Annotated in this window: 315 protein-coding genes, 10 tRNA genes and 4 pseudogenes (1 of these 329 running past the window's edge); 205 read left to right on the top strand and 124 right to left on the bottom strand. The window is 59.4% G+C overall.

Features of this window, described 5'->3' with window-relative positions; translation table 11 throughout:
- Window positions 1-371 precede the first annotated feature (371 nt).
- The 4 genes from PSUM_RS24360 to PSUM_RS24345 all read left to right on the top strand — a co-directional run bounded on the left by PSUM_RS24360 (window position 372) and on the right by PSUM_RS24345 (window position 5,541).
- Window positions 372-1,976, top strand: a complete 1,605-nt coding sequence (locus PSUM_RS24360; RefSeq protein WP_083349667.1) for a tetratricopeptide repeat-containing response regulator — start codon at window positions 372-374, stop codon at window positions 1,974-1,976.
- Entirely contained in the window at window positions 1,973-2,665 is a 693-nt protein-coding gene (locus PSUM_RS24355; RefSeq protein ID WP_020801348.1) for a sensor histidine kinase, read from the top strand. Before PSUM_RS24360 ends, PSUM_RS24355 begins: the two co-directional genes overlap by 4 nt.
- Window positions 2,666-2,874: 209 nt before the next feature.
- A complete protein-coding gene (locus tag PSUM_RS24350; protein ID WP_168759224.1) occupies window positions 2,875-4,116 on the top strand; it encodes a glutamine synthetase family protein in 1,242 nt (413 codons plus the stop codon).
- A 60-nt stretch (window positions 4,117-4,176) separates the two neighbouring features.
- Complete coding sequence (locus PSUM_RS24345) at window positions 4,177-5,541, top strand: MFS transporter (RefSeq protein ID WP_020801350.1); 1,365 nt, start codon at window positions 4,177-4,179, stop codon at window positions 5,539-5,541.
- A 63-nt stretch (window positions 5,542-5,604) separates the two neighbouring features.
- Here PSUM_RS24345 and PSUM_RS24340 read toward each other — a convergent pair whose 3' ends face one another.
- The 4 genes from PSUM_RS24340 to flgA all read right to left on the bottom strand — a co-directional run bounded on the left by PSUM_RS24340 (window position 5,605) and on the right by flgA (window position 8,213).
- Entirely contained in the window at window positions 5,605-6,351 is a 747-nt protein-coding gene (locus PSUM_RS24340; RefSeq protein ID WP_033040709.1) for a flagellar brake protein, read from the bottom strand.
- A 91-nt stretch (window positions 6,352-6,442) separates the two neighbouring features.
- Window positions 6,443-6,910, bottom strand: a complete 468-nt coding sequence (locus tag PSUM_RS24335; RefSeq protein ID WP_020801352.1) for a flagella synthesis protein FlgN — start codon at window positions 6,908-6,910, stop codon at window positions 6,443-6,445.
- 48 nt (window positions 6,911-6,958) lie between these two features.
- The gene (flgM, locus tag PSUM_RS24330; protein WP_020801353.1) at window positions 6,959-7,285 is read right to left on the bottom strand and encodes a flagellar biosynthesis anti-sigma factor FlgM; all 327 of its coding nucleotides are present in this window, start codon (window positions 7,283-7,285) and stop codon (window positions 6,959-6,961) included.
- Between the two features lie 166 nt (window positions 7,286-7,451).
- A complete protein-coding gene (gene flgA / locus PSUM_RS24325; protein WP_020801354.1) occupies window positions 7,452-8,213 on the bottom strand; it encodes a flagellar basal body P-ring formation chaperone FlgA in 762 nt (253 codons plus the stop codon).
- An 81-nt stretch (window positions 8,214-8,294) separates the two neighbouring features.
- On the opposite strand from flgA, the gene PSUM_RS24320 reads away from it, so the two are divergent.
- From PSUM_RS24320 to flgE, 6 genes are all read left to right on the top strand, one after another.
- Window positions 8,295-9,227 (top strand): chemotaxis protein CheV, encoded by a 933-nt coding sequence (locus tag PSUM_RS24320; RefSeq protein WP_020801355.1) that lies wholly within the window; start codon window positions 8,295-8,297, stop codon window positions 9,225-9,227.
- Between the two features lie 46 nt (window positions 9,228-9,273).
- Window positions 9,274-10,101 carry a protein-glutamate O-methyltransferase CheR gene (gene cheR, locus PSUM_RS24315; protein ID WP_033040711.1) on the top strand — a complete coding sequence of 276 codons (828 nt, stop codon included), beginning with the start codon at window positions 9,274-9,276 and terminating at the stop codon, window positions 10,099-10,101.
- Between the two features lie 351 nt (window positions 10,102-10,452).
- Window positions 10,453-10,860, top strand: coding sequence for a flagellar basal body rod protein FlgB (flgB, locus tag PSUM_RS24310; RefSeq protein WP_020800602.1), 408 nt, complete (start codon window positions 10,453-10,455; stop codon window positions 10,858-10,860).
- Window positions 10,861-10,863: 3 nt separating this feature from the next.
- Window positions 10,864-11,307, top strand: a complete 444-nt coding sequence (flgC, locus tag PSUM_RS24305) for a flagellar basal body rod protein FlgC (RefSeq protein WP_020800603.1) — start codon at window positions 10,864-10,866, stop codon at window positions 11,305-11,307.
- A gap of 15 nt (window positions 11,308-11,322) precedes the next feature.
- The gene (gene flgD / locus PSUM_RS24300) at window positions 11,323-12,045 is read left to right on the top strand and encodes a flagellar hook assembly protein FlgD (RefSeq protein WP_020800604.1); all 723 of its coding nucleotides are present in this window, start codon (window positions 11,323-11,325) and stop codon (window positions 12,043-12,045) included.
- Window positions 12,046-12,077: 32 nt separating this feature from the next.
- Window positions 12,078-13,427 (top strand): flagellar hook protein FlgE, encoded by a 1,350-nt coding sequence (flgE, locus tag PSUM_RS24295; RefSeq protein ID WP_083349666.1) that lies wholly within the window; start codon window positions 12,078-12,080, stop codon window positions 13,425-13,427.
- A gap of 219 nt (window positions 13,428-13,646) precedes the next feature.
- Here the strand turns inward: flgE and PSUM_RS24290 are convergent, their stop codons facing one another.
- Window positions 13,647-16,541, bottom strand: coding sequence for a ribonucleoside-diphosphate reductase subunit alpha (locus tag PSUM_RS24290; RefSeq protein WP_083349665.1), 2,895 nt, complete (start codon window positions 16,539-16,541; stop codon window positions 13,647-13,649).
- A 748-nt stretch (window positions 16,542-17,289) separates the two neighbouring features.
- Between PSUM_RS24290 and PSUM_RS24285 the strand changes: the two genes are divergently transcribed.
- Complete coding sequence (locus tag PSUM_RS24285; RefSeq protein ID WP_020800609.1) at window positions 17,290-18,012, top strand: winged helix-turn-helix domain-containing protein; 723 nt, start codon at window positions 17,290-17,292, stop codon at window positions 18,010-18,012.
- Complete coding sequence (locus PSUM_RS24280; protein ID WP_020800610.1) at window positions 18,009-19,619, top strand: ATP-binding protein; 1,611 nt, start codon at window positions 18,009-18,011, stop codon at window positions 19,617-19,619. The genes PSUM_RS24285 and PSUM_RS24280 overlap by 4 nt, the downstream gene beginning before the upstream one ends.
- 92 nt (window positions 19,620-19,711) lie before the next feature.
- Here PSUM_RS24280 and PSUM_RS24275 read toward each other — a convergent pair whose 3' ends face one another.
- On the bottom strand, window positions 19,712-20,437 hold the full coding sequence (locus tag PSUM_RS24275) for a 4'-phosphopantetheinyl transferase family protein (protein WP_197677864.1): 726 nt from the start codon (window positions 20,435-20,437) through the stop codon (window positions 19,712-19,714).
- Window positions 20,438-20,505: 68 nt separating this feature from the next.
- The gene (locus tag PSUM_RS24270; protein WP_083349663.1) at window positions 20,506-21,300 is read right to left on the bottom strand and encodes a dienelactone hydrolase family protein; all 795 of its coding nucleotides are present in this window, start codon (window positions 21,298-21,300) and stop codon (window positions 20,506-20,508) included.
- Window positions 21,301-21,446: 146 nt separating this feature from the next.
- On the opposite strand from PSUM_RS24270, the gene PSUM_RS24265 reads away from it, so the two are divergent.
- The 3 genes from PSUM_RS24265 to PSUM_RS24255 all read left to right on the top strand — a co-directional run bounded on the left by PSUM_RS24265 (window position 21,447) and on the right by PSUM_RS24255 (window position 24,184).
- Entirely contained in the window at window positions 21,447-22,049 is a 603-nt protein-coding gene (locus tag PSUM_RS24265; RefSeq protein ID WP_020800613.1) for a hypothetical protein, read from the top strand.
- A gap of 117 nt (window positions 22,050-22,166) precedes the next feature.
- A complete protein-coding gene (locus PSUM_RS24260) occupies window positions 22,167-22,844 on the top strand; it encodes a response regulator transcription factor (RefSeq protein ID WP_020800614.1) in 678 nt (225 codons plus the stop codon).
- Window positions 22,841-24,184, top strand: a complete 1,344-nt coding sequence (locus PSUM_RS24255) for an ATP-binding protein (RefSeq protein WP_083349662.1) — start codon at window positions 22,841-22,843, stop codon at window positions 24,182-24,184. Before PSUM_RS24260 ends, PSUM_RS24255 begins: the two co-directional genes overlap by 4 nt.
- A 64-nt stretch (window positions 24,185-24,248) precedes the next feature.
- On the opposite strand, the gene PSUM_RS24250 is transcribed toward PSUM_RS24255, so the two are convergent.
- On the bottom strand, window positions 24,249-25,247 hold the full coding sequence (locus PSUM_RS24250; protein ID WP_033039061.1) for an AraC family transcriptional regulator: 999 nt from the start codon (window positions 25,245-25,247) through the stop codon (window positions 24,249-24,251).
- A 340-nt stretch (window positions 25,248-25,587) separates the two neighbouring features.
- On the opposite strand from PSUM_RS24250, the gene PSUM_RS24245 reads away from it, so the two are divergent.
- Both PSUM_RS24245 and PSUM_RS24240 read left to right on the top strand, forming a co-directional pair.
- Window positions 25,588-26,922, top strand: a complete 1,335-nt coding sequence (locus tag PSUM_RS24245) for a dicarboxylate/amino acid:cation symporter (RefSeq protein WP_020800617.1) — start codon at window positions 25,588-25,590, stop codon at window positions 26,920-26,922.
- 143 nt (window positions 26,923-27,065) lie between these two features.
- A complete protein-coding gene (locus PSUM_RS24240) occupies window positions 27,066-28,247 on the top strand; it encodes a CaiB/BaiF CoA transferase family protein (RefSeq protein ID WP_033040849.1) in 1,182 nt (393 codons plus the stop codon).
- 120 nt (window positions 28,248-28,367) lie between these two features.
- Here the strand turns inward: PSUM_RS24240 and PSUM_RS24235 are convergent, their stop codons facing one another.
- Both PSUM_RS24235 and PSUM_RS24230 read right to left on the bottom strand, forming a co-directional pair.
- Window positions 28,368-28,862, bottom strand: coding sequence for a SprT family zinc-dependent metalloprotease (locus tag PSUM_RS24235; protein WP_033040846.1), 495 nt, complete (start codon window positions 28,860-28,862; stop codon window positions 28,368-28,370).
- Window positions 28,863-29,019: 157 nt separating this feature from the next.
- Entirely contained in the window at window positions 29,020-29,622 is a 603-nt protein-coding gene (locus tag PSUM_RS24230; RefSeq protein ID WP_020800620.1) for a Yip1 family protein, read from the bottom strand.
- A 280-nt stretch (window positions 29,623-29,902) separates the two neighbouring features.
- Between PSUM_RS24230 and ttcA the strand changes: the two genes are divergently transcribed.
- Both ttcA and PSUM_RS24220 read left to right on the top strand, forming a co-directional pair.
- Window positions 29,903-30,727: a tRNA 2-thiocytidine(32) synthetase TtcA gene (gene ttcA / locus PSUM_RS24225; RefSeq protein ID WP_020800621.1), complete on the top strand. Its 825-nt coding sequence runs from the start codon at window positions 29,903-29,905 to the stop codon at window positions 30,725-30,727.
- A gap of 87 nt (window positions 30,728-30,814) precedes the next feature.
- On the top strand, window positions 30,815-31,489 hold the full coding sequence (locus PSUM_RS24220) for a DNA-3-methyladenine glycosylase I (protein ID WP_020800622.1): 675 nt from the start codon (window positions 30,815-30,817) through the stop codon (window positions 31,487-31,489).
- Between the two features lie 85 nt (window positions 31,490-31,574).
- Here the strand turns inward: PSUM_RS24220 and PSUM_RS24215 are convergent, their stop codons facing one another.
- Genes PSUM_RS24215 through arsC form a run of 3 tightly spaced genes read right to left on the bottom strand, consistent with a single transcriptional unit; the run spans window position 31,575 to window position 32,949 of the window.
- On the bottom strand, window positions 31,575-32,000 hold the full coding sequence (locus PSUM_RS24215; RefSeq protein WP_083349661.1) for a DUF2069 domain-containing protein: 426 nt from the start codon (window positions 31,998-32,000) through the stop codon (window positions 31,575-31,577).
- 2 nt (window positions 32,001-32,002) lie between these two features.
- Window positions 32,003-32,599, bottom strand: a complete 597-nt coding sequence (gene wrbA, locus PSUM_RS24210) for an NAD(P)H:quinone oxidoreductase (protein WP_020800624.1) — start codon at window positions 32,597-32,599, stop codon at window positions 32,003-32,005.
- Window positions 32,596-32,949, bottom strand: coding sequence for an arsenate reductase (glutaredoxin) (arsC, locus tag PSUM_RS24205; protein WP_083349660.1), 354 nt, complete (start codon window positions 32,947-32,949; stop codon window positions 32,596-32,598). Before arsC ends, wrbA begins: the two co-directional genes overlap by 4 nt.
- A 114-nt stretch (window positions 32,950-33,063) precedes the next feature.
- Here arsC and PSUM_RS24200 point away from each other — a divergent pair, with 114 nt between their 5' ends.
- Window positions 33,064-33,531, top strand: a complete 468-nt coding sequence (locus PSUM_RS24200) for a TlpA disulfide reductase family protein (protein WP_020800625.1) — start codon at window positions 33,064-33,066, stop codon at window positions 33,529-33,531.
- A gap of 56 nt (window positions 33,532-33,587) precedes the next feature.
- Here the strand turns inward: PSUM_RS24200 and PSUM_RS24195 are convergent, their stop codons facing one another.
- The 4 genes from PSUM_RS24195 to PSUM_RS24180 all read right to left on the bottom strand — a co-directional run bounded on the left by PSUM_RS24195 (window position 33,588) and on the right by PSUM_RS24180 (window position 38,271).
- Window positions 33,588-33,992 (bottom strand): META domain-containing protein, encoded by a 405-nt coding sequence (locus PSUM_RS24195; protein ID WP_020799715.1) that lies wholly within the window; start codon window positions 33,990-33,992, stop codon window positions 33,588-33,590.
- Window positions 33,992-34,426: a hypothetical protein gene (locus PSUM_RS24190; RefSeq protein WP_020799714.1), complete on the bottom strand. Its 435-nt coding sequence runs from the start codon at window positions 34,424-34,426 to the stop codon at window positions 33,992-33,994. The genes PSUM_RS24195 and PSUM_RS24190 overlap by 1 nt, the downstream gene beginning before the upstream one ends.
- Before the next feature lie 77 nt (window positions 34,427-34,503).
- Window positions 34,504-35,496: a 2-hydroxyacid dehydrogenase gene (locus PSUM_RS24185; protein ID WP_083349659.1), complete on the bottom strand. Its 993-nt coding sequence runs from the start codon at window positions 35,494-35,496 to the stop codon at window positions 34,504-34,506.
- A gap of 21 nt (window positions 35,497-35,517) precedes the next feature.
- Complete coding sequence (locus PSUM_RS24180; RefSeq protein ID WP_083349658.1) at window positions 35,518-38,271, bottom strand: response regulator; 2,754 nt, start codon at window positions 38,269-38,271, stop codon at window positions 35,518-35,520.
- Between the two features lie 213 nt (window positions 38,272-38,484).
- On the opposite strand from PSUM_RS24180, the gene PSUM_RS24175 reads away from it, so the two are divergent.
- The 8 genes from PSUM_RS24175 (at window position 38,485) to PSUM_RS24140 (ending at window position 47,982) form a co-directional block, all read left to right on the top strand.
- Window positions 38,485-39,204, top strand: a complete 720-nt coding sequence (locus PSUM_RS24175; protein ID WP_083349657.1) for a response regulator transcription factor — start codon at window positions 38,485-38,487, stop codon at window positions 39,202-39,204.
- A complete protein-coding gene (locus PSUM_RS24170) occupies window positions 39,194-40,597 on the top strand; it encodes a sensor histidine kinase (protein WP_083349656.1) in 1,404 nt (467 codons plus the stop codon). The genes PSUM_RS24175 and PSUM_RS24170 overlap by 11 nt, the downstream gene beginning before the upstream one ends.
- A 117-nt stretch (window positions 40,598-40,714) precedes the next feature.
- Window positions 40,715-41,737 carry a PDDEXK nuclease domain-containing protein gene (locus PSUM_RS24165; RefSeq protein WP_020799709.1) on the top strand — a complete coding sequence of 341 codons (1,023 nt, stop codon included), beginning with the start codon at window positions 40,715-40,717 and terminating at the stop codon, window positions 41,735-41,737.
- Window positions 41,738-41,845: 108 nt separating this feature from the next.
- Complete coding sequence (cysM, locus tag PSUM_RS24160; protein WP_020799708.1) at window positions 41,846-42,748, top strand: cysteine synthase CysM; 903 nt, start codon at window positions 41,846-41,848, stop codon at window positions 42,746-42,748.
- The gene (rlmD, locus tag PSUM_RS24155; protein WP_020799707.1) at window positions 42,748-44,100 is read left to right on the top strand and encodes a 23S rRNA (uracil(1939)-C(5))-methyltransferase RlmD; all 1,353 of its coding nucleotides are present in this window, start codon (window positions 42,748-42,750) and stop codon (window positions 44,098-44,100) included. Before cysM ends, rlmD begins: the two co-directional genes overlap by 1 nt.
- 121 nt (window positions 44,101-44,221) lie before the next feature.
- Window positions 44,222-46,465, top strand: a complete 2,244-nt coding sequence (relA, locus tag PSUM_RS24150; RefSeq protein ID WP_020799706.1) for a GTP diphosphokinase — start codon at window positions 44,222-44,224, stop codon at window positions 46,463-46,465.
- 112 nt (window positions 46,466-46,577) lie between these two features.
- Window positions 46,578-47,411: a nucleoside triphosphate pyrophosphohydrolase gene (mazG, locus tag PSUM_RS24145; protein ID WP_008062856.1), complete on the top strand. Its 834-nt coding sequence runs from the start codon at window positions 46,578-46,580 to the stop codon at window positions 47,409-47,411.
- A 28-nt stretch (window positions 47,412-47,439) separates the two neighbouring features.
- Entirely contained in the window at window positions 47,440-47,982 is a 543-nt protein-coding gene (locus tag PSUM_RS24140; protein WP_020799705.1) for a DUF2058 domain-containing protein, read from the top strand.
- 70 nt (window positions 47,983-48,052) lie between these two features.
- On the opposite strand, the gene PSUM_RS24135 is transcribed toward PSUM_RS24140, so the two are convergent.
- The 6 genes from PSUM_RS24135 to PSUM_RS24110 all read right to left on the bottom strand — a co-directional run bounded on the left by PSUM_RS24135 (window position 48,053) and on the right by PSUM_RS24110 (window position 55,581).
- Window positions 48,053-48,241 carry a hypothetical protein gene (locus PSUM_RS24135; protein ID WP_020799704.1) on the bottom strand — a complete coding sequence of 63 codons (189 nt, stop codon included), beginning with the start codon at window positions 48,239-48,241 and terminating at the stop codon, window positions 48,053-48,055.
- A gap of 389 nt (window positions 48,242-48,630) precedes the next feature.
- On the bottom strand, window positions 48,631-49,851 hold the full coding sequence (gene fabB, locus PSUM_RS24130; RefSeq protein WP_008016529.1) for a beta-ketoacyl-ACP synthase I: 1,221 nt from the start codon (window positions 49,849-49,851) through the stop codon (window positions 48,631-48,633).
- An 11-nt stretch (window positions 49,852-49,862) separates the two neighbouring features.
- Window positions 49,863-50,378, bottom strand: a complete 516-nt coding sequence (gene fabA / locus PSUM_RS24125) for a 3-hydroxyacyl-[acyl-carrier-protein] dehydratase FabA (protein WP_003179264.1) — start codon at window positions 50,376-50,378, stop codon at window positions 49,863-49,865.
- Between the two features lie 247 nt (window positions 50,379-50,625).
- Window positions 50,626-52,527, bottom strand: a complete 1,902-nt coding sequence (locus PSUM_RS24120; RefSeq protein ID WP_083349655.1) for an ATP-binding protein — start codon at window positions 52,525-52,527, stop codon at window positions 50,626-50,628.
- A complete protein-coding gene (locus PSUM_RS24115; RefSeq protein ID WP_020799702.1) occupies window positions 52,524-53,456 on the bottom strand; it encodes an ABC transporter substrate-binding protein in 933 nt (310 codons plus the stop codon). Before PSUM_RS24115 ends, PSUM_RS24120 begins: the two co-directional genes overlap by 4 nt.
- 1 nt (window position 53,457) lies before the next feature.
- Window positions 53,458-55,581: a TonB-dependent receptor plug domain-containing protein gene (locus PSUM_RS24110; RefSeq protein WP_083349654.1), complete on the bottom strand. Its 2,124-nt coding sequence runs from the start codon at window positions 55,579-55,581 to the stop codon at window positions 53,458-53,460.
- Between the two features lie 195 nt (window positions 55,582-55,776).
- On the opposite strand from PSUM_RS24110, the gene PSUM_RS24105 reads away from it, so the two are divergent.
- From PSUM_RS24105 to PSUM_RS24065, 9 genes are all read left to right on the top strand, one after another.
- Window positions 55,777-56,802 (top strand): NAD(P)H-dependent glycerol-3-phosphate dehydrogenase, encoded by a 1,026-nt coding sequence (locus tag PSUM_RS24105; RefSeq protein WP_020799700.1) that lies wholly within the window; start codon window positions 55,777-55,779, stop codon window positions 56,800-56,802.
- Window positions 56,803-56,831: 29 nt separating this feature from the next.
- Window positions 56,832-57,179: a DUF4389 domain-containing protein gene (locus tag PSUM_RS24100; protein ID WP_020799699.1), complete on the top strand. Its 348-nt coding sequence runs from the start codon at window positions 56,832-56,834 to the stop codon at window positions 57,177-57,179.
- Window positions 57,176-57,631, top strand: a complete 456-nt coding sequence (gene sixA, locus PSUM_RS24095) for a phosphohistidine phosphatase SixA (RefSeq protein ID WP_083349653.1) — start codon at window positions 57,176-57,178, stop codon at window positions 57,629-57,631. The genes PSUM_RS24100 and sixA overlap by 4 nt, the downstream gene beginning before the upstream one ends.
- 162 nt (window positions 57,632-57,793) lie before the next feature.
- Window positions 57,794-59,449 carry an AMP-binding protein gene (locus tag PSUM_RS24090; RefSeq protein ID WP_083349652.1) on the top strand — a complete coding sequence of 552 codons (1,656 nt, stop codon included), beginning with the start codon at window positions 57,794-57,796 and terminating at the stop codon, window positions 59,447-59,449.
- Between the two features lie 31 nt (window positions 59,450-59,480).
- Window positions 59,481-59,924 (top strand): hotdog fold thioesterase, encoded by a 444-nt coding sequence (locus PSUM_RS24085; RefSeq protein WP_020799696.1) that lies wholly within the window; start codon window positions 59,481-59,483, stop codon window positions 59,922-59,924.
- 118 nt (window positions 59,925-60,042) lie between these two features.
- On the top strand, window positions 60,043-60,849 hold the full coding sequence (locus PSUM_RS24080; protein WP_020799695.1) for an alpha/beta fold hydrolase: 807 nt from the start codon (window positions 60,043-60,045) through the stop codon (window positions 60,847-60,849).
- Window positions 60,846-61,700 (top strand): alpha/beta hydrolase, encoded by an 855-nt coding sequence (locus PSUM_RS24075; RefSeq protein ID WP_020799694.1) that lies wholly within the window; start codon window positions 60,846-60,848, stop codon window positions 61,698-61,700. The genes PSUM_RS24080 and PSUM_RS24075 overlap by 4 nt, the downstream gene beginning before the upstream one ends.
- A gap of 118 nt (window positions 61,701-61,818) precedes the next feature.
- Window positions 61,819-62,625, top strand: a complete 807-nt coding sequence (locus PSUM_RS24070; protein ID WP_033044860.1) for a DUF4892 domain-containing protein — start codon at window positions 61,819-61,821, stop codon at window positions 62,623-62,625.
- Between the two features lie 69 nt (window positions 62,626-62,694).
- Window positions 62,695-63,747, top strand: coding sequence for an AI-2E family transporter (locus PSUM_RS24065; protein ID WP_033044862.1), 1,053 nt, complete (start codon window positions 62,695-62,697; stop codon window positions 63,745-63,747).
- Between the two features lie 20 nt (window positions 63,748-63,767).
- Here the strand turns inward: PSUM_RS24065 and PSUM_RS24060 are convergent, their stop codons facing one another.
- Complete coding sequence (locus PSUM_RS24060; RefSeq protein ID WP_020799691.1) at window positions 63,768-64,817, bottom strand: sensor histidine kinase; 1,050 nt, start codon at window positions 64,815-64,817, stop codon at window positions 63,768-63,770.
- Window positions 64,817-65,575 carry a response regulator gene (locus tag PSUM_RS24055; RefSeq protein ID WP_020799690.1) on the bottom strand — a complete coding sequence of 253 codons (759 nt, stop codon included), beginning with the start codon at window positions 65,573-65,575 and terminating at the stop codon, window positions 64,817-64,819. Before PSUM_RS24055 ends, PSUM_RS24060 begins: the two co-directional genes overlap by 1 nt.
- A 296-nt stretch (window positions 65,576-65,871) precedes the next feature.
- Here PSUM_RS24055 and pyrF point away from each other — a divergent pair, with 296 nt between their 5' ends.
- Window positions 65,872-66,570 (top strand): orotidine-5'-phosphate decarboxylase, encoded by a 699-nt coding sequence (gene pyrF, locus PSUM_RS24050; RefSeq protein ID WP_162247449.1) that lies wholly within the window; start codon window positions 65,872-65,874, stop codon window positions 66,568-66,570.
- Window positions 66,571-66,675: 105 nt separating this feature from the next.
- On the opposite strand, the gene PSUM_RS24045 is transcribed toward pyrF, so the two are convergent.
- Window positions 66,676-67,680 carry an NADP-dependent oxidoreductase gene (locus PSUM_RS24045; RefSeq protein ID WP_020799688.1) on the bottom strand — a complete coding sequence of 335 codons (1,005 nt, stop codon included), beginning with the start codon at window positions 67,678-67,680 and terminating at the stop codon, window positions 66,676-66,678.
- Between the two features lie 235 nt (window positions 67,681-67,915).
- Between PSUM_RS24045 and PSUM_RS24040 the strand changes: the two genes are divergently transcribed.
- The 3 genes and pseudogenes from PSUM_RS24040 to PSUM_RS32695 all read left to right on the top strand — a co-directional run bounded on the left by PSUM_RS24040 (window position 67,916) and on the right by PSUM_RS32695 (window position 70,776).
- A complete protein-coding gene (locus tag PSUM_RS24040; RefSeq protein WP_020799687.1) occupies window positions 67,916-68,677 on the top strand; it encodes an SDR family oxidoreductase in 762 nt (253 codons plus the stop codon).
- 134 nt (window positions 68,678-68,811) lie between these two features.
- Window positions 68,812-69,918 (top strand): annotated as a pseudogene (locus PSUM_RS32700) (HAMP domain-containing protein); the annotation flags it as partial.
- On the top strand, window positions 69,895-70,776 hold the full coding sequence (locus tag PSUM_RS32695) for a methyl-accepting chemotaxis protein (protein ID WP_414896150.1): 882 nt from the start codon (window positions 69,895-69,897) through the stop codon (window positions 70,774-70,776). The pseudogene PSUM_RS32700 and the gene PSUM_RS32695, both read left to right, overlap by 24 nt.
- Before the next feature lie 134 nt (window positions 70,777-70,910).
- Here the strand turns inward: PSUM_RS32695 and PSUM_RS24030 are convergent, their stop codons facing one another.
- Entirely contained in the window at window positions 70,911-71,669 is a 759-nt protein-coding gene (locus PSUM_RS24030) for a hypothetical protein (protein ID WP_020799685.1), read from the bottom strand.
- Window positions 71,670-72,034: 365 nt separating this feature from the next.
- Here PSUM_RS24030 and PSUM_RS24025 point away from each other — a divergent pair.
- The 5 genes from PSUM_RS24025 to PSUM_RS24005 all read left to right on the top strand — a co-directional run bounded on the left by PSUM_RS24025 (window position 72,035) and on the right by PSUM_RS24005 (window position 72,600).
- Window positions 72,035-72,110 (top strand) — tRNA-Glu (locus tag PSUM_RS24025).
- Window positions 72,111-72,112: 2 nt separating this feature from the next.
- A tRNA-Gly gene (locus PSUM_RS24020) sits at window positions 72,113-72,188 on the top strand.
- Window positions 72,189-72,292: 104 nt separating this feature from the next.
- A tRNA-Glu gene (locus PSUM_RS24015) sits at window positions 72,293-72,368 on the top strand.
- A gap of 3 nt (window positions 72,369-72,371) precedes the next feature.
- A tRNA-Gly gene (locus tag PSUM_RS24010) sits at window positions 72,372-72,447 on the top strand.
- A gap of 77 nt (window positions 72,448-72,524) precedes the next feature.
- Window positions 72,525-72,600, top strand: a tRNA-Gly gene (locus tag PSUM_RS24005).
- A 68-nt stretch (window positions 72,601-72,668) separates the two neighbouring features.
- On the opposite strand, the gene PSUM_RS24000 is transcribed toward PSUM_RS24005, so the two are convergent.
- Both PSUM_RS24000 and PSUM_RS23995 read right to left on the bottom strand, forming a co-directional pair.
- A complete protein-coding gene (locus PSUM_RS24000; RefSeq protein ID WP_083349650.1) occupies window positions 72,669-73,307 on the bottom strand; it encodes a LysE family translocator in 639 nt (212 codons plus the stop codon).
- A 26-nt stretch (window positions 73,308-73,333) separates the two neighbouring features.
- A complete protein-coding gene (locus PSUM_RS23995; protein WP_033045665.1) occupies window positions 73,334-73,960 on the bottom strand; it encodes a serine-tRNA(Ala) deacylase AlaX in 627 nt (208 codons plus the stop codon).
- 91 nt (window positions 73,961-74,051) lie between these two features.
- On the opposite strand from PSUM_RS23995, the gene PSUM_RS23990 reads away from it, so the two are divergent.
- Window positions 74,052-75,050: a LysR family transcriptional regulator gene (locus tag PSUM_RS23990; protein ID WP_033045668.1), complete on the top strand. Its 999-nt coding sequence runs from the start codon at window positions 74,052-74,054 to the stop codon at window positions 75,048-75,050.
- Window positions 75,051-75,183: 133 nt separating this feature from the next.
- On the opposite strand, the gene PSUM_RS23985 is transcribed toward PSUM_RS23990, so the two are convergent.
- Window positions 75,184-75,591, bottom strand: a complete 408-nt coding sequence (locus tag PSUM_RS23985) for a PA2817 family protein (protein WP_008062898.1) — start codon at window positions 75,589-75,591, stop codon at window positions 75,184-75,186.
- 81 nt (window positions 75,592-75,672) lie between these two features.
- On the bottom strand, window positions 75,673-78,120 hold the full coding sequence (locus PSUM_RS23980) for an acyl-CoA dehydrogenase (protein WP_033044779.1): 2,448 nt from the start codon (window positions 78,118-78,120) through the stop codon (window positions 75,673-75,675).
- Between the two features lie 248 nt (window positions 78,121-78,368).
- On the opposite strand from PSUM_RS23980, the gene PSUM_RS23975 reads away from it, so the two are divergent.
- The 4 genes from PSUM_RS23975 (at window position 78,369) to PSUM_RS23960 (ending at window position 81,536) form a co-directional block, all read left to right on the top strand.
- Window positions 78,369-79,028 carry a transglutaminase-like domain-containing protein gene (locus PSUM_RS23975; protein WP_033044781.1) on the top strand — a complete coding sequence of 220 codons (660 nt, stop codon included), beginning with the start codon at window positions 78,369-78,371 and terminating at the stop codon, window positions 79,026-79,028.
- A gap of 43 nt (window positions 79,029-79,071) precedes the next feature.
- A complete protein-coding gene (locus tag PSUM_RS23970) occupies window positions 79,072-79,695 on the top strand; it encodes a glutathione S-transferase family protein (protein ID WP_020799679.1) in 624 nt (207 codons plus the stop codon).
- Window positions 79,696-79,827: 132 nt separating this feature from the next.
- Window positions 79,828-80,760, top strand: coding sequence for an ABC transporter ATP-binding protein (locus PSUM_RS23965; protein ID WP_020799678.1), 933 nt, complete (start codon window positions 79,828-79,830; stop codon window positions 80,758-80,760).
- Window positions 80,757-81,536 (top strand): ABC transporter permease, encoded by a 780-nt coding sequence (locus PSUM_RS23960; protein ID WP_020799677.1) that lies wholly within the window; start codon window positions 80,757-80,759, stop codon window positions 81,534-81,536. The genes PSUM_RS23965 and PSUM_RS23960 overlap by 4 nt, the downstream gene beginning before the upstream one ends.
- 815 nt (window positions 81,537-82,351) lie before the next feature.
- On the opposite strand, the gene PSUM_RS23955 is transcribed toward PSUM_RS23960, so the two are convergent.
- Window positions 82,352-82,867, bottom strand: a complete 516-nt coding sequence (locus tag PSUM_RS23955; RefSeq protein ID WP_033044086.1) for a DUF2062 domain-containing protein — start codon at window positions 82,865-82,867, stop codon at window positions 82,352-82,354.
- Between the two features lie 136 nt (window positions 82,868-83,003).
- Here PSUM_RS23955 and PSUM_RS23950 point away from each other — a divergent pair, with 136 nt between their 5' ends.
- The 12 genes from PSUM_RS23950 (at window position 83,004) to PSUM_RS23895 (ending at window position 94,466) form a co-directional block, all read left to right on the top strand.
- On the top strand, window positions 83,004-85,238 hold the full coding sequence (locus tag PSUM_RS23950; protein WP_020799917.1) for a DNA internalization-related competence protein ComEC/Rec2: 2,235 nt from the start codon (window positions 83,004-83,006) through the stop codon (window positions 85,236-85,238).
- A gap of 98 nt (window positions 85,239-85,336) precedes the next feature.
- Complete coding sequence (locus PSUM_RS23945; protein ID WP_020799918.1) at window positions 85,337-85,972, top strand: MotA/TolQ/ExbB proton channel family protein; 636 nt, start codon at window positions 85,337-85,339, stop codon at window positions 85,970-85,972.
- Complete coding sequence (locus PSUM_RS23940) at window positions 85,969-86,397, top strand: ExbD/TolR family protein (protein ID WP_083349649.1); 429 nt, start codon at window positions 85,969-85,971, stop codon at window positions 86,395-86,397. The genes PSUM_RS23945 and PSUM_RS23940 overlap by 4 nt, the downstream gene beginning before the upstream one ends.
- Before the next feature lie 5 nt (window positions 86,398-86,402).
- Window positions 86,403-87,407 carry a tetraacyldisaccharide 4'-kinase gene (lpxK, locus tag PSUM_RS23935; RefSeq protein ID WP_083349648.1) on the top strand — a complete coding sequence of 335 codons (1,005 nt, stop codon included), beginning with the start codon at window positions 86,403-86,405 and terminating at the stop codon, window positions 87,405-87,407.
- A 25-nt stretch (window positions 87,408-87,432) separates the two neighbouring features.
- A complete protein-coding gene (locus PSUM_RS23930; RefSeq protein WP_003179363.1) occupies window positions 87,433-87,618 on the top strand; it encodes a Trm112 family protein in 186 nt (61 codons plus the stop codon).
- Window positions 87,615-88,379, top strand: coding sequence for a 3-deoxy-manno-octulosonate cytidylyltransferase (gene kdsB, locus PSUM_RS23925; RefSeq protein ID WP_020799921.1), 765 nt, complete (start codon window positions 87,615-87,617; stop codon window positions 88,377-88,379). The genes PSUM_RS23930 and kdsB overlap by 4 nt, the downstream gene beginning before the upstream one ends.
- Window positions 88,379-88,843 carry a low molecular weight protein-tyrosine-phosphatase gene (locus PSUM_RS23920; RefSeq protein ID WP_020799922.1) on the top strand — a complete coding sequence of 155 codons (465 nt, stop codon included), beginning with the start codon at window positions 88,379-88,381 and terminating at the stop codon, window positions 88,841-88,843. The genes kdsB and PSUM_RS23920 overlap by 1 nt, the downstream gene beginning before the upstream one ends.
- Window positions 88,840-89,859, top strand: a complete 1,020-nt coding sequence (murB, locus tag PSUM_RS23915; protein ID WP_033044088.1) for a UDP-N-acetylmuramate dehydrogenase — start codon at window positions 88,840-88,842, stop codon at window positions 89,857-89,859. The genes PSUM_RS23920 and murB overlap by 4 nt, the downstream gene beginning before the upstream one ends.
- A 248-nt stretch (window positions 89,860-90,107) precedes the next feature.
- Window positions 90,108-90,578, top strand: coding sequence for a (2Fe-2S)-binding protein (locus PSUM_RS23910; RefSeq protein WP_020799924.1), 471 nt, complete (start codon window positions 90,108-90,110; stop codon window positions 90,576-90,578).
- Window positions 90,575-92,896, top strand: a complete 2,322-nt coding sequence (locus tag PSUM_RS23905; RefSeq protein WP_083349647.1) for a xanthine dehydrogenase family protein molybdopterin-binding subunit — start codon at window positions 90,575-90,577, stop codon at window positions 92,894-92,896. The genes PSUM_RS23910 and PSUM_RS23905 overlap by 4 nt, the downstream gene beginning before the upstream one ends.
- Complete coding sequence (locus tag PSUM_RS23900; protein WP_083349646.1) at window positions 92,896-93,879, top strand: XdhC family protein; 984 nt, start codon at window positions 92,896-92,898, stop codon at window positions 93,877-93,879. The genes PSUM_RS23905 and PSUM_RS23900 overlap by 1 nt, the downstream gene beginning before the upstream one ends.
- Window positions 93,876-94,466 carry a nucleotidyltransferase family protein gene (locus PSUM_RS23895; protein WP_020799927.1) on the top strand — a complete coding sequence of 197 codons (591 nt, stop codon included), beginning with the start codon at window positions 93,876-93,878 and terminating at the stop codon, window positions 94,464-94,466. Before PSUM_RS23900 ends, PSUM_RS23895 begins: the two co-directional genes overlap by 4 nt.
- A 224-nt stretch (window positions 94,467-94,690) precedes the next feature.
- Here PSUM_RS23895 and rne read toward each other — a convergent pair whose 3' ends face one another.
- Window positions 94,691-97,936, bottom strand: a complete 3,246-nt coding sequence (gene rne / locus PSUM_RS23890) for a ribonuclease E (protein ID WP_083349645.1) — start codon at window positions 97,934-97,936, stop codon at window positions 94,691-94,693.
- Window positions 97,937-98,638: 702 nt separating this feature from the next.
- On the opposite strand from rne, the gene rluC reads away from it, so the two are divergent.
- From rluC to PSUM_RS23870, 3 genes are read left to right on the top strand one after another with little or no spacing between them, the layout of a single operon-like run.
- The gene (rluC, locus tag PSUM_RS23880) at window positions 98,639-99,601 is read left to right on the top strand and encodes a 23S rRNA pseudouridine(955/2504/2580) synthase RluC (protein WP_033041019.1); all 963 of its coding nucleotides are present in this window, start codon (window positions 98,639-98,641) and stop codon (window positions 99,599-99,601) included.
- Window positions 99,588-100,250 (top strand): HAD-IA family hydrolase, encoded by a 663-nt coding sequence (locus tag PSUM_RS23875; protein WP_020799931.1) that lies wholly within the window; start codon window positions 99,588-99,590, stop codon window positions 100,248-100,250. The genes rluC and PSUM_RS23875 overlap by 14 nt, the downstream gene beginning before the upstream one ends.
- 24 nt (window positions 100,251-100,274) lie before the next feature.
- A complete protein-coding gene (locus tag PSUM_RS23870) occupies window positions 100,275-101,264 on the top strand; it encodes a S49 family peptidase (RefSeq protein ID WP_020799932.1) in 990 nt (329 codons plus the stop codon).
- An 86-nt stretch (window positions 101,265-101,350) separates the two neighbouring features.
- On the opposite strand, the gene PSUM_RS23865 is transcribed toward PSUM_RS23870, so the two are convergent.
- Window positions 101,351-101,929 carry a Maf family protein gene (locus PSUM_RS23865; RefSeq protein ID WP_033043589.1) on the bottom strand — a complete coding sequence of 193 codons (579 nt, stop codon included), beginning with the start codon at window positions 101,927-101,929 and terminating at the stop codon, window positions 101,351-101,353.
- Window positions 101,930-102,034: 105 nt separating this feature from the next.
- Here PSUM_RS23865 and PSUM_RS23860 point away from each other — a divergent pair, with 105 nt between their 5' ends.
- The 27 genes and pseudogenes from PSUM_RS23860 to PSUM_RS23735 all read left to right on the top strand — a co-directional run bounded on the left by PSUM_RS23860 (window position 102,035) and on the right by PSUM_RS23735 (window position 126,548).
- The gene (locus tag PSUM_RS23860; protein WP_008066540.1) at window positions 102,035-102,562 is read left to right on the top strand and encodes a YceD family protein; all 528 of its coding nucleotides are present in this window, start codon (window positions 102,035-102,037) and stop codon (window positions 102,560-102,562) included.
- 13 nt (window positions 102,563-102,575) lie between these two features.
- Window positions 102,576-102,758: a 50S ribosomal protein L32 gene (gene rpmF / locus PSUM_RS23855; protein ID WP_003179396.1), complete on the top strand. Its 183-nt coding sequence runs from the start codon at window positions 102,576-102,578 to the stop codon at window positions 102,756-102,758.
- A 4-nt stretch (window positions 102,759-102,762) separates the two neighbouring features.
- A complete protein-coding gene (gene plsX, locus PSUM_RS23850) occupies window positions 102,763-103,773 on the top strand; it encodes a phosphate acyltransferase PlsX (RefSeq protein ID WP_080725361.1) in 1,011 nt (336 codons plus the stop codon).
- 126 nt (window positions 103,774-103,899) lie between these two features.
- Window positions 103,900-104,838, top strand: a complete 939-nt coding sequence (gene fabD / locus PSUM_RS23845; RefSeq protein WP_033043587.1) for an ACP S-malonyltransferase — start codon at window positions 103,900-103,902, stop codon at window positions 104,836-104,838.
- A gap of 16 nt (window positions 104,839-104,854) precedes the next feature.
- Window positions 104,855-105,598: a 3-oxoacyl-ACP reductase FabG gene (gene fabG, locus PSUM_RS23840; protein ID WP_020799936.1), complete on the top strand. Its 744-nt coding sequence runs from the start codon at window positions 104,855-104,857 to the stop codon at window positions 105,596-105,598.
- Window positions 105,599-105,789: 191 nt separating this feature from the next.
- On the top strand, window positions 105,790-106,026 hold the full coding sequence (acpP, locus tag PSUM_RS23835; RefSeq protein WP_003175607.1) for an acyl carrier protein: 237 nt from the start codon (window positions 105,790-105,792) through the stop codon (window positions 106,024-106,026).
- A gap of 109 nt (window positions 106,027-106,135) precedes the next feature.
- Window positions 106,136-107,380 carry a beta-ketoacyl-ACP synthase II gene (gene fabF / locus PSUM_RS23830; protein WP_033043585.1) on the top strand — a complete coding sequence of 415 codons (1,245 nt, stop codon included), beginning with the start codon at window positions 106,136-106,138 and terminating at the stop codon, window positions 107,378-107,380.
- Window positions 107,380-108,195, top strand: coding sequence for an aminodeoxychorismate lyase (pabC, locus tag PSUM_RS23825; RefSeq protein ID WP_020799938.1), 816 nt, complete (start codon window positions 107,380-107,382; stop codon window positions 108,193-108,195). Before fabF ends, pabC begins: the two co-directional genes overlap by 1 nt.
- 3 nt (window positions 108,196-108,198) lie before the next feature.
- Window positions 108,199-109,500 (top strand): endolytic transglycosylase MltG, encoded by a 1,302-nt coding sequence (mltG, locus tag PSUM_RS23820; RefSeq protein ID WP_033043584.1) that lies wholly within the window; start codon window positions 108,199-108,201, stop codon window positions 109,498-109,500.
- Between the two features lie 19 nt (window positions 109,501-109,519).
- Complete coding sequence (tmk, locus tag PSUM_RS23815; RefSeq protein WP_020799940.1) at window positions 109,520-110,152, top strand: dTMP kinase; 633 nt, start codon at window positions 109,520-109,522, stop codon at window positions 110,150-110,152.
- Complete coding sequence (locus tag PSUM_RS23810; protein WP_033043583.1) at window positions 110,145-111,131, top strand: DNA polymerase III subunit delta'; 987 nt, start codon at window positions 110,145-110,147, stop codon at window positions 111,129-111,131. Before tmk ends, PSUM_RS23810 begins: the two co-directional genes overlap by 8 nt.
- Before the next feature lie 36 nt (window positions 111,132-111,167).
- Window positions 111,168-111,251, top strand: a pseudogene (locus PSUM_RS31505) (PilZ domain-containing protein); the annotation flags it as partial.
- Window positions 111,252-111,264: 13 nt separating this feature from the next.
- On the top strand, window positions 111,265-112,050 hold the full coding sequence (locus PSUM_RS23805) for a TatD family hydrolase (RefSeq protein ID WP_020799942.1): 786 nt from the start codon (window positions 111,265-111,267) through the stop codon (window positions 112,048-112,050).
- 342 nt (window positions 112,051-112,392) lie between these two features.
- Entirely contained in the window at window positions 112,393-113,031 is a 639-nt protein-coding gene (locus PSUM_RS23800) for a TetR/AcrR family transcriptional regulator (RefSeq protein ID WP_007945721.1), read from the top strand.
- Window positions 113,032-113,169: 138 nt separating this feature from the next.
- Window positions 113,170-114,138, top strand: a complete 969-nt coding sequence (locus tag PSUM_RS23795) for a GTP 3',8-cyclase MoaA (RefSeq protein WP_033043580.1) — start codon at window positions 113,170-113,172, stop codon at window positions 114,136-114,138.
- A 169-nt stretch (window positions 114,139-114,307) separates the two neighbouring features.
- The gene (locus PSUM_RS23790) at window positions 114,308-114,916 is read left to right on the top strand and encodes a DUF4823 domain-containing protein (protein WP_020799944.1); all 609 of its coding nucleotides are present in this window, start codon (window positions 114,308-114,310) and stop codon (window positions 114,914-114,916) included.
- Between the two features lie 16 nt (window positions 114,917-114,932).
- Window positions 114,933-115,493, top strand: coding sequence for a DUF1285 domain-containing protein (locus tag PSUM_RS23785; RefSeq protein WP_033043579.1), 561 nt, complete (start codon window positions 114,933-114,935; stop codon window positions 115,491-115,493).
- A gap of 110 nt (window positions 115,494-115,603) precedes the next feature.
- Window positions 115,604-116,320, top strand: coding sequence for a FadR/GntR family transcriptional regulator (locus PSUM_RS23780; RefSeq protein WP_083349644.1), 717 nt, complete (start codon window positions 115,604-115,606; stop codon window positions 116,318-116,320).
- Between the two features lie 100 nt (window positions 116,321-116,420).
- Entirely contained in the window at window positions 116,421-117,296 is an 876-nt protein-coding gene (locus tag PSUM_RS23775) for an SMP-30/gluconolactonase/LRE family protein (RefSeq protein ID WP_033043577.1), read from the top strand.
- Between the two features lie 268 nt (window positions 117,297-117,564).
- Window positions 117,565-118,383: an SDR family oxidoreductase gene (locus tag PSUM_RS23770; protein ID WP_033043753.1), complete on the top strand. Its 819-nt coding sequence runs from the start codon at window positions 117,565-117,567 to the stop codon at window positions 118,381-118,383.
- Window positions 118,384-118,482: 99 nt separating this feature from the next.
- Entirely contained in the window at window positions 118,483-119,487 is a 1,005-nt protein-coding gene (locus PSUM_RS23765) for a substrate-binding domain-containing protein (RefSeq protein ID WP_083349643.1), read from the top strand.
- A 64-nt stretch (window positions 119,488-119,551) separates the two neighbouring features.
- The gene (gene araG, locus PSUM_RS23760; protein ID WP_033043754.1) at window positions 119,552-121,108 is read left to right on the top strand and encodes an L-arabinose ABC transporter ATP-binding protein AraG; all 1,557 of its coding nucleotides are present in this window, start codon (window positions 119,552-119,554) and stop codon (window positions 121,106-121,108) included.
- 12 nt (window positions 121,109-121,120) lie between these two features.
- Window positions 121,121-122,089 (top strand): L-arabinose ABC transporter permease AraH, encoded by a 969-nt coding sequence (gene araH / locus PSUM_RS23755; protein WP_032832152.1) that lies wholly within the window; start codon window positions 121,121-121,123, stop codon window positions 122,087-122,089.
- A gap of 198 nt (window positions 122,090-122,287) precedes the next feature.
- On the top strand, window positions 122,288-123,001 hold the full coding sequence (locus PSUM_RS23750; protein WP_020799951.1) for a GntR family transcriptional regulator: 714 nt from the start codon (window positions 122,288-122,290) through the stop codon (window positions 122,999-123,001).
- A complete protein-coding gene (locus PSUM_RS23745; protein ID WP_083349642.1) occupies window positions 122,998-123,996 on the top strand; it encodes an ADP-ribosylglycohydrolase family protein in 999 nt (332 codons plus the stop codon). The genes PSUM_RS23750 and PSUM_RS23745 overlap by 4 nt, the downstream gene beginning before the upstream one ends.
- Window positions 123,997-124,171: 175 nt before the next feature.
- The gene (locus PSUM_RS23740; RefSeq protein ID WP_083349641.1) at window positions 124,172-125,626 is read left to right on the top strand and encodes a purine-cytosine permease family protein; all 1,455 of its coding nucleotides are present in this window, start codon (window positions 124,172-124,174) and stop codon (window positions 125,624-125,626) included.
- Window positions 125,619-126,548, top strand: coding sequence for a PfkB family carbohydrate kinase (locus PSUM_RS23735; RefSeq protein WP_020799954.1), 930 nt, complete (start codon window positions 125,619-125,621; stop codon window positions 126,546-126,548). The genes PSUM_RS23740 and PSUM_RS23735 overlap by 8 nt, the downstream gene beginning before the upstream one ends.
- Before the next feature lie 130 nt (window positions 126,549-126,678).
- On the opposite strand, the gene PSUM_RS23730 is transcribed toward PSUM_RS23735, so the two are convergent.
- From PSUM_RS23730 to PSUM_RS23715, 4 genes are all read right to left on the bottom strand, one after another.
- Complete coding sequence (locus PSUM_RS23730) at window positions 126,679-127,059, bottom strand: Rho termination factor N-terminal domain-containing protein (protein WP_083349640.1); 381 nt, start codon at window positions 127,057-127,059, stop codon at window positions 126,679-126,681.
- Between the two features lie 26 nt (window positions 127,060-127,085).
- Window positions 127,086-127,340 (bottom strand): hypothetical protein, encoded by a 255-nt coding sequence (locus PSUM_RS23725; protein WP_020799956.1) that lies wholly within the window; start codon window positions 127,338-127,340, stop codon window positions 127,086-127,088.
- Window positions 127,341-127,379: 39 nt separating this feature from the next.
- Window positions 127,380-127,715, bottom strand: coding sequence for a hypothetical protein (locus tag PSUM_RS23720; RefSeq protein ID WP_033044175.1), 336 nt, complete (start codon window positions 127,713-127,715; stop codon window positions 127,380-127,382).
- Window positions 127,716-127,801: 86 nt separating this feature from the next.
- Entirely contained in the window at window positions 127,802-129,007 is a 1,206-nt protein-coding gene (locus PSUM_RS23715; protein WP_083349639.1) for an MFS transporter, read from the bottom strand.
- A gap of 196 nt (window positions 129,008-129,203) precedes the next feature.
- Between PSUM_RS23715 and PSUM_RS23710 the strand changes: the two genes are divergently transcribed.
- The 6 genes from PSUM_RS23710 to PSUM_RS23680 all read left to right on the top strand — a co-directional run bounded on the left by PSUM_RS23710 (window position 129,204) and on the right by PSUM_RS23680 (window position 135,035).
- Window positions 129,204-129,686 (top strand): GNAT family N-acetyltransferase, encoded by a 483-nt coding sequence (locus PSUM_RS23710; protein WP_008065853.1) that lies wholly within the window; start codon window positions 129,204-129,206, stop codon window positions 129,684-129,686.
- Between the two features lie 191 nt (window positions 129,687-129,877).
- The gene (locus tag PSUM_RS23705; protein WP_083349638.1) at window positions 129,878-130,870 is read left to right on the top strand and encodes a 2-dehydro-3-deoxygalactonokinase; all 993 of its coding nucleotides are present in this window, start codon (window positions 129,878-129,880) and stop codon (window positions 130,868-130,870) included.
- Between the two features lie 19 nt (window positions 130,871-130,889).
- Window positions 130,890-131,510 (top strand): 2-dehydro-3-deoxy-6-phosphogalactonate aldolase, encoded by a 621-nt coding sequence (locus PSUM_RS23700; protein ID WP_083349637.1) that lies wholly within the window; start codon window positions 130,890-130,892, stop codon window positions 131,508-131,510.
- Between the two features lie 48 nt (window positions 131,511-131,558).
- Entirely contained in the window at window positions 131,559-132,707 is a 1,149-nt protein-coding gene (gene dgoD / locus PSUM_RS23695; RefSeq protein ID WP_020799961.1) for a galactonate dehydratase, read from the top strand.
- 153 nt (window positions 132,708-132,860) lie between these two features.
- The gene (locus PSUM_RS23685) at window positions 132,861-134,171 is read left to right on the top strand and encodes an MFS transporter (RefSeq protein WP_020799962.1); all 1,311 of its coding nucleotides are present in this window, start codon (window positions 132,861-132,863) and stop codon (window positions 134,169-134,171) included.
- Between the two features lie 60 nt (window positions 134,172-134,231).
- Window positions 134,232-135,035: an IclR family transcriptional regulator gene (locus PSUM_RS23680; protein ID WP_083349636.1), complete on the top strand. Its 804-nt coding sequence runs from the start codon at window positions 134,232-134,234 to the stop codon at window positions 135,033-135,035.
- A gap of 184 nt (window positions 135,036-135,219) precedes the next feature.
- Here PSUM_RS23680 and PSUM_RS23675 read toward each other — a convergent pair whose 3' ends face one another.
- Window positions 135,220-136,884 (bottom strand): electron transfer flavoprotein-ubiquinone oxidoreductase, encoded by a 1,665-nt coding sequence (locus PSUM_RS23675; RefSeq protein WP_020799964.1) that lies wholly within the window; start codon window positions 136,882-136,884, stop codon window positions 135,220-135,222.
- A 547-nt stretch (window positions 136,885-137,431) separates the two neighbouring features.
- Between PSUM_RS23675 and PSUM_RS23670 the strand changes: the two genes are divergently transcribed.
- From PSUM_RS23670 to PSUM_RS23615, 12 genes are all read left to right on the top strand, one after another.
- A complete protein-coding gene (locus PSUM_RS23670) occupies window positions 137,432-138,181 on the top strand; it encodes an electron transfer flavoprotein subunit beta/FixA family protein (RefSeq protein WP_008017740.1) in 750 nt (249 codons plus the stop codon).
- Window positions 138,182-139,111 (top strand): electron transfer flavoprotein subunit alpha/FixB family protein, encoded by a 930-nt coding sequence (locus PSUM_RS23665; RefSeq protein WP_020799967.1) that lies wholly within the window; start codon window positions 138,182-138,184, stop codon window positions 139,109-139,111.
- Window positions 139,112-139,231: 120 nt separating this feature from the next.
- Complete coding sequence (locus PSUM_RS23660; RefSeq protein WP_020799968.1) at window positions 139,232-140,047, top strand: substrate-binding periplasmic protein; 816 nt, start codon at window positions 139,232-139,234, stop codon at window positions 140,045-140,047.
- A gap of 9 nt (window positions 140,048-140,056) precedes the next feature.
- Window positions 140,057-140,413, top strand: a complete 357-nt coding sequence (locus PSUM_RS23655; RefSeq protein ID WP_008060823.1) for a DUF4398 domain-containing protein — start codon at window positions 140,057-140,059, stop codon at window positions 140,411-140,413.
- The gene (locus PSUM_RS23650; RefSeq protein ID WP_020799970.1) at window positions 140,410-141,222 is read left to right on the top strand and encodes an OmpA family protein; all 813 of its coding nucleotides are present in this window, start codon (window positions 140,410-140,412) and stop codon (window positions 141,220-141,222) included. Before PSUM_RS23655 ends, PSUM_RS23650 begins: the two co-directional genes overlap by 4 nt.
- Window positions 141,223-141,509: 287 nt before the next feature.
- A complete protein-coding gene (locus PSUM_RS23645) occupies window positions 141,510-142,949 on the top strand; it encodes an aminotransferase-like domain-containing protein (RefSeq protein WP_020799971.1) in 1,440 nt (479 codons plus the stop codon).
- A 90-nt stretch (window positions 142,950-143,039) separates the two neighbouring features.
- Window positions 143,040-143,495, top strand: a complete 456-nt coding sequence (locus tag PSUM_RS23640; RefSeq protein WP_033045320.1) for a hypothetical protein — start codon at window positions 143,040-143,042, stop codon at window positions 143,493-143,495.
- A 163-nt stretch (window positions 143,496-143,658) separates the two neighbouring features.
- Entirely contained in the window at window positions 143,659-143,913 is a 255-nt protein-coding gene (locus tag PSUM_RS23635; protein ID WP_033045318.1) for a YkgJ family cysteine cluster protein, read from the top strand.
- Window positions 143,914-143,954: 41 nt separating this feature from the next.
- Complete coding sequence (locus tag PSUM_RS23630) at window positions 143,955-144,560, top strand: START domain-containing protein (protein WP_083349635.1); 606 nt, start codon at window positions 143,955-143,957, stop codon at window positions 144,558-144,560.
- A gap of 348 nt (window positions 144,561-144,908) precedes the next feature.
- Window positions 144,909-147,008 (top strand): LTA synthase family protein, encoded by a 2,100-nt coding sequence (locus tag PSUM_RS23625; RefSeq protein ID WP_020799975.1) that lies wholly within the window; start codon window positions 144,909-144,911, stop codon window positions 147,006-147,008.
- A gap of 439 nt (window positions 147,009-147,447) precedes the next feature.
- Window positions 147,448-151,569, top strand: coding sequence for a DUF1592 domain-containing protein (locus PSUM_RS23620; RefSeq protein WP_231989888.1), 4,122 nt, complete (start codon window positions 147,448-147,450; stop codon window positions 151,567-151,569).
- A 2-nt stretch (window positions 151,570-151,571) separates the two neighbouring features.
- Window positions 151,572-152,936: a DUF1552 domain-containing protein gene (locus tag PSUM_RS23615; protein ID WP_083349633.1), complete on the top strand. Its 1,365-nt coding sequence runs from the start codon at window positions 151,572-151,574 to the stop codon at window positions 152,934-152,936.
- 84 nt (window positions 152,937-153,020) lie between these two features.
- On the opposite strand, the gene PSUM_RS23610 is transcribed toward PSUM_RS23615, so the two are convergent.
- The gene (locus PSUM_RS23610; protein ID WP_008060837.1) at window positions 153,021-153,173 is read right to left on the bottom strand and encodes a DUF3309 family protein; all 153 of its coding nucleotides are present in this window, start codon (window positions 153,171-153,173) and stop codon (window positions 153,021-153,023) included.
- Between the two features lie 285 nt (window positions 153,174-153,458).
- Here PSUM_RS23610 and PSUM_RS23605 point away from each other — a divergent pair, with 285 nt between their 5' ends.
- From PSUM_RS23605 to csrA, 3 genes are all read left to right on the top strand, one after another.
- A complete protein-coding gene (locus tag PSUM_RS23605; RefSeq protein WP_020799978.1) occupies window positions 153,459-154,274 on the top strand; it encodes an SDR family oxidoreductase in 816 nt (271 codons plus the stop codon).
- Between the two features lie 64 nt (window positions 154,275-154,338).
- Complete coding sequence (locus PSUM_RS23600) at window positions 154,339-154,671, top strand: YnfA family protein (RefSeq protein WP_020799980.1); 333 nt, start codon at window positions 154,339-154,341, stop codon at window positions 154,669-154,671.
- A 153-nt stretch (window positions 154,672-154,824) separates the two neighbouring features.
- Window positions 154,825-155,016 carry a carbon storage regulator CsrA gene (gene csrA, locus PSUM_RS23595; protein WP_020799981.1) on the top strand — a complete coding sequence of 64 codons (192 nt, stop codon included), beginning with the start codon at window positions 154,825-154,827 and terminating at the stop codon, window positions 155,014-155,016.
- On the opposite strand, the gene PSUM_RS23590 is transcribed toward csrA, so the two are convergent.
- The 4 genes from PSUM_RS23590 to PSUM_RS23575 all read right to left on the bottom strand — a co-directional run bounded on the left by PSUM_RS23590 (window position 155,005) and on the right by PSUM_RS23575 (window position 160,230).
- Entirely contained in the window at window positions 155,005-155,232 is a 228-nt protein-coding gene (locus PSUM_RS23590; protein WP_008060849.1) for a YheU family protein, read from the bottom strand. The two genes, csrA and PSUM_RS23590, sit on opposite strands and share 12 nt — an antisense overlap.
- Window positions 155,233-155,380: 148 nt before the next feature.
- Window positions 155,381-156,571: an osmoprotectant NAGGN system M42 family peptidase gene (locus PSUM_RS23585; RefSeq protein ID WP_033043117.1), complete on the bottom strand. Its 1,191-nt coding sequence runs from the start codon at window positions 156,569-156,571 to the stop codon at window positions 155,381-155,383.
- 137 nt (window positions 156,572-156,708) lie between these two features.
- Complete coding sequence (gene ngg, locus PSUM_RS23580) at window positions 156,709-158,454, bottom strand: N-acetylglutaminylglutamine synthetase (protein ID WP_020799983.1); 1,746 nt, start codon at window positions 158,452-158,454, stop codon at window positions 156,709-156,711.
- Between the two features lie 3 nt (window positions 158,455-158,457).
- Window positions 158,458-160,230 carry an N-acetylglutaminylglutamine amidotransferase gene (locus tag PSUM_RS23575; RefSeq protein ID WP_020799984.1) on the bottom strand — a complete coding sequence of 591 codons (1,773 nt, stop codon included), beginning with the start codon at window positions 160,228-160,230 and terminating at the stop codon, window positions 158,458-158,460.
- 296 nt (window positions 160,231-160,526) lie between these two features.
- On the opposite strand from PSUM_RS23575, the gene PSUM_RS23570 reads away from it, so the two are divergent.
- The gene (locus tag PSUM_RS23570) at window positions 160,527-165,344 is read left to right on the top strand and encodes an NEL-type E3 ubiquitin ligase domain-containing protein (protein WP_083349632.1); all 4,818 of its coding nucleotides are present in this window, start codon (window positions 160,527-160,529) and stop codon (window positions 165,342-165,344) included.
- A gap of 5 nt (window positions 165,345-165,349) precedes the next feature.
- Here PSUM_RS23570 and mnmC read toward each other — a convergent pair whose 3' ends face one another.
- Window positions 165,350-167,332 carry a bifunctional tRNA (5-methylaminomethyl-2-thiouridine)(34)-methyltransferase MnmC2/FAD-dependent 5-carboxymethylaminomethyl-2-thiouridine(34) oxidoreductase MnmC1 gene (mnmC, locus tag PSUM_RS23565; protein WP_083349631.1) on the bottom strand — a complete coding sequence of 661 codons (1,983 nt, stop codon included), beginning with the start codon at window positions 167,330-167,332 and terminating at the stop codon, window positions 165,350-165,352.
- Between the two features lie 159 nt (window positions 167,333-167,491).
- On the opposite strand from mnmC, the gene pap reads away from it, so the two are divergent.
- The 3 genes from pap (at window position 167,492) to PSUM_RS23550 (ending at window position 171,378) form a co-directional block, all read left to right on the top strand.
- Window positions 167,492-168,997, top strand: a complete 1,506-nt coding sequence (gene pap / locus PSUM_RS23560) for a polyphosphate:AMP phosphotransferase (protein ID WP_020799987.1) — start codon at window positions 167,492-167,494, stop codon at window positions 168,995-168,997.
- Between the two features lie 105 nt (window positions 168,998-169,102).
- A complete protein-coding gene (locus PSUM_RS23555; RefSeq protein ID WP_083349630.1) occupies window positions 169,103-170,287 on the top strand; it encodes a thiolase family protein in 1,185 nt (394 codons plus the stop codon).
- 131 nt (window positions 170,288-170,418) lie between these two features.
- The gene (locus PSUM_RS23550; protein WP_020799989.1) at window positions 170,419-171,378 is read left to right on the top strand and encodes a DMT family transporter; all 960 of its coding nucleotides are present in this window, start codon (window positions 170,419-170,421) and stop codon (window positions 171,376-171,378) included.
- A gap of 130 nt (window positions 171,379-171,508) precedes the next feature.
- Here the strand turns inward: PSUM_RS23550 and PSUM_RS23545 are convergent, their stop codons facing one another.
- On the bottom strand, window positions 171,509-172,903 hold the full coding sequence (locus PSUM_RS23545; protein ID WP_033043106.1) for a class II fumarate hydratase: 1,395 nt from the start codon (window positions 172,901-172,903) through the stop codon (window positions 171,509-171,511).
- 192 nt (window positions 172,904-173,095) lie between these two features.
- Between PSUM_RS23545 and PSUM_RS23540 the strand changes: the two genes are divergently transcribed.
- From PSUM_RS23540 to PSUM_RS23510, 7 genes are all read left to right on the top strand, one after another.
- A complete protein-coding gene (locus tag PSUM_RS23540) occupies window positions 173,096-173,617 on the top strand; it encodes a DUF2059 domain-containing protein (protein WP_020799991.1) in 522 nt (173 codons plus the stop codon).
- A gap of 13 nt (window positions 173,618-173,630) precedes the next feature.
- Complete coding sequence (locus tag PSUM_RS23535) at window positions 173,631-173,930, top strand: BolA family protein (RefSeq protein ID WP_020799992.1); 300 nt, start codon at window positions 173,631-173,633, stop codon at window positions 173,928-173,930.
- Window positions 173,931-174,101: 171 nt separating this feature from the next.
- Window positions 174,102-175,043, top strand: coding sequence for an oxygen-dependent tRNA uridine(34) hydroxylase TrhO (gene trhO / locus PSUM_RS23530; protein WP_020799993.1), 942 nt, complete (start codon window positions 174,102-174,104; stop codon window positions 175,041-175,043).
- 36 nt (window positions 175,044-175,079) lie between these two features.
- Entirely contained in the window at window positions 175,080-175,682 is a 603-nt protein-coding gene (locus tag PSUM_RS23525) for a DsbA family protein (RefSeq protein ID WP_173667180.1), read from the top strand.
- A complete protein-coding gene (locus PSUM_RS23520; protein ID WP_020799995.1) occupies window positions 175,675-177,492 on the top strand; it encodes an ABC transporter ATP-binding protein in 1,818 nt (605 codons plus the stop codon). Before PSUM_RS23525 ends, PSUM_RS23520 begins: the two co-directional genes overlap by 8 nt.
- Window positions 177,493-177,628: 136 nt before the next feature.
- On the top strand, window positions 177,629-180,088 hold the full coding sequence (locus PSUM_RS23515; RefSeq protein ID WP_083349629.1) for an EAL domain-containing protein: 2,460 nt from the start codon (window positions 177,629-177,631) through the stop codon (window positions 180,086-180,088).
- 45 nt (window positions 180,089-180,133) lie between these two features.
- Complete coding sequence (locus tag PSUM_RS23510; RefSeq protein WP_033043101.1) at window positions 180,134-180,928, top strand: iron-containing redox enzyme family protein; 795 nt, start codon at window positions 180,134-180,136, stop codon at window positions 180,926-180,928.
- A gap of 69 nt (window positions 180,929-180,997) precedes the next feature.
- Here the strand turns inward: PSUM_RS23510 and sugE are convergent, their stop codons facing one another.
- The 3 genes from sugE to rdgC all read right to left on the bottom strand — a co-directional run bounded on the left by sugE (window position 180,998) and on the right by rdgC (window position 183,474).
- Window positions 180,998-181,312, bottom strand: coding sequence for a quaternary ammonium compound efflux SMR transporter SugE (gene sugE / locus PSUM_RS23505; protein ID WP_008060873.1), 315 nt, complete (start codon window positions 181,310-181,312; stop codon window positions 180,998-181,000).
- A 119-nt stretch (window positions 181,313-181,431) separates the two neighbouring features.
- Window positions 181,432-182,397 carry a bile acid:sodium symporter family protein gene (locus PSUM_RS23500; RefSeq protein WP_020799999.1) on the bottom strand — a complete coding sequence of 322 codons (966 nt, stop codon included), beginning with the start codon at window positions 182,395-182,397 and terminating at the stop codon, window positions 181,432-181,434.
- A 156-nt stretch (window positions 182,398-182,553) separates the two neighbouring features.
- Window positions 182,554-183,474 (bottom strand): recombination-associated protein RdgC, encoded by a 921-nt coding sequence (gene rdgC / locus PSUM_RS23495; protein ID WP_008060875.1) that lies wholly within the window; start codon window positions 183,472-183,474, stop codon window positions 182,554-182,556.
- 160 nt (window positions 183,475-183,634) lie between these two features.
- Here rdgC and PSUM_RS23490 point away from each other — a divergent pair.
- From PSUM_RS23490 to PSUM_RS23475, 4 genes are all read left to right on the top strand, one after another.
- Window positions 183,635-183,710: transfer RNA gene (locus PSUM_RS23490), tRNA-Val, on the top strand.
- A gap of 19 nt (window positions 183,711-183,729) precedes the next feature.
- A tRNA-Asp gene (locus PSUM_RS23485) sits at window positions 183,730-183,806 on the top strand.
- 198 nt (window positions 183,807-184,004) lie between these two features.
- Window positions 184,005-184,080 (top strand) — tRNA-Val (locus tag PSUM_RS23480).
- Between the two features lie 19 nt (window positions 184,081-184,099).
- Window positions 184,100-184,176, top strand: a tRNA-Asp gene (locus PSUM_RS23475).
- A gap of 194 nt (window positions 184,177-184,370) precedes the next feature.
- Here PSUM_RS23475 and PSUM_RS23470 read toward each other — a convergent pair.
- A complete protein-coding gene (locus PSUM_RS23470) occupies window positions 184,371-185,504 on the bottom strand; it encodes a catalase family protein (RefSeq protein ID WP_033043082.1) in 1,134 nt (377 codons plus the stop codon).
- Window positions 185,501-187,309, bottom strand: coding sequence for a di-heme-cytochrome C peroxidase (locus PSUM_RS23465; protein WP_020796774.1), 1,809 nt, complete (start codon window positions 187,307-187,309; stop codon window positions 185,501-185,503). Before PSUM_RS23465 ends, PSUM_RS23470 begins: the two co-directional genes overlap by 4 nt.
- Window positions 187,310-187,564: 255 nt before the next feature.
- On the opposite strand from PSUM_RS23465, the gene bamJ reads away from it, so the two are divergent.
- The 5 genes from bamJ (at window position 187,565) to PSUM_RS23440 (ending at window position 190,274) form a co-directional block, all read left to right on the top strand.
- Window positions 187,565-188,278 (top strand): BamJ family beta-barrel-assembly machinery protein, encoded by a 714-nt coding sequence (gene bamJ, locus PSUM_RS23460; RefSeq protein ID WP_020796775.1) that lies wholly within the window; start codon window positions 187,565-187,567, stop codon window positions 188,276-188,278.
- Between the two features lie 308 nt (window positions 188,279-188,586).
- The gene (locus tag PSUM_RS23455; RefSeq protein ID WP_020796776.1) at window positions 188,587-189,042 is read left to right on the top strand and encodes a YkvA family protein; all 456 of its coding nucleotides are present in this window, start codon (window positions 188,587-188,589) and stop codon (window positions 189,040-189,042) included.
- Between the two features lie 114 nt (window positions 189,043-189,156).
- Window positions 189,157-189,498 (top strand): helix-turn-helix domain-containing protein, encoded by a 342-nt coding sequence (locus tag PSUM_RS23450; RefSeq protein WP_033043089.1) that lies wholly within the window; start codon window positions 189,157-189,159, stop codon window positions 189,496-189,498.
- Window positions 189,495-189,866 (top strand): hypothetical protein, encoded by a 372-nt coding sequence (locus PSUM_RS23445; RefSeq protein ID WP_020796778.1) that lies wholly within the window; start codon window positions 189,495-189,497, stop codon window positions 189,864-189,866. Before PSUM_RS23450 ends, PSUM_RS23445 begins: the two co-directional genes overlap by 4 nt.
- A complete protein-coding gene (locus tag PSUM_RS23440; RefSeq protein ID WP_083349628.1) occupies window positions 189,867-190,274 on the top strand; it encodes an SEL1-like repeat protein in 408 nt (135 codons plus the stop codon). It begins immediately after the preceding gene.
- Between the two features lie 140 nt (window positions 190,275-190,414).
- Here the strand turns inward: PSUM_RS23440 and PSUM_RS23435 are convergent, their stop codons facing one another.
- Window positions 190,415-191,095 (bottom strand): polysaccharide lyase family 7 protein, encoded by a 681-nt coding sequence (locus PSUM_RS23435; protein ID WP_083349627.1) that lies wholly within the window; start codon window positions 191,093-191,095, stop codon window positions 190,415-190,417.
- A 352-nt stretch (window positions 191,096-191,447) separates the two neighbouring features.
- Here PSUM_RS23435 and PSUM_RS23430 point away from each other — a divergent pair, with 352 nt between their 5' ends.
- Window positions 191,448-192,539 (top strand): DUF3616 domain-containing protein, encoded by a 1,092-nt coding sequence (locus PSUM_RS23430; protein ID WP_083349626.1) that lies wholly within the window; start codon window positions 191,448-191,450, stop codon window positions 192,537-192,539.
- Here PSUM_RS23430 and PSUM_RS23425 read toward each other — a convergent pair.
- The 3 genes from PSUM_RS23425 to PSUM_RS23415 all read right to left on the bottom strand — a co-directional run bounded on the left by PSUM_RS23425 (window position 192,536) and on the right by PSUM_RS23415 (window position 194,966).
- Complete coding sequence (locus PSUM_RS23425; protein ID WP_083349625.1) at window positions 192,536-193,363, bottom strand: alpha/beta fold hydrolase; 828 nt, start codon at window positions 193,361-193,363, stop codon at window positions 192,536-192,538. The two genes, PSUM_RS23430 and PSUM_RS23425, sit on opposite strands and share 4 nt — an antisense overlap.
- A gap of 174 nt (window positions 193,364-193,537) precedes the next feature.
- On the bottom strand, window positions 193,538-194,275 hold the full coding sequence (locus PSUM_RS23420; protein WP_083349624.1) for an SDR family oxidoreductase: 738 nt from the start codon (window positions 194,273-194,275) through the stop codon (window positions 193,538-193,540).
- A 130-nt stretch (window positions 194,276-194,405) separates the two neighbouring features.
- On the bottom strand, window positions 194,406-194,966 hold the full coding sequence (locus tag PSUM_RS23415; protein WP_083349623.1) for an NADPH-dependent FMN reductase: 561 nt from the start codon (window positions 194,964-194,966) through the stop codon (window positions 194,406-194,408).
- A gap of 144 nt (window positions 194,967-195,110) precedes the next feature.
- On the opposite strand from PSUM_RS23415, the gene PSUM_RS23410 reads away from it, so the two are divergent.
- Window positions 195,111-196,019 (top strand): LysR family transcriptional regulator, encoded by a 909-nt coding sequence (locus PSUM_RS23410; protein WP_083349622.1) that lies wholly within the window; start codon window positions 195,111-195,113, stop codon window positions 196,017-196,019.
- Window positions 196,020-196,039: 20 nt separating this feature from the next.
- On the opposite strand, the gene PSUM_RS23405 is transcribed toward PSUM_RS23410, so the two are convergent.
- Entirely contained in the window at window positions 196,040-196,909 is an 870-nt protein-coding gene (locus PSUM_RS23405; RefSeq protein WP_225441954.1) for a helix-turn-helix domain-containing protein, read from the bottom strand.
- A 245-nt stretch (window positions 196,910-197,154) separates the two neighbouring features.
- Between PSUM_RS23405 and PSUM_RS23400 the strand changes: the two genes are divergently transcribed.
- On the top strand, window positions 197,155-197,919 hold the full coding sequence (locus tag PSUM_RS23400; RefSeq protein ID WP_083349620.1) for an SDR family NAD(P)-dependent oxidoreductase: 765 nt from the start codon (window positions 197,155-197,157) through the stop codon (window positions 197,917-197,919).
- Between the two features lie 115 nt (window positions 197,920-198,034).
- Here the strand turns inward: PSUM_RS23400 and PSUM_RS23395 are convergent.
- A pseudogene (locus PSUM_RS23395) lies at window positions 198,035-198,505 on the bottom strand (diguanylate cyclase domain-containing protein); the annotation flags it as partial.
- A gap of 311 nt (window positions 198,506-198,816) precedes the next feature.
- Between PSUM_RS23395 and PSUM_RS23390 the strand changes: the two are divergent.
- Window positions 198,817-200,559 carry a P-loop NTPase fold protein gene (locus PSUM_RS23390; RefSeq protein WP_083349619.1) on the top strand — a complete coding sequence of 581 codons (1,743 nt, stop codon included), beginning with the start codon at window positions 198,817-198,819 and terminating at the stop codon, window positions 200,557-200,559.
- Window positions 200,560-200,600: 41 nt separating this feature from the next.
- Here PSUM_RS23390 and PSUM_RS23385 read toward each other — a convergent pair whose 3' ends face one another.
- From PSUM_RS23385 to PSUM_RS23365, 5 genes and pseudogenes are all read right to left on the bottom strand, one after another.
- Complete coding sequence (locus PSUM_RS23385) at window positions 200,601-201,734, bottom strand: beta family protein (protein ID WP_083349618.1); 1,134 nt, start codon at window positions 201,732-201,734, stop codon at window positions 200,601-200,603.
- Between the two features lie 11 nt (window positions 201,735-201,745).
- Window positions 201,746-202,957: an ImmA/IrrE family metallo-endopeptidase gene (locus PSUM_RS23380; RefSeq protein WP_083349617.1), complete on the bottom strand. Its 1,212-nt coding sequence runs from the start codon at window positions 202,955-202,957 to the stop codon at window positions 201,746-201,748.
- Window positions 202,954-203,277: a type II toxin-antitoxin system HigB family toxin gene (locus tag PSUM_RS23375; protein WP_169840448.1), complete on the bottom strand. Its 324-nt coding sequence runs from the start codon at window positions 203,275-203,277 to the stop codon at window positions 202,954-202,956. The genes PSUM_RS23380 and PSUM_RS23375 overlap by 4 nt, the downstream gene beginning before the upstream one ends.
- Before the next feature lie 242 nt (window positions 203,278-203,519).
- Window positions 203,520-204,863: pseudogene (locus PSUM_RS23370) on the bottom strand (EAL domain-containing protein); the annotation flags it as partial.
- Between the two features lie 133 nt (window positions 204,864-204,996).
- Window positions 204,997-207,078, bottom strand: coding sequence for a carboxy terminal-processing peptidase (locus tag PSUM_RS23365; protein ID WP_162276367.1), 2,082 nt, complete (start codon window positions 207,076-207,078; stop codon window positions 204,997-204,999).
- Between the two features lie 139 nt (window positions 207,079-207,217).
- Here PSUM_RS23365 and PSUM_RS23360 point away from each other — a divergent pair, with 139 nt between their 5' ends.
- Window positions 207,218-208,180, top strand: a complete 963-nt coding sequence (locus PSUM_RS23360) for a zinc-binding dehydrogenase (RefSeq protein WP_020796790.1) — start codon at window positions 207,218-207,220, stop codon at window positions 208,178-208,180.
- Between the two features lie 100 nt (window positions 208,181-208,280).
- Here the strand turns inward: PSUM_RS23360 and PSUM_RS23355 are convergent, their stop codons facing one another.
- The 6 genes from PSUM_RS23355 to PSUM_RS23330 all read right to left on the bottom strand — a co-directional run bounded on the left by PSUM_RS23355 (window position 208,281) and on the right by PSUM_RS23330 (window position 213,582).
- Window positions 208,281-208,934 carry an HAD family hydrolase gene (locus tag PSUM_RS23355; protein WP_020796791.1) on the bottom strand — a complete coding sequence of 218 codons (654 nt, stop codon included), beginning with the start codon at window positions 208,932-208,934 and terminating at the stop codon, window positions 208,281-208,283.
- Between the two features lie 34 nt (window positions 208,935-208,968).
- Window positions 208,969-209,958 carry an ABC transporter ATP-binding protein gene (locus PSUM_RS23350; protein WP_020796792.1) on the bottom strand — a complete coding sequence of 330 codons (990 nt, stop codon included), beginning with the start codon at window positions 209,956-209,958 and terminating at the stop codon, window positions 208,969-208,971.
- Window positions 209,955-210,755 carry an ABC transporter permease gene (locus PSUM_RS23345; RefSeq protein ID WP_020796793.1) on the bottom strand — a complete coding sequence of 267 codons (801 nt, stop codon included), beginning with the start codon at window positions 210,753-210,755 and terminating at the stop codon, window positions 209,955-209,957. Before PSUM_RS23345 ends, PSUM_RS23350 begins: the two co-directional genes overlap by 4 nt.
- The gene (locus tag PSUM_RS23340; RefSeq protein ID WP_162276379.1) at window positions 210,742-211,578 is read right to left on the bottom strand and encodes an ABC transporter permease; all 837 of its coding nucleotides are present in this window, start codon (window positions 211,576-211,578) and stop codon (window positions 210,742-210,744) included. The genes PSUM_RS23345 and PSUM_RS23340 overlap by 14 nt, the downstream gene beginning before the upstream one ends.
- A gap of 5 nt (window positions 211,579-211,583) precedes the next feature.
- Window positions 211,584-212,390 carry an alkaline phosphatase family protein gene (locus tag PSUM_RS23335; RefSeq protein WP_020796795.1) on the bottom strand — a complete coding sequence of 269 codons (807 nt, stop codon included), beginning with the start codon at window positions 212,388-212,390 and terminating at the stop codon, window positions 211,584-211,586.
- Between the two features lie 127 nt (window positions 212,391-212,517).
- Window positions 212,518-213,582 (bottom strand): ABC transporter substrate-binding protein, encoded by a 1,065-nt coding sequence (locus tag PSUM_RS23330; RefSeq protein ID WP_020796796.1) that lies wholly within the window; start codon window positions 213,580-213,582, stop codon window positions 212,518-212,520.
- Window positions 213,583-213,932: 350 nt separating this feature from the next.
- Here PSUM_RS23330 and phnR point away from each other — a divergent pair, with 350 nt between their 5' ends.
- Window positions 213,933-214,646, top strand: a complete 714-nt coding sequence (gene phnR, locus PSUM_RS23325; RefSeq protein ID WP_020796797.1) for a phosphonate utilization transcriptional regulator PhnR — start codon at window positions 213,933-213,935, stop codon at window positions 214,644-214,646.
- Between the two features lie 25 nt (window positions 214,647-214,671).
- Here the strand turns inward: phnR and PSUM_RS23320 are convergent, their stop codons facing one another.
- Window positions 214,672-215,439, bottom strand: coding sequence for a DODA-type extradiol aromatic ring-opening family dioxygenase (locus PSUM_RS23320; protein WP_083349616.1), 768 nt, complete (start codon window positions 215,437-215,439; stop codon window positions 214,672-214,674).
- A 102-nt stretch (window positions 215,440-215,541) separates the two neighbouring features.
- Here PSUM_RS23320 and PSUM_RS23315 point away from each other — a divergent pair, with 102 nt between their 5' ends.
- Window positions 215,542-216,198, top strand: coding sequence for a thiopurine S-methyltransferase (locus PSUM_RS23315; RefSeq protein ID WP_020796799.1), 657 nt, complete (start codon window positions 215,542-215,544; stop codon window positions 216,196-216,198).
- Between the two features lie 188 nt (window positions 216,199-216,386).
- Here the strand turns inward: PSUM_RS23315 and htpX are convergent, their stop codons facing one another.
- Entirely contained in the window at window positions 216,387-217,277 is an 891-nt protein-coding gene (htpX, locus tag PSUM_RS23310; protein ID WP_020796800.1) for a protease HtpX, read from the bottom strand.
- 316 nt (window positions 217,278-217,593) lie between these two features.
- Window positions 217,594-218,805: a pyridoxal phosphate-dependent aminotransferase gene (locus tag PSUM_RS23305; protein ID WP_020796801.1), complete on the bottom strand. Its 1,212-nt coding sequence runs from the start codon at window positions 218,803-218,805 to the stop codon at window positions 217,594-217,596.
- Window positions 218,806-219,031: 226 nt separating this feature from the next.
- Here PSUM_RS23305 and msrB point away from each other — a divergent pair, with 226 nt between their 5' ends.
- The 3 genes from msrB (at window position 219,032) to PSUM_RS23290 (ending at window position 220,581) form a co-directional block, all read left to right on the top strand.
- Entirely contained in the window at window positions 219,032-219,427 is a 396-nt protein-coding gene (gene msrB / locus PSUM_RS23300; protein ID WP_020796802.1) for a peptide-methionine (R)-S-oxide reductase MsrB, read from the top strand.
- Between the two features lie 210 nt (window positions 219,428-219,637).
- The gene (locus PSUM_RS23295; RefSeq protein WP_020796803.1) at window positions 219,638-220,123 is read left to right on the top strand and encodes a glutathione peroxidase; all 486 of its coding nucleotides are present in this window, start codon (window positions 219,638-219,640) and stop codon (window positions 220,121-220,123) included.
- Window positions 220,120-220,581, top strand: a complete 462-nt coding sequence (locus PSUM_RS23290; RefSeq protein WP_020796804.1) for a MarR family winged helix-turn-helix transcriptional regulator — start codon at window positions 220,120-220,122, stop codon at window positions 220,579-220,581. The genes PSUM_RS23295 and PSUM_RS23290 overlap by 4 nt, the downstream gene beginning before the upstream one ends.
- On the opposite strand, the gene PSUM_RS23285 is transcribed toward PSUM_RS23290, so the two are convergent.
- Window positions 220,565-222,928 (bottom strand): hybrid sensor histidine kinase/response regulator, encoded by a 2,364-nt coding sequence (locus tag PSUM_RS23285; RefSeq protein WP_083349615.1) that lies wholly within the window; start codon window positions 222,926-222,928, stop codon window positions 220,565-220,567. The genes PSUM_RS23290 and PSUM_RS23285 overlap by 17 nt on opposite strands.
- A 117-nt stretch (window positions 222,929-223,045) precedes the next feature.
- Between PSUM_RS23285 and PSUM_RS23280 the strand changes: the two genes are divergently transcribed.
- Both PSUM_RS23280 and PSUM_RS23275 read left to right on the top strand, forming a co-directional pair.
- Complete coding sequence (locus tag PSUM_RS23280; protein ID WP_033044809.1) at window positions 223,046-223,936, top strand: ATP-binding protein; 891 nt, start codon at window positions 223,046-223,048, stop codon at window positions 223,934-223,936.
- Window positions 223,933-224,415, top strand: a complete 483-nt coding sequence (locus tag PSUM_RS23275; RefSeq protein WP_020796807.1) for a GAF domain-containing protein — start codon at window positions 223,933-223,935, stop codon at window positions 224,413-224,415. The genes PSUM_RS23280 and PSUM_RS23275 overlap by 4 nt, the downstream gene beginning before the upstream one ends.
- Here the strand turns inward: PSUM_RS23275 and PSUM_RS23270 are convergent, their stop codons facing one another.
- From PSUM_RS23270 to PSUM_RS23230, 9 genes are all read right to left on the bottom strand, one after another.
- On the bottom strand, window positions 224,416-227,361 hold the full coding sequence (locus PSUM_RS23270) for an HD domain-containing phosphohydrolase (RefSeq protein ID WP_083349614.1): 2,946 nt from the start codon (window positions 227,359-227,361) through the stop codon (window positions 224,416-224,418).
- Between the two features lie 48 nt (window positions 227,362-227,409).
- Window positions 227,410-231,051 carry a transporter substrate-binding domain-containing protein gene (locus PSUM_RS23265; protein WP_083349613.1) on the bottom strand — a complete coding sequence of 1,214 codons (3,642 nt, stop codon included), beginning with the start codon at window positions 231,049-231,051 and terminating at the stop codon, window positions 227,410-227,412.
- Between the two features lie 8 nt (window positions 231,052-231,059).
- Window positions 231,060-231,686, bottom strand: a complete 627-nt coding sequence (locus PSUM_RS23260; protein WP_020796810.1) for a response regulator transcription factor — start codon at window positions 231,684-231,686, stop codon at window positions 231,060-231,062.
- Window positions 231,687-231,923: 237 nt separating this feature from the next.
- Window positions 231,924-232,313: a response regulator gene (locus PSUM_RS23255; protein WP_020796812.1), complete on the bottom strand. Its 390-nt coding sequence runs from the start codon at window positions 232,311-232,313 to the stop codon at window positions 231,924-231,926.
- Between the two features lie 178 nt (window positions 232,314-232,491).
- Window positions 232,492-233,820 (bottom strand): deoxyguanosinetriphosphate triphosphohydrolase, encoded by a 1,329-nt coding sequence (locus PSUM_RS23250; protein ID WP_020796813.1) that lies wholly within the window; start codon window positions 233,818-233,820, stop codon window positions 232,492-232,494.
- A gap of 68 nt (window positions 233,821-233,888) precedes the next feature.
- Window positions 233,889-235,052 carry an EAL domain-containing protein gene (locus tag PSUM_RS23245; RefSeq protein ID WP_020796814.1) on the bottom strand — a complete coding sequence of 388 codons (1,164 nt, stop codon included), beginning with the start codon at window positions 235,050-235,052 and terminating at the stop codon, window positions 233,889-233,891.
- A 129-nt stretch (window positions 235,053-235,181) separates the two neighbouring features.
- Window positions 235,182-235,526 (bottom strand): hypothetical protein, encoded by a 345-nt coding sequence (locus tag PSUM_RS23240; RefSeq protein ID WP_020796815.1) that lies wholly within the window; start codon window positions 235,524-235,526, stop codon window positions 235,182-235,184.
- Window positions 235,523-235,912, bottom strand: a complete 390-nt coding sequence (locus PSUM_RS23235) for a phage holin family protein (RefSeq protein ID WP_020796816.1) — start codon at window positions 235,910-235,912, stop codon at window positions 235,523-235,525. The genes PSUM_RS23240 and PSUM_RS23235 overlap by 4 nt, the downstream gene beginning before the upstream one ends.
- Before the next feature lies 1 nt (window position 235,913).
- Window positions 235,914-236,228, bottom strand: coding sequence for an ElaB/YgaM/YqjD family protein (locus PSUM_RS23230; RefSeq protein WP_008055105.1), 315 nt, complete (start codon window positions 236,226-236,228; stop codon window positions 235,914-235,916).
- Between the two features lie 318 nt (window positions 236,229-236,546).
- Here PSUM_RS23230 and PSUM_RS23225 point away from each other — a divergent pair, with 318 nt between their 5' ends.
- From PSUM_RS23225 to PSUM_RS23205, 5 genes are all read left to right on the top strand, one after another.
- Complete coding sequence (locus tag PSUM_RS23225) at window positions 236,547-237,755, top strand: ammonium transporter (protein ID WP_083349612.1); 1,209 nt, start codon at window positions 236,547-236,549, stop codon at window positions 237,753-237,755.
- A 73-nt stretch (window positions 237,756-237,828) separates the two neighbouring features.
- A complete protein-coding gene (locus PSUM_RS23220) occupies window positions 237,829-238,065 on the top strand; it encodes a glutaredoxin family protein (RefSeq protein WP_083349611.1) in 237 nt (78 codons plus the stop codon).
- Between the two features lie 156 nt (window positions 238,066-238,221).
- Window positions 238,222-238,539 carry a hypothetical protein gene (locus PSUM_RS23215; RefSeq protein ID WP_020796820.1) on the top strand — a complete coding sequence of 106 codons (318 nt, stop codon included), beginning with the start codon at window positions 238,222-238,224 and terminating at the stop codon, window positions 238,537-238,539.
- Between the two features lie 71 nt (window positions 238,540-238,610).
- Window positions 238,611-239,501 carry a pseudouridine synthase gene (locus PSUM_RS23210; RefSeq protein WP_033044817.1) on the top strand — a complete coding sequence of 297 codons (891 nt, stop codon included), beginning with the start codon at window positions 238,611-238,613 and terminating at the stop codon, window positions 239,499-239,501.
- Between the two features lie 138 nt (window positions 239,502-239,639).
- A complete protein-coding gene (locus tag PSUM_RS23205) occupies window positions 239,640-239,918 on the top strand; it encodes a hypothetical protein (protein ID WP_020796822.1) in 279 nt (92 codons plus the stop codon).
- 77 nt (window positions 239,919-239,995) lie between these two features.
- On the opposite strand, the gene PSUM_RS23200 is transcribed toward PSUM_RS23205, so the two are convergent.
- Window positions 239,996-240,217: a YgdI/YgdR family lipoprotein gene (locus PSUM_RS23200; protein WP_020796823.1), complete on the bottom strand. Its 222-nt coding sequence runs from the start codon at window positions 240,215-240,217 to the stop codon at window positions 239,996-239,998.
- 75 nt (window positions 240,218-240,292) lie between these two features.
- On the bottom strand, window positions 240,293-240,895 hold the full coding sequence (gene mobA / locus PSUM_RS23195; RefSeq protein WP_020796824.1) for a molybdenum cofactor guanylyltransferase MobA: 603 nt from the start codon (window positions 240,893-240,895) through the stop codon (window positions 240,293-240,295).
- 81 nt (window positions 240,896-240,976) lie between these two features.
- Here mobA and moaB point away from each other — a divergent pair, with 81 nt between their 5' ends.
- Window positions 240,977-241,516, top strand: coding sequence for a molybdenum cofactor biosynthesis protein B (moaB, locus tag PSUM_RS23190; protein ID WP_020796825.1), 540 nt, complete (start codon window positions 240,977-240,979; stop codon window positions 241,514-241,516).
- Window positions 241,500-242,726, top strand: a complete 1,227-nt coding sequence (locus tag PSUM_RS23185) for a molybdopterin molybdotransferase MoeA (RefSeq protein ID WP_083349610.1) — start codon at window positions 241,500-241,502, stop codon at window positions 242,724-242,726. Before moaB ends, PSUM_RS23185 begins: the two co-directional genes overlap by 17 nt.
- A gap of 62 nt (window positions 242,727-242,788) precedes the next feature.
- Here PSUM_RS23185 and PSUM_RS23180 read toward each other — a convergent pair whose 3' ends face one another.
- Entirely contained in the window at window positions 242,789-243,097 is a 309-nt protein-coding gene (locus PSUM_RS23180; RefSeq protein ID WP_020796827.1) for a hypothetical protein, read from the bottom strand.
- Between the two features lie 214 nt (window positions 243,098-243,311).
- On the opposite strand from PSUM_RS23180, the gene yegS reads away from it, so the two are divergent.
- Window positions 243,312-244,229: a lipid kinase YegS gene (gene yegS / locus PSUM_RS23175; protein WP_083349609.1), complete on the top strand. Its 918-nt coding sequence runs from the start codon at window positions 243,312-243,314 to the stop codon at window positions 244,227-244,229.
- On the opposite strand, the gene PSUM_RS23170 is transcribed toward yegS, so the two are convergent.
- From PSUM_RS23170 to PSUM_RS23160, 3 genes are all read right to left on the bottom strand, one after another.
- The gene (locus PSUM_RS23170; protein ID WP_083349608.1) at window positions 244,213-244,872 is read right to left on the bottom strand and encodes a response regulator; all 660 of its coding nucleotides are present in this window, start codon (window positions 244,870-244,872) and stop codon (window positions 244,213-244,215) included. The two genes, yegS and PSUM_RS23170, sit on opposite strands and share 17 nt — an antisense overlap.
- Complete coding sequence (locus PSUM_RS23165; protein WP_083349607.1) at window positions 244,869-245,762, bottom strand: sensor histidine kinase; 894 nt, start codon at window positions 245,760-245,762, stop codon at window positions 244,869-244,871. The genes PSUM_RS23170 and PSUM_RS23165 overlap by 4 nt, the downstream gene beginning before the upstream one ends.
- Window positions 245,763-246,218: 456 nt before the next feature.
- A complete protein-coding gene (locus tag PSUM_RS23160) occupies window positions 246,219-246,689 on the bottom strand; it encodes a hypothetical protein (protein ID WP_020796831.1) in 471 nt (156 codons plus the stop codon).
- A gap of 422 nt (window positions 246,690-247,111) precedes the next feature.
- On the opposite strand from PSUM_RS23160, the gene PSUM_RS23155 reads away from it, so the two are divergent.
- Complete coding sequence (locus PSUM_RS23155; protein ID WP_020796832.1) at window positions 247,112-248,047, top strand: chemotaxis protein CheV; 936 nt, start codon at window positions 247,112-247,114, stop codon at window positions 248,045-248,047.
- Between the two features lie 573 nt (window positions 248,048-248,620).
- Window positions 248,621-249,427, top strand: a complete 807-nt coding sequence (locus PSUM_RS23145; RefSeq protein ID WP_083349606.1) for an MOSC domain-containing protein — start codon at window positions 248,621-248,623, stop codon at window positions 249,425-249,427.
- Window positions 249,428-249,495: 68 nt separating this feature from the next.
- Here the strand turns inward: PSUM_RS23145 and ppnP are convergent, their stop codons facing one another.
- The 8 genes from ppnP to PSUM_RS23105 form a co-directional block, all read right to left on the bottom strand.
- Window positions 249,496-249,780 (bottom strand): pyrimidine/purine nucleoside phosphorylase, encoded by a 285-nt coding sequence (ppnP, locus tag PSUM_RS23140; RefSeq protein ID WP_007973461.1) that lies wholly within the window; start codon window positions 249,778-249,780, stop codon window positions 249,496-249,498.
- A gap of 69 nt (window positions 249,781-249,849) precedes the next feature.
- Entirely contained in the window at window positions 249,850-250,392 is a 543-nt protein-coding gene (locus PSUM_RS23135; RefSeq protein WP_033042085.1) for a 3'-5' exonuclease, read from the bottom strand.
- A gap of 71 nt (window positions 250,393-250,463) precedes the next feature.
- Window positions 250,464-252,425: an acetyl/propionyl/methylcrotonyl-CoA carboxylase subunit alpha gene (locus tag PSUM_RS23130; protein ID WP_083349605.1), complete on the bottom strand. Its 1,962-nt coding sequence runs from the start codon at window positions 252,423-252,425 to the stop codon at window positions 250,464-250,466.
- A gap of 108 nt (window positions 252,426-252,533) precedes the next feature.
- Window positions 252,534-253,331, bottom strand: coding sequence for an enoyl-CoA hydratase/isomerase family protein (locus PSUM_RS23125; protein WP_020796142.1), 798 nt, complete (start codon window positions 253,329-253,331; stop codon window positions 252,534-252,536).
- Window positions 253,328-254,485: a citronellyl-CoA dehydrogenase gene (gene atuD, locus PSUM_RS23120; RefSeq protein WP_083349604.1), complete on the bottom strand. Its 1,158-nt coding sequence runs from the start codon at window positions 254,483-254,485 to the stop codon at window positions 253,328-253,330. Before atuD ends, PSUM_RS23125 begins: the two co-directional genes overlap by 4 nt.
- A gap of 42 nt (window positions 254,486-254,527) precedes the next feature.
- Window positions 254,528-256,144 (bottom strand): geranyl-CoA carboxylase subunit beta, encoded by a 1,617-nt coding sequence (gene atuC, locus PSUM_RS23115; protein WP_083349603.1) that lies wholly within the window; start codon window positions 256,142-256,144, stop codon window positions 254,528-254,530.
- Between the two features lie 3 nt (window positions 256,145-256,147).
- On the bottom strand, window positions 256,148-257,017 hold the full coding sequence (locus tag PSUM_RS23110) for an SDR family oxidoreductase (RefSeq protein ID WP_020796139.1): 870 nt from the start codon (window positions 257,015-257,017) through the stop codon (window positions 256,148-256,150).
- A gap of 12 nt (window positions 257,018-257,029) precedes the next feature.
- Window positions 257,030-258,832 carry an acyclic terpene utilization AtuA family protein gene (locus tag PSUM_RS23105; protein ID WP_083349602.1) on the bottom strand — a complete coding sequence of 601 codons (1,803 nt, stop codon included), beginning with the start codon at window positions 258,830-258,832 and terminating at the stop codon, window positions 257,030-257,032.
- A gap of 177 nt (window positions 258,833-259,009) precedes the next feature.
- Here PSUM_RS23105 and PSUM_RS23100 point away from each other — a divergent pair, with 177 nt between their 5' ends.
- From PSUM_RS23100 to PSUM_RS23085, 4 genes are all read left to right on the top strand, one after another.
- Complete coding sequence (locus tag PSUM_RS23100) at window positions 259,010-259,633, top strand: TetR/AcrR family transcriptional regulator (protein ID WP_020796137.1); 624 nt, start codon at window positions 259,010-259,012, stop codon at window positions 259,631-259,633.
- A 92-nt stretch (window positions 259,634-259,725) separates the two neighbouring features.
- Window positions 259,726-260,520, top strand: coding sequence for a substrate-binding periplasmic protein (locus PSUM_RS23095; protein WP_173667172.1), 795 nt, complete (start codon window positions 259,726-259,728; stop codon window positions 260,518-260,520).
- 133 nt (window positions 260,521-260,653) lie between these two features.
- A complete protein-coding gene (locus tag PSUM_RS23090) occupies window positions 260,654-263,287 on the top strand; it encodes a hypothetical protein (protein WP_083349600.1) in 2,634 nt (877 codons plus the stop codon).
- Between the two features lie 159 nt (window positions 263,288-263,446).
- Complete coding sequence (locus PSUM_RS23085; protein ID WP_083349599.1) at window positions 263,447-264,460, top strand: GNAT family N-acetyltransferase; 1,014 nt, start codon at window positions 263,447-263,449, stop codon at window positions 264,458-264,460.
- 50 nt (window positions 264,461-264,510) lie between these two features.
- Here the strand turns inward: PSUM_RS23085 and PSUM_RS23080 are convergent, their stop codons facing one another.
- Window positions 264,511-264,678, bottom strand: coding sequence for a DUF2897 family protein (locus PSUM_RS23080; protein WP_020796133.1), 168 nt, complete (start codon window positions 264,676-264,678; stop codon window positions 264,511-264,513).
- Between the two features lie 372 nt (window positions 264,679-265,050).
- Between PSUM_RS23080 and kdpF the strand changes: the two genes are divergently transcribed.
- The 6 genes from kdpF to PSUM_RS23050 all read left to right on the top strand — a co-directional run bounded on the left by kdpF (window position 265,051) and on the right by PSUM_RS23050 (window position 273,125).
- Window positions 265,051-265,140 carry a K(+)-transporting ATPase subunit F gene (gene kdpF / locus PSUM_RS23075; RefSeq protein ID WP_007899818.1) on the top strand — a complete coding sequence of 30 codons (90 nt, stop codon included), beginning with the start codon at window positions 265,051-265,053 and terminating at the stop codon, window positions 265,138-265,140.
- Window positions 265,141-265,148: 8 nt separating this feature from the next.
- Entirely contained in the window at window positions 265,149-266,843 is a 1,695-nt protein-coding gene (gene kdpA, locus PSUM_RS23070) for a potassium-transporting ATPase subunit KdpA (RefSeq protein ID WP_083349598.1), read from the top strand.
- A gap of 10 nt (window positions 266,844-266,853) precedes the next feature.
- Window positions 266,854-268,911 (top strand): potassium-transporting ATPase subunit KdpB, encoded by a 2,058-nt coding sequence (gene kdpB, locus PSUM_RS23065; protein ID WP_020796131.1) that lies wholly within the window; start codon window positions 266,854-266,856, stop codon window positions 268,909-268,911.
- A 148-nt stretch (window positions 268,912-269,059) separates the two neighbouring features.
- Window positions 269,060-269,605, top strand: a complete 546-nt coding sequence (kdpC, locus tag PSUM_RS23060) for a potassium-transporting ATPase subunit KdpC (RefSeq protein ID WP_083350185.1) — start codon at window positions 269,060-269,062, stop codon at window positions 269,603-269,605.
- 130 nt (window positions 269,606-269,735) lie between these two features.
- Window positions 269,736-272,387 (top strand): sensor histidine kinase, encoded by a 2,652-nt coding sequence (locus tag PSUM_RS23055; RefSeq protein ID WP_033042095.1) that lies wholly within the window; start codon window positions 269,736-269,738, stop codon window positions 272,385-272,387.
- A 48-nt stretch (window positions 272,388-272,435) separates the two neighbouring features.
- Complete coding sequence (locus PSUM_RS23050; RefSeq protein WP_083349597.1) at window positions 272,436-273,125, top strand: response regulator; 690 nt, start codon at window positions 272,436-272,438, stop codon at window positions 273,123-273,125.
- A 117-nt stretch (window positions 273,126-273,242) separates the two neighbouring features.
- On the opposite strand, the gene PSUM_RS23045 is transcribed toward PSUM_RS23050, so the two are convergent.
- A complete protein-coding gene (locus PSUM_RS23045) occupies window positions 273,243-274,283 on the bottom strand; it encodes a patatin-like phospholipase family protein (protein WP_033042534.1) in 1,041 nt (346 codons plus the stop codon).
- 218 nt (window positions 274,284-274,501) lie between these two features.
- Here PSUM_RS23045 and PSUM_RS23040 point away from each other — a divergent pair, with 218 nt between their 5' ends.
- The 3 genes from PSUM_RS23040 (at window position 274,502) to PSUM_RS23030 (ending at window position 276,624) form a co-directional block, all read left to right on the top strand.
- A complete protein-coding gene (locus PSUM_RS23040; RefSeq protein WP_020796126.1) occupies window positions 274,502-274,780 on the top strand; it encodes a hypothetical protein in 279 nt (92 codons plus the stop codon).
- Window positions 274,781-274,867: 87 nt separating this feature from the next.
- Window positions 274,868-275,626, top strand: coding sequence for a CHAD domain-containing protein (locus tag PSUM_RS23035; RefSeq protein ID WP_020796125.1), 759 nt, complete (start codon window positions 274,868-274,870; stop codon window positions 275,624-275,626).
- Between the two features lie 200 nt (window positions 275,627-275,826).
- Complete coding sequence (locus tag PSUM_RS23030) at window positions 275,827-276,624, top strand: acyl-CoA thioesterase (protein ID WP_020796124.1); 798 nt, start codon at window positions 275,827-275,829, stop codon at window positions 276,622-276,624.
- On the opposite strand, the gene PSUM_RS23025 is transcribed toward PSUM_RS23030, so the two are convergent.
- Both PSUM_RS23025 and PSUM_RS23020 read right to left on the bottom strand, forming a co-directional pair.
- Window positions 276,625-276,990, bottom strand: a complete 366-nt coding sequence (locus PSUM_RS23025) for a DUF962 domain-containing protein (RefSeq protein WP_083349596.1) — start codon at window positions 276,988-276,990, stop codon at window positions 276,625-276,627.
- A 113-nt stretch (window positions 276,991-277,103) separates the two neighbouring features.
- On the bottom strand, window positions 277,104-278,585 hold the full coding sequence (locus PSUM_RS23020; RefSeq protein WP_020796122.1) for a methyl-accepting chemotaxis protein: 1,482 nt from the start codon (window positions 278,583-278,585) through the stop codon (window positions 277,104-277,106).
- 178 nt (window positions 278,586-278,763) lie between these two features.
- Between PSUM_RS23020 and PSUM_RS23015 the strand changes: the two genes are divergently transcribed.
- From PSUM_RS23015 to PSUM_RS22985, 7 genes are all read left to right on the top strand, one after another.
- On the top strand, window positions 278,764-279,294 hold the full coding sequence (locus tag PSUM_RS23015) for a hypothetical protein (protein ID WP_020796121.1): 531 nt from the start codon (window positions 278,764-278,766) through the stop codon (window positions 279,292-279,294).
- Window positions 279,295-279,376: 82 nt separating this feature from the next.
- Window positions 279,377-279,568 carry a PLDc N-terminal domain-containing protein gene (locus PSUM_RS23010; protein ID WP_020796120.1) on the top strand — a complete coding sequence of 64 codons (192 nt, stop codon included), beginning with the start codon at window positions 279,377-279,379 and terminating at the stop codon, window positions 279,566-279,568.
- Window positions 279,569-279,653: 85 nt separating this feature from the next.
- Window positions 279,654-279,887: a hypothetical protein gene (locus PSUM_RS23005; protein WP_033043848.1), complete on the top strand. Its 234-nt coding sequence runs from the start codon at window positions 279,654-279,656 to the stop codon at window positions 279,885-279,887.
- A 198-nt stretch (window positions 279,888-280,085) separates the two neighbouring features.
- A complete protein-coding gene (locus PSUM_RS23000; RefSeq protein WP_020796118.1) occupies window positions 280,086-280,430 on the top strand; it encodes a ribonuclease E inhibitor RraB in 345 nt (114 codons plus the stop codon).
- Between the two features lie 301 nt (window positions 280,431-280,731).
- On the top strand, window positions 280,732-282,141 hold the full coding sequence (locus tag PSUM_RS22995) for a circularly permuted type 2 ATP-grasp protein (protein ID WP_020796117.1): 1,410 nt from the start codon (window positions 280,732-280,734) through the stop codon (window positions 282,139-282,141).
- Window positions 282,142-282,153: 12 nt separating this feature from the next.
- The gene (locus PSUM_RS22990) at window positions 282,154-283,104 is read left to right on the top strand and encodes an alpha-E domain-containing protein (protein WP_020796116.1); all 951 of its coding nucleotides are present in this window, start codon (window positions 282,154-282,156) and stop codon (window positions 283,102-283,104) included.
- Window positions 283,101-283,910, top strand: a complete 810-nt coding sequence (locus tag PSUM_RS22985; protein WP_020796115.1) for a transglutaminase family protein — start codon at window positions 283,101-283,103, stop codon at window positions 283,908-283,910. Before PSUM_RS22990 ends, PSUM_RS22985 begins: the two co-directional genes overlap by 4 nt.
- 128 nt (window positions 283,911-284,038) lie before the next feature.
- On the opposite strand, the gene PSUM_RS22980 is transcribed toward PSUM_RS22985, so the two are convergent.
- The gene (locus PSUM_RS22980) at window positions 284,039-284,860 is read right to left on the bottom strand and encodes a c-type cytochrome (protein WP_020796114.1); all 822 of its coding nucleotides are present in this window, start codon (window positions 284,858-284,860) and stop codon (window positions 284,039-284,041) included.
- A gap of 75 nt (window positions 284,861-284,935) precedes the next feature.
- Window positions 284,936-285,181 carry a hypothetical protein gene (locus PSUM_RS31880; protein WP_162276359.1) on the bottom strand — a complete coding sequence of 82 codons (246 nt, stop codon included), beginning with the start codon at window positions 285,179-285,181 and terminating at the stop codon, window positions 284,936-284,938.
- A 285-nt stretch (window positions 285,182-285,466) separates the two neighbouring features.
- On the opposite strand from PSUM_RS31880, the gene PSUM_RS22975 reads away from it, so the two are divergent.
- From PSUM_RS22975 to PSUM_RS22965, 3 genes are all read left to right on the top strand, one after another.
- Window positions 285,467-286,672 (top strand): acetyl-CoA C-acetyltransferase, encoded by a 1,206-nt coding sequence (locus PSUM_RS22975; RefSeq protein WP_020796112.1) that lies wholly within the window; start codon window positions 285,467-285,469, stop codon window positions 286,670-286,672.
- A gap of 24 nt (window positions 286,673-286,696) precedes the next feature.
- Window positions 286,697-288,841 carry a 3-hydroxyacyl-CoA dehydrogenase NAD-binding domain-containing protein gene (locus PSUM_RS22970; RefSeq protein WP_083349595.1) on the top strand — a complete coding sequence of 715 codons (2,145 nt, stop codon included), beginning with the start codon at window positions 286,697-286,699 and terminating at the stop codon, window positions 288,839-288,841.
- 94 nt (window positions 288,842-288,935) lie between these two features.
- Window positions 288,936-289,658 (top strand): amidotransferase, encoded by a 723-nt coding sequence (locus PSUM_RS22965; RefSeq protein ID WP_020796110.1) that lies wholly within the window; start codon window positions 288,936-288,938, stop codon window positions 289,656-289,658.
- A 118-nt stretch (window positions 289,659-289,776) separates the two neighbouring features.
- Here PSUM_RS22965 and PSUM_RS22960 read toward each other — a convergent pair whose 3' ends face one another.
- The 3 genes from PSUM_RS22960 to PSUM_RS22950 form a co-directional block, all read right to left on the bottom strand.
- A complete protein-coding gene (locus PSUM_RS22960) occupies window positions 289,777-290,748 on the bottom strand; it encodes a magnesium and cobalt transport protein CorA (protein WP_083349594.1) in 972 nt (323 codons plus the stop codon).
- A gap of 169 nt (window positions 290,749-290,917) precedes the next feature.
- Window positions 290,918-291,640, bottom strand: a complete 723-nt coding sequence (locus PSUM_RS22955) for a lysophospholipid acyltransferase family protein (protein WP_020796108.1) — start codon at window positions 291,638-291,640, stop codon at window positions 290,918-290,920.
- A gap of 213 nt (window positions 291,641-291,853) precedes the next feature.
- A complete protein-coding gene (locus tag PSUM_RS22950) occupies window positions 291,854-292,543 on the bottom strand; it encodes a crotonase/enoyl-CoA hydratase family protein (RefSeq protein WP_033045540.1) in 690 nt (229 codons plus the stop codon).
- 64 nt (window positions 292,544-292,607) lie between these two features.
- On the opposite strand from PSUM_RS22950, the gene PSUM_RS32390 reads away from it, so the two are divergent.
- Window positions 292,608-292,730 (top strand): hypothetical protein, encoded by a 123-nt coding sequence (locus tag PSUM_RS32390; RefSeq protein ID WP_269458348.1) that lies wholly within the window; start codon window positions 292,608-292,610, stop codon window positions 292,728-292,730.
- Between the two features lie 121 nt (window positions 292,731-292,851).
- Window positions 292,852-292,941: transfer RNA gene (locus tag PSUM_RS22945), tRNA-Ser, on the top strand.
- 80 nt (window positions 292,942-293,021) lie between these two features.
- Here PSUM_RS22945 and PSUM_RS22940 read toward each other — a convergent pair.
- The 4 genes from PSUM_RS22940 to phbB form a co-directional block, all read right to left on the bottom strand.
- Window positions 293,022-293,288, bottom strand: coding sequence for a hypothetical protein (locus PSUM_RS22940; RefSeq protein ID WP_033040196.1), 267 nt, complete (start codon window positions 293,286-293,288; stop codon window positions 293,022-293,024).
- A 149-nt stretch (window positions 293,289-293,437) separates the two neighbouring features.
- Window positions 293,438-295,141 (bottom strand): class I poly(R)-hydroxyalkanoic acid synthase, encoded by a 1,704-nt coding sequence (phaC, locus tag PSUM_RS22935; RefSeq protein ID WP_033040193.1) that lies wholly within the window; start codon window positions 295,139-295,141, stop codon window positions 293,438-293,440.
- Between the two features lie 154 nt (window positions 295,142-295,295).
- A complete protein-coding gene (locus tag PSUM_RS22930) occupies window positions 295,296-296,474 on the bottom strand; it encodes an acetyl-CoA C-acetyltransferase (RefSeq protein ID WP_083349593.1) in 1,179 nt (392 codons plus the stop codon).
- Between the two features lie 64 nt (window positions 296,475-296,538).
- Window positions 296,539-297,285 carry an acetoacetyl-CoA reductase gene (gene phbB, locus PSUM_RS22925; RefSeq protein WP_080725291.1) on the bottom strand — a complete coding sequence of 249 codons (747 nt, stop codon included), beginning with the start codon at window positions 297,283-297,285 and terminating at the stop codon, window positions 296,539-296,541.
- A 272-nt stretch (window positions 297,286-297,557) separates the two neighbouring features.
- Between phbB and PSUM_RS22920 the strand changes: the two genes are divergently transcribed.
- Complete coding sequence (locus PSUM_RS22920) at window positions 297,558-298,685, top strand: AraC family transcriptional regulator (protein WP_020796101.1); 1,128 nt, start codon at window positions 297,558-297,560, stop codon at window positions 298,683-298,685.
- 61 nt (window positions 298,686-298,746) lie between these two features.
- Here PSUM_RS22920 and PSUM_RS22915 read toward each other — a convergent pair whose 3' ends face one another.
- Entirely contained in the window at window positions 298,747-300,618 is a 1,872-nt protein-coding gene (locus tag PSUM_RS22915) for a DUF3141 domain-containing protein (protein WP_033040191.1), read from the bottom strand.
- A gap of 193 nt (window positions 300,619-300,811) precedes the next feature.
- Here PSUM_RS22915 and phaP point away from each other — a divergent pair, with 193 nt between their 5' ends.
- Window positions 300,812-301,369 (top strand): TIGR01841 family phasin, encoded by a 558-nt coding sequence (phaP, locus tag PSUM_RS22910; RefSeq protein WP_020796099.1) that lies wholly within the window; start codon window positions 300,812-300,814, stop codon window positions 301,367-301,369.
- A 35-nt stretch (window positions 301,370-301,404) separates the two neighbouring features.
- Here phaP and phaR read toward each other — a convergent pair whose 3' ends face one another.
- Complete coding sequence (phaR, locus tag PSUM_RS22905; RefSeq protein ID WP_020796098.1) at window positions 301,405-301,938, bottom strand: polyhydroxyalkanoate synthesis repressor PhaR; 534 nt, start codon at window positions 301,936-301,938, stop codon at window positions 301,405-301,407.
- A gap of 257 nt (window positions 301,939-302,195) precedes the next feature.
- Here phaR and PSUM_RS22900 point away from each other — a divergent pair, with 257 nt between their 5' ends.
- The 6 genes from PSUM_RS22900 (at window position 302,196) to PSUM_RS22865 (ending at window position 307,110) form a co-directional block, all read left to right on the top strand.
- Window positions 302,196-302,384 carry a hypothetical protein gene (locus tag PSUM_RS22900; protein WP_020796097.1) on the top strand — a complete coding sequence of 63 codons (189 nt, stop codon included), beginning with the start codon at window positions 302,196-302,198 and terminating at the stop codon, window positions 302,382-302,384.
- Window positions 302,385-302,878: 494 nt separating this feature from the next.
- On the top strand, window positions 302,879-304,171 hold the full coding sequence (gene ltrA, locus PSUM_RS22890; protein WP_083348477.1) for a group II intron reverse transcriptase/maturase: 1,293 nt from the start codon (window positions 302,879-302,881) through the stop codon (window positions 304,169-304,171).
- 355 nt (window positions 304,172-304,526) lie between these two features.
- A complete protein-coding gene (locus tag PSUM_RS22885; RefSeq protein ID WP_008061778.1) occupies window positions 304,527-304,895 on the top strand; it encodes a hypothetical protein in 369 nt (122 codons plus the stop codon).
- Between the two features lie 113 nt (window positions 304,896-305,008).
- A complete protein-coding gene (locus PSUM_RS22880; protein ID WP_020800469.1) occupies window positions 305,009-305,476 on the top strand; it encodes a glycine zipper domain-containing protein in 468 nt (155 codons plus the stop codon).
- Window positions 305,477-305,582: 106 nt separating this feature from the next.
- A complete protein-coding gene (locus PSUM_RS22875) occupies window positions 305,583-305,801 on the top strand; it encodes a hypothetical protein (RefSeq protein ID WP_033041340.1) in 219 nt (72 codons plus the stop codon).
- Window positions 305,802-306,414: 613 nt separating this feature from the next.
- Window positions 306,415-307,110, top strand: coding sequence for an HAD-IA family hydrolase (locus tag PSUM_RS22865; RefSeq protein WP_083349591.1), 696 nt, complete (start codon window positions 306,415-306,417; stop codon window positions 307,108-307,110).
- A gap of 114 nt (window positions 307,111-307,224) precedes the next feature.
- Here PSUM_RS22865 and PSUM_RS22860 read toward each other — a convergent pair whose 3' ends face one another.
- Complete coding sequence (locus tag PSUM_RS22860) at window positions 307,225-307,971, bottom strand: 3-oxoacyl-ACP reductase family protein (RefSeq protein WP_020800465.1); 747 nt, start codon at window positions 307,969-307,971, stop codon at window positions 307,225-307,227.
- 125 nt (window positions 307,972-308,096) lie between these two features.
- Here PSUM_RS22860 and PSUM_RS22855 point away from each other — a divergent pair, with 125 nt between their 5' ends.
- Window positions 308,097-309,020, top strand: coding sequence for a LysR family transcriptional regulator (locus tag PSUM_RS22855; protein WP_033044112.1), 924 nt, complete (start codon window positions 308,097-308,099; stop codon window positions 309,018-309,020).
- A 117-nt stretch (window positions 309,021-309,137) separates the two neighbouring features.
- Here the strand turns inward: PSUM_RS22855 and PSUM_RS22850 are convergent, their stop codons facing one another.
- From PSUM_RS22850 to PSUM_RS22840, 3 genes are all read right to left on the bottom strand, one after another.
- Window positions 309,138-309,866, bottom strand: a complete 729-nt coding sequence (locus PSUM_RS22850; protein WP_020800463.1) for an aspartate/glutamate racemase family protein — start codon at window positions 309,864-309,866, stop codon at window positions 309,138-309,140.
- 56 nt (window positions 309,867-309,922) lie between these two features.
- Window positions 309,923-311,464, bottom strand: coding sequence for an NCS1 family nucleobase:cation symporter-1 (locus PSUM_RS22845; protein ID WP_083349590.1), 1,542 nt, complete (start codon window positions 311,462-311,464; stop codon window positions 309,923-309,925).
- 575 nt (window positions 311,465-312,039) lie between these two features.
- The gene (locus tag PSUM_RS22840; protein ID WP_033044110.1) at window positions 312,040-312,774 is read right to left on the bottom strand and encodes a phosphoadenylyl-sulfate reductase; all 735 of its coding nucleotides are present in this window, start codon (window positions 312,772-312,774) and stop codon (window positions 312,040-312,042) included.
- Window positions 312,775-312,937: 163 nt separating this feature from the next.
- Between PSUM_RS22840 and thrH the strand changes: the two genes are divergently transcribed.
- Window positions 312,938-313,555, top strand: coding sequence for a bifunctional phosphoserine phosphatase/homoserine phosphotransferase ThrH (gene thrH / locus PSUM_RS22835; protein ID WP_020800459.1), 618 nt, complete (start codon window positions 312,938-312,940; stop codon window positions 313,553-313,555).
- A 112-nt stretch (window positions 313,556-313,667) separates the two neighbouring features.
- Here thrH and pabB read toward each other — a convergent pair whose 3' ends face one another.
- The 4 genes from pabB to rloA form a co-directional block, all read right to left on the bottom strand.
- The gene (gene pabB / locus PSUM_RS22830) at window positions 313,668-315,011 is read right to left on the bottom strand and encodes an aminodeoxychorismate synthase component I (protein ID WP_020800458.1); all 1,344 of its coding nucleotides are present in this window, start codon (window positions 315,009-315,011) and stop codon (window positions 313,668-313,670) included.
- 205 nt (window positions 315,012-315,216) lie between these two features.
- Window positions 315,217-316,203 (bottom strand): alpha-L-glutamate ligase-like protein, encoded by a 987-nt coding sequence (locus tag PSUM_RS22825; protein WP_083349589.1) that lies wholly within the window; start codon window positions 316,201-316,203, stop codon window positions 315,217-315,219.
- The gene (gene rloB / locus PSUM_RS22820; RefSeq protein WP_033044105.1) at window positions 316,203-317,738 is read right to left on the bottom strand and encodes an osmotic stress tolerance membrane protein RloB; all 1,536 of its coding nucleotides are present in this window, start codon (window positions 317,736-317,738) and stop codon (window positions 316,203-316,205) included. Before rloB ends, PSUM_RS22825 begins: the two co-directional genes overlap by 1 nt.
- A 5-nt stretch (window positions 317,739-317,743) precedes the next feature.
- Window positions 317,744-318,280: a retropepsin-like aspartic peptidase RloA gene (gene rloA, locus PSUM_RS22815; RefSeq protein WP_020800455.1), complete on the bottom strand. Its 537-nt coding sequence runs from the start codon at window positions 318,278-318,280 to the stop codon at window positions 317,744-317,746.
- A gap of 302 nt (window positions 318,281-318,582) precedes the next feature.
- Here rloA and PSUM_RS22810 point away from each other — a divergent pair, with 302 nt between their 5' ends.
- The 6 genes from PSUM_RS22810 (at window position 318,583) to prpD (ending at window position 327,169) form a co-directional block, all read left to right on the top strand.
- Window positions 318,583-319,299 carry a GntR family transcriptional regulator gene (locus PSUM_RS22810; protein WP_173667179.1) on the top strand — a complete coding sequence of 239 codons (717 nt, stop codon included), beginning with the start codon at window positions 318,583-318,585 and terminating at the stop codon, window positions 319,297-319,299.
- Window positions 319,296-320,186, top strand: a complete 891-nt coding sequence (gene prpB / locus PSUM_RS22805; protein WP_020800453.1) for a methylisocitrate lyase — start codon at window positions 319,296-319,298, stop codon at window positions 320,184-320,186. The genes PSUM_RS22810 and prpB overlap by 4 nt, the downstream gene beginning before the upstream one ends.
- A 160-nt stretch (window positions 320,187-320,346) precedes the next feature.
- Window positions 320,347-321,474: a bifunctional 2-methylcitrate synthase/citrate synthase gene (gene prpC, locus PSUM_RS22800; RefSeq protein ID WP_020800452.1), complete on the top strand. Its 1,128-nt coding sequence runs from the start codon at window positions 320,347-320,349 to the stop codon at window positions 321,472-321,474.
- A 189-nt stretch (window positions 321,475-321,663) separates the two neighbouring features.
- A complete protein-coding gene (gene acnD / locus PSUM_RS22795; RefSeq protein WP_083349588.1) occupies window positions 321,664-324,258 on the top strand; it encodes a Fe/S-dependent 2-methylisocitrate dehydratase AcnD in 2,595 nt (864 codons plus the stop codon).
- A gap of 56 nt (window positions 324,259-324,314) precedes the next feature.
- On the top strand, window positions 324,315-325,505 hold the full coding sequence (gene prpF / locus PSUM_RS22790) for a 2-methylaconitate cis-trans isomerase PrpF (protein ID WP_020800449.1): 1,191 nt from the start codon (window positions 324,315-324,317) through the stop codon (window positions 325,503-325,505).
- Window positions 325,506-325,684: 179 nt separating this feature from the next.
- Window positions 325,685-327,169 (top strand): 2-methylcitrate dehydratase, encoded by a 1,485-nt coding sequence (gene prpD, locus PSUM_RS22785; protein WP_083349587.1) that lies wholly within the window; start codon window positions 325,685-325,687, stop codon window positions 327,167-327,169.
- Window positions 327,170-327,295: 126 nt separating this feature from the next.
- Here the strand turns inward: prpD and ppsR are convergent, their stop codons facing one another.
- Window positions 327,296-328,114, bottom strand: coding sequence for a posphoenolpyruvate synthetase regulatory kinase/phosphorylase PpsR (ppsR, locus tag PSUM_RS22780; RefSeq protein WP_020801102.1), 819 nt, complete (start codon window positions 328,112-328,114; stop codon window positions 327,296-327,298).
- Window positions 328,115-328,288: 174 nt separating this feature from the next.
- Here ppsR and ppsA point away from each other — a divergent pair, with 174 nt between their 5' ends.
- The 8 genes from ppsA to PSUM_RS22740 all read left to right on the top strand — a co-directional run bounded on the left by ppsA (window position 328,289) and on the right by PSUM_RS22740 (window position 336,476).
- A complete protein-coding gene (gene ppsA / locus PSUM_RS22775; RefSeq protein WP_033039437.1) occupies window positions 328,289-330,664 on the top strand; it encodes a phosphoenolpyruvate synthase in 2,376 nt (791 codons plus the stop codon).
- A gap of 204 nt (window positions 330,665-330,868) precedes the next feature.
- Complete coding sequence (locus PSUM_RS22770) at window positions 330,869-331,858, top strand: alpha/beta fold hydrolase (RefSeq protein ID WP_033043617.1); 990 nt, start codon at window positions 330,869-330,871, stop codon at window positions 331,856-331,858.
- A 137-nt stretch (window positions 331,859-331,995) separates the two neighbouring features.
- Window positions 331,996-332,487, top strand: a complete 492-nt coding sequence (rraA, locus tag PSUM_RS22765; RefSeq protein WP_020801098.1) for a ribonuclease E activity regulator RraA — start codon at window positions 331,996-331,998, stop codon at window positions 332,485-332,487.
- A 34-nt stretch (window positions 332,488-332,521) separates the two neighbouring features.
- A complete protein-coding gene (locus PSUM_RS22760) occupies window positions 332,522-333,517 on the top strand; it encodes a zinc transporter ZntB (RefSeq protein ID WP_020801097.1) in 996 nt (331 codons plus the stop codon).
- A 63-nt stretch (window positions 333,518-333,580) separates the two neighbouring features.
- The gene (locus PSUM_RS22755) at window positions 333,581-333,829 is read left to right on the top strand and encodes a hypothetical protein (RefSeq protein WP_020801096.1); all 249 of its coding nucleotides are present in this window, start codon (window positions 333,581-333,583) and stop codon (window positions 333,827-333,829) included.
- 2 nt (window positions 333,830-333,831) lie between these two features.
- Complete coding sequence (locus PSUM_RS22750) at window positions 333,832-334,656, top strand: mechanosensitive ion channel family protein (protein WP_008048604.1); 825 nt, start codon at window positions 333,832-333,834, stop codon at window positions 334,654-334,656.
- A 90-nt stretch (window positions 334,657-334,746) separates the two neighbouring features.
- Window positions 334,747-335,337: an RNA polymerase sigma factor SigX gene (gene sigX, locus PSUM_RS22745; protein ID WP_083349586.1), complete on the top strand. Its 591-nt coding sequence runs from the start codon at window positions 334,747-334,749 to the stop codon at window positions 335,335-335,337.
- Window positions 335,338-335,444: 107 nt separating this feature from the next.
- A complete protein-coding gene (locus PSUM_RS22740) occupies window positions 335,445-336,476 on the top strand; it encodes an OmpA family protein (RefSeq protein WP_020801095.1) in 1,032 nt (343 codons plus the stop codon).
- A gap of 104 nt (window positions 336,477-336,580) precedes the next feature.
- On the opposite strand, the gene cobA is transcribed toward PSUM_RS22740, so the two are convergent.
- The 5 genes from cobA to PSUM_RS22715 all read right to left on the bottom strand — a co-directional run.
- Window positions 336,581-337,348 carry a uroporphyrinogen-III C-methyltransferase gene (gene cobA, locus PSUM_RS22735; protein WP_020801094.1) on the bottom strand — a complete coding sequence of 256 codons (768 nt, stop codon included), beginning with the start codon at window positions 337,346-337,348 and terminating at the stop codon, window positions 336,581-336,583.
- A gap of 51 nt (window positions 337,349-337,399) precedes the next feature.
- Window positions 337,400-339,070: a bifunctional protein-serine/threonine kinase/phosphatase gene (locus PSUM_RS22730; protein WP_020801093.1), complete on the bottom strand. Its 1,671-nt coding sequence runs from the start codon at window positions 339,068-339,070 to the stop codon at window positions 337,400-337,402.
- Between the two features lie 7 nt (window positions 339,071-339,077).
- Entirely contained in the window at window positions 339,078-340,289 is a 1,212-nt protein-coding gene (locus tag PSUM_RS22725; RefSeq protein WP_020801092.1) for a nitrate/nitrite transporter, read from the bottom strand.
- A gap of 256 nt (window positions 340,290-340,545) precedes the next feature.
- Window positions 340,546-341,493 (bottom strand): IS110 family RNA-guided transposase, encoded by a 948-nt coding sequence (locus PSUM_RS22720; RefSeq protein WP_168757435.1) that lies wholly within the window; start codon window positions 341,491-341,493, stop codon window positions 340,546-340,548.
- A 248-nt stretch (window positions 341,494-341,741) separates the two neighbouring features.
- Window positions 341,742-341,770, bottom strand: the 3' end of a protein-coding gene (locus PSUM_RS22715) for an ANTAR domain-containing response regulator (protein ID WP_008056396.1). Its footprint extends 547 nt past the window's final position; 29 of the gene's 576 nt are visible here — the last part of the coding sequence; the start codon falls outside the window, past its right edge; it ends in the stop codon at window positions 341,742-341,744.

The raw sequence follows: 341,770 nt of genomic DNA, 5'->3' as shown, positions 1-341,770 counted from the left end.
CTTTGTGCCCGATTTTCCCCCTGTAGGAGCGAGCATGCTCGCGAAGAACCGGAGAGCGCCACGGAATATCAGGCCCCAGCCTTATCGTTAACGCCCACCGTCGAAACGCCGCCCGGAGCATGCTCGCTCCTACAATGAAACCGCTCAATTCCACTCCCCTCGCTTCAAGAGAATGCTACTGCCGGCCGATAACCTTTAGGTCGCAGCGAGCTTTACATCTCACAGCTTCAACAGTCATCAGGTTTCGAGAAAAACCCCTTGATGACTAATGGCTAACCGCTATCATCTGCGCGCCGTAAAGGGCAGTGAAGCTGATCTTGTTCGTGCATTCGCCTCTCGGTTCTTCTTCTTAAATTGCCTGGAAATCTTCGATGCTGTCGTATCACCAAAAGAGTTTTCTGATCGTCGACGATTTTTCGGATTTCCGCAGTTCGGTAAGGTCGATGCTGCGGGAGTTGGGTGTCAAGGATGTGGACACGGCCGACACTGGCGAACAGGCGCTGAAGATGTGTTCGCAGAAATCCTACGATTTCATCCTCCAGGATTTCCACTTGGGCGATGGCAAGAAGAACGGTCAGCAGGTGCTCGAAGACCTGATGATCGACAAGCTGATCAGTCATGAAAGTGTATTCGTGATGGTCACCGCTGAAACCAGCCAGGCCATGGTGCTCAGCGCCCTGGAGCACGAGCCTGATGCTTACCTGACCAAACCCTTCAACCGATCCGGTCTGGCTCAACGCCTGGAGCGACTGGTACAGCGCAAGACGTTGCTCAAGCCGATATTGCAGGCCCTCGACCGTGGAAAGCCGGTGGAAGTGCTCAATGCCTGCATAGCCTTGTGCAAACAGGACATCCGCTATTCGCCGTTGTGCTTGCGCTACCGCGCTGATGCTCTGCGTGACCTCAATCAGAACGAGGTACTGGAGCGTCTCTACGACGGCATCATCGCCGATCGACCCTTGCCATGGGCATTTGCCGGACTAGGCAAGTTGTTGTTCAAGCGGGGCCAGGTCACCCAGGCAAAAGCTGTCTACGAAAAAGCGCTGAAAGTGTTTCCGATGATGCCGGCGCTCTACGATGGCATGGCAGAGGTGCTGATTGCCGAAGGCGATACCAAGGCCGCTCAACGCGTTCTTGAAGAGGCGATTCGCTTGTCGCCACTGGCGGTGCGCAGACAAGCGCAATTGGGAAAATTGGCAATGACCAATGAAGATTTTGACACGGCGTCCAAAGCTTACCGCCAGGCTGTTGCCCAAGGTGCCCAGTCACGCTTCAAGGATGCGGAAAGCAACCTCGGACTGGCTCATGCCTTGATCAGCAAGGGCAGTGAAAAAGGCCTTGATACCCGCACTCGTCTGGAAATCAACACGACCCTGAGTGCGGTGGCAAGGGAGAACCCGTCCGATCCCGGTCTGCAAATCAGGGCGCGGTTGATGAAGGCGACCAGTCTGCTGCTAAACGACGCTGAAACGGCGGAAAAGCTGACTGAGCAAGCCATCATGCGGCTCGATGGCATGGAGCAGTTCATGAGTGCCGAAGCGGCGCTGTTGGTAGCCAAGCAATTACAGATGCTGGGTCAGGTCAATGCGGGCGCTTCGATGTTGAAAAACTGCGCAGAGATTTACGGCGACGATCCTGCGGTCATGAAGGGCATCGCCAAGTTGACTGATGATCCGAGCATCCTCAACTCCGGCAACGTTGCAGCCGATCTCAATCGGCAGGGCGTGCGCGTGTACAAGACTGGTGACTTGGTGCAGGCCCGAGGAATTTTCCGCAAAGCCCTGGCGCTGCAGCCCAAGAACATCAGCATCGCGTTGAACCTCGCACAGGCGTTGCTGCATGGCACCGATACCAATGTCCCCTCAGAGGAACTGGAGGAATGCCGGGCCTGCCTGAAAATGGTCGGCTTGATGCCGGACACCGACTCGCGTTTTGCGCGTTATACGAAGCTCAAGAACAAGGCATTTGGCGAATGAACGAACACCAACAGGCACTGGATTTCTCGACGGTGATTGCGTCCACCGTACACGACATGAAGAACTCGCTGGCCACGCTGATGCAGGCCCACAGCCAATGCCTGGCGAGCTTGCCGGCGTCTGCCCGCCACACTCCTTCGCTGGGTGTGATCGAGTTCGAGTTCGCGCACCTCAATGGCATGCTGGTGCAGTTGCTGGGCCTGTACAAACTGGGCGTCAACCAGATGCCCCTGCAACCGGCCTACCACGAACTGGACGACTTCATCGAAGCGCAATTGGCGTGTCATCAAGACGTGTTCGCCAGCCGCGGTATTGCCGCCACGTTTGAAGTCGATCCCTTGAGTCCGTTGGGTTTCTTTGATCGAGAGCTGATCGCTTCGGTACTGGCCAATAGCATCAACAACGCGATCCGTTATGCCCGTCACGCAGTGTTGATCAGTGCCAGCGACGAAGCCGGGCAGTTGGTCTTGACCATCAACGACGATGGTGAAGGTTATCCTGCGCAAATGATCGAGCATCAGGCCGAGTATGTGCAGGGCATCAACCACAGCACCGGCAGCACCGGCCTGGGACTGTACTTCGCCGGTCGGATTGCGGCACTGCATCAACGTAACGGCGTAGGCGGGCGCACGGAAATCAGCAATGGCGGTCCTTTGGGTGGGGGCGTCTTCAGGCTCTATCTTCCTTGAACCCTCGGGGCCTACATATTTGAGAATCCTGCTTGATATTCTGAACACGCGGAGCCTATTTTGTACGAGTTGCCGCTCGCGGCTCGTATAAAAACAAGGATTGCGTCATGACAACCGATGGCCTGGGTTCACTCGCGCAGCGATTGACGGGCATTGATGAGATCGAATGCGTTACACCGGATTTGAATGGCGTGCCCCGAGGCAAGGTGATGACTGCCGAGGGCTTCCTCGAAGGACGTCGTTTGCAGATGGCACGGGGAGTGATGCTGCAATGCATCATGGGCGGATATCCGCCGGCACGCTTTTACGGTTGCGATGACGGCGACCTCGCGCTCGTCCCTGATCCGGCGCAGATCCACCGCTTGCCCTGGAGCCAGCAACCTCGGGCATTGGCCATCTGTGATGCGGATGAATTGTCGGGCGAAAGCTCCAGTCTGTCGACCCGCGGCCAGCTCAAGGCGGTCATCGCGCGTTACGCGGCGGTGGGCCTTGCACCGGTGGTGGCGACTGAACTTGAGTTTTTTGTCTTCGCTCCCAATACCGATTCGACCCAGCCCTTCCTGCCGCCGACTGGCTTGGACGGTCGACGCGAGGAAGGTCACTCGGCGTTCAGTGTCAGCTCCAACAACGGCCTGCGGCCGTTCTTCCGCGAGGTCTATGAGTGCATGGCTGCGCTGGGCTTGCCGCGCGATACCTTCATGCACGAGATGGGCATCAGTCAGTTCGAAATCAACTTGCTGCACGGCGATCCTTTGCTGCTGGCAGACCAGACATTCCTGTTCAAGCATTTACTCAAGGAAGTCGCGCTCAAGCACGGCCTGATCGTGGTTTGCATGGCCAAGCCATTGGCGCACACGCCAGGCAGTTCGATGCACATTCACCAGAGCATCATAGAGATCGGTACGGGGCGCAATGTCTTCAGTGACGAAGCCGGTCAACCGACTGCTGCCTTTCGCCATTTCATAGGGGGGCAGCAAGCCGGCATGGCGGATTTTACCGCGCTGTTTGCACCCAACGTGAATTCGTATCAGCGCTTGTGCCATCCCTTTGCATCACCGAATAATGCCTGCTGGTCCCATGACAATCGGTCGGCTGGATTGCGCATCCCCGCCAGCTCGCCGGTCGCTCGTCGGGTCGAGAACCGATTGCCGGGAGCTGACGCTAACCCATACCTGGCGATCGCAGCGAGCCTGGCCTGCGGGTTGTATGGCATTGAGCATCGACTGGAGCCCGACGAACCGGTTCAGGGTGAGTTCCAGGTACCGGATAAACTTTCATTGCCCTGTACCTTGCATGCAGCGCTTGAGCGTCTGAAACGTAGCCATTTGGCAATTGAACTGTTCGGCAAGGAATTCATCGAAGGCTACGTCGCTTCGAAGACCATGGAATTGACCAGTTTCCTTGATGAAATTACTCCCTGGGAACGGCGTGTCCTGGCCGCCCAGGCCTGATGAAATGTCGACACCGGGCTATCGTTTAATAGCCCGTCACCCACTGCAAGGAGTCGCTCGTTGCGCCTAATCTGGAAGTCCTTTCGAGCGCTTTATTTCGCGTCGCTGATGATGTTGATCGGCTCGGGCCTGCTGAGTACTTACCTGGCTTTGCGCCTGGCTGCCGATCATGTCGATAGCCTGTGGGTCGGTGCGTTGATGGCTGCCAACTATTTCGGCCTGGTGCTGGGCGGCAAGATCGGCCATCGGTTGATAGCCCGGGTCGGGCATATTCGAGCCTATTCGGCCTGCGCCGGGATAGTCGGCGCGGCGGTGCTGGGCCATGGCCTGGTGGACTGGTTGCCTGCCTGGTTGTTCCTGCGGGTGATCGTCGGTCTCGGCATGATGTGCCAGTACATGGTCATCGAGAGCTGGCTCAATGAGCAGGCCGATGCCAAGCAGCGCGGCCTGGTGTTCAGCGGATACATGATCGCCTCCTACCTGGGGTTGGTGCTGGGTCAGTTGATTCTGGTCATGCACCCGGGGCTGGGGTTGGAACTGCTGATGCTGGTAGCCCTATGTTTCACGCTTTGCCTGGTGCCGGTGGCCCTGACCCGACGGATTCACCCGGCGCCTTTGCATCCCGCACCGATGGAGCCGCGGTTCTTTATCAAGCGGGTGCCACAGTCATTGAGTACCGTCCTGGGCGCAGGCCTGATTGTCGGCTCGTTCTACGGTCTGGCACCGCTGTACGCCTCCCAGCAAGGGCTGTCCACGGAGCAGGTCGGCCTGTTCATGGGTAGCTGCATTTTTGCCGGGTTGCTGGTGCAGTGGCCGTTGGGATGGTTGTCCGATCGCTATGATCGGGCGCTGTTGATTCGCTGTTTTGCGTTTAGCCTGGCGTTGGCTGCCTTGCCGTTGGCGATCATGGAGCGGGTGCCGCTGGAGGTCCTGTTCGTTGCCGGTTTCCTCTGCTCGTTGGTCCAGTTTTGCCTGTATCCGTTGGCAGTGGCCTTCTCCAATGACCATGTCGAGGGCGATCGACGGGTTTCGTTGACGGCGATGTTGTTGGTGACCTATGGCGTTGGCGCCAGCATCGGTCCATTGGTGGCGGGCGTGCTGATGAAGTTGTTCGGCAGCCAGATGCTCTATGCGTTCTTCAGTTTCTTCGCGTTGGTGCTGGTGTGGCGAATTCGTCCGAAAGCGGTGACCAATTTGCATCAGGTGGACGACGCACCGCTGCATCACGTCGCCATGCCAGACAGTATGTCGAGTTCACCACTTGTGGCGGCGCTGGATCCAAGGGTGGACGAGCAGGTGGTGCAGGATCAGATGCAGAATCCACTTCCCTCCGATCCGAGTCCGGAACCGGAACCGGAAACCGATCCTCCCCCGCAAGAACCGGATTCTGGCAGGGAGCAGAGTTTTACCGAGGCCAGGCCCTGACATTCAGGCAAAAAAACGGGCAGTCACCGCAAGGGGCTGCCCGTTTTTGCTTGAAGCGTTGCCTCAGAAGTCGTCTTTGTCGAAGCGCCGCGCTTCGCGTTGCAGCTGGTAGACGAACCGCTCGACCTGACGTTGCACCAGTCCGCTCATGTTGTGGAAACGAACGCCAGCGAAAGTGGTGGAGATCTTTTCTTCAAAGTGCAGGTAGCGCAGTTCAACCGGTGCCGTCATTTTGCCGAAAGGCAGATCGGCGTTGAAACGGTCGTAAACCTGACCCAGTTGCAGGCTGCCGGTGATATCGCCTTCAAAGCGCAACTTGCAGCCAGTGGCGGAGATGTCCAGCAGCTTGCCGCTGATCGATGCCTTGAGTTTTTCACCGTCCAGATTGACGTTGACCAGTTGGGCCAATTTCAAGGCAGCGCGGAATGCATTGCGGCGCTGGTGGTAGACGACTTCATCGGGCAGGGTGCCACGGTAGCAACGGCTGCCGTTGGATTCGTCGATGGTCAGCGGGCCATTGCTTTCCCACGCGATGCGCACGCCTTCATGAAAACCTTCGACTTTGAAGGGTTCGCCGGCCAGCAGGAAACGTTCGCCATCGCGGGGAATCATTTCGTCCAGGGCAATCATGTTGCGCTCACGATCGAGGTCCACCAGATAGCTCTGGAAGCGCTGGCTGCGCTCGTGGAACGTGATGATCAGCGGGTCATGGCTGTCTAGCAGCTGGCGCAAATTGCCGGAGATCTCCAGGGGCGTTCTGAGCACCTTGGGAGGCTGCGGAGCATCTTCCGCGTTTAAGGCATTGGACACGGTTAATCAATCTCCAGACAAATGTTGACTACGGCAAGCGGCATTTTGCCATCATGTTTCGCGTCTTGATAGAGCGTGCTTATAGACAGGCTCAAGCCTGACTGAGCGGGCGCGGTTTCACTAACCGGGAGAATGATCCGCTGGCGTCATAGAGCGCGGGCTGGTCACCGCCGTTAAGGATTCTCAGCTGGGTGGCCGTGGCAGCCTGCTGTACAAGGATCGACTGTCCATTGTCGGCGTTGGCGGCGTGGCATTGAGCCAACAGGTCGGTCAGCGCATCACTTTGCACCAGCAGTTCTTGACCAATGCTCGATTGACTGGCCAGTTGCTCCAGACCGCTGCGGTTGGCTGGCAAGTTGAGGCTGGCGAGAATCTCACTGCGTCTGCGGCCATGCTGATCGAGTTCGATGACCAATGCCTGCTTGTGCGCCAGAATTTCTTCCAGCAACCGCATGTCGCGGCCGTGCAGGGCGAGGGATTCGGTTTGCAGTAATTCCAGCAAGCGTTGCGCTGGAGCAAGGTCGTCGGTGATCAGTTGCAGTAAATTAGTGTCGTGCATGGCTGGCCTTGGGGTTTAAGCGTCCAAAAGCCTGGCGCGGGCCTAGGCCTAGCGCTGGGCTTCGAAGTTGAGCAGTTTGCTGGCTACACGGTTGCTGTCGACTTTATAGCTGCCATCGGCGATAGCTGCTTTCAACTCAGCCACGCGGGATTTGTCGACGACAGGCTGATCACGCAGCGTATCGGAGATCTTTTGCAACTGTTGCGCCTCATTGCTCAGATGTACCGACTCCCCGCTTTTGACGGTACTGGCCTGTTCGGCCGCGGAGGTAGGCTCGGCAGGTTTGCCGGATTCGGCGGTTTCCCTGGCGGCGCTGGTACGTGTACTGCCCGTGACTGACGGGGAGCTGTTCAATCGGCTGAAATCGATAACCATGTTAAAAACCTCTGGGAATTTGGACGCTTGCCATGTTTTCGGCCATTCCCTGAAAAACTTTAGGCTCATTGATCAAATGAGCTTGCGCGCGCCAGCGCTTGCCGTGCCTGGCACACAGTTTAGGGAACCGCCGAGGCCGGCGCCACATCTTCACCCACAGTAAATCCTACATGGACACTTCCACCTGGCCTGGTGCGATCACCTGTGCCTTGATGACCCGTTTGGAATTGAGATTCTTGACTCGAATCTGTTCGCTCAGGCCGCCACTGGCCAATGCCTCGCCGGGCATTCGCACGCTGAGCGTACCACTGCGGGCGGTAATCACTACCTGGTCGCCCTTGCGTATCACTTCCGCTTGTTCGATGTGCACCAGGCTGATGACCTGATCGTTGACCATTGGTCGGGTAAGTCGCTGCCCGACAGCCTGGTCCACGGCAGTCAGGTACCCCTGGTTAAGCAGGCTGATATCGCGCTCACGCAGCATGACGTCCTGCGGCTCGATAATACCGGCGCGGCGCAGTGGCCGGGTGGTCGTGACGACCTCGCGAAACAGGCGTACTTGAGCGGGCACGAAGACTGTCCAGGGGGATGTTCCCTCACAGCGAACCTTGACCGTTACGCGGCCCAAGGGCTTGGCCGGACTCTCCAGCGTGGCTGTCAATTCCTTGTCGCACATCGGCATGCGCAGACGCGGATCGAGCGGGTTTACCTGGATTTCATAGCGACCCTGGGTTTGACTGGTCGCCAGATAGTCCTCTACGGTGAATTCAAGAAAGCCCTGGGTGACGCCGATAAGCATGTCAGGCAAGGTAACCGCGTCAGCAAGGGCAGGGCTGCCAGCGTTGAACAGGCAAACAGCCGACAACACCCCCAGCCATTGGCGGCAGCGGGTGGTCAGGCGTCGGAATAATGTCGGTTCTGAGTTCATGACATGTAAAAAGCAAGCGCCGTGCCGTTTAGTGAAGAAGGCGCGTCGCAACAACACTTAGCGTTGGCGTAGGAGTCAGGCATGGCTGGTGTAATGGATTCGGTGAACCAGCGCACGCAACTGGTGGGGCAAAATCGCCTTGAGTTGCTGTTGTTCCGTCTCGACGGCCAGCAGCTGTATGGGATCAACGTGTTCAAGGTGCGGGAGGTGCTGCAATGCCCCAAACTGACGCTGATGCCCAAGTCCAGTCCTGTCGTGTGTGGCGTGGCAAATATTCGGGGGGCGACCATTCCGATCCTTGATCTGGCGATGGCGACCGGTTCCGGTGGCTTGAAGGACAAGAACAACCCCTTCGTGATCATCACGGAGTACAACACCAAGACCCAGGGATTCCTGGTTCGCTCGGTGGAACGCATCGTCAACATGAACTGGGAGGAGATTCATCCACCACCCAAGGGCACCGGACGTGATCACTACCTGACGGCGGTGACCCGGGTCGACAACCAGTTGGTGGAAATCATCGACGTCGAAAAGGTACTGGCGGAAGTGGCGCCGACCCCGGAAGCGATCTCCGCTGGCGTGGTGGATGTCGAGACCCAGCACAAGGCGCTCTCCTTGCGCGTGCTGACGGTCGATGATTCGTCAGTGGCGCGCAAACAGGTCACCCGGTGCCTGCAAACGGTCGGTGTTGAAGTGGTGGCGTTGAACGACGGTCGCCAAGCGCTGGATTACCTGCGCAAACTGGTCGACGAGGGCAAGAGGCCAGAGGAGGAGTTCCTGATGATGATTTCCGACATCGAGATGCCGGAAATGGACGGATACACCCTCACGGCGGAGATCCGCAACGACCCTCGCATGCAAAAGCTTCATATCATCCTGCATACTTCGTTGTCGGGTGTATTCAATCAGGCGATGGTCAGGAAGGTCGGTGCCGATGACTTCCTGGCCAAGTTCCGTCCTGATGACCTGGCATCCCGGGTAGTCGACCGGATCAAGGCAGCAGACATCAGCTAGGGGCGTTCGGCCCCCGGCAGTCAACACGATTTTAGAGGCGGCAGCATTGTCTACGGGTAATTTGGATTTCGAACAGTTCCGGGTGTTCCTGGAAAAAGCCTGTGGCATTTTGCTCGGTGAAAACAAGCAATATCTAGTCTCCAGCCGTCTCAACAAACTGATGGAGCAGCAAGGCATCAAGTCCCTGGGTGAGCTGGTCCAGCGCATTCAGACCCAGCCGCGCAGCGGGTTGCGCGAGATGGTGGTGGATGCAATGACGACCAACGAAACCCTGTGGTTTCGTGATACCTATCCGTTTGAAGTCTTGAAAAACAAGGTGCTGCCCGAAGCGATCAAGGCCAGCCCCGGCCAGCGTCTGCGGATCTGGTCGGCGGCCTGCTCGTCGGGTCAGGAACCGTATTCGCTGTCGATGTCCATCGATGAGTTCGAGCGGTTCAATGCCGGGCAGTTGAGAATGGGCGTACAGATCGTTGCCACCGACCTGTCGGGCACCATGCTGAACAACTGCAAGACCGGCGAGTACGACAGCCTGGCCATCGGTCGCGGCTTGTCTCCCGAGCGGCTGCAGCGTTATTTCGACCCCAAGGGGCCGGGGCGCTGGGCCATCAAGGCGCCGATCAAGAGCAGGGTCGAGTTTCGCTCGTTCAACCTGCTGGACAGCTACGCCGGCCTTGGCAAGTTCGACATCGTGTTCTGTCGCAATGTGCTGATCTACTTCTCCGCCGAAGTGAAGAAGGACATCCTTTTGCGCATTCACAGCACGTTGAAGCCGGGAGGTTATCTGTTCCTCGGTGCTTCCGAAGCGCTGAACGGATTGCCGGACCATTACCAGATGGTCCAATGCAGCCCGGGGATTATTTACCAGGCGAAGTGATGCAAGCGCGACAGGCATAAAAAATGGGAGCCCACAGGGCTCCTTTTTTATGCCTGTCGCGCTTGCATCACGTAGGAGCTGCCGAAGGCTCGGGCCGCGTTCGGACGATCTTTTGGACTTGATCTTAAAAAACAAAATCAAAAAATCGCAGCCTGCGGCAGCTCCTACAGGGTATGTGTTGTCCACGGGAAGCGGCAGAAAAGCGGCATCCAGCGGAAACCGGTTGCCGCTTTTCTGTCGTTGCCGCATGGGTCGTTGCCCGCAAAGCCCCGGTTTATGGGGTTTTCTAAATTGGCATGACGCTTGCTTTGACCATCTCACGAAAAACAGGTCAGCCGAAGGTTTCCCGCCATGAGCATCAGCTTCGATAAAGCGCTCGGTATTCACGAAAAGGCATTGGGCTTCCGCGCTCAGCGTGCCGAAGTCCTGGCCAACAACATTGCCAACGCCGACACCCCCAACTACAAGGCTCGGGACCTGGAGTTCTCGAAAGTGCTCGAGGCGCAGAACGACAAGGCCAAGAATGGCACCTTCGCCTTGAACATGACCAACAGCCGTCACATCGAGGCCCAGGGCCTGGGCAATGGCGACGAGTCGCTGATGTACCGCACGCCGATGCAACCGTCGATCGACCAGAACACCGTGGACGCCCAGCTGGAACAGTCGAACTACGCAGAAAACTCGGTCAACTTCCAGGCCAGCTTCACCCTGCTCAACAGCAAATTCAAAGGGCTGGTGTCAGCCCTGCGCGGAGAATAAGTCATGTCTCTCTCCAGTGTTTTCAACATTGCCGGTAGCGGCATGAGTGCCCAGACCACGCGCTTGAACACCGTGGCTTCGAACATCGCCAACGCCGAGACCGTCTCGTCGAGCATCGACCAGACCTACCGTGCGCGTCACCCGGTGTTCGCCACCATGTTCCAGGGCGCTCAAGGTGCTGGCAGCGATTCTCTGTTCCAGAACCAGGACGCAGCCGGGCAAGGCGTGCAGGTACTGGGCGTGGTCGAGGACCAGAGCAACCTTGAGGCACGCTACGAGCCGAACCATCCGGCCGCCGATGCCAAGGGCTATGTCTACTACCCGAACGTCAACGTGGTGGAAGAAATGGCTGACATGATTTCCGCGAGCCGTTCGTTCCAGACCAACGCCGAAATGATGAACACCGCCAAAACCATGATGCAGAAGGTCCTGACCCTCGGTCAGTGATAAGGGGCGACTCAGATGAGTGTTACCGATACCACCAGTGGTCTGAGCCTCAACGACATCCTGGCCAACTCGTCGATCAAGACCAATACCAATTCCGACAGCCTCACATCGGCGGCCAGCAGTGCCACGGGCAAGAAGGCCCTGGGCAAGGATGCGTTCCTGCAATTACTGGTGACCCAGCTGAAAAACCAGAACCCGCTGGAGCCTCAGGGCAACGGCGAGTTCGTGGCACAGCTGGCGCAGTTCAGCAGCCTGGAAGGCATCACCACGCTCAACGATACCGTGTCCGGCATCGCTGGCAACTACAACTCGTCCCAGGCATTGCAGGCTTCGGCACTGGTCGGGCGTTCCGTCATCGCACCGGGCGACAAGGCCGTGGTCGACACCACGAAGGGCATGACCGGTTCCGTCGTCATTCCACAGTCGGTGGCTGAAGTGTCGGTGAAAATCACCGACAAGGATGGCAAGACCATCCGTACCATCACCCTGGATGATCAGAAAGCCGGCACTGGCAGCTTCACCTGGGATGGTAAGGACGATGCCGGCAAGGTCGTTGATTCGGGTACTTATACCTTTGTGGCGAACACCACCATCGATGACAAGGCCGTGGCACTGGTCACCAATCTGCCGGCAACGGTCAACAGCGTGACCATCAGCCAGACCGGCGGTGAGTTGATGCTCAACCTGGCCGGGCTCGGCAGTGTCGCCCTGTCCAAAGTGCAAACCATTGGTATATAGAGCCGACTTACGCGGCACAAAAGGAGTGGAATATGTCTTTCAACGTCGGCCTTAGCGGTCTATATGCCGCCAGTAAGCAATTGGACGTCACCGGTAACAACATCGCCAACGTTGCAACCACCGGCTTCAAGTCGTCGCGCGCAGAATTCGAAGACGTGTACTCGGCGACCAAACTGGGTACGGGCAGCAAGGTCGTCGGCAGCGGCGTGCGTCTGGCCAACGTTTCCCAGCAATTCACCCAGGGCGATATCAGCGCCACCGGTAATGTGCTGGACATGGGCATCAATGGCTCAGGCTTCTTCGTACTGAACAACAGCGGCTCGTTGTCCTATACCCGCGCGGGCACGTTCAAGGTCGACAAGGAAGGCTACGTCACCAACAGCGATGGCACCTCGCGCCTGCAGGGCTATGGTGTTGATAACAATGGCAAGATTGTCAACGGCGTATTGACCGACCTGCGCATCGACACCTCCAACCTGGCGCCAAAATCCACCACCACGGTGTCGTCGACGATCAACCTGAACTCGACGTCTCCCGTGATCGATCAGGCAGTGGCAACCAACAAGTTCGATCCTAGCAAATCGGAAACCTTTACCAAGCAGTTCAGTACGCCGGTTTTCGATACTCAGGGCAACCAGCACACCATGGATCAATACATGGTCAAGACCGGGCCGAACACCTGGGACACCTACACCCTGATCGATGATCGCAATCCGGACGGCAGCGACCCGACTGATGCTGCGACACCGCCAATCGCTTCGACCATGACCTTCGACACTTCGGGCAAGCTGGTGTCGGTCAGTACGCCGGTTCCACCCACCGTGCCTCCAACCGTTCCAGCGCCTGCGCCGGTGATCAGTAATGAGCTGAAAATCACCAATTGGACCCCGGGCAAAGTCAAGGATGGTGTCTGGACGGCCAATGGTGCAGCCGCCGATCCGGCTGGCCTGACGATTGCCATGGGTAGCACGACTCAGTTCAACGCCGATACCGCGCGCTCTATTCCCGTGCAGAACGGTTATGCCACGGGTCAGATCACCAACCTGACCATCGACGGCAGCGGCGTGCTGTTGGCCAACTTCAGTAACTATCAGACCAAGCCGATTGGCCAACTGGCGCTGGCCAGCTTCACCAACGAACAAGGCCTGCAGGCAGTCGGCGGTACCAGCTGGAAAGAAACCTACGCGTCGGGTATCCCGGGCTACGACGCGCCGGAAACCGGCTCGCTGGGTACGATCCGCTCCAACTCCCTGGAAGAGTCCAACGTCAACGTGACCAATGAGCTGGTCGATTTGATCAAGGCGCAGAGCAATTACCAGGCGAACGCCAAGACCATCTCTACCCAGAGCACCATCATGCAGACCATCATTCAAATGGCCTGATGTGGAATAGCTCAAAGCGCTGCACAAGGAGCCCCTCGCAAGAGGGGCTTTTTTGTAGATCAAAAGATCGCAGCCTCGCTTCGCTCGTCAGCTCCTACAGGGATCGCATTTTCAATGTAGGAGCTGACGAGCGAAGCGAGGCTGCGATCTTTTACGTGGGCAAAAGAAAACCCCCGACAAACCAGGGGCCTGTCGGGGGTTTGGTGTTACCGGCTCAGCTTATTGGCAAGCTTCGCAATCCGGCTCGTCAATCGCGCAAGCCTTTGGCACTGGAGCAGGTCCGGCAGGTGCTGCCAGGACCGAGTCGTCACCGTGGTTGCCACCGCTGGAAACAGCGTTGAGCTTGCCGGTGTTGATGGTCGACTTCTCGGTGCTGGTCGCGGCCAGGGCACGGAGGTAGTAGGTGGTTTTCAGACCACGGTACCAGGCCATGCGGTAGGTCACGTCCAGCTTCTTGCCCGAAGCGCCAGCGATGTACAGGTTCAGCGATTGAGCCTGGTCGATCCACTTCTGACGACGGCTGGCCGCATCGACGATCCACTTGGTGTCCACTTCGAACGCGGTTGCATAGAGCTCCTTGAGTTCTTGCGGGATGCGCTCGATCTGCTGCACCGAACCGTCGTAGTACTTCAGGTCGTTGATCATGACCGAGTCCCACAAGCCGCGAGCCTTCAGGTCGCGAACCAGGTACGGGTTGATCACGGTGAACTCGCCCGACAGGTTCGACTTCACATACAGGTTCTGGTAGGTCGGTTCGATCGACTGCGAAACGCCAGTGATGTTGGCGATGGTCGCGGTCGGTGCGATGGCCATGATGTTCGAGTTACGGATGCCTTTCTGAACACGGGCGCGAACCGGTGCCCAATCCAGGGTTTCGTTCAGGTCGACATCGATGTACTTCTGGCCGCGCTGCTCGATCAGAATCTGTTGCGAATCCAGTGGCAGGATGCCCTTGGACCACAGCGAACCCTGGAACGTCTCGTAGGCGCCACGCTCGTCAGCCAGGTCGCAGGAAGCCTGGATCGCGTAGTAGCTGACCGCTTCCATCGACTTGTCGGCGAACTCGACGGCAGCGTCGGAACCGTAAGGGATGTGCTGCAGGTACAGCGCGTCCTGGAAGCCCATGATGCCCAGGCCGACCGGACGGTGCTTGAAGTTGGAGTTCTTCGCTTGCGGCACCGAGTAGTAGTTGATGTCGATCACGTTGTCGAGCATGCGAACGGCGGTGTTCACGGTGCGTTGCAGCTTGGCGGTGTCCAGCTTGCCGCCCACGATGTGGTTCGGCAGGTTGATCGAGCCCAGGTTGCAAACGGCGATCTCGTCCTTGTTGGTGTTCAAGGTGATCTCGGTGCACAGGTTCGAGCTGTGGACCACGCCGACGTGCTGCTGCGGGCTGCGCAGGTTGCACGGGTCCTTGAAGGTCAGCCATGGGTGGCCGGTTTCAAACAGCATGGACAGCATCTTGCGCCACAGGTCTTTGGCCTGGATGGTCTTGAACAGCTTGACCTTGCCTGGGTACTCGGTCAGGGCTTCGTAGTACTCGTAGCGCTCTTCGAAGGCCTTGCCGGTCAGGTCGTGCAGGTCCGGCACTTCGGACGGCGAGAACAGGGTCCACTTGCCGTCATCAAAGACGCGCTTCATGAACAGGTCAGGGATCCAGTTGGCGGTGTTCATGTCGTGGGTACGACGACGATCATCACCGGTGTTCTTGCGCAGCTCGATGAACTCTTCAATGTCCATGTGCCAGGTTTCCAGGTAGGCACAGACAGCGCCTTTGCGCTTGCCACCCTGGTTCACGGCGACGGCGGTGTCGTTCACTACTTTCAAGAACGGCACCACGCCCTGGGACTTGCCGTTGGTGCCCTTGATGTACGAACCCAGCGCACGAACCGGGGTCCAGTCGTTGCCCAGGCCGCCAGCGAATTTCGACAGCATGGCGTTGTCGTGGATCGCGTGGTAGATGCCCGAAAGGTCATCCGGCACGGTAGTCAGGTAGCAGCTGGACAGCTGTGGACGCAGGGTACCGGCGTTGAACAGGGTCGGAGTCGACGACATGTAGTCGAAGGACGACAACAGGTTGTAGAACTCGATCGCACGGTCTTCTTTCTGTTTCTCTTCGATCGCCAGGCCCATGGCCACGCGCATGAAGAAGATCTGCGGCAGTTCGAAACGCACGCCATCCTTGTGGATGAAGTAACGGTCGTACAGGGTTTGCAGGCCCAGGTAGGTGAACTGCTGGTCGCGTTCGTGGTTGATCGCCTTGCCGAGTTTTTCCAGGTCGAAGTCGGCCAGGACCGGGTTCAGCAATTCGAATTCGATACCTTTGGCAATGTAGGCAGGCAGGGCCTTGGCATAAAGGTCGACCATCTCGTGGTGGGTCGCGCTTTCGGCAACACCGAGGAAGCCCAGGCCTTCGGCACGCAGGGTGTCCATCAGCAGGCGCGCGGTCACGAACGAGTAGTTCGGCTCACGCTCGACCAGGGTACGGGCGGTCATCACCAGGGCGGTGTTGACGTCGGTCAGGGCCACGCCGTCGTACAGGTTTTTCAGGGTTTCACGCTGGATCAGGTCGCCGTCGACTTCTTCCAGGCCTTCGCACGCTTCGGTAACGATGGTGTTCAGGCGGCCCATGTCCAGCGGCGCCAGGCTACCGTCTGCGCGGGTGATGCGGATCGACGGGTGAGCGTTGACCGCTTCTTCGGCAGGAGCGTGGGCGGCGCGTTCCTTGGAACGCGCGTCACGGTAGATCACGTAGTCGCGAGCGACTTTTTGCTCGCCGGCACGCATCAGGGCCAGTTCGACCTGGTCCTGGATTTCTTCGATGTGGATGGTGCCGCCCGATGGCATGCGACGCTTGAAGGTGGCAGTGACCTGTTCGGTCAGGCGCGCCACGGTATCGTGGATGCGCGACGAAGCGGCAGCGGTGCCACCCTCAACTGCGAGAAACGCTTTGGTGATGGCGACGGTGATCTTGTCATCGGTATAAGGAACGACAGTGCCGTTACGCTTGATCACACGCAGCTGGCCCGGCGCGGTGGCGGACAGATCCGAATTCGAATCAGCGGCCTGCGGCAAGGTGCCCTGCGGTTTCTCGCGAGTTGTGTCGGTTTGCATCGGGGGGTGTCTCCACATTCTCTATGTTTGATTGGGCACCATCTCGGTGCCCACCGTTCCGTCCTGAAGCACTACAACCGGCCAAGGCCGGGCATAACAACTTCGGGACAGTAGGAAGAGGGCTATTGGGCGCCGCTTCCATGCCGAAGTCTTTGGTCTCACGCCTTGGGCCTGAGACCTTGGTCCTTTGAGATGACAGTTGGGAGGTGGCAGTTGCACTGCAACACCCGTACCGTTTTTCACCCCATGGGCCGAAATACAGTAGCCATCCGCGCGCGCGGTTTTGGGCTTTGGAAATTACGTTTGGTTCAACCGGAAAGAGGCAATAAAAGCGCTTGAATTTGGTATCCGGTTTGTGTTTGGTATTTTACGAAAAACCCTACATCTAGGGTTTTTTTTACGCTGGGCTACAAGATAATGCGTTTTGGGGGGTGATTGCAACGTACTACCTGTGGATAAACCTGTGCGTAAATTGTGTGTTGTGAAAGGAATCGGCGTGCAGGCCGCGACGCTGCTGGACCCGGCTTTTTTTCATCGATTTTCAAGCCGCGAAAACGCCCGAGCGGATTTTTAAGGGCGCGAACCCTATCACAAAAAACTCTGTTGTCCGAACGTATATGCCGGCTTGTGTTCTGGGTGGGCGACGTTTATACAATCGGTCGGCGTGTACCCAATTTATCCACCCCTATCATTACAAAAAGACGGGCGGATCCTTCCTTATGAGCGTTCTGGCAAGTAGAGGTCACCGGTGGAACAAGAAGCCTGGCAGGTATTGATTGTGGAGGACGATCAACGTCTGGCCGAACTGACACGCGATTACCTGCAAGCCAATGGCCTGCGTGTATCGATCGAAGGCAATGGTGCGCTGGCCGCGAACCGCATCATCAAGGAACAACCGGACCTGGTCATTCTCGACCTGATGCTGCCAGGCGAAGATGGCCTGAGCATTTGCCGCAAGGTTCGTGACCGTTATGACGGTCCGATCCTGATGCTCACCGCTCGCACCGACGACACCGACCAGATCCTCGGCCTCGACCTGGGCGCCGACGACTATGTGTGCAAGCCGGTGCGCCCGCGCTTGCTGTTGGCGCGCATCCAGGCATTGCTGCGACGCAGCGAGGCGCCGGAGGTGACCCCGGAAAAACAACGACGCCTGCAATTCGGCCCGCTGGTGGTGGACAATGCATTGCGCGAAGCCTGGCTGCACGACAGCGGCATCGAACTGACCAGCGCCGAATTCGACTTGCTCTGGCTGCTGGTTGCCAACGCCGGACGCATCCTGTCCCGGGAAGAAATCTTCACCGCGTTGCGCGGCATTGGCTATGACGGCCAGGACCGTTCCATCGACGTGCGCATCTCGCGCATCCGCCCCAAGATTGGCGATGACCCGGACCATCCGCGACTGATCAAGACCGTGCGCAGCAAAGGTTATCTGTTTGTCCCCGAGGCTTGCGTAGACCCAACCCCGTGAACTCGATCTTCCTGCGTATCTACGGCGGCATGTGTGCCGCGCTGATATTGGTGGCGGTACTTGGCGTGCTGGCCTTGCACATGCTCAACCAGGTGCGCGGCGAGCAGTACCGGGAACGACTGGCCCACGGCACCTTTTCGCTGATGGCCGATAACCTGCAGCCGATGAACCAGACCGAGCGCCAGCGGGCGTTGCTGGTGTGGGAGCGACTGCTGGGGATTCCGCTGGCGCTGAAAACCTTTGCCCAAACCGATCTCGACCTCACCCAGCGCACCCGCGTCTTGCGTGGCCAGGCCCTGGTGGAGAAGACCGGCCCGCATGCGGCCCGAGTCTATCGACTGGTCAGTGACCAGGAACAGCTTGTGCTTACGGGGGATGTCCAGCAGATCAGCGAACAACTCGCCCGGGCGACGATTTACCTCCTGGCGGACGAGCTGGTGCGCTACCCCGTGGGCGAGCAGCCGGTGCGCCTGGCGCAATTGAAAAAGGACAAGGGGTTTGGCTTCGATTTGCGTCTGGTCACGGTCCAGGAAGCCGACATGGACGAAGACCAGAGCCGTCGGGTGTCCGAGGGCGACACCGTGATGGCGCTGGGCAAGGAGGGCGATTCGATCCGGGTGTTCGCCGGTATGGTTGGCACGCCGTGGGTGCTGGAAATCGGCCCGTTGTACCAGATGAATCCGTATCCACCCGAGTGGCTGGTGCTGATTGCCGCACTGGGGCTGAGCCTGATCGGCCTGATCGTCTACCTGCTGGTGCGGCAACTGGAGCGCCGTCTGCGCGGGCTGGAAGCGGCGGCCACGCGGATCGCCAAGGGCAGTCTGGAAACCCGTGTGCCGACGCGGGGCGCGGACTCGGTGGGGCGACTGGCGTCGGCGTTCAACGGCATGGCCGAGCATCTGCAACAACTGCTGGCCATACAGCGCGAGCTGGTACGTGCCGTGTCCCACGAGTTGCGTACGCCGGTGGCGCGCCTGCGCTTTGGCCTGGAAATGATCGGATCGGCCAAGACACCGCAAGCCCTGGAAAAATACTGCGAAGGCATGGACCACGATATCGAGGACCTCGACCGCCTGGTCGACGAGATGCTGACTTACGCGCGGTTGGAGCAGGGCTCGCCGGCACTGAATTTCCAGCGTATCGACCTGGACGCCTTGGTCAATCAGGTGATCGAGGAGCTGGCGCCCTTGCGCGCCGACGTCACGGTGCAACGAGGATTGTGCCTGTCGGCCGCCGACTGTGACGACGCGTGGGTCGAGGCGGAGCCGCGCTACCTGCACCGGGCGCTGCAGAATCTGGTGAGCAATGCCATGCGCCATGCCCATTCGCGGGTCACCATCAGTTATCAGGTGGGGCAACAGCGCTGTCGGGTGGATGTCGAAGATGACGGGCCGGGCGTTCCGGAAATGGCCTGGGAGAAAATTTTCACACCATTCCTGCGACTCGACGACAGCCGGACCCGGGCCTCGGGCGGCCATGGGTTGGGATTGTCGATCGTGCGGCGGATCATCCATTGGCACGACGGCCGGGCGTTGATTGGCAAGAGCAAAAGCCTGGGCGGCGCGTGTTTCAGCTTGAGCTGGCCGAGGAATCAGGAGAGGCGGTGAGCGGTTTTTTGTCGAACCTCATGTTGTGATCGACGTAGAGCCGTAGGAGCGAGGCTTGCCCGCGAAGAGCCCCATACAAGCTGCAGAAGTCTTCAGGCCTTGATGCTGACCAGACTCAACAACTGCCCATCCTTGACCCCGAACTGTGCCTCGAACTCGGTACCGTTGCGCCACTCGCCGGACAGGTCGGTCAACAACCGCAACCGCACTTCACCTGATTCGCTCCACTCCAGCACCTCGGCGTGTTCGAAGTAGAAGCGTTGTTGGACGATCGGGTAAAGCGCCTTGAACAGGCTCTCTTTCACTGAAAAAGTCAGGGTGACCAGCAACGCCAGTTGATCACGACGCCCAGCGGCCATGCGCTGCATTTCCGGCGGAGTGAGGATTTCCCCGGCCAGGCGTTCGGCACGTTCGGCATTGAGCAGGTTTTCCAGGTCCATCCCCAACCCTCGCCAATGGGTTTTCCTGGCGACAATCGCCGCGGCCCGACCGGTGCTGTGGGTGATCGAACCGGTGATGTGCGCAGGCCACACAGGTGCCCGGTCATCACCGATGGCCGGGCTGAAGTTCAGGCCTTCCAATTGATGCAGGGCTGCGCGGGCGCAGATTCGCCCGGCGAGAAATTCTGCCTGGCGTTTGGCGACCGAGCGCTGAATGCTCGCGGGCGCCTCGATAGCGCTGAGCTGGAAGTCATCGCTGTGCAGTTGCGAAGTATCGAAGTGGGTACTCAGCAGCACTACGTCGGGCAGCACCAACGGCAGCGGCCAATGGGCATCGAGGGGCGTGCAGCAAACGGGCAGGGCAGGGACGGAATTCATGTCGGGCATTTTGCCGGGTTGCCTTGATGCTGGGTAGTGCTTGCCACAAAAGCCCCTCAATACGGGATCTACATGCTAAAGATCTTCTTGAAAAATGCCTGCATATCCGCCCACGATTTTTCATCCGCCACTTTGTTGTAGCCAATATCCGGCCCGCCATGATCGCCATGGCTCAAGCGATCAGCATCGGGGTTGCTGAAACCGTGCTTGGCGCCGTCGAGGCTGACAAACTGGTAGTCAGCGCCGGCCTGGTCCATCTCGGCCTTGAAGGCCGCGACGTTTTGCGGTGTGACCAGGCTGTCCTGGGCGCCGTGTTCGACGAGGACTTTCGCCTTGACGCTGCCTGGTGTCGCAGGGGTATTGGTCGCCAGCGCGCCATGGAAACTCACGACACCCGCCAGAGGAACACCCTGGCGAGCGGCATTGAGCACCACGCCGCCACCGAAGCAGTAGCCAATGGCGGCAAGCTTTTTCGGATCGGTTTGCGCCTGTCGCTTGAGCAATTCGAGTCCCGCCTGAAACCGCGCACTGGCAATTGCGTTGTCCCTTTGCACGGCCTGCATGAAGGCCATTGCGTCCTTGGGATGCTCGGTATTCTTGCCGTCGCCATACATATCGATGGCCAGGGCGCTGTAGCCCAGACCGGCGAGGTCGCGGGCGCGACGCTTGGCGTAGTCGTTCAACCCCCAGAATTCATGTACCACCACGACACCGGGACGCGGACCTTCTATTGCGTCATCAAAGGCGTAGTAGCCAATCATCCGTGTGCCGTCGGGACTTTGGTACGGGATTTCCTGAGTCTTGATGGCGGCCTGGGCCAGCCCGCTGGCGGCGAGTAAGAAGAGGGCGAAGAGCATGCGCATGGTCGGTCTCCTGCAAGAAAAACCTCGAAACATCTGGGTGGATATGGTTCAGCTCAGGTTAAGCGGGTGTTCAGGGTGGGTTCAGGGCCGCGTGGTTAATCTTGCCTCGTAGCCAAAACAACGCTAACTCTTGAGGAGCTTCACCCATGACTGGATTCAAAAAACTGCTGCTGGCATTCACCGTCTTCGGCGCTAGCACCGCAGCGATCGCTTCCAACGACAGTTTCGCCAGCCTCACTTATGGGCAGACCAGCGACAAGATCAAAAAATCCCACGCCTTGAACGATAACCTGAATAGGCCGAACGCCGACGGCGTGATTGGCAAGGACAACACTTGGGGCTTGCGTGTAGGCCAGCAAAACAGCCAAGGCCGCTACTACGCCACTTACGATAACGTGTCGGGCTCGCACAATGGCATTAAACTGCGTCAGGAAAACCTGCTGGGCAGCTTCGACCTGTTCCATCCGCTGGGTACTGATACCAGGCTGTTCGGCGGAGCCTCGGCCGGATTGACCAAAATGACCCAGGAATCACCAGGCTTCAGTCGCGACAGCAACATCGGTTACGCCATCGGTGCACAGGCAGGCATTCTGCAACAGGTTTCGCAAAACACTTCTGTTGAGCTGGGGTACCGTTACCTGCGCAGTAACGCCAGCACCGAAATGAGTGAGCGAGGTGGTAGCAAACAAGGTTCGCTGAGCTTGACCAGCAGCGCACAGACCTACCTTTCAGCCAACTACGCTTTCTGAAAAGCGAGTGTGACCGCCGCGCCGGGTCAATCCAGGAGATTGATCCGGCGCGGCCCGTCAACCATGGAGGTCCGTCAATCGTGCCTCTGGAGTATTTGATTTGCCTGGGAGAGCGAGATGAAACTGCTGGTCGTCGAGGATGAAGCGCTGTTGCGTCATCACCTGCAAACCCGCCTGACGGATAGCGGCCATGTGGTCGAGTCCGTGGCCAACGCCGTTGATGCGCTGTACCAGACAGGGCAGTTCAATCATGACCTGGCGGTGATTGATCTCGGGTTGCCGGGCATGGGCGGGCTGGATCTGATCCGTCAGTTGCGCTCGCAGGGCAAGACCTTTCCGATCCTGATCCTCACAGCACGTGGTAACTGGGAGGACAAGGTGGAAGGTCTTGCTGCCGGTGCCGACGACTATGTGGTCAAGCCCTTCCAGTTTGAAGAACTGGAAGCTCGGCTAAATGCATTGTTGCGTCGCTCCAGCGGGTTTACCCAGTCAACGATCGTTGCCGGGCCGCTGCTGCTGGACCTCAATCGCAAGCAGGCGACCCTTGATGAGCAACCCCTGGCGTTGACCGCGTATGAATACCGGATACTCGAGTACTTGATGCGCCACCACCAGCAGGTGGTGCCCAAGGATCGTTTGATGGAGCAGCTTTATCCCGATGATGACGACCGCGATCCGAACGTGATTGAAGTGCTGGTTGGCCGGCTGCGTCGCAAACTCGAAGGTACCTCCGGTTTCAAGCCAATTGATACGGTGCGTGGGCTGGGCTATCTGTTCACCGAGCGTTGCACTTGATCGGTTCTCTTCGCGTTCGCCTGATGCTCGCCGCCACGATCCTGGCGGTATTGTTCATGCTGGCATTGTTGCCGGCGATGCAGGGAGCATTCAGCCTGGCACTGCAGGATGCCATCGAGCAGCGATTGGCGTCGGACGTCACCACGTTGATCTCCGCCGCACGGGTTGAGAACAACCGCTTGCTGATGCCGGAACAGTTGCCCGATGAGCGCTTCAACCTGGCTGATGGCAATTTGCTCGGTTACATCTACAGCCGCGAGGGCCAATTGGTGTGGCGTTCGAAGGACACCCTTGACGCGAATATCAATTACAAGCCGCGTTACGACGGGCGCGGTAATGAATTTGCCAGGATTCGCCAGGACAATGGCCAGGAATTTTTCGTCTATGACGTCGAGGTCAAACTCCTCGGTGGCAAAAGTGCGGCGTTCAGCTTTGTCGCGTTGCAACCGGCGCGTGAATACGACGCCACGCTCGGCGGCCTGCGAGACAACCTGTACTTGGGTTTCGGCGCGGCGTTACTGGTGCTTCTGGCGTTGCTTTGGGTCGGCTTGACCTGGGGGTTGCAGGCATTGCGCCGGCTGAGCCAGGAACTGGATGAGATCGAAAGCGGAACCCGTGAAAGCCTGAGTGAACAGCACCCGCGTGAACTGCTGCGCCTGACTGGCTCTCTCAACCGTCTGCTGTTCAGCGAGCGCGAACAGCGTAGCCGTTATCGCGATTCACTCGACGACTTGGCCCATAGCTTGAAAACCCCACTGGCGGTATTGCAGGGTGTCAGCGAAGGCATGGCGCAACGCCCTGAGGACCGGGAGCAGGCCTGGGTGCTGCAGGCCCAGATTGAGCGCATGAGCCAGCAGATCAGTTATCAACTGCAACGAGCCAGCCTGCGCAAAAGCGGTCTGGTGCGTCATCAGGTGCGCCTGCAACCGGTGTTGCAGAGCCTTTGCGACACACTGGACAAGGTCTATCGCGACAAACAGGTTCAAGTAACTTTCGATTTGCCGGAGCCGTGTCTGGTCCCTATCGAGCAGGGCGCCTTGCTGGAAATGTTGGGCAATCTGCTGGAGAACGCTTATCGACTGTGCCTGAGCGAGGTGCGCGTCAGCGTGCGCGTCCTTAACGGAATCGAGATATGTGTAGAAGACGATGGTCCAGGCGTCCCGCTCGATCAGCGCACACGGATCCTGCAGCGCGGTGAGCGCCTGGACCGACAGCATCCGGGGCAGGGTATTGGCCTGGCGGTGGTCAAGGACATCATCGAAAGCTATAGCGCAAGACTTACCCTGGGTGACTCGCCCCTGGGCGGTGCGGCTTTCCGTATTCAGTTTCCGCCGGCGTGATGCTGTAGGCGCCGGCTTGCTGGCGATGGCGATCGTACAGACGCTATCGCCAGCAAGCCGGCTACTACAAATCCCGGGCTCGATAAGCACCTGGCGTCAGACCAGTCCACTTCTTGAATGCCCTATGAAACGCTGACGGTTCGGAAAATCCCAATTGCTCAGCGATCTGTTGCAATGGCAAGTCGTTGCGGCCCAGGTGATATATGGCGATGTCGCGGCGTAGTTGGTCCTTCAGTTCCTGAAAACTGGTGTTTTCTTCACGCAGATGCCGGCGTAGCGTTTGCGGGCTGATATGCAGGTGCGCAGCCACGGCCTCCAGATCCGGCCAGGGTGACCGGTCGCGACTGAGCAAGCGTCGCAACTGGCTACTCAGGCTGTGGCCGTCATCGGGGCGTGATAACAGATCGGCAGGCGAGCGTTCAAGGAACTGCTTGAGCGTGCGTTCGTCTTGCAGCAGTGGCATGTCCAAGTAGCGGCTGTGAAACAGCAGGCTGCTCTGTTGTGCCGAAAACTCGAGCGGGCACGAGAACAACAACTCGTATTCGGCACCATGTTCCGGTCGCGGATAGCTGAACGTGGCGTGCTCCAGCCGAATACGCTGGCCGATCAACCAGCTGGCGAAGCGATGCCAGATCACCAATAGACTCTCGGTGAGGAAATGTTCCGGGTCCCAGAGGTGTGAGTCATCCAGGCTCAGTCGAATCATTTCGTCTTCGCGCGCCAGCGTCAGGCGCGGGGCGTCCGGGAATAGGCTGTAAAACATTAATCCGCGATGCAGTGCCTTATCCAGATTGCGGCAATGGATAACGGCATGACACATCATCGCGAAGCTGCCTGGCTTGCTGACACCTTGCCCGAAACCCAGGTACTCATCGTCCAATGCCAGCCAAAGTCCCTGGATCAGGCGGGTGAATTGTTCCGGAGGAATGCGCGCTCGAGGCTCGTCGAGCAATTCGGGGCTGATCCCCAATTGCTGCAGCAGTCCTGAATAATCGTAGCCACGCCGTTGCGCCCCACCGAGAACGGCGCGGGCGAAATGACTGGCGATGGTGCGTTCGCGCATAGCAGGCAAGTCCGTCCATTGAACGACGGATGGTAGCCGCGCTTCATACCCATGAACAAGGCGGATATCCGCCAGATTGCCGGGGTGTGATTCGACGAGCGGGCGGAAATCCGCCATCGCGCAAACGTCGTGCGTGACCCCGGAAAAACCTGCAGCCCTTGTTGTCACAAGGCTTACAGACTTTTCGTACAAGGTGGCACGGGCCTTGCGATGGAACCAGCAGATGCCTGCCGTCGCGCAGCTCGAAAAAACAAATCCCTCCAGTGCAGGAGGGTTCGCCATTGAGGTGGGGTGGGCAACAGATGGATGTTGACGCCGCGCACTCTTGAGGAACTTTGCAATGACGACTCGTCAGCCACTGTACAAATCCCTGTATTTCCAGGTGATCGTTGCAATTGTCATCGGTATTTTGCTCGGTCACTACTATCCACAGCTCGGTGTGGCCGTAAAACCGCTGGGTGACGGGTTCATCAAGCTGATCAAGATGATCATCGCGCCGATCATTTTCTGCACCGTGGTCAGCGGTATCGCTGGCATGCAGGACATGAAGTCGGTCGGCAAGACCGGCGGTTACGCACTGCTGTACTTCGAAATCGTTTCGACCATCGCCTTGCTGGTCGGACTGGTAGTGGTCAACATAGTCCAGCCGGGCGCCGGCATGCACATCGACGTGTCCACGCTGGATGCCTCCAAAGTGGCTGCCTATGTCTCGGCCGGTGCGGATCAAAGCGTCGTCGGCTTCCTGCTCAACGTGATCCCATCCACCATCGTCGGTGCGTTCGCCACCGGTGACATTCTGCAAGTGCTGATGTTCTCGGTGATCTTCGGTTTCGCCCTGCATCGCCTGGGTGCCTACGGCAAGCCGCTGCTGGACTTCATCGATCGCTTCGCCCACGTGATGTTCAACATCATCAACATGATCATGAAGCTCGCGCCAATCGGTGCCTTCGGTGCCATGGCTTTCACCATCGGTGCCTACGGTGTCGGCTCGCTGGTGCAACTGGGTCAGTTGATGGCCTGCTTCTACATCACCTGCCTGCTGTTCATCCTGATCGTGCTGGGCGGTATCGCCCGCGCTCACGGTTTCAGCGTGTTGAAACTGATCCGCTACATCCGTGAAGAGCTGCTGATCGTGCTGGGTACGTCCTCTTCGGAGTCGGTGCTGCCGCGCATGCTGATCAAGATGGAGCGTCTGGGGGCGCAGAAATCCGTGGTTGGCCTGGTGATCCCGACCGGCTACTCGTTCAACCTCGACGGTACTGCGATCTACCTGACCATGGCAGCCGTGTTCATTGCCCAGGCCACCGACACCCACATGGACATCACGCACCAGATCACCTTGCTGGTGGTGTTGCTGCTGTCTTCCAAAGGCGCTGCAGGCGTGACCGGTTCGGGCTTCATCGTACTGGCGGCCACCCTGTCCGCCGTAGGCCACCTGCCGGTTGCCGGTCTGGCGCTGATCCTGGGTATCGACCGTTTCATGTCCGAAGCCCGTGCATTGACCAACCTGGTCGGTAACGCCGTTGCCACCATCGTTGTGGCCAAATGGGTCAAGGAACTGGACACCGACGTGCTGCAGGCAGAGCTGGCCTCGGGCGGCCGCGGGATTGCCGACGAGCCTAAAGACGATGTTCTGGGCCACGTCGAAGGGGCTACCCCGACTAACGCCCGGTAAGCCTTGTTGTCATGAAAAACCCGCTTCGGCGGGTTTTTTCTTGCCCGGGATTTGAGCACAACGGTCATTGCGTTTGGCGCATAAGGTGATTGCTGCAAAGCGCTTGGCTGCCTAGGCTGGGGAATCATCCAGGGAGAACGCTCATGCTCGGTCCACTGGCATCACTCAAGGTTCTGGATTTCTCGACACTGCTGCCGGGGCCGTTCGCTTCGCTATTGCTGGCGGACATGGGCGCCGAGGTGCTGCGCATCGAATCGCCGGCCCGCATGGACCTGCTGCGCGAGCTGCCGCCGCACGATCAAGGTGTATCGGCCAGCCATGCCTACCTCAATCGCAACAAACGCAGCCTGGCTCTGGATCTCAAGCAGCCCGAAGCGATGGAAGTGATCAGGCAATTGTTGCAGGACTACGACATCGTGCTTGAGCAGTTCCGCCCCGGCGTCATGGAACGCTTGGGTCTGGGTTATGAGGCTCTGAAGGCGATCAAACCAGGACTGATCTATGTATCGATCACTGGTTACGGCCAAACCGGCCCCTATAAGGACCGTGCCGGCCATGACATCAATTACCTGGCGCTGGCCGGGCTTTCGAGCTACAGCGGTCGCGCTGACAGTGGGCCGCTGCCGTTGGGCATGCAGGTGGCAGACATTGCCGGTGGTTCGCTGCACGGGGTCATCGGCCTGCTGGCCGCCGTGATCGCTCGACAGCAAACCGGACAGGGTCAGCACCTGGACGTGAGCATGACCGACTGCGTGTTCAGCTTGAATGCCATGGCGGGCGCCGGGTACCTGGCTTGTGGTGTCGAGCCTGATCGGGAAGACCAGATGCTCAATGGCGGCAGCTTCTATGACTATTATCGTTCCCGGGATGGGCGTTGGCTGTCTGTGGGCAGCCTGGAACCGGGGTTCATGAAACAGTTGTGTGCGGCGCTGGGGCTGGAGGAGTGGGCCAGCCTGGGGCTATCTGCGCAACCTGCACAGCAACGCAAACTCAAGGATGCGCTGAAGACTGAGTTCGAAAAGCATGATTTTGCCGAGCTGTGTGCGCTGTTCGCCGAACTGGACGCTTGTGTCGAGCCGGTACTGAGCCTGGGTGAGGCGGTGCGGCATCCGCAGTTGCAGGCGCGGGAGCTGGTGACACAAGTACCACGGGGTGATGGGGCGAGTCAGGCGCAGATGGCGTGCCCGTTGAAGTTTTCAGGCGGGTTGCCAGAGCCCAGGCATATTGGCGCGGCGCTGGGGCAGCATACGGATCAGGTGTTGGGAGAGCTGGGGTTCACTGCTGAACGGATTGCCGAGTTGCGACGTGCCAAGGTAATTCTTTAGCGCCTGCCAGTCCGCCTTCGCGAGCAAGCCCGCTCCCACATCGGATTTGAGCTGGAGCGAAAATTCCCTGTGGGAGCGGGCTTGCCCGCGAAGAGGCCGGCGCAGACACTGAAAATCCTGTTACTCAACCCGCATTTCGCCACTGAATACCAAGGTGTTGCGACACCGCCGACACAAATAGCGCCGCCCTTGGCGCACCAGGCCGTGACGTTGCGCCGAGAACGGGAAATCGCTGTCGGCGCACGGGCACTTGTAGATGTAGCGGGTCACGCTGCGGCGCTTGACGTCGTAGGTGTGGCAGCGGTTGGGCGGCAATTCGTAAACGCCGCGCATGATCAGTTGCCACTCTTCGCCATGGGGCTGGATGCGGTCGCCGAACAATTGATGGGCGATCAGGTGCGCGACCTCGTGAGCGACTGTCTGCTTGAGAAAGTCTTCGGTATTTTCACGGTACAACTGCGGATTGAAGCGCAGCAGGTTCTCGTGCAAGTGCGCGACACCGGCTTTTTGCCCACGCAGCTTAAAACTCACCACGGGGCGCTTGAAAGGTCGTTTGAAAAAGGATTCGGCTTGTTGGAAACAGTCTTCGACGCGGTTATTGAGTTGCTCGGGCATGCTTGATGGATCTCCAGAGCGGTCGAGTATGCCGCAAGCCAGGGGCCTTGCGAATCTGCGAGGTGCCGAATGGTCTTCGGACTCTTTGTGCCTGGGCATTAAAAGGCCGCCTTGCGGCGGCCTGTGTCGGCAGATCTGATTTTTTTGTGGTGAGCTGTTAATTGGTATAGACCGGCCCCACGCCGAGTCCCCAGACAATCACGGTAAACGCCATGATGGCGACCAGCACCACCAGGCCTACGGCGAGCACCGAACTTGAAAACAGAAAGCCCTCGTCAGATGGAATGTTCATGAATGTTGGCAATCCCACATACAGCAGGTACACCGTGTAGCAGATGGCCGCCGTGCCGACGATCATCCCCAGCCACAAGTGGGGGTACAAGGCCGCGAGGCCGCCGATGAACAGCGGAGTAGCGGTATAGGTTGCGAACGCAATGCAGCGTGCGAGGCTCGGATTGGCGTCATAGGTGCGGGCCATCCAGTGGATGAACGCGCCCATCACCGCCACTCCGCCGAGCATCGCCAGGTACGACATGACTGTCATCCATAGTGCGCTTTCCACGGTCAGCATTACCGGGGGGCGATTGCCGATGACCCAGCCCACCTGTGTGGTCCCGATGAATGCCGATACCGCAGGTATCGCCGCCAGGATCAGCGTATGGGTCAGGTACATGTGGCTGATACTTTCTTCCTGATCGCCACGAATCTCTTTCCATTCTTGGTCAGGGTGGGTAAATAGCCCCACTACGTGATGGATCATGCCAGTCACTCCTCTTGTTTTTACCGTCGCCCCCCAGTGGAGCGCCCTACGGGCCAATGAGGCCAAGTAAGTACTAGGTCTGTATGTGATTGCGACCTTATGTCGCAGTATAGGAAGGACTTAACCCTACAGGGGGTGTGGCTTAGAGCAAATTGCGCTGTAAAGCGCCGGGGTAATCGCTGTTGCATCTGTAGGGCGGGCGATCCGTCGGGGCACTTCGCCCCTGGAGGGTTTTTGCGTAAAATGCCGGCCTTTCGTCACACCTCACGGATTTCGCGTCATGGGCACTCTTACGGTCAACCAGAACAAACTGCAAAAGCGCCTTCGCCGACAGGCCGGTGAGGCGGTCGCCGATTTCAACATGATTGAAGACGGGGACAAGGTCATGGTCTGCCTGTCCGGCGGCAAGGACAGCTACACCATGCTTGATGTGCTGATGCACTTGCAGAAGGTCGCGCCGATCAAGTTCGAGATCGTGGCCGTGAACATGGATCAGAAACAGCCGGGTTTTCCCGAGCATGTGCTGCCGGCCTACCTCAAGGAATTGGGTGTCGAGTATCACATCGTCGAGAAAGACACTTACTCGGTGGTCAAGGAGCTGATTCCGGAAGGCAAGACCACCTGCTCCCTGTGCTCACGCCTGCGTCGCGGCACGCTCTACACCTTCGCCGACGAAATCGGCGCGACCAAGATGGCTTTGGGGCATCACCGCGACGACATCGTCGAAACGTTCTTCCTGAACATGTTCTTCAACGGCTCGCTGAAGGCCATGCCGCCGAAGTTGCGTGCCGATGACGGGCGTAACGTGGTAATCCGCCCCCTGGCCTACTGCAACGAAAAAGACATCCAGGCCTACTCGGACCTCAAGCAATTCCCGATCATCCCTTGCAACCTCTGCGGCTCCCAGGAAAACCTGCAGCGCCAAGTGGTCAAGGAAATGCTGCAGGACTGGGAGCGCAAGACCCCGGGCCGTACCGAAAGCATTTTCCGCAGCCTGCAGAACGTGATCCCGTCGCAATTGGCGGACCGCAACCTGTTCGATTTCACCAGCCTGAAGATCGACGAATCCGCCGCTTCGCGCTTCGTCAACGTGGTCAACCTCTAAACACGATGATTATGGGAGCCAGCCTGCTGGCGCCCACAGGTGTTGTTTCAAGGGGGGCCGTTTATTTTTCAATCCTCAGGAGAGGGCATGCGCGACTACAAGTGGCTGAACGAATACTGCTTGAACCGCTTCGGTTCGGCGGCTGAACTGGAAGCCCATCTGCCCGTTCCCAAGACTGCAGCACAACTGCGTGACATCACCGACGATCGTTACTTGTCGACCATGGCACTGCGCGTATTCCGCGCCGGGCTCAAGCACAGCCTGGTGGACGCCAAGTGGCCGGCTTTCGAAGAAGTGTTCTTCAAATTCGACCCGGAAAAAGTCGTGCTGATGAGCGCCGAACACCTGGAGCGGCTGATGCAGGACACGCGGATCATCCGCCATCTGGGCAAGCTCAAGAGCGTACCGCGCAATGCGCAGTTCGTGCTGGACGTGGCCCATGAGCAGGGCAGCTTCGGGGCGATGATCGCCGATTGGCCGGTGACCGACATCGTCGGACTGTGGACTTTGCTGAAAAAACGCGGTCATCAATTGGGCGGCTTGTCGGCGCCACGATTCTTGCGCATGGTCGGCAAGGATACGTTTGTGCCGAGCTATGACGTGGTGGCGGCATTGAATGCGCAGCAGATTGTCGACAAGGTGCCGAGCAGTCTGCGCGACCTGGCATTGGTGCAGGACGTGTTCAACCAGTGGCATGAAGAAAGTGGCGGGCGGCCGATGAGCCAGATTTCGATGATGCTGGCCTACACCGTCAACCATTAGGACCGAGTTGCCCCGTTCGCTGGCAAGCCAGCTCCTACAAAAACACCAGACCTGTAGGAGCTGGCTTGCCAGCGAAGGCGTCGGATCAGGCGACGGAAATATCCCCCTCGCCAGCCAATTTGCGGTTCAATTGATATCGCCACCGCACATACAACAGTGCCGAACAGAACACCGCCAAACTCGCGGCCATCTCCAGCACGCCGAAGATCTGGCGATTCGGGTCATAAGCAGCCAATGCGCCCTTGATGAAATACAGGTTCACCACAAAGCACATCCACGAATGCCCGCGGGCATTGCCGACTATCATCCCCGGCGCGAGCAGCAACAACGGCACCAGCTCAACCAGCAAAATCACCCACGGCCGTGCTCCGTGCAGGTCAGCGACCATCAGGTAGTAAACGCACAGCAACCCCACCAGGCCGAAAAAACACAACAGGCTGATAACGCGCATGGCCCGAACCCGTGGTTCAAGCCATTCGATAGCGGGCAGGACCTTCGGTTTCTTGGCCACCCTTAACCCTCCAGTTTCTGAGCTGTCTTGGCCAAGCGCATGCCCAAGGCCCGGCACAGTGCAACTTCATGGGCATCCAGCCCGCTTTTGCCATCGGCCCCGGCGTGATGGCTGGCGCCGTACGGCGTGCCGCCGCCCTGGGTTTCCAGCAATGCCGACTCGCTGTAGGGCAGGCCGGTGATCAACATGCCGTGGTGCAACAGCGGCAGCATCATCGACAGCAGGGTGGTTTCCTGCCCGCCATGCAGGCTCGCGGTGGAGGTGAACACACCGGCGGGTTTGCCCACCAGGGCGCCGGTCAGCCACAAGTTGCTGGTGCCGTCGAGAAAGTACTTGAGTGGCGCCGCCATGTTGCCGAAGCGGGTCGGACTGCCCAGCGCCAGGCCGGCGCAGTTCTTCAGGTCATCGAGGCTGGCATAGAGCGCGCCTTCATCCGGGATATCCGGCGCGACGGCTTCGCACTCGGTGGAAATGGCCGGTACCGTGCGCAATCGGGCTTCAAGGCCGGCCTGTTCGACACCGCGGGCAATTTGCCGGGCCATTTCGTTGGTCGAACCGCTGCGGCTGTAATACAGCACCAGAATGTACGGCGCAGTCACGGCAACAACTCCAGGATCTGCTCTGGCGGACGGCCGATGATGGCCTTGTCGCCGACTTCGAGGATCGGTCGCTCCATCAGTTTCGGATGGGCGGCGATGGCGGCGATCAATTGCGCCTCGCTCAGGCTGCTGTCGGCCAGGGCGAGGGTCTTGTATTCGTCTTCGCCGGTGCGCAACAGTTGCCGTGCACTGATCCCGAGTTTGCCCAGCAGGCTCTGGATTTGCGCGGCGTCCAGCGGCGTTTCCAGGTAGCGGACCACCGTCGGGGCCAGGCCGCGGGCTTCCAGCAGTTCGAGCGCACCGCGGGATTTCGAGCAGCGCGGGTTGTGATAAAGCGTCAGATCGGTCATGAGCGGGTCGCATCTTGCGTAAGGTGGCGGCTATTCTAACTGGGCAGCGCGTAATCCTGAACCTTGCCGGGCGATGGGTCGCAGGCGCTTTCAATTTTTGACAAGGAACACGACATGACTAGGCGACTGGCAGCGGCATTGACGATTATCGGGGCGTTGATGCTGGGGGGCTGCGGTAACGACTACGGGATCGATCAAAACGGACAGAAGGTCGCCGCCGAGCGCCTGGATGGAAAATGGCTGGTGATCAACTATTGGGCAGAATGGTGCAGCCCGTGCCGTACCGAGATTCCGGAATTGAACGCGTTGGCCGACCAGCTCAAGGACAAGAAGATCGGCGTGTTCGGGGTCAACTTTGACAACGTGCAGGGCGAAGAGCTGAAAAGTGCCAGCGAGAAACTCGGAATCAAGTTCACCGTGCTGGCGCAGGACCCTTCCGAGTTATTCGAATTGCCGCGCAGTGAAGCACTGCCGGTGACCTACATCATCGATAACAAGGGCAAGGTGCGCGAACAGTTGATGGGCGAGCAGACGGCGGCGGGGGTGGTGGCGAAGCTGGAGGCGTTGCAGGCTAAAAACTGATCGCGGGGCTGCTGATCGTTCCCACGCTCTGCGTGGGAACGATCAGGTAGAGGAGATCAACCCTCTTCCAGCCACCAGCGCAACGGCTTGCCTTCAGCTGGCCAGAAGCGCATCTGGTCGATCGACGAGACGTCCCAGCGCTGCACGCTTTCCAGCGCCTGGAGGAAGCGTTTTTCCTGCTCCATCAGTGCCGGCGCACAGAGCTTGCGAGTGCTGCCGATCTTGCCGAAGCTCAGCTTGTCGCCTTCCAGTGTGTACGGCGCAAACCAGTGGTTGCAACCGCCGCTACCGTAGGCGCGACCGTCTTCACCCAGGGTGATGGTCAGGTGGCTGTAGTCCATCAACGGCCGTTCGCCGATCCACTCCAGGATATAGCTGCGATTTTGCTGCAGTTGCACCGGCTCGGCGGCGCAGCCCAGCAGGCTTGCACCGGCCATCGCAGTCAGGGCGAGGCGTTTCATCACGCAGGCTCCTGGCATTTGGGGCACAGGTGTTTCTCGCCAACGGTGGTCCAGCCCAACTCGGCAATCCGCGCGGTGGCAGCAGGCTTTTCGGCCTTGTTGCCGAGCTTGGCGTCAACGGCGAATTCGAAACTCAGCTCCTTGGCGCAGCTGTCGCAGTTCACCTGCCAGGTATGGATCGCCAGTTCGCCGAACACTGGACCACTGGCCACCGCGACCCATTGCCCTGGCGGGTTGATCAGGTGGCGAACCGTTTCGACGGTCAGGCGCATGGACAGGTCCTTGGCGCCCTTGAGGGTCACGACCAGCACGTCGTTATTACGAATCGAGCCGCCGTTGCCGGTGACTTGATAACGTCCCGGCACCAGGGCGCGGCATTCAGTGAGGGTGTGTTGCGGGTTCATCAGGGTGTAGCGGAAATCGTGTTCGACCATGGGTCCTCCAAATATGCGCGATATGCTAGCACGGGCATAAGCGCAGCATGGCGCGGGCATATGACCTTCGATCAGGTTCAATCACCCTCGACCTGATTCTCCGGGTTTCCTGCCGCCCAGGCCGCGATGTTCTGCAAGGTGGTCGCGGCAATAGCGCCCAAGGCTTCGCGGGTGAGGAAGGCCTGGTGTGCCGTGACGATCACGTTGGGGAAGGTCAGCAACCGCGCGAGTACATCGTCCTGCAACGGCAGATCGGAACGGTCTTCGAAAAACAGTTGCGCTTCCTCTTCATACACATCCAGTCCCAAATAACCCAGTTGGCCAAGCTTCAAGGCATCGATCAGTGCCGGGGTGTCCACCAGGCCGCCGCGGCCAGTGTTGATCAACATGGCGCCAGGCTGCATGTGCGCCAGGGATTGGTGGTTGATCAAGTGCTTGCTCTGCTCGTTGAGCGGGCAGTGCAGGCTGATGATCTGCGACTCGGCCAGCAGCTGCGGCAAGCTCAGGTAGCGGGCGCCCAGCGCTTCGACCTGCGGATTGGGGAAGGGGTCGTAGGCCAGCAACTGGCAACCGAAGCCATGCATGATTTTCGCAAAAGTCGCGCCGATCTGCCCGGTGCCGACCACGCCGACGGTCTTGCCCACCAGGTCGAACCCCGTCAACCCGTGCAGGCTGAAATCGCCTTCGCGCGTGCGGTTGTAGGCGCGGTGCAGGCGTCGGTTGAGGGCCAGGATCAGGGCTACCGCATGCTCGGCCACGGCGTGGGGCGAATAGGCCGGGACGCGCACGACCGCCAGCCCCAGTCGCTTGGCCGCCGCCAGGTCGACATGGTTGAAACCGGCCGAACGCAAGGCGATCAGACGGGTACCCGCCGCAGCCAGGCGTTCGAGCACCGGGGCGCTTAGATCATCGTTGATAAAGGCACAGACCACCTCGTGGTGCTCCGCCAGCGCGACGGTATCGAGGCTCAATCGTGCCGATTGGAAGTGCAACTCGATACCCGGTGGCAGGCTGGCGGCGAGAAAGCTGTCGCGGTCGTAGGTCTGGCTGCTGAAAAGAATCGTGCGCATGCTGTCCTCCTGGAAAGTGCATCAGGCGTTGATGCGCGCCTGGGCGGCCAGGCGATTGATCGCCCGGTCGAGATCTTCAAGTGCGCCGAAGGCCTTCGGGTCTTGCTGCTTGAGCAAGGTTTCGCTGCGTTGGCAAGCGGCGCGCAATTGCGGAACTCCGCAATAGCGGGTTGCGCCATGCAGGCGATGAACCCGTTCGATCAGGGCGTTATGATCGTTACTTTGTCGAGCCTGGCGGATGGCTTCGCGGTCGGCTTCCAGAGATGCCAGCAGCATTGCCAGCATGTCAGCCGCCAGATCGGCCTTGCCGGCGGCCAGGCGCAAGCCTTCTTCGTGATCGAGCACCTGCAACTCGTAGGTGCTGGCGTGGCCATCGCCTGCACGCTCGGGCGTATGGTTGCGCAGTGCCAACCCGCTCCATTTGAGTACCACTTGCGCCAGTTGCCGCTCGCTGATCGGCTTGGTCAGGTAATCGTCCATGCCGCTTTGCAGTAATGCGCGTTTTTCGTTGGCCATGGCATGCGCCGTGAGGGCCACGATCGGCAGCGGCGTGCAATGCAGCTCGCTTTCCCACTGGCGGATCGCTTCGGTACTTTGGCGCCCATCCATGCCGGGCATCTGCACGTCCATCAATACCAGGTCGAATGTCTCGTTCTGCACCGCCTTGATCGCTGCGTAGCCGCTTTCCACGGCGAGCACCTTGGCGCCCATGTCTTCGAGCAGGGTTTGCACCAGCAGCAAATTGGCCGGGTTGTCGTCGACGCACAGCACCTTCGGCGCGCGGCTCGACAGCGGCTCGCTGGACTCGGTGCGCGACTGCCGTGGGTTGACCAGGTCGGACAGCGCGCGCCGCAGCTTGCGGGTACAGGCAGGCTTGGCCTGGAGCTGGCTGTGGGGGTTGGGCACCGACAGGTGGAATAGCGTCTGCTCCGTGGTGGGGCACAGCACCAGCACCTTGCAACCCAGGTGCTCGAGGTCCCAGATGTGTTGGTTCAGGCGTTCCGGTGGCATGTCGTTGCTGGTGATGCCCAGCACCGCGAGTTCGATCGCCTGATCGGTCTGATGCACGCCGGTGACGCCGTTCGTCAGGTTTTCCAGGGTATTGAACGTGGTGACGTCCAGGCCACAGTCTTCCAATTGATGCTGCAACGCCTGGCGTGCCAGCTCATGATTTTCCAGCACGGCAACCCGCCGTCCGAGCAGCGGCGCACTCGGCAGGTCCTCGGCATCGTCGCGGGTCTTGGGCAGGTTCAGGCTGATCCAGAATTCCGAACCCTCGCCCGGGGTGCTGTCGACGCCAATCTCGCCCCCCATCTGTTCGATCAGGCGCTTGGAGATCACCAGGCCCAGGCCCGTGCCACCGGGTTGCCGCGACAGCGAGTTATCGGCCTGGCTGAAGGCCTGGAACAGCGCGCGCACGTCCTGGTTCGACAGACCGATGCCGGTGTCCTGGATGCTGATGCGCAATTGCACGCTGTCTTCGTGCTCTTCTTCGAGCATGGCCCGGGCGACGATGGTGCCCTCGCGGGTGAACTTGATCGCATTGCTGACCAGGTTGGTCAGGATCTGCTTGAGCCGCAACGGATCGCCCACCAGCGACAGGGGCGTATCGCGATACACCAGGCTGATCAGCTCCAGCTGTTTGGCGTGGGCGGCCGGGGCGAGGATGGTCAGTGTGTCTTGCAGCAGGTCTCGCAAATTGAACGGAATATGGTCGAGCACCAGCTTGCCCGCCTCGATCTTCGAAAAGTCGAGGATCTCGTTGATGATTCCCAGCAGGCTGTCGGCAGACTTTTCGATGGTGCCCAGGTAATCGAGCTGGCGCGGGGTCAGTTCACTTTTTTGCAGCAGGTGGGTGAAGCCGAGGATGCCGTTGAGCGGCGTGCGTATTTCATGGCTCATGTTGGCCAGGAACTCGGACTTGATCCGACTCGCCTCCAGCGCCTCCATGCGCGCCAGGTCCAGTTCGATGTTCTGGATCTCGATGGTCTCGAGGTTCTGGCGCACGTCCTCGGTGGCCTGGTCGATGCTGTGTTGCAGTTCTTCCTGGGCATTCTGCAGCGTGCCGGCCATGCGATTGATGCCGGAGGCCAGTTCATCCAGCTCCTGGCTGCCCAGGGGGGGCAGGCGGGTTTCCAGATGACCGTCCTTGAGTTGCGCCACGGCTTGTTTGATCTGGGTCAGCGGCCGATTGATCGTTCGGCCCATGCGCAATGCCAGCAGCGCCGCGCCGCCGAGACCAGCGCCGATCATCAACAGGCTGGCGAACAGGCTGCGGTAGCCACGCAGCAGCATGCCGTTGTGGGACAGTTCGAGTTCGACCCAGCCCAGCAGGCGATCGGCTTCATCGGGGATCACGTCGCCGGCCAGGTTGCGGTGTTTGCCGAACACCGGCAGCAGGTAACGCGTTGCTTCGTTGCCACTGCGACGCTGCATCTGCGAGCCTTCGCCCATTGGCGCCTGGGTCAGCATGATCGGCCCGGCGTGGGCCCGCGGCGTGCGGTCTGGCGCAAGAAAGGTCACGGCCCGCACGTCCGGTTGTTCCAGGGACTGGGTGGCGATACGTTCCAGCATTTCGTTGTTGTTGTGCCCCATGGCTGGCGCCACCAGCGGCGCCAGTTGCTCGGCGATCATTTCGCCGCGCTGCAGGAGTTGGGTTTGCAGGTCCGATTGCTGCATCCAGGTGAAATAGCCGCCCAGGACCAATGCCATGAGGCTGGTCGGCAGCAACGTCAGCAACAGCACACGGCCCTTGATTCCCAGTTTCGTCAGCACGCCACTCTCCTGCAACCGGCTGTTTATCGAGCTGCGCGTGCGTCTGGCACGCGCCACTTGCGCAGTGTAGCGATTTGCAGGCGGGCGATCCTCGATAATTGATGCCGTCACTCGTCGGTTGGTCGTGCGCTTTTGCACCCTGCGCAACCCTTGGGTTGCCCCGGGAGAAGCAATCTTGAATAATTACCAACTGAGAATTATTTGCAGATACTAATGACGACCATCAACGCTGGCCATCCCCGTATCCTCTCCATCGAAGACGACCTCGTACTCGGTGCCTATGTGCATGAACATCTGGGCCGTAGCGGCTTTCAGGTGACGTGGTGCCAGAACGGCCGCGAGGGCCTGGCCATTGCCCGCGAGCAAGCCTTCGATGTGGTGTTGATGGACATTTTGTTGCCGGGTATGGACGGGCTGGCGGTACTGACGCAACTACGCCGCAGCCATTCCACCCCGGTATTGCTGATGTCGGCACTCGGTGCCGAAGCCGATCGCATCAGCGGCTTTCGGCTGGGGGCCGATGATTATCTGCCCAAACCCTTCAGCATGATCGAGTTGCGCGTGCGCATCGAAGCCATTCTGCGCCGCGTAGCGCTCGATCGCCGGCCGACGCCTGTGGCGATGGTGGCCGAGGTAGACAGTCTGCGTTTTGACGACGATCACTTCGACGTTTTTCATGGACAACAACCTGCCGGCCTGACTCGAACTGAGTATCGCCTGCTGGAAACCCTGAGCCGCAGCGTCGATGAAGTGCTGAGCAAAGCCTTCCTTTATCAACAGGTACTGCAACGCGGGTATGCCGCCCACGATCGTAGCCTCGACATGCACATCAGCCAGATTCGCCGCAAACTCAAGGCCATCGGCTATACCGAGCGGGAGGTACGCACGGTCTGGGGCAAGGGCTATATCCTGAGTGCCATCGATGAGATGTAACGTGCCGGGCCGGCACTCGCTGTTCTGGAAACTGGCATGCCTGTTGGTGGCGTTCTGTCTGCTGATGATCTGGTTGAGCTGGTCCTGGGGCCGCTACATGGAGCAGCGCAACCAGTTCCTCTCCGATGAGGCCCGCGGCACCCTGGCGCGCTATGCCGCCGAAGCCGAACAAGCCTGGCAGCAGGGCCAGAGTGTCGGCGTCGATGACTGGCTGCAGGGCATGCATCAGCGGGAAAAAGGCTGGGTCGGTGTCATCGGCGGTGATTTGCAGTCCTTGAGCAACCAATCGCTGACCGACAAGGAAGTCGAACGGCTGACTTTTTTGCGTGGCCTCGATTGGCCGATCCACAAAAAAGGCCGGCCGTGGATGCGCATACCGTTTCCCAGTGACCCGTCCGTCGGCAGCCTGGTGATCGAACTGCCGCAACGCTTCGTGCCCGGGCGCTACCGGGTGTTCTGGCGGGTGATCACCAACGGCGTGATTCCGGGCTTGTTCACCTTGCTGTTGTGCGTCGGCCTGTATCGCTTGTTGGTGGTGCCACTCAATCACTTGCGCGAACAGGCCAATGCCTGGCGTGCCGATCAACTGAACGTACGGCTGTCGAGCCGCACCACCAATCGTTCCGATGAGTTGGGCGAATTGGCCAGGGCGTTCGATCACATGTCCGAGCGCCTGCAAAGTACCGTGGCATTGCAGCAACAACTGTTGCGCGACCTGTCCCATGAATTGCGCACGCCGTTGAGCCGCCTGCGGGTGGCCAGTGAAAGCGAGCAGGGGCTTGAACAGTTGCGCGAGCGCATTGGCCGCGAAGTCGATGGCATGCAACGGCTGGTGGAGGACACGCTGCAACTGGCCTGGCTCGATACCGAACGTACGCGATTACCCGACGAATCGATCCAGGTCCAGGCCCTGTGGGAAATGCTCACGGAAAACGCCTGTTATGAAAGTTGCTGGCCGGATACGCAGTTGCAATGCTCGGTGGACGCCTCCTGCTGGGTGCGCGGCCATCTCAATACCCTGGCCCAGGCCCTCGAGAACATGCTGCGCAACGCCATTCGACATTCGCCCGAGGGTGGCATTGTTCATTTGGGCGGGCGGCGTGACGGCGACTTCTGGCACCTGTGGCTGGAGGATCAAGGTGGTGGCGTGGCGGAGGCGGATCTTGAGCGGATCTTCCTGCCCTTTACCCGCCTCGACGGCTCGCGGCCGGGGGATGGCGGATTTGGCCTGGGCTTGAGCATCGCCAGGAATGCGGTGCGGCGTCAGGGTGGAAGGCTTTGGGCGCAGAACACAGGGAGCGGGTTGCGGATGAATATGCGGTTGGTGGCGGATGATGGAACTGTCAGTGACGATGCCATCGCGAGCAGGTTCTCCCATCCTGCAACGCACTGATTTTGCCGGAGCGTTCCTGAGTTTCTGTACGACATTTCCCAAAGGGTATCACCGGTCATTTCAAGCATCCTTGACGGCTTAAGCTCAGGCTCTTACTCGTGTCCAAGGAGTCATTGCATGACCGTACCCCAGGTGCCCGGCAGTACCACCGATGATCGCTTCAATGAAGTGCTTGCCCTGATTCACAGTGCCAGGCGACAGGCCGTGCAGGCGGTGAATACTCAACTGATCGAGCTCTATTGGCAGGTTGGTGCTTATATAAGCCGCAAGATGGAGAAGGCGGAGTGGGGTGATTCCGTTGTTGGTCAATTGGCGGAGCATCTCAGTCAGACCCAGCCGGGGCTGCGTGGCTTTACTCGGTCGAACCTGTTCCGCATGCGTCAGTTTTACGAAACCTACCGTAGCGAATTAAAAGTCGCACCACTGGCGCGACAATTGTCCTGGTCCCATAACTTGATCATCTTCGGCCAAAGCAGGCACCCGCAAGAGCGTGAGTTTTACCTGCGAATGGCCGTTCAGGAAAAATGGTCAAAGCGCGAGCTGGAGCGTCAGTTCAAGGCGGCGCTGTTCGAGCGCAGCGTAACCCAGCCGGCCAAAGTCTCCTCAGTACTGAAACAGACTCATCCCTCTGCGCTTGAAATATTCCGCGACGCCTACATGGTCGAGTTTCTCGACCTGCCCGGCGCCCACGGCGAAACCGATTTGCATCGGGGCTTGCTGGCGCGTCTCAAGGAATTTTTGATCGAGCTAGGTCGGGATTTCTGTTTTGTAGGCTCCGAATATCCGCTACAAGTCGGCGGGCGTGATTTTGCCCTGGACTTGCTGTTCTTTCACCGTGGTCTTAACTGCCTGGTGGCCATCGAACTCAAGGTCGGGCGTTTTGAGCCGGAGTATTTGGGCAAGCTGGGCTTCTATCTGGAAGCCCTGGATCGCGAAGAGCGCAAGCCTCATGAAAACCCGGCAATCGGTGTCCTGCTCTGTGCCAGCAAGGATGACGAAGTCGTCGAATACGCCCTTAACCGCAGCCTGTCACCCGCGCTGATCGCGGAGTATCAGGTCCAACTGCCGGACAAACAGTTGTTGCAGGCCAAGCTGCATGAGTTCTACGCCCTGAATGTCGCTCAATCGGAAGAAGGCTGAATCAGACGCTTATTCCCATAAACCATAAGCACCACACTTTGCGTGATATGGCCTTGCGAGGTTTGCCGGTATGATAGGCGCCCCCGCAGTCTGGATTGCGAATACGCCATGACCTTGCAGTACCCAACCATCGCCGATTGCGTCGGCAACACTCCGCTGGTCCGTTTGCAGCGCCTGCCCGGCGAAACCAGCAACACTCTTTTGCTCAAGCTTGAAGGGAACAACCCGGCGGGTTCGGTCAAGGACCGTCCGGCGCTGTCGATGATCACCCGCGCCGAGTTGCGCGGGCAGATCCATGCCGGCGATACGTTGATCGAAGCGACCTCCGGTAACACCGGCATCGCGCTGGCCATGGCCGCGGCGATCAAGGGTTACAAGATGATCCTGATCATGCCGGACAACTCCAGCGCCGAACGCAAGGCTGCCATGACCGCTTATGGTGCCGAACTGATTCTGGTCAGCCAAGAACAAGGCATGGAAGGCGCCCGCGACCTCGCCCAGCGCATGGAAGCAGAGGGTCGCGGCAAGGTGCTGGACCAGTTCGCCAACGGTGACAACCCGGAGGCGCACTACACCACCACCGGTCCGGAAATCTGGCGCCAGACCCAGGGCACCATCACCCATTTCGTCAGTTCCATGGGCACCACCGGCACCATCATGGGCGTCTCGCGCTACTTGAAAGAACAGAACGAGAACGTGCAGATCATCGGTCTGCAACCGATGGAAGGTTCGGCGATCCCGGGTATCCGTCGCTGGCCCCAGGAGTATCTGCCGAAGATCTACCAGGCCGATCGCGTGGACCGTATCGTCGATATGGCCCAGAGCGAAGCCGAAGACGTGACCCGTCGGCTGGCTCGCGAAGAAGGCATCTTCTGTGGCGTGTCATCCGGCGGTGCCGTGGCAGCGATGCTGCGCCTGTCCAAAGAAGTTGAAAACGCGGTGATCGTCGCGATCATCTGCGACCGTGGCGACCGATACCTGTCGACCGGCATTTTCGACGCGCCCAACTGATGGCCAAGCATGAGAGAGGCCTGCGCTTCCAGCCCACGGGCGGCAGCAAGGCCCCGCAAGTCCCGACCGGCAAAAAGCAGCGCCTGAACATCGAGCGCCTGGCCAACGACGGTCGCGGTATCGCGTTTTTCGAAGGTCGCACCTGGTTCGTCATCGGCGCACTGGCCGGTGAAGAAGTCGAGGCACGCGTGCTCGGTGCCCACGGCAAAGTGGTCGAGGCGCGTACCGAGCGGGTGTTCAAGTCCAGTGAACTGCGTCGCCCGGCACCGTGCGCCCATGCTGGTCGTTGTGGCGGCTGCAGCGTGCAGCATCTGCCCCACAACGAACAACTCGCCCTGAAACAGCGCATGCTCGCCGAGCAATTGTCGAAGGTCGCCGGTGTCGAGCCCGAAGAATGGGCCGCGCCTTTGAGCGGCTTGGAATTCGCTTATCGCCGTCGCGCGCGGGTAGCGGTGCGCTGGGACATGAAAGCGAAAAAACTCGAAGTCGGTTTCCGCGCCGCCGGCAGCCAGGACATCGTCGGCATCGATGATTGCCCGGTGCTGGTACAGCCCTTGCAGCCGATCATGGCCCACTTGCCGCAGATGCTGCGACGATTGAGCAAACCTCAGGCCCTGGGGCACGTGGAATTGTTCAGCGGCTCATCGCTGGCGGTATTGCTGCGCCACATGGCGCCGTTGTCCGAAAGCGACTTGACCATCCTCAAGGAATTCTGCGCGCTCCATGAAGCCCAGTTGTGGTTGCACGGGGACGGCGAGCCGCATCCGGTCGAGGCCGATCAGTCCTTGGGCTATCGTCTTGAACAGTGGGATTTGAATCTGGCGTATCGGCCCGGGGATTTCATCCAGGTCAATGCGGGGGTCAACGAAGCGATGGTTGCTCAGGCGCTGGATTGGCTGAAACCGCAAGCCGATGAGCGAGTTCTCGATCTATTCTGTGGGTTGGGTAACTTTGCCTTGCCATTGGCTAAAGCTGTTCGCGAAGTCGTTGCGGTGGAGGGTGTGCAGGTGATGGTCGATCGCGCAGCCGCGAATGCTGTCAGCAACAATCTGCATAATGCGCAGTTTTTTCAGGCCGATTTATCCCAGCCGTTGACCGATGCTGAATGGGCGCGTGAAGGCTTTTGTGCGGTACTCTTGGACCCACCGCGTGACGGCGCTTTCGAGGTCGTGCGCAAGCTCAAGTCCCTGGGGGCCGAGCGGTTGGTCTATGTGTCGTGCAACCCGGCAACCCTGGCGCGCGACACGGTCGAATTGATCAAGCAGGGCTACCGGTTAAAACGTGCCGGGATTCTCGATATGTTTCCTCAGACGGCACATGTCGAAGCCATGGCGTTATTTGAAGCGAGCTAGGATGCTCGTCTGGTCCGACTGGCCCGCCCGTGCAGCCGCGTACCAGCCCGACGTGGGCTCATGGGCAACGAAGGTCAGCGATTTGACGCATTGAATCTGCGTCGTAGGGAAGGTAAGCAAGATGGTACAGGTGAGAGCACACCAGCCGATCAACACCGACGGCAGTATCAATCTCGAGGCTTGGCTCGATCACGCGGTCAGTGTCGATCTGGCACTGGATCGCGAAGCCTTGAAAGAAGCCTGCGAGTACGCTCGCGAGGCCGAACAACAAGCCAATGCGGCGAAGAATTTGTGGTCCGAAGGGACCTCGAGTTTCCGCACCGGCCTTGAGATCGCCGAGATCCTCGCCGACCTCAAGCTCGATCAGGATTCGCTGGTTGCCGCGGTTCTCTACCGCGGTGTGCGTGAAGGCCAGATTCCGTTGCCGGCGGTCAGCCAGCGCTTTGGTCCCGTAGTCGCCAAACTCATCGACGGCGTGCAACGCATGGCCGCGATCAGCGACAGCCTGAGCCCGCGCAAGTCCATGGTGATGGGTACTCAGGGCCAGGTGGAAAACCTGCGCAAGATGCTGGTGGCCATGGTCGACGACGTTCGCGTCGCCCTGATCAAACTGGCCGAGCGAACCTGTGCGATCCGTGCGGTGAAAACCGCCGATGACGAAAAGCGCAACCGCGTTGCCCGCGAGGTGTTCGACATCTACGCGCCGCTCGCTCATCGCCTGGGTATCGGCCACATCAAGTGGGAACTGGAGGACTTGTCCTTCCGTTACCTGGAGCCGGACCAGTACAAGCAGATCGCCAAGTTGCTCCACGAGCGGCGACTGGATCGCGAGCGCTTCATCAGCGACGTGATGAGCCAGCTGAAAAACGAATTGCAGGCCACCGGGGTCGATGCCGATATCAGCGGCCGGGCCAAACATATCTATTCGATCTGGCGCAAAATGCAGCGCAAGGGCCTGGAGTTCAGCCAGATCTACGACGTGCGCGCCGTGCGTGTGCTGGTGCCGGAAATGCGCGACTGCTACACCGCGCTGGGCATTGTCCACACCCTGTGGCGGCACATTCCCAAAGAATTCGACGACTACATCGCCAACCCCAAGGAAAACGGCTATCGCTCGTTGCACACGGCGGTGATCGGTCCTGAGGGCAAGGTGCTGGAAGTACAGATCCGTACCCACGCCATGCATGAGGAGGCCGAACTCGGTGTATGCGCCCACTGGCGCTACAAGGGCACCGACGTCAAGTCTGGCTCCAATCACTACGAAGAAAAAATCTCCTGGCTGCGTCAGGTGCTCGAGTGGCACGAAGAGCTGGGTGACATTGGCGGGTTGGCCGAACAGCTGCGGGTCGATATCGAACCCGACCGGGTCTACATCTTTACCCCGGACGGTCACGCCATCGACTTGCCCAAGGGCGCGACGCCACTGGACTTCGCCTACCGTGTGCACACCGAGATCGGTCACAACTGCCGTGGCGCCAAGATCAACGGGCGCATCGTGCCGCTCAACTACAGCCTGCAGACCGGTGAGCAGGTCGAGATCATCACCAGCAAGCACGGCACGCCAAGCCGCGACTGGCTGAACCCGAACCTGGGTTACGTCACGACGTCACGGGCACGGGCGAAGATCGTTCACTGGTTCAAGTTGCAGGCCCGCGACCAGAATGTCGCCGCCGGTAAAACCCTGCTGGAACGGGAACTCAATCGCCTCGGCTTGCCAGCGGTGGATTTCGACAAGCTGGCCGACAAGGCCAACATGAAAACCGCCGAGGACATGTTTGCCGCGCTCGGTGCCGGCGACCTGCGCCTGGCGCAACTGGTCAACCTGGCGCAGCAACTGGTCGAGCCGGAACGTGGCAACGAACAGCTGGAACTGATTCCACGCAAGGCCACCGGCTACAAGCCAGGCAAGCGTGGTGATATCCAGATCCAGGGTGTGGGCAACCTGATGACCCAGATGGCAGGTTGCTGCCAGCCGTTGCCGGGGGATGCGATCGTCGGCTACATCACCCAGGGGCGTGGCGTCAGTATCCACCGCCAGGACTGTGCCTCGGTGCTGCAATTGGCCGGGCGCGAGCCTGAACGGATCATTCAGGTCAGCTGGGGGCCGGTACCGGTGCTCACCTATCCGGTGGACATCGTCATCCGTGCCTACGACCGTTCCGGATTGCTGCGTGATGTCTCGCAGGTGTTGCTCAACGAGCGAATCAACGTGTTGGCGGTCAATACCCGCTCGAACAAGGAGGACAACACCGCGCTGATGTCCCTGACCATCGAGATTCCAGGGCTGGACGCGTTGGGGCGGTTGCTGGGGCGGATTTCCCAGTTGCCGAACATCATCGAAACCCGGCGTAACCGTACGCCATGAACCTCACCCCTGTAGGAGCTGCCGCAGGCTGCGATCTTTTGATCTTGATTTTTTAAGATCAAAAGATCGCAGCCTGCGGCAGCTCCTACAGTGCGTTTGAATGGGATTAATGATGTACAGCCTTGAAGACTTATTGCACCTGATGAACCGCCTGCGCGACCCGCAGTACGGCTGTCCGTGGGACATCAAGCAAACCTACGCCACCATCGTCCCGCACACCCTCGAGGAAGCCTATGAAGTTGCCGATGCCATCGAGCGGGGTGATTTCGATCACCTGCAGGGTGAGTTGGGCGACCTGCTGTTCCAGGTGGTTTACTACAGCCAGTTGGCGCGGGAAGAAGGGCGTTTCGAATTCGCTGGCGTGGTCGACAGCATCACCCGCAAGCTGATCCGCCGTCATCCGCATGTATTTCCCACCGGTGATCTGTACGCGCCGCTGGATGTACCGCGCTTGAATGAAGAGCAGGTCAAGCAGCGCTGGGAGGAGATCAAGGCCGAAGAGCGCGCGGAGAAGTCCGCTGCACCGCAACAGCTGTCCTTGCTCGATGATGTCCCGGCAGCCTTGCCGGCACTGTCCCGTTCGGCAAAATTGCAAAAGCGCGCAGGGCAGGTCGGCTTCGATTGGCCCGACGCCTTGCCTGTATTGGACAAGGTTCGCGAAGAACTTGATGAAATACTCGAAGCGATGGCCGACAACGACTCGGTGGCGATTGCCGATGAAGTCGGCGATCTACTATTTTCCGTGGTTAATCTGGCGCGTCACCTCAAGGTCGATCCGGAAACTGCGCTGCGGGGTGCCAACAGCAAGTTCGAACGACGCTTCCGTTTTATCGAACAGGCATTGCGCGACACCCATCGTCCCATGGAAGATTGCACCCTCGAAGAGTTGGACGCCCTGTGGGGCGAAGCCAAACGCCAGGAAAAGAATGTGCCCAGCTGCGGTTGAGCAGTTGCCTAAGTGAGTAATAAGCACCATGAGCATTTCCCTTCGCGACCAGTTGCTCAAAGCAGGGCTGGTCAACCAGAAGCAGGCCAAGCAGGTCAGCAAAGACAAACAGAAGCAGCAACGCCTGGCCCACAAGGGGCAGATCGAGCTTGATGATTCCCAGCAGCGTGCAGCCCAGGAGGCCATGGCCGAGAAGGTCAAGCGCGATCAGGAGCTCAACCGTCAGCAACAGGAAAAAGCCGAGGCCAAGGCCCGTGTCGCGCAGATCAAGCAATTGATCGAAGCCACGCGCCTACCGAAATTGACGACCGAGGACTACTACAACTTCGTCGACGACAAGAAGGTCAAGCGCCTCTCGGTCAACACGCTGATGCGTAACAAGCTCAGCAACGGTTCGCTGGCCATCGTGCATCACGCCGGCGGTTATGAAGTGATCCCCCGTGAAGCTGCCCTGAAGATCCAGGAGCGCGATCCGCAGCGCATCGTGCAACTGAATGTGCAGACCGAAGAAGTGGCCGCCGAGGACGATCCGTACGCGGCCTATCAGATCCCGGATGACCTGATGTGGTAAGCGGTTAACGGCTGCAATAACGACAAACCCCGCTCATGGCGGGGTTTGTCGTTTTTAATGCGGTCATTGCTCAAGCGGAGCGTAGCGCTCGTTGCTGCTCCAGAGTTTCCAGTTCGGCCTTGTAGTTGTGGGCGTCAGTCTCGCTATGGAACATCCCGACCAGCAGGTCCTGTTGGTACACATCCCAGATGCGGACACCGGCGGCTACGCCTTCGTGTGACATGCGTGAATCGTCGCGTTCAGTTACTTTTACAGTCATCTGCTAGCTCCAATTTCTATTATCTGCAGCAAGGCATGTGCAGGACTCTGTTATAGAGTTTGGTAGCTAGCTAAGTAAACGACTGAGTCTGGAAAGAGTTTGTTGCAGAATTGGAAACAGTCCTGCAGCCCGCGTAATCCGCGACATTCAGTCGCAGGCTGTTGAGTTCCATGACAAAAGCTTCATGTTCACGAGGAAGATTCGCGGCCTAAAGGCCGACCTTGTGGGAGCGCGCCTGCTCGCGAAGACGGCATCACATTCAACATCTTTATCGACTGTCAGGCCGCCTTCGCGAGCAGGCTCGCTCCCACAGGGTTTTGCGTTTTTGAAGGCAAAAAAACGCCCCGAACCAGTCGGGGCGTTTTCATGTGCGGCTCAGCAGCGGGAAATTACTTGCCTTCCCAGCGCTTCAGTACCAGCGTGGCGTTGGTGCCACCGAAACCGAAGCTGTTGCTCATCACGGTGTTGATGGTGGCGTTTTCGCGGGTCTTGGTCAGTACCGGCAGGTCCGCCACTTCAGGGTCCAGCTCGTCGATGTTGGCGGAACCGGCAATGAAGTTTCCTTCCATCATCAGCATGCAGTAGATCGCTTCGTGAACGCCGGCGGCACCCAGGGAGTGACCCGACAGGCTCTTGGTGGAGCTGATGGCCGGAGCCTTGTCGCCGAACACTTCACGCACGCCTTTCATTTCCGCGACGTCGCCGACCGGAGTCGAAGTGCCGTGGGTATTCAGGTAGTCGATCGGGGTGTCGACGGTGGACAGCGCCTGCTGCATGCAGCGGATCGCGCCTTCGCCGCTTGGGGCGACCATGTCGTAGCCGTCGGAGGTCGCGCCGTAGCCAACGATTTCCGCGTAGATTTTCGCGCCGCGGGCCAGAGCGTGTTCCAGCTCTTCCACCACGACCATGCCGCCACCGCCTGCAATGACGAAGCCGTCACGGTCTGCGTCGTAGGCGCGGGAAGCTTTTTCCGGAGTGTCGTTGCGCTTGCTGGACAATGCGCCCATGGCGTCGAACAGGAACGACTGGCTCCAGTGTTCTTCTTCACCGCCGCCGGCGAAAACGATGTCCTGCTTGCCCATCTGGATCTGTTCCATGGCGGTACCGATGCAGTGAGCACTGGTGGCGCAGGCAGAAGCGATGGAGTAGTTCAGGCCCTTGATCTTGAACGGAGTGGCCAGACAGGCGGAAACGGTGCTGCTCATGGTCCGCGTGACGCGATATGGGCCAACGCGCTTTACGCCTTTCTCGCGCAGGATGTCCAGCGCTTCCATCTGGTTCAGTGTCGATGCGCCACCGGAACCGGCAATCAGGCCGGTGCGCGGGTTGGACACTTGCTCTTCGGTCAGGCCGGAGTCAGCAATGGCGTCTTTCATGGCCAGGTAGGCGTATGCCGCCGCGTGGCCGACGAAGCGATAGATCTTGCGATCGATCAGTTCTTCAAGGTTGAGGTCAATGGAGCCGGAAACCTGGCTACGCAGACCCATTTCGGCATATTCCGGGTTGAACCGGATGCCAGGGCGGCTTGCACGCAGGTTAGCGGAGACGGTCTCTTTGTCATTGCCCAGGCACGAAACAATGCCCAGACCAGTGATAACGACGCGGCGCATGCGGATAACCCTTAGAAGTTGTCAGTGGAGGTGAAAACGCCGACCCGGAGGCCTTCGGCGGTGTAGATTTCGCGACCGTCGACAGTCACCGAACCGTCGGCGATGGCCAGGTTCAGCTTGCCCTTGAGGACGCGCTTGATATGAATGTTATAGGTGACTTTCTTGGCGGTCGGCAGGACCTGGCCGAAGAATTTCACTTCGCCCGAACCCAGCGCACGGCCACGGCCCGGCAGGCCTTGCCAGCCCAGGAAGAAACCGACCAATTGCCACATGGCGTCGAGGCCCAGGCAGCCCGGCATCACCGGATCACCTTCGAAGTGGCAGGCGAAGAACCACAGGTCCGGAGTGATATCCAGCTCGGCGACCAATTCACCTTTGCCGTACTTGCCACCCTCTTCGCTGATCAGGGTGATGCGATCGACCATCAGCATGTTCGGGGCGGGCAGTTGCGCGTTACCTGGGCCGAACAGCTCACCGCGACTGCAGCGCAGCAGGTCTTCCCGGGTAAAGGCGTTTTGTTTGGTCATGCGAGCTCCTCAATAGTCCCATGCGGCAGGTGGGGCAAATCATCCCGGCCGATCGAAGCGTTCATGCCTCGAACCGGCAGCCTACTCATAGACTATTGCGTTGTAGTGAAAGTCACAGCACCAAGGACATGAATGTACACTTGTGCACTGAAATTTTTAATCAAGCCCCTTTTCGAGCTTGTTCGGGTGCCTAAGACTGCCGCACTTTCGCCTTTCACGCCAGTCACAGATGCTCGAAAGGCCTGTACTACTGCACCCATCGCTGCAGAATTTGCTGAAGATCAGTGCGTTTGAAGGGCTTGGCCAGGTAATCGTTCATTCCCGCCGACAAACAAGCTTCGCGATCCCCCTGCAAGGCGTTGGCGGTCAGGGCAATGATCGGCAAGTCGGTACAGCCGGGCAGTTCACGAATCTGCCGGGTGGCTTCATAACCGTCGATGACCGGCAGTCGGCAGTCCATCAGTATCGCCTCGAAAATCAGGCTCTCGGCACTGCGTACCGCCTGTGCGCCATCGGCGGCAACGCTGACAGTAAAGCCCAGGCTGCGCAGCATGGCTTCGATCACTGTCTGGTTGACCGGATTGTCTTCGACCAAGAGCACATTGCGCCCTTCGCCATCCCCCTTGTGGGTCGGTACGCGCGGTAACCGAGCCGGTAAGGCCTGCTGATACAACGCCAGCGGAATCTCGAGGGTAAAGACCGAGCCACGGCCTTCCTCGCTCTGGGCGCGCAAGGTGCCACCCATGCGTTCGGCGAGTGTGCGTGCAATCGGCAGGCCCAGGCCGGTCCCACCATAGCGTCTTGATATGGAGCTGTCGGCCTGCTGAAACGCGTCGAACATCAATTCCAGGCTTTCGGGGGGAATGCCAATCCCACTGTCGCGCACCGTGCAGGTGAACCACAGCAGTTCGTGATCCAGGGACTGCCACTGCGATTCGATGCGCACGCGTCCCTGCTCAGTAAACTTCAGGGCATTGCCGACCAGATTGACCAGTATTTGCCGGATGCGCGTCGGGTCACCCTGAACCTGCAGCGCGCGCATGTCTTGTGGGATCTGCAACTGTAGATCCAGCCCGCGTTGGACGGCACTGTGCTGGAACGACTGGGCGCAACTGCAGATCAGGTCCGCGAGATTGAAGGGGATATGCTCCAACTCCAGTTCTGAGCGTTCGATACGCGAAAAATCCAGAATGTCATTGATGACTTTGAGCAGGTGCTCGGTGGATTCCGAAGCCAGAGCCGCGTATTCGAGTTGTTCTTCGGTCATCTGGGTGGTTTCCAGCAATTGCAGCATGCCAAGCACGCCATTCATCGGCGTGCGCAGTTCGTGGCTCATCATGGCGAGGAAGTCGGACTTGGCGTTATTGGCCTTTTCCGCTTCCTCGCGGGTCTGGATCAACTGCGCCATGGCCTGGTGCTGTTCGTGGCTGGCCTGCTCGAGCCCCTTGGCGAGGTTGTTGATGTGTTGGGACAGGGCGCCGAGTTCGGTGTCGTCAACGATGGGCAGGGGCGTCTTGTAGTCGCCGGCCTGGATCGCCTTGACCGCATTGCCGATATCGCGGATCGGTTGCGACAGGCTCGCGGCCAGGCGCCGGGCGACCATGAAGGTAAACAGCAGGGCGAACAGCGCCAGAATGCCGGCCTTGAGCAGGATTTCCTGTTGGCGCTGGCTGAACGCATCATTGGACAGGCCAACGATCACCCGACCCAGGTAATCCTCGGCGGGCGCCGTGGGGGGCACGCTGCCGTCCTGGAAAAAATCATTGTGCAGCGCGATCCGTTGCAGGCGCACGGGGGCCTGGAAGACTTCAATCTGGTGCGGCTTTTGGTAGCTTGCCGAAGGTTGCTCGACATACACCAGAATCCGGTTGGCGCTGTCCTGCACCTCCAGGAACCGTACGTTGGGCGTTGCCAGCGTGGCCTTGAGCAGGCTTTCGAGCACCTCGTTATTGCCCGAAATCACCCCGTATTCGGTGGCCGGCGCCAGTTGGTTGGCAATCAACTGGCCGGTGTGGTTGAGCTCCTGGCGCAGGTCCTGGATCCGCACGAAAGTGAAGAAACTGATCAACAGTAACGTCAGCAGCAGGGCAGGGCCGAGGCTGATGATCTGGGTACGGGTACTGATGTCCCAGCGGCGACGGAAGGTCATGGCTGGCGTTCTCCTTCTGCCAACAGCGTTGCGACAGCCACTTCATTTACCTGTTCAAGCCCCAGGGAACGAGACACCTGCCGATTGCTGGAGACTTTGAAGCGGTGTGGATATTGCGTGCGTGGCCACGTGGCGGGTGGCAGGTCGAGCAGCTCATCGAGAATCGCCAGCCAGTCGCTTTGATCGCTGTAGGTACTGGCCAGGCTCCCGGCCTTGACGAACCCTGCATTGGGACCGATCAAGGCCAGCTGCCGCGCATAGCTGCTGAGCAACAGGTTTTTCGCGGTTTTCGGGTTGTACAGATCGGGGTCGTCGAGGCCCAGTACTACATCGCTGTTGTCCAGCAAAGCCTGCAAGGGACGACTGTCCTGGGTGTTTTCCCAACGTTCGGTGACCACTTCAAGACCCAGGGGATAGGCGGCCTGGCGCAGTTCCCGCAACAGGAACTCGCTATGGCTGTCGTACAGGACGCCAACCCGCTTGGCCTCGGGCAGCAGGACACGGGTGAGGCGCAATTGCCGGTCCAGTGGCGGATCGCTCCAGAGCAGGCTGAGGTGCGGGGGCAGGGCGTGCCCAAGGTGTTGTCGCGCCTGCAGGCGGCTGATGCGCAGCACCAGTGTCGCCGGGCCGCGAGGGTCCTGCAGGCGCCAGTCGAGACTGGGCAGATCGAGCAGGATCAAGCGGGTGTCCGCCGCCAGCTTGCCCGGTGGCGGCAGGCTGGCCAATGGCTGGAAGTGCACGTTGTCGGCCGGTCGCAATTGCACCAGGGCCTGGACGAAGGATTGCACGCCGGGGCTATCGTCGACACCGGTCAGGAGAATGTCCGCGGCGCTGGCCGAATGGCTGTGTAGCCAGCCACCGAATACCAGGCAAGCCATGGCCAACAGATGGCCAAGGATTGACGGCTTGCGTGGCGGGCGATGCGGCATCTTAAAACGCCAGCTGCGCGCTGAAATACATCAAGCGACGCTCGTCATAGTTGTTGTCGACAAAGGAAGTAGGCTGGTTGTCGAGGCGCTGCTGCAGCACACCGGCCAGTTCCAGATGAGTCTTGCCCAGGCGGATGCGCCTGGCGATGCGCGTGTCGAGGCGTTCGAAGCGGTAGCCGTTGAGCGCGTCGTCAGCATAATAGAAGAGCGCGCTGTTCCAGCCATGGCCCCAGTCGCGCAACCAGGCGGCAGAACCACTGTTGCCTGCAGTCTGTTGTGCATCTAGCAGGTTGCTCGCGTCAGCGTCGACGTAGGCATAGGTCAGGCGCAAGCGGTCGGCGCTGCTGATTTTCCAGTCGAGTTGGGTTTCCGCTCCGGTGTAGCGCGCGGAGTTGGCATTGCTGGCGATGTACTGGTTATTGCGCAACGGCTCACTGATCATCCCGGTGATCTCGTCGTAGAACAGCTTTACATCGACGGCCAGGCCCGATTCGGCGAAGTAACCGTTATAGCCCAGTTCCCGGGAACGCATGTGTTCCTGGTCGAGGTCGCCGGGGCCGCGGGTCTTGACGAAATAGCGGGCACTTGACTGGCCATAGGCGCCGGGTTGCAGGTGGGTGACCTGGTAGCTCCAGTTGACGTTGTTCTCGAACATGTCCGGCGAGCGGACGGCTTGCGAGTACACCGCACGCAGGCCCTGGCGCGGATTGATCAGGTAGTTGACCGCCATCCGTGGGCTCAGTGAGCTGCCGATCAACTGCGTGTCTTCGAACATGGCACCGCCCTGCAGGAGCCAGTGTTCGCTGGCGCGCCATTCAAGCTGGCCGAACGCCCGCCAGGTGGTGTCATCGAGAGTGCCATTGAAGTAGGTCTCGGAATCTGCCCGGTCGTAACGATAGTTCAATCCGCTGACCAGCCGCAGGTTATCGGACAGGCTCAGGGTATCCTGCAATTCAAGGTCATAGCGCGATTCCCGAGTGCTTTGATCGATATCGCCGCAGACCGTTCGCCGGGCGCCGTTGCGCCACTGGTCGAGGACTTGATTGGCCAATGCGCGTTGGGTCGGATCGGCGTCAGGGGCTCCGGAGACCAGAAAGCTCTCGATGTTGCGCGCCAGGCGTTCCGTGTAGTTCGGGTTGAGTTGCCAAAGCTCGCTGAGTTCGGGGCTGAACGATACTTCGGCATCGCAGGCGCGCCAGGTTTGCTGACGGTCCCAGTGCTGGGCCGAACCCTGGATGTAAAGGCTGTGCTCGGTGTTCAGGTCGAGATTCCAGCGCAGCGAGCCGGCGTAGTCCTTGGCGCTGACGTCGGAATTGTCCCCAGCGCGGGTAATCCCTGAAAACACCGGGCGGTAGGTATAGGGGCGTTGGTTGGTGCCGTCCTTGGCATTCACCTGCCATTCGATACTTTGCCGTTCGTCGAGCGCTTGACTAACGGCAAGGTTGAAGCGCTTCAAACGTCGACCGTCATGGTAGTCGCCGCCCCAACGGTCGGTATCAAAGCCATCGTCTTGCTGGCCAGACAGCGACAGGCGTAAATCGCCGTCCTCCCAACCCACGCCCTGGCTGGCATAAAAGTCGTCGATGCCACGCTGGCCGCGGGTGACTTTCAGGCGCGTACCGTGGCTGTCGGCCGGATTGCGCGTGATGATGTTGACCACCGCCATCAGCGCATTGGCGCCATAGCTGACGGTGTTCGGGCCGCGGAAAACCTCGATACGCTCGATGTCCTCCATGGCCACCGGAATGTCGCTCCAGTCCACCGTGGCCAGACCCGCGCGGTACACCGAGCGACCGTCGATCAACACTTGCAGGCGCCGTGCTTCGGTGGCGCTGGTGCCGTGGTAATTCACCGTGGCCTGATTACCGCTGATATTGCCGACCATCATGCCGGGTACCAGGCGTAGCACTTCACTGATGTCGCGCGCGCCGCTGGCATTGATCAGCGCGGTGTCGAGCACCGTCATGCTCCCCGGCACGGCAGCCGGCGATTGTTTCAGGCGCGTGGCCGTGAGTACTTGCGGCAACGGTTCGCTGTCGAGAAACAAGTCGTCGGCCATCGCCGGCGAGCTGAACACCAGCGCCAGGACCAACGGCGAATGGGGTGAAGTCGAACCCAGGGACACAGCACATCCTTGTTAACCATCGATGGCGCGCATGTTAACCGAGCCCGTTGACTTTTCCAGTCACGATGTAAGCATTTTCCTAGGTATTACCGGACTTCTTCCTACCCATGTCGGTAATTGACGCGGGGACTGGCCGACACGGGGGCGCTCCGTATAATGCCGACATTGCCACTGGTATGGATTAACGGATTACATATGACTCAACAGCGCCCGATCGCGGTTTTGGGAGGCGGAAGTTTTGGTACCGCCGTGGCTAACTTGCTGGCCGAAAATGGTCATCAAGTCCTGCAATGGATGCGTGACCCTGAACAGGCCGAGGCCATCCGGGTCAATCGCGAGAACCCGCGTTACCTCAAAGGCATCAAGATCCTGCCCGGTGTCACGCCGGTCACTGACCTGCTGGCCACCCTGGATGCGTGCGACCTGAGTTTTGTCGCGCTGCCCTCCAGCGCGTTGCGCTCGGTGCTGGCCCCGCATGCTGATCGACTCAGCGGCAAAATGCTGGTGAGCCTGACCAAGGGCATCGAAGCCCACACCTTCAAGCTGATGAGCCAGATTCTCGAAGAGATCGCGCCACAGGCACGCATCGGTGTGTTGTCCGGGCCGAACCTGGCCCGTGAAATCGCCGAACATGCATTGACCGCCACGGTGGTCGCGAGCGAAGACGAGGCGCTCTGCCAGCATGTCCAGGACGTGCTGCACGGCCGCACCTTTCGCGTGTATGCCAGCGCCGACCGGTTTGGCGTCGAACTGGGCGGTGCGTTGAAAAACGTCTACGCGATCATTGCCGGCATGGCGGTGGCGATGGGCATGGGCGAAAACACCAAGAGCATGTTGATTACCCGGGCGCTGGCGGAAATGACCCGCTTCGCGGTGAATCAGGGTGCCAACCCGATGACATTCCTTGGCCTTGCGGGCGTGGGTGATCTGATCGTGACCTGCTCGTCGCCAAAAAGCCGTAACTATCAGGTCGGGTTCGCCCTCGGCCAGGGCTTGAGCCTCGAAGAGGCAGTCAATCGCCTGGGCGAAGTTGCCGAAGGCGTGAACACGCTCAAGGTGCTCAAGGCCAAGTCCCAGGAGGTTGGCGTGTACATGCCGTTGGTCGCCGGGTTGCACGCGATCCTGTTCGAAGGGCGCACGCTTGAGCAGGTGATCGAACTGTTGATGCGGGGCGAGCCGAAGACCGATGTCGACTTTATTTCCACCAGCGGCTTCAACTGAACCCCCACTTCACAGGAACGGAGCGAGAAATGAGTGATCCAAAAGTAGAAGCCAAATACGAGTCCATCCTGCTTCGAGTGCTGTGGATGGTGGTGTTCCTGCTGGTGTGGCAGGTGGCGCAGTTCATGCTTGGCGCCGTGGTGCTGGTGCAATTGATCTATCGTTTGATCTATGGCGCCCCGAGCGCCAGCCTGATGAACTTCGGCGACAGCCTGAGCCAGTTCCTGGCACAGATCGGTCGTTTCGGCAGTTTCCACAGCGACCAGAAACCCTGGCCGTTCGCCGATTGGCCGACGCCGCGTACGCCGGAAGGTGAAGCGCCGCACGTCGTGGCGCCTGCGCCACATCCGGCCCGAGATGAGGAACCCAAGCTATGAAACTCTGGGTATTGCGTCATGGTGAAGCCGAGCCACATGGCTCCAAACCCCACGATTCGGAGCGGGAGCTGACTGCCAATGGTCGTGAAGAAGTGCTGCGCGCCGCCGCCAACCTGGTTGGCCAGCCGCTGACAGCGATCTATGCCAGCCCCTACACGCGAGCGCAACAGACCGCCCAGCTGGTTCGGGATGTCTTGGGTTTCGGGCCGGAAATCCGCACCGTCGAGTGGCTGACTCCGGAATATGATCCCGACAGGGTCACTGACCAGTTGAAGTCGGTCACCAATGCACTGCTGGTTTCTCATAACCCGCTCGTGGGAAACCTGCTCAGCTACCTGCAACATGGTGCGGGTCATCCGCCAGAGAAGGTCAGCACCGCCGGCCTGGCCGAGCTGGAAAACTCTGAATTGCTGATTGGCGCGATGAAGCTCAACAGCATCAAGCACCCTTAAAGGCAAAAGACCACAGCCAGCGGCGGCGCCTAAAAGGGCTTTCAGCGTTCCCCCGTAGGAGCTGCCGCAGGCTGCGATCTTCTGATCCTGAAAAATAGCCAACCAAGCATTTGCTTGGTTGGCTACGCTTGCTCCAGACCAAGAAACAAAGGAGCGAGTCCCATGCCTGCTGCTTCCCGTTTGCCCCTGGACGTTTTCTACGAGCGCGAGGCCCGTCATCCTCGCCAGCGCTTTCTCGTCCAGCCTGTGGGCGGTGGCCGTGTCGAGACCTTGAGCTGGGAGGACGTCGGTCATCAGGCACGCTGTGCGGCCCATTGGCTGCGATCCCGGGAACTGCCCCAGGGCAGTCATATTGCCCTGATCTCGAAAAACTGCGCGCACTGGATCATTGCCGACCTGGCGATCTGGATGGCCGGGCATGTCTCGGTGCCGTTGTACCCCAACCTCACCGCCGAATCGGTGGCCCAGGTGCTCGAACACTCCGAAGCGGCGCTGGTATTCATCGGTAAACTCGATGACTGGCCTGGCATGTCCCGTGGGGTGAATCCCGAGCTGCCGACCATCAGCCTGCCGTTACATCCAACCGGCACTTTCGATTTCAGCTGGGACGACCTGCAACGCAGCTCGCCGATCCAGGACGATCCCAAGCCCGCCGCCGATCAACTGGCAACCATCATCTACACGTCCGGCACCACCGGCATGCCCAAGGGCGTGATGCACAGCTTCGCCAACCTGGGATTCGCCACCACGCGCGGCACGCAGTTATTCGGTCTCAATGAGTCGGATCGACTGCTGTCGTATTTGCCGTTGTGTCACGTCGCCGAACGGATGTTCGTCGAACTGGCATCGATTTACACCGGGCAAACCGTGTTCTTTGCCGAAAGCCTTGACACCTTCCTGACGGACTTGCGCCGTGCCCGGCCAACGGCGCTGTTTGGCGTGCCGCGCATTTGGACCAAGTTCCAGATGGGGGTGTACAGCAAGATCCCGGCAAAGCGCCTGGATTTCCTGCTCGGGCTGCCGATTATCGGCAAGCGGGTCGGGCACAAAGTCCTCGCCGGGTTGGGGCTCGATGCCTTGCGCGTGGCCTTGTCCGGTGCGGCGCCGGTGCCCCTGAGTCTGCTGTTGTGGTATCGCAAGCTCGGACTGGACGTGCTGGAGGTCTACTGCATGACGGAAAGTTGCGGTTACTCGCACATTTGCCTGCCGGGGCAGAACAAACCAGGCTGGATTGGCATGCCGTGCCCGGAGGTCGAGGTGCGCATCGACGAATCGGGCGAGGTCATGGTACGTAGCGGGGCGATCATGCTGGGGTATTTCAAGGATCCGCAGAAAACCGCCGACACCATCACCGAGGACGGCTTCCTGCGCACCGGCGACAAGGGCGAGGAAGATGCCGAAGGCAACTTGCGCCTGACCGGGCGCCTGAAGGAAATTTTCAAGACCAGCAAAGGCAAGTACGTAGCGCCGGCGCCGATCGAAAATCGCCTGGCGGTGCATTCGCGCATCGAGCAGGTGTGCGTGGTCGGTGATGGCTTGAATGCGCCACTGGGCCTGTGCGTGCTTTCGGCCGTCGGGCAGCAGGAGACACGGGCCGGGTTGCATTCAAGCCTGGAAAAGCTGCTGGAAGAGGTCAACAGCGTCCTCGACAAGCACGAACGCTTGCGGCGGTTGGTGGTGGTCAAGGACAACTGGGCGGTGGAAAACGGTTTTCTCACGCCGACCCTGAAGATCAAGCGCAACGTCATCGAAGCCACTTACGGCGCTCGCTTTGAAGAATGGAGCGAGCACACCGAAGCGGTGCTGTGGCAGGATTGAGCCACGATAAAACCAACAAGGAAAACCTGCTATGAGTCTGTGGCGTACCGTTCCCAACATCGAACAACTGAACGCAATTCAGAAAAACACCATTGGCGAACTGTTGGACATCCGTTTCGAAGCCTTCGATGAAGAGTCCTTGACCGCGAGCATGGTCATTGACCATCGCACCCACCAGCCTTATGGCTTGCTGCATGGCGGCGCTTCGGTGGTGCTGGCTGAATCAGTCGGCTCCATGGCCAGCTACCTGTGCATCGATGCCAGCAAGTTTTACTGCGTGGGGCTGGAAATCAACGCCAACCACCTGCGCGGCTTGCGCAGCGGCCGAGTGACGGCGGTCGCCAAACCCATTCACATCGGGCGTACGACCCATGTCTGGGATATCCGCTTGACCAGTGACGAAGGCAAGGCCAGTTGTGTGTCGCGGCTGACCATGGCCGTGGTGCCGCTGGGTGATAATCCGCCAGCACGTTGATCTCCCCGTTCCTTTATTTGCATGGCCGGACTGTCATCATTCCTGTCAGTTACGGTCATTGCTCAAGAACGCGGTCTTGCGGACAATCGGGTTTGTTTTCGCTGATGGATCGACCGGTATGTCGCAACAGATATTTTTCGCCCACGCCAATGGTTTTCCTTCGGGAACCTACGGCAAGTTGTTTGCGGCGCTGGCACCCGAATTTCGGGTGACGCATCTGGAGCAACACGCCCACGACCCGCGTTTCCCGGCGGACGACAACTGGTACAACCTGGTGGATGAACTCATCCACCATCTGCAGCAGCAGTCACAGCCGGTGTGGGGCGTCGGTCATTCCTTCGGTGGCGTACTGCATCTGCACGCAGCGTTGCGTTGCCCCCAGTTGTATCGCGGTGTGGTGATGCTCGATTCGCCGGTGCTGACGCGCACCGATCAATGGGTCATTCGCGCAGCCAAGCGCTTGGGTTTCATCGACCGCCTGACCCCGGCCGGCCGCACCCTGGGGCGTCGTGAAGAATTCGCCGATCTCGAGAGCGCCCGCCGTTATTTCGCCGGCAAGAGCCTGTTTCGCAGCTTCGATCCAGAGTGTTTCGATGCCTACCTGCACTATGGTTTGCATCAGGACGGCGACAGGTTGCGCTTGCGTTTCGACCCAGCCACGGAAATCAGCATCTACCGGGGCGTACCACACACCAGCCCCGGCCGCCTGCGGCAGTTGCAAGTGCCGCTGGCGGTCGTTCGCGGGCACGAGAGCCGGGTGGTGATGCGTCATCACACCAGTTCAGTCGGGCGCATGCCAAATGGCGAGGCGCTGAGCATGCCTGGCGGGCACATGTTTCCTCTGGAACGTCCGCAGGAGACGGCCGTACTGCTGAAAAACCTGTTCGAACGCTGGACCTCTCGCCAGCAACGGGATTGCGCATGAGCCAGGTCGTCGAAGAAGTGCGCCTGAGCCTGCCGCATATCGAGTTGGCGGCGCATTTGTTTGGCCCCGAAGACGGTTTGCCGGTCATTGCCCTGCATGGCTGGCTGGACAACGCCAATAGCTTCGCCCGCCTGGCACCCAAGCTCAAAGGCTTGCGCGTGATCGCCCTGGACATGGCCGGTCACGGGCACTCAGGACACCGCCCACCTGGCGCCGGTTACGCCATGTGGGACTATGCCCACGATGTGTTGCAAGTTGCAGAGCAGCTTGGATTGAAGCGGTTTGCTTTGCTGGGGCATTCGATGGGTGCCATCGCCTCGCTGATCATTGCCGGTTCGTTTCCGCAGCGAGTCACTCACCTGGCTTTGATTGACGGTGTCATCCCTCCCACGGACAAAGGCGAAAACGCTGCCGAACGCATGGGCATGGCCCTGCAGGCGCAACTGGATCTGCGGGAAAAACGCAAACCGGTCTACAGCACCCAAGACCGCGCCATCGAAGCACGCATGAAAGGCCTGGTGGCGGTCAGTCGCGAAGCCGCCGAACTGCTGGCCCAGCGTGGCTTGATGCCGGTGCCGGGCGGTTATACCTGGCGCACCGACAATCGCCTCACGCTGCCATCGCCGCTGCGCCTTACCACCGAGCAGGCCATGGCCTTCGTCCAGCGGGTCGCCTGTCCGGCGAAACTGGTGGTCGCCGCTGACGGCATGCTCGCCAAACATCCGGAGTTGCTGGAGCGTCTACCCTTTAGTCTTGAACAGCTGCCAGGCGGCCATCATTTGCACTTGAATGATGAACCCGGTGCCGACCTTGTCGCAGACTGTTTCAATCGGTTCTTCGCCATTCCTTGACTTGCGCCGGGCAACTGTCGAGGCTGGGTGGGTTGAAAAGGGAGACAACCATGATAGACCTCTACACCGCTGCGCCCCCGAATGGCCACAAGGGCATGCTGATCCGATGAGTCTATCCATGCGCTCATTCAGTTTGCTGATGCTCAGTTGTTTCAGTCCACTCTCATTAGCCGTCGATCTGCCCGGCAGTCAGGACTTGCCGATCGTGCCGCGCATGACCGATGCGCAGATCGTCGACTATCGCCCCACGGCCGAGCTTGAACGGATCTACCCGCTCGGCTCGATCCGCAAGATCAGCGGTCAGTTGCGCTTTGACGGGCAGGTCAGTGCTCGTGGGCATGTCACCTCAGTGACCTATGAATTGCCGGCGGAACATTCCTCGACCGAGGCCTTCACCGCTGCGCGCGAAGCGCTTCAACAGCAGGACGCCCAATTGCTGTTCTGGTGCCAGGCGCGAGATTGTGGCGAAAGCAGCCTATGGGCCAACGAAGTGTTCGGCAACGCCAAGCTCTATGGCGCCGATAGTGAGCAGGCTTACCTGCTGTTACGCCTGGCCGCACCGAAGGACAATACGCTGGTGGCGCTCTACAGCATCACCCGTGGTAATCGCAAAGCCTATCTGCACGTCGAACAATTCGACGCCGTCGCCCCGCTGGGGGATTTGCTGCCGACGTCCGCAACCTTGCTGCGCGAGCTCAAGAGTACCGGTGAACTCGACTTCCCCAAGTTGACGCAAACACCCGATGACAAATGGCTGCGCCTGATCTCCCGGGGCCTGAACCTGGACACCACCTTGCGGGTCAGTGTGTCCGGGCCCAACGCTGAAGCCTGGCGTCAATCGTTGATCGAGCAGGGCGTACGTGCGGCGCGGATGGAAACCGGTGGTGTCGACGGTCCTGGATTGCATATCAAACTGCTGCGATAAGCGTCATCCGGCGAACACGCGTGGCGTGTTCGCCTACTCTTTTTGCTGAATGATTTTTTCGAGACTGTGATGATCAATAACGATCGGCTGTTGGTGCAGATCCTGCTCCTGGTGCTGTTTGGCGCGAGCTTATGGGTGATGGCGCCGTTCTGGTCGGCCCTGTTCTGGGGCGCGGTGCTGGCGTTCGCCAGTTGGCCGCTGATGCGCCTGCTGACCCGCTGGCTCAATGGCCGCGAATCCCTGGCGGCGGCCCTGCTGACCGTGGGCTGGATGGTGCTGGTGGCGGCGCCGCTGGTGTGGCTGGGGTTCAACTTGGCGGATCATGTGCGCGACGCCACGGCGTTCATCAAGGATGTGCAGGTCGACGGCCTGCCTGAAGCGCCGACCTGGCTGGGCAGCATTCCCCTGGTGGGCGAGCGGCTGGTGGTCATCTGGAACAGTATCGATCAGCAGGGCGCGGCGATGATGGTGTCGCTCAAGCCTTATCTGGGCCAGGTCGGCAACTGGTTGCTGGCGCGTAGCGCGCAGATTGGCGGCGGCATCCTCGAGCTGACCCTGAGCATTGTCTTCGTGTTCTTTTTCTATCGCGACGGACCACGGTTGGCGGCCTTTGTTCATGGTTTGCTGGAGCGGCTGATTGGCCACCGTGCCGGGTACTACATCGAACTGGTGGCGGGCACCGTGCAACGGGTGGTAAACGGCGTGATCGGCACCGCCGCGGCCCAGGCGGTCCTGGCGTTGATCGGCTTCCTGATTGCCGGCGTCCCTGGGGCACTGGTGCTCGGTATCGTGACCTTCCTGCTCAGCCTGATTCCCATGGGGCCGCCGCTGGTATGGATTCCAGCCACTGCCTGGCTGGCCTGGAAGGGTGAGTACGGGATGGCGGTGTTCCTTGGCGTCTGGGGCATGTTCATCATCAGCGGCGTGGACAACGTGCTCAAGCCTTACTTGATCAGCCGGGGTGGGAATTTGCCGCTGGTGATTGTGTTGCTAGGGGTGTTTGGTGGTTTGATTGCATTCGGATTCATTGGCCTGTTTATCGGGCCGACATTGCTGGCCGTGGCTTACAGCCTGTTGACCGACTGGAGCAAAAGCCAGTCGCGGATTGATGACCGTCGCTGAATTCAATCCTTGCGCTGCACTCAGGTCCTGGGCAGGCGGATGATCGCCGTCAGCCCACCACCGGGGGTTTCTTCCAGGCTGAGCTGCCCGCCCAGGCGTTGCGCCGCCTCGCGAGCAATGGTCATGCCCAGGCCGACGCCGCCGGAGTTGCGATTGCGTGAGCCTTCCAATCGGAAGAACGGTTCGAATACGGCCTCACGTTTATCCGCCGCGATCCCTGGACCATGGTCGATGACCCTGATCACCAGGTGTTGGCGATTATCTTCGAGCGTGATCAACGCATTCCCGGCATAACGCAAGGCGTTGTCCAGCAGGTTGTTGATACAGGAGCGCAGTGCCATCGGCTGGACTTGCAGCGGCGCGCAATGACCGCTGGCCTGGACGTTTGCCCCCTGGTCCTGGGCGTTTTCGCTCAGGGACTCGACCAGCGCCTGCACATCCATCCACTGTGACGCCTCGCTGGTGCGCTGTTCGTGCAGGTAGCCGAGCGTCGCATCGAGCATGCTGATCATGTCGTCCAGATCCTGGCGCATCTGTCCTTGCAGCTTGTCGTCGTCAATTTGTTCCAGGCGCAGTTTGAGACGCGACAGGGGCGTGCGCAGGTCGTGGGATACCGCGCCGAGCATGCGCGAGCGCTGCTTGACCTGCTCGATGATGCGTTGCTGCATTTTGTTGAACGTGTGCGCCGCTTGTCGCGCTTCCCGTGGGCCGGATTCCTCCAGTGGCGCACTGTCGAGGTTTTCACTCAGGCGCTCGGCCGCGTCGCTAAGGCGTTGAATCGGCCGGCTGAGTAATTTGGCGCCGTACCAGGCTGCAATGATCAGCGAGATCAGCTGAAACGTCAGCGGTACCAGTGGTCCGCCAAACCATGGCCTGGCAGGGCGGGGGGCCAGGCGCGGGTCCATCGGTGGGCGTTGACCGTCCATGTCTTCGGGAAACGCCGGCGGGGGAGGGGGAGGCGGCGGGCCGTAGTAGTGAAACCATGCAAATGCCAGCAGGTGTGCCAGGACAATCGCGATCAGCAGTACTCCAAACAGGCGGCCGAACAACGTATCGAAGCGCGCCCGCATCAACCGATATCCCGGGCGTCAAACAGGTAACCCTCACCACGCACGGTTTTGATCAGTTGCGGGGCCTTGGGATCGTCACCGAGTTTCTGCCGCAGGCGCGACACCAGCAGGTCAATGCTGCGATCGAAGGCTTCGATCGAACGGCCACGAGCGGCATCCAGCAGTTGCTCGCGGCTGAGGACCCGGCGCGGACGTTCAATAAACACCCACAACAGGCGAAATTCGGCATTGGACAGCGGCACCACCAGGCCATCGGCTGCAACCAATTGGCGCAGCACGCTGTTCAGACGCCAATTGTCGAAACGGATGTTCGCCCGTTGTTCGCTGCGGTCGTCCCGCACCCGGCGCAGAATGGTCTGGATGCGTGCGACCAGTTCGCGGGGTTCGAACGGCTTGGCCATGTAGTCGTCGGCGCCGAGCTCGAGACCGATGATCCGGTCGGTGGGTTCGCAACGGGCCGTGAGCATCAGGATCGGAATATCCGATTCGCCGCGCAACCAGCGGCACAGCGACAGGCCGTCTTCGCCGGGCAGCATCAAGTCGAGCACCACCACGTCGAAATGCTCCGCCTGCATCGCCAGGCGCATGGCGGCGCCATCAGTGACCCCGCTGGCATGGATGTTGAAACGCGCCAGGTAGTCGATCATCAGCTCGCGGATCGGCACATCATCGTCGACGATCAGGGCGCGAATGCTCCAGCGTTTTTCATCGCCGGGCGCTTTTTGATCGTCGTTCACGGGGGCTGGAGTGTTGTGCATGCGTGGGTTCATCTGCCAGGTAGGCTGCCAACCACAAAGATAGGCTGCGAGGTTGTGGTTCCAGCATAGGCGTCCTGCCCGGAGGCGGGAAGTGCTGAGCCAAGGACGTATTGCGGTTGCCGAGGGTAGCGGACAAGGATGTTGGGGGCGTGTCGTGACTGTACCGAACTCGACACAATTGCCGCAGAGGCTAGTCTTGGCGGAGCGATCTCGACGATTTACCGATCATCGGGTCCCGCAGGGCCATTGGTTCCGCTACAATGCGCGCCGATTTCGACTTGCCTGAGAGCCCACTCATGTCCGCCTGCCAGACTCCTATCATCGTCGCCCTGGATTTCCCTACCCGTGACGCCGCACTGAAGCTGGCCGATCAATTGGACCCGAAACTGTGCCGGGTCAAAGTCGGTAAAGAACTGTTCACCAGCTGTGCTTCGGAAATCGTCGGCACCCTGCGTGACAAGGGTTTCGAAGTGTTCCTGGACCTCAAGTTCCACGACATCCCCAACACCACGGCCATGGCCGTCAAGGCCGCGGCGGAAATGGGCGTGTGGATGGTCAACGTTCACTGCTCCGGTGGCCTGCGCATGATGGCGGCTTGTCGCGAAGTGCTGGACCAGCGCACCGGGCCAAAACCGCTGCTGATCGGTGTGACAGTGTTGACCAGCATGGAGCGTGAGGATCTGGCGGGTATCGGCCTGGACATCGAGCCGCAAGAGCAGGTTCTGCGCTTGGCCGCCCTGGCGGAAAAAGCCGGTATGGATGGCCTGGTGTGTTCGGCCCTGGAAGCCCAGGCGCTGAAATCGGCGCACCCGTCGCTGCAATTGGTGACCCCTGGGATTCGCCCGGCGGGCAGCGCCCAGGACGATCAACGCCGTATCCTGACTCCGCGCCAGGCGCTGGATGCCGGTTCCGATTACCTGGTGATCGGCCGCCCGATCAGCCAGGCCGCAGATCCGGCCAAGGCTTTGGCCGACGTGGTGGCCGAACTGGCGTAAAAGATCGCAGGCTGCGCCAGCTCCTACAGGGGGCCGCATTTCCCTGTAGGAGCTGTGTAGGAGCTGTCGAGTGAAACGAGGCTGCGATCTTTTAATCGACCACTTTTAAACCTTTAGAACCAACTTGCCGAAATTCTCCCCGCTGAACAACTTCATCAGCGTCTCCGGGAAGGTCTCCAGGCCTTCGACGATATCTTCCTTGCTCTTGAGCTGCCCCTTGGCGATCCAGCCAGCCATTTCCTGTCCGGCGGCGGCGAACTGCGCGGCGTAGTCCATCACCACAAAACCTTCCATGCGTGCGCGGTTGACCAGCAGTGACAGATAGTTGGCCGGGCCCTTGACCGCTTCCTTGTTGTTGTACTGGCTGATGGCGCCACAGATCACCACCCTTGCCTTGAAGTTCAAGCGGCTCAATACCGCGTCGAGGATATCGCCGCCCACGTTGTCGAAAAACACGTCCACGCCTTTGGGGCACTCGCGCTTGAGGCCGGCCACGACATCTTCGTTCTTGTAGTCGATGGCGCCGTCAAAACCCAGCTCGTCGATGAGGAACTTGCACTTGTCCGCGCCGCCGGCGATACCGACTACCCGACAGCCCTTGATCTTGGCAATCTGCCCGGCAATGCTGCCCACCGCACCGGCAGCGCCCGACAGTACGACGGTATCGCCGGCCTTGGGCGCACCCACGTCAAGCAGCGCGAAGTAAGCGGTCATACCGGTCATGCCCAGTGCGGATAAATAGCGCGGTAGCGGCGCCAGTTGCGGATCGACCTTATAGAACCCACGCGGCTCACCCAGGAAATAATCCTGTACGCCGAGGGCGCCGTTGACGTAGTCGCCCACCGCGAAGCCAGGGTTGTTTGAAGCGATGACTTTGCCCACGCCCAACGCGCGCATCACTTCGCCAAGACCGACCGGCGGGATGTAGGACTTGCCTTCGTTCATCCAGCCGCGCATGGCCGGGTCCAGGGACAGGTATTCGTTCTTGACCAGGATCTGGCCTGCAGCCGGTTCGCCGACCGGTACTTCCTGATAAGTAAATGTTTCCCGGGTCGCGGCACCCACTGGGCGTTTGGCGAGCAGAAATTGGCGATTGGTCTGGGACGTCATGGCAGGCACTCAGGATGAATGAAACCTTGTTGATAGACCCTCGAGGTCGATGCCGCAAGTTCGGCTGATCCGGCGAATACAGTCTTATCCAGTACGGTGATAGTTGGTACGGTAGTTCCATCACTGCCACTCATGGTGGCTCAACCGGCCGTTTGATAGTGCTGCCGGGCCTTGGGGGCTGTGGCTATGCTGGGAACTCGCGATCCCCCGCAAACTACTCTTCGAGGACAGCACAATGAGCATGACGTTTTCCGGCCAGGTGGCAGTGGTGACAGGCGCGGCAGCCGGCATCGGCCGGGCCACTGCCCAGGCGTTTGCCGCCGCAGGCTTGAAGGTGGTGGTGGCCGACATGGACACGGCGGGCGGCGAGGGCACGGTCGCGCTGATCCGTACGGCTGGCGGTGAAGCGACCTTCGTAAGGTGCAACGTGACAGTGGAAAGCGATGTAAAGAACCTGATGGATGAAGTGGTCAATACTTACGGCCGTCTCGACTATGCGTTCAACAATGCCGGTATCGAGATCGAAAAAGGCAAGCTGGCCGAAGGTACGGTCGAGGAGTTTGACGCGATCATGGGCGTCAACGTCAAGGGCGTCTGGTTGTGTATGAAATACCAATTGCCTTTGTTGCTGGCCCAGGGCGGCGGTGCAATCGTCAATACCGCGTCAGTGGCAGGTCTCGGGGCTGCGCCGAAGATGAGCATCTACGCGGCGTCCAAGCACGCTGTCATCGGCCTGACCAAATCGGCCGCGATTGAATACGCCAAGAAAAAAATCCGCGTCAATGCCGTGTGCCCGGCGGTGATCGACACCGACATGTTCCGCCGTGCTTATGAGGCAGACCCGAAGAAGGGCGAGTTCGCCAATGCGATGCACCCGGTCGGCCGCATCGGCAAGGTCGAGGAAATCGCCAGCGCGGTGCTGTACCTGTGCAGCGATGGCGCGGCCTTTACCACGGGGCACTCATTGGCCGTGGACGGCGGAGTTACCGCGTTTTGATAGCGGATCGACCTCCAGCGTTCTGAAAACGACGCGGGCGTAGCTTTTTGCCATTATTCAGGCGCCAGAGTCTTGTGTTGATACGGGGCCGTTGCGACTCTGCTGTTACTGATAATGGCGGGGGACTGAGTGCAATGAATTCGGCCGTGCAAGGACGTTTTGCCAACCTCGGTATGGCAAAAAAACTGGGTGTAGGGTTTGCGCTGGTGTTGCTGCTGACGGCCCTGGTGGCGGCGATCGGTGTATGGTCGCTGCAAACCATCAGCCAGCGCTTCGACGGGCTCAAGCAGATGTCTTCGCTCAACAGCGGTTTGCTCAAGGTGCGACTGCTGGAGCAGGAATATGCCTTGCATGGCAGCCCGAAAACCGTCGATGCCCTGCACGCAGGCGTTGACGGCCTGATCGCCCTGGCAAACCAGCTCAAGTCAGCATCGGCGGCCAATGTACCGGTCATGAATGATGTCGAGCAGTCCCTGGGGGCTTACCGCAAGGCGTTTGACGAGTTTGTCTCGCTCAGCCAGGCCAAGGACCTGGCGCTGGAAATGGCCAGTTGGTCGGTGTCCAGCGTGGCCAACAATCTCGACGTCCTGCAAGCCGGGCTCGCCGATGACGGCGCTTACACGCTGAAGGAAACCGAAGGCAAGGACGGGGCCGCGTTCATCGAGCAAGCCAGTCAGGTCAGCCAGGTTTCTCGGTTGATGTTGCAAGCCATGAACGAAGCACACGTGCGTCTGGCCCAGAGCCGCAAGGGCGACGACAGCGCCGGGCAGGGCAAGATCGAGCAGGCCAGCCAGGCGCTGGCCCAGGCCGAGCAACTCAAGACCACGGTCAAGGATGAGGGTTACCAGACGGTCCTCAATGAAGTCACCGGCCATATCGCCAGTTTCAGCGACAAGCTCGCTGAGTACACCGGCCTGCTGGAGCAGGAAAAAACCGTCTACCAACAATTGCACCAACGCGCTGCCCAGGTGGTGGAGCGGGTGGATCAGGCCTATGTCGCCGAAGACCAGTCGATGCAGGCGCAACTGAAAAACAACTCGCTACTGATACTCGGCTCTTCGGTGCTGGCCTTGCTGGTTGGCTTGATTGCAGCGTGGGTGATTACCCGCTTGATCGTGGCGCCGCTGCGCACTGTGATTCGTGTGGCGCAGCAGATCGCTGCAGGGGACCTGAGTGCGAAGGTCGAGGTGACCCGTCGTGACGAGATCGGTCAGTTGATGGAGGCCATGCAGCAGATGGGCGCAGGGCTGAGCCAGATCGTCAGCGGTTTGCAGGCGGGCATCGAGCAGTTGGCCACTTCAGCGCAATCCTTGTCTGCCGTGACTGAGCAGACCAACCTCGAAGTCAGCAGCCAGAAGGAAGAAACCGAGCAGGTTGCCACGGCCATGAACCAGATGACCGCCACCGTGCACGACGTTGCGCGTAACGCCGAAGAGGCCGCGCTGGCGGCGCAAACAGCGGATGGCAAGGTTGAAAGCGGGCAGCAGGTGGTGCGCCAGAGTATGGTGCGGATCGAGCAACTGGCGGATTCCGCGACTTCGGCCAGTTCAAGTATCGAAAGCCTGAGCGCGGAAATCCAGAACATCGGCACGGTGCTCGGCGTTATCAAGAGCGTGGCGGACCAGACCAACCTGTTGGCCCTGAATGCGGCCATCGAAGCAGCCCGGGCGGGCGAGCAGGGCAGGGGGTTTGCGGTGGTGGCCGATGAAGTGCGGGCCCTGGCCAAGCGCACCCAGCAATCGACCGAAGAGATCGAGCGACTGGTCAGCGCCTTGCGCGCGGCGGCGCAGGCCTCGGTGCAGCAGATACAAAGCAGCGGTGAGTTGGTGAAACTCGCCGTCAGCGATGCACTGCAGACTGAAAGTGCGCTGGGGAGTATCGCGGCGGCCGTGTCCTTGATCCAGCAGATGAACCAGCAGATCGCCGCTGCTGCCGAAGAGCAGAGCTCGGTGGCCGAGGAAATCAATCGCAGCGTCACGAGTATTCGTGCGAGTGCGGATCAGTCTTCGCTGGCGATGCAGGGCAACGCGGCGTCGAGTATCGAGCTGGCGCAGTTGGGGGTTGAGCTAAAGGGAATGGTGGGGCATTTCAGGCTTTAATGCTGGCCTGACAGCCGCTAAAAAATCGCAGCCTGCGGCAGCTCCTACTGGATCACGTTTCATGTAGGAGCTGCCGCAGGCTGCGATCTTTTGATCTTCGTGTGTATTACTGCTTTTTTACGTTCGTTCTGTGATCAGTCGTAGATCACTTTCTTCTTCCAGTCCGCATCCGCCTCGACGTCCTTCAGGCCTTCGGTCAATTGGTTGACGTCACCCTCTACCGGAGCGATACGGTCCATGACCTGGTCGTTGGCGCGGGCCAGGAGTTTTTCCAGGTATTCCAGTTGTTCGGCGTAGACCTGGGGTTCCTGTTGTTTGCGCAGGTACTGCACGCCGCGTTCGAACGCCAGTCGCGCTTGGCCGGGCTGGTTCTGCTGCAGGGCATGCTGGCCGAGGTTGTTGAAAAACTCGATGTGAAGCAGCACAAGGATATGGCGCACTTGACGAATCCATCCCTTGGCTTCATTGGGTGGCAAAAAACCATCCTGGGCAGCGCGGGTGATTTGGCCGTGCAGGGCTTCGAGCAGGAAACGCACGTCCTTGGCCTTGGCTTCGGTCTGGATCGGTGCCGGTGGGTTGTTGACTGGAATTGATTCGCCCTGGCCAACCAGAGCCTCAAGTTCAGTAATCCGGGCCTTGAGGTTGGCGCTGGTCTTTTCCAGATTCAGCAGGCGTTGGCAAACATTCAGTTCCAGGCGCGTCAGCAACAGTTTAAGCGCTGGCGTCATCAACTGGCCGGGAAACGTCTCGGTGATCTCCCCACAGCGACGCAGGCGATCATTGAGTTCAACCTTGGTGCGGGCCCTCTCCAGCTTATTGTTTTCCACCACATGGTTGATGTAGCCAATGGCGATCAAGAGTGCGATCCCGGCTACGACGAGCAGGGTGATCATGAGTGGTGTCACCGGTAAGACCTCTTTATAGGGTTTGCGTGCGAGTGAAGTGGCCTGGCCTTCAGGCGCCGGCTCGGCGTGGCTGAAGGTTTATCGGCCGCGATCCGCGTATATAAATGCTGGCACTCTGAAGCATATTGCCATCACTCATGGCGTCGACTATAACGTCTTGGCGAGTGTCAGAATATAGGCGCCAGACCCCAGGCGACAGAAAAGCCGGGAGGGGTCGCAAAGCAGCGCGAAGTCATTGATTTAAATAAATTTATAACAGGGGGTTGACGACCTCTCAATCCATCCATAGAATGCGCGCCACTTGCAGCGTAAAGCGAACAGCGAAACGAAGCAGGGAGTGAATGTTGTAGTGTGTCCCCTTCGTCTAGTGGCCTAGGACACCGCCCTTTCACGGCGGTAACAGGGGTTCGAGTCCCCTAGGGGACGCCAATGCGGGAATAGCTCAGTTGGTAGAGCACGACCTTGCCAAGGTCGGGGTCGCGAGTTCGAGTCTCGTTTCCCGCTCCATTTTTAAACAGTATTGCCTTCGGGCGGTACTGAGTGAAACCAGAACCAAGTCTTCGGATGCGGATCTGGGCACCGAAACACACACCATGTGTTCCGGGCAGCGTGTCCCCTTCGTCTAGTGGCCTAGGACACCGCCCTTTCACGGCGGTAACAGGGGTTCGAGTCCCCTAGGGGACGCCATTTGCGGGAATAGCTCAGTTGGTAGAGCACGACCTTGCCAAGGTCGGGGTCGCGAGTTCGAGTCTCGTTTCCCGCTCCATATTTAACGAGAATGCCGCTCATTGAGCGGCGTTTTTGTTTGAAACAAGTGTTTGAGTCCCCCAGGGGATGCCATTTGCGGGAATAGCTCAGTTGGTAGAGCACGACCTTGCCAAGGTCGGGGTCGCGAGTTCGAGTCTCGTTTCCCGCTCCATATTTAACAAAAACGCCGCTCATTGAGCGGCGTTTTTGTTTGTGCGCGATTTAGCTGCTGACGCTGCTTTACATCGACAGGATCAACCGCCCGGCGAACAGAATCAGGACCACCCCCATGCTGCGTTCGAACCAGTGTCCCATGCGCATGAACAGCAACCTGACCCGGCTGCTTGAAAAGAACAAGGCAACGATCACAAACCACAGGGCATTCACAAGGCACATCCATGCACCGTATAGCGCCTGGATCTTCAGGGGTGTCGTGGCGCTGATGATCGTGGTGAAGATCGCCAGGAAGAACAGTGTGGCCTTGGGATTGGTGGCGTTGGTCAGAAAGCCTGTCGTGAACGCCTTCAGCAGCGTTTGCTCGACAACGGGTTGATCTGTCGGCTGATCGCCTTTCAATACGGATTTCGGCCGGCTGCGCACCAGGCTGACACCCAGATAAAGAATGTAGGCTCCACCCACGACCTTGGCCACCGTCAATAGCCAGGGCGTGGTATGCATCAGCGCTCCGACTCCGAGCAAGGTATACAGCACGTGCACGGAAATCCCCGCGCCGATCCCCAGTGCCGTGCAGATGCCAACCATTCGGCCGAAACGCACACTCTGGCGAATCGTCACGGCGAAATCCGGTCCGGGCGCGACCACGGCCAGAAAGTGAATCGTCGCCAATGCCAGGAATTCGCCCAGGTAATTAGAAAGCATTGCAACTCCAGAAGGTCGGGGGGGACTCAGTCCACGTGGTAGTGGACGGACAACGTGCCTTTCTTTTGCGAAAGCGACGCGATCGTGACCGCGCCCAAATCCTTCAGGCTACGTACATGGGTGCCGCCACAGCCATAGGCGGGCAGTTCGCCAAAACTGATTTCCCGGGCGCCTTCGCGCAGCGATGTCAGGCGCGGCAGGTCATGGGCGATCCACTGTTCGAGGCCGTATTGCACGGTCTGCGCGTCAACGTCCAGCGCCGATTCTGACGGTTTGAATTGCACTCGCCCTTCACCGGGCCAGTGATGCGCCTTGATTGGCATCCAGCCCATGGCCTGGACGAAGTGTCCAATCAGATGGCCGGCTGAATGCATGCGCGTATTGATCTGGCGAGGCTGTTCATCCACCCGAATCAAGGTCATGCCAAGGTTGATTGGCTGATCGACGAAATGGACGATCCGGTCTGGATCCTGGACTACGCGTAGTACCCGGCTGTCGCCAATCCAGCCTATATCACAAGGTTGCCCGCCGCCCTGAGGGTGAAACAAGGTTGCGCGCAGCACCACGGCAAATTCGTTCTCGTGAGGTGCGCAGTCCAGGACTTCCACATTGGCCTTGAGGTCATCACTATGGAAAAAGAGGCGAAGCGTCATATTCCATGCTCGTATTCAAATTTCTATTTTTTATTATATGAAGCGCGGTTTGGCGTGATAATCCGTTCAAACATCAAAGGACTGTTGCGTTGTGAGCATAAATCTTCCACTGCCGTTGCTGGGTGAAATGGCGATTTTCGTCAAGGTCGTCGAAACCGGCAGTTTCTCCGAAGCCGCACGCCAGTTGGGCTCTTCGCCCTCGGCTGTCAGTCGCAGTATCTCGCGTCTGGAAAAGGCCCTGGCCACTCGCCTGCTGCAACGGACCACGCGCAAGTTACGGTTGAGCGACGGTGGCGAGGAGGTCTTCAAGCGCTGTCAGGAAATGGTCAACGCCGCCCGGTCAGTGATGGAAATCAGTGGCCAGTTCACCGACGAGCCCGAAGGGGTGGTGCGCCTCAGCGTGCCGAAAGCGGTCGGTCGAATTGTGATTCACCCGCATATGCCGGAGTTTTTGCGCCGTTACCCCAAGGTGGATGTGGAGCTGTTGCTTGAGGACCGTCAGGTGGATCTGATCGACGATCACGTCGACCTGGCGATTCGTATCACCGACCGTCCGCCAGCGGGGTTGGTGGGGCGACAGCTGCTGAGCATCGACCATTTACTCTGCGCCACACCCCAATACCTGGCTGAGCACGGTACGCCGACTCACCCCCATGACCTGCTCAACCACAGTTGCATCTACTTGGGCGAAACCCCGAGCGATGCGCGCTGGAAGTTCAAGAAGGGCAGCAAATCCGTAACCGTCGGGGTGCGCGGGCGATATGCCGCCAATCACACGGGCGTACGTTTTGGCGCGGTACTGCAGCACATCGGCATCGGCAGCCTGCCGTACTTCACCGCGCGTCGTGCCTTGGAGAAGGGATTGATGGTGCAAGTGTTGCCGGACTGGACTTTCCTTGCGTCCTACCACGGAGGCGCGTGGTTGCTGTACTCGCCCACGCGATACCTGCCACCCAAGCTAAGGGTGTTGATCGATTACCTGGTGGAGTGCCTGGAGAAGGAGCCGACGTTGGGCAAGCAGGGCAAGTCGAGCAGTTCGAATATTGCGGTTTCGGAGTATGAGCTGCCCGAAAGTGAGGGGTTGTTCTGAGGAAAGATCAAAAGATCGCAGCCTTCGGCAGCTCCTACAGGGTGTACGTGATTTCCATGTAGGAGCTGCCGAAGGCTGCGATCTTTTGATCCTGAAAAAAGGCCCGCATGTTCAACCATGCGGGCCTTTTTCATCAGTGCTTGCTGTCTTGATTGGACAGGGACAGCAGCTGTTTTTCCTGGTTCCAGTCGAAAGGCTCGTCATTCTGTTCGGCTTCGAAGCGACGTTCTTCCAGTGCCTGGTACAGGTCGATTTCATCATCGGGCATGTAATGCAGGCAGTCACCGGCGAAGTACCAAAGCAGGTCGCGTGGCACCAGGTGGGCGATTTGCGGGTAGCGGGTGATGACCTGGCACAGGATGTCCTGGCCCAGGTATTGGCTTTCGATCGGGTCGACCGGCAGCAGTGCAAGCAGTTCGTCGAAGCGCTCCAGGAACAAGGCATGGCTTTCGTCGGGAACCTGTTCGGCCTCACCTACGGCGACCAGGATGCTGCGCAGATGGTCGAGCAAAACGAGATGATCGGCAACGATGTTGGACACGAGATAAGTCCTCAAGAGCAAAACGGGCGCGGGAGTATAAAGCCCCCGCGCGCATTTTCCCATGATGGGGCGCTGGATGGATCAGCGGACCTTGCCATCGGTCAGTGCTATTTCCTCTTTGTCGAAAGCATCGACATCGATCACTTTGCGACGTGCCACTTCGGCCTCTCGAAGAGTGTGTGCTTCCACCGGTTGCAGTACGCCGGCTTCCAGTGCGGCATCGATGACATTTTCTCCAGCGACCGGTTTGACCTGGCCGCTCTTGAGCGCCATATGCAGTTTTTTACGCATGGGTAGCGCGGCGTTCAACTGATCGCAGGTGTGCTGCAGGACGCCAACAGGGTCTTCGACCGATTGCGGGCGATAGCAACCCAGCAGCACTTCCTCCAGGGCCGGATCCCCCTTGGCGCGGCCAATCACTGCGGCGACTTCGGCGCCGAGTTTGTCCGAAGGCCCTTTGTGACGACGCCCGAACGGGAACACGATCACCCGCAACAGGCAGGCCAGCACCTTGCTCGGAAAGTTGTTCAGCAATTCGTCCATGGCCCGCTCGCCGTGACCGAGGCTTTCCTCCATGGCCCAGGTAAACAGCGGCTTCATGTATTCCGGCGAGTCGAGGTCGTTGTAGCGCTTGAGCGCGGCGCTGGCCAGATACAGGTTGCTCAACACATCACCCAATCGTGCCGACAGGCGTTCGCGCCGTTTCAGTTCGCCGCCGAGCAGCATCATGCTGAGGTCGGCGAGCAGGGCGAATGCGGCTGCCTGACGGTTCAGCGCGCGGAAATAACCCTGGCTGAGCTTGTCGCCCGGTACGTGCTCCAGGTGCCCGAAACCGAGGTTCAGCACCAGCGTGCTGGCGGCGTTGCCCACGGCAAAGCCGATGTGCTTGAGCAGCAGGCCATCGAACTCGGTAAGTGCCTGATCCTTGTCCTCCCGAGTGGCCAGGGCCATTTCCTTGAGCACGAAGGGGTGGCAGCGAATCGCGCCCTGGCCGAAGATCATCAGGTTGCGCGAAAGAATGTTCGCGCCTTCCACGGTAATGAAGATCGGTGCGCCGTTCCATTTGCGGCCCAGGTAGTTGTTCGGCCCCATGATGATCGCCTTGCCGCCGTGCACATCCATCGCCTGGCTGATGCACTCGCGGCCACGCTCGGTGAGGTGGTACTTGAGAATCGCCGACAGCACCGACGGTTTCTCGCCGAGGTCCACCGCGTTGGCAGTCAGCATCCGCGCGGCGTCCATCATCCAGGCGTTGCCGCCGATGCGCGCCATGGCTTCCTGGATGCCTTCGAAAGCGGCGATCGGCACATTGAACTGCTCGCGGATCTGCGCGTACTGGCCGGTCACCAGGCTGGTGAACTTGGCCATGCCGGTGCCCACCGCCGGCAGGGAAATCGAACGCCCGACGGACAGGCAATTCATCAGCATCATCCAGCCCTTGCCGAGCATTTCCTGGCCGCCGATCAGGAACTCCAACGGTACGAAAACGTCCTTGCCGGAATTAGGACCGTTCATGAACGCCGCCCCCAGGGGCAGGTGACGACGGCCGATTTCAACACCGGGCAGATCGGTTGGAATCAGCGCCAGGCTGATACCCAGGTCTTCCTCCTCGCCCAGCAAGTGGTCCGGATCGTACGCCTTGAACGCCAGGCCGAGCAGGGTGGCGACCGGGCCCAGGGTGATGTAGCGCTTTTCCCAATTGAGGCGTAGGCCGAGGGTTTCCTTGCCTTCCCATTCGCCTTTGCAGATCACCCCGGTGTCAGGCATGCCGCCCGCGTCCGAACCCGCGAGAGGGCCGGTCAGTGCAAAACAGGGAATTTCGTCGCCGCGCGCCAGGCGTGGCAGGTAATGGTTGCGTTGCTCGTCGGTGCCGTAGTGCAGCAACAGTTCGGCCGGGCCGAGGGAGTTGGGGACCATCACGGTAGAAGCCAGATCGCCGCTGTGACTGGCCAGTTTCATCGCCACTTGCGAGTGGGCGTAGGCCGAGAACCCCTTGCCGCCAAACTCTTTGGGAATGATCAGGGCAAAAAAGCCGTTGTCCTTGATGTAAGTCCAGGCCTCGGCCGGCAAGTCCATGGTTTGACCGAGCTGCCAGTCGCTGACCATGGCGCAGAGCTCTTCGGTCGGACCGTCGATGAAAGCCTGTTCTTCCTCGTTCAGTTGCACCTTGGGATAGGACAGCAGCTTGTTCCAGTCCGGACGACCGCTGAACAGCTCGCCGTCCCACCACACCGTACCGGCTTCGATGGCGTCGCGTTCGGTGTCCGACATCGGCGGCAAGGTTTTCTGGAACCAGTTGAACATCGGTGCGCTGAAGAATTTGCGGCGCAGGTCAGGCAATAGCAGAGGCGCCGCCACGGCGGCGGTGAGCACCCAGAAAATCAACAGCAGCCAGCCCGGTGCGCGGCTGAATGCGCCCATTGCCAGCAGAAAGACAGCCACGATGCCCAGGGCAGGCAGCGGCGCGATGCGACGGTGGGCTAAATAAGCTATCCCGACAACCAGAACCAGTATCCACAACAGCAGCATATTTAATCCTCCGTGAACCCAGGGCGAACCAACCCACAGAGCTTAGACGGCATCCGCGAAACGGGGTGGTCAGAGCGAGGTGATTGAAATCGTGGGAAACCCTGGATGATTGTGTAGGCCTCAGGTGCGACAGACCGTGAAAAATCGTTCATTGAGCGGGCGGCAAAGCGCCCATGTTTGGCCGAAACGTCGTTATCTCTGTGCTGAACCTCTCGCTAGACTCGGGGCTTGCCCTGGAGATTGCCCGCATGCATGAGTATCTGAGCCCCGGCCGCTTCATCGATAGTGACCACCCCTGCGTGGTGGAGTTCGCCGAAAAACATCGTGGCGCCAGTTGCGACCCGCTCCAGCAGGCGATCCAACTCTATTACGCCGTGCGCGAGGCGGTGCGCTACAACCCGTACACCTTCAGCCGTGACCCACAGACCTTGCGTGGCAGTTATGCGCTGGCGAGCGGGGAGAGTTATTGCGTGCCCAAAGCCACGCTGCTGGCCGGTGCCGCGCGGCATTGCGGGATTGCTGCACGCATCGGTCTGGCTGACGTGCGCAATCATCTGTCGACCCCGCGCCTGCTCGAATTGCTCAAGAGCGACGTGTTCGCCATGCACGGCTACACCGAGCTCTATTTGAATGGTCGTTGGGTCAAGGCCACCCCTGCGTTCAACCAGGGGTTGTGCGACTTATTCAATGTGGCGCCGCTGGAATTCGACGGGATCAATGACAGCGTGTTTCATCCCTTCAATCGCGACGGCGAGCAGTTGATGGAGTACCTGATCGACCACGGCCAGTTCACCGACGTGCCGGAAAAGTTCTTCTTCGAACACCTTGAAAAGTGCTATCCGCACCTGTTCGGCGAGCATCTTGCGCCGCTGCTGGGAGACATGCGCAGCGATTTGAGTCGCGCCTGATCCGGCGTATGCTGCCTGCGCATTCATCCATAAAGAGGCGGTCATGCTGAAGATCTGGGGTCGGAAAAATTCATCGAATGTCAGAAAACCATTGTGGGCCGCCGAGGAATTGGGCCTGGCCTATGAGGCCATTGATGCGGGCGGTGCCTTTGGTGTCGTCGATACGCCCGAGTACCGTGCCATGAACCCCAATGGCCGCGTGCCGGTGATTGAAGACGATGGATTCGTGTTGTGGGAATCCAACGCCATCGTCCGCTATCTGATGGCCAGGCATGCGCCGAACACCCCGTGGTATCCGGCAGATCTGCAAGCGCGGGCCAGCGCCGAGAAGTGGATGGACTGGACCACTTCGAGTTTTGCCGGACCGTTCCGTACGGTGTTCTGGGGCGTATTGCGCACCCCGGCCGATCAACAGGACTGGCCTGCGATCCAGGCTGCAATCAAGGAATGCGAAGCGCTGCTGGCGATGGCCGATCAGGCGCTGGCGAGCCAGCCATACCTGTCCGGTGACGAGATCGGCATGGGCGACATTCCCTTGGGGAGTTTCATTTATGCCTGGTTCGAGATGCCGATCGAACGCTCGCCACAGCCCCATCTGCAGGCCTGGTACGCACGGTTGAAAGAGCGTCCGGCGTATCGCAAGGCGGTCATGACCGCGTTGACTTAATACTCACTATCGACACACTTGACTGTACTTGTGCGGCGGCGACAAGCACCATTGCACTGATGCGCCGCGGTTGCATTGCTCGCCGCCCGCCCATATCTGTCCCTTTCTTCCCTTCTTGGTGCGTAATCCGATATGAGTTCCGCTCTGTCCATCCGGCAGCTAACCAAAACCTACGGCAACGGTTTCCAGGCCTTGAGTGGTATCGATCTGGATGTCGCCGAAGGTGACTTCTTCGCCTTGCTCGGCCCCAACGGCGCCGGCAAATCCACGACCATCGGCATTCTTTCGACCCTGGTGAACAAGACCAGCGGCACGGTGAATATCTTCGGCCACGACCTGGACAAGAACCCGGCGGCGCTTAAGCGCTGCATCGGCGTCGTACCCCAGGAGTTCAACTTCAACCAGTTCGAAAAGACCTTCGACATCGTCGTGACCCAGGCTGGTTACTACGGCATCCCGGCGAAAGTTGCCAAGGAACGCGCCGAGCAATACCTGACCCAACTTGGCCTGTGGGACAAGCGCGATGTGCCGTCGCGTTCGCTGTCCGGTGGCATGAAGCGTCGCCTGATGATCGCCCGTGCGCTGGTCCACGAACCGCGCCTGTTGATCCTCGACGAACCGACTGCCGGGGTGGACATCGAGCTGCGCCGTTCGATGTGGACTTTCCTCACCGAGCTGAACAAGAAAGGCATCACCATCATCCTCACCACGCACTATCTGGAAGAGGCTGAGCAGTTGTGCCGCAATATCGGCATCATCGATCACGGCACCATCGTCGAGAACACCAGCATGAAACAGTTGCTCGGCCAGCTGCACGTCGAGACTTTCCTGCTGGATCTGAAGGGCAGCGTGAGCGCGCCGCCACAGTTGATCGGCTATCCGTCACGCTTGCTCGATGCCCACACCCTGGAAGTCCAGGTGGACAAAAGCATGGGCATCACTGCGCTGTTCACTCAGCTTGCCCAACAGAACATTGAAGTGCTGAGCCTGCGTAACAAAACCAATCGCCTCGAGGAGTTGTTCGTGTCCCTGGTGGAGAAAAATCTGTCGAAGGTGGCGGTATGAGTTCCGAGCTGCAGCCCAACCTCGTTGCCCTCAATACCATCGTTTACCGTGAGGTCCGGCGCTTTACCCGGATCTGGCCGCAGACCCTGCTGCCGCCGGCGATCACCATGGTTCTGTACTTCGTGATCTTCGGCAACCTGATCGGTCGACAAATCGGCGATATGGGTGGCTTCACTTACATGGAGTACATCGTGCCGGGCCTGATCATGATGTCGGTGATCACCAACTCCTACGGCAACGTGGTGTCGAGTTTCTTCGGCAGTAAATTCCAGCGTTCCATCGAAGAATTGATGGTGTCACCGGTGTCGCCGCACACCATCCTGATCGGCTACACCCTCGGCGGCGTGCTGCGCGGCTTGATGGTCGGGATCATCGTGACGCTGTTGTCGCTGTTCTTCACCGATCTGCAGGTGCATCACCTGGGCGTGACCATTCTGGTGGTGGTGCTGACTGCGACCATCTTCTCGCTGCTGGGCTTCATCAACGCCGTGTTTGCGCGCAACTTCGATGACATCTCGATCATCCCGACCTTTGTGCTGACGCCCTTGACCTATCTGGGCGGGGTGTTCTACTCGATCTCGTTGCTGCCGCCGTTCTGGCAGACCGTGTCCCTGGCCAACCCGGTGCTGCATATGGTCAATGCGTTCCGTTACGGCATTCTCGGGGTGTCGGATATTCGGATCAGCATTGCGATTACGTTCATGGTGGTGGCGACGATCGTGCTGTACATCGGTTGTGCGCGGCTGCTGGTGAGTGGGCGGGGGATGCGTACTTAAGATTTTCAAACGATGGCGGCCTGGCAGCCGACCTATTGATTGTTGACGGAGTACATATCCATTCCTGCGGTAACGGCCACTTAGGGTTTCGCTCTTACAGCGAGTCACTTGGAAGAGCCCCAAGTAACCAAGGGCTCTTGCCCCCGGCGTTCGGTGCCTCGCTCCGGTCCTGCTCCGTGGGTCGCCGCGATGGGCCATCCTTGGCCCAGCGCGGCTAAACCGGCATCCATGCCGGTTTACCCACTGCGCAGAACCTCCACTCGGCCTCTCGATGGGGCAAGAAAATCAAAAGCAAGATCAAGATCAAACGCGAGGCGGCCTGATAGCCGACCTGATTTTGCGGGTGTACCCCCCGTAGGAGCCAGCGGTGCGGCGATCCGACTTGCCGGCGAAGAACGATAACGCGGTACAACAAACACACCGCAGCGCCTGGTTCGCCGGCAAGTCGGATCGCCGCACCGCTGGCTCCTACAAGGGATTGGGGTGCCTGGAAAAGATCAGGTCGGCTGTCAGGCCGCCTCGCTTTTGTCTTTGATCTGGGGCGCCCCGTTAAACCACGATGGCCGAACGCAGGCATTGCGCAGTGGGTAAACCGGCAGGACGCCGGTTTAGCCGCGTTGGGCCAAGGATGGCCCATCGCGGCGACCCACGGAGCAATGCCGGAGTGAGGGCATGCCGAGCCTAGGCGAGGCACCGAGTGGTGGGGCAAGAGCGCTTTGGTTACTTTCGCGCTTTTCGAAAGTGACTCGCCGTAAGGGCGAAACCATAAGCAGTCGTTACCGGAGCAACGGATATGCACACGATCAACCGGCCTCTCACATCCGACTTCGCTTACGCCGCCGCCACTGCCGCGCCACCCACCAGCGCCAATACATCATCACCAGGCAATAAGCCAACGCCCCAAGCACAACGCCTACCACCACCGACCCCAGCAAAAATGGCTGCCACAGGGTCGATAGTTCACCGCTGATCCATTCCCAGGTCAGCTCGTCCGGCAGATGCCGTGCGGGAACATCCATCAACCAGGCACCGGTCTGATAAGTACAGAAGAACACCGCCGGCATGGTGATCGGGTTGGTCAACCAGACCAGGCTGACCGCAATCGGCATGTTGCCGCGCACGATGATCGCGAGAACCGCAGCGACCAGCATCTGCATCGGAATCGGCAGGAATGCCGCGAACAAGCCGACTGCCATGGCCCGGGCGACGGAATGGCGATTGAGGTGCCAGAGGTTCGGGTCATGCAGCAGGGTGCCGAGAAAGCGTAAGGACTTGTGTTCCCTGATGCTGGTCGGGTCTGGCATGTAGCGTTTGAATAAGCGCCGGGGCATAAGGCTTCTCGGTCGATCAAGGTGGCAAGTATGTCTGGATTCCATGAGGCACCCATTCAGACTTTGTGACAATTGTTAACGACGGACGTGCGTCGGGCCGACTATGCCTAGGGACTGGACTCTCAAGGACGGGCTTATGCGCACAGGGATGATGGCGCTGGCGTTGGGCTTGCTGGCCTTGCGTTTTTTACCGGTGTTACCGCCGGTCTGGTTGTGGTTGTTGATGCCGGTGGCAGGCTTGATGTTGCTGCCGTTCAGGACGTATCCGGCTGCGTTTTTCCTGTTCGGCTTGAGTTGGGCCTGTGCCCATGCCCAATGGGCCCTGGATGATCGGCTGTCGCCGGCCCTCGACGGGGAAACGCGTTGGGTCGAAGGGCGTGTCAGCGGGCTGCCACAGAATGGTGAGGGGGTGGTGCGTTTCGAACTGACTGACAGTCGGTCACGCCGTACCGACCTGCCGCGACAGTTGCGTCTGGCCTGGTATGACGGTCCGCCGGTAAACAGCGGCGAACGCTGGCGGCTCGCGGTCAAGCTGAAGCGACCCGTGGGGTTGCTCAATCCGCATGCCTTCGACTATGAGGCCTGGCTGTTGGCGCAACGCATCGGTGCGACCGGGACGGTCAAGGCCGGGGAGCGGCTTGCACCAGCCCGGTGGGCCTGGCGCGACGGTATCCGCCAGAGGCTGCAGGCCGTGGATGCGCAAGGTCGAACTGGCGTGCTGGTTGCGCTGGTGCTGGGAGACGGCGCGGGGCTCAGCCGCGAAGACTGGCAGGTGTTGCAAGACACTGGCACCGTGCACCTGTTGGTGATTTCCGGGCAGCACGTCGGCTTGTTGGCGGGACTGGTTTATCTGTTGATCGCCGGGCTTGCCCGTTACGGCTTGTGGCCAGCCCGTCTACCATGGTTGCCTTGGGCCTGCAGCCTGGCTTTCGTGGCCGCCCTTGGCTATGGGCTGCTGGCTGGCTTCGAAGTGCCGGTCCGCCGAGCCTGCCTGATGATCGGCCTGGTGCTGCTATGGCGCCTGCGTTTTCGCCACCTGGGTGCCTGGTGGCCACTGTTGCTGGCGCTCAATGGCGTCTTGCTGATGGACCCGTTGGCGAGTCTGCAACCGGGGTTCTGGCTGTCCTTCGCGGCGGTGGCGGTGCTTATCTTCACGTTCGGTGGGCGCCTGGGGCCTTGGCCATGGTGGCAAACCTGGACCCGTGCCCAGTGGCTGATCGCTATTGGCCTTGGACCGTTTTTGCTGGTCCTGGGATTGCCGATCAGCCTTAGCGGGCCGCTGGTCAATCTGCTGGCGGTACCCTGGATCAGCCTGGTGGTGCTGCCCCCTGCATTGCTCGGGACACTTTTGCTGCCGGTGCCCTACGTCGGCGAGTGGCTGCTGTGGCTGGCGGGCGGCTTGATAGACTGGCTGTTCACCGGGTTGGCATTGGTCGCCGGCAAGGTTCCCGCCTGGGTGCCCGCGGCCATCCCGCTATGGGTCTGGGCCATCGGCACGTTGGGCGCCTTTTTGTTGCTGCTGCCGCGTGGCGTACCGATGCGACCGTTAGGCTGGCCTTTGCTGTTACTACTGGTTTTTCCTCCGCGGCCGGTGCTGCCCGAAGGCATTGCCGAGGTCTGGCAGTTGGATGTGGGCCAAGGGCTGGCGATCATGGTGCGCACGCGCCATCACACACTGTTGTATGACGCCGGTCCGCGTTTGCGTGGTCTTGACCAGGGTGAACGGGTGGTCCTGCCCGCACTGCGCAAGCTGGGTGTGAAGGCGCTCGACCTGATGTTGATCAGCCATGCCCATGCCGATCATGCCGGTGGCGCCCGGGCAGTGGCCAATGGATTGCCGGTGAAACGGGTGCTCAGTGGCGAACCTGCCGACCTGCCTGGCGAGTTGCAGGCCGAGGGCTGTGAGAGCGGTCGGCAGTGGACGTGGGACGGGGTCAACTTTCAACTGTGGCACTGGCCGCAGGCCAGGGACAGCAACCAGAACTCCTGTGTGTTGCAGATCGAAGCCAATGGCGAGCGATTGCTGCTCAGCGGTGACATCGACACCCACGCCGAGCGCGCGTTGCTCGCCAGCCCATTGGCCGTGCCTACCGATTGGTTGCAGTCACCGCACCACGGTAGTCGCAGTTCGTCGTCGATGGCGCTGCTCAACGTTCTACAGCCCAAGGCAGCACTGATTTCCCGTGGACAGGGCAACTCCTTCGGTCATCCTCATCCGGTGGTGATTGAGCGCTATCGACATCGCGCGATGGACATCTACGACAGTGCGCAGCAAGGCGCCGTTCATCTGCAACTGGGGCGTTTCGAACCACCGCGCTCGATGCGTCAAGAACGGCGCTTCTGGCGCGATCCGCCACCCTCGGGCAAATAACCTTGGGTGATCAAAGGCCGACCGGATGCGACATCACAGTCTTCGGTGAGCCCACCCCCTATGTTAGAGTGGCGCACTTTTTCGAGGGGACTGTCACTGTGTGGGAATTGGTCAAATCCGGCGGCTGGATGATGCTGCCGATCATCCTGAGTTCCATCGCGGCAATGGCTATCGTTGCCGAACGTCTGTGGACCCTGCGGGCCAGTCGCGTGACCCCGGAGCATTTGCTCGGGCAGGTCTGGGTCTGGATCAAGGACAAGCAACTTAACAAGGAGAAGCTCAAGGAACTGCGCGCCAATTCGCCGTTGGGCGAGATCCTGGCCGCTGGCCTGGCGAACTCCCGGCATGGTCGCGAGATCATGAAGGAGTGCATCGAAGAGGCCGCCGCGCGGGTCATCCATGAGCTGGAACGCTACATCAATGCCCTCGGTACCATCGCTGCCATGGCGCCATTGCTGGGGCTGCTGGGTACGGTGCTGGGCATGATCGATATTTTCAGTGCGTTCATGGGCACGGGCATGACCACCAATGCGGCGGTACTGGCCGGGGGTATCTCCAAGGCGCTGATCACCACGGCCGCCGGCTTGATGGTCGGTATCCCGTCGGTATTCTTCCACCGTTTCCTGCAACGCCGGATCGATGAACTGGTGGTCGGCATGGAGCAGGAAGCGATCAAGCTGGTCGAAGTCGTGCAGGGTGACCGTGACGTGGACCTGGCGGGGGGCAAAGCGTGAAATTCCGCCGCAAGCAACGGGAGAATGTGGACATCAACCTCGCGTCACTGATCGACGTGGTGTTTATCCTGCTGCTGTTTTTCGTCGTGACCACGACGTTTACCCGTGAAACCCAGTTGCGCGTCGATCTGCCCGAATCGGTCAGCGGAGCGCCTTCCGATGACCAGACCCGGCAACTGGACATCGTGATCAGTGCCGATGGCATATTCTCGGTGAACAACCAGGTATTGCCCAAGAGTGACCTGGCAACGCTGATGGATGCCCTGCAGAAACAGTCCAATGGCGATACCAGTCGACCGCTGTCCATCAGCGCCGACGGAAAATCCCAGCATCAGTCGGTCATCACCGCCATGGACGCTGCCGGCAAACTCGGCTTCAGCCATCTGCGCATGACCACAGTCGAGGCGGCGCCGCCCGCGCCTTGAAAAGCATGTCCGAACGCTTGCTCGCTGCCTGGTACCGGGGGCATCCGGCCCTGAAGCTGTTACAGCCGCTGGAGTGGTTGTACCGCCGCGTGGTCAACAACAAGCGCAAGCGCTTTCTGGCGGGCGAGGGTGAGATCTATCAACCACCGGTACCGCTGATCGTGGTGGGCAACATCACCGTGGGCGGCACCGGCAAGACACCGCTGATCCTGTGGATGATCCAGCACTGTCAACGCAGTGGCCTGCGGGTTGGCGTGGTCAGCCGGGGTTACGGTGCCAAGCCAGCGCAATTGCCATGGCGGGTCGAAGCGGATCAAAGCGCCGACATCGCTGGCGATGAGCCGCTGTTGATCGTGCAGCGCACCGGCGTGCCGTTGATGATCGATCCGGATCGCAGTCGCGCGGTCAAAGCCCTGCTGGACAGTGAGTCGCTGGACCTGATCCTGTCCGATGATGGCATGCAGCATTACCGCCTGGCGCGGGATCTGGAGCTGGTACTGATCGACGCGGCCCGCGGATTGGGCAACCGCCGCTGCTTGCCGGCCGGGCCGCTACGTGAACCGGTCGAACGTCTGCAAAGTGTCGATGCGGTGCTCTACAACGGCGCAACGGCTGACAGTGGCGACGGCTTTGCCTTCCAGTTACAACCGACGGCGCTGGTCAACCTGCAAAGCGGCGAACGGCGCCCGCTCGATCACTTTCCCGCGGGCCAGGCGTTGCATGCGGTGGCCGGGATCGGTAACCCGCAGCGTTTCTTCAGGACCCTCGAAACGCTACACTGGCAGCCAGTCCCGCATGCATTCGCCGACCACGCCGAATACAGTGTGCAGGCCTTGAATTTCAACCCGTCATTGCCATTGGTGATGACCGAAAAGGATGCGGTGAAGTGCCGTGCCTTCGCCGCCGCCGACTGGTGGTACCTGGCGGTCGACGCTGTGCCATCGCCAGCCTTCACGGCCTGGTTCGATACACAGTTGATGCGCCTGTTGCCGGCTCGTCTTTTGCCTTAAATCCGTTTCTATCCAGGGAATGTTCATGGACACCAAATTGCTCGATATCCTCGCTTGCCCGGTCTGCAAAGGTCCGCTCAAGCTCAGCGCTGACAAGACCGAGCTGATCAGCAAGGGCGCTGGCCTTGCGTACCCGATTCGCGACGGCATCCCGGTGATGCTCGAATCCGAAGCCCGTACCCTGACCACCGACGAGCGTCTGGATAAATGACTTCAGCCTTTACCGTTGTTATTCCTGCGCGCTACGCCTCCACCCGCCTGCCGGGCAAACCGCTGCTGTCGATCGCTGGCAAGCCGATGATCCAGCACGTTTGGGAACAGGCGTGCAAAAGTAGCGCAGAGCGCGTGGTGGTTGCCACGGACGATGCGCGCATCGCCCAGGCCTGTGAAGGTTTCGGTGCCGAAGTGGTGATGACTCGCGAAGACCACAACTCCGGAACCGATCGCCTGGCTGAAGTCGCGGCGAAGCTGGGCCTGGCACCAGACGCGATCGTGGTTAACGTCCAGGGTGACGAGCCGTTGATACCGCCGAGTGTCATTGACCAGGTGGCCGTCAACCTGGCTGCCCACACCGAAGCGCGCATGGCCACGTTGGCCGAGCCGATCGAAGACGTGGAGAGCCTGTTCAACTCCAACGTGGTCAAGGTCGTCAGTGACCTCAATGGCCTGGCGCTGACCTTCAGTCGCGCCACGTTGCCATGGGCACGGGACACGTTCGCCAAGAGCCTCGAGCAAATGCCCGAAGGCGTGCCGTATCGCCGCCACATCGGCATCTATGCCTACCGCGCCGGTTTTCTGCATGACTTCGTCAGCTGGGGCCCGTGCTGGCTGGAAAACACCGAGTGCCTGGAACAACTGCGCGCCTTGTGGCACGGGGTACGGATCCACGTGGCCGATGCACTGATCGCGCCGCCTGCCGGCGTCGATACCGTTGAAGACCTCGAGCGCGTTCGTCGCCTGCTGGAGGCCTGATGCGGGTTCTGTTTGTCTGTCTGGGCAATATCTGTCGTTCACCCACGGCCGAAGGCGTTCTGCGGCATAAACTGCGTGAAGCGGGGCTGGCCGATCAAGTCGAAGTGGCCTCTGCCGGCACCGGCGACTGGCACGTGGGCAGCGCGCCGGACAAGCGCAGCCAGGCGGCGGCAAAACGCCGTGGTTACGATTTGTCCGCCCAACGCGCCCAACAGGTCACCCGTGCCGATTTCGCCACGTACGACCTGATCCTGGCGATGGACAACAGTAACCTGCGCAACCTCATGGATCTGCAACCGCCCAAGTGCAAGGCGGAGCTGGACCTGTTCCTGCGCCGCTACCCGTCGCAGGTCGAGGAAGTCCCGGACCCGTACAACGACAGTGAACATGGCTTCGAGCACGTGCTGGACTTGATCGAGCGCGCCAGTGACCTGCTGGTGATCGAACTGAAGGAACGGTTATGAGTTTGCAACTGCGATCCCAGGTTTCGCTCAAGCCGTTCAACAGCTTTGGAGTGGATGTCCAGGCCCGTCTTTTTGCCGAGGCCCATAGCGACGCCGATGTGCGTGAGGCCCTGGCCTATGCGCGGGAACACCAGGTGCCCTTGCTGGTGATCGGCGGTGGCAGCAACTTGCTGCTGACCGCTGACATTGAGTCGATGGTACTGCGCATGGCCACCCGCGGAATACGCGTGATCAGCGACGATGGCAGCAAAGTCGTGATCGAGGCCGAGGCGGGCGAGCCCTGGCATCCATTCGTGCAACACACCTTGGTGCAGGGCTTGTCAGGCCTGGAAAACCTCAGCCTGATTCCTGGCACCGTTGGCGCGGCCCCCATGCAGAACATCGGCGCCTATGGCGTGGAAATCAAGGATGTGTTCGCCGGCCTGACCGCCCTGGATCGCCAGACCGGCGAACTGCGCGACTTCAGTCTGCAAGAGTGCAACTTCGCTTACCGCGACAGCGTGTTCAAACAGGAGCCTGGGCGCTGGTTGATCCTGCGCGTGCGTTTCACCCTCGATCGCACCGCCCACCTGCATCTGGAGTACGGTCCTGTACGTCAGCGCCTGACCGAGCAGGGCATCGATCATCCGACGGCCACGGACGTCAGTCAGGCCATTTGCAGCATTCGCAACGAGAAGCTTCCGGACCCGGCGGTGCTCGGCAATGCCGGCAGCTTTTTCAAAAACCCCTTGGTCCCAGCGGCACTGGTCGCACAGCTCAAGGGTGAATACCCGGACCTGGTGGCCTACGCGCAACCCGACGGGCAGATGAAGCTGGCTGCCGGCTGGTTGATCGAGCGGGCAGGGTGGAAAGGCTTCCGCGATGCCGATGCAGGCGTGCATAAAATGCAGGCACTGGTGCTGGTCAATTACGGCAGTGCGACGGGGCTGCAATTGCTGCACCTGGCGCAGCGGATCCAGAAAGACATTTCAGAACGTTTCCATGTCGACCTGGAAATGGAGCCGAACCGCTATTGAGGCTACGCTTTCAAGGTGGACTTCAAAGCCCTGCACTGATGAAAAGTGCAGGGCTTTTTTGTTAATGCTGGGTTAACTGAGCGAGCTAACGATACATTGCATTTGTTCCATCAAAGGCCCGGTGCAGACGTCTCCGTCCGGCATAAGAGAGCCCTATTAGCCTGAGTAGATCTGCGTTATGCCAACCGCCGACCTCCCGGTGGCAGATTGCTCGACCCCATGACCTTTATAACTATGCGGGCGTGCCCATGATTACCCTGAAACTCAACGGTCAAGACCATCCACTCGATGTCACCGAGGATATGCCCTTGCTCTGGGCAATTCGCGACGTGGCCGGTTACAACGGCACCAAGTTTGGCTGTGGCATGGGCCTTTGCGGCGCCTGCACGATTCATATCGAAGGTGCTCCGGCGCGCAGTTGCATCACGCCGGTTGGCTCGGTCGTCGGCCAGAATGTCACCACCATCGACAACCTTCACGCCGACCCGGTCGGCAAAGTCGTGCAGCAAGCCTGGCTCGATACGGCCGTGGCTCAATGCGGTTACTGCCAGGGTGGGCAGATCATGTCCGCCACTGCGCTGCTCAAGACCAATCCCGACCCCAGCGATGAACAGATCGAAGAGGCGATGGTTGGCAACATCTGCCGCTGCGGCACCTACAACCGTATCAAGACCGCCATTCGCCAGGCATCCACTCACCTGAAGGAGGCCAAGGCATGAGCCGGTTACCGAATGATTTCGCCCTGAGCAACCTCAGTCGGCGGGGCTTCCTCAAGGGCGTGGGCGCCACCAGTGCGCTGGTGGTTGCCGCGAGTTGGGGCTGGCAAGACGCGTTTGCCGAAGAGGCGCAGAAAAAGTTTGGTGCCGATGGCATGCCCAATGGCTGGATCGACGATCCCAAGGTTTATGTGAGCATCGCCACTGATGGCACGGTGACGGTTGTCTGCAACCGTTCGGAAATGGGCCAGGGTGTACGGACCAGCCTGACCATGGTGGTGGCCGACGAGCTGGAAGCCGATTGGGCGCGGGTCAAGGTGCAACAGGCGCCGGGCGATGAAGTGCGGTTCGGCAACCAGGACACCGATGGTTCGCGCAGCATGCGTCACTGGTACGAACCGATGCGCCGCTGTGGCGCCGCCGCCCGGACCATGCTGGAACAGGCCGCCGCCGACCAGTGGAAAGTGCCGGTTGGCGAATGCCATGCGCAGCTGCATAAAGTCATCCATAAGCCTTCCGGTCGCGAACTGGAGTATGGCGCTCTGGCCGCCGCAGCCGGCGCCTTGGCCGTGCCGGCCCGGGACAGCTTGCGACTCAAGCAGCCCTCGGAGTTTCGCTACATCGGCAAGGAAGGCACCAGGGCCATCGATGGCGACGATATCGTCAACGGCCGCGCGGTATACGGCGCAGACGTGCATTTCGATGGCATGCTGTTCGCCGTCATTGCCCGGCCGGCGGTATATGGCGGCAAGGTCAAGAGCTTCGATGGCAGCGCTGCGATGAAAGTGCCGGGAGTGGTCAAGGTCATCCAGATTGAAAGCCGTCCACTGCCCTCGGAGTTTCAACCCCTGGGCGGCATCGCGGTGGTGGCCAACAACACTTGGGCGGCGATCAAGGGTCGCGATGCGTTGAAAATCGAATGGGACGACGGCCCCAACGCCAGCTACGACTCGATCGCGTACCGCAAGGAACTCGAGGCCGCTTCGCTCAAGCCGGGCAAAGTGGTGCGCAATACCGGCAATATCGACGACGCCATGGCCAATGCCGCCAGCATGCTGGAAGCCTCCTACTATTTGCCACACCTGTCACAATCGCCAATGGAGCCGATGGTTGCCATCGCTCGCTACAAGGACGGTGTGTGCCAAGCCTGGGGGCCAAGCCAGGCGCCACAGGTCACCCGCGAGCGGATCGGCGAACGCCTGGGCGTGCCATTCGATAAAGTCACCTTCAACGTGACGTTGCTGGGCGGGGGCTTCGGGCGCAAGTCCAAACCTGACTTCATTATCGAAGCGGCCATCCTGGCCAAGGAGTTCCCCGGCAAGGCGGTGCGGGTGCAATGGACCCGTGAAGACGATATTCACTGTTCCTATTTTCACACGGTGTCGGCCGAATACCTCAAGGCCAGCCTGAACAAGGACGGCTTGCCCTCCGGCTGGCTGCACCGCACGGTGGCGCCGAGCATTACCGCGTTGTTCGCGCCGGGCATGAACCATGAGGCCGCCTTCGAACTGGGGATGGGCTTCACCAACATGGCCTACGCAATTCCCAACATTCGCCTGGAAAACCCCGAGGCCACCGTCCATACGCGGGTTGGCTGGTATCGCTCGGTATCGAACATCCCCCACGGTTTTGCGATCCAGAGCTTCATCGATGAACTGGCGCACAAGGCCGGAGAAGACCCGCTCAAGTACCAGGTCAGATTGCTCGGCCCCGACCGTCAGATCGATCCGCGGACCTTGAGTGAAGAATGGAACTACGGTGAATCGCCCGAGCGTTATCCGATCGATACCGCTCGCCTGCGCACGGTACTGGAAACTGCCGCGAAGGCCGCCGGTTGGGGACGTGAGTTGCCCAAGGGCCGAGGCCTGGGCCTGGCGGTGCATTACAGTTTCGTGACCTACGTGGCGGCAGTGATTGAAGTCGAAGTCAAGGACGATGGCACCTTGATCGTGCACAAAGCTGACATTGCCGTGGATTGCGGGCCGCAGATCAACCCCGAGCGGATTCGTTCGCAGTTCGAAGGTGCCTGCGTCATGGGCCTGGGCAATGCGGTGCTGGGCGAAATCAGCTTCAAGGATGGCAAGGTCCAGCAGGACAACTTCCACATGTACGAAGTGGCGCGCATGTCCCTGGCGCCCAGGGAGGTCGCGGTGCACCTGGTAACGCCGCCGGGCAACGTGCCGTTGGGCGGTGTCGGTGAACCGGGTGTGCCACCGATTGCCCCGGCACTGTGCAATGCGATCTTCGCCGCCACCGGCAAGCGTATCCGCAGCCTGCCGGTCCGTTATCAATTGCAGGGTTGGCAGAAGGTCGAGGTGTGATGGACAGTGCCGATCTCAATGTCCTGCGCAGCGTGCTGGAATGGCGTCGCGCTGGCCAGCGGGTGATGTTGTACAGCGTCGTGCAGACCTGGGGTACTGCGCCCCGGGCGCCTGGCGCAATGCTGGCATTGCGCGAGGACGGCGTGGTGATTGGCTCGGTGTCCGGTGGTTGTGTCGAAGACGACCTGATTGCCCGTTTGCATGACGGTCGCATTGCGGCCGACGGACCGCCGGTGCAACTGATCACCTATGGCGTCACCCGAGAGGAGGCGGCACGCTTCGGTTTGCCCTGCGGCGGCACTTTGCGTTTGACCGAGGAGCGCGTTGGCGATCCTGCGTGGGTCGCGGAGTTGCTGGCGCGCTGCGAAGGCCATGAAATCGTCGCGCGTTCGCTGGATATCGCGACCGGGGAAGTCATTTTGCAGCCCGCCACCAAGACCGATGTGCTGGCTTTCGATGGCCAGACCCTGCGGGCCGTTTATGGCCCGCGTTGGCGCTTGTTGTTGATTGGCGCCGGGCAGTTGTCTCGCTTTGTCGCCGAGATGGCGCGGCTGCTGGATTTTGAAGTGCTGATTTGCGATCCGCGCAGCGAATTCGTCTACGGCTGGGAGGAACAGCACGGTCGATTTGTCTCGGGCATGCCCGATGAGGCGGTAGTGAACATCCAGACCGACGAGCGCACGGCTATCGTTGCGCTGACTCATGATCCGCGCCTGGATGATATGGCCTTGCTGACGGCCCTCGACTCCCGGGCCTTTTATGTTGGCGCACTCGGCTCCCGGGTCAACAGCCAAAAGCGCCGGGACAACCTGGCTCTGCTCGGTCTGTCGCAACAGGCCATCGGGCGGTTGCACGGCCCGGTCGGCTTGCACATTGGCAGCCACAGCCCGGCGGAAATCGCCTTGTCGCTGATGGCAGAGATTGTGGCGATCAAGAATGGTATCGAGCTCAAGCAGAAGAAACCGCTGCGGGAGGGTGTATGAGTCAATCCATCGGGGTGATCGTGTTGGCGGCGGGGCAGGGCAATCGTTTCCGACAAGTCGCGGGCGACGACAAGGACAAGCTGCTGGCTGACTGCATGGGGCGTGATGGCGCGGTTCGATCGGTCATCGAGCAAGTCCTGGTGAATCTACCTTCCGCGCTGGATAAGCGCTTTCTGGTGACCACGGCCGATCGTCCGCAAGTAAGTCGCATGGGCAAGGCCTATGGCTGTGAGATTGTCCTGATCGAAACGACCGGAATGGGCGACAGCATTGCGACAGGGGTGGCGGCAGGCGCTCAACTTGATGGTTGGCTGATGGTGCTGGGAGATATGCCGTTCATCCTGCCATCGAGTATCGAACGCGTTGTGGATCAGATAGCCGATGACTGCGTCAGCGTGCCGGTACAGGAGGGTGAGTACGGGCATCCGGTGGGCTTTGGACGCAGTTTTGCTCCGGGATTGATGGCGTTATCAGGCGATCGCGGCGCCAAGGGGTTGTTTGCTCAGGGACGGGTGGTGGAAGTGAGGGTGGATGACCCCGGTGTGTTGTGGGATGTGGATGTGCCTGAGAAGCTGACCTTCAAATAATCGCAGATTCTCTGTAGGAGCGAGCATGTCGAATCGTCGCACCGTCGCGATGGACGTCAACGATGACGCGGGGAACCTGGATACACGCGGTGCATTTGAGATCATCGCGAGCATGCTCGCTCCTACAGAGGTATAAACGATCATGTTTCCCAGGGTTGTGTGAAGAACCAAAAAAAAAGCCCCGCCCGGGTTCACCGGGCGGGGCTTTTCAATGGCCGAGGGAATCAGACGAGAGGTTTAGGCTCGTGCTCTTTTTCCTGGGCTTTCTCGTGTTGCTCAACCGCTTCCTGAACGGAGCGAGGTGCTTCGGCAATCACCGACTCAACCGGCTCGGCAGCGACTTCAGCAGCCGGGGCAGATGCCTCGACCACTTCGGTGGCAACCGGAGCTGGCTCGGCAGCAACAACCTGGGCAGCAGCGGCCGCCAGTTCGGCTTCCTTCTGCAGACGCTCTTCTTCACGCTTGCGGCGACGCACTTCACGTGGGTCGTTCGGTGCGCGGCCACTTGGCGTCAGGGCGCTGATTGGCGCGGCTTCAACCACTGGAGCAGGCGTTGGGGCAACAACCGGCGCTTCAACCACTGGAGCTGGCTCGGCAGCGGCAACCACTGGCTCGGAGACCAACGCTTGCGCCACCTCGGCTTCAGCAACCGGCGCTGGAGCAGGGGTTTCGGCTACGGCTGGCTCGGCAACCCAGTTGAACGCGGTTTGCTCTTCGCGAACTTCACGAGCGGCCTCGGTCACGGTTTCAGTCACGGTGTCGGCAACCGGTTCTGCAACCACGGCTGGCTCAGCTGCAGCTTCAACCACTGGCTGTGCTTCTGGCGCTGCTGCCATTTCGATTTCCGGCGAAGCTGTGGTTTCGACCGGAGTCGTCGCTTCCACCACTGGCGCTTCGGCCGGGGCCGTTTCCAGGGTGGCGGCGGTGGCGCGTTCGGCTTGCTCGTTGGCCTGTGCTTCGGCCGGAGCGCTGATCACGCTGCTGGCAACGGCTGCGGTAACAGCCAGGCCGGCGGCCAGGTCAGCAGTGCTTGGCGCTTCAGTGTTATCGCCGGCTTCGGACTCATCCGAACCTTCGATCACGTTGCCGTTGGCATCACGCTGACGCTCGCGGCGGTTGCTACGACGACGCTGGCCACGGGAGCGGCGGCGTGGACGATCGCCTTCGGCGCCTTCCTGACCCTCTTCCTGCAGTTGCTCTTCGTTACCGGTCAGCTCTTCTTCGGCTACGGCAGCCGCTTGCTCGGCACGCGGTTGACGTTCTTCACGCGGTGGGCGTGGAGCGCGTTCTTCGCGTGGCGGGCGGGCCGGGCGTTCTTCAGTGGTCGTGGCAGCGACAGCAGCGGCAGCAGGAGCGACAGCGTCCAGCGGCTCGCGCAGTTCACGCACACGCTCCTCACGCTCGCCACGTGGCTTGCGATCTTCGCGCGGGGCACGCGGAGTACGCTCTTCACGTGGCGCGCGCGGAGCGCGTTCTTCACGTGGAGCACGTTCTTCGCGGGCTACGACTGGCGTTTCTTCGCGGGTTTCGCGTGGTTCACGTACTTCGCGTGGCTGGCGCTCTTCGCGCGGCTCGCGTGGGGCGCGTTCTTCGCGGGGCGCGCGCTCTTCACGAGGCTTGCGCTCTTCATCGCGGCGACCGTTACGGGTGCGGCTCTGCTGGCGGCCGGTACGACGTTGTTCCTCGTTGCTGCGTGCGGGACGCTCGGTGGTAGCCGGTTTCTCAACCACGGTCGGAGCGACAGGCTCTTCCTTGGACGCGAACAGGCTGACCAACGACTTCACCAGGCCTTTGAAAAGGCTTGGCTCTGGCGCGGCGACAGGTGCGGGAACCGGTGCGGCGACGACTTCGGTCGGCACCGGAGCGTTGGCGCGGGCGGGAGCCGTCTTGACCGCGGCTTCCTGGCGTACCAGGGTGCGGGTCGCGGCAGCTGGCTGCACTTCTTCCACTTCGGCAGCGGCAGCGGCGATTTCGTAGCTGGACTGGTTGATCGCCGCTTCCGGGCTGTCATCACGCAGGCGCTGAACTTCGAAGTGCGGCGTTTCGAGGTGATCGTTCGGCAGGATGACGATGCGGGCACGGGTACGCAGTTCGATCTTGGTGATCGAGTTACGCTTTTCGTTGAGCAGGAACGCGGCCACCGGGATCGGCACTTGTGCACGAACTTCGGCGGTGCGGTCTTTCAGGGCTTCTTCTTCGATCAGGCGCAGGATCGCCAAAGACAGCGATTCAACGTCACGGATGATGCCGGTGCCGTTGCAGCGCGGGCAAACGATGCCGCTGCTTTCACCCAGGGATGGGCGCAGGCGCTGACGGGACATTTCCAGCAGGCCGAAGCGCGAGATGCGACCGACTTGCACGCGGGCGCGGTCGGCTTCCAGGCATTCGCGGACTTTCTCTTCCACGGCACGCTGGTTCTTGGCCGGGGTCATGTCGATGAAGTCGATGACGATCAGGCCGCCGATGTCGCGCAGGCGCAACTGGCGGGCGATTTCTTCGGCGGCTTCAAGGTTGGTCTGCAGCGCGGTTTCTTCGATGTCGCTACCTTTGGTGGCGCGCGCCGAGTTGATGTCGATGGACACCAGGGCTTCGGTCGGATCGATCACGATGGAGCCGCCGGAAGGCAGTTCGACGACGCGCTGGAAAGCGGTTTCGATCTGGCTTTCGATCTGGAAGCGGTTGAACAGCGGAACGCTGTCTTCGTAGAGCTTGATCTTGCTGGCGTACTGCGGCATCACCTGGCGAATGAAGGTCAGGGCTTCGTCCTGGGCTTCAACGCTGTCGATCAGCACTTCGCCGATGTCCTGGCGCAGGTAGTCGCGGATCGCGCGGATGATCACGTTGCTTTCCTGGTAGATCAGGAACGGCGCGGAACGATCCAGCGAAGCTTCTTTGATGGCGGTCCACAGTTGCAGCAGGTAGTCGAGGTCCCACTGCATTTCTTCGCTGCTGCGACCCAGGCCGGCAGTGCGCACGATCAGGCCCATGTCGGCCGGGGCAACCAGGCCGTTCAGCGCTTCACGCAATTCATTGCGCTCTTCGCCTTCGATGCGACGGGAGATACCGCCGGCACGCGGGTTGTTCGGCATCAGCACGAGGTAACGACCGGCCAGGCTGATGAACGTGGTCAGGGCGGCGCCCTTGTTGCCACGCTCTTCTTTTTCGACCTGAACGATGACTTCCTGGCCTTCGCTCAGGACGTCCTTGATGTTGACGCGGCCTTCAGGGGTTTTCTTGAAGTATTCGCGGGAGATTTCTTTGAGGGGCAGGAAGCCGTGGCGCTCAGAGCCGAAATCGACAAAGGCAGCCTCCAGGCTTGGTTCGATGCGAGTAATCCGGCCTTTATAGATGTTGGCCTTCTTCTGCTCGCGTGCACCGGATTCGATGTCCAGGTCGTAGAGGCGCTGGCCATCTACCAGTGCAACACGCAACTCTTCGGGTTGAGTTGCGTTAATCAGCATTCTTTTCATGTAGTACCGTCGGTTTCCGGGCTGCCGGAAACGGCGTTCGGCACACACGACTTCTCATGGTCGGTGTCAGGTGCGTCGGGAGTGGTTGGCCATTCCCGTGTCCAGCGATGTCCGGCCAATGTGGGCCTTCGTCGCGACGTACGCGTCCTGCTTGCTGTGGCTACTTAAGCACTCAGTCAGGAGGAGGAATCAACCGGCGGCTGTGGACGAGATGAAGCGTCTTGATAAAGCCTATTGCTACACAGGCCAGCGGTTGTGCATCTCCACCCTACACGTATCCCTGATAATTCGGGTGCTGCCGCGCGCAGAATCCGCAGCGGGTTGGCATTTACCGTGAGCTCCGAAAGGGGAGGTCACGCATCATGGCTAATTTAGGCGTTGTTTCCGAAGCGTTTCGCTCGGGGTCATCCGCAGCTGACTGCACTTTGTGAACTGGCCATGAATATTGGCTCGAAAAGCGAGTGGAAACTCTGCTTTGCGGTTTGATTCAGGCCTCATGTCACCTGCGCTTGTTACAGTTGCAAACTCCACCGTTACGTAGCGAAAACCCCGTAGGACGGCCTCGCGTCCTGGTGAATTGCGTTGGTCAGGGCCGGTTTTTGACCGTTGGTCCGCTGGCCAGGCCGCTTTTGGCGGCGTTCGCGACTATAGCAGCAATGATTAAGTGCTTCAATTCCATAAAAAATTGTTATCATCCGCGCCATGACGACGACTACCCCCCCGACTCCAGGCGTACAACTGCTTGAGGTCTCGCCGGAATATGCCGGCCAACGTATTGATAACTTCCTTCTCGCTCGGCTCAAAGGCGTGCCCAAGACCTTGATTTACCGCATTTTGCGTAAAGGCGAAGTGCGAGTGAACAAGGGTCGGATCAAGCCCGAATACAAGCTGCAGGCGGGCGATATCGTGCGCGTGCCGCCGGTTCGCGTGCCTGAGCGCGACGAGCCGGTGCCGCTGGCCCAGGGGCTGTTGCAGCGCCTGGAAGCCTCGATTGTCTTTGAAGACAAGGCCCTGATCGTGATCAACAAGCCTGCCGGCATTGCGGTTCACGGTGGTAGCGGCCTGACGTTCGGGGTGATCGAAGCCTTCCGTCAGCTGCGCCCCGATTGCAAGGAGCTTGAGCTGGTTCACCGTCTCGACCGTGATACGTCCGGCCTGTTGATGATCGCCAAGAAGCGCAGCATGTTGCGCCACCTGCACACCGCATTGCGCGGTGATGGCGTCGACAAGCGCTACATGGCGCTGGTGCGCGGTAACTGGGCGAGCTCGATCAAGCAGGTTCGTGCGGCGTTGGGCAAGAGCAACCTGCGCTCCGGCGAACGCATGGTCGAGGTCGACGAAGAGGAGGGCAAGGAGTCCGTGACCGTGTTCAAGGTCCTGCGCCGCTTCGGTGACTTTGCCACCCTGATCGAAGCCAAGCCGATCACTGGCCGGACTCACCAGATTCGTGTGCACACCTTGCACGCCGGGCATTGCATCGCTGGCGACAGCAAGTATGGTGACGAAGGTTTCAGCAAGGAAATTCGTGATCTGGGCGGTAAGCGCCTGTTCCTGCATGCCTACATGCTGACTGTGCCGTTGCCGGATGGTGGCGAATTGAAGTTGCAGGCGCCTGTCGACGAAATGTGGGCTAAAACCGTGGAGCGCCTGAGTGCACCCATCTGATTACAAGCTGCTGATTTTCGATTGGGACGGCACGCTGGCCGATTCCATTGGTCGGATTGTCGAGGCGATGCACGTGGCGTCGCAGCGGTCCGGGTTCGAGCAGTGCGATGATCTTGCGGTCAAGGGCATCATCGGCCTGGGTCTGCCGGAGGCGATTCGTACCCTGTATCCGGAAATCGGCGATGCCGAACTTGTAGCGTTTCGTCAGCACTACGCCGATCACTACATCGCCTCGGAAGCGGTACCTTCGCCCTTGTTCGAGGGCGTGGTCGAGTCGCTCGAGGCGTTTCGTGCCGAGGGTTATCACCTGGCCGTGGCCACGGGCAAGGCCCGTCGCGGGCTGGATCGGGTGCTGAAGTCTCACGGTTGGGAAAATTACTTCGATATCACCCGGGCTGCCGACGAGACAGCCAGCAAGCCCCATCCGCTGATGCTTGAGCAGATACTGGCGCATTGTGATGTGCGTGCGGATCAGGCCCTGATGGTTGGCGACTCGTCCTTCGATCTGCAGATGGCGCGCAATGCCGGCATGGATTCGGTGGCGGTCAGCTACGGCGCGCAATCGATTGAAGCGCTGAAGCTGTTCGAGCCACGACTGGCTATCGATCGTTTTTCACAATTGCACGCCTGGCTGGGTCAGCGGGCCTAATACGTTATTGCTGGGGTAAATGGCATGGCCGACGAATGGAAAGCGCCCGCCAAGGCGAGCGCAGAGAGCGGTGACGAAAAAAGCTGGAAGCTGTTGGAGAAGACCCTGCTGGCCGGTGTGCAGGAGCAGCGTCGCTCCCGGCGTTGGGGGATTTTCTTCAAGTTGTTGACCTTCGTGTACCTGTTTGTCGCGTTGGCGCTGTTTACGCCTCTGATGGATATCGAGAAGGCTGCAACCCGCAGTGGTAACTACACCGCGTTGATCGAGATCGACGGCATGATCGCCGACAAGGAGCCGGCCAGTGCCGACAACATCGTCGGTAGCCTGCGAGCCGCCTTCGAAGACGACAAGGTCAAGGGTGTCATCCTGCGCATCAATAGCCCGGGCGGCAGTCCGGTGCAGTCAGGCTATGTCTATGACGAGATTCGCCGACTGCGTGGACTGCATCCGGATACCAAGCTTTACGCGGTGATTTCCGACCTGGGTGCTTCCGGCGCGTATTACATTGCCAGTGCGGCGGACCAAATCTATGCCGACAAGGCGAGCCTGGTGGGCTCCATCGGGGTAACGGCGGCCGGCTACGGGTTTGTCGGCACCATGGAGAAGCTGGGAGTGGAGCGTCGCACCTACACTTCGGGCGAGCACAAATCCTTCCTCGACCCGTTCCAGCCGCAGAAGCCTGAAGAAACGGCGTTCTGGCAGGGTGTGCTCGATACCACCCACAAACAGTTCATCAGCAGCGTCAAGCAGGGTCGTGGCGATCGCCTGAAGGACAAGGAGCATCCGGAGCTGTTCTCCGGGCTGGTCTGGTCGGGTGAGCAGGCGCTGCCGCTGGGCTTGATCGACGGCCTGGGTAATGCCAGTTATGTCGCGCGGGATGTGATCGGCGAAAAAGAGCTGGTGGACTTCACCGTTCAGGAATCGCCGTTCGATCGCTTCTCGAAAAAGCTCGGCGCCAGCGTGGCTGAGCACTTGGCAATGTGGATGGGGTTTAACGGTCCGTCGTTGCGTTAAGTTTTTTAAAGTCAAAAGATCGCAGCCTGCGGCAGCTCCTACACCGATCACCTGTAGGAGCTGCCGCAGGCTGCGATCTTTTGCTTTTAGGGGATTTGCACGCCTTCGGTTAGAAGCATATCGACAAGGCGAATCAGCGGCAGGCCGACCAGGCTGGTAGCGTCGGGGCCCTCGGTGCGCTGAAACAGGCTTACCCCCAAGCCTTCGGCCTTGAAACTGCCAGCACAGTCGTAGGGTTGTTCGGCGCGCAGGTAGCGTTCGATGCGTTCACTGTCGAGTGTGCGCATGTGCACCGTGAAGGGTACGCAGTCGACCTGGCAATGGCCGGTCTGGCTATTCAGCAGGGCGAGCCCGGTCAGGAACGTCACGCTGGCGCCGCTTGCAGCCAGCAGTTGCTCGCGGGCCTTTTCGAAAGTGTGGGGCTTGCCGACGATTCGCTCGCCAAGCACCGCGACCTGGTCTGAGCCGATAATCAGATGAGCGGTATGGCTGGCGGCCAGTGCGCGTGCTTTCTCTTCGGCGAGGCGTTTGACCAGCTCGACGGCGGATTCACCGAGGCGATGGCTTTCATCGATGTCCGGCGAGCTGCAGCTGAATGGCAGCTGCAAGCGGGCCAGCAAATCCCGGCGATAAACCGAGCTTGAAGCGAGTAATAAAGGCAGCATGCGCAACTCCAAATGGCAGGCATGAATTCTATCGGGGCTTCCAAGTGACGGACAGGGCTGAATTTCCTTTGACATGGGCGGGTGCATCCCTATAATGCTGCGCCTATGTTGAATGACCCGATTCCACCTCACGTTGACCCGCGCAAATTGGCTGATCGTGGCACCACCCTCCAAGGTGAAATGCTGCTGGCCGATTTGAAGAGACTCTGCGACCCGCTTTCCGACAATGTCGGTACGGTGCAGGCTAAATTCGTTTTTGAACGAGATGAACGTAAATCTGTGGTCATCCACAGCTTTATCGACACTGAAGTCAAAATGGTTTGCCAGCGTTGTCTTGAGCTGGTCACCCTGCCGATCCATAGCGAATGCAGTTACGCTGTGGTGAAGGAGGGTGCGAATACCCAGTCGTTGCCGAAAGGTTATGACGTGCTGGAACTGGGCGAAGATCCATTGGATCTGCAGTCACTGATCGAGGAGGAGCTTCTGCTCGCCTTGCCCATTGTGCCTGCTCATCATCCGGAAGAATGCCAGCAGCCGGCGGGAGCAGATGAGCCCGAACCGAGCGAGGACGAGGTAACGCGGTCCAACCCGTTCAGTGTATTGGCGCAGTTAAAGCGTGACCCAAACGTTTAGGAGTTAATCAATTATGGCTGTTCAGCAGAACAAAAAATCCCGCTCTGCCCGTGACATGCGCCGTTCGCACGACGCTCTCGAGGCTAGCACCCTGTCTGTAGAAAAAACCACCGGTGAAGTTCACCTGCGTCACCACGTATCGCCAGAAGGCGTATACCGTGGCCGTAAAGTGATCGACAAGGGCGCTGACGAGTAATCACTTGTCCGCTCAAGTCATCGCGATTGACGCAATGGGCGGGGACTTCGGTCCCCGCAGCATTGTCCAGGCCAGTCTTGCTTGCCTGTCTGCTACGCCCTCGCTGTACCTGACCCTCGTCGGTCAACCCTCCCTCCTTGAAGAATTGATCGCTGGCCAATCGGTTGTGGATCGCGCGCGCCTGTCGATTACTCCGGCGTCCGAAGTCATTACCATGGACGAAAAACCTGCCCAGGCCCTGCGCGGCAAGCCCGACTCGTCGATGCGCGTGGCGCTTGAGTTGCTGCGCGATGGCAAGGTCCAGGCTTGTGTCAGTGCCGGTAATACCGGGGCGCTGATGGCGCTGTCGCGCTTTGTGCTCAAGACCTTGCCGGGCATTGATCGGCCGGCCATGGTAGCGGCGATCCCGACGCAGAAAGGTTATTGCCAGTTGCTCGACCTGGGCGCCAATGTCGATTGCAGCGCCGAGCATCTGTTGCAGTTTGCAGTGATGGGCTCGGTTGCGGCCGAGACCCTGGGTATCGTGCGTCCGCGCGTCGCATTGCTGAACATCGGCACCGAGGACATCAAGGGCAATCAGCAGGTCAAGCTGGCTGCAACCTTGCTGCAAAGTGCCCGTGGCATCAACTACATCGGTTTTGTCGAGGGCGACGGGTTGTACCGTGGCGAAGCGGATGTGGTGGTCTGCGACGGTTTTGTCGGCAACATCCTGCTCAAGTCCAGCGAGGGGTTGGCCACCATGATTGCCGGGCGCATCGAGGCGTTGTTCAAGAAAAGCCTGCCGTCACGCATGGTAGGAGCCTTGGCCCTGCCCCTGATGAAGCGTTTGCAAGCTGACCTGGCGCCGGCGCGACATAACGGCGCGAGCTTTCTTGGTTTGCAGGGCATCGTGGTCAAGAGCCACGGTTCTGCGGGGGTGCAGGGGTTTCAGAGTGCAATTTCCCGTGCCTTGATCGAGATCCAGGAAAACCTGCCGGAGCGCATCCACGGTCGTCTGGAGGATTTGTTGCTTTAGGCGTTTTCGTCGGACAATGCTTAAATGTGACCGCTTGGTTCAAATGGCCATCCAACTCTCAGTTTCTTGCGTCCCCCTGAGCGGGACGTCAATTCTCCGACGACAAGATCATTAGGGGCTTGTTACATGTCTGCTTCCCTCGCATTCGTCTTTCCGGGACAGGGTTCGCAGTCCCTCGGCATGCTGGCCGAGTTGGGCGCGCAACACCCGGTCGTCCTCGACACGTTCAAAGAAGCTTCCGATGCCCTGGGTTACGACCTGTGGGCGCTGACCCAGCAAGGGCCGGAAGAACAACTCAACCAGACCGATAAGACCCAGCCGGCAATTTTGACCGCTTCGATCGCCCTGTGGCGTCTGTGGTTGGCTGAAGGCGGCGCGCGCCCGGCGTATGTGGCTGGTCACAGTCTGGGCGAATACAGTGCCTTGGTGGCTGCTGGCAGCCTGAGTCTGGCTGACGCGGTGAAGCTCGTCGAGCGCCGTGGCCAGCTGATGCAGGAAGCTGTTCCGGCGGGGCAGGGTGGCATGGCTGCCATCCTCGGCCTGGAAGACGCTGACGTATTGGCTGCCTGTGCCGAAGCGGCACAAGGCGAAGTGGTCAGCGCGGTCAACTTCAACTCCCCGGGGCAAGTGGTCATTGCCGGCGCCAAGGCCGCGGTGGAACGTGCCATTGAGGGCTGCAAGGCACGTGGCGCCAAGCGCGCCATGCCGTTGCCGGTCAGCGTGCCGTCGCATTGTGAACTGATGCGTCCGGCGGCCGAGCGTTTCGCCGAATCGATCGCCGCGATCGATTGGCAGGCTCCGCAGATCCCGGTGGTACAGAATGTCAGCGCCCAGGTGCCGGCGGATCTGGAAACCCTCAAGCGTGATCTGCTCGAGCAATTGTACAAGCCAGTACGCTGGGTAGAATCCGTACAGACCCTGGCCGCCAAGGGCGCGACCAATCTAGTGGAATGCGGCCCGGGCAAGGTACTGGCCGGTCTGAACAAGCGCTGCGCCGAAGGCGTATCGACTTCCAATCTCAATACCCCAGACGCTTTCGCTGCCGCCCGTGCAGCGCTGGCCTGAATCAGGAGAAGCTTGCATGAGTCTGCAAGGTAAAGTTGCACTGGTCACCGGCGCGAGCCGCGGCATCGGCCAGGCTATCGCCCTGGAATTGGGTCGTCAGGGCGCCATCGTTGTAGGCACCGCGACCTCCGCTTCTGGTGCCGAGCGCATTGCCGCCACTTTGAAGGAAAACGGCATTCAGGGCACTGGCCTTGAGCTCAATGTCACCAGCGACGAGTCCGTGGCGGCTGTCCTGGCGACCATTCAGGCGCAGTTCGGTGCCCCGGCGATCCTGGTCAATAATGCCGGCATCACCCGCGATAACCTGATGATGCGCATGAAAGACGACGAGTGGCATGACGTGGTCGATACCAACCTGAACAGTCTGTTCCGCCTGTCCAAGGGCGTTTTGCGCGGTATGACCAAGGCCCGTTGGGGACGAATTATCAGTATTGGCTCGGTTGTGGGTGCCATGGGCAACGCAGGCCAAGTAAACTACGCTGCCGCCAAGGCCGGCCTGGAAGGTTTCAGCCGCTCTCTGGCGCGTGAAGTCGGTTCGCGTTCGATTACGGTAAACTCGGTAACCCCTGGGTTCATCGATACCGATATGACCCGCGAACTGCCCGAGGCACAGCGTGAAGCCTTGCAGACGCAGATTCCGCTGGGTCGTCTGGGGCAAGCTCAAGAGATCGCGTCCGTGGTCGCTTTTCTTGCGTCGGACGGTGCGGCTTACGTTACTGGGGCTACAATCCCGGTGAACGGCGGGATGTACATGAGTTAAATGTGACGGATCGTTTCAAAAAAATGTCATACGAGCTGTCTAAAATCCGTTATAAAGCTGCAATCTATTTATAGGCAGTGGGTCACCGGGTTTGAGGAGTGAAGCTTTCAGTTGAAAAGCTGAAAAGTCTTTCTATACACTTACCCACTGGCCAGCTGCCTGAATTTGTCCATTAGGAGTGAAAACAAGGTATGAGCACCATCGAAGAGCGCGTCAAGAAAATCGTTGCCGAGCAACTGGGCGTTAAAGAAGAAGAAGTGGTCAACACTGCTTCCTTCGTTGAAGACCTGGGTGCTGACTCCCTTGACACCGTTGAGCTGGTGATGGCTCTGGAAGAGGAATTCGAGACCGAAATCCCTGACGAAGAAGCTGAGAAGATCACTACCGTACAAGCAGCAATCGACTACGTAACTAGCCACCAGGCGTAATAGTTTGTAATCGTTGCTCGCTGTCATGGAAAAACCGCACTGCCATCATGGCGTGCGGTTTTTTCTTTAGGCCTGATGCAAAGTCGTCATTTGAAAAAAGGAGAGTGCTGTGTCGCGTAGACGCGTCGTAGTCACCGGTATGGGTATGTTGTCGCCACTGGGCACGGATGTGCCGAGCAGCTGGCAGGGCATTCTGGCTGGCCGCAGTGGCATTGGTCTGATCGAACACACCGACCTTTCTGCCTATTCCACCCGTTTTGGCGGCTCGGTAAAGGACTTCAAAGTCGAGGATTACCTGTCGGTCAAGGAAGCTCGCAAGCTCGACCTGTTCATTCAGTACGGTCTGGCCGCAGGTTTTCAAGCAGTGCGCAATGCCGGTCTGGAAGTGACCGACGCCAATCGCGAGCGCATCGGCGTGGCCATGGGTTCGGGTATCGGTGGACTGACCAACATCGAAGAAACCAGTCGTACCTTGCATGAGACCGGCCCGCGACGGATTTCCCCGTTCTTCGTGCCTGGCTCGATCATCAATATGATTTCCGGCTTCCTGTCCATCCACCTGGGCGCACAGGGGCCTAACTATGCCATCGCCACGGCGTGTACCACCGGTACGCACTGCATCGGCATGGCTGCTCGCAACATCATGTACGACGAAGCCGACGTGATGATCGCCGGCGGTGCCGAGATGGCAGCCTGCGGACTGGGCATGGGTGGTTTCGGCGCTTCACGCGCGCTATCGACCCGCAACGACGAGCCGACCCGCGCCAGCCGCCCATGGGACAAGGGCCGTGATGGCTTCGTATTGTCCAATGGCGCCGGTGCGCTGGTGCTGGAAGAGCTGGAACACGCCAAGGCCCGTGGCGCTACCATCTATGCCGAACTGATCGGTTTCGGTACCAGTGGCGATGCCTACCACATGACTTCGCCGCCAGCCGATGGCGCGGGGGCTGCACGTTGCATCACCAATGCGCTGCGTGATGCCAGGATCAATGGCGATCAAGTGCAGTACATCAACGCCCACGGCACCTCGACGCCGGCTGGCGACCTCGCTGAAGTCAATGCGATCAAGTCGGTGTTTGGCGAGCACGCCTACAAGTTGGCCGTCAGCTCGACCAAGTCGATGACCGGTCACTTGCTGGGTGCGGCGGGCGCGGTCGAGGCCATCTTCAGCGTGCTGGCGATCAACAGCCAGGTGGCGCCACCGACCATCAACCTCGATGAGCCGGACGAAGGCTGCGACCTCGACTTCGTGCCGCACACCGCGCGCAACATGGATATCGATGTGGTCGTGTCCAACTCCTTCGGTTTTGGCGGCACCAACGGCTCGCTGGTGTTTCGCCGGTTTGCAGGCTGATGGACAGCTGGGTCGACGGTCAGCCGGCTGACGCATTGTCGCTGAAGGATCGCGGCCTAGCCTACGGCGACGGTCTGTTCGAGACCATCGCCGTGCATGATGGCTTTCCGGTCCTGCTGGATCGTCATCTGGTGCGGCTGGCCAAGGGGTGCCGGCGGTTGGCAATCAATCTGGATCATGCTGCCGTGGTTTCGGAGGTGTTGACCTATGCCGAGCAACTGAACGACGGCGTACTCAAACTGATCATTACCCGCGGCGACAGCCTGCGCGGTTATGCTTTCGATCCTTCGGCCCAGGCCCGTCGTATCCTGACGGGTAACCCTCCTGCGGTTTACCCGCAGGCTCATGCGGAGCAAGGCATTCGCCTGTTCCCGTGTACCACGCGACTTTCCTTTCAACCCCTTCTTGCAGGTCTCAAGCACTTGAACCGTCTTGAGCAGGTGATGGCGCGTGCCGAATGGCAGGACACCGAACATGCTGAAGGCTTGATGCTCGATCAAGCCGGTCGCGTGATCGAGGGCGTGTTCAGTAACGTGTTCCTGGTGCATGACGGCGTGTTGATCACCGCAGATTTGAGCAGCTGCGGCGTAGAAGGTGTGATGCGTGCCGAATTATTGTCTCAGGCGGAATCTTTAGGTATCCCCCTGCAAATCACCGATATCACGCTTGAGCAGCTGCAAGGCGCTGACGAAGTTTTTGTCTGCAACAGCGTGTATGGCGTTTGGCCGGTGCGCGCCTATGCCGCACTGAGCTGGCCGGTTGGGCCGCTCACCCGTAAACTCCAAACCATTGCCCGCGCGCTACTGGATGCTTGATACGTGAGACGTAAATTCTTGCTGCTGCTGGAAACCGGACTGGTTCTGGCGGGGCTGATGTTAGGTGCTTCTGCCTGGAAAATTCATTCGGCGCTGGTACAGCCGCTGAATATCAAACAGGAAGAATTGCTGGAGGTGCCCAAGGGCACTACCCCGAACCGCACTTTCCTGCGAATGGAAGCCGACGGCGTCATCAAGGACGCGTTCTGGCTGCGCGTCTACTGGCGCTTCAATTTGCCCAAGCAGCCGTTGCACAGCGGCGAGTACCGCATGACGCCCGGCATGACCGTCGAAGGTCTGATCGATCTGTGGAAGCGCGGGGAAATGGTGCAATACAGCCTGACCCTGGTCGAAGGCTGGAATTTCCATCAGGTCCGTGCGGCCCTGGCCAAGGAAGAAAAGCTCGAGCAAACCTTGAAAGGCCTGAGCGACAGCCAGGTCATGGACAAGCTCGGCCATAGCGGGATTTTTCCCGAGGGACGATTCTTTCCCGACACTTATCGCTTCGTGCGTGGCATGACCGACGCCGAATTGCTCAAAACCGCTTACCAGCGCCTCGACGACGTACTGGCCAAGGAGTGGAGTCAGCGTGCCGCCGACCTGCCTTACTCCGGTCCCTATCAAGCCCTGATCATGGCCTCGCTGGTGGAGAAGGAAACCGGCGTGCCACAGGAGCGCGGGCAAATTGCCGGCGTGTTCGTGCGTCGGATGGAGATCGGCATGCTGTTGCAAACGGACCCAACGGTGATCTATGGCCTGGGTGACCGTTACAACGGCAAGCTGACTCGCGCCCATCTCAAGGAAGCGACCCCCTACAACACCTATATGATTTCCGGCTTGCCGCCGACACCGATTGCCATGGTCGGCCGCGAAGCCATCCACGCGGCACTCAATCCGGTGGAAGGCACCAGCCTCTACTTTGTCGCTCGCGGCGACGGCAGCCATGTGTTCTCCGATGATCTGGACGCGCACAATAATGCCGTGCGAGAGTTCCAGCTCAAGCGTCGCGCCGATTATCGCTCCAGTCCGGCACCGGTGGGCTCGCCCGAAACGCCGGATTCCGAGGCGTCGCCAACCGATGCACCGCCAATGGAGGTGCCGCAAACCGAAACGACGCAGCCCGAGGCTTCCGAAGCCCAGCCCCCTGTCCCGGCGGCTTCGCCCGACTCAGCGCCAGACTCAGCGTCAGACTCAGCGCCCGAGGCTGCACCTGCGGTGCCCGCGCAAGATCCCGTGCCTGAACCTGCTGCAACGCCGGAACCGCAATCCGAACCGAACACAACACCACCGCAAAGCCCGCAATGAATCTGACTAAGGACTGCCTGTGACTGGCTTGTTTATTACGCTGGAAGGCCCGGAAGGCGCCGGCAAGAGCACCAATCGCGAATACCTGGCCGAACGCCTGCGCGCTGCCGGTATCGAGGTGCTGCTGACCCGCGAACCGGGCGGCACGCCGCTGGCCGAACGCATTCGCGAAGTGCTGTTGGCGCCGGTCGATGAGGTCATGAACCCGGACACTGAACTGTTGCTGGTGTTCGCGGCGCGCGCCCAGCACTTGGCCGAAGTCATACGCCCGGCGCTGGCCCGCGGTGCCGTAGTGTTATGTGATCGCTTCACCGATTCGACCTACGCCTACCAGGGCGGTGGCCGCGGCTTGTCGCTGGAACGTATTGCGACGCTGGAAACCTTTGTCCAAGGCGATCTGCGCCCTGACCTGACGTTGATTTTCGACCTGCCGGTGGAAGTGGGGCTGGCGCGCGCCAGTGCCCGTGGACGTCTGGATCGCTTTGAGCTGGAGGGCCGGGCCTTTTTCGATGCCGTGCGCAGTGCCTTCCTCAAGCGCGCAGCAGCGGAGCCTGCGCGGTACGTGCTGATCGACGCCGCACAACCGTTGGCACAGGTCCAGCAATCCCTGGATGCCCTGCTGCCACGCCTGTTGGAGCTGAGCCGTGGCTGAAGCCTATCCATGGCAAGACAGCCTCTGGCAGCAACTGGCGGGTCGTGCGCAACACGCCCATGCTTATTTGCTGCATGGCCCGGCCGGAATCGGCAAGCGGGCCCTGGCCGAACGCTTGATGGCCAGTTTGCTGTGCCAGCGTCCGACCCCGCAGGGCGCTTGTGGCGAATGCAAGTCGTGCCTGTTGCTCAAGGCCGGCAGTCATCCCGACAACTACATCCTGGAGCCGGAAGAAGCCGACAAGGCAATCAAGGTCGACCAGGTGCGCGACCTGGTCAGTTTCGTGGTGCAGACCGCGCAACTGGGTGGGCGTAAAGTAGTGTTGATCGAACCGGTCGAGTCGATGAACATCAACGCCGCCAACGCCTTGCTCAAAAGCCTGGAAGAACCGTCTGGCGACACGGTATTACTATTGGTCAGCCACCAGCCCAGTCGGCTGTTGCCGACCATCAAGAGTCGCTGTGTGCAGCAAGCCTGTCCGCTGCCGGGCGAGGCCATGAGTCTGGACTGGCTGGCCACGGCCTTGCCGGACTGTTCGCCGCAAGAGCGCATCGAGTTGCTGACGCTGGCAGCCGGTTCGCCTCTGGCCGCCGTGAACCTGAACGCCCAGGGCGTGCGCGAGCAGCGCGCGCAAGTGGTCGATGGGGTGAAGAAGTTGCTCAAGCAGCAACAATCGCCGACACAGTTGGCCGAAGGCTGGAATGCGATTCCGTTGTTGCTGCTGTTCGACTGGTTCTGTGATTGGTCGAGCCTGATCCTGCGCTACCAGCTGACCCAGGATGAAGAAGGGTTGGGGCTGACGGACATGCGCAAGGTGATCCAGTACCTGGCGCAAAAAACCGCTCAGGACAAAGTCCTGAATATCCAGGACTGGATTCTCGCCCAGCGCCAGAAGGTATTGAGTAAAGCCAACCTCAACCGGGTGTTGTTGCTGGAGGCGCTGCTGGTGCAATGGGCGACGCTGCCTGCCCAGAGGTGACCGCCTGCGCCTGGAGTCTGCGCATCAGCCGTCATTGAAGGCGATAATACTGCATGCAGTCGAATCGAAACCTACCTGGCCGGACCACTGAAATCCGACCGTCCCACTCATACGATGTAAGTTGCAGCCCTTTATGCTCGTAGATTCCCATTGTCACCTTGATCGCCTCGACCTTGCCGCCCATGACGGCTCGTTGGATGCCGCCCTGGATGCGGCCCGCCAGCGTGGGGTAGGGCACTTCCTGTGTATCGGCGTCAGCGCTGACAACGCGGCCGATGTCAAAGCCCTGGCCGAGCGCTATGACGATGTCGATTGTTCAGTCGGCGTGCATCCGCTGGATGTGCAGCCGGGGGCGGCGCCTGCCTTGGACTGGCTGTTGCACGAGCTCAACCATCCGCGCGTGGTGGCGATCGGTGAAACAGGTTTGGATTATCACTACGAGCCGGAAGCGGCGGAGTTGCAGCAGCAATCTTTCCGATTGCACCTGCAAGCAGCGCAACAGACCGGCAAGCCGGTGATCATCCACACTCGAGGCGCACGCGCCGATACCTTGAACCTGCTGCATGAGGCGGCGCTGCCCCAGGCAGGCGTGCTGCACTGCTTCACCGAGGACTGGGACATGGCGAAAGCCGCCCTGGACATGGGTTACTACATTTCCCTGTCCGGGATTGTCACATTCCGCAACGCCGACGCGTTGCGCGATGTGGCAAGCAAGGTGCCGGCCGATCGTTTGCTGGTGGAAACCGACTCACCGTACCTGGCGCCGATCCCTTACCGTGGCAAGCCGAACCTGCCGCAGTACGTGCGCGAAGTAGCGGAATTTCTGGCAATGTTGCGGGGTGAGCCCTACGAGCGATTTGCCGAGCAGACCACTGAGAACTTCAAGCGGTTGTTTCCGTTGGCGCATGTAAAAGGCTAAATCGCAGGCAAAAAAAACCCGGGTTCTGGGGGGTGAATCCGGGTTAAGACCATTAGGAGTAAAACAATGGCACGCGGTCCGTTGGTACCAATATCGGCGTGACACTTGGGGGAGATGCCCCGCCGACAGTTCAAGTATTGATCAGTATTTCGCACCGTCCAGTTTGTAGGCCGTGGTTTTTAAACATATTTGGAATACGGGCGCTTCAGAAGAGTTCTCATCAACAGACGATGTTGCGAGAAATCATCAAGAAACACAGATATGGTCGGATGATCCGTGCATTTTTGCGCAATTTAGGCATAATACGCGGCTTCGAATTTTGACCCCTACAGACCTTTTCTTATGCATAAAGAACCTCGTAAGGTCCGTGAGTTTCGTCGCCGCGAGCAAGAAATTCTCGATACCGCGCTCAAGCTGTTCCTCGACCAGGGTGAAGACAGTGTCACCGTCGAGATGATTGCTGATGCTGTCGGTATCGGCAAAGGCACGATCTACAAGCACTTCAAGTCCAAGGCCGAAATCTATCTGCGCCTGATGCTCGACTATGAGCGCGATTTGAACGAGCTGTTGCATTCGGCCGATGTCGACAAGGACAAGGAGGCCCTGTCCCGCGCCTATTTCGAATTCCGCATGCGCGACCCGCAGCGGTACCGGTTGTTTGACCGCCTGGAAGAAAAGGTCGTCAAGGGCAACCAGGTGCCGGAGATGGTCGAGGAGCTGCACAAGATCCGCGCCTCGAACTTCGAACGCTTGACCTTGCTTATCAAGGGCCGGATCAGCGAAGGCAAGCTTGAAGACGTGCCACCTTATTTCCATTACTGCGCGTCCTGGGCGCTGGTGCACGGAGCCGTGGCGCTCTACCACTCGCCGTTCTGGAGCAATGTGCTGGAAGACCAGGAAGGCTTCTTCCAGTTCCTGATGGACATCGGCGTGCGCATGGGCAACAAGCGCAAGCGGGACAGCGATACCCCGAGCAGCTGAGCCATTCAGCCACCTTATTGCTCGTTATTTCGCTACATGGCGCAGCAGCGCAGGAATATACTCAGGCAGAGGGCTTGCTAAAACTTGATTTGTGAGTCAAGTTTTAGCAAGCCCGAATATTCTTGCGCCGGAGTGATCATGATCGTTGACCGACAAGGCAGGCGTTTTCGCAATTTGCGAGTCAGCCTGACCTCAGCCTGCAATTACGCTTGTACCTACTGCGTGCCCAACGGCAAGCGGCTGGTGGCTGCGCAGGATGAATTGTCGGCCGAAGCCATGGCGCGTGGCGTCGCGTACCTGATCGAAGCGGCGGGTATCGAGCGCTTGCGCATCACCGGTGGCGAACCGCTGGTCAGTCCGAAACTCGAAGCCTTCATGGCGGCCGTCGGCCAGATGGGGCTGCAGGACATCAGCCTGACCACCAACGGCCAGCTACTGGCGAAGAAGCTGCCGATCCTGGTGGATGCCGGCATTCGACGCATCAACGTTTCCCTCGATACCCTCGACGCTTCTGCGTTTCGCGGCATTGCCCGTGGCGGTGATCTGGCGACGGTGCTTGAGGGCATGGACCAGGCCCGTGCAGCGGGCATGAAGGTCAAGGTCAACATGGTGCCGCTGCGCGGCCAGAACCTCGATCAGGTGATGCCGCTGCTCGATTACTGCCTGGAACGCGGTTATGAACTGCGCTTCATCGAGTTGATGCGCATGGGCCACCTGGCCAGCGACTCCAATGCCTTCCTGCAGCAGTTTGTCAGCCTGCAACAGCTGCTGGGCCTGATCGGCGAGCGCTATGAATATCTCCAGGCCGATGCGCCTGTCGATGCCACCGCTGTGCGTTATGAAATTCCGGGGCTGGGGCATTTCGGCGTGATCGCCAATGAAAGCGTGCCGTTCTGCCGCACCTGCTCGCGGTTGCGCCTGTCGTCCACGGGCTGGCTGCATGGCTGTTTGTCGTCAAGCAATCGCCACTATGTTGGCGATCTGCTGGACAAGCCGCGTCATCAGGCGCTTCCGGCGTTACAGCGGTTGTTGGTCAAGGCGTTGGGCGACAAGCAGGAAGTGGCGTTTTCCGGTGGTGCTACCGTCATGAAGATTATCGGCGGCTGAGTCGGCCTCTTCGCGAGCAGGCTCGCTCCCACAGGTATGGCGCCAACCCTTGTGGGAGCGAGCCTGCTCGCGAATGCGATTTATCAAGCGGCGACGCACTTGAGCTGGCGCAAAAGCTGCATCCTACGGCCATTCGCCGGTTTTCCGTCACCGGCCCCTGGAGGATAGGATGCGTAGCCTGGTTTTGCTGCTGGCCATTATGGCGCTCGGTGGCTGCATGAATGTCAGCGAGATGGCCGAAGGGACTCGCTACCACATGAGTGATGCCGGCCTGCTGGACCACAGCGACAGCCGCCGGGTGAATAACCTGCGTATCCAGCCAGACTCGTTCGTCTACATTGCCCAGGGCGCCTTTATGCCGCCGGGCAGTGCCGTCTACCCGCGCCCCAATGTGATCGCCGAAGTCGCCTTCGATGGTTTCGTCGAGTATTTCCCGATGGTCCGCCGCGCCCGCACACCGCAAGGCCTTGACCAGGCCATGGGCGAAGCCCGTGCCGTCGGTGCCCATTACCTGCTCTATACCCGTTTCGCCAAGTCCGATGACCGCATTGGCAACTCGGATGAATGGCTGGATCAGGAGGCCGTGGATCGCCTTGGTATCGATACCGGCGTGATTCAGATCATGTTGATCGAGACCAGCACCCAGTATTTGATTGATACTGCACGTATCAACAGTCGTGGCGGTCTACTGACATTCCACGACGAAAAACCCGAAGACCTGATGGGCCCGCCGCTGCAGCAGTACGCGCGTAGCCTGTTGGGGCTCAGCGACCAGTAATTTCAAGGAGAGCACCATGAGTGGCCCGCAAAAAGCCAATGACCTGCTGGGGCAAATCCCCAAGACCCAAGGCTTGCCACCGGTCCACTTGTGGAACCCCGATTTTTGCGGCGACATCGACATGCGCATCGCCCGCGACGGCACCTGGTATTACCTGGGCACGCCGATCGGACGCAAGCCGATGGTCAAGCTGTTCTCCACCATCATTCGCCGCGACGGTGATGATTACTTCCTCATCACTCCGGTCGAGAAGGTCGGGATCAAGGTCGACGATGCGCCTTTCGTGGCGATTGCGGTGGACGTGGACGGCGAGGGCGAGGCGCAGGTGTTGCGCTTCACCACCAATGTCGACGAAACCACCGAGGCCGGTCCCGAGCACCCGATTCGCGTGGTGATCGATCCAGCCACTCAAGAGCCGGCGCCTTACGTGCATGTGCGCACCAATCTCGAAGCGCTGATCCATCGCAATGTGTTCTACCAACTGGTAGAGCTGGCGGTGACGCGGGAGATCGACGGGCAACGATGGCTAGGCGTGTGGAGCGGTGGAGAGTTCTTCCCCATCGGCCTTGAGCCCTGACACTTCCCCCACAATGATTTCGATTTCGGCAGTTCCTCACAAAATCAAATTGACAGCCAATCATATGATGATTAGCGTGGACACCCATCACAAACGGCTTCGAGGTGTCCATGTCCAGCAGTTTTCACGCCTCGACGGTTGATTGGCTGGGCTGCTGGATCGCTGCCCGGCACGTCAAGCCGGGGGAGACGCTCAAGGTCGAAGCTGACCTCGGCGAACAACTGGGTGTCAGTCGCACCGTTATCCGCGAAGCCATCAAGACCCTGGTTGCCAAGGGCATGCTCGAAGTCGGGCCGAAAGTCGGTACGCGGGTGTTGCCGGTACGGCGCTGGAACCTCTTCGATCCACAGGTCGTAGGTTGGCTGTCACGCAGCGGCTTGCCGGAAAACTTCGTCGATGACTTGCTCGACTTGCGCCGCACCATCGAACCGATGGCCGTGCGCTGGGCTTGCGAGCGTGCGACCGCCGAACAGCTCGATGCCATTTTACGAGCCTACAACGCATTGGCGCGAGCGGTGGACAGCGGAGTCGATTACAACCGCGCCGACCAGCTCTTCCACGAGTGCATTCTCGCTGCCAGCCACAATCAATTCATCGAGCAAATGGTCCCGGCCCTGGGCGCGCTGTTGGCAGTGTGTTTCGAAGTGTCCGCCGCCAACCCCGACGAGCTGCGCCGCACCTTGCCCATTCATAAAGACATGGCCGACGCCATCGCCGCCCGGGACACCGCGCGGGGTGTGTGGGCCTGCATGACCCTGATCGATAACGCCGACCTGGCGATCAAGCGCTATTACCCGCAGGTCATGGCCGGAAAAAAAGCCGGCTGACAACCTGTAGAAGCTGGCTTGCTGGCGATGCGGCTCTTGAAGGACGCTATCGCCAGCCAGCCGGCTCCTACCGAAAAACAATAAAAAAGCAGGAGGTTTCATGACGTTGACTGCGGTTACCGAGCACCGGGCGCAACTCGGCGAAGGTCCGTTCTGGGATGCGCCGACCCAGGCGCTGTATTGGGTGGACATTGCCGGCAAACAGGCGCTGCGGTTGATCGGCGCCAACGTGCAGATCTGGCAGATGCCGGAGCATGTGTCGGCGTTCATCCCCTGTGCGAGCGGTGATGCGCTGGTGACCTTGAGCAGCGGCGTGTATCGGCTTGACCTTGATTCCCCGGGGTTGGAACCGCGACTGAGCTTGTTTTGCGTCGCGGATCCGCAGCCTGGTAACCGCGCGAACGAAGCCCGCTGCGATGCCCAGGGCAGGCTGTGGCTTGGCACCATGCAGAACAACATCGGCGAGCAGGGCGAAGACCTGCCCGTCGAACGGCGTTGCGGTGGCCTGTTCCGAATCGATAGCGATGCGCGGGTCACGCCACTGCTGCGTGGACTGGGTATCCCCAATACATTGTTGTGGAGCGACGACGCCACTACCGTCTATTTCGGTGACAGTCTCGACGGCACGTTGTGCAGATACTTTATTCGTGCCGATGGCCATCTTGACCCGGCACAGGCCTGGTTCGGTCCTCATCCACTCGGCGGCCCGGACGGCTCGGCAATGGATGCCGAGGGTTTTGTCTGGAATGCCCGATGGGACGGCAGTTGCCTGCTCAGGCTGACACCTGACGGGCAGGTCGATCGGGTAATCGAACTGCCCGTCAGCCGTCCGACCAGTTGCGTATTTGGCGATGCGGGCTTGAAAACCCTGTACATCACCAGCGCCGCGAGCCCCCTTGGGCATCCGCTGGATGGGGCAGTGCTGGCGATTCGCGTCGACGTTGCAGGAAAGTCCTGTAGCCGATTTTCAGGTTAAATCCCTAAATATGGGATGCGAATATATATATTGAGATTTCCTGCGCGTCGGGTTTATAGTCGGCGCCATCAGTTACACGCATTCACACTTACAAAAACAAAACAGGTGAAGTGATGCAGCGATATTCCCCCGCACTCCCTCGTGGAGTCCGCGTTTCAAAGCACCCCGATGCTGAAACGTTTCGCGCCTGCCTGTTTCTTCCTCAACGCCCTTTTGACCGGACCTGACGTCCGGTTTTCGTCGTGCTTTCGAACAGGAGTCCTGATCCATGGCTGAACCTCTTTCGTTACCGCCGGTGCCCGAGGCACCCAAGGGCGAGCGCCTGAAAAACAAAGTCGTACTGTTGACCGGCGCCGCCCAGGGCATCGGCGAGGCGATCGTTGCAACCTTCGCTTCCCAGCAAGCCAAGCTGGTCATCAGCGATATCCAGGCCGAAAAAGTCGAAAACGTCGCGGTACAGTGGCGGAGCAAAGGGGCTGACGTGGTGGCGATCAAGGCCGACGTTTCCCAGCAGCAGGACTTGCAGGCGATGGCCAGGCTGGCGGTTGAGCTTCACGGGCGGATCGACGTGCTGGTCAACTGCGCCGGGGTCAACGTGTTCCGAGATCCGTTGGAAATGACCGAGGAAGACTGGCGTCGCTGCTTCGCCATTGACCTGGACGGTGCCTGGTACGGCTGCAAGGCCGTATTGCCGCAGATGATCGAGCAGGGCATCGGCAGCATCATCAACATCGCCTCCACCCATTCCACCCACATCATTCCAGGCTGCTTCCCTTATCCGGTAGCCAAGCACGGCCTGCTCGGCCTGACCCGCGCCCTGGGTATCGAATACGCACCCAAGGGCATTCGCGTCAACGCCATCGCGCCGGGCTACATCGAAACCCAATTGAACGTCGACTACTGGAACGGCTTTGCCGACCCCCATGCCGAACGTCAGCGCGCCTTCGACCTGCACCCGCCGCGGCGCATCGGCCAGCCAATCGAGGTGGCCATGACCGCGGTGTTCCTGGCCAGTGATGAAGCACCGTTCATCAACGCTTCGTGCATCACCATCGATGGCGGGCGCTCAGTGATGTACCACGACTAGGTCATCCGGGTCTCAGGTGCAAAACTGCGCCTGAAATTCAATCATCATACGATATGACTATTGGCACTACGCTCAACAAAAACAACAAGGAGTCAGCTTATGAATCGTCGTCATGCCATCCGTTCCCTATGCTGCGCCGCCGTGGCGGTCAGCGCGTTCAGCCTGAGCAGCACGCTGCTGGCGGCTGAGGAAGTGAAAATCGGTTTCCTGGTCAAGCAAGCGGAGGAGCCCTGGTTCCAGACCGAATGGGCCTTCGCTGAAAAGGCTGGCAAGGAAAAGGGCTTCACCCTGATCAAGATCGCCGTGCCTGACGGTGAGAAAACCCTGTCGGCCATCGACAGCCTGGCGGCCAACGGTGCCAAGGGTTTCGTGATCTGCCCGCCGGACGTGTCCCTGGGCCCTGCAATCATGGCCAAGGCCAAGCTCAATGGCTTGAAAGTGATCGCCGTGGATGACCGCTTCGTCGATGCCAGCGGCAAGTTCATGGAGGACGTCCCTTACCTGGGCATGGCCGCCTTTGAAGTCGGCCAGAAGCAAGGCAGCGCCATGGCCACCGAGGCGAAGAAGCGCGGTTGGGAGTGGAAAGACACCTATGCGGTGATCAATACCTTCAACGAACTCGACACCGGCAAGAAACGCACCGACGGCTCGGTCAAGGCGCTGGAAGATGCCGGCATGCCCAAAGACCACATCCTGTTCGCGGCCCTGAAAACCCTCGACGTACCAGGCAGCATGGACGCCACCAACTCGGCACTGGTGAAGCTACCGAGCGCGGCGAAGAACCTGATTATCGGCGGTATGAACGACAACACTGTGCTGGGCGGCGTGCGTGCCACTGAAGCCGCCGGCTTTGCCGCGTCGAACGTGATCGGCATCGGCATCAACGGCACCGACGCCATTGGCGAGCTTAAGAAACCCGACAGCGGCTTCTACGGGTCGATGCTGCCAAGCCCGCACATCGAGGGCTACAACACCGCCAGCATGATGTACGAGTGGGTCACCAGCGGCAAAGAACCGGCGAAATACACCGCCATGGACGACGTGACACTGATCACGCGAGACAACTTCAAGCAGGAACTGGAAAAGATCGGCCTGTGGAACTGAGGGCCGGTTGATTTCATCGGTGACCCTGGCAACGGGGTTGCCTGATCTGTGCGATGAGGTGGTTATGGCGCAAACACAAGTACAACAACACACCGGCAGCTCTTTGAGTGGCAGTGGCAGCTTGCGCTTCAACGGGATCGGCAAAACCTTTCCCGGTGTGAAGGCGCTGGACAACATTAACTTCGTCGCCCATCCGGGGCAGGTTCATGCCTTGATGGGCGAGAACGGTGCCGGCAAGTCGACCCTGCTGAAAATCCTCGGCGGCGCCTACACCCCGAGCAGTGGCGACCTGCAGATAGGCGGCCAGACGATGGCGTTCAAGTCCACGGCCGACAGCATTGGCAGCGGGGTCGCGGTGATTCATCAGGAACTGCACCTGGTGCCGGAAATGACCGTGGCGGAAAATCTGTTTCTCGGTCACTTGCCGGCCAGTTTCGGTTTGATCAATCGCGCAACTTTGCGCCAGCAAGCCCTGGCCTGTCTCAGGGGGCTGGCCGACGAAATCGACCCGCAGGAGAAAGTCGGGCGCCTGTCGCTCGGTCAGCGGCAGCTGGTCGAGATCGCCAAGGCCTTGTCCCGTGGCGCGCATGTCATTGCTTTCGACGAGCCCACCAGCAGTCTTTCGGCGCGGGAGATCGACCGCTTGATGGCGATCATCGGTCGGCTGCGCGATGAAGGCAAAGTGGTGCTCTACGTCTCCCATCGCATGGAGGAAGTGTTCCGCATCTGCAACGCGGTGACGGTGTTCAAGGACGGCCGTTACGTGCGCACCTTCGAAGACATGAGCGAGTTGACCCATGATCAGTTGGTCACCTGCATGGTCGGTCGGGACATTCAGGACATCTACGATTACCGCCCGCGCCAGCGCGGCGCGGTGGCGTTGAAGGTCGACCGCCTGCTCGGGCCAGGCCTGCGCGAACCGGTGAGTTTCGATGCGCACAAGGGCGAGATCCTTGGCTTGTTCGGCCTGGTCGGCGCGGGGCGCACGGAATTGTTTCGCCTGCTTAGCGGGCTGGAACGCAACAGCGCCGGCCGTCTTGAACTGCGCGGCCATGAACTGAAACTGCGCTCGCCCCGGGATGCGATTGCGGCCGGGATCCTGCTCTGTCCCGAAGACCGCAAGAAGGAGGGCATCCTGCCGCTGGCAAGCGTCGCCGAGAACATCAACATCAGCGCCCGTGGTGCGCATTCAACCTTTGGTTGCCTGTTGCGTGGCCTGTGGGAGAAGGGCAACGCCGACAAGCAGATCAAGGCGCTGAAGGTAAAAACGCCACACGCCGGGCAACAGATCAAGTTCCTGTCCGGTGGCAACCAGCAGAAGGCCATTCTCGGTCGCTGGCTGTCGATGCCAATGAAAGTCCTGCTGCTCGACGAGCCCACCCGTGGCATCGACATCGGCGCCAAGGCCGAAATCTACCAGATCATCCATAACCTGGCCGCCAGCGGCATTGCGGTGATCGTGGTGTCCAGCGACCTGATGGAAGTGATGGGCATTTCCGACCGCATCCTGGTGTTGTGCGAAGGCGCACTGCGCGGCGAACTGAGCCGCGAACAGGCCAATGAATCCAACCTGCTGCAACTGGCTTTGCCGCGCCAACGCGCTGACGGCGTGGCGAACTGAGAGGTGACTATGATGACAACCCAAAACGAAACCCTGCCGACTGCACGCAAACCCCTGGACCTGCGGCGCTTTCTCGATGACTGGGTGATGCTGCTGGCGGCCGTCGGTATCTTCGTGCTCTGCACCTTGCTGATCGACAACTTCCTCTCGCCATTGAACATGCGCGGCCTGGGCCTGGCGATTTCCACCACCGGGATCGCGGCATGCACCATGTTGTACTGCCTGGCGTCCGGGCATTTCGACTTGTCGGTGGGGTCGGTGATCGCCTGCGCCGGGGTGGTTGCCGCCGTGGTGATGCGCGACACCGACAGCGTCTTTCTCGGTGTCAGCGCGGCGCTGGCGATGGGGCTGATCGTCGGCCTGATCAACGGCATCGTGATTGCCAAGCTGCGAGTCAATGCGCTGATCACCACGCTGGCGACCATGCAGATCGTGCGCGGCCTGGCCTACATCTTTGCCAATGGCAAGGCGGTGGGGGTGTCCCAGGAGTCGTTCTTCGTGTTCGGCAACGGCCAGTTGTTCGGCGTTCCGGTGCCGATCCTGATCACCATCGTCTGCTTCCTGTTCTTTGGCTGGTTGCTCAACTACACCACCTACGGGCGCAACACCATGGCCATCGGCGGCAACCAGGAAGCGGCGCTGCTGGCGGGGGTCAACGTTGACCGGACCAAGATCATCATCTTCGCCGTGCACGGCCTGATCGGTGCACTGGCCGGGGTGATCCTGGCATCGCGCATGACCTCGGGCCAGCCGATGATCGGCCAGGGTTTCGAGCTGACGGTGATCTCGGCCTGCGTGCTCGGCGGCGTGTCGCTCAGTGGCGGGATCGGCATGATCCGGCATGTGATTGCCGGGGTGTTGATCCTGGCAATCATCGAGAACGCGATGAACCTGAAGAACATCGATACGTTCTACCAGTATGTGATCCGCGGATCGATCCTCCTGCTGGCCGTCGTCATCGACCGCCTCAAGCAGCGTTAACCCCACAACTGATCATTCCCACGCTCCGCGTGGGAATGCCTCAAGGGACGCTCCGCGTTCCAGCTCGCGAAAGGGACGCAGAGCGTCCCGGGCTGCATTCCCACGCAGAGCGTGGGAACGATCAAGCCGCACTCCCTTCTGTCATCTCCCGTAAATATTTCTTGCCCGTCGCAACTCGTTTCGGGTATCAATTTGTACATGATTAGACAGGTACGATTCGACAAGAAACAACGGGTGGTCGACGAACTCATCCGGCGCATCGAAAGCGGCCTCATGGAGGACGGTTTTCATCTGCCGGGCGAGCATCAGTTGGCTCAAGAATTCAAAGTCAGCCGAGGAACCTTGCGTGAAGCGCTGGCCGAGTTGAAACGGCGCAACTACATTGCGACGCAAAGCGGGGTCGGTTCCATCGTCACCTTCGACGGGGTGGTACTGGATCAGCGCAGCGGCTGGGCGCAGGCCCTTGCCGACAGCGGCGCACTGGTCAATACCGAAGTGTTGCGGCTGGAAGCCGTGAGCCGTCCCGACCTGCTACCGCGTTTCGGCACTGACCAGTTCATCACCCTGGACCGTCGCCGCCGCTCCAACGATGGCACGCTGGTCTCCCTTGAACGCTCATTGATGCCTGCTACCGGCGGCCTGGAAAGCCTGCCGCGGGTTGGCTTGATCGATAACTCGCTGACCATCACGTTGGCCGCCTATGGCTATATCGGCGAGCGCGGTGATCAATGGATCGGCGCCGAGCCGTTGAACGCCACCGATGCCGAACTGTTGGGGCGGCCGGTCGGCACGGTTTTCCTTAAGGCCTTGCGCACCACCTATGACCGGAAAAACCGTTTCATGGAACAGGTGGAAAGCCTGCTCGATCCTGTGCATTTTCGCCTGCACCTGCAATTCGGACCATCGAAATGACTGCGCTCGATCGTGCGCTAGGCGCGTTTTACGGCCTGGCCCTGGGCGATGCGCTTGGCATGCCGACCCAATCCCTTAGCCGCAGCCAGATTCAGGCGCGCTTTGGCGAGATCACCGGCCTTGAAGATGCCGGTCCCGATCAGCCGATCGCCGCCAATATGCCCAAGGGCTCGATCACCGACGACACCGAACAAGCCATTCTGGTCGGTCAATTGTTGGTCGAAGGTCAAGGCAACATCCAACCCGCGGTACTCGCACAGCGCTTGATCGAATGGGAAGCCGTGATGCAGGCCAAGGGCTCGCAGGACTTGCTCGGCCCTTCGACCAAGCGCGCGATCGAAATGATCCTCGCCGGCCACTCGCCCGAAGAAGCCGGTCGGTACGGCACTACCAATGGCGCGGCGATGCGGATCACGCCGGTCGGGATTGCCGCGGATGTGTCCAAAGCCGAGCGCTTCATCGATGCCGTGGTGCAGGCCTGCCAGGTCACCCACAACACCACGCTGGGCATTTCCAGCGCGGCGGCGGTGGCGGCGGTGGTTTCCGCCGGCATCAACGGCATGGACCTGGGCGAGGCGCTGAACCTCGGCCAGCAAATCGCCCAGCAAGCCGAAGGCCATGGTCACTGGGTAGCCGGCGGACGAATCGCTTCGCGCATCAGTTGGGCGCGCAGCATCAGCGTCGACAGTGACAAGGCGTTGCTCGCCGATGTGCTGTACGACGTGATCGGCACCTCGGTGGCTTCCCAGGAGTCGGTGGTGGTGTCGTTTGCCCTGGCCCAGCAAGTGGCCATAGGTGAAATGAATGCCTTTGATGCACTGTGCATGGCCGCCAGCCTGGGTGGCGACACCGACACCATCGCGGCGATTCTGGGGGCGATGCTCGGGGCTTGCCTTGGGTTGGAGAGTTGGCCGGTGGCGATGATCGAGAAGGTCAAGGCAGTCAATGATCTGGAACTTGAACCCCTCGTCAAAGGACTCCTCACCCTGCGCTGAGGAGCCCCTGTAGGAGCTGCCGCAGGCTGCGATCTTTTGATCTTGGCGGCCTTGAGGTCGCTGAAAATCAAGGTCAAAAGATCGCAGCCTGCGGCAGCTCCTACAGGGGATTGTCGCGGGCCACCCAATATCTGAATTGCCCACAACCACAAAAATGGCAACAGGAGCATTTTTCATGAGTTCATCGAACGCCGGGCAACTGGAAACCCGCGGCATCGAACCGGTGCCGGAGGCCGAGTGCAATGGTTATCCGCTGCAGCTGTTCTGGGTCTGGTTCGCTGCCAACATTTCCATTCTCGGCCTGCCGCTGGGCGCGACCCTCGTGGCGTTTCGCGGGTTGGCGATCTGGCAGGCAGTCATCGTCGCGATCCTCGGTGCCGCCGGTTCCTTCGCGGTGGTCGGGATCATATCCATCGCCGGTCGTCGTGGCCGCGCGCCAAGCCTGACCCTGTCCCGCGCCATCTTCGGCGTGCGCGGCAATATCGGCCCGACCCTGGTATCGCTGATGTCGCGCCTGGGCTGGGAAACCGTCAATACCACCACTGCCGCGTTCGTTCTGCTGTCGCTGTGCTCGATTCTCTTTGGTTCGCCGGTAGAGGCCAAAAGCGCGCCACTGCTGACCCTGCTGTTCATCGCGATTTTCGTGCTGCTGACCTTGTCGGTGTCCGGCCTCGGTCACGCCACATTGCTGGTGATCCAGAAATGGGCGACCTATGTGTTCGGGGCACTGAATATCCTGGTCGGCGGTTTCCTTTGCGCCACCATCGACTGGAGCGCGGTGTTCAACGCCACGCCGGCACCGATGAGCGCGATGATCATCGGTATCGGCACCATGGCGGCCGGCACCGGGATCGGCTGGGCCAACGCAGGCGCGGACATGTCGCGCTACCAGCACCGCAGCGTGAAGGCCGTGCGCCTGGTGGCGTCAGCGGCGTTCGGCGCGGGCATTCCACTGGTGCTGTTGATCACCCTCGGAGGCCTGTTGTCGGTGGGCAACAACGACCTGGCCCAGGCCGCCGACCCGATCATCGCCATCCGCGACATGCTGCCGACCTGGATGGCCGTGCCCTACCTGATCACCGCGTTCGGTGGCCTGCTGCTGTCGAACAACCTGTCGGTGTACTCCGCCGGCCTGACCACGCTGACCCTCGGTCTTAAAGTCAAGCGCGTCTACGCCGTGGTGGTAGACATCGTGGCGATTTTCGCCGGTTCGATTTACTTCATGTTGATCGCCGACAGTTTCTACGGCCCGTTCATCACCTTCATTTCCCTGTTGGCGGTGCCGATCACGGCATGGGTAGGGATCTTCGTGGTCGATCTGATTCATCGTCACTATTACAGCCCCAAGGACCTGCTGGACGTCAGCCCGCTTAGTGCCTACTGGTATCACGGCGGCGTCGAGTGGCGCGCGTTCGGTGCCTGGGCGGTGGCGATCGTGCTCGGTTTCAGTTTCACCACCATCGGCACCACGGCAGAAAACGTCTGGTTCAAAGGCTTCCTGTCCGACTCGTGGCTGGGGCATAACGGTCTCGGCTGGATCGTGACCTTCGTGGTCGCCGGTGGCATTTATCGGGTACTTGGCGGGGCGAAGGATCGTCGGGCCGCGTTGATCGAGAATGCTCATGCCTAAGTTGCTGCACACCGGCCAGGTCATCATCGACCTGGTGATGGCCGTGGATAAACTGCCGCAAGCGGGGGGCGATGTATTGGCGCAGTCCGCGAGTTTCCAGGCTGGCGGCGGTTTTAATGTGATGGCAGCCGCCCAGCGCAATGGTCTTTCGGTGGTCTACCTCGGTCGCCACGGCACCGGGCGATTCGGCGACCTGGCGCGTGAAGCAATGAACGCCGAAGGCATCCGGATCGGCATTGCTGAGCGCGCCGAGCGCGATACCGGGTTATGCGTCGCCATCACCGACGCCTCGGCCGAACGCAGTTTCGTTTCCTACATCGGTGCCGAAGGCGAATTGACTGCGCAAGACCTGGGCAGCGTGCCGGTCGAGGCGGGCGATTATGTCTATGTCAGCGGCTACAGCCTCCTGCAGGCGGGGAAGGCGCGGGCGCTGGTGGATTGGGTGCTGGCGTTGCCGAACGGGATCAATGTGGTGTTCGATCCGGGGCCGTTGGTGGATTCCCCGGATGCGCCGCTGATGCAGGCGTTGCTGGCGCGCATCGACGTGTGGACCAGTAACAGCGCCGAAGCGTTGAAGATTACAGGCGCGACGAAAATCGACCAGGCGTTGGATCGTCTGGTCGAATATTTGCCGCGCGATGTGCTCATGGTCGTTCGCGACGGGCCGCAAGGATGCTGGATTCAGCAGCCGGGCGAACGTCGACATGTACCAGGCTTCAAGGTGCAGGCGGTAGACAGCAATGGCGCCGGCGATGCCCATGCCGGGGTGTTCGTGGCGGGGTTGGCGCAGGGGTTGTCTGCGCTTGATGCCGCGCAACGGGCCAATGCGGCCGCGGCGCTGTCGGTGACCCGGTGGGGGCCGGCGACTTCGCCTGGGGCTGCTGAGGTGGATGAGTTGATCCGCAAGAGTATCGGCGCCTGATCTACCGCTTTCGTCGGAACGCCTTCGCGAGCAGGCTCGCTACCACATTTCGACCGGATTCTACCTGAAGAAACGCGATCAAATGTGGGAGCGGGCTTGTTCGCGAAGAGGCCCTGGAATTCAACATATATCAGCCAGCCTTGCGCAACGCCTCGATCAACTCCTGCTTGCGCATGCTGGACCGGCCCGGAATATTCTTCGCCCGGGCTTCTTTCATCAGGCTTTCGACGGTCTGCACCTCGCGCGAAGCCTTGCTGTTGCGCGAAAGACCTTCACGGCTGAGCACCGCACGTCGCGACGATTCCTCTCGATCTTGCGCTTTGGCGCGGGCCGGCTTCTTGCGCCCTGAACCACCGGCACGCTCACCACCGCCGGACTGTTTGTTCACGGTCGCCCAGGCACGCGCTTCGGCTTCGTCCTTAGACACGCCTTTGCGCTCGTAACTGTCTTCGATATGTTCAGCCTTGCGTTTCTGCTCGGCGGTGTATTTGTCTTTGCTTCCACGAGGCATGGGATTTCTCCTGGCTTCTTGGTGGTTCAAACATCCAGCTTGCGTGCCGCTTCAACGCCGGCAGCGCTGAGTTTGATCGGCAGGTTCAGCGAGTGTTCGCCGGCTTCGTTGCATTGCACGTTGCCGTGCTGGATCAGTCCACGCTCCTGCAGTGCAGCGAGGGTACTGGCCACGACTTTCTCCCCACGGTAATTGTCCAGCACCTCCTTGCCCAGACCGCTGGGGTGGGCGTGCAGCAGGCGGGTCAGGACTTCTTTTTCCAGGTTTTTATCGGCGTTCATGGTTACCTCTTCGTTGTGATGAGTCGGTAGAGTGGCGAGCTACTGGCTTGCGCCACCTATTGAGCCCGGGCTTTCGGTGGTGGTAGAACCTATGCCGGGGCTGGCTTTATCGGGCGTCTTGGTATCGGGCAGGTTCAGGCCGCCCTGGCGGCCTGCATCGTTGCCCTGGATCCGCGGATCGGTGCCGGTCGACGGCGGCAAGTTGCTGTCGACGCCCGTGCCGTTGATGTTGATCACGGGGGCGCTCTGGAGGGCGGGAACTCTGGGTGTTTCGACCGGGTTGGTCGGGCCGGTGCCGGACGCGGTCGTGGCAGCGATGACAAGCGGGGACATCAGGACAGCGAGGGCGAGGGCGGTCAACCTGGTCGGGAGCATGGCGCGGTGTCTCCATTGATTAAGAGTCCTTACCTGATGTTGGTCCGCCCCCGTTTTGAATTGGTGCCTGATCAGCGACGAACGGTCTAGACTCGTTGCATCGCCTGGGTTGAGCAGACGTGACGCCAGATCAATCGGCCCAGGGTGATCAGCCAATTGAGCAGGGCGATCGCGATGACGGTAAGTAGCAGGTTGGCCATGCCTTGTTCGACGATGATTTTCCCGGCGAGCAACGGAAAGCCGAACACGCCGATGAAGTACGACAGGCTGAACAAAAGCAAGGATTGCGCAGTGGTCCCGGTCGGCGCTTCATTGGCGACGAGGCCATTGATCACCGAGTAAGTCAGCCCGTAGCCGACCCCGAGCATGGCCGCCGCGACCACGTAGCTCAAGCCATCATCGACCACGAGGCCGAACAGCAGGATCGAGCCCAGCATCAGGCCTGACAGCAGGCAGGAAGCGCGCAACGGATCACGCTTGACCACGAAACCTGCGATCAGCATGCGGCTGCTGATCGCCGCGCCCATGAAGCCCAGGAAGAACAGCGAATAGTCGAGCGAGCGCGCCGCTGCGTAGCTGGTCTGGAAACTCGACAGGCCACCGAAAACGCAACCGCCGAGGCCGACCATGATGATTGGAAACACCGCTCTGGAGGACAGCACCTGGGCCGTTGCACGCCAGGAAATCCGCGAAACCGCCGTCGATTCCAGCGATGCATTTTTCAGATGCCGATCGAGCTGCCAGAGCAGCAAAACCCCGATCAGGCTGGCCAGTGCAGCGAGATAAAACGCGGCTGTCACCGGGAAGCCGAGGGCGCTTGCGACGCGACCCAGCAAGGGCCCGCTGCCGATCCCGGTCATCATGCTGCCCGACAGCAGTGCGAAGTATTTGGCCCGTTGCACGGGAGTGACCAGGCTCGCGACAATGATCGGCCCGAGGGTGTAGAACACCCCCCAACCCAACCCCAGCAATAGCCCGAAAAACAGCAGGAGATGGCCCAAGCCCGGCGTCAAGGCGAAGCCCAGGCTGGCCACCACCAGCAATAGGCCGAACAGCGCGACCGAACGTGCGGCACCGAGCAGGTCGGACAAGTGACCGGACGCAATCACCGCAGCAAAGGTGCTCAGCATCGCCGCCGAAATTACACTGCCGGCGTCGTGTTCGTTGCCGCCGCGCGAGCCGATCAGCAGCGACAGCAAAAAGGTCGAACCGTAGGACAGCGAGAGCAGGTAACTGGCCAGGCAAAAGAGGCCGAACAATTTGCTGGAGACTGGGGGTGTGGCAGTGGACATGTCGCGGTTCCTTGACCCGATAGATACGCAGGTCATCTATCTATCATGCAAGGCGTTCATGTTAGGTCTCAGGTTCGCGATGCCAGGGTTAGCGTGGACCGGAGTAAGGTGCATGGGGGTCGAGGGAGCCTGCTCCCTCGCCACAATTCTCGCGGCGCCTTAGTATGGCGTTTTCAACTTCTGACAAGGCACGTCCATGACGATCGAAATCCGCCCGGCAACCCCCAGTGACGCGCCGCAAATCCTCGCGTTCATCACTGAACTGGCCGACTACGAACGTGCTCGCCATGAAGTCATCGCCAGTGTCGCCGACATCGAACGCAGCCTGTTCAGTGAAGGGGCGACGGCCCATGGCCTGATCTGCCTGCGCGAGGGTGTGCCCATCGGTTTTGCGGTGTTTTTTTTCAGCTACTCCACGTGGCTGGGCAGCAACTGCCTGTACCTCGAAGATTTGTACATCACACCTGAACAGCGCGGTGGCGGTGCGGGTAAAACCTTGTTGCGTCACCTGGCGAAAATCGCCTGTGCCAACGACTGTGGGCGCTTCGAATGGAGCGTGCTGGAGTGGAACACCCCGGCTATCGACTTCTACAAATCCCTAGGCGCACAGCCGCAGGAAGAGTGGGTGCGCTACCGCATGGACGGGGCCGTCTTGCGGGATTTTGCCGAGGGTAATTGATACCGTTTAAAAGATCGCAGCCTTCGGCAGCGCCATGAATCGCGTGTAAACCCGATTCTGTAGCTGCCGAAGGCTGCGATCTTTTTTTGTCTTGTCTCAATATATGGGATTGATATTTATATATTGAGATTTTGCGGCACCAAGGTTTATAGTCCGCCTCACTCACTGCCAAAAACAGAACAGGTGAAGCGATGCAGGCGCAATTAATCGCGCTCGATTGGGGGACAACCTCATTACGTGCCTACAAACTTGCCGCGGGCGGCCAGGTGCTCGAACAGCGCTCGCTGTCGTCGGGGATCATGCAGTTGCCCAAGGCTGCGCGAATGATCAACGGCCGAGAGTGCGTCGATGGTTTTGAACTGGCTTTTGACCAGGCCTGTGGCGATTGGCTCGACGAACAGCCCGACTTGCCAGTGATCGCCTGCGGCATGGTGGGCAGCGCCCAGGGCTGGCGCGAGGCGGCTTATCGCGACACGCCGGCGAACGTCGCCAATCTCGGCACTTCCCTGCAAACCGTTCGCAGTCTTCGCGGTGTCGATGTACACATCGTGCCGGGGGTGATCCAGCGTTCGCGCTTGCCGAACGTGATGCGCGGCGAAGAAACCCAAGTGCTCGGCGTACTGCAGAACATCGCAGGCGAGGCGGGCACCGATCTACTGATCGGCCTGCCAGGCAGCCATTCGAAATGGGTGGAAGTGGCCGACGGCTGCATCGTGCATTTCGATACCTTCATGACCGGTGAAGTCTTCGCCGTGCTCAGCGAACACAGCATTCTGGGGCGTACCCAGCAGTGCGGCGCGTCATTCGATGGCGAGGCGTTCGATCGCGGCGTACAGGTGGCGTTGTCGACAGACGGCGAAATAGGCCCCTTGTCGACCTTGTTCAGCGCCCGCAGCCTCGGCCTGACCGGCGAGCTCAGCGCCACGGCGCAAGCGGATTACTTGTCCGGCCTGTTGATCGGCCATGAACTGTCGGCCCTGGCCTGCGTGCAGCGGCGTCGACGCAACAGTGTGCACCTGCCTTCGATCATCCTGATTGGCAATTCCCAACTGTGCAGCCGCTACAGCCGCGCACTCGATGCCTGCGGTTTTGCGCGGGTGACGTTGGCCGAACAGGCCACCGAACGCGGGTTGTGGCAGCTGGCACTGGCTGCCGGCCTGATCTCGCCCACGCCACATCGTTAACCCTGACTGGAGTCCTGACATGCTCAAACACGCACTGGCGCAAAACGGGCTGATCGCGATCCTGCGTGGCCTGCGCCCGCAAGAAGCCGCTGCTATCGGCGAAGTCCTGTATGAAGCCGGATTTCGCGTCATCGAAGTGCCGCTCAACTCCCCGGAGCCGTATGAAAGCATTCGCATCCTGCGCAGTACGTTGCCCGCCGATTGCCTGATTGGCGCGGGCACGGTGCTGACGCCGCAACAGGTCGAGCAAGTGAAAGCGGCCGGCGGCCAGGTGATCGTCATGCCCCACAGCGATCCGAAGGTTTTGCGCGCGGCGAAAGCGGCTGGCCTTTATCTGTCGCCCGGTGTCGCCACCCCGACCGAGGCCTTCGCGGCACTGGCCGAGGGCGCTGATGTGCTGAAGATGTTCCCGGCCGAGCAAATGGGCCCGGCGGTCGTCAAGGCCTGGCTCGCGGTGCTGCCGGCGGGAACGATCCTGGCGCCCGTCGGTGGCATCACCCCGGACAACATGCAGGTGTTTGTCGACGCGGGCGTCAAAGGCTTCGGCCTCGGGTCCGGGTTGTTCAAGCCAGGCATGACCCCTGAGCAAGTGGCGGCCAATGCCAAGGCCTACGTGGCTGCCTGGAAAGCCCTTCGCTAAGACTTTTTTGGCGCTGCGAGCGCTGGATCTAACAAGAGAGACCGACAGATGAAAATCACCAAACTGACCACCTTCATCGTTCCGCCACGCTGGTGCTTCCTCAAGGTCGAGACCGACGAAGGCGTGACCGGCTGGGGCGAGCCCGTAGTCGAAGGCCGCGCTCACACTGTCGCGGCTGCCGTTGAAGAATTGTCCGACTACCTGATCGGCAAAGACCCACGCAATATCGAAGACATCTGGACCGTGCTGTACCGCGGTGGCTTTTACCGTGGCGGCGCCATCCACATGAGTGCCCTGGCCGGCATCGACCAGGCGTTGTGGGACATCAAGGGCAAGGCGCTGGGTGTGTCGGTCAGTGACCTGCTGGGTGGACAGGTGCGGGACAAGATCCGCGTGTATTCGTGGATCGGCGGCGACCGCCCGGCAGACACTGCGCGAGCGGCGAAAGAAGCGGTCAGTCGGGGTTTCACCGCAGTGAAAATGAATGGCACCGAAGAGCTGCAGTTCCTCGATACCTTCGACAAAGTCGACCTGGCCCTGGCCAACGTCGCTGCCGTGCGTGATGCGGTCGGGCCGAACGTCGGCATTGGCGTCGACTTCCATGGCCGGGTGCACAAGCCCATGGCCAAGGTGCTGATGAAGGAACTCGATCCGTACAAGCTGATGTTCATCGAAGAACCGGTGCTCAGCGAAAACTACGAAGCGCTTAAGGAGCTGGCACCGCTGACCAGCACGCCGATTGCCCTGGGTGAGCGGCTGTTCTCGCGCTGGGATTTCAAGCGCGTGCTCAGCGAGGGCTACGTCGACATCATCCAGCCGGATGCTTCACATGCGGGCGGCATCACCGAAACCCGCAAGATCGCCAATATGGCCGAAGCCTACGACGTGGCGTTGGCGCTGCATTGCCCGCTGGGTCCGATTGCCCTGGCGGCGTGCCTGCAACTGGACGCTGTCTGCTACAACGCGTTCATCCAGGAGCAGAGCCTGGGCATCCATTACAACGAGAGCAACGACCTGCTCGACTATGTGAAGGATCCACGGGTGTTCGACTACGACCAAGGCTTCGTGAAAATCCCGAACGGCCCGGGCCTGGGCATCGAGATCAACGAAGAATATGTGATCGAACGCGCCGCCGTCGGCCACCGCTGGCGCAACCCGATCTGGCGCCATGCCGACGGCAGTTTTGCCGAGTGGTAATGCCTGCGCGGTGATTGTTCCCACACTCTGCGTGGGAATACCTCACTGGACGCTCTGCGTCCGCTTTTGGGACGCAGAGCGTCCCTGGCTGCATTCCCACGCAGAGCGTGGGAACGATCACGACCTCAATAAACATAAAAAGAGGCACTCCCCATGCAACCGCAAACCCTCACCGGGCAGGCGTCGTTGGCGGCGCCCAGCCGCAAGCGTTTTTTCATCATGGTCCTGTTGTTCATCACCGTGGTGATCAACTACCTGGACCGCAGCAACCTGTCGATCGCTGCGCCAGCGCTGACCAGCGACCTGGGCATCGATCCAATACACGTCGGCCTGATCTTCTCGGCCTTCGGCTGGACCTACGCCGCCATGCAGATTCCCGGTGGCTGGCTGGTGGACCGGGTGCCGCCGCGCATTCTGTATACCGCTGCACTCCTGTTATGGTCGATTGCCACGGTCATGCTCGGTTTCGCGGGCAGCTTCATCGCCCTGTTCGTATTGCGCATGGCGGTCGGTGCCCTGGAAGCGCCGGCCTATCCGATCAACAGTCGCGTGGTTACCACCTGGTTCCCGGAGCGTGAGCGTGCCACGGCCATCGGTTTCTACACGTCTGGACAGTTCGTCGGCCTGGCTTTCCTGACGCCGGTATTGGCCTGGCTGCAGCATGAATTCGGCTGGCACATGGTGTTCGTGGCCACCGGCGCAGTGGGCATTCTCTGGGCGGTGATCTGGTACGCGGTGTATCGCGAGCCCCGGGATTTCAAAGGCGCCAACGACGCCGAAATCGACTTGATCCGCGAAGGCGGCGGGCTGGTGGACATCCAGGCCGAACAAGCCAGGGTCAAAGCCAAATTCAGCTGGACCGACCTGGGAATTGTCCTCACCAAGCGCAAACTTTGGGGCATTTACCTCGGCCAATTCTGCCTCAACTCGACCCTGTGGTTTTTCCTGACGTGGTTCCCGACCTACCTGGTGAAATACCGCGGCATGGATTTCATCAAGTCCGGACTGCTGGCATCGCTGCCGTTTCTCGCGGCGTTCGTCGGCGTGCTGTGCTCCGGTTTCTTCTCGGACTTTCTGATTCGTCGTGGTTACTCCGTGGGCTTCGCCCGCAAGTTGCCGATCATCAGTGGCCTGCTGATTTCCACTTCGATCATTGGCGCCAACTTCGTTGAGTCGACGCCGCTGGTAATTGCCTTCCTCGCGCTGGCGTTTTTCGGCAACGGCCTGGCTTCGATCACCTGGTCGCTGGTGTCGACCCTGGCTCCGGCGCGACTGCTTGGGCTGACCGGTGGGGTATTCAACTTCATCGGCAACCTGTCGGCCATCGCCACGCCGATCGTCATCGGCTTCCTTGCCAGCGGTGATTCCTTTGCCCCGGCCATTACCTATATCTCGGTCCTGGCGTTGATCGGTGCACTTTCCTACATCTTGCTGGTGGGCAAGGTCGAGCGTATCAAGTTGTAGTCGGGACCCGCGGGCGACCATAATGCCGCCCGTTCACTCGCTCAACGGTAAAGGCTGGATATGCAGGAAGACGCCCCAAAAATCGCCAAGGACGCCGCACCGACTGGCACCCAGACCCTGCTTCGCGGGTTGGGTGTGGTTCAGGCCGTGGCCAGTGGCGCCCGCGATCTCAAGGAAATCGCCCGGTTGATCGGCACCACGCGCAGCACCACCCATCGCCTGGCCAGTTGCCTGGTGGACGAGCGATATCTGCGGGTGGTGCCGCAGGTCGGTTACCTGTTGGGGCCCAAGTTGATCGAACTGGGTTTTCAGGCGCGTGAGGAGTTGCCGCTGGTGACCCTGGCCGGGCCATATCTGGATGAGCTGTCGGCGTTGACCGGCGATACCATTCACCTGGCTATCCGCGAAGGCGATGAGGTGCTGTACCTGCACAAGAACCCGGGGCGCAACGGTCCGGAGATGCGCTCGCGGGTCGGCCATCGCATGCCCTTGGCGCGTACGGGAATCGGCAAGGCATTGATGCTCGATGACTCGCCGCAAGAGTGGCAGCGCTTGTACGAAATCAGCCTGCCGGTGGGTGGGAAAAACCAGTTCTGGCCGCAGCACCCCGAACAGTCGTGGGAACAGTTCCAGCAGCGCATGTTCGAGTACGTGGCCGGCGGTTATGCCTTCGACCTGGAAGACAACGAACCGTCGATCCGCTGCGTGGCGGCACCGATCCGCGATGCCAGCAAACGCATCGTCGCCGGCATCAGCATCGCCAGTACCGTGCCGTACATGCCGCTGGAAAAAATGGCCGAGCTGATTCCTTTGATCAAAGGGGTTACGGCCCGGCTGTCGGCGGAGCTGGGCGCCAAAATCTGACGGTATGCGGTAATCATTGTGGGAGCGAGCCTGCTCGCGAAAGCGATTTATCATTCGATATGGGTATCGACTGACACACTTCTTTCGCGAGCAGGCTCGCTCCCACATTGGTTTAATGGTGTTGCCTAAATTGCAGGCAACAAAAAGGCCCCCATTCGGGAGCCTTGATGTTCAGTGGTTCGGCTTACATGTTCGGGTAAGTCGGGCCGCCAGCACCTTCCGGTGTCACCCAGGTGATGTTCTGTGCAGGGTCCTTGATGTCGCAGGTCTTGCAGTGAACGCAGTTCTGGGCGTTGATCTGGAAGCGCTTCTCACCGTCTTCCTTGGTCACCACTTCATACACGCCGGCCGGGCAGTAACGCTGGGCCGGTTCGTCGTAAAGCGGCAGGTTCTTGCTGATCGGGATGCTCGCGTCGGCCAGTTTCAGGTGGCAAGGTTGCTCTTCTTCATGGTTGGTCCCGGAAATGAACACCGAGCTCAGTTTGTCGAAGCTGATCTTGCCGTCCGGTTTCGGGTAGTCGATCTTCTTGCAGTCGGCCGCCAGTTTGAGGCACGCGTAATCCGGCTTGGTGTCGTGCAGGGTGAACGGCAGTTTGCCGCCGAAGATGTTCTGGTCCAGCCAGTTGAAACCACCGCCGACGATGGCGCCGAACTTGTGGATCGCCGGGCCGAAGTTGCGGCTCGCGAACAGTTCTTCGTACAGCCAGCTGTTCTTGAAGCTTTCGACGTAATTGGTCAGTTCATCGCCACCTTCGGACTCGGCGAACAGGCGATCGGCCACGGCGTCAGCCGCCAGCATGCCGGACTTCATCGCGGTGTGGCTGCCCTTGATCTTGGCGAAGTTCAGGGTGCCGAGGTCGCAGCCGATCAGCGCGCCGCCCTTGAAGACCATCTTCGGCAGCGAGTTCAGGCCACCCTTGCAGATGGCGCGGGCGCCGTAGCTGACGCGCTTGCCGCCTTCCAGGTACTGCTTGAGCACCGGGTGATGCTTGAGGCGCTGGAACTCGTCGAACGGCGACAGGTAGGTGTTGCTGTACGACAGGTCGACGATCAGGCCCACGACCACCTGATTGTTTTCCAGGTGGTAGAGGAACGAGCCACCGGTGTTCTCGGTGCCCATGATGTCCATCGGCCAACCGGCGGTGTGCACCACCAGGCCTGGCTGGTGCTTGGCCGGGTCGACTTCCCAGATTTCCTTCAGGCCGATGCCGTAGTGCTGGGCGTCGGCATCGCTGGCGAGGTTGAAGCGCTTGATCAGTTGCTTGCCGATGTGGCCGCGGCATCCTTCGGCGAACAGCGTGTACTTGCCGCGCAGTTCCATGCCTGGGGTGTACAGGCCTTCTTTTGGGTTGCCTTCGCGGTCAACGCCCAGATCGCCGGTGATAATCCCGCGGACCACGCCATTCTCGTCGAACAGCGCTTCCTGGGCGGCGAAGCCTGGGTAGATCTCCACGCCCAGGTTCTCGGCCTGCTGGGCCAGCCAGCGGCACAGGTTGCCCAGGGAAATGATGTAGTTGCCTTCGTTGTGCATGGTCTTGGGCACAAAGAAGTCTGGAATTTTTTGCGCGCTTTCGGCGTTTTTCAGCACGAAGATGTCATCGCGGGTGACCGGCGTGTTCAGCGGCGCGCCGAGTTCTTTCCAGTTCGGGAACAGTTCGTTCAGGGCGCGGGGTTCGAATACCGCACCGGACAAGATGTGAGCACCGACTTCGGAGCCTTTTTCGACCACGCAGACGCTGATTTCCTTACCGGCTTCGGCGGCCTTCTGCTTCAATCGGCAGGCAGCGGAAAGACCAGCGGGGCCGGCACCGACGATGACCACGTCGAATTCCATGTATTCGCGTTCCACAGGTTATCTCCTACTCAAGGCTCAACAGTTTTTTTTCTAATATGGAGGTTGGGTGTCGCATCCATGAATCCCTGCGCAACGCCGGGAGAGGACAATCGATTAACCACCTTTCTCTTTGGTGGCGCATTATATCTACACCACTCTCAGCGTCCAATACAAACGTTTGTTTGAAATGGCTCAAAGCCAGAGAAATCAAAGTCACCCGCCTTATGAACGGCCATTTTGGCGTATTGACCGGAATAGGTGTTCCGGTCAAGATACGGGCGGTTTTGCGCTCGCCGTAGGCTGACTGTTGGTTTCAAGAGCACCTCTAAAGACAGGGCGATGGCAGTAGAAGGTGATGCGCCGCGCGGGTTTGATGCGCAGTCTACACGTCACGATATTGAATGACTCGTCAGTCACTGCTGACAAACGGTCATCAGCATCATGAACGATGGTCACTTGACACTTTTGCCGGCGTTTTTGGAGGTGCCCTTGCGCCCGATGAGCATTATCCGCCAGGTTCGCCTAGGCGACTTTCTTTTCACCGGAGAGTAACGAGGAATCCATGAAGGTTCTTGTAGCTGTCAAACGCGTTGTGGATTACAACGTGAAAGTTCGCGTCAAGGCGGACAATTCCGGCGTCGACCTTGCCAACGTCAAGATGTCGATGAACCCGTTCTGCGAGATCGCCGTGGAAGAAGCCGTACGCCTGAAAGAGAAGGGTGTTGCGACTGAAATCGTCGTCGTCTCCGTAGGCCCGTCCACCGCTCAAGAGCAACTGCGCACCGCGCTGGCTCTGGGTGCCGACCGCGCCATCCTCGTCGAGTCCGCCGAAGACCTGACTTCCCTGGCCGTTGCCAAACTGTTGAAAGCTGTTGTCGACAAGGAACAGCCTCAGCTGGTGATCCTTGGCAAACAAGCCATCGACAGCGACAACAACCAGACTGGCCAGATGCTGGCGGCACTGAGCGGTTACGGTCAGGGCACGTTCGCCTCCAAAGTCGAAATCAGCGGCGATAGCGTAGCTGTTACTCGTGAAATCGACGGCGGCGCGCAGACAGTTTCCCTGAAGCTGCCGGCCATCGTCACCACCGACCTGCGTTTGAACGAGCCGCGCTACGCGTCCCTGCCAAACATCATGAAAGCCAAGAAGAAGCCTCTCGAGACGCTGACTCCGGACGCTTTGGGCGTTTCCACCGCCTCCACCAACAAGACCGTGAAAGTCGAAGCGCCTGCTGCACGCAGCGCGGGTATCAAGGTCAAGTCGGTGGCTGAACTGGTCGAGAAACTGAAAAACGAAGCGAAGGTAATCTAAATGACTATCTTGGTTATTGCTGAACACGACAACAAAGTAGTGGCCCCGGCCACACTGAACACCGTTGCTGCCGCTGCCAAGATTGGCGGTGACATCCACGTGCTGGTTGCCGGCCAGGGCGCTGGCGCCGTGGCTGAAGCCGCTGCGAAAATCGCTGGCGTGGCTAAAGTGCTGCTGGCCGACAACGCCGCTTACGCGCATCAGTTGCCGGAAAACGTTGCGCCTCTGGTTGCAGAGTTGGGCAAGGGCTACAGCCACATCCTGGCTGCCGCTACTTCCAACGGCAAAAACATCCTGCCGCGCGTTGCCGCTGCACTGGACGTTGACCAGATCTCCGAGATCATCTCGGTCGAAAGCGCTGACACCTTCAAGCGTCCGATCTACGCCGGTAACGCTATCGCTACCGTTCAATCGAACGCTGCAGTGAAAGTGATCACCGTGCGTGCCACCGGTTTCGACCCGGTTGCAGCTGAAGGCGGTTCCGCAGCTGTTGAGGCCGTTGGCGCTGCCCACGACGCTGGCATCTCCAGCTTCGTTGGCGAAGAGCTGGCCAAGTCCGATCGTCCGGAATTGACCGCTGCCAAGATCGTCGTTTCCGGCGGTCGCGGCATGCAGAACGGCGACAACTTCAAGCACCTGTACGCCCTGGCCGACAAGCTGGGCGCAGCCGTGGGTGCTTCGCGTGCTGCGGTCGACGCAGGTTTCGTACCCAACGACATGCAGGTCGGTCAGACCGGCAAGATCGTTGCTCCACAGCTGTACATCGCCGTCGGTATTTCCGGCGCGATCCAGCACCTGGCCGGCATGAAAGACTCCAAGGTGATCGTTGCGATCAACAAGGACGAAGAAGCGCCGATCTTCCAGGTGGCCGATTACGGCCTGGTGGCGGACCTGTTCGAAGCCATCCCTGAGTTGGAGAAGCTGGTCTAATCCGGCTGCTTCACTTATAAAGAGCCCGACCCTTTGGTCGGGCTTTTTTTTGCCTCTGTACCTGTAGGAGCAGGCTCGCTCCTACAGGGATATAAACGGTCTCAACGGGAGTGTGCTGCTATGGATCTGCGTCTCGCGTGGAGTTTTCTAGGTCTGGCGCTATTGCCAGCACTGTCCATTGCCGCTGGCAAATGCGAACGCCTGGTGGTCACCGGCAGCCCGGATGCGCCACCGTACCTGTGGCAAGACCCGCAGGATCCCAAGCACTTGATTGGCGCCAGTGCCGATTTGTTGCAGCAGGTAGCGGGGCAGTTGGGCATCAAGGTCCAGGTGCTCTACGCCGGCAAACGTTCCCAGGCACTGGACGAAGTGCGCAGCGGGCGCATGGACATGCTGGCGGACGCGCCGTTGACAGTTGGCGAGCTGGAATCCCTGGACTACATCCATCCGCCGCTGCTGGAAAACGATTATCTGGTGTGGACCCGCAAGGATTCGTCGCTGGTCTACAACGACGTCCAGGACTTGCACGGTCATCCTGGGGCGTTGTCGGAAAAGTCTCGATTGACCTCGCAATTCGCCACTTTCGCCGAGCAGCAATTGACCCTCACCCGTACGCCAAACCTGACCCAGGCCTTGCAGAAATTGCTCCTGGGGGAGGTAGAGTTTGTCTTGGCAGGGCGCTACTCCGGCATGGCCATGGCGCAGACACTGGGCATGGCCAATGACCTGGTCGCCCGTGTGCAGCCGGTCGACAAACCCGGGCTGTTTCTGGCGCTTTCCCACAACTCCGCCTGCAACGATCCGTGGTTGCGCGGACAGTTGGCCAAAAAGATGACAGAATTGCCCGCGTCCGGACTGACGGAAGCCGTGCTGCAACGCAATATCGAGCTTTGGAATGCGCAGCAGAAGCAACCTGTCAGTACCCCAAAACAGTAGGGATTTTTAGTGAGTATTCGACCTCTTTTCGCTGCCCTGGCCGTTCTGGCTCTGGCGGGTTGTGCAGCCGATCCGGCGCCGAATGAACAAATGCGCCTGACCGCACAGGCCGTCGAGCAAGCCCGTGCCGTGGGTGCCACTGCCGATGAAGTGCCGGAGATGAAACTGGCCGAAGACAAATACAACCGGGCCAAGGGCAGCATGGCTGACCAGTCTTTCAGGAATGCGCGGATGCGCGCCGAGCAGGCCGAGCTGGACGCGCGCCTGGCCGAAGCCCGGGTCCTGACCCTCAAGAGTGAAGAACAGCTGAACGTGCTCAATACCCGCATCGCCCGCCTGCAAAAGCAGTTGGGAGCAGCCCAATGAGCCTCAAGTCCAACATTTTCGGCGCTTTGATCCTGGCAGGAACCGTCAGCCTTGTCGGCTGCGCCGGCCAGCAAGGCGAAGCGGCGCTGCAACAGGCAGGCGCCGACTTCCAGAAGGTCAAGGAAGACTCCAACGTGCTGCGCATCGCCCCCAAGGACGTGATTCGCGCCGGTGAGTCCCTGGCCCGCGCCGACCGTTTGTCCACCTATTGGGGCAGCGGCTCGGATGTGGTGCATTACGCTTACCTGAGCCAGCGCTACAGCGAGATCGCCCGGGAGCACACCAATCAGGTGCTCAATGAAGAGCGCGCCGCCAAGCTCGAGCTGGAACGTCAGCGCCTGCAACTGGCCTTGCGCGAATCCAAGTTGCTCAGCGTGCAGCAGCAGGGCAAATGGCTGGAAGAGCAGATCCTGGCCCTGGCCACCACCCAGACCGACCGTGGCCTGGTGATGACCCTGGGTGATGTGCTGTTCGACACCGGCGAAGCAGAGCTGAAAAACTCGGCCAACCGCGTGGTGCTGAAGATCGTGCAGTTCCTGCAACTCAACCCCAAGCGCGTGGTGCGCATCGAGGGTTACGCCGACAGTACCGGCGGCAAGCAGGAAAACCTCAAGCTGTCCCGCGACCGGGCCCAATCGGTCGCGGATGTGCTGATGGACCTGGGCATCGACGACAAGCGCATCCTGGTTGAAGGGTATGGCGACGAGTATCCGGTTGACGCGAACGCCTCCGAACGGGGGCGGGCACAGAACCGTCGGGTGGAAATTGTGTTTTCCGACGAAAAAGGCCAGCTCGGCGCTGCCCGCTAATGAAATCACGCACTCCGTAGGAGCCGGCTTGCTGGCGATGCCATCACTGCGATTCATCTGAAACACCGCGGTTTTGCCATCGCCAGCAAGCCGGTTCCTACAAAGCCCGGCCTGGCAGACAGCGCCGGGTTTTTTTTCGCCTGCCGATTAGCGCACAAAACAGTACAGTTTTTGCTGACACTGCACTGTACTGTCGACTATTGTGGCAACTGTCCCAGTACACTTCTAAACTGTTCCGGTATTGTTTTACACAAGAATAAAATGCCCGTGAAATCGAGTGCTGCGTCATGACCAACCTCTTGCTCTATCAACGTATTGCTCAGCAACTGGCTGAAGACATCCGCCGAGGTGTCTATCAACCGGGAGAGCGCGTGCCTTCGGTGCGCAAGATGAGTTCGCAGCTCAATGTCAGCCATGCCACGGTGTTGCAGGCGTATGCCAACCTTGAAGACCAGGGGCTGATTCGCGCGCGGCCGCAGTCCGGTTATTACGTGCACCAGACCCCGGCGCTGACTGCGCCGACCCCGGACATCGCCCGTGTCGAACGTCCAGGCCTGGTGACCCGCAGCAGCATCATTCAACAAGTGTTGGTCGAGTCCCGCCGCGAAGGCGTTTTCCCGCTGGGTGCCGCGGTGCCCAGCGTCGACTATTTGCCGGTGCGTGCCCTGCATCAGCAATTGGCCAAGGTCACCCGGTTCCATAGCCCGCGGGCTTTCAGCTACATGTTCAGCCCCGGTTTCGAGCCCTTGCGTCGACAGGTGGCGATCCGCATGCGCGATGCCGGCGTGGTGGTCGATCCTTCTGAGGTGGTGATCACCCACGGCTGCGTCGACGCCTTGCAGATGTCCCTGCGGGTGCTGACCCGGCCCGGTGACCTGATCGCGGCCGAATCGCCGACTTACTACGGTTTGTTGCAATTGGCCGATCTCCTGGGCCTCAAGGTCATCGAAATCCCCAGCGACCCGTCCACTGGCATGAGCCTTGAAGCGCTGCAGTTGGCGGCCAACCAATGGTCGATCAAGGCGCTGGTGCTGACCACGCGCTTGAGCAATCCGTTGGGCGGCACCATGCCTGAAGAGCGGCAGAAGCAGCTGTTGCGCCTGGCGTCGGACTTTGACATCCAGATAGTCGAAGACGATATCTACGGTGAGCTGATGTTTGAGCAAGGTCGCACCAAATCGCTCAAGGCCTATGATCGGCTGGATCGGGTGATTTATTGCTCGAGCTTCTCCAAGACCCTGTCGCCAGGGGTGCGGATCGGCTGGATGATTGCCGGCAAGTACCAGCAGGAGATCCAGCGCTTGCAGACCTTCAGTACCCATTCGGCCTGCAGCGTCACGCAGATGGGCATTGCCGCCTATCTGGAAAATGGTGGTTACGACCGCCATTTGCGTTACATCCGCCAGGAGTACCGCAAGAACCTCAGCGCTTTCCAACTGGCGGTGCAGCAGTATTTCCCCGAAGGCACGCAGATGACCCGGCCAACCGGCGGTTTCATTTTGTGGGTGAGCCTGCCAGGACGGGTCAATACCCAGGAGCTGCATGTGCGAGCGTTGCAGCAGGGCATCAGTATCGCGCCGGGGCTGATTTTCAGTAACACCGAGCAGTTCAATCACTGCATTCGGCTCAACTGCGGCATCCCGTGGAACCGCGAAGCCGAACGTGCGTTGATGACCCTGGGCATGCTTGCCACCCAGCTCTGCCAGGAGATGGCCGGGGGCTTTTGACCGGGCGGTCTCCGTCCGTGCTTGTCACGGGGCGCGCAACAGGGGAGCATAGACACCTCTGTCGTTTTCGCCGTTTGCATCGTTGGGTACATGAAGCCGATTTTTCCTGCCGTCTGGCTGTTGATCTGCCTGTTAGTGAGTGTTCAGCCGGCGTCCGTCAAGGCCGAGTCCGTGCAGGCAAAGCCCGCCGCCAGCGATGCCAAGGCAACCCCGAAAAAAACTGCACCGGTCAAAAAGCCAACCACGGTAAAAAAACGCCCACCGAATGCCGCCAAGTCAAAACCGGCCAGTGCGGTGGTGAAAACCCCGGTACCTTCAGCCAACCTCGATTTGAGCCTGCCCAAGGACATGGTCGAGGAGCTGAAACCGGTCGGTACCGTTCCATTGCCCAAGCGTGAACCGGTGCTGCCGCAAATGTTCGGCGACAAAAGCAGCCAGTTCCAGCTCAATGGCAGGCTGATCAACAACGAAATGCAGTTGCAAATGCGTAACGAAGAGCGTCATGAAGTCGAAGGCGCCGCCCTGGAATTCGAGTTCAAGCGGTAAATCCCGCCTTTGGCTGACCTGCCAGCAGACAGCTGGTCGGAGACTGGCCGGTCACGCCCGTTTGCAGGTAAATACCCAGGCAAGGGTAATTTAAAACAACTGTTTTAGCGGTTACTCTGTGCCCGTCCTTTAATACATTGCTCGTCGCGAGGAGCTTTTCGTCATGAAATGCCGTGAGGGCTGTGGCGCCTGCTGCATTGCCCCTTCCATCAGTTCACCGATTCCCGGTATGCCCCATGGCAAAGCCGCCGGGGAACGTTGCCTGCAACTGTCTGCCGAAAACCTGTGCAAGATTTTCGGTAAACCCGAGCGCCCGGCGGTGTGTTCGGCGTTCGAGGCTGACATTGAGGTGTGTGGCAACAGCAGCGAAGAAGCTATCCGGTTGATTGGCTGGTGGGAGCAGATGACCGCCGCGTGATGTGTTTACAGAACGGAACTTCAACAATAAGGAATAAGATTATGGGTTCGCTGCATCGTATCGCTGTGTTGTGTGGTTTGACGGCTGTTCTGGCCACTTCAATTGCCCAGGCCGAAGACTGGAAAGTCGCCAGGAACGAAGACGGCATCAAGATCTCCCTGAGTGAAGTGGCCGGCTCCGACTACAAGGCCTATCAGGGCGTCACCCTGATGAAGACCACCGTGGCCAAGCTGCGCGCCCTGCAGGAAGACGTGGTCGGTGCCTGCGCCTGGATTCACGAGTGCAAGACCCAGAAGTTGCTCAAGCAGGAAAGCGATCAGAACTGGACCTACACCCAGTTCAATACGCCATGGCCGGTCACACCGCGAGATTCGGTGCTGCATATCACCACGATCGCAGGCGCCGATGGCAGCCTGACGCGCAAGCTCGAGGGCGTGCCCAAATACCTTCCTGAAGAAAAGGGCTTTGTCCGGGTCGCCAAGGTCGATGGTTTCTGGAAGTTCGTACCCAAGGGCGATCAGGTTGAAGTGACCTATCAGGTGCATACCGAGCCCGGTGGTAGCGTGCCATCGATGGTGGCCAACAAGTTTGTGGTGGATGCGCCATTCAATACCTTGAAGAACCTGAAGGCTCTGGCCGAGAAATAAAAGCGGGTGCCACCTGTTCCTTGTAGGAGCGAGCATGCTCGCGAAAAACGCCAGGACAACCCGGGCATGCAGACAACCCGCGTAATCGTTGACGTCCATCGCGAGCGTGCTCGCTCCTACAGAAGCCTTTATTGTGTTACCTAATATTCGCTGTACAAAATTTTCACAAAGCCTCCAAGACAATTCCCCCCCGCGCGGCCATCGACGAACAGTAATCAATGGCAATGCCGCGATTGATCGTGCAACATTTGCGCACCGCGCGAACCCCGGGGCCGAGTACTGGCCAACAGAGGGCAGGGCGCAGCTGTATTTTTGAAACTTCAACTTCCAATGGGTCCTAAAAACGACATGGCTATTCCGGACGCCCTGAGTCAGAAGCGAGCATCGAGTCGCTTGCTGCAACCGACCGTCAAATCGCATCTGGCCTACACACTGTTGTGCGCCCTGGTCATGATGGTGATGTTTTCCGTGCTGCGCCTCGCGCTGCTCGTCTACAACCGCGAAATGATCCTCGACACACCGGCCGCGACCTTTTTCGAAGCATTCGCCAATGGCTTGCGTTTCGACCTGCGCCTGGTGGTCTACCTCAGCGTTCCGCTGGTGCTGGCGCTGTTCAGTGCCCGGGCCATGGCGGCGCGGGGGATCTTCCGTCTCTGGCTGACGGTGACCGCCAGCATCGCGCTGTTCCTGGGCCTGATGGAGATGGACTTCTACCGTGAATTCCACCAGCGCCTCAACGGGCTGGTCTTCCAGTATGTGAAGGAAGACCCGAAAACCGTGATGAGCATGCTCTGGTACGGTTTTCCGGTGGTCCGCTACCTGCTGGCCTGGGCCTTGGGTACCTGGATCCTGAGCCTCGCCTTCAAGGGTGCCGACCGTGCCACGCGTCCTCGTGGACCTTTCAGCGGTGGTAGCATTGGCACTCGGCAGGTTGCCCCCTGGTACGCGCGCGCCATGGTGTTCGTGGTGTGCCTGTTGATCTGCGTTGTCGCGGCCCGCGGAACCTTGCGTCAAGGCCCGCCAATGCGTTGGGGTGATGTCTACACCACCGATTCCAACTTCGCCAACCAGCTGGGCCTCAACGGTACCCTGTCCCTGGTGGCTGCCGCGAAGAGCCGGATGTCTGAAGATCGCGACAACATCTGGAAAGCCACGTTGCCACAACCGATGGCTCAGCAGACTGTACGCGACCTGTTGGTCATGAAGGACGACAAATTGGTGGATGGCGAGACCGCAGCAGTGCGTCGCGACTACACGCCACCCGTCGACAAGACCCTGCCGATCAAGAACGTCGTCGTGATCCTGATGGAAAGCATGGCCGGTCACTCGGTAGGCGCACTGGGCGCACCGGGCAACATCACGCCGTACCTCGACAAGCTGTCGAAGGAAGGCCTGCTGTTCGACCGTTTCTTCTCCAACGGTACCCACACCCACCAGGGCATGTTCGCCACCATGGCTTGCTTCCCGAACCTGCCGGGTTTCGAATACCTGATGCAGACCCCGGAAGGCAGCCACAAACTGTCTGGCCTTCCGCAGTTGCTCAGCGCCCGTCACTACGACGATGTGTATGTCTACAACGGCGATTTCGCCTGGGACAACCAGTCGGGTTTCTTCAGTAACCAGGGCATGACCAATTTCATCGGTCGCAACGACTTCGTTAACCCGGTGTTCTCCGACCCGACCTGGGGTGTGTCCGACCAGGATATGTTCGACCGTGGCCTGGTGGAACTCAAGGCTCGCGACGGCAAGGACAAGAAACCTTTCTATGCCTTGCTGCAAACCTTGTCCAACCACACGCCCTATGCGTTGCCGACCCCATTGCCGGTCGAACGCGTCACCGATCGTGGCAGCCTGAACGAGCATTTGACCGCCATGCGCTATTCGGATTGGGCGCTGGGTCAGTTCTTCGAGAAGGCGCGTAATGAGCCTTACTTCAAGGAGACCCTGTTCGTCATCGTTGGCGACCACGGCTTCGGTAACGAACGTCAGATCACCGAAATGGACCTGGGCCGTTTCAATGTACCGATGTTGATGATCGCACCGGGCATCCAGGAGAAATTTGGCACGCTCGACCACACCGTGGGCACTCAAGTCGACATCGTGCCGACCATCATGGGCCGCATCGGTGGTGAAGTGCGTCATCAGTGCTGGGGTCGTGACTTGCTCAACCTGCCAGAAGGCGACACCGGTTTCGGTGTGATCAAACCGTCGGGCAGCGAGCAGACCACTGCGATCATCACCGCGGACCAGATCCTGGTATTGCCGAAGGACAAGGACATGGCGCCGAAGATGTACCAGTACGAACTGGGCGCTACGCCTCGGGCGGAAGTGATTCCGGATGCTCCGCGCACCGCCGAGATGAAGCTCAAGCTCGAAGCGTTCCTGCAAACGGCGACCAAGAGTCTGATCGACAACACCGCTGGTGTGGTCGACGGCGTACCTGACTGAGTATTCAGTTAGGCTTTGCTGCCTGACCTTGGGCTACAAAAAATCCGATGCCTGCACAGGCATCGGATTTTTTTATGCTCGCCGTAAGGCGCTGTGCCGCACCCAAGGGGAAAACCTGTCAACTTTGACAGTAGACACCTCGGGGGTTTGGGAATCTTATACAGGTGCTTCGAGTACCTGACCCAACGTTTGCAACCGCGACGTTGAGAGCGGGCAGCGTTGCAAGGATGATGTCTGCCTGTTCCTGTCTCTATGGCGTTCATGCCATGTTTTGGCCATGCAGTGGAACCGCGCTGGAAGACATTTCAATAGAAATGCCGGGGTTGGCTTAGGCGCTTTTTCGGCCTGCCACTTCGGTTCAGGTGGTTCGCCGCAGGACACTGAATTAACAGATTTGTCCGAGGGGTTGAACACTTGGCTGACGAGTGAGGCTCGCTTCATGAATAAGTCTGTCGGTGTGCTTCGTTTGCTGTGGTTCGTGGGGTTTGCGGCGCTCGCCGCTGTCGTCGCTTTAGTGGTGTACACCCGATCGTCGGAGTCAGCTCCATCACCTCAGTCCTGTACAGCGCCTGCTTATGAAAAGGGCGCGCTCTACGAACAGGGGCAGCAGGTTCAGCATGCCGGCCAGCTATTGGAATGCTGGAAAGATGACGAGGCCCCACTTGGCGTCGGCAGTTGGCAGTGGTGCAAGCTGCCGGTCTATGAGCCATTGGTTGTCGGCGGTCCGTGGAAAGACGCATGGAAAGAACTTGGTGACTGTGGTGGCTTCGAGGGCAATCGCCTGACGCTGAGCTTCTCCACCCTCAGCGGCAAAGCCCCTCTGAAACCGGCGGTGCCAGGTGTTGCTCGCGCAGATCAGACGGTCACCGGGACGTTGCGTTGCAAGGCCGAAGAGATTGCGATCAGCGCAAAGGCCAACGAAACGATTCACCTCGATAATCTAAAAGCTTGCGACTACCAGCTTGTAATGAACAGCGCTGATGGATACATCCCGCTGAACACCCCGCGCATTGTTTCATTCACGCAGGCGCAAGGGGCGGAGCAAACCGTGGCGGTGAAGTATCGGCCTCCGGTTGAGGTGAGCAAGCTCAATGGCTTGCCGGGGATAAAAATCGAGTTGTTTGCCCAGGGCCTTATCCAGCCCAGGCAGATGGCCATGGGCAAGAACGTCCTGTATGTCGGCTCCAGTGCCATCCCGTCGTACGTCTATGACGGAAAAATCGGCGACATGATCTACGCGTTGCCGCTGGACGGGGCGGGTAAACCGACGGGCATTCATGTCATTGCCACGGGCCTGGAAGAGCCTCACGGCGTGGCATACCGCGACGGTGATCTGTATTACTCGACCACAGGTGGTCTGTATCGCTTGCGTAACGCGGACGATCATTACAAAGACCCGAAACCCGAGTTGGTTTTCAATTTTCCGGCAGACGGCAAGCTGTTTCCCTTGCCCCCGCTGTCGTCCGGCTCGAAGACTCGCATCTGGCACATGAAACACCCCTTGCGCTTCAACCCAGTCGATCCGTCGGACAAGTGGCTTTATACGGCGGTCGGCACTCCGTGCAACCTATGCATGATTCTCGCCGACAAGCGCTATGGGACGGTCTTGCGGTACTCCCTGGAGACGGGGGAGTCGGAGATCCTGGCCATGGGGGTGCGTAACTCTGTGGGCTTCGACTGGAATCCCAAGGACGGCAAAATCTGGTTCAGCGACAACAATCGCCAAGGCTTCCCCAACCCTGACGAGGTCAACGTCATCCGGGGCCCCGGGTTGCATTTCGGTGTGCCTTATCGGTTTGGCAGGGACACGCCCGGTTTCACTCAAGAGGAGTACCAGAACCCGGGCGTGATCCAGCCGCCGCTGGTGCCCGGTGCCATTGTGTCCGACAAGTCGCTCGAGCAGATCCACCCCGCTGACTATGTGCCGGCCGCTTTTGAGTCGGGTACCAACACTGCACCGCTCGGCGTCAAGTTCTGGTCAGGTTACCCGGCTGCGGCGGGTACCCAACGTTTGCTGGTGGCCGTGCATGGTGCCGGTTCCACCGCCCGCCCGGGCATGGACATACAAATGCTGACCATCCAGGGCGGTACGCGCGTGGTCAACCAGATCCCGCTGATCAATGGATTTGTGCAGGACCCGGATCGATTTGATGTCTATTGCCTGGACAACTCTTGCATTGGTCGTCCCGTCGAGTTTCTTGAACTGGCGGATGGCAGCCTGCTGATCAGCGACGACGTCGCCGGGGTCATCTATCGCGTGCGCTATGACGCAACCGGGCTGCCGGAGACAGAACTGGCCCTGCGTCCAATGCTGTCACCCCCCGGCCTGGAAGACGAAATGATCAGTGGCTACCTGATTGCCCCCGACGGCAATAGCCGACTGGTGCAACTGTCATGGGATCCGTTAAACAATGAGTCCGCACTGGTTCTCAAAGGGCTGGCGTATGGTGAGTATCAGTTGCGCCTCAATGATGTGAAAAAATGGATTCCTCTGGTGCGCAACACCTCGTTCACGCTATCGCCAACCAACAAGAGTCAGGCCATCAACCTGCGATACCGCGAACGGCCGATCAAGCTAGCGGTCGAGATCACGATCAACGCGCCGAGCAAGCCTGCTTCTGTCACCGATGACCAATGGCGCATCAGTCTGGTTAACGAGGATCAGAGTCATGCTGAGCCGCTGCTCATACAGATTCCGTGGGGGGCAAGCACGACGCGTAACCTCGACTATGGCAAGTACAAGGTGATCTACCCGTTTTACTCCAAGGAAAAACCGGAGCCGGAACTGGAGCCGGTGGTGATTGATGAGTCCAGCGAGGACCGGCAGCTACCCCTCATCGCCTATCGACATGTCGAGAACCTGGGCGAGTCGGTCCTGGCGGGGGCCTGTACCAAGTGCCATTCCGTCGAGTATTTCGACAGCGCGAGCAAGGCCTTGCTCTGGAGCGTGGCGGGTCGGGAAGCGTTGGTCAAACAGATCAAGAGCATGCCGGTTTCGGGGCACTGCGACACCACCTGTGCGACCGAAATCAGCAACCAGTTGTTCGACGTCATCTGGAAACCCTACCTGGACCATGGCGAGACCTATGGTGCGCGGCAGTTGCGATTGCTCACGCCCAGTGAGTATGCCGCCAGCATCTGGGACATCCTGGGGGTCGAGGTCAATCCCGAGAAACTACCGGCCGACAAGTCGGAAAAAGATTTCAAATACCCAGGGGAAGCGAGCAAGGGCATTCTGCAGGCCGAGGACGTCAAGCTGTATTACGACATGGCGTTGTCGGTGGCAGAGAAGGTGGCACCTGCGCGCTTGAGTGCGCTGGCAACCTCTCGCACAGGCACCGACCTGGTCACTTCCCTGGGCTATCAGATGTTCCGTCGTCCCGTGACTGATGCCGAGCGTTTGCGGTATCAGAAAATACACGATGAGCAAGGGGCCCCGGCTGTGATTGCGGCTCTATTGATGTCGCCGCATTTTCTCTATCGCTCGGAGCTGGGGGTGGAGTCAGCCAGGGCAAGCAAGGTGTATAAGCTCACGCCGTTCGAGCTGGTAACAGCACTTTCTTACGGGTTCCTGGGCACGACACCGGATGTTGAACTGTTGGCCAAGGCGCAGCGCAATGAACTGCAGACTTCACAACAGATCTCCGCCGAAATTCAGCGGATGATGCAAACGGACCGCGGCATCGAGCAGTTCAACCGCTTCGTCAGCTACTACATCAAAACCGCACGCGGCGTTCAGGAAAAGCCGGGGCTGACCAAGCCAATGATTGCGCTCATGGCACAGGAGCAATACCTGCTGAGCAAAAGCATGCTGCTCGATTCAGGCACCCTGGATAAGTTGTTCAACCCCGGTTACACCTATCTGAATCAGGACCTGGCTGCGCATTATGGCATCAGCGGTGTCGCGGGCAGCACGATGCAAAAAGTCGCGGTGGACGACAAACGGGGCGGGTTGTTGCACCTGGGGCTGACTCAGGCAGCCACGTCGGATTTCGAGACCACCTCACTGGTCAAGCGTGGAATCATGATTCGCGAGCAGATGTTCTGTCGTGAGTTCGGTGCACCGGTTGAGCCAGACCCTACAGGTCCGGTTTTTCCTGCTCAGCCCATCACCACCCGTGAACGCTGGGATCTGGTCAACGGTGAGCAAGCGTCAGGAGGGCGCTGCTGGCAATGTCACCAATTCATGAATGACACCGGCGCCGCGATGGAGCATTACGATGCAGCTGGCCGTTATCGTACCCAGGAAAAAGCCTACAACTTTGACCAATATCCTCAGATGTTGCCGATCAAGGCATCCGGTCCCTTTTTAACTTCGACCGGCTCAGAGACGATCAATGACGTTCGCGGTATCGCCAAAATCGTACCCCGCCATCCCGCCTCCCAGTTCTGTATGGCCGACAGTTATTTCCGGTTTGTGTTCGGCAGCAAATCGGACGCATCGACGTCGGGAGTCGTAAAGGCAATTGCCGATGGCTTGAAAAAATCCGGCTCCCTGGAAGAGATGTTGCGAACCCTGGGGACTTCCAACGCGTTCATCTACAAAACCGAGAGGAACTGATCATGGACATCTTGAAAAGTCGCCGGCGTTTTCTCGCGGGATTGGTTGCGGCAGGTGTCTATGGTCCATTGACCCAATTCGGTTTGACGCGCATGGCATTGGCGGGGCAATCCGAGCAACCCTTGTTGAAGGTCGTGATTGTAGTAATACCCGACGGAACGGCAGTGGACTCCTATCAGGGTGGACCGTTTGGCGATGGGCGCGGTTTGTGGCATCCCACTGCACAGGGGATGGATACCACGGCTTTTACATTGAATGAAGTCAGTAAAGAGCTGGAGGCTTATCGCAACCAATCGTTGTACCTGCGCGGGATTATCTCGGGGCCAGGTAACTCGGGCCATAACAACTGGAACTATATATTGCGTGATAGCGCACAGAGTCAGTCATCAATCGACGTCCTCTTGGGAAATGCACTGCCGGGTAATGAACCCTCGCATCGCAGCTTGTTTGCCGGGCCCCACGCAGGGATCGACGGTACGCCCTGGTTCGTGTCGTTTCAGGGCAAAGCGATTCGCACGCCCTACCGCGACCCCATGCTGATGGCTGAATCGCTGTTCAAGACGCCTGCTCAAGCTCGGCGCGCACTGGAGCCTGGAGCTGGAAAACTGTTAGAGGCATCCCTGGCGGATATCCAGGACATCAAAAACCGGCTCTCCCCCGGCCAGAGGCAAAAGCTTGATACCCATCTGGATTCAGTAGAGCAGGTCATCAAGGACCTTGAGGAAGCGCGGCCGCCCGTGGGGGGATGCGAGCCTGTGATGCTCGAGCCCCTGGATTACCAGTCGGCGGAGCACCGCACACGCATACAGGCCGACCACCATAAAGTGGTGGCCACCGCCTTGAGTTGCGGGATTACCCGCGTTGCGACCGTTCAGATCGGACGCTCGGCGGAGTCACTCAATATCATTGATGTCAGTCGCGACAAAAATCCCCATGATTGCGCTCACCGTTACGCCGGGGAAGCAGTCTGGAGAGGAACACGGCAATGGTATGTCCGGCAGGTCAGGGAATTGATGGATGAACTGTCCAGGCATGCAGACCCGGACATGCCCGGTCACAACTTGCTCGAATCTGTCCTGGTCATTGTCACCAGCGAAATGGCTGATGGAGCCCCCGAGCACTCGATTGATATGCCGCTGGTCATGATGGGCGGCGCGTGCGGATTGTTGAAAAGCGGGGAGGGCGCAGGACGGTACCTGAATATCACGACGCAAGCCGATAAGTCGCATCACACGGGGAACCCGGTTATCGGCAAGAACTTCGTCGACATGCAGCGGATCTGGGCAACCGTTGCCAAGGCCGCAGGAACCAGCGTGCCTTATGCAGGCAATGTTGATCCTGTCAGTGGAATTTTCACTAACGTGTGACGCAAACTTTGGAAAAAACGATGCCAGTCAGTTTTATCTGACTGGCATCGAAATTTCTGCAGCCTTTATTGGCTACTCAGAACTTCATATCTTCCCGAGTAACAACAGGATCAATATCACCACCAACACCACGCCGATGATACCGGACGGTCCATAACCCCAACTTCTGGAGTGTGGGAAGACCGGTAGACCACCGATCAGTAACAGGATCAGAATGATCAGAAGTATTGTGCCCATATCTGTTTCCTTGCTGTAAGTATTCAGGAATGACCTAGCCGTTATCAGTCAGCGGGAACGTCATTTATTCGAGCTGCTTAAAAAATCCGACCGCGGTGCAGGGCAAAAAATTCCAAGTTTTTTGCGGTTTTTCAAATCATCTACCGATAAATCTGTTGCCGCGTTAGTTGGTTGAGCCACGATTGCGGTTTGCTCGGGGCATTCAGCAATCTGATAGAGCGTGGGGCGGCCAATTTCCTTCGCTACACTCGACGCATCTTCCCCGGAACAACAAGGCTGTTTGCTATGCAAAATCGCATGATGATCACTGGCGCGGGCTCCGGCCTGGGTCGCGAAATCGCGTTGCGCTGGGCGCGCGAAGGCTGGCAGTTGGCCTTGTCGGACGTCAGCGAACCAGGTCTGCAGGAAACCTTGAAACAGGTGCGCGAAGCCGGTGGTGACGGTTTTATCCAGCGTTGCGATGTGCGTGATTACAGCCAACTGACCGCGTTTGCCCAGGCCTGCGAATCGAAGTTCGGTGGTATCGATATCATCGTCAACAACGCGGGGGTTGCCTCTGGCGGATTCTTCAGCGAACTGTCCCTGGAAGACTGGGACTGGCAGATCGCAATCAACCTCATGGGTGTGGTCAAGGGCTGCAAGGCCTTCCTGCCGTTGCTGGAGAAGAGCAAGGGCAAGATCATCAACATCGCCTCGATGGCGGCGTTGATGCAGGGGCCGGCCATGAGCAACTACAACGTGGCCAAGGCCGGCGTGGTGGCGTTGTCCGAAAGCCTGCTGATTGAACTCGCGCATCAGGAAGTCGGCGTGCATGTGGTTTGCCCGTCGTTTTTCCAGACCAATCTGCTGGACTCCTTCCGCGGCCCGACGCCGGCCATGAAAGCCCAGGTTGGCAAGTTGCTGGAAAGCTCGCCCATCAGTGCCACCGATATTGCCGATTACATCTTTCAGCAGGTCGCTGTCGGCGAGTTCATGATCCTGCCCCACGAACAGGGCCGCCAGGCCTGGGCGCTCAAGCAGAAGAACCCGCAACTGCTCTACAACGAAATGACCCTGATGGCCGACAAGATGCGCGCCAAGGCCAAGCAATCCGCAAACTGAACTTGCCCGCACACGACAGCCTCGTTAGGGTGGCCGCCATCGGCCATCCTCGCGAGACGTTCGCATGCTCAATTACCTGTGGTTTTTCCTCGCCGCGTTGTTCGAAATCGCCGGTTGCTTCGCCTTCTGGATGTGGCTGCGCCAGGGTAAAAGTGCCTTGTGGGTGGTGCCAGCGTTACTCAGCCTGACGTTGTTCGCGTTGTTGCTGACGCGCATCGAGGCGACTTATGCAGGCCGTGCCTATGCCGCTTACGGCGGTATCTACATCATTGCTTCGATTGGTTGGCTGGCGGTGGTCGAGCGGATTCGTCCACTGGGTTCCGACTGGCTAGGCGTGGCACTGTGCGTGATCGGGGCAAGCGTTATCCTGTTTGGCCCGCGCTTCTCGGCCTCCTGACGTAGCGGCCCTTGATTAAGGCGGCGTGTCAGGCATTTCCTTCAGCAAGGCAGCCGCGTGGCTGTAGGTTTGGTCTGGATTACCGTGGCTGTCTTGTAGGCCCGTCGTGCACCGGGCATCTTCAAGGCCCGGTAACCCTGAAGGACCAAAGCCATGCTTGTACTAAGTCGTGTAGTCGGCGAGATGATTTCCATCGGTGACACCATTTCAGTGCGCATTATTGCCGTCAATGGCGGTAACGTGCGCTTCGGCATCGAAGCCCCGAACCATGTCAATGTGCACCGCAGCGAGATCTACGAGCGAATCCAGCGCAAGCTTTCGCGAGACAAAAAATCAGTCGAATAAATGCTTGGGCACGTCATGCTTGAGCATCAGCTGGCACTGCTCGCTCTCCGGATCGAAGACAATCAGGGCCTGGCCCTTGATCAATGCCTGGCGAACACGCAATACACGGGTCTCCAGCGGCGTGTCATCGCCATTGTCGGTGCCGTCTCGGGTCACGAAATCTTCGATCAGGCGGGTCAGGGTATCGACTTCAAGTTGGTCGTGTGGAATCAGCATAGGTACCTCGGTCAAATCAATGACGAGATGCTACGGCGGTTATGACCACATCACCAGTAGGAGCTGCCGCAGGCTGCGATCTTTTGATCTTTGTTTTTTAAGATCAAAAGATCGCAGCCTGCGGCAGCTCCTACTGGATCGCATTTCGTTAGATGTCGCTGCGCTGTCCCACCAGGCTATCCACCGACGGCACTCGCGTATCGCTTTCCATCTGCGTCTCGTGTTCGATCTGGTGACTGAACCGGTCCAGCGAGCCTTTGGCCGGCTGCGCGTCGCTGGCGAACACCGGCGGGCTGAGGATGTAGGCGCCGAGCAGGCGGCTGAGGGCGGCGAGACTGTCGATGTGGGTGCGTTCGTAGCCGTGGGTGGCGTCGCAGCCAAAGGCGAGCAGGGCGGTGCGGATGTCATGGCCGGCGGTGACCGCCGAGTGAGCGTCGCTGAAGTAGTAGCGGAACAGGTCGCGGCGTACGGGCAACTCGTTGTCACTGGCCAGGCGCAGCAGGTGGCGCGACAAGTGATAGTCGTACGGCCCGCCGGAATCCTGCATCGCAATGCTCACCGCGTGTTCGCTGGAGTGCTGGCCGGGAGCGACGGGCGCGATGTCGATGCCAACGAATTCACTGACGTCCCAGGGCAATGCCGCCGCGGCGCCACTGCCGGTTTCCTCGGTGATGGTGAACAGTGGATGACAGTCGATCGCCAGCTCTTCGCCGCTGTCGACGATCGCTTTCAACGCTGCCAGCAGCGCCGCGACACCAGCCTTGTCGTCCAGGTGGCGGGCACTGATGTGGCCACTTTCGGTGAACTCCGGCAGCGGGTCGAAGGCGACGAAATCACCGACGCTGATGCCCAGCGAGTCACAATCGGCGCGGGTCGCGCAATAAGCGTCCAGGCGCAATTCGATGTGGTCCCAGCTGATTGGCATTTCATCCACGGCGGTGTTGAACGCGTGCCCGGAGGCCATTAGCGGCAACACGCTGCCACGGATCACGCCGTTGTCGGTAAACAGGCTGACGCGGCTGCCTTCGGCAAAACGGCTGGACCAGCAACCCACGGGGGCCAGCGTCAGGCGGCCGTTGTCCTTGATGGCGCGCACGGCGGCGCCAATGGTGTCCAGGTGCGCGGAAACGGCGCGGTCCGGGCTGTTTTTCTTGCCCTTGAGGGTGGCGCGGATGGTGCCGCGACGTGTCATCTCGAAGGGAATGCCCAGCTCTTCGAGCCGTTCGGCGACATAGCGCACGATGGTGTCGGTGAAGCCGGTGGGGCTGGGAATGGCGAGCATTTCCAGCAGGACTTTCTGCAGGTAGGTCAGGTCTGGTTCCGGGTATTGGCGGGTCATGGAAACTCCTGATGAGTTGAGGGATCGTTTTCACGCGCAGCAAAGGAATGAATCAACGGACGCTCTGCGTTCGGCTCTTGAGGGACGCGGAGCGTCCCGGGCTGCATTGCCACACAGAGCATGGCAACGATCGGGCGCTACACGGCCGGCTGACTGTGCGGAAACAACAGGTCTACAAACCGCTCGGCCGTCGGCTGCGGTTCATGGTTGGCCAGTCCGGCGCGCTCGTTGGCTTCTATGAATACGTACTGCGGTTGATCGGCGGCAGACACCATCAGGTCGAGTCCGACCACGGGAATATCCAGCGCCCGCGCCGCGCGCACCGCGGCGTCCACCAACGTGGGATGAAGAATCGAGGTGACATCTTCGAGAATCCCACCGGTATGAAGATTTGCCGTGCGCCGCACGAAAAGGTGCTCGCCCGGCGGCAGTATGCTGTCGTAGTCGTAGCCCGCTGCCTGCACGGTGCGCTCGGTCTCAGGGTCCTGCGGGATCTTGCTTTCGCCGCCGGTAGCCGCCTGGCGCCGTCGACTCTGGGCTTCGATCAGCGCGCCGATGGAGTGCTGGCCATCGCCCACCACCTCGGCGGGCCGTCGAATCGCCGCAGCGACCACTTCAAAGCCGATCACCAGAATTCGCAGGTCGAGACCTTCATGGAAGCTTTCCAGCAGCACGCGACTGTCGTACTGACGGGCGGCTTCGATGGCGTTCTGGACCTCTTCGATGGTCTGCAGATCCACCGCCACGCCTTGCCCCTGTTCACCGTCCAGTGGCTTGACCACCACTCGCTGGTGTTCGTCGAGAAACGCCAGGTTGTCATCGGCGTTACCCGCCAGTTGCTGCGCGGGCAGGTTCAGGCCTGCCGCCGTGAGCGCTTTATGGGTCAGGCTCTTGTCCTGGCACAGGCTCATGCTGATGGCACTGGTCAGGTCGGTCAGTGACTCGCGGCAACGTACCCGCCGTCCGCCGTGGCTGAGGGTAAACATCCCCGCCGCGACATCATCGACCTGCACATCGATGCCGCGACGATGGGCTTCCTCGACGATGATCCGCGCGTAGGGGTTGAACTTGGCTTCAGGGCCGGGACCGAGAAACAACGGCTGGTTAATGCCGTTCTTGCGCTTGATCGCAAAGGTCGACAGGTTGCGAAAACCGAGCTTGGCGTAAAGATTTTTGGCCTGGCGATTGTCGTGCAGCACGGACAAGTCCAGGTAACTCAGCCCACGGCTCATGAAGTGTTCAATCAGATGCCGCACCAGCACCTCACCGACACCGGGCCGCGAACAGTGCGGATCGACGGCCAGGCACCAGAGGCTGCTGCCGTGTTCCGGATCGTTGAACGCCTTGTGATGATTGAGGCCCATGACGCTGCCGATGACTGCGCCGCTGTCCTCGTCCTCGGCCAGCCAGTACACCGGGCCGCCCAGATGACGGGGGGTCAGCAAGCTGGCATCGATCGGCAACATGCCGCGTGCCTGATACAGCTGGTTGATCGCCTGCCAGTCGGCATCGCCTTGCGCGCGACGAATGCGAAAGCCGCGAAACACGCGGGTCGCCTGACGGTAATCGCTGAACCACAACCGCAAAGTATCGGAGGGGTCGAGAAACAACTGGGCCGGCTCCAGCCCCAGTACTTGCTGGGGCGCGGCGACATACAGGGCGATGTCGCGCTCACCCGGTCGTTCATTGAGCAACGCCTGGGCAAGGCTCGTCGGGTCGGGGAACGTATGGCCGATCAACAACCGGCCCCAGCCGCAATGCACGGCAATCGGCGCAGTACTGAGTTCACTGCCGTCTTCGGCCAGGCGTGCCTGCAAGCGTTCGTAAGAAGGCGCCTGACCGCGTAACAAGCGTTGGTTATACGCCGTGGCTTGAGGTTTCATCGATCAGATTCCTTGTTCACTGAGCCACAGGTTCAGCGCCGCCAATTGCCACAGCTTGGAGCCGCGCAACGGAGTCAATTGGCCTTGTGGGTCCGTCAGCAAGCGGTCGAGCATCGCCGGGTTGAACAGGCCACGATCCTGGCTCGGATCCAGCAGCAATTCACGTACCCAGTTCAGCGTGTCACCCTGCAAATGCTTGAGACCCGGCACCGGGAAGTAACCTTTTTTGCGGTCGATGACTTCGCTTGGAATGACCAGGCGCGCCGCTTCCTTCAGGACTTGCTTGCCTCCGTCAGGCAGTTTGAATTTGCCCGGCACCCGGGCTGACAATTCCACCAGGCGATAGTCGAGAAACGGCGTGCGCGCCTCCAGGCCCCAGGCCATGGTCATGTTGTCGACGCGTTTGACCGGGTCATCCACCAGCATCACCGTGCTGTCCAGACGCAAGGCCTTGTCCACCGATGCATCGGCGCCGGGTTGTGCGAAATGTTCCTTCACGAAGTCACCAGCGGCGTCATTCGCGGTCAGCCATTTCGGCTGGACGGTGGCGGCGTAGTCCTCGTAGCTGCGGTCGAAGAACGCATCGCGATACGCCGTGTAGGGATTGGCTGCGCCATCCACTTGCGGATACCAGTGATACCCGGCGAACAGTTCGTCCGCACCCTGGCCGCTTTGCACCACTTTGCAATGCTTGGCCACTTCGCGCGATAACAGATAGAAAGCGATGCAGTCATGACTGACCATCGGCTCGCTCATCGCGCGGAAGGCGGCGGGCAGTTGCTCGATGATCTCTTTTTCGTCGATGCGCAATTGATGGTGTTGGGTGCCGTAATGCCTGGCGATCAAGTCCGAATACTGGAACTCGTCACCGCGCTCGCCACCGGCATCCTGGAAGCCGATGGAGAAGGTCGACAGGTTTTCCACACCGACTTCACGCAACAGGCCGACGAGCATGCTCGAATCGACACCACCCGACAGCAGCACGCCAACATCCACCGCCGCCCGTTGACGAATCGCCACCGCATCGCGGGTGCTGTCGAGTACGCGGTCACGCCAGTCCTCGAGCGTCAGATTGATCTCGTCGGCACGTGGGCCGTAGGGCAGGGTCCACCAGGTTTTCTGTTCGGTTCGGCCATCCGCGTCAATGCGCATCCAGGTTGCCGGTGGCAGTTTTTCGATGCCGGCCAGCAGAGTGCGTGGGGCTGGGACCACGGCATGGAAATTCAGATAATGATTCAGGGCCACCGGATCGAGAATCGGGTTAATGTCGCCGCCCTTGAGCAGCGCTGGCAAAGCCGAAGCGAAGCGCAGGCGCTGGCCGGTGCGCGACAGGTACAGCGGCTTCACACCGAGACGGTCACGGGCGATGAACAGGCGCTTGGCGTCGCGTTCCCAGATAGCGAAGGCAAACATGCCGTTGAGCTTGGGCAACAGCGCTTCGCCCCAGGCGTGGTAGCCCTTGAGCAACACTTCGGTGTCGCCGCCGGAATAGAAGGCATAACCGAGGTTTTCGAGTTCGCTTCGCAGCTCCGGGAAGTTGTAGATCGCGCCGTTGAAGGCCAGGGACAGGCCCAGTTGGGTATCGATCATCGGCTGTGCCGAGCCGTCCGACAGGTCCATGATTTTCAGGCGGCGATGGCCGAGGGCAATCGGCCCTTGGCTATGAAAACCCCAGGCGTCAGGGCCTCGAGGCGCCAGATGATGGGTGATTCGCTCAATGGCTGCAAGGTCTGCAGGTTGATTGTCAAAACGTAACTCGCCAGCTAATCCGCACATAAATTCCTTACCGGTTTTTCCGTTGGGGAGGGTCAATCCGCACCATGCCAGAAGGGCAGGTACTCAGAAACTGACCCGCCTCGCTTGTGGGAGTTTTAGAACGATAAGTTATAAGAAGGAATTGCCGGACGAATGGCAGGCACGGCAGAAACGCTCTTGGCCGTGGCGGTAACTATTGATGGGATGCATAGAAGTAGCTGCTTGGATGGGGGGCGATCCAACCCGGTATTCGAATTATCAATTGCCTGCGGTGCTTCCTAAACTGAGCGTCTCTTAACGCAATAAGGATATTGCTCATGCAGGCTACGACTTCCAAACCCGCCCCCGTGGCGGTGCCACTGACATCGGCACAACGTCTCGAAGCCTTGTTGGAACACACGGGCGACCTGGACAAGGCGCAAGTGCTGCAAGCGTCTATCGCCCCTTGGTTGGCGACCGCGGATTTGAGCGTGGTGCAGGCTTTGAAGGCGGCGTTCGAGCAGTCTTTTGTGACCCAGGGCAAGGTCACCGAGGCGCTCAAGAAGCTCAAGCCTCTGGACGAATTCTGCAAAGAGCAACTGACCGTATTCCTCAAGGGTAAATGGACGGTCGATTTCGACGTCGAGCGGGATATGCTGGACATTACGAAAACACTGTACACGTCCACAGGCGTGCTCCCCGTCTTCGGATCCGCTGGTCGAGTAACCACCACATCACGCAGCTTGCTTCAGGCCGCCATGGAAAACTTTACGGCTAAAGAAGCCACGAGCGGCGGTTTTTCAGCGGACTCGGTTATACGCATCAATGAACAAGCCCAATCAGGCGCTGAAATCATCCCTGTAAAATTCGCCGCCCTGTCGCGTGAGCTCGACCTGGGCGCCCGCTATCAGCGCCATATTGACCAGGCTTTGGCCTTGCCGCCCAGACCCGCCAATGATGCGCCTGCCGATGATCGGCCCAGCATCGCGGATATCCGGCGGCTGAAGATGCTGGATATGCGCGTCGCCCTGCACATGGCCTCCCTGAAAAAGGACATCACTGCCGCTGCCTACACCATGCTGCTGAGTGTGATCGATCAGGATCTCCCGGCAGCGCAAGCCAGCGGCGTGCTATTCGATGGTGGGCCTGTGCAGTGGCAGGGCTTGATGATTCATGACGCCTGCATCTGTGGGGCACTGGTCTTCAGCAAAGTCTCCATCGATACCGAGCCGAAGGCCCGGTGTGTGGTTTACATGCCGAACGAACCCCGACGACCGCTGTATGAATACGCTTCACTGGATGACTTCAAGGTCTACCTGACCCTCCACTTGCAAAGCAAAAGCTACAGAAAGTCTTTCGCCGAGCAGTACCTGCATGGCCAGGATAAAACCGGTTTTTTTACCGAGTTTGACAAGGATAAGACCCTGGGCACACTCGTTGCCGCGCCTGGCGACACTTGCCTTGGTGATTTTTTCTTCAGCACTTTTGTCAGTACGACTCAAAAAAATGCACGAATGCTTGCGGTGCCGACTGCAGACGTCGATGAGCAAGAGCGGGAAAAAAACCTTCAGGCATTGCTCGATGGTGGTCTTCTGCTGTTGAACGCAGCCGCTTTTTTTGTACCGGTGATCGGCCAGTTCATGCTGGCTACGGCTGTCGTCGACATCATCAGTGAAGTGTATGAAGGCGTGGTTGAGTGGACGCACGGAGAGCGGACCGCCGCTTTGTCCCATTTGCTGAGCGTTGTGGAAAACGTCGCGCAGTTGGCAGCGTTTGCCGTCGGCGGGAAAATTATCGCGACCACTATCGGTAAGGGCGTAAAGGAGCAGGGAGCATTCTTCGACGGTTTCGAGGCCGTCACTTGCGCTGATGGTCGAGCCAGATTGTGGAAGCCCAACCTCGACACCTATGAACAGACCACGACTCTGCCAATCGGCGCGCAACCTGATGTGCAAGGCCTCTACCGGCATGCCGGGCAGACGTCGATCGTCATCGAGGGAGTTCCTTATCGAGCCACCCGCAACGCCGCCGGATCGGCATGGACGCTCAATCATCCTGTGCGCACCGACGCATTCGCGCCTGCCGTCGAGCGAAATGTGGAAGGGGGCTGGCGGCATGTTCATGAGCACGCGCACGAGTGGCACGACGGTGCTTATGCATTGGGGCGCACGGATCCGCGCCTGAGTGATCTGGGCAGTGATCTGGAAGCGATTGCCGACATCATCGACATGACGCCTGACACGTTGCACCAGCTTCATCAAAGCAACCTCAAGTTACCGCAGCGGCTGAAGGACTGTGTCGAGCGCTTCAGGATTGACCGGCGCATCACTGCGATGGTCACGGCAATGGAAGGGGGAGAGAGCGCAAACAAGGACTTCATCCAGGAGCAACTGCATACACTGCCGAGGTTGCCAGGCTGGCCGGCGGAACGCTTCATCGAAGTGCGCGACGAGGCGGACCTGGTAGTGTCCCGCTTCCCCGAGACAGGGCCACACGAGGATGAAAACGTCAACAGTGTGCTTGTTTATCAGTCGGATCTGGAGTCTGGGAAACTGCTCGACAAAGTCATCGGTGGTCTCTATCCGGCAGAGGTGCAGGGCATCATCGCAAGCACAACCACGGAATCGAAATCGCAGCTGTTGGCGAAGAAGATCGCGACGAGCCTCAAGAGTAATCGCCAACCGCTGTTTGACTGGCTCTATAAAGCCTGGGACGGCACCGCCACCGGTGACGTTGCGACGCTGGGTGAACACGCCGCAGACCTTCCCGTTCGCGTGCGCCAGGAATTGCTGGATAACGCCTCTGGCAACGATCGCAGCTTTCTGCGCGACCGCAAGATCCTCGGCATGGATCTCGCGGGGCAGGTCAGCGAGGCACAGGCACTGCTCAGGCAGGACCGTGCGCTCACCGGGTTGCACCTGCCGCATTTGGCCAATGCCGATACCAACAGACTGACGCTCTGGCTGATGGAAAGGGTGCACGGCTGGGATGAAAGCTGTCGGCTTGAAGTGCGACAGGGGCGAGCAACCGGCACCTTGCTGGACAGCGTCGGTGCAGTGGATGCACAGTCGCTCGGTATCATTGTAAAGACGCCCACCGGCTACCAGGTCACTCAAACCAATGGCAATTTTTCCTCCACGTTGATGAGCGACACGCTGGTTACGTCGATACTTGACGCTTTGCCAGCCACCCAGCGCACTCGCATGGGGCTCACGGGCGATGGTGTGCAGGACGTCCGTGCTCTTCGTTCAAGACTGTCGAAGGCCGGCGCCGGCGATCCGGCGCGTACCGGGCGCGTGTTACGGGGAGAGCGCAGTGATACTCCCAAACACCTGGCTGCCTGTGTACTGGCAGATCCTCCCGCTGCGGGCACTTATGCAAGGGCCTTGATTCGTAAAGTCAAAAAGCTTTATCCACTGTTCTCCGATGCCCAGGCTTCGGTGTTTCTCGACAGCGCCGGCACTACCCAGCTGCAGCGGGTGAATCGAATCAAGGCGCTGGAGCTGCAACTGAAAAAACTGCTCGATGTGCTGCACACCTGGCGTGACGATGAAGTGGCAATGAAGAAACTGCCGGGGCAGCTCAACGACATCCGTGTCAGCCGTCGACAGGTGGCCAATGCCATCGAACGATGCTGGCGCCGGATAGCATGGTCCACTCAGGGTTCTACAACGCTCACGCTGGAGCGCAACTTTGTAGGCCCATTGCCGACGCTGACCGAGCAAGATGTCGCCCATGTGCGCAGTCTTTCCGTCAAGGACATGCAGGCTGGCGATGAGTTGGCGTACTTCCTCAAGCCTTTTAAAAAGCTGGTCACTCTGAAACTGGACCGCAATAAGCTCACACGATTGCCTGAAGTGCTGTCGCACATGCCCGATCTCAGGCATTTGAGCCTGGAGGATAATCAGATACAGCTGACCGAACACACCTTGCGCAAACTGGCGGACATGCGCAATTTGCGTGCGTTGGGGCTCAATGGCAATCGCCTGGGGGCCACGATTGACATCAGCAAAATGCTGAACCTGAAAGAGCTGTTACTGCGCGATACTCATGCGACGGAATTGCCTGTCGGACTTTCCCGTTTGCCGTATCTGGACTTCGTGGACCTGCGGGGAAACCTGATTCGGGAACTGCCGGAGTTGCTGTTTCAACTCCCTCAGCGATTCGCCCTGGCGATCAACTTGCGCCATAACCCTGTATCCGCGTCTAGCCGAACAAGGCTTGCGGCCTATCATGTTCGTACGGGCATCGGGATGGGGCTGCTGCCAAACGATAACGCGGTGCTCAATGATCAAAGGGCTCGAGACCTTTGGATGCCCAAACTGGTTGAAGAGACCTATGCCAGTCGTAATCGTGCATGGCTGGCGTTGAAGCACGAACCCGGATCGAAAGCATTCTTTGAGTTGCTGGCAGAAGTTGGAAATTCGGCCGATAGCCGTTATGTGAATGAAGACATGACCCGGCGGGTCTGGAGTGTCATTGAGGCGACCCAGGCTCACTCGGCATTACGTACTCAATTGCTGTCAATGGCAGTCAAGGCCCATTGCGCTGATGACGCGGCGACGATCTTCAGTAATCTCGAGGTCGCTGTCGAAATTGACAGGGTGGTTCGGCTGTCCGCCAACGCCCATGATCAGGCCGCTCGGTTATTGAGACTCGGGCGAAGTCTGTTTCGCCTGGATTACCTTTCCAGAATTGCTCGGGAAAAGTCCCAGGTCAATCCAGCACTCGATGCGGTGGAAGTGGAGTTGGCTTATCGCACCGGCCCGGCCGACAGGCTTGACCTGGTCGGCCAGCCCCAGCACATGCGTTATGCATCGCTCAGTGGCGTCAAGGCAAATGACCTGGAGTTGGCCTACAACAAAGTCCTTGCCGCGGAAATTTCACCTGAGCTATCGACCTATATCACTGGCCGTACGTTCTGGAGCGACTTTTTGCGACAGCAACATGGCAAACAATTCACCGACCTGACCGCCCCCTTTCACGTGCGGATGGAAACGGCCTTTGAAAACGAGGCAACGCTGGGTGCGGATTATCGCGCCACAGTGGACGGCATCGCCGATGAGTTGCACAACGCCGAGGCCGCTTTGTTGAAGCGTCTGACCGAGGCGGCCATGGAAGCTGACGAGTCAAGGACTTGCTTTGCGCTGGATTGATCGCTTTACGCCTTGCCTCGAATCAATCGGCGCAAGGCGAAACGGTTCGGATGGCAAGCCTCGGCGACGGTCCTGGGCAATGGCAGCGGTTCGTTATCCAGCCACGCGGCGATCAATTCGCCTGACAGTGGCGCTGTGATCAATCCTCGCGATCCGTGGCCGCTATTGACGTACAAGCCATCCAGCCAGGGGCAAGGGATGTCCGGGGTTTGTCGGGCATCCTTGCTCAAGGCGCTGTAGGCGTCGGCGAATGCCTGGCTGTCGGCCAGTGGCCCGACAATCGGCAGGTAATCCGGGCTGGTACAGCGAAACGCTGCACGACCTTCAAGTTCATCGGCTTGCAAGGTGTGCGCACCGAGCCGAGCGACCAGATCCAGCGAGATTTCTTCAAGCATCTGCAAGTTACCCAAATGCTCGGCAGTGGTCGGGGTCAGGTCGTCGCTGTTGAAATCGAAACTCGCCCCCAGCGTGTGTTCGCCCAGGCGTGCCGGCGCGATATAGCCTTCGGCGCACACTACGGTATTCAGCGTCCGGCTTTCGGTCGTTTGGGGCAAACGGGTGATTTGTCCGCGAATGCGTTTGAGCGGCAACTCGCTGCTGTAGGTGAATCGCTTGATCTCGGCGGCACCGGCCAGCACCACGGTGGGTGCGTCGGCCAGCAAGCTGTCGCCATCCCACGCTTGCCAACCGCCGTCCACGCGGCGCAGCTCCAGCACATCGTGATGGGTTAGCAGTTCAACGTTCGATTGCCCAGCCTGCCATTGGCACAGCGCAGGCGGGTGTACCCAACCGCCTTCGGGGTAAAACAGGCCCCCCGATGGCAGTGCGATACCGGCGCGAGCCTCGGCGTGTGCCTGATCGAGTGTGTGCAGTAAGTCACTGGGGAACGCCGTCGCCAATTGCGCCTGACGCTCGGTTTCCTTGGCATTGAAGGCCAGTTGCAAGACGCCGCAATCGTCCCAGTCAACGCCCCGTTGCAAATGCTCAAGCAAGCGCCGGGTGTAACCGAAGCCGCTGACAATCAATTGCGACAGCGCTGTGCCGTGGGCGGAAAGCTTGAGGTACAGCACGCCCTGGGGATTGCCCGAGGCTTCCTGCGCCAGCGCATCGTGACGCTCCAGCAGACTCACCTGCCAGCCGCGAGCAGCGAGGCTGGCGGCCGTGGCACAACCGGCCAACCCGGCACCGATCACCAGCGCGCGACGTTCAAAGGTTAGCGAGGCCGGTCGGGCAAACCAGGGTTTCGCCGCAGCGGGTGCCGGGTTTTCCGCAGGCCAGCCGAGGTAGGTGCCGCGCAGGATTTCCCATTTGTGGCCGATGCCAGGTGTTCGTTTCATCTTGAACCCGGCGGCATTCAACAGGCGACGCACCCAACCCGTGCTGGTGAAGGTGCTGATGGTTGAACCGGGCGCCGCCAGTCGGGCCAACTCGGCAAACAGTTCGGCGGTCCACATGTCGGGGTTTTTCGCCGGGGCGAAGCCGTCGAGAAACCAGGCGTCGATCTGCGCGTCCAATTGCGGTAGCAACGCCAGTGCATCGCCAATCAGCAAGGTGAGCGTGACGCGGCCGTTATCCAGGACCAGGCGCTGGAAGCCCTGGTGGATCGCCCTGTATTGCGCCAGCAGTTGATCGGCCAACGGCTTGAGTTCCGGCCACAACGCCAGCGCTCGTTGCAGGTCGGCAAGACTCAGCGGGTACTTTTCGACACTGACAAAATGCAACCGTGCACCGGCCGCAGCGTGCTGCTCGAACAACTGCCAGGCGCACAAGAAATTCAATCCGGTACCGAACCCGGTTTCGCCAATCACCAATCGACCGCCCGCTGGAAGCGCCGCGAAACGCTCCCCCAAGGCATTCTGTTCCAGGAACACGTAGCGGGTTTCGTCCAGCCCTGACAGGTCGGAAAAATACACATCGTCGAACACCCGCGAGCGCGGGAGCCCTTGTTCGTCCCAGTCGATCTGGGCGTGGGGCATTACAGGTTTCATGGCAGGCTCGGTAACGGCAAGGTCGCCATTCTATCCGATCGCGGCAGGGGGCATGATCCATGGCAAGACCTGCAATCACCCATGCGATGAAAATGGGATTTCTCCCCCGCAGGAGAGCTCAATCCACTAGTCTTGCTCACATCTGCCAGGGAGCCGCTCATGTTCGAATCCGCTGAAATCGATCACGCCATTGATAAAGAAACTTTCGACGCCGAAGTGCCGGCCTTGCGTGAAGCCTTGCTTGAAGCGCAATTCGAACTGCGCCAGCAGAGCCGGTTTCCGGTGATCATCCTGATCAACGGCATCGAAGGCGCCGGCAAGGGCGAGACGGTCAAGTTGCTCAATGAATGGATGGACCCGCGCCTGATCGAGGTCCGCACCTTCGATCAGCAAACTGACGAGGAGCTTGCGCGGCCACCGGCCTGGCGCTATTGGCGGATGCTTCCGGCCCAGGGCCGCATGGGCATTTTCTTCGGCAACTGGTACAGCCAGATGCTGCAGGCCAGGGTTCACGGCGTGATCAAGGACCCCAGGTTCGATCAAGGCATCAACGGCGCCGAACGCCTGGAAAAAATGCTTTGCGACGAAGGCGCATTGATCTTCAAATTCTGGTTCCACCTCTCCAAGAAACAAATGAAGGCACGCCTCAAGGCGTTGGCCGACGACCCGCTGCACAGCTGGCGCATCAGCCCGCTGGACTGGCAGCAGTCCGAAACCTACGATCGCTTCGTGAAATACGGTGAGCGCATCTTGCGGCGCACCAGCCGCGACTATGCACCGTGGCATGTGATCGCCGGAAAGGATGCGCATTATCGCAGCCTGGTGGTGGGGAAGATTTTGCTCGAAGGCTTGCAGAACGCCCTGAAACGACCGCAAATCCACCCGGAAAAAGTCAACGTCGCGCCTGTGTTTCCCAGCGTTGATCAATTGAGCCTGCTGGACAGCCTTGATCTGACCTTGCAGTTGGCCAAGGGCGATTATGAAGAGCAACTGATTACCGAGCAGGCCAGGTTCTCCGGCTTGATGCGGGACAAACGCATGCGCCGACACGCATTGATGGCAGTGTTCGAAGGCAATGACGCGGCGGGCAAGGGTGGGGCGATTCGCCGCGTGGCTGCGGCCCTGGACCCGCGCCAATACAGTATCGTGCCGATTGCCGCGCCCACCGAAGAGGAACGGGCGCAGCCGTATCTCTGGCGTTTTTGGCGGCATGTTCCTGCCCGGGGCAAATTCACCATGTTCGACCGTTCCTGGTACGGCCGGGTGTTGGTGGAACGCGTCGAAGGATTCTGCTCCCAGGCGGACTGGCTGCGTGCCTACGGTGAAATCAACGACTTTGAGGAGCAACTGAGCGACGCCGGGGTGATTGTGGTCAAGTTCTGGCTGGCCATCGACAAGCAGACGCAACTGGAGCGTTTTCAGGAGCGTGAAGAGATTCCGTTCAAACGCTTCAAGATCACCGAAGACGACTGGCGCAACCGTGACAAGTGGGACGACTATCGCAGCGCCGTCGGCGACATGGTCGACCGCACCAGCACCGAGATCTCGCCCTGGACGCTGGTGGAGGCCAATGACAAGCGCTGGGCGCGGGTCAAGGTGTTGCGCACCATCAACCGCGCCCTGGAAGAGGCGTTCGAAAAATCGGGCAAGCGCAAGGGCAAGTAGTCAGGCGATGGTTGCGCATACGCGAGGTGAATGATTGTCGCGGTCGGTTATTGGGTGGGCTTATGCTCGATCCACTCTCAACCGACAACAACAATGAGGTATGCCATGCGTGAAGTGGTGATCGTCGACAGCGTGCGGACCGGCCTGGCCAAATCCTTTCGCGGCAAGTTCAACATGACCCGTCCCGATGACATGGCGGCGCATTGTGTCGACGCCTTGCTGGCGCGCACCGGCATCGATCCGGCCAGTGTCGAGGACTGCATCGTCGGTGCCGGCTCCAACGAAGGTTCCCAGGGCTATAACATCGGGCGTAACGTCGCGGTATTGTCGCGCCTGGGCATCGGCGTCGCCGGCATGACCCTCAACCGCTTCTGCTCCTCGGGCTTGCAGGCGATCGCCATTGCCGCCAACCAGATTGCCTCCGGTTGCAGCGACATCATCGTTGCCGGTGGCGTCGAGTCCATCAGCCTGACAATGAAAAGCATCAACACCGATCACCTGATCAATCCGCTGCTCAAGGAGCAGGTGCCGGGCATCTACTTTCCGATGGGCCAGACCGCCGAAATCGTCGCTCGACGTTACAACGTCAGCCGTGAAGAACAGGATTTGTACGCACTGCAAAGCCAGCAGCGCACAGCCCAGGCACAGGCGGCGGGATTATTCGACGATGAAATCGTGCCAATGCCGGTGAAGTACCGGGTTGAAGACAAGGCCACAGGCGAAGTGCAGATTCTCGAAGGGGTCGTGGAGCACGATGACTGCAACCGTCCCGATACCACCCTGCAAAGCCTGGCCGGGTTGAAGCCGGTATTCCTCGAAGACGGCTCGGTCACCGCCGGTAACTCCTCGCAGTTGTCCGACGGTGCCTCCATGACCCTGGTGATGAGCTTGGAGAAAGCCCTGGCGCTGGGCTTGCAGCCCAAGGCGTTCTTCCGCGGATTCACCGTGGCCGGTTGCGAACCGGACGAGATGGGCATCGGCCCGGTGTTCTCGGTGCCCAAGCTGCTGAAGGCCAAGGGCTTGCACCTGGGTGACATCGATTTGTGGGAACTCAACGAAGCATTCGCCTCGCAGTGCCTGTACGCGCGCAATCGGCTGGAGATCGATAATGACAGGTACAACGTCAATGGCGGCTCGATCTCCATTGGCCACCCATTCGGCATGACCGGTTCGCGTCAGGTCGGGCATATCGTTCGCGAGTTGCAGCGGCGCAATCTGCGCTACGGCGTCGTCACCATGTGCGTAGGCGGTGGGATGGGGGCTACCGGGTTGTTCGAGGCGGTACGTTAGTCGCCTGCTCGACTGGCCAGCGGCATGCTGCGACCTGCACAGTTTCATTCGCGGCCAAGTGGTAACTGTCCCTGTGTGCGACGCGGCACAGCGCCTAGAATGGTGCGACTTGTTTCCGGATTGGGGTTCGCATGCACATTTCATCGGGTCGCTGGGTTTATGGGCTGTTGCTGGCCTTGCTGACCGCGCTGTTGTGGGGAATCCTGCCGATCAAACTCAAGCAGGTGCTGCTGGTGATGGACCCGGTCACGGTGACCTGGTTTCGCCTGATGGTGTCCGGTGGCTGCCTGTTCATTTACCTCGCGGCGACCGGGCGCCTGCCGAGCCGCAAAGCGCTCGGGCCACGGGGCGGCTGGCTGGTGCTGATGGCAGTGCTTGGCCTGGTGGGCAACTACGTGCTGTACCTGATGGGGTTGAACCTGCTCAGCCCAGGCACCGCGCAACTGGTGGTGCAGATGGGCCCGATCATGTTGCTGATCGCCAGTGTGTTCGTGTTCAAGGAGCGGTTCAGCCTGGGGCAGGGGATTGGCTTGTTGGTGTTGTTGATCGGCTTTGCGCTGTTTTTCAACCAGCGCCTGAGTGAGTTGCTGACCTCGTTGAGCGACTATACCGCCGGTGTGCTGCTGGTGTTGCTGGCCTCCACGGTCTGGACATTTTATGCGCTGGGGCAGAAGCAGTTATTGACCGTGTGGAATTCGTTGCAGGTGATGATGGTGATCTACCTGTTTTGCGGGCTGTTGCTGACGCCTTGGGTGCATCCGCTGGAAGCCCTGCAACTTAACCCGTTGCAAGGTTGGCTGTTGCTGGCGTGCTGCATGAACACCCTGATCGCCTATGGCGCCTTTGCCGAGGCGCTGGCGCATTGGGAGGCGTCGCGGGTGAGTGCGACGCTGGCCATTACACCCTTGGTTACTTTTGGCGCAGTGGCACTGGCCGCCTGGTGGTGGCCGGAGTACGTGCACGCCGAAACCATCAATGGCCTGGGTTACGGCGGGGCGGTGTTGGTGGTACTGGGGTCGGCATTGGTGGCGTTGGGGCCCTCGTTGATGGCCGGGCTCAAGGCTCGCAAGGTGCGGATGGCGGCCAGTTAGACCGCGTTATCATTCTTCGCGAGCAGGCTCGCTCCCACAAGGATTGGCGCCGGTAACAAATATTGCAGTCGACACAAAACCTGTGGGAGCGAGCCTGCTCGCGAAAGCGGACTATCAGGCACTAAAGAACTCAACCCTTGGCCCCGGCCTCCAACATGTTCTCCGGCCGCACCCAGGCATCGAACTCTTCATCGGTCAGATACCCCAGCTGCAACGCCGCCGCACGCAATGTCAGCCCTTCGCTGTAAGCCTTCTTGGCAATCTCCGCCGATTTGTCATAACCAATGTGCGGGTTCAACGCTGTCACCAGCATCAACCCTTGTTCCAGATGCTCAGCCATTTTCCCCGCGTCCGGTTCCAGGCCGGCGATGCAGTGCTGCTGGAAGTTGCTGCAGCCATCGGCCAGCAAGCGGATCGATTGCAGCAGGTTGTGGATGATCACCGGCTTGAACACATTGAGCTGCAAGTGACCCTGGCTCGCCGCGAAGCCGATGGTCACGTCGTTGCCCAAGACCTGGCAGGCCAGCATCGACAGTGCTTCGCACTGGGTCGGATTGACCTTGCCCGGCATGATCGAGCTGCCCGGTTCGTTGGCCGGCAGTTTCACTTCGGCGAAGCCGGCGCGCGGGCCGGAGCCCAGCAAGCGCAAGTCATTGGCAATTTTCATCAGCGTCACGGCGAGGGTTTTCAGCGCGCCGGACAGTGAAGTCAGCGGCTCATGGCCGGCCAGGGCCGCAAACTTGTTGGGCGCGGTGATGAACGGCAAGCCGGACAGGGCGGCAATTTCCGCGGCGATGGCTTCACCGAAGCCGTGGGGGGAGTTCAGCCCGGTGCCGACCGCCGTACCGCCCTGGGCCAGTTCACAGACCGCAGGCAGCGCGCTGCGGATCGCCCGTTCGGCGTAATCGAGCTGGGCGATGAACGCCGAGACTTCCTGGCCAAAGGTGATGGGGGTGGCGTCCATCATGTGGGTGCGGCCGGTCTTGACCAGTTTCATGTGGCGGGCTGACAGCTCGGCCAGGCCACCGGACAGCTCACTGATCGCCGGCAGCAAGTGTTGTTGCACCGCCTGTACGGTGGCGATGTGCATGGCTGTGGGAAAACAGTCGTTGGAACTCTGGGAACGGTTGACGTGATCGTTGGGATGCACCGGGGACTTGCCGCCGCGCGGGTTGCCGGCCAGCTCGTTGGCGCGCCCGGCGATCACTTCGTTGACGTTCATGTTGCTCTGGGTGCCGCTGCCGGTCTGCCAGACCACCAGCGGGAATTGATCGTCATGCTCGCCGTCGAGCACTTCATCGGCCGCCTGTTCGATCAGCCTGGCAATGTCGGCGGGCAAATCGCCGTTACGGTCGTTGACCCGTGCCGCCGCTTTCTTGATCAGTGCCAAGGCGTGCAGTACCGCCAGCGGCATCCGTTCGTCGCCGATGGCGAAGTTGACCAGCGAGCGTTGCGTTTGAGCACCCCAATAGGCCTCATCCGGGACTTCCACCTGGCCCAGGCTGTCGGTTTCGATTCGGCTCATCATGCACACTCCTGTAGGTCTGATTGCGCAGTTTAGGCCGTGATCGCCGGCCGTGGTTCCATCAGTCTGGAATCTGCTGATTCAACCCCTCTAAATCAGGCGCGACAAGGCTTGGGGTTGAGCGACAGAGTTTTTTAGGCGCAGAATGGACGTCCTTGGGGTTTTACCTCGCCTGCTAGAAAAGGAAACTCGATGACTCGTCTTCGTGCCATCTGTACCGCGGTTGCACTGGTCTGCGCCAGCGGCCCTGTTTTTGCCGATACCGCCAGCCACAACGCCAGTGCCGAGGCTTTCCTGACCCTGGCGCATGCCGACAAACTGGGTACTCCGGTGTACATGCAAGTACAGCAGATGTTTGCCCAGCGCTTCCAGCAAACCAAAGCCCCCGAATCGAAAAAAGCCGTACTGGAAACCTACCAGGCCAAGGCCAACGCCGCTCTGGACCAAGCCATTGGCTGGAACAAGCTGAAACCGGACATGGTCAAGCTCTACACCACCAACTTCACCGAGTCTGAGCTCAAGGACCTGGTCGCGTTCTACCAGTCGCCACTGGGCAAGAAAGTCCTGGAGAAAATGCCGCAGCTGACCCAGCAGTCGGCCCAGATGACCCAGGCCAAGCTGGAAAGCGCGGTGCCTGTGGTCAACAAGCTGCTGGCAGACATGACCGCCGAGCTGGAGCCTAAAGGCGCCGCTCCCGCCAAGAAAAAGCCTTGAGCCGGAGTTGGGAATGACCATGCAACAACGCATTGAATCGACACTGGGTTTGCTACAGCCCGAGTATCTGCAGGTGCTTGATGAAAGCCACATGCACAGCCGTGGTTTGCAAACACACTTCAAGGCCGTGGTGGTCAGTGCGCAGTTCGAAGGCTTGAACCGGGTCAAGCGCCACCAGAAGGTCTACGGCACGCTTGGCGAGCTGATGGGCGAGTTCCATGCCTTGGCGCTGCATACCTACACGCCTGAGGAATGGGCGCAAATCGACGCGGCCCCGGCCTCGCCGACTTGTGCCGGTGGCAGCAAGCACTAAGATCAAAAGATCGCAGCCTGCGGCAGCTCCTACAGGGGAATGCGTTCTCCTGTAGGAGCTGCCGCAGGCTGCGATCTTTTTTGTTAGAATGTTCAGCGCGTCGCTCCTGCGGCGCGTTTTTTTTCGCATCCGGTTCACCCCTTACGAGGGTAGCCACCTGGAGATTTACCCATGACACAACAGATTGTCGTGGCGGCACTGTATAAGTTCGTCACCCTGCAAGATTACGTCGCCATGCGCGAGCCCCTGCTCAAGGCCATGGTCGACAACGGCATCAAAGGCACGCTGCTGATCGCCGAAGAAGGCATCAATGGCACCGTGTCCGGCAGCCGCGAAGGCATCGACGGGCTGATGGCCTGGCTCAAGAACGACCCGCGCATGGACGACATCGACCATAAAGAGTCGTACTGCGACGAGCAGCCGTTCTACCGCACCAAGGTCAAGCTCAAGAAAGAGATCGTGACCCTGGGCGTTGAAGGCGTGGACCCGAACAAGAAAGTCGGCACCTACGTCGACCCGCAGGACTGGAATGCGCTGATCAGCGATCCGGAAGTCCTGTTGATCGATACCCGCAACGACTATGAAGTCTCGATCGGCACTTTTGAAGGTGCAATTGACCCGAAAACCACCAGTTTTCGCGAATTTCCCGACTACATCAAAGCCAACTTCGACCCGACCGTGCACAAGAAGGTGGCGATGTTCTGCACCGGCGGCATTCGTTGTGAAAAAGCGTCGAGCTACATGCTCAGCGAGGGCTTCGATGAGGTCTACCACCTCAAGGGTGGCATCCTGAAATACCTCGAGGAGGTGCCTCAGGAAGAAACCAAGTGGCAGGGCGACTGCTTCGTGTTCGACAACCGCGTGACGGTTCGCCACGACCTTAGCGAAGGCGACTACGATCAATGTCATGCCTGTCGCACACCGGTCAGCGTCGAAGATCGCGCCTCCGAGCATTATGTGGCCGGGATCAGTTGCCCGCATTGCTGGAATACGCTGAGCGAGAAAACCCGTCGCAGCGCCATCGACCGGCAAAAGCAGATCGAACTGGCCAAGGCACGCAACATGCCGCACCCGATCGGCTACAACTACAAGCAAGCATCCACCGAGGCCTGAACCATGTCTGCACGCCTGCTCTATGTGATGGACCCGATGTGTTCCTGGTGCTGGGGCTTCGCGCCGGTGGCCAACGCGTTGGTTGAGCAGGCGCAAGCCGCAGGCGTGGACGTGCACCTGGTGGTAGGTGGTTTGCGCACCGGCAGTGGTTCGGCCCTGGAGCCGACCACCCGCCGTTATATTCTGGAGCACTGGCAGGCGGTCAACGAGGCCACGGGGCAACCCTTCAAGCTCGACGGCGCGTTGCCCGACGGCTTCGTCTATGACACCGAGCCGGCCTGCCGGGCGTTGGTGACGGCACGCGGCCTGGCACCGGATTGCGCGTGGAAGCTGCTGGGATTGATCCAGCATGCGTTTTACGCCGAAGGCCGCGATGTCACCCACGCCAGCGTTCTGGTGGAGTTGGCGGAACAGGCCGGGCTGCCGCGCATCGAGTTCGCCGCCGCTTTCGACCGTGCCGATACGCACGCCGCGACGGCTGCCGATTTCACCTGGGTCCAGGACCTGGGCATCGCCGGTTTCCCGACGTTGCTGGCTGAACGCAATGGTCAATTGGCGTTGCTGACCAATGGCTACCAGCCGCTTGGCGTCCTGTCCCCCTTGCTCGGTCGCTGGCTGGAGCGTGCCGCCTGTGCATGATCCCGCCAACGACACCCCAACCGTTAAACGTGTCGACCGGCTGAGCTGGGCAGAAATCCGTCGTCTGGCTCTTCATCACAAGAAATCCCTGTGGATCGCCAACGGTGTAGCCGTGTTGGCGACCCTGTGCAGCGTACCTATTCCCTTGCTCCTGCCATTGCTGGTAGACGAAGTGTTGCTGGGGCACGGCGACGCCGCGCTGAAAATCATGAACCTGGCGCTGCCCGAGGCCTGGCAGAAAGCCGCGGGCTACATCGGCCTGATGCTGGTGGTGACCCTGGCCCTGCGGTGCGCGGCATTGCTGTTCAACGTGGTGCAGGCGCGCTTGTTCGCCTCCTTGGCCAAGGACATCGTCTACCGTATTCGCATCCGTCTGATCGAACGCCTCAAGCGTATTTCGCTGGGGGAATACGAAAGCCTGGGCAGCGGCACGGTGACCACGCACCTGGTGACCGATCTCGACACCCTGGACAAGTTTGTCGGCGAAACCCTCAGTCGTTTCCTGGTGGCCATGCTGACGCTGGTCGGCACCGCGGGCATTCTGGTGTGGATGCACTGGCAGCTGGCGCTGCTGATCCTGTTGTTCAATCCGCTGGTGATCTACGCCACGGTGCAATTGGGCAAGCGGGTCAAGCACCTGAAGAAACTCGAGAACGACAGCACCTCGCGCTTCACCCAGGCATTGACCGAAACCCTGGACGCGATCCAGGAAGTGCGCGCCGGTAACCGCCAGGGCTTTTTCCTCGGTCGTTTGGGGCGACGCGCCCGGGACGTTCGCGATTATGCGGTGAACTCGCAATGGAAAACCGATGCGTCGAACCGGGCCAGCGGTTTGTTGTTCCAGTTCGGCATCGATATTTTTCGTGCTGCAGCGATGCTTACTGTGCTGTTTTCCGACCTGTCCATCGGCCAGATGCTCGCGGTATTCAGCTACCTGTGGTTCATGATCGGTCCGGTCGAGCAGCTTCTGAATTTGCAGTACGCGTATTACGCCGCCGGCGGCGCATTATCGCGGATCAACGAGCTGCTTGCCCGGGCTGATGAGCCGCAATACCCAGGCGGTGTCGACCCGTTCAAAGGTCGCGAAACCGTTGGCATCGAAGTCCAGGGATTGAGTTTCGGCTATGGCGACGAACTGGTCTTGAACCAGATGGATCTGTCGATCGCTCCCGGTGAAAAAGTCGCGATCGTCGGTGCCAGCGGTGGCGGCAAAAGCACACTGGTGCAGTTGCTGCTGGGCTTGTACACGCCGCTGGCGGGGACCATCCGTTTCGGCGGTTCGACCCAGCAGGAGATCGGCCTGGAGACCGTGCGCGAAAATGTCGCCGTGGTCCTGCAACATCCGGCGCTGTTCAACGACACGGTGCGCGCAAACCTGACCATGGGGCGTGAGCGCAGCGACGAGGCTTGCTGGCAAGCGCTGGAAATCGCCCAACTGCACACCACTGTACGCGAGTTGCCCAATGGCCTGGACAGCATCGTCGGGCGTTCCGGCGTGCGCTTGTCCGGCGGCCAGCGCCAACGCCTGGCCATTGCGCGGATGGTATTGGCCGACCCCAAGGTGGTGATTCTCGACGAGGCCACCTCGGCCCTGGATGCCGCCACCGAATACAACCTGCACCAGGCGCTGGCGCGGTTCTTGAGCCATCGCACCACGTTAATCATTGCGCACCGCTTGTCCGCGGTGAAACAGGCCGACCGGGTGCTGGTGTTTGACGGCGGTCAGATCGCCGAGGATGGCGACCATCAGCAGCTGATTGCCGATGGTGGTTTGTACGCCAAGCTTTATGGGCATTTGCAGCAGCACTGAGTCAGTGCCAGGCACCTCGAGTGGACTTTCCTGCAAGAGGAGGAGGGTTGACGCTTGCTGGGATGCGGAAGGCCCCCTAGTCTAGCTGTAGCGATCACGTGGATGATGATCTGGCAGTGCTAAACAAAGGGACCTCATGAATCAAGCGCGGACTCTCGGAACGCCACGGTTGCTGGGCATCGTCTGGCCTTTTATTGCCGTTGTGTTATTTCAGGCCCTGTTGGGGGGCGTCAGTCTTTATGTATTGTCGGCGGTGCGCGGTTATGTTGCCGGCGAAAGCCTGTGGTCCAAGGGCCAGAAGGACGCGATCTATTACCTCAACCTGTATGCCGACAGTCGCGATGAGAGCAAATTCCTCAAGTATCAGGAGGCCATTGCCGTCCCTCAGGGCGGGCATGAGCTGCGTCTGGCACTTGACCAGCAGCCACCCGATATCGAAGCGGCCAGGCTGGCGATTCTCAAGGGTGGCAACCACCCCGATGACGTTCCCAGCCTGATCTGGCTTTACCTCAACTTTCGCCATTTCAGCTACCTCGAGAAAGCCATCGATCGCTGGACCGTGGGTGATGCGTACCTTGATCAGCTCGATGATGTCGCCAGGGACATGCACCAGCACATCAGCATCAAGCCGGCCCATCCTGACGACATCCAACGCTGGAAAGAACAGATTTTCGATATCAACAACGGGGTGACGCCGGCGGCGAAGGCCTTCAGCGATGCCCTTGGCGAAGGCTCGCGGATGATCATGCGCCTGCTGCTGGCGACGAACCTGGCCACCGCCCTCGGCCTGATCGCCCTGGCGCTGCTGCGCACACATAAGCTGCTCAAGCAGCGGCACGCTTTTGCCGACGCCCTGCAGCTGGAGAAGGAGCGGGCGCAAATCACCCTGCAATCGATTGGCGACGCGGTGATCACCACCAATGTCGAGGGCGCGATCGCCTACATGAATCCGGCCGCCGAAGCCTTGACCCACTGGAAAGCCGAACAGGCGAGCGGGTTGCCGCTGGCGGCGCTGTTCAATCTGCTGGATGACAATGCCCAAGCCGATGGTTTTACCTTGATCGAGCACATCCTGAGCGGTCAACTCAGTGGCGGCAGCGAACATTCCAAGCTCATTCAGCGCCTTGATGGCAGCACGGTGTCGGTCACCCTGGTCGGGGCGCCGATCCGCAATGCCGGGAAGGTCAGCGGTGCCGTGCTGGTGCTGCATGACATGACCCAGGAGCGGCAATACATTGCCAATCTCTCCTGGCAGGCGACCCATGATGCGCTGACCGGGCTCGCCAACCGCCGCGAGTTCGAATTCCGTCTGGAACAGGCGCTGCAGGGCCTGACGCGACAATCGGGGCGCCACGCCTTGATGTTCCTCGACCTGGATCAGTTCAAGTTGGTCAACGACACCAGCGGACACGCGGCGGGTGACGAGTTGCTGCGGCATATCTGTGCACTGTTGCAATCCGGATTGCGCGAGGGCGACACCCTGGCCCGGTTGGGCGGCGACGAGTTTGGCATCCTGCTGGAGAACTGTGCTCCGCAGGCAGCTGAAAAAATTGCCGAGGGGTTGCGCCAGACCGTGCAGAACCTGCACTTCGTCTGGAAGGGGCGGCCGTTCGTGACCACCGTGAGCATCGGCCTGGTGCACATCAATGCCCATCCGACCACCCTGGAAGTCTCGCTGCGCGCGGCTGACATGGCCTGCTACATGGCCAAGGAAAAGGGCCGCAACCGGGTTCAGGTATATCACGCCGACGACTCGGAGCTGTCCCTGCGCTTTGGCGAGATGGCCTGGGTGCAGCGCTTGCACATGGCCCTGGAAGAAGACCGTTTTTGTCTGTACGCCCAGGAAATCGCGCCGCTTGGTCATGTCGAACAAGGTGGCGGGCATATCGAGATCCTGCTGCGTCTGCATGATGAAGCGGGTCGCATGATATTGCCGGACAGTTTTATTCCGGCAGCAGAACGCTATGGCTTGATGACGACCCTGGATCGTTGGGTTGTAAAGAACGTGTTCAAGATCATTGCCCAATGTATGGCCGAAAAGCACAACGAGCCTTTAGCGATGTGTGCGATTAATCTGTCAGGCACAACTATAGGAGATGAAGCGTTCCTGGACTTCCTGCGTCAACAGTTCATTAGTTACGCCATACCACCTGAAATAATTTGTTTTGAAATCACTGAAACCAGCGCCATTTCCAATCTGGCGAGTGCAATTAAATTTATTAACGAACTCAAAGGTTTAGGGTGTCTGTTTTCCCTGGATGACTTTTGCGCCGGTATGTCCTCGTTCGCATACTTGAAACATTTGCCTGTAGACTTCCTGAAGATCGACGGGAGTTTCGTAAAGGATATGCTGGACGACCCGATTAACCGCGCCATGGTCGAAGTGATCAACCACATCGGTCATGTCATGGGTAAGCGTACGATTGCCGAGTTTGTTGAAACGCCCCAGATCGAGCAGGCATTGCTGGATATCGGAGTTGATTACGCTCAAGGGTATGTCATTGAACGCCCGCATCTGTTTACCTGCGATAGCTTGAAAAGTCGTCCAGCCAGGCCGCAGCCCCTGTTGTTCAAGGCGCCCGGCACGTTCCGTTGAAGTCTCTCGTTGATCGGAACAATCACAATCAAAAGGAGCCCGACAGTGATCGAGACATTCAACCGAACCGGACCACTCATGGAAGCTGCAAGTTATCCCGACTGGGCCCAGCGCCTGATTCAGGATTGCAGCGCGAGTAAGCGCCGGGTTGTAGAGCACGAGCTGTATCAGCGCATGCGAGATAACAGACTCAGTGCCAAGACGATGCGCCAGTACCTTATCGGGGGCTGGCCCGTGGTCGAACAGTTCGCGTTATACATGGCGCAGAACCTGACCAAGACCCGTTTTGCCCGCCACCCGGGCGAGGACATGGCGCGTCGCTGGTTGATGCGCAACATCCGTGTCGAACTCAACCACGCCGACTACTGGGTGAACTGGAGCCGTGCCCACGGCGTCAGCCTGGAAGATCTGCAGGCGCAGCAGGTAGCCCCCGAGCTTCACGCCTTGAGCCATTGGTGCTGGCACACCAGTTCCGCTGATTCGCTGATCGTTGCCATTGCCGCCACCAACTACGCCATCGAAGGCGCGACCGGTGAGTGGTCGGCGGTGGTCTGTTCCAATGGTCTGTACGCGGCAGCCTTCCCGGAGGAGGATCGCAAGCGGGCCATGAAATGGTTGAAGATGCACGCCCAGTATGACGATGCCCACCCTTGGGAAGCGCTGGAAATTATCTGCACCCTGGCCGGGATGAATCCGAGTAAGTCATTGCAAATCGAATTGCGCCAGGCCGTGTGCAAGAGCTACGACTATATGTTCCTGTTCCTGGAGCGTTGCATGCAGTTGGAGCATTCGGAAAAGGCCTCGGTGATGCGTGAGCGATTGGAGATGGCCGAAAGCTGACAGATTGGCGTTCATGAAAAAGCCCGCCCCTGGTGACAGGAGGCGGGCTTTTTTGCAGATGGGCTGTAGTCAGGCGCTGACTTTAAGCCCCACCAGGCCGGTGATGATCAATGCCACACTGGCCAGACGGACCAGCGCCATGGATTCGCCAAACAAAATGATTCCGGCAATCACGGTGCCGACTGCACCCACTCCGGTCCAGATCGCATAGGCCGTGCCCAGCGGCAACTCCTTCATCGCAAGGCCGAGCAAGCCAAGGCTGACGGCCATGGCGGCAACGGTCAATGCCGTAGGGAGAGGGCGGCTGAAACCATCGGTGTACTTGAGGCCAACGGCCCAGCCGACTTCGAACAAGCCGGCGAAAAACAGAATGATCCAGGACATGGAAGACCTCCATCCATCGACGGGGTCGTCCCCAAGGTTAATGACTCGATCGAGCCGCGAGGTCGTCCTCGCGTTGCGCAATATAGTGCCCAGCATTAACCCTGGGATCAAGTTTCGGTTCAGTCGGTCGCCTGTCGCGCGGCGACTTCACGATCCTGCTTCTCGCTCATGCGACGGAAATACGTCGAGAGCAACGCCCCGGAAATGTTGTGCCAGACACTGAACAACGCGCTCGGTACCGCCGCCAAAGGCGAAAAGTGCGCACTGGCCAAGGCGGCGCCCAGCCCTGAGTTCTGCATGCCGACTTCCAGCGCCAGGGATTTGCGCTGGGCCAGTGGCAATTTGAACAGGCGCCCGGTGAAGTAACCCAGCAGGTAACCAAAGCTGTTGTGCAGCATGACCACGGCCATGATCAACAGGCCCGATTCGGCAATTTTCGCCTGGCTGGCGGCCACCACGGCGGTGACGATGATCACGATGCTCACCACCGAAACCAGAGGCAACACGTCCACAGCGTGGCGAACCTTGTCGCCGAGCAGTCGCTGGGCAGCGACACCCAGTACGATCGGCAGCAGCACTACCTGGAGAATCGACCAGAACAGCTCCATGAACGACACCGGCAGCCAGGCCGAAGCCAGCAGCCAGATCAAGGCGGGTGTCAGGAGCGGAGCGAGGAGGGTGGTCACGGCAGCGATGGCCACCGACAACGCCAGGTCGCCGCGTGCCAGCCAAGTCATCACGTTCGACGAGGTGCCGCTTGGGCAGCAACCGACCAGAATCACGCCGACGGCAATCTCCGGGGGCAAATGGAACGCCTGGCAGAGCAACCACGCCACGCCAGGCATGATCACGAAATGCGCCACCACGCCCAAGGCCACGCGCCACGGGTGGCGGGCGACCTCGGCGAAGTCGTCGAGCTTGAGGGTCAGGCCCATGCCGAACATCACCAACCCCAGCAACGGCACGATGGCGCCCTTGAGGCCGATGAACCAGGCCGGCTGCAGGAATGCCACGACGGCGAAAATCAGTACCCAGTAGGCGAAGGTGTTACCGACAAAACGACTCAATGCAGCCAGTGCACGCATGGCCAGATCCTTATTGTAAGAAAGCGTTAGGGAGCTAAGCATACGCTGCTCGCAAAAAAAGATCGCAGCCTGCGGCAGCTCCTACAAGGAAACGCATTCCAATGTAGGAGCTGCCGCAGGCTGCGATCTTTTTGCAGGCGCCGCCGATTTCGATAATCAGATGCCTTGTGGTGTCTCTTCCCCACCCAACGCCTCGACCAGCGCCGGCAGGAAATCACCGAACGTCAGCATCATCAGGGTGAAGCTGGCATCCAGTTGGCCGAGGGCTTCATCGCCACCGTCCTGTTCCGCCTGGTCTTGCAGCAGGTCTTCGAACTTCAGGCGCTTGACCACCATCTTGTCGTCGAGGACGAAGGACAGCTTGTCCTGCCAGGCCAGCGACAATTGAGTGACCACCTTGCCGGTGCTCAGGTGTAGCTGGATTTCTTCGCTCGTCAGGTCCTGACGCTTGCAACGCACGATGCCGCCGTCTTCGTGGGTGTCGCGCAGTTCGCACTCGTCCAGCACAAAGAAGTCGTCAGCGGCTTTCTGGGTGGTGACCCACTCGGTCATGGTCGCTGTCGGGGACATTTTCACGGTCAGTGGGCGCACCGGCAGTGTGCCGATCACTTCCCGCAGGGTGGACAGCAGGTCCTCGGCGCGCTTCGGGCTGGCCGAGTTAACCAGGATCAGGCCCTGTTTCGGCGCGATGGCGGCGAACGTCGAGGAGCGACGGATAAAGGCGCGCGGCAGGAAGGCCTGGATGATTTCATCCTTGATCTGGTCGCGTTCCTTTTTATAGACCTTGCGCATTTGCTCGGCCTCGATCTCTTCGACCTTTTCCTTCACTGCATCACGCACGACGCTGCCCGGCAGAATGCGCTCTTCCTTGCGCGCGCTGATCAGCAGGAAATCACCGCTGACGTGCACCAGCGGGGCATCTTCGCCCTTGCCGAACGGTGCGACGAAACCGTAGGTGGTCAACTCCTGGCTTGCACATGGACGCGCCAGCTTGGTGGCCAGTGCAGTCTCCAACGCCTCGGCATCAACAGGCAGATCTTGGGTCAGGCGATAGATAAGCAGGTTTTTGAACCACATGGGGTGAGTCTCTCCTTATATACAAAGGCGGGCATTATTGTCCTCCGTGTGCCATAGGCCAACCCTTCTCTAAGCCTTTGGAAGGCATCAGAAAATTAATTAAAAAAGTGCTTGCCAGAGGTAGGGGCGCTCCGTAGAATGCGCGCCACACCGAAGCGAAGGGTGATTAGCTCAGCTGGGAGAGCGTCTGCCTTACAAGCAGAATGTCGGCGGTTCGATCCCGTCATCACCCACCATTCGTTTCAAGTGTTTAGCGCAGCGGTAGTTCAGTCGGTTAGAATACCGGCCTGTCACGCCGGGGGTCGCGGGTTCGAGTCCCGTCCGCTGCGCCATATTCGGTAACCTGGACCACTGAACGCCAGGTCACCACGGAAAAACCCGCCAAGGCGGGTTTTTTTCTGCCTCAAGTTTGTACGTTGTACCCGCGGGATGTGTCGTTTCACCGGTTTTCAGATTTTTTTGAAAAAAACTTCAAATAAATCAACACTTTATGAAAATCTGTGGCATAATGCGTCCCGTAACGAAGCGAAGGGTGATTAGCTCAGCTGGGAGAGCGTCTGCCTTACAAGCAGAATGTCGGCGGTTCGATCCCGTCATCACCCACCATTCGTTTCAAGCGTTTCGCGCAGCGGTAGTTCAGTCGGTTAGAATACCGGCCTGTCACGCCGGGGGTCGCGGGTTCGAGTCCCGTCCGCTGCGCCATATTCGGTAACCTGGAACACTGAACGCCAGGTCACCACAGAAAGCCCGCTTAATGCGGGCTTTTTGCTGTCTGGCGTTTGGCTTTTCCTTCACTGTAGGAGCGAGCATGCTCGCGATGGACGTCAACGATGACGCGGGATACCTGACACCCCGTGGTGCCCTCCAGTTTTTCGCGAGCGTGCTCGCTCCTACTCCTACATAGCTTGATTACGAGCATGACGGTAATCGCTCACAGCTTCGTAAACGGCTTTGCGCAGTCGGTTGATCCCGCCGATGGGGCGGTGCGCCTCAAGCCCGAACCAAGGGTTGAACGACTGGTTATCGCATTGCAGGTTCAGTGCCGGGGTGTCGAAATCCTGGGCGGGCAGGGTGATCCGCGCCACCGTCTCGAAGGGCGCATCGTTCTCTTGCCATTCAATACTGGTGTCCTCGATCGGCATGTACTTGCCGGGGTCCTGCCGCTGTATCTGCAAGACAAAACACGCGGGCATCCGATCGGTCGATAACTGCTGGTACAGCGCATTTCGCAGAAAATTCGGTAACTCACGGTTCTGCGCGGGCAAGGTGTAGGCCGGGCAGCTACCAGGATCCGGCACGACCCGAAACTTGGCATTGGCCTCACCGAACTTGTAGGGCGAAACCGAAAAGTAAGTGGTGCGCGTCGGGCTTTCCGGGGCGGGGGAGAGTGTCGCCAGGGCGATAATCAGATGGCGGACCTGCCAGGTGCGCGGGTCCCAGCCCGGAAAGAACGCCAGCAATTTTTTGCCATCCGCCTGGGCAGCCACATTCTGACGATACTCGGCGACATCGCTGACAAAGAAGTTCGGATGGCTGAACATCACGAAGTCCTGTTCACCTCGACCCGGTTGATCGTCAAGCAGCTGTTTGCCGGGCACATCGTGCAGCTTGATCGCCATGCCCCGGGCATCGCGGATGCTGTCGAATTGAGGGTAGGCGTTGCCGTTGGACAGGCGCAGGGTCGCCTGCCAGGTTTTGCCTGGCTCGCTGAACACACCCTGACGCAGTTCTGCCGCCAGTTCCGATAACACCTGCACTTCGGCCTTAAAGCAGCCGTGAGCCTTGGCGTGGGCATCGCGCAGGTAGCGTGTGCTTTCACGGTGCTGGTCGACGATACGCACCGCCGTCTGGATGATGTCCTGGGTCATTGCGGCTTCACCGTTGGGGATCAGCTCTTGCGTAGATACCGGTCCACGGTGCTGCCAGGCGAACCATGCCGTGGCCAATGCCCAGCCGAGTAACCCCAGGACCAGCAAACAGAGCAGGGCCTTGCCGAGAAAGGCGCCCAGGCGCATCCAGAGTCGTTTCATGGCAGTTGCGCCTCCAGAGGGCCGCCCAGCACTTTCAAATACTCCAACAACGCCCAGCGCTCTTCGGGTTGCAGCAAGCGTCCGATCACGCCGTTGCCACGCTTGCCGGCGCGGAACTCGTGCCCGCTGTTGTGATTGCCGGTTATGCGCGTGTCGAACACAAAGCCATTGCTAAAGGCTTCGGTGCGATAGCCCAAATGCCGCGGGTCGTACTCGAAGGTGCCTTTGTAGAAGGTGGTGGCGCGTTCGTCCTGGGGCGAAAGCAATTGATAAATGCTCGGCACCGAACCGTTGTGCAGGAACGGCGGCGTCGCCCATACACCCGGCAGGGGCCGGGCCTTGTAGGCGCGCAGTTCCTGGACGCCGATCGGCAGGCCGAAGCCATCCATGTCCGCGCGCTCGGCCGGCGTGACGGCGGCCTCGCGATAGGCGCGGTTGCCGACGAATGCCGTGACATACGCCAGCCCCTTGGCCACCGACAGCTGGCTCAGGTCCAGAGGTTCGGTGGGGGCTGGATGCAGTTGTACGTCCAGGCGCGCCAACTCGGCCGGGTCCCACTGCAAGGCCGTCAGGTCGAAGCGGTGATCGGCGATATTGTTGGCGGCGCCCGGGTCGGTGCCGATTACCTCCACGGGCAGCATTTTCAACTGTTGCACCGGGCGCCCTTCGCTGATGCTGACGCGCGGTACGTGGCAACCGGCGCAGTTCTCTGCGAACAACGCGCGACCTTTGGCGGCCAGCGGCTTGTCCACCGCGCCCAACCATTCTTCCGGCCAGGCCGGCGGCTTGAGTCGTTGCAAGGTTTGTTCGATCAGGTGCAGATCCCGCACCCGGACGCTGGACGGGTATCGATTGTCGTCCTTGAGGGGCTGCCCTTCGGCATCGAAAAAGCTCAGCGTAGCGCCTACTCCCAGGGCTTCACCGATATTGCGCGCCATGGGCTGCTGCGCCGAGCCATTCCACTGCACCCAGTCGAAGGTCCACATGTCCCACAACTGTGGGTAGTCGACGGGGGCATTGGCCACGCGGTAATTGGCGGGGGAAATTGCGTCGCCGAAGCTGGCGTTGGCAATGCGCCCGAACGCGTCGGTACGCCCGGGACCTTCTTCGGTGGGGTAGAGCCCGCGGTGAGTATCGTTCCAGGCCACCTTCAGGAAAGTATCCAGGGAACCCTTGAATGCCTCGCGCAGTGCCTGGTGCCCGGCCTCGTAGTCCGGTCCAAGGACGTTGCGGGCGAAACGTTCGAACTTCCAGGGGTTGTAGTAAGTGGAAGCCAGGCTCGCGACCAGCGCCTGGCCAAAGCTGCCACCCTGCAAGGTGGGTACGCTGGAGGGCAACACATGCTGCGCAGAGCCGCCGTCAATGCGCACGGCTTGCCCGTTCAAGCGCAGTTCACCGGTGTGACAGGCGGCGCAGGTAATATCCAGAAATGTATCCGCGCTGCCGGGATTCTGATGCCGTGCGAAGCCCACGGGCAGGTTGCCGGGGTTGTTCGGCGTGGGTTTCTGCTCGGGGTCGATCAGGAAACCGAAGCGCGCGAGGTACTCCGGCGCGGCGAATCGTTGTTGTGAAAAGGGCAGTTCCAGGGCGGTGAACCAGTCGTAGTGCAAGCCCTTTACCTGAGTGCCCTGGGGCGTGAAATAGTAACGCTGGCGGTCTTCGGCGTTCCATTGCTCCAGGTAATGCACCTGTTGCGCGGCCGCGTGGCGCGGCAGTTTCGGGTTGGCGACGTAGTACAGGACCACGGCCAGGGCGAGGACCACCAAAGCAACAAAAAGAGCCAGTAAGCGGAGCAAAAGGCGCACGTGGACCATCCTTGTCTATTATTGCTACCGTTATGCCTTAGGGCCAGGGATGCGGCAAGGGGCCATTACGCCAGATGTTCAGCCTCCCTGAGTGCAAGATGACGGAAGTTTCATCATCAGCATGGTGAAATGCGTTTAAACACCTGAACTTATCGCCAGTTTGTGGCTCTCATGCCGGTAGCCATTGGTCGTGGCCGCCTGATAAGCTCGCGACTTTACTCGATTGCCCTTTAGGCGCATGAACAAGGAAATAGCATGAAACAGCATCGGTTGGCGGCGGCGGTGGCCCTGGTTAGCCTGGTACTTGCGGGTTGCGATTCGCAAACCAGCGTAGAGCTGAAAACCCCGGCGCAAAAAGCTTCCTACGGAATTGGCCTGAACATGGGCAAGAGCCTGGCTCAGGAAGGCATGGATGATCTGGACTCCAAAGCCGTTGCCCAGGGCATTGAAGATGCGGTCGGCAAGAAAGAACAGAAACTCAAGGATGAAGAATTGGTAGAAGCCTTCGCCGCGCTGCAAAAGCGTGCTGAAGAGCGTATGGCCAAGATGAGTGAAGAGTCGGCAGCTGCCGGCAAGAAATTCCTCGAAGAAAACGCCAAGAAAGCTGGCGTCGTGACTACCGCTTCGGGCCTGCAATATGAAGTGGAAAAGAAAGCCGATGGCGCCCAGCCAAAGCCGACTGACGTAGTGACCGTCCACTACACCGGCAAGCTGACCAATGGCACCGTTTTCGACAGCTCCGTCGAGCGCGGCAGCCCGATCGATTTGCCGGTTAGCGGTGTGATCCCGGGTTGGGTCGAAGGCCTGCAACTGATGCACGTAGGCGAGAAGTACAAGCTGTATATTCCTAGCGAACTGGCTTACGGCGCGCAAAGCCCAAGCCCGGCGATCCCGGCCAACTCGGTGCTGGTGTTCGACCTGGAACTGCTGGGAATCAAGGATCCAGCAAAAGAAGACGCTGCCAAGTAATTCGCGTCTGCTTTAACGACAACGCCTCGCTAATGCGGGGCGTTGTTGCATCTGGCGTTGATTGCACGAACCTGTACACAGGTAAACAAAGCGAACAGTTGCCGTACACTGAAGTCATAGTCAGTGTGGGGGCCGTGCCTAACCTTCGGCAGACCTCCAAGTCAATGAAATATTAGGTTTTTTTAGATGGGTAAAAAACGCCCGATCTAAGTGCAGCCCTTATGCAGCGGGCCTTTCAGCCATGAAAAGTGGCTCTGTTCACAAGGTTATCCACAATTTGTGTGGATAACATTTCTGCCGGAGGCATCATGAAAGCACCCTGGAATTTTGCTCGTTTCCTGCCCTTGGCCGGACGCCTGCTCGCCCGTGGGCGCTTGCCGACCTTACTGTTTGCGGTGGCCAGCAAAAGTGCCAGCCAGGGTAACCGGTTGGGCAAGCTCAAGGATGATCTGCGCCTGTTACAGGCGTTGTGCCTGGCGTACTGGCGTGGCGAATACCGGGCCATCAGTCCCAAGGCGCTGATATCGGTGGTCGCCGGCCTGATGTATTTCCTCAGTCCGGTCGATGCCATTCCGGATTTTCTACCGCTGTTCGGCATGATCGATGACATCGCCGTGTTGGCCTGGCTGATGAAAGTTCTCGACGATGAACTCAACGCCTTCCGCGCCTGGCGCAAACGCCAAGTCCCGGAAAAGCTCGCGGTGGTCGAGCGATTGCCCGACACCCCTGAACAACTCAAGCTGCAGAAACCGAAAAAAACCTGATTCGATCCCGTCTGTGCTTCATATAGATAGCCCCCGCGACCTTGGCCGCTGTTAGGATTACACTTCTAGGGAAAAGTGCCGACTCGCTAAGTGTTGTTGTCCTACGGGGTAATCATGGATATTCAGATAATTACACGCGAAGGCGAGCCCGAATACGCGGTTCTGCCGTGGGCTCAGTATCAGGCTCTACTGAAAGCAGCAGGCATCAACGAAGCACCGTCACGTGCGGCCCCGACGCCGCTCGCGACAACGCCAGACACCATTCTTCCGGGTCTGGATCAATTACGCAGTTTGCGCGAAGGGAAGGGCATCGCCATCGAGGCGCTCGCCCGCACGGTAGGCATCAGCCCGTCTTACCTGGCCATGATCGAAAGTGGCGAGCGTCTGCCCGACGCCGCGATTCGCCGCAGCCTGGCCTGGGAGTTGACGGTGCCAGGGTGGAGGGATGAATCGTGAGCGTACGCATCAGTCGTCAACACTGGGATGGATTGCTGGGCGAGCTGGATCAGGCGCGCCGACAGCGTCACCTCCTGACCTACCGGGCATTGCTGGAGCGATTGCAGCTTCCTACGCCCGCCATGCAAACCCTGACCGCCGCACTTGAACATCTGGCCGCATTGGATGCCAAGGCCGAACAGCCGCTGCGCAGTTCCCTGGTGATCAGCCAGGGTGCCAGTCGCTTACCGCGTACCGGGTTCTTCGAATGCGTCGAGCGCTTGGGGCGCTTCACCGGCCCGTCCGACGGCGTCGCCGCTGCCTCATGGCATGCCTCGGAAGTGGTTCGCGTATTCGAATACGAGTACCCCGAATCGGCGGAAGCCTGAGTGTTCCTGAAGCTCAAGGCGCGGGCCGGCTACTGGCTGGCCCGCCGGTTGTTTCACTGGCCATGGTTCGTGCGCCAGCCTCGCGGCTGGCGCTGGATGGAGGGTCAATTCTCACGCATGGCCAACCTGGGCGATGTCGGCGCGCAGAGTTTCTACGGGCACATCCTGACCTTTCGTGGCGTCGGCCTGGGCGCGCGGGAAGAGGGTATTCGGCTGTTGCGCATGGCCGCACTGGCCGGTGATGGCAAGGCCGCCTACCAAGTGGGTGTGATCAGCCTGGCTGGCAGCCCGAGCAAGGCGCCGGATCCGGCGGAAGCGGCGCGGTTCTGGGCAATGGCGGCCAAGGCCGGACATCCATTGGCCGAGATCAAACTCAAAGAGTTGGCGGCTGGCGGGTCTTCGCAGTAATTCGTTTATTCTTCGATAAGCAAACAAGGGCACCTGCCGCCCGCGTTGTTGAGTTTCAGACAGCGATCACTTGGTAGCCGATCGACGGGGAAGTCCACTTGAGTCTTCACCCTTCGGATCGGCATGCCAACGATAGTGACCTAGAGAGGCGACTTAATGTTGTGTTGGATCTCCAGCATCCTGAACGTCACTCTTGCGCCCTCGGTGGGATAGCCGGTGTTGTCCTGCACATACGCCCCTGCTTTGAAATAGAGTGGTTTAGTCTTCCAGCTCGGGTCGATGGTGGTTCTCCAGTTGTTTCCTGCTGCGCTGATGCCCAGTGCGCCCTTCGGGCTGAGGTGGATCTGGTAGGAAAAGTCGCGGTCGAGTGGCACACCCGTCGCAATGTTAATGACCCGGCCCTCTTCATCGTCGGGGTGCATGCGTACCTTGGCGACAATGTTCCCCGTCGAAGCCGACGTTTTGTATTGGTATTCCAGCTTCACCATGGGTTTGTTGCTGTCCTTGTTGTGAATCTGTCCAATCACGATCTTGCCGGTGCTGGGGACCTGATTGACTGTCAGGCTCGCCCGCAGGATGTTATCCGCCGCTGAGTACTGCCAGTTGCGCAGCGTTCCATCACTATAGGTTTCCCGCAACTCGCTGCGCGGATAAATAGCGTTGGCCGTCCTGGAACCGGTCACAGGTGCCCAGAAGGAAAGCGTAGCGGCTTCGGAGCTGAAATACTGGTCCTTGAAGCCTTGCGCCAATCGAGGTGTTTCTATTGTGGCCGGTGGGCTGCCTTCAGGGATGCTTAAATTCCAGGTGGCGAGATCGATCATGTCAATAATCCTGTATGCGGGGGAATGTTGCGGCCACAGTTGCACTCGAACCGACGCTATTGAGCTGTATCAATTGGGCCTGCTGATTAGGAAAATCCGTATGGCGGTAGATTGACGTCAAATGCTCGTCAAGGTGTTTGGTGCAGGCTTTGTGCCTACGGGTTTTACCGTTCGTCGGCTATTTTTGTTTTGGATGGAACTAATCCGCGGTGCGCAGTCGCTGCAGAGAAGGGACCCAGGCCAACACCAGCGTTCAGGTCGGAAGGGACGAGTGCATGCACTGGATGAAGAACACGCGCAGAATCCGGTTCTAAATAACCGGCCGCCGCGCCATAAAGACAGGAGACCGCTCATGAGCCGCCGAAGCAATTTTGCGCTGTTGAGCTTTGATCCGGAGCTTGCGTCGTTGCGCGATGGCCTTTCTGTCGTTCAGCAGATTGACGACACACTCTGGGTTGCGAACGACGAAACCACGAGCCTGGAACGCCTGAAAATCCAGGATGCTGCGCCCGACGGTGTTGTAAGGTGCGACGAGCACCATTCGTTTCCGCTCCTGGACTATCTGGATCTGCCCCTACCGAAACAAGACGCCGAGATCGATATCGAGGGCTTGGCCTATGTTCCTGACAGTGGTTACCTCTGGGTGGTGGGCTCTCATAGCCTGAAGCGCAAGAAGTGCAAGGCCGGCACTTCTGCACAGAAGAATATCAAGCGCCTGTCGACGGTAGAGGCGCATGGCAATCGTTTTCTGCTGGCCCGCATCCCTGTCGTGCAGCAGGACGACAGCTATGTACTCGCCAGGAAAGTGGATGCCGATGGACGTACAGCGGCGCAGCTGCGGGGCAACGAAGTCGGTAACGACCTGACCGCGGCTATTGCTGAAGATCCTCAGCTACGCGACTTCCTGCGTATCCCGGGTAAGGACAACGGCTTCGATATCGAAGGGATGGTGATGATCGGCTCGCGTCTCCTGCTGGGGCTGCGTGGGCCGGTGCTACGCGGCTGGGCCGTGTTGTTGGAGATCGAACCCGAGCTGAACGACGCTTCGTCTGACACCCTGGTGCTAAAGAAGATCGGTCCGGATGGGTGCCGCTACCGCAAGCACTTCTTCGCGCTCAATGGCCTGGGCTTGCGTGACCTGTGCACCCGCGGTGACGATCTGCTGATCCTGGCGGGCCCCACGATGGAGCTGGACGGTCCGGTAACGGTCTTGCGCTGGGGCGGCGGTTTCGCGTCTGACGAGCAAAACGTGGTTTTCGCCGATCAATTGGAGAAGGTGCTGGAGGTGCCTTTCGGGCAAGGCAACGATCACGCTGAAGGCATGTGTCTGTTTGAATCGGGCGGGCAGCCTGGGGAGGTTCTGATGATCGTCTACGACTCTGCGGCGCAGAGTCGTAAACACGGCGATTCGGATGTGGAAGGGGACCTGTTCATCCTGGATTAGCCACGTACATCGACGTCAACGCGGGCGTCACCCATCATTGGCACCGGCTCTTCATCGTCGTGCTGCCGGCAGAGGAATTCTCGTATCGCTTCGGCGGTTCGCCTGGCGCTGGTCACCACGAAAAAATGCCCCTCGCCCTGCAGGGTGCGCAGTTCGGCTCGGCGAATGGTGCGGCGCAGGATGTGCGCGTTGTACAGCCGCACCAGGGTGTCGCGTTCGCCGGTGAGAATAAGCGTGCGCTGTCGCAGGCGGAACAGCCGCAGCAGGCTGGTCCAGCCGATCAGGGCGGTGAGCTGGTGGTAATAGGTTCGCGGGTTGGCCGTGAGCATGCCCTTCGTCACACCGAAGCGCAGCAGTGTCTGCAGTGAATTGCGCGAGCCTTTTTGCGTGTGTTGCCTGGGGCTTTTGCTGCTGGCAAAAAAGTCCAGGATGTCGGCGGGCTTCACCAGCATTGCCGGGCCAGCCGATGTTGCCGCCAGGATCAGCCGGCGCACCATGCCCGGGTAACGCAGGGCGAATTCCTGCGCCAATGCACCGCCCCAACTTACGCCGAACACATCGACCTGGTCGATGCCCAATTGCTTGAGCAGCTCGGCGATCAGGTCGGCATGGCGCGGCAGACGCATGGGCCAGCGCGGCATTTGCGATTTGCCGACCCCGGGCACGTCCAGCGTAATGGTCCTGTAGTCCGCCAGTTCATCGCGCAAGGGGTCGAAAGTACGGATCAAACCGCCCAGGCCGTTGAGCAAGAGCAGCGGTGAGCCTTGGCCGCGGATGGAAACGTTCAACTGCAGGTCTTTGATGGTGATTTTTTGCGTGGTCATGGTTTCCCCTTGGGCCTGCCCGCTGTTAAGACAGCGTCTGGGGTGCAGATGATCCCTGGCCGATTAGCCGAGGAAACCATTTCAACATCAACCCTGATGAATTCAATCGGTTGAACGACCTCGTTCTGCGAGGCCGTGGTCAATACGCTGGCCACCTGGCAATTGCCTGCCTCGTCAGAATGGGCTCGCCGTCGGCCGAACGATCAGCTCGCTTACATCCACATCCGCAGGTTGCTCAATGGCATAGGTGATTGCTCTCGCGATGGCGTCGGCCGAAATCGCGATCTTGCGAAACTCTTTCATCTCTGCGCGCCCCCCCTCATCAGAGATGCTCTCGGCCAGCTCGGATTCAGTGACACCAGGCGCGATGACGGTAACCCGAATATCGCCTCCCACCTCTTGTCGCAGACCTTCGGAAATGGCCCGCACGGCGTACTTGGTGGCGCAATAAACAGCCGCGGTCGGGCTCACTGCGTAGGCACCGATAGAGGCAATATTGATGATCTGCCCCGCCCGTTGGCGCTGCATCAGCGGCAATGTGGCAGCGATACCGTGCAGCACTCCGCGGATATTCACGTCAATCATACGGTCCCACTCATCCACCTTGAGTGCCTCGAGTTTGGAAAGAGGCATCACACCCGCGTTATTGACCAGCACATCGACCCGATCGAAACAGGTAACGGCGAAGTCAATGAAGTCCTGGACATCCTTTCTGTCTGTGACGTCCAGGGCACGGAATTCAGCCCTGCCGCCGCAGGCGTTGATATCGCCAGCAATCTTTTCAAGTCGGTCGGTACGACGCGCGCCGAGTACTACTTTCGCGCCTTGGCTAGCCAGCAGTCGCGCGGTAGCCTCTCCGATACCGCTGCTTGCACCGGTAATTGCGATGACTTTGTCCTTGATGTTCAACATGATCGGTTTCCTCTTCTGTTCGCCCAGGAAGCGGGTCTGGAAACAAGGTTAGGGGCGGACAACACGTTTCCGTTAGTCAAATACTGCGTTCCTTTTGCCTATTTCTGCGGTGAAGCTTTTGCACTAAGGTTCAGCTCACCAGTGCATAGGGAATCTGTTGCCGCGCAGCCTTCAGGGCTCTCGCCCACCAGTTCAGCTGTACCAGCATTCGAGCCATCGGAAGCCTGGCTTGATCAGGCTGACGTAACACTCCATCCCCATCGATTAGCGCCCAAGGATCAGGGAAGGACACGAAATTGCAGATGGGTACTGCGTGCTGTCCGGCCAGTATCTGGCGAAGCTGATCAATCGCACACAGTCCACCCGACGCTGCGCCGTAGCCGATGAATGCCACCGGCCTTGCGCGCCAACGATCCGAAACCCGTTCAATGAATGCTTTCAGCTCGCAGTGATGCGCATTGCGGTGTTCCGATGTAATGATCAGGAACGCATCAGCGTCGGCCAAATGACGAAGACTTTCCTGAACGACTGCATTGTCAGACCTGGCCATGAGGTGGGCGGGTTCTACCCACCAGGGTTCGAACTCAGCACGTTGCGCTAGAACATCGGCAACCCAGTTCACCAGCGCAGGCTGTAGTCCTTCTTCATCTTCACCACTGTGAATCAGGACCAGTTTCATCTCGTTATTCATCTCATCCTCCAGACTTGGTATCCAAGTGGTGGCACGTCATTTGCTGAATTTCACCTGCGCCTTTCAGGCTCTGGATTAGAGTATGAGCGGGAGCGCGGCAGATATAGCCGGTTCTGGGGCATACAACTTGTGACGTGAATTCATATGAGACGGTTGGACATAAACTGCTTCGCCGAAATGAACGTGTTCGTCAGGGTCGTTGAAGATGGCGGCTACACGGCTGCCGCCAGGCACTGTGCGATGACCCCATCAGCGGTCAGTAAGCTGGTTTCAAGGCTGGAAAACCGCTTGGGGACGCGTCTGCTCAATCGCTCGACAAGACGGCAGTTGCTCACCCCTGAAGGGGCCGCGTTCTATGAGCGCAGCCTGACTATCCTGGCCGCGCTCGATGAGGCGGAGCAGGAGGCGGCGGCAAGCAGCGCACCTCAGGGAACAGTGCGGGTCAACTGCAATGTCGACATCGGGCGTTTGTACCTGCTGCCCCTGTTGAAGACTTTCTTGCGAGACCACCCAGGGGTATCAGTGGAGGTTTTCCTCAGCGACGAAGTCGTCGACCTGATCAGCGCACGCGCTGACGTGGCCATCCGCAGCGGCCCGCTCAAAAGCTCCAATCTGGTGGCCAGGCGCTTGGGCGAGACGCGAACTCTCATCGTGGCATCACCGGACTATCTGGCAGCACGCGGCCTACCAAAAACTCCGGCCGATCTCGTAGACCACAACTGTCTGGGGTTCACTTTTGGCCAACCCATGATGGAGTGGAACTTCATGGGCGATGACGGCCTACCTGTTCCGGTATCCGTGACCGGCAGTGCACGGGTCAGTGACGGCAATGGAGTACGGGAACTTGCAATCCTCGGGCTCGGCCTTGCGCGCGTAGGATTTTGCCAGGTCGAGCACGATCTTGCGGATGGCCGGCTTCTCCCGGTATTACAGGACTTCATGCCCATTGCGAAAACTGAAGTGCATGCGGTTTACGTAGGGCAGGGAGGAAAGTTGCCCACACGCGTCAGAGTCTTCATGGATTTTCTGGCGGCAAACCTCACGATCCACTAATCGCGAACTTGTAGGGCATGTCACGCTTGGCGGAAAGCGCTGGGCGTGACACCCACCTCACGACGAAAAACCTGGGAGAAATGGCTGGGGCTGGAATAACCCACTTCCAATCCAACATCAATAATGCTGCGATCGGTCTCAAGCAGCAGATGGCGGGCGCGACTCATGCGCAGACGGATGAAGTACTGCGATGGCGCCAGCCCGGTGGCGCGTTTGAACATCCGACTGAAGTGATACTCGCTCAGTTCGGCGATATCAGCCAAGTGCGCAAGGCGGAATTCATCGGCCAGATGCTCGTTCATCGCATCGATGACGCGTCGCAACTTGTAAGCCTGTAGTGCATTACTGCGTCGGGGAGCGCTGTGCAGATCGAGATAACGGCGTATCAGGTGAACGGTCAGCGCCTGAGCCAGGCTGTGTACGAACAACAGGCTGGGCTCAGGTTCCTCGATCAACTCCAGGCGCAACTGATCAAGCATGAAATTCACGCGCTCATCCCGGGCACCGGAGACATCGAGGAAAGTCACCGAAGCAGTGTGCTCGCCCAGAAGATCACGGGCAGCCTGGTCGATCAGTGGAAGGCCGAGGTAGAGATGCATCACTTCGAAGGTGTCACCCCCGATTGTCTGCCAGCGCATCTCGTAAGGCTCGCTTGTATTGGTGAGAAAGAAGTCGCCAGCCTGCACCTGGACGGCTGTCCATGTGCCACCGAGGGAGCGTTCTTCGACCCTGGCCGTTCCAGCCAGGACCAATACCAGCAGAGGCTCCACCACGGCAGGCACCAGGATCGGCTCGACGGTGCTCTGATGGCTGAACAACTGCACCACCACATCCGGCATCTGCGGGAGCCGCGGCACCACCTGCGGTGTTCCCGGCAGATGGCGTGGCATCGATTCGGCCGTGATGCGCTGTGCATCGAGCGGCGTCAGGTCTTCATAGTCGTGCGGATGCACTGGCGGCTCCATCGAAAAAGCTGGGGGCGGTATTAACGTTAGCGCAAAACTCCGACAGCTTCGGCAAGCCTGCGAAAGCTCAATCCAGCCCATTGCGAGACAGTGAAGCCGTCGATAACGACAGCACCTCACGGGCGCTGAGCCGCTGAATATCTCGGTGGCTTGCAATGCAGGAGAGCACCATGACTGAGATCAACCACAGCATCCCCAACGAAGTCGAAGGCAAAGTCGCGCTGGTCACCGGCGCTGCCAGTGGCATCGGCAAGGCTATCGCACTGTTGCTGCATGCGCGCGGCGCCAAGGTCATCGCTGAAGACCGCAATCCCAGCGTCGAAGAACTCGCCCGCCCCGGGTTAGTGCCACTGGTGGCCGATATCACCGAAGACGGCGTCGCCGAGCGCGCAGTCGGATTGGCCGTCGAGACGTTCGGTCGGCTGGACATTCTGGTCAACAACGCCGGGATCATCATCAACAAGTTGGTCATCGACATGACCCGCGAAGACTGGGAGCGCATCCAGGCGGTCAACGCAACCGCGGCCTTCCTGCATTGCCGCGAAGCGGTCAAGGCGATGATGCCCAATAAATCGGGAGCGATAGTCAACATTGCCTCTTACGCAGCCTATTTCGCATTCCCAACCATTGCCGCTTACACCGCATCAAAAGGCGCACTGGCCCAGTTGACCCGCACGTTGGCGCTCGAGGCAATCGAGCATGGCATTCGAGTCAATGCCATCGGCGTCGGCGACGTGGTGACCAACATCCTCAACGACGTGGTTGACGACGGTCCCGGCTTCCTGGCCCGGCATGGCGAAGCCGCTCCCATTGGCCGTGCCGCGCAGCCTGAGGAAATCGCCGAAGTGGTGGCATTTCTCGCCTCGGACCGCGCGAGCTTCATCGTCGGCTCCGTGGTCATGGCCGACGGTGGCATGACTGTCACCGCTGGTTGATGGGGTGACCTGACAGTCTGAGCACTGAAGCAATGAGCAGCCTGCGCAGGTCATGGTGACCAAGCATGCTGGTAAATCCGCTGAACTCGTGGTCAGGTCAACTGCAGACGGCTGGTCAAGTGGAGTGCGATGGCGCCATCAACCATTCACTCCCTCGCCCCGTCCCCTCCAGGCTATCCATCACATGCACGCTATACCCCGGCACATCCTTGGCGTGATGCTTGGCCTGCGAGGCCATTTCCGCCAACCGGCTGGCATCGAGATGTGCGCAGGCCTGTGGGTGTAGATGCACCACGCCGACCGACAGTGACAACAATGGGAATTCCTGGCGCGTGCCCTGGCGGTTGGGGGCGATGAAGCAGCCGGCTTCCAGGTGTTCGCTGCGGTAGAAACGTCGGCACTGACCCTGGAAGTCCTCCAGCAGTTGGTTCAAGCGCTTGCGCCAGTCGTCCGGGCCCAGCACCAGCAGGAAGTCATCGCCGCCAATGTGGCCGACGAAATCTCGGGACGGATCGATGCGATCATTCAGGCATTGCGCCAGGCACAACAGCACTTCATCGCCACGGCCGTAGCCGTAGATGTCGTTTACGGCCCTGTGAAAAATTTGTACAAAACGCTCCCGTACAGCTTGTTGAGGGGGTTCACTGTTTACAGGCAGGATTCATTTGTCGAGGTCGAGAACCCTATCGAATTCAATGCAAGGCGTCCCTTGGTCTAGGTTTTTTTCATGACTAGATAATCGTCAATTACTCTATATTGGCTTAATATAGTTTTCGTTTTAATAGCGTTGCGATAGATTCTCATTGTCGGAGGCATTGAGTTTTTTTTCTAATATAAGTTTATGTATGTCGCGAGATTTTTTGGATTTTTTAAATAAATTTATTGCAAGGTGGCTATATGTCTGTTCAGCAGGTTAAATCTGCATTGGAGATGTTCATATCTGAGCCTAACTCGAGAGCTGTTGTTTTAAAAGGCGAGTGGGGCACTGGGAAAACATACCTTTGGAATATGTTGCTAAAGCAGAAAAAAGAGTCAATATCTCGAAAAAAATACGCTTATGTGTCGCTTTTTGGATTAAGTAATTTAGTCGATTTAAAGCGGGCGATTTTTGAGAATGTTGTCTCTAGTGAAAATGCTGATACTAATGGAGACTTCAAAAGCCTGATTGGGAATTTAGCAGGTGTAGGGCAAGCCTTAGAGAGAGCTGTAAGGAAAGGTGTAAAGGTTACTACTGATGCGGCTTCAATACCGTTTGTAAAGGGATTGGGAGGTGTCGTCGATGCTATCTCTTTCGCAAGTGTCTCTGATACTCTGATTTGTATTGATGATTATGAACGAAGAAATTCAGGTCTATCTGGCAAGGAGGTTCTGGGACTTATTTCTTATCTGGTGGAGAATAAAAACTGCAGTGTTATTTTGGTATTGAATCACTCTCAATTAAGTATTGGGTTGGACGAATATTTCCAGTTTAACGAAAAAGTATTTGATTATGAAATCGAGTTTGCTCCTACTCCAGACGAAGCTGCGAATTTGGTTTTTAATGTGGGCGATGAGTATGAGCATAGGCTGCTGACAAACTCTATAGCCCTTAAAATTTCCAATATCAGAATTCTCAAGAAGATTCTTTATTTTTCAAAATCTCTTGCCTCTGTGATACGTAATTACCCAGAGCCGATAGTCACGCAAGTGTTACATACTCTTACATTGGCCGTTTGGTCAATTTACTCCAGTGACCCCCAGCGTGTAATGATAGGTGCAATTAAGGAGTTGGGGGGTAGTGGTTTTGAGGCTTATTTCTCAAATAAAGATGACTCGCCGGATGCTGCAATTAAAAATAAAGTTTCAATTTTTTTAAAAGAATATGGTTTTTCGAACTGTGATGAATTAGATATTGCCATCATTTCTTTGGTGGAGAAAGGTTATTTAGATGCTGGTGAGATAAGTAAGCTGGCTGAGGAGCTGGCAGCAAAAGTAGAGCATAATAAAGATATACAGATGCTTAGAGGTGCGTGGTCTGTGTATAGGTGTTCTTTTAAAGATGATGAGGATGAGTTGATTGCGTCTTTTGAAAGTGCGTTAAAGGTTTGTTTGAATAAAATGTCCTTCATGGATTTGGATTCAGTATGTGAGGCTTATAGAGGGTTGGAGCGTAACGAAAGAGCTACGCAGATTGTCGATGAGTACATGCTGGGGTTGACGCAGCAAGGTACGGTAATTGATAAGCGAAGCCTGTATAGATGGCCGAAAGATAAGTATCTTTCAGATGCATTGAATGCATATATTGAAGAGTCAAAAGCTGAGAAGGGGTTCGCGGATTACATCCTGCCTTATGTTGGGACAAATGGTCTAAATAGTGAGGACTACTTAAAGCTTTCTCAGGCTCCGGTTGAAAGTTTTTATGATTTTTTTTCGAATGCTAAAGACGAGGCATTACACTCTTGGGTCTTATATTGTTTGGAGTTCGGCTCTATTCGAGCCTCTGAAGATGTGTCGCAGGTAGCTTTTAGGAATATTTTTCTGAAGTCTTACGAGGCAATACTGAAAATACGCGGCGAGTCGTTGCTAAATAAGATGCGAACAGATACTTATATGAGCTATCAAACAATTTATGAGGCACTGAAAGAACAAAATGCTCCTTAGAAAAAATTAGGCCCGGCAAAAAAATGTCGGGCCTATTTTGATCATGCTTTTTCTGTTCTGGAAACTGTCGCTGCAAGTTGGCTGGTAAATTCATAGATTTCGGTGGTGATGGAGCTGATGTGGTGATTAGTATCGATTGATATCCATGTGGTCGGGCTGCCAACAAATTTGCCTTGGCTGCACTCCATTATACGGAGGTCTCCCCAACTGAAGTTAGCACCCATATAGTGATGCGAATCAACGATTGCTTTTGCCAAAACGTTGTTTTGAGCTGTTTTGTTATCCTGTCTTAACGAATGTCCTCTGGCTATGAAATAGCTGTTTTCAATCGTGTAACGTATTTTTCCGTTCATATCTGGTGCGATAATGTTCTCCGCTGCCCTTGGATTGCGGACACCATAGTCGCCAAAATACAAGCTAGCATTTGGGAATGCTTGCAAAAAACCTTTCCAAGCCAGAATTTCCTTTCTGAATATAGTTCCAGAAGAATCTTTTGTTTTTACGGCTAAATTCACCGATGCTGGAATGGAGCTGCCAATTGCTATTATGTAAGTGAATCCTAATGAACGCATATGTTCGTAAGCATGCTGTATTGTTTCTATCGCATCGCTTACAGATTTATTTGAAATATCCGCTAAGTCGATTATTACAGGGGTAGACGCTGGATCTAATCCGGTCTCGACGGTAATATCTTCCAGTATTTCATTAAAGTAGTCAGGGTCGAGCATGTCTTCAAGAGCGACACTGTCTAAGCGAATGCTAAAGAATTGGCCTTCTATAAGATTAATCGACTTTATTGCCTCTTTGTATTCTACAATGTCCCAGCGATCATATCCTATGATCGGACAAGGGATAACGCCTCGTGCAGCGAGCTGATCGATGCTGTAGTTTAAAATATGCTCACCTGTTTCCACTGTGAAATTCGCCGGCCATTGAAAAATGTCAATCATGACCAGTTTCTTTGGAGTGGCTTTTGACACGGCAAGAGAGCATTTTTCAACATACTCTTTGAAAGGAGTATTTGTACGCTTCATAGCCGTTTCTAACTGCTTACCACCTAATTTCGCAAGTTCGATAATCGGCGTGGTGCGAGCAAGAACACTGGGCGAAAGTTTGCTCAGGGCTTCTAGTTCGCCTTTTTTTGCTTTCAAAATTGGAAAGTATTGATTGTTCATCACAAGGTACCTTAAGGTTCAGATCTGAAAAGTTTTCTCACTTCGCCTTGTCCGACGAGGTCAGAAAACAGATTATAGTTGCCGCTTTCTTGCCTTAATCTTCCAGCGATTATTGCTGGGTGTATTCTCAAGTCCTGAGAGAGCTGTAGGATGGTTTCTTTACTAGGACTCAAATAAGCCTCAGATCTTTTCCATATGGCTCTTGGGATGAAAGTCTCACGGGCTATTCTATTGGCTTCGGCTTCTCTCCTATCATCAGATGGTGCTTCTAAATCATCGAGTATTGCTTCAGAGTTGTCCTCCACATGTTTCCATATGTGAGCAACTTCATGTATTAGTGTAAACCAGAAATTATCTATTCTATCGTATCTTAAAGTTAGGCCAATTATAGGTGTGCCATCACTATCTTGTAAGGCCGCTCCATCTAGCATTGTTCCTTTAAGGTGAGGTTCTATAATTACGGATACTCCTATTTCCTCCAGCAAATTAACCGCTAGCAGAGGGCCATTTTCATATCTGCTTAAATGTGATAGTTCTTTGATGAAGCTGTTGTCTATTGAGTCTTTTTTATAGTTTGTATTTTTACGTGTTGCACGAGATTTTTGGATGATTCGGGCTATCCATGCGTAAAGCGTGTAATGGGTCGTTGGTGTTGCAGCTTCACCTTTGAGCGTTCTTCTGAATGAAGCTCCGCTTACTTGTAAACCCATTTCAGATATAAAGTTTTTAACTATGTCTTCTGCGGTGATCTTTGCTTTTTCGGTTGCTTTTAGAATCCAACCTCTTGTCACCATTTCAGTGAACGGGAATTTTTTCCAGTCTATGCTTTCTTTATTTGAGGAACTTTCTATTTCGGACAGCCCGATTAAAGTGTCTGTTGATATTCCTAACCCTATTGCGAGTGCTCTTATCATTGGGACTGTAAGAGGTCGTTTTCGTGAAAGTATCTCAGATACGCGGCTTCTAGTGCCGAAGTATGGAACTAGGTCTGCTTGTTTTAAGCCTTTTTCTTCCATCCTAAATAGGATGGCGTCGATAGGGTCAGGACTCTCTACAGGATATTTTTGTTTTTCATAATCTTCAATAAGTATGGAGAGCAATTCAAGCTCGTCACTTTCTTTAGTGCCCGGCTTGGGCATCGAGTGAACCAGTTGTTGTACTTTTTCAAAGTACGCTTGGTACTGTTGTTCAGTACGGATAATTTTTGCTTCTAAAATATTCATAGCTTTTTAATCGGAGCAGTGATGATGGCAATGCCTTGAGCGAAGGCAATCGTCAGTTCAATAAAGTAACGGGAAGAGCAAACACAGAACGAAAAGTGTCCTTCCTTTACTTTTTGAGCATTAGGATATTGTTCAATCAATTCATCGGGGCTTTTCCAGTTGGCATTAGCGATCTCGCTGACCCAGCTGGAAATCCATTTATCGATTTGCTCGCTTTTCCCTTTCAAGGGAAGGAGCTTGTCACGCCCTAGCAGTCTCATGATCACGTATTTTTGTTCCCAATTTGGGAACAAATTACTCTTGGTTCGATAGGCCGTCAAGCGTTTGTTCCCAAATTGGGAACACGATTCATGCCTCATAGATCATGAGATTTTAAGCGAGTGCTTGTTCTGGAGGTGAACCTTTCGGTCCCTAGCTTGCTGGGGGGCTTGGTCTATCCATCGCTTCAGATTTTTTGTTTCTTCGGCACAAGATCATAGCTCTGCTGAATCAGCCCCGCGACGAGGTGAATCATCTGGTTAGCCGTCTCCGGCTCGTCACGCATTTGTTTGTACAAAACGCTTCCGTTCATCTCGTTGAAGGGTTTGAAGCTGTCGATGTCCACGTAGCAGATCAGCGATTCGCGTTGCTGTTGCAGCAGGCGGGTCAGGCATTGCTGGATGGGTACGTTGCCCGGCAGCAGGGTCAGGGGGTTGGCGTAGCGCGCTTGCTGGATTTTCAGTTCGGTGATCAGCTTGAGCACGTCGATCACCCGGCCCAGGCCCAGGTAATTGCCATCGAGGGTGATGATGAAGTCTTCTTCGATGCGTTGCCGGGCGCGGCTGGTGATCAACCGGCTGACTTGCTGCAGCGACTGGCCCAGCTCGACGGCGAGGAAGTCGTCGCTCATCAGGCGGCTGATCGGTTTGCGGGCGAACAGGTCGGTGGCAAACGGCTTGAGCAGGGCATCCGAAAGCGAATGGCGATGGACGATACCGCAAGGCTGGCCTTGTTCATCCAGCACCGCCAGCGAGTTCAGGTTGGCCTGGCGACGGAAGGCTTCGAGCACGGTGGCGGTCGGGGTGTGGCGGGCCACCGCGGGCTGGTCGTTGAGCAGGGCACTCAGGTCGCTGCCGTCTTCGCCCAGCGCCACGGCGCTGCTGTCGCGCCTGGGCATCAAGGTGCGGGCATCGCGCGGTGGATGTTCCTGTGGCCGGCAGAGAAGATAGCCCTGGACCAGGTCGACGCCCATTTCGGTCAGTACCGCCAGTTCTTCCGGCAATTCGATGCCTTCGGCGATCACCTGTGCCCGCGAGGCGTTGGCAATTTGCAGGATCGAGCCAACGAACTCGCGCTTGAGGGCATCCTGGTGAATGCCGTCGATGAAATGTCGGTCGATCTTCACGTAGTCGGGACGTAGTTCGGACCACAGGCGCAAGCTGGAGTAACCCGCGCCCAGATCGTCCAGCGCAATGGAAAACCCCATGGCCCGGTAATGATGCAGGGCGGTGTGCAGCAGCTGGAAGTCGTCGGTGGGGGTCTGCTCGGTGAGTTCGATGACCACCTGGTTCGGTTTAATGCCGAAATCCTGCAGCAACTGCAAGGTGCGACCGGGCTGGTGGGCGGCTTCGAGCAAGGATTCCGGGGAGACGTTGAGGAACAGTTTGCCGGGTAGCTGTTGTTCGTTGAAGCGCCGGCACGCGCTCTGTCGGCAGGCGATTTCCAGTTCGCTGAGGCGACCCGCCTGGCGGGCGACGGCGAACAGGGCGACAGGAGAGTGCAACGGACTATTGGAGGGGCCGCGGCTCAGGGCTTCGTAGCCCAGGATGCGTCGCTCGGAGAGGCTGATGATGGGTTGGAACAGGCTGTGCAAACCGCTTTGAGCCAGGATTGAACTCAAGGCACTCAGCTGTTCGGTTGTGGTCATGGCGATCTCTGGCGAAAAAAAAGGACCGGGCGTGCTCTTGGTTAAAAGAGGCGCTACCGGTCCGTTATTTCACGACAGAAGGATGACTATTTGATGACGCTCCGGGGAGCGTCAGCATTAAATTGCCATCAGCTTAGTGCTTGGCTACCGCCGTATTGAGCTTCAAGTAATCCAGCAGGATGCGCCCGGTCTCGCTCAGGTAGGCGTCGTCTTCCGGCTTGGTCTTGTCGTCCTCGGCCGCGATAGCGTCTTCGTCTTCTTTCTTCAGCTCCTTGAGCGGCTCTTCGCCCTTGGCCTTGCGGCGGATATTCTCCATGGCAAGCTGCTTGGCTTCGATATCGGCGTGCTGGGCACGACGCTCGGCCTCATTGAGGCTGACGGTTTTTTCCGTCATCAGTTTTTGCGCCAGGGCCAGTTTGTCACGGATGAACACGAACTCCGCGTCCTTGGCCGTGCGTACGTCATGCTCGGACTTGAGCTGGGTGATGTACGGTTTGAACGGGTCGACCGCAGGCTTGATCGCCGCACGGATGGTGTCCCACGGCATGGCTTCGGGCAGGGCGCTTTCGCCGATTTCCTTGGTATCGATGATCGACGGGTAATCGATGTCCGGCAGTACGCCCTGATGCTGGGTGCTCTGTCCGGAAACCCGGTAGAACTTGGCCAGGGTCAGCTTGAGCTCACCATGGTTCAGCGGCTGGATGGTCTGCACGGTGCCTTTGCCGAAGGTCTGGCCGCCGATGATCAGTGCGCGGTGGTAGTCCTGCATGGCGCCAGCGAAAATTTCCGAAGCCGAGGCGGACAGGCGGTTGACCAGCAATGCCATAGGGCCTTTGTAGAAGGCGCCCGGGTTTTCATCTTCCAGGACGTCGACACGACCATCGGCGTTACGCACGAGTACGGTCGGGCCTTTGTCGATGAACAGGCTGGTCAGCTCGGTGGCTTCCTGCAAGGAGCCACCGCCGTTGTTGCGCAGGTCGATGACCACGCCGTCGACCTTGTCCTTTTGCAACTCCGTCAGCAGCTTCTTGACGTCGCGGGTGGTGCTCTTGTAATCCGGATCGCCGGCACGGAACGCCTTGAAGTCCAGGTAGAAAGCCGGGATCTCGATGACGCCGAGCTTGTAGTCCTTGCCATCCTGCTTGAGATTGAGCACCGACTTCTTCACCGCCTGGTCTTCGAGCTTCACCGCTTCGCGAGTGATCGGCACGATCTTGCTGGTCTGGTCGTTCGGTGCATTGCTGGCCGGAATCACTTCCAGGCGCACGATGGTGCCTTTGGGGCCGCGGATCAGCTTGACCACTTCGTCCAGGCGCCAGCCGACCACGTCGACCATCTCTTTGTTGCCCTGGGCAACGCCGATGATCTTGTCGGCCGGTGCGACTTGCTTGGTCTTGTCCGCCGGGCCCGCAGGCACCAGGCGCACGACCTTGACTTGATCGTTATCGCTCTGCAATACGGCGCCGATGCCCTCTAGGGACAGGCTCATGTTGATGTCGAAGTTTTCCGCGTTATCCGGCGACAGATAGTTGGTGTGCGGGTCGTAGGACATGGCGAAGGTGTTGATGTACGCCTGGAAGATGTCTTCCGCGCGGGTTTGGTCCAGGCGCGCCAGCTGGTTCTTGTAGCGCTTGGTCAGGGTTTCCTGGATTTGCTTGGAATCCTTGCCGGCGATCTTCTGCCGCAGCACTTCGTCCTTGACGCGTTTGCGCCACAGGTCGTCGAGTTCCGCGGTGGATTTGAGCCAAGGGGCATCCTTGCGGTCGATCAGCAAGGTTTCCTTGCTGGTGAAGTCGATCTTGTCGACGCCTTTGTTCAGCTCGGCAAGGGCAAAGTCCAGGCGCGATTTGACGCGGTCCAGGTAGCGCTTGTAGATGGTGAACCCGGCGTTGAGGTCGCCGCTCTTGAGGAAGTCGTCGAACTGGGTCTTCCACTTGTCGAATTCGGCGATGTCGCTGGCCATGAAGTAGCTGCGCGACGGGTCGAGCAATTTCAGGTAGCTGTCGTAGATGATCACCGAGCGCGCGTCATCGAGCGGCGGCTTGCTGTAGTGGTGGCGCTTGAGCAACTCCACGACGTTCAGACTGGCGATGACTTCGTCACGGTCGGGCTGAAGCTTGTCCCAGCTGTTGGCTGCGAAAGTATTGCCGGACATCGGCAGCAGGCCGATACCGATGAAAAGGGCGAGGGCAGTGCTGGGGAACAAACGCTTCATGTTGATTCGACGCGGGGACAATTGATAACGCATATTAGGCCGTCTTTGAAGTCGCCGGTTCCACATGGGCCGGTCGCATAATGCAAAAAGCCCGGTGCTACAAGCTTCGGGCTCAGTCCAGACTCACTATGGAGGCACTGTGAAAGCATTGCAAGGCGTTGACGGTCAAGTGGTGTGGGTTGAAGAGCCCAGTCCTGCGTGTGATGTAGGGCAAGTTCGTATTCGAGTGGCGGCAGCAGGTCTCAATCGTGCCGACTTGTTGCAGAAGGCCGGTCTTTATCCGCCACCGCCGGGTGCCAGCCAAGTGCTTGGTCTAGAGTGTTCGGGGGTGATCAGCGAGGTCGGACCGGGATCGTCCTGGCAGGTGGGCGATCGGGTTTGCGCCTTGCTGGCCGGGGGCGGGATGGCCCAGGAGGTGGTGGTCGACGGGCGGCACGTGTTGCCGGTTCCCGACGAAATGTCGTTGGCGGAAGCGGCCGCGTTGCCGGAAGTCTACGCAACCGTCTGGTTGAACTTGTTTCAGCTTGCGCATCTCAAGCCCGGTGAAAAAGTGCTGTTGCACGCCGGAGCGAGTGGAATCGGTTCAGCTGCCATTCAGCTGTGCAAGGCGTTCGGCAATCCGTGCTGGGTCAGTGTCGGCTCTGCTGAGCGCCTGGCCTATTGCGAAGCGCTCGGCGCCCAGGGCGGTGTGGTGCGCACTGACGAACTGGACAGCCTGCGCGACTTGGGGCCATTCGACGTCGTCCTCGATCCGGTGGGCGGCAACTACGCAGCGTTGAACCTGAAACTGATGGCGACTGATGGCCGTTGGGTGCTGATCGGTCTGATGGGCGGCCGCGAGGCCACGCTCGACCTGGCGCAGGTGCTGGCCAAGCGTGTGCAGTTGCTGGGCTCGACCCTGCGCAGCCGCGATGATCAGTTCAAGGCGGATCTGTTCAGCGATCTGCGCCAGCACGTCTGGCCGCTGTTTGCGGATAAACGCTTGAGCCCGCAACTGGCCAAGGCTTTCCCGATCAAGGACGCCGAAGCGGCGTTTGCCGAGTTGGCGAGTAACAAGGTGGCGGGGAAGTTGGTGTTGGTGATTGACGAAAGCCTGCTCTGATACCGATCGTTCCTACGCTCTGCGTGGGAATGCCTCGTCGGACGCTCTGCGTCCCGGGCTGCATTCCCACGCGGAGCGTGGGAATGATCAGGGCGAGGTACTATTTCCAGGTGTGGATTGGCCAGCCGGCCTTTTGCGCCTGCTCAAGCAACACCGGGTCGGGGTTCACCACGTGCGGGTAATCGACCTTCAGCAACAACGGCAAATCATTGCGTGAGTCCGAGTAGAAACTCGCGCCTTCCAGGTTTTCCTCTTCGGCATCCAGCCACTCCAGCAACCGGGTGATCTTGCCTTCGCGGTAGGTCAGGGTGCCGACGGTCTTGCCGGTATAGGCCCCGTGTGCCACTTCCAGTTCGATACCCAGGATTTCATCGATGCCCAGGCGTTCGGCAATCGGCTTGACCAAATGGACGCCCGAGGCCGAGATCACCAGGATCCGGTCGCCGGCCTTGCGGTGGGCGGCGATGGTTTTGGTGGCGTCGCTGAAGATGATCGGTTCGATAAAGTCTTCCACCCAAGGGCCGACCAAGTGCTCGACTTCTGCGGGAGTTCGGCCGATCAAGGGTTCCAGGCTGAAGGCCATGTAGTCCTCCATGGCCAGGTGCCCCCTGCCGTAGGCGTCCATCAATTCCTTGTCGCGACGCAGGAAGGATTCGCCGTCGACCCAGCCGAGGCGGACCATTTGTTCGCTCCACAACGAGGCGCAGTCGCCGTGGATCAGGGTTTCGTCCAGATCAAAAATTGCCAGGGCCATCAGTGCAGTTCTCTCTTCAACTTCAGCAAGGGCATCAGGCTACCTCACGCAGGGCCGTCGGATCGATGGAAAGCGCCAGGCGCTGACCATCGGGATGCAGGTCGGACGCCGAGCGGTTGAGCACATCCACCACCAGTTCCACGCCGCGGGCTTCGATCCGGTAGCGAATCACGTTGCCCAGCAGGCTGTGGCTGCGCACCTGGGCGTCGAGATCGCCGTCGAGGCTCAGTTCGATGGCCTCCGGGCGAATGGCGATGCGGTGCTTGATCGGCCGTTGCAACAGCTTCGACGCGCTGTCGGCGTCCAGCAAATTGTAGTTGCCGATGAAACCGGCGGCGAAAACGTCCACCGGTGCGGTGTAAAGGGTTTCAGCGTCACCGCTTTGTACGATCTTTCCCTGGTTCATCAGGAAAATGCGGTCGGACATCGTCAGCGCTTCTTCCTGATCGTGAGTGACGAAGATGGTGGTCAGGCCCAGTTCGCGCTGGATCTGACGGATTTGTTCGCGCAGGTGCTTGCGAATCCGCGCATCCAGGGCTGACAGCGGTTCGTCCAGCAGCAACAGCCTGGGCCGGGTTACCAGCGAACGGGCGAGGGCGACGCGCTGGCATTGGCCGCCGGACAACTGATGCGGATAACGGGCGGCAAAATCTTGCAGCTCCACCAGTTTCAATACTTCTGCGACACGCTTCTGGCTGTCGTCAGCGTTGACTTTCTGCATGCGTAAACCGAAGGCGACATTCTGCTCAACGGTCATGTTGGGGAACAGCGCGTAACTCTGGAACACCATGCCGATCCCGCGTTTTTGCGGGCTTAACGGCACGATATCGACGCCATCGAGCAGGATCTTGCCGCCATCGACCGATGTCAGCCCGGCGATGCAGCGCAGCAACGTGGACTTGCCGCAACCGGACGGGCCCAGCAGGGTAACGAACTCGCCTTTCTGGATTTCGCAGTTGATGTCGCTGAATACCGTGGTGCCCGAGTAGTTTTTCTGCAGATGTTGGACGCTGACATAGCTCATTCGCTTTTGTCCCTGTTCAAGATATTGGCAATCCAGGTCAAGACCAGCACAAAGAGGAAGTAGGAAATCACCAGCGCACTGGTGAAGTGACCGCTACTGTTGCGCATGTTGTTGAGATAAACCTGCAGGGTTTCGTAGCGAGTGCCGACGAGGATGTTAGCGAACACGAACTCACCGAACAGGAACGAGAACGACAGCAGCAGCGCCACCATCAAGCCTTTGCGCAGGTTCGGCAGCACGACCAGGAATGCAGCCTGGAAGGTGCTCGCGCCGAGCAACTGGGCGGCGTCCATCAGGTCGCGCAGGTTGATTGCTTGCAGGTTGTTGGTGATGGCGCGGTACATGAACGGCAGCGCTACGGTGAAATAACAGCCGATCAGGATCCATGGCGTGCCGACCATCGCAAACGGCCCGGAGCCATAGAGCTGCAAAAGCCCCACCGATGACACCACGGGCGGTACGGCAAAGGGCAGCAGGATCAGGATGTTCATCAGCGCATCGAGTTTGGGGAAGTGGTAATGCACCACGAACAGCAGCGGCAGGATCAGCACGACCGCCAGGATCAGCGCACCGACACAAACCAGCAGTGACTGGCCGAAAGCGCTCAGGAAGCGCGGATCGCTCCACAGCTGCGCATACCATTTGATACTGAAACCGCTGGGTAGAATGGTGGCCGACCAACTGCTGGAAATCGAATAGACAAAGGTGCCGATCAGCGGCAGCAGCATGATTGCAAACAGCAGGTAGACCACCACCCGATGGTAGATGCCGGCAGCCCCTAATTCAGCGCGAGACATGGTAGCTCCTCTTCAACAGCAGTTGATGGACGATGGTCACCAGGGTCATCAATGCCACCAGCACCACGGCCAGGGCACTGGCCAGGTTCGGGTCCAGGGAAATATCGCCCGACACCATCGCGGCGATCCGGATCGTCAGCACGTTGAAGTTGCCGGTAGTCAGGGCGTACACCGTGGCGTAGGCGCCGAGGGCGTTGGCCAGCAGGATCACGAAGGTGCCGAGCAGGGCCGGAGTCAGCACCGGCAGGCCGATGTGGCGCCAGAACTGCCAGCCGTTGGCACCGAGCAACGCGGCGGATTCGCGCCAGTCTTCGCGCAGCGCATCGAAGGCGGGGTACAGCAGCAACACGCCCAGGGGAATCTGGAAGTAGGTGTAGAGAATGATCAGCCCGGTTTTCGAGTACAGGTTGAAGTCCTGAATGATCCCGGCCTGCTTGAGCATGATGGTGAAGCTGCCGTTGAAGCCCAGCAAAATGATGAAGGCGAACGCCAACGGTACCCCGGAGAAGTTACTGGTCATGTTGGCAAAGGCATTGACGAAATTACGCAGCCTGGAGTCGACGCGGCGCAAGGAATAGGCGCCAAGTACGGCAATGATGATGCCGAACACGCTGGACCAGAAACTGATTTCGAGGCTGTACCGGATCGCCTGCAGGTAGAATTTCGAGTTGAAGATTTTGGTGAAATTGGCCAGGCCCCAGCCGAACTCTTCCGATTGCAGGCTGTTGATCATCACCCAGAACAGCGGCGCGAGTTGGAACACGAAGAAAAACAGCGCGAAAGGTATCAGGCAAAAGGCTGCCAGCCATTTGCCGCGGGTCATGGCGTTCACTTGAGTAGCTCCCGGCAGATCGGCTTGTCGTGGGGGACACCCAGTAATTCGCACACGGTGCCGCACAGTTCTGTTTGCTTGGGTGTGGCGCCGGCATTGAAACTGAAGGCGTCGCCGAGGACGAACAGCGGCACTTCACGCTCCTCGGGTAGCAAGCCGTTATGGGAGCGGTCACTGTTCATGCCGTGGTCAGCGGTCACCAGCACCTGATACCCGGCGTCGAGCCAGCCTTGCAGGTAGTCGGCGATGATGATGTCCGCCGAGCGCGCGCTGTTGCGGTACTGCGAGGTGTCGAGGCCGTGCTTGTGCCCGGCGTCGTCGATGTTCATCGGGTGCACCAGCAGGAAATTCGGTGCGTGGCGCAGGCGCAGGTTTTCGGCGTCGGCGAACAGGTGTGAGTCGGGGTAGTGGTCGTTCCAGTAGAAGTGCCCGTGCTGGATTGGCAGGCTTGGGTCGTCGGTATGGCGATCCCGGGCCGCCACGAACGGCGATCGGTTATACAACTCACTGACCCAGTGATAGGCCGCGGCGGCGGTTTTCAGGCCGGCAGCGGTGGCGTAGTGATAAATGCTGCGCTGGTTGGACAGGCGCGAGACGTTGTTGTGAACGATGCCGCTGTCGATCGGCGTGACGCCGGTGAGGATGCATTCGTAGAGCGGTCGGGACAAGGCCGGCAGCTCGCATTCCAGCTTGTAGAGTGCGGCGCGTCCTGCGCCGACGTAGGCCTGCAGGTGCCCCATGGCGTGACGGGCGACCTCGTAGTTTAGGCCGTCGAGCACGACAAGGATGACGTTGTGTTTCATGGGGGCAAAACTCCGTGGATGTTCTCCAAACCCGTAGGAGCCGGCTTGCTGGCGATTGGATAAACGCGATGCTCAAAGAGACCGCGTTGACTGTATCGCCAGCAAGCCGGCTCCTACGGATGAAGCATTACTTCATTTCAACAATGACTTCTTCGTTCCACTTCTGTGGCAGGGACTTGGAGGTCTTCTCCCACGCATCCGCATCCTTGATCGGCGTGACTTTCTTGTACTGCTCGTTCGGCAGCAGCTTGGCCTGGACCTCTGCTGGCAGGGTCAGGTGCTCGGCTCGGATCGGACGGGCGTTACCCTTGGCCAGGTTAATCTGGCCAGCATCGCTGAAGATGTACTCGCGGGTCAGCTTGGCGGCGTTCGGGTTCTTGGCGTATTTGTTGATGATGGTGGTGTAGCCGGAAATCACCGAGCCATCGGACGGGATCAGCACCACGTAGTCATCCGGATTGGCCATCTTGGCCTTGTAACTCAGGCCGTTGAAGTCCCAGACCACGCCGACTTCGATCTCGCCTTTTTCCATGGCGCCGATGACCGGGTTGGACATCGACAGGCGACCTTGTTTAGCGAGATCGGCAAATAGCGCCAGAGCCGGTTGCAGGTTTTTCTCGTCGCCACCGTTGGCATAGGCAGCCGCCAGAACGCCGTTGGCAGCCTGGGCGGCGGTGCTCACGTCACCGATCGATACCTTGTATTTGCCGGTTTTGAGGTCAGCCCACTTGGTCGGTACTTCGGAGCCGTGCAGCAGCTTCTTGTTGACGATAAAGGCGATGGTGCCGGTGTAGGCCAATGCCCAGTGACCGTCCTTGTCTTTAGCCCAGGTCGGGACCTGGTCCCAGGTGGATGGCTTGTAGGGCTGGGTAACGTTCTGTTTCACCGCGATCGGGCCAAAGGCTGCGCCCACATCGCCTATATCGGCACTGGCGTTGTCTTTCTCGGCGGCAAACTTGGCGATTTCCTGGGCCGAGCTCATGTCGGTGTCCATGTGCTTGAGGCCGTAGTTCTTCGCCAGGTCTTCCCAGGTGCCTTTCCAGTTGGCCCAGTCATCGGGCATGCCGACACTGTTGACGGCGCCTTCCGCTCTCGCAGCGGCTTCCAGGGTTTTCAAATCATCAGCCGCCATTGCGGCGGTGCACATGGCAATGGTCGAGCCTAACAGTGATGCCAGGAAAAGCTGTTTCATTCCGAAGCTCCTATGGGCGTTTTCAACGCTGCGATTGCGGTTGTGTTGGTCTAGGTCAGCAATACCTGAGCCAATCTAGGGTGACTCGATGACACTTTGATGTCGTTCGCCGCCCCGATGAACGTTTACTTGCCCGGTATTGGCGGGTGCCAAGTAAGCGTAGACCATGGGCGAAGGCCCATTGCGCAAGGACTTGGCCGATGTCTTGCACGCGATTGGGGTGACCGTCGGGCGGCTATGTCATCTCTCGGTCATCTGCATTGCCTACGCTTGCAGGATCTTTAAACAGCCGGTTATCTCGCCGGTTCTGCCCTGTAAGTGTGCTGGTCTAGTCCAGATAGGTAACGTTGATGCGCGATGAGGCAACAAAAGCGGTGACAGCCATTGGCCAGGTGCTTCAGGAGCAGATCGATCACGGGCTGCTGGCACCGGGGAGCAAGTTGCCAGCCGAACGCAAGCTCAGTGAGTTGTTTGGGACCACGCGCATAACCGTGCGCGAGGCCTTGCTGCAGCTCGAAGCCCAGGGTCAGATCTATCGCGAGGAGCGCCGGGGCTGGTTCGTGTCGCCACCGCGCCTGGCTTATAACCTGATGCAGCGCAGCCACTTTCACGCCATGGTCAGCGCCCAGGGGCGAGTGCCGTCCACCGAAGTCATTTCGGCGCGATTGCAGCCGGCATCGGCGGCAGTCTGTGCCTGGTTACAGTTGCCAGCATTGTCGAGCGTGATTCAGATCTGTCGTTCGCGGCGCATCGATGGGCGACTGGTGCTGTACGTGGAGCACTATCTCAATCCGCAGTATTTTCCTGGCATTCTGGATTTCGACCTGAATCAGTCGATCACCGAGCTGTATGCGCGGCACTACGACCTGCATTACGGGCGGGTGCGCTTCGAGATTGTGCCGACGGCGTTGTCGGCAGACGCGGCGGCCGCTTTGCGGGTGTCGGTGGGCAGTCCTGGACTGCGCATCGCCCGGGTCAATTACGATCAGCATGGGCGGCTGATCGATTGTGACCTGGAGTTTTGGCGCCACGATGCGATCCATGTGGGGGTCGATGTGGCTTGAACCTGACCGCCGCAGGCTCTGGCCCTTATCCGAAACGGTAGATGTCCATGCCCAGCGCGCCCAGGGTGAATCCCTGGTGGGCAATACTGAATGGGCCCCCGGCACCGCGGGCAAAGTACAACGGCAACAGATGTTCATCGCTGGGATGGTTACGCACCGCGTTCGGTGCTTGCCGGCGATAGTCGTGCAAGGCGGCTTCATCGTTGGCCGCCAGCTTGTCGATCATCCAGTCGCGAAATACCTTGGCCCAGGGTTGTACGCTCTCGGGGCCGGCATGCCAGTCCAGCTCTCGCAGGTTGTGGGTAATGCTGCCGGAACCGATCAACAGCACGCCCTGTTCACGCAAGCCGCTCAGGGCCTTGCCAACGCGGGCCTGTAGCGCGGGACCGCCTCGGGTAGGCAGTGAAACCTGAACAATCGGGATATCGGCCTGCGGATACATCAACGACAGCGGCACCCAGACACCATGATCGAACGGTCGAGTGCTGTCGATGCGGGCAGGAAGGGCGTTGGCCTGCAACAGATTGACCACCTGTGCGGCCAGGTCGGGGTTGCCGGGGGCCGGGTATTGCACCTCGAACAGGGCCCGTGGAAAACCGCCGAAGTCATGCCAGGTGTCCGGCTGCGGGTTGCCGCCGACCAGCAGTTCATCGCTTTCCCAGTGCGCAGAGACAATCACGATAGCGTCTGGCCTGGACATCTCTGTCGCCAGGCGAGCGAGGGCCGGCCCACTGGCGCCAGGTTCAAGGGCCAGCATTGGCGAACCATGGGATATGTAGAGGCTGGGGAACATGGATGAGCTCCTGAGAGTTAAGATAGAGCCATCTTCTGTCAGATCATTGATCTAAATCTAATATAAGTTTTAGGGTGTTTTGATCGAATTTTGGGGTTATTTATGCAGCCGGAGTTTTGGCACAAAAAATGGAAATCGAATCAGATCGGTTTTCACTTGCCGCAAGTGAACCCGTATCTCCAGCGATTCTGGCCGGCGCTGGGCCTGGAGGAGGGCGCTCGCGTACTGGTGCCGTTATGCGGCAAGAGCCTGGACCTGCTGTGGCTGGCGCAGCGAGGCCATGAGGTGCTGGGGATCGAACTGTCGGAAAAGGCTGTCGAGGATTTCTTCAGCGAGCATCAATTTGATCCAGCAGTGGATGAACAAGGACCTTTCAAGGTATATCGCGCAGGTTCCATCGAGCTGTGGTGTGGCGATTTCTTCGATCTGACGCCAGGCGATGTCGCCGACTGCTCGGCCGTCTATGATCGAGCCGCATTGATTGCGTTGCCCGCGCCAATGCGTGAGCGCTATGCAGCTCATTTGACGCGGATCCTGCCCAAGGGCTCCAACGGGTTGTTGATTACCCTGGACTACGACCAGGCGCAAATGGAGGGGCCGCCTTTTGCCGTGCTCGATGAAGAAGTGCAGCGGTTGTTCGGTGCTTCGTGGACGCTGAAGACCCTCGAAGACCAGGATGTGTTGAGCGAGAGCGGCAAATTTCTGGAGGCAGGCGTTACGCGGCTTGAAGAGCGGGTGTATCGGGTTTCCAGCCGATAGGTTGTAGCCGCCAGTGCCGGCCCCTTCGCGGGCAAGCCCGCTCCCACATTAGACCTCATTCATCTTGATAACTCGGCCAACTGTGGGAGCGGGCTTGCCCGCGAAGGGGCCCTGATGAGCGCCGTATAAATCAGCAGGCAAAAAAAGGCCCGCATCATTGCGGGCCTTCTTGTTTATATCGCCAGCGTTCAGCCGCGACGACGCGCCAGTGCGTCGATACGCTCTTCCAGCGGCGGGTGGCTCATGAACATGCGGGCGAAGCCCTGTTTGATGCCACCGTTGATGCCGAAGGCATTCAGGGTGTCAGGCATATGCACCGGCAGGCCCTGTTCCGCGCGCAGGCGTTGCAGTGCGCCAATCATCGCGTTGGTACCGGCCAGGCGTGCACCGGCTTCGTCCGCGCGGAATTCGCGCTTGCGCGAGAACCACATGACGATGGCACTGGCCAGGATACCCAGGACCAGTTCGGCGAAAATGGTGGCTATGTAGTAGGCAATGCCCTGGCCTTCTTCGTTCTTGAAGATCACCTTGTCGACAAAGTTGCCGATGATCCGTGCGAAGAACATCACGAAGGTGTTCACTACGCCCTGGATCAAGGCCAGGGTCACCATGTCGCCATTGGCCACGTGGCCGATTTCGTGGGCCAGGACGGCTTTCACTTCATCCGGCGAGAAACGCTCCAGCAGGCCCTGGCTGACCGCGACCAGTGCGTCGTTCTTGTTCCAGCCGGTGGCAAACGCGTTCGCCTCATAGGCCGGGAAGATCCCGACTTCCGGCATCTTGATCCCGGCTTCGCGGGACAGTTGCTCGACCGTTTGCAGCAGCCATTGCTCGTGACGCGTGCGTGGCTGGCTGATGATTTGGGTGCTGGTGCTCATCTTCGCCATCCACTTGGAGATGAACAGCGAGAACAGGGAACCGGCGAAACCGAAGACCGCACAGAAAATCAGCAGCTGATTGAGGTTGAGATCAACCCCATTGGCCGCCATGAACCCGTTGAAGCCGAAAAGGCTCAGGGTGATGCTGGCAATCAGCACGACCGCCAGGTTAGTGGCCAAGAACAGCAGGATGCGCATCATGGTTGTAGAAATCTCCTCAAGCTAAAGATGTAGCGTACTGCGGGGTATATAAGGTGCCGCAACGGGGTATTCAACCGAGTGACTATTTCAAACTGTGTCCTACAGCAATAGCGTAGCTGTTTGCAGGGCATTTCCGACAAGGGATGGCAAAGTGATTTGCCAGCCAACCGGCAACAAAGTGCCCGTCGTTACTCGATGTGACCAGGCAATGGGGTCGTGCACGGGCATCGGGAGTGAGGTCACGGGTAGGGCGCGAGCATATGTTGCAGAATGAATCACCGTGCGATGTTTTTGGTATCGCACGGTGACTGGCTGCTTATTGGCGATAGGATTTGAGGAAATTGCCAATGCGTCCGATGGCCATGTCCAGGTCATCGACGCGCGGCAGGGTCACGACGCGGAAGTGGTCGGGCCATGGCCAGTTGAACGCCGTGCCTTGCACCACCAGCAGCTTCTCCGAGAGCAGCAGGTCGAGGACGAATTTTTCGTCGTTGTGGATCGGGCAGACCTTCGGGTCGATCCGCGGGAACGCATACAGTGCGCCCATCGGTTTGACGCAGCTCACACCGGGAATGTCGTTGAGCAGTTCCCAAGTGCGGTTACGCTGCTCCAGCAGGCGCCCCGACGGCAGCACCAGGTCGTTGATGCTTTGATAGCCACCCAGTGCGGTCTGGATCGCGTGCTGGCTCGGCACGTTGGCGCACAGGCGCATGTTAGCCAGCATGTCGATGCCTTCGATGTAGCTCTGGGCGTGGTGTTTCGGTCCGGAAATGGCGATCCAGCCGGAACGGAAACCGGCCACTCGATAGGACTTGGACAGGCCGTTGAAGGTCAGGCACAGCAGGTCCGGCGCCAAAGACGCGGTGCAGATGTGCACGGCGTCGTCGTACAGGATCTTGTCGTAGATTTCGTCGGAAAACACCACCAGGTTGTGCTGGCGGGCCAGCTCCAACATGCCCAGCAGGACTTCTTTGGAGTACACCGCACCGGTCGGGTTGTTCGGGTTGATGATCACCAGTGCCTTGGTGTTCGGGGTGATCTTGGCCTTGATGTCCGCCAGGTCCGGCCACCAGTTGGCTTGCTCGTCGCACAGGTAATGCACCGGGTTGCCGCCCGAGAGGCTTACCGCGGCGGTCCACAACGGGTAGTCGGGCGCCGGTACCAGCACTTCGTCGCCGTTGTTGAGCAGGGCCTGCATCGACATCACGATCAGCTCGGAAACGCCGTTGCCCAGGTAGATGTCTTCAATGCCGACGCCTTCCACCTGTTTTTGCTGGTAGTACTGCATCACGGCCTTGCGCGCGCTGAACAGGCCCTTGGAGTCGCTGTAGCCCTGGGCGGTGGGCAGATTGCGGATCACGTCCTGGAGGATTTCATCCGGCGCTTCGAAACCAAAGGGCGCCGGGTTGCCGATGTTCAGCTTGAGGATGCGATGGCCTTCCTCTTCCAGGCGTTTGGCGTGCTTGAGCACTGGGCCGCGAATGTCGTAGCAGACGTTGGCGAGCTTGTTCGATTTGCTGACCTGCATGGCGATGTGTTCCCGAAAATGAACGATCCAGGCGGTGTGTGGACAACCGTGCTGGGAATCCTGCGTAATCACACAGGCCTGACGCCTTGAGAGGCAGCACCCATAAATCCGTTTGAATGCGCGTGGCCTGGCTGCCAGACTGGCGTTTGACGAGGCGCAATCATACGTGCCGCCCGATCCGTGGAAAAGGTACAGATCGGGCTTTTTCAGTTGCTGAGGTGTGATGATGGAAAAGTTGGAAAAAACCCTGGAAGAATGGAAAGCCATGCTCGATCCGGAACAGTACAACGTTTGCCGCCTCAAGGGCACCGAACGCCCGTTTTCCGGCAAGTACAACGGCACCAAGACCGACGGTATCTACCACTGCATCTGCTGTAGCGAGCCGTTGTTCGATTCCAGCACCAAGTTCGATTCCGGCTGCGGCTGGCCAAGCTTTTATGCGCCGATCGGCGATAGCGCCATGACCGAGATTCGTGATGTCAGCCACGGCATGATCCGCACCGAAGTGGTCTGCGCCAAATGTGACGCGCACCTGGGCCACGTATTCCCGGATGGCCCGCCGCCAACCGGCCTGCGCTACTGCATCAACTCTGTGTGCCTGGACCTGGTACCCCGCTCGTAACGCGAACCCTGTAGGAGCTGCCGCAGGCTGCGATCTTTTGATCTTTGTTTTTTCTCTCTATCGCGAAAGATCAAGATCAAAAGATCGCAGCCTGCGGCAGCTCCTACAGGGATTGAGTGTGGATTGAGGGGCAGGTGGGATTTATTAGATTGCACACAATTCAATTGCTCGCTATGTTTGTCGCATCACCCCTTTTCGAGTGCCTCGATCATGAGCGACAACCTCCTAAGCATCCCTTGCACCACCATTAAGGGCGAACAAAAAACCTTGGCGGATTTCGCCGGCAAGGCGGTATTGGTGGTCAACACCGCCAGCAAATGCGGTTTCACCCCGCAATACAAAGGCCTTGAGGAACTGTGGCAGACCTACAAGGATCAAGGCCTGGTGGTGCTTGGCTTCCCCTGCAATCAATTCGGCAAGCAGGAACCGGGCAACGAAGGGGCGATCAGCGAGTTCTGCGAGCTGAACTACGGTGTCAGTTTCCCGCTGTTCAAAAAGATTGAAGTCAATGGCGACGGCGCCCATCCCTTGTTTGTGCAGTTGAAAAAGCGTGCACCGGGTGTGCTCGGTTCCCAAGGTATCAAGTGGAATTTCACCAAATTCCTGATCGGCAAGGACGGCCAGTTGGTCAAGCGCTTCGCACCAGCGACCAAGCCGCAGGACTTGAGCGGTGAGATCGAAGCACTGCTCAAATGAACAGCTTGTCCGTCGACTCGCTGAGCCTCGACAGCCAGCTCTGCTTCAAACTGTATGCGGCGTCCCGCGCGGTCATTCGCGCCTACAAGCCGATGCTCGATCAGTTGGGCCTGACTTATCCGCAGTACCTGGCGATGCTGGTGTTGTGGGAATGGCAGGCGGTTGCCCCGGAGCAGCCGACGGTCAAGGCGCTGGGTGAGCGCCTGGCGTTGGACTCCGGTACGCTGACGCCCCTGCTCAAGCGTCTTGAACAGTTGCAACTGGTTCAGCGTCAGCGCTCGGCGCGCGATGAGCGCGAGGTACACCTGAGCTTGTCGCCCAAGGGCACCGCACTGCGTGATCAGGTCGGGCCGCTCAAGGCCCGCCTGTTATGCGACAGCGGTGTGGATCTGGATCGGCTGAATGACCTGCGCGACGGCCTTGACCACTTGCTGGGGCAAATCAAGGCGTTGTCGTAGCTGGTATCCAAACGTCCAGCAGGGCGGCAAGCTCTTCCCGGCGGAAAGGTTTGGCCAGGTAGTCGCTCATGCCCGCCGCACGGCAGCGTTCGCGTTCTTCGGACATGGCGTTGGCGGTCAGGGCGACGATGGGCAGTTGCGGCCACCGACCACTGCGACGGATTTGCCGACTGGCTTCATAGCCGTCCATGACCGGCATATTGCAATCCATCAGCACCAGATCGAAGTCGCGGCCTTCCAATTGATCCAGCGCCTCGGCTCCGTGCGCGGCGACAATCACGTCGCAACCGAGTTTACCCAGCATGCCCTTGGCCACCAGTTGGTTGACCGGGTTGTCCTCCACCAGCAGCACTCGCGCACGTCTCTGCGGGACGTGGCTATCGACGCGGGTATCGATGGGGGTGTCGGTTTGCGCCAGCAAGATTCGTCGCAAAGTCTGATACAGCGCATTGCGTGCCAGTGGGCGCGCCTGCTGCTGCAGGGGGGCGAGGGCGCTGACTTGTTCGCTGGGCATGAAGCTGCCGTAAGCGGTCACCAGCAGGATGGGCGCACCGACGGTAGGGCGCAGGTTGAACAGGCACTCGGGGCAGTCGGTGATCAGAACATCGGGGTTCAGGCCGAGCAATGGATCATCGATCGACCGTTGCTGATAATCGAGCCCCCACCCGGGCAATACACGGCTCAGCAGTTCCGCCAGACCGCTGCTGGCGGCGGTAATCGCGATGACCTTGCCCTGCAGGGGAGCCGGGGCCAGTGCCCGGGTGTGACTGGGCAGGGGCAGTTGCGCGCAGAACTGGCTGCCGAAACCGGGTTCAGAACTGATGGTTAGCCGGCCTTGCATGGCTTCACACAAGTTGTGGGTCAGGGCCAAACCCAACCCGGTGCCGCCAAATTGTCGGGTGATCCCGGCCCCGGCCTGGGTGAAGGGCTTGAAGATCTTCACCTGAGCATCCCGGGGGATGCCAATGCCGGTGTCGCAGACTTCGATGCTGACGCCATCCTGGTAGGTCGACAGACGCACATCGACCCGGCCAAAACGGGTGAACTTGAGCGCATTGGACAGCAGATTACTGACGATCTGCCGGACCCGTGTCGGATCGCCGAGCACCAGCGCAGGAAAGTCCGGATCGATCAGGCAGGTCAGTTCGACACTCGGTGCGGCGTTCTGCGACAGCAGGTTGGCCGTGTCTTCGACCAGCGAACCAAGGTCGAACGGGATGTGCTCGAGTTCGAGCTGGCCGGCATCGAATTTCGACAGGTCGAGAATATCGTTGAGCAACTCCACCAGCACTTTGCCCGAGTCATGGGCGATGGCCAGCTGTTGCTGTTGCTCGGCAGACAGCGGGCCGTCCAGCGACAGCGCGATCATGCCCAGCAGGCCATTGAGGGGTGTGCGAATTTCGTGGCTCATGTTGGCCAGGAACACTGAACGCGCTTCGGCCATGTCCAGGGCGGTACTGCGCGCGACTTCCAGCTCCTGGTTGGACTGACTGAGCCGGGCGTTGATGGTCTTGAGTTCGGTGGTGCGTGCCGAAACGATGTTTTCCAGCTGGCCAAGATAGTCGGTCAGACGGTTTTCGGCGTTGCGTCGCTGCTGGATTTCGGTGGCGATGTTTTCGAATTGCTGGTTGGCGACTTTCACCAGTACGCCGATTTCATCGTTGGCATGCCCCGCCGGACATTCCAGGGAGGTCGGCTCCGCGCTGCGCGGATCGCGGCCACTGAGTTCGCGGATGACCCGCACCAACGGCTTGGTCAGCATCACGTAGAACAGCGCCAGCAGGATACCGCTCAGGAGCAGGCTGCGGGCGAAACCATTGATCAGGGTTACCTCGGCCCGCCGCAGGAATCGGTAGCCGAACGAGTAAGTGTCGACGTCCAATTGCAGGGTACCCAGGGATTCGTTGGGCAAATGATCCAGGTACAGGCGGTCTTCGAACTGCCTGTTGGCCCCGAACAGAAGGTCACTCAAGACCCGATAGTCGCTTTGCAGGCCTGGACGCTTGACCTTGGCCAGGATACTGCCGTTGTTGTCTGTCAGCTTCGCTCCGACGATCGCAGGTGAGCGCAACAGGCCCAAGGTCAGTTCCTGGGCGAGTTCGGCGTCGATGTTGTAGGCGATGCGCGAGGCGGGGTTGTGACTGATTTCGAGTAAAGACAGGATTTCGCGGTTGATGGAGGCGTCTTCACTGGCATAATCGATGCCTATTTGCAGCACGCTGAGCAGCATACCCAGAACAAAACCGACCAGCACGGTGAGCCGCGCTTGTTTGTAAGACAGCCGGTTGGTGAACTTGATGTCCATGGGGTGTTGAATCACTTCCGTTTTCCTTCGCTGCTCAAGCATAGTCGATCATGCAGGGTGATCCCGCGAGCCCCGCTACAGGGCGGTTGACCGTTCATCGAACGCTGTATTTCGTTGCTGTATCGACATCATTACTGTGAACGTGCCCGAGGAGAAGACGTGGATTCCCGATTAAATGCTTTTCTTGAACGTGCCGATGCCGTTCTGGCCCGTATCGAACCGTTGTTGCCCACCCCTCGGCAAGCCATCGACTGGACCCATTGCCTGGCTGCGCGCTGGCAGCGTGAGGGGCGCAGCGGTTTTCTGCTGCCACTGCAGGTCAGCCTGGACATGCGTCTGAGCGACCTCATCGGCGTCGACCGCCAGGTGGAGCAACTGGGACGAAATACCCGCCAGTTCCTCGATGGCATGCCGGCCAACCACGCCCTGCTCTGGGGTTCGCGTGGCACTGGCAAATCGTCGCTGGTGCGCGCCTTGCTGGCTGAGCACGCCGAGGCTGGTCTGCGCCTGATCGAAATCGAGCGTGATCACCTGGCGGACTTACCGCGGGTGGTCGAGCAGCTCGCCAAGCTACCGCAGCGTTTCGTATTGTTCTGCGATGACCTGTCGTTCGAGTCAGGCGAGGGCGATTATCGCGTGCTCAAAAGCGTTCTCGACGGTTCGCTCGAACAGGCACCGGACAACGTGTTGCTGTACGCCACCTCCAACCGTCGACACCTGGTGCCGGAAAAGGAAAGCGATAACGAAAACTGGAAACGGGTCGATGGTGAATTGCACCCCAGCGAGGCAGTGGAAGACAAGATCGCCCTGTCGGATCGCTTCGGGTTGTGGCTATCGTTCTATCCGTTCACCCAGGAGCACTTCCTCGATGTGGTCGAACACTGGATCGGTCAATTGGCCGACAGGGCAGGCCTGCCGTGGCAACGCACCGAAGAGCTGGACATCCTTGCGGTGCGCTGGGCCACGGGCCGGGGCAATCGCAACGGACGTTGCGCGTATCAATTTGCCCGCTATTGGGTGGGGCTGAAACTGTTGGAGCACAAGGCATGATCGATTTACAAAAGAGCGGCCAGGGCCTCGAGGGCTATGGCATGCTGCACGCGCAGCTGGAGTCCTTGCTGGCGGATGAGCGTGATTTCATTGCCAACGCCGCTCAGTTTTCGGCGTTCCTGTTCAATCAACTCGAGGGCTTGAACTGGGCCGGATTCTACCTCAATCGTGATGGCGAGCTGGTGCTGGGCCCGTTCCAAGGGCAAATCGCCTGCGTGCGGATTCCGTTCGGCCGGGGCGTGTGCGGGACGGCGGCGGCGACCTTGCAAACCCAGCGAGTCGAAGACGTGCACGCGTTTGCCGGGCATATCGCCTGCGACAGTGCGTCGAACAGCGAACTGGTCGTGCCCTTGGTCAAGGACGGTCGCCTGATCGGCGTGCTCGATCTCGACAGCCCCCAACTGGCGCGTTTCACCGCGCAGGATCAAGCGGGCATCGAGCAATTGGCCGCAATTTTCCTGCGCCTGACCGACTGCTGATCACGCTCTCAAGCCTGCCTTGACCAGCAGGCTTGACGCATCCACTGCATCGACCTGCTGTGGGTCGAGGAAGCGCCGGGCGTACTGCAGATAGATCTGCGCGTTGATGAACAGTTCGAACAACGGTGGGTCGATGTGGGCATCCCGGCACATGTTGGCCATGATGCCCAGCGCTTCACTCAGGGTCTTGGCTTTCTTGTAGGGGCGGTCGGCGGCGGTCAGCGCCTCGAAGATATCGGCAATCGCCATCATCCGCGCCGGCAGGCTCATCTGCTCACGCTTCAAGCGTTTCGGATAACCCGTGCCGTCCATTTTTTCGTGGTGACCGCCGGCGATCTCCGCTACGTTGCCCAGATGCTCGGGGAAGGGCAGGTGGTTGAGCATCAGAATCGTCTGCACCATGTGGTGGTTGATGATGTAGCGCTCTTCGCGTGTCAGGGTGCCTCGGGTAATGCTCAAGTTGTAGAGTTCGCCGCGGTTGTACTTGTAATGCGGGACATCGAGCTTGAAACCCCAGGGATTATCCTCGGCAATCACTTCGGCTTCGGCGCGTTCGAACAGATGCTCGGGCCGGTCCGCCAGCAACGTCTCGCAGACGGGCAGCGTCGGTGCGGGCGTGCGTGCCTGGCGCTGGTTCTCCTCCCAGGAAACTCCCAGGCGGTCATCCAGGGTCCGCGTCCAGGTGCGTTGACCGATACTGCGCAGGCGTTGCAGATCGGCTTCGGCCATGGTCTCGCCGCCGAGGTTGCAGCGGGCGATGAAGGCGAAATCGTCATCGAGTTCCGCCAAAGTGGCATCGCGCTGTTGCGCCAGGGGCTGCTCATCGCCACCTTGGGCAATGGCTTGCCAATAGTTGATCCAGGCATCGCGCTTGAGCACTTCGAAGCGGGTGCGTATTTCGTGGATGCGGTCGTTCAGGGTTTCGAGCTTGGTGGCTTTGTCGACGACGTATTCCGGGGTTGTCACTTTGCCGCAGTCGTGCAGCCAGGCGGCTATGTGCAGCGCCTCCCACTCATCGTCCGTAGGCTGGTAGCCGCTGAAAGCCGGGTCCTGGCTGGCTGCTGCGGCCTGGGCGAGCATCAACGTCAGCGCCGGAACTCGTTGGCAATGGCCACCGGTATAGGGGCTCTTGGCATCTATCGCACCGGCCAGCAGCTTGATGAAGGCGTCCAGCAGCTTTTTTTGCCGGTCCTGCAAGCGATGGCTTTCAATACTCACAGCGGCGGCACCGGACACCGCCTGCAGGAATGCAATGCGGTCGGGACGCAGTTTGTCCAGGTCGCTCTGGTTGCCGCTGTCGGCCAGCAGAAACACCAACAGGCCGACGGTTTCGTTGTGACGATTGTGCAAGCGGATGCCGATCAGGTGAACGCGGGGACAGGCCATTGCCAGCAGGACTTTTTGGAGATCCCCCGCCTGTTCGAAGCCCAGGTGGGTGACAACGTTGTCGGCTGTCGACAGCTGCTGCAGCCAGGCGGGGCTGTCTGTGTCCTTGAATGCGTGTGCGCGAAGGTCGAATGAAGACAGGGCGTGTGCGGTGTCGTTGATCACCAGGCCCTGGGGTTCCATGAGGTCGCCATCCCCTTCGCGCAGGTAGATCAGGCCAGCCTGGGCCCGGCCGATCCTTACCGTTTCAAACAGCACCCGCTCCAGCAATGGGGCAAACCGGGTCTCGGCGCTCAGGCTGTCTGTGATCTGGAAAAAGCTTGCCAGGGTATCTTTCATACGCTCCATGGAAAGGCTTAGCTGGTCGACCTCAAGTACCGGAGAGCGGCGTGTGGCCGGAAAGTTGAAATCGAAACTGCGAATGGCATCCGCTTCCTGCACGAGGGAGCGCAGGGGCTTGACCAGGATCCTGGACGTCAGCCAACCCAGTGGTACGCACAGCAGCAGGGTCGCCAGGGTAATCAGTGCGCCTTGCCAGCGCATGCGGTAGGCATCGACGAGCAGTTCATCTTCAGGTATCAGCATTGCCAGTTGCAGCCCCTGGGGGCCGCCTTCCTGCATGCGGCTACGCGCAACAATCCATTGACGGCCCATGGCAGTCAGGCGATTACCCGGCGCAGGTGTACTGAGCAGCGCCTGCAGGGCGGGACTGAGGTCGGCGGCCTTGCTCAGGTGGGCGGTTTGATCGTCAACGATCAGGCGACGGCTGTCGGGATAAGCGATGGCATTGCCTTGCGCGTCGAACAGCACGATCTCGGTAGCGGGCGTCACCACATGTTTGGCCAGTGTGGCCGAAAGCTCGGCCAGGGTCAGGTCGGCAGCGAGTACGGCATGCTCGCCGCTGCGCCGTGCCAGGGTGGTACCGACATTGTGGGTCGAGAAAAAAACGTAGGGTTCGGTGGTGATCTGGTCAGCGTTTTGGCTGGCGCTGATAAACCAGGCGCGGCCACGCGGATCGTAGATTTCTTCAGGGTTGTCCTGACGGCTGACGAGCGTCAGGTCCCGATCAAAAAACAAGGATTGCGAATGCACCTGGCCGCTGCTGTTTCGCTCGATACTCCAGACCTGGTAGGCCGCGGTATCCGGGGCCTTGAGTAACGCCTTCTGATCTGGGGTGCGCAGCGGGCGAACCATGAAGAAGTCACCGGTGTCGTACCCCACGTACAGCGAAGCCAGGTCGGGGTTGTCCTGGAGTGACTGACTGAAGGGCAGTAGCAACGCCAGGCGCTGCTGCAGATCGAGCGCCTGGGTGGCAGGGGTATGCGTCAACAGGCTCAGCAGGTGCCGAATCGGTTCATAGGTGGCGTGCAGGTCCAGGCGCACGTCCTGCTCAATTCGACTGAACAGTTTTTCACTGCTCGACAGAATGATTTGCGTGGTTTGCTGATAGTTGAAAATGCCCAGCACGATCCCGGTCAGCAACAGCAGGCAAGTGAACATCACGCTGATATGAACGTGCAGGGGAAAACGGCGTTGATCCGGACGCAGTGGGCTGGGCATGCAGGTCACTCCGTGATGGTTAACACACTGCTCCGCGTCCAAGCATAGTTAAGGCTCGCTCATTGTGCAGGGGGCGTTTTGCTCGATTTGTTGCAGCAATGCCTGCTCCAGTTCGAGCAAGGCGCGCTCTACGGCGTCGCAGCATTCGCTTACTTTCTCGGGGGAGAAGGGGGCATGGCCGGCAGCCTCGAGCGCCTCGCAGCTGTCGATCAACCGAGTGGCCTGGACGATTCGGGCGGCGCCCTTGATTCTATGGGCAATGTCGAGAAATGCCTGTGGTTCCTGTGTGCCTGACAGCGCTTGCAGGCCCTGTCGATCCAGGCGGCTACTGTTCAGCAGTTCGGTCAGCAGGCGCAGGTTTAACGTCGGATTGCCCCCCGTCAACACATGCAAGCCTTGCTGGCTGAAGGCTGGTGCGGCGGCCGCGGGCTGGATGCCCTTGACCCATTGACCCAGGGCGGCCAGGGACAGCGGCTTGAACAGGCAGTCGTCCATCCCGGCCTGTTTGCACCGTTGAATCTCTTCCGGTTGAGCATTGGCGGTAAAGCCCAGGAGGGTGCAGCGTGGCAATTGTGTGTGCTGTTCATGTCGACGAATGGCTTGGGCCAGTTCGTATCCGTTCATGACCGGCATGTTGCAATCGGCGATCACCAGGTCAAATGTGTCGGATTTCCATGCGTCCAAGCCAGCCTGGCCATCTGCCGCGACGCTGAATCGGTGGCCCAGAAACTCCAGCTGCTGGCACATCAGCAAACGATTGGCCGCGTGGTCGTCGACCACCAGCACATTCAATGGGACCGTGGCGCAGTGGATGGGGGGCTCAGCTATTTGCTCCCGTGATTGGCGAGGCAGTGTGGGTAACGGCAATGAAATCCTCACCCGGGTACCGACGCAAGGCTGGCTGCTCAACTGCAGGCTGCCGTTCATCATCTCACACAGGCTGCGGCTGATTACCAGGCCAAGCCCGGCACCCCCCCTGGCCGACTGAGCTGCATTTCCGGCCTGGGCGAAAGGTTCGAACAGGCGTTGTTGATCCTCATGGCTGATTCCCGGGCCAGTGTCTTCGACCAGCAGCAGCATTTGAACCTGGTTGGGTTCTTCGGTCAGGTGCAGTGCGACAATAATCCTGACCTGGCCGTGCTCGGTAAACTTGATGGCATTGCTGACCAGGTTCGACAACACCTGCTTGAAGCGCAGGGGATCGAGCAACACGTCGATCGTCGGGTTGGCCGGATTGAATTCCAATTGCAATTCGAGTCCCTTCTGTCGCGCCAGTCCATCGAAAATACGCGCCACCGACGCCACGAGTTCCTCTGGATTGACCCGTTCCGGGTTCAGGCTCAGGTGTCCGGACTCGATGCGGGCAATATCGAGGATGTCCCCGATCAGTTCCAGCAGGTCCCTCGCCGAGTGGTAGGCCACATCAATGGCGGGACGATCCGGGTGCTGGAGTTCGATGCGTTTGAGCGTCAGTTCGAGCATGCCGATGACGGCATTCATCGGGGTGCGAATTTCATGACTCATGGTTGCCAGGAACGTACTCTTGGCCCGGTTCGCTTCGTCGGCACGTTCCTTGGCACAACGCAGGTCATCGAGCAATTGCCGCCGTTCGCTGATGTCGATCCAGCCACCAATGATGCCCTGGACCTCACCGCTTGAGTCACGGTACGGGAGAATCCAGTGATAGATCGTCAACCGGCGGTCGCCAATGTGCAGCGCACGGTCAAGGATCATGGGCGTGCCCTCGGTCACGACACGCTGGTAGTCGACCTGGTACTCCCGAGCTTCGAAAGCGTTGCCCAGGGTGCCCTGGATCACGCTTTTGCCGATCACGTCTTCGCGTTTGGTATTGAAGGTTCGCAGGTAACTGTCATTGCAACTTTGCAGCAGTCCTTGACGATCACGTACATAAATTGGATGAGGCGTGCCATTGACCAATGAACCCATGAATTCCAATTGATCGTTCAGCGCTCGCTCGGCCGCCCTGCGTTGATTGATCTGGCGCCGCATGTAGGCGTTCCAGGTCACGGAGATCAACAACAGTAACCCCGCGCCGATGACGATCTGATAGAAGAGCCGTTGATAATTGTGCCAGGTACTTTGCGAGGAAGCCGAATAGCCGCGCCAACGGTTATTGATGACGCCCAGTTCCTGTGGCGCGATGCTCAACAGTGCCTTGTTGAGGATGTCATTGAGTTCCGTGGCATCGCGCCCGGTTGCCAGGGAGAACGCCGCCTGCCGGGTGCCGATGGTGGTGCTGATTTGCAGATCGGTTTCGAACAGTTGCGAGGCGATGAAGTAATTGGCGATCACCAACGAATTCACTGCGCCTTCTACCCGGCCTTCGGCGAGCATTTCTACGGCACTGAAGGTGTCCGGGGTCTTGATCAACCGGATCTGCGGGAACTCGCGGCGCAGATACTCGACCAGGGGATTGCCTCGGGCAATTGCCAGGCTCTTGCCCTTGAGCTGGGCAAGGTTCGCCGGACTGTCGTGCGCCTTGCGTGTCAACAGGACGTAGGAGTTCTGCAGGTAGGGACGGGTAAAGTTCAGCAAGTTATCCCGTTTCGCGCTGGGGAGCAGCGCGGCGATCAGGTCGGCCTGACCGGTCTTGATCAGCTCGATCATGTCGCTGTCGCTGCGGCTGCGCTGAATATCGAAGCGCAGGCCGGTACGCAACCTGATCAACTCGAGCAGATCAGCGGCAATTCCGCGAAAGTTGCCGGCACTGTCAAAAAAAGTCAGTGGCGCATAGGCCTCATTGACGACCACCCGGACCACCGGATGTTGCGCCAGCCAGTGCTCCTCATTGTAACTGAGCTCCAGTTTCTGGTCGGTGAGCAGGATATCGCTCCCGGCGCTCCAGCGCTTGGCGATGTTTTCCCGTTCGCTGGCGGGGATAGCCTTGAGCGTCGTGTTGATGATGTCGAGCAGTTGTGGATTGGTCTTGTGCACCGCAAAGCTGAAACCATGGGCTTCGTGCTTGCCGAAACTGGCCATGCGAATGTTGTTCAGATAGCCCTTGTTAATCATGTAGTGGGTTGAAACGGTGTCACCGAGAAAAACATCGGCCTGGCCGAAAGCAACGGCATTGATCGCGTTCTGGTAGGAGGGGTAGGACGTGATGATTGCCTTCGGATACAGGGCCTTTACCTCCTCCAGGGGCAAGTAGTGATAAAGCATGCTCAGCCGCAACCCGGACAGCCCATCATTGAGCGTGCGGGTTTCGCCTTCACGTGTCACCAGGACCGGTTGATCTACCGCATAGGGCCTGGAAAGCGCGATGTGGTCATTGCTCGCCTCGAATCCGTTGGCGGTGCCCAGCAGGTCTACCTCGCCGTTTTCGAGTGCTTCGATTGCAGCTCCCCGGGAGTTGAAGCGCCGGACCTTGATGGGCAGGTCAAGGACCTTGCCAAGAATGCCCGCGTAGTCCGCAGTAAAACCTTCGTAGTCATGACCGCTGCTGGTCAGGTCGAAGGGGGGATAGTCGGGTGCTGAAGTACCCAGGATCAGTTCCTGTTTACCTCGGGCCCAATGTCGCTGTGATTGATCCAGCTCGACTTTCAGGTGCAGGGGGGCTGAACGACCGAGCAAGGTGAGTTGCTCAGAGGCCTGGGCGGCGTGCAGCGGGGTGCACAGGCACAAGCTTGTGATCATGATCAGCAGATAGTCCTTCAAGCGACTGGGCATCCTGTGCCTCACACTAACGAGTTACGTTTTGCCATCTCGATGAGTTCAACCAGTGATTTGGCCTTGAGTTTTTGCATGAGTCGTTTTTTATAAGTGCTGACCGTTTTGTTGCTGAGGAACATGCCCTTGGCGATTTCCTTGTTATTGCGACCTTGTGCAAAAAGTTGCATGACCATGAGCTCCCTGTCATTGACTGACTTGAACAGTTCGAGTTCTGCGCACCGCGCTTCGTCACCACGGGTAGGGTTCAAGGCTTCACTGGGAAAATAGTTATAACCTGACAGTACCGCTTTAATGGCGCTCACCAGTTCGCTCAGTTCTTCCTGTTTACAAACATATCCCGAGGCGCCGGATTGCATGCAGCGTATACCGAACAGTGTCGGGCATTGCGCGGTCAATATCAGGATTCTCGGGGGTGTATGCATGGCGTTGAAACGGGTCAGCACTTCAAGGCCATCCAGTTTGGGAATGCTGATGTCGAGAATGACCAGGTCGGGCATGCATTCACGCACCATCTGCATGGCATCGACACCATTATCGGTTTCACCGACGACTTTGAAGCCCTCGTGCTCAAGCAACATGCGAACGGCAAGGCGGATGACAGGGTGATCGTCGACGATAAAAACGGAGTTCATAATCAAATCCCATGCGAGCTCAGATAAAGCGCGCACCTTAGCTCAGATAGTTGAGGTGCCGTATGAACTGACGGGTCCGTCATGGCAATATAGGAAAGTTCCTACACGCGAAAAAGAAATTACTTACGTGTCAACTGGTTTTTGGTGCGGTTGGCGCAATTAGTGTTGCTGTTTAATTATGGCGATCAGACGAAAATTTGCAGGTCACAGATTTTTCATCTGCGCCTGTTCGAAGGGTTATGGAATAAGTTTCAATAGGTGTCTCAGTTCGCATTGTTTCAAAGGTTTTATCAAGCAGCCAAGTAATGGCAATCCATTGAGGAATGCCATCCTTTCAAGTTCGCTCAGTTCGGTAGATGTCAGGCTACTTAAAAGTATTGCCTGCTTGATCATTCCCTGATGACTGGCAATTTTTATCAGGTCAATACCGGATACTTCGGGTAGGCACTGATCGCATAACAAAATATCGAACGGCTGTTCTGCCCTGAGCATGTGTTGCAATGCGCCCGTGGCACAGTCACTGGTGGTTAAATGAATGAAGCCGTAACTCTCAAGCAGGCATTGAGTAGCCTTGAGCTGAAATGGGTGATCTTCCACCAGCATGATGCGCAGACTGTCGTCCATCATATTATTCACGCTTCTTCTATCGGAACCGATAGGCGTGATTGTTTCCTGTCAAAACCGCACGTTCGATCAGTGCACTCGACAGATGCTGTAGGGGAATTCGGTATTCATTGAAAGTTTTTTGACCTTCAGGACTGAACGGCCATTACCGGAGGGGTAATAGCCGATCGATCAATAGTTGTCAGTGGCTGGAGCGTCCCGTCATTTCGAGAGCCATATGGCTGGCGTAACTATCGGTCATGCCAGCGATGAAATCGATCATGCGCAGGAACGAGTTGTGCAGTGGGCCGTTCGGATCGGGCGCATTGTTGCCCAGCAGGTCGAGGACCCGTCGGCTTTTGAAGGACGGCGTTCGACCATTGTGTTGCTCCAGTGCGGCACCGCAGAAAGCGTTGAGCAGAATTTCCAGGGTGGTGTAGGCACCGATTTCGTGCAGCGTCTTGCGTTTGTCCTGGAAGATTTTCTGCCGAGCCATGTCCTTTGCATTGAGGACGCAGCGTTTGGCCGGACCGTGCATATGCTCCACCAGGTCGCCAGGCAGGGAGCCGGCCAACAGTGCATCCTGTTGCTCGACAAAGGCGCGGGCCGCTGCGTTGGTCAGGTGCTCGATGGCCTTGCCCCGCAGGATCGCCAGTTTGCGTCGCCGCGAATCGTTCGGGCCAAGCAGGCGATAGGTTTGCGGTAAATCGTCGCCCACCAGATCCAGTAACAGGGACTCGACTTCGGCGTACTCCAGTAACTCCATTTCCAGGCCGTCTTCGAGGTCGATCAACGCATAGCAGATGTCATCCGCAGCTTCCATCAGGTACACCAACGGGTGGCGTGCCCAGCGCTGCTCTTCAAGCTGCGGCAGGCCCAGTTTTTGCGCGATCTGCTCGAGCAGCGGCAGTTCGCTCTGGTAGCACCCGAACTTGTGCTTCTTGTACCCCAGGGAGTCGGCATGCCTGGCTGTCCATGGGTATTTCAGGTAAGTGCCCAAGGTGGCATAGGTCAGCCGGGTTCCGCCGTCGAACTGGTGATATTCAAGCTGGGTCAGTACCCGAAAGCCTTGGGCGTTACCTTCGAAATTGAGGAAGTCATTGCGCTGCGCTTCACTCATCGCATCCAGCCAGCCCCGTCCAGCGGCTTGCTGGAACCAATGCCGAATCGCGTCTTCGCCGGAATGGCCGAAGGGTGGATTGCCGATGTCATGGGCCAGGCAGGCCGATTGGACCACCATTCCCAGATCACTGGGCTCACACCAGTCGGGCAGGGCGCTACGGATGCTTTCACCGACGCGCATGCCCAATGAACGGCCTACACAGCTGACTTCCAGCGAGTGGGTCAGGCGCGTGTGTATATGGTCGTTGCTGTGGACCGGATGAACTTGAGTCTTGCGTCCGAGACGGCGGAACGCCCCCGAGAAAATGATGCGGTCGTGGTCTTTGTGAAAAGGACTGCGGCCCACTTCTTCCGGGCTGTACAGGGGCTTTCCGAGGCGTTCGCGGGTAAGCAGGGTAGGCCAATCCAAGGCTGGTTCGCTCCGTCAGGTGACTGATTGGCTAGCTTCCCGGTTCGCGTCGTTACCTGCAAGTGTCACTACAGCCCCACGGCATCGATATCGATGAGCAGCAGGCGTTCGCCGTTGTCGAAAAATTGCCCGGCGGTGAGGCAGTACTGATTGCTGGTGGCGTCGCGATACGTATTGGAAAGGGTCAGCTGACACTCGTCCCAACCCTGCGCCAGCAGGTGATAGAAATACGGACGCCACGACCAGTTATGGCCCAGATAGCGGTTGTCGGCGACCCACTCGCTATTGCGCCACTCCAGGTTGGGCGTCATCTGCGTACCGTGACGGTCGCACTGGTAGAAGCGCAGTAGCCAGGGAAAGGCCTCCAGTTGTGGCAGGGCACTCAGGGGCGCCCTGGCCTGTGCCCAGGCCTGCAGGATCGCCATCAGCTCACTGAGTTGCTGGCGCAAGATCTTCAGGCGAACGCGCTCGGCCAGCTTTTGCTGCACATAGCGCTGGCGAAGATGCGCAAAGCGCTCGACGAAGGCGTCAGCGGCAAAGAAATCCGCTTGTGCCCCGGCAAACAGAAACCCCTGGACGTAACGTGAGCCGCACTCCAGGGCAAAATTCAGTTGCGCTTCGGTTTCCACGCCTTCGGCAATGATCCAGCAACCGGTTTTTTCCGCCATTTGTGCAAGGGCCTTGACCACATCGCTGCTGGGCCCGCCCAGAGCCGCCGCCTGGAACAGGCGCATATCGAGTTTTAGGATGTCCGGTTGCAGCGCCAGAACCCGATCGAGTTGAGAGTACCCGGCGCCAAAATCATCGATGGCAATCCGTGCGCCGGCTTGCCGATAGCGGGCCACCACATGAGCCAGGCGCTGGACGTCACCACCCAGTTCGGTGATTTCGAAAACGATGCGCTGCGGATCGACGCCATGCTTTTGCAGCTGGCCTAGGCTCGGCAACGGTTGGTCCGGGCGTAGGCGGCTGATCCAGAGCGGAGAAATGTTCAGGCTGAGAAACCAGTCGCTGGGTGCTTCATGCAGGCGGCTCAGCGCGTTATCGCGTAGCTGGCGGTCCAGCCGACGCAGGGCAACGGCGTTGGTTCTGGGATCAGCGAACAGCGGCCCGACCGAAACCAGTTGGCCGTCGGCCCGGCGCAGTCGGCCCAATGCCTCCACGCCGGCGATACCGCCGGTGGCGGTATCGATGAACGGCTGAAAGCAGGCGAGCGGTTGCCCGTCGATCACAAGGCCTCCTTGATGGATCTTGTTTTTGGATAAAGCCCGGGTCACCGGATAGGCGCGTAGGATTGAACCCCTCGATGGAGAGGTTCGATCCCGTGGGTACTGCAAGAATGTAGCCAGATACTGACAGGGTCAGTGTTTGCGCGAAGAACCTTGCAAGACCAGTTTGACCAGAGGCCCCAGAGTGGTGCCCAGGCGGACCAGTCGGGCCAGGCTACCCACGCCGTTGCCCTTCCTGGCGCCCTTGCCGCTCAGAAACCCCAGCAGGGTGACAGCGGCCACGCCCCACAGCGGGGCATGCTTGATGCCGAACCCGTCTTGCAGGCTTTGGGTCATTCCACGTACCCGCTGCAGGGGTTGCAGTAGTTGCGCGGATTCGTGACGGATCTCCTGGCGATGCATTTCCATGCGCAGGCGTATCAGTGCCTTGCGCATTTCCGTGCGCGAGCTGTTTCGAGGCAGTTCAGGCAGGTTCATGGCAGCAGGCGCTCCCGATCATTGGCCAGCTCTTCCAGCGTGCCATGGAACGGCGAGGACTCATCGAAGATCGCCGCTCTCAGGCGCATGCCGCAGAAGACGCATGCCAGGGTGTAGAACACGCAAAGCGCGATGATGGCAGGCAAGCGGTAAGTGTCCCAAAACAGGATCAGCACCAGGGTCGACAATCCCACCAGCAACAGCAAGGCAAACACCAGCGCCAGGCCTGCAAACAGCAACAGGCTCACGGTGCGGGCTTTTTGTTCCTGCAGTTCGATGCCGAACAATTCGACATGGCTGTGCAGCAGTCCAAGGAAAGCGGCACCCAGGCGCCGCGGTGAGGAACTTGGGCCTGTCCCGGACGAGCCGGATTCATCGATGGCCATATCAGCGCCGAGTAGCTAGCAAGCCAATCAGGAAGCCCACGCCGGCCGCGATTCCGACCGATTGCCATGGGTTGGCCTGGACATAGTCCTCGGTAGCGGTCACGGCAGCCTTGCCGCGTTCGCGCAGGGAGTCTTCGGTCAGCTTCAGGGTTTCACGTGCACGCAGCAGACTGTCGTGGATCTGGTCGCGCAATTCATCGGCCTGGTCACCGGCCAGGGAGGCGGTGTGCTCCAGCAACCGTTCGGTATCGCTGACCAGTGTCTGAAAATCGCTCATCAAAATTTCTTGAGCAGTCTTTGCCTTGATGCTGGCCATTGGTGATCTCCATAAGTGGCGTCTGAATCGTTCGAGTATGAGCCTTATGCGAAGGTTCAGTACAAATGACTGGTACAACTTTTGCTGTGTCGTGGTGCGTCAGCCCGCGCTGTTGCGCTGTTGCTGGGCAAGCTTCCCGTAAAACCTTAACTCAAACAATCGAAACCCGCGCGAATGTCCCGGTCGTGATTGGCCTTGATGAACCCTGTGCTCCAAAACGGTTCATTGGGAGAGACTTGTTGAAGTCTCAACTTGGTGCATGGATTGCCCGCGCGAACTGCTTTGGTGCTTTTTTCAGCCTTAAGGTCTGCCAAATCCATGGAAAATCTGCAAAGCGCTGTGGACACCCTGGTCCATAGCTCCAATACGTTGTTCATCCTGATCGGCGCGGTCATGGTACTGGCCATGCATGCCGGGTTCGCCTTTCTTGAAGTCGGGACGGTTCGGCAAAAAAACCAGGTCAACGCCTTGTCGAAGATTCTCAGCGACTTCGCTGTTTCGACCCTGGCCTACTTCTTTATAGGCTATTGGATTTCCTACGGGGTCACTTTCATGCAACCGGCGGCAGTGATCAATGCCGATCACGGCTACGGCCTGGTGAAGTTTTTCTTCCTGCTGACCTTTGCCGCGGCGATCCCGGCAATCATTTCCGGTGGCATCGCCGAACGTGCCCGGTTCGTTCCGCAGTTGTGCGCGACGGCGTTGATCGTGGCATTCATCTACCCCTTCTTCGAAGGCATTATCTGGAACGGCAACCTGGGTCTGCAGGCCTGGCTGCTGGAGCACTTGGGCGCCAGCTTCCACGATTTTGCCGGTTCCGTGGTGGTGCACGCCATGGGCGGTTGGCTGGCGCTTGCAGCAGTGCTGTTGTTAGGGCCACGCAATGGGCGTTATCGCGAAGGGAAGCTGGTGGCGTTCGCGCCGTCGAGCATCCCGTTTCTGGCATTGGGCTCGTGGATTCTCATCGTTGGCTGGTTCGGTTTCAACGTGATGAGCGCGCAAACCCTGCAAGGGGTCAGCGGGCTGGTAGCGGTGAACTCGCTGATGGCCATGGTCGGCGGTACGGTGGCGGCGCTGATCGTTGGGCGCAACGACCCGGGCTTTCTGCACAACGGTCCACTGGCCGGCCTGGTGGCGATCTGTGCCGGCTCCGACCTGATGCACCCGGTGGGTGCGCTGGCCACCGGTGCCATCGCCGGGGCGCTGTTTGTCTGGTGCTTTACGGCCGCGCAAGGCAAATGGCATATCGATGACGTGTTGGGCGTCTGGCCGCTGCATGGTCTGTGTGGCGCCTGGGGCGGGATTGCCTGCGGCATTTTTGGCCAGGCGGCCCTGGGTGGCTTGGGCGGTGTGAGCCTGCTCAGCCAGTTGATCGGCACTGCACTGGGTGTGGTGGTGGCGCTGGCCGGTGGCTTTGCGGTGTATGGCGTGATCAAGGCGTTCCATGGTTTGCGCCTGAGCCAGGAAGAAGAGTATTACGGCGCGGACTTGTCGGTGCACAAGATCGGCGCCGTCAGCCAGGATTAACCGTGGATTCATTGGCTCGACGGCATTTCGGGGCAGGCCTAGAATAGGCTCTTAATTTTTTGGTAGAGCGCTCATGCTTCCTGAATGTCAGCTGTTCGGCACGCTTGGGTGCCATCTCTGCGAAGTGGCCGAAGCCATGTTGATGGATTTTGTCGAGCATGGCTTGCTGGTGGAGCTGCTGGACATCGCTGAAGACGAAACATGGTTCCAGGCCTACAGCCTGCGCATTCCGGTATTGCGTCGGGTCGACACTGGCTCGGAACTGGGTTGGCCCTTCAGTCCCGACGAAGTGGTGGCCTTCTTGCGTTAATGATTTTGTTCCGCCCGTCGAACTTCAGGTTCTATCCCCTTGGCTTAATTGGCCGGATTCGGATACTGTATGCGCATACAGTTATTCGGGTTGTTGCCTTGTCTGCGCTGATTTTCGGCTTTGAGCGGGGCAAATCCGGGCGTGAGAGGGTGAGTCGTGGTCAATGTCGAACAATTGAAGAGCAGCGTTAACCGCATGTCGGTGGATGTAGTACGCGAAGCCGTCGCCGAATTGCGTCTGGACGGCTTGGTGACGGAGGGCAAGACACCCTTCAACAAGCTGCATTTCAATACCTGTTTCGCTGAAATCGAAGCCTTGTTTCAGCGTGCAGGCTATCACCGGCAGCTGGATGTCGTGGGCTATCAGGGGTTGTTGTATGCACTGTATGACCCGGGTCGCTGGGAGGCGGTCGACGTGTTGCGCTGGCTCAAGGAGTACACCGAGGCAGCCGGGCGTGCGCAGATACCGGCTTGAGGATTCTGCGCTAGGTTCGCTTGCGTTGCTGTTGGATAATGCCGCTCTGCATTCAAGGTAAGAGCTTTTGTATGTCCACTTCATCTTTTTCTGCTGCACACAGCCAGGCCAGCACGTTGTACTTGCCGCCTGGCCCGTGGCAGACCGTTTTCGATTGCCTGTGCGAGCACTTCAGCGCCATCGGTCGTGAACAGTGGCTGGACAGAATCGCTCGCGGACGCGTTCTCGATGGGCAGGGTGCGCCCATTGCCCTGGACCTGCCTTACAAGGAAGGCCTGCGGATTCACTATTTTCGCGAAGTGCCGGATGAAAAATCGATCCCGGTGGTCGAGTCGATCCTGTACGCGGACGAGCATCTGGTCGTGGCAGACAAGCCTCATTTCCTGCCCGTGACCCCGGCGGGAGAGTACGTTGAGCAGACCCTGTTGCGCCGTCTTATCCGTCGACTGGATAACCCGCACCTTGTGCCCTTGCATCGCATCGACCGGCATACGGCGGGGCTTGTGCTGTTTTCAGCCAACCCGCAAAGCCGATCGGCGTATCAATCGTTGTTTCCAACCCGAAAAATTGAAAAGCGCTACGAAGCTATTGCCCGGGCATTGCCTGAATTGACGTTCCCCCTGGTGCACAAGAGCCGGCTCATTGATGGCGAGCCTTTCTTTCGCATGCAGGAAGGTCCGGGCGCGAGCAACACCGAAACGGCTGTCGAAGTCCGGGAGAAGAACGGTGATCTCTGGCGTTATGGACTTTATCCGGTAACGGGCAAGAAGCATCAGTTGCGGGTGCACATGACAGCGTTGGGCGCGAGCATCTGCAACGATCCGTTTTATCCCCAGGTGCTCAAGGATGTGCAGGATGACTACGCCAACCCGCTGAAGCTGCTGGCCCAGGGGCTGAAATTTGTAGACCCGGTGTCCGGCGAGAACAGGGAATTCGAGAGCGCAATCACACTGCAATGGTGAGCAAGGGCGTCAAAAAAATCGAATTTGTGCGCAGCGCTACAGTCTTTTGATCAGGCGCCACGCATGTGGCGTCCGATGAACTTGGCGCCGCCGCAGGGTTATCAGGCGCGCCGAGACCTCCCAAGCAAGGAGATTTTCATGAAACGCACTGTTTTCGCTGGAATGTTGATTTGCGCCGCCATGTTGTCCTCTTCCGTCTATGCCGCAGACAACGATCTGTGCACCATCAAGCTGCAGGAACTCAAGGACAAGGTCACCAGCCTGCCTGCCACGTCCGAAAACACCACCATGGAAATCAAGCGGATGCAGGCCAGCGCTGAAGCGGCCCGGGCTGCCAAGGATGACAAGAAATGCATCACCGAAGCCACCCAGGCGCTGGCACGGGTGGATAAACTGAACAACGAGCCGAACCCGTAGCACCGGGTTTTCGGTTGCATACAAAAATGCCCCGACAAGTCGGGGCATTTTCATGTATCCGGTAGTCACCGCGAAAATTACAACTCTTTGACGGTACGAACCTGATCCTTGTTGATGCGGTTTTGCTTGCCATCCAGTTGTTCGAATTCGTAGAAGCCCGAATCCTTGTCATAGCTTGGCGTATCGACGGCCTGGATTTCGCGACCGTCATTCAAGGTGATCACGGTAGGCGATGCGCAACCGGCGAGGGTAGCGAGGCCCAGTGCGAGCATGAAAGTGGCCAGGGTCCGTTGAGTCATGGAAGTGTCTCCGAAAATGAATTCTTTTGGTTGCTGGGGTTGAGACGTAAACAGCGCGTGCAAGTTCCTTGATACTCAGTCTGACACACCGTGTGGCATGCTTAATAGTTCCGGCGTATTAAGGTTTGCCAGGCGCGGATCGTTGTCGGGGCACTGCAATGCAGTAGCGCCCAGCCTGCGCATGAGTCGACCCGGGCTACGCTCCCCCTCCTTCCAGGCCGTTTCGAAATCAACCCGCAGGGCCAGGGGAATTACGCACAACAGGGGCTCCCAGTGATCGTCATGGCGCAGCATCAACGGTTTGTCGGGATGCTCGGCGGCGGCTTCGCGCATGCGGGTGAGCAGTGCGTTGTCGATGCGCGGGACATCACAAGGCAAGACTAGCAGGTGTGGATGCCGAGCAGCCTTCAGACCTGCAAGAATGCCCGCCAAAGGGCCCGGAAAGTCGCCTTCGTCGTCATGGACCAATTGATCGGCGTAAGGCGCGTACTGTTCCAGGTTCCGGTTGCACGAAACGATCAAGTCATCGCTCAGAGGGCGCGTCTTGCGGTGCAAATGCGCAATCAGCGGCTCGCCGTGCCATTCCAGCAATCCTTTGTCCTGGCCACCCATGCGTTGGCCACGGCCGCCTGCCAGGAGCAAAATGGAGCAGGGTGGCAACGCTGGGTTTGAAGTCATGGCAGGCCTCCGTGGGGGCGGCGAAAAATGGGGTCGCTGTGATATAACACCGGGCTGTTTCTCCTACAACTGGACGAGCCTATGAAAGCCAAGGCTGATGTACCTTTCGCACCGCTCAACATCGCGGTGTTGACGGTCAGCGACACCCGTACCCTGGAAACCGATACCTCAGGCCAGGTCTTCGTTGACCGCCTGACGGCTGCCGGACATAACCTGGCCTGTCGGGTCTTGCTCAAAGATGATCTCTACAAGATTCGCGCGCAAGTTGCCAACTGGATCGCCGACGACGTCGTACAGGTGGTGCTGATCACCGGCGGCACGGGCTTCACCGGTCGTGACAGCACGCCGGAAGCGGTGAGCTGCCTGCTCGACAAGCAAGTCGATGGTTTTGGTGAGTTGTTCCGCCAGATATCGGTGGCGGACATTGGCACCTCGACCGTCCAGTCCCGCGCGTTGGCCGGCCTGGCCAACGGCACGCTGGTGTGCTGCTTGCCGGGATCGACCAATGCGGTACGCACCGGTTGGGATGGCATTCTTGGCGAGCAGCTGGATTCGCGGCATCGCCCGTGCAATTTCGTGACTCACCTGAAACAGGCGGCACCCTGTGAATCCCGCGGGTAAGCCGGGCAAGACTGGCACCCTGATGCCGGTCGAGGTGGCCCTGGCACGCTTGCTGGAAATGGCGGACGCCTCACGGATTGTCGAGCGCGAGCGTTTGCCATTGGCGCAAGTCCAGGGCCGGGTGCTGGCCGATGATCTGCTGTCGTCCCTCGATCTGCCGCCGTGGCCCAATAGCGCGATGGATGGATATGCCCTGCGCGTGGCCGACTGGAACACAGAGCCGCTGGTCGTCAGTCAGAAAGTGTTTGCTGGCCAGGCCCCTGTTGAGTTGACGCCGGGCACCTGTGCACGAATCTTCACCGGGGCACCTGTGCCGCCCGGTGCAGATTGTGTCGAGATGCAGGAGAACGCCGAAGTCCTGGCGGATGAACGTGTACGTTTCACCGAAACCCTGGTCATCGGGCAGAACATTCGTGCGCAAGGACAGGAAACCACCGTGGGCGAACTGATCCTGCCCGCAGGAACACGGCTGGGGCCAATCGAACAAGGCCTGGCAGCCTCGCTGGGGTGTGCCGAGCTGGAAGTGATTCGCAAGGTACGCGTAGCGGTGCTGTCCACTGGCGACGAACTGATCGAGCCAGGTCAGGCGTTGGGGCCAGGGCAAATCTACAACAGCAACCGTGTGTTGCTCTGCAGCTGGTTGCAGCGCCTGGGTTGCGAGGTCATTGATGCCGGGATTCTGCCGGATGACCTGGACACCACGCGCACACGCCTGGGCGAGTTGGGGGATGTCGACCTGATTCTCTCGACCGGTGGCGTATCGGTGGGGGAGGCCGACTTTCTGGGTATCGCCCTGAGAGAAGAGGGCGAGCTGGCGCTGTGGAAACTCGCCATCAAACCAGGAAAACCCCTGACTTTCGGGCATTTTCGTGGCGTACCGGTGATCGGCTTGCCAGGCAATCCCGCCTCGACCCTGGTGACCTTTGCCTTGTTGGCAAGGCCTTATCTGCTGCGGCGCATGGGTGTCCTGGAAGTGGAGCCTCTGAAGGTGCAAGTGCCAGCTGGGTTCGACTGGCCCAAGGCCGGCAACCGACGCGAGTACCTGCGCGGTCGGCTGGAGAACGGCCGGGCCATCATCTATAGCAATCAGAGTTCCGGTGTGCTGCGTAGTGCGGCCTGGGCCGATGGACTGGTCGAGGTCATGGAGGAGCGAACACTGGTGCCAGGCGATGTCGTCTACTTCATCCCGCTGAGCGAAGTGTTGGGCTGAGTCTGGCCGCCGCCAGGCGTGCAAGCCCGGTCGATCGCGCCGGGTTTTGCACCCCTGTCCGATCAATGGGCCAACAGCAGCAGTACCACCTGATCAAAACGGCTGTTGGCGATCCAGCCCAGCAGTCCCAGCACTACGGCTGTTCCGACCGCCGAATAGGCAAGCCTGTGCCTGACGGACTTGATGTCACTGCGAATCTTTTCCAGGTCGCTGCGCAGGGTGTCCAGTGTCTCAAGCTCGTTGAGGCGATGTGGCATATCAACTTCTCCGCTGGATTTTCCATCGCTGACGAATTCAGCTTGATGATTGGCCCGTTTCATTACGAGCGGCATCACCGGAACCACCGGTGACCTGATGTCATGTTGTTGCATTGCACATCCTTGCGTCTGTCCTGCTGATGACTGAAAACCGCTGACACAAAAGTGGACCAATCGCCATTTCTGGTCAATTGAGCCGTTTCCTCACGTTTTGTAAGAAAAATCTCCTTATTGGACTCAAGTGTAAATAATTCAGTTTTTTGCGACTTTTCCGCAGGGAAGCAAGGTCACATGTCCCATACGCCATTCAATAATGGGAGTGACGACAATGAGCGAACGCAAGGCGCTGTTGATTTTGCATGGCAAGCAGGCGCTCAACGAAGCGGTTCGGGCCGCCGTCGACAGCAAGCGTGAACAAGGCTGGGAGCTGGCCGTTCGATTGACGTGGGAGGCCGGGGATGCGCAAAGGCTGGTGGGTGAAGCGCTGGATGCAGGTTATCGGCAGATCATCGCCGGTGGCGGCGACGGTACCCTGCGCGATATCGCCGAAGCGATGGCCGGACAGTCGCATCAGGCCAGCCTGGTATTGATGCCGCTGGGAACCGCCAACGATTTTGCCCGTGCTGCCGGTGTTCCACTGGAGCCGGATGAGGCACTGGCGCTTCTGGACGTTGCCCCCAGTGCCATCGACCTCGGGGAGGTCGGTGGGCAGGTTTTCCTGAATATGGCCACTGGTGGTTTTGGCAGCCAGGTTACGGCCAATACCTCCGAGGAACTGAAAAAGGTTTTAGGCGGGGCGGCGTATCTGTTCACCGGTTTGTCGCGGTTCAGTGAGTTGCATGCCGCCTATGGTGAGTTACAGGGGCCTGATTTCCACTGGAGTGGCGAGTTGCTGGCTCTGGGGATCGGCAATGGCCGGCAGGCGGGCGGTGGGCATGTGCTATGCCCGCAGGCCCTGGCTGACGACGGGATGCTCGACATCAGTATTTTGCCGGCGCCGCAAGAGCTGCTCAGCACCTTGAAAGACCTGCTGGCCGATGGCTTCGGAATCGACAACATGTTCGTTCGTGCCCGCCTGCCATGGGTTGAGATCAAGTCCTCGGAGGGTCTTTACATCAACCTTGATGGCGAGCCGCTCGAGGGTGACAGCCTGCGTTTCTCGGCCCGGCCGGCAGCGTTGTGGGTGCATTTACCCGAGCAGTCACCCTTGTTGAGCAAAGCCTGCGCTGTCAGTCATCCAGACTGATGATCTGCTCTCGTACGGCGAACAATACCAGGCCGGCCACGTCGAAGATCTGCAAGCGCTTCATGACTTGCGAGCGATGGGTTTCGACCGTCTTGACGCTCAGGCCCAGGCCGTTGGCGATTTCCCGAGTGGATTTTCCGCGCACGATCAGCCGCAGGATTTCCAGTTGGCGCGCTGTAAGGTTGTGTGAATCTGGCGACTCTACCGGGTTTTTCTGGGTCCGGTTCAATGCCTGGGTGATCACGGTATGGGCGATGGCCGGGCTCAGGTATCGCTCATTGTTACGCAGGGCGTGCAGCGCGTGTTCCAGTTCGGTGGCCGTGGTGTCCTTGAGCAGGTAACCATGGGCACCTGATTCCAGGGCCTGCATGATCAGGGCCGGGTCGGTGTGCATCGACAGGATCAGCACTTTGGCCTGCGGGCGGACTCGCTTGAGTTGCTGCAGGGCTTCGAGGCCGCCTGTCTGCTTCATGGAAATATCCAGTAGCACGATATCAGGCGACAGTCGCTGGACCATGTCGAGCAACTGCGAGCCATCATTGGCCTCGCCAATAACCGCATAGCCAGGAAGATCCAGCACCAGGGCGCGCACGCCTGCCCTGATCAGCGAGTGGTCATCCACCAGAAGTAAGTTACAAGTCAATGCATAACCTTATTCGGACTGGCCCGTTCGAACGCACGCGGCGCCCATGGGAAGAGGGCTTCGATTTGAGTGCCTTTGCCTGGCTCGCTGGTCACGGTCAGAGTGCCACCCAGTTGTTTGATCCGTTCCGACATCCCGGCCATTCCCCGTTGTCCCTCACGCCCCGGGTCGGTGGCGGGCGCGAAACCCAGGCCATCGTCACTGATCATCAAGGTCAGGCCCTGGGGCAAACGCTGCAGGCAGACCAGCAGGTTTTGCGCTTGGGCATGGCGCAGCATATTGGTGACGGCTTCCTGGGTAATACGAAAGGCCGCCACCGCTATTTCTTCCGGGATGCCGGTCAGTCGTTGATGGCATTCCAGGCTCCAGTGCACCGAAGTGTTGCTCAGCGTCTTGAGCAAATGCGCCCGCAGGCTGGCTTCCAGCCCAAGGCTGGTCAGTTGCCGGGGGTTAAGGATGGCCGATACATCGCGAACCTTGGCCAGGGTTTCCTCGAGCGTGTCGCACAGCACCGAGCACTGCGCCTGGAGGTCTTCGGGCATCCTGCGCTTGAGCCAGTCACTTTGGAGTTTTGCCGCCGTCAGCAACTGGCCGATGTCGTCGTGCAACTCCCTACTGAGGCGGTGGCGTTCGTTTTCCTGGACTTGCAGCAACCGATCGGCCAGCTCCTGGGGCTGGAACTTGATCGACTTGCGTGACAGGCGGTACTGCACCCACACGCAGCCCAGTGCAGCACTATCGAGTACCAGCAGGCCCAGCGGCAAGCGCGTGGACAGGCTGTAGACCAGCAGGCTGCCGAGCGTCGAACCGGCACACAGCAATAACGTGAACCGACGTGCGTTTTCTCGGGAGGGTGGCCATTTGGCAATTGACTTGAGGCTGGCGTACATAGCGGATGGAGCCAATGGATGTTCGCTGCGGGCTGATCGGTCATGCTCGCTGACAGATCGATGATTTTTATGGTCAGCTATCGATTTCAACTGAATTTTGTATAAGAAAATCAGAGTTTTGTATAAGAAATCAGGCCTGCAACTTGTTGGCTGCAATCGTTGCCGTTAATTGACGTCAACTAATGGGCGGCATAATACCACTTCGGATACCGTTGGTCGCGCCTGTGATAAAGATCCAGGAGGGCAGGACATAACGCGCAGGAATGGGGATGTCGTCACGCAGGGTTCGATTATTCAGGTCGTTACATATCAGAAAAGTCGGGTCAGACAGACAAATACTTGTACAAGCAATAGTTACTTGTTTCGAGGTGTCGCTGATCGATATGAAGTATTCAATTGCGACATTGATTCTGGTGATGCAGTTCTCTATTGCCGCTGAATTGTACTTGCAAAAAATTAAGCCTGGCGCTCCGTGTAAGAAAGGAGCGTGAGCGGCCTGGAATTAACCGGGGGACGAAATTGACTCTGGCCGACCTGGAACGCGAAAGCTTCGATCAGGGTGGTCTGTTCGGTTTCATCAAGGCTGAGCTGCCCGGTATTCTGGTCGATCAGCTCAAGTTGCCAGGCGATCAGCGTCAGGCAGTCCTTGAGCGCGTCCAGGGCTTCGTCGTGCAGTTCCATGTGGTTCAGGGCGTGATTGAGCAAACCATGGATATGCAATGAAAACTCTGACACGGCGGCGAGAGCGAGGGCATCGGCCTTGCTGGCGAGTTTGAGCAGGGTGCTGAGCAAGCAGTCAATGGCGTCCGGGTCGTTGTTGATCAATTGCAGATGACTCAGGCATTCCTCGGTTCTGGCCAGGAGCGTTTCAGCCTCGACGATAAACTCCGGAATACGCTTTGCCCACTCTTTACGATTGTTCGGCATGCTTATCTCCACAACGTCATGTCAAATGAGGAGGGTGTCGTGTCTTGAGTTCGCGCTCTGAACGGCTCAAGTGCGGGCTGGACGCTTGAGAGGGTGGCTGGCCACTGGTTTGCGATCGCACACAAATGCCCGACTCCACTTCATGCAATGAGAATGGCGTCACATTAATGGCTATTGGATATCGCGAATATCAGGTTGCACCTGATTGTTGCTAGGGGAATCCCTTACATGACGGAACTCATCGCGCGAACTGTGGTCGCGGCGAAGAGAATGCAGCAGATGAAATAACAGCGCCAGTAAAGCATGATGTTAATGTGGCATCAATGCCGGGCGCGGCATTTGCCAAAGGGGTCAAGGTCCAGCGAAAACCGCCGATAACCCTCTATCCAGTGAATTCATCCGAACAAGCCCAGGAGTCATCGATGGCCGGCATTCTCGATACGGTAGACCAACGAACGCAACTTGTGGGTGAGAATCGCCTGGAAATTCTCATGTTCCGGCTTGCCGGGCGGCAACTGTTCGCGATCAACGTGTTTAAAGTGCAGGAAGTCCTGCAACTGCCGAAGCTCACTTTGATGCCCCAGCGTCACCCGTTCGTTTGCGGCGTAGTCAATTTGCGCGGCCAGACCCTACCGGTCATCGACCTGTCCCAGGCAATCGGCATGCGTCCTTTGGTGCCAGGTCCTGGCAGCACGATCATCGTTACCGAGTACAACCGATCGGTACAGGCCTTCCTGGTCGGTGGGGTGGACCGCATCGTCAATATGAATTGGGAAGCCATTCTGCCGCCGCCCAGCAGTGCTGGTCGGCAGCATTACCTGACTGCGATCAGCAAGGTCGATGATCAATTGGTGGAGATCATCGACGTCGAGAAAGTCCTCGCCGAAATCGTACCTTACAGCGCCAAGGTTTCCCGGGAAAAACTCGAGGATCCAGTGCTGGAACGCGCCCGTGGCCGCGAGGTGCTGCTGGTGGATGACTCGAATGTGGCCCTGGCGCAACTGCGCGATACCCTGGGGCAGTTGGGCGTGAAGATGCACATCGCCAGCGATGGCTTGAAGGCCTTGAACATGCTCAAGGCGTGGGCGGATACCGGCGTTAATATGACCGACAAGCTGCTGATGGTATTCACCGACGCGGAAATGCCGGAAATGGATGGCTACCGGCTGACCACCGAAATCCGCAACGATCCGCGACTGCGTGGCCTTTACGTGGTGCTGCATACGTCCCTGTCCGGCAGTTTCAACGAATCGATGGTCAAGAAGGTTGGCTGCGACAACTTTCTCTCCAAATTCCAGCCGGACAAGCTCGTTGATGTGGTGCGCCAGCGTTTGGTGCTGGATGAGGTGCCGGCCTGACAGCCAGGATTTTTCGGCTGCACCCGATACCTGTGGGAGCGGGTTCGCCCGCGTAGGCGGCCTGACAGGCGACCTGTTATTTGTTGTCGGAGTACATATCCATTCCTGCGGTAACGGCCACTTAGGGTTTCGCCCTTACGGCGAGTCACTTTCGAAAAGCGCGAAAGTAACCCAAGCGCTTTTGCCCCACCACTCGGTGCCTCGCTAGGGCTCGGCATGCCAGAACGAAGGCATTGCTCCGTGGGTCGCCGCGCTGGGCCATGGATGGCCCATCGCGGCGACCCACGGAGCAGGACCGGAGCGAGGGCATGGCGAGCCTTAGCGAGCCACCGAACGTCAGGGGCAAGAGCCCTTGGTTACTTGGGGCCGGGCGGCGTTCCGTTTTTCCAAGTGACTCGCTGTAAGAGCGAAACCCTAAGTGGCCGTTACCGCAGGAACGGATATGTACTCCTGAAAGAAAATGGTCGTCTTCAAGACCGCCTTCGCCCGCAAGCCTGGCTCCAAAGTCGGAGACCTTTGATTCGCTGACCAAGCTCGTATAGGGTGGCTTTTTTGTCCATCAGGGAGCTGGCCATGTTGCGTCTGAGCGCGCTGTATCGTTATCCGTTGAAATCCGGCAAAGGGGAGATCCTGCAACAGGTTGGCCTCGACAAGCTGGGGCTGGACGGCGATCGACGCTGGATGTTGGTGGATGAAGCCAGTGGAAGCTTCTTGACCCAGCGCGCGGTAGCGCAGATGAGCCAGCTGTCGGCATTGTGCAATGCCGAGGGCGGCTTGACCCTTAGCGCCCCCGGCCATTCGCCGATCGATGTCGACTTGCCCGCCAGCGATGCTCAATTGCGCGGCGTGACCATCTGGCGTGACAGCTTGCGTGTGCCCGACGCCGGCGATGCGGCGGCCGCCTGGGTCAGCCGGTTCATCGGCAAACCGACGCGCCTGGTGCAGGTGCCACTGGACCGCGCACGGACCACCGCATCGGGCTATGGCCAGGACGACGATCAGGTCGCCTTCGCCGATGGCTTCCCGTTGTTGCTGATTGGCCAGGCATCGCTTGCGGATTTATCGCAACGCGTCGGGCGCCCGCTGGAGATGCTGCGTTTTCGTCCGAACCTGGTGATAGAGGGCAGCGAGGCGTTTGCCGAGGATGGCTGGAAACGCCTGCGCATCGGTGATGTCGAGTTCCGCGTGGTCAAGCCCTGTTCACGCTGCATCATGACCACTATCGACCCGCAAACCGGCGAGCGTAGCGCTGACCGCGAACCCTTCGCCACCTTGCAGAAGTACCGTGCCCAGGCCGAGGGTGCGATGTTTGGGCAGAACCTGGTCAACGACGGCAATGGCCGGCTCGAAGTCGGCATGCCGGTCACCGTGCTCGAATAAATACCCTTCAATGAAAAATGCCCGTGTCGATGGACACGGGCATTTTTTTTTGCGATGAAACCGGGGTTTTAGCCGCGGTATTCGCACAGGTAGGCAGTGTCGACGGCCACTTTGAGCTGGAACTTGCTGTTGGCAGGCACGTTGAACTGGCTGCCAGCGGCGAAGGTTTCCCAATCGTTGCTGTCCGGGAGCTTGACGGTCAGGGCGCCGGACACCACGTGCATGATTTCACGCTGGCTGGTGCCGAATTCGTATTCGCCCGGAGCCATGACGCCAATGGTCGCTGGACCTTCAGCAGTGCCAAAGGCGATCGACTTGACGGTGCCGTCGAAGTACTCGTTGACTTTAAACATGGGCGATTCCTCGAAAAGGGCTAAAAAGGGCCGGCCAGTATGCACAAGGCCCAAGGCCTAGTCACCTCTCTAAAGCGCAAGGACAAGGGGCAACAGGCGTGCGGTATTGCGCGCGTCTTCCAGCGCCCGGTGTTGCTGCCCGCTGAACTGCAGTCCCGCCAGTTGCAGGGCACCGTTGAGTCCCAAGGGTCGTTCCAGGCGCCGGGCCTTGGCAAAGCGCTGCTTGAGATTCATGTGCGGCACTTGGCTCAACGCGCTATCGAGTGCCAGGCGTTGCCAATCCTGGAGCAACTGCTTGCGATCGTAGTCGCCCCAGCTGACCCAGCCTTCAAGCCGCGCGTGATGTTGGCCCAGCCAGCGCTCGAACGCCGCCCAGACTTCGCCGAGGGGCTGTGCGGCATCGATATTGGCCTGGGTGATGTGCGTCAACTCCCGGCAAAACGGCGTCAACAAGGGGCGCCGCAACGGGCGCACGAAACGCTGGAAGAAATCCAGCTCGCGGCCTTTGTGATCCACCAGGGTGGCACCAATTTCGATGATTTCCATTTCCGTAATGGGCCAACCACCCTCATCGGTGGTGGCTTCCAGATCAATGACCAACCAGTGAGGCATCGCAGGGTTCCCGGTATCCGCATGCTGATAGGGCTTGAGCGTAGCCAAAGCCTGCGGTTACGCCTAGCGGCTTATTCGACCTCCAGCAGAATCTGACGGTTTTTCACCTGGTCTCCGACCCGCACCTGCAAGCGCTTGAGCACGCCGTCGATACCCGACTTGAGCGGGTGCTCCATTTTCATGGCTTCCAGCACCACCAGCAATTGGCCTTTGCTGACCTTGCAACCCTCACTGACCAGCACATCGATGACCGCACCGTCCATGGGCGCCTTGAGGGTGCCGCAGCTGACACTGGCCTGGCTGCAGGCCGGCGCTTGAGTGCGATCCACCAGCCGCAGGCTGCCGGGAGCTGTGAATAACCAGAGTTGCCCGGCCTCCATGCGGTAGGCATGACGCTGGCGGACGCCGTCGAGTTGCACCGTGGCCCAGCGGCCGTCGCTCTGGATGATCTTAAGTTCGAGGTGGCGACTGGCGACTTCAACCCGCAGCGGCTCACCGGGAACCGCATGCAACGCCACCGGCCAGTCCTGATCGTCCAGTGCGAGGCGATAGTGCAGCGGCACGCTGGCGTTATTGCGCCAACCGGCCAGCGCAACCGGATGCGCCTGTGCCGATGCCTGATAGAACAGCGCCGCGGCAATCGCCAGGTGTTCGGCACTCGGGACCTGGCGCTGCAAACTGGAATGTTCGGCGAAATGCTGCTCGATGAACCCGGTGCTGAACTCGCCACCGATGAATTGCGGATGTTGCAGCAGGCTGACGAGCAAGCGCTGGTTGCTCTGTACGCCCAGCAGCACGCAGTCCTGCACGGCCCGCAGCAACTTGCGCCTAGCCTCTTCACGGGTCTGGCCGTGGGCGATGATTTTGCCCAGCAGCGGGTCGTAGAACGGGCTGATCTCCTGGCTTTCGATCAGCCCATGGTCGATCCGCACGCCATCCTGCAAGCGCGGTTCCCAGGACGCGACTCGACCGGTTTGTGGCAGGAAACCTTGCGCAGGGTCCTCGGCGTACAGGCGCACTTCCATGGCATGCCCCTTGAGCTGAACGTCTTCCTGACGCAGCGGCAGCGCTTGTCCCTGGGCGATGTTCAACTGCCAGGCCACCAGGTCCAGGCCGGTGATGAATTCGGTCACCGGATGTTCCACTTGCAGTCGGGTGTTCATTTCCAGGAAGTAAAACTGTCCGCGCGCATCCAGCAGGAATTCCACCGTGCCCGCGCCGACATAGTTGACCGCGCGTCCCGCCTTGAGCGCCGCTTCGCCCATGGCCTGGCGCAACGGACTCGTCATCACGGGGCAGGGGGCTTCTTCGATGACTTTCTGGTGGCGACGCTGGATCGAACAATCACGCTCGCCAAGGTAGATCAGGTTACCGTGCGAGTCGCCGAACAGCTGCACCTCGACATGGCGCGGTTCGATCAAGGCCTGCTCGAGGATCAGTTCGTCACTGCCAAAACCGTGCAAGGCTTCGGAGCGAGCACTGCGCAGCTGTTGCACCAGGTCGGTGGCCCCATGCACCAGGCGCATGCCACGCCCACCGCCGCCGGCACTGGCCTTGATCATCAGCGGGTAGCCGATGCGGTCGGCTTCGCGGATGAGGGTGGCATCGTCCTGTTCGGCACCCTGATAACCCTCGATGCAGGGTACGCCGGCATTGAGCATGGCGATTTTCGACCGGCGCTTGCTGCCCATCAGCTCGATGGCTTCGGGGCTGGGCCCGATGAAGGTGATGCCGGCGTCCTGGCAGGCGCGGGCGAAAGCGGCATTTTCCGAGAGGAAACCGTAGCCCGGATGCATGGCATCCGCGCCAGTGCGCCGGGCCGCGTCGATGATCGCCTGGATATTCAGGTAGGACTGCTGCACCGGGGCGGGGCCGATGTTCACCGCTTCGTCGGCCATTTGCACGTGCAGGGCATCGGCGTCGGCGTCGCTGAATACCGCGACGGTGCGGTAGCCCAGGGCCTGGGCGGTGCGCTGGAGGCGGCAGGCGATTTCACCGCGATTGGCGATCAGGATCTTGCTGAATCCGGGCATGTTCTGCTCCCAGGGATTTGCGTTGAATGTGAGGGCCTCTTCGCGAGCAGGCTCGCTCCCACAGTTGAAATGCATTCCAAAGTGGGAGCGAGCCTGCTCGCGAAGCGCTTAAAGGGCCCACCCCGGTTTGCGTTTTTGCACGAACGCCAGGGTCCCTTCGACCCCTTCAACCCCGGTCACTGCTTCGCTGAACCACTCGGCCGCCTCATCGAGCAATGCATCCGATGGCTGCACGGCGCTCGCCAGCAACAGTTTCTTGGTCGCCGCATTCGCCCCGGGCGCGCAACACAGCACATGGGCCAGCACTTCATCGAGGCGCTCGGCCAATGCCTGCGTATCGTGCTCGACAAAATGCACCAGCCCCATTCGCCGTGCCTGGGTGCCGTCGAAACGTGCGGCGGTCAGGGCGAGGCGACGGGCCAGGGTCAGGCCGATGCGCTGCACCACGAACGGCGCGATCTGCGCTGGCAACAGACCGAGGCTGGTTTCCGGCAGGCCGAACTGCGCCTGGTGATCGGCCAGGGCAATGTCGCTGACACAGGCCAAACCGAAGCCACCACCGAGCACCGCGCCTTGCAGGACGGTGATCACCACCTGCGGCGCATGCTGCACCTCTTGCAGCAACGCACCGAACAGTCGATTCAAGTCGCGGTGCGCGCCCGGACCTTGGGCGCGTGCATTGGCCATGTCCTTGATGTCTCCCCCGGCACAGAAATGCCCGCCGGCACCGCCGACCACCAGGGCCCTGACTCCCCGCTCATCGTGCACTGCCGCCAGCACCGCACGCAGTTCGCTGACCATCTGCAAGTTCATGGCGTTGCGGCTGTCCGGTCGATTGAGGGTGATGTGCAGCACACCGTTGTGCATATCGAGCAGCAGGGTCTGGCAAACCGGCAGGGTACTCATTTTTTTTTCCCGGGCAGAATGCCCATGAGCTTGCAGATAATCCCCAGCATGATTTCGTCGGCACCGCCGCCGATCGACACCAGGCGCACATCGCGGTAGGCGCGGGCCACCGGGTTGTCCCACATGAAACCCATGCCGCCCCAGTATTGCAGACAGCTGTCGGTCACCTCGCGACCCAGGCGACCGGCCTTGAGCTTGGCCATGGACGCCAGGCGCGTGACGTCCTGGCCCTTGATGTATTGCTCAGTGGCTTGATAGACAAGCGCCCGCAGGCATTCGATCTCGGTTTGCAGTTCGGCCAGGCGAAAGTGGATGACCTGGTTGTCGATCAGCGCACTGCCAAAGGTCTTGCGCTCCTTGCAATACTCGATGGTGCTGTCGACGCAATACTCCAGGCCCTTGATCATGTTGGCCGCACCGAACAGGCGTTCCTCCTGGAACTGCAGCATCTGCATCATGAACCCCGCGCCTTCGTGACCGATGCGATTGCGCTGTGGCACCCGCACATTGTCGAAAAACACCTGGGCGGTTTCCGAGCTGCGCATGCCCAGTTTGTCCAGGTGCGAGCTGAGGCTGATGCCCGGCGTGTTCATCGGCACCATGATCAGCGACTTGTTGATGTGCGGTTTGTCATCCGAGGTGTTGGCCAGCAGGCAGATGAAGTCGGCGCTTGGCGAGTTGGTGATCCACATCTTGCTGCCGTTGATCACGTAGTCGTCGCCGTCCTTGCGCGCGGTGGTTTTCAAGCCGGCCACGTCGGACCCCGCGCCGACTTCGGAGACGCCGATGCAGCCGACCTGCTCGCCGCTGATGGCCGGGCGCAGGAACTCATCGCGCAACTCATCGGAACCGAAGCGCGCCAGGGCCGGGGTGCACATGTCGGTCTGTACGCCAATCGACATGGGAATCCCGCCGCAATGTATGGTGCCGAACTCTTCGGCGGCGACGATCGAGTAGCTGTAGTCCAGGCCCATGCCGCCGAATTTTTCCGGTTTGGAAATGCCCAGCAGGCCGAGGTCGCCGGCCTTGCGAAAGATTTCGTGGATCGGAAAACGCCCGGCCTTTTCCCATTCCTCGACGTGTGGATTGATCTCATGATCGACGAACTGGCGGACGGTGCGACGCAGTGCTTCGTGTTCCTGGGTGAAGATCATTTTTATTTTTCTCCTGGCGAACCACGCAGAGCGTGGGAACGATCAAAACCTCGCGACACCGAAGCTGTTGGTTTGCAGCGAGCGCACCTCGGCCTCGTGACAGATATCCAGCAGGTAACCAAGAAGGGTCCGGGTGTCCCGTGGATCGATCAGGCCGTCGTCCCACAGGTTGGCGCTGCCATAAAGCGCCGTGGACTGGCTGTCGAGTTTCTGCGCGGTGACCTGTTCGAGCATGTCGAGCATTTTCGGGTCGGGCACCAGGCCGTCCTTGGCCTGCTTGGCCTCGGTGACGATGCGCAGCACCTTGCCGGCCTGGGCGCCGCCCATGACGGCGGTGCGGCTGTTGGGCCAGGCGAAGATGAAGCGTGGGTCCAGGCCCCGGCCGCACATCGCATAGTTGCCGGCGCCATAGGAGCCGCCCACCACGATGGTCAGTTTCGGCACCCGGGCATTGGCCACCGCCTGGATCATCTTGGCGCCATGCTTGATCACCCCCTGCTGCTCTGATTCGGTGCCAACCATGAACCCGGTGGTGTTGTGGAAAAACAGCAGGGGCGTCTGGCTCTGGTCGCACAGCTGAATGAATTGCGCAGCCTTGCTCGCACCCTTGGGCGTGATCGGACCGTTGTTGCCGATGAATCCGCAGGCGCGCCCCTGGATTGTCAATTGGCCGCACACGGTCTGCTGATCGAACTCGGCCTTGAACTCGAGGAAGTTCGAGCCATCGGCGATTCGGGCGACGATCTCACGCACGTCGTAGGGTTTTTTCGGATCATCGGGAATCAGGCCGAGCAATTCGTCGATGGGGTAGAGCGGTTCCTGCCATTGCCTGGCAGGCAACACCGGCAAGCGCGCATTCCATGGCAGCAGGCTGACGATCTCGCGGGCCTGGCGCACGCCGTCGGCATCGTTTTCGGCCAGGTATTCGGCAGTGCCGGCGATTTGTGCGTGCATCTCAGCGCCGCCCAGTGCCTCGTCGCTGGCGACTTCTCCGGTGGCTGCTTTCAGAAGAGGCGGACCGGCCAGGAACAGCTTGGCCTTTCCACGCACCACCACCACATAGTCCGACAGCCCCGGCTGATAGGCTCCGCCAGCCGTCGCCGAACCGTGGACCACGGTAATCTGCGGCAGGCCCATGGCCGACATGCGTGCCTGGTTGGCAAAGCTGCGCGCGCCTTCGACGAAAATCTCCGCCGCGTAATTGAGGTTCGCGCCGCCACTCTCGGCCAGGGTAATCACCGGCAGTTTGTTTTCCATGGCGATCTGTTGCAGGCGCAAGGATTTTTTCAGGCCTGAAGGGGAAATGGTGCCGCCCTTGATCGCACTGTTGTTCGCCACCACCAACACCCGCACACCCGACACGTAGCCGATCCCGGCAATCAAGCCGCCGCCCGCCGAACTGCCGTCCTTGTCGTCGTGCAACTTGTAGCCGGCCAGGCTCGCCAGTTCGAGAAATGGCGCACCCGGGTCGAGCAGCAGGTTGAGGCGTTCGCGGGGCAGTAACTGACCGCGTTTTTCGAACCCGGGCCTGGCCTCGGCTGCCTTGTCCAGCAGGTTCTGTTCGAGGGTACGGACCTGTTCGACGGCGTCCAGCATGGCCGCACGATGACGGGCGAACTGTTCGCTGTGGGGGTCCAGTTGCGACTCAATCACCGGCATGGGTTATTCCTTGTCCTTGAGGACATCAGGCAAGTACGCGCGGTGGAATCCGTTGTACGAGTGGCTGTTGGTCGCCTTGTGAATCGGCCATGCGCGCCCGCCGAGGCTGGCCGCGCCGTCGATGCGCAGGGTGCTGCCGCTGATGAACGCCGCCGCCGGGCTGAGCAGGAACACGATCGCCGCGCTGACTTCCGATTCGGTGCCGATGCGCTTGAGTGGCACGTGCTCACGCAAGGTCGGAATCACCGCCTTGAACGCACCTTCGTAGGTGTCCATGCCGCTGGAAGCGATCCAGCCCGGCGCCACAGCGTTGACCCGGACCCCGGCGTACCCCCATTCGAAGGCCGCGGTCTTGGTCAGGTTGTCCATGCCCGAGCGCGCCGCCCCCGAGTGGCCCATGCCGGGCATGCCGCCCCACATGTCGGCGAGCATGTTGACGATGGCGCCGCCGTGCTTGCTCATGGACTGGTTGAACACTTCCCGGGCCATCAGGAATCCGCCCAGCAGATTGGTGCGCATAACGGTTTCGAAACCCTTCTGGTTGATCGAGGCCAGGGGCGACGGGTACTGGCCGCCAGCGTTGTTGACCAGGCCGTGAATCGGGCCGTATTTGCGGATGAATTCGCTGACAAGGTGCGTGACCGCTTCTTCCTCACGGATATCGCAGGTGCCCCAGTCAGCCTTGCCGCCATCTTCGGTAATCTCGGCAGCGACATTTTTCAACTTGTCGGCCTTGCGCCCGACCAGCAGCACATGCGCACCGAGGGCCGCCAGTTCGTGAGCCGTGCAGCGGCCAATGCCACTGCCGCCACCGGTGACGATGATGGTCTGGCCGGCAAACAGATCGGCTTTGAAAATCGAATCGTAAGCCATGGCGGCAATCCTCTAGTTGACCTGGTCGGCGATGCGCTGTGGCACCGGAATCTGGATCTCCAGCAATTGCTGGGCGAAGGCCTTGCCCTGCGGATCGATCCGCAGGCTGGCCACGCCTCCACCCCCCAAAGCGTTTTCCAGGAGGAAATTCAGGCTGTGGCTGGCGGGTAAATACCAACGCTCGACACGCCCGTGGATCGGGTCGAGGACATGGCTCATCCAGTCGACGATCACGGCCGGGGTCAAGGCTTCGGCGATCCATGGCAGGTACTGCGGGTCGCGGGCCATGACGCCGATATTGCTGTGATTGCCCTTGTCACCGGAGCGGGCCACCGCGAGCTTGACCAGGGCGACGCTGGCATCGGCAGGTCCCGTGGGGCGGGGTGGCTCAATCGGCACGGGCAAGTCGGCGCTGTCGAGCACATCGAGGGCGGGCAGGGCGCACGAGTGGCGCTGGCCCATGAGATCAATTTCAAGCGTGCAGGCAGTTTTGTCGATCAGGAACGAAAACAAGCGGATCAGCGGATACACCGTCGGCCGGCCGCCGACGATCCCGGTCAGCCCCGGCGCCATGCCGGTGGCGGCCTGGGCGATTTCCCGGGAGAACAGGATCAATGCCTGCTTGTTCGGATGGCGCACCGCGAGCTTGATCACTACTTCGCGGCTGTCCTGGCGCTGCCCGTGGGGGCCGTACGTGGCTTCGCTGCCAAGCAGTTCAATGTTCACCTCGCTGTAGGGCGCCCAGCCGCGCTGGCTGAACATCTGTGAGGTCTTGTTGATGATCGCTTCGCTGACCCTGTGGCCCTTGGCGACCGCATCGATCCCGGCGATCAGGCAACTGGCGGTGCAACGGAAACCGTCCGGGTACGTGGCGCTGACCTTGTACTGAGCGGTGGGCGGCAAGCCTTTTGCGCCGTGCACCCGGACCGCGTTCCTGCCTTGCTGCACAAGTTTGACCTGGGTGAAATCACAGACCACGTCGGGCAGCAGGTAGGCCCGCGGATCACCGATTTCGTAGAGCATCTGTTCGCCCACGGTCAAGGGTGTGACCAGGCCGCCGGTGCCTTCGGGTTTGCTGACGATGAACTGGCTGTCGGCGTTGACTTCGACGATGGGAAAACCGATGTGCTCGTAATCGGGCACATCGCGCCAGTCGGTGAAGTTGCCGCCGGTGCATTGCGCGCCACACTCGATGATGTGCCCGGCCAGCGCCGCCTGGGCCAGTTTGTCGTAGTCGTGCCACGACCAGCCGAACTCATGCACCAGCGCGCCGCTGACCACGGCGCTGTCGACCACGCGTCCGGTGATCACGATGTCCGCACCCAGGCGCAGGGCTTCGACAATGCCCGGTGCGCCCAGGTAGGCGTTGGTCGAGACACACATCGGCGGCAGGGGGGCGGCGCTGAACATTTCATGAATGCCAAGGCTGCCCAGTTGTTTGATCTGCGGTTGCAAGTCATCGCCCAACAAGACAGCGATCTTCAGCGCGACGCCGGCCTTGTCGCAGGCGGCCTGCAGGGCGGCTGCACAGGCTTGAGGGTTGACCCCGCCGGCATTGCTGATGACGCGGATCTTTTGTTCGGCCAGTTGCGAGAGCAGAGGAGCGAGCACTTCGATGAAGTCACTGGCGTACCCGGCCTGGGGATCTTTCATCCGTGCGCCGGCCATGATCGACAGGGTGATTTCAGCCAGGTAATCGAAGACCAGGTAGTCCAGGCGCCCGCCTTCGACCAGTTGCGCGGCGGCGGTCGAGGTGTCGCCCCAGAAGGCGCTGGCGCAACCGATGCGAATTGTTCTTGGCGCAGTCAACTCCATAACCACCTCCGGCAACAGTGCTTTGAGACTACCAAGCAAGCGCTTGGTTTGTAAACGGCTGAACTATCTTCTGCCCGAGCGCTTGCTTGGTCGTCGCCAGTTGCTTAAATTGCCAGCGCAACCCAATGTTTTCGCGGGGAGCGCGGCATTGGACTGATCGACTGTAGGAGAGAACGGGTGGATGAGCAAAAAGCCTTGAGCGTCATGCGCGAGTTGGTCGACAGCGGACAATTGACCGACCCGGACAGCGCCCGGGGCAAGTTGCTGCAAGTGGCGGCCCATCTGTTTCGCAACAAGGGCTATGAACGCACTACCGTGCGCGACCTGGCCGGTGCCGTGGGCATCCAGTCGGGAAGTATTTTTCATCACTTCAAGAGCAAGGACGATATCCTGCGGGCGGTGATGGAGGAGACCATTCTGTATAACACCGCGCTGATGCGTGCGGCCATCGCCGAGGCCGGCGACGTGCGCGAGCAGGTGCTGGCGCTGATCCGCTGCGAATTGCAGTCCATCATGGGCGGCAGTGGCGAGGCGATGGCGGTGCTGGTCTACGAATGGCGTTCACTGTCCGATGAGGGGCAGGCCAGGGTACTGGCGTTGCGCGATATCTATGAAGACATCTGGCTGCAGGTGCTGGGTGAAGCCAAGAGCGCCGGTTTTATCCGCGGCGATGTGTTTATCACCCGGCGTTTCCTGACTGGAGCGTTGTCCTGGACCACCACCTGGTTTCGTGCCGATGGCAACATGAACCTGGATCAACTGGCCGAGGAGGCCTTGATTCTGGTGCTGGCGGGTAAATAGTGCGTGAGTGCGGGTCGGCAGGAAACTGGCTAAGTGGTCGAAACCGCCTAGCTTCAATGCATTGATGCAGTTTCGGGGAGTGGGTTGTTTTGATGTCTTCGCCAATACGGACGGCTTCGCGACTTTTACTGGCAATACTCGCGTCGTTATCAGTCATGCCGACCCAGGCCGCACAACTGGTGCGCATCGGTGCCGCACACTTTCCTCCCTATACGGTGCGCCCGGAGTCTGGTGCCGACACCGGCCTGTTGCCGCAATTGGTCGCGGCCCTCAACAACCTGCAAAGCGACTACCGGTTCGTGTTGGTACCTACCTCCATTCCCCGCCGCTTTGGCGACTTCAAGCAAGGCCGGGTGGACATGGCGATCTTCGAAAATCCCGACTGGGGCTGGCGGGACATCCCCCACACCAGCGTCGACATGGGCCTGGAAGACGCCGAAATCTTCGTTGCGCAACGCTTGCCTCAGCGCCAGCAAAGCTACTTCAGCGAGCTCGCCGGCAAGCGCCTGGCATTGTTCAGCGGGTATCACTACGAATTCGCCCACTTCAATGCCGATCCCAAGTACCTCGCCACTCACCACAACGCCACCTTGACCTATTCCCATGACAGCAACCTGCTGATGGTGCTGCGTGGCCGCGCCGATGTCGCCCTGGTCACACGGTCCTACCTGAGCGACTACTTTCTGCGCAACGAGAAAGTCGCCAATGAGTTACTGGTGTCCGAGCGCGTCGACCAGATCTATCACCACTACGCCATTCTCCGCCCGACCGCGCCGATCAGCGGCGAGGCCTTCGGCAGGTTGCTGCAAGGGTTGCGCGATAATGGCCAGATGCTGAAGATTTTCGACCCGTACAAAATCGCGGTGGTGCCGGTGACTGGCAACTGATGCACATACAGGATTACCGCTTGTCGCTCCAATGTGTTTTGCAGTGAAAACCTGTCAACTTTGACAGTAGCCAATAACGATTGCCGAGGGTTTAGATAGCGTAATCATCTATTCCGTCGAAAGGTAATCTGTCATGGCTAAAGAGGTTGTCAAAGACGCAGCTCAACACGTCCTGCCTGTTGCGGAACATCCAATTCCGACTGTCGAGTTTGCGACGGCCAATAACACGCTGGATCCGATTTTTGCGAGGCGGGGCGTCATCGTCACCATTGCGTTTGCCAGTATGACGTCTGCTTACCAGATTCAATTGCATTGGGACGGCCCCGAAGGCCCGGGGCGACCCTCGATCCCGGTCAAGGATGGCAGTGACGACCGCTCTATCCAGATTAACGTCGCTGCTGAAGTAATCGGTGCCTGTATCGGTAAGACCGTCGAAGTTTGGTACACCGCCACCCTCAATGGCCGAACTGAACCGTCTATCAAACTTGAATTGACGGTTGAGACACTTAAACCTGAATTTTTACCGGCATCCACGTTTCTCGATGTGGATACATCCCAGGGTGCGCGCTGGCTGGACATGCGCAAGTTCGAAGACAATGCCCGGGTTGCCCTGGAACGTTGGAACTTTATCGCAGAGGGGCAGCGACTGTGGATTCTGGCGATAGGTAACGAACACCATGTCGGCAACTTCCGGTTCGAATGGGTGTTGGAAAACCACCTTGTGAAGAAATGGGAAGCCCAGGGCGGCTTTGTCTTTCTGGAGCACTTGTGTCGTGACTGGCTGGCCGGGTGTGAAGACTATTCCTCGGTAACCTTGTGCGCGGCTGTCACTTTCGACGGCGCGCCCGGAACCGCACCGGCAGATCCAACGGTTTCCTGGCTACCGGCAAATGCTCATGAGCTGAGTCGTAGTACTGAAAACCTGCGGTTGGGTGAGCCGGACCTCAAACTGCTGATGCCGAGGGTACTGGAGGCCACCGAGTGCGCGGCCGACGAATGTCTGCTCAATCCGATTAACGCTACAAAGGGCACGACAATACGCGTGGCCTATAACGGAATGCGCGATACCGATCGGGTGTGCGCTTTTTTCGAAGGAGCGCCCGGTGCCGGGACTCCATCGCTGGCCTGTGTAAGCGGAACAACAAACGGCTTTGTCGATATCCCGGTGCCGGCTTCAGCCATCAGCGCCAACTTTTGCGGCCAGGTTCGAGTGCGTTATACGGTCCAGCGCGATAGGCAGTGGCCTTCTCCGGTGCTGACACTGAAGGTGCTCAAGCTCACCGGTTTGTCTACACCAGAGGTGAGACAGGCTACGGCACGGGTGTTGGACCTCAATACGTTCAATGGCGATGCCGATGTGATGATGGAATCATGGTCTTTTATCGCAGAAGGCCAGCCGACTTGGCTATGGGGGACAGGCAAGTCGGAGGATGGCACACCTTACAGCTTCGATGTGCTGATGGGGGACGCGCTGCCGGCGTGGGAGGGCGAAATAGCCGTCCGTGACTTGTTGCCGAGGCATGAGATAGAGAAACTGGCAGATTGTACCGGGCTTCAGCTGCATTTCGCGGTGAACTTCAATGGCCTGATCGATCACCCCAGTGCAGTGAAATTTCCGTCTTTGGCCTTGTCCCTTCATCAGCAAGATCTGCACCTGATCGCCCCGACAGTACGTCAGGCGGTTGGCGAGCTGCTCAATCCGGAAAACGCCAAGGAAGGCCTTACTGTGCGGGTGGCTTACGACCGTATCAGCCCTCGTCATACGATCCAGCCATACTGGGTACGCCCGGACGGTTACTCACTGCCGATCGAGGCCAAACCAGGCAATAGCATCGCGGGGTATGTGGACTTCGAGGTGCCTTTCAACGAGGTGATTGCCTGCATCGGCAAGACGGTGACCCTTCGTTATGACGTGACCAGCCCGTGCAAGCAGGCGACATCTCCAGACTTCAACCTGCAAATCAGCGTTCCTAAACATTGGCCGATACCGCAAGTGCTTCAGGCCACCAACGATATTCTGGACCTGCGCAACTTTGACGACGATGGCACGGTTCTGGTCGAACCCTGGAATCCCTGGATGGTTGAGGGCCAGCGGGTATGGCTCAGCTGTGCCGGTACTGACAAGGATGGCAATTGTGTTGTGCTTGATCTGATGGTTGGCGAGTTGGTGTCGGAACCGAATCTGGATGATGGCTTGATCCGGGATTTACCTCGAAAATGGCTTCAATCACTGAAGGACTTCAGCACATTCAGCCTGATCTGCAAAGTAACGCTGGATGGAAGTGAGAGTACCGACAAGGCAGTTGTACTTACACCGCGGGAGTTGACGATACGATTTGCGTTCGATGATCTCACTACGTTTGATGACGGCAACTGGAAAGATTGGGAGCGTGGTGTGGATATGCGTCCTCAGGATCTGATTTTGCAAGCGACGGGAGGGACGGGGCATCTGGTTTCCGACTCTGCTAACAAACCTGTCGGTGTGTTAATGACAAAGTACTTCGACAACTTGCAACCGCACGTCACGTATGAATTCAGTTTGTCGGTTCGACGGAGGAATTTTTTGGCCCCCGTCCCTAGCTTGTCGCTTCGCGCGGGTTCAATGGCTGTGACTGAACATACGTTCTTTCCACATATGAGCTGGAAACCTCTTTCTGGAACCTTTGTGGCCACGCAACCTCGCATGCAACTTTGGGTAGAAAGCCATAGCTTTTCATATGATGGAAACGATTTTGATATCGATGATGTGCGTTTGAGAGAACTGTAATTTTCTTGTTCCTCTCGCAGGTGCTTCACTCCAGGTATTTGCAATCGCTGCATTTATCGACCATTGGTGTTGCACAGTTATCTGTCGTGCACGCTTAAATTTTTATCCTTGGCTCGCGTTACATCGTTTAACTGTCGACGATTACCGTGAGCCTTTCCCATGCCCAATCCGAAAGACCTGACTGCCCTGCAATTACCAACGGGCAGCAGTCTAGTAGCCGATGAAACCGAAAACCGGCTGAGCCTCAGCCTCGAAAGCCAGGCGCTGATAAATCTGCGCCTGACCCGCGAAACCGAGCTGCGGCTGCAAGTGGAGGAACGCTTCGGTCTTTCCGGCAGCCAGGCTTTCTGGGCTGCCGGTTATTGGTTGTTCGCTCGCGACCCGGCCTGCCAGCGTCTGATCTGGCAACTCGATGAAACGCCGACCGAAGCCCTGCTCAGCGGCTTGCTGGTTCCTGCCGATACGGCTGGCTGCTATCGTTGCGAACGCACCCTGTTCTGGCAGTTGCCACAGCCGTGGTTGGGCGATTCGCTGACGGGCTGTTACCCACAGCAGATGGTCATCAGCGGCGGCAAGCGGCACCCACGGCGTCCGCCGAAGCCGAGTTGCGAGGTGTATCGGCGTTTCGATTCCAGGCTGGGGGCGTGGATTTCCTTGCGCACAGTGGATATCGACGAGGATCTTGTGCGATTCAATCGCTGGCAGAACAGCCCTCGGGTCGCGAGTTTCTGGCAAGAGCAGGGCAGTCTCGAAGAGCATCGCAAGTACCTGGGCAAACGCCAGGACGATCCCCATACCCTGACGTTGATCGGTTGTTTCGACGATCAACCCTTTGCCTATTTCGAAGCCTATTGGGCCAAGGAAGATCGTATCGCACCCTTCTATGACGCGGATGATTACGACCGTGGCATCCACATGCTGGTGGGCGAAGAAAGTCACCGGGGTCCGCACAAGGTGGCGAGCTGGCTGTCGGCGCTGGTGCATTACCTGTTTCTCGACGATCCACGGACTCGTCGGGTGGTCGCCGAGCCCCGTGCCGACAACGCGAAGATGATTGGGCACCTGCAGCGACAGGGGTTTTATTGCGAGAAGGAATTCGACTTTCCACACAAGCGCGCAGCACTGATGGCGCTGGGGCGCGAGCGTTTTTTTGAGCGCTGCTCGTTGACCTGAACCGCAGGAAAATCGTCCGAATGCCTCACAGGTCTCGGACGATTTCGCAGCTAGCGGTCCTGCGCTTCCTTGGCGTCCATTTCCGCATTGCGTTCGGCGACGCGTTTGCGCTGTTCATCGGTCAGCTCAACCTTGTGGGCGGTGTCGCGCAACATCATCAAACCGCCAACGATAGAGCCAATGGCAACCACCAGAATCAACCAGGCATACCAGGGCATGGGACCTCCTTGAAAGCCGGCCGGCGGGCGAGGGTTTCGCCTGTCGAACGTGCATACCACTTTGAGCGATTGGATTTCGCACTGGTTCCATTGTATGCCTGTTCTGTTTCGTTCACCCCTGTGTCATCTGCAATGCCCCTTCGCGTGCAGGCTCGCTCCCACAGGGGTATGCGTTTTCCCAAACACTGCTAAACAGTGTGGGAGCGGGCTTGCTCGCGAAGAGGCCCGTCAAGACAACGCAGTAACAGAGCCCTAAACCCACTCTTTACGCTTTCTTTATGCCCCGCCGCACCCCTCGGTCTCGTTCCTTTACAGCCTCCCTGCCGACAATACCTCCACACGCGGCAATACGCCGTAACACGGAGAACTTCCATGAGCGTTCTGGACGGAGTGTCACTGCTGCTGGCAGTGGGACTGTTCATTTATCTGTTGGTTGCGCTGTTGCGCGCGGACCGCAACTAGGAGCGGCTATGCACAGTTATGACTATTGGCTGATCCTGGCGTTTTTCGCCCTGGTACTGGTCCCCGCACCGTTTCTCGGGCGTTTCTACTACAAGGTCATGGAAGGCCAGCGCACCTGGCTGACGCCGATCCTTGGTCCACTCGAACGTGGTTGTTATCGCCTGTCTGGCGTCGATCCCCAGGCCGAGCAGAGCTGGCAGAAGTACACCCTGGCCTTGCTCGCCTTCAACCTGGCGGGTTTTGTACTGTTGTTCGCGATCCTGCTGTTCCAGGACCACTTGCCGCTGAACCCGCAAAACCTGCCGGGCCAGGAATGGACGCAAGCGTTCAATACCGCAGTCAGCTTCATGACCAATACCAACTGGCAGTCCTACAGCGGCGAAGCGACCCTGAGCTACCTGAGCCAGATAGTCGGCCTCACCGTGCAGAACTTTGTCAGCGCCGCCACCGGTCTTGCAGTCCTGGTTGCGCTGTGCCGCGGCATCGGTCGCAAATCCACTGCATCGCTGGGCAACTTCTGGGTCGACATGACTCGCGCCACCCTGTACGGCCTGTTGCCGCTGTGCCTGCTGCTGGCGCTGTACCTGGTCTGGCAGGGCGTGCCGCAAACCTTCGCGCAATATGTGAATGCCGTGACCGTGCAGGGCATCGATCAAGTGATCCCGCTGGGGCCGGCCGCCAGCCAGATTGCGATCAAGCAACTGGGCACTAATGGCGGTGGCTTCTTTGGCGTCAACTCGGCGCATCCGTTCGAGAACCCGACGGCCTGGAGCAACCTGTTCGAAGTCGCGTCGATCATCCTGATCCCGGTGGCGCTGGTGTTCACCTTTGGCCATTACGTGAAAGACCTGCGTCAGAGCCGCGCGATCATCGCGTGCATGCTGGCGCTGTTCTTGATCGGTGGCGCGACGTCGCTGTGGGCTGAATACCAACCCAATCCGACCCTGGCCAACGTCGCCGTCGAACAGACCGCACCGCTGGAGGGCAAGGAGGCGCGTTTCGGTACCACCGCCACGGTGCTGTGGTTGGTGACCACCACGGCGGCGTCGAACGGTTCGGTCAATGGCATGCATGACAGTCTCAACCCGCTCAGCGGCATGGTTGCGCTGGTCAACATGATGGTCGGCGAAGTGATCTTCGGCGGCGTCGGCGCGGGGCTCTATGGCATGTTGCTCAACGTGCTGATCGCGGTGTTCCTCGCCGGCCTGATGATCGGCCGGACGCCGGAATACCTCGGCAAGAAACTGCAAGCCCGAGAGGTGCAGCTATTGGTGCTGACCTTGCTGGTCATGCCGATCGGCGTGCTGGTCCTCGGTGCCATTGCCGCCAGCCTGCCAGGGCCTGTGGCCTCGGTGAGCAACCCCGGCGCCCATGGTTTCAGTCAGTTGCTCTACGCCTACACCTCGGCCAGTGCCAACAACGGTTCGGCATTTGGCGGCTTCGGCGCCAATACGCCGTACCACAACCTGATGCTGGGCCTTGGCATGTTGATCGGTCGCTTCGGCTACATCCTGCCGGTGCTGGCCCTGGCCGGCAGCCTGGCGATGAAGAAGACCGCGCCGATTGGCCAGAACAGCTTCCCGACCCACGGCCCGCTGTTCGTGACCTTGCTGACCGTGACCATTTTGCTGGTGGGTGGCTTGACCTTCCTGCCGACGCTGGCGTTGGGCCCGATTGCTGAACATTTAAGCCTGGGCTTCTAAGGAGCAGATGATGAATATGCCCGCAATCAAACCGGTCGCTGCCAAGGCCCCGGAACAAGCAAGAACCGCGATCTCGGCCCTCTGGCGCCCAGCGCTGGTACAAGCTTTCGTCAAGCTCGATCCGCGACAATTGCAGCGTGCGCCGGTGATGCTGGTGGTCGAACTGACGGCGATCCTGACCACCGTGCTGTGCTTCATTCCCGACACGGCGGTGCCGACCTTCGTCGCCGCACAGATTGCCCTGTGGCTGTGGTTTACCGTGCTGTTCGCCAACTTCGCCGAGGCCCTGGCCGAAGGTCGTGGCAAGGCCCGCGCCGACAGCCTCAAGGCGGGTAGCGAAGGCTTGAGCGCCCGGCGCAGAACCAGCAACGGCAGCTTTCAAGTGGTGCCGGCCGCCAGCCTGCGCAAAGGCGATGTGGTGCGCGTCGAAGCGGGGGAGATGATCCCCGGTGACGGTGAGGTGATTGAAGGGATTGCTGCCGTCAACGAAGCGGCCATCACCGGTGAATCCGCTCCGGTGATTCGTGAATCCGGCGGCGACCGCTCGGCGGTGACCGGCAATACCCGGCTGGTGTCTGACTGGCTGTTGGTGAAGATCACCGCCAACCCCGGCGAGTCGACACTGGATCGCATGATCGCCCTGGTCGAAGGCGCCAAGCGCCAGAAAACCCCGAACGAAGTGGCGCTGGACATCCTGTTGATCGGCCTGACCCTGATCTTCCTGCTGGTGGTCGTGACTCTTCAACCGTTCGCCCACTTTGCCAATGGCAGCCTGCCGCTGGTGTTCCTGGTGGCGTTATTGGTCACGCTGATCCCGACCACCATTGGCGGTTTGTTGTCGGCCATCGGTATCGCCGGCATGGACCGCCTGGTGCGCCTGAACGTGATCGCCAAGTCCGGTCGCGCGGTGGAAGCGGCGGGGGACGTGCACGTCCTGCTGCTGGACAAGACCGGCACCATCACCTTCGGTAACCGTCGTTGCGCCGCCGTTGTTCCCGCTCCAGGCGTGACGGCCAGCGAACTGGCCGAGGGTGCCTTGTTGGCCTCTCTGGCCGATGACACGGCGGAAGGTAAATCCATCGTCGAATACCTGCGTGGCACGCAACCGCAAACGGAGCCGGCCGCCGAATTGCTGACGGCTGTACCGTTCAGCGCCGAAACCCGGCTGTCAGGTGTCGACTATCAGGGCCGCGTGTATCGCAAGGGCGCAGTGGATTCCCTGCTGGCGTTCGTCGGCTTGAAGCGAGCCGACCTGGCCGCGCCGTTGTCCCGGGAAATCGACAGGATTGCCCAGAGTGGCGGCACGCCGCTGCTGGTCTGCGCCGACGGCAAACTGCTCGGTGCGATCCACCTCAAGGACGTGGTCAAGCCCGGCATCCGCGAGCGTTTTGCCGAGCTGCGCAAGCTGGGGATCCGCACGGTCATGGTGACCGGCGACAACCCATTGACCGCTGCCGCGATCGCCGCCGAAGCGGGTGTTGACGACGTGCTGGCCGAAGCCACGCCGGAGAAAAAACTGGCGCGCATCCGGCACGAGCAGAACGACGGTCGCCTGGTTGCCATGTGCGGCGACGGCGCCAATGACGCCCCGGCCCTGGCCCAGGCGGACGTCGGCATGGCGATGAATGACGGCACGCAGGCGGCACGTGAAGCGGCCAACATGGTTGACCTCGACAGTGACCCGACCAAGCTGCTGGACGTGGTGCAGATCGGCAAGGAACTGTTGGTGACCCGCGGCGCGCTGACGACCTTTTCCATTGCCAACGACGTGGCCAAGTATTTCGCCATCCTGCCGGCGCTGTTTGCCGCGATCTACCCGCAACTGGGCGTGTTGAACGTCATGCAGCTGCACAGCCCGCAGAGCGCGATTCTCTCGGCGATCGTGTTCAACGCCCTGATCATCGTGGTGCTGATTCCCTTGGCTTTACGCGGTGTGCGCGTGCAGGCGGCGAGCGCGGCGGCGTTGCTGCGACGCAATCTGCTGATCTATGGCCTGGGCGGGATTGTGGTGCCGTTCGTGGGCATCAAGGCGATCGACATGCTGTTGACGGCGTTGCATCTGGTTTGACCGTGTGTCAGGCGTACCGCCTTCGCGAGCAGGCTCGCTCCCACAAAGGCACCTCGTTTCCTTGTGGGAGCGAGCCTGCTCGCGAAAAAGACGACACGTTGTACCTGACTGAACGCGGTACTTGTTCACCGAATTCGAGGAGTTTGAAATGTCCACAATGATACGCCCGGCCCTGAGCCTGCTGGTTTTGATGACCCTTATCACCGGTGTCGCCTATCCCCTGGTGGTCACCGGCGTGGCCCAGGTCGCCTTCCCGGATCAGGCCAATGGCAGCCTGGTGCGCGATGCCGACGGCAAGGTTCGCGGCTCATCGCTGATTGCCCAGGATTTCGTCGGCGACGCCTGGTTCCACCCGCGGCCATCGGTGGGTGCCTTTGCCACCGTATCGAGCAGCGCCAGCAACCTGTCGCCAAGCAACCCGGCCCTGGCCACTCGGGTGATCGACGACGCCAACAAGCTGCTGGTGCCAGGGCAGGGGCCGGTGCCGCTGGCGCTGGTCACCACCTCTGGCAGCGGTCTCGATCCGCACTTGCCACCGGCCGCGATTGCCTATCAACTGGCGCGTGTTGCGGCGGCGCGCAACCTGCCGGTTGCGTCGCTCCAGCAACTGCTGGACGCCCACACCGAACAGCCATTGGTAGGCCCAGCGGTCGTGAATGTGCTTGAGTTGAATCTGGCGCTGGAAAAACTGTAGTCGGCGGTGACGCCATTCGCGAGCAGGCTCGCTCCCACAGGAGAATGCATTCCAAATGTGGGAGCGAGCCTGCTCGCGAAGACGGCCTCCCAGGCACCACATGAATACCTGAATAAAGAGAACTGAAAGCATGAGCGACTCCGGCCGCGCCGACGCGCTATTAGCAAACCTGCCCCGTGATGGCCGTGGCCGGCTCAAGGTATTCCTCGGCGCCGCCCCCGGCGTCGGCAAGACCTACGCCATGTTGCAAGCGGCCCACACCCAATTGCGCCAAGGCGTGAAAGTCATTGCCGGAGTGGTCGAAACCCACGGCCGTTTCGAGACCGAAGCGTTGCTCAGCGGATTGCCGCAAATGCCATTGGTGCGCTCGTTATACCGTGGCGTTGAGCTCGAGGAGATGGACCTCGACGGTCTGCTTGCAGCCAAGCCCAGGCTGGTGCTGGTGGATGAACTGGCCCACACCAACGCCCCCGGCAGCCGTCACGAAAAACGCTGGCAGGACATCCAGGAACTGCTCGCCGCTGGCATCGACGTGTACACCACGGTCAACGTCCAGCACCTGGAAAGCCTGAATGACCAAGTGCGTGGTATCACGGGCGTGCAGGTGCGCGAAACCCTGCCCGACTGGGTATTGCAGGAAGCGTACGAACTGCTGCTGATCGATTTGCCACCGCGCGAATTGCTCGAGCGTTTGCGCGACGGCAAGGTCTACGTGCCCGAGCAGGCGAGGGCCGCCATCGATGCGTATTTCTCCCAGACCAACCTCACGGCGCTGCGTGAGCTGGCCATGCAAACCGCGGCGGCCCAGGTCGATAACGACCTGACCCAGGGCTATCGCCAGATGGGGCAAGCGGCGCCGACGGTGCGCGGTCGCTTGTTGGTCGGCGTCGATGGCGATGCCCAGGCCGAGCGCCTGGTGCGTCACGCCAGCCGCGTCGCCCAGCGTCGGCATCTGCCGTGGAGCCTGGTGCATGTGGATAATGGCCGCGTGCGTGACGAGCAGTCGCGGCTGCGTCTGCAAAGTGCCCAGCAACTGGCCGAACGCCTGGGCGGTGAAGTAGTGCTGCTGCGGGCCGGCGAGGTCGCCAAAACCCTGATCCAGCACGCCGCTGAACGCCGCGCCAGCCTGGTGCTGGTCGGCCAGTCGCGGCCGCGCCTGCGTCGTCGATTGTTCGGAGGCGGCCTGGCGGCGCGACTGCTGCGTAATGCCCGTGGGCTGGAAATCAACGTGCTCGACACCGAGCAGCAACAGCATCAACCAAGGCAGCGTTCGATGCAGGCACCGGTATGGTTCGACTACGCCCTGGCCGTGGTCGCGACGCTGTTGGCCACTGCCCTGGCCTGGGCAGTGGCCAGTGTGCTGCCGTTGCCGAACATCTCGCTGGTGTTTCTCGCCGCGGTGTTGCTGGTAGCGGTGCGCAGCAGTCTTGGCCCGGCCCTGGCCTGTGCGGCGTTGTCGTTCCTGACCTACGATTTTTTGTTCATTCCGCCGAATTTTTCCTTCAGCATCCAGCGCGAAGAAGACGTGCTGACCTTGCTGTTTTTCCTGCTGATGGCGGCGCTCACCGGCAACCTTGCTGCACGCCAGCGCCGGCAATTGCAGGCCCTGCGTGATACCCAGGAAGAGACCAGCGAACTGCTCGATCTGTCGCGCAAACTCACCGCTGCCACCGATCGTCAGGCCGTGGTCAACGCGGCGGCCCAGCACCTCAGCGGCTGGAGCGACCTGCAACTGTGCCTGCTCAATCGCGACGGCCAGAGCGGCTGGAAAGTCGAGATCGGTGGCCCGCTGGAGTTCACCGAAGCCGAACGCGCCGCCGCCGATTGGGCGTGGCAGCACGACCAGCCGGCGGGCGCGGGCACCGGGACCTTGCCGTTCGGTCGTTGGTGGTGGTGGCCATTGTCAGTGGAGGAGGGGCCGCTGGCGCTGCTCGGTGTGTGTGCCAAAGAAGACCAGGCCTTGAGCGGCCAGCGTCGGCGTTTGTTGACCGCGTTGAGCCAGCCGTTGGCCCAGGCGCTGGCCCGAGCACAACTGGCCGATGACCTGGAAGCCGCGCGGCTGCACGGCGAAACCGAACAATTGCGCAGTGCCTTGCTGGCCTCGGTGTCTCATGATTTGCGTACCCCGCTGACCTCCATGCGCGGCAGTATCGATAGTCTGCTGGCCCTCGGTGAGGCCATTCCCCTGGAGGATCGCCGTGAGTTGCTGGAAGGCACCCGCGACGAAGCCGAACGCCTCGATCGCTACATTCAAAACCTGCTGGACATGACCCGCCTCGGTCACGGGGCATTGAAGCTGGCACGGGACTGGGTATCGCCGGCAGACATTGTCGGCAGTGCGCTCAATCGCCTTCGCGCGGTATTGGCCCCGTTGCAGGTCACCACCGAAGTGCCGGCGCAACTGCCGCTGTTATTCGTCCACGCGGCGCTGATCGAGCAGGCCCTGGTCAACGTGATGGAAAACGCTGCGCGTTTCTCGCCGTCCCACGGGCGCCTGCACGTGCGCGCGGGGGCCGATGACACGGAGCTGTTTTTCTCGGTAAGCGACGAAGGGCCGGGGATTCCGGAAGCGGAGCGGGAGAAGATTTTCGACATGTTCTACACCGCCGCTCGCGGCGACCGTGGTGGGCAGGGCACGGGGCTGGGGTTGGCGATCTGTCAGGGCATGGTCGGTGCCCATGGCGGGCGGATCAGCGTGGCCGACGGTATTGAAGGGCGCGGCACCTGCATCACCTTGCACTTGCCTTTGCAGGCGCAGCCGGGTTTTGAGAGTGAAGCCTGATCGTGCTTGCGTTACTCTCTTGCCACTACTTTGTGTTGATGTGAATCCATGAACCAGACCGCGACCATCCTGGTCATCGATGACGAACCGCAAATCCGTAAATTCCTGCGCATCAGCCTCGCTTCACAGGGCTACAAGGTGCTGGAGGCCGGTACCGGCACCGAAGGCCTGGCGCAAGCGGCGTTGAACAAACCGGACTTGCTGGTGCTCGACCTCGGCCTGCCGGACATGGACGGCCAGCAGGTACTGCGTGAGTTTCGCGAGTGGTCGACAGTGCCGGTGCTGGTGCTCTCGGTGCGTGCCGGTGAAGGGCAGAAAGTCGAGGCGCTGGATGGCGGTGCCAATGACTACGTGACCAAGCCCTTTGGCATCCAGGAATTCCTGGCGCGAATTCGAGCGCTATTACGCCAGGCGCCGGTGGGCGAGGCCCAGCAAGCGGCACTGGCCTTCGGCCCGCTGACGGTGGACCTGGCCTATCGGCGGGTATCGCTCGATGGTAGCGAAGTCGCGCTGACCCGCAAGGAATACGCAGTGCTGGCGCAACTGGCACGGCATCCCGGACGAGTCATCACCCAGCAACAACTGCTCAAGGACATCTGGGGGCCGACCCATACTGAAGACACGCATTACTTGCGGATCGTGGTGGGGCACCTGCGCCAGAAACTGGCGGACGACCCGATGCAACCGCGGTTCATCGTGACCGAGGCGGGGGTGGGGTATCGGTTACTCGATTCATGATCGTTCCCACGCTCTGCGTGGGAACGCCGTCATGGACGCTCCGCGTCCGCTATTGAGTTCGTGACGCGGAGCGTCACAGGATGCATTCCCACGCAGAGCGTGGGAACGATCGTTGTTTCAGGAATCTCGCTCACTCTCATACCGATCCAGCGTATCGCGCGCAATCTCGCGTCCCAGCGCGATCAACTCCGGCGCCTTGTAGAACTCGAAAAACCGGCACACCCGCTTCGGCACGTTGATCAGGATGTCCGGCGGATACCCGGCAATCTTGTATTGCGCCAAGGAGGTCTGCATGACCTCGAAACTCTGGTTGATCAAATCCAGCAGGGACGCCGGCCCCACGTTGTCGATGATGAACGACCCGGTGGCGGACTTCGGCGCACCGTCCCGTTCAGGCGCGGCCGCGGGTTGCTGGGCTTCAGGTTCGGCCGACTCGACCCAGGGGTTGATCTCTGCCGCTTCGGCCATCAACGCTTCCTTCTCCAGCAGCAGCAATTGTTCGGCCTGCTTGCGCCGGAACGGCAACTTCGAGCCCAGGGAACTGATCAGGCTGTCAAAGCGGGTCTTGAAGGCAGCTGGGCGCTGGATCACCGGTAACTGGTAGTGACGCTGGTTGGTGGAGTTGAGGTTGACCGCGATGATCAGATCGCAATGGCTCGACACCACCGGCACGATCGGCAAGGGGTTGAGGATACCGCCATCGACCAGCATGCGATTGCCCTGCATCACCGGGGTAAACAGACTGGGAATCGCCGCCGAGGCACGCATGGCCTGGTGCAGGCAGCCCTCCTGGAACCAGATTTCCTGCTGGTTGGTCAGGTCGGTGGCCACTGCGGTATAGGGGATGCGCAGGTCTTCGATATTGATTTCGCCAACGATCTTGCGGATTTGCCCGAAGACCTTTTCCCCGCGGATGGCCCCGAGGCGAAAACTGACGTCCACCAGGCGCAGTACGTCGAGGTAATCCAGGCTCTCGATCCAGTCCCGATAATCATCGAGTTTGCCAGCGGCGTAGATCCCGCCAACCACCGCGCCCATGGAGCAACCGGCGATACAGGCGATATCGTAGCCTCGCCGTTCAATTTCCTGGATGACGCCTATATGGGCATAGCCCCGGGCTCCACCCGAGCCCAACACCAGTGCGACACGCTTTTTCATTGATCGCCCTCGTTTGAATCGTTCAACAATGCACCCAACGAGGGGGGCGCTTCAATCGACAGGTCGTTCGGCCGCGTGAATGGGTCGTTTTTTCGACACTCCATGGCGGCGGATGGGTATTCTCTCCCCGTTGGGTTAACGTTGCCGACGGACGGCACTTTTTGTCCGCCAGACCGTCCTACCTGCATGACTGTTTACCTATTTTAGAGGTGTAAGAAATGAAAGCCTGGATCTGTGTGCCACTGATTGCCCTGGCGCTGGCCGGTTGTGCCGGCAAAACCGCTTATCGCGACAGCTGCGGCAGCCAGCTCGATGCCGCCTGGCGTGAGTTGGACCTGGCAAAGGCCGAAGGTTTCGCCGGAACCGTCAGCTACTCCAAGGCTTTATCGCTGCTGACCGCAGCCAAGACCCAGCAACAATTCGAAGGCTTCGAGGGATGCGCGAAGAAGGCCGAAAAGGCGCGTTTCTATATTCGTGAGTCGCGCGCGGGGAGATAGGCTGGAAAGCAGCTATAAGTTATAAGCTGCAAGCCACAAGTCGGTTCGCTTGCAGCTTGCAGCTTACAGCCGTTTACGGAGTAAACCATGATCGATAGGTTGGTGGCCCGGGTCTTAGGCTTGGAAATTCGTCTATTGGCCTGTCAGGCACGCTTGAGTGCCCACACCGATCCTGAGGCATTGCACGAGTTGCGTACCACGGTGCGCCGGTTGCGCAGCCTGCTGCGGCCGTTGCGCGGGTTGCCCGGAGTCGAGCAGCTGGAAGCGGCGGCGTCCGAAGTTGGCGACTTGACCACGCCATTGCGTGATCGTGAGGTGTTGGCTGCCTACTTGCTCGAAAACGATCAAGTGCAAGCCGCGCAGCGGCGCATGGTGCAAATGGCCAAGGCTTATCCTGCGGTGGCGACCAGTACGGAGTTTAAGCAGCTGCTGTTGATCCTCGATGCCTTTCCGCGATTCCTGCGCGCTGCCCAGCGCCAGGGTTTGCTCAAGGGGCTGGACAAGCGCATCGAAAAACGCCTGGGCAAACAGTGGAAGAAACTCGACACCGCCTTGCACGATCCGGCCCATGACCGCCATCGTTTGCGCTTGCTGATCAAGCGCGTACGTTATGGCATCGACGCTTACCCCGAACTGGATCGCCTGCCCAAGGCCGCCATGCCCCGACTGAAATCTGCCCAAGGGGCCTTGGGGGACTGGCACGACTGTGTGCAATGGCTGGCGATGGCCGAGCAGGAAGCGGATTTGCAGCCTTGTGTCGCCGTTTGGCAAGCCACCATGGCCAAGGCCGAACAGCGTGCCGACCGGGTGCTGGAAAAACTCAGCAAGGCCTGTTTCAAATCCTGAACCCACCACGACCCCTGTAGGAGCTGCCGCAGGCTGCGATCTTTTGATCTTTGTTTTTAAAATCAAAAGATCGCAGCCTGCGGCAGCTCCTACACAGGCGCAGGCGGCTTATCTGTCAGTCAATTTGACCGGAATAGGCACTGTACAGCCCCAGTGAGCTGGTTAAGATTCCTTCATCCGTTTCCTGCCTTGAGGTCTTCATGCGCTTTTGCGATTTGCTCGACGCTGTTCGCCGTCAACCACTGGAACTGTCGATCCCGCCCGGATGGGCGCAAGGCCGAGCCAGTTTCGGCGGCCTGGTGGCTGCCTTGCAGTACGAAGCCATGCGCGCCAAGGTGCCAGCGGACCGGCCGGTACGCTCACTGGCAATCACCTTTGTCGGCCCGGTCGAACCCGACGTGCCGGTCAGTTTTGAAGTTGATGTATTGCGCGAGGGCAAGGCGGTCAGCCAGGTGTTGGGCCGCGCGATGCAGAGGGGGCAGGTCGTCACGCTGGTTCAGGGCAGCTTCGGCGCCTCGCGTCCATCGGAAGTGGCGGTGCAAGCGTTGCCGGCGCCAGAGATGAAGCATTGGGACGACTGTCAGGAACTGCCTTTCATCGAGGGCGTGCTCCCGCAATTCATGCAGCACCTGGCAATGCGCTGGAGTGTTGGCGGGTTGCCATTCAGCGGCAATACATCGCGTCAAATGGGCGGCTGGGTGCGCTTGCGGGGTGATGTGAAGGAGGAGTCGGTCACCGAAGCGCACATCCTGGCGCTGGTGGATGCCTGGCCACCGGCCCTGATGCCGTTTCTGAAGAAGCCGGCGATGGGCAGCACGCTGACCTGGACCATCGAATTCGTCCAGCCATTGCTGGCACTAAGCACCCTGGACTGGTGCAAATACCTGGTTGAAACCGAGCATGCCGCCGACGGCTACGGCCATGCCGCGGCGAAGCTGTGGGATGTGGAGGGGCGGTTGATTGCCATGAGCCGGCAGACGGTGACGGTGTTCGGCTGATCAATGACGACGGTGGCGCTCGCACCAGGCGCGCCACCAGCCGCCGCTGAGGACGTATCGCGGGAAGGTCAGGAACTGCTCGACCAGCAAGCGTGAAACCGCATCTTTGCGATCACTGAATGGCTCGGAGGCTTGCGCCTCCAGGGTATGGCCGTGACGTTGCAGACCCAAGGCGGCAATCACACCGATGACGCCGATGGCGAAATTCGCCAGGTTCAGGCCGAATACCCCGCAGGCGATCAGCAGGAAGGCGACAATGAACAGTGGCACGGCAATCAGGTGCAACACTAGGTTGGTCGGGTGTTGGTGATTGTTCGGGTACGCACGCCATTGCCAGGCGGGAAGGTTGGGGTGACGTTTACCCATGATGCTTATCCTCGATCCTTGTTGAACTCATGAATCAAGGATAGGCCCGGTAGATGCGGGCGGCGAATCAAGCTTGGCTATCGAAGCGATAGGGGTCATGTCCACCCTCGATGTTATAGCTTGAGCTGCCCGATCGCCGTGCTCAACTCGCCGGCCAACACCGCCAGTTCATCACTGGTTGTAGCCGAGCTGACGGTCTGGCGCACCGTATTTTCGGTCACATCGCGGATGCTCACCACCGCCCGGTTCATCTCTTCGGCCACCTGGCTTTGTTGCTCGGCCGCCACGGCAATCTGGGTGTTGCTTTCGCGCATCTGCGCCACTGCCCCGGTAATCTGCGCCAACGCGGCCCCAGCCTCCTGGGCTTGCTGTACGCATTCATCGGCCTTGAATGAACTCTCCTGCATGAAGTCCACCGCATCGCGAGTACCTGATTGCAAGGCGGACACCATCACGGTGATTTCATCGGTGGAGGTTTGGACGCGCTTGGCCAGGTTGCGCACTTCATCGGCGACCACCGCAAACCCCCGGCCCATTTCGCCGGCCCGGGCCGCTTCGATTGCCGCGTTCAGCGCCAGCAAATTGGTCTGCTCGGCAATGCTGTGAATTACGTTGACCACACCGTTGATCTTCTGGCTGTCCTCGGCGAGGCGCTGGATCATCTCGGCGGTCTGCTGCACCCCGGTAGACAGTCCGGCAATCGATCGCTGTACCCGCATGACCACTTCCTGCCCGCTGCCGGCCAAGGTGTCGGCAGATTGCGAAAGGTCTCGGGTGGCACCGGCGTGCTGGGCGATGTGATAGACGGTGGCGGTCATTTCATTGATGGCCGTTGCCGCCTGATCGGTTTCGCTCTGCTGGCCAAGCATGCCATGACGCACTTCATTCATGTTCGATGCCAGGCGTGCGGCACCTTCGTCCAGTTGTCGGACGGTGCTGGCGACGGTGCTGACCACGCCTTGGTAACCGGCCTGCATGGCGTTGAAAGCGTTGGCCATCTGCCCGACTTCGTCGCTGCAAGTCAGCGGGACACGGGCCGACAAGTCGCCAGTTTTTTCAACGTGGAGCATCACGTCTTTCAGGGTATTGAGTTGACTGAGCAAAAAGCGAATCAACAACTGTGAGGCACCGAGCATTGCCAGCATCAGGATAAACACCGCCAGCGCATAATTGACAACACGCTCGCTGAACACCTGGCCCAGGCTTGGACCATGGGCAATCAAGGCGACCCGCTGGCCGTCCGTGCGGGTGAAGACTTCGGCGCCGATCGGCGGGTTGTCACCGAAATATGGCAGCGCGTCGAACTCGACCCAGCCGGTGGCATCGGCCAGTGCCTGCAGCGGCTGTCCGTCCAGCCGCGGTGCCTGGCCGTGATCGAAGGTCAGCAGGTTCCCGGCCCTGGGCAGCGGCTGCCCGGCAGGCCAGGCTTCGAGCAATCGCGCCTGGGCCTGGGCCGATTCCTGGGCGGCATGGCTGCGGGCTTGTTGTTCGAGCTGCACGGCATAAAACACCAGCAGTAGCGTGGTGACGAAAGCGACGGCGTTCACCGCCCAGAATTTGTACTTCAGCGAGATATTGCTAAGCCAGGCACCCATGGAGGTCTTCTCTGATAGCGGAAACAGTTTTGGCAAGGTGCCATTATTGTGCCGCTATTGTTGGGCTGAACGCTTGATGCAGGTCAAGATTGCGAGGCTTGCTTGCAAGACGCCATCGCAGGGCGTAATGCGCTATCCTGCGCGCCCTGAAAATTTACCAGCTACAGGATCCGCCCCCATGAAAGCCGCCCTCATCGAACTCATCAGCAACATCAGCTCCGGGTGCATGGCCGATGACGAAATCGAGAAAGTCGCTGATGAAGCGGCCCAGGCTTACGCTGATCCAGCGGCTTTCCTGAGCGCCAACCCGGACATCAACTACGACGACAGCTTCCCGATCCCGCTGGGTGAGTGGGTCGTGGTTGGCAGCTTGCCCGATACCGTGCTGTTTCAGGCCGACACCTATGTGGACCTGTTTGCCCAGATCGTCGCCTCGTTCGGCCCGGGGGTTGAGTTCAATCTCAAGCCCAAGCAGTTGGCCAGGACCGAAGCCCTGACCGCACTGAATCGCATCCAGGTGCAGATGAGCAGCCTGAACAAGGAAAACGGTGGCTACACGCTGATGAACTTCAGCCAACTGCTGGACGATGAACTGCAAGTGGTGCTGGTCTATGGCAATGCCGTGCCTCGGGTGCTCGAACTGTGCGCGCAAGTCGGCATCGCCGCTGCGCCATCGCTGGAAGCCTTGAAAGTGGCGATCCACGTCTGAACCGCTAAAGCTGTCAAAAAAAGGGAACCCTGTTCACGGCGGGCTATCCTAAGAGGGCTTATCACTCTTCAGGAGCGTCATCATGGGTTCCACGTTCAATAGCCTGGTTGGCTTGATCATTCTTGCCCTGGATATCTGGGCAATCATCAACGTGCTGAAAAGTGGCGCCGAGACCGGAATGAAAATCTTCTGGGTGCTGTTGATCCTGTTGCTGCCGGTTCTGGGCCTGATCATCTGGGCCATTGCGGGCCCACGAGGAAATGTGCGTATCTGAAGCGAAACACTCGCCGGAACATTGCCCGGCGCCCGAGGTCGAGATAGGTGTAAGCCTATCCATGGGTTTTATCGAGGAGGCACCGATGCAAAGGTGGAAAGTCACTTTCGTGGATGATCATGGTGAAGTAATCGATGAAGAATTCGAGTGCGAGGAGTGCCCGAGTCACGAAGAGGCCGCCAAACTCATCAAGGCACGATTGCTTCCCGTGGCCGCCGAACTGGATCTGAACGACTATGAGGGCCGCACCCCTGATGCAGGCGTCAAAAGCCTGAAGGCCCAGAACAGTATTGAAATTCGCAGCATCACCCCCGTCTGAACCTCTTCTCGTTATCGACTACAGCAGAACCAGGCCTTGGCAGCGGCTCTATCTTGGGGCTACTCTGCAAGCGAGATCAGCGAATGGATCGCTAAGGTCTGGTCTTGTCAGCTCCATGCTTGTTTCCCGTCGCGCGCACCCTTGGGTTCGCACAAGGGAGTACGGAAAGTCTATCCATCAGTTTGAGGAGGACGTTTCATGAGCACAGCCTATCAAGAAGACATCAGCAGCAGTGTGTTGCGCCGCATGAAAGAAGGCGGTTTTGATTTTTCCCGGTTCCATCCCATCGAGTTCTACGCCATTTTCCCGGACGAGGAGCGGGCACGCAGGGCGGCAGGTCATTTTCACCGTGGTGAATCCCTGGATGCGCAAATCAGTGTGCGCGACGATGGCGCCTGGGCTTTGGAGTTGTGCAAGGTCATGTATGCGACCTACGACGACATTGGCGATTTCGAACAGGGTTTCGAGGCAGTGGTCGAGCCTCTGGGCGGCATCATCGAAGGCTGGGGTGTGAAACAGGAGGTACGAGGGCGACTCGCATAAACCTATGAACAGTTACAACCAGCAATGACGGCTAACCTTCGGGTTGGCCGTTTTCGTTTTTGCCGATGGCAATCGAACAAGGCCGACCCGTTCGCCGGCAAGCCGGCGCCTACGGTCTATGCTGGTGATGGGCGACAACAACGCCTTGCAATGAAGCGGGGGCCGTCAGGTGGGGGCATTTGCCGCACAGGATTGGTGCGGCGCTCGCGTGGTGATTATCTAACCGATTGAAATCAAAGCGTTTCTGCCGATGGCACGGGCCTTGCGAAGGCCTGTATGTCCGGGTGACAAGGAGTACGGCATGATCCGCACCTATTTTGATGAGATGTACGACGCTGGCGGCCAGGTCCGCCCGCATTATCGGGAGTTTGCCCGTTGGCTGGCCGAGACGCCTGACGAGCTTCTGGCACAACGGCGACGCGAGGCCGATCTGCTGTTTCATCGCGCCGGGATTACCTTCACGCTCTACGGTGATGAGCAGGGCACAGAGCGCCTGATTCCCTTCGACACCATCCCGCGCAGTATCCCCGCCAGTGAATGGCGCGTGGTCGAGCGCGGCTGTATCCAGCGGGTCAAGGCGTTGAACATGTTTCTCGCCGACCTTTACCACGAGCAGCGCATCATCAAGGCCGGGATCATTCCGGCCGAGCAGGTGCTGGCCAACGAGCAGTACCAGTTGGCGATGCAAGGCCTGGACCTGCATCGGGATATCTATTCGCACATTTCCGGCGTCGACCTGGTGCGCGACGGCGACGGCACGTACTACGTGCTCGAAGACAATCTTCGTACACCGAGCGGCGTCAGCTACATGCTCGAAGACCGCAAGATGATGATGCGCCTGTTCCCCGAGTTGTTTGCGGCCCAGCGCATTGCCCCCATCGACCATTACCCGAACCTGTTGCTCGACACCCTGAAAAGCTCAAGCCCGATCGAAAATCCGAGTGTCGTGGTGCTGACGCCGGGGCGCTTCAACAGCGCCTTCTTCGAGCATGCATTCCTGGCGCGAGAAATGGGCGTGGAGCTGGTGGAGGGTGCGGACCTGTTCGTGCGTGACGACAAGGTGTTCATGCGCACCACCGACGGGCCGAAAGCCGTCGATGTGATTTACCGCCGTCTCGACGATGCGTTCCTTGACCCGCTGGCGTTCAATCCCGACTCGATGCTGGGCGTGCCCGGCCTGCTGTCGTCCTATCGTTCGGGCAATGTCGTGTTGGCGAACGCCATCGGAACCGGGGTGGCAGACGACAAATCGGTGTATCCATTCGTCACCGACATGATCCGTTTCTACCTGGACGAAGAACCGATCCTGAAAAACGTACCCACGTGGCAGTGTCGCAATCCTTCTGAGCTGTCCCACGTCCTGGCCAACCTTCCGGAGCTCGTGGTCAAGGAAACCCAGGGCTCCGGCGGCTACGGAATGCTGGTGGGGCCCGCGGCGAGCGCAGCGGAAATCGAAGCCTTCCGCGCGCGCATCATCGCCAAGCCCCATGCCTACATCGCACAGCCGACACTGTCGCTGTCGACCTGTCCGACCTTTGTCGAAAGCGGCATCGCGCCACGCCATATCGACCTGCGTCCGTTTGTACTGTCTGGCCGCGAAACCCGGGTCGTGCCCGGCGGCTTGACCCGTGTCGCCCTGCGCGAAGGCTCCCTGGTGGTGAATTCCTCCCAGGGCGGCGGAACCAAGGACACCTGGGTGGTTGAGGATTGAAGGAAGCCTGACATGTTAAGTAGAACTGCCTCGGATTTGTATTGGATGTCGCGTTACCTGGAGCGGGCGGAAAACCTCGCGCGGATGCTCGACATCAGTTATTCGCTGTCGCTGATGCCCCAGGATGGCCGTGGGAACGGCCTGCACGAGTTGGCCATGCCGTTGCTGATTACCGGCACGCTGGATGATTATCTCGAACGCCACGGCGAGCTGCATGCCGAAAGGTTGTTGCATTTCTTTGCCCTGGACGCGGCCAACCCGGCCAGCATCTACAGTTGCCTCGGGGCCGCACGGGCCAGTGCCCACGCGGTACGTGGCCGCATCACCGCCGACATGTGGGAAAACATCAACGCCACTTGGCTGGAGATTCGCGGCATCGCCGAACAGGGCCTGGGCCGCTACGGCATGAGCCGTTTCTGCGAGTGGATCAAGGAACGTTCCCATCTGTTCCGTGGTGCGTCCTACGGCACCATCATGCGCAACGACGCGTTCCGTTTCATTCGCCTGGGGACATTCATCGAAAGGGCCGACAACACACTGCGCCTGCTCGATGCGCGCTACGAAATGGCCGGTGATCAGGCCGAAGCGGTCAGCGACGGCACGGCCCACGCCTATTACCAATGGAGTGCGTTGTTGCGGGCCCTGTCGTCTTTCGAGGCGTACACCGAGATCTACCGTGACGCCCCCGGCGCCCGGCATGTGGCCGAGTTGCTGCTGCTGCGGGCCGATGTTCCACGCTCTTTGCGCGCCTGCACCGAAGAAATCGATCTGATCCTGGCGCAACTGCCAGGGGCCAATGGCCGCCCGGCACAGCGCTTGGCTGCGGAGATGGACGCACGATTGCGCTATACCGGCATCAACGAAATCCTCGACGAAGGCCTGCATGCCTGGCTGACCGAGTTCATCCCGCTGGTGCGCCAGTTGGGTAATGCCATTCACAGTTCCTACCTGGAGGCTGCATGAGACTTTCCATAAGCCACGAGACCACCTATCACTACGAGGATCAGGTGCGGGCGAGCATCCAGTACCTGCGGCTGACGCCTCACGACAGCGAGCGCCAACACGTGCTCAGTTGGCAGCTCGATCTGCCGCGGCCGGTGCGCGCGCAACTGGATCCGTTCGGCAACATCCTGCACGTACTGACCATGGACGAACCCCACGCGGCCATCATCATCGGTGCCCGTGGCCAGGTCGACATCGACGAGTTGCGCGAAGCCGAGCACGAGAGCCAGTCGGCATTGCCGTTCTTGCGTTTCACCCGGCTGACCGAGGCCGACCAGGCGCTACGCGCGTTCGCCGACAAGGCGTGCAAGCAGCGCCGCGACCGAACGGCGCTGATCGACTTGATGCATGGCTTGAACCAGCACATGACCTACACGCCGGGCGCCACCGAAGTGGACACCAGCGCCGCCCAGGCTTTCGCCGGGCGTTCGGGTGTGTGCCAGGACCATACCCACGCGTTCCTCGCCTGCGCCCGCAGCCTGGGCGTGCCGGCGCGTTATGTGTCGGGTTACCTGTACAGCGAAAACAGCGAACACCTGGCCAGCCACGCCTGGGCCGAAGCCTGGCTCGATGACGCCTGGTACAGCTTCGATGTGACCAATGAACTGGCCCGTCCTGAACGCCATTTGAAGCTCGCGGTAGGGCTCGATTACCTGGACGCCTGCCCGGTACGTGGCATGCGCCGCGGTGGTGGGTGTGAGCAGATGCATGCAAAAGTGTTCGTATCGCCGACGCCTGTGCCGGTGATTTCCGTACAACAGCAGTAATCAGCAACCGCTCATCCTGTAGGAGCGAGCATGCTCGCGAAGAACGCGAGATCACCGCGGGGTGTCAGGTTTCCAGCGTTATCGTTGACGACCATCGCGAGCAGGCTCGCTCCTACAGGGGGATGTGGTCAGGGCCTGACCTTGCGCCCGGCCATGTGCTGCAAATACCCCACCAACATCTGCAGATCCCCATCCGGCAACACCTCGGCCGAGAACCCCGGCATTTTCGCCTGCGGCCACTGGCGCAAACTCTGCGGGTCGCGGATATAGCGCTGGAGGAAATCCGCGCCGAAGTACTCGGTCGGGTTGTACGGGATATTCAGGTCCGGGCCGAACTGCGAATCACCGGCACCGTTGAGTCGATGGCACGCCAGGCAGTTTTTCTGAAACAGCGCAAAGCCCTTGTTCACCGGATCGTCGGCCTTCAACGCAGGATCAGGCAGCAGGGCAGGGAAACGCGCGGCCACCGGTGCCATGCGCTTGATGCTGGCGACTTCGAACGGCCATTGTTCCGGGCTGATGTTGCCTGCACGCGGATCGGTCCAGACCAGGTAAAACGGCCCGGCGCTGTGTTTGCCTTCTGCCAGCGGCGGCCACGGCTGGGCCGGATCTTCGATCGCCAGCCAGGCACGCGCGCCTTGGGTATTGAGCAGCGGCGCCGCCGACAACTCGGCCGCAAAGCCGTCCAGCGCCACGGCTTGCAGGTGATCGTCAGGCTTGATGTCGGTCAATAGCGCAGCGAGCGGCACGGCGCGATAAGTCATGTCACGCTTGTAGGACACATCATTGCTGATACTGATGGTCTGGATCTGAGGATGCTTGAGCAACTCCTCGGATTGCCACGTGCGACTGTTCGCGCCCAGCTCAAGGTTCAGCTGTGCGGCATGAAGAGGCGTGCTGAGTAGCAGGGCCCCGAACACAATAAGCGTTTTCAAATGATCGCCATCCATGTCGTGCAAGTGCCGCAGAGGTTGGCACAGCCATACTGGCACGGGAAGCGAGCCAGTCACATTTTTACATGGCGATTAAAGACCTGCCGCCGTCTTTTCAAGATCGACTAACCGATCACCTTGGTCAGGTTTGGCAAAATCAACAATAGAGTGGTGGCGAAAAGAATGAGCCCGGCTTGACGAACTTTCGATTGTTTGAACATGGCTGACCGCCTTTTTTTTGTTATTTCCTGATGCCTGCCTGCCCATCTCCATGACGGCAAACGTTGCACTTCCTGTAGCACGAGCGTCTCGGCAAAACCCGACGACAACTTCGTACACCTTCACCTTAGAGCCCGCGTCACACTTGGTTTAGATCCATTTAGTATGGTGTTGTCACGGAATGCTATTAAAAAGGCATGAGGCCAATTGCCAGCTTCTTGAGCGGCCTTTTGCTAGACACCTGCGTGTGCTGAACCCCTTCACCGGGGGCGGGATGACCGTCCGTCTGAGCGTGTGGGTCAACGTTGATGAACGTTGCGGTCATTGAATGGCCGGCAGCTCGGAATAAGGTGGAGGCTCTCTGGAAGATCAGAAGATTGCAGCCCCATCAGGTTCGAGGACGCCATGACCCAAGCTTTGATTTTCGACGCGTTACGTACGCCCCGTGGCAAAGGCAAGCCCAGTGGCGCCTTGCACAGTGTCAAGCCGGTGAGCCTGGTGGCCGGCTTGCTCACGGCGCTGCAACAGCGAACCGACCTTGATACCAGCCAGGTCGACGACGTGGTACTCGGATGCGTGACGCCCATCGGCGACCAGGGCTCTGACATCGCCAAGACCGCGGTCCAGGTGGCGGAATGGGACGTCAGCGTGGCGGGCGTGCAGATCAACCGTTTCTGCGCCTCGGGGCTGGAGGCAGTGAACCTGGGGGCGATGAAAGTCCGTTCCGGTTTCGAAGACCTGGTGGTGGTCGGCGGCGTCGAGTCGATGTCACGCATCCCCATGGGCAGCGACGGCGGGGCGTGGGCGCTGGACCCGCAAACCAACCTGCACGGCCATTTCATTCCACAGGGCGTGAGCGCCGACCTGATCGCCACGCTTGAAGGTTTCAGCCGGCAGGACGTCGATGCCTACGCCTTGCACTCGCAACAAAAAGCCGCAAGGGCGAGGGCTGGCGGGGCGTTCAAAAACTCATTGGTGCCGGTGCAGGACCAGAACGGCATCATCCTGCTCGATCATGACGAGTTCATCCGCGCCGAATCGACCCTGGAAGGCCTTGGCAAACTCAAGCCGAGTTTCGAAATGATCGGGCAAATGGGGTTCGACGCCACTGCGCTGCGGGTTTTCAGCCAGGTGGAGCGGATCGATCATGTACACACCCCCGGCAACAGTTCCGGGATCGTCGACGGCGCAGCGTTGATGTTGATCGGCTCCGAAGCCATGGGCCAGGTCCTGGGCTTGCAGCCACGGGCGCGGATCGTCGCCACCGCAGTCACCAGCACCGATCCGACCCTGATGCTCACAGGTCCTGCGCCGGCCACCCGCAAGGCGTTGGCCAAGGCCGGGTTGCGGGTCGAAGACATTGATCTGTTCGAGGTCAACGAGGCGTTTGCCTCGGTGGTGTTGAAGTTCATCAGGGACATGGCCGTCGACCCGGAAAAAGTCAATGTCAACGGCGGCTCCATTGCCATGGGCCACCCGTTGGGCGCCACAGGCTGCGCCATTCTCGGCACGCTGCTCGATGAACTGGAAAGCCGGAGCCTGCGCTATGGCCTGGCGACTTTGTGTGTCGGCGGCGGCATGGGCATTGCCACCATCATCGAACGCCTCTGAGCCCCGATTGCAAGGAACCTGTATATGAGCCAAGCCATTCGCTACGAAAAAGGCCAGGACCGGATCGTCGTCCTGACCATCGACCTGCCGGGCCAGAGCGCCAACACCATGAATGCGCTTTACCGCGAAGCCATGGCCGACTGTGTCGCCCGCCTGCAGGCCGAAAAAAACAGCATCGCGGGTGTGATCATCACCTCGGCCAAGAAAACCTTCTTTGCCGGCGGCGATCTCAATGAGCTGATCAAGGTCGACAGGCCCCAGGCCACGGCTTTTTACAACAGGGTGCTGAGCCTCAAGAGCCAACTGCGCACCCTGGAAACCCTTGGTAAACCCGTGGTCGCCGCAATCAATGGCGCGGCGTTGGGTGGAGGCTGGGAAATCTGCCTGGCTTGCCATCACCGCATAGCGCTGGACGATCCTTCCCTGCAACTCGGCCTGCCGGAAGTGACCCTCGGTTTGCTGCCGGGGGGTGGCGGCGTGGTACGCATGGTGCGAATGCTGGGCATTGAAAAAGCCCTGCCGTACCTGCTCGAAGGCAAGAAATTAGCCCCGCAGAAGGCCTTGCAAGCGGGTTTGATCGATGACCTGGCGAGCGATCGCGAGGCGCTGCTGAACAAGGCACGCACTTGGATCAAGGCCAATCCGACGGCGGTCCAGCGCTGGGACGTGAAGGGCTTTCAGATTCCAGGTGGCACGCCGTCGAACCCGAAAGTCGCCCAGATGCTGGCGATTGCACCGTCTATCCTGCGCAGTAAAACCCAGGGTACGTTGCCCGCGCCGGAGAAAATCCTGTGTGCGGCGGTGGAGGGTGCCCAGGTGGATTTCGACACGGCGCAGCTGATTGAAACCCGCTACTTCACAGAGCTGGTCACCGGCCAGGTCGCGAAAAACCTGATTGGCACCTTCTGGTTCCAGCTCAACCAGATCAATGCCGGTGGTTCGCGTCCTGAAGGTTTCGTGCCTTATGTGACGAAAAAAGTCGGCGTGCTCGGCGCCGGGATGATGGGGGCGGGTATCGCTTTTGTCAGCGCGTCGGCCGGTGTCGACGTGGTGCTCAAGGACGTCAACCTGGCAGCGGCCGATAGGGGCAAGGCGCATTCAGCTGCGTTGCTGGACAAGAAAGTGGCGCGCCGGCAGATCAGCGTCGAGCACCGTCAAGCCGTGCTGGCGCGCATCCATACCACTGACAACGATGCCGATCTGGCGGGTTGCGACTTGATCATCGAAGCGGTATTCGAGGACCGTGAGCTGAAGGCCAAAGTCTCCTCGGCCGCGCAAAATGTGGTGGGCGCCGATGCACTGATCGCCTCCAACACCTCGACCCTGCCGATCAGTGGCCTCGCCACCGCGGTGGCGGACCCGAGCAAGTTCATTGGCCTGCATTTCTTCAGCCCCGTGGAAAAAATGCCATTGGTGGAAATCATCAAGGGCGCCCGCACCAGCGACGAAACCCTGGCCCGCGGGTTCGATTTCGTCCTGCAAATCCGCAAAACCCCTATCGTCGTCAACGACAGTCGGGGTTTCTTCACCTCTCGGGTGTTCGGCACGTTCACCAATGAAGGCATTGCCATGCTGGGTGAAGGCGTCTGCGCGGCGATGATCGAGACCGAGGCGCGCAAGGCTGGCATGCCAGTCGGACCTCTGGCGATCTCCGACGAAGTTTCCCTCAGCCTCATGAGCCATATCCGCCAGCAAACCGCCAAGGACCTGCAGGCAGAGGGCAAGGCGCTGGTCGAGCACCCGGCGTACGGCGTGATTGACTTGCTGCTCAGCGAGTACAAGCGTGCTGGCAAGGCCGCCGGGGGCGGGTTCTATGAATACCCGGCGGGCGGGCAAAAACAATTATGGCCAGAACTGAAAACCCGCTTTGAAAAGGCTGACAGGCAGATTTCGCCCAAGGATGTGCGCGATCGCCTGCTGTTTGTACAAGCCATCGAAACCGTGCGCTGTGTGGAGGAGGGTGTGCTGACGTCGACGGCGGATGCCAATATCGGCTCGATCTTCGGCATCGGTTTCGCTGCCTGGACCGGCGGTGCACTGCAGTTCATCAATCAGTACGGGGTCAAGGACTTCGTCGCCCGCGCCCAGTACCTGGCCGGGCAATACGGCGAGCGCTTTGCACCGCCGGCCCTGCTGCTGGAAAAAGCCGCCAAGGGCGAGGCGTTTTAGGGATCGGTGACACACTGCGGGGCTTGCCTTGTCACGGTGTTTCAAGGCAGGCTCTGGGGTGTGCATTATTCCCATCACGTGTCAGGTATTTTTTATGTCGTTACGCATCTGCATTCTGGAAACCGACAACCTGCGTCCGGAATTGGTCGACCAATATCAGGGCTACGGGCAGATGTTCAAACACCTGTTTTCGCAGCAACCCATCGCCGCTGAATTCACGATCTATAACGTGGTACAGGGTGAATATCCCAGCGATGACCAGACCTTCGATGCCTACCTGGTCACCGGCAGCAAAGCTGACTCCTTTGGCACCGATCCGTGGATCCAGACCCTCAAGGAGTACCTGCTGACCCGCTATGAGCGTGGCGACAAACTGTTGGGCGTGTGCTTCGGCCATCAGTTGCTGGCGCTGTTGCTGGGCGGCAAAAGCGAACGTGCAACGCAAGGCTGGGGCGTTGGCACGCATAAATACAAACTCGCTGCCAAGGCGCCTTGGATGAACCCGGTGAGGGAAGAGCTGACCCTGTTGATCAGCCACCAGGATCAGGTCACCTCGCTACCGGAAAACGCTACGGTGATCGCCTCCAGCGATTTCTGCCCGTTTGCCGCCTACCACATCAACGACCAGGTGCTGTGCTTCCAGGGGCATCCGGAATTCATCCACGACTATTCCCGGGCCTTGCTGGAAATTCGCCAGCAGGCGCTGGGGGAGCAGGTGTATTCCAAAGGAATCGCGAGCCTGGAAAGTGAACACCACGGCACCACGGTCGCCGAGTGGATGATGCGGTTTGTGGCGCACAAGCCAGAAACCGTTTAACACCGATCTCTTGTAGGAGCTGCCGAAGGCTGCGATCTTTTGATCTTGCATTATAAAAATCAAAAGATCGCAGCCTCGTTGCACTCGGCAGCTCCTACAAAAGAGCGCGAGCTCGCTCCTAAAGCCACCCCGACCTCTTGAAGCTCACCCACAACCCCACACACCCCACCGTGATGAACCCCAGAACCCCGAAATACCCGTAATGCCAGGTCAACTCCGGCATGTTCTGGAAGTTCATCCCGTAAATTCCCGCCACCGCCGTCGGGAACGCCAGGATCGCCGCCCACGCGGCAAACTTGCGCTGCACCACGCTCTGGCGAGAGGCCTCCAGCAACACCCCGACCTCAATGGTCTGGCTGGCAATGTCCGCCAGGGTCGTCAGGTCCTCCATCTGCCGCGTCACATGAATCTGCACGTCGCGAAAATACGGGCGCATGTTCTTGTCGATGAAGGGAAAGCTCAGTTTTTGCAGTTCCTCGCCAATTTCCACCATCGGCGCCGCGAACCGGCGCAAGCGCAACACATCGCGGCGTAGGCTGTGGAGTTTTTGAATGTCGTGCTCGTTCAGGGAGCCGCACATGACGTTGCGTTCCAGCTCATCGATTTGAGCATGAATGGCTTCGCCCATTGGCTGGTAGTTTTCAATGACAAAATCGAGAATGGCATAGAGTACGAAATCTTCCCCATGCTCCAGCAACAATGGACGCGCCTCACAACGCTGACGCACATAGGCGTAGGACGCCGAATGGCCGTTGCGCGCGGTGATGATGTAGCCGTTGCCGGCAAAAATATGGGTCTCAATGAACTTGAGCTTGCCTTCTTCCATGATGGGCGAATACGTAACGATGAACAGCGCATCGCCAAAGGTTTCCAGCTTCGGACGGCTGTGTTTTTCCAGGGCGTCTTCAATGGCCAGTTCATGCAGGTTGAACTGGCGTTGCAGGTTGTACAGTTCCTCGGCGTTCGGCTCTTCAAGGCCGATCCAGACAAAGTGCCCCGGCTTTGCAGCCCAGGCTGCGCCTTCGTCGAGGGTGATGTTGGTGACTTTTTTACCAGCGCTGTAAACCGCAGCAGCAACAACTCTACCCATGATGTTGATTCACTTCTTCTTGGCAGCTTTCTATGGCAAATGGCCGTGGCAGGCAGCGTTCAGCTTAGCCTTGTCTGCTATCGAGAGTCAGTGAAATCTTGTAGGAGCCAGGCTTGCCGGCGAAGGCGCCCGCCCATTCGATGGATTTGTCTGCGGTCGTACTGCATTTTCAAGCGGCTTGCAGCTGCCGATCCATCGAATCGATGCATTCGCGCATCTGCTCGCGGCACTGGGCCATTAACATCGGCATGTCATCCAGGCTCAATCCCGCGGTCGGAATGGCCGGCAAGGAACGGATCAGAATTTTCCCACTGCGCCAGCGGTTCAATCGCATGTGCTTGACGTAACTGCTGACACACACCGGTACGATGGGCACCCCGGCCGCGATGGCCATCTGGAAGGCGCCTTTTTTGAACGGCAACAGCTCTTCGCCCAGGTTGCGCGTGCCTTCCGGGAAAACCCAGATCGAAGTGTCTTCGTTTTGCAGGGTATGGGTGGTGGTCAACATCGACTGACGCGCCTTCTGCGCATTGCCACGGTCGATCAGCACATTGCCGGCCAGCCAGAACAACTGCCCGAACAAGGGCACCCATTTCAGGCTCTTTTTGCCGATGCATACCGTACGGCGGGGCACCACATTGCCAAACACGAACAAATCATAGTTGGACTGGTGGTTGGCAATGATCACGCAACTGTCGGGTTTGTCCATCAACGGCCCGACGTCGGCTTTTACCCGCAGTCGCAGAATGCACATTGCTGGCCACGCATAGAGGCGCGCGCACAGGCGACTGTTGTCCGGATTGAACGGGCGACACAGGCCAAGCACGACGCCCAGCACGCCCGCCACAATAAAGTGCAGGCCCATCAAAGACATACGTAAAGCGAACAGCATTTGCAGGCCCCACCGGGACAAAAGGTGGCGCAGTGTACGGATGTGCACTGTTTTCGGCAATTGCCACTATGGAGGCGGGAGATAGGCGATGTTTGAGCGCATGTTTCCGACTGATGGGTCAGACGCGCTCTAGAGCGGTTGCAGGCTTTTCAACGTGGCGCGTACGAAAAGCCCGACACGACCGTCGGGCTTTTCGTTGCTGCAGGTTGGGGCTTAACCCATATGCTCCTGATCCAGCATGATTGCGTTGTCCAGGGTTTCCAGCAGTGCCTTGCGTACTTTTAGCTTGGTGTTCTTGTGGGCGGTCATGTTGATCTTCTTCAACTGACGAGCCGCTGTCAGTGCTGCACCTTGCAGCTCCTCGGCCGACACCACCACGTCAAGGAAACCGGCATCCACCGCAGACTGCGGATTGAACATCTCAGCGTTGATCACCGAACGGTGGAACGCCGATTTGCGCAGGCGATCACGGGCCAGCTCGATACCGGCGTGGTGCATGGTCATGCCGATCTGTACTTCATTCAGGCCAATGCTGAACGGACCGTCGACACCGATGCGATAGTCGGCGGACAGCAGCAGAAACGCGCCCTTGGCCACGGCATGCCCAGGGCAAGCCACAATCACCGGGAAAGGGTGCGACAACAGGCGACGGGCGAGCGTCGAGCCGGCAGTCACCAGCGCCATGGCTTCTTTAGGGCCGGACGTCATCACTTTCAGATCGTACCCGCCCGACAGAATCCCTGGCTGACCGGTAATGATCACCACCGCGCGATCAGTCACCGCCTGATCCAGCGCAGCGTTGAACGCCGCAATCACGTCCGGAGAGATGGCATTGACCTTGCCGTTGCTCAAGGTCAGGGTCGCGATACCGTCTTCGAGGTGGTAGGAAATCAACTCACTCATGACGCTAATCCTTTCAGTAAAGTAGGGCAGACGTTACTCACCGACACCCGCCAGGTAAAGCGCCGTGACTGACTCGCCAGTCACGCTCCAAGCCGTCGGCCAGCGTCCCCCGGCACGCCAGCCGCGCATCGCCAGCTATATAGAAGGGGATGCCAAGCCGGAGATTGGCCGGTTTGCCATTACCTAGGGCAACCAGAAACAGCTATGCGAGTTAAGCGCATGAAAATTCTGAAAAAAATGTTTGCCATCAGAAAAGCTTTCGACTACATTAGCGCGCCTCGACAGACAGAACTTGTTTGAAGAGATACGGTGAAGTGTCCGAGTGGCTTAAGGAGCACGCCTGGAAAGTGTGTATACAGGAAACTGTATCGAGAGTTCGAATCTCTCCTTCACCGCCACATTTATACGAAAAAGCCCTGATTATTCAGGGCTTTTTCGTTTCTGCGTTTCTGAAAAAAATCCCAGCCCGCGACAATGCTTACCCTGGCATCGCCCAGGACTGCAGCGTGTAACCCCCCTGGCTCAACTCGGCGCGCACTTCTTGCAGCAGGCTTTCCAGCTGCGCCGGGTCGGAATAGGTGCTGCTTGGAATCTGTTTGCGACAAATTCGAGTGGCGGCCCGGTCGATGACGGTCAGGCTCAGGTCGCCATTACCGTCTTGCGGAGCCCAGGCGACGCATTGAAAGGGTTCGAATGCTCGACCTGCAATCAAGAGTGCTTCGTTGATGCGGAACGGGGTGCTCATGGAGCCTCTCTCCTTGTACCCAAACAAATGAAGTGCCGCCGGTTGGGCTTACCGGCGGCTATCTATTGCGTTTGCGTGATTTGATCTTCGTCTGTGCGATCAAGCTGCTGTGTTGCAGGCAGTGTTGCGCAGCGCTCCACAGCAGTATTTCATTGCTTTACAAAGCTGCCTGGCGCCGGCTCCAGAGGCGGGTATTGGTCATTGCCGATGTGCGCAACCGCGGGTTGACGCTCGCCTGAGTGCCCCGCCAGCCAGTTGAACCAGTCATTCCACCAGCTACCTTGTTGCTGCTCGGCATTCTTGAACCAGGTCTCGGGGTTTTTAGTCACCCGATTGTTGGTCCAGTAATGACGCTTCTGCTTGGCCGGCGGATTGACGACGCCGGCGATGTGCCCGGAAGCACCCAGTACGAAACGCTTGGGCCCGGAAAGCAGGTGGGTGCTGGCGTAGGCGCTCTTCCACGGCACGATGTGATCGTCATGGGTGGCGAGGATGTAGGCGGGCGCGTCGATTGCACGAAAATCCAGCTTGGTCCCGCAGCACTCCAGCTCGCCTGACTTCAAGTCGTTCTGCAGGTAGGTGTGGCGCAGGTACCAGCAGTACATCGGCCCTGGAAGGTTGGTGCTGTCGTTGTTCCAGAACAGCAGGTCCAGTGGAATCGGCTTTTGCCCCTTGAGGTATTTGTCGACGTTGTAGTTCCACCACAGTTCGTTGGGGCGCAGCAGGGAAAAGGTATTGCCCATGTCTTCGCCACGGAACAATCCGATAGGGCCGTCGACACCGCCAATGGTGCGCTCGCGGTAGGCCACCAGTTCTTCATCGACGAAGATGTCGATGGGACCGGTATCCAGGTAATCGAGGAACGTGGCGAACAGGCTCAGGCTGGCGATCTCGCGGTCGCCACGTGCAGCCAATACGGCCAGCGCCGTGCTCAACAGGGTGCCGCCTATGCAGAAACCCACGCAATTGAGGCGCTGTTGGCCACTGATCTCGCGGGTCACTTTCACGGCGTTTATCACGCCGTGCTCGATCAGGTCGTCCCAGGTGGTACCGGCGTGTTCCTGGTCAAAGTTGCGCCAGGAGACCAGGAATACGGGATGTCCCTTTTCCAGCAGGTGGCGGACCATCGAGTTGTCGGGGCGCAGATCAAGTATGTAGTACTTGTTGATCGATGGAGGTACGACGAGCACCGGCTGCTGGTACTGGGTTTCGCTTTGCGGGTAGTACTGGATGAGTTGGAAGATGCGATTCTCGAAGACGACTTCGCCGGGGGTATTGGCCAGGTCGACTCCCACCTTGAAGGCGCCGCTATCGCACTGGCGCATTTTGCCTTCGTTCATGTCGCTGGCCAGATGCTGCATCCCTGTGATCAGGCTGGCACCTTGGGTCTCGACCGCACGCTGCAACGCATCAGGGTTGCTGGCCAGGAAATTGCTCGGTGCACTGGCGGCAATGGCTTGCTCCACCAGATAGCGCAGGCGTTGGCGTGCTTTCTTTTCGTCGATTCGCAGCTTGTCGAGCAGTTTCAGCAGGAAGCTGGAGTTGAGCAGGTAAAACGCAGCGAGGGAGCCGAACAGGGGGGCGCTCCAGTTGCCGCTGGTGAAGCGTCGATCATCAAAGCTGAAGGGCTGGCCGGTCAGCAGTTTCTGGCCGAGTTGAGCCCATTCAACCTGGTAGTCCGCTTGGAGGCTGTCCAGGGTCTCGCGAGGCAGATCGAACCAAGTGTCGTGGTCATGCCCGGAAAACCACGGATTGGTGCTCACCCACAGGCGCAATTGTTGCACTGCAAAAGAGGCGATGAACGGAACCTGTCCTGACCAGAAGGTTTTGAATGTATGCGCGTTGTTGTCCATAAAATTCATACCGATGTGCCGGGCAGAAAAAAGCCGCGCTATACCGGATTGCGGCTTAGCGACGGCAAGGGAGGCGGGCAACGTTGTCCGAGGCCAGCCTGATGCGCGGAGCAAGGAGCCCAAGTCCGCGCATTGGCTATTCGTATGCCGTTGGTTAGCGTTCGATAGCCAGGCCGACGCCTTGTCCGCCACCGATGCACAAGGTGGCCAGTCCTTTCTTGCCATCGCGACGGATCAGTTCGTGCACCAGCGACACCAGGATCCGTGCGCCCGACGCGCCGATCGGATGGCCAAGGGCGATCGCGCCGCCGTTGACGTTGACTTTGCTGGTGTCCCAGCCCATCTCTTTGCCAACCGCCAGGGCCTGGGCGGCGAAGGCTTCGTTGGCTTCGATCAGGTCCAGGTCCTCGACACTCCAGCCGGCCTTTTGCAGGGTCAGGCGTGTGGCCGGGACCGGGCCGATACCCATGATCGACGGGTCCACACCGGCGCTGGCATAGGCCTTGATTTTGGCCAGTACTGGTAGGCCCAGCGCTTTGGCTTTGGCGGCGCTGGCCAGCAACAGCACGGCCGCACCGTCGTTGAGGGTCGAAGCGTTGCCAGCGGTCACGCTGCCGTCTTTCTGGAAAGCCGGTTTGAGCTTGGCCAAGGCTTGCGCCGTACTGTCGACACGCGGCTGTTCGTCGGTGTCGAAGGCCAGCGGTTCGCCCTTGCGCTGAGGGATCAGGATCGGCGTGATTTCGCTCTGGAAACGCCCGCCCTCGATGGCGGCGGCGGCCTTCTGTTGCGAGGCGGCAGCGAAGGCATCCTGTGCTTCACGGGAGATTTCGTACTTCTGCGCCAGGTTCTCGGCGGTGATGCCCATGTGGTAGTCGTTGAATGCATCCCACAGGCCATCCTGGATCATGCTGTCTTGCAGTTGCGCATGGCCCATGCGCAGGCCGGTGCGTGCCTTGGGCAGGACATAGGGGGCCAGGCTCATGTTTTCCTGACCGCCAGCGATGATCAGTTCCGCGTCGCCGCAACGGATGGCCTGTACGGCGAGGTGGACCGCCTTGAGGCCGGAGCCGCAGACCTTGTTCAAGGTCAGGGCAGGCGTGGTGTGGGGCAAGCCAGCCTTGATCGCGGTCTGGCGTGCCGGGTTTTGCCCAGCGCCGGCGGTGAGCACCTGGCCGAGGATCACTTCATCAATTTGCGCAGCTTGGACACCCGTCTGCTCCAGCAGGCGGCGAATCACTGCTGCACCCAGTTCGGTCGCGGGAATTGCAGACAAGGCACCCTGGAAACTGCCAATGGCGGTACGCGTAGCGGCAACGATTACGACTTCGTTCATGCATGACCTCATGGAAAAGACAAAATTCGACGAGCAAACCTGGGCATTAAGGCCCGGGTCAGGGTTACTGCATGTTCATGCCGCCGTTTACCGAGAAGTCGGCACCGGTGCTGTAGGCGGATTCATCGGACGCCAGCCAGGCAACGATCGAGGCGATCTCTTCCGGCAGGCCAAGGCGACCCACCGGGATTCCCGAGATCATGCCTTCGAGAATGTCCGGGCGAATGGCCGCGGTCATGGAGGTCTGGATGTAGCCTGGGGATACGGTATTGACGGTCACGCCCTTGCCGGAGACTTCCCGGGCCAGTGCCATGGTGAAACCATGGATGCCAGCCTTGGCGGCGGAGTAGTTGGTCTGGCCGAACTGGCCACGCTGACCGTTGATCGAGGAGATATTGATGATCCGCCCCCAACCTTTGGAGAGCATGCCCTCAATGACCTGCTTGGTGGTGTTGAACAAGCCCGTCAGGTTGGTCCCGATCACGCTGTCCCAGTCTTGCGGGGTGAGCTTGCGAAAAGAGGCGTCGCGAGTGATGCCGGCGTTGTTGACCAGCACATCGATCGGGCCGAATTGTTCACGAGCCATCTCGAAAGCCTTGCGGGTCGACTCCCAGTCGGTGACGTCGCCATAGATGAACTCGAACTCGTAACCTGCCTCACGCTGGCTGGCAGCCCAGTCGTCCTTGCGGCTGGAGTCAGAACTGCAGCCGACGATTACCTTGAATCCTTCCTTGTATAGACGTTGGCTGATTGCTGTACCGATACCGCCCATACCACCCGTTACCAAAGCAATACGACTACGCGATTCCATACATCTACTCCGTTTTTTTTTTGCGCTGCAGGAGTGGTGATTGTTGGTTATCGACGGGCTGTGGGGGAAGTGTTTGAAGGTGACGTTCTCCTGTCCTTCGGTGCCACGCGGAAGGGAGGGGGATGGCAAAAAATGAGGAGTACCTATACTTGGATCAATACTTAAAACTGAATGGATAGTTAATATTTCTGCAACAGAGTTGAAATATGTTCTACACGTGTCAGCATCGGCTCCGGACAGGACGTTCGGTTCCACTGGTCATTGAGGACGCCATGTACAGGATAAGTTCAGGTTATGCCAGCGTGCTGGCGAATACGTTTTTGGCCCAGGGTCTCGACCTTGCCGCTCTGTGCGAGGAGGCGGGACTGGATATCGGGTTCGTGAATAAACCAGGGGCATTCTGCGAGCGAAACGTTATCTATCGTCTCTGGGATCTGGCGGCCCAGGCTTCGAACGATCCGAATATCGGTCTGAAAGCCTACGGGGAATGCCATCCCAGCAGTTTTCAGATCGTGGGCTACACGATGATGTCCAGTTCGAACCTGAAAAGGGCGCTTGAACGCCTGGTCCGTTTCAGCCCGTTGATCGGCACCGGATTCAGCCTTTTCCTTGTCCAGGAGGAGCAGCATTACCGATTGGCCAGTCTCGATCATCAGCAAGATGGCTCGGTCAAACCACGGCAATATACGGATGCAGCCTTGGCGTCGCTGCTGGGCTTCTGCCGTTGGCTGGCAGGTGGCAAGTCACCGCAACCCATGAGTGTGGAGTTCTCCTATCCCGAGCCAGAAGACACGTCGCAGCATCAGCGACTTTTTGGCTGCCCGCTGAGTTTCGGGGCGGCCTATGACAGCATCCTGTTCGACGGCCAGGAGCTCCTGACGCCATTGAGCATGGCCAATGAGGCGCTGGCCACGCTGCATGACAGTTTTGCCGAAGCTCAATTGGACCAGTTGTCCGGGTACTCGATCGTTGGCAGGATTCGCCGCCTTTTGACCGAGCGCTTGAGCCAGGGGCAAGGCCAGGGGCAGTGTGATATGGAGTCGATTGCAGCAGCGCTGAACATCAGCAAGCGCACACTTCAGCGCGGTCTTGAGAAGGATGGGACGCAATTCAAGGATGTCCTGAGCGATGTGCGCCGGCAGATGGCCGAATTCTACTTGCGCCACTCTCATTTCAACCTGAAGCATGTCACCCACCTGCTCGGCTTTCATGATCACAGCAGCTTCCACAAGGCGTGCACCCGTTGGTTCGGTATGACCCCCGGCCAATATCGAACCCATGAGTCGTTGCCTGTGCTCAAGGACGTCGTGCCGGTCCTACCCATGAGTGCTATAGGTCGGCGCGGGGATCACAAGATCCCAAGCTTCGCCAGAGATTACGTCGAACGGATGCACCGCTAATCTCCTGTGAAGGCACATTGAGAGATGGAGTTCCACGAGGGCCTCCAGGATGACAAACGATTCACTGGGCGCTCGGCTCAGGTGCGTGGAGATTTCGCGGAGGCTGGGCGCCGGTGAAGGCGCCCAGTACGCCGTAAATACCGTAGAAACAGATCTCTTGAGTGGCGTCACGCACGTCGCGGTACGCATTCAGGGTGTCTTGCATCTGGTTGGAGAACAGCTCCTGCCAGGCCAGCAGCGGGTTGTCCTGGTGTGCGGGACGACGGTTACGGTTGACCGCTGAAACTGTCCCGGGCAACCACCATAGCGTCGGATTCAAGCTGCTCCAAAACAATTGCTGCTGATGGAAGGGGTGCGTCCTGCGCATCCATTCGGCCGTGGGTTCGTTGATGATCTGACGCAGCCACGGACGTATCGATCCGTCGTAAAACGCACTGTTGATTTCAGAGGCGCGCACGACCGAAGAGAATTCGCGATCGTCATCACGGACAGGCTCGTGGTCATCGTGAATATCGGCAATTCGCCTTGATTGGAAATGCACCCGGTATTGCATGTCACCGCTGCCTGAAGTGGCCGGCAGGTCGTCAATCAGCATCTCATGCAGCCCGGGCGGCAGCGCATTGATGGCTTCGACCGCACCTAGCAACCCTCGGTGTTCGCGCCGCGCCACCTGGCCCGAGACAAAGATACCCAAGTGGCCGATGCTGGCATGCCGCAGGTAGACGATGGTGCGGCCTGCCTCCTGCAAGGCGAGATCGCTGGAATAGACATCGGCGATCCAGTTCAACGCCTGTTGGGGAGGGGTGATGTTGTCCCCGTAGGAGCAGAACACCACCACCGGCACTTCGATCCGTTTCAGGTCGATACCGTTACTCTTGCGGTCGGCACGGCCCGACAATTGGTTGCCGATGAACAGATCATCGACAATCATCTCGATCTCTTCTCCATTGAGCAGGGTCGGGCTACCCCACCAGCGTTCGAAATCGAGGAAGCGCCCGGCCTCGCTGTCGATCTGGCTGAACAACTGGTAATACTTGCCCCAATAGGTGTTGGCCGGGTCGAGGTTTTCGAAGTTGCTGACCAGCCAGGTACCGTCAAATCGGCCATTGCCCAAGTCGCTGCCAAGGCGAGCCATCCAGCCGCCACCCAGCAGGCCGCCGGTATAGCGCATGGGATTGCGTCCATTGATGCCGGCCCAGTAAGACAAGGGGGCGCCGTTGATAATGATCAGGCCGGGTAGCTCCGGTCGTGTGGCCGCCAGGCCCATCAAGGCCCAGCCGGCCTGGCAGTTGCCGATGATGATCGGCTTGTCGTTGGCTGGGTGCAGGGCGCTGACGGCTTCGATGAACCGGGCCTGGGCCTGGACGATATCGTCCAGGGTTTGCCCAGGCTGTGGCGAGTGACTGAAAGAGATGAAGTAGGTGGGGTGCCCGGCCCTGAGGCTCTCACCTATGATCGAATCCTGCTTGAAACCACCGATTCCCGAACCATGTCCCCCGCGCGGGTCAATGATGATCACCGGCTGGCTGTTACCGTCGATTTCTTGCTCGGGGCCGGGGAGGATCCGCAGCAGTGAAAAATTGACCGGGCGCGCAAGATCAGGGCCAGCGATCAAGGTTTCATGATCGAACTTGAGCAACAGTGGATACCCGGCGCGTTCATGGGCCAGCCTGTTGTCGCCGCGCTGGCGCAGGGTGTCCCAGAACAGCAGGCAGCGTTGGCTGAAGTCGATGACATATTCCTGCCATTGAGCGGGAGTAGGTTGTCTGAGTTGGCCTCGTTTCAGGGGCGTGAGGGTTTTTTTCTGGCGTTGGCGCACAGCCTCGAGGACGTTCAGCGCATTGAGGCGCTGCAGATGACTCAGGTGTTCCCACAGGCCGCGTTGTGAGGCGGGTTTTTCCTGTTGCGATGCACTAATGTCTTCCTGGTCCATGGTGATCTCCTGACGATAGGCATGTAGGAGTCTATAGCGAACATCCGTAGGATAGGGAAGTCTTTTGTGCAGTGCACAAAAAATCGTTGCCAAAAGAAATTGTGCACTGCAATATAAGCCCTAACGCGATGACCGGCAGGATCGCTCTCGCGTCCTCAGGCCCGAGTCGGCCTTCAAACCAGGAGATTCAAGCATGTCTTTTTTCAACTCGGAAAAATTGCAAGACGCTCAGAAAGCCAACCTCGACCTCCTGCAGCAAATCAGCGGCAAAATCTTTTCCAGTGTCGAGCAGCTGAGCCAGTTGCAGTTCAAGACCCTGCAGGCCTCCACCGAGGAGCAGTTCGAGGGCTTTCGCAAGCTGCTTTCGGTACGTGATCCACAAGGATTCGCCGAGCTCCAGGCGTCTTTCATCCAGCCAAATGTGCAAGCCGAACGCCTGGCTGATTACAACCGTCAAGTGCAGGCGCTGATTGTCGATACCCACTCGGAAATCGCCAAGCTGACCTCGCGTCAGGTCGAGGCAGGCACCCAGCAGGTGCGAGAGTTTGTTGACGTGATCAGCAAGAATGCACCGGCTGGCTCCGAGCCTGTCGTGGCTGGGTTCAAATCGTCGCTGGCCAATGCCGGTGCCGTTTTTGAAAGTGCACAGAAAGCGGTAAAACAGGCTGCTGACGTTGCCCAGAGCAACTTTGACGCAGCGACCGCTGCAGTTGGCAAAACCGCTGCTGGTGGCAAGGCTGATAGCAAGTAAGCCTGATCAGGCTGGTTACAGGATGGCGATGGGGGTTACTCCCCATCGCCATTTTTTTTCGGCCCGCCATCGGCACCTGGCTTGCCTGGGGGCACGGCGCCGAACATTCCGAAGAGGTTCTGGGTGTTCAGGTAGAGCGCTTTTGACTGGTCGACATACTGGCGCATCAAATCCTGCATGACCGGTGCCTGCTGGTGCATGAACGCGCTCCAGGTTTCGGAGGACTGAGCGCCGGTCTGGGACTGGATGTCGATGACCGTCTGGATGCTTTTGTCCAGATAGCTGCCAAGGACGCTTTGGTAGGGACCGTAGAACTGGATGATCCCCATCAGCATCTCACTGGAGAAGATCGGCTGACCGCCACTTTCGGCTTCCAGAATGACCTGCAGCAAAATACTCCGGGTCAGGTTCTCGCCAGTCTTGGCGTCGACCACCTCGAACGGAATTCTATCGACGACCAATTGGCGTATATCCGCAAGGGTCAGATGACTGCTGGTGTGCGTGTCATACAGACGGCGATTCGGGTATTTCTTGATCAGACGGGTGGTGTTCCGACTGTTTTCTGTCATGCGGGGCTACTCACAGCGAGCCTGGTTTGCTGGCATCTTAACCTACTCTGGGCACTGCCACTCTTATGTGTCGCCTCACAATCACACTGCGGTGTCGGTCAAACTGCTCTGACAGGCTTCGCCCATTCGTCGGGCATTCGCTTGTCTGAACAACAAGTCCGTTAATGACCGGCTAGTCTCAAAATCCTTGGTGATCGATATTTTTCGGGCAAAGGGCTTGCCGGTGTCGATCCCGTATTTTTGAGAGGGGTGAAGCGATGACTGAACCGTACATCGAAGACGACGGCGCAGAATATCCGATCAACAACTACGTTCAATGCGGCCAGACAGAGTATGTGGCCAGCTTTGGCGAAGATCAGGCCAAGGTCCTCAAGATCAAGACCAAGGCATGCCGAGTGTTGAAGGGAAAATTCCTGCCCAAGCTTACAGAACCGGCCAGCAAGTAAATGACCCGCGAGCCAACCCCGTCATCGAACGGGGTTTTTTGTGTGCGCCCAGCATGGGCGCAATCTTGTGGGTGAAAGTCCCGCCGTAAGCTGACCACAGCGAACGAAGTGAAGCGCAACTGCATGAGGGCGACCGAGTGTGGGGAGGAAGCGTGAATCGAAGCCATGAGCCGATGTACAAGAACCGGATAAAAGGCAAAGCCGATCAGGGCGAGCGGGCACAAAACCGCGAAGCTTTTGTGGTCAAGGATCAGGCTGTGTAAATCCGGCGGTTGTGTGGTGAAGGATTGCGTTCTTACCTGGGGAGATCTCGCCTTGTGCCTGAAAGGGCGACGGCGCCAGCCGGAGCGAGAAGTCAGCAGAGGCCGTAGTAGTCTTTTTTTTTTGACGAAGGGCCGAACGAGAGAAAGCGTCATAGGCCATGTTGATGCGAAAGACCGGAAGTCAGATGCCTGCCAAACGCGGGGCGGACGGAGATAACGAGCGGTGAAACCGTGAGAGATCCCATCAGCGACGAGGTCAATCGCCCGCAAGATGAACCCTATAACGCAGGGCAAGGGCTGCTGGAGCGGGCCTTTGCGAGAGAAAACCTGAAGCAGGCGTGGAAGCGGGTCAAGGCCAACAAAGGTGCAGCGGGAGTCGACGGTCTGAACATAGATCAGACGGCCGAGCATCTGCTGACCCAATGGGTCGTGATTCGTGAACAGCTTATGTCTGGTGTCTACCGGCCCAGTCCGGTACGCCGAGTGGTCATTCCCAAGCCCGACGGCGGTCAGCGCGAGTTGGGCATTCCCACGGTCACCGACCGCCTGATCCAACAGGCGTTGCTGCAAGTCTTGCAACCACTACTCGATCCGACTTTCAGTGAACACAGCTACGGTTTTCGCCCGGGGCGCAGTGCGCAGGACGCCGTTTTGGCGGCCCAGCGCCACGTGTCCTCGGGACGCAAAGTGGTGGTGGATGTTGACCTGGAAAAGTTCTTCGACCGGGTCGATCACGACATTTTGATGGAGCGCTTACGCAAACGGATCACGGATCGGGCGGTTATCCGGCTGATTCGTGCGTATCTGGATGCAGGAACGCTGATCAATGGCGTGGTCGAGAAAAGCCGCTGCGGGGCGCCGCAAGGCGGCCCGCTGTCGCCGTTGCTGGCGAATGTGCTGCTGGACGAAGTGGATCGGGAGCTTGAGCGTCGAGGTCATTGCTTCGTGCGTTATGCCGACGATGCGAATGTGTATGTTCGCAGTCATAAGGCGGGGGAGCGGGTAATGGCTCTGCTGAAGCGTCTGTATGACAAGCTGCACTTGAGTGTCAACGCGAGCAAGAGTGCAGTGGCGAGTGCGTTTGGTCGCAAGTTCTTGGGCTATGAGATGTGGTCAGCCCGCGGCGAAGTCAAGCGTGCTGCATCCTATAAAGCGCAGAAGCAGTTCAAGCAGCGAATACGCTGGTACACCCGACGCTCGTGTGGCCGTAGCTTGCAGCAGATTGCTGATGAGCTGCGACCTTACATTTTGGGCTGGAAGGCTTACTTCGGTTTGTCGCAAACCCCAGCCGTCTGGCGTGAGTTGGACGAATGGATGCGACACCGATTGCGAGCTATCCAGCTTAAACAATGGGGGCGTGGAACGACGACGTATCGTGAGCTACGAGCACTTGGTGCAAACATCCAGGTGGCACAGAAGGTGGCGGGAAATACCTGCCGCTGGTGGCGTAACAGTCGTCTTGATCTGAATCGCGTGCTTAATATTGCGTGGTTCGACAGGCTGGGATTAGTGCGTCTCTCATAACCTCAATCTCTCGAACCGCCCGGTGCGGACCCGCATGCCGGGTGGTGTGGCAGGGGAACGGCCTGTGAAGGCCGTCCCCTATGCCGATGCCCGGAATCTGAACGAATATTTAATTTGGAAAGTTTTCACAAACTTTTCACAAGGCCCTACGTAGGCTCAAACCATCCGTTAGACGCAACACCCTGCCCGTTCCCCAGCGGGCTTTTTTTTGCCTGCGATAAAACCTTTTCCAAAAAAGCTGTCCAACCGTCGCGAACAACGAGGTTGAGCGCGCGCATGTCTGGACTTTGTTCCCTCTAAAGCATTCAATCTCGACCCTTTTGAATTTCACCCCCTATTTTTTGAGGTTTTCGTCATGCGTTTCACACTGCCTGCTCTGGTTCTGGGTCTTCTGGTTACTCAAGGTGCAATCGCCGGTGACGGTACAGCCGCCCTTGGTGGTGGCCTGGGTGGTGCGCTGGGTAATGTCGTTGGCCGAAGCATGGGCGGCAGCACCGGTGCCGCGATTGGTGCGGGGGTTGCGGGTGCAGCCGGCAGCGCGGTTGCCGCCAAGAAAGGCCACCGTACCAGTGCCGCCATCGGTGGTGGCGTGGGCGCTGCCGGTGGTTCGGTGATCGGCAACAGCCTGGGCGGCAAGACCGGTTCGACCATCGGCGCAGGCCTGGGTGGCGCCTTGGGCGGCGGCGTAGGCAGCAACCTGGCCAACGGTCACAAGCGTCACTGATACCCCAAGGGTCGTGAACAAAAGCCCGGCTTGATGCCGGGCTTTTGCGTTTTTGAACGTTTATGGAATTAACGGCTCCAATTCACATACCCCCGATAAATAAGAGGCGTGCCATGACCCCGAAAACCCAAGGTAATGAAGTGCAGTACCCGAGTACTCGACGCTTGACGTTACCGGCAATTGTTTTTGGATTGTTGTTTACACCATTCGCACTGGCTGCAGGCGATGGTACCGCAGCCGTTGGCGGCGGTATTGGTGGTGCGCTGGGCAACGTGGTAGGTGGACAAATGGGCGGCAGCACGGGCGCTGCGATTGGTGCCGGCGTCGGTGGCGCCGCCGGTAGCGCGATCGGTGCGCCCAAGGGTAGTCGCACCGAAGCGGCGGTAGGCGGTGGCTTGGGTTCAGCCGGCGGTTCAGTGATCGGCAACAGCCTGGGTGGCAGGACCGGTTCGACTATTGGCGCAGGCCTGGGTGGTGCAGCCGGTGGTGCGGTCGGCAACAACCTGGGAAGCGACGATGGCGACTCCCACTCCGGCGGCGGTCACAAACATAAGCACAAACACAAGAACAAACATCACTGACGGATTCGATCGGCAAAATAACCGATAGTCTCCCTGATCGAACCTGACGATCGACGCTGCCTCCAACGGTCAGGGCCTGCCTTTCAGGTCCGTTGCGAGGTGCTCCATGAACGCAGATCCGAAAGTCGCCGACATCGACGAAACCCCCGAATACCCCCTGCCTTCACCTACCGATTCCCTGAGTCGCGATCAGCGGCCTCCCGATGACGAGCCCGGTGTCGAGCAGGTCCCCAACGATGACCTCAAGCGCACGGATTCTGATGTCGAAGTCGACCCGGACGATCCGGACATCGCCGGTGAGGACGCATCCGGCGAGCCGAGCTGACCGACCTCTGGCGCGAGACCGCCTGTCGAATGAGTGGCAACCCTGCCGATGCACTGCTGCCAGACTCAAGGTATGCAACGGGTAAAAGGAGACGTCCATGATCAGGTCAAGCGTGTTGGCCCTGGCAGTGGCTAGTCTGTTATCGATCGGTTCAGGCGTGGCATTTTCAAAATCCTCAGGTAACGACGCGCCCGTCGATAAGGGCGGTATGCCGCCGTCTACTGAAATGAATGCAGGCTCTGGAACTGAGAACGCATTACCGCCTGGCGCCATCAGGAATGGCAATGCAGGCGATGCCAATGGGAGCACCACCCGCCCGGAGACGGGAAGCGGGTCGACCAGCGGTGGCAGTTCGACGGGGAGCGCTTCTGGCAATGGGTCTGGAGGATCAGATAGTGCTGCCAAAAGTAGTGGGACAGGCAAGGCGGGCGGTTAGCCTGGCATAAATCAACAGCGCGTAAAGCTGTCCGGGCCCGGCGATTTGCCGGGCTTTTTGCGTCATGCGCCCGTTGCTCTTGGCCACGGCTGCTCGTTATGCTGCTGAAACCTTTAATCTGTCGCGGAACGGCCGTACCTGAGCCGCCTGGGATGTCATGAAAACGGATCAGATGCGATGAATTTACCGCTCAAGGAGTTCGGCCCCATCAAGGCCGTGATTTTCGATATGGACGGCTTATTGCTGGACACCGAGGGGATTTACACCGAAGTCACGGCCACGATTGCCGCGCGCTATGGCCGAACGTTCGACTGGAGCGTCAAGCAGAGCATCATCGGCCGTGGCGCAGGTGACCTGGCGAGTTATGTGGTGCAGGCGCTGGACTTGCCGATCAGCGCCGAAGAGTTCCTGGTGATTCGCGAGCCGCTGATGCGCGAGCGTTTTCCTGCGGCGCAGGCGATGCCGGGAGCACAAGAGCTGGTTCGGCACTTGAAGGCGCACAACATTCCCATTGCGGTGGGAACCAGTTCCTCAAGCCAGTCGTTCGGCCAGAAAACCACCTTGCATCGCGACTGGTTCGCCTTGTTCGACTTCATCGTCACGGCTGATGATCCAGAAGTCGGTGCGGCCAAACCGGCGCCGGATATCTTCCTGACGGCGGCACGACGCCTGGGTATCGAGCCACGCGATTGCCTGGTGTTCGAGGACTCGCCGTTCGGTGTCACGGCGGCCAAGGCGGCGGGGATGACGGCGATTGCGATTCCGGATGCGGCGATGGCCGATGAAAAGTACGCACACGCCGATGGCATTCTTCGAACGCTGAAGGCGTTCGTGCCGAGCGCCTGTGGCTTGCCAGCACTCGATTGGGCCTGATGATCAAAATTTGTAGGAGCGAGCATGCTCGCGATGAGCCTGAGAGCGCCGCTGGGTGTCAGGTTTCCCTCGTCATCGTTGACGACCATCGCGAGCATGCTCGCTCCTACAGGGTCAAGCGCCAAAACCACCGTCGATGGTCAGGCTCGCACCGGTGATGTAGCCCGCTTCGGGACCGACCAGGTAGGCGACGAAACTGGCGATCTCTTCGACTTTGCCGTAGCGCCCCACTGCCATCAGCGGGATCAGGCTGTCGGCGAAGTCGCCGTGGGCAGGGTTCATGTCGGTATCGACCGGGCCCGGTTGCACGTTGTTGATGGTGATGCCCTTGGGGCCGAGGTCGCGGGCCAGGCCCTTGGTCAGGCCAACCAGCGCCGATTTGCTCATGGCGTACGGGCCACCACCCGCGAAGGGCATGCGGTCGGCATTGGTGCTGCCGATATTGATGATGCGACCGCCTTCGGTCATGTGCCTGGCGGCAGCCTGGGTGGCAATGAACACGCTGCGTACGTTGATCGCCAGGGTCTGGTCGAAGTCTTCGAGCTTGAAGTCTTCCAGCGGTGCGACGGCCAGCACACCCGCGTTGTTAACCAGGATATCCAGCTGGCCAAACGCTTCTACGGTTGCCGTCACGGCGTTGCGAATGGCCTCGGCGTCAGCGCTGTCAGCCTTGATCGCCAGGGCTTTGCCGCCGCCTTGGGTGATGCTGTTCTGCAGTTCTTCGGCCTTCGCCGTGGAGCTTACGTAGGTAAAGGCGACTGTCGCGCCTTCAGCGGCCAGGCGTTTGACGATGGCAGCGCCGATGCCGCGGGAACCGCCTTGGATCAAAGCCACTTTGCCGCTGAGGTTCTGAGTAGTCATATCGATCTCCAAAGTCCCGAGGCGAGATGTCCCGGTTGATGGAGCCTAGTATCGATTCACGATTACAAGCTGAGTAGACAGCAATTGCGATAGTCTGTGTAAACCATAAGTTTATAATGGCTCCTATGGAAACCTTCAGCAGTATCGAATGCTTCGTGCGCAGTGCCGAGGTGGGCAGCTTTGCCGAAGCCGCGCGACGCTTGAGCCTGACCCCGGCGGCAGTCGGCAAGAGCGTGGCCAAACTGGAAGTGCGGCTGGGGGTACGCTTGTTTCAGCGCAGTACTCGCAGCTTGACGCTGACCGAGGCCGGGCAGCTGTTTCTGAGCGAAGTCAGTGCCAGCCTGCACACGATCCAGAATGCCGTGGCCAATCTGGCCAGCGCCGAGGGGCGTCCCGCGGGCACTTTGAAGGTCAGCATGGGCACCGTCTTCGGGCGTCTATACATCGTGCCGCTGCTCGGTGAGTTTTTGCGGCGTTTTCCAGCGATCAACCCGGACTGGCATTTCGATAACCGTCAGGTCGACCTGATCGCCCAAGGTTTCGACGCCGCGATTGGTGGCGGGTTCGAACTGCCCCAAGGGGTGGTGGCGCGCAAGCTGACCCCGGCCCATCGCGTGTTGGTAGCCTCGGCCGGTTACCTGGCGGCGCATGAAGCGATTGTCGAGCCCGATGATCTCAAGCTTCACGACGGCATCCTCATTCGCTCACCGCAGACCGGCCGCGTGCGCTCCTGGCAGTTGACCAGCCGCACCCGACAACACAGCCCGCTGACGCTCAGGGCGCGGATGACCATGAGCGATTCGGAGGCGGCCTGCGCCACGGCGGTCCAGGGTTTGGGCATTGCCCTGGTGAGCATGCCGTTTGCCGTGGGGTATCTGGAGGCGGGGACGCTGGAGCGGGTGCTGCCGGACTGGTATGTCGATGATGGCAATATTTCGATCTATTACGCCGAGCACAAACTGCTGCCGGGCAAGACCCGGGCGTTTGTGGATTTTATTATCGAGCAGTTTGCCGGGCAGGGGTTGGGGCAGCGTTTTAGTGCTATTTGAGTCAGGCTTGAAACCGAGTCGCCCCCATTCGCGAGCGGGCTCGCTCCCACAGGGGAGTTTTGTACGCCGCGGAACCAATGTGGGAGCGAGCCTGCTCGCGAAGAACGATAACGCGGTTTACCTGCCAAATCGCCCCGGCCAGCCAATGATTTTTTTCGGCCGCGGCGTCGCATAGGTCCGCACCTTGGACGTCGACAACCCCAGCCGCACCAGCGATTCGGCGATGGTCACCGCCGCCGTCACACCATCGATTACCGGAACGCCTGTGCGCTGGCGAATCTGCTCGTCCAGCCCGGCCATGCCACCGCAACCCAGGCAAATCACTTCGGCCTTGTCCTGGGTTACTGCCAGTTCAGCCTGATGCACGATGGCCTCCAGTGCGCGTTGCGGCTCGTGTTCCAGTTCCAGCACCGCCAGGCCGCTAGCTCGCACCGAGGCACAACGGTCCCAGAGCCCCGACAGTTTCAGGCGATCTTCGATCAGAGGAACGGTGCGGTCGAGGGTAGTGACGACCGAGTAGGCATGGCCGAGAAACATCGCGGTGCTCGCTGCCGCATCGGTGATGTCCACCACCGGTACGTTGAGCAATTCCTGCAGGCCTTCGCGACCGTGTTCGCCATAGCCTGCTTGAATCACGGCATCGAAGGGCTGGTCGTAGGCCATGACCCGATCCATCACCGCAATGGCGGCCAGGTAGCTTTCGAAGTTGCCTTCGATCGAGTCGGCACCGAAGTAGGGCGTCAGGCCAACGATTTCCGTGCCGGGCGCAGCCACGGCCTGGGCCGAACGGGCAATGGCCTGGGTGATGGATTCGGTGGTGTTGACGTTGACCACGAGAATACGCATGGGGATTCCTTATAGTGGGTGGTTCAGCGGCCCGACGCTGCCGGGCCGCGATGGAGTCAATGGCTGACGTTGTCCACGGCGATGGCTTCACCGCTGACGTCGGCGTAGTGAGGTTGGCGCTTGGCGATGATCAGGTAGAGCATCCCGGCAATCCCGGCCCCAATCAGCCAGGAGAACGGCGACACCAAGTGGAAGCCCGGTACCAGCGCCAGGACGATGGCGATCAGTGCGGCAGGAATGAATGCCGCCACGGCGCGCAGGTTGACCCCGCGGCTGTAGTAATAAGCACCGTTCGGGTCTTCGCTGTACAACTGCGGCACGTTGACCTGGCCTTTTCGTACAAGCCAGTAGTCGACCATGATCACGCCATACAGCGGGCCGAGCAGGGCGCCAAGGCCGGAGAGGAAGTAGACGATCACCAGCGGGCTGTTATAGAGGTTCCACGGCAGGATCAGCACGGCGATGGTCGCGCTGATCAGCCCGGCACGACGGAACGTCAGGTATTTGGGCGCCAGGTTGCTGAGGACAAAGGCCGGGGCGACGAAGTTGGCCATGATGTTGACCGCTACGGTAACGATCAGGAACGCCAGGCAGCCCAGGACCAGGAAGAAAGTGTTGGGGATCGAGGCGATGATCTCTGTAGGACTTTCAATAATGCGGCCATTGATCTGGAATTGCGCGCCACACAGCAGGACAGTGATGGCAGCGAATACCAGAATGTTCACCGGCAGGCCCCAGAAGTTTCCGACCTTGATGGTCTTGCGGCACGGCGAAGAGCGGGCGAAGTCGCAGAAATTGAGGATCAGCGTACCGTAGATCGCCAGCCACAATGCACCGCCGGCAAAGATGTTGCGCCACATCTCGCCGCCGCTCAGCGGCTCGCGGATCGACCAGGCGATGGTCGCATTGGCCTGAAAATACATCCAGGCGGCCAGGGCGGCGACGGTCAGCAGGATCACCGGCCCGGCAAAGGCTTCATAGCGCCGCACCATTTCCATGCCGTAGGCAAGGATGCCCAATTGCACCAACCAGATCGCCACGAAACACACCCAGCCCAGGCTGGACAGGCCGAGGATCGAATCGTGGTCGTACTCGGCGAACCCGGGATGGATGGCGGTCAGCAGGACGCGGAACACAACCGAGGCCAGGTACGTCTGGATGCCGAACCAGGCGATGGCGATCACGGCGCGGATCAGGGCAGGAATCTGCGCGCCATGGATGCCGAAACTGATGCGGCTGATGACCGGAAACGGCACACCGGTCTTCTGGCCCATGTAGCCCGACAGGTTCATGAAGCAATACACCAGCGCCGCGCCGATGCCCAGCGACAGGAGAATCTGCCAGCCGCCCAGGCCCAGGGCGTAAAGGCCAATGGCAAACGAGTAGTTGGCGATGTTATGCACATCGTTGGTCCATAACGCGAAGATGCTGTAGCGACCCCAGCGCCGGCCTTCTGCCTTGGTCGGGGCCAGGTCTTTGTTGTGCAGGCGGGGGCTGAGCACGACAGGGGGTTGCAGTGGCTGCCCAAGGTCGGTCTGGGTGACGTGGGAAGAAGGTAGATCCAGCGCAATATCGTTGGTGGAGAGACTTGTACGCATTCCGGCAGGCTCCTGATGTTCGACGCCGCGATGACTGTGCATGAGCGCAAGGCTCGACAAATCTTCGTCGCGGGTAGCGAAAACCATTGGTTATGGGGCATCTGCAGCCTGTACGGGATAGGGCGCTTCAGGCTTGCGGATCTGAGTGTTTTTATGTTTTGAGGTGATTGTATACAAAACATGTATGCACTTAAGCGAGATGCGTGCCAGTCTTGAATCTATGGATTTGGTTGCTCATTTCGTTTTGTTATCAGCGGGTGCTAAACCGCTGAAAAACGGGTGATATAAGTTGACCGATTGCGCAGGTATTTATTTTTTCGGAGGGGGCTACAAAAAGCTGTGGCGAGGGTTGTCAGGCAGGGAAATGTAACTTTTTAGGGCGAAGAAACAAAAAGTGCACACAAAAATGACACCGATGGTGACAGTGGTGTGTACACATTTTCAGGGCTGATGTTGACACCTGTGGGAGCTGGCCTGCCCGCGATTGTCTTCAACGATAACGCAGGGTGCCTGATACACCGCGGCGTTCTCACGTTTTTCGCGAGCGAGCTTGCTCCTACAGGTGGGTATCGCTGTTATGACTTGCTGATGATATTGCCGGCATGCAGCCCGCATTCCTTCTGCGTGGCCTCTTCCCACCACCAGCGACCTTCACGCTCGTGCTGGTTTGGCAGTACCGGGCGGGTGCACGGCTCACAGCCAATGCTGATGAACCCGCGTTCGTGCAGGCTGTTGTACGGCAGTTCCAGCATCCGGATGTAGCCCCAGATTTCCTCGCTGGTCATCTGCGCCAGCGGGTTGAACTTGTACAGGGTGCGTTCCGGGGTAGAGAACGCGGTGTCTATTTCCATCACGGCCACAGCGCTGCGCGTGCCAGGGCTCTGGTCGCGGCGCTGGCCGGTAGCCCAGGCCTTCACGCCAGACAGCTTGCGACGCAGCGGCTCGATCTTGCGGATGCCGCAGCATTCGCCATGGCCGTCCTTGTAGAAACTGAACAGGCCTTTTTCCTTCACGAACGGTTCAAGCTTGGTGTGATCCGGGGACACCAGTTCGATATCGATCTTGTAATGCTCGCGCACCTGATCGATGAAGCGGTAGGTTTCGGGATGCAAGCGGCCAGTGTCGAGGCTGAACACTTTGACGTTCTTGTTCAGCTTCCAGGCCATGTCCACCAGCACCACGTCCTCGGCGCCGCTGAAAGATATCCACAGATCATCGCCGAACTCGGCAAAAGCGAGTTTCAGGATGTCCTGGGCGGATTTGTTGGCATAGGTCGTGGCGAGTTCCACGACGTCGAACGTTGGGCTCATCAGGGCGGCTTCCTACAGGTCGGTGGCGCTGGGCGCTCTATATGGGGCCGATGGTAACAAAAAGCTGCGCTGGCCGGGGCGTCCTCTGCGTTGCGTGGTGGGGGAGTTGTCGCTAGAGTTCGGGCTCGCTCGACTCAATAAACAATACCAATGGGAGTGTCTTGTGGAAATTGCCTGTCTGGATCTTGAAGGTGTGCTGGTCCCGGAAATATGGATCGCCTTCGCCGAAAAAACCGGGATCGAATCCCTCAGGGCCACCACCCGGGACATTCCCGACTATGACGTGCTGATGAAGCAACGCTTGCGGATTCTCGACGAACACGGCCTGAAACTCGCCGACATCCAAGAGGTGATCGCTACGCTCAAGCCGCTGGACGGTGCCGTCGAGTTCGTCGATTGGCTGCGCGAGCGCTTCCAGGTGGTGATCCTGTCGGACACCTTCTACGAGTTTTCCCAGCCGCTGATGCGTCAGCTCGGCTTCCCGACCTTGCTCTGCCATCGTTTGATTACTGACGATACCGGCCGGGTGACGGGCTATCAGCTGCGTCAGAAAGATCCCAAGCGCCAGTCGGTGCTGTCCTTCAAGAGCCTCTACTACCGGGTGATTGCAGCGGGCGATTCCTACAACGACACCACGATGCTGGGTGAGGCGGACGCCGGGATTCTGTTCCATGCGCCGGACAATGTGATCGCCGAGTTCCCGCAGTTTCCGGCGGTGCATACGTTTGAAGAGCTGAAGCAGGAGTTCATCAAGGCTTCGAATCGTACCTTGAGTTTGTAGTCGATCTTCAGGACGCCTTCGCGGGCAAGCCCGCTCCCACAGTGTTTTTTCGTCGGTCACAAAATCTGTGAACAACCATTAACCTGTGGGAGCGGGCTTGCCCGCGATGTTTTTAGAGGTTCTGGAGGGTATCGAGCAGCACCTTCACCTTGGTGATCGATTCCTGATACTCGGCCTGCCACTCGGAATCGGCGACGATTCCGCCACCGCCCCAGCAACACACCTGCCCATCCTTGACCAACAGGCTGCGGATGGCGATGGAGCTGTCCATCTCGCCGCGCACGTCCAGGTACAGCAATGAACCGCAGTACAGCCCGCGTCGGGTGGGTTCCAGCTCGTCGATGATCTGCATCGAGCGAATTTTCGGCGCACCGGTAATAGAGCCGCCCGGGAAGCTGCCGGCGATCAGGTCCAGCGCATCGCGATCATCTGCCAGTTCGCCGGTCACGCTGCTCACCAGGTGATGCACATTGGGGTAGCTTTCCAGGCTGAACAACTCAGGCACTCGAACCGAACCGGTGCGGCAGGTGCGACCGAGGTCGTTGCGCAACAGGTCGACGATCATCAGGTTTTCCGCACGGTCCTTGGGGCTCGCCAGCAGTTCGGCGGCGTTCGCCGCGTCCTCGGCAGCGCTAAGGCCGCGCGGGCGTGTGCCTTTGATCGGACGGGTCTCAACATGGCGTTCGCTGACTTTGACGAAACGTTCCGGTGACAGGCTCAGCACCGCGCCGCCGTCGGGCAGGCTCTGGAAGCCGGAAAACGGAGTGGGGCAAGCCAGTCGCAACGCGCAATACGCCGTCCATGGATCACCTTGGCAGGGTGCACGGAAACGCTGGGCGAAGTTGACCTGATAGCAATCGCCTGCCTGGATGTATTGCTGGATGCGCTCGATCGCCTGGCGATACTGATCAGCGTTCAGATCGGCATTCATCGGCGCTTGCAGCTTGAACGGCTCGACCGCTTCAGCGGCGGGCTGGCTGAACAGCTGGATCAGGCGTTGGCGCTCGCTGTCAGCCAGCGTTGGGTGAAACACCAATTGGCTGGTGGCCTGGTGGTGATCGCTGATCAGCGCCCAATCGTACAGGCCGAAGCGCGCATCGGGTAACTGCAGGTCATCCAGGGCCTGGCTCGGCAGGTTTTCCAGGTGGCGGCCGAAGTCGTAGCTCAGGTAACCGATCAAGCCGCCCGCAAACGGCAGTTCATAAGGTGCAGGCAGCGATGCTTCGCCCAAGCGTGTCAGATTGTCCCGAAGGCGTTGCAGGAAATCGCTGCCGCGTTCGTCAGGCGCTACGGCCAGTTGTTCCAGCGGCCAGGCGCTGAGCAAGTCAAAGCGCCCGCGCTCGGCGCTGGGGCGGCCGCTGTCGAGCAGCACGGCACCTGGGGCATGACGAATGGCCGCGAAGTAGTCGGCAGGGTTGGCGCGATAGGGCAGCGGGTGTACGGAGCAGGTCAGCATGGGCGGGTTGGATCAGCCATCGAGGCGGGGTGGCGATTGTAGTCCCCTCGGGGAATTGCTCCTAGAGGGGATTAGCAGATTGGAGGCAGGCATGGCTACTGTGGAATCTGGCAGATTGTATTCGCGAGCAGGCTCGCTCCCACAGGGTTCAGCGCAATACTTGTGGGAGCGAGCCTGCTCGCGAAAGACACACCTGGGTTCTGGATCAACCCTCGACCGGTGGAATATGCCCGAACATCTCCTGCACAAACGCCACTCGCTCTTCGACGGTTTCGCTGACGCCGCGTGCTTTCAAGTCTTCCAGCCGCGCCTCGACCGCATGGGTGCGCAATGTCAGGCCGCAATCATTGGCAATCTGGATATTCAAGCCAGGTCGGGCGTTGAGCTCGAGGATCAGTGGGCCTTTCTCCTGGTCCAGCACCATGTCGACACCGATGTAGCCCAGCCCGCACAGTTCATAGCAACCCGCGGCGAGTTTCATGAAACCGTCCCAGTAGGGTAGTTGCACGCCATCCACCGCGTTGGTGGTGTCCGGGTGTTTGGCGATGATGTTGTTCAGCCAGGTGCCGCGCAGGGTCAGGCCGGTGGCCAGGTCGACACCCACGCCGATGGCGCCCTGGTGCAAGTTGGCCTTGCCGCCGGACTGACGGGTGGGCAAGCGCAGCATGGCCATGACCGGATACCCCATCAACACGATGATGCGGATGTCCGGCACACCTTCATAGCTGATGCTCTTGAAGATCTGGTCCGGGATCACCCGGTATTCGATCAGTGCACGGTCGCGATGCCCGCCCAGGGAATACAGGCCGGTCAGGATGCTGGAAATATGGTGCTCGAGCTCTTCGTGGTCGACGATCTTGCCGGACACCGTGCGATAGCGCCCCTCGAAGCGGTCGGCAATGACAATGATGCCGTCGCCGCCAGCGCCTTGGGCCGGCTTGATCACGAAGTCGTTGCGCCCGCCGATGATCTCGTCGAGCTTGTCGATTTCCTTCTCGGTGGAGATCACGCCATACAACTGCGGCACATGGATGCCGGCCGCAATGGCGCGTTCCTTGGTGATGATCTTGTCGTCGACGATCGGGTACAGGCTGCGCTTGTTGTACTTGAGCACGTAGTCCGCGTTACGCCGGTTGATGCCCATGATGCCCCGGGCTTCCAGGGCTTTCCAGGTCTTCCAGAAGCCGAACATCAGGCGTCAGCCTTCTTCAGGAAGGCCTTGAAACGCACCAGTTCGGTCAGGCGGTAGCCGCGATAGCGACCCATGGCCAGCATGAAGCCCACCATGATCAACAGGATCGCCGGGAAGGTGAATACGAAGTACACCAACTCTGGAATAGTCATGATCAGGTGCGCCAGCGTCGCGGCGAACAGGGTGCCGATCGCCACTTTCATGGCATGGCTGGCGCCACGTTCCTCCCAGGTGATCGACAGGCGTTCGATGGTCATGGTCAGGATCACCATCGGGAACAGCGCCACCGACAGCCCGCGCTCCAGGCCGAGCTTATGGCTGAACAGGCTGATGGCCGCGATCAACACCACGACGAACGTCAGCACCACCGACAGCCTTGGCAGCATTTGCAGTTTCAGGTGCTCAAGGTAAGAGCGCAGCGACAGCCCCAGCGCCGTGATGATGGTAAACAGCACGATACCGAAGCCGAGTTGGGTCTCGCGGAAGGCCAGGGCGATCAGCACCGGGGTAAAGGTGCCGAGGGTCTGCAGGCCGATCAGGTTGCGCAGGACCAGGATCACCAGCACGCCGATCGGGATCATCACCATGATCATGAAGGTCTGCTGGGTTTGTAGCGGCAAGCCGTACAGCGAGTACTCGAGGAAATTGGCGTCGGTGTTCTCGTCGGTCAGCTTGGCCAGGCGAATGGCGTTCATCTCGCTGTTGTTCATGCTGAAGGTCACAGTGGCCTTCTTGCCGCCATCCACGGTGATCAGGTTTTCGTCGCCGGTCCACCACAGCAGGCGGTCGGTCGGCAGGCCCTGTTCGCCGGTTTCCGGGTTGAAGTACAGCCAGTCGGTGCCATTGAAGCTGCGCAGCCAGAGTTCCGGGGTTTGCGGCTGGTCGGCCACCAGGCGAATGGTGTGGACCTTTTCCACCGGCACGTGGGCGATGGACAGCAGCAGTTCGACGATCTTCGCCTTGTGGGCCGGTGTCGGGTCGCCGGCCAGGAGCATCTTGGCGTTGTCGTCGTTGCTGTTGTTGACCCGCTTGATCGCTTCGCTGATGAAGGTCTCGACGTCGGCCGAGTGTTGGCGAATCGGCGCCAGCAGCGCTTCGGCGGCGAGTTTTTCAGGGCCTTCCACGGCAATGCTGTCGCGGAAGGTCGGCCCTTTGATCTTGGCTTTTTCGGCGGTGTAGCGCTTGGTCAACACCAGACGGTAATAAAGGGTCTGGTTGCCTTTGGCCCGGCGCGCCGACCACGTGACCTTGCGGTTGCCGTCGACTCGGTTCACGGCCACGCCGTAATTATTTGAAATAAAGCTTTCGTTGAGACTCACGTAATCGCGGCTCAAGGGTGGCACGAACATCTGGATCTTGACTGGGTCCTTGGCACTGGCGACGAACTCGACCTTGGCGTCGATGTTCCACAAGTCGTCGGTGGCGTCTTCCGTCACGGGAATGCCGAGTACGAAGATCTGGTAGGCCGTGACTGAAATGCCCAATACCACCAGGATGGCGATCAACATTTTCAGATGAAGGGTAAGAGAGCGCATTTAAATTACTCGGCGGTATGAGCGTCGGCGGCGCAGGCGGGTTTGCCGGCAGCGTATTTAAGACTGGGGTCGACCAGCGCATCGAAGCGTTTGAGTGCTTCGGAGCCGATCAATAGCGGGTATTGGAACGCGCTACGGTCGGTCAGGTTCACTTCGATGCTACGTAAAGCTGAACCCATGCAGATATCCAGTTCGATCACCGGTCGGGCAGTGTACTTCTTGCCCTCTTCCGGGTCGTAGTCACCGGCCCGGCGTTTGATCTTGCTGACGCGGGCCAGCGGTCGTTCGATCGGGTGCGAATGGGCGGTGTCGATGGCCAGGTAGAAGCGCACCCAGGACTCGCCATTGCGTTTGAAGCGCTTGATGTCGCGGGCGCTCAAGGATGCGGTTTTTGCCCCGGTGTCGAGTTTGGCGGCCACTTCGAGGTCGATGCCGCCCAACGAAGCATATTCATTGAGGCCGTACACGGTCTTGTCCCCGGCAGCAGCGAACCCGGGCAGGCAAAGAAGAAAAAGGAAGATCGGGAAGGGCTTGAGTCTCATAAATCCTGGTGCGCAGCGGTCTGTTCTTTAATTCAAGACCCTGGCATCGCTGCGCAAGCTCCTCGTATGCCTATCAGCTATTTATGACAAGCCGTGCAGATGTCACAAACAAATGCGGGCGGCATTCTAGCACGGCAGGTTGATGGCGCCAGCGCTGGCGGGCGGCTGTGAATCGAGGGCACTGCTTTGTTATGGTGCAGGAGGTTATTAGACGATTGTCGACAATATCTAATTATCCTTTGACTGTGGCGGCAGTTTTGGTTAATTTTTGCCGCACTGGCTTTCAAGGTGTCGACAATATGCTGGATCAACTGGCTCCCCCGCTTACCGTTCAGGATGACTCGGAAACGCTTTCCGAAAACGTCTTCCGACGCATTCAAGCGGCCATCGTCAAGGGTGAGATCGCCCCGGGCAGCAAAATCTCCGAGCCCGAGCTGGCCCGTACCTACGGCATCAGCCGTGGCCCGTTGCGCGAAGCCATCCACCGCCTGGAAGGCCAACGCCTGCTGGTGCGCGTGCCACACGTCGGAGCACGGGTGGTGTCGCTCAACCATGCCGAGCTGGTGGAGCTCTACGAAATCCGCGAATCCCTCGAAGGCATGGCCTGTCGCCTGGCCGCCGAGCGCATGAGCGTCGAGGAAATCGATGAGCTGCGCCGGGTCCTTGAAACCCACGAACGCGATGAGGCCTTCCAGGCTGGCCGCGGCTACTACCAGCAGGAAGGCGATTTCGACTTCCACTACCGGATTATCCAGGGCAGCGGTAACCGCACCCTGACGCAAATGCTCTGCGGCGAGCTGTATCAATTGGTGCGCATGTACCGCATCCAGTTTTCCACCACGCCCAATCGCCCGCACCAGGCCTTTGCCGAGCACCACCGAATTCTCGATGCCATCGCCGACCGTGACGGTGAACTGGCCGAGTTGTTGATGCGCCGTCACATCGGCGCCTCCAAACGCAACATCGCCCGTCATTACCAGGACGGCGCTAACCCGACAGCCAAACGAGGTGAGTCATGAGTTTGAACAAGAGCACTCCAGGCCAGCGTTTCCGCGATGCGGTCGCCAGCGAGCATCCATTGCAAGTGGTCGGCGCCATCAACGCCAACCACGCCCTGCTGGCCAAGCGTGCCGGTTTCAAGGCGATCTACCTGTCGGGTGGCGGGGTGGCTGCTGGCTCCCTTGGCGTGCCGGACCTGGGCATCACCGGCCTGGATGACGTGCTGACCGACGTGCGTCGCATCACCGACGTCTGCGACCTGCCGCTGCTGGTGGATGTGGACACCGGTTTCGGTTCCTCGGCGTTCAACGTCGCCCGTACCGTCAAGTCGATGATCAAGTTCGGCGCGGCGGCGATTCACATCGAAGACCAGGTTGGCGCCAAGCGTTGCGGTCACCGTCCTAATAAGGAAATCGTGACCCAGCAGGAAATGGTCGATCGCATCAAGGCGGCCGTCGATGCCCGTACCGATGACAGCTTCGTGATCATGGCCCGTACCGACGCCCTGGCAGTGGAAGGCCTGGAATCGGCACTGGATCGCGCCGCCGCGTGCATCGAGGCCGGCGCCGACATGGTGTTCCCGGAAGCCATCACCGAACTCGAGATGTACAAACTGTTCGCCAGCCGTGTGAAAGCGCCGATCCTGGCCAACATCACCGAATTCGGCGCGACGCCGCTGTACACCACCGAGCAACTCGCCGCTGCGGACGTGTCGCTGGTGCTGTACCCGCTGTCGGCCTTCCGCGCCATGAACAAGGCTGCGGAAAATGTCTACACCGCGATCCGTCGCGATGGCACGCAGGCGAATGTCATCGACACCATGCAGACCCGCATGGAGCTTTACGATCGCATCGACTACCACACCTTCGAGCAGAAGCTCGATGCGTTGTTCGCCGCGAAAAAATGAAGATCAAAAGATCGCAGCCTTCGGCAGCTCCTACCTCGGCCGTGATCCTCTGTAGGAGCTGTCGAGTGCAACGAGGCTGCGATCTTTTCGGCATCACCCGAATAACCTGATGAAGCACAATTTGCCGATTCCCTAACAAAATTAAAAACTGGAGGCAGAAATGGCCGAAGCAAAAGTACTCAGTGGCGCCGGGCTCCGTGGCCAGGTTGCCGGGCAAACCGCACTGTCCACCGTAGGCCAGTCGGGCGCAGGCCTGACCTACCGCGGCTATGACGTACGCGAACTGGCGGCTGACGCACAGTTCGAAGAAGTTGCCTACCTGCTGCTGTACGGCGAACTGCCGACCAAGGCGCAACTGGCCGCCTACATCACTAAATTGAGCAAGCTGCGTGACCTGCCGCAAGCGCTCAAGGAAGTGCTGGAACGCATCCCCGCCGACGCCCACCCGATGGACGTGATGCGCACCGGCTGCTCGTTCCTGGGCAACCTGGAGCCAGAGAAAGACTTCTCCGAGCAGCACGACAAGACTGACCGCCTGCTGGCTGCATTCCCGGCGATCATGACCTACTGGTATCGCTTCAGCCACGAAGGCAAGCGCATCGAATGCGTAAGCGACGAGCAGTCCATCGGCGGTCACTTCCTGCACCTGTTGCACGGCAAGAAGCCGAGTGAGTTGCACGTCAAGGTGATGAACGTTTCGCTGATCCTCTACGCGGAGCACGAATTCAACGCCTCGACTTTCACCGCGCGCGTGTGTGCCTCGACCCTGTCCGACCTGTATTCGTGCATCACTGCGGCGATTGGCTCGCTGCGTGGTCCGCTGCACGGCGGCGCCAACGAAGCGGCGATGGAAATGATCGAACGCTTCAGCTCGCCGGAAGATGCGATCAAGGGCACTCTCGGCATGCTCGAGCGCAAGGACAAGATCATGGGCTTCGGCCACGCGATCTATAAGGACAGCGATCCGCGCAACGAGGTGATCAAGGGCTGGTCGAAAAAACTCGCCGACGAAGTGGGCGATAAAGTGTTGTTCCCGGTCTCCGAAGCCATCGACAAGACCATGTGGGAGCAGAAGAAGCTGTTCCCTAACGCCGACTTCTACCATGCCTCGGCGTACCACTTCATGGGCATCCCGACCAAGTTGTTCACACCGATCTTCGTCTGCTCGCGCCTGACCGGCTGGGCCGCACACGTGTACGAACAGCGTGCCAACAACCGCATCATCCGCCCAAGCGCCGAATACGTCGGCGTTGAACAGCGCAAGTTCGTGCCAATCGAACAACGCTGAATGGTGGAGGCCTGATCACCCGGAACCTGTAGGAGCCGAGCTTGCTCGCGATGACGGACTGACATTCAACAATGATGTCGACTGTTACACCGCTATCGCGAGCAAGCTCGGCTCCTACAGGGATCGGGTTGAATTCGAGCCAAGTACCAGGCCCCACCCTTTGAAACTACCGTGACCGAGTCCTGACCGATGAACACAGAATTCCGTAAATCGCTGCCCGGCAGCCACCTGGATTACTTCGACGTCCGCGCGGCGGTCGAGGCCATCCAGCCCGGCGCCTATGACACCCTGCCGTACACCTCCCGCGTGCTGGCGGAAAACCTGGTGCGTCGCTGTGACCCGGCCACGCTGACCGAATCCCTGAAGCAATTCATCGAGCGCAAGCGCGACCTCGATTTCCCCTGGTTTCCGGCCCGTGTGGTGTGCCACGACATTCTTGGCCAGACCGCGCTGGTCGACCTCGCCGGCCTGCGTGACGCTATCGCTCTGCAAGGCGGCGACCCGGCGCAAGTCAACCCGGTGGTGCCAACCCAACTGATCGTCGACCACTCCCTGGCCGTCGAACGCGGTGGCTTCGATCCGGAGGCGTTCGAGAAGAACCGCGCCATCGAAGACCGTCGCAACGAAGACCGTTTCCACTTCATCAACTGGACCAAGAAGGCGTTCAAGAACGTCGACGTGATCCCGCCGGGCAACGGCATCATGCACCAGATCAACTTGGAGAAAATGTCTCCGGTGATCCAGGTGCGCGACGGCGTGGCGTTCCCTGATACCTGCGTCGGCACCGACAGCCACACTCCGCACGTCGATGCGCTGGGCGTGATCGCCATCGGTGTCGGTGGCCTGGAAGCGGAAAGCGTAATGCTCGGCCGCGCCTCCTGGATGCGCCTGCCGGAAAGCGTCGGCGTCGAGCTCACCGGCAAACTGCAGCCGGGCATCACCGCCACCGACATGGTGCTGGCGCTGACCGAGTTCCTGCGCAAGCAAAAAGTCGTCGGTGCCTGGCTGGAGTTCTTCGGCGAAGGCGCCGCGGCCCTGACCCTGGGCGACCGCGCGACCATCTCCAACATGGCCCCGGAATACGGTGCCACCGCGGCGATGTTCTACATCGACCAGCAAACCATCGACTACCTCAAGCTCACCGGCCGTGAAGACGATCAGGTGCAGCTGGTCGAGAACTACGCCAAGACCACGGGCCTGTGGGCCGACAGCCTGAAAGGCGCGCAATACGAGCGCGGCCTGACCTTCGACCTGTCCTCGGTGGTGCGCAACATGGCCGGCCCGAGCAACCCGCACGCCCGTGTGGCGGTGTCGGACCTGGCGGCCAAAGGCATTTCCGGTCAGTGGGACGATGTACCCGGCCAAATGCCGGACGGTGCGGTGATCATCGCCGCCATCACCAGCTGCACCAACACCAGCAACCCGCGCAACGTGATCGCTGCCGGCCTGCTGGCGCGCAACGCCAACAAGCTGGGCCTGACCCGCAAGCCATGGGTCAAGTCGTCCCTGGCACCGGGCTCGAAAACCGTCGCCCTGTACCTCGACGAAGCCGGCCTGACCGATGAGCTGGAGCAGCTTGGTTTCGGCGTCGTGGCCTTCGCTTGCACCACCTGCAACGGCATGTCCGGCGCACTGGACCCGGTGATCCAGCAAGAGATCATCGACCGCGACCTGTACGCCACCGCCGTGCTTTCGGGCAACCGCAACTTCGACGGGCGGATTCACCCGTACGCCAAGCAAGCGTTCCTGGCTTCGCCGCCATTGGTGGTCGCTTACGCAATTGCCGGCACCATTCGTTTCGACATCGAAAAAGACGTGCTGGGCGTGGTCGACGGCAAGGAAATCCGCCTGAAGGACATCTGGCCGAGCGACGAAGAAATCGACGCGGTGGTAAAAGCCTCGGTGAAGCCGGAGCAGTTCCGCCAGGTCTACATCCCGATGTTCGCCATCCACGAAGACACCGGCCCGAAAGTCGCGCCGTTGTACGACTGGCGCGAGATGAGCACCTACATCCGCCGTCCGCCGTACTGGGAAGGCGCACTGGCCGGCGCGCGTCCGCTCAAGGGCATGCGCCCGCTGGCGGTGCTGCCGGACAACATCACCACCGATCACCTGTCGCCGTCGAACGCGATCATGCTCGACAGCGCCGCTGGCGAATACCTGGCGAAAATGGGCCTGCCGGAAGAGGACTTCAACTCCTACGCGACTCATCGGGGCGACCATTTGACGGCGCAGCGCGCGACCTTCGCCAACCCGAAACTGTTCAACGAAATGGTTGTGGAAAACGGCAAGGTCAAGCAGGGCTCCCTGGCCCGTGTCGAGCCGGAAGGCAAAGTGATGCGCATGTGGGAAGCCATTGAGACCTACATGGATCGCAAGCAGCCGCTGATTATTATCGCGGGTGCCGACTACGGTCAGGGTTCATCCCGCGACTGGGCAGCCAAAGGCGTGCGGCTGGCGGGTGTGGAAGCGATCGCGGCCGAAGGTTTCGAACGTATCCACCGCACCAACCTGGTGGGCATGGGCGTGTTGCCACTGGAGTTCAAACCGGGCACCAACCGTCACACCCTGGCCATCGACGGCAGCGAAACCTACGACGTGATCGGCGATCGCACCCCACGTGCCGAGCTGACGCTGGTGATCCATCGCAAGAACGGCGAGCGCGTCGATGTGCCGGTGACCTGCCGCCTCGACACCGCTGAGGAAGTGTCGATCTACGAGGCCGGTGGAGTGCTGCAACGCTTTGCCCAGGACTTCCTCGAAGAATCGGCGGTTGCCGTTTAACACACGCTGCATGGACACGGGACTTTGAGTCCCGTGTCTGTTTTGAAGGAGCACTCATGTCTCACGCACCGCAAATCAAAATTCCCGCCACCTACATGCGCGGCGGCACCAGCAAAGGCGTGTTCTTCAGCCTCAAGGACCTGCCCGAAGCGGCACAGGTCCCAGGCCCGGCTCGCGATGCATTGCTGCTGCGCGTGATCGGCAGCCCCGATCCCTACGACAAGCAAATCGACGGCATGGGCGGCGCGACGTCCAGTACCAGCAAAACCGTGATCCTGTCGAAAAGCACCAAGGCCGATCACGACGTCGACTACCTGTTCGGCCAAGTGTCGATCGACAAACCATTCGTCGACTGGAGTGGCAATTGCGGCAACCTGACCGCTGCAGTCGGCTCGTTCGCCATCAGCAATGGCCTGGTGGACGCCAGCCGCATCCCGCACAACGGCATCGCCGTGGTACGCGTATGGCAAGCCAACATCGGCAAGACCATCATCGCCCACGTGCCGATCACCAACGGTGAAGTGCAGGAAACCGGCGATTTCGAACTCGACGGCGTGACCTTTCCAGCGGCGGAAGTGCAGGTCGAATTCCTCGATCCGGCAGCAGAGGAAGAGGGCGGTGGGGGTTCGATGTTCCCTACCGGCAATCTGGTGGATGACCTGGAAGTGCCTGGCGTCGGGACCTTGAAGGCAACCCTGATCAACGCGGGCATCCCGACCATTTTCGTCAATGCCGAAGACATCGGCTACAAGGGCACTGAGTTGCAGGGCGCGATCAACGGCGATCCAAAAGCATTGCTGATGTTCGAAACCATTCGTGCCTACGGCGCACTGCGCATGGGCCTGATCTCCAACATCGACGAAGCGGCCAAGCGCCAGCACACGCCGAAGGTGGCGTTCGTCGCCAAGCCTGCGGACTACGTGTCGTCGAGCGGCAAAGCGGTTGCGGCGGGCGATGTCGACCTGCTGGTGCGCGCGCTGTCCATGGGCAAGTTGCACCACGCGATGATGGGCACGGCGGCAGTCGCCATCGGCACGGCGGCAGCGATTTCCGGGACGCTGGTGAACCTCGCGGCAGGCGGTGTAGAACGCAATGCGGTGCGCTTCGGTCACCCTTCAGGCACCTTGCGCGTCGGCGCCGAGGCCAGCCAGGTGAACGGTGAGTGGACCGTGAAAAAGGCCATCATGAGCCGCAGTGCGCGGGTGTTGATGGAAGGTTTTGTCCGCGTGCCAGGCGACTCGTTCTAACTCACACAACCCCCTGTAGGAGCTGCCGCAGGCTGCGATCTTTTGATCTTGATCTTAAAAAGCAAGATCAAAAGATCGCAGCCTGCGGCAGCTCCTACAGGGGATCGCATTTCCATAATAAGACTGAGATTGCCCTGAACCGAGGTCCCATCAACGAACCACCGCCGAGTGAATCGAACATGAGCGCCAACGTCGACCTCAACAACCGTCCCGACTACGACCAGGTCCTGCAGGACATTGCCGATTACGTCCTCAACTACAAAATCGAATCCGAAGAGGCGCTGGATACCGCGCGCAACTGCCTGATCGATACCTTGGGCTGCGGCTTGCTGGCCCTGCGTTTTCCCGAATGCACCAAGCACTTGGGGCCCTTGGTCGAAGGCACCTTCGTGCCGTTCGGCGCCCGCGTACCAGGCACCAGCTATCGACTTGATCCGGTCAAGGCCGCGTGGGACATCGGCTGCATCGTGCGCTGGCTCGACTACAACGACACCTGGCTCGCCGCTGAATGGGGCCATCCGTCGGATAACCTCGGCGGGATTCTCGCGGTGGCCGACCACCTGTCGCAAAAGCGCCTGGCCAATGGCGAGTCACCGCTGACCGTTCGTACGGTGCTCGAAGCAATGATCATGGCCCATGAGATTCAGGGCGTGATCGCCCTGGAAAACTCGTTCAACCGCGTGGGCCTCGATCACGTCATCCTGGTGAAAGTCGCTTCGACCGCGGTCACCGCCAAACTCATGGGCGCCAATCGCGGGCAATTGCTCTCAGCGTTGTCCCATGCGTTCGCCGATGGCCAGGCATTGCGCACCTACCGCCATGCACCGAATGCCGGCTCGCGCAAATCCTGGGCAGCGGGCGATGCAACCAGTCGTGGAGTGCGCCTGGCGGACATTGCCATGCGTGGCGAGATGGGCATCCCCGGTGTGTTGAGTGCCAACCAGTGGGGCTTTTACGACGTACTGTTCAGCCACACCAACAACGACCTGGCGCTCAAGCCTGACGACAAGCGCCAGTTCAGCTTCTCGCGGCCTTACGGCAGTTATGTGATGGAGAACGTGCTGTTCAAGATCAGTTTTCCCGCCGAGTTCCACGCGCAAACCGCCTGTGAAGCCGCGGTAATCCTGCACCCCCAAGTGCGTAATCGCCTGCATGACATCGACCGGATCGTCATCACCACCCAGCAATCGGCGATTCGCATTATTTCCAAGGTCGGTCCGCTGGCAAATGCCGCCGACCGCGATCACTGCATCCAGTACATGACCGCGGTGCCACTGGCCTTTGGCAACCTGGTGGCCGAGTATTACGAAGATGATTTCCACAAGGCGCATCCCATCATCGATGTACTGCGCGACAAGATGGTCATTGTCGAAAACCCGGACTACACCCGTGAATACCTGGAAGCCGACAAGCGGTCGATTGCCAATGCCGTGCAGGTGTTTTTCAAGGATGGGTCCAGCACCGGGAATGTGGTGGTGGAGTACCCGATAGGCCATCGTCGGCGCCGTGCCGAGGGCATTCCGTTGTTGGAGGACAAGTTCAAGGCGAACCTGCTGACACGCTTTACCGCGCAGCGTAGCGAGGAGATTTGCGAGCTGTGCAAGGATCAGCAAAAGCTTGAGGCAACACCGGTAAACCGGTTTGTAGACATGTTTGTTATCTAGGAGACCGCGTTATCGTTCCTTCGCGAGCAGGCTCGCTCCCACATTTGATCGCATTCATCCCGGCGAAACTCGATCGAATGTGGGAGCGGGCTTGCTCGCGAAGGCGACCTGGCAGGCACTACAAAATTACTTGAACCGCCGCTCCACACCTTTCTCCACCAGGATTTTCGCGGAAATTTCTTCCACCGAAAAATGCGTGGAGTTGATATTGGGAATGTTCTCGCGGCGAAACAGGTTTTCCACCTCGCGCACTTCGAATTCGCACTGGGCGTAGCTCGAATAGCGGCTGTTGGGCTTGCGTTCGTTGCGGATGGCGGTGAGGCGGTCCGGGTCGATGGTCAGGCCGAACAACTTGTGCTGGTGGGCACGTAGCGCGCTAGGCAGTTGCAGGCGTTCCATGTCGTCTTCGGTCAGCGGGTAGTTGGCCGCGCGGATACCGAATTGCATGGCCATGTACAGACACGTCGGCGTCTTACCACAACGCGACACGCCCACTAGTATCAGGTCGGCCTTGTCGTAATAGTGCGTGCGGGCACCGTCGTCGTTGTCGAGGGCGAAGTTCACCGCCTCGATGCGCTCCATGTAATTGGTGTTGGCACCGATGGAGTGGGATTTGCCCACGGTATAGGAAGAATGCTCGGTCAGTTCCTGTTCAAGCGGCGCCAGGAAAGTCGAGAAAATATCGATCATGAAACCATTGGAAGTTGCGAGGATCTCACGAATGTCCTGATTGACGATGGTGTCGAAGATAATCGGACGGAAGCCGTCGGTTTCGGCGGCTTTGTTGATTTGTTGTACCATGGCCCGTGCTTTTTCCACGCTGTCGATGTATGGCCGCGTGAATTTGCTGAAGGTAATGTTTTCGAACTGCGCCAGGAGGCTTTGACCCAGGGTTTCGGCGGTAATGCCGGTGCCATCGGAGATAAAGAAAGCAGATCGTTTCATTTGCACCTTGGGCCTTAAGCTAATGAGCATTCTTGGATATGATAGGCGCGATTTGCCGGCCGCCAATGGCCCGCATTCTCACTTATTTTCCAGGTCCAGGCCATACAGCTGGCAAATGCTCCCCCGAGCAGCCGGCTTCTGAGCTTTTCCAACACAGTTAGTGGAGAGATCACCTTGGTAGAGTACGTAGTTTCCCTCGATAAGCTCGGCAAACACGATGTTGAGCATGTGGGGGGCAAGAACGCATCCCTGGGCGAGATGATCAGCAATCTTGCGGGTGCCGGTGTATCGGTACCCGGTGGCTTCGCCACGACCGCTCAGGCATATCGTGATTTCCTGGAACTGAGCGGCCTGAACCAGCAGATTCATGACGCCCTGGATGCCCTGGACGTCGACGACGTGAATGCCCTGGCCAAGACCGGCGCCCAGATCCGCCAATGGATCATGGAAGCCGAGTTCCCGGAAAAACTGAACACCGAAATCCGCACCGCGTTCGCCGCGCTGTCCGCAGGCAACCCTGACGTGGCCGTGGCCGTGCGCTCTTCCGCTACCGCCGAAGACTTGCCCGATGCGTCCTTCGCCGGTCAGCAGGAAACCTTCCTGAACATCCGCGGTGTCGAAAACGTCATTCGTGCCGCCAAGGAAGTGTTCGCCTCCCTTTTCAACGATCGCGCGATTTCCTATCGCGTGCACCAGGGCTTCGACCACAAGTTGGTAGCCCTGTCGGCCGGCGTACAGCGCATGGTCCGCTCCGAAACCGGCACCGCCGGCGTGATGTTCACCCTCGATACCGAATCGGGCTTCCGTGACGTGGTGTTCATCACCGGCGCCTACGGCCTGGGTGAAACCGTCGTACAAGGCGCGGTGAACCCGGATGAGTTCTACGTCCACAAAGGCACCCTGGCCGCCGGTCGCCCGGCGATCCTGCGCCGCAACCTGGGCAGCAAGGCCATCAAGATGATCTACGGCGACGAGGCCAAGGCCGGTCGTTCGGTCAAGACCGTTGATGTCGACAAGGCTGAACGTGCGCGTTTCTGCCTGACCGATGCCGAAGTCAGCGAGCTGGCCAAGCAGGCGATGATCATCGAGAAGCACTACCAGTGCCCGATGGACATCGAGTGGGCCAAGGACGGTGACGACGGCAAGCTGTACATCGTGCAGGCCCGTCCGGAAACCGTGAAGAGCCGTACCCAGGCCAACGTCATGGAACGTTACCTGTTGAAGGAAACCGGCACCGTGCTGGTCGAAGGCCGTGCCATTGGCCAGCGCATTGGCGCCGGCAAGGTCCGCATCATCAAGGACGTGTCCGAGATGGACAAGGTCCAGCCAGGCGACGTGCTGGTATCGGACATGACCGACCCGGACTGGGAACCGGTCATGAAGCGCGCCAGCGCCATCGTCACCAACCGTGGCGGTCGTACCTGCCACGCGGCGATCATTGCCCGTGAGCTGGGTATCCCGGCCGTGGTCGGTTGCGGCAACGCTACCCAGCTGTTGAAAGACGGCCAGGGCGTGACCGTTTCCTGCGCTGAAGGCGACACCGGTTTCATCTTCGAAGGCGAACTGGGCTTCGACATCAAGAAGAACTCCGTGGACGCCATGCCGGATCTGCCGTTCAAGATCATGATGAACGTCGGCAACCCGGACCGCGCCTTCGACTTCGCACAGCTGCCGAACGCCGGTGTGGGCCTGGCCCGCCTGGAGTTCATCATCAACCGCATGATCGGCGTGCACCCTAAAGCGCTGCTGAACTACGACGGCCTGCCGCAAGACATCAAGGAAAGCGTCGACAAGCGCATTGCTGGCTACGACGACCCGGTCGGCTTCTACGTCGAGAAACTGGTCGAAGGCATCAGCACCCTGGCAGCGGCGTTCTGGCCGAAAAAGGTCATCGTGCGTCTGTCGGACTTCAAGTCCAACGAATACGCCAACCTGATCGGCGGCAAGCTCTACGAGCCGGAAGAAGAGAACCCGATGCTGGGCTTCCGCGGCGCCTCGCGTTACATCAGCGAATCGTTCCGTGACTGCTTCGAACTCGAATGTCGCGCCCTCAAGCGCGTGCGCAACGAGATGGGCCTGACCAACGTCGAAATCATGGTGCCGTTCGTCCGTACCCTGGGCGAAGCGAGCCAAGTGGTGGATCTGCTCGCCGAAAACGGCCTGGCCCGTGGCGACAACGGCCTGCGCGTCATCATGATGTGCGAGCTGCCGTCCAACGCGATCCTGGCGGAAGAGTTCCTCGAATTCTTCGACGGTTTCTCCATCGGCTCCAACGACCTGACCCAGCTCACCCTGGGCCTGGACCGTGACTCCGGGATCATCGCGCACCTGTTCGACGAGCGAAATCCTGCGGTCAAGAAGCTGCTGGCCAACGCCATTGCCGCCTGTAACAAGGCTGGCAAGTACATCGGCATTTGCGGCCAGGGTCCTTCGGACCACCCTGACCTGGCCAAGTGGCTGATGGAGCAGGGCATCGAGAGCGTTTCGCTGAACCCTGATTCCGTACTGGAAACCTGGTTCTTCCTGGCGGAAGGTCAAGCGCAGGCTTGATGGTGTGTGAACGGCTCGCTCACGTGCCTTTGTAGGGGCGAGCATGCTCGCGATGGACGTCAACGATAACGCGTTTGTCATGGATGAACGTGGTGTCTTGACGTTTTTCGCGAGCATGCTCGCTCCTACAGGGGTGGGGCGGAGCCTTTGAGATTCAAGTAGGGCGGGCTCCTCTGGAAGCCGCCCTTTTTTGTGCAAGAGATTATGCAAAGCAGCAGCAACCTGTTTCCTGTCGCCCTGATCAGCGCCGAGCGCCGCGGTGATCTGAGCGAAGATGTCTACCGCTTGAAACCCGGTAACAGCCCGGACGGCACCGTAGAACTGGCGGTGACGCGCCTCGGCATGGCCGATGAACCGGCATCCCGTGGCGTGCCGGTGATCCTGTTGCACGGCAGTTTTTCCAATCGACGCTTCTGGTTCTCCCCCAAGGGGCTGGGCCTGGGTGCCTATCTGGCGCGCCAGGGGTTCGATGTCTGGATTGCGGAAATGCGCGGTCACGGCCTCTCCCGGCGCAACCAGAGCTATCGCAAGAACCGAGTTGCCGACTATGCACGATACGACCTGCCAGCCATCGGCGCCTTCGTACGCGAGCAAAGCGGCCAGGTTCCGCACTGGATCGGCCATTCGCTGGGCGGCATCACCCTGGCGGCCGCGCTGGGTGGCCAATACATTGGCGAACCCGTGGTGGCGTCCGCGGCGCTTTTTGGCACGCAAGTCAGTCGCACTTACTGGCCGCTGAAGATTCCACCGGTGGAATGGAGCGGTCGTTTCATCCTCAAGCGCTTTGCCCAGCTCTCCGGTTCACGGCTCAAGCGTGGCCCAGAGGACGAGCCGATTGGCCTGGCCTTGGAAAGCATGCGCTGGTACGGTCTGTTCGGGCGCTTTGGCGATGCCGACAAAGACTGGTGGGCGGGCCTGGCCGAGGTCAGGATGCCGGTGCTGGCGGTGAGCGCCGCGGGCGATCATCAGGACCCGGCCTGGGCTTGTCGCAAGCTGTTCGATCAGTTGGGTTGCGAGCACAAGCAATTCATTAACCTGGGGCGTGAGCAGGGGTTTGCCGATAATTTCGGTCATGTCGAGATGTTGGTCAGCAAAGCCGCCCAGGCTGAAGTCTGGCCGTTAGTCGCTCGCTGGCTGTCAGATCAGCAGACGCCGTTGCTCGGTGATCAAGCGGATTTGGCCGCGGCGATCTAAGCTGGACGCTCTATCAAGGGCATTTCGCTCTGGTCGGGTTGCAGTTAAGATATGACGCATTGAGCTGTTCTGGTCATTTTCTGTGACTAAATCAGTAGTGATGTTCGTGCTTTCTTCCTAATTACAGGAGTTTCTCGATGAACCATTACCTCACCCCTGACCTGTGCGACGCCTACCCGGATTTGGTGCAGGTGCTGGAACCGATGTTCAGCAATTTCGGTGGCCGGGATTCCTTCGGCGGCGAGATCGTGACCATCAAGTGCTTCGAAGACAACTCGCTGGTAAAGGAGCAAGCCGAGCTCAAGGGTAATGGCAAAGTGTTGGTGGTCGATGGTGGTGGCTCCCTGCGTCGCGCTTTGCTGGGCGATATGATCGCCGAGAAAGCCGCGAAAAACGGCTGGGAAGGGATGGTGATCTACGGTTGCATCCGTGACGTCGACGTCATCGCGCAAACCGATCTGGGGGTCCAGGCGTTGGCCAGCCACCCGATGAAAACCGACAAGCGTGGTATTGGCGACCTGAATGTTGCCGTGACCTTCGCTGGCGTGACCTTTCATCCCGGTCATTACCTCTATGCGGACAACAACGGCGTGATCATCTCGCCGAGCCCGCTTGCGATGCCTGAGTAAGTCCTGGCCGATTTTTTTGAAGAATGGAATGCGGATGTTCGAGGAAGAAAACGCGCAGTGGGGGCTGGTACATGCCCTGGTGCTGGATGGTAAAGGCGGTGCGCGTTCGATAGCCCGGACAGAACTCGACGAATTGCAGCTGCAGGCTCATGAAAGCCTGTGGCTGCATTGGGATCGCAGTCACCCGCAAACCCAGACCTGGCTGCGCAAGTCCAGCGGCCTGAGTGAGTTCAGCTGCGATCTCTTGCTGGAAGAAAATACCCGCCCGCGTCTCCTGCAGCTTTCGGACAGCGAACTGCTGCTATTTTTGCGTGGCGTAAACCTTAATCCGGGCGCCGAGCCTGAAGACATGGTGTCGGTACGCATCTTCGGTTCTGCCCAGCGAGTCATCTCCCTGCGTCTGCGTCCGCTGCGTGCCACTGAAGATTTGCTGGTGCAACTGGAAGCAGGCAAGGGGCCGAAAACCGCCTCCGAACTCATTCTCTACATGGCTCAGTACCTCACCAACAAGGTGCAGGATCTGGTCAGTTGCCTGTCGGAAGTGGTCGATGAGGAAGAAGAAAAGCTGGATTCCGACGAGCGGTATACTCCTGAGCACGGTGCTGTTTTGCAGATCCGGCGCCGGGCTGCTGCGTTGAAGCGATTCCTCGCTCCGCAGCGGGACATTTTTGGTCAACTGACGCGCATCAAATTGCCCTGGTTCGTCGAGGACGATGGCGATTACTGGAACGAATTGAACAACAGCCTGACCCGCTATCTGGAGGAGCTGGAATTAACCAGAGAGCGCGTGGGGCTGGTCCTGGAGACTGAAGACCGGCGATTGAGCGTGCGCATGAACCGCACCATGTATCGCTTTGGCATCATCACCGGGATTTTTTTGCCGATGAGTTTTCTGACCGGTCTTTTGGGAATCAACGTCGGGGGTATTCCATTTTCAGAAAGCCCCTATGGCTTCCTCGTCGCCTGCCTGCTGATGATCTCGGTGGCGCTCGGGCAGTGGTGGTTATTCCGACGTTTGCGCTGGGTTTGAACGTGCGCCATGTGACCCGGGCAAATTTGACCGCGTCTTTCACAGACATCACGAGAGGTGCGTATGCACGATCCGTTTGAACAGTCTTTGCGCGACATGCTCAAGGCATCACCGTCCACCCGGGACGACGATGCATGCCTGGGGCGTGTCCTGAAAACCGCCAATCGCCAGGTTGGCGCAGGTGATTTGTTCAGCCTGCTGGGCCGCTGGTTGCCCGCCCTGATGATCGCCCTCAATAATGGCTCGGCCCATGTCGCGCCGGTCTCCCGTCTTCGTAAACCTACCGCTCGCACTGCTGATAAGGCTGATTGAATATGGAACTTGATCTCTGGACACAGAGCCTCGTCACTGCAATGACTGCGTTATGGACCAAGGTTGCGAACTTCATCCCGAACCTGTTCGGCGCACTGGTCGTGCTCCTGCTCGGTTTTGTCGTGGCCAAGCTGTTGGACACCTTGCTGTCCAAATTGCTCGCCAAACTCGGCCTGGATCGCCTGATGGGCGGTACCGGCCTGACGAAATTGTTGTCCCGTGCCGGCCTTCAAGTACCTATCTCAACGCTGATCGGTAAAATCGTCTATTGGTTCGTTCTGCTGATTTTTTTGGTTTCTGCCGCAGAATCACTTGGACTTGAACGAGTTTCAGCTACGCTGGATATGCTTGCGCTATATTTGCCGAAGGTATTCGGTGCGGCGCTGGTGCTGTTGGTGGGTGTCTTGCTGGCGCAATTGGCCAATGGGCTGGTGCGCGGAGCGGCAGAAGGCGTAGGCCTGGACTACGCTTCGGGACTTGGGAGAATTGCCCAGGGCCTGGTGATCATCATCAGTATCTCGGTCGCGATCAGTCAGTTGGAGGTCAAGACTGACCTGCTTAACCACGTGATCGTGATCGTTTTGATTACCGTTGGTCTGGCGGTTGCGCTGGCCATGGGGTTGGGAAGCCGGGAAATTGCCGGTCAGATTCTTGCGGGAATCTATGTGCGTGAGTTGTACCAGGTTGGGCAACAAGTGCGTGTTGGAGAGGTCGAAGGGCAGATCGAAGAGATCGGCACGGTTAAAACTACATTGCTGACGGATGAGGGTGAGCTAGTCTCTCTTTCCAATCGGATCCTCCTCGAGCAGCATGTGAGTAGCCGCTAACCCGGCAAACCCTGCTAATGTATGCCGCCGCGAAATGCCGCCTGATGCTGGCTGCGGCGGACATTGACCTGACTGTCGGCACGACTTGTTTTGAATAAAGCCCAATCGTTATCCATGCGCTACGACCCCCGCGAGCTCTCTGATGAGGAGTTGGTCGCGCGCTCGCATATCGAGCTGTTTCACGTGACGCGCGCATATGAAGAACTGATGCGGCGTTACCAACGAACATTATTTAATGTCTGTGCAAGGTATCTCGGGAACGATCGCGATGCTGACGATGTCTGTCAGGAGGTCATGTTGAAGGTGCTGTACGGCCTGAAGAACTTCGAGGGCAAATCGAAGTTCAAGACGTGGCTATATAGCATCACGTACAACGAGTGCATTACGCAGTATCGGAAAGAAAGGCGAAAGCGTCGCTTGATGGACGCCTTGAGTCTTGACCCCCTCGAGGAAGCGTCCGAAGAAAAGGCGCCGAAACCCGAGGAAAAGGGTGGACTTGATCGCTGGTTAGTGTATGTGAACCCGATTGACCGAGAAATTCTGGTGCTACGATTTGTCGCAGAGCTGGAGTTTCAGGAGATCGCAGACATCATGCACATGGGCTTGAGCGCTACAAAAATGCGGTACAAACGCGCTCTAGATAAATTGCGTGAGAAATTTGCGGGCATTGCTGAAACTTAGTTCGGCGCAAATATCTCTTACGTGTAGGCAAGTTCTGATAGACTTGCCGCCGAGTTGTCCCCCGGTTTGCGGGACTGCTTCACAATCACCAGATGGGGATTTAACGGATGAAACTGAAAAACACCTTGGGCTTGGCCATTGGTTCTCTTATTGCCGCCACTTCGATCGGCGCTCTGGCACAGGGCCAAGGCGCAGTTGAAATCGAAGGCTTCGCCAAGAAAGAGTACTTTGACAGCACCCGTAACTTCAAAAACGACGGTAACCTGTTCGGTGGCTCTGTTGGTTACTTCCTGACCGACGACGTTGAGCTGCGTCTGGCTTACGACGAAGTTCACAACGTACGTTCCGACTCTGGCCAGAACATCAAGGGCGCGAACACCGCTCTGGACGCTCTGTACCACTTCAACAACCCAGGCGACATGCTGCGTCCTTACGTCTCGGCCGGTTTCTCCGACCAGAGCATCGACCAGAACGGTTCGAACGGTCGTGACCGTTCCACCTTCGCCAACGTTGGCGGCGGCGCCAAGCTGTACTTCACCGACAACTTCTACGCCCGTGCTGGCGTTGAAGCTCAATACAACATCGACCAGGGCAACACCGAGTGGGCTCCTAGCGTCGGTATCGGTGTGAACTTCGGTGGCGGCTCCAAGCCGGCTCCTGCTCCAGTTCCAGCACCAGAAGTCTGCTCCGACAGCGACAACGATGGCGTTTGCGACAACGTAGACAAGTGCCCGGACACCCCAGCCAACGTAACTGTTGACGCTGATGGCTGCCCAGCAGTTGCTGAAGTTGTTCGTGTAGAGCTGGACGTGAAATTCGACTTCGACAAGTCGGTAGTCAAGCCTAACAGCTACGGCGACATCAAGAACCTGGCTGACTTCATGAAGCAGTACCCATCCACCAGCACCACTGTTGAAGGTCACACTGACTCCGTCGGTCCTGACGCTTACAACCAGAAACTGTCCGAGCGTCGTGCAAACGCCGTTAAGCAAGTTCTGACCAACCAGTACGGTGTTGAATCGTCCCGCGTTCAGTCTGTTGGCTACGGCGAATCCCGCCCAGTTGCTGACAACGCTACTGAAGCTGGCCGTGCTGTAAACCGTCGCGTAGAAGCGCAGGTTGAAGCTCAAGCTAAGTAATTAGCCCACAGCTACGAGAAAAGCCCGGCTCATGCCGGGCTTTTCTTTGTCTGCGATTTGAGATTTGTGTGGTGACTTGAAAAGATCGCAGCCTGCGGCAGCTCCTACATTGGTACTGCGCAAATCCCTGTAGGAGCTGCCGCAGGCTGCGATCTTTTGATCTTCTCGCCAACCGCCACTGCACCGATGACCAATATCGCCGGGCTTTTCAGCTCAAAGACGTAGGCATCTTCCTCCATAGCCGTCAGATCGCTCCGACATTCTCGCTGTTGCGGTAATGAAGCGTTTTCGATCATCGCCACCGGCGTATCCTCCGCCATCCCCCCGGCCAACAACTGCTCGCGGATTTCGCTGAGCTTGGCCACCCCCATGTAGATCACCAGGGTCGTACCGCCTTGGGCCAATGCCTGCCAATTCAGGCTGCTGTCGTCCTGGGTATGGGCGGTGACCAGTGTCACGCCGCGCGCCACACCGCGCAGGGTCAGCGGTATATCGCATTGCGTGGCACCCGCGAGCCCGGCAGTGATGCCATTCACCAGTTCGACCTCAACCCCGCGCTCGCGCAACCACTGGGCCTCTTCGCCTCCGCGCCCGAAAATGCACGGGTCACCCCCTTTAAGCCGCACCACGCATTTGCCCTGCCGGGCATAACGCAGCATCAGGCGATGGATGAACGCTTGTGGCGTGGAGCGGCAACCGCCGCGTTTGCCCACCGCCACGATCCGCGCTGCAGGGCAATGTTCGAGTATCGCGCCGTTGACCAGGTCATCGATCAGCACCACGTCCGCTTCTTTCAATGCGCGCACCGCCTTGAGGGTCAGCAATTCAGGATCACCGGGACCCGCACCCACCAGCCAGACTTTTGCGTTCATAGTGTTGTTCCTCACGAAATGACGATGATCGGTTTTAAGGGCAATGCAGGCTCAGCCATGGAACACCAGGAACAGCAACGCCAGGTTCGCCAGCAGCGACATCAGGGCCAATGTCCGCCACACCTTCAGCGGTTCGCGCTCCAGCAAAGGCCTGGGACGTACGCTTAAACTGCGTCGCTCCCCCTGTTCCAGCAGGCGCAACCATTCCTCGGCGGTTTCAAAGCGCTCAGCCGGGTCTGCGGCAACCGCACGTTCCAGACTTTGCGCCAGCCATTCGGGCAGGTCAGGGCGGTAGCGGCTGGCACTGACCGGAACGCCGAACCGGGGGCGCTGGAAGGCTTCGATTTCGCCGTAGGGAAAATGCCCGGTGAGCAGAAAGTACAAGGTCACCCCCACCGCATACAGGTCCTGCTGCGGCGTCGGTGACTCCCCACGGAAGGCTTCCGGGGCGATATAGCTTGGAGTTCCAGGCAGGGTACTGGGCTGATCTTCAGACAGGCCGGGGCAGTAGGCGAGGCCGAAGTCCAGCAGACGCAACTCGCCGTCGTCCCCTGACAGCAGGTTCTGCGGCTTGATATCGCGATGCAGGATCTGCCGTCGATGGAGCATGCCGACCGCTCGCAGCAGGCGTTCAGCCACGTCCTGCCATTGGGCCAGGGGCATGGGTCCGATCTGTTCATGCACTTGAGCAAGGGTCGAGCCCGAATATTCGCGCATCACGTAGTACAGATGCTGACGCTGGCTGGCCGCATGCACTTCAGGAAAGTGCCGCCCGGCTACGCGCTTGAGGAACCATTCTTCGGACAGCAACGCTTGCCCGGCCTGATGATCGTCATGCAGGCGAGGGGGCAGGGTTTTCAGCAACCAGGGCTGCTGCTGGCTGTCGCGTACCCGATAGAGCAACGACTGCTGGCTCTGGCTGAGAATCCCTTCAATCTGCCAGCCCTCGAAAACCTGGCCCGGTTTCAGCGCCGGGGGCAGTGGCCATTGCTGCAGATGGATCAATGCATCGCCGATATTGGATTCACCCAGGGCATCGACCCGCACCAGCAGTGCGCTGGCGTTATCCTGGCTGCCCGCCAGGTGTGCGGCGTTGACCAGGGTTTGCGCGGCGCTGTCCAGGTCCGGCTGGTCACGCAGGATCGCCGCGATGGCGGTGTCGCCCAGGACCGCCCAGACCCCGTCGCTGAGCAGCACAAAGCTTTCGTCGATACGCAGTTCGCCATCGAGAAAGTCCAGTACCAGGTGTTGATCCAGGCCCAGTGCACGCTTGAGTACATGCTGCATGCCCGGTTGGTCCCAGACGTGATCTTCGCTGACCCGCTGCAACTGCTCGGCGTGCCAGCGATACACCCGGCAATCGCCGACATGGGCCAAGGTAAAACGCCGACCGCGCAGGACCAGGGCGCTGACGGTGGTCAGCAGCGGCTGGCCTGCGCCGTTGGCTTGCAGCCAGCGGTTTTGCGCCAGCAGCAAGCGATCCAGCGCCTGGGCAACCCCCCAGGTTTCCGGCGTGGCGTAGTAGTCCAGCGCCAGGGCCTGCAATGTCGAGCGAGCCGCCAGGCCACCGTCGGCGCACTGGCTGACGCCATCGGCGATGGCGAACAGGTAGCCCTTGCTGGCTGCCAGCGCCGGGGCCGGCGTGACGAGGCGCAAGGCGTCCTGATTCTCATCGCGCGGGCCGATGGCGCTGGCTTGCGCAAAACTTAATTGCAGGCTCATGGTGGCGTCAAACCCGTGCAGCCGTCACAGCGGCCGAACCCCAGGTGGTCCTCCAGCGGCGTTTTACGCCGTGCAGGCCGAACCAGGCGAGCACCCCCAGGCTGGCGAACAACCACAATGCCATCTGGTAGCTGCCGGTGCTTTGCTTGATCGCACCCATGCCTGCCGCCAGGGCAAATCCACCGATGCCGCCGGCCATGCCGATCAGGCCGGTCATGACGCCGATCTCGCGACGGAAACGCTGGGGCACCAACTGGAACACCGCACCGTTGCCTGCACCCAAACCGAGCATGGTGCACACGAACAGGGCCAGCGCGGCATAGGAGCTGGGCAAGTTGAAACCGACGGCAGCGATACAGATGGCCGCCACGGTGTACATCGCGAGCAGGGTGCGAATGCCGCCGAAACGATCGGCCAAGGCGCCTCCCAGTGGCCGCATCAGGCTACCGCCGAACACACAGGCTGCCGTGTAGTAACCAGCGGTCACGGGGCTCAGGCCATACTGGTCGTTGAAATAACCGGGCAGGGCGCTGGCCAGGCCGATAAAGCCACCGAAGGTCACGCTGTAGAAAAACATGAACCACCAGCTGTCGCGGTCACCCAGGGCCTTGAAGTAGTCAGTCATCGACTTGGCTTTCGGCCGCTCAGGCGCGTTCTTGGCCAGCCAGGCGAAGACGATCAGTGTCAGGATCAACGGGATCAGTGCGAAACCGAACACATTGCTCCAGCCAAAGGCAGCCGCCAGAACCGGTGCAATCAGCGCCGCGAGCACAGTGCCGGAGTTTCCGGCCCCGGCGATGCCCATGGCCTTGCCCTGGTGCTGTGGCGGATACCATTGCGATGCCAAGGGCAGGGCGACAGCGAAGGAGGCGCCGGCCATGCCGAGGAACAACCCCAGCAGCAAGGCTTGCTCGTAGGTATGGATGCCGAGTTTCCAGGCGCCGAACAATGCGCAAATGACGATCACCTGGCCGATCAGGCCGGCAGTCTTGGGTGACAGGCGATCAGCCAGCATCCCCATTACGAAGCGCAGTACCGCCCCGGCCAGAATCGGCGTGGCCACCACCAGTCCGCGTTGTTGTGTGGTCAGGTGCAGGTCGCCAGCGATCTGAACGGCCAGCGGGCCGAGCAGGTACCACACCATGAAACTCAGGTCGAAATAGAGGAAGGCTGCGAACAGTGTCGGGGTATGGCCGGATTTCCAGAAGCTTGAATTCATCGCGCACCTCAGATGATAGGAGTCTCGAACGGGAGCCAAAACAAAAAAAACGCCGCCACCTGATTCGCCATGGGGCAAATGAGGTGAGCGACGTCTTTGTCGTAGGTGGGGCAACCGCCGTTGGTTACCTGTAGGGATTACTTAGCCAGATCTGTGCCAACAGTTGGGACCGAGTTGCGGCCATTCGCGAGCAGGCTCGCTCCCACAGGGGGAATGCATTTCAAATGTGGGAGATTCTATGGTTGAGGGGAAGCCCTCAACTGGTTTTCGGTTGGTATTCACTCTGCCCCTTCAGCAGGGCGAATACGATACGAGCGAGCTTGCGAGCCAGCATCACCAGGGCTTGAGTGGTGCTGAAACCCCGATTTCTTTGTTCTTGGTAAAACCCTTTCCAGGCTTCGGTTCGACTCGCCGACATAGCCGCATTGTGCAGAAGGCGGCGGGCTTCTGGATCGCCTCGCTTGGTCAAACTCCGGCGACCATCTTTTTGCCCTGATTTTGACACCCGCAAGTCCATTCCAAGAAAGGCGATAAAGGCATCTGCGTTTCGGAAGTCTCCGCGCTGGAACGCCGTGAGCAAGCGCGCGCCAGTCAAAAATCCAACCCCTTCAACTTTCAAGCAACGCTTCAACTGCCCCAGCAAACCGGCTTCTTTCAGCTGATCGTTGATCGTCTTTTCGATCAGCGTCTCAAGCTGCTGCATGGACTTTATTTGCTCGGAAAAAGCAGCCTTCAGCAAGGGCTCATTCGACCAGCTTTGCACTAGGCCGACCCTGGCCTGGACCAAGGCCGCCCGGCGGCGAAAAAGACTCAGGAGTTGGCGATACAGCGGTGTCGGCGGCGTCCATGGGTGAAGTTCTTCATGCTCGTTCTTCAGATAGCGAGCAAGCAGTTTGGCATCCAGTGCATCGGTTTTGGCACGGACCTTCACACCTTCTCGGTAATGTTTGAGCTCATAGCCGCCCACCATGTAAATCACGCAGCCGGCCTCAAAGGCCAGGTCAGCGAACTCCAGGTGGTAGATGTTGGTGGCTTCAACAGCAATAGCCACACTCCCCGGCAAGTCCTTTAACCACTTGTTGATGCTGGTTTTGTTGTTGGGAATCTCTTCAAGCAGGTCCAGTTCGGCGTGATAAATCACCAATTCTTTCTTGGCGACATCCACGCCCACGATCGGCTTTGAAACAGAAACCGGCATTGCCATAGGTTTTCCTCCGGGATAAGGTTTTAAGCACTTGAAGGGCTCACCCAGAGGCGCAGGCTTGTTCCTATCGTCGGTCTAGGCCAGATGCATTCTTTATCGGCGCTTGGGTGAAAGGAGGAGGGGCGAACTCTCCCACAGTCTGTACTGCGTCAACAGTCAGAATCGAGCCTTGTCCCTCCTCCTCCCTTCAAGTCCTACCATACAAGCGAGCCTGCTCGCGAAGAGGCCTTCAACGGCACCAGAAAAACTCAGCCAAGCAACTCACTCATGGCAATGA

Source organism: Pseudomonas umsongensis, assembly GCF_002236105.1.
Taxonomy (GTDB): Bacteria; Pseudomonadota; Gammaproteobacteria; order Pseudomonadales; family Pseudomonadaceae; genus Aquipseudomonas; species Aquipseudomonas umsongensis.
This window is presented reverse-complemented; position numbering and strand designations above follow the sequence as displayed.

Bases quoted from the DNA above. Each gene is read 5' to 3' on its own strand.
- PSUM_RS22965 (WP_020796110.1), top strand. From the start codon at position 288,936: ATGTCGTTACGCATCTGCATTCTGGAAACCGACAACCTGCGTCCGGAA.
- PSUM_RS22940 (WP_033040196.1), bottom strand. From the start codon at position 293,288: ATGAGCACCCCGTTCCGCATCAACGAAGCACTCTTGATTGCAGGTCGA.
- PSUM_RS23305 (WP_020796801.1), bottom strand. From the start codon at position 218,805: ATGCAGGTCAGCAAATCGAACAAGCTCGCCAACGTCTGCTACGACATT.
- PSUM_RS23270 (WP_083349614.1), bottom strand. From the start codon at position 227,361: ATGCCCAGCCCACTGCGTCCGGATCAACGCCGTTTTCCCCTGCACGTT.
- PSUM_RS23900 (WP_083349646.1), top strand. From the start codon at position 92,896: ATGGACAGTGCCGATCTCAATGTCCTGCGCAGCGTGCTGGAATGGCGT.
- PSUM_RS22960 (WP_083349594.1), bottom strand. From the start codon at position 290,748: ATGGGTAGAGTTGTTGCTGCTGCGGTTTACAGCGCTGGTAAAAAAGTC.
- phaC (WP_033040193.1), bottom strand. From the start codon at position 295,141: ATGGACAACAACGCGCATACATTCAAAACCTTCTGGTCAGGACAGGTT.
- PSUM_RS23635 (WP_033045318.1), top strand. From the start codon at position 143,659: ATGAAATGCCGTGAGGGCTGTGGCGCCTGCTGCATTGCCCCTTCCATC.
- PSUM_RS23400 (WP_083349620.1), top strand. From the start codon at position 197,155: ATGACTGAGATCAACCACAGCATCCCCAACGAAGTCGAAGGCAAAGTC.
- PSUM_RS23670 (WP_008017740.1), top strand. From the start codon at position 137,432: ATGAAGGTTCTTGTAGCTGTCAAACGCGTTGTGGATTACAACGTGAAA.
- pabB (WP_020800458.1), bottom strand. From the start codon at position 315,011: ATGCTGACCTGCTCCGTACACCCGCTGCCCTATCGCGCCAACCCTGCC.
- flgD (WP_020800604.1), top strand. From the start codon at position 11,323: ATGAGTGTTACCGATACCACCAGTGGTCTGAGCCTCAACGACATCCTG.
- relA (WP_020799706.1), top strand. From the start codon at position 44,222: ATGGTACAGGTGAGAGCACACCAGCCGATCAACACCGACGGCAGTATC.
- PSUM_RS23795 (WP_033043580.1), top strand. From the start codon at position 113,170: ATGATCGTTGACCGACAAGGCAGGCGTTTTCGCAATTTGCGAGTCAGC.
- PSUM_RS23550 (WP_020799989.1), top strand. From the start codon at position 170,419: ATGCACATTTCATCGGGTCGCTGGGTTTATGGGCTGTTGCTGGCCTTG.
- PSUM_RS22995 (WP_020796117.1), top strand. From the start codon at position 280,732: ATGATCCGCACCTATTTTGATGAGATGTACGACGCTGGCGGCCAGGTC.
- PSUM_RS23350 (WP_020796792.1), bottom strand. From the start codon at position 209,958: ATGAGCTATGTCAGCGTCCAACATCTGCAGAAAAACTACTCGGGCACC.
- PSUM_RS23775 (WP_033043577.1), top strand. From the start codon at position 116,421: ATGACGTTGACTGCGGTTACCGAGCACCGGGCGCAACTCGGCGAAGGT.
- PSUM_RS32695 (WP_414896150.1), top strand. From the start codon at position 69,895: ATGGAGGCCATGCAGCAGATGGGCGCAGGGCTGAGCCAGATCGTCAGC.
- PSUM_RS24065 (WP_033044862.1), top strand. From the start codon at position 62,695: ATGATCAATAACGATCGGCTGTTGGTGCAGATCCTGCTCCTGGTGCTG.
- PSUM_RS22875 (WP_033041340.1), top strand. From the start codon at position 305,583: ATGAACGCAGATCCGAAAGTCGCCGACATCGACGAAACCCCCGAATAC.
- PSUM_RS23110 (WP_020796139.1), bottom strand. From the start codon at position 257,017: ATGGCTTACGATTCGATTTTCAAAGCCGATCTGTTTGCCGGCCAGACC.
- PSUM_RS23585 (WP_033043117.1), bottom strand. From the start codon at position 156,571: ATGACCCGCCAATACCCGGAACCAGACCTGACCTACCTGCAGAAAGTC.
- PSUM_RS23515 (WP_083349629.1), top strand. From the start codon at position 177,629: ATGAATCAAGCGCGGACTCTCGGAACGCCACGGTTGCTGGGCATCGTC.
- phbB (WP_080725291.1), bottom strand. From the start codon at position 297,285: ATGGAATCGCGTAGTCGTATTGCTTTGGTAACGGGTGGTATGGGCGGT.
- PSUM_RS23275 (WP_020796807.1), top strand. From the start codon at position 223,933: ATGATCGATTTACAAAAGAGCGGCCAGGGCCTCGAGGGCTATGGCATG.
- PSUM_RS23685 (WP_020799962.1), top strand. From the start codon at position 132,861: ATGCAACCGCAAACCCTCACCGGGCAGGCGTCGTTGGCGGCGCCCAGC.
- PSUM_RS23135 (WP_033042085.1), bottom strand. From the start codon at position 250,392: ATGCCTCACTGGTTGGTCATTGATCTGGAAGCCACCACCGATGAGGGT.
- araH (WP_032832152.1), top strand. From the start codon at position 121,121: ATGACAACCCAAAACGAAACCCTGCCGACTGCACGCAAACCCCTGGAC.
- mobA (WP_020796824.1), bottom strand. From the start codon at position 240,895: ATGACTTCAAACCCAGCGTTGCCACCCTGCTCCATTTTGCTCCTGGCA.
- PSUM_RS23045 (WP_033042534.1), bottom strand. From the start codon at position 274,283: ATGAAAAAGCGTGTCGCACTGGTGTTGGGCTCGGGTGGAGCCCGGGGC.
- ppnP (WP_007973461.1), bottom strand. From the start codon at position 249,780: ATGTTTAAAGTCAACGAGTACTTCGACGGCACCGTCAAGTCGATCGCC.
- PSUM_RS22985 (WP_020796115.1), top strand. From the start codon at position 283,101: ATGAGACTTTCCATAAGCCACGAGACCACCTATCACTACGAGGATCAG.
- PSUM_RS24165 (WP_020799709.1), top strand. From the start codon at position 40,715: ATGACCGTACCCCAGGTGCCCGGCAGTACCACCGATGATCGCTTCAAT.
- PSUM_RS23615 (WP_083349633.1), top strand. From the start codon at position 151,572: ATGGACATCTTGAAAAGTCGCCGGCGTTTTCTCGCGGGATTGGTTGCG.
- htpX (WP_020796800.1), bottom strand. From the start codon at position 217,277: ATGATGCGCATCCTGCTGTTCTTGGCCACTAACCTGGCGGTCGTGCTG.
- flgM (WP_020801353.1), bottom strand. From the start codon at position 7,285: ATGGTTATCGATTTCAGCCGATTGAACAGCTCCCCGTCAGTCACGGGC.
- PSUM_RS23540 (WP_020799991.1), top strand. From the start codon at position 173,096: ATGACTCGTCTTCGTGCCATCTGTACCGCGGTTGCACTGGTCTGCGCC.
- cysM (WP_020799708.1), top strand. From the start codon at position 41,846: ATGACCTTGCAGTACCCAACCATCGCCGATTGCGTCGGCAACACTCCG.
- fabD (WP_033043587.1), top strand. From the start codon at position 103,900: ATGTCTGCTTCCCTCGCATTCGTCTTTCCGGGACAGGGTTCGCAGTCC.
- flgA (WP_020801354.1), bottom strand. From the start codon at position 8,213: ATGAACTCAGAACCGACATTATTCCGACGCCTGACCACCCGCTGCCGC.
- sixA (WP_083349653.1), top strand. From the start codon at position 57,176: ATGAAACTCTGGGTATTGCGTCATGGTGAAGCCGAGCCACATGGCTCC.
- acnD (WP_083349588.1), top strand. From the start codon at position 321,664: ATGAACACAGAATTCCGTAAATCGCTGCCCGGCAGCCACCTGGATTAC.
- PSUM_RS23625 (WP_020799975.1), top strand. From the start codon at position 144,909: ATGGCTATTCCGGACGCCCTGAGTCAGAAGCGAGCATCGAGTCGCTTG.
- PSUM_RS24105 (WP_020799700.1), top strand. From the start codon at position 55,777: ATGACTCAACAGCGCCCGATCGCGGTTTTGGGAGGCGGAAGTTTTGGT.
- rloA (WP_020800455.1), bottom strand. From the start codon at position 318,280: ATGAGACTCAAGCCCTTCCCGATCTTCCTTTTTCTTCTTTGCCTGCCC.
- PSUM_RS23740 (WP_083349641.1), top strand. From the start codon at position 124,172: ATGAGTTCATCGAACGCCGGGCAACTGGAAACCCGCGGCATCGAACCG.
- PSUM_RS22950 (WP_033045540.1), bottom strand. From the start codon at position 292,543: ATGAGTGAGTTGATTTCCTACCACCTCGAAGACGGTATCGCGACCCTG.
- PSUM_RS23085 (WP_083349599.1), top strand. From the start codon at position 263,447: ATGCCCAATCCGAAAGACCTGACTGCCCTGCAATTACCAACGGGCAGC.
- PSUM_RS23955 (WP_033044086.1), bottom strand. From the start codon at position 82,867: ATGCCCCGGCGCTTATTCAAACGCTACATGCCAGACCCGACCAGCATC.
- PSUM_RS23705 (WP_083349638.1), top strand. From the start codon at position 129,878: ATGCAGGCGCAATTAATCGCGCTCGATTGGGGGACAACCTCATTACGT.
- PSUM_RS23265 (WP_083349613.1), bottom strand. From the start codon at position 231,051: ATGCCCAGTCGCTTGAAGGACTATCTGCTGATCATGATCACAAGCTTG.
- PSUM_RS24040 (WP_020799687.1), top strand. From the start codon at position 67,916: ATGAGCATGACGTTTTCCGGCCAGGTGGCAGTGGTGACAGGCGCGGCA.
- PSUM_RS24265 (WP_020800613.1), top strand. From the start codon at position 21,447: ATGACTGGATTCAAAAAACTGCTGCTGGCATTCACCGTCTTCGGCGCT.
- phaR (WP_020796098.1), bottom strand. From the start codon at position 301,938: ATGACAGAAAACAGTCGGAACACCACCCGTCTGATCAAGAAATACCCG.
- PSUM_RS24240 (WP_033040849.1), top strand. From the start codon at position 27,066: ATGCTCGGTCCACTGGCATCACTCAAGGTTCTGGATTTCTCGACACTG.
- PSUM_RS24120 (WP_083349655.1), bottom strand. From the start codon at position 52,527: ATGACCTTCCGTCGCCGCTGGGACATCAGTACCCGTACCCAGATCATC.
- PSUM_RS23090 (WP_083349600.1), top strand. From the start codon at position 260,654: ATGGCTAAAGAGGTTGTCAAAGACGCAGCTCAACACGTCCTGCCTGTT.
- PSUM_RS23000 (WP_020796118.1), top strand. From the start codon at position 280,086: ATGAGCACAGCCTATCAAGAAGACATCAGCAGCAGTGTGTTGCGCCGC.
- PSUM_RS23720 (WP_033044175.1), bottom strand. From the start codon at position 127,715: ATGCTCCCGACCAGGTTGACCGCCCTCGCCCTCGCTGTCCTGATGTCC.
- PSUM_RS23145 (WP_083349606.1), top strand. From the start codon at position 248,621: ATGTTGCGTCTGAGCGCGCTGTATCGTTATCCGTTGAAATCCGGCAAA.
- PSUM_RS24355 (WP_020801348.1), top strand. From the start codon at position 1,973: ATGAACGAACACCAACAGGCACTGGATTTCTCGACGGTGATTGCGTCC.
- PSUM_RS24080 (WP_020799695.1), top strand. From the start codon at position 60,043: ATGTCGCAACAGATATTTTTCGCCCACGCCAATGGTTTTCCTTCGGGA.
- PSUM_RS23125 (WP_020796142.1), bottom strand. From the start codon at position 253,331: ATGAGTACCCTGCCGGTTTGCCAGACCCTGCTGCTCGATATGCACAAC.
- msrB (WP_020796802.1), top strand. From the start codon at position 219,032: ATGGAAAAGTTGGAAAAAACCCTGGAAGAATGGAAAGCCATGCTCGAT.
- rluC (WP_033041019.1), top strand. From the start codon at position 98,639: ATGACGACGACTACCCCCCCGACTCCAGGCGTACAACTGCTTGAGGTC.
- atuC (WP_083349603.1), bottom strand. From the start codon at position 256,144: ATGCCGGTGATTGAGTCGCAACTGGACCCCCACAGCGAACAGTTCGCC.
- trhO (WP_020799993.1), top strand. From the start codon at position 174,102: ATGACACAACAGATTGTCGTGGCGGCACTGTATAAGTTCGTCACCCTG.
- sugE (WP_008060873.1), bottom strand. From the start codon at position 181,312: ATGTCCTGGATCATTCTGTTTTTCGCCGGCTTGTTCGAAGTCGGCTGG.
- PSUM_RS23970 (WP_020799679.1), top strand. From the start codon at position 79,072: ATGCTGAAGATCTGGGGTCGGAAAAATTCATCGAATGTCAGAAAACCA.
- PSUM_RS23790 (WP_020799944.1), top strand. From the start codon at position 114,308: ATGCGTAGCCTGGTTTTGCTGCTGGCCATTATGGCGCTCGGTGGCTGC.
- PSUM_RS23715 (WP_083349639.1), bottom strand. From the start codon at position 129,007: ATGTCCACTGCCACACCCCCAGTCTCCAGCAAATTGTTCGGCCTCTTT.
- PSUM_RS23210 (WP_033044817.1), top strand. From the start codon at position 238,611: ATGTCCACTTCATCTTTTTCTGCTGCACACAGCCAGGCCAGCACGTTG.
- PSUM_RS23020 (WP_020796122.1), bottom strand. From the start codon at position 278,585: ATGGGTGCCTGGCTTAGCAATATCTCGCTGAAGTACAAATTCTGGGCG.
- phnR (WP_020796797.1), top strand. From the start codon at position 213,933: ATGCGCGATGAGGCAACAAAAGCGGTGACAGCCATTGGCCAGGTGCTT.
- PSUM_RS23765 (WP_083349643.1), top strand. From the start codon at position 118,483: ATGAATCGTCGTCATGCCATCCGTTCCCTATGCTGCGCCGCCGTGGCG.
- PSUM_RS22845 (WP_083349590.1), bottom strand. From the start codon at position 311,464: ATGCGTACAAGTCTCTCCACCAACGATATTGCGCTGGATCTACCTTCT.
- mnmC (WP_083349631.1), bottom strand. From the start codon at position 167,332: ATGAAACCTGTAATGCCCCACGCCCAGATCGACTGGGACGAACAAGGG.
- PSUM_RS23860 (WP_008066540.1), top strand. From the start codon at position 102,035: ATGTTGAATGACCCGATTCCACCTCACGTTGACCCGCGCAAATTGGCT.
- PSUM_RS23055 (WP_033042095.1), top strand. From the start codon at position 269,736: ATGAGCGACTCCGGCCGCGCCGACGCGCTATTAGCAAACCTGCCCCGT.
- PSUM_RS24090 (WP_083349652.1), top strand. From the start codon at position 57,794: ATGCCTGCTGCTTCCCGTTTGCCCCTGGACGTTTTCTACGAGCGCGAG.
- rne (WP_083349645.1), bottom strand. From the start codon at position 97,936: ATGAAAAGAATGCTGATTAACGCAACTCAACCCGAAGAGTTGCGTGTT.
- PSUM_RS23575 (WP_020799984.1), bottom strand. From the start codon at position 160,230: ATGTGCGGATTAGCTGGCGAGTTACGTTTTGACAATCAACCTGCAGAC.
- PSUM_RS24350 (WP_168759224.1), top strand. From the start codon at position 2,875: ATGACTGCCGAGGGCTTCCTCGAAGGACGTCGTTTGCAGATGGCACGG.
- kdsB (WP_020799921.1), top strand. From the start codon at position 87,615: ATGACTTCAGCCTTTACCGTTGTTATTCCTGCGCGCTACGCCTCCACC.
- PSUM_RS24055 (WP_020799690.1), bottom strand. From the start codon at position 65,575: ATGCACAACACTCCAGCCCCCGTGAACGACGATCAAAAAGCGCCCGGC.
- PSUM_RS23095 (WP_173667172.1), top strand. From the start codon at position 259,726: ATGTCTTCGCCAATACGGACGGCTTCGCGACTTTTACTGGCAATACTC.
- PSUM_RS23420 (WP_083349624.1), bottom strand. From the start codon at position 194,275: ATGTTGAACATCAAGGACAAAGTCATCGCAATTACCGGTGCAAGCAGC.
- PSUM_RS24190 (WP_020799714.1), bottom strand. From the start codon at position 34,426: ATGGTCGAACACGATTTCCGCTACACCCTGATGAACCCGCAACACACC.
- PSUM_RS23555 (WP_083349630.1), top strand. From the start codon at position 169,103: ATGCGTGAAGTGGTGATCGTCGACAGCGTGCGGACCGGCCTGGCCAAA.
- PSUM_RS24135 (WP_020799704.1), bottom strand. From the start codon at position 48,241: ATGACTGTAAAAGTAACTGAACGCGACGATTCACGCATGTCACACGAA.
- PSUM_RS24320 (WP_020801355.1), top strand. From the start codon at position 8,295: ATGGCTGGTGTAATGGATTCGGTGAACCAGCGCACGCAACTGGTGGGG.
- PSUM_RS22885 (WP_008061778.1), top strand. From the start codon at position 304,527: ATGCGTTTCACACTGCCTGCTCTGGTTCTGGGTCTTCTGGTTACTCAA.
- PSUM_RS24360 (WP_083349667.1), top strand. From the start codon at position 372: ATGCTGTCGTATCACCAAAAGAGTTTTCTGATCGTCGACGATTTTTCG.
- PSUM_RS22900 (WP_020796097.1), top strand. From the start codon at position 302,196: ATGACTGAACCGTACATCGAAGACGACGGCGCAGAATATCCGATCAAC.
- flgB (WP_020800602.1), top strand. From the start codon at position 10,453: ATGAGCATCAGCTTCGATAAAGCGCTCGGTATTCACGAAAAGGCATTG.
- PSUM_RS22860 (WP_020800465.1), bottom strand. From the start codon at position 307,971: ATGACTACTCAGAACCTCAGCGGCAAAGTGGCTTTGATCCAAGGCGGT.
- PSUM_RS22880 (WP_020800469.1), top strand. From the start codon at position 305,009: ATGACCCCGAAAACCCAAGGTAATGAAGTGCAGTACCCGAGTACTCGA.
- bamJ (WP_020796775.1), top strand. From the start codon at position 187,565: ATGAAACAGCATCGGTTGGCGGCGGCGGTGGCCCTGGTTAGCCTGGTA.
- PSUM_RS23735 (WP_020799954.1), top strand. From the start codon at position 125,619: ATGCCTAAGTTGCTGCACACCGGCCAGGTCATCATCGACCTGGTGATG.
- PSUM_RS22920 (WP_020796101.1), top strand. From the start codon at position 297,558: ATGTACAGGATAAGTTCAGGTTATGCCAGCGTGCTGGCGAATACGTTT.
- PSUM_RS23780 (WP_083349644.1), top strand. From the start codon at position 115,604: ATGTCCAGCAGTTTTCACGCCTCGACGGTTGATTGGCTGGGCTGCTGG.
- PSUM_RS23680 (WP_083349636.1), top strand. From the start codon at position 134,232: ATGCAGGAAGACGCCCCAAAAATCGCCAAGGACGCCGCACCGACTGGC.
- PSUM_RS23750 (WP_020799951.1), top strand. From the start codon at position 122,288: ATGATTAGACAGGTACGATTCGACAAGAAACAACGGGTGGTCGACGAA.
- PSUM_RS23995 (WP_033045665.1), bottom strand. From the start codon at position 73,960: ATGACGCTTCGCCTCTTTTTCCATAGTGATGACCTCAAGGCCAATGTG.
- PSUM_RS23905 (WP_083349647.1), top strand. From the start codon at position 90,575: ATGAGCCGGTTACCGAATGATTTCGCCCTGAGCAACCTCAGTCGGCGG.
- acpP (WP_003175607.1), top strand. From the start codon at position 105,790: ATGAGCACCATCGAAGAGCGCGTCAAGAAAATCGTTGCCGAGCAACTG.
- ttcA (WP_020800621.1), top strand. From the start codon at position 29,903: ATGGGCACTCTTACGGTCAACCAGAACAAACTGCAAAAGCGCCTTCGC.
- PSUM_RS23960 (WP_020799677.1), top strand. From the start codon at position 80,757: ATGAGTTCCGAGCTGCAGCCCAACCTCGTTGCCCTCAATACCATCGTT.
- PSUM_RS24220 (WP_020800622.1), top strand. From the start codon at position 30,815: ATGCGCGACTACAAGTGGCTGAACGAATACTGCTTGAACCGCTTCGGT.
- PSUM_RS23425 (WP_083349625.1), bottom strand. From the start codon at position 193,363: ATGACCACGCAAAAAATCACCATCAAAGACCTGCAGTTGAACGTTTCC.
- rloB (WP_033044105.1), bottom strand. From the start codon at position 317,738: ATGCGCTCTCTTACCCTTCATCTGAAAATGTTGATCGCCATCCTGGTG.
- rpmF (WP_003179396.1), top strand. From the start codon at position 102,576: ATGGCTGTTCAGCAGAACAAAAAATCCCGCTCTGCCCGTGACATGCGC.
- PSUM_RS22980 (WP_020796114.1), bottom strand. From the start codon at position 284,860: ATGGATGGCGATCATTTGAAAACGCTTATTGTGTTCGGGGCCCTGCTA.
- PSUM_RS23965 (WP_020799678.1), top strand. From the start codon at position 79,828: ATGAGTTCCGCTCTGTCCATCCGGCAGCTAACCAAAACCTACGGCAAC.
- PSUM_RS23910 (WP_020799924.1), top strand. From the start codon at position 90,108: ATGATTACCCTGAAACTCAACGGTCAAGACCATCCACTCGATGTCACC.
- arsC (WP_083349660.1), bottom strand. From the start codon at position 32,949: ATGACCGATCTGACGCTTTATCACAACCCGCGCTGCTCGAAATCCCGC.
- PSUM_RS22865 (WP_083349591.1), top strand. From the start codon at position 306,415: ATGAATTTACCGCTCAAGGAGTTCGGCCCCATCAAGGCCGTGATTTTC.
- kdpA (WP_083349598.1), top strand. From the start codon at position 265,149: ATGCACAGTTATGACTATTGGCTGATCCTGGCGTTTTTCGCCCTGGTA.
- csrA (WP_020799981.1), top strand. From the start codon at position 154,825: ATGCTTGTACTAAGTCGTGTAGTCGGCGAGATGATTTCCATCGGTGAC.
- kdpB (WP_020796131.1), top strand. From the start codon at position 266,854: ATGAATATGCCCGCAATCAAACCGGTCGCTGCCAAGGCCCCGGAACAA.
- PSUM_RS23865 (WP_033043589.1), bottom strand. From the start codon at position 101,929: ATGCTGCCTTTATTACTCGCTTCAAGCTCGGTTTATCGCCGGGATTTG.
- PSUM_RS23010 (WP_020796120.1), top strand. From the start codon at position 279,377: ATGGGTTCCACGTTCAATAGCCTGGTTGGCTTGATCATTCTTGCCCTG.
- rdgC (WP_008060875.1), bottom strand. From the start codon at position 183,474: ATGTGGTTCAAAAACCTGCTTATCTATCGCCTGACCCAAGATCTGCCT.
- pyrF (WP_162247449.1), top strand. From the start codon at position 65,872: ATGTCCGCCTGCCAGACTCCTATCATCGTCGCCCTGGATTTCCCTACC.
- PSUM_RS24290 (WP_083349665.1), bottom strand. From the start codon at position 16,541: ATGCAAACCGACACAACTCGCGAGAAACCGCAGGGCACCTTGCCGCAG.
- PSUM_RS24260 (WP_020800614.1), top strand. From the start codon at position 22,167: ATGAAACTGCTGGTCGTCGAGGATGAAGCGCTGTTGCGTCATCACCTG.
- PSUM_RS23080 (WP_020796133.1), bottom strand. From the start codon at position 264,678: ATGCCCTGGTATGCCTGGTTGATTCTGGTGGTTGCCATTGGCTCTATC.
- PSUM_RS22970 (WP_083349595.1), top strand. From the start codon at position 286,697: ATGAGCCAAGCCATTCGCTACGAAAAAGGCCAGGACCGGATCGTCGTC.
- PSUM_RS23180 (WP_020796827.1), bottom strand. From the start codon at position 243,097: ATGCAACAACATGACATCAGGTCACCGGTGGTTCCGGTGATGCCGCTC.
- PSUM_RS24335 (WP_020801352.1), bottom strand. From the start codon at position 6,910: ATGCACGACACTAATTTACTGCAACTGATCACCGACGACCTTGCTCCA.
- PSUM_RS22840 (WP_033044110.1), bottom strand. From the start codon at position 312,774: ATGAGCCCAACGTTCGACGTCGTGGAACTCGCCACGACCTATGCCAAC.
- PSUM_RS24200 (WP_020800625.1), top strand. From the start codon at position 33,064: ATGACTAGGCGACTGGCAGCGGCATTGACGATTATCGGGGCGTTGATG.
- PSUM_RS23315 (WP_020796799.1), top strand. From the start codon at position 215,542: ATGCAGCCGGAGTTTTGGCACAAAAAATGGAAATCGAATCAGATCGGT.
- PSUM_RS23380 (WP_083349617.1), bottom strand. From the start codon at position 202,957: ATGAATATTTTAGAAGCAAAAATTATCCGTACTGAACAACAGTACCAA.
- PSUM_RS24115 (WP_020799702.1), bottom strand. From the start codon at position 53,456: ATGCCGCATCGCCCGCCACGCAAGCCGTCAATCCTTGGCCATCTGTTG.
- PSUM_RS23605 (WP_020799978.1), top strand. From the start codon at position 153,459: ATGCAAAATCGCATGATGATCACTGGCGCGGGCTCCGGCCTGGGTCGC.
- PSUM_RS23610 (WP_008060837.1), bottom strand. From the start codon at position 153,173: ATGGGCACAATACTTCTGATCATTCTGATCCTGTTACTGATCGGTGGT.
- kdpC (WP_083350185.1), top strand. From the start codon at position 269,060: ATGTCCACAATGATACGCCCGGCCCTGAGCCTGCTGGTTTTGATGACC.
- PSUM_RS22850 (WP_020800463.1), bottom strand. From the start codon at position 309,866: ATGCGTATTCTCGTGGTCAACGTCAACACCACCGAATCCATCACCCAG.
- PSUM_RS23500 (WP_020799999.1), bottom strand. From the start codon at position 182,397: ATGCGTGCACTGGCTGCATTGAGTCGTTTTGTCGGTAACACCTTCGCC.
- pap (WP_020799987.1), top strand. From the start codon at position 167,492: ATGTTCGAATCCGCTGAAATCGATCACGCCATTGATAAAGAAACTTTC.
- PSUM_RS23770 (WP_033043753.1), top strand. From the start codon at position 117,565: ATGGCTGAACCTCTTTCGTTACCGCCGGTGCCCGAGGCACCCAAGGGC.
- fabB (WP_008016529.1), bottom strand. From the start codon at position 49,851: ATGCGCCGCGTCGTTATCACTGGTCTGGGCATTGTTTCGTGCCTGGGC.
- PSUM_RS23240 (WP_020796815.1), bottom strand. From the start codon at position 235,526: ATGAACCTGCCTGAACTGCCTCGAAACAGCTCGCGCACGGAAATGCGC.
- PSUM_RS23015 (WP_020796121.1), top strand. From the start codon at position 278,764: ATGAAAGCCGCCCTCATCGAACTCATCAGCAACATCAGCTCCGGGTGC.
- PSUM_RS23725 (WP_020799956.1), bottom strand. From the start codon at position 127,340: ATGAACGCCGATAAAAACCTGGAAAAAGAAGTCCTGACCCGCCTGCTG.
- PSUM_RS22975 (WP_020796112.1), top strand. From the start codon at position 285,467: ATGACCCAAGCTTTGATTTTCGACGCGTTACGTACGCCCCGTGGCAAA.
- moaB (WP_020796825.1), top strand. From the start codon at position 240,977: ATGAAAGCCAAGGCTGATGTACCTTTCGCACCGCTCAACATCGCGGTG.
- PSUM_RS23235 (WP_020796816.1), bottom strand. From the start codon at position 235,912: ATGGCCATCGATGAATCCGGCTCGTCCGGGACAGGCCCAAGTTCCTCA.
- fabA (WP_003179264.1), bottom strand. From the start codon at position 50,378: ATGACCAAACAAAACGCCTTTACCCGGGAAGACCTGCTGCGCTGCAGT.
- PSUM_RS23050 (WP_083349597.1), top strand. From the start codon at position 272,436: ATGAACCAGACCGCGACCATCCTGGTCATCGATGACGAACCGCAAATC.
- PSUM_RS23410 (WP_083349622.1), top strand. From the start codon at position 195,111: ATGAGACGGTTGGACATAAACTGCTTCGCCGAAATGAACGTGTTCGTC.
- PSUM_RS22855 (WP_033044112.1), top strand. From the start codon at position 308,097: ATGGAAACCTTCAGCAGTATCGAATGCTTCGTGCGCAGTGCCGAGGTG.
- PSUM_RS23320 (WP_083349616.1), bottom strand. From the start codon at position 215,439: ATGTTCCCCAGCCTCTACATATCCCATGGTTCGCCAATGCTGGCCCTT.
- PSUM_RS23405 (WP_225441954.1), bottom strand. From the start codon at position 196,909: ATGCCACGCCATCTGCCGGGAACACCGCAGGTGGTGCCGCGGCTCCCG.
- PSUM_RS23430 (WP_083349626.1), top strand. From the start codon at position 191,448: ATGAGCCGCCGAAGCAATTTTGCGCTGTTGAGCTTTGATCCGGAGCTT.
- yegS (WP_083349609.1), top strand. From the start codon at position 243,312: ATGAGCGAACGCAAGGCGCTGTTGATTTTGCATGGCAAGCAGGCGCTC.
- PSUM_RS23570 (WP_083349632.1), top strand. From the start codon at position 160,527: ATGCAGGCTACGACTTCCAAACCCGCCCCCGTGGCGGTGCCACTGACA.
- PSUM_RS24060 (WP_020799691.1), bottom strand. From the start codon at position 64,817: ATGCGGGCGCGCTTCGATACGTTGTTCGGCCGCCTGTTTGGAGTACTG.
- PSUM_RS23805 (WP_020799942.1), top strand. From the start codon at position 111,265: ATGCTCGTAGATTCCCATTGTCACCTTGATCGCCTCGACCTTGCCGCC.
- PSUM_RS24045 (WP_020799688.1), bottom strand. From the start codon at position 67,680: ATGACGTCCCAGACCAATCGCCAATTTCTGCTCGCCAAACGCCCAGTG.
- PSUM_RS23745 (WP_083349642.1), top strand. From the start codon at position 122,998: ATGACTGCGCTCGATCGTGCGCTAGGCGCGTTTTACGGCCTGGCCCTG.
- murB (WP_033044088.1), top strand. From the start codon at position 88,840: ATGAGTTTGCAACTGCGATCCCAGGTTTCGCTCAAGCCGTTCAACAGC.
- PSUM_RS23665 (WP_020799967.1), top strand. From the start codon at position 138,182: ATGACTATCTTGGTTATTGCTGAACACGACAACAAAGTAGTGGCCCCG.
- PSUM_RS22825 (WP_083349589.1), bottom strand. From the start codon at position 316,203: ATGTTCGGCTTCTGGAAGACCTGGAAAGCCCTGGAAGCCCGGGGCATC.
- PSUM_RS23230 (WP_008055105.1), bottom strand. From the start codon at position 236,228: ATGGCCAGCATCAAGGCAAAGACTGCTCAAGAAATTTTGATGAGCGAT.
- PSUM_RS23165 (WP_083349607.1), bottom strand. From the start codon at position 245,762: ATGTACGCCAGCCTCAAGTCAATTGCCAAATGGCCACCCTCCCGAGAA.
- rlmD (WP_020799707.1), top strand. From the start codon at position 42,748: ATGGCCAAGCATGAGAGAGGCCTGCGCTTCCAGCCCACGGGCGGCAGC.
- PSUM_RS23285 (WP_083349615.1), bottom strand. From the start codon at position 222,928: ATGCTTGAGCAGCGAAGGAAAACGGAAGTGATTCAACACCCCATGGAC.
- PSUM_RS23290 (WP_020796804.1), top strand. From the start codon at position 220,120: ATGAACAGCTTGTCCGTCGACTCGCTGAGCCTCGACAGCCAGCTCTGC.
- PSUM_RS24085 (WP_020799696.1), top strand. From the start codon at position 59,481: ATGAGTCTGTGGCGTACCGTTCCCAACATCGAACAACTGAACGCAATT.
- flgC (WP_020800603.1), top strand. From the start codon at position 10,864: ATGTCTCTCTCCAGTGTTTTCAACATTGCCGGTAGCGGCATGAGTGCC.
- PSUM_RS22770 (WP_033043617.1), top strand. From the start codon at position 330,869: ATGCAAAGCAGCAGCAACCTGTTTCCTGTCGCCCTGATCAGCGCCGAG.
- PSUM_RS23545 (WP_033043106.1), bottom strand. From the start codon at position 172,903: ATGAGCCGAATCGAAACCGACAGCCTGGGCCAGGTGGAAGTCCCGGAT.
- PSUM_RS23920 (WP_020799922.1), top strand. From the start codon at position 88,379: ATGCGGGTTCTGTTTGTCTGTCTGGGCAATATCTGTCGTTCACCCACG.
- PSUM_RS23435 (WP_083349627.1), bottom strand. From the start codon at position 191,095: ATGATCGATCTCGCCACCTGGAATTTAAGCATCCCTGAAGGCAGCCCA.
- prpD (WP_083349587.1), top strand. From the start codon at position 325,685: ATGAGCGCCAACGTCGACCTCAACAACCGTCCCGACTACGACCAGGTC.
- flgE (WP_083349666.1), top strand. From the start codon at position 12,078: ATGTCTTTCAACGTCGGCCTTAGCGGTCTATATGCCGCCAGTAAGCAA.
- PSUM_RS24170 (WP_083349656.1), top strand. From the start codon at position 39,194: ATGAGATGTAACGTGCCGGGCCGGCACTCGCTGTTCTGGAAACTGGCA.
- PSUM_RS24195 (WP_020799715.1), bottom strand. From the start codon at position 33,992: ATGAAACGCCTCGCCCTGACTGCGATGGCCGGTGCAAGCCTGCTGGGC.
- PSUM_RS24250 (WP_033039061.1), bottom strand. From the start codon at position 25,247: ATGCGCGAACGCACCATCGCCAGTCATTTCGCCCGCGCCGTTCTCGGT.
- PSUM_RS23335 (WP_020796795.1), bottom strand. From the start codon at position 212,390: ATGAAACACAACGTCATCCTTGTCGTGCTCGACGGCCTAAACTACGAG.
- PSUM_RS23660 (WP_020799968.1), top strand. From the start codon at position 139,232: ATGGATCTGCGTCTCGCGTGGAGTTTTCTAGGTCTGGCGCTATTGCCA.
- rraA (WP_020801098.1), top strand. From the start codon at position 331,996: ATGAACCATTACCTCACCCCTGACCTGTGCGACGCCTACCCGGATTTG.
- PSUM_RS23645 (WP_020799971.1), top strand. From the start codon at position 141,510: ATGACCAACCTCTTGCTCTATCAACGTATTGCTCAGCAACTGGCTGAA.
- PSUM_RS23800 (WP_007945721.1), top strand. From the start codon at position 112,393: ATGCATAAAGAACCTCGTAAGGTCCGTGAGTTTCGTCGCCGCGAGCAA.
- PSUM_RS22915 (WP_033040191.1), bottom strand. From the start codon at position 300,618: ATGGACCAGGAAGACATTAGTGCATCGCAACAGGAAAAACCCGCCTCA.
- PSUM_RS24075 (WP_020799694.1), top strand. From the start codon at position 60,846: ATGAGCCAGGTCGTCGAAGAAGTGCGCCTGAGCCTGCCGCATATCGAG.
- fabG (WP_020799936.1), top strand. From the start codon at position 104,855: ATGAGTCTGCAAGGTAAAGTTGCACTGGTCACCGGCGCGAGCCGCGGC.
- PSUM_RS23450 (WP_033043089.1), top strand. From the start codon at position 189,157: ATGGATATTCAGATAATTACACGCGAAGGCGAGCCCGAATACGCGGTT.
- PSUM_RS23630 (WP_083349635.1), top strand. From the start codon at position 143,955: ATGGGTTCGCTGCATCGTATCGCTGTGTTGTGTGGTTTGACGGCTGTT.
- araG (WP_033043754.1), top strand. From the start codon at position 119,552: ATGGCGCAAACACAAGTACAACAACACACCGGCAGCTCTTTGAGTGGC.
- mazG (WP_008062856.1), top strand. From the start codon at position 46,578: ATGTACAGCCTTGAAGACTTATTGCACCTGATGAACCGCCTGCGCGAC.
- PSUM_RS23255 (WP_020796812.1), bottom strand. From the start codon at position 232,313: ATGATGGACGACAGTCTGCGCATCATGCTGGTGGAAGATCACCCATTT.
- PSUM_RS23710 (WP_008065853.1), top strand. From the start codon at position 129,204: ATGACGATCGAAATCCGCCCGGCAACCCCCAGTGACGCGCCGCAAATC.
- PSUM_RS24230 (WP_020800620.1), bottom strand. From the start codon at position 29,622: ATGATCCATCACGTAGTGGGGCTATTTACCCACCCTGACCAAGAATGG.
- PSUM_RS23225 (WP_083349612.1), top strand. From the start codon at position 236,547: ATGGAAAATCTGCAAAGCGCTGTGGACACCCTGGTCCATAGCTCCAAT.
- PSUM_RS23345 (WP_020796793.1), bottom strand. From the start codon at position 210,755: ATGTCTCGCGCTGAATTAGGGGCTGCCGGCATCTACCATCGGGTGGTG.
- PSUM_RS23040 (WP_020796126.1), top strand. From the start codon at position 274,502: ATGAAAGCCTGGATCTGTGTGCCACTGATTGCCCTGGCGCTGGCCGGT.
- PSUM_RS23415 (WP_083349623.1), bottom strand. From the start codon at position 194,966: ATGAATAACGAGATGAAACTGGTCCTGATTCACAGTGGTGAAGATGAA.
- PSUM_RS24140 (WP_020799705.1), top strand. From the start codon at position 47,440: ATGAGCATTTCCCTTCGCGACCAGTTGCTCAAAGCAGGGCTGGTCAAC.
- ppsR (WP_020801102.1), bottom strand. From the start codon at position 328,114: ATGAAACGATCTGCTTTCTTTATCTCCGATGGCACCGGCATTACCGCC.
- PSUM_RS24245 (WP_020800617.1), top strand. From the start codon at position 25,588: ATGACGACTCGTCAGCCACTGTACAAATCCCTGTATTTCCAGGTGATC.
- PSUM_RS24275 (WP_197677864.1), bottom strand. From the start codon at position 20,437: ATGAATTCCGTCCCTGCCCTGCCCGTTTGCTGCACGCCCCTCGATGCC.
- prpB (WP_020800453.1), top strand. From the start codon at position 319,296: ATGAGTTTGAACAAGAGCACTCCAGGCCAGCGTTTCCGCGATGCGGTC.
- prpC (WP_020800452.1), top strand. From the start codon at position 320,347: ATGGCCGAAGCAAAAGTACTCAGTGGCGCCGGGCTCCGTGGCCAGGTT.
- PSUM_RS24100 (WP_020799699.1), top strand. From the start codon at position 56,832: ATGAGTGATCCAAAAGTAGAAGCCAAATACGAGTCCATCCTGCTTCGA.
- PSUM_RS23220 (WP_083349611.1), top strand. From the start codon at position 237,829: ATGCTTCCTGAATGTCAGCTGTTCGGCACGCTTGGGTGCCATCTCTGC.
- PSUM_RS24185 (WP_083349659.1), bottom strand. From the start codon at position 35,496: ATGCGCACGATTCTTTTCAGCAGCCAGACCTACGACCGCGACAGCTTT.
- PSUM_RS24070 (WP_033044860.1), top strand. From the start codon at position 61,819: ATGCGCTCATTCAGTTTGCTGATGCTCAGTTGTTTCAGTCCACTCTCA.
- PSUM_RS24235 (WP_033040846.1), bottom strand. From the start codon at position 28,862: ATGCCCGAGCAACTCAATAACCGCGTCGAAGACTGTTTCCAACAAGCC.
- PSUM_RS23200 (WP_020796823.1), bottom strand. From the start codon at position 240,217: ATGACTCAACGGACCCTGGCCACTTTCATGCTCGCACTGGGCCTCGCT.
- PSUM_RS23340 (WP_162276379.1), bottom strand. From the start codon at position 211,578: ATGACCCGCGGCAAATGGCTGGCAGCCTTTTGCCTGATACCTTTCGCG.
- PSUM_RS23700 (WP_083349637.1), top strand. From the start codon at position 130,890: ATGCTCAAACACGCACTGGCGCAAAACGGGCTGATCGCGATCCTGCGT.
- PSUM_RS23620 (WP_231989888.1), top strand. From the start codon at position 147,448: ATGAATAAGTCTGTCGGTGTGCTTCGTTTGCTGTGGTTCGTGGGGTTT.
- lpxK (WP_083349648.1), top strand. From the start codon at position 86,403: ATGTCCGAACGCTTGCTCGCTGCCTGGTACCGGGGGCATCCGGCCCTG.
- pabC (WP_020799938.1), top strand. From the start codon at position 107,380: ATGGACAGCTGGGTCGACGGTCAGCCGGCTGACGCATTGTCGCTGAAG.
- PSUM_RS22730 (WP_020801093.1), bottom strand. From the start codon at position 339,070: ATGAGCCTGCAATTAAGTTTTGCGCAAGCCAGCGCCATCGGCCCGCGC.
- PSUM_RS22725 (WP_020801092.1), bottom strand. From the start codon at position 340,289: ATGAATTCAAGCTTCTGGAAATCCGGCCATACCCCGACACTGTTCGCA.
- dgoD (WP_020799961.1), top strand. From the start codon at position 131,559: ATGAAAATCACCAAACTGACCACCTTCATCGTTCCGCCACGCTGGTGC.
- PSUM_RS22760 (WP_020801097.1), top strand. From the start codon at position 332,522: ATGTTCGAGGAAGAAAACGCGCAGTGGGGGCTGGTACATGCCCTGGTG.
- PSUM_RS23025 (WP_083349596.1), bottom strand. From the start codon at position 276,990: ATGGGTAAACGTCACCCCAACCTTCCCGCCTGGCAATGGCGTGCGTAC.
- PSUM_RS23355 (WP_020796791.1), bottom strand. From the start codon at position 208,934: ATGGCCCTGGCAATTTTTGATCTGGACGAAACCCTGATCCACGGCGAC.
- PSUM_RS22955 (WP_020796108.1), bottom strand. From the start codon at position 291,640: ATGCTGTTCGCTTTACGTATGTCTTTGATGGGCCTGCACTTTATTGTG.
- PSUM_RS22740 (WP_020801095.1), top strand. From the start codon at position 335,445: ATGAAACTGAAAAACACCTTGGGCTTGGCCATTGGTTCTCTTATTGCC.
- PSUM_RS23005 (WP_033043848.1), top strand. From the start codon at position 279,654: ATGCAAAGGTGGAAAGTCACTTTCGTGGATGATCATGGTGAAGTAATC.
- PSUM_RS24175 (WP_083349657.1), top strand. From the start codon at position 38,485: ATGACGACCATCAACGCTGGCCATCCCCGTATCCTCTCCATCGAAGAC.
- PSUM_RS23870 (WP_020799932.1), top strand. From the start codon at position 100,275: ATGGCCGACGAATGGAAAGCGCCCGCCAAGGCGAGCGCAGAGAGCGGT.
- PSUM_RS23205 (WP_020796822.1), top strand. From the start codon at position 239,640: ATGAAACGCACTGTTTTCGCTGGAATGTTGATTTGCGCCGCCATGTTG.
- PSUM_RS23295 (WP_020796803.1), top strand. From the start codon at position 219,638: ATGAGCGACAACCTCCTAAGCATCCCTTGCACCACCATTAAGGGCGAA.
- PSUM_RS24000 (WP_083349650.1), bottom strand. From the start codon at position 73,307: ATGCTTTCTAATTACCTGGGCGAATTCCTGGCATTGGCGACGATTCAC.
- PSUM_RS23640 (WP_033045320.1), top strand. From the start codon at position 143,040: ATGAAGCCGATTTTTCCTGCCGTCTGGCTGTTGATCTGCCTGTTAGTG.
- PSUM_RS23035 (WP_020796125.1), top strand. From the start codon at position 274,868: ATGATCGATAGGTTGGTGGCCCGGGTCTTAGGCTTGGAAATTCGTCTA.
- PSUM_RS23390 (WP_083349619.1), top strand. From the start codon at position 198,817: ATGTCTGTTCAGCAGGTTAAATCTGCATTGGAGATGTTCATATCTGAG.
- phaP (WP_020796099.1), top strand. From the start codon at position 300,812: ATGTCTTTTTTCAACTCGGAAAAATTGCAAGACGCTCAGAAAGCCAAC.
- cobA (WP_020801094.1), bottom strand. From the start codon at position 337,348: ATGAACGCAAAAGTCTGGCTGGTGGGTGCGGGTCCCGGTGATCCTGAA.
- PSUM_RS24030 (WP_020799685.1), bottom strand. From the start codon at position 71,669: ATGATCACCCTGCTCGTCGTAGCCGGGATCGCACTCTTGATCGCCATT.
- PSUM_RS23975 (WP_033044781.1), top strand. From the start codon at position 78,369: ATGCATGAGTATCTGAGCCCCGGCCGCTTCATCGATAGTGACCACCCC.
- PSUM_RS22720 (WP_168757435.1), bottom strand. From the start codon at position 341,493: ATGGCAATGCCGGTTTCTGTTTCAAAGCCGATCGTGGGCGTGGATGTC.
- PSUM_RS23105 (WP_083349602.1), bottom strand. From the start codon at position 258,832: ATGGAGTTGACTGCGCCAAGAACAATTCGCATCGGTTGCGCCAGCGCC.
- PSUM_RS23730 (WP_083349640.1), bottom strand. From the start codon at position 127,059: ATGCCTCGTGGAAGCAAAGACAAATACACCGCCGAGCAGAAACGCAAG.
- PSUM_RS23470 (WP_033043082.1), bottom strand. From the start codon at position 185,504: ATGAAACGACTCTGGATGCGCCTGGGCGCCTTTCTCGGCAAGGCCCTG.
- PSUM_RS23895 (WP_020799927.1), top strand. From the start codon at position 93,876: ATGAGTCAATCCATCGGGGTGATCGTGTTGGCGGCGGGGCAGGGCAAT.
- PSUM_RS23600 (WP_020799980.1), top strand. From the start codon at position 154,339: ATGCTCAATTACCTGTGGTTTTTCCTCGCCGCGTTGTTCGAAATCGCC.
- PSUM_RS23330 (WP_020796796.1), bottom strand. From the start codon at position 213,582: ATGAAACAGCTTTTCCTGGCATCACTGTTAGGCTCGACCATTGCCATG.
- PSUM_RS24270 (WP_083349663.1), bottom strand. From the start codon at position 21,300: ATGCGCATGCTCTTCGCCCTCTTCTTACTCGCCGCCAGCGGGCTGGCC.
- PSUM_RS23385 (WP_083349618.1), bottom strand. From the start codon at position 201,734: ATGAACAATCAATACTTTCCAATTTTGAAAGCAAAAAAAGGCGAACTA.
- PSUM_RS23525 (WP_173667180.1), top strand. From the start codon at position 175,080: ATGTGTTCCTGGTGCTGGGGCTTCGCGCCGGTGGCCAACGCGTTGGTT.
- atuD (WP_083349604.1), bottom strand. From the start codon at position 254,485: ATGATCTTCACCCAGGAACACGAAGCACTGCGTCGCACCGTCCGCCAG.
- PSUM_RS23930 (WP_003179363.1), top strand. From the start codon at position 87,433: ATGGACACCAAATTGCTCGATATCCTCGCTTGCCCGGTCTGCAAAGGT.
- PSUM_RS22990 (WP_020796116.1), top strand. From the start codon at position 282,154: ATGTTAAGTAGAACTGCCTCGGATTTGTATTGGATGTCGCGTTACCTG.
- kdpF (WP_007899818.1), top strand. From the start codon at position 265,051: ATGAGCGTTCTGGACGGAGTGTCACTGCTGCTGGCAGTGGGACTGTTC.
- PSUM_RS23650 (WP_020799970.1), top strand. From the start codon at position 140,410: ATGAGCCTCAAGTCCAACATTTTCGGCGCTTTGATCCTGGCAGGAACC.
- PSUM_RS23590 (WP_008060849.1), bottom strand. From the start codon at position 155,232: ATGCTGATTCCACACGACCAACTTGAAGTCGATACCCTGACCCGCCTG.
- PSUM_RS23155 (WP_020796832.1), top strand. From the start codon at position 247,112: ATGGCCGGCATTCTCGATACGGTAGACCAACGAACGCAACTTGTGGGT.
- prpF (WP_020800449.1), top strand. From the start codon at position 324,315: ATGTCTCACGCACCGCAAATCAAAATTCCCGCCACCTACATGCGCGGC.
- PSUM_RS22930 (WP_083349593.1), bottom strand. From the start codon at position 296,474: ATGAACGAAGTCGTAATCGTTGCCGCTACGCGTACCGCCATTGGCAGT.
- ngg (WP_020799983.1), bottom strand. From the start codon at position 158,454: ATGAAACCTCAAGCCACGGCGTATAACCAACGCTTGTTACGCGGTCAG.
- PSUM_RS23980 (WP_033044779.1), bottom strand. From the start codon at position 78,120: ATGCTGCTGTTGTGGATACTGGTTCTGGTTGTCGGGATAGCTTATTTA.
- PSUM_RS23260 (WP_020796810.1), bottom strand. From the start codon at position 231,686: ATGAACTCCGTTTTTATCGTCGACGATCACCCTGTCATCCGCCTTGCC.
- PSUM_RS22750 (WP_008048604.1), top strand. From the start codon at position 333,832: ATGGAACTTGATCTCTGGACACAGAGCCTCGTCACTGCAATGACTGCG.
- PSUM_RS23130 (WP_083349605.1), bottom strand. From the start codon at position 252,425: ATGCCCGGATTCAGCAAGATCCTGATCGCCAATCGCGGTGAAATCGCC.
- PSUM_RS23950 (WP_020799917.1), top strand. From the start codon at position 83,004: ATGCGCACAGGGATGATGGCGCTGGCGTTGGGCTTGCTGGCCTTGCGT.
- PSUM_RS22755 (WP_020801096.1), top strand. From the start codon at position 333,581: ATGCACGATCCGTTTGAACAGTCTTTGCGCGACATGCTCAAGGCATCA.
- PSUM_RS23535 (WP_020799992.1), top strand. From the start codon at position 173,631: ATGACCATGCAACAACGCATTGAATCGACACTGGGTTTGCTACAGCCC.
- PSUM_RS23365 (WP_162276367.1), bottom strand. From the start codon at position 207,078: ATGAAGCGTTTGTTCCCCAGCACTGCCCTCGCCCTTTTCATCGGTATC.
- PSUM_RS23030 (WP_020796124.1), top strand. From the start codon at position 275,827: ATGCGCTTTTGCGATTTGCTCGACGCTGTTCGCCGTCAACCACTGGAA.
- PSUM_RS23160 (WP_020796831.1), bottom strand. From the start codon at position 246,689: ATGCCGAACAATCGTAAAGAGTGGGCAAAGCGTATTCCGGAGTTTATC.
- PSUM_RS23785 (WP_033043579.1), top strand. From the start codon at position 114,933: ATGAGTGGCCCGCAAAAAGCCAATGACCTGCTGGGGCAAATCCCCAAG.
- PSUM_RS23455 (WP_020796776.1), top strand. From the start codon at position 188,587: ATGAAAGCACCCTGGAATTTTGCTCGTTTCCTGCCCTTGGCCGGACGC.